Below are 461,373 nucleotides of genomic sequence, written 5' to 3' on the forward strand. Positions count from 1 at the left end.
TACATTTATACCTGTTTGTCCAGAAGTGGAGATTGGATTGGGGACTCCTCGTGAAACGATACGAATTGTAGAAGAAAATGGTGAGAATAGACTTGTGCAACCGTCGACACGAGAAGATGTAACTGAAAAAATGGAGCAGTTTTCAAATGACTTTTTACAAACGATACCGGATGTGGATGGTTTTATTTTAAAGAATCGTTCACCAAGTTGTGGTACGCGTGATGTGAAAATTTATTCTGGTTTTGAAAAAGCGCCAGCAAAGGGAAAAGGAGCTGGCTTATTCGGCGGAGCAGTAGTAAAAAATTTTTCGCATCTTCCTATTGAAGAGGAAGGTAGATTGTCGAATTTTATTATTAGAGAGCATTTCTTTACAAGGTTATTTACAATCGCATATTACAAAATGATTAAACACAATAAAAATATGAAAGAACTTGTATCGTTTCAGTCGGACAATAAATATTTATTTATGGCATATAATCAGGTGAAACAAAAGGAATTAGGTCGTATAATTGCAAATCAAAAAAATGAAAAGATTGAAGTGGTATTTGAAAACTATGAGAAGACTTTATATGAATTATTTATGCGTGCGCCCCGTTATACATCGAATGTAAATGTATGCGAGCACATTTTTGGATATTTTAAAACAAAGTTAAAAAAACAAGAAAAAGATCATTTTATAGAACTGTTACAAAAGTATGCAGAAAAGAAAATACCACTTAGTAGTTTACTTACAATATTAAAATCATGGGCTATTCGATTTGATGAAAAGTATTTATTAAGACAAACGTATTTCGAACCATACCCTGAAGCATTAGTAGAAATTTCTGATTCGGGAAAAGGTAGAGATTATTAAACAATAAATTACATAATTCGACACAAAATCTCCTATGTTGTTGTAGAACAATGTAGGAATTTTTTTGTGCATTAGTACAGAATCTGTTTTAAAATTAAGTTATGACAGAATTGTAGCAATTGTCTAACTAATATTCTTGTCTTTTAAGTTGTTATGTTTGTAGTAGAAACTCGCACGCTGTCGAAACTCAATATTCGATAAGGGGTGTGTAGCGGAATGGAATTTACTCTAACTCGCGAAAAACAAATGATTAAAGAAATGGTACGTGACTTTGCTGAAAAGGAAATCGCACCGAAAGCTGTATATTATGACAAAACTGCAGAGTTTCCATATGAAACATTTCAAAAAATGGGCGAACTAGGATTATTAGGCATCCCATTCCCAGAAGAGTATGGAGGTTCAGGTGGCGATACGGTATCGTATGCGTTAGCAGTTGAAGAAATTGGTCGCGCTTGTGGTGGCACCGGTTTAAGCTATGCTGCAACAATTTCATTAGGTGCTTCTCCAATTTATTATTTCGGTACAGAAGAACAAAAACAAAAGTATTTAGTTCCAATGGCGTCAGGTAAAACATTAGGTGCCTTCGGATTAACGGAGCCGAATGCTGGATCAGATGCAGGTGGTACTCAAACGAAAGCGGTATTAGATGGTGATGAGTATGTAATCAGTGGTGAGAAGTGTTGGATTACAAACGCAGAGTATGCAAATACAATTATTGTAACCGCTGTCAACGGTATTGAAGAGAATGGTAGAAAACGTATTTCTGCATTTATCGTGCCTACTACGAGTGAAGGATTAACGATTTCAAGTCCTTACGATAAGATGGGTGTTCGCGCTTCTAATACTTGTGAAATCGTACTTGATGGCGTTCGTGTACCGAAAGAAAATATTCTTGGTGATGTAAATAAAGGCTTTAAACAATTTTTATATACACTTGATGGAGGGCGTATTTCAATCGCAGCATTGGCAGTTGGTATTGCGCAATCAGCCTTTGAACGTGCATTACAATATGCGAAAGAACGTCAACAATTTGGAAAGTCAATCTCTAATTTCCAAGCGATTCAATTTTAATTAGCTGATATGGCGACTGAAGTAGAGCTAGCACGCAATTTAGTACATAAAGCAGCTTGGTTAAAAGATAACGATAAACCTTTCGGCAAAGAAGCGGCAATGGCAAAATTATTTGCATCGGAAGCAGCAAGCCGTATTGCGAATCAAGCAGTACAGATTCATGGTGGATATGGTTATATGCGTGAATATGAAGTTGAACGACATATTCGTGATGCGAAACTATTAGAAATTGGTGAAGGAACTTCTGAAATTCAACGTCTCGTAATTGCTAGACATTTAGGATGTAGATAAAAGGAGGAATCACTATGTTTCAAAAAATATTAATTGCGAATCGCGGGGAAATTGCTGTTCGTATTATGAAAACTTGTCAAAAACTTGGCATTCGCACTGTTGCTATTTATTCTGAAGCAGATGAAAATGCCCTTCATGTGAAGATGGCAAATGAAGCTTACTTAGTAGGTGGACCGCGTGTTCAAGAAAGTTATTTAAACCTTGAAAAAATTATTGAAATAGCTAAGAAGACAAATGTAGAAGCCATTCATCCGGGTTATGGTTTATTATCAGAGAATCCGTCTTTTCCGGTTCGCTGCAAAGAAGAAGGAATCGTATTTATCGGTCCTTCAGAAGAAATCATTACGAAGATGGGAAGTAAAATTGAATCACGTATCGCAATGCAAGCAGCAGATGTCCCAGTAGTCCCAGGTATTACTACAAATATTGAAACTGCTGAAGAAGCAATTGAAATTGCAAAACAAATTGGTTATCCATTAATGCTTAAGGCATCCGCAGGCGGCGGAGGCATTGGTATGCAGTTGATGGAAACTGAGCAAACGCTCACCAAAGCGTTTGAAAGTAATAAAACAAGAGCGCAAAACTTCTTCGGTAACGGAGAAATGTATTTAGAGCGATATATAGCAGATGCGCATCATATTGAAATTCAGCTTTTAGCAGATACACATGGTAACACAGTGTATTTATGGGAGCGTGAATGTTCGGTACAGCGCCGAAATCAAAAAGTAATCGAAGAAGCACCTTCACCATTTTTAGATGAAGGTACACGAAAGGCGATGGGAGAAGTTGCTGTACAAGCTGCCAAAGCACTTGGCTATACAAATGCAGGTACAGTTGAGTTTCTTGTAGATAATCAGAAAAATTTCTATTTCTTAGAAATGAATACGAGATTACAAGTAGAGCATCCAGTGACAGAAGAAATTACGGGATTAGACCTTGTAGAACAGCAACTCCTTATCGCAAGTGGAGAGAAACTATCATTTACTCAGGATGATGTAAAACGTAGTGGTCATGCCATTGAAGCTCGTATTTATGCAGAGGATCCGAAAACATTCTTCCCATCACCTGGGAAAATTACAGATTTAACATTACCGTCAAATGTACGGATTGATCACTTCTTAGAAAATCATGTAACGATTACACCTTTCTATGATCCAATGATTGCGAAAGTCATTGCACATGGCGAGACTCGTGAAGAAGCAATTTCGAAATTACATGATGCTCTAGAAGAATTAAAAGTAGAAGGTATTAAAACGAACACGCCAATGCTACTGCAAGTTTTGGAAGACGAAGTGTTCAAAGCGGGTATTTATACAACGGGTTTTGTAACGAAACAACTCGTTAAAAAATAAGATCTAACAATATTAAGGGGGAAAAAATGATGACGAAAGTATACGCATCGATGGCAGGAAACGTTTGGAAGATTGTTGTAGGAGTAGGAGATACAGTAGAGGAAGAGCAGGATGTCGTCATTTTAGAATCTATGAAAATGGAAATTCCAATCATTTCAGAAGAAGCCGGCACAGTTATGAAAATTAATGTGCAAGAAGGCGATTTTGTAAATGAAGGAGATGTATTATTAGAAATTGAATAGGGAGATATAGGGGGAAGCGAATTGAAACTACCTAATTTTGCTGTCATTAAAGAAGTAGGACCACGTGATGGTTTACAAAATGAAAAAAAGATTGTTGGCACAAAAGATAAAGTAAAATGGATTCAACTACTTACAGAAGCAGGATTGTCGTATGTTGAAGTTTCCTCATTCGTTCACCCAAAATGGGTCCCAGCATTAGCGGATGCAAATGATGTGTTTTCTGAGCTGAAAAGGGATCCAAATGTTACATATGCTGCGCTTGTTCCGAACCAAAATGGTTTGGAACGAGCTTTTTTGCAAAATGTAGATGAGGTGAATGTTTTTTTATCAGCAAGTGAATCTCATAATAAAAGTAATATTAATAAATCGATTAAAGAAGCGTTAGTTGTAATCGAAGATATAACAAAACAGGCATTATTCGAAGGGAAAAAGGTAAGAGGCTATGTTTCTACTGTATTTGGATGTCCTTATGAAGGGGATATAAGTGTCACAGCAGTTGACGAATTATGTAATCAACTATTTTCATACGGCATTTATGAAGTTTCTCTTGGGGATACAATCGGTGTAGCGAATCCATTACAAGTAGAACAAGTATTAGAACATCTATTAAAGAAGTATGATGCTTCGCAGTTTGCTATGCATTTTCATAATACGTATGGAATGGCTCTAGCAAATGTAGTTAAATCATTAGAATACGGTATTACAACATTTGATAGTTCTTGTGGTGGACTTGGGGGCTGCCCTTATGCACCAGGAGCATCAGGTAATGTTGCTACTGATGACCTAGTACATATGCTCCATAAATTAGGAGTTCAAACGAATATAGACGAAGAAAAGTTATTGCGAGCTAGTCAATTTATTCAAAGTAAGCTAAATATCCAATTACCGAGTCATGTGTATAGAGCGCTTCAACATAAAACGATAAGTAGGTGAGAAGATGCTACAATTACAAAACATTTCAGTTGATTATGTAACACCTCACGTTGTAAAGATTTCGTTATATCGTGAAAGACAAGCAAACTCATTATCTTTAGCGTTATTAGAAGAGTTACAAAACATATTAACTCAAATAAGTGAAGAGTCCAATACGCGTGTAGTTATTCTAACAGGTGCTGGTGAAAAAGCATTTTGTGCTGGTGCTGATTTAAAAGAACGTGCTGGTATGAATGAGGAACAAGTTCGCCATGCTGTTAGTATGATTCGCACGACTATGGAGATGGTTGAACAATTACCACAGCCAGTTATTGCTGCTATAAATGGAATTGCACTTGGTGGTGGTACGGAATTAAGTTTAGCTTGTGATTTTAGAATTGCTGCTGAATCTGCAAGTCTTGGTCTTACTGAAACGACACTTGCAATTATACCAGGAGCGGGTGGTACACAGCGCTTACCGAGATTAATTGGTGTTGGTAGAGCGAAAGAATTAATTTATACAGGTAGACGTATTTCAGCGCAAGAAGCAAAAGAATATGGTTTAGTAGAATTTGTTGTACCAGCTAATTTACTTGAAGAGAAAGCGATTGAAATAGCAGAGAAAATTGCTAGTAATGGACCTATTGCTGTTCGATTAGCAAAAGAGGCAATTTCAAATGGTATTCAAGTTGATTTACATACCGGATTACAAATGGAAAAACAAGCGTATGAAGGTGTAATCCATACGAAAGATAGATTAGAAGGATTACAAGCATTCAAGGAAAAACGCACACCAACGTATAAGGGGGAGTAAATATGTTAGATCAAAAACAACAATCTAATTCATTTGAAGAACGAGTTGAAACGATTAAACAAGGCGGCGCACCAAAGTATCATGAACAAAATAAAGCAAAAGGAAAATTATTTGTTCGAGATCGTTTAGCGCTTCTATTTGATAATGGCGAATATGTAGAAGATGCATTATTTGCTAACTGTGAACAAACAGGCTTACCTGCGGACGGCGTTGTAACGGCAACGGGTAAAATACATGGTCGTACTGCATGTGTAATGGCCAATGATTCTACTGTAAAAGCTGGATCATGGGGATCACGCACAGTTGAAAAGATTTTACGTATTCAAGAAACAGCTGAAAAACTACGTGTTCCGTTATTTTATTTAGTCGACTCTGCTGGAGCGCGCATTACAGATCAAGTAGAAATGTTCCCAGGGCGCCGTGGTGCAGGAAGAATCTTCTATAATCAAGTGAAATTATCAGGTAAAGTTCCTCAAGTATGCTTATTATTTGGACCTTCTGCAGCTGGTGGTGCCTATATTCCAGCCTTTTGCGACGTTGTAATGATGGTAGAAGGAAATGCATCTATGTATTTAGGATCTCCTCGTATGGCTGAGATGGTTATCGGTGAGAAGGTAACTTTAGAAGAGATGGGCGGAGCTCGTATGCATTGCTCTGTATCAGGATGCGGAGATGTTTTATGCAAGACAGAAGAAGATGCGATTACACAAGCAAGACAATACATTTCATATTTTCCAAATAACTACTTAGAAAAGACTCCATTGGTTACACCTCAAGAACCGAAACAATTCGATAAAACGTTAGAACAAATCATTCCAGAAAATCAAAATGCTCCTTTCAATATGAAAGATCTCATTAATAGAGTTATTGATGAAGGTTCATTCTATGAAGTGAAAAAATTATTTGCTCAAGAGCTAATTACAGGCTTAGCACGTATTGATGGTAAGCCTGTTGGTATTATTGCAAATCAGCCGCGTATGAAGGGCGGCGTATTATTCCATGATTCAGCTGATAAAGCTGCTAAGTTTATTAATTTATGTGATGCATATCATATTCCATTATTATTCCTTGCGGATGTACCAGGATTTATGATTGGAACAAAAGTAGAGCGTGCTGGTATTATTCGCCATGGTGCAAAAATGATTTCTGCAATGAGTGAAGCAACTGTACCGAAGATTTCTATCGTTGTTCGTAAAGCATATGGTGCTGGTTTATATGCGATGGCAGGTCCAGCATTTGAACCAGATTGTTGCCTGGCATTACCGACAGCCTCTATTGCGGTAATGGGTCCAGAAGCTGCGGTTAATGCTGTATATGCAAATAAAATTGCAGCTTTACCAGAAGAAGAGCGTGCTAGCTTCATTGCTGAAAAACGTGAAGAGTATAAGAAAGATATTGATATTTATCATTTAGCATCAGAGATGGTGATTGATGGTATTGTTCATCCAAACAATTTACGTGAAGAATTAAAAGGACGTTTCGAAATGTATATGAGTAAATATCAAGTATTCACGGATCGTAAACATCCTGTATATCCAGTTTAAAAGCCCTATTTAGGGCTTTCTTGCTCAAAAAGTTAAGGAGGGGAAAACATTGAAACAAGCAGTTTGGTTTCCAACAGAAGAGTACAAGGAAAAAACACGTTTATATGGTTGGATGAAATCATTGGGATATGAAGATTATGAAACTTTTTATAATAAATCTATCGAGGAAACAGCTTGGTTTTGGGGAGAGGCAGAAAAGGCAGTAGGCTATCAATGGATGAAACCTTATACAGACGTGTTAGATTTAGAAAATGGTACACCGTTTGCACAGTGGTATAATGGCGGAACATGTAACGTTGTAGAATCAGCTTTATCCCGCTGGCTTGCGGATGAAGAGACGAGAATACAGCCAGCACTTCAGTACGAAGGGGAAAATGGAACTTCAAAATCATTTACATATGAAGAGCTTGACAACTGGGTAAGTCGTGTTGCAAATGGTTTGAAACACGCGGGTATTGAGAAAGGTGACCGTGTAACAATTTATATGCCGATGATTCCAGAAACAGTTGTTGCGATGCTAGCTGTAATGAAAATCGGAGCAATTATTTCACCAATATTCTCAGGCTTTGCGTCTGATGCAGTCATGACACGTGTGCAAGCGGCAGGTTCAAAAATGATTATTACCGCAGATGGATTTTCACGCCGCGGTAAAATTGTTTCTTTAAAAGATGAAGTAGATAAAGCTTGTGAACATTGCCCAACTGTTGAAAAAGTTGTTATCGTTCGTCATGCAGGAAATGATTTTACACCACATAACTATGACTTTTCGTGGAGTACGCTAGAAAAAGAAAAACCATTCATACATGCCGAGGAAATGCAAAGTGATGATCCATTAATGCTCATTTATACATCAGGAACGACTGGTAAGCCGAAAGGAACAGTACACACGCATGCAGGATTTCCTTTGAAAGCAGCTTTTGATGCAGGATTTGGAATGAATATTAAACAAGGTGATCGTGTATTATGGGTAACTGATATGGGCTGGATGATGGGGCCGTTTCTATTATTCGGTTCACTCATTAATGGAGCAACGATGGTTATGTACGAAGGTGTTCCAGACTTCCCAGAAGCAGACCGGTTATGGGAGACAGTTGATAAATATGAGATTACTCATCTAGGTATTTCGCCAACGTTAATCCGAGCATTGATGGCAAAAGGTGATGAGTATGTCAATAAACATTCTTTAAAGAGTTTGGAAGTATTCGCATCAACAGGAGAACCTTGGAATCCTGATCCATGGATGTGGCTGTTTGAAACGGTTGGAAAAGGAAATGTCCCAATCTGTAACTACTCAGGTGGAACTGAAATCTCTGGTGGGATTTTCGGTAATGTTCTTATTAAGCCAATAGCACCGATTAGTTTTAACGCATCTTTACCAGGAATGGCAGCTGTCGTACTGGATGATCAAGGTAAACCAATTCGAGATGAAGTCGGAGAATTATGCTTAGAGAAACCTTGGGTAGGTATGACGAAAAGCTTCTGGGAAGATGATGAACGTTACGTAAACACATATTGGTCGCGTTTTGAAAATAAATGGGTCCACGGTGACTGGGTCATTTACGATGGTGAACAATATATCATCACAGGGCGTTCAGACGATACGTTAAATATTGCAGGTAAACGTATTGGACCTGCTGAATATGAATCTATTCTTGTGAAACATAACGATGTAATCGAAGCTGCTGCAATTGGTGTACCTGACGAAGTAAAAGGTGAAGTTTGTCATTGTTTTGTAGTGTTAAGAGATCATGTAACATTCACAGGAGAATTAAAGAAAGAATTAATGAGTTTAGTAAACTCTCATATTGGAAAAGCGTTGTGTCCTAAAGACATCCACGTTGTAGAAGATTTACCGAAAACACGTAATTCTAAAGTAATGCGCCGTGTTATTAAAGCAGCTTACTTAGGAAAAGAATTAGGTGATTTATCATCGCTTGTAAATCCTGAAGTAGTTCCGTTTATTCAGGGGTTACAGTCTAGTAAATTATAAAGTTAGAAAGGATCTCTATATAAATAGAGATCCTTTTTTTATGTTTATAAAAAGAAAAGAAGTGAATTTGATGAAGAAGAAAAATTTTACTATTAGTGTTAAGTATGTTTTTTAGTTTTAATCAAAATACGATATTATGGAATGTCTATTCAATGGAGAAATACTAATTTACAACAACAAGGTGATGACAAAGCGTGAATGCTTATATGTCTGTTTAAACCTTTACGTGTTAATATATAAAAAGCTGACTATAATGAACTGCACCCCAATTGTTAGACACAGTCTAACAATTGGAGGTGCAGTTTTTTGTATGACAAAATTTACGAAGGATTTAAAGTCAACGCTCGTTCAAGGATTTAATCCGAAAATAATTTCTCAAGCAGAATATGCAAAACAGATGCATATTACAAAGGCACAATTTCAATACTGGTTACGCTTATACGAACTCCATGGAGAAGAAGGTTTACACGAGGTCTATACAAATTACACCGCAGAGTTTAAACTAGACGTACTAAATTTTATGGCTCAATCGGGTATATCGTTAATGGATACAGCGGCTATATTCATGGTTCCTTCTTTTACAACGGTTTATCAATGGAAGAAGCAATTTGAAGTAGGTGGCTTAGATGCCCTTGAACCAAAGAAAAAGGGGCGTCCATCCATGAAAAATAAAAACACAAAACATGATACTAAAAAGATTCCGGCAGAAGGTTCAGTTGAAGCGTTACAAGCTGAATTAGAACGCTTACGTATGGAAAATGCGTATTTAAAAAAGTTGAATGCCTTAGTTCAAAACAAGGAAAAATCACCAAACAAGACAAGGCACAAGTAGTCTATGAATTAAGGCATGAGTTTCAAGTGAAAGAATTAGTAAAGTTAGCGGATATCCCTCGAAGCACCTATTATTTTTATGTAAAACAAATGGATAGAATCGATCCAGATGCCGATTTAAAAGTAGAAATTAAAGCGATTTATGATGAACACGAAGGTCGTTATGGATATCGTCGTATTCGTAATGAGTTAGCCAATCGTAATCAAATAGTGAATCATAAAAAAGTGCAACGAATTATGAAAGAGTTAGGTTTAAAATGTCTTGTACGTATGAAAAAATATAAATCTTATAAAGGAACAGTTGGTAAAATTGCACCTCATATTTTAGAGCGTAAATTTACGGCAGATACGCCAAATGAAAAATGGGTAACCGATATTACAGAATTTAAATTATTCGGTGAGAAACTTTATTTATCACCTGTATTAGACTTGTATAATGGTGAAATCATTACCTATACAATTGGCTCTAGACCGACGTATTCACTTGTTTCAGAAATGTTAGAGACAGCATTAGAAGGTTTACCTGAAAATCACCAACTAATGATGCATTCAGATCAAGGGTGGCATTATCAAATGAAACAATACCGTCACGCATTACAAAAAAGAGGTATCGTACAAAGTATGTCTCGTAAAGGCAACTGTTATGACAACGCAGTAATGGAGAATTTCTTTGGAATCATGAAGTCTGAGTTTCTCTACATAAAAGAGTTTGAAAGTGTAGAGCACTTCAAAATAGAATTAGAAAAATATATAGATTATTACAATACAAAACGGATAAAGGCAAAATTAAAAATGAGCCCGGTGCAATACCGGACTCATTTTTATCAAGCTGCCTAATGAAATAACCGTGTCTAACTTTTAGGGGTCACTTCATAAGCAGTCAGCTTTTTATATATTACATTCTAGTATTTGCCGGGCAGTAATGCCCCATCTAAAAATTCAGCAAAAGCAAGGAAGTAGGTGAGGGATCAACTTTCCGGAAAAGCCCGATGGGTTCCAAAAGACATATTCTTTCCTTTACGTTGACATTAAAAATATTACCAATTTTTTCTTTTACAATGGCAACAAATAAAGAAACATTTACAACGACACTTATTTCGTTTAGAACTCCAATTATCATCACGATGACACTTTTCTTTAGATTTCCACCAATCATCATTACAATGTTTTTCCTGAGAACTCCAATCGTCATCACAATGACACTTTTCTTTAGATTTCCACCAATCATCATTACAATGCTTTTTCTGAGAACTCCAATCATCATCACAATGATGCTTTTCTTTAGATTTCCACCAATCATCACAGCAATGCTTTTTCTGAGAACTCCAGCAATCATTTTTCCAGGACATTTATTTCTACCTCCTTTCAATAGTGTTCATATTATTCTATGTTTTAATAAAAAAATGGCTTGTTTATTAACCTACTATTTTATCTTTATATGATAGAGTGTCTTCTACTCGATATAGAATTCATACAAACTATGCTAATTTTTAAGAGAAAGTGGAGAGAACTACTACTAGTTATGGTATTTTTCAATAAACACTTGTTGAAGAAAATGTTCTGATTACAAATAATATCTTATTTTCGAGTACGCTTTTTAAATGTATATTTCACAATGAAAAATGGGAAATCCACAAATAAAGTCTATGTATATGTGAGTTAATGGGAAAATCTAGTGTGTTTTTAAGGGGCGTCTTATTTAAAAGAAAAAAGGTTTGTTTTAGAAAGTGGTGTCTAAACATTAAATGGAGTAGGACTAAATTCACGGCCGCTCATTAAAAAGCTTTTAATTAGGAGAAGTCTGTTTTTATAATGAATAATGAAAAGAAAGTTTGGTACAATTGTTTGTTTTTTTCTTTTTATGTGTTTGCCTCGTACCCTTTTAAGCTAGTGGACATACTTTACTAATAGAAAGGATTAGGGGGTGAGGTATTGGGTTCTCGATTTAATAATTGTAAAAAGAAGTGTACATGTAAACAAGATGATTGTTGGGAAGTATTCGAAGAGTGTAAAAAAGAACAGCATGAGAAATGTGATAATTCTTGTGTACAAGGAATTAGAGATGAACTTAAGAAATTAATTAATCGAACAGTTCAAATTAATACAGAGGGACGTACTTATGTAGGTACTGTTTCGTCTGTCAGTTGTGATGTAGTTAGGCTTGCGGCTATTCCTGGATCGGTTGGAGTAATTATTTCCATTTGTAAAATTGAAGCAATTTTCCCACCTGTTACAACGGTTACTGCTGACTTTGATTTTAATGGTATTGATGTAGCAAACAAAGCATAATTAAGCTGCTTTTTTGTAAAGCCATTCACATGAATGGCTTTATTTTAATTTCATATAAAAGGAGAATATATTCTTTATATAGAAATAAGTTTGAGGTTATAAAGCATGATGTACGAAAGGAGCAAGGAAGTGATTAAACTAGAAAGTTTTAAGAAATCTGATTTTAAACAATTAATAAATTGGATTAATTCCGAAGAATTTCTAATACAATGGTCAGGAAATGCATTCACATTCCCTTTAGACGAACAGCAATTAGAGAAGTATATAGAAAGTGCAAATACACTCGCTTTCAAAGTGGTAGATGAAGAGACTTCAGACGTTATTGGTCATATTTCGCTTGGGCAAATAGATAATATTAATAAGTCCGCTAGAATTGGAAAAGTATTAGTTGGTAATACGAAGATGAGAGGACGTTCTATAGGAAAACATATGATGAAAGCAGTACTTCATATTGCTTTTGACGAATTAAAACTACATAGAGTAACTCTTGGTGTGTATGATTTTAATACATCGGCCATTTCATGTTACGAAAAAATAGGGTTTGTAAAAGAAGGCTTATTAAGAGAGTCAAAAAGAGTAGGAGAAACGTATTGGAATTTATGGGAAATGAGTATGTTAGAATATGAATGGAAGAAGTAGCAACGATAGTAATTTATAATTATATTATGTTAACAAAGGGGCTTGGTGGGTATAGTGGATAATAAAACAAAAATAATTTCAATTGCAGCTGTTTCGGGGGAGAGCTAGTATGTTAAAACTAACAAAGAAACCATTTTTGAAAAAGGCCTACCTGCATTGTTTCTGAGGAATAAGAGGGTGAGCCATAATTAAACGAAACTGAATGAATCTAGAAAAATTGTAACTAAAGTATGCATCAAAAATGTATTGAAAGGGATGAATAGTCCTTTATAGATTATTCCATATATAGCAAAACTGGTTAGCTTCTGATTTAAGCGCTACTAAATGATTATTATTAATAGAGTTATTCGTATACATTCTGTTCTTTTGGATGTTAAGTACCGTATAATTCACATCGTTTCGTTCATTTGAAAATGTTGATTCATTTAATAGTGTGAGTGTCGAGTTAATGTTGTATTTATCAATTCGCTCTTTTTTTCCTTTGAAAAACAGTTTGATAAGATGTGGCTCATTATTAATGAATAAGCCAAGTTCAGGTGATGAACGGACGATTAAATCATCTGATTTCCAATGTGATTTACCTGGATCAAACCAAGAGATGTCTTTATTTTTAATGAATTTTTTGTATTGCTTTATGACATCAATGTAGTTTTGTTTTTTTTTCTGATCAACCGTTTGTACTAATGTTTCGAAATATTCAAAAGGTAGTTTGTTTTGATGAAATTTAATAACAGTTTCTCGTAATTGTTTCCAGTAATCAAAAGCTGGTTGATATTCAGGTTGGGATTTTAGATTTTTTATAAAGGTTGTTTTAGCTGTACTACCTTTCAGTGTGAAGTCTAAAAATTGTGTAAGCCCTACTTTAATTTCTGTCATATTACATCCCCTTCCAAACATTATTCATTTAATAATAGACGAAAAATCCGACATTTTTAAAGAAATGAGCTAGATGCTAGAAAATCCAATGTCCATGCACAATAGATACGGGAAAGCCAATCCGTAAGTATAAATGATGGACCATTCAATTGAAGATACATTAGGTAATAGGATTTTACCAGGTGATAGGTTATTAATATAATCAGATAGTGAGCTGATTTTAAAAGATAACAATATAGATTATTTAGCTTGGATTTGAGAAAAAAAGTACATGGGAATAAAGAGGGATATAGGGAAATTGGCCCTCATCAAAAAATATAAGTTGGTATCAGTATACCGTAGAGAATGAGTGTATAGAACATACAAGTAAAAGTATTGGCTAGCACACTTAAAATAAGCCGTATAAAAAGTTAATCATTGGTGCTTTGATTATATAACGTCTGCGAAATAAATAGTGTGAAGGACAGCTATTCTAACAAGTATTTTATGTAACGTTCGTATATTTAAATTTTTTTGTAATTAATCGAATTCTAATTTTTTAGAAACGGATAATGAGGTATGGGTGGTGCTCTTTTTATTGAATAAAATGAGTTTATTTTTCGGAATTTCCTTACAATATAAAAATTAAAATTTTATTTGTTGTTAAGAAAATATATGAGGAAAATAAAAAAAGAGGGCTAATGCCCTCTTTTTCTTTTAATTTGGTAATTAATCACAGATTGGTATCCCAAGTACTCTTAGAGCTAATGCTACTTGAAGGGAAATCTCTAATCTAGCAATTTCAATACCAGCTACTGAAAGAACTAAAAAAGGTTGTCCGTTTACAAATACAACGCAACTATCCATAGTTAAGCCTCCTTTCTAGTAATCTACTATAGTATATGAGTAGAACTTTAAAGTGTAATAGTTCAATTGTTGGATTTAATAGAATTAATAGATTAACCCATTTAAACTAAACAAACGAACACAACGAAAGGAAACAGAGATGGATGTATGCCTCAAAAAACATAGGTTTTAAGACATGTAATGGGATATGAAATTTATCATATTGGTCAGCTATCTATATGGGCGAGAGAGTTAAACTTGCAACCAGTTTCAGCAAATTTGCTTGGAAGAGGATGATAGAATTAAAAACCGACTTGCATCTCAAGCGCAAGTCGGTTTTATATATATAAGAAGATTTCTTAATTGAAATCCTCGGATTTTTTCTGACGTATATGTAAAAACATTAAGGTGGTAATGATTAAAAAAATCATTATAGTTTGTATAATTAAATTTTTAAACTGAAGCAATATTGTCCAAGATGTAAGGGCGTCTTTAAAAGCTTGGAGTGCAGAGTACGAGGAAGGATCAAAACCATACTGGAGCAACTTTTTTGTTTCAATAAATGAAATGTTTTCTTCATCTGCATCTAATATTACTGAAATTAGTCTAGTATCTCCAAGTTTTGCTGTACTGACAAAACTATAATTACCGTTAGTTGAAAAACTAGTTTGTAAGCCATCAACACCTTGAAGTTTAATGTTTTCATTAAGGGAATATATCATTTTATTCGTATTGAAAACCTGGGAATCTTTGAAGGTAAATTGGTAAGAGGTTAGTTTCGTAATATTCAATACATCTGGAAAATCTTTTACTAATCGTGCTGCTAGTTTAGCTGCGTCTATCGCTGTTGTAGTTGATTGTTTATTTGTATTATTATTAATTCCAGTAGAGTTTAGAAATGGAGATGGTTGTAATAACTTTAGTTCTTTTGCTTTTTTATTCATTAATACTGTAAAGTTATCTTCATTTCCAGCAATGTGTTCTGCTAGAGCGAGTGCAGAACGATTATTCCCTGCCAGTAGCAATGCATGAAGTAAATCACGAACCGTTGTTTTATCATTCGATGTTACTTGTATAGGGCTTGTTTCTACTCGGAAAACTTCGTTACTTATTTGTACGAAGTCATCTAACTGTATCTTTTTATCATTTAGTTGCTCCAATACGATATATTCTGTCATTAATTTAGATAAAGCAGCTGATTGTACTGGGGTTTCTTCATTTTTTTTATAAACAATTTCACCTGAATTAGCATTTATTAAAATAGCTGATTTAGCTTGAATAATCGGACCATTTACATAAAGATAAAAATATAAAACGATAAGAGCAGTAATAAAAAAAGATAATAATAAAATAGCAAATTTCTTTAAGAATTGCATAAGCGATCCTCCTATTATGACATCAATAATAGTATTGTAAAAAGGAATGCTTAATTAGGAAGAAAGAAAAGGTAAAGAATTTCTAAAGAATTATAAAGGATTATTAAATTTAGGGTAATTATGGAAAAAGTTCAATTTCTTATATGGTAAGAAATTGAACTTTTTATTTGTAATATTAACATTTGTATGGGAGTAGTTTTACAGTGAATGTTGTTTTTTCGTCATCACTATATACTTCAATTGTTCCTTTATGCAATTCGACTATACTTTTTGCAATTGCTAATCCAAGTCCAGATCCACCAGTGTTTGTAGAGCGAGATTTCTCAACGCGATAAAAACGTTCAAAAATATGAGGTAAATCCGTACTAGGAATAGGTTGTCCGTAATTTGTTATATCAATTGTAATCATATTATTACTTTCATAAGCAGTAAGGTCAATATAGCGACCTTCGCTTCCATAAGCGATAGCGTTTATAATAAGATTTTCAAACACACGCACTAATTTGTCACCATCAGCTAATACCATGAGCTTTTGAGACGGGAAAGAAGGCCGACATTCTATATTAGCTTCTTGAACCTGTATGCGGAATTGAACAGTTAATTGTCCAAGTAACTCTACAATATCAATAGGAACAGAATACAAGCTTAATTCTTTATTTTGAACACGTGTATATTCGAACAAGTCATTCATTAATGCATTAAGACGAGTTACTTTATCGTAAATGACTTGAATATAGTATCGCAATTCCACTTCATCTCTATAATTATCATGATGGATTAAATTTACGTATCCAACTATAGAAGTAAGGGGAGTGCGTAAGTCATGTGATACATTTGTAATAAGTTCACTTTTTGCTTGTTCCGCTTGTCTTTCTTCATCAATTGAGACTTTTAATTGTTCAACAATTTCATTGACCCCGATTGCTAATTCTTCTAGATAATTATGATTTACAATAGAAACTTTATGATTGAAGTTTCCATTTGCAATATAACGAATTTCTTCTATCATTTTTTTTATACAAGTTTCATAATAAAGTTTTTTCTCGTGACGATAAAAAATGTAAAGATAGGATGAAAAAATAGAAAATAAAAACAAATAAGATACAATCATCATCCATAAAGACTCTTTAATCCCTTTATACTTTTCATAACCAAAAATTCGAATGAATTCTTTACCGAGTTCGGTTAGAGTAAGTGAACTTTCAATTACACTCGTAACGAGGCGATAAATAATTAGTTCAGTAATAGGAGTGAGTGTGATAGCTAATAAAAGCCAAAAAATAAGTTTCCATTTAGGAATATCTTTTAATATATCAAATGCTTCATTTCTCAATTTTATAGCCAACTCCCCAAACAGTATGAATAAATTTTTCTCCATTTATTACTGTTTCAAGTTTATCTCGTAAGTTGCTAATATGGACCATTACCGTCTTATTTGAACCATAACCATCTTCATTCCAAACGCGTTCGAAAATTTCTTCTGAACTAAATACTCTTCCTGTATTACTCGCAAGTAAATATAAAATATCGAATTCAATAGAGGTTAGTTTAATGTACTCTCCATTTACTTTAACTGTATGATTATGTTTGTGTATTTCAACAGAGCGAATACGAATAATACCATCTTCATTCTTTTGCGAAGTAGCATTTTGGAAAGAGGATCTTCGTAATAAAGCTTTCACTCTAGCTACTAATTCTAATGGATTGAATGGTTTGATCATATAATCATCAGCACCTGTCATAAGGCCTAATATTTTATCCATATCTTCTGCTTTTGCACTAAGCATTAGAATTGGTACAGTATTATTTTCACGCACTTCCTGACAAACTTCTAATCCGTTTCGTTTTGGCATCATAATATCCAAAATCATAAGGTCAACTTCATATGTAGAAACCTTTTGCAATGCTTCATCGCCATCATAAGCTTTATAAATGTTATAGCCTTCATTTCGCAAATAAACAGCAAGTAATTCAACAATTTCTTTATCATCATCAATAATTAATATATTTTTATTCATTGTGTAGTTCCTTTCCTTACAAATCATCAACATTACTATAATATCAAACATTTATGTACTTGTAGCGATGATTCTGTATAAAATTTCATGTAACGTATTAAAAAGGAGTAAAAAGATTAATAACGAATATAAAATAACAAGGATATTTAGATTCTACATTATAATGAAAGTTAGTTATAAGGGGGATTTTCTATGTTATGTAATGATATATATTCATTTACTCCAACTGGAAAAATAGACAATGATATTAAAGCTTTTCTACTAAAATATAATAAAGAGTTTACATATAAACATTCAATTCGTGTGGCAAATGAGGCAAAAAAGATTGCAGAAAAGTTTCACGTAGATAAAGAAAAAGCAGCAATTGCAGGATATTTACATGATATTAGTGGCATTTTTCCAAACGAGGAGCGGATTGCAGTTGCTGAAGAATTTGGTGTAGCAATAGTGGAAGCGGAAAGAAAGTTTCCTATGATTATTCATCAAAAATTATCGAGGGTAATCGCAAAAGAAATATTTAAAATCGAAGATGAAGAGATTTTAAATGCAATTTGTTGCCATACAACGTTGCGTAAACATGCAACGAAGATGGATTTAGTATTATTTGTTGCAGATAAAATAGAATGGGATCAAAAAGGGACACCACCATATTTAATAGAAATAAAAAAAGAATTGGGAAAATCTTTGGAAAAAGCAGCTTTTGTATATATTTCATATTTGTGGGAAAGGAAAGATACATTGAAAGTTATACATCCGTGGCTAGAAGAAGCATATTGGGATTTAAAAAGAATTGTACAGTAGAAAGGACAAGGAAATGCAATTAAAAGAATATATGAATCAAACATTTCCAGGAGTTACATTAGGACCCTACTTATATTCTCAGTGGGAAAATCATTTACATTTTGATTTCGGAAAAGATAAATATCAAATTGTAGAAGGAACCGACGATTTAAATATGGAATACTTTTCTCAACTTTGAAGACATATTTTCAAAAGAAGATGTAGTGTTTGTAGTGACAAATGTTTATAGATTTAAAAAGGAAAACATAAAAACTTCACAGAAAATAAATATATACAATAAATATATTAAGAAAAGAGATTTAAGATTTCATATAAGATAAGAAACGTTACCGTTTTTATTTGAAGATGAAGAAGCAGATTTATCCCGCTATTTGCCGGGCAGTAAGACCCCCCCATTGATTAAAGTTTCACTTTATATTGTACATATCAATTTTCTTTTAAATGTCTTGCGGAAGATATTAAATATGAACCGCTGATACAAGCTGCTAATCATGAGGATTTTTCTGATCTGTATCTTCGATTTGGACGAAAAAAAGAAATCTCTTATCCAGATGTATTTCTCATAAATGCAAAGAAAGATATTGTGATGTTTATGTATGATGATAGAGGATGTGAAGTAATTGCGAAGAATAAAGAAATAATACGAGATTCATATAAGAAATACAAAGAATGGATTCCAGATTATGAACGAGAAAGTATAGATAACTTATTTAAATGACAATAGGGGAAGTGAAGCGTGTAATGAAACGTATTGCAATTGTATCTGCATGGGAACCAGAACTGACGTATTTGCATCAACATTATCCGAGTGAACGTGTTGAAAAAAGAGCAGCTTGGGAATTTCATTTTCATACTATTAATGAGCTGGAAATTATATCAGTTGTTACTGGTGTCGGTAAAGTAAGCTGCGCTAGTTGTGTACAATTGTTAATTAGTGAGTTTCAGCCAGATGAGTTGTTTATGACAGGAATATGCGGAAGTTTATCAAACAAGGTGAAAAACGGTCATATTGTAGTGGCACTAAACGCAATACAACACGATGTTACTGCAGCTGGCTCAGGGGAAGATGTTTTTAATTTATATAACGGTAGAACAGCACCTATTGAAACAACAAAATCACTTGTAAGAAGAATAAAAAAAATACGATCATATGATCCAATACATTTCGGTACATTTTTATCCGGAGATCAACGTATTCGTAGTTCAGAAATGAGATATTTACTCCATACCGTATATGGAGCATTGGCAGTTGATCAAGAAGTAGCAGCTTTCGCCTATGTGTGTCAAATAAATAAAAAACCATTTCTCTGTTTAAAAGCTGCTTCAGATCAAGCAAATGATAAAACGAAAGAAGAACAAAAAATCTTTAAAATGCTAGCATGCGAAAGAGCATGTGAGCATTTAATTGCCTTTTTACGTGTTTATGAGATTAATGTAGTAAATAATAGATAGTTAGAGGGTTTTAACATAAGTAATTGGAGGCATAATTATATTATGATTCAATATAAAAGGTGTAGTGATGTAAATATTGATTTAGTATATGAAGCTTTTAAAGTTGGATTTTCAGATTACATTATTAAAATGGAAGTTTCAAAAGGGGATTTTATACAACGTTTTTTGGGACCAGAAGGTAATTTGCTAGAACATTCTTTTCTTGCTTTAGAAGAAGGCAAACCTGCTGGCGTAATACTAGGTGGTATAAAGGATTATGAAAGTATTAAGACTATGCGCTGTGGAACATTAGCGGTTCATCCTAATTACCGCGGTATTGGTGTGAGTCAAAAATTATTTGAACTGCATAAAGAAGAGGCGATTCAACATGGATGTAAGCAACTTTTTCTCGAAGTCATTGTAGGAAATGACCGAGCGATTCATTTTTATAATAAGTTGGGCTATGAAAAAGTGTACGATCTTTCTTATTATAATTTAAATGATTTGACTAAAATAATGAATAAAGATTGTAAGGATATTGAAGTAAAACAATTAGAATTTCCAACTTTTAAAGATGAAATTCAGAAATGGTTAAACTTCCATATAAATTGGCAAAATGATATTGATTATATCAAAAAAACAAATAATGTATTTTATGGTGCATATGTCGATAATGACTTAAAAGGCTCTCTATGTGTAAATAAACAAGGTAAAATTAGTTTTATTTTCGTAGACAAAGATTATAGAAATATTGGTGTTGGGATGAAATTATTACAAGTAGCAAGAGAAGAATTAAATTTATCAAGTTTATCAATTGGGTTTCCTAACAATAATTTACTGGAAGGTTTTCTTAAGAAATGTGGATTTGAAAAGAATTCTTTAGCGCAATATGAAATGTATTTATTACTCTAAGAGCGGAAAGATTTATTCTTTTCGCTTTTTATTTTGCTGTTATGTTGGTAAATGCTCCGCAACTATAATTTATAATGAGAGGGATTTTGTTTATCCTTAAGTTATTTTTTAAATTGTCAATTTCATGCTAATAATTTTCTTTGTATAATATTCTAATTTTATGTAGAATAGATACGATGGGAGGGGATGAAATGAATAATGGATTAAAGTTTAAGATTTTTGAATTGCATTGTCTCGTTCAAAAGACTTATTCTGATATTAAAATAGCGTGTGATATTGCTATTTATCAAGAAAACACTTCTAAATATTTAATTTCATTAGGATTTTTAAATAAATCATATATGACTTATATAGAAGCAAAAAGATTCTATCGCGAAAATGAAGAGCTTGTAAGTGTAGAATTTGATAATTTCTTTGATATGTATGATAAATTAGAAAACGAATTAAAACAAGTTATTTCAACTGAAGATAAAAATCCTTCATTGTTACATAGCAGACTTGATCAGTTTCAGCAGAAAGTTGAAAATATAAATGACTTAATAAAAGTATTGCAAAATGCTCGTTAATGAATGCTTTTTTCTGTTCGTATAGAAATTATGTATTAAAAACATTTTAGGGATATTACATATTGAAGAGGTGGCTTTTGTAGATTACAAAAGTCATCTTTTTATGTTAGGAATAAATTATATACATTTTAGCAGTTTCATATAAATAATAGAAATTTATACGAGGTAAATATCATGGGAAATAAAAAAGAAATAGCTATAGTTGCATTAACAACAGGATTCGTTTTAACAAGTGTAACACCATATGGAGTAGGGCATGCAGAGGAAACTGGTCAAATGCAAGTTGAAATTCAAGAGGATTCGTTCCGTACAGGTGATCTGACACAACCATCAAAAAAGGCACCAGAGAATGTAGTGAAAGATGCACTTAAGGAAAATACGGAGCATGCTTTGTCTCCAAAACAAGTTAGTGCAGAAACAGGAGTAGATTACAAGGTTCTTCAAAAACGTGGTTCTTATGATGGAACTACACTTGTGCGCATGCAACAAATATATGAAGGAAAAGAAGTATATGGCCACCAGTTGACTGCTCACGTAGATAAAAAAGGTATTATTAAAAGCATTTCAGGAGCTAGCGCACAAAATTTAACACAAGAAGATTTAAAGAAACCTATTAATTTATCAAAAGAAGAAGCAAAACAATATATTTATAAAAAGTACGGAAACGATACTAAATTTATTTCTGAGCCAGAAGTTAAGGCAGTTATTTTTGTTGATGAAAATCATGGGCAGGCTAGCAATGCATATCAAGTTACATTTGCTGCTACAACACCAAATTATGTATCTGGAACTTATTTAGTGAATGCTCATAATGGTGAAATGTTAAAAGATATGGTACAAGAATCAAGTTTGAAAATAAGTGAAGAGTATGTTGAATCCGTTAAGGAAAATAAAACTAGCAATTTTACATCATTAACTGGAACAGGAAAAGATGATTTAGGCGTAACTCGTACATTTGGTATTTCTAAACAGACCAGTGGGAATTATGCGCTTGCTGATTACACAAGAGGACAAGGAATTGAGACATATGATGTAAATTATAGAGATATTACAAATGAAGAAAGTTATTATCCTGGTATACTAGCAACTAGTGTTTCAACAACATTTAATGATCCAAAGGCGGTAAGCGCTCATTTCTTAGCAACAAAGGTATACGATTTTTATAAAGAAAAATATAAGCGTAATAGTTTTGATAATAAAGGAAAAAAAGTAGTTTCAGTTGTACATGCATGGGATTCTGGAGGAACAAATGATCCTGAAAATTGGGAGAATGCATTTAGTACTAATATTAATAACATTAGTATGCTTTTATATGGAGATCCCATGGTAAAAGCGTTCGATATAGCCGGTCATGAATTTACACATGCAGTTACATCAAGTGAATCTAACCTTGAATTTTCAGGAGAATCTGGGGCAATTAACGAGGCATTATCGGATATTATGGGAACGGCTATAGAGAAATACATAAATAATGGGGAATTTAACTGGACAATAGGAGAACAAACTGGATCGACTTTTCGTAATATGAAAAATCCAACTGCAATTAATTTTTCAGAAGGACTACCGTATCCGGATGATTATAGTAAATATAATGATTTAAATGGAGAGGATTATGGAGGCGTTCATTTTAACTCAAGTATTATTAATAAAGTTGCGTATTTAATGGCACAAGGTGGTACTCATAACGGTGTAAATGTAAATGGTATTGGTGAAGATAGAATGTTTGATATTTTCTATTATGCAAATACTGATGAATTAAATATGACTTCTAATTTCTCTGAATTGAAATTGGCATGCCTTAAAGTGGCAACTAATAAATATGGAGCGAACTCAATTGAAGTTCAAGCAGTCCAAAATGCTTTTGATGCGGCAAAAATTACAGGAACGGTGAAAGAGAACGAAAAAACAGCAGAAAACCAAGCTCCAGAGTTAACTGTACCGTTTACGATTACACTACGTGTAGGTGATACGTTTGATCCAATGAGAAATGTAAAAGCTGTTGATAAAGAAGATGGTGATTTAACAAATAAAGTAAAGCATAAAGGCGATGTAGATACTTCAAAACCAGGTACATACATTGTGGAATACATGGTTGTTGATTCTCAAGGGCGGAATGCAACGGCAACACAGACTGTAATTGTAGAGGGAAATGGAGAAACATCAGATTTAGAACCTAAATTAACAGTGCCTGTTGGAGCGACAATTCATGTTGGAGATTCATTTGTTCCAATGGCAGAAGTATTAGCTATCGATAAAGAAGACGGTGATCTCACTTCTAAAATCAAAGTTGATGGTGAAGTAGATACAACTAAAGCCGGTACTTACGTATTAACGTACACGGTTACAGATTCTAAAGGTCATGAAGTAACGGCGAAGCAAACTGTAACGGTCAAAGTTAGAGAAGAAGTTAAAAATGATAAACCAATACTAAAAGTACCTGCTACAACTTCAATTACTGAGGGTGATCAATTTGATCCATTGGTAGGGGTATCAGCTACTGATAAAGAGGACGGTGACCTTATTTCTAAAGTAGCGTATGAAGGAACTATAGATACAACTAAAGCTGGTACTTATGAAATAATATATAGTGTTAGAGATTCCGTGGGTAATGAGGTAAATGCAATACAAAAAGTATTAGTGAAAGATAAAGAAACTAGCAAAGCTAATGGCCTTGCTAATAAGGAAAATAAGAGTAATATCTCAAACAACAGTAATAGCGATAAAAAAGAATATACATATAAGGAGCTTCCAAAGACGGGTGTAAGTACAACTAACAGTGCAGCAATCGGCATATTGATAATTATTGTAGGCACAGTACTCACTTTGGTTCGCAAATTTAGAAAGATACAAAAATAATAGTAGGGATTATTCGTTTGAAGAAAAGAGTTCATTATTCAAAAGAAATAAAGTAGAAAGTAAGTAAAACAAAATATGGATTTTTTACTTAATAAGATTTTAGTAGTTAAGCGGTGCATTTGACTTCTATAAAAATTTGTAGTTGGATCATGTTCTGTCTACAAAACTACATTACATAAAAAACACGTTACTATTCTCATTAAAATAAAAGAATAGTAACGTGTTTTTTGGTTTGGAAAAAGCATAAATCCTATAGTTCATGAATCTGGGAGTGCTTCTAATCTGCCATTGATGAGTTACTGAAAACATTTTGTTTTAATGGAAGTTTCACTCTAAATGACAACATGAGATTTTCGATATTTACCAGGTGTTTCATTGGTGAATTTTTTAAAAATTTTAGTGAAATAACTTTGATCGCTAAAATTAAGCGAAGCGCATATGTCTGATAAAGGATAGGTGGTGAAAGTTAATAATTTCTTTGCTTCTTCGATTCGTTCACGCTGAATGTACTCAATTAATGAAATACCGACTTCTTTTTTAAATAATATAGATAAATAATCTGAATTCACATTTGCAAATTTAGCAAGTTGTTTAACAGATATTGGATTGTAAATATTTTTAAAAATGTAGTTTTTGCAAATAGCAATAGTCTGTGAATGTTGCTGTGTTTTTTGTGCCTTTACACGGTCTGCAAAGGTACAAAAAGCATTTTTTAATAAATCCCAAACAGATTCTTTGTCTTTTAAATCTTCTGTTCTTTGAATATGTAAATCATAAATTTTGTAAGCAATCCCAGATGGAAGTCCCCCTTTTATCGCATATCTAGTAGCGAGCGTGATGGATGAAATACAAATGTTTTTATGACGTCTTAATTGATGGAATGAAGATAAAGATGAAAGAGTCTCTTGTTGGAATTCGTAATAATATTTGAGTACGGTTTCTTTATCCCCTTCTTCTATAGAACTAAGTAGTTGCTGCTCTATATATAAATTATGATAAATGGATTCATCTTTTTGCATTGAAATATATACATCTTCGTTTAAGATGCTGCTATGACTTATATGAAGTGAGTCACTGTTATTTGAAAAGGTGCTTACATCTGAATTTTTTTTATAGAGAATGTTATAGAACAATATCGCTATATTTACAAAGAAATTTTGATCTTTGACTGACAATGAAAAATAATGGTCTCTTGTTCTTTTATAATTTGGAATAAAATTAAGGTTACTATCCGCTTTACTTGTAGAAGAATTCACATGTGTCAAGGGCCCAATAATAACAGTACCGTTCACCATATAATCGCTCTTTATGTGAATTAAAATAAAGTGCCCTAGATATTCGTGAGTTCTGAAGATGGGGGAATTATATGTATCATTTCTCTGAAAAAGCATATGTAACTCTTCTATTTTTGATGTATATAACGAATGTGAATCATTTTTTGATTTAAATTCTAAAAGAATATTTTTGTTACAATCTAAAAAACCAAACTGGAATTTCGCAAAGATTGAAAAAACATATTGCAAATGTACTCTATCTCAACTAGACTGAGTTTTTTAGTCATATTCTTCCTCCTTACAGTTATGCGTAATAGTTAAATAAACATATATTCCTTTTTCATAAGTAGATACGGAAAACCTTTATCAATAAAAAATATAAATAAAAGTTATAAACTTCTAAGAATAATACCATAATTTAACATGAATAGCACATATTATTTGAATATACAAGTAATAGTTTTGGACAGTAACGTAAAATATGAATCGTCAAACTTATTTGTTGGTTATTACTTATATGTATTAAAAAATGATTAAGATTGGATTTTAAATAGGGATAGGAAGTGAGAAATGAATAGATTGACAGTAAGTGACTAGTCGAAATTAGCAGTGAAAGCTATTATGTAACAAATGTAATGATTCTTGAAATAAGGATATACGTGTAATTTAGGGGAGAAAATTACATATATCATGTGGAGAGACAACGTAATAATAGAAGATAAGAAAAGTGAATAAGTGATTGTAAACAATGGATTGTTGGACGACTATGTTTTATGTTATTCGTTTAAATCTGATACTTGGCACACTATTGCTTTTAAGAAGGTAATAGTAATAAAGAAATTTTTAAAATGATAGAAGTAGTAAAGGGGATAAGAGAAATGAAAAAAATATTTAGTGTGCTTTTAGTGTTATTCTTAACATTTTCTACATGGTCTAGTGTATTAGTAAAGGCAGATTCACCATCTAAAGGTACTTTAACGATTCATAAGTATGAACAAGAAAAAGATGGAGCGCAGGGACTAGAAGGTGACGGTTCTGCAAATCAAGAGGTGCCAAAAGATGTGAAACCATTAAAAGGTGTAACGTTTGAAGTGAAAAGGGTTGCTTCTTTTGAAAAAATTTCAAACGATGGGAAAATCGTAAAAGAAGACGTAAAACCTGTAATGGGAGCCACTCCAAATCAAGTAGTAACAGATGATAACGGACAAGCTGTATTAAAAGATCTTCCGCTAGGACGTTATGAGGTGAAAGAAGTGGCAGGACCTCCACATGTGAATCTAAATCCCAATACGTATACAGTGGATATCCCATTAACGAATAAAGAGGGTAAGGTGCTAAACTATGATGTTCACATGTATCCCAAAAATGAGATTAAACGTGGTGCAGTGGATTTAATAAAAACTGGTGTAAATGAAAAAGCATTAGCAGGTGCAGTATTCTCTTTATTTAAAAAAGACGGTACAGAAGTGAAAAAAGAGTTAGCAACAGATGCTAATGGCCATATCCGAGTGCAAGGATTGGAGTATGGAGAATACTATTTCCAAGAAACAAAAGCTCCGAAAGGCTATGTAATAGATCCAACTAAACGTGAGTTTTTTGTTAAGAACTCCGGAACAATTAATGAAGATGGAACTATTACTTCTGGTACAGTAGTTAAAATAGAAGTGAAAAACAATGAAGAACCAACAATTGATAAAAAAATTAACGGAAAATTGGAAGCGTTACCAATAAATCCGTTAACTAATTATAATTATGATATTAAAACATTAATTCCAGAAGACATTAAGGAATACAAAAAATATGTGGTAACAGATACTTTGGATAATCGTTTAGTGATTCAAGGAAAGCCAATCGTGAAAATTGATGGAGCAGAAGTAAATGCAAACGTTGTTGAGGTAGCTATAGAAGGTCAAAAAGTAACAGCTACAGTAAAAGATTTCACAAAATTAGATGGTAAAAAAGAATTTCATTTGCAAATTAAATCCCAAGTAAAAGAAGGAGTACCATCTGGTTCGGAAATTTTAAATACAGCAAAAATACATTTTACAAATAAAAATGATGTAATTGGAGAAAAGGAATCTAAACCTGTAGTTGTTATTCCGACAACTGGAATAATTGAGTTAACAAAAATTGATAGTGCTAATAAGAATAAATTAAAAGGTGCAGAGTTTGTACTTAAAGATAATAATGGAAAAATAGTTGTCGTAGCAGGAAAAGAAGTAACAGGTGTATCAGATGAAAATGGTGTTATTAAATGGTCTAACATTCCATATGGAGACTATCAAATTTTTGAAACGAAAGCACCGACATATACAAAAGAAGATGGTACAAAAACTTCTTATCAATTATTAAAAGACCCCATTGATGTAAAGATTAGCGAAAATAATCAAACGGTTAAATTAACGATAGAAAATAATAAAAGTGGATGGATTCTTCCGGTAACGGGTGGTATAGGAACGACTCTTTTTACTGTAATAGGCCTTACTTTAATGCTTACAGCGGCATTTGTTTTCTTTAGAAAAAAGTTTGCTAGAAATTAAGATTTTAGGAACATGTAACCATATGAAAAGAGGAGAAGCAAAATGCTTCCCTCTTTTCGATATTTAAGCATATACAGAGGTGGAAATATGAAACGAAATCTTGTTTTGGGAGGTATTTTTTTATTTGGATTAGGTATTTTTTTATATCCTACTATTAGTAATTGGTTGGCGACCCGTGCACATTATTCTGAGATTAGCTCTTACGATAAGAAGATTAAAGCATTACAAAAGAAAGAAGTCGAACGTAGGGAAAAAGAAGCAGCCGAATATAATAAACAAGTTCAAACTTCCACGAAAACATTTACAGATCCATTTTCTGAAAAAAAAAGTAATCATCAAGCGTATGCTGATGCGTTAAATTTAGGAGATGTAATGGGGTATATTGAAATATCGAAAATTAATATAAAACTGCCAATCTATCAAGGGACCTCTGAGGAAGTATTGAGTCGCGGGATAGGTCATTTAGATTTTTCTTCGCTCCCGGTAGGTGGAGAAAATACGCACACTATTTTAACAGGGCATCGTGGTTTACCATCAGCAAAATTATTTACAGATTTAGATAAGTTGAGCAAAGGAGATCTTTTTTATCTTCATTCTTTAGACAAAGTTCTTGCTTATAAAGTAGATCAAATTAAAGTAGTGTTACCACACGAAACGGACGATCTACAAATTGTACAAAATAAAGATTATACAACTTTAATTACGTGTACGCCTTATGGAATAAACACCAATAGATTGCTAGTTCGAGGTGAGCGTGTGGAGTTAAACGAGAAAGAAAAACAAAAAGTGAGTACAGAGATAGTTATATTTAATAAGTGGACTGTAATAGTTACAATCCTATTGTTATGTGTGTTTCTAGTCGAAATTTATAAGAAAAGGTTTACTTGATAGAATGTATGTATTTATCCTGTATTAATGGGAAGTGGGACCGGAAATTCAAAGATAAGTAAAGAAGGTATATAGGAGATGAAGTAAATCATCATTAATAAAAATTTCATTTTATTCGACTATAGAAAAAATACGGTAAAGGTGGGAACAAAGGAATTGAGGCTACGATTAAAGCTGGTAAGTATTCATTTTATTGTTTTGTTAATGTTAAGTGTAAGTTTTGTCGTATATGTACCAAAAGAAGCATATGGATCCACGACTAACTTAGAAGGTCTAGGAGATATATCGCGTTATAATGCTGTTGTCTTTGGTAACCATAAAGCAATAGGTGGCGACATTGAAGGAGCAATTGCAGTTCAAGGTGATATGGATGCATCGGGGTATACGATTGTAGGTGCTGCAGCGGGAACATCTAATATAGTAGGTGAAAAATGGGGTGATGAGGGATATCCGTCCTTGTTATTTTCTGGAAAATTTAAGAAATCAAGAGAAGAATCTTTTATCATTCAAAACGGAATAGTCGTAATGACAAAAGAGAGTGATCCAGATCGCATCATACAATCCTCTTATGATCGTATCGTTTATAAAGAAAAACTAGAAATTGACGCGAAATTTAATGAATTTCGCAATATAGTGAACCAAGTCAGTAAAAATGCAGGTCAATATAAAACGAATACCCCAATTCCAAATATGAAGTCACCTGGAATCGGAAAAGATATAAACAATCCTAATATTTATGTTTCATCAGAATTGACAGGGAAAATTAATTTAGATATAAGAGATGTATTTTTACCAAATGCTAAGGACAAAGATTTTATTGTTATGTATTCGGATGCAACAGAGGTTACATTTAAAAATGGGTCTATTCTATATGACACGAACAATATTGGAAGGGCTACAGATATAGTTCCTACATCACAACCATATTCTCCTAATTCCCCGTTTACTGAGCTATATGGGAAAGTGATTTGGGTTTTTCCAAATGCGAAAAAAATTATAACAGAGGGATATGGTGTCGTTGGTAGTGTGTTTGCCCCCAATGCTGTATTAGAAACAAAAGGCGGTTCGATTAATGGACAAGCATTTGTCGGTGCGGTACAACAAACTGGTGGATTTGAATTTCACAATTTCAAATTTAACTGGCAACATTGGAACAAGCCTAGTACAGGAAAAGTAAAAATAAAAAAGGTTGATAGTAATAATGATAATAAAAAATTGGAGGGAGCAAAGTTTAAAATTGAAGATTCAAAAGGAAAAATAGTTGGAGAACTAGTAACAAATGAAGAAGGAGAAGCGATATCAAAAGACTTACCAATAGGAAACTATACCGTAGTGGAAGTAGAAGCACCTAAAGGTTACGAATTATTAAAAGATAACATAACTGTAAAAATAGAAAAAGATGCAGTAGTAGAAATTAAAATAGGAAATAAGAAATTGCCAGATCCAATGGGGAAAATGAAGCTTGTGAAAGTAGACATAAGTGATAAAAATAAAAAACTAGCAAGGGCAAAGTTTCATATAGAAGATTCAAAAGGAAAAATAGTTGGAGAACTAGTAACAAATGAAGAAGGAGAAGTAATATCAAAAGACTTACCAATAGGAAACTATACCTTAGTGGAAGTAGAAGCACCTAAAGGTTACGAATTATTAAAAGAAAAAATAACTGTAAAAATAGAAAAAGATGCAGTAGTAGAAATTAAAATAGGAAATAAGAAATTGCCAGATCCAATGGGGAAAATGAAGCTTGTGAAAGTAGACATAAGTGATAAAAATAAAAAACTAGCAAGGGCAAAGTTTCATATAGAAGATTCAAAAGGAAAAATAGTTGGAGAACTAGTAACAAATGAAGAAGGAGAAGTAATATCAAAAGACTTACCAATAGGAAACTATACCTTAGTGGAAGTAGAAGCACCTAAAGGTTACGAATTATTAAAAGAAAAAATAACTGTAAAAATAGAAAAAGATGCAGTAGTAGAAATTAAAATAGGAAATAAGAAATTGCCAGATCCGACTGGGCAATTTGAAATTGAAAAAGTTGATGATATGGATAGTGAATTAAAGCTAAAAGGCGCTGTATTTCAAGTGTTAGATAAAGAAGGGAAAGAAGTTAGTAGATTAATAACGGATGAAAAAGGAAAGGTGATTTCCAACCAATTAGCAATTGGAAAGTATACGATTAAAGAAATAAAAGCACCGAACGGATACATGTTACTTAGAGATCCAATAGAAATAGAAATTACAGAAGCAGTAAAGACACAAAAAATAACAGTGAAAAATGCGAAGAATAATTGGGTAATTCCTAATACTGGTGGGAGTGGAACAACAATTTTTTACGTAATTGGTATTATGCTAATGTTTGCTGTGCTATATTTCTATAAGAAAAATCGTATATTATGAACTAATTTTATAGAGTTAGACAGATCGTTGCGTTAGAGAGTTTTTAGGACATGAGTTCGGTATTGTACTGGACTCATGTTACTAAATTTGTTGAAGGAGGAAGGATAATAGTAAACATAGAATATGTTAATGAATTAAAATATTCAAGAGGTGAACATGGTGGCAATAAAACAAGACGAAATTAAAGTAGTTGTCGGAGCTGGAGTGTTTAATAATAATCCAGGTTGGATTCAAACGCAAGAAGATGAACTTAACTTACTAGATAAAGCTACGTGGGAAGGAAGATTTGAATACAACTCTATTTCAGCTATTTTAGCTGAGCATGTATGGGAACACCTTACTTTTGAAGAAGGTGTAAGAGCAGCTGAAATTTGTTATGAATTTTTAAAACCATCTGGTCATATTCGGTGCGGAGTCCCTGATGCATTCTTTCAGGATGAGGCATATCAAAATATAGTTCAAATAGGGGGCCCCGGTCCGAAAGATCATCCAGCAGCAAGTCATAAAATCGTTCATAATTATATAACATTAACGAAAATGTTTGAAACTGCTGGATTCGAGGTAGTTTTACTTGAATATTGTGATGAAAATGGTCGGTTTTATTACAACGAATGGGATGCAAACGACGGTGTTATTTTCCGTTCGAAAAGGTATGATTCTAGAAATAAAGGCGATAAACTTGGTTTTCCATCGCTAATTGTCGATGCGATTAAGCGCTAATCATTCAACAAAAAAGGAGTTAATCCTATGATTTCATAAGTCGCAAATGCGGCTTTTTTATTTGTACATAAATCTATATTTAATTTTCAATATTATATAACTCGATTTAGAAAATATTTAAGTTTTTCTCAGCACCATTCACTTTAAATTAACACTTCGTTGACATAAATATTTATTTTATATTTATATTCGTGTAAAATGAAATGGGAACATATATTCTATATAAGGAGACAATCAAAATGATAGCTGAAATTAGGAAACTAACTGATGGATATATTGTAAAATTTGAACGCCAATTTCCATATACGGCAGAAGAAGTTTGGTCTGTATTAACAGAAAACAGTAAGCTGAAAAAATGGATGCCCAATTTACAGATTGAAAGCCTTAAAACTGCTGGAATAATAAAGTTCGACATGATGGGCGGTTCATTCATAAATATTGATATTTTAGAGTGTCAACTAAACTCAGTACTTGAATTTACTTGGGATAAAGACCGTGTCAGATTTGAAATACATAATGAGGAAAATGGTACTCTTTTACTTCTTAAAGAGTACATTCATGAATTAACAGATCATACACCGAGAGATGTAGCTGGTTGGCATATTTGTTTAAATCTTTTTTCTTTCGTTTTAGAAGGAGAAGAGAAAGAATTTTCTAAAGATGAATGGCAACAGTGGTTTGAAATATACAAGGATAAGATTCATGAAGTGAGAGGATAATTGCATAATAGGTAATATTCATTATGTAATTATTATATTGTAAAAATGCTTTTGTGAATAAATAAGAATAGAGGTTAATATGAAAGTAAATCAATTAATTGCTAATAACATAAATAAATTAGATGCAACTATACCGTTTAATAAATCGTTTGGAATTGCTGGTTTATCTGGATCGGGTAAAACAACTTTTTGCCAAACAATTGGTGAAGAATCAAAAAAACGATTAGTTTCTTTATTACCAAAGGCTGAATATCAATATTTATTTCCTAACATTATGGAAACAAATTTTAGTGCCATTAAGATGGAAGAAATGCCTTTAGTACTTTTTCTAGGAAAATCATCGATTTCGTCTAATCCGCGTTCAACGATTGGTACTCATACTGGTGTTTTTACAGAGGTTCGGGAAAAACTTGCTGAAGTATTTAATCTTTCTCCAGAGGTCTTTTCATTTAATAATCAATTAGGCTGGTGTACTGGTTGTAAAGGCCGTGGTACTACAAAAAATGTTGAGTGTAAAAAATGTAAGGGAAAACGTTATAGTGAAGAAATTGAACAACATGAAATTGATTTGTTGGCCAAGCCACATTCAATTTCAAATATTAATGATTTAAGTGTTGAATCTATTCTTTCACTAGCAAAAGAATTGAATATTAGTGAAGAAAAACAGCATATACTGCAAAATATTATTAATATGAACATTGGTTATTTAACATTAAATCGAATTATGGGTACGTTGTCAGGTGGAGAGTTAACACGACTTTATTTGGCTGAATTCATGGCAGTAAGTGAAAATGCTGTAATTATTATTGATGAGATTTCAGTTGGACTTGATCATGAAACATTATTACAAATTTTAGAAGAGATTAAACGATTAGGGTGTAAAAATCAAATTTGGCTTATTGATCATTCAGATACAGTACTAGATACATCTGATGAGCAATTGTTCTTTGGACCTGGTAGCGGAAAATATGGCGGGAAAATTGTGGAAGAATCACCAAGACCAAAGTCAATACTGTGGGATCGAAATAAAGAAATACCAACAGAATTTTATACATTCTATGATTTATATTGCCGTAATATCCAAATAGCTGAGTTTCAAATTCCTAAAAACAGGCTTGTAACAGTTACAGGAGAATCAGGATGTGGGAAATCTACACTTGTCAACGAATGTCTAGCTACAGATTTTTTGAAACGATATCCAAAAGATAAATTAGTTATGGTAGGACAAGACCGAAATCAATCAATTACAAGTCGATCAACTGTAGCAACTTTCCTAGATATTAAAAAGAAACTGACAAAGTATAGTGAAGACATTGATGATATTTTTGAGCGCTCGATTGAGGATATTATTGATGAACTTCCAAATGAAGATATCGCTTATAAACGTTTGAGCCTACTAATTAAATTAGGACTTGGCTATTTAACATTAGAGAGAAAAACACAAACATTATCGACAGGTGAGTTTCAATGTGTTCATTTAGTTTCGGAATTATTTGCAAACACTAGAAATCCACATACATTATTCATTTTTGATGAGCCTTCAAAAGGTTTATCACAAAATATTTTAAATCAATTTATCGATAGTATTAGAGGTATTCTGCAAGATGAATCAGTTTCTATCATTATGATTGAGCATAATCGTTACATGTTAGAAAGCTCTGATTATATAGTTGATTTTGGAAAAAGGCAGAATGAATCTGTAGAGCATTTGGATGTTGTTAATCATGAGGGTTACTATCGTCAAAAAAGTAATGTGAATAGCACAAAGAAAATAAATATCTCTTCAATGCTTAAGCAGAAAAAAGGAGTTCACTATTTAGAAGAAAATCATATTAACTATTTTAAAAATGCCGAAAATGTTTATAAGGGCGGTATTTTAAAAAGTTTATCATCAATGGCTAGGTTAATTTATGGTGAATATGAATCTGATACAATCGCACCTGTTATTGCTATTGATCTTGAAAGACATTTATATAGTCAATATAGTTTCTTATATGAGATTGGGGGATTAATTAATCATATTGTAGCTGCTCATCCAATTAATAAAGATACGAGAAGTTTTGATTTCTATTCACAGGACAATCATTGTCCATCTTGTTCTGGACGTCTTCAAATTGAAGTTTTTGATAAAGATATTGCCATTCAAGATAAAAGTGTTCCATTTTGGGATGGGCTATTCGATCCAGAAATCATGAAGGTATTAAAATTTTATCAGCATGAAAAAATAGAATTTCTATTCGAAGAAATAAAAAATGAGCTTGGTCACGATTTGTCAAAGAGCTATAATGATATGTCAGAAGAAGAAAAGCATACGTTTTGGTACGGATATTTTGAAAAATCATTTTATGATAAAAAAGGAAAGACACGTAGAACATGGGTAGGGTTTAATACAATTATTGGTGGGTATATTGTTATTTCAAAAGCACCTATTAAAGAAGAAATTAAGAGTTCAAAAAAAATGATGAAATGTCCAATTTGTGAGGGGACGGTTTTAAATCATCATAAACCACTTAAATTTGGTAACGTAGATATTCGTGAAATAATCAATCAGCCTATTAATAAAGTATTGAAAACAGTTGGTGATTTACCGGCACTTGTTACATTGAAGTCTATTGTTGGTGGCGATATGGTATTGACAGAAGATGTTTCTTTATTGCTAAGAAAAGCACAAGTTGCACTGAAGATGTTTGAATTAGAACAAGCAAGCTTTTCAAACTATGAAATGGTGTTACAAAATGTCTTACCATTCTGGAACGAAATAAAAGGAAATATCGAATCCATTAGTGTTAATAATCAAGTAACTGTTTGTGATTTCCCTAATGTTTATGAAACGAGAGAAACCATTATAGATAAGTATTTCACAAATGGTAAATATAAAAAACTTACGTATGTATACGAAGCGTTTGGATACAAAAAATTAGTTACCCAAATTAATAAAATTAAAAAGAGTAATCCATGTCCATTTTGTAAAGGTAAGAAAGTGATAACCGAAGATAATCTACATGATGGTGTCTTTAAACTAACAATTCCATGTGTAACTTGTAATGCAAGTGGTATTAATGACGAAGGGTTAAAAGAAGTTGTTGAGGGCGTGGATGTACAAACGTGGTTAACTGGAAAAGTAAGTGATGTTGTGAATGAAAGCTTATTAACAGAAGCTGTTGGACAAATACCAATTTTTAATCGCATACGTGAGTTGGATAAACGAGATATGATAGCGGTTTATGAATGTCTTGAGAAAAATAACTAGTGATGGATTTGTCAATTGCAGTAGTCATAAAAACAGGAATATAGGTTTTTAATTATATAAATATAACATGTTAAATTGTTATTTAAATCGTTAAAAATAGTTGACCCTCACACAATGTCATTGTTTAAGATAAAGTTGAGCTTCAAAGTAGATGTAACTTATAGGAGGAAATCATGTTTAAAATAGGGGATTTTTCAAAACTATCTTCCATTAGTATACGAATGTTGAGACACTACGATAAAGTGGAATTACTACAACCAGTAAAAGTCGATGAGCAGAGTGGATATCGATTTTATTCAGCAGACCAATTAAAAAAAGTAAATCAAATTCAAACGTTAAAAGCTATGGGGTTTAATATTGCTACCATCAAAGAAATAATAGAATGCGATAATATAGATACCATAAAAGAGCAATTTTTAAATCGTAGTGCTCAAATTAAAGAAGACATGAATAACCTCCAAAAACAATTACGTCTCCTCGAAGACTCAATGAAAACGATGAGAGAGGATGTTGTTGAGATGAATTATCATGTTTCAATAAAAGAAATTCCAGAAAGAACTGTAGCTAGTGTTAGAAAGATTATTCCATCGTATAATTGCGAAGGTGATTTATGGAGTGTATTAATGCAAGAAATTCAAATGAAAAATATTAGTATTGCCCAACCGAGTTATAGTATTGCGGTTTTCCATGATCATGAATACAAAGAAAATGATGTAGATGTAGAAATACAGCTAAGTATTCTAGGTAAGCACGAAAATACAAAAGACGTTACATTTAAAAATATGGAATCGACTAATGTAGCTTCTATAACAGTTAATGGAAGTTATGAACAGATGACAGCTGTAAATGAGGCTGCGGCAAAATGGATTGAGACAGAGGGTTACAAATTAGCAGGCCCGATGTTTAATATTTATCATGTGAGCCCAGCGATGGAATTGGATCCTAATAAGTGGGTTACAGAAGTTTGTTATCCAATAAACAAATAAGTAATAAAAAAAGGCATGTTTTATGCCTTTTTTTATTTTGTTAATATCTCAAAATGTATAATTTTTCCTCTTTACAGTTTTCGTATCGGACTACATAAGGCAATAAAGACTTCAATTATTTTAGTAAAAGCAGCTAAAGCAAATATAAATACAGGATTGTAGGCTGAAATAATTCCACCTACTAATGCCCCCAATGGCATAGATAATCGTGTAAGTACACGAGAAAAACCTAAAACACGTCCTTGCAAATTGGATGGAACAGTTTCCTGCCGAATTGATGTAACAATCGTATTCCATGTGATATTACATGTCATCGCGATTCCGAAAGCAATTCCAGGAGCAAGCCAATATGTACTCCATAAAGCAAATGTTAATCCAAGCGCTCCAAAAAATAGGAGTAAAGGAATAAGTATACCACGTCGAAATTTCTTTTCTAAAGGAACGGCAATTAAGCTTCCTAAAAGCCCACCTATTCCTATTAAAGTATAATTATAACCACTTTGTGCGGAGGTAAGATTTAATGTCGATAATAAATAATACATAAGTACACCTAAAACAGCACTTGCTCCAAAGTTACCTACCATAGCTTGAAGTGACAAAGCTATATTTAACCGATCATTTATGAGCCATTTAAATCCATCAAACAAATCATTTAGTACATTTTGCAATGTTTTTTTATCAGTATTCTTTTTATTTAAGTTTTTCATAGAAGGTAATATAATCACAGCAATTAATGTAGCAATAAATGAAAGAACATTAATCCAAAGTACTTGAAAGCCGCCAATAAAAGATATGAAAAGCCCAGCTATGATTGGACCAAACAAACTAGCCAATTGATTAACCATTTGATATAAAGAATTAGCCTTCGTTAATGATGCACCTGCGATGTGTGGAATGACTGTAACTGTTGTTACATCAAAAAGCATGGACATAACTGCTAAGATAAAAGTAATTACGTATAAATGCCAGACTTCTAATAGATGTAATGCATGTAGAATTGGTACGAGACTTACTAAAATAATATTGATAATATCCGCCATCCAAAGTAACTTTTTTCGATCATATCGATCAACTAGTACACCAACTAAAGGGCCAAATAAAACGATTGGCAATACGTTAACAGCAAATAAAGAACCCATAATTACAGCTGAACCAGTTAATTGATAGGCAATCCAAGGCAGTGCAAAAGTATATAGTGAATCCCCGATTCGTGAAATGAGTAAACCAAAAATAAAAATCTTGTATTCTTTTGAAAAAGTTGTCTTGACAGTTAATCTTCGTTCTTGTACAAATTTCACAATTATATGACCTCCCTTTTTTATAGAGGAATTTGAAAATAATCCGTCCAATACGTATTAAATATAGAATTCTGTAAGAAGTTGTTGAATCCTACTTTATAATATTGATTTTATATAAAATTGTAGGGAATAGAAATTAGGGCGGTTTTTATGCGAGGAGACGGAATGATTTGAGAACAAAAGGGGTTGCTGGATAAAGAGTTAATCTTATGACCTTTTCCGCAATTATTGTTGTTAGCAGAACTTTTGAAAGAAGATCCTACATTAATATATCCCTTTTTTAGTTAATAATAGCCTCCTTAATACTAGTTAATACAAGGAGGCATTAAATTTTTAATAATTAATGGTATGTGTACCCTCCATCAGGAAATAATACATTACCCGTAGTAAAACTATTTTGCATTAAATATAGGACAGTATGTGCAATTTCATCATTAAATCCAGCTCGTTGTACAAGTGAAAGAGATTTATAAGCTTCGTAAGCAACTAGTCTATTTTCATTTTGTTCATTTTCTCTTTGTATTGTTCCAGGAGAAACCACATTAACTCTAATAGGAGCTAATTCCACAGCTAAAGCCTTCCCTAAACTTTCAATAGCACCATTGCAAGCTCCATAAGCAGGAGCGCCTTTAAGTGGTCTTTGACTAAATGCACCAGACATTAACACAATCGATCCAGAGTTTGAAAGAAAAGGAATTGCATATTTTACGGCATAATATTGAGGCCAAAACTTTCCGATGAAGCTACTTTCAGCAATTTCCTCTGTAGAGGTAATCGGTCCAAGTGTGTAAGAGGCTCCCGGTGTGAATAAATGATCAAAGTTCCCAACTATCTTGAAAAAATTTTGTAATTGCTCTTTATTTTGATTATCCAATATATAAGTTTGAAGATGATTGTTATTTATTACTTCTCGAGCAACTTTTAATTTTTCTTCCGAGCGTCCGGCAATAATAACATGTGCGCCTTGTTTAATTGCTTGTGTTGCTGTTGCTAATCCAATACCAGAACTCCCGCCAATGATAACAATACGGCTATTTTTTAATGTAGTAATAGACATATTTTAGCCACTCCTTTAATAAAAAATTTAGAATATAACTAACTGTGCTATGCTTTTATTATTCGCTAAAAGGGAGCAAGTGAAAAGTACGCACTTTATATGTACATAGTCGCAAATTTCGTACTAATCGCTATACATGCGGATAAGTAATAGGAAAAATTTCTAAATATGGTTTATCCGGCATTCACGGGCAGTAAAACTCTCACCTCAAAGTTAGGAAAATGCAAGGAAGTTAGGTAAGAGATCAATTGCCCGTAAAAGCTCGATTGGTTCAACTAATAATCAGTGTGGGATGAACAAAACCCCCACTGATTAAAGTTTCACTTTATGATATCTGAGGAGAGGTGAGAAAAATGGATTTACAAGAACCGAAGTTAAAAGGGGTAATAGCAACATTACAAATAATCGGTGGGAAATGGAAGTCACTCATTTTGTTTATTTTGCTAACAGATGGAATGAAACGTTTTGGTGAATTAAAGCGATTGATACCAGATATATCTCAAGGGACGTTAGCGAAGCAATTACGTGAATTAGAGCAAGATCAACTAATAAAACGCGAAATTTATCAAGAAATACCACCTAAAGTAGAATATTGCTTAACTGAACATGGAAAAACAGTCAGTACTGTTTTGGATAGTATGTGTAGTTGGGGAAGAGGGCATTTAGAATATATAGATAAAGATAAACCATAAAAATGTTATGTAAACTTATTGTAGTGTGAAGGGAAATGTTGTTTTAATAATTTGTATTTTATAATATATAATTAAAGAGTGTCGTAGGTTATTATACATATTTAATTTATTTTTACAAAGGGGAAGTAATAAGATGAACGAATTAGAGTATAAAAGCTTCTATGATAAAGTAGGAAGATTAAATGGATGGGATTTTAGCAAAATAAAATGTGAAACTGTAGGAGATACATGGGACTTTTATAGTGAGGTAAAAGAAAGGTGTAAACCATCACATATTTTACTTGATGTTGGTACAGGCGGAGGAGAAAATGTACTTAACATAGCATCATCAGCTAAATTGTTGATTGGAATTGATAATTCTAACGGCATGATTGCAACGGCACATTCTAACTTGAAAAAATCAGGTGTACAAAATGTTGAGTTTCTTCAAATGGGTTCTGAAGCTTTAACATTTCCACATGCACATTTTGATATTGCTTCAAGTTGTCATGCCCCGTTTCTGGCATCTGAGTTAGCGAAAGTAATGAAAAAGGGTGCCTTTTTCTTAACACAACAAGTAAGTGAGAATGATAAATTAAACCTGAAAGAAGCATTTGGTAGAGGACAATGCTTAGGTGAACGGGATGGTACTTTAAAAGAAAATTATATGAATGAACTTATTAGTGCAGGATTTGATCTCGTGCAAGTACGTGAATATGATGTTACTGATTATTACAGTAGGTCTGAAGATCTCATTTTCTTATTAAAACATACCCCTATTATTCCTAGATTCGGAGAACAGGAAGAGGATTTTACTATTTTACAAAAGTTCATTGATACGTATAGTTCTGAAAAAGGGATTCGTACGAATTCAAAAAGATTTATGATTATTGCTGTTAAATTATAATGTATTTTAGTGTAAAAGCTGCTTTTCATTTAAAGAAAAGCAGCTTTTTGTGTGGAAAAGAATACAGGAAATACTTGAAAATAATAGAAATAAATAAAGTGTAAATTAAAAAATCAAAATATGGAGGATAAATGTTTTGAAACGTTACTATATTAGCAATGAAAAAATAAATGTACATATTACTGAATGGGGGAATAATGACAAGCCCGTTATCTTTTGTTTACATGGATTAGGTAGTACGAGTTTAAGTTTTATAGAAATTGCTGAGGAATTAAAAGAAGAGTATAGATTTATCTCCGTTGATGCACCTGGACATGGTAAAACACCGCCATTTGAAAGAACAGAAGATTATGAGATGCACAATTTAGCAAATTGGTTAAATGAAATAATAAATGAATTGAGAATCAAATACTTCTATTTTCTATCACATTCATGGGGAAGTTTTGTAGCGTTATTTTATTTGTTAAATCATCCAGAAAAAGTACAAGGAAGTATTCTTATTGATGGTGGATATCAAACAAAAAGGCTTCGAGAAGAAACGTTGGAAGAAGAAATTGCTTATTATGAAAAGGACTTTGATAAATATGTTTTTAATAATTGGGACGAATTTTTCAAAAGTGAAAAAGAAGCTTATACTAGATGGTCTTCATTGTTAGAAGTTGCTGTAAAGGATCTAGGGATCGAAATGGATAATAAAGTATGGTGGCATGCCAGGGGGAATACAGCTAGTAATATAATAAGAGGTATGCATAAAGATGAAACAATAGATATATATGAGAAGCTACCGGCTAATATTGTATTACTTCGAGCTACAGTCCCACAAGTTTGGGCGGATTATAGAGATAAGACAGTAAATGTTTTTAAAGAGAAAACGGACAGTATAGTAAAAGTAATTCCTGATACTACACACATGTTGCACTGGGATAAACCAGAAATTGTTATAGCGGAAATAAAAAATAATTGGAGCTAACATATTCATACTAAAGTTGTAGTTTCTATATGAAAAATCCATCCTTCCGTTTGATTTTATCTATTTATAAGTGTAATACAATACGAATAGATAATAAGAAATGAGGGGGAATGTAAAGTGATTACACATATATCAGATATAAAACTACAAACGGTTTCCATAGAAGGGGTAAAACAAGTTTATAAGGACATATTATCTTTTCCAATAAAAAAAGAAACAGCATCCTTCATTCAATTTGAAGTAACACCTTATACAACAATTAGTTTTCAAGAAGTGTATGAACCAATCGCACCTGCACATTTTGCTTTTGAAATTCCATATTCAAAATTCCATGAAACAGCAAAATGGTTAAAGGACTCTGGATTACTCATTGTAAAATGGCAAAATGGAAATGTAATTGGTGAAGAGAATGGTCTATTCAATTTATACTTTAAAGACGGAGATGGAAATCTACTCGAAATTATCGCACATAGTTATGTTAAAGAGGATGTATTAGTACCACACTCACCTTTAAACATTTTATACGTAAGGGAAATTGGTCTTCCTGTTAAAAGTGTACCTGTTTTTACGGAATGGTTAAAATCAAATCTAAATATGAAAACGATGGAAGATGGGGATATTTTTAACTTTGTTATAGGTGGCACTGCATATATCGTCGCGACTTGGTGGCAGCGACCTTGGATTCCAATCGCGATGAAAGCTCTATCACCGAAAGTATACGTTTCTTTCGGAACACCAGACGTCGCATTTTTACAGCGAATCCAAAATAACTTTAAGAAAAATAGTGTATCATTTGAATGTAAACGTAATGAAGTATCATTTATTGAGCAAGGATATACATTTTCAATTGTGCATACATCAGAGTTTCATTCTGATATTCCTAAACAATTAAACTTACCGCTTTCTATTTAAGGATGAAAAGCGGTAAGTTTTTTGTATATTCGTGAAGAAGGTTTTAGCTAGGGTTACAGTGAATTTAAAGAGAAGTACAAGGTGTTATTTTAATTTATGTTAAGGGGAGAAATGAAGTGGTTTTAGGTAATCCAATTGCAAAAGGGAATACTGCAGAAATTTATTTAACTGATGATAAGGTTGTAAAATTATTTAAAGATTACCTCCCAGATACAGAGTCTATGAATGAAGCAAAAAAACAAAAATATGCGTATTCATGCGGGCTGCCAGTTCCAAACGTATTTGAAGTAATAAAGATACAAAATAGACAGGCAATTATTATGGAACATGTAAAAGGGGACAACATTGGTGATCTTCTGCTTAATAATTTAAATGAGGCAGAGCGTTATATCGGCCTTTGTGTTAATGAGCAAAAAAAAATCCATGCTATACATGTAAATACAGATGAAATGGAGTTAATGAGGGAAAGGTTAGAGAGTCAAATTAAATCTGTACATAAATTGGATGAAAACAAAAAGAAAAACATATTACTAAAATTAGATTCTATTACATTTGATTTTAGGCTATGTCATGGAGATTTCCATCCATTTAATTTAATTTTGAGTAAGGAAGAGAAAGTGAAAGTTATAGACTGGGTAGATGCTAGTTCAGGGGATATTCGCGCAGATGTATTTCGAACATATTTGTTGTACTCACAATCTTCGGTAGAATTAGCTGAGATGTATTTACATATATATTGCAGTCGTACCGGCTTATCAAGAGATGAAGTTTTTCAATGGGCTCCTATAATTATTGCAGCTAGATTTTCTGAAAAAGTATCACCGCAAAATGAAGTGTATTTGAAAAGATTATTGAATCAGTATTTATAAGTCATAAAAAAGGCTGTCAGCTAATTAATAAATGCTGTTGTTTAACCAAATTTTCCTTGCAGTTAAACAACAGCATTCTTAAATATTGATATAGGTATTCTTATTTTCGATCTTCATCCTATAAAGGTTCATAATCCGTACTTGTTCCTCCGTTAATTCTTCTTTATCCCAATACATATGCATTAAGCTATATTCAAAAATCTCCTTTAATTTAATAAATAACGGAAACTTGTCTTTCATCTCTTTTGGTAGCTCATTTTCCTTTTGGTAGCCTTCAAATAGTGCTTTTGTAATAGAATACTCATAGTCAACGATATTCCCATTTCCAGCAAATGAATATTCTATCGCACTATAAATAGGAACGGCTAAATCGAATATGTAAAAATGTTTTTGGAATGAATCCAAGAGAATATCAACTTAACAAAATGCCTATTCAATCATTTGTTAAACTAAATTTAAATAAAGAAGGGGCGTTTAAAATGAATATTTCTAGAAAAATAGAGTTTGAACAGTTACGAGATAGGAAGAGTGAGCTATTTGATAAAGAGGTACTTAACATATTAAATGGTCAAGTTATGTATGAAGAATTTAAAAACGAAAAGCTAATGGGTGATTCTGATTATGCACCATTTAATGAGGCAATGTGTGTGAACCCTGCTACTACACAAGTTTTTGATGAGGATTTTATTAAAACAAGAGCGGAAGGACATAACAGTTCCGTAGAAAGTTATACAAAAAAGGTTATAGATCCGTTAGAAAAACTTTTTACGAAAAATTATAAATGTATTGTTTTATGGTTTGGTGAAGATATGTTTTGTCAAATGAACCTACTTACCATACTTTCTCACCTTGAACAGTCTGTTTATGAAGGGAAGGTATACTTAAATAGCTTTAGAGAGGATGAATTTAAAGTAAATCAAATTGAACTTGAATTGGGGAAGTATTCTTCTATATACAATGAAGTATTAGTAAACCATAAAAAGACCTCCCATAAGGTACCACCTGTAATGTATCAGGCTATAGACTTATTTTTAGAAATGTTAACAGAAGATAATGCAGTAATGAAATTCATTTCTAAAAATAAAGATTTATCAACTCAAGAATTATTAACGAAGTTGTTTCATCTTTTTCCTACAATCGGATATGGAGATACTCAGTACATAGAACTGATTAATAAAATAAAGAAGAAAGCTACACCAAAAATATAGGTGCAGCTTTCTTCTTATAATTGCTCAAGTAATTCTAATTCTTTTTCTACAAATAGCATTAGTTCTTTAATTGTTTCACCAGAAAAATCAAAACGAATACCGGCTGCATCATACACGTCTTTTATAGATTGCGAGCTTCCTAGTGATAATGCCTTTTTATAATTTTCTAGCGCTTGCTTAGGATCCTCTTTATATTGTTTATACATTTGTAATGCACCAAGTTGGGCGATCGCATATTCAATATAATAAAATGGTACTTCAAAAATATGGAGTACAGGTAACCAACTCGTTGCTATCCAGTTTTCGTAGCCATCAATATGTATGACGCTAGACTGATAATGTTTTTGAAGTTGTAAGTATTTTTCATTTCTTTCTTTAGAAGTATGACTTGGATTTTCATACAGCCAGTGTTGAAATTGATCGACAATAAGCATAATAGGTAAATATGAAATAACATCTTTAAAGAAGTTAATTTTTGCTTGTTTTAAATCTTTTTTGTCTGTATAGAAGGTATCCCAATAATTAAGCGAGAATAACTCCATTGTCATACTGGCTAGCTCAGCTGTTTCAGCTGGAATTTCTATATACTGTCGTAATTTTAATGGTTTTATGAGTTCGTTATGAATACTATGACCCATTTCATGTATAAAAGTGACAATATCATCTTGTGTATAATTTAAGTTCATAAAAATATAAGATAATTGTGAAGCTGGTAAGTACTCACAAAAGCCACCAGCTGCTTTTCCTTTGCGGCTTGTTAAATCAAGACAATTGTGTTTATACATTCGGTTTAAAAGTGCTGAAAATTCAACATCTAGTTTATTAAAGATATGAGTGCTCTTTTCAATTAAATCATTTTCATTTGCAATAGGTTTAAGTACTTTTTGATCTGGAGTTACAGCTGATACATCCCACGGGCGAAGTGTATCCAATTGCAGTTTATCTTTTTTCTCTAGCAATATTTTATCTTTAAGAGGCACAACATACTTACGTATGGATTCAGCTAGTTCATAGCAATCTATCGCTGAATAATCAAAACGCTCGTATTTTTTGAACATATAATCGCGATAATTCTCTAGTTGAATATTTTTTGCTTTTTGATGGCGAATTTCAATTAATTGATTTAATATGTTTTGCAGTTCTTTTTCAACAGATAAAAATTGTTCAGAAATAATGGTTTTTGCCTTTTTACGGGTGTCACGATTCGAATCTTGTAAATAGGATTGTAATTCTGTTATCGTTTTTTCTTCTCCGTCCCAAATTCCACTTAATCCTCCAGTGATTTCAAAGTACTCTGTGACTAATTTGTCTTCCTTTATTTCTAATTCGATATTTTCCTCACAAAATAACTTTTGAGCATTTTTTATTTTTGTATCTAATAAACCATATACATTAGAATCTAATTCCATTCGAAAAGGTGACTCTAAATATTTATTATCCAATAAATTTTGGTATCGCTTTAAAAGTGGCTTTACAAATTGTTGATCATGTTCAAAAGTATCCTTTATTTCTTCATCATCCGTATTACATTGAAAGGCGATGTAATGTGATCTTAATTGTTCTTCGATGTCCCAAATTACTTTTGACTGCTCTTTTAACCAATTTTCAAGGTCTAGTTTTGAAGAAATCATTTTATTTAATAAAGTCGAAAGAGTTTTTTCCAATTGTAGTACATTACTAATATCAATCGTATTTACACGTTGCATTATATATCCCTCACTTTGTATTTATTCATAGAGATATTCTATTTATTAATTGTAATTCCCTTGTTAAGTGGGGTAAATGTGAAATAATGTTAAATTTAATAATTAAAGAAGGTATTTATATGTCAAAGTAAAAAGTTTATCGTAAATGAAAATATATGGAGGGGTGCTGCATGAGAAAGGGAAAGAAGTTACTTGTATTTTTATTTCCACTTGCTTTATTATGTGCCTGTGAGAATGACATTGAAGATGCTAAAAGTGAAGATTCTATAGTGATGGATATTGCCACAGCAGCGGTAAAGGAGGAATCTTTTTTTAGTGCTGCTATAAGAGATGAAAAAGAAAGAATATTAGATTTAGAGATTGCTGATAGCGAAGATAGTAACGAAATAAAAAATGATATTAATAAAAGATTGGTGATACAAGGTGTAACGTCTTATAAAATCAATATAACTCAAAGAAATAGAGAAGTTGTAAAGGCAGAGAGTAGATGGAATCAAGTTTTTGGACATATATTTGATGACGTATTCAGAAAAAATGGATATGAAGGGTTTGGTATTCAGCAAATAAATTATAAAAAGAATCAACCTGTTACCATTGATATAAAAACTAAGATTAGCGATGATGAAGTAGGGGCGAGAGAACTTGGACAGAAAATAGAAAAAGAAGTTGAAGTTGTACTTAAAACAGAAGCAGTAAAGAAATGGATTGAAAATGATTCATATGCTATTGGGATTTACGATATAGATGATCGGAAAATTAACTAATTGAGGAATGAATGCTATATGAATGAAAAATCGATATAATTAAATATAGAATTACTGAAGGAGGTGTAAGATGTATAAGTATTTACATATTTTAAACGACATAGAAAATATGATTAAAAATGGAGAAATAAGAGAAGGAAAGAAATTACCGTCTATACGGTCACTCGTTACGCAATATGAATGTAATAAGGCAACAGTTATACGTGCGCTTCATGAATTAGAAAAGCGTCACATTATATATTCTGTCCCTCAAAGTGGATACTACGTTGTTAAAAAATCAGAGAGTACTATAGAAAATAACGAGATAATTGATTTTGCCTCCTCAGCACCAGATCCAGATGTTTTTCCGTATTTAGATTTTCAACATTGTATTAATAAGGCTATTGATACGTATAAAAATGATTTGTTTGTATATGGAACGCCGAAAGGCTTACCATCTTTAATACCAGTTATTCAAAAACAACTAGCAAATTATCAAGTCTTTACAAAAGAAGAAAATATTTTTATAACATCAGGTGTTCAGCAGGCACTTGCTATATTAACTTCTATACCATTTCCGAATGGAAATGAAACTGTATTAATTGAACAACCAACATATCATCTATATATTGATTATCTAGAAATAAATAAAGTTCCTGTAATCGGTATTAAACGTACGAATGAAGGTATCGATTTGAATGAATTGGAGCAAATATTTCAAACCGGAAAAATAAAATTCTTCTATACGATACCGAGATATCATCATCCGCTTGGAACGTCTTATTCTAAAGATGAGAAAGAAAAAATCACACTATTGGCTAAGAGATACAATGTATTTATAGTGGAAGATGATTATTTAGCAGATTTAGAAACTGATTCAAAAGCAGATCCATTATATAGCTTGGATAATTGTAGTCATGTCATATATTTGAAAAGTTATTCGAAGATTATTTTTCCAGGTTTACGGGTTGGAGTTGCGGTCATTCCACCATCCATTGCAAATGCGTTCTATACATACAAAAAGATACTAGATATTGATAGTCCGATGATTTCTCAAGCGGCTTTAGAAATTTATATAAAGAGCGGTATGTTTGAACGTCATAAAAGTAAAATTAATTCTTCCTACTATAATAGATCAATAAAACTAGCAGAAACATTAGAAAAAGTGCAAAATGAAGATCCATCATTATTTACATATAATAGACAAAACACATTTGGAATACACACTTGTTTAGAAATGCAGAAAAACACAGTTACAGAAACACTTATACAAAAATTAGGTGGCAGGCAAATAAGTGTCGATACTATTGATAAGAATTATATGAGGAATTTTCCTAAAGAAAAACTGTTAAAGTTAAATGTTTCGAATGTAAAAGAAGATAAGATTGAAGAAGGTATTCGTAAAGTAATTGAGGAAATCAAGCAATCAGGGCGTTTAGATTTTCAATTTAAAAAAGAATAATACGTATAGGAAGGTTTATTGTGAGGCGAAAAATAATAACCTTGTTTGTAGCTATTGCCATAGTAATTGGAGCGTTGGTAGTTACGAAATATTATAAAGAAGATGATCAATGCATAGCAATTACTGAGTATTCAAAAGGTATTATCGTAGATTAAAATAACCGACCTATAGCAGATGTGAAAATTCAATTAAAAATAAAATGCATAGTATTTCACATGAAAAGGTGAATTTGAAATTGCGGATGGTGTTTGTGATGACATTTTGTTGCAATTAGTTACTCCAAATAACAGAGTCCACACAAGGAAATATGAAAGAGAACATATATCAAAAGTTATACAGTTGAATTATAAAAATGAGGCTGAATAAAATGAAACCATTACAAAGGGAAGTAACAATTGTGACTGGGGCAACAGATACGCTGGAAAAACAGTAGTAGCGTTAGAAAATGAACAAAATATTGGGAGTAATTATTTTGAGGAGAATGTTTTGAATCAAAATTAATATTTTTAAGAGCACTCTAGAGCCGAGTGCTCTATTTTTTATACTGTACACAAATAATGAACTTCTCTTAACTATCAAAATAGTTATTTGAAAAGCATTGGTAAAAATGAAATACAATCAAAAATAAAGTGGCAAATCCAACTCACCCAAACACTTTTTGAATTTTTCCATATATAATTTAGTGCTAATCTAACTGGGATTATAGTTATTAATAATTGCATTGGCACAAAACCGTAAGCTGGAATATGCCATAAAGCGAACAATAAACTACATATTATGGATGCTGTACTAAATTTCAATCCTAATTTTTGTAATGCAATAATTATATTAGTACAAATCAATTCTTCACCCATTAACATAAATGGTATACGGAATAAAATCATATAAATACTTATTACTTCAGCAACAGAATTTTTAGTTGCAGGTTCAAAAATGTAACTGAATATTAAACTGGAACCCATACCCACGATAATAGTTAAAGGCACACCCCAAAGTAAAGTTTTAAAACGAAAATGTTTAAATTGCTCTAATGATATTTTTCCTAAAAAATAGTATCCTATAATTCCACATAATACAAGGTTCCATAAAGCTTCAATAAGTATTCCTAACAATTGGGGTAGATTCCCCCCTAAATAAACCGCAAAAATTTGATATACAATCCCGGTAGTAATTAATAAACTAAAAGCCAAAAGAGATTTCGAAGCAATGTTTTTCTCAGTTTCCAAAATCTTTGTTTCCACAACAACCCCTTCTTTCTTATTTCTTGTTAATTATAAATATATAATAGCACATTAAAAACCTAAATAATGGTAAAAAAGATGGGTATTAAAATAATTTTTTTATCAGTAAATTCAATAGATAATAAAATCGATTGGTTTGAGTATGAACTGCTGAGAATTCAACGTTAAAAGATAAATTATAAAATTATGATTAGGAAATTGTTGTATTTATACATAGTCTTATACATTTTTAAAGTTTTGTTAAACTAATGTTAATATTTTACTGTTAGATGCTATCATTAAATTATAATTTATATTTTGAATAGGAGGGAGATCGAGTCTATGGCGGTACGTATAGTCGATGATTTACAACAATTATCATTGTTACTTATGTTTTTAAGTACATTCATATTTTACAGATACTTAAAGAAGGTTAAACGAGAGAGAAAATTGACTGGCTTTGAATGGACAATGTATTTTGTCACTCAATTTGCGACATTAATTTGGGCAATTACTTATTTTATTAAACACTTAGCTGAATCGTAAATACTAATCATTCAATTTAGTTTACTGTTATCTATTTGGGATATAAATATAGTCCGTATCTAAATCAATGACAACATTGCTTATGACGTCTTCTTGTAGTAACTTTGGAATTTTTTTGTAATGATAGCGTACACAAAATAAGCTTAGCAGATCCTCATTAGATATCTCTTCATTTTTTACATTTAAATACATCGTTATTAATTCGTTAATAGAACAGTTACGGCCAATAACATACTCGTTTATTCTATATCCATCAAATTCAATTATCATGTTATCACTGTTGGGTGCTAGCCAACGCTATAGCTTTAATTTTGGATGAATCTATTATACATTGTTTGAAATTTAGTGAGAATATATTTTTATAAAGTGAGAGGATATGAATGGAACAATATAAGTTAGTTTTAGAAGGTGCGAAACAACTTAAGTGGGAAACAAATGAAATTAAGGACATACAGGACGATGAAATTATCGTTAAAACAATCGCAGGATCGATAAGCATTGGGGCCGAGTTACCACAGTATAATGGATCCGATGTTACAGATCCGCATCCTTTTTATCCAAGAAAAACTGGATATGAAAGTTATGGTGAAGTGATTGAAGTTGGTAATCAAGTAACACATGTAAACGTAGGTGATAAAGTAGTTTCTTTTTATGGACATGAAACGATAGGGATAGTTAAGGCGCATAAAGTAATTCGAGTGCCTAGTTCTATACAACCTAAAATTGCTTTATTATCTATTCTTTCATGTGATGCCGCTAAAGGAGTATTGAAACTAAACCCGCGACAGGATGAAAAAGTACTTATAATTGGAATGGGAGTTATTGGTTTACTCGCTTGTTATTTCTTAAAATACTATGTAGGCATTGAGCACGTGGATGTTGTTGAGCCTAATAAAAATAGAAGAGATTTTGCAAAGAAGTTTGGTACGAAAAACATATATGATTCAGAAGAGAAAATAATAGAAACATATAATTATGGTTTCGAATGTTCTGCTACAAATAGTGGGTTCCATACTTTGCAAAAAGCTCTTAAAACTAATGGTAAAATATGTATACTGTCTGATGGTAATATAGAAGAACTAACATTAACTGCTAACTTTTATCAGAAAGAATTGCAAATTATTGGATCAAGTGACGGATACGATTATCAAAAACATGCAGATTGGTTTTTTGAAGAAATAGGAAAAACACCATTTATAGAGGAGATCTTTCAACATGAAATACATTATACTTCACTCATACAATGCTTTGATGAATTGAGTTTAGGGATAATTAAACCATTAAAAGTATATGTTTCATATGAATAACGAAAAAAATGAGCAAATATTTGTCACATACCTTACAAATGTTTCGTCACATTTATGATTATTAAATGAGGAGGAACATATATGAAAATATTTGTAGCAGGTGCAACTGGTGTAATAGGACGTTCTTTATTGCCAATGTTAATAAAAAATGGGCATACGGTGTTTGCGATGATTCGTAATACTTCGCAAGTAGAAGCAATGAAAAGGTTGGGTGCCATACCAGTAATAGCTGATGTACTTAATAGAGAGGCTGTATTTTCTGTATTAGAAGAAACAAATCCCGATGTAGTTATTCATCAATTAACGTCATTGTCATCATGGAATTTTGAGGATAATGCAAAAATTAGAACAAAAGGCACTCGTAACCTTGTCGATGCCGCTAAAAATGTAGGGGTACAGAAAATAATCGCTCAAAGTATTTCATGGGCGTATGAACCAGGGGATACATTTGCGACTGAAAAAGACTCACTACATATTACTGCTTCTATGCCTCGGCAAGTCACTGTTAATGGCATATTGAAATTAGAAAAAGCTGTTACTGAGTTACCTGAATCGGTTATACTTCGTTACGGCACATTATACGGACCAGGAACATGGTATGCGGAAAACGGATTAATAGCAAATCAAGTTCGTAATAATGAAATTATCGCATCAGACGGGATAAGCTCGTTTATACATGTTGAAGATGCTGCAAGAGCTACTATGCTATCCCTTAATTGGCCTTCAGGAATCGTAAATATTGTAGATAATTATCCAGCAACTAGTAAAGAATGGTTACCAATATATGCAGCAGCGATAGGGGCACATAAGCCTAAAGTTCAAGATGGGAAAAATAGTTGGGAAAGAGGAGCTTCCAATAATAAGGCACGTAAAGAGTATGGATGGACACCTTTATTTCCATCATGGTCTGAAGGATTTAACAATTTAATAGGTAAGTAAAACACACCTTTAATGGCAATGATAGTAAAATACACCATTAAAGGATTGGGTTATTATGAATATAATTTGGGAAGAAATTATTATATTAACTTTTACTGGAATAATTGTTTTGAAAATGACAGGTAGTACATCTGTGAGCCAAATGACAAGAGCTGAAATCATTATAGTTGTATCAATTGGCCGTATTATTGTAGAACCTGTATTAAGTAGAAAAGTAGTCCCATCTATATTCGCGGCTATCATATTTGCAAGCATATTACTTATCATTCATTTCTTTGAATTGAAATCAAGGAAGGTGGAACAATTTTTAAATGGAAGTAGCATTATAATTGTTGAAAACGGAGAGATTGTAAAAGAGAATTTGATGCAGGCAAAAATGTCGGAACAACAACTTTATATGCAATTAAGAGAAAAAGGGATTCATGACGTAAAGAGTTTACAGCAAGTTACAGCGGAACCGAATGGTCGTATTGGTTATCAATTAATAAAAGAAGCACAACCAATAACTTTAGAAATGTTAGAAAAAGTATTAGATCGGTACAATATAAAAAGATAATTTCTCGTGAGAAAAAGCCAATACTATAACGGAAGTATTGGCTTTTTTATTTTTCTACAAACGTAAGGATTAATAAAATAGGGTGGATTTTAAACCAATCATTATAATAGATATAGGCTTATAATTGTGCTATATTCAATGGACTTATAGTGAATGTGGTAAAAAACTAATTTGGCATAGGTAGACGCAGCGTTAAAATTTATAAGTTTTTCATGTGATACTAAAAATGGATTGAAAATAAGGAGATAGATACATAATGGAATTTTGGGAATCAAGTTTTATCGAAAAACAAACGATGTGGGGATTTGAACCTACAGAATCTGCAATTTTGACAAAAGATTTTTTTCTTGAAAAGAACGTTAAGAATATATTAGTTCCGGGTATTGGATATGGAAGAAATGCAAAGGTTTTTATCGATAATGGTATAAATGTAACAGGTATTGAAATTTCGAAAACAGCAATCGATTTAGCAAGAGAAAACGGACTAGAAGATGTTAGTATGTATCACGGTTCAGTAAACGAAATGCCTTTTGATAATAAACTGTATGATGGGATATTTAGTCATGCACTTCTTCATTTGTTGAATGAACAGGAAAGAGAGAAATTTATTGAAGATTGTTATAATCAGTTAAAACCAGGCGGATATATGGTTTTTACAACTGTTTCTAAAAAAGCTCCCATGTACGGAAAAGGAAAACAGTTGGATAAAGATTATTATGAGATAATGGACGGTGTAAAAATGTTCTTTTATGATTCTGAATCTATAAAAAAAGATTTTAATCAATATAGATTAGTACAAGTTTCGGAAATTGATGAACCAAATAAGAACATGGCAAATAAACCTTCAATCAATTTCTTAATGATAAAATGTAAGAAAGAACGATAACTAAAAGTTATTAAGAATGATTAAAGATGTTTATATATTGATTATGCACAAATAAAAAGGACAAGCATATAATATAAATACCTTTTAACTTTAAGTAACCTTAACTTTCGTTAATAGGGTATCTCAAAATCCCCAAAAGAGCACTTGCGGAAACAAGTGCTCTTTTATTTTTTGTTTCATAAATATTTATAGTTGCAAATTTCGTGCAATAAAAATAAATCTGAGAGAAATAATCATATCTTTATTATACGATTATTTCTGAACTACAAACGATATAGCATTTGTTTTTAATTGAATGTGTCTTTCATTTCGAACAATATCATAAGCTAATTCTTTTATTTCAACTTTTAGTTCTTTCCATTCTTTATAAATGCTTTTTAAAGTACTTATCATTTCTTCGGTTGAAAGATTAATTTCAATTAAAGCTTCTAATTCTTCATTCGTTATTGAATCAATTTCTTGTATGTTAGAGTTAATAATTAAACAATTAATACCGCCGTTTTTTGTACCTCTTTTCATAGAGTGGAGTACATTTTTAAAATCTTCTTCTGATCTGAAATGTTCTAAACTTGATACTGCAACGATATAATCATAAGCGTTAGAGTCAATATGATAGTTTTCAATTGCTGCTTCTTCTGTTTTTATAGCCTCGAATACATCATGTTCTTTGCTATAAATTTGTAGCTTTGTTAAAGCGGAATTAAGTAAATCAACACATGTAACGGTGCCGCTAGTATTTTTTATTTTTTTTGCAATTGGAATGCTATTTCTCCCAACGCCAGAGCCAAGGTCAAGTACTTGCAAGTTGTTTTGTCCGTCAAAGTGGTTCATCAAGTCCATAACCGTTTTAACTGGTTTGAAAAGCCAAGAGCCAGCTTCAAACAGTTTATATTGTTCATAGCAAAGGTCGTGATATTTCTTTTCTTCTTGTCTTATGTAATCGATACGGTTCACATTGTTTCAGCTCCAATATTTTTATTGCAAAATGAATAGGTGGGACAGCCTTTAACATTTGTTTGAATTCGAAAAATACCACCAGCATGTGGATACTCTTTTAATTCGTTATCACTCATTCTTGTTCTGGCTGTTGTAACATATAAATCTGTTAAATTAGGCCCACCAAATGTACATGATGTTACATATAACGCGGGAATTGGAATGCTTAATATTTGTTCTCCAGTAAAGGGATTCCATCTAGTTATTTTTGAACCTCCCCAATGTGCAATCCATAAACAACCTTCTTCGTCAATTGTCATACCATCAGGTAGACCATCATTTTCAGAGAAATTGATTACATCACTTGGATTATGAATGTCTCCAGTACGTATATTATATTGATAGCGAACCACTTTTTTAGTAGGTGTATCTATAAAGTAAAAGTATGTATGATCAGGTGACCAAGCAATTCCATTTGATGTATTTACATGTGAAACTTTTTTCTCTACACTTAAATTATGATGTAAACAATACAAGGAACCTGCAGCATTCATACCGTATGTATCTGTAGAACCTGCCCAGAAACGACCAGCTGGATCACATTTTCCATCATTGAAACGATTTTCTATTAAATGTGGTTCAGGGTCAAAAATATGTGTCAGTTTTTCTGTATTTACATTAATAGAATAAAAGCCGTTTTCCATAGCTAAGAGTAGTACATCCTCTAAATATGGAACAACACAGCCAATTTGTTGATTGAGAACAATTACTCGGTTCGTATTAGCGGTAGGATTATATATGCATAATTTTCTCTCCATAATATCAACCCAATATAAAAGTTGCTTTTTTCCATTCCAACATGGTCCTTCGGCTAAACTTGCTTTAGCATCTAAAACTAATTCTATATTACTGAACAAGATGTTCACCTCGCGTTATAAGATATTAATATAATTCGATAAGAATAGAGGTAAACCTTTTAGTCAAAGGATATTAAAATTTATACTGTAGAAAAATGACCTTCTCAAGTGATTAAAAAAGTGTATAAACAAGGAGAGGAAAATGCATATGATGTTTTATGAGATTGTTTGCTTTTCTTGTAAGAATATATTTCGTGTTTACGAAGGCAGTGAAAAATATAAGCGATTTAAAGAGAAACCAAAAGGGGCATATTGTTGTGATGAGTGTAGCCACAAAATTCAATTAGAAGCGATAAAGAATTTTTTTAGATAATTTTACGATTTCGATTCGGAAAAGTTTGACAATAAAAGTGTTATAAATTATCATATTAAAAAACTAATATTTAAGGCATAGAAGAGAAGAGTAGTTAAGAAAGAATACGTACAGAGAGCTCTGGTAGCTGAGAAAGAGCGGTATACATCTTAATGAAAAAAGACTTGGAGCTGCGCAAGGAACTAATTTATTTAGGGATGGTGCGACGGGTTCTCCCGTTATAGAGATAGGGTATAAGCATATTTTGCCGTACCTGAAGAGGTTAATATGGTGACATATTAACAAACTGAGGTGGTACCGCGAAGCTAACAACTCTCGTCCTCAAGATGAATAATCTTGGGGGTGGGAGTTTTTTTGTTGCATAAAACTGGAAATGAGAAACAAAAAATAATTGAGGTGAGTAATATATGCATTGGGCGTATGAAGTAGCACATGAATTAATTAGGAAACATCCAAATAAAGAAATGTTTGTTTGTGCATCTGGAATTAGTCCGTCAGGTTCTGTTCATATTGGGAACTTTCGTGAAATCGTAACGACTTATTTCGTAGTAAGAGCACTTCAAGATTTAGGGAAAAAGACTCGTTTTATATTTTCGTGGGATGATTATGATAGGTTTAGAAAAGTTCCAAAAAATATTGATCCATCTTTTGCAAAGTATATTGGTATGCCATACTGTGATATTCCAGATCCGTATGGATGTCATAACTCGTATGCGGAGCATTTTGAAAAAGAGTTTGAAAAATCGCTTCAAGCATTTGGAATTGAAGTAGAATTTATTTATCAACATGATGAATATAGAAGCGGAAGGTATAACAAAAATATATTAGAGGCCTTGTATAAACGAAAAGAAATATATGATATTTTAATGGGTTTTAAAACTAGAGAGTGTAGTGAAGAAGAGCGAGAGAGCTTTTATCCAGCTACATTATATTGTGAGAGATGCGGAAAAGATACAACAACTATTACACATTTTGATGAAGTATTAAAAACAGTCCGGTATGAATGTGAATGCGGAAATGAAAAAGAGTTATCCGTATTAAATACAAATAAAATGAAACTAAACTGGAAAATCGATTGGCCGATGAGATGGATGATAGAGGATGTTATTTTTGAACCGGGCGGTAGAGATCATTCATCAGAAACGGGTAGTTATAATGTATCAAAAGAAATTGCAAGGAAAATATTCAATCGAGAAGTGCCTCATTACGTTGCTTACGATTTTATTGGTATTAAAGGGAATCATGAAAAAATGTCTAGTTCTTCAGGGAATAGTATTACACCAAGCAATTTATTGAAAGTGTATATACCAGAAGTAATTCTCTTTATGTTTGCAAAATACAAACCAGGCGCTGCTTTTCATATTGGGTTGGATGAAGATGTGATTCGTAATTATACAGAGTATGAGCGATTGAAAGATAGTTATGAAAATAAAACGCTCAAAAATGAAGATTTATTTGATGCAATTAAAATCTCTAGAGTTGATAGTGAGATTAAAGAATATCCGAAATTTAATCAAGTAGCAGGAACGTTACCATTATTAAATTTTGATTCAACTATTTTACAGGGGATATTAAAGAAAATAGATAGGAGCTATGCATTAGATGAAATGAGAGCGATAAGTAATCGCGCAGAGTATTGGATAAGAAACTTTCAATCTGAAAAATTAATCGCGGTAAATGAGGAGAAAAATGCAGAGTTTTACTACACATTAGATGAAAGGCAGAAAGAATGGCTAGTAGAAGTTTGTAAAATACTTCGTTCTAATAAAGATTACTCTAACTTAATGGAGCAATTATATGGGATTTGTCATCATGAAAATAAAAAAATAATGAAAGAAAATCAAAAACAATTATTCACTATTATATATAAGCTCATTATGAATCAATCAAATGGTCCTCGTATACCATTATTAATACATGTAGTAGGCATAGAAAATTTCATCACACTATTAGATTTCTAAAACACAGTTAAAAGCAACGCAAGTACCAAAATTTCTAAGTACTTGCGTTGCAAATTTTACTATCGTGAATACATTTCGGACATTCATCACCACTTGGTTCATAAAAACAATGGCTTTTAAACTGTCCTACAAATGGCTGATTATACCATTCAGGCGGACAAGCTCCAACTGGACGGAAATACCAAAGAGCCCATCGTGCAGGCCAGCGCCATTGACCTTGTAAAACTTTTCGTGCGATTTCTTTTTCTGATTCACGAGCGCGTTGATAAAAATATCCATATTGTACTGCTTCAAATCCGCCGGGGCTTTGATATACAGCGTCTCGTACGGTACGGAGTTGTTTAAAATCTAAGCAATCACAAAATACACGGTTTACTACTACGCAGCCAACTAACTCCTCACCTTGGCGACCTTCGCCTTCAGCTTCAGCACGAATTAATCGAGCTAGTAAATCAACATCACTTTCGTTGTATGGAATAAGGGGCATAGTGATACCACCTTTCTGTTATAGTAAAGAGTGTATGTTATAAAACAATCTGCGTGCTTTTTTACATAAAAATAACATTTAATTTTAAGAGGAGCTTGTATAAAAAAAGCTAATTAGTAATAGTAGATAAATATAAAAGGGAGAGGTATTATGTATCGAATTCATAAAGACCATATCATTTACTCAATGTCACCAGAAAATAAGCCGTGTATGGAAGTAGAAATTGGGAGCAGTCTTGTATTTGAAACATATGATTGCTTTGAAAATCAAATCGATTCTGAAGATGTTGTGTTACAAGAATTAGATTGGAACCGAATTAATCCAGCGACTGGACCTGTATATGTTAAAGGAGCAGAACCTGGCGATATATTAGTCGTAACGATTGAAAAAATTGAAATTGCAGAGCAGGGCGTTTTAACTACAGGTGCAAACCTTGGTGTAATGGGTGATGAGTTAAATGAAAATACAGTGAAAATTGTCCCAATACATAATGAATATGTTTTGTTTTCAAGTGAACTACAAATCCCGATTAATCCAATGATTGGGGTAATTGGTACTGCACCGAAAGAAGAGAGCATTTCATGTGGCAAACCGCATGATCACGGCGGGAATATGGACTGTAAAGAAATTAAAGAAGGAACAACATTACTACTACCAGTTAATGTCCCAGGAGCACTATTAGCATTAGGTGATTTACACGCAGCAATGGGTGATGGTGAAATTGGTGTTAGTGGTGTAGAGGTTGCTGGTGAGGTAACGGTAACAGTTCAAATTATAAAAGGAAAACAATGGCCATTACCAATGGCTATTCAAAAAGAAAAAATGATGACGATTGCTTCAGAGAAATTGTTAGATGATGCAGCAAATCGTGCTGTACGTAATATGGTGACATTTTTACATGAAGAATTAGCAATGTCTAAAGCTGATGCAACGCTTTTATTATCGGCAGTAGGTAATTTAAAAGTTTGCCAAGTTGTGGATCCGCTGAAAACAGCGCGTATGGAACTAGGAATGGATTATGTGGAGAAACTAGGATTTACTTTTAGTAAATTTCACATTAAATAGATAAGGGACGAAAAAGGATACTTTTGTATAAAAGCATCCTTTTTTTAATTTACTGATTTTGTGAAAAGAGGTAGTATTTATTTTATATAAGTATATTTGAGATTGTGGATTAAAAAGGAGTTCAATAATGGTCAAAATTATGATTGTAGAAGTCGATATGAAAATTGCAGAACTATTATCGACACATGTTGCGAAATATGGTTATCAAGGAGTTATTGTATCGGACTTTCAAAATGTATTAAACATTTTTTTAGAAGAACAACCAGAGTTAGTTTTATTAGATATTAATTTACCGAGTTTTGATGGGTACTTTTGGTGTCGTCAAATTCGGGGAGTTTCAACATGTCCGATACTATTCATTTCGGCCCGTGAAGGCACGATGGATCAAGTTATGGCGTTAGAAAACGGTGGCGATGATTTTATTCCGAAGCCTTTTCATTATGAAGTTGTAGTGGCGAAAATTCGTAGTCATTTAAGACGTGCATATGGAGATTATGCACCGAAATTAGAAGAACGAATGATTGAACAACAAGGTCTTTGTTTATATCCTGAAAGACTTGTATTGAAACTTAGAAATGACGAGATTGATATAACGAGAAACGAAGCCATTTTATTAGAGACATTAATGAAAAATTATCCGCGTGTTGTGAGTAGAGAAGTGTTACTTAATAAATTATGGGATAGTGAATCTTATGTTGATGATAATACATTAAGTGTAAATACAACACGTGTGCGTAAAAAGTTACAAACGTTGCATATAGAAGGTGCGATTGAAACGATTCGTAGTGTTGGATATAGATTTCATATTACTTGGGATAATGGTATAGAAAAATGATAAGGTTGTTTATACGTGATCATATACCACTTATTTGCTTTACCATAATTCAACTACTAGCTATATTTCTCGTATATTGGTTTGATGGGCATAATCATATTACAACGGCGTTATATGCAATGTTTCTAGGTGTTTTCTTTATGGGAAGTTATTTAGTGTTTCGTTATTTTACACATCGTTCTTTTTATGAGCGCCTAGCAAACCCGATGCAATCTTTGGATGAATCTGTTCAAAAATCTGATTTTGCAGCTGTATCGGCTGCTCTTCAAGAACTACTTGAGGTGCAATATCGACATTATCAAAATCAGCTGCAAATGCAAGAGAGAAAAAATAATGACCATTTAACCTTTATGAATCAGTGGATTCATCAAATGAAAACACCTTTATCTGTAATAGAATTAATTACACAGGATGAAGTAGATTCACGTTTTGAAAGTATAAATGAGGAAACTGATCGATTAAAAAAGGGATTAGAAATGGCTCTGTATGTCGCACGTTTAGAAGCATTTACACAAGATTTTTATGTAGAAAGAGTACAACTACATAAAATAGTGAATGATTCGGTACATGAGCATAAACGTTTCTTTATCCGAAATTTTGTATATCCAGAGCTTGAAATTGATAAGGACATTACTGTAGAAAGTGATGCGAAATGGTTACAATTTTTAATCGGACAAATACTATCGAATGCGATTAAATATTCATCAGGTAGTAGAGAGAAAATTAAAGTGAAAGCTTGTAAGGAAGGTAATAATGTTATACTTGAAATTGCTGATAATGGTGTAGGTATACCGAAGCAAGATTTACCAAGAGTATTCAAACCTTTCTTTACAGGAGAAAACGGTAGAGATTTTAAAGAATCAACTGGAATGGGGCTATATCTCGTATATGAAATTACGAAGCAATTAGGACATAGTGTAGAAATCTATTCAGAAGTTGGTAAAGGTACCGTTGTACGTATTATATTTTTTAATGTGTAAAATGACTCAGGCTAAAGAACTTTTGAAATAAGTTTTTTAGCCTTACTTTATATGGATTAAATGAAATGATATACAAGACTGGTATGATTCTAATAAAAGGTCGTGTAAGTATGTGTAATGACACAATAATAAATAAGGCTGTTAAATGAGAGGGATTTAATAATTTATTAATATATAAATAGTTTATTGTAAGAAAAAAGCTCGCCCTTTAAAAGAGCTAGCTTTATGAATTTTAATTAAGTAAACAAACTTAATAATTTATATCCAATTAATCCCAAAATAGTGATAGGAATCATCATTAAGAAAGAAGAAATTCGATGAGCATTAGAGCGTTCTAATACAAGAATCAAGATAATCCCGACTATGACTTCGGTATATCCAACAGGTAACATGTGACTATAGTCTTCAAAATTTAAAAGAATGTGAAGTCCATCTGTTACAAAAACTCCACTAATAAGTGAGCTTCCGAATTTATGAAGTGGATTTGTAGTATCTTTCCATAGAAAACCTGCAATTCCAAAGATAGTTCCTCCTATACATGCACATACAATCCATACAGATATAAAATAAATAGAGTGAGCTATATTTTTAATAACTATTGCATAACCATAGTAGCCTAATACCATTCCGAATAGTGCAAGGATACCAGAAAGTATAGCTGTACGCTTAGAATAACTAAAGCTAGCCACAAAAAAGGATGGAACTAACCAAACGCTTCCTAGATTAGCTAATGAATTCCAATGTCCAGGAAGTATACTTTGCCCCAATTTAGTTAGTATACCAACAATTATCCCTACTATAATCGGGATGAGAAAAATCATTAAAAACATATTTAACTTTGTGATTTTTAATGTCCTGTCCATAAAATCAATCCTTACATTATTATTTTCTGTAAAGATATAATAGCTTATCACAAGGGAATAATCTTTAAAAATTTATCGAAAAACAATAAGTGGTTATTGGATAACGAATAACATTTTGTTTTTATATAAAATTTATATAAGAGAGAGTGCTTAGAAGTTTACTACTGGGGAAATCTAAAGGACGTATTACAATCAATGTAATTTGTGCTTGTTCAATATGAAGCTAAGAAATGATAAATAAGCCTAAAAGAAAGCGATCTTTTTAACAGCACAAATAATTGCATTTACTCATACAGTACTAGTATGGTACAATATGGTTATTAATGACGGAAAGGAATGATGGGTGGACGATGATTAACTAATCTTATTTTTAAATGTTGAAATTCAATAAATTTCAATTTCTAAAAAATAGGATTAGTCTGCCCAATTCCAAACAACGGTATTGCTATTTATATTGCGCAATAGCTTATTTGGGTATAAATAATGTAATGACTAATCCTGCCAAATTTATTTGGGAGGATTTTTTTATTCTCCCTTAATGAAAGGGATCGATATTTATGAAAGAACTATTAAAATTAAATGATGTTTATGTTGAAATAAAAGAAAATATGTTGTTAGAGAAAATGAATGTGACAGTAAAACAAGGGGATGTTATCGGATTAATCGGTAAAAATGGTGCTGGTAAATCAACGTTACTTCAATTAATAAACGGGAAGATTGAACCTTCAAAAGGTACTGTTGAATGGATGCAAATGAATATGACAACAGCATATGTTGAGCAAGAAATAGAATCTTTTATTAGTAATGATGTAATTGCAAAAGAAGCAGAACTTCTTGCGAAATGGGGCGTGCCAACGAACGATTTTCATACTTTAAGTGGTGGTGAAAAGCTGAAAATTCGATTAGCAAAAGGATTTGCTGAAAATCCTAATGTCTTAATATTAGACGAACCGACAAATCATTTAGATGAGATCAGTACGGGATTTCTCATTAAACAAATAAAAAACATGAAAGGTACAGTTATCGTTGTATCGCATGATCGATATTTTTTAGATGTTGTCGCAACAAAGATATGGTCAATTGAGGACAAAAAATTAATTGAGCATAGTGGTAATTATACGAGCTACATGAAAGCACGTGAGCAAAAAAGAAAGTCGCAGCAGCGTGAATATGAAAAGCAGCAAAAAAAGATAGAACAAGTAGAAACACATATAAAAGAATTGAGTTCATGGTCACAAAAGGCACACGCGCAGTCTACAAAACAAGAAGGTGTGAAAGAATTCTATCGTGTAAAAGCGAAGCGAATGGATGCACAAGTGAAGTCAAAACGAAAACGACTTGAAAAAGAGCTGGAGAAAGCGAAAGTAGAACGTGTGAAAGAAGAGTATTCAGTTGAGTTTTCTATTCAAGCGAACAAAAAAGTAGGAAAACGTTTTTTAGAAGTGAAGCAATTAAAAAAAGACTTTCATGGGAAAGTATTATTTGAAAACGTTAATTTTACAATTCAGCACGGTGAGAAAGTTGCGATTGTTGGACCAAACGGTAGTGGGAAAACAACATTACTGAAGATGATTATGGGAACGGAAACTGCTGAAGGAGAAATATGGATTTCACCATCTGCAAACATCGGCTATTTAACACAAGAAGTTTTTGATTTACCGCTTGATAAAACACCAGAAAATTTATTTTTTAAAGAGACGTTTGAAGAAAGAGGAAAAGTCCAAAATTTAATGAAACATTTAGGGTTCCAAGCTTCTCAATGGAAAGAGCCGATTGAGCATATGAGTATGGGAGAAAGAGTAAAATGTAAGCTAATGGCTTATATTTTAGATGAAAAAGATGTACTCATTTTAGACGAACCGACGAATCACTTGGATCTACCTTCACGTGAACAACTTGAAAATACATTAGCTGAGTATAACGGAACATTAGTAATTGTATCTCACGATCGATATTTTTTGGAGAAAACAACTAACACAAAACTCGTGTTTTCAAACAATACGATACAAAAGCAGCTAGAAGAACCTACGAAAACAAGAGATGATATTGAAGAGCTACGTTTAACGTTAGAAACAGAGAGACAAGAAGTACTAGGGAAATTAAGCTTTTTAACTTCTAACGACAAAGAATATAAAGCACTGGATGAACGGTTTATGGAACTTACGAAGCAGATTAAGGAGCTTTAATGTAAGTAAGGGGGATTAACATGGATGAAGAGAGATTCACTAAGTTATTTAAAATAGATTGTGGAGATATATACCTACAAGAGTTTACGGTCAAAGATGCAGAGAGTATTTATAACATATCCAATCAACCGGAAATAGAAAAATTTTTACCGGACTGGAAATCGATGAAAGAACAAAGGGTTAATTGGGTTGTAAATTATGAAATACCAGAAAATAAAGCGTTTCTTCATGCAGTGAGAACTACGACTAACATAGATGATCACATATTAAGACTAGGAATATTTAAGAAAACCACAAATGAATTTATTGGATGGTGCTGCACAGGTATGAAAGAAGAACTCTCTTCACCAAACAGAGAGATAATGTATGCTATCTCAAATGAACATCAAAATCATGGCTATGCTACAAAAGCGACTAAAGGTTTAATTGACTTTTTGTTTAAAGAAACAAATTTAAATGTCCTTAACGCAATTGCTTTAATTAACAATGTAGCATCAAATAAAGTTATTGAAAAATGCGGGTTTATTTATAAGAGCCAACAGAGGATAGAAAATCAAATATATAATCATTATATATTGAGAAAATCTGAGTGGATAAAAATATAACGTTGGGTAGTAAAAGACCGATAGCAATCGGTCTTTTACTCATTTATATAATAAAGATTTATTATACATTGTATTTCCTACTACTATACAATTATTATAAGATAGTTATGCGCTAATTTTAGTTTGAAAATAGTTTTATTATCAGTTTTTTTAGAAAACTTACAAGCGTGTAAGATAAATGAAAGACGAATCAATATGAGCTGTAAGACAATTCATTTACACTCTGTTATGAGACGTGCAAATGAAGGGAGAATATACATGGAAATTTTACATGCAAAAAGTATTAGTAAAGTATATAAAGGGAAAATACCTTATAAAGCATTAGTTGATATTGATTTATCAATTCAAGAAGGTGAATTTGTAGGGATTATGGGGCCATCTGGTAGTGGAAAAACAACGTTATTAAATATGGTATCTACTATTGATTCTCCATCATCGGGAGAAATTTTAATAAATGGTACAAATCCTTTCCAATTATCATCAGAAGATTTAGCGTTATTCCGCAGAAAACAATTAGGATTTGTTTTTCAATCATTTAATCTTCTTAGCACACTTACTGTAAAAGAAAACATCGTATTGCCGATGACTTTAGATGGTGTTTCCGTCCGAGAAATGAATAAACGAGTGGAAGAGATTGCAGAGAAGTTAAACATTACTGATATATTGAGTAAAAGAACATTTGAAATATCAGGGGGACAAGCTCAAAGAACAGCAATCGCTCGTGCGATCGTTCATAAGCCGCAATTATTACTTGCAGATGAACCAACAGGGAACTTGGACTCTAAATCTTCAAATGATGTAATGGAGATGCTTGATACTCTTAATAAAGAAGAAAAAGCAACGATGATGTTAGTTACACATGATCCGTATGCTGCGAGTTTTTGCAGTAGAGTAGTATTTATTAAAGATGGTCAACTATATAACGAAATTTATTGTGGTGAAAGCAGACAAGCCTTTTATCAAAAGATTATGGATGTTCTTTCTTTGTTAGGAGGGAAAAGGCATGACTTTTCGTCAGTTCGCATTTAATAATATTTTTCGTAATAAGCGTACATATGCTGCCCATTTTTTAAGTAGTGCATTTTCTATTATGATTTTCTTTACGTATGCTCTTTTATTATTTCATCCTGATTTACAAGGTGAGTTGAAATCGACAAGTGCAACAATAAGTGCATTTGGTACATTGGGATTTTCAGTTTCGCAAGGATTGATTTTTGTATTTTCATTTTTCTTCATTTTATATTCAGTTAGTTCGTTTTTAAAGACGCGTAAGAAAGAATTTGGCGTTTTAATGATGCAAGGTATGTCAATGAGACAGCTTAAGAAATTATTATTAATTGAAAATATGTTGATTGGACTTGGTTCAATTTGTATAGGGATTTTCATTGGACTCATATTTTCTAAACTAGTCTTATTGATAAGTGCAAGTGTATTAATGATTAATAATGGTTTACCTTTTTATATACCAGTGCGGGCTGTATTATTAACAGTTATCACATTTCTTTTCTTGTTTTTAATTGTTTCATTATTTACATTTAAAATGATAAAAGTAACGGAACTTGTGGAACTTATTCGAGCAGAGGAAAAGCCAAAACCTGAACCGAAATCTTCAGTTTTATTATCGCTACTTTCTTTAATTAGTATAGGATATGGATATTTTTCAGTATTTCGCTTCATACCAAGTACTAATTTTATTACGCTTGGAATAGGTGTGCTCCTAGTAATTATAGGAACGTATTTTTTATATACACAGTGTAGTGTTTATATATTGCACCTTGCTAAAAGGAGAGAAACTTTCTTTTTAAAGAGAACAAATATACTAACATTTTCAGAATTAATTTATCGTATGAAAGATAATGCAACAATGTTTTTTATAGTATCTATTATATCAGCAGTTGCTTTTACAGCAATTGGCACGACAGCTGCTCTTGGAAATAAAGATTTAGTAAGGATGACGAATCCGTATACATTACTATACATGGCTCCTGAAAACAACAAAATAGCGGATAAACATCTCTCTATTATAAAAAACCATCTGGCTGATGCTAATATTCCGTATCGAATGGCTTCATCTTCATATATATATACAGAAAGTAATGTATATGTAATGAAATTAAGTGAATATAACGAACTTGCGAGAGCACTAGGGTATCAACAAGAAACGATTGAAAAAGAAGATGAAATGTTATTAATTCCTGGAATGGTATCACAAAAACAAGAATTTAAAAATGGTGATTATAAGAAGAATATTGAAGTCATTCAAGGCGATTGGACAAAGACATTTCATGTGAAAAAAACTGTCGATAATTTAGTTTTGCCACATGATACGAAAGGGATATATATTGCTATTCAAGATCATGTATATGATGGAATTCCACTGAATAGTGGTCCAGATAATGAAGATATTATTCAATATCGTACTTACGGATTTGTTGTAGATGATTGGATAAAAACGAAAGAGGTTTCAAACCAATTAAATAATATATTTGATCAAGAACCTAGAGATATACATTTTGAATTTAGAGCACTAACAATAGAGTTGTTAAGTGCAAAACAAACGAATGGGTTATTACTTATGGCTAGTGTTTTAGTCGGAATCGTTTTCTTCACATTTGCTGCTAGTTTTATTTATTTCCGATTATATACTGATTTGAATCGTGATCAACAGCAGTATAAAATGATTTCGAAAATGGGGTTAAGTAAACGGGAGCTAAAGAAAGTTGTAACGAGACAGTTATTATTAATGTTTTTCTTACCAATTGTCGTTGCAGTAATACATACTGTAGTCGCTTATATGGCATTACAACAATTAGTCGATTTTTCTATTCTAAATAGCTCTATCGTCATTTTAATTTCATTTATATGTATACAAGTTTTATATTTCTTTATAACTCGTTGGCGTTATTTACAAAAGCTTCATAAGACAATGGAACAATAGAGAAAATCAGCAAGTAAGATTGCAGAAAAGCATGTAAAAAAACAATTTGAAGTTATGGAAGGAACTGTGATGAAAAAACAATTATCTATTTTCATATTAAGTATATTATTGTTATTAAGTGTAAGTGCATGTTCTAAAAACGAAAACAGATTTCCAGCTAACGGTGTGTTAATCATTGGAGATGAGAATCATACTGGAGCAATTATGAATCGTTATAAGGAAAACACGAAAGAACAGGAAGCTTTTGCAGTGAAAACAGGTAGATTTGACCAAAAAAGGGTTCTGATAATAAATGAATCTACTGCACAAGCGATGATGAATGCAAAGCTTTTTCGTAAACGTGATCAAGCATCCCTTTCTAAAACGTTAGATACGTTGCCGAATTTTCCAAAAGAAAGTTCCCTATTATTTATAAATGAAGAAGAAAAGAATATAAAAAGTATTGAAATAGAAGGAAACAAGATACCTGTTACATATGGTAGTGATGCTTGGCTTGGCAATAAACGTGACTATGGAGCACTATGGTATATCGTTGTGGCGAAAAATAGTGTGTATAAAGAAATAAAAGCAAATGAAACGAATATGCAACTTCTACACTTTAAAAAGTCATTAGGTGATGAAAACCCTAAAATATCGACAGATAATACGTTGATTAATGAAAAAGTAAAAGTAAGAAAGTTAATTGAAGGTTATAGAGATGAGGTATCAATTCAGTTTGTAACGATTGGAGAAAAATCTTAAAAAAGAGCTCGAGGTTGATGGATACTTTATCAACCTCGAGCTCTTTTTAATACCGTTTAAATAACTTACATTACTTCATTTAATCGAGTCTCACTCGTTTCCTCAATCCCATTTGAATTTTGAACTGAATTATTTTGGGCTTCTTTTTCTTTACGAGCCTTTTGTAGCATTTCAAGTATAATCCATAAAGGAACACCTTTATCTTTTAGCATCTTCCATAAATCTAATTCATTAAATTTATGCTCAGGCTGTTTCATTTCTTTTTCAGATAAACGAATATCAAACTTGATAGGATCATTTATTTTCTTACTTTCAAGTTTAGTAGAAGAGATAGTATTATGCTCAAGATGAGATGGAGTTATTTTAGTAGGTTGAGACAATGTATGAATATTTGATCCGATTTGCATGATTTTTCCTCCTTTTCAAGCAATGAGATTAGTTTTCTTATGGTTTTTAAATCTTTTTAACATGAGGAAACTATATCTAATTATAAATCTAAATAAATAGATTTACAAGTTATATTGTAAAAAGTAAATATTTACTTGAATTAATATTTATCAACATTTGTATATGTTTTCTATATATACAAAGTATATAAAATACTTTACATTATGTTTAAGTTGTTAAATTATTCTGTTAATTAGTTAAAAAGAAAAATGTAAACGTTTTATTAGGGGGGAGAAAGTATGGAGAAGTTATTTTTAAAAATATGTTTTTTTGCATTAGTGACCGTATGTTCATTCGCAGCGAAAATATCATACGCTGAAGAGAGGCAACAAAATAATTATCCTATCATATTGGTGAATGGATTTGCTGGATGGGGGAAAAAAAAAATGCTTGGCGTAAAATATTGGGGTGGTGTTCATGATACACAGGAAGATTTGAAACGAAATGGTTATACGGTACATACCGCAACTGTTGGACCTGTTTTTTAAGTACTGGGATCGTGCATGTGAATTGTATGCACAAATTAGCGGTGGGACAGTAGACTATGGTGCAGTCCATGCTGAGAAACATGGACATAATCGTTTTGGCAGAACTTATAGTGGTTTTGCGCCGAATTGGAGTGAAACAAATAAAGTTCATTTAGTTGGACATAGCATGGGTGGACAAACGATTAGAACATTAGTACAGCTATTAAAAGAAGGTAGTTTTGAAGAAAAGAATTATGTGAAAAATCACCCAGACACCAAAATATCACCACTATTTGAAGGCGGAAAATCATATGTTCATAGTGTTACAACATTAGCAACCCCTCACAACGGTACAACACTTGCGGATGGTAGTCTTCTACTGCCGTTCGTTAAAGATTTACTCATTACAACTGCAAGCTTTGGGGGAAACAATAATTTATCATTATATGATTTTAAATTGGATCAATGGGGTATAAAGAAGAATGCTGGAGAGTCCTTTTTCCAATATAGTAATCGTATTCTAAATAGTTCACTTTGGAAAAATACAAAAGATATAAGTCAATGGGATTTAAGTACAGATGGTGCAAAGGAGTTAAATAATTGGGTAAAGACGCAACCAGATGTGTATTATTTATCATATAGTGGACATGCATCACAAGCAGCACCTATAACAGGTTTACATTTGCCTCATATAACGATGAATAAAGTGTTAATGGGAAATGCATTTTTCTTAGGTTCTTATGCGAGATATGAAGAAAACCGTCCGCTAGTTGATACTTCTTGGTGGCAAAATGATGGTGTAGTAAATACAAATTCTATGATTGCACCATCTTCTAATGTTACTGTAAATAATAATGAGTCATTACAGATTGGAAAATGGAATCATATCGAAACGAAAGCGAATTGGGACCATCTCGACATGGTAGGGTTAAGTGTTTCAGACTCGTTAGGTTTTTCTAGCATTCAAGAGTTTTATAGAACAATTGCTGAAAAGCTATCACGTTTACCGAAATAGGTAATAATAAAGCGCTCTCGATGGAATTCGAGAGCGCTTTATATTATATTGAAAGAGGGATTTGGTAGAAAAATATGGGGGGATATTATGAAAATTCAAGTTGTATTATCGGGATACGGAACAGTAGGTAGAGAGTTTATAAAATTATTAAATGAAAAATATTCATATATATATGAAACATATGGGATTCAATTAGTTGTAAGCGGCGTATTAGGGAGAAATATCGCAATACATAATGAAGAAGGCTTATCTCTTCATCATTTATTGATGTATGGTGGCGGTACCGCTGCAATTGAAAAATATTTAGAGTATCATCCGAAGGAACGTGCAACAACTAGCATAAGTGGTACTGTATTGGTAGAATCAACAGTTACAAATCTTAAAGATGGAAATCCAGGGAAACAATATATGAAACAAGCGATTGAAAAACAGATGGATATAGTAGCAATTTCTAAAGGTGCGCTCGTTACAAATTGGAGAGAAATAAATGAAGCAGCAAAAGGCGCAAATATACGAATTCGATATAGCGGTGCAACAGCCGCTGCACTACCGACACTAGATATCGGACAATTTAGTTTAGCCGGTTGCAGTATTGAAAAAATAGAAGGAATATTAAATGGAACAACTAATTATATTCTTACGAAAATGTATGAGGAAGATATGACGTTTGAAGAAGCATTGAAAGAAGCACAAAATAAAGGAATTGCTGAGACAAACCCTATATTAGATATAAGTGGTTCAGATAGTGCGTGTAAATTGTTACTTTTGACAAACAGCTTAATGGAAACAGAGAAAACACTTACTGATATACATATAAAAGGAATCGAGCACGTTACAAAACAGCAAATTCGAAATGCTAAGGAACAACATAAAATTATTAAATTAATAGCATCAATATATAAGGATGAGGGAGGCAATGTGAATTTAAATGTTGAACCGTGCCAAATAGAAAAAGATCATCCATTAGCAAAAGTAAATGGAACCGAAAAAGGAATTACGTTCTTTACAGATACGATGGGACAAGTTACTACAATTGGTGGGGCTTCTAATCCAAGAGGCGCTGCAGCTGCAGCTTTAAAAGATGTAATAAACTTATATCGAAAAGATTTGTAAGACCGTACCGCCCTTTATAAAAAATACATATGCCGTGGACCTTTTGAGAATGAAATAAATATGCAAAAATGATTGCAGGGGGTAAGAAATTGTTTAAGGATTTTAAAGTTGTTAAAGAACGTCCCGTTTATATTCAATTGAAAGATTATTTGAAGAAAATGATTATGAAAGGGCATTTGCTCGGGGATCAAAAAATCCCATCAACAAGGGAACTAAGTGAATTACTAAGTGTGAGTAGAAACACTGTACTCGCTGCTTATGCAGATTTAGAGCAAGAAGGACTCATTTATGCAGTTAAAGGAAAAGGGAACTTTGTTGCCAAGGTGGATATATCTAACACTTCGTCTGTTAAAATAGATTGGAAAAATAAACTTAATACAGTGACCGCATTAGCGGACGAATTAGATTTAATGAAACATGGTGTTCGTTGGGAAAAGGGAATGATTGTTTTTAATAGTATAGCCCCGGATGAGAAGCTATTTGATGTTGAAAATTTCAAAAGAGCTTTTCTTACTCGTATGTCCATTGAAGGGGACATCGTATTGAACTACGGATATGCAAAGGGATATAGACCGTTAATGAATTATTTACTTCATTACATGGAAATGAAAGGTGTAGACATTTCGAATAAAGATATTCTAATTACAAATGGATTTACAGAAGGATTGGATATTGTACTCTCTTCTTTATCAAAAAAATCCGGTCGTGTCATTTGTGAGAATCCAACTCACCATGCTGCACTTAAGCTTTTCCGTTTACATGGACTTGAAGTTCATGGGATTGATATGCATGAGGATGGTATTGATACGAATGCAGTTGAAAAAAGTTTGCGTGAAAAAGATTTTGAGTTTGCTTATTTAATTCCTTCTTATCATAATCCAACCGGTATTGTTACGAGTTCAGAGAAAAGAACGGAATTGATGAGGTTATTCTCAAAATACAACGTTCCTATTATAGAGGACGGATTTAATGAAGAATTACGTTATTCAGGTTCACATTTAGCTCCATTATTAACTTTTGCGGGAGCTGGCAATAATGTGATTTATATTAGTAGCTTTTCAAAGGTACTTTTCCCTGGTTTACGTGTAGGCTGGATTATTGCAGATAAAGAGCTGATTCATTATTTAGAAAGCGTAAAAAGAGCAAGAACGATTCACACATCTACGCTAGATCAAGCTGTTCTGTTTCAATATTTACATGAGGGATATTTTGAAAAATATTTAAAAAAGGCAAGATCTGTTTATAAGAAAAAATATGAGTTAGCTGTCGGGGCATGTAACCAGTACATTCCTTTTAAAAGAATGACTGGAGATGGTGGGCTGCATTTATTTATAGAGCTAGAAGAGCATATGAATGCCCGCACACTTTTACAAAAGTGTTATGAGAAAGGCGTTACGTTTTCACCTGGAGATGTTTTTTACTCTGATGGAGAAGGAGCAAACACTTTCCGATTAGGGTTTTCGCGCTTGAAAGAAGAAGAAATAGTTCGTGGAATTAAAATAATTGGTGATACATTAAAAAATGAAATTTGGAGTTGAGAAAATGAAAATCGGTGTTATTATGGGCGGGGTATGCGTCTGAAAAACAAGTTTCAATTATGACGGGGAATGAAATGATTGCTCATTTAGATAAAAATAAGTATGAAATAGTTCCAATTACATTAAACGAAAAAATGGATTTAATTGAAAAAGCGAAAGACATTGACTTTGCATTGCTCGCATTACACGGAAAATACGGAGAAGATGGGACAGTTCAAGGAACACTGGAGAGTTTAGGGATTCCTTATAGCGGAAGTAATATGTTATCTAGCAGTATATGTATGGATAAAAATATTTCGAAAAAGATTTTACGTTATGAAGGTGTAGAAACACCAGATTGGATTGAACTTACAAAAATGGAGGATCTAAATCTTGATGAGTTAGATAAGTTAGGATTTCCATTAGTGGTAAAACCAAACTCTGGCGGATCGAGTGTCGGGGTGAAAATCGTTTACAATAAAAATGAACTGATCTCAATGCTAGAAACTGTATTCGAATGGGATTCTGAAGTAGTAATTGAGAAGTATATAAAAGGTGATGAAATTACATGTTCTATTCTGGATGGAAAACAGTTACCTATAGTTTCAATTCGACATGCAGCCGAGTTCTTTGATTACAATGCAAAATATGATGATACTAGTACGGTTGAGGAAGTTATCGAACTTCCAGCACAAATTAAGGAACGTGTAAATAAAGCTTCACTGACTTGTTATAAAGCATTAAAATGTAGTGTTTATGCAAGAGTTGATATGATGGTGAAGGACGGAATCCCATATGTAATGGAAATTAATACATTACCAGGGATGACACAATCAAGTTTATTGCCAAAAAGTGCAGAAGCAGCGGGGATTAGTTATAGCAAACTATTAGATATGATTATTGAAACATCATTAAAAGTTAGAAATGAAGAAGGGTTTTAAGGAGATTATATAACGAATTCTTTTGACAGTTTCACGAAGTATGCTATGATGAATACATTATAAAAACAAAATATTCATCCACTAGGGGGGCCTTTTATAGGCTGAGATCAAATGTGATTTTGAGACTCTTAGTACCTGATCTGGTTAATGCCAGCGTAGGGAAGTGGGAAAGACGTTGCTATTTAATGAGTAAATAAATACTGTCAATTTCACTTTCTTTACGCCTGTAAAGAAAGTTTTTTTATTTTACAGCTTTAATAATTGTGGATAAATACTTATATTTTATACATTATTGGAGGGATTTAAATGACTTTTTCACAATCATTACGTAAAGAAGTAGATTCAATTTGGGAAGCGAGTTTTAACCATCCTTTTGTAAAAAAACTTGGTGAAGGAACGTTAGATTTAGCTAGTTTTCGTTATTATGTGCTTCAAGATTCGTATTATTTGAGTCATTTTGCTAGAGTACAAACTTTAGGAGCTGCAAAAGCTCTTGAATTAGAGACGACAGCTCGTATGGCACATCATGCTCAAAATACATATGAAGCAGAGTTATCTTTACATGAGAATTTTGCTAAAAAACTAGGGATAACGAAAGAAGAAAAAGATAATTTTATTCCTGCGCCAACTGCATATGCGTATACTTCACATATGTATCGTGCTGCGTATGAAGGGCATTTAGGAGATATCATTGCAGCAATTTTACCTTGCTATTGGTTGTATTATGAAATTGGCGAACGCTTAAAAGAGTGCCAGCCGGAAGAGCCAATTTATAACGAATGGATTTCTGCTTATGGATCTGATTGGTTCCGTACGCTAGTTGAAGAACAAATTACACGTTTAGATACTATCGCTGAAAAAGTAACAGAGGCAGACCGCAAACGTATGAAACAGCATTTTATTATTAGCAGTCAATATGAATATTCATTTTGGGAAATGGCTTATACATTAGAAAAGTGGCCAGTGGATACAGACGTAAAAGACGTAATTGGATAAAGAATAGAAGTAATGTTATAGATAGGTCTGGATCATACCTATCTATATATTTTTTCTTGTCAAATTTGCGTAAAGTTATTAGTGCTACGGATATGGCGAAATAGAATATCGATAATTTAGCTCATTTACTTGTCTACGCATTAACTGGATAAACTTCTGTCACATTTATTTTACAATTAAAGAACGTAAATGTTGGGGGTATGAAGTTAAATAAGAAAAGAAACCCGAGCTATTAGCTGTAACGGAGTTGTTTTTTCTTCGCAGGAATTCCTAAATTATCATGGAGTGTTGTTAATACGATATGCAAATATGCATATCGTATTTTTTTGAGTTCTTTATGTGTTAAAATTAGATATAAAGATATGAAAATATAAAGAAGCAAAAGCAGGAATATCCAATGAATTTTGAGAGGTGTTATATGTTTACAAATAAGAAATTAATTCGATTTGGTTTATCGTTGTTTGTATTTTTAGGGATAATTAATTTTACAATCAGCTATTTCCAAACATATCTTGAAACAGCAGCAGATATTAAATGGGTAATTCCAGAAATTTGGAAAACTATTTTGCTAGATGTTCCTCAAGGTATACTTGTTCTTTTAGGCGCAATTGCTTTATATGATTTCACAAAAGAGGCATCACAAAAAGACGCATCAATCTAAGTGTGTCTTTTTTCTATTAGGAATTTCATAGAGAGTTTTGCTGGAGAAATAGAATTCATATTTTTTAATTTTTATTTATCCCGCTATTTGCCAGGCAGTAAGCCCCCCACCTCAAAATTCAGCGGAAGCAAAGAAGTTAGGTAGGGGATGAACAAAACCCCACTGATTAAAGTTTCACTTTATAAAAATGAGCCCATAGCAAAAATAGGTATATGAACAAGGTGCATCATTTAGTGATAAGTCATACTTTGTTGGTGTACGTATTGAACTTAGTTTGTAGCGCTATTCCTACTTAGATGTAACGAACAGAAACATAGGGAAGCATCGATGAGGTTGTATTTTATAAACGGAGGTTATGAAAATGAATCAGTTTCAACAAGAACTACAAGCGCTAAGTCTTAATGATTACCGATCTGGAAATATTGTCTATTGGGACCAGCAAAACCAATATCCATATTACTATATTGAAGATGCTGCTCGTCGCTGTGGCGGTTGTGGTCGTTGTGGCGGTTGTGGTGGAGGTCGTTGTGGCGGATTTCGTTGTGGTGGATTCCGTTGTATTGGTTGCTTCGGTTGTTTTGGTTGCGGAAGTTGCGGAGGTTGTGGCGGCTGTGGTGGTTGCTCTAACTGTTTTGATGGTTTTACTGATACTACCGGTACTATTGTAACGTATGAATATTAATTACATTTATCCCATTATTTGCGGGCAATAAAATCTTCCTTAAAATTCAGAGAGAGCAAAGAGAAGTTAGGTGGCGGACTGTCCATAAAAGCCCGATTGGTGAGAGCTGATTAAAGCTTCACTTTATCAATTAAAAAACATTAGTTTTATATATGTACTTGCCGACAAAGAATATAGCCATTATTAATGGATATATTCAGTCATTCAAGTGAAAGAGTAACAATAAGATATATAGATGTAATTAACAGGTGATGGATAAAGCAATGACTAGATTTAAAATCTAATCATTGCTTTTTTCTTATGGTTTTATCATCAAATATCTGTCTGGTTTAGGGATTGATTTCTTCTAGCTAATGAATTTATTACAACTTTGTAAGGTTAATGTAATGTTAATCGATAGTAAATGAAGATGCTTGAGTGTAATTTAAATAAGATTAAAAAGTACTGTTTATCTATACAATAATCGGATAAATAATATGTAATTAGGAAGTGTATGAATATGATTGAACTAAAATCTATTATCCATTCGTATAAACTAAAGAGAAAAATAGCTAAAGATTTATACGGAAAAAGAGATGAATTGACACTGTTATTAAATGAATTTAATAAAATGAAATGTACAGTAACATCTGAAAAGAAGAAAAACAATATATTATCTCGTTTGCAACTAATTTATCAAAATATGAAATTAGATAAGCAGTATCCTCTATCAGTTGCTTTTGATAGTAAATTATTGGAGCGATTAGAAAAAGAACCTCTACATACTATTGAGGATGGTGTAACATGTTTACATCTAATGTTAGATGTGAATTATGAGAAAATAAAACAATATGGTTCGAGTACAAGTAGGTCATTTGTTCCATTATCGCAGTCTTCTATTTGTCTTGCTGATTGTATTTGTTTAACAGGAGTTGTAGTAGGTTTACTAGGAGCAATTTCATTTGGGGGATTACTGTTATCTATATGTTCAATTACATAAAGGTTGATATTTGTAAAAAGGGCACCGAATTAAGGTGTTCTTTTTTGGTTTTTTTGTAAAGATATTGTAAATGATAAGTACAATGCATTAAGTATAATGTATAATTCGAATGTATTGAAATTCAAATATAATAGAGGTGTTATACATGATAATTACTTTGAATTTTTAAAAGAGTCGGTTTGATAATAATTTATGTAGATAAACAGTTTTTACGTTTTTTTTAAATACTTGGTTTAAATGGATTAGATTAAGTAACTATTGTTCTAGCTTTTTGATAATCAAGACAACTGAAGAAAGGAAGCAATCATTTTATGAAAAAATTAAGGCTGCTAACATTTGAAAATATAGTAGAACCCCTTTTAAATGAAAAGGTATCATTTATATACTTTCCTATTGAATGGCTGGACATCGTAGAGATACATTATAAGACATTTTTATTAACGAGTAAGTTGAAACGTTTGAATGAAAGATTGTATGATATGTTTTCGGATATATTGTTTATTCAGCATAACCCGTACGTATTAAATGAAAATACACCATGGATTGTATCGAAAGAACCTATTAGACCAGAGCAGCTCGATTATATTTTTCAAAGTTGGTATGAGATTATTCATGATTGGAAACCAAATAGATTAGTAGAACCACCAAAATATGAATGGCAATCCGATTTGATTTCTCATTTGCCAGTACTACATGATAATGAAACGTATTCTAAGTGGGTGCCCGCTTTAATCTCACATATTTTTTGTGAGCGTCCTATATATTTAGAAAATACAAATGCAGAAGAAATCTATTTTTCCCCTCTTAGATCACAAAATATTTGTGAGGCGATGTCAGGGCCGATAAAAGATGAAAAAACACAAGATTTTTTCTCCTATGTATATCGATTCGAATGCATAACCCGCGGTGGTGAGAACGCTCCATTATTAAATATTTCAATAGGGATTCGGAGATTTTATCAAGAATATAAGATGTTGGGTCAAACAAACCTTGATATAACAACGTTTGTTTGACTTATTTTTATAAAATGCAAACATTTTGCAAACATAAGTTATCCAAAGATACTTTTACCGAAGTTTTTAACAGCTTCTTCTTGCATATTCGGTAAAACATGAGAATAGACACTTAATGTCATTGAAATATCTGTATGACCTAATCGCTCACTGATGATTTTAGGGTTAACTCCTTGTTTCAATAGTAGAGTTGCGTGTGTATGTCTTAAATCATGGAATTTAATTTCTTTTATACCTACTTTGTGTGTCATCCTAATGAAACTTTTTCTGAAATGTGCTCTTTTTATGATTCTTCCAAACTCATTACAATTTATTAAATCTTGATCTAGATAAGCAGAACCAAACCTTAATTTCTCTTTATTGATTAAAATTTTATGTTTTTTTAAGGCTGCTATTGTTTCGTTAGGTACAGGAATTGTGCGTTTTGATGAATTTGTTTTTGCAGTTTTTTTGATTTTATTGTCATGACCAGATGTTTGATTTATTGTAACAGTATGTTTTTCAAAATCAATGTCCTGCCATCGTAAACCTAGAACTTCTCCCAGACGCATACCTGTAGTTATTGCAAGTAGATATCCAATGTGATATCGTGATTCTTGTGAATGAGCTAAAAATTTTTTTACTTCTTCCTCTGTCCAAGTCTGGATAGGGGTTTTTTCTTTTTTAGGTATCTCAGCAAAATCTGCTGGATTTCGAGAAATAATATTTTGTTTTACGGCTAGGTTTAAAGCGCTCTTTAAAATTCTATGCATAAGTAGAATAGAATTGTTTGCAATCCCTTTATCTATCGCAGTCTTATAACATTTTTGAATGTGTATAACATTTAATTTATGGAGCGTAACCATTCCTATACTAGGTATAACATGTTGGTTGATAAATGCCTTATAGCCAGCAAAGGTACTCTTTTCTATGCTCATACTTTTAATTTCTAGCCAATGATTTAGATAATCTTTTAACGTAACTTTAGATGGTTCTATAAAAGTTCCTTCATTCAACTCTGTAATCTTCTTTGCCACATCGGCCTGTGCTTCTTTTCTTGTCTTATATCCAGAAAACCACTTCTGTCTTCTTTTTCCTGTCTCTGGATCCGGACCGATATCAATAACGATGCAATATTTATTTCCTCTTTTTCGAATATGTCCTTTCACTTAAAACACTCCTTCATTTTGTTTTGAATCATGTTGTATAAGTCTAGTTGTAATTTTGCTGCTATGAAAATTACATGTTTGGACATATCAGCGATGGATATATTCTACCATATATAAACAAATTCAGTTATAGGATATGATTGTCATCCAATGTTCAATAATAGTAAAATATTAATAGAATTAGATAAAGGGGGATGTAAGACTATGAGAAAATTCACAAATGATCCAGGCGGCGGTGGATGGGATATAAGTTTAGACCCTGGAACAGGCATATAGTACATAGGTGGAGCTTAACGGCTCTTTTTTTATTGTAGAAAAAAGAGCCGTTAGGCTCCCTTGAGAAACGTTGATATATAACGATTTTAAAACTTTCTCAATAAGAATCAGATAACTACACGACTGAATTTTGGAAAAAATGTGATATTATGAAAATAATAAAATAAACGGACGTGAAAAAGACCTACGACTGTGCAAGTGGTGCTCGCAACACCCTTACACCGTCCTCCCTAAACGCGCTAGGGAAAACACTTGTCATAAGTCTCAAACATAATTATAACACATAACCTAGATATAATGGCACGTTTTCCTGTAAACATAAGACATCTAGGGTAACGTTGTCTTTTTTGTCCATAAGGAGGACAAGGATTGTGCAAGTTTTATTGGATTTAAATGACATGCAGGAGTGTCTAAAATCAAATGGTTATACAAATCGTAAATTGGCAACACGTTTTAAAGTAACGCATACAACAGTCAATAGTTATTTTAAGAAGCAAGGTAAATTTGATTTTATGCACTTGGTTGATGCGCTGAAGCTATATAAGCCTAAAAATGTTGATTTTAGAAGGGAATGCATCAAAGAGTGTATACCTACACTATCACATAAAAATTTGAAATTAGCATTAGAAGTGTTAGATATGTTTGGAGAATATGATCTTCAAGACCTAGTAATTCAACGAATAATGAGTTTTAAAACTAATAAAAATAAAAGCGAAGAAGAAAAGAAAAAAGGCAATTCAAAAACTGTAAGGATAAATTTAAATTTGGTTCCATTATACAAAACATTAAGAGAAAGAAGTGAAAATACAACTACTCCTAAGAGGTTCTTTGAGAAAGTTGATAAAATGAGAAAAAATCAAAAATACTCAGATAACGAGCTGGTAATAATATCTGTTTTAAATACAATTTACTCTTTTTTTGATTTAGGTAATTATAAGATGGTCAATGAACATATTCAGCAATTATTACCGGACATCTTGGGAATTAAATGTCATACATTAAGAGATTCTCTTTTATTAAGAATAAAAGAAATGGAAGTTTTCGTTGCACTTCACGAAAATAATTTAGACGAATCACGTGAATTATGTTTTGAAATAATAAATGATCAAAGTAATTGCTATGTCAGCACAAAGGCAGTAGCATATTGCAAAATTGGAGAAAGTTATATTTTCTCTGATTATCAAAATGCTAAAGAGTACATGGAGAAATCATTAAATATAATTGGTGTTCCAGTGAATAAAAAATTAGAAGTAAGAAGAGAAAAAGTACTTAATACACTATTATTTTTAAGAATATATCATGAAAAAGATTTACATACCATTAACCCAGAAAATCTAGATGATGCTGAAAAAGCATTCTTATATGTAAAGCTAGGTGAAAATCAAAAAGCGATTAAAATTTTACAAGCTTTACAAAATACAAATGGATATCTTAGTAGTTTTCAATTGTACTATATGGGGCTTGCGGTCGGAGGAGAAGAAGGGAAGAAATACCTAGAAATGTCTATAGAAAGTTTTTCTAAATCAGGTGATTATTTCTATATATTCCTACCAAAGACAGCATTGAAATGTTATAATTGAATTATACAAAAAGGGTGGTGAAACGCTTGAAAAATAAGCTTTTGAAAATAGTTTTCACTATTGCTACTGTAGCTTGTCTTTCTATCACAGCTTTTCAGGTGACAGAAAAAGATAAGGTGCAAAGTGCTAAAGAACAAAAAACAACTTTATATATGATTGATCCAGGCCCAGGAGGCGGGTAATTAATATAATATTAGAAATGACACTATCAAATTGGTAGTGTCATTTCTACTTTATAGGGAATGGAAACATTTTGACTGAAACGACAAAAACTTTCCACTTTAAGACGGTTAATATATAAAACAGGATGTAAGGGGAGAATTAAGGATGACGAAAGAGGAAATTGTAATCCTATTTTTAGATACTGTGAAAGAATATGCACCAGATCAATTAGAAGAATATATAGCAGAAATTAAAAAAATAGCCATTCCTAATTAAAGGGCTATTTTTCTGTTTTATTATGGAGTCTGCTAAGAGCTTGAGCGATAGCTAACATTTGTTCTAACGCCATATCTTCTTTATCCTTTGGCAGCGGTTCTAGCCATTCCATGATTTCTTTGAATTTTTTATATTTATCATCACTAGAGTCGTCATCTTTATTTTCTCCGTACAAATAATTTACAGGTACATTAAATCTCTTCGCTATCTTTTCTATGGTTTCACGACTTGGGAATGCTTTTCCATTTTCAAACTTTGAACCAGTCCCTTTAGTTAAATCCACTTCTTTTCCGAATTGTTCTTGATTCATTTTGTTATCTATTCGAATTTGTTTAATTCTATCCTTCATTTCCATATTTAAATACTCCCCTTTTTACGATATATCGTAAATTACGTTAATTACATTATAAAGTTTCCTAGCAAGAAACGTAAAGAGTAAAAAAAGTTTCCTTCTCTGAAATTTTTTTGTTAAAAACACTTGAAGTTTCATGTTATGAAACTTATAATGAGTTTGTAAGCATCAGAAGGGAGTGATCAGATGCAAAATCAAAAACAACTAACGGCACTTCAAAAAGCTTTTGAAGATTCTGGTCTTAAATATCATGAATTAGCTAATATGGTTGGTATATCAAAGTCTTACTGCTATAAAATTATAAATTATAATCTAAGAGTTTATTATGATGTAGCTGTAAAAATATCAAATGTTTTAGGTAAAGAAACCGACATTCTATTTAATGAACAGGAAAAAAAATTTGAATATGAAGTTTCATTGAGTGAAACTAAAGGGGGTGAAAAAAATGAGCCAATTACAAGTTTTGCAACATCCAGTAAATGAGTTTGTTTTTATGGAAGGGAATTAAGTTGTTCATGATGGTGGAAAGAAACTTTTCGCAGCAACTTGGAGAGACGTAAAATCAGCGTTTGCAGTAAACAGTTATTGCAACATTTTACAGAAAGATTTCAATGAAGAGATATCATACATAAAAGCATGACGGCCAAGGTTAGTATGATTATCCATCGTTAATATAATTTTGGAAGGAGAAAAAAGAAATGGGATTAGATCAAATCATTAAAGAATCAATCCGCGAAGTTGTTCGAGAGGAGATACAAGCTGCTTTAGCGCAGTTCCAACAACAATCACAACCAAACAAAGTAATGAGGGTGAAAGAAGCAGCAGAATATCTCAATATCGCTGTTTGTAGAATGTATGAATTAGCAAGTCATCCACAGTTTCCAGTGATTAGGGAAGGGCGCAAATTACTTTTCCTACAAAAGGATTTAGAAGCTTGGCTTGAAACACAAAAGGAGGTGATTTAGTGGAAGATACAACATCGTTAGTTATATTCGCAATGTTTATCGCGTGCAGCGCATTGTTACTTTACATTACTTATGAACCAATAAAACAGTGGGCTTGGAGTGACGTAAAACAAAATAAAAAGACCCATGGCAGTGGGTCCTTTAAGAAAAAACAGTTGTTATAAGTATATCACGAAAAGTAGGGAAATAGTAGATGCGTCTAACTGAATATCAAGTGCTATTACCTAATAAGTTTTGGAACTTAGCAAAGAGCAGGGATGAATTAAAGCAAATGATTGAACAGTATTTCAAGGCTGGTTATCCGCATTATGAAATTCAACGAATTATCAAAAGTGGACAAGTATATGTGGCGGTTTGTACAAGGAGGTAAATAAATGGCAACATTTCGAGTTAGTAAAAGTAAAAATTACACAACCATTAATAATACAGGTCTTCGAGATGAACGTTTAAGTTGGAAAGCAAAAGGAATATTGGCTTACATTTTATCGTTACCAGATGATTGGGTGTTTTACATGGAGGAAATATCTACTCATGCGAAAGATGGAATTGATAGTTTAAGAGTAGGAATGAAAGAACTAAAAAAATTCGGTTATGTTAGAAGGTTTCCTGTAAAAAACGAAAAGGGAAAGATTACTAACTGGGAGACAATTATTTATGAAGTTCCACAAGTGGAGAATCCAGATATGGAAAATCCACAAGTGGAAAAATCACAAATGGAAGTTCCATTTATGGAAAATCCCAAGCTACTAAATACTAAAGAACTAAGTACTAATAAACAAAATACTAATATACAAAGTAGTAGTAGCATCTTCTCTTTCTACGAAAATAATTTCGGTATTTTAAATTCATTCATAGCCGAAAGTATTTCACAATGGGTAAACGATACAAGCGAAAAACTTGTACAAGCAGCTATGGAGCGTGCTTTGAAACAGCAGAAGAAATGGAATTATGCTGAGGGGATTTTAAAACAGTGGGTTAATAAAAACATTCGTACTTTAGCTGATGTTAATGCAGCAGAAATAGAGTTTAAGAACAAAGGTGAAAAAGGAGCGAATAGAAATGGCAACACCAATGAAAAAACTGGCGGAATCCCTGGAATCGAAGGTGAATTACCATTCTGATCAATGTATGAATCACTCCTATGTAATAGGTGGACAAACAATCATTAAGCCAATTCAAATGATTATTTATCAAGGAAAACCTGTTTGCCCAAGATGTGTAGTTGAGCAAAACGATAAGGTTTTGGAAGAACAAGCTAACGCTCATTATAAGAAGATTAGCCGTTTGCAGAAATTCAACATGCTGGAAAAGGCTAGTGTTATTACAAACAAGGAAATTCCTCTTTCAAGATTATCTGATTACAGAACTGGGTGTGATGAAACGATTAGTCACAAGAAAGCTGTAGAAGAAACCTTGGAGGATTTAAAGAACGGAGAAATTAGAAAAGTTGTATTTACAGGAAATCAAGGGACGGCAAAAAGTTTCCTAGCATACAGTATGCTTCATGAATTAAATCAATATTTTTGGGATATCAGTCAAAAAGAAGAAAATTATAATCTTATGAAAAGTTGCTTGTACGTTGAATTAGAAGCAATAACAAGAATGATTATGGATTCTTTTGATGATAAGAGCAGTAAATATACACTTCAATATTTCGTCCAATTAATTGGACAAGCTGATTTGGTGGTATTAGATGATCTTGGGGCAGAAAGCGGGTCAACTGATTCGAATAGACAGGCATCGGATTTCATTCAACGCCTTTTATATGCGGTATCAAACGCTAGACAAGGAATGAGTACATTTACTACAACAAACTTTACCGGAAAACAACTTTTTAATAAATACGATGCTAAAACAGTTAGTCGTTTATTAGGGGATTCAAGGGTTTTGAAATTTACAACAGCTGATCAAAGGCTTACAAATTTAGGTTTCTAATAAGGAGGAATAAGCATGTGTGCATTATGCCGTAATACAGGGATTATTTGTAAAGAAACTTACCCAGGTGTAATTGAAACGAGTGGTTGTAATTGCGAAGTAGCAATCCAGCAGCAAGAAGAAAACGATAAGCGTTGGCAAGCATGGTTAATAAAATTTGAGTCAATGAAACAAGAGTTACAACCTAAGCAGCAACAAAAAGTTAGCTAACAAGAAAAAGGGGGATTTCAGTCGTATGAAGCCTACGAAAGTTGAAATCGATGTTACTGATAATAAAATTTATGTGGTCAAGAATGGTGAGGTTACGCTACTGAATCCTCCAGTAACAGGATTCGGGGAACAAGTAATTACTTGGCAAGGTGGAAAAGTTGATCGTGTTTCAACTACGATCACGGAAAAAATTAAATAACTGGGGATGCGATTATGAAGCAATTAACTATTGATGATGTTATAGGGAGTTTCCGCTACAACGCTATAAGCACCAGTGAAAAGTTTTTCAATCCAAGCTTTGAAGTACATTTTTACGATAAAGAGGAACGGCAAAAGATGGATTGCTTTGATGCTAGGAGTGAAGCTGAAGCTTGGGATGCAACAATAGAAGAGCATGGGAAAGGTATTCAGAAGATTAGGATAACTCATTCGAAGCGTACCAGATCAGAATTTCTGGAACTAGACTAGGAGGGATAGAGAAAATGAAAAAGGTAATTGAAGAATATATCAATCATTTAAAACAGTCAGCAGTAGAGAACAGAAAGGAATCAGACAAAGCGTATGAAAATGGCGATTTAGGTTTATCAGGATACTTACGTGGGCAATGGATTGCTAATGAAGGAATAGCAACTGCGTTAAAGACTATCTTAACTCAACACAGAGAGGAAAATGTGAGTTCAAATTTAATAAAGTAAGACCAAATTTGAATTTTGTTAAGAAATAAATGCTTTGCTTATGATATAGAGTCATTTTTGGATATTGGATTTACTAAGGAACTAAAAAAGTCTCTCCAATAAGATTTGAAGAGACTTTTCTGTCACATATCATAGCAATTTAGTTCCTATTAAAAGATGATTTAAGCTCTTTCTAAGTTTTTTATGGCGTACCGATAGTTATTGCCATCAATGCAGCAATTCTATCTAAAGCTTCCTGTACTGTAGTAGGAGGAAGAGGAGCCCAGTTTGCTGGATTAATAGGTGTATAAGCTAAATCGAAAGCATCATCAACTCTAATTAAAGATGTACTTGTTCCTATAAGATTTATTCGGGAACGAATAGGTAATGAATCAACTGTCGCTCTGACTCTTGTAATAACGTTATTAGCGCCGTTGACAAATAAATTTCCTGAATTAGGGCTGGGATTGAAGATGTTTTCTGTAATAGCAAAGCTGGTTAAATTTAGGGGGTCAATTGGAATATGACCAGGTAGCACATTTATAATGACATTACCATTTATTCCACCACCAACTAAATTGACTTGGGTATCTGTGGTTGCTTGCGAATTAATAGTAATATTGCCACTAGAAACGAACGAAGCAAACATAGCCATGTTAATTCCATTTTGAGTATAACCACCGGATAACATTGAATCACGGATATTCACTTGATTCACAGAAGTAGAAAGAGCTGTGAATATAGGAGTAGGGGTTATATTAACACTAACAAAGAATAATTTACCTGAAACGCTTTGCGCCGTTTGAAAATTAAAATCAAGAGGCCCACTTAGTAATGTCAGATTAACAAATCCAGATCTAGGATCCTGTGAAAAGTTCAAATCAAACCAAGACGGATCATTTATATCGAAAGGAATTTGTAATCTTGTTAATAAAGTACTAGTTCCTACTAATTGAACGTTAGCTTTTAAATGAATTAATGGTTCGATATAGTTGCCAGGTCCAATAGAGATAGCATAACGTTTCGTTATATTTAAAGGATCTGGAAATGGTGCAATAGCATCTGTTATTGATGCCATTGCTGCAGTCACTGTTAAAAATGGTGCGCATTCAGAACCATCAGCAGTAGCGTCATTACCAGCTTTGTTTACATAGACGATTTGTGTGAAAGTTGGTAGGGGTTCTATACATCCAGGTCCAGTAGGCCCGGTGCTTCCGGTAGGTCCGGTGTCCCCAGTAGGCCCGGTGCTTCCGGTAGGTCCGGTGTCCCCAGTAGGCCCGGTGCTTCCAGTAGGTCCGGTGTCCCCAGTAGGCCCGGTGCTTCCGGTAGGTCCGGTGTCCCCAGTAGGCCCGGTGCTTCCAGTAGGTCCGGTGTCCCCAGTAGGCCCGGTGCTTCCAGTAGGTCCGGTGTCCCCAGTAGGCCCATCGGGTGGTCCAGTAGGCCCGGTAGCCCCAGTGGGTCCAGTAGGCCCATCGGATGGCCCAGTAGGCCCAGTAGGCCCGGTAGGCCCAGTATCGCTATTAGGTCCAGTAGGCCCAGTAAGTCCAGTGGAACCAGTAGGCCCGGTAGGTCCAGTAGGCCCAGTAGGTCCAGTAGGTCCAGTAGGCCCAGTAAGTCCAGTAAGTCCAGTGGAACCAGTAGGCCCGGTAGGTCCAGTGGAACCAGTAGGCCCGGTAGGTCCAGTGGAACCAGTAGGCCCGGTAGGTCCAGTGGAACCAGTAGGTCCGGTAGGCAGAGTGAATGGTGGAATAGCTGGTAAAGTAGGTCCAAGTAAATCAGGATTTATTAAAGTGGAAGATAATAACTCGTCCATAATAATTTCACCTCTAAAAAATTAGTATTTCTAATAATAAATGCGGAAATAGAGAAAAGTGAAATGGACAAGTGAAAAAATTAGACAATGGAATTTTCATAAAAGCATTATTTTAATCAAAAAGAGCACCATTTGCCCTAAGGGTGCTCTTCGACCAAGAACTATATTTTTTATAGTCCGTATAAGTATATGTTGTTGCTAATAAATAGTGCGATAAAAGAAACACATATTGTACAAATCAACTTGTGGGTTAAGGAAAGAAAATCACATACCAAATTGATAATAATGCAATCCATCCAATAGTAAGGAATATGTATTTTAATATTTTCATAAATGCTCCTTTTAGATATAGGATGCACCAAGCTAGAGAATGTTATTAATTTTTAAACAAAATTCTTATTTAACAACAAATAAAAAGAGCGCTAATCAAGAGCGCTCCGTATACCTTGTTATAACGAAAGTGACGAACTCACATTATACAGAAAGGTAGTATTAAAGTATGTAAAAGTATGAAATTGGTGAATGGGTTCAAACGAAATTTTTATTTAGTTAAAAAGAGGTCCTAAGAAACTAGGACCAAAAGCGAAGTATCATCTTTAAAGTGAAAGTAAAAAGATTGATATGTGCTTATTCTATCACAAATCGAAATTTAAAAAAATTAAACGATTAAAAAATGATTTACAAGGATAAAGCATAGTTGCTTTATGATTGATTTCTCTTTAACCTAAGTAATTACCCTACCTGAAAAATACTTATACTTGCAGATACATTTGTTAAAGAGCCGCCATCATTATTAGATAGGGTGATAGTACCTGCTGAAGAAGTATTATTTATTAAAGTTAATGTTGAAGGAACAGTTGTTACTGTGAAAGCAACAGTACCTTGATTTATAGAATGTGGAGACCCAGTTCCATAACGACCACCAGGAATTGGTGTACCATTTAGTGCAAAGGAAAATTGGTTTTCACGAGCAGCTTCTAACTGGAATTCTGCTACATATGTTCCTCTGGTGTTAATTGTAATATTTCCAGTGCCCGCTATATGGGTAAAAGCGCTACCTATTATAGGTCCATTGGTATTAAAAGTGACACTGCCACCTACTACAATTGACTGATTGGTAGTATCAAAAATATATAGGTAGTTTGTTAAACCTACACCAGCAGGACCAGTAACACCAGTCGGTCCAGTAATGCCAGTAGATCCAGTGTCACCAGTCGGTCCAGTAACACCAGTCTTTCCAGTAACGCCAGTCGGTCCAGTAACACCAGTCGGTCCAGTAATACCAGTCCTTCCAGTAACGCCAGTCGGTCCAGTAATACCAGTCCTTCCAGTAACACCAGTCGGTCCAGTTGGATGGTGGGGGATGATAATAGGTTTAACATCTGAAAAAATAAATGTATTGAATATATCTCTATTTTTGTATTCTATCAAAATCACCTCATCTTTGTGTTTAGAAAAATAGTAGCATAATCTTTTTTATTAATGTTTCATTTATATATTATTAGTTTAATTAAATTTGGAATCAGCAAATAACTACCTTTGCACTTTTGTTTTAATAACATTGTTATTTCGTGTTAATGAAAAGAAAGGTAGATTACTATGAGTAGATTACTATGAGTAGATGCCTCTATACAATAACATATGCTTGTCCAGTTAAAAGGTGAATAGATAAAAGAACCCGTTTGTTATAAACGGATTCTTCCCACAAGGTTTGCAAGAAATTCAAGGTAACTAGACCGGAGCACTTATTGAAATTCTTGTGATAATACTGTATGCAAAGGAATTAATAAGGTTAAAGAAATTTAAACAAAATCCTTATTTAAATGAAGAAGCCCTAGAGTTAGGGCTCTAGGGCTTCTTGTGTTGGTATATCTCACACAATTTTATAAAAAGAATAGAACGTACTGAAGATAACACATGAATGTTTCATAAATGTATCAAAAAAGTGAACAAAATCGTTATTTTAATTAGTTCAGCCCCTTGAAGGGCGCTCCAAGGGGCTAAGATTCGAGAACTTGTAAACTCTTGTTTAATTACATGAAAACTCCCTAAGGAGAATCTATGATATTTTAACACTCAACTAACTATTTTGACAAATGTATATTGATAAAAGAAACCCCGATTGTCGACGGGGCTTCTAAGGGTAAGTGCCAAGTAATGACGTACTCGACTAATTAACCATATCATGAATTTTTTGGTAAAAATACTGGTAAATGTGTCCAATTATATGGGGGTTAATTTGAACAAAAACGCTATTTTAGTAGAAAACATTAAAAAGGACCCGATTAGGGGTGCGGGTCCTTTTAATGGAGCGATAGAACTTCATGGGATTACCAATACATTACCATAAAAGGAAATAAACTCCCAGTGTGTGGGTGTTGAGAAAACTTTATATAAATACTTCATTTTGTAGAAATAAAAAAGGCGATTGTCGCCAAATCGCCTTTTGATAAGACAGAGCACTTTCAAACATAAGGTATTCGGTGTTTAATGATATGTGCAAATAAAAGAGCAGCTAGCAAAAGCTAACTACTCGGTCCTCCAAGGGGGAACAAGGAGAAAGTAACTTAATGGGTTGTCTACAGTATTGACGGAATATTGAGTTTTATTCAGGGGAGGAATCATAATTTATAAATTAGATTATGATATTCGCTATTACCCATATCGCCCAGAAAAGAACTAAAAATTCAATCGTAATCCAAAGTGCTTTTTTCTCCGATTTTTTAAACTCTTTTATTAAAGAGAAAACAGCACTAATTGCTATAAGGATGAAAAGAACGAGTCTTATTGTATCTGGCATTTTAACCACTCCTAATTTTGAATTAAGTTTATTATATAACGATTTTAAAATTTTTAGATAATTATTGATGAGAATTAAGCTAAATTTAAACAAAATAATCCTTTTATAAGAAAGTGAGGTTAGGAGAATGACTAATTTAAAGAAAAGAAAAATTAGGAAAGCTATCGCGCGTCGCACAAAGGCAGTAGAGAAATATCAAGTTGATAACGCTTGGAGAAATATTTTTGTGAAAGCTGGAATAATAAAATAACAGTACTGGAGGGATAGAAAATGAATGGTATACAGTTTTTCGGAATGTATTTGGCTCTTTACTTAATCATCATGTTTGTGACCTTTAGTAATGCGAAAAGCTTCATACAAGCTGGAATTATTATGGTACTTGTAATCTTGATTTCGGAAGTTGATCATAGATATGGATTTTATAAGGGAAGCAAGAAAGCTAAAAGCAAACAAATATAGTCCGGCTAGAAAACTAGAGGACACCAATTCATTAAAGCAGCAATTATGGCTGTTTTACGAATGGGTGTCCTTTTTATTTTGAAAAGGGAGATGGGGAAATGAAGGGGTTAAGAGATCAATTACGTGAATGGAAAAAGCAATCAAATAAAACAAAGAAGAAAAAGAAGAAAAAACGAAAAGAGAAATTTAGCACTCGTGAAATTGAAGATTTAATGGGAATGCATAGGCCTTGTTATGAACGAAGACGTGGAGCAATAAGACAAAAGTAATTTAAAAATAAAAAGGAGTGGTCTTACATGACTAAACAATTATCTTTCTTACCAAAAATTGATAGAACAGCGACACAAGAGGAATTAGAAGGTGTGTTGGAAAGCGTACGTATACATAGACAATTTGGGATGATGCGTAAAGAAATGAAAGTCACTCCTTCTTATGAAATACGTGAGCACGGTCCTACACATACAGTTGGTAAGCCGTTAGAAGATGTTGCTATAGCAAATATCCAACAAAGTAAACGAGAAGAGTGGCTTGAAAGAATGTCAGTACGTATAGATCAGTTTCTAAATCGATTAGGGAACGGACGTGCAGGAAGCATTCAAAGAGATATTATTTATAAACGCTATTTAGAAGAAGAGGACGTATGTGATTACATGGTTTATAACGAAATAGGGATGTCAGAACGTACTTATCGACGTTGGAAGTCTAAAGCGTTTTATAAGCTTGCTTTTGCACTTGGATTAGAAGTTTACGAGACAGAAGAAACGGGAGGTAATGAATAATGAATTTTGTTCAACCGATACGTGATCCGGAGCAAATACAGCAGTTAAAAGATTATTTTAAGGAAAAGAGCTTACGTAATTACATTCTCTTCATTATGGGAATCAATACAGGCCTGAGAATCTCGGACATTTTGAAATTGAAGGTAGGAGATGTCAAAGGTAGTCATATATCTATGAGAGAAGAGAAAACAGGGAAACAGAAACGAATACAAATTACTGCAGCATTGAAAAGAGAACTTAAATGGTTTATTGAAGAAAGAGAAGACAATGAGTATTTATTACAAAGCAGACAAGGTAGGAATCGCCCAATCGGTCGCAGTATGGCATATAAGATATTAAGTGGAGCAGCGGCAGATTTTGGGCTAGATGAAATAGGAACACATACACTGAGAAAGACGTACGGGTATCATATGTACATGCAAACGAAAAACATAGCATTACTTATGGAGATATTCAATCACTCGTCAGAGAAGGTCACGTTACGTTATATAGGTGTAAACCAAGATGCAATGGATAAAGCAATGACTAGATTTAAAATTTAATCATTGCTTATCTCTTTTTAAATCTAGAGTTATTGCAGCATTTTGGAAAAAACTACGCTAAGAGTTTGCAAGGTTTTATACAGTTTCAGTAACAAACAAGAACCCTAAAAACGTGTTAGGATAGGAATATATAATGCATAGATCCATATAACAAAAAAAAGAAGGTTCCTTGGTGGGCGTACGGTTTTCTCTTTTCAGTGATACCGATAATATTGCGTTATGTTAACTTTCTATGAATATCATATTCAACCAAAATTACCCTTATTGATGTTATAATTAAATTCTTGGAGGGGTATTATGGAATTTATTGTGGATATTTTATTTTATTTTGGGTTTTATTTTGGATCACTGTTTCTTATAATTGGTACCGCATTAGTTTTATTTATTATGGCTGCATTACCAAAAATCTGGAGTAAAAATCTATCATTCGTAATGCTCGGTTTAGGGATAAATATAATTACTATTCCGTTGTCTTTTTTTATAGGTGGGATGGCAACAGATTCTCCTGATAGTACTAGGTTAGATTTTTGGAAAGGATTTTTCTTTATTCAAAAAATACCGCTCTTTTTACTGATTTTTTTATTATTTTTAACTGTGGTGTTGTGGTTTATTCGTAAGAACAAGAAAAAAGTAAACATATAGAATTTTAAAACGACTTCCAATAACGATAATTATTTAAATAAGCTGTCCACATGGGCAGCTTATTTTATTTTTCCGCATAGCTTAGGTTATTTTGCAAAATGCTGGTGGTATCCCTATACAGTTACTCATAATTTTCGTACTGTGTAACTCAAAAGAGAAAGTGAAACGAAATCAATGATACCAAGCGATTCAGAGAAGGGGTCAGTTACACACAATATAAGATATGGGTAAGTGGTAGTATCAAGGAATTGAATGGTGTATATACATAAATATAAAATGTAAGGGGGAAGTAATGGTGATTCATGTTAAATGAAGAACTATTAGAAGTAATAATTAGATACAAAAGGAATACTGGAAAAAATCCTGATGTGTTAAAGCTAAATCCAACTTATTTTAGAAATATTTTAGAAGAATTGAATTATCCAAAGTGGATTATTAAAAAGAAAATGACAGAAATGAAAAAAAGTATATTTGGTGTACCGGTGGAATTAACAGATGCAGTCGAAAAATTTGAACTATGAAAAGGCTGGCAGAGTTGTGACCGCTTTTTGGCAGGAAATGTTTCGGTTATTTTGGAATTAACGTGTTATATTTGTATTGTGGGAAGTGGCGGGAAACACAACTCACTATGTTGTTTCTAAAATTCTAAACGGTTCGTAATGATGGCACATAAAATCCGAAACCAGCAGATGGTAATGATTGAATGATACCGTTATTAAGGAGAGCTTTTGCTCTTCTTCCAGTTAATTAATATTGTTGGAACAGATGAGTATAGCGGTACTTAGTAGTTGGAAGAAGAATAAAACCTCATTTAGCATATTTATAGTAATAGCATAAGAGATTGACGAAAGAGCAACTGATGCATGGTTGCTCTTTTATTAATAGTTTTAATAGGAATATACTTTCTATGCATGCTATAATAATATTGGCTTATAATTCCAATATTAAAGGTAGAAAGGATTGTGGCACGAATGAGTAAATTAGATCAAACTATCAGCAAATTAAAAGCATATATAGGTGAAGATCATGAGGAAAAGAAATTAATAGAGAAATTTAATGAATTAACTCCAATTTTTAAAAAGATGGACAATGAATTCCCTAAATCTGGTAATGTAGAGCATTTAGTAATTTCTTATAGCGATAATAAGTATGTAAAAATCGGAAGTGATAAACTTGAATTACGTCTTGATAAAGAGAGAAATGTAATCGTAGTTTATAATCATAAGGGCATGCAAGCTACTACATTAGATGAGATAGTACTGCAAGAAAATGAGTTATATTGTGTAGGACGTGGGGAGAAGCTCACAGAAGATATTCTAAGTGATTATCTAAATGAAGTTTTTGGAGAGATTTTAACAGGTGAATAAGTCATTAAGAGCATTCCTTATGGAGTGCTTTTTATTATGTATAATCACTTTATTTAATATATTTCAATTTGATAAAAGGGATAGGTATTATTGTGTCGAAATATAGTTTTAGGAGAGTGATGAAAAGTGAATTTTGACGAACAAATTGCGACATACAAACAACAGAAGCAACAATTATTAGATGAAATGGAAGGGAAAAAGGAGATGTTTTTGGATGAACTAGTAAAATTTACAGCTAGTTGGTTTGAAGAACATACAATGCATTCTATTAAAAATAACCCTGAAAAAGTCATTGGATTAGGGGAAGATAAGGCTAGGCAATTAAAAACGGAATTGAAAGAACTTGCAAACAGAAGTGATGAATTGGTCAAGAACTACATGTGTGAGGATGATTTATGGTGGCATATGAATGAAAATAAACATTCGTATTTTGCAAAAGATTATAAATTACAAGAAAAACATGAAAAGAAAATAAGGTTGATGTTTGGTGAGTTAGGAAAGATTTTAATTGCATACGATATAGAAAAGGCTTCTTCAGAATCTCAAAGAAATTTTTCTAGTAGTTGGTTTTATGATGGTTATAATAGTGAGGATAAAAAGAATATAAGATATGCTTCTAGTGTTACATTTTCAAAGGAACTTCATACTTTAGATAAAGAATATATTGAATTAATAAATAAAGTTCAAGAAATTAATTGGAAAAGCGAAGATTTAGAAGAACAGAAAAAAGTTGAAAATGTAGAAGATTGGTGGACGTCGCTTTAATATAAAGATTAAGTAATAAGTCACACTCGAAAAGAGTTGTGGCTTTTTATTGTGTAAAAATTACATAGGTGGTGTTTAGTAAATGATTACTGAAATTAGAAAAACAATATCAGGTACAGAGTATTGGGATAACAAAGAAAAGCGAAGTCTATTTGTACCAACTGGTGAAGAACCAGGATTCGGAGTAACTGTTAATCCTGAGAGTATGATCTTGGGCATGGACTTATCAAGTAAACCAGATACTACAGTAGTGACAGTACCATTTAATGATATGACAGTGAAACAGTTACGTGAGTATGCTGATGAGCTAGGCATTGAGATTCCTTCTGATATTAAAAAGAAAGAAGACATCATTGAATTACTATCATGAAATACTGTGACTTCAATGGCTGCCATAACAAGATAAGCAAAGGACGTTACTGTGAAGAACATAAGCGTAACAAACCAAGGAAGAAGAAAGATAAGAAGAATATCTATCATCATGAGAACAAGCCATTCTATCGTACTGATGCATGGAAGTTTGTCAGGTCAAAGGTATACGAAAGAGAGAATGGATGCTGTCAACGATGTGGAAGGTTCGTCTTTGGTAGACGTGCTCATGTTCATCATGTAATACCAATCAAGGAAGATCCAATTCTTAAATTAGAAGAGAATAATCTAAGATTACTTTGTCCAGTTTGTCATACAATCGAAGAAAATGAAGATAAACCAAAAAAAGTTTTTCCGAGTTATTTCGGAAGCCCCCCTATCAAAAATTAAAAATTCCTCTCTGGGGAGGATAGGTAGCGTAGGGGGCATATCAATAGTTGCACCATTTTTTTAAAAATGAAGGGGGGTGTGAAAATGGCGCGAATGTCAAAGAAGAAAAAGTTGGAAATGTTAGATGTTGCAAGGGATGAAGAACGAAATAGAATCATAAGATTATTGACTGAAGATGACAATTTCACACCTTCCCTAGAACCATTAATTGATAATTATTTAGATGCTTTTATCATTTATAAAACGATGTTTGAAGAATGGAAAGCCGATGGTTTTGCTCCTACAAAAACGCATAAAAACAAGGCTGGAGCAGTAAATGAAATGAAACATCCGCTCGCTCAACAAGTTGAAACTTGGAATGATAAGAAGAATAAAATGTTAGAAGCTCTAGGAATGACGAATAAGGGAAAAAGTGTACAAAAAACGCCTAAAAATGCAGAGAATATCCAAACTGATGAGCCTAAAGATGAGTTAGCGGCTCATCGGAATAAATGGCGGAAATCTAAATGATTATTACACCAGGCGTTAACTACGCTGATAAATATGCGAATAACGTCATGCGTAACAAAAAGAAATACCCGAAATCGATTATTCTTGCGGTAGAACGTTATAAGAAGTGGAAAAAGCGTAAAGAGATTTGGTTTGATGTAGATCGAGCGAATGAAATGTTAGATTTCGTTCAATCATTCATTCGCCATGTTAAAGGACCACTTGCAGGTCAATTGATGGAATTAGAGCTTTGGGAAATGTTTGTTTTTGCGAATATGTATGGTTGGTATCATAAAAACGAAAAAGGAAAAACAGTCCGTGTTATTCGTGAATCATATGTTCAAGTACCAAAAAAGAACGGAAAAACAATTATTGCAGCAGGTGCATTGCTCTATGCTATGTATGGAGAACTTGAACTTGGAGCGGATTGTTATTGTGCGGCATCAGATTATGAACAAGCGCAAAATGCAGCTGAACCAATTGCACAAGCGATAGAAAACTCCGAACCTCTGGCACGGCATACACAAATTTATAAAGGTGTGAATGGAACAGTTAGTGGTGCTATGTATCGATATAGCATCAATGGAATTGCATATCAAAATAAATTCAAAGTATTAACGAAAAACACGAAGGGTCTTGAAGGAAAGAACCCTTATTTTGTGTTAAATGACGAGCTCCATGCACAAGAAAATATGGACATGTATGATAACTTAAAGTCAGCGCAGATTTCTCGTGAACAACCAATGATGCTTAATATTTCAACGGCTGGTAAGGGTGCTTCATCTGTTGGTATGCGTGTTTATAAATATGCGAAACTTGTTCTTGAAAATGATGATGATGATTCCTTATTTGTTGCAATCTGGGAACCTAATAAAAATTATGATTGGGAAGATCGTAAAGTTTGGAAAATGGTTAACCCGAATATTGGTGTTTCCGTTACGATGGAACAACTTGAGATTGAATTCAAAAAAGCGAAGCAGTCCGCACATTCAAAAGCTGAGTTCCTTTCAAAACATTTAAATGTTTTCGTAAATGGTGCGGATAATTATTTTGAACATGATCAAGTACAACATGTTCTTGTGAAAGATTTGGGTGATCTTACAGGTGAAATTTGTTATTTAGGATTAGACTTATCTAAAACAACAGACTTAACATGCGTGAGTTTAAACTTCCCTTCACATGATGATGAAGGAAGGTCGATTATAAAGGTGAAACAAATGTATTTCCTTCCTAATGAAAATATTGATTTTAAAGAAAAAGAGGATAACGTTCCATATACAGATATGGTTGAACGTGGTTTTGCTACGTTTTGTGATGGGAAGATGATTGACCAGGATCAAATTATGGAATATATCGTTGAATGTATGGATTTATATGATGTGCAACAAATAAACTACGATCCAGCGATGTCTCAAAAGTTAATAGAAAAGCTTGAAAATCTCGGTTTAGAGTGTATTGCAGTAAATCAATATCCAAACGTTATGAACGCAATGCTTGATGATTCAGAAATATTAATTTATGAAAAGCGTTTAATTACGGACAATCCTTTATTTGTTTATTGTGCTCTTAATGTTGTAGTAGTAACAAATATTAACGGAATGAAAGCCCCGAGTAAGCGACAGTCCAAAAAGAAGATTGATGGATTTGTTGCTTTTTTATGTGCTCATAAAGAAACTATGATGGTTATGGATAGCATAACAGAAGAAGGCATGGATGAATTGATTGGTGATATTTATAGATAAAAAAAGTAGTTTCATACTTTATCAGTTATACTAAATATAAATATTAACTGATAAGGAAGTGTTTTTGTGATAGAAGTAAAAGATTTAAAAGAATTTATTCAAGCGATTGGGCCAGTTTTCACAGTTCTAAGTACATTAGCAGCTGTTTGGTTGACCCAGAAAGGGAATAGGACAACTCAAAAAAATTTATTAGAGCAGCAAATAATCCGAGATGAGATAAAAGAAAAAAGAAATGAACTGAAAGAAACTCTAGAAGTCTATAATAAAATCCTTAAAGTTGATGGAGAAAGTACAGTAGTAATTGATGAAGATGGTAAGCTTAGGGAATTTGATTTCAACATATATCAAGAAGAAGTTCGACCAATTCTTTATGAAAAGTATCATTTATTGCATGATGAGGTTGCAAAGATAGTGGCTTGCATAGACCTCGATATTAAAAGATGCAAACTCTTTGGAGAAGCCGAGGACAGCGATCATTATGGTCTCTGTAAAGATTACGATAATTTAATTAGGAATATCCGAAAGAATATTTACGACTTTCGTAAGGAAGGTAGTAGAGAAGAGATGTCTTAAGTAAGGTGGTGAGAAATTGGGTTTAAGGGATAGGTTTTCAAATTATTTATTTAAAAAGGCTGAAAAGCGTGGTTATCTTGATAATGTTTTAGGAAAAAGCATCCGTTACAGCGGCGTGTATGTTACGGATTCAAACATCTTGCAATCTAGCGATGTTTACGAGTTGTTACAAGACATAAGTAATCAAATGGTATTGGCTGATATTGTTGTGGAAGATGAATTTGGGAATGAAATCAAGGATGATATTGCCCTTCAAATCTTAAGGAATCCCAATAACTATCTAACACAATCAGAATTCATTAAATTAATGACGAATACTTATTTACTCGAGGGAGAGACATTCCCGATATTAAACGGTGCTCAAATACATTTAGCTTCCAATGTTTTTACAGAGTTAGATGATAATTTGGTAGAGCATTTCAATATTGGTGGTCATGAGATTCCTCCATGTATGATTCGGCATGTGAAAAATATTGGTGCAGATCATTTAAGAGGAAAAGGTATTCTTGATTTAGGAAGAGATACACTCGAGGGCGTTATGTCAGCTGAGAAAACTTTAACTGATAAATATAAAAAGGGTGGATTGTTAACATTCTTGCTAAACTTGGATGCTCATATCAATCCACAGAATGGCGCGCAGTCAAAGTTAATCAATGCAATTTTAGATCAACTAGAATCAATTGATGAAGCAAGGTCTGTAAAAATGATTCCTCTTGGAAAAGGGTATTCAATTGACACGCTTAAAAGCCCGTTAGACGACGAAAAGACTCTAGCATATCTAAATGTGTATAAAAAAGATTTGGGTAAATTTTTAGGTATAAATGTGGACACATATACAGAGTTAATCAAAGAAGATATTGAGAAAGCAATGATGTATATCCACAATAAAGCAGTTAGACCAATAATGAAAAATTTTGAAGACCATTTGAGTCTTCTTTTTTATGCCCAAAATTCTGGGAAACGAATTAAATTCAAGATTAATATTCTTGATTTTGTTACTTATAGCAACAAGACAAATATCGGTTATAACCTTGTACGTACAGCCATTACTTCACCTGATAATGTCGCCGATATGCTTGGATTCCCTAAACAAAATACAAAGGAATCACAGGCCATTTATATTTCAAATGATGTAACTGAAATCGGCAAGAAAGAGGCAACAGATGGTTCATTGGGAGGAGGTGAAGAGAATGAAAATTGAGGTCCGAGGGAATCAAGTCATACTTGATGGATATGTGAATGTTGTGGACAGAGAAAGTCGAATGTTACCTTCTCCAAGGGGATATTTCAAAGAGAGAATTGTCCCTAAGACGTTTGAAAAAGCGTTAAAGAAAGCAAAGAATGTGGACTTACTTTTTAACCACGATAAGAATAGAAATCTTGGTTCTATTGAAAACGGAAATCTGGAATTGTATGAAGACAATATTGGTTTAAGAGCCATCGCTACGGTTACAGATGAACAAGTGATTAAGAAGGCAAGGAATAAAGAATTACGTGGTTGGTCATTTGGTTTTGTTTCTGAAAAAGATTCATGGGAAGAAGGTGAATCTGGTGTTCAAAAACGCTCTATTGAAGAACTAGAGCTTTTAGAAGTTTCTATTTTGGATATGACACCAGCCTATGTTGCAACTTCCATTGAAACCAGGGGCGAAAATACAGCCATGATTGAAATGAGAAGTGAAGAAGCAGCTGTAAAAACAGTTGTGGAAGATGATACTGAAGAAAGAAGCGATCTTATCAAACAAATAAAAAAAGTTTTGGAGGAAAATTAACATGAATTTAAAAGAAATCTTAAACGCATCTTTAACAAGAACGAAATCTCGATTAGCAGAATTACAAGGGAAAGTAGAAAAAAATGAAGTTCGTTCAGAAGAATTAGCAGCCGTAAAAGCAGAAGTAGAGCAATTAACAAAAGAAATTCAAACTATTTCTGAGGAATTAGCAAAGTTAGAAGAGAAAGAAAAAGAAGAAGATCCCGCCAAAAAGAAAGACGATGATCCAGAGAAAAAAGAAGATCCAACAGCAAAAGAAAATCCGAATGAAAAAACGGAACTGTCAGAAGAACAACGTTCCGCTATTTCAGCATCTATTGCAGCGGCTCTTTCTACTAAAGGTCATCGTACAAACAAAGAAACGGAAATTCGTTCTGTATTCGCTAACTACATTGTAGGTAATATTGATGAAAAGGAAGCTCGTGCATTAGGGTTAGTAACTGGTAACGGTTCTGTTACGATTCCAGATTTCTTGAGTAAAGAGATTATTACGTATGCTCAAGAAGAAAACTTCTTACGTCGCCTAGGAACAGGAGTGAAAACAAAAGAAAATATTAAGTATCCTGTTTTAGTTAAAAAGGCAGAAGCGCAAGGGCATAAAAATGAGCGAACAAATAATGAAATGCCAGAAACAGATATTGAATTTGATGAAATCGAACTATCACCAACAGAATTTGATGCACTTGCTACAGTAACGAAAAAGCTATTGGCACGTACTGGTTTACCAATTGAACAAATCGTAATGGACGAGCTGAAAAAAGCTTATGTTCGTAAAGAAACGCAATATATGGTGAATGGTGATGAAGCAAATAACATAAATGATGGTGCATTAGCAAAGAAAGCAGTTGAGTTTAAAACAGATGAGAAAAATCTTTACGATGCATTAGTAAAAATGAAAAATACACCAGTTAAAGAAGTTCGTAAAAAAGCACGATGGGTGTTAAATACAGCAGCACTAACAAAAATTGAAACAATGAAAACGGATGATGGTTTCCCATTACTTCGTCCATTTAATCAAGCAGAGGGCGGCATTGGTTATACATTATTAGGCTTCCCTGTTGAGGAAGAAGATGCCATTGATATTCCTGATTCACCAGATACACCAGTATTCTATTTCGGTGATTTCTCTAAGTTCTATATTCAAGATGTTATTGGATCACTAGAAGTACAAAAGTTAGTTGAGTTATTCTCACGTACAAACCGTGTAGGCTTCCGTATCTGGAACTTACTAGATGCTCAATTAATTCATTCTCCATTTGAAGTTCCGGTTTATAAGTATGTTTTAAAAGCTCCTACTGGGGCTTAATATGGATAATTTAATTGAGAAATTAAAATCTCATATTCATTGGGAAGAGGGTATGGATGATTCTATGCTCTCTTTGTATATTAAGCAAGGTCAACGATATGTAAAAAAAGCATGTGGAAGAGAAGTGGAATACCTGGTCATTATGTGTGCAGGTATTTTTTATGAATATCGTGTAGCTGAAAAAGAATTAGAACAAGCTTTGGATGCTTTGACACCATTCTTTGTCCAGGAGGTTTATGATGCCGAAGAGGAAGACGAATAAACTCAAATGGATGGGTGATTTACTCAAATTAGGAGAGACGATTGATCCAGTAACAGACCGTGTTGTGATGGGATATCCATTAGAACGGAAAATTCGATATAACAACATTGGAGTTACGGCCACTGATAAAGTCACAACAAAAGATACGAATGAAATTGTAAAGAAAATTGAAGTTCGTATTGATCGTGACATTGAAAACAATCAAAAGAATTATCGTGTAAAAGTTGGTGGCCGTATTTATAACATTGAGCGCATTTATGTAAAAGAAGAAGACCGATTGATGGAGGTGTCACTATCGTATGCAAATTAATTTTGAACAGTTACGAAGCCTTATGAAGAAGTCTGGTATTCCAGTTTCTCGTGATAATGCTCCTACAGGGATAGATTACCCTTATATTGTGTATGAATTTGTGAATGAGCAACATAAGAGGGCTTCTAATAAGGTCCTAAAAGATATGCCACTTTATCAAATTGCAGTTATCACAAATGGAACTGAGAAAGATTATGAGCCATTAAAGGCTGTTTTTAATGAAGTAGGCGTGTCTTATTCACAGTTTGATGGAATGGATTATGACGAGAATGACGACACTATCACGCAGTTTATAACGTATGTGAGGTGTATCCAGTAATGGCTTCAAATAACAATGGCTTTGCTGAAGCTTTAGAAGATATCAATACGCTATTACGGGTGAATAAAAAAGTAAGTTTGGATGCGTTAGATGAAGCAGCCAAGTATTTTGCTAGTAAATTAAAACCAAAAATCAATGTATCCAATAAAAACAAGCGGACACATTTAAGGGATAGCCTAAAGGTTGTTGTGAAAGATGATCGTGTATCTGTGGAATTTAAAGATGAAGCTTGGTATTGGTATTTAGTTGAACATGGCCACAAAAAAGCAAAAGGTAAGGGGCGTGTGAAAGGAAAACACTTTGTTCAGAATACCTTCGATGCAGAAGGGGATAAAATTGCTGATATTATGGCACAAAAAATAATAAATAGAATGTGAGGATGATATACATGACAATTGAAAATAAAGAAATTCAATACTCCGTAGGGATTGAAGATTTATATCTATGCTTGATGAAGGGAAATGAAACTTCTAGTGCACTACCAACTTATGAGGATATTGTTTATAGACAAACGAATATTTCTGATTTAACGATTTCCACTACTTCTACTAATTTTACAAAGTGGGCATCTAACAAAAAAATTATTAACATTGTCAAAAATACAGCGTTTGGATTAGCTTTTAATCTTGCTGGTCTAAATCGTGAAGTAAAAGATAAAATCTTTGCCAAAACACGTAAAAAGGGCGTGTCTTTTGAAACAGCGAAGGCGAAGGCGTATCCAAAGTTCGCAGTAGGTGTTGTATTTCCTTTAAATGATGGAACAAAAATATTACGTTGGTACCCAAAATGTACAGTTGCTCCAGTAGAGGAATCTTGGAAAACACAAGGTGATGAAATGACTGTGGATGACATTGCCTACACAATTACAGCAGATCCATTGTTATTTAATGATGTAACACAAGCTGAATTAGATACTGGTGATCCAGAGGCAAAAGGAATTAAAGTTGAAGATTTCCTAAAACAAGTAATTTGTGATGAATCTCAATTAACACAACTTGGTGGAACATCGACACCAGGGAAATAAGGAGTGATAGTATGGCACGTTTAAGTGATTTAGTTAACGTTAATATAACTAGAAATAGCATTAAGATACAGGGTGTCTCAATCCCTGTTATTTTTACGTTTGAATCATTTCCTTATGTGGAAGAAGCATTTGGAACACCCTATCATGAATTTGAAAAAGAAATGAATGATATGTTAAGAAAAGGTCAATTTAGCCTGGGAGAAAATGAAGCGAAATTGATGCGGGCATTAATTTATGCGATGGTACGTAGTGGTGGTACAGAATGTACATTAGATGAATTGAAAGGTGCTATTCCTATGAATGAATTACCTGATATTTTCATCGTTGTATACGAAATTTTCAGTGGCCAAACTTTCCAACATTCTGATATGGAGAAGTTGAAGCAAGAAAAAAAGTAAAAAATATACTGACTAAAAATGAGGAATCTCAGTCCGAATTGGACTGGGATTTTTATTTTTATGTCGGTAATACGTTGCTTGGTTTAAGTATGGATGACTTTTGGAAAATCACACCTGCACATTTTCTAAAGCAATTCATCATGCACCTAAGATATAACAATCCGGATGCATTGCATGAGCAGAAACCGAAACAAATTTACACGCTAGATCAAACACCATTCCTATAAGAAATGAGGTGAGAAAATGCCTGGGAATAGTAAAGAAAGAAACGTTGTTCTTAATTTTAAAATGGATGGCCAGGTTCAGTATGCAAATACATTGAAACAAATCAATATGGTTATGAATAATGCGGCGAAAGAATATAAAAATCATATTGCAGCAATGGGCCAAGATGCGACGATGACTGATAAACTTCTTGCTGAAAAGAAGAAGCTTGAAATTCAAATGGAAGCAGCCAAGAAACGTACAGCTATGTTGCGTTCTGAATACCAAGCCATGTCCAAAGACACAAGTACAACCGCCGAACAACTCAATAAAATGTATGGTAAATTGCTAGATGCAGAACGTGCTGAAACTTCTCTTGATAATGCAATGAAAAGAGTGAATGAAGGTCTTTCCGAGCAAGCAATTGAAGCCAGGGAAGCACGTGGAACTTTACTGGATTTACAAGAGAATTCTAAGAAACTTGAAGTAGAACAAAAAAAGCTAACAAGCTCTTTTAAACTTCAGAATGCTGAATTAGGAGCAAACGCTAGTGAAGCTGATAAGTTGGAATTAGCACAGAAACAACTACGCCAGCAAACAGAAATGACGGATAAAGTCGTCCACAATTTAGAACAACAATTAAGCACAGCAAAACGTGCGTATGGTGAGAATTCTACAGAGGTGCAGCAACTTGAAGCTAAATTAAACCAAGCAAAAACGACATTAAAGCAATTTGAAAACTCATTACAGAGTGTTGGGCGAAGTGGTTCACAAGCGGCGGTTGGAATGGCGGAAATCAATAAGAAACTTGATATGAACAATTTAATGGAAGCCGCTGAAGTTCTACAAGGAATATCCGAAAAATTGATTGAAATGGGAAAGTCAATTGTAAATACAGCAATAGAGTTTGATGGATCACAGAGGAAAATTCAAGCTTCATTAGGACTGACTGGGAAAGGTGCCGAAAATCTTCAAAAAATTGCTGTTGATACTTGGAAAAAAGGTTTTGGTGAAAATCTTGAAGAGGTAGACAATGCACTTATAAAAGTCTATCAAAACATGAGAGATGTTCCATATGATGAGCTCCAAATGGCATCGGAGGATGTTTTAACATTGGCAAAAATTTACGATGTAGACTTAAATGAAGCGACTCGAGGTGCAGGGCAGTTAATGAGTCAGTTTGGTTTATCTACACAGGAAACCTTTGACTTACTTGCTGCTGGTGCTCAAGAAGGTTTAAATTATTCGGATGAATTATTTGATAATTTATCTGAATATGCGCCTTTATTCAAACAAGGTGGTTTTAGTGCTCAAGAAATGTTTACGATTTTAGCAAATGGAACAAAAAGTGGTTCGTATAACTTAGACTATATCAATGACCTAGTGAAAGAATTTGGTATCCGTGTACAAGATGGTTCGAAAGGTGTATCAGAAGGATTCGGTGATTTATCTGAAGAGACACAAAAAGTATGGAAGTCATTCAATGAAGGTAAGGGAACTGCAGCCGATGTTTTTAATGCTGTGTTAGGTGATCTTCAAAAGATGGATGACAAAGTAAAAGCAAACCAGATTGGTGTTGCTTTATTTGGCGTGAAATGGGAAGACATGGGCGCTGAAGCTGTACTTAGTCTAAATAATGTACATGGTGGTCTTGGTGATGTAACTGGACGTATGGGTGAAATGAAGAAACTTCAGGAAGAATCTTTGGGACAGCAATTTCAAAAAGCATTAAGAGAAACGCAGGCTGCGTTAGAGCCACTTGGAAAGAAATTTGCAGAATTAGCTAAAGATATTTTACCTCCAATTGTTGATGGAGTTAAATCTGTAATGGATTGGTTTAGTAAATTGTCCGAAGCCGATCAAACGCTTTTAATCGTGATGGGTGCATTGAGTACGGCGTTTATTATTTTAACTCCAATTGTAGCAGCTCTAGCTGTTTCATTTGGTGCGTTGAATCTGGCGTTTTTACCTGTGATAGCTACCATTGCGGCAGTTTCCTTAGTGATAACTGGTATTATCATGTTAATAAAAAACTGGGGTGCCATAACGGATTGGCTTTCTGAAAAGTGGTCTGAATTTAAAGATTGGTTTGGTGAATTGTGGGATAGCATAGTTCAAACTTGTGAAGATGCTTGGTCATCCACAGTTGATTACTTTTCTGGAGCCTGGTCAGATTTTTTAAACATGGTAAATGAGTTCTTTGAGCCTGTCGGTCAATTTTTTGCTGATCTATGGACTGGAATTTCTGATACAGCATCGGAAATTTGGACAGGTATTACTGATTATTTTTCAGAATCATGGTCTTCATTCATTGAATTAGCAGATAGTATATTGTCTCCTTTAGGTGAATTTTTCAGTGGATTGTGGACGGGTATTGTTGAAACGGCAACTTCTATTTGGGATCAATTAAAGACAGCTTGGCAAGAAACATGGGATACAATACTCACAGTTTTAGATCCGATTATTTCAGCAGTTTCCACAGTTTTAGAAGCAGGTTGGCTACTCATTCAAGCGGGGGCACAAATTGCATGGGCGGCAATATCTCAATATATTATACAGCCGATCCAGGAAGCGTATGATTGGATAAGTGCGAAAATTGGTGAATTAGTCACATGGCTTAGTACGCAGTGGGAACTTATAAAGGCTGCTGCACAAGTTGCTTGGGGCTTATTTAAACAATATATTACTCAACCTGTTCAAGAAGCATGGGATTGGGTTAAAGAACAGATCGGTGCGCTTGTTTCTTGGTTAAATTCACAATGGGAAACAGTTAAATCGTATACTTCTGCAGCATGGAATTTAGTAAAGCAATATGTCATTCAGCCAGTTCAGGAATTGTGGAATGCAACAAAAGAAAAACTGAATGATTTAGCGAATTGGATATTAGGTAATTGGGCAAAAATCCAATCTTATACACTTACGGCATGGAATTTAGTTTATAAATATATTATTGATCCGGTTATTTCAGCTTATAATTCTGCAAAAGAGAAATTCAATGATATGTACAACACAGCACGGGAGAAATTTGATTCTGTAAAAAATGCAGCCCAAGAAAAGTTTGATGCAGCAAAGAGATTTATCGTTGATCCAATAAAAGATGCGGTAGATAAAGTGGAGGGATTCATTGATAAAATCAAAGGGTTTTTCAGTGATTTGAAATTAAAGATACCGAAACCGGAAATGCCCAAAATGCCACACTTCAGTCTGCAGACTAGTACGAAAAATATTCTGGGTAAAGATATTACTTTCCCATCTGGTATCGATGTGCAATGGCGTGCAAAAGGTGGTATTTTTACTCGGCCAACTATCTTTGGAATGAATGGCGGGAACCTACAAGGCGCAGGAGAGGCAGGGCCAGAGGGTGTGTTACCGTTGAATAAAAAGACATTAGGTGCGATTGGTGAAGGGATTGCAGCAACAATGTCTACTGAACCAACTGTAATTAATATCTATAATCCTTCAGTGAGGGATGATCGTGATATCGACCGCATGGTCGGAAAAATAGATGATGCACTTGCTCAAAAAGGGCGTAATTCAAAAATAGGAATAGGGAGGACGACTTAATTGTTGGATATAGGAATCGATAATGAATTAGCAAGTAGTTACGGATTAGGTTTAGTAGGTCGTCCAGTGATCCCAACTGCAAAACAAAAGGTAGAACACATAGAAATACCAGGACGACATGGTTCACTTACAAAGAAAGGGGCATATGAAAATGTCCCTTTTAAGGTGAAATTTAATATGTTGGAAATGGAAAATATTAAACCTTTCATAAGACGTGCAAAACCTTGGTTGTTACAAGGGAGAACACTCTTTTTCACAGATGACGAGGTGTATCGGAAGATTAAGCATGTTGAAATGGGAGACATCACAACTGAAATTGAGGAGCAGGGTGAATTTGAAGTGGATTTCACTTTAGATCCCTTTGAATATACAGAGGATGTAAATCTAAAGCTGACCAAACCTGGTGTAATTTATAATCCAGGTACAATTGAATCTGATCCTAAGTTTTGGATTGTGGGAAATGGTACTTTCCGTATAACAATCAATGACGTCTCTTTTCAAATAAAAGATGTGAATGGTTCTGTTGTCATAGACTCAGAAATACTTGAAGCATATACCGATACCATATCAATGAATAATAAAATGGTTGGGAAGTTCCCTATATGTAACATCGGAGAAAATAAAATAGAGTGGTCAGGAGAAATTCAATTTATGGAAATTCGACCTAGGTGGAGATATAAATGATTACTTTATATAAACCAAATGAGACTGATTTTACACACAATGGTATAGGGGCTTTAGATAAAAATATTTATAACGCAACTGTTGAGGAAGAACTCAATGGTTTATTTTTATTTTCATTTAGTTATCCATTGTTTGCACCGCATGGTCTGGAAATAGAGGGAATGAGTATCATTAAAGTTCCAACTCCGGATGGTGAACAACTATTTCGAGTGGCAGCTCCTAAAGCCAGTATGGGTGAGGTTACAGCGCAATGTTATCACATTTTTTATGACTTAACAGAAAATCTGATTGAAGATATTTTTGCTGAAACAACAAATGGTAATGGAGCTATGAATCGTATGTCAGCGGGATGCCAATACAAGCATCCTTTTCAGTTTTATTCAGATGTACCAAAGATAGCAAGTGCACGTATTGTCCGAAAAAATCCTGTGGAAGCATTATTGGATTCTAGTCAAGACAATTCATTTGTTAATCGTTGGGGTGGCGAATTAAAACGAGATAATTTTGATGTGAAGATGCTACAAAATCGTGGTATGGATCGTGGGGTAGTGATTCGTCATAAAAAAGATTTATTAGGTTATGAAGGTAATGTGGATTGGAAAAGTCCTATAACTAGAATCATGCCACAAGGGTTTGATGGGTTATTTCTTCCTGAAAAATATGTGGATAGCCCACTTATAAATAAATATCCTCACCCTAAAATTAAAGTGGTTGAGTTTAAACATATCAAAGCGGCTATTGGTGAAAATGCTGATGATGAAGATGCAGTTCCGTTAGAAGAAGCGTATAGGTTATTACGTCAAGCAGCTAAAGGTATGTTTACTATTCAAAAGGCTGACCAGCCTAAAGCAACTTATAACGTTAAGTTTCAGGAGTTATCACAAACGGAAGAGTATAAGGATTATAAACATTTACAAAGTGTTTATATGGCAGATACTGTTACGGTTGAACATCAAGAAGATGGCATTGATATAAAAGCGAAGGTAATTGCTTATAAGTATGACCCGATAAAAAAAGAGTATCTGGATGTAACCATTGGTAATTTCAAAGAATCTTTTACGGATGTTTCTGGTAGGGTTGACCTGGTACAAGAAGAGTTATCAAATATGCCAAGTTCGATTTTGGATGCAGCAAAAGTAAATGCTACAAGCCTTATTAATTCAGGATTCGGAGGGCATGTCCGTGTTTATCCAAATCGTATTTTAATTATGGATACGAAAGATGAAAAGAGTGCGAAAAAGGTTTGGCAATGGAACTTGAATGGATTAGGGTATTCTTCCACAGGTGTGAATGGACCATATGGAACTGCAATTACAAGTGATGGAAGAATTGTTGCTGATTTTATTACTGCAGGTACATTAAGTGGGAACTTTGTTCGAGGGGGAGAAATAACAGGTTCAACATTACGAACTTCAGATAGTGTGAACTATGTAAATATTTCAAAGCAATTTATACGCTTGTATGAGTCATCTAAAACAAGGGGTGTTTGTAGGGTATTCCAAACATAGTAGAAATGAAATACAGCCTACTCTTATTTTAGGTGGAGATTCAAATTCCACAGGGGCAAATGGCGCTATTATGGTGTACCAATTCTCAGATACGAGTGTTAAGTCTGGGGGAATTGGAATTACTAAAGGACTTGATGGCAATGGATACTTGAATGCAGCTTCTTTATACTTTTCACAAACAGGTAACGCAATGCTTGACGCTGATAAAATGATTGTCCTAAATGCCGAAAGTGAAATGAGATTTAAGGTTAAAGATCAGTTCCGCTTTTATCGTAATGACAATTGGATTGCAAGTATCGGAGTTGCATCTGGAGGGGATACGGATATTATGCTCCCAAATGCGATAATACGAAATTCGAGTTGGGATAATGGGTATATCCAAGTGAAAACCGCTCTTGGGACATATTATCAAGGAGTAATTGCTTCAGACTTCAAAGTTTCTTCAAAAGAAACATATAAAACCAATATCCGTCCTGTTGCATTCAGCGCGCTGGAAAAGGTAATGGAATGGGAAATTAAACAATACAATTTGAAAACCGATATTCCAAAACTGTATAAGATGCGTATGAATCGTAAGGAAGGAGAGCCAACGATTACTACAGATGCAATTCCTACACATTATGGTTTAGTTATTCCAAAAGAATCAGAGGAAAATGGTGTAGGCTTATATGGAATGCTTTCACAATTAACAAGTGCATTTCAAGAGTATGTAACTAAAACTAGAGCTAAATTCGAAGAAATAGAGCCGATAAAGCCTAAAGGGAATATAAAACACAGGAACAAAGTAAAACGCCAAAGAAGACCACCTAGACGTGTGAAAAGGAATAGTAGGGAGGTGTAGTCATGCGGAATGAGGAAATTATTATAGATTTAGCAGATCCTGTGTTTACAAAAAAATTCGTTCGAGACAAAATGATAAAAACGGATTGAAGCTTACTGTGTACGTAAGAGAAAAAGGGCAGAATGTGGATTTAACAGGATATGTGGTTAAATATGAAGCGACAAATCATATAGGAGTATTCATTCGAGATGATGCTCAAATAGTTGATGCAAAAAATGGTGTATTTTCCTATATGTTTACATCTCAAGCTGTTTCTACATCGGATGATTGGACAGCTTATTTTGTAATGGAAAAAAGTACAGAACGAATGAGTACACCAGATATTCGTATTACATTAAGACGAGATGTAAAAGAAGGTAATATTAAAATCGAAAACTACATTTCTGAGTTTGATAAGGCTCTCGAAATGGTTAAAGGGTATCAAAAGCAAATTGATGAAGCAAATAAACGGATAAATGAATTAACAGCAGCTGTTACAGGACAAAAATATCAATTGTGGAAAGTAACAGGTGATGATGGACATGCAATTCCCTTAGATGCCAAAACTGATCTGAATAGCGTAATAAAAACAGGAGCGTATAGAGGGAATAACTTAGTGAATGCTCCTGCAGGTGCAAATTGGTGGTATATTCAAGTCTATTCCCATAGTGATAGCGCATATTCGTGTATGCAAGTTGCTTATTCCCTTGATAATTCTAATCTAAAAGCTTTTTATATACGTAAAAAAGCAAATAACGTTTGGACGAATTGGGAACGACAAGCGATATATTCTGAAATTGTCCCTAATACTGGTGGAATATTTACGGGATTGATTGAAAGTAAAAGTGATAATGCGTTTGTTTTGGGAAGTCGTTCTTATAAGACAATTATTCATAAAGGAGCGCAAGGAGAGCTTATTTTTGCTCCGTCAACAGTATCTCAAGGTGATACTTGGGATTGGTCTAAAAAGGTGGAATTTCGGCTTGACGGCACAGTAAAGCAAGCAACTGACACAGGGTGGATTAATCTTGCTACAACTGGGATAGAAAATGTTGCTAACAGAGATATGAAGTATAAAAGAAGTGGTGAAAACATTAGTGTAATTGGTTCAGTTCGAAATCCTCAAAACGAAACAGTATTTGCTACACTACCAGTTGGATTTAGACCCGTACAGCACATTGCTTTTCCAGCACTGGCATATGGATATACACCCGCAGTTTGTGAAGTTACAATAAAACCTGATGGCGGGGTTTTCGTGAATGGTGTTCCAAGCGGAAGTACTGTTCATATTGCAATGAGCTTTTTAATTTAGATTGTACACGTTAAGCATGTATAAATAGGCTGAATAAAGGAGTGGGAAAATGGAACGTATTGATGTATTACTAAAAGCGTTTATAGCTACGTTTGGCGGTTTTTGTGGGTATTTTTGGGGAGGATGGGATGCAACATTGAAAATCTTAGTGACGATGGCAGTTATTGATTATTTAACTGGCATGATTGCAGCAGGATACAACGGAGAATTAAAAAGTAAAGTTGGTTTCAAAGGCATCGCCAAAAAGGTGGTGCTTTTTCTTTTGGTCGGTGCAGCCGCTCAATTAGATGCATTGTTAGGAAGCAATAGCGCTATTCGCGAAGCAACGATTTTCTTCTTTATGGGTAATGAATTGCTTTCACTTTTAGAAAATGCTGGACGAATGGGTATCTCACTCCCGCAACCATTAACAAATGCAGTTGAAATTTTAGGTGGCAAACAAAAACAAGAAGAGAAAAAAGGAGATGTTCAATAATGGGTTACATTGTAGATATTTCAAAATGGAATGGTGACGTTAACTGGCCTGTAGCGAAACAATACATTGATTTTATTATCGCTCGTGTACAAGATGGTTCGAATTATGTAGATCCATTATATAAAGGGTATGTGCAATCAATGAAACAGCATGGCATTCCTTGTGGTAACTATGCATTCTGTCGTTTCGTTTCTGAAAATGATGCACGTATAGAAGCTCGGGACTTTTGGAACCGCGGAGACAAGAGCGCAACAGTCTGGGTTGCTGATGTAGAAGTAAAAACAATGGATGATATGAGGGCAGGAACACAAGCTTTTATTGATGAATTGCGACGATTAGGTGCTCAGAAAGTTGGTTTATATGTAGGCCATCACATGTATGCTCCGTTCGGAATGGCAAATGTAAAGGCTGACTTTGTATGGATTCCTCGTTATGGTGGGAAGAAACCTGATTATCCATGCGATATTTGGCAATACACAGAAACAGGAAATGTACCTGGTATTGGAAAGTGTGATTTGAACCAATTGATTGGCAGCAAGCCATTATCTTGGTTCACAGAAAAAAAACAACAAGAACAAACTGTTTCTAATAGTGGCTATCAATACGTTAAATCTGGTGGGTTTGGCGTTTCATTAGTTCCAGAAGTATTAAATGCCATGAATGAGCGGGGAATTAAAGGAAAGGTTATATCTGATCCTTTAACTGGCGTGGCGTACCTGGAAACGGAAGTATTACCTAATACTGAATTAGATAAAATCACTTGGTGGATGGATAATCGACCAGGTGGAAAATGGTTTTACGAGTATTGCAAGAAATAAAACAAAAGAATAGTTTGATAAACAAAAATAAGAGCCGTCCTATGGGCGGCCTTTTTCTATTTCTATGTAATTAAAATTTGCTTTTAGATAATGCTTTGAGTATAGGTCTTACAATAAAACCTATTAAACGAAGTCCCTTTAAACTCCATTTTGTACATTTTGTATTTCGTTTAATGTTGAAGACATTATATCTACATAATCTATCATAGCACCTATGTTTAACTTAGCTGTTTCAGTATCATTTTCATTTAAAGCTATAAATGCTTGGTCTACCATTTGTTTAATTGCTCTTGCATCGTCTCTTAATTGAACTTTGAAGTAATCATACTCCTTAGGAGGTTCTATACTTGCTAGTCTATTAGCTCTCCCACTTACTCTACTTAAGTCTCCCTTTAATCCTGTTTGAGTTGTTTTCCACGTTCCATCTTTTTCAGCTAAGGATTTAATAGATTGAACTGCCGTCTTTAAGTCATTAGAAGTATCCTTAATATCTTCTTGATACTTCTCTAAAGGAGAAGATGCACTAGAACCTTTAGTTAACTGCTTACCTCTATACTCTCTTTCCTCAGCTAGTGTTCTACCTTCTCCAATTACAGCTTCTTTTACTGTTTTATCGTTTGAGACTTCATTTTTATCTGTATCTTCTTTCTTTTCCGTTACCTCTTTTTCTTCCTTGGCTTTCTTTTCGGCAAGCAATTTTTCCTTTTCATCAAGCAATTCTTCTTTTTCTTTGTATAGCTTATCTGCTTCTTTGTCTATTGACTCGTCTTTCTTCTTTTCCGACTCTGAAACCTTTAAGCTATCAGTCTTCTTCTCTTCTGTATTGTCCTTAGAACATCCTACTAACATAAGTGGTAATGCTAAAAAACATATTAGTTTCTTTGCTTTCATTATGTATACTCCTTTTTGAAGAACATTGTAATTAATTAACATATGAAACTATAACATAAAATATATAAATAGGATATATGAATTTATCGTCATTACCATTAAATTCTTTTATTCTATTAATGAAAAATATGATATACATACTTGGAAATGAAATAATAGAAGAAAGAAGATTTATATTGCCATTACCCTGTTGGCGTCAATCCGTACCGTCTATTTTTTCTGAAATATGGTAGGTAGACGGACCTACACATTAGTACACAATTGGAAATATAATCAGTAAAGTGAAAAGGAATGTATGAGTTATTTAAATAAAAAAGTGCTAACAAGTTTGCAAACGAACTTGCTAACACCTATACAGAATAGATATAAATTATCGCCGATATGTCGTCTTTGAAATAGCTTTAATCAGTTACATCATACTTATACGAAATGCTCATAAAAACAGTCTTAATATCAAGAATATAATCATCCAGATATTCCTTTACTTTTAAGACGAAAACGAGGCATGATATTGATTTCTACCTCAGAGTTTGCGTCAAATAATAAAAAAATACGGTTTGTAAAACTAAAAATACAACAAGCTACAACCGGCATGAAATGGATTAAGATATTTAGAAATTTAAAAGATGATTTTCAAATAGGGGGAGAGGTGGATTTAGACCATATTCTCCAATATCCGAAAGATTATATTGTAGGAGAAAATAAAAGGGTGTTATTTCCATACAATGAGAGAATTTATAAAGTTCAAGGTACTAAAATAGAACCGGGTATAACAGTAAAGGAAAGAGAGTATTTATTTAAAGAATTTCAGCGTAAATTCTCTTATTTCACAATACTTCCAGAATGTAAAAAGGTAGCAACAAATAACAAAAATGAATTATTTCCTTTATTTGCACCAAAAGGATTAGAGACATTAACATTAGAAGTTTGGTCTGAAAATATAGCGCTGGAAATAGAACAAGCATTACTTGATAGCGAAATTGTTTTGACTAAAGTTGGTGAAAATTCGTATGTATTGAATACAGATTTTCCAGTGTTATTAAAGATTGTGAGATACAATATTGAAAAGGTGTTACAAAATCCATATAAAATGCAATATTGCCAAAAATATAAAACAAATCTTGTAGATGATGTTAAGAAAGCTGTCTATACTACCGCGGGTAAGCGCAGTGATGCGACATTAGCATTAATCGCGATGAAGAATTGTGATGGACGCGAAAAAATTGATCCAAAACAAATCATTAGAGAGGGATTTGCACGAACAAACCGTATTTCAACATTTATTAATTTATTTATAGGACAAAATGTATCTCGTAAAACAATTGTAAATAGTATTTTTAGTCTATTAGAACAAAAAGGATTTTTGAGGCGTAGTTGGAATAAGATAAATTTACCTTGTACATATGTTAGTTTATCAATTGAACGAATATCGAAATTCGATTTCTTACCTATTTTTTCAAAAATAAAAGGAAAAGAAATTTTATATAAATTATATGGGAGTACAGAGTGGCAAACGATTGATTACGTATTATTAAATATAAATAAACATAATGCATTTTTACCACAACCATCAAAGAGAAATGATATGGGGGCTCTTTTTAAACAATATGTTTTCGAAACATTAATGGAAATTGTACAATATGCAAAAGACCAAAATGAACAAGTTTACTTCATTGTAGATGCAAATTTGAGAAAATATTGGATAAAAGAGTTACAAAATAAAGAAATTAATATAGATATTTTACCTGATATTGTTCCAGAGGTGTTAAAGGTTCCAAATTTAAATATTATTAGAATAAATACAGGTTTTGATGTACCAAGTTACGGTGTAATAGAATCTGATGATGCTCTAGATAGCATTGGCTTATATGCAGATCAAAAAGGGATGTATTATAGCACTGGTGAATATTCACTTAATTGTAGTGGGATTTTTCAACGATATATACTTGAAATTTTACCATTGGGTGTAAAACCTGTAGAAAGGGATTATATCGCTAAAATGATACATTACATGTGCTGTAATTCTAGTATGCTTTCGAAAAAGAATGTACACATGACATATTCCGTACATATGGAAAAGGTAATGAAGACTTATATTACTGACATAGATGCAAGAGAGTTTAAAGAATTTGATGATGAATTGGATGTAGATGTAGTAAAGGTAGAAAAGAAAGATTCAATTACTCTACTTTAAATACTAGTAAACAAATCCTGCTCGTTATATCGATTAGGATTTGTCATTTTTTTATGTAAATAAGGATATCCTTTGTCAAGTATCTTTTCGTTTACATATTTACTTTATGTGCAGACAGGATTAATATGTTTTTTAGAAATACAAAAACTATATCATATGGAAAAAGATTTTTATTAATTGAAAAAAATTGAAAGGAATGGGGAATTGTGAAGAAATTAGATGTGCTCTTAATGCTATTGAGCGGCCTCTTTCCAATTGCAGGACTTACAAAGCAAATCCCTCTAGAACAATCTATATATATTGGAGGGCTTTTATTTTTTACTAGTTTCGGTAGTTATTTTGCTAAAAAGATGTATTCACGTATATGCAGTTGGATAGCGTATGCGCCATTTATAACACTACTGTTAGTTATTTGGCATCAAGATATTTCAACAAGTTCAATCATAGCAAATGCGAAAATTGCTGCATGTGTCGCGTTAATTCCATGTTTATTCCGTTTTCGTACATATGGACTTACTTTGGGCTTATTCTCATTATGGGCCGCTTTACTATGGGATATAAAAGAAGTACAGTCGTTAGTCATACTTGAACGCATAACGAGTTTAATGACAAGCCATTATGTATATATATTACTATTAATTGGAGGACTTGTATTAGGAGGATTACTTGCGATGTTCATTCACCGCAAAGAGAAAGATAATCAAGAAAATATAAATCTACTTGGACCAAAAAAGAAACGCAAAAGATTATCAATTAAGATTCGACTTCCAAGATTGCCGAAATTAAAGATGAAACTATTTAAGTTTGGTGGGAAAGAATCTAAAAGTAAAATGCCAGAAAAGATCCATGAGTATAAGTACGAAGAACCAGTTGCAACATATGAAATGACAGAGCAAATAGATCCATACAAAGAAAATGCAGTTCAAGGTCAAACAAGGATGGAACGCCGAAGAAATAGGTATAATGCATAATGAGGTTTAATAACCCCGTAATGACTTATCTTAATATTGATAAATCATTACGGTTTTTTTATGTAATGAAATGAAGGTTGCTAATGTGGGGGAACAGCATATTTTATAGGTGGGAACCAAAATGAAATAAGGGGAGGATAAAATGCTTATCATTACATATATATCTGCTTGTATATTATTCTTAGTTAGTTTTTCACATGTATATTGGGCTTTCGGAGGTAATTGGGGGACAAATAGTGTTATTCCAACTAAAGCAGGGGAAAAGGCGTTTACACCTCGTGCCGGAATGACATTGGTCATTGCATTATTATTAAGTATGGCAGCAATAATTTTGTTGCAACAAGCAAATATTGTTCATTTTGCAGTTCCTAATGTTATTATTCAAGTCGGTTCCTGGATTTGTATGATCGTCTTTTCTATTAGAGTAATTGGTGAATTTAACTATTTTGGTATCTTTAAACGACAAAAAGATACGCACTTTGCAAGAATGGATACCGGTTTATATATTCCACTTTGTGCATTTTTATCTTTATCTTTCTTATTAGCAATAATTTTGTGAGTGAATAATAGTAGTTTCCGTTCTCAAAATATATATAAACGTGAGAAATCTAAGAGTAAATAAAAAGGATGTAAGCGCCTTCTTGTCGAAATGTAAATTATTATGAAAGGCGGTGACACTATGAAGTATGTAAAAGTTAGTATGAATGGTGGAAGTGAACATAAATTCTCAATGACTTTAGATCGGTTTGAAGAACTTATTACTACAGAGAATGGGATATTAGAAAATAAATTAGTATGTATTGAAAATGTAATGATTAATCCTACTAATATATCTTCTGTAGTTGAAAAAATTGGTGTACCGGCTAAGTTTATGGAAGCTTAAAATCTTTAGATAAAAAACATCCATTGAGGATGTTTTTTAATTTATAAATATGAAATTGTGCAGTGAAATTTTGAGTAGATTTTTTAGCAATGACTGTGCATATATTAAGTACCTGAACATGGTGCTTAATACATGCACGAAATAATAAGTACAAGCATATATTATGTAGTAGGACAAGATCTTCGTGTCCTACTTAATACTCAGAAAAAACCTCTAATCACATAAGAGCAGCTAATTGCAGGGTGCTCTTATTTTTTATGAAAATCTACTATGAGCCTTATTTTATAGTAGGATGCAATAATAAAGGGCTATTTTGAAATAGTGTTTTTTAGCCTTTAATTTTAAATTTATCTTTAACGTTAATAAATATTAAAAATAATATGATAGCAGAAATTAAGTTAGATAAGTAGAAATTTTGATGAAACAGTAGTTCAAAGATGACATCGAAAGTAACGAATAAGGCAATAGCAGGTAGTATGCAAATAAATATAAATCTCCAATTTTTTAAGTAATGTTTATAATTTGTAAGTACTTTATCCATAAATATAGCTCCTATATTTTTGTTTTTATATAATTATACATTTAGATACAAGGATTTTCAAAGTAAAAATATTTAGCAATTCAAAAATATAAGGAGAGCTTTTGTTGAAAATCCAGATTGCTGTAGTAATCTGGATTTGACTTTAAAGAACTATACTAAAATGATACACTATAATCTACGTTATTTTTGAAATGAATAGAGGGATTTGTGTGATAGATAAAATTAAAAATGCTGTAGAGGATATGTACGAAGATGAGGCTAAAGATTTACTTCAAAGTATTCTCATACAGTTAAACTTATTAGAAGAAAACTATAGTGAAGATACAATTAAAAATTTGATGGATATTCCGAAACAATTAACAAGTAATCCTACTTATAAAAGGAATGTAAAAGAAAGTACGCACGTACATATTGCTTTTGATGATTCAACGGCTGGTTGCTTAAAATATATGTTAAGTCAAGAAGAATTATTTGAAGAGAGTGTTGTTGCTTTTTCGGAATTTTTTTCAATTGGACCGATATATAGGTTGCATACGAATGAGGGGCAACTAGCAAGACAGGAGTGGTTAATAAATAACTTAACTGCTTATGATAGTTATTTTGAAGAAGAATATTTATCAAGATTTATAGCAACTATAGAAGAACTACATACTATTCCTGTTGAAACACCTATTACAATTTGGAAGGCTGATAATGCACATGAACATGTAGGCCTAAGTTTTGTAATAGCACAATTAAAGGATAAGAAAAACATTCGAGTTATTAATACGTCTGAAGCAAGTAGAGAAATATTAAAACAAGAGTATGATATTCGTGGAACGGGAGAATTACCACCTGAAAGTTTAGCTCTATTCCAAAAAAGTTTTATAAAGTTACCTTATTTAACTGAAGAGAAGCGAATGAAGTTTGAACATGAGTGGGATAGATTATCGGAAAGCATAGAATGTTTAAGAGTGTGGAAAGAAAATGAAGTGCATTTTGTACAAGAAGATTATTTTGATCAATTTATAATTGAATGCGCGAAAAGTGTGGGTGCTGATCGAGAGTTCCTCAAAGCTCCTAGAGTAATTGGTGAAGCACTTGGTCTTGTTGAACAATTGGTTGGAGATACATTCTTAGAATATCGCTTGAAACAATTAATTAAACAAGAAGTATTTGAATTTGAAGGTTCGTTAGATGAAATGCGTTTTTATAGTGTGAAGTTAAGGAAATAATAAACACATTCTATTTTTGAAAGGCTCGTATTTTTAATAATACGAGCTTTTTAAGTTGAATTTGGGCTATACATAAGCTTCCTAGAGAGGGCATATCACATATGAATGATAAAGGTAATGAATGAAAAGAAGGTGATTTGTTAATATGTATAACCAACAAAATTATCCATATGATCAAGCGATGTATTATAATCCACAAAACTACGGGTATGAACCTACAAATGAAGTGAGAGATATTGAACAAGAAGATTACAGACCAGATGATGCGGAGGATGCTCCAACGTCACCACCACCGTCACAAGCGCCATCGTTACCGTCTACATTTGCTTCTCCAGCACAACCAGGCAATATGAAATCATGGATGTGTAACTGTTTAGGAAGATGGGGCTATTTACGTTTACATCGTCCTGGACCTTTTGGAAGGGATTTATGGTTCTTTCCGACTGAAGTGAGAAGAAACGGAGTATCAGGTTACACTTGGCAAGGTGGTCGTCGTCGTAAAGTAAGTTATCGCTATCAACAAATTAGTAATTTTATGTGCTTCGCATAAAGAGAGGTGGGAAAGTGAAACGATTTTACTTTCTCACTTTTTTATTTTTCAATATACGAAGTAAGATTTTGATTAAAAATTTACAATTTTCACGTTTTTATTAGAGTATAATGCATATGTTGGTTGGTTTTCAAAAACAAATGAGAGTGAGGGAATACAATGTCAATGAAAAACAAAGTTGGGTTAAGCATAGAGGATGGCATTAATTTAGCTTCAGCTCAGTTTAAAGAAGATGCGTATGAAATTTATAAAGAATCGCGAAAAAAACAACCTATATTATTTGTAAACCAAGTTGAAATCGGTAAAGAATGGCTCATTACTAGATATGAAGATGCTCTGCCACTTTTAAAAGATAATCGTTTAAAAAAAGATTGGACAAATGTGTTTTCTCAAGATATAAAGAACATGTATCTTTCCGTTGATAATAGTGACCACTTAACAACACATATGCTAAATTCAGATCCACCTAACCACAGTCGTTTACGATCTTTAGTTCAAAAAGCTTTTACACCGAAGATGATTGCACAATTAGACGGAAGAATTCAGAGAATAGCAGATGATTTGATAAGTGATATAGAGCGAAAAGGTACATTAAATCTTGTGGATGATTATTCATTTCCATTACCAATTATTGTAATAAGCGAGATGCTCGGTATTCCAAAAGAAGATCAAGCGAAATTTAGGATTTGGTCTCATGCTGTTATTGCATCACCAGAAACACCTGAAGAAATAAAAGAGACTGAAAAACAACTATCTGAATTTATTACATATCTTCAATATTTAGTTGATATTAAAAGAAAAGAGCCAAAAGAAGACTTGGTGAGTGCTTTAATACTTGCAGAGAGTGAAGGGCATAAACTTAGCGCTCGGGAACTATATTCAATGATAATGCTATTAATTGTCGCAGGACATGAGACGACAGTGAATTTAATTACAAATACGGTATTAGCACTTCTTGAAAATCCAAATCAATTACAGTTATTAAAAGATAATCCAAAACTAATTGATTCGGCTATTGAGGAAGGATTGCGTTATTATTCTCCAGTTGAGGTTACAACTGCAAGATGGGCAGCGGAACCTTTTCAAATTCACCATCAAACAATACAGAAAGGAGATATGGTTATTATTGCATTGGCTTCAGCGAACCGTGATGAAACAGTATTTGAAAATCCAGAAATATTTGATATTACACGGGAGAACAACCGTCACATTGCCTTTGGTCATGGTAGTCATTTCTGCTTAGGAGCTCCACTTGCGAGGTTAGAAGCAAAGATTGCTATTACTACTTTGTTTAATCGAATGCCTGAACTACAAATAAAAGGGAATCGTGAAGAAATTAAATGGCAAGGTAACTATTTAATGCGTTCTTTAGAGGAATTACCTTTAACTTTCTAGAATAGTTAAAAGGAGACATGCATACATCGAAAATGATTTACATAGAGTATGTATGTGTTATTTAAATTCGAAACGGAAGGGTGAAGACATCCCAATGATCAACTAATTCTATTTGTAAGAGATCTTCGTTAAAAAACGAAATATTCTTCTGAATAGGGTTAGTCTGTACATTTATAGAAAAGGGATGTATTTCGCTCTGCGAATATATAGTCTTTTTATATGATTTGTGCTGCCTCCTGTTCAGAACATGAAATAGGAGGCTTTTTTATGTCGACAAATGTAGTAACGAAACAAAACAATGGGGTATCACAAGTATTAAAAAATCGGTTTGTACAAGGGATTTTAGCATCAGCATTATTTTTACAAATAGGAATATGGGTTCGAAACTTTGCGGTATTACTATATGTAATGGAAATGACAAAAGGTGATGCTTTTGCTATTTCTATGATTTCAGTTGCTGAATTCGCTCCAATTTTTATTTTTTCATTTATTGGCGGTACCTTTGCTGATAGGTGGAAGCCAAAGAAGACAATGATATGGTGTGAAACGTTAAGTTCCATTTCAGTATTCGCTGTATTAATTACGCTTATGTTTGGAACGTGGAAAATTGTGTTTTTTGTGACACTCATCTCTGCAATCCTTTCACAGTTTTCACAACCATCTGGAATGAAGTTGTTTAAACAACATTTATCAACGGAACAAATTCAATTAGCGATGTCTATATATCAAACGATATTTGCAATATTTATGGTATTAGGACCAATTCTAGGGACATTTATCTTTCATAGTTTTGGAATTTATATTTCAATCATCATAACAGGAATCTCGTTTTTACTTGCGGCAGTTGTATTGTTATTTCTTCCGAAAGATCTTGAAAACGACGTAGAAAAGAAAGATATCACTCTGCTGCAGGAGATGAAGGATGGTATTAAGTATGTCAAAAAGAAAAAAGCATTAACTTTGCTAGGGCTTTGCTTTATGGCTGCAGGACTAGGTATAGGATTAATTCAACCATTAGGTATATTTATTGTGACTGAGCAGCTAGGATTATCAAAAGAGAGTTTACAGTGGCTACTAACAGTAAATGGTGCGGGAATGATTGTTGGCGGAGCATTAGCAATGGTATTTGCGAAAAACGTTGCTCCGCAAAAGATGTTAATTATCGGTATGCTTGGTCAAGCAATTGGTATTGGCATTATAGGATATTCTACAAATTTATGGGTGACACTTACAGCTCAGCTTTTTAGTGGCTTAGCTCTTCCTTGTATCCAAATTGGTATTAATACGCTTATTATTCAAAATAGCGATACCGATTTTATAGGTCGTGTAAATGGTATTTTAAGTCCGCTATTTACCGGTTCAATGGTAGTAACGATGAGTATAGCTGGCTCATTAAAAGAGATGTTTTCATTAAGTATGATGTATGAAGGGACGGCTTTACTTTTTATAATTGGATTATTGTTTATTTTACCTATATACAATTTAAAGCCAGTAATAGCGGTAGAAAGTGAAATAAGTGGTAAAGGAAGTGCTGTACAAAATGAATCCTAATCCAAATATTAAATACCCTATTGAAGGAAATCAAAACGTTCAATTTATAAAAAATACAATAACAAAACCTAATATACTTGTTGGTGACTATTCTTATTATGATGCGAAAGATGGAGAAACATTTGAAAATCGAGTATTACATCATTATGAATTTCTTGGGGATCGCCTTACTATTGGAAAGTTTTGTTGTATTGCATCTGGAGTTAACTTTATTATGAACGGAGCGAATCATCGGATGGATGGATTTTCGGCATATCCATTTAATATCTTTGGAAATGGGTGGGAGAAGTATACACCTAGTTTGTCTGATTTACCTTACAAAGGCGATACAGTTATAGGAAATGACGTTTGGATTGGTATGGACACAACTATTATGCCCGGAATAAAAATAGGAGATGGTGCAATCATTGCAGCTAAATCTGTTGTGACTAGAGACGTCGCACCATATACAATTGTTGGTGGAAATCCAGCAAATAAAATAAAAGAGAGATTTTCAAATGAAATAATAGAAGAATTATTACAAATTCAATGGTGGCATTTTGACATTGAAAAAATAACTGAAAATATAGATGTGATTGTACGAGGAGATATTGAACCATTAAGAAAGCTAAAAAGGGAATAAAAAATGCATGACAAAGAGTATCATACCTCCGAATTTTGTTAATGATAATAGAACAAGGAGGTGTGATACTATGGCACAAGACGTTTTATGTGAAGTAAATAACTGTAAATTTTGGGCGAACGGTAATAAATGTAGTGCAGAGGCAATTTACGTAGTAAGTCATAAAGGTAAACATGCATCTACAACGGAAGAAACAGATTGCAAAACTTTCGATCCAGAAGTGTAAATGTTTGAAGGGTAGCCAAATCGTGGTTGCCCTTTTATTAATTATAGTATTGATAATAAATATCATTTTCATTCATTATTTTTAACTTTTCTTGTTATTTTTTCATATTTTTTCATAAGTGATGTAATCCAACTCAATTCATGTTCAATTCGTGATTTACTAAATTCAATGACTTCAGTAATAACCGATGGGGAAATTGTAACCTTTTCATTAGGTTTACTAGCGGCTGGGAATGAAACCACTACAAATTTAATTATTAATAGCTTTTATTGCTTTTTAGTAGATTCACCTGGAATTTATGAAGAGTTAAGAAAAGAACCTAACTTAATTTTAAAAGCGATTGAGGAAGTATTACGCTATCGCTTTCCTGTTACATTGACCCGGAGGATTACAGCCCTTTCCGAACGGGAAAGCCCATCGCCTTTAGGCATGGGATGAAAGTGAGGTTGGATACGGAGTACCACTAAAAATCGCTAAGTTTGTGGTACTTTAAGTATCCAAAATATTGGTATCTTTTGTGGTGTAGTTTAAAAGTAAAACTGATACAATGTGAATATGATAAATGATTATAGAAGAACCAAAACAACTGTGTCATTAATTAACTACCATTTTGTGTTTTGCCCGCGATACAGAAGAAAAATTTTTCTTAACACAAAAGTAGAAGAACGTTTCAAAGAGTTGGTTCAAGAAATATGCGGAGAAATGGATGTTGCTATTGTCGCAATGGAATGCGACAAAGACCACGTTCACTTGTTCTTAAATACACTACCAACACTTAGTCCTGCTGACACAATGGCGAAAATTAAAGGAGTGACATCGAAGCGTTTGAGAGGAGAGTTTCCTCATCTTCAACACTTGCCAAGTCTATGGACACGTTCCTATTTTGTTTCTACTGCTGGAAATGTATCGACTGAGACAATTAAACAGTATGTTGAAAATCAAAAGACGAGGGGGTGAAAATTGTGTCACAAACAATCACAGTCAAAGTTAAATTGCTTCCAACAAAAGAACAAATTCAGTTATTGGAACAAAGTAGCTATGAGTATATCAAAGTCATTAATACACTTGTATCTGAAATGGCTGAAGCGAAGAAGAGCACTAAGAAAAGTACAAAAGATGTTGAAGCGAATCTTCCAAGCGCAGTGAAGAACCAAGCAATTAAAGACGCTAAAAGTGTGTTTTCTACAAAGGTGAAAAAAAGTAAATACAAAGTTATTCCGATTCTAAAGAGACCTGTTTGTGTATGGAACAATCAAAACTATTCGTTTGACTTCACGCACATTTCAGTTCCACTCATGGTAAATGGAAAATCAACTCGCTTAAAGGTTCGTGCTTTATTAACTGATAAATATAATCGCAATTTTAATTTGTTAACACACAAGTTAGGTACACTTCGTATCACGAAGAAATCTAATAAGTGGATTGCTCAAATATCTGTCACAATTCCTACAAATGAAAAAACAGGAACGAAGATTTTAGGGGTAGATTTAGGTCTTAAAGTCCCTGCGGTAGCCATCACAGACGATGAGAAAGTTCGTTTCTTCGGCAATGGTAGACAAAACAAATATATGAAACGTAAGTTTCGTAGTGTTCGTAAGAAGTTAGGTGAAAATAAGAAATTAAATGCCATTCGACAACTTGATGATAAAGAACAAAGATGGATGCAAGACCAAGACCACAAAGTAAGTCGTGAAATCATTGACTTTGCAACTGATAATAACATTTCTGTTATTCGTTTAGAACAACTAACGAATATTAGACAGACGGCAAGAACAAGCCGTAAAAACGAGAAAAATCTACACACTTGGTCATTCTATCGTTTAGCACAATTCATTGAATACAAAGCGAATTTAGTTGGTATTAAGGTAGAATATGTGAACCCTGCTTATACAAGTCAAACATGTCCGAAATGTTCTGAAAAGAACAAAGCACCAGACAGAAAATACAAGTGCCGATGTGGATTTGAGAAACATCGTGATATTGTTGGGGCGATGAATATTCGCTACGCAACTGTGATTGATGGTAACAGTCAATCAGCCTAAGATGCTATACGCACTGTCTTAGGAGGGGCAATGAGATGCCCTCATCTTGAAGTCTGTTCAAAACAGAAATGGACTGCGAACGTTTAGTCATTCAAGAATCCCACCCGTCAATCCGTAAGGATTAGGGCTTGCGACTTTAGTCGTGGGAGTCTCAAAGAGGATACAAATATATTTGGTCCTTTCATGAAAAAGAATCAGATGATTGTTGCGTGGGTTAGTGCAGCGAATTTAGATGAGAAAAAATTTTCACAAGCCTCTCAATTTAATGTACATCGAACAGGAAATGAAAAGCATTTAACCTTTGGGAAAGGTCCTCACTTTTGCTTAGGAGCACCACTTGCACGTTTAGAAGCTGAGATTGCATTAACTACCTTTATAAATGCTTTTGAAAAAATAGAGCTATTTCCATCTTTCTGTTTAGAAAAATGTATATTGGAAAATGAACAAACATTAAAATACTTACCTATTCGATTGAAAGCCACATAAAAATCTTAACAAGGTGCATACATTTGCATCTTGTTTTTTTGTTTCTCAATTGTGAGTTTTCGGCAATTACCTTAATATGGAATTGTATAAAACGTAGAGGAGGATTCTTATGTTGACTTGTAATGGAAGTAAATCATTTCAAAAGTTTATTAAAGGTGTTACAAATCTTATGGAAAACGGTTTATTTGAAGAAGAAATAGTGTGTGGCATTGAAAAGTTACTAGAAGAACTTTTAGAAAAGAAAACATGGCTTCCGTTAGATAAACAGAAGGCCAATTTGACTCAATATGCACGACATTTATTGTATGAAGATCCGCTCAAACGTTTTGAAGTACTAGCTCTCGTATGGAAAGATGGACAATCTACACCTTTACATGACCATGACGGCACATGGGGAGTAGAAGGCGTTTTTTCAGGAAGGATTATGGTGAAGAACTTTATACAAACGAAACAACTTGGAAATTCACTTGTTTATTTAACACATACAGGAAATCTTTATTTGGGAGAAGGAGAAACAGATAAAGTAATTCCACCAGCGGATTGTCATATTCTTGAAATTAGCAAAAATGAAAGCGTTATTACGATTCATGTCTATGGAAAACGGCTAGAAAAGTTTAAAGTATATATCCCAACTGAAGAAAAAAATGTGTACATGTGTGAGACAAAATACATTAGTTATAATTCATAGTTTAAAATCCAAAGCTTTTTTAAAAAGAAAAGCTTTGGATTTTATTTTTAATTATTTCTTGACCTGAAACGCTTTTCATAAATTATAAATAAGAAGTACCTCACGAGGATTGTATGAAAACGATACCTAATAATTAATTAGAACTCGTGTATTTATAGAAAGTGGTGAAGAAATAATGAAATTAATCGCAATTGATTTAGATGGAACTCTTCTTTCGGGGAATAAAATGATAAGTAAAGAAAATGCAGAAGCAATTCGAACATGTCAAGAAGCTGGCCATGTTGTAGCAATTTGTACAGGACGTTCTATTGTTGACATTGAGCGATTATTGTTAGAAGTTAATTTAGAGTGTCCAATCATTGCGGAAAATGGGGCTCTTATATATAAAGATAAAAAAATGATGAAGAGATATCCAATTCAAAATATGCAGGCACTTGAAATTGTAGAATATCTTGAAGAGAATGGTTTATATTATCAGCTTTATACTGATAAAGGTGTGTATGTACCGGATTATGGAGTAGAGAGTGTACGTAATGAAATTGAGTATGTGAAGAATTCAAAAGAAAATTTCGACTTGAAAGAGTTAAAAACAATCGCAGCATTATATCTTGAGCATACAGCGTTTCATAGTGCGGAAAGTTGTAAACCAATTGTAGAAACAGATATACATGTGCATAAACTATTACCATTTTCTTATGATATTGAGAAATTAAAAAAACTAAAAGAAACATTTCTTCATAATACAGATTTAGCAATTACATCTTCATATTGGCACAATTTAGAGATTAATCATCGAGATGCTCAAAAAGGGAATGGATTATATACTTTAGCAGAACATCTTAATATTCCGGTTGAAAATACTGTAGCGATAGGTGATGGCCTAAACGATGTTTCTATGATGGAAAAAGCGAACATATCAATTGCAATGGGAAATGCAGTTGAAGAAATAAAAGCAATGTGTAAATACGAAACGTTATCAAATGAAGAACATGGTGTGGCACATGCTTTATATAAATATGTAATGTAAATAAAAAAGAAAAAAGAATCCAAATGGATTCTTTTTTCTTTTTTATTAGGGGTAAGGTATTCTATGAGATTCATAGAAGCCTTATTACATTTTATTATATAGAATATATTGGAATAAATGTTTATATTTTTCATAAAAATTGTGAATATTTTATGAACTTTATACTTATTGCATGTTTATACCGCTATTAGTAACGTGTATGACTCTCGAGTAAAAATTCAGTGAATGTAAGAAGGAATTCAAGTTATCTAGATAATAAGTGAGGAATCAACGAAATATATACTAATTAAAGGTATATTCAGTATATATATTCTTTTCTTGTTTTAATTGAAAAATAAAATTTGTTCGAATAATTATTCTACAGCTATATACCTACACTAGCTTTCTTCGTATAATGGAGAAGTATGAATTTTAGATTTGTATTAATTTTACATATTGAGGTGAAAAAGGAATGAATTCGCGGCTAATGGAACTTATTGATGTGAGTACAATAGAAACCATGGCAGAACAATTTTATAAATTAACTAACATATCACATCAACTTCTTGATGCTGAAAAAGAGTGTGTTTTTTCATTCGGAATGAATGAGATAAAAAAGAGTAAACTTCCAAAGATTGAAATCCCCATTTTCTTATACAATCAACATTTAGGATCTTTTGTTGTATGGTCCAAAAAAAGTGAAATTTTCAGTTGTCAAAAATACTTTGAAATGCTCTCAAGTTTAATTTTAGATGGTGCAATAAAAGTATTTCAAAGTAAAAATACAACGTTGCTTTCTCGGAAAGAAGAGGAACTACATACGATTTTACAAAACATGCCTGTTATGGTCGATGCGCTTGATTATAATGGAGATTTTGTTTTGTGGAATCGAGAATGCGAAATTGTAACAGGTTATACCGCTGAAGAAATAATTGGAAATCCCAATGCACTGCAATTATTGTATCCTGATCATAATTATCGCCATCAAATACAAAAGAAATTTTTAACTTGTGGAAAAAATTTCAGAGATTGGGAAATGCACTTAACATGTAAAAATGGTGAAATCAAAACAATAATGTGGTCGAATATATCAGAACAGTTTCCTGTAACAGGATATAGTTATTGGGCTGTTGGTGTAGATATTACACATTTAAAAGCGATAGAAGAGCAGTTAAAACAACAAACATCTGAACTGGAATTAATTTTTAAAGCTTTACCAGATTTATGTTTCTTAACAGAAGATGATGGCACAATTATAGATTACAAGGCAGGATCTCCTACAAAGTTTTACGTACCCGCAGAAGCTTTTATGGGAAAAAAGTTTTACGAAGTATTACCAACGTCAGTAGCACAGCAGTTTCAGGAAGCCATTAATCAAGTGAAGGAAAAAGGAACGAATGTAATTGTAGAATATCCACTCACACTTAATGGAAGTATTGATTTCTTTGAGGCTAGGTGCTTACCATTATTACATGATAAAATTATGATTATTGTACGCGACATTACAGAGCGAAAAAAAACAGAAGAATTGCTAAATAAATCAGATACGCTTGCAGCAATTGGTCAATTAGCAGCTGGCGTGGCTCATGAAGTAAGAAATCCTTTAACTGTAATTAAAGGTTTTATACAGTTATTTCAAATTAATAAAGAAGATCAAGAAAGATATTTTGATCTTATGCTTTCTGAAATTGAAAGGATAGAAGCAATCCTACAAGAATTTCTATCAATCGCTAAAACAGATGAGATAAATACAGAAAAGAAAAATATATATCAAATTTTTAAAAATGTCGTATCGTTAATGAATACAAAAGCAATTATGACAAATATTCAAGTTGAACTTTTTACGGGTGACAAAGATATAATTATTGAATGCTCAGAAAATCAATTGAAACAAGTATTTATTAATATTTTGCAAAATTCAATCGAAGCTATGCCAAATGGTGGGGGAATTTCAATTCACATAAAAGAAATAAATGATGATGGTGTCATTATTCATGTAATAGATGAAGGAATAGGAATACCTGAAGAAAGAATTAAGAGATTAGGTGAACCTTTTTATAGTACGAAAGAAAAAGGGACTGGTATTGGATTAATGTTAAGTTATAAAATTATTGAAAGTCATCAAGGGACAATTAGTATCAGGAGCGAGGTTGGGGTCGGGACAACAGTAACTATTTACTTACCGAAAGTACTAAATAAACAATCTCTTTCTAATTGTGACGACAAATGTATAGCGATACGCACTAGTAGTAATTCTTAAATCAATTAATACCCAATAACAAAGCGATTAGTGAAAACTAAGCTTTTTGTTATTGGGTATTTTTTATATTTAATTTAGTAAACTTTACCTTTTCTTTACCTTTGTTTTAATTTCTATTAAGTTTTAAATATTATATTAATATTTGTACAAAGCAATGTATAGAAATTGTACATTACTTTTAATATAGAAATGTGATTATTATTTGGAATATTGTAAGGAGGAGATTATGACAAGGTGAAAAAGCAAGAGAAGAAAAGTGGTAGAGTAGTACCTCTCCGGTTAAATATTTTATTCCTTTGTGTATTTTTATTATTTTCTGGCATTATTATTCAGTTAGGGAAAGTGCAAATTTTTGATGGAGAAACATATAAAAATGAAGTAGAGAAGAGAGAAAATGCAACCGTGGGCCTTTCTGTACCACGTGGGAAAATATTTGATCGTGAAGGAAATCCAGTAGTTGATAATAAGTCTTTACGTACGATTACATATACAAAGGTGAAAGGTGTAAAACAAGAAGAAATATTAAAATCAGCAAGACAACTTGCAGATATTATTGAAATGCCACAAGAAGATATAGATAAGTTAACTGAGACTGATAAGAAAGACTTTTGGATGCAATTAAATCCAGAACTTGCTCAAGACTTAGTATCAAAAACAGAAATAGATAAGTTCAGAGATAAGGATATTACCGGAAAAGAGCTAGACAAAAAAATAGAAGATTTAAAAAGGAAACGCGTTACAGATAAAAATCTTCAAGAACTAACGGCTAAAGATATAGAAGTGTTAGCTATTAAAAGTAAAATGACCTCAGGTTTTCAAATGGCACCTCAAATTATTAAAAAGGACGTTAGTGAACAGGAATATGCGGTGATTAGTGAAAATTTAGCGAACCTTCCAGGAGTAGACGTATCAGTTGATTGGGAGAGAATCTATGTAAATGATGGATTATTCCGTTCTGTCCTTGGTAACGTTTCAAATGCTGATGAAGGATTGCCACGTGAACGATTAGATTATTATTTAGTGCGTGATTATAGCCGAAATGATAGGGTCGGCAAAAGTTATATCGAACAGCAATACGAAGATGTACTTCATGGTACAAAAAAAGAAGTAAGAAGCATTGCTGATAAACAAGGAAATACTATTAGAACGGAAACTGTTACTGAAGGGAAAAGCGGTAAAAATTTAACTTTAACAATAGATATGGAATTGCAAAAAAAAGTAGAGGAGAGCATAGAAAAAATATTAAAACAATATAAAGGATCAGAATCAATGTTAGACCGTGCTTTCGTAGTGATGATGAATCCAAAAAATGGTCAAGTATTATCAATGGCTGGGAAAAAGCTTGTAGAAAAAGACGGGAAAATGGAAGTAGAAGATTACGCTTTAGGCACGCTGACTAGTTCTTATGAGCTTGGATCAACGGTTAAAGGTGCGACAGTGTTAACAGGGTTTGAAACAAATGCAATAACTCCTGGAACACATTTTTATGATGCACCTATGAAATTTAAAGGAACTAAGGAAAAGAAGTCTTGGAAAAATTTTGGTGATATAGACGATCTAAGAGCGTTACAAGTTTCTTCAAACGTTTATATGTTTAATATAGCATTAAAAATTGCTGGCGTGGGTTATGTGAAAAATAGTTCACTAGATATTAAACAAGAATATTTTGATAAAATGAGGTATTATTTCAGGCAATTTGGACTAGGCGTACAAACTGGTATTGATTTACCAAATGAAACCGCAGGACAAATTGGAAGAAAAGATAATCAGCCTGGTTTCTTATTAGATTATTCTATTGGACAATATGATACGTATACACCACTTCAGCTTGCACAATATATTTCGACTATCGCAAATGGAGGGTATCGAATGAAACCACAAATTGTTCAAGAGATTAGAGAACAAACCGTTCAAAAAGATGAGGTTGGTAAAGTAGTACAATCAATAGAACCCGTTGTTTTAAATAGAATCGATATGAAACAAGAATATATTAATCAAGTAAAAGAAGGATTTAGAAAAGTATTTCAAGAGGGAGATGGAACGGGAGTAAGAGCATTCCAAAAAGCACCATATAAACCAGCTGGTAAAACAGGGACCGCACAAACTGTATATGGTGGAGAAAATGAAATTGGGCGAAATGCGAAAGGTGATCGTAGAGAATGTTATAACTTAACATTGGCTGGATATGCGCCATATGATGATCCAGAAGTAGCATTTTCTGTTGTAGTACCATGGGTTGAAAATGATAAATCGGGCATTAACTCCGATATTGGAAAAGAAGTTTTAGATGCTTATTTTGATTTGAAAAATAAGAGATTAACTGGTGAAGCGCCAAAAACAGATGCCTCTAAAGAGAATTAAAATGTACGAAACGTCTCTAGCATTCCTGTAAACTAGAGGCGTTTTTATCTGGGAATAGATTAGAAATGAGGTATATATGAAGCTGTTTATTCTAAAATATTGGAGGAACATATGTGGCTACATATTCATTATAATAGGGGTTATTTTTATTAATAAGTCCTTTTTATTTTGTATGGTAGAAGGAATTTCGATGCAACCTACTTTGAATGAAAAAGATTATATACTTGTTAATAAGGTAAACGTCTGTTTATCGTCTTTTCATCATGGAGATGTTGTCATTATAAAAAAAGAAGACGCGCCTACTTACTATGTGAAACGAATTATTGGATTATCGGGGGATAACATACAACTAAAAGAGGATGAGGTATTTATTAACGGTAAAAAGCGTGATGAGTCGTATATACATTTAGATATGTCACAAGTATCCAATCGTTTTTCAAATTTTAGAGAAATAAAAGTTCCTACGCATAAATTATTTGTGTTAGGTGATAATCGTAATCATAGTAAAGATAGTAGGAATACACTTGGACTTATTGATGAGTCAAATATAATAGGTAAAGTAGAAATGGTATTTTATCCATTTGATCATATAAAATGGATAAAATAATTCTATTAACGATTCACGTTTTATAAAATCAATCATATATTGATAGCATAGGACAAGCAGAAAAGCTTGTTCTAACCTCACAGAACACTCCTTATCACGGTTAGGCATCTACATAGGTAGATGCTTTTTTTATGTTGATGACTGAAAATTATTTATCAATATAATGTAGCAAGCATATTAGGACTATTAGGGGGAGATTACTTGTACAAATAACAGTATGCTTAATTAAAACAGTGAAATGTAAGGAGTGAGGAATAAGTGCTAAATATTTTAGTAGTTAATTTTCCAGCAGAGGGGCATGTAAACCCTACATTAAATTTAGTAAAAGCCTTTACTGAACGAGGGGATAATGTACATTATATTACAACGGCAAACTTTAAGGATAGAATTGAAGATTTAGGAGCTACTGTACATACTCATCCGGATCTATTAAAAGAGATTTCTATTGATGCTGAAACCTCAATCTGGGTTAAATGCTTTCTTTCATGTGCATGTTCAAACTTCTTTATATATATTAGAAATTACGAAACAATTATATGAAAGTATAAATTTTGATTTCGTAATTTATGATATATTTGGCGCAGGAGAGTTAGTAAAGGAATATTTACAAGTTCCAGGTGTAGTGTCCTCACCTATATTTTTAATTCCGCCAGAATTTTTGAAGACATTACCTTTTCATCCAAATGCAGATATGCCATTTCAACCAGAGGAAATCTCTGAAAAATTACTAAATCAGATGGAACATAAATTTGGAGTAAAACCAAAGAATAATCTTCAATTTATGAATAATAAGGGTGATGTTTGTCTCGTATACACAAGTCGTTATTTCCAACCTAATAGCGAATCGTTCGGGGAAAATAACATTTTTATTGGACCGAGTATTTCAAAGCGTAAAACAAATATAAAGTTTCCACTGGAATCACTTAAAGAAAAGAAAGTTATTTATATTTCAATGGGAACACTGCTTGAAGGACTCGAACCATTCTTTAATACTTGTATTGATACTTTTTCAGATTTTGATGGGATAGTTGTAATGGCAATTGGTGATAGAAATGATATTTCTAAAATTAAGGAAGCACCAGATAATTTTATAATTGCTCCATACGTACCTCAATCAGAAGTATTAAATGAAGCAGATGTTTTTATTACACATGGCGGTATGAATAGTGTACACGATGCCATTCATTATAATGTCCCATTTGTAATAATACCGCATGATAAAGATCAGCCAATGATAGCGCAAAGATTAACTGAGCTTGAAGCGGCACATAGATTATTGAAAGAACATGTTAATGTACACACTTTAAAAGAGGCCGTAACAGATGTACTTTCAAATGAAAAGTATAAATATGGTATAAGAAAACTTAATGATAGCTTTTTAGAATGTGGTGGTTCAAAAGAAGCGATTGCAGTTATTGAATCTCTTTTAAATAAAGTAAAACTTTAATTGGTGGGGCTTTACTGCCTGCAAATAGCGGGATAATTAGTCGTAACTGTATACAAGCATAGAGGTTCTCACCTTTATGCTTGTGTATTCTTATCCAGCAAATTGTACAGCAGTATTTGCATGTAAAAAAGCAGTATCAAAAACGGGAACAGTAAGATCATTTTGGGAGATGAGTAAAGGTATTTCAGTGCAGCCTAATAATATACCTTCAGCGCCGTTTTGAATTAATGATTTTGTAATTTGTAATAACCTTTCTTTAGATGTTTCTGAAATGATCCCTCTACTTAATTCATCTAATATGACATGGTGGATAAAAGTTCTTTCCTCATCATTTGGGATAATTGTCTCAATGTTATATTTCGCTAATCGTGATTTATAGAAATCTTGCTCCATCGTTTGTTTTGTTCCTAATAGTCCGATACGTTTTATATTCTGTTCTACCATTTTTTTAGCACTTACATCACCAATGTGAAGAAGCGGGATAGATATTGCTTGTTCTACCTCCTCAGCAAATAGATGTACAGTATTTGAACACATTAATAAACATTCAGCCCCAGATTTTTCAACTTTCTTTGCAACTGTAACTAGTTCATTTTTCACTTCTTCATATTGATGGTTTTGTAATAAAGTAGTTACTTCACCAAAGTCCATACTATATAAAACTAACTTTGCATTTTGATCGTATTGAGAGAGTGTAAGTGTATTAATATGTTTATAGTATAATGATGTAGATTCCCAACTTAATCCTCCAATCAAACCAATAACTTTCATAATGCATTCCTCCCGAAACGATTTTGAATTTATTATTTCATAATTCCGATAAGAATACAATGATTTAAATGCACTGTTTAATAAAAAATAAAAATAGTGAGAAAAGTGTTGAAATTTACATTCTTTAGTGCCATAATACGAATTACAAATTAATACTTATCCAGAGAGGTGGAGGGAACGGCCCTAAAAAACCTCAGCAACCCCTATGCAATTTTATAGGAAGGTGCTAATTCCGCAGAGGACACGATGTGTTTTTTGAAAGATAAGAGGATTCTTGAACGTGAAAGAAAGTGACCTCTTATGTAAGAGGTCATTTTTTTGTTGTATAGAAAGGGAGTGTCGATGCATAATTCATTTTTAAATTAAATATAGAGTAATAAAAGTTGACTAATACGAGAGGGGAATTGTCATGAACAAATTATCAACAAAGTTAGTAGTAGCAATCGGTATTGGAGCAGCATTATACGGGATATTAGGACTTTGGGGGTTTTCTATTGCACCGAATACATTTATTAAACCAGCATTAGCTATATTAACTGTTTTTGGAGCATTATTTGGTCCAGTGGCAGGACTGTTAATCGGACTTATCGGTCATACCGTAACAGATACGATTGCTGGCTGGGGTATTTGGTGGGGCTGTTATCCTACCTTATTAAATTGTCCACTACACTAAGTTAAAAAGGAATTAAAAAACACAGTGATGTGTATTTTTTTTGCCCCAAAAAATTAACCTATCTTAAAAAATGTCCAGTATGGTAATATGTTAATTAAGATTATTTTTGGAAGTTATAGGGTAGTTTTAGAGAGGAGGAGAATTATGGATAGAATCACTGAATATAAGGGGTATTGGGGAAATAGTTATAAGAGAATTAGAGGAAATCTATTATATGAAGTAATGGTAGCTGGTATCACCAAAAGACATAATGATTTTTTATACATGATGGTTATGGGTACAAATGGAAAAGTTTATTTTGATACTTATAAATACCTAAATGAAGAACTAGGAGATGAGGGATTTAGCAAAAGAGAATTAGCACTTCGCGCTTTAAAGTTACTTTATTCATACATTGAGCTTTTTAATACAGAAATAAGATATTTAGATGTGGATGACAAGAAAAAATTTATAACTTTTCTGCAAGGCGGTCAAGGTATTGGACAATACATATCGTATGATTTTATGACTGTACGGAAGAATGATACTGTTAATTCTTATTTAGGAGTTTATAGAAAATTTTTTCGTTATTTAGGGATAAAAGGCAACGTATTTGAAGAACAAAGTGGGATAAAAAAAATTATAGGTAGTGGTAGTGCTTTTAACTCTAAAGCTAATGCAATAGAAGTACACAAATACTCAATGAACTTAAAGGAAGTTAAAACAACTATAGTCCCTAAATACATAAAATACACCGAATATTCAGAACTTATGAATTTAATTGAGGATAAATATACACTTCGAGAGAAGATTATAGTCAAATTAATGTATGAATATGGGCTTAGAATTGGTGAGGTTTTAGGTTTAACTTTAGAGGACATTCAAGGAGAACATATAACAAAACAAAAAGGTAGGTGCCGATTAATATTAAGGAATCGTTTTACAGATAAGCCTTGGCAATACGCAAAAGGTTGTTTGAAGATTATATCACGCAATAATTACACTAATGAGATTTATAATATAGAGGGTGGTGGTTTTCAAATTATTAATATTTCATCTAAAACATTTAATTTAATTCAAGAATATATTGATGAAACTACTTCTCCTTTTTCCCTGAGTGATAAAGCATATAAAAATTACTTGGAAAAAAATATAGCCGATAAAGTTAGTGAAATGGATATTGATAGAAATGCATACGTCTTTCTTAGTAAAAATTACACACCAATAGCTGGCGGAGCTTGGAATAGGATTATGAAAAACATTTTTCAACAAGTTGGGATCCAAATTGATAGAGGAAAGAAAACTGATAATCTTAACCATCGTTTTCGTCATGGTTTTGCAATGTTTAAGGTGTTACATGAAGGGTTTGATGAGATTAAATTAGCTTATGTTATGCGTCATTCAAATACTAACAGTGTGAGCGCATATTTTAATCCAACAGAAGATGACTTAATTGTTTTCGCTAGTAAGCAAGATAAGCTAACCAAGAGAGGTTTAAGGCTATGACAACAGCAACGAAGTCATTGAAATTTGATAAATTCCCAATTAAATTAAGTAAGACATTTAAAAAATATGTAGAAAATCATCTAAAAAATGAAGAGTTTAAATCTTTGTTTTGGCAATTTTTTGAGGATAGTTATTTAAATCAATGTCTTTCTGTATATGTTCGTAATTCAATTCGTTACAATTTGGAAAGATTCTTATACAGTATATTGAAAAATTACACTATCCAGCATTTTACTTGGAAACAATATTGTGTGAGTATGAAGTGTATTCGAGAATACAAGACTTGGAGTGATGTAACCAAGAGGATAGCAAGAATAATGTTGTCTGATTTATATCTTTACACTATAGAAAATAGACATTTAAATATGGTAGATTTTAAGGAACTAAAGGAAAATAAAGAATTTCTGATTCAGGAAGAACGAAGGACCACCTTAGGAAAAAATGAGTATTTCTTAGATCGAATTAGCACTAACTTTCCTCTGAATAGTTCACTAGACCAGCTGCACTTTATTCCGGAAGGTCAAATGATAACGAGAGATAATAAGAGTAGTAAAGCCAACATACTTAACTTAAATATTTCTAACAGTCAAATAAAATCCTTACTTATAGGGTTTTATCAAAGTGAAGAACAACAACCTCTTTTACTAAGGTATTTTTTATACTTGTTTCGTTATAGTTTAATGTCGATGAATAAGGAGCCGTATTTTATTGCTGATTTTACGTTCGAAGTTTTTAAAAAACAGTATCGATTTTATCAAAATCGAAGGCTTAATGAGTTAACTCTTTTATTTAATGAACAAAGTTATACACTTTCTCGATACCTTGTTCGATTTTATATGTACCTTTGCAAGGTTATAAAAGAGCAAGACATTCAACACAATATTTTCGAGGGAACGCTATACAACGAACACGTTTTAGGGAAAAATAGTTTCTCTGTTTACTATGAAAGAGGATATAAGTTAATTCATTATAATCCTTTTGAAGAGGTACCGTTTGAAAATAGATGGCAGCTAATACCTTCTGATGGTTATGCAAATACTTCTAAAAATAGGCCGTGCGGTATTGATTTTTTACAAATTAAAGATAAGTCTCTTCGTGAAGACTTAAAAGCTTATGCTTGGAAACAAACTAGTATGTCGGTCAGAACGATGGCAAGAAATATTTATACGCTCATTGAATTTTTGAATTTTATCTCTAGCTATAAACAATTCAACAAAGTTGATGAGAATGTCTATGTGAATGCGGATTTGCTGGAACAATGGTGTTTCTATATAGGTGGTAAAGAAACAAATACACATACAGTAAATACTTATGTAAAGGCATGTAGGAGCTTTTTGAAATTTTATAAAAATAAATATCAAATTCCGATCTTGTTAATCGATATGCTTAAGCAAAAACCTCAAGATTATGATGGTGGAAATCCAATGACTAAACATGATATCAATTCATTTTCTAAAAAGTTTCAAGAAAAAAGGTCACAGAGTATTATGGGAGAACTTTGTTATATAATTTTTAATTTGGCCACTACTACTAAAATTCGTTTGGGGGAAATATTCAATTTAGAAAGAGACTGTATTTTAGAGAAATATGAGCAAGCTGGTGTAATTCAATACTATTCAAAGGGAACTGGTAATCAAAAGATTAAATTGACTCTAACAATTGAAAAAATTAATCTTATTGAAAAGGCCATAAGTCTCACAGAAAATGCATATAGTCAAGCTAGTACAGATATTAAAAAATATATATTTGTGAAAGAAGATGACCAAGTAAAAGGGAGGATCATAGATTTTACTTGGCAATTTTGGAATGCTTTTTCTAAGAATCAAAAAGAATTGGAAGGACAGCTTGATGGTAAATATCGTCCTTATGATCTTCGATCTACTTTTATAAATAATATATATACCGAAGGTATAAATGATAAAATACCAACTTCTGTGATCGTTCAAATGTCTGGAAATAGTATTCATACAGCTAAGAAGTATTATCGTAAAGCTACGGAAGTTCAAACATATGCTGAAATTTTTGCAGGAGTTACGGTTTCATCAGTTGATGTATATGGGAACATCTTGGAAGAAAAAGATGTTGAAGATCTTAATCCAGTAGAAGATGGACTTGGTGGATGTAATCAAAGAGGTTGTGTAATTGAAGAGGAACAATACGAATGTCTCATTTGTCCTCATTTTGCTACTACCGCCAATAGAATACCGTTATTTAAGAAACACATAACAACGCTAAAAACACTAAAAGAAAGTACATTAAATAGCCAAGAACGAGGGATGATCGAAGCACAACTTAAATTATATACAGCCTATTATGTAAAACTACTTGAAAAAATTGGGGGTGGACAAGATGGAGCAAAAGCTTAAATCTTTAGAAGAATTACCAACTTATAAAAATGTAAGAGCAGAACTTATCAATTTAAATTTTAAAAAAATTGTGGATTTTTCTGTAACTCCTAATATAAATTTTGCAAATGATATATGGGAATTTAATGAATTTAAAAGGTTTTCAAATGAGAATTGGGCATATCATTATGATTTTACCCAATTAGATACAACATATAAAAATTATGCTAAATATATGATTTTAAGAGAGTTATTTAATAGACACCTTCGTTTTACAACTGTAAAGAAAAGATTCTATTATATTAGAGATTTCATTTATCATTTATCTAATCATTATATGTACTATCCTAATCTTATTGATGCTTCTTTTCTTAAAGGATTTTTAGCTAATGCACCATCTGAACGGAATTTAGCAGATAAAAAACAGGCTATTAAGACGTTTTTGTTGGAGATAGAACTTAGAGTACCTGATGTTAATTTTTCAGATTGTTATAAATATCTTAATAAACATGACAGTAGGAAAATTAAAATTGAGAGAGAACAAGGGAAACATAAATTTGTTCCGCTGGATATACACAACAAAATAATTTCTCTTGCTATTCAAGATTTAAGAAATGAAAATTTACTCATTACTCAACGTGCAGCTGCGTGTATGATTGTTTTATTAGCCGACACTGGAATGCGTATCGGTGAATTCAGAATCTTAGAAATAGGTATGTTAGATGAAATAGGAGTTAAAGGTGAGTATGAAGTCTTTTATTATCTTAACTTTAAAACTTACAAAACAGTAAAAGAAAAAAAGTATAAATGGACTAGAAGTTTTATAACAGAAAATGCCTTGCTAGCATATAGAACGCTAACGGAAATATACAAAGAAAGAAGGAAAACACAATATTTATTTGTAAACGATAAGGGGAAAGAAGTGTCAAAAAGTTTATTACGTATGCGTCTAGTACAATTTTTTTATCGACATCAAAATCAATTACAGCTCGATAAAATTATCGATTACGATGTAAGTCAATTCTCTGTGACGCGAAAGAGAAACTACAAATCGCTAAAGTTTGTTCCAGATGATGAAATGGATAAAGATATATACTATGTTACTTTTCATCAATATCGAGTTATATTAGCTACAATTTTATACAATAAAGGTTTTCATCTAGACTTTATTCGCCAACATATGAACCATTTAACTGAAGAAATGACTCAACATTATATTAGATTTAACGAGATAAAAAAAATAGAGATAAATGCGATTGAAACGTTGAAAAAGAGGTCCACAAAGGATGGTTTGACACTTAATACAAATATAAATGACATCTCTGATAAATATATAATAGAAGAACTTCGAACTGAAGAATATCAAGAAGTGTATAATCAAATAAATAAATTTTTGAAAAAAAACAAACTGAATATTTTCACAGATATAGAAGAAATCGTATCTAAGCTTTCAAGAACTAATACCCCGATTGCGGATACAGAATTAGGTATATGTGCGAAGTCCTTCAATAAATTATGTGAACGTAATCAATATATATCAAGTATTAATGATGCTTATTATCTTGGTGTTCAGATTCATTCGTTAGAAGAATTACCATTCTCGTTAAAGCGATTTCAAGAAAAAGCGAGTATCGTTGCATATAATGAAAAATTGTACGAGAAAAACAAAAAATATCGTAATGAACTTGAAAGAGAATTAAAAGGTATCAAAAAGTATATTGAACGAAAATTGAATCCCGAATTAATGTTACTTAAAGATGAAATAAGGTCTGGAGGGATTTGTGACAAATATCCTGAATTGGAAAGTATTATAGGGAATATTAATGATATTGAAAAGGAAGTGAAAAAATGGAGCGCGAAAGCATTATAGCTGCAACTCAGGAACATTTAAAACAGTTTAATTTAGGTGATTTAAGTCTTTATAAGGAAAGTACTCGAGAACAATTTATCACGATTGAACAATATTTCTTAGAAACCGAAGAACGAATTAACAAAACGCTCAAAGAAATTAAGTCGATAAACTTAAATATTCGTGGGATATGTAAGGCAATAAGTATTTCCAAAAGTACTGTTTATAACAATCCCAATACATTGCGTTTATATATTGAAAAACGTATTGATGATATTGAAAAGCAAGATTTATTATCAAAAAATAAAGAAAGAAAAACTCAGGAACGAATGTCAGAACTTGAAAACTTTATTGATAAAGCCATTATAGACCAAATAGAATTCAATAATTTGAAAGTACATAATGGATACTTGCAAGCTGAGGTTCATCGACTTGCCGAAAAGAATAAATTATTGGACTTGGAACGTGCAGAACTTGTAAAAAAAATAAATGATCTGGAATTAGAACTTAGGCAATTACGAAATAAAAAAGGAACTGTCGTTTCATTTACTCAGGATAATATTTAACTTATTTAGTCAATTTTACGATTTATAACCACATTTGTATTATCCATTAAATTGACACTACCTGTTCATTATGTTCTTGTTCATCTATTTGTGTGCTGGTTGATAAAACATCATTTATAATCATTTGTAAATGAAGCCATCCATCTTTTGTAGAAACAAGAATTTTATTGTTATGTTCACGAAATACACCAATACTTTGAATTGGTTGAGGATATTCTGTTCTTTCAGCACTTAATATTCGGATTTTTTCATTATAATGATTAAATGCCAAAGCTCCTTGTGGATACCCAGCGCGAATAGTGCGGAGTATGGATTCTATATCCTGTTCCCAATTTACAAAATAATCTTCTTCTTTTGGTTGACTATAATAGGTTCGATTAGACAATAACTGCAATTTTGAAGTGAAATCATTGTTTTTAATTTTTTGAAGAACTTGTTTTAGTAAAATAATGGATTGTTTAAAATGTGTCTCTCGAATTTCTAAAGCCGTTTCAGTCCCTGACATCACAACTGGCAATTGAGCTAAAATAGGACCAGCATCAATCTCTGGTACAACTTGGATACATGAAACACCACCTTCTTTTTCTCCATTTTTAGCCATCCAGAAAAAAGGTGCTAATCCAGCATACCTAGGTAATGGGCTTGGATGAAAATTTATAGTATCTTCTTTTGGGATAGATAAAATATCTTCTTTTAAGATTTTTTGGTAATTAGCAATAATAAAATAGTCAGCATTATAATTTTTTAATAATTCTATTGTGTTAGAATAATTCAGTTTATCCGGTCGTAACACGGGAATTCCAATGTCTTTGGCTTCTTTTTCTAAATCAACTTGATCAGGTTCTCCAATATAATAAGAACATAACTTTCCTTCGGGACTAGTTACAAGAGCCTCTACAGAAATAGAAGGCTCTTGTATTAATTCCTGAAGAAACGGTAAACCAAATTTCGAATTTACTTCTGAGAATAAAATGACTTTAGTTACAGGTTGGATCATTCAGACCACCACTTACCATGAACTATTTTAGATTGCCAAGCCATAGTATCAAACATAGCGTATCCTGGTTGAACTGGTAATTGCTGAGCACCTGACAATTGATCAAGTTCTGTAATAGCTAATGCTAATCGCTCTGCTAAAACACCTTCTGCAAGCGGTGGGCATCCAGCAAAAATAGGCATTCTCTCTAAGTCGATAAACCAATGATCTAACATTTCTTTACTTGGATATGAAGGCATTTCAGGGATAAGGCGTTCCATAAGTCTTTTAATAACCTCTGGAGTCATTGTAGCATCTTCGGGAATTCCATATACTTCTTCGATAGGCATAGAATCTTTTGTGTATTTATAAATATATGTACCATGCGCAACTGTAGGGACTTTTAACATGAATTTACAGCGATCTGATTTTCGAAAAGCACGATGTAATGCATATCGATTACGAATTTCGTAAAAATCCATCTGGTCTAAAACGTAATCACAATCCTTCATAAACTCCTCAGCACTTTCAGGAGTAATTCCCTCTGGATATACCTCTATGTTTACATCTTTCGTAAGATTGTAAGTCATTTCAGCAACAACTTCAGCTTTATTTTTTCCTAGATGATCCAGATCAGCACCCATTTGTCTATTCATATTCGAAACATCAAATGAATCTGGATCTGCAAGTTTTAGATTTCTTACTCCCATTCTAACAAGACGTGTAGCAAGTGCTCCTCCAATACCACCAGTTCCTGCAATTCCAACAACAGCATCGCGTAGTTTTTTCTGTCTTTGTACTTGTTCTTCCTCGGTACTGCCTAGCCATCCAAGGCTTCGGTTTACGCGTTCCCAATACATTTCGTTATCAAATGCTTCAGATTTGTACATAAGTCTTTCGTTTTGCTTCAACATAATAAATTTCCTCCTTAAGTGTTTTTACTTTCAATGTAATGATAAAATAAAATTATCTTAATAATCTATCGATTTCGTTTTTATCAAATCGTTTAAGGAGAGAACATTAATATGGGAATTGAAATTATATTTCCTCCGTATATAGCAAATAACAAAGAAACGCTGTTACAACGCATTCAATTTTCTTTTTCACCTTTGAATGAAATGTTTCGAAGCATGCATGTATTAAACAATCCAAAACATCACGGGATTCACTTACCATGGGTTATTGAAGCTAAAAAAAACTTAACAAATGAAATGCAAAAGGATCTACAATATTTTAATCTATGTTTTGAACTAGGAGTTCCACCCACGCTACTTCCTGGAATCTACAAATCTGTATTCACAATTGAAGAGGAGATAGAATTACTTGCTAAAAAATTAACTGTTAAAAATGCTCGTAAGATTCTACATGAGTTAACACTTGTCTTTGAACACAGGGAGAATCGATTTATACCTAGTTTAGCTAAAGGAATTGAATGGACAGATTTTACTTTCAGTAATAAGAGTAATATACTCGAAGATTTAAAGAGGCGACCAACCTTTGTATTCCGTAGGTTGCTTAATTTTCTAACAGATTATTATCAAATAATTTTCTCGGCTATATGGGAAGATTTAAAGAGTGAATTATTAAATGAAATTGTAGAACAAACTACCTTACTCAAAACAAAAGGGTTTTCAGCATTTATTGCTTCCTTATCCTCAGAGCGCATTTCTTGGATTGATAATAAAAATAAATTGTATCTTCACAAACCATTTAAAACAATTTATCAGATGAAAAGTGATGAATCTATTATTTTTATGCCTAGTTATTTTGTTTGGCCTCATTTTTTTGTAGACGAAATAAAAGAGGGGGTTGTTATTGTTTATGATTCTTCAGTAGCAAGAGAACAGGCATTCCCAGAGCAACCTATTGAAAAAATGGTAGATATTTATCGAGCTTTAGGGGAGCCTTCTAGGTTGCAAATTTTGAGGATATTACAGGAACGTTCATTAACAACGCAATCTTTGGCACAAATTTGCCATTTGAGCGAGGGGGGCCGTTTCTAGGCATCTTCAAGTACTAAAAAAAGCAAAGTTAGTTACCAGTAAAAAAGATGGGAAATATGTATTATATAAAAGTCAAAAAAATATTATTCAAATTCTTTCAAAGTTAATTATGGAAGCCACGGTAACCTAATGTAACACAATATTAATTATTGCTGTATTAGAAACACTAGGTAATGGTACGCAAGTAAATATCAAAATTTAATTTCAAAACATAAATGATATGTTCAAAAGATGGTATGAAAAAATTAGATGTAATTATATAAAGTTATAATCAGTGGGTCGATCATAAACTTTATAGGCGAAATAATTTAGATTTTTTATTGAATAATAGTTTCTTCAGATAAAGAAAAAACATTGGAAAAGAATGCACTATATATTAAAGCGTGTACTTTTTGTCCCGACATTTTTAGGCATGAAATATCGGTTATTTTTGTTTGTTATGTATTAAAGTAAATCCTTGAAAGGAAGTAAACTTATGGATTGGTTAGAAAGAATGAATAATGCATTAGAATACATCGAAAATAGCTTGGATGAAGACATAGATTATAAGAAAATTGCAAAGGCAGCTAGTTGCTCTGAGTTTCATTTCTCCAGGATGTTTTCATCAATTTCAGGTGTATCACTTTCAGAATATATTAGACGAAGACGATTAACTCTTGCAGCATTTGAAATTCAAAAAGGTGATATTCGAATTATTGATGCAGCTATTAAATATGGTTATGTTTCTTCTGATGCTTTCTCGCGTGCTTTTAAAAAAATGCATGGAATAACTCCTTCTAACGCTCGTAATAAAGGAGTACAGTTAAAAGCTTTTCCGAGAATTTCCTTTCAAATTTCGATAAAAGGAGATACCGAGATGGAGTACAGGATTGAAAACCTTGATTTTGAACTAAGAATTGTAGGTAAAAGTAAGCGCGTAAAGACAAGCAGTGCTTTTAAAAAAATTCCTACACTTTGGAACAATGCGAAAAAAGATGGCTTTATGCAAGAATTGATAGATATGTCATGGGAAGATCCAAAATGCAAACTGGAAAGTCTTTTGGGGGTTTGCGGAAAAGATGCTGCTATAACAGATGAAGAGTTTTCCTATTTTATGGGGGTAAGATACGATGGAGAAGTACCAGCTGATATGGAAACCCTTGTTATTCCTGTAAGTACATGGGCAGTTTTCCCGAACATAGTGGATGCATGGAAACGCTTGTACTCCGAGTGGGTCCCAACCTCTAAGTATGAACTTGCAAATTTACCATGTATAGAATGCTATTACGGTCCAAAACATAAACCAAGGCATGAACTTTGGGTTCCTGTTATACCAAAATAAAATTAGTGTTATTTTCCACCCGTTGAAATAATAAATTTAAATTAGGGATATTAAATATTATTGATATATAAGAATGGATATGATACGAATTTTTAATATTGAATCCTTGCTAAAAAAATTACCAATCATAACAAAAGCATACTTCAAGTAATGCTTTTGTTATGATTCATTTTTCGTATGAAGACCGACTGTTTCCGAGCCTTCTTCAATTGACCAAGACATTATATATAATGCACCTCCACATCTAGATGTTACAAATAAATATAGCTGGGATAGCACCACATACTCTGGGGTAATTGACTAGAAGGAGTACCAGTAGCATTTTGAAAAAAAAACAAGCTAAGAGCATACAAGATTTTATACAGTTTTTCGGCTCATTTAGTTACAAAGGAGAACCCTAAAACTGAGTCAGGGGAGGGGGGATAAAATATGCATAGAATTATAGAAAAGGTGAATCACTTGTGAGAGTAAGGGGATGCCTTTTTCCTTGCTACTGATAATAGGACGTTATGTTCACTTCACATGTATATAATATAAAGGAAAAATTTTCTTATAAGCGTATTATCTAAGTGATACAATTAGGAAAAGGGAGGTATATGTATGGAAAAAGGTTCTATAAGAAGAATATTCCTGAAGGAATGGACGTTTACTCTGGTACTGATAGCAATTTTCCTTAATGTTTATATCAAAAAAACAGGTATAACACACATTTCCCTTCTCAAATTACTGTTTATTCCGATTATCTTTATCGTTGCTCATTTCATAGATAAGAAATTTGCAAAGTATGCAAGTTAAGCATAGGGGGGGGCACCAACATTTCACGAATTTTGTAGGTTAAGGCATAACGTAGTCATTGATTGAAAATATTTCGTAGGATTTTATAAATACAGAAACCCACGAGGAATATTCTTTAAAGGAGTTTGATTACTTTATGTTAAGAGGATGGATAAATAAGGTGAAAGAACCTGGATGCATTCATAAATATAACTTTATTAAAACTCAAGATAGTGAAAATTTTAAAACAGGACAGATCGGTACAGCTAGTTTTTATAAGTGTGAAAAGTGTGGAAAAGAAAAGATTGAATATAAATATAACAGTGATATAAATAGTGACTATTGGAATTTATAAGGTAAATTGTTTAATGAAACGGAGATTTACTAATATTAATTATTCGCTATCCGAAAATGAGATCGGAAAATACAGCTACGACTAAACTGTTTGACTGGTTGATGAATATGCCAAATATGCTTACGGTGTAGATCCACCTGATCATACTCGTCTACGTCGTCTAGTCTCTAAAGCCTTTACACCACGTATGATAGAGGATCTTCGTCCCCGTATTCAGCAAATTACCGACGAATTGTTGGTTGCTGTACAGGAACAAAGAAAGATGGAAATTATTTCAGATTTTGCTTACCCACTACCCATTATTGTTATTTCAGAGATGCTTGGGATTCCCGCCACTGATCGAAACCGGTTCCGTGAATGGACCAAGGTACTCATGAACGCCTCTGTGAATCCTAGTGAAGGAGCCGCAGTTACAACAACACTTGGAAAAATTTATTCAATACATCGAGGCACTAGTTAACGAAAAGCGCCTAAATCCTGATGCTGATTTGATAAGCGAGCTCGTACAAACAAAAGAGCAAGAAGACAAGTTGAGTAATAACGAGCTTCTCTCGACAATTTGGCTGCTCATTATCGCTGGACATGAAACGACAGTTAATCTAATCAGTAATGGTCTACTGGCATTACTTCAACATCCCGAACAAATGAATTTAATAAGGGAAAACCCTTCCCTTATTCCTTCCGCTGTTGACGAACTATTACGCCATTCCGGCCCAGTTATGTTTATTAGCCGTCTTGCTAGTGAAGATATGACAATACACGGAAAGAGGATTCCCAAAGGTGATTTAGTTCTACTCTCTCTAACTGCTGCAAATATTGATCCACAGAAATTTACTTATCCGGAAACATTGAATATTTCACGAGAAGAAAATAATCATTTAGCCTTTGGGGCTGGTATACATCACTGTTTGGGAGCTCCATTAGCACGTTTAGAAGGACAAATTGCATTAGGTACTTTGCTACAGCGGCTTCCTAACCTTCGCCTAGCAATCAAACCGGATCAATTAAATTATAATCATAGTAAAATTCGTTCTCTTGTTAATCTGCCAGTTGTTTTCTGACCTATAATTACAATGGACTTAAGCTGTTTTTGATTTTTTGTCGAAAAAATTTTTTAGCACCTTCAGAACGAACTTTTTGTTAATTTGTAGCAAAAAGTTCTTTTTTCATTTTGGGGTAAATCTGAATTCTTAAGTTGATGGGCATTGGGCATGGAGGAGTACCACATCGCCATCACCCTCAGAAAACAAGTCCTCAAAACGATAAATAAGCTTTTTCGTTACAAGAAAGCCTAAAAATTTCATTCTGAGAGTGTAATAAAAATTTACCCTGATGGGTATTTGGTTCTATTTTTACTATACATCTCTACATTTTAGAGAATGTTCACAGCTGTAATTTTGCAGGTTGAAATAGCAAATCTAACAATTGTAGTTGGATTTATAGGTAAAGTACCTAGAACTATACCGAGACCCGTTTGTTCCACATTAAAATCTGCTGCAATAGAACCAGTACTTGCTAAAAGATTCACTGTAGAACCAATAAGCGTATCTAGTAATTCCCTAATTGGTCGTTCACGACAATCACATTCGCATCCTATGTCTACTGGTGGAAGTAATGTTATAGATGGTCCTGGCGGTAAAAAACCTACCCCTGTTACATCAGAAATATTGACTACATAGGATGTGGAACCATCTGTAACTGTTACTAAGAAATCATTTACGGAAGTAATAGTAAATAAAAAGAAAAGTGGTGGAGTGTTTGGTGCATCCGCAATAGTGCCAAGAAGCACTGTTTCCCCAATAAGTTGTTGTAAAACATTCTGCATAGGTAAAACGCAGCAATCACAAAGGCAACTTTCAGTTGAGCCTGTTGGACCTGTTACTCCAGTTGGACCTGTTACTCCAGTTGGACCTGTTACTCCAGTTGGACCTGTTACTCCAGTTGGACCTGTTACTCCAGTTGGACCTGTTACTCCAGTTGGACCTGTTACTCCAGTTGGACCTGTTACTCCAGTTGGACCTGTTACTCCAGTTGGACCCGTTATCCCAGTTGGACCTGTTACTCCAGTTGGACCTGTTACTCCAGTTGGACCTGTTACTCCAATTGGACCTGTTACTCCAGTTGGGCCTGTTACTCCAGTTGGGCCTGTCCCTCCAGTTGGACCTGTTGGTAGAGTAAATGGTGGAATTGGTGGAAGTGTAGGGCCAATTAAATTTGAATTAAATGCATTAGCTTGAAGTATTTTGTTTTTATCAAACATGAAATTACCTCCTGCAGGTATAATTTCTTATAGGAATATATAAAATTCCCCTTCATAAAATTTTTTATCACCATATAATATGCTATATCTTTACTATTGTGTGTTTTGTAATGATCCAATGATAGTATTTTTGTATTAATAGTGAATCTGGTTTTGAATCAAAGAGTACGCCCATTTGAAAGAGGCATATAGAGTTTTAATAAATTTTATTCTTATGGGCATTTCACCACATACCTATCAAGCTAAAGTTTTATTACACTCTCAGAATGAAATTTTTAGGGCTTTCTTGTAACGAAAAAGCTTATTTATCATTTTTGGGGTGAGACCTGTTTTCTTAGGTTGATGGTAATGTGGTAGGACCCCATTAAGGTATTTGTTTTGCTTACAATCATAGGAGGAAGTACTGCTTGCATTCCATTTAACAAACCTAACATATTCACATCATACTTTTTTGATGTGACCACAGGAAATCCTTCTTTTGTTGACCAACATCCTATATTAGGTTGCGCATGCATTGCTAAAATAGGATTAAGCCGGGTAAGATATAATTGTTTTTCTAAATAGTATACTTTATCATTAGTTAATCCGTATATTTTGTTTTAGGGATAATGATTTTGTTTAGTGTTATACATATTTCTTTTCTACTGTATAAACCTTGTCTCCTCCATGAATAATAAACAAGGGCTCTAATTTAGCTGCTCTTTGTAATAAAAGTTCGAATTCACCACCCATCTTAAAACAGCTACCTTCAGGTCCGTTGCATCTGCTGTCTTCAAAAAACACAAAATTAAATTTATTCTTACAGTGTAATTTTTTCATTCATTCTTTCAGTAAATATTCTGAATGTCCATGTAGTGTCATAAACATCTTTTCCTTTCATAAAAATCAATAATCTACCTTTTTAATTACATGAAGATTAATTGTTAAGTTAATCAAAAAAATAAAGGTTCTATAATGAATCTTGAGAAGCAAAAATAATTGAAATCATTTGAGTATAGAGATGAAAAACTTAGATGTTGGGAACTTGTTTTTTGTGGCATCTTCAACCAGTGATGATATAGGTGCATCTTCTATGCCTCGAGATATCGCTATCCAAACTTTCTTTTCACACAGTGGGCTTATTTGGATTTTAAGTGATTTGATATGAGATTTATTGTGTTAGCGCCTTTACTAATTTTTATTGTATATAAGATAAAATGAAGGAATGGTGGAAATGAAATGTCTTTTTAAAGTTATAACAATTGCGCTTATAGCTGGGGCTATCAGCGGTTGCTCTGAGTTAGCGGAGATAGAAGAAAGAGGCTTTGTAGTAGGTGCCGCTTACGATATTGTTAAGGAAAAGAAATCTAATCCAATTATGAAAGGGACGTATCAAATGGTACTTCCCAGTAAGTTAACGCAAGAAGGTGGAAAAGGCGAAGGGAATAATTATATTGATGTGAGTGCAAAAGGAGATAGTGTGTTTGAACAAATACGAATAATCGCTAAAAAGATTAGTCGTACTTTATTTTTTCCACATATACAAGTAATCATTTTTTCTGAAGAATTACTATCGAATCCAAATGTTTTACAAAATACGTTAGATGTATACATTCGAGATCATGAAATGAGAAGAAATATTCGTCTATTTGTTTCTGAGAAAAATGCAGAAGCAATCTTGAAACAAAATGCAAAACCAGAAAATTTACCGGCACAGTATATTGATATGCTAGCTGAACACCCTCCTAAAAATGCTCAGATGGTTGAGGCAGCAAGAATTGGTGACGTGCAGGAAAAGATAATTTCAAACCGAAGTTTTGTACTACCTGTCTTAAAACCTACAAAACAGGGGATAGAAATGGATGGGGCTGCGTTGTTTCGTGGGAAGGATAACAAGTGTGTTGGAATGTTAAACGGCGAACAGACAGTGGGAATAAACTTTATAATCGGTGAAAAATTAGGAGGTTATTTTACCATACGTAAAAAGGACCAGCTTATTACATATGAAATTCATAAACTACACCGAAAAATACAGGTATTTACTGAAAATACTACAAAACCGAAGTTTGATATTCATCTATTTCTCGAAGGTACTTTAGCGGAGTTGCATTTTAGTGATCATAAAAAATTCATGAATGAAAAACGCTTAACGAAGGATATTTCAAAAGAGGTGGAACAAAGGATTCAAAAATCAATAAAGCTTGTTCAAAAAAAATATAAGGTAGATGTATTAGCGTTAGGAGAAGTATATAAGCGGCATAATTATAAAAAATGGAAGAAAATAAGTAAGAATTGGGATCAAGGCGAAAATTATTTTAGTGATGCCCAAATTAATGTTCATGTTCATTCAATAATTGAACATTCAGGTTCAGCTTTACCCAAGAAAGTAAAATGAGTTAATTTGATTGGTTACCGAATTAGATATTAGCTGCCAAATATCAATACTAGCTATACCCCGTATTATATATTTTATTTTCATAACTTCGATTGCTTCATATACATTACCTGTATTTCTTACATAAATTATATAAGTGAACAAGCTTTTACACTATTTCTTCCAATTTCACCTTTTACTTTTCTTAATATTTTCTTTTCAACTAAAAAATTGACTGAATAATTTTTTATCAGAGGTTTGAAATAGATTAAGTAACTAGAGGTACCATGTCAAAAAAGCTTGTAATTTGGATAACATCCAAATTACAAGCTTTTTATTTTTTATTTAATTACTGCCACCAAATCCAAGCCCAAAGGTAACTTCTTATATTTCGAGGAGTAATGCGAATGAAGCGTTCACCGTCAAAGAAGCAATTTAAATTTGGAAGTGTTTCATCTGGATTTTCTGGAACAAAGGTGACGATGTTCTCGTTACTTGTAACGGTTACTGTAATTGGTGGATCGGTAGGCGAGACTTGAAGTTGTAACGAAATATTGGCCGTATTTTTAAACTCATTATTAACAGGTGGACTTATTACTTGTACTGTGAATAACACGATAATTGTTTCGTTTGGCTCTAAATTAGTGGCAACTAGGAAACCGATATTCGGATTCGCTAGTGGAGAGCGTTCACCGTTAATAAAGACAGTGCCGTTTATAAATTGTAAACCTGCTGGAATAGTATCTTGTAACGAAATATTTGAGAGTGAAATTTTGGAAGTATTTGTAATGCGTACCTTGTAATCAAAATATTGATTTAAATAAGCTGAGCTGACGGAAGCATTTTTCGTGACTGTTGCAGTTATAAATTGAACTGGTATACGAACAATATTTGAATTAACAATGAAAGTAATAATTGGATCCTGTGGTGTCAATTGAAAAGCAGCGGTAACTGTTGCAGAATTTATAATTGTACTGTTTGAAGGAATAGAAGTTACGAGGACTTGAAATGTTATAGTTGCTACTGTACCTGCAGATAAAGAACCAATATTAATACCAGTGTCTGGACGAACATTCGGAACGGGAGTGCCGTTAATGGTTACGCTGTTTTCTATAAATGTTGTACCAGCTGGAATTGTGTCTATAACAGAAGTACTGATTGTCGGAATTGTAGAATCATTAAATATCTCTAATGTGAATGTAATAACATCTCCTATAACGACGATAGATTTGTCTGCTGTTTTCTCAATGTTAATTATTGGCTCGATTAATGTTGTTGTAACGGTATTTGTTTGCTTTGTAATTGTAATAGGTGGTTCATCTGGATCAATGATAACGGTATAGGAAACAGTAGCATCGTTATTAATTGTAGGTTGAAGAGTAGAAGAAGATATTGTCACTTGGAACGTAATAATGACAGAGTCATTAGGAGCAAGATTTCCTAACGTAATACCATTTTCCGGATTCGCATTAGGTTGATTGATTCCATTAATCGTAACACTACCAATAACAAATGTCGTATCTGCTGGTGCTGTGTCTACTAAAAGAAGGTCTTCGATAATGATATTACCATTATTAGTAATCGTGATGGTATACGTTAAAGTTTGACCGGGTAAGGCACTTGTGAAATCAACAGCTTTTATCGCAATGACATTATCATTTTGGACAGTAGTTGTGACCGTGTTTGTTGTAGTCGTATTTGTAACAGGTACGTTATTTGGGTTGACTATATAATTAAAAGTAGTAATTGCGTTGTTGTTTAGTTCATTTGGTGTTGGAATAGAAGTCACAGTTACTTGGAATGAAACGATAGCGCCTCCACCTACAATTATAGTACCAATTGGTATGCCGCTTACTGGATTCACTCCTGGAAGAGTTTCTCCGTTTACAATGACGCTATTTTCTATAAACGTAGTACCTTGAGGAATAATATCTTGAATGATTACATCATTTACTGCAACATTACCGGTTTGATTTAGTGTAATCGTATACGTTAACGTATCACCAACCGTTGCAAATGCAAGGTCAACAGCTTTATTACTATTCAAATTTGCGTGATTAATTTCTGTTGCGGCAGCTGATGAAATAATAGTTTCGGTAATAGGTGGTCGATCTGGTACCGTGTATTCATATTTAATTGTACTCGTGTTAGAGATTGGATTTGTTTGTGGAATCGAAGTAACCCGTACTTGGAATAGAATAGTTGCTGTCGTATTAGGTGGAATGGTATCAATTTGTATACCGTTAAGAGGGTTGTCATTTGGCCGAGCGTTGCCGTTCACGATAACACTATTCTCTATAAAGCTCGTATTTACTGGGATGATATCTGTAGCAATAATGTTTTCTACTTGTATATTCCCATTGTTTGTAATGGAAATGGTATAAGGGATAATAGTTTGTAGGTCAGCATATTGGATAGGCGTTGTTTTTGTCGCAATTACATTAGCAGAAATAACTTCAGTGGAGGTAATATTGCTAGTCGATATTTGTTCTTCCACGTTTATTGTATAACGAGAAGTTGATTGATTTTGAACATGGCCGCTAGCAGGAAGAGCTACGACGGTAACAGAAAATGTGACTGGGATAGAAATGTTAGGAGCAATCGTTCCTACAAGTATACCTACACTTGGATTGGCGTTAAGCTGCGGAATGTTATTTACTAAAACGCTACCGTCAATAAAGGTTGTTCCATCAGGTATATTGTCTGTAAATACAACAGCAGTGGCATCCGTATTCCCTGTATTCGTTAAAGTTGTTGTATAAGTTAAAATGTCACCAATCGTTACAGAGGTTAAATCAACAGTTTTAAGTGAAACGATGTCAGCATCATTAATTTGAACAAAAGTAGTATTGGAAGTAGTAGATTTTTGAATTGGTGCAAAGTCAGGATTGAAAATAAAGTCGTAGACGATGTTTGCAGTATTAGGTGTTGGATTTACAGTAGGTAAATTCGTAACGGAAACTTGGAATGTTATTGTAGTCATTTGACCTGCTGCGACATTAGGAATGGAAAAGCCGATATTCGGATCTGCTGCAGGAAGTACAGTATTATTAACTATTACACTTCCTGGAATAAATACTGTTCCATCCTCTATCGTATCTGTAAAAAAGATGGAGTTAGTTGTAGTGGATCCGTTATTTTGAATGAGTACTGTATATTCAATGGTTTCATCAATATTAGCTAATACTGTATTAGTGGATTTTGTAGCGATAAGAATGGCATCAATAAATTGTATATTTGTAGTATTGGAAGATGTCGTTTCTGAAATTGGTGGTAAGCTTGGGTCTGGCTGATACTCATAGTGGATGACGGCGATATTATTAATGTTATTTTGAGAAGGTGCAGAGACTACATTTACTTGGAATGTAACGATAATTGTATTGTTTGGAAGGATAATATCAAGGGTGATTCCGGTAATTGGATTTTCGTTAGGTCTCGGTATGCCATCTACAAGGATACTATTTGGAACGAATGTGGTGCCAGCTGCAATTGCGTCAATTAGGAGAGTATTTGTAATAGGTACTGTACCAGCATTTGTAACTGCGACTGTATATGTGATGATTTGCCCGATGCGTGTAATGGATCTATTGGCGGATTTAATTGCACTGACATTTGCAGTCCGCACTTCCGTGTTTACTGCATTTGATAACGATCTACGCTGAATAATGGGAGAACTAGGATCAATTTGGTATTCATACGAAGTGTCTGAAATGTTAATGACTGTATTATTCTCTGGTATACTTGTAAGTTGTACTTGGAATGAAATAGTGACTGTTTCATTTGGTTGTATCGTGCCAAGAGTTATGCCATTTTCAGGGTTCGCACCAGGCTGAATGACATTATTTATTGATAAGCTATCTTCAATGAATATCGTACCTTCTGGAATGTTATCAATGAACACGGTATTGTTAGCCGGAACGGTTCCTATATTTTGTAGTGTATTTGTGTAGGTAATCATTTGCCCGATTGATATGAAATTTACATCCGCGCTTTTAACAGAAATAATATTTGCATTTTGAAGTGATGTTGTAACGATATTAGAAGTTGCAGAGCGATTCACTGGTGGAGCTGTAGGAATACTTACATATTGGTACGTTGCTGAAGATTGATTTATAATTTCGGTTTCAGTAGGTGGGTTATTTGTTTGTACTTGAAATAGTATCGTTTTGGAACTATTTGGTGGAATCGTTCCAATTGGTATTCCGTTTTCTGGATTTACACCTGGCTGTAGAGCACCGTTAATTGTGACACTATCGGGAACGAATGTAGTCCCAGTTGGAATAGAATCTGTGAAAATAATATTGATTGCATCAACATTTCCAGTATTTTTCACTTCAGAAATATAAAGTATAGTTCCGCCGATATCTACAGTTATTGGATTGGACGTTTTTGTAATTGTCAATTGTGCTTGCACGAAATTTGTAATGACAATATTACTTGTAGATGTTTCAGTAATAGGCGGTTGCCCTGGATCTGGTTGGATTGTATAGGTTGTATTGGATTGATTTGTAATCGATTGTTGCGAGAATGGATCGTTAATAAGAATTTGGAACGAAATAAGGTGAATAGCGTTTGCTGCTAGGTTAGGCAAAGTAACACCTACATTTGGATTTGCACCAAGTATAGCTGTTCCGTTAAGTGTAAAACTATTCTCTACGAATGTAGTCCCTTCTGGAATCGTATCAGAAAATATGAGATTAGTAGCTGGAATATTTCCGGTATTTTCAAGCGTTATCGTATAGGTCAAAATATCCCCTGTTGTTGCTTGTTGTGCATTGACTGCTTTTAAAGAAAGGATATTTGCATCCGAAATTTGTGTGAAGGCTGGATTAGACGTAATTTTTCGAGAGATGATAGGAGCGTTTGGATCGGCGATAAAAGTATAGTCAATACGGGCTATATTAGAAATTGGATTCACGCTTGGAATGGATTGAACGATAACTTGGAATGTGACGGTGACGATTTCTGAAGGTGCAATGGAGTTTAATGAGATCCCTACGTTTGGATCGGCACCTGGAGCTGAAACGCCATTAATGTTCACGCTATTCGGAATAAATGCAGTTCCTTCTGGGACCGAATCTGTTAAAGTAACTGTATTTGCAGTAGTATTTCCGCTATTTTGAACGACTACAGTGTAAGTGATTGTACCGTCAGTGGACTGTACGAGAGAATCAGTATTTTTAATTACAGATAGCGATGCATCAACAACAGCTGTAGTAACCGTATTAGATGAAGATGTTGCTGTAACAGGAGGTTGACTTGGATCGACAATATACGTGTAACTTGTAAGTGCTTGATTTATAATTGCTCCTTGTGGTGGAATAGAACTTGCAAGAAATTGGAACGTAATAGTAGCGGAATCACTTGGTGCGATAATACCAACGGGAATACCGAGAGTTGGACTTGCATCTGGAAGTGAAATCCCGTTAAGCGTGACACTATTTGGAACAAATAATGCCCCTTCAGGAACGCCGTTAATGAGTAATACAGAATTTGCTGGGAAGTTTCCAGTGTTTGTTAATGTTGCAGTGTACGTAATTATATCTCCAATAGATACGATTGTTCGATTTGCTTCTAAAACAGTTGTAACAGTAGCGTTATTAATTTGTGTGGAAGCACTATTAGAATTTATTGTGCCTGTAACAGGAGGAGCTGTCGGATCAACGATGAATGCGAATTGAATAGATGCAACGTTTGTAATTGGATTTGCAGGTGGAGTAGAGGTAACTATGACTTGGAAAGTAACAGGTAAGGAACTACCCGCGCTAACGGTTCCGATATTAACCCCGTTATTTGGATTTGCACCTGGAATGGTACTTCCATTTACAGTAAAACTATTTTCAACAAAAGTCGTTCCTGCTGGAATGAGGTCTGAGAAATTTACATTCGTAGCGTTTGTATTGCCGCTATTTTGAATTAAAACTGTATAAGTGATTGTGTCTCCGATGTTTGCAAAGGCAGTATTAGCGGTTTTTACAGCTGAAAGTATTGCTGAATTAATAGAAGTAACGAAGACGTTCGTTTCCACATTGCCAGGCTGAGCCTCTAATGCATTGCCTACGTTATATTGGAAGTTCACAAATCCTAAGTTTTGGAGTTCAGGAGTGAACGTAGTTGGATTGCCTACAATTTGTACTTGGAATACGATTGTTACAGTTTGATTTGGAATGATCGTATTTATGCCAACACCGTCAATGATAGAAGCGGATGGTAACGGAGTACCATCAACAATAACTGATCCTGCAACAAATTGTGTCCATGTTGGTAAAGGGTCTGAGAAAATAGCATTATTAGCTGGAATATTTCCTGTATTCGTAATTGTAGTTGTATACGTAATTGTATCACCAATCGTTGCAAATGCTTTATCCCCTATTTTAATCGTGTTTAAAATAGCACTTTCAATTTTTGTTGTAACGTTGTTAGAAGGAATATTCTTTGAAATTGGTGGATTAGCTGGATTAACGATATGTTGAAAGCTAACGCTAGCTTGATTCGTAATTGGGTTAATAGGCGGAATTTCATTGGCATTAATATGAAATGCTACGATGACAGACTGGTTTGGCGCGATATCACCAATTGGAACGCCTGTAATTAGGTCTGCATTTGGGATGGTAGTTCCGTTAAGTGTAAAACTATTCGGTTCAAAGGAAGTTCCGTCTGGAATTAGGTCGGTAAAAATAACATTTGTCGCACTAACATTTCCGATATTTGTAATCGTAACGGAGTAGATAATATCTTGCCCGATATCTACCGTAGATACATTTGAATTTTTTTGTGCAGTAAGGATAGCGCTATTAATTTGTGTAGTCGTCGTATTAGATTGATTGGAATTTGTAAGAGATGGCTGGCTAGGATCAACAACATAATGATATGTGATAGAAGCAGAATTGGAAATTGGATTAAGTGTAGGAAGTGTAGTGACAGTTGCTTGGAATGTGACGATTGCCGTATTACCACCATTAATGGAACCGATATTTACACCAGTAGATAAATCCGCGTTTGGAATAATTTGACCATTAACTGTGAAACTGTTTGGAACGAAACTTAAGTTACTATCAAGAATATCGATAACGGTAACATCAGTTGCAGCTACATTCCCGGTATTAGGAAGGTTAAGTGTAAATGTTATTGTATTACCAACATCGGCAAAAGTAAGATTTACTGTTTTTGTACTAATAATAGTTGCATTGTTTATTTGAAGAAGCGTCGTGTTAGAATTAGCTGTACTTGAAACGGGAGGATTAACAGGATCAACAGTAAACTCATACGTCGTTGCTGCTGTATTTGGTGCAGGATTAATAGGTGGGATACTGTTAACCGTAACTTGAAATACGATACTATATATTTCATTTGGTGGAAGTGTTGCAAGTAATACACCTGTATTTGGATTCGCGTCAGGTTGTAAAACACCATCAACAGTTAATGTGTTAGGAACAAATGTGAGTCCACTTGGTAATGCATCTGTAAATACTATATTAGTTGCATCCGTATTTCCTATATTCGAAATAGAAGTAGTATAAAAAGCAGTTTGCCCAATATCTGCAAAGGAGACACTTTCATTTTTCGTCATGGATAATATAGCTTCTTTAATTAGCGTTGAAACGGGATTACTAATTGAAGTTTCTGCATCAGGCGGTGAGACTAATTGATAAGATGTTGATGAGAAATTTACAATTGGGTTTTCGGTTGGTAATGAGGTTACGTTTACTTGGAAAGAAACATTTACTGTAGACCCAGCTGTTATAGGCCCAATATTTACACCGTTTGTTGGATCCGCCCCACTTTGAGGAACGCCATTAATAGAAAATGTGTTTGCAATAAATGCTGTTCCACTCGGCACGGTATCTGTGAATATAACATTTTGTGCAGATGAATTTCCGTTGTTTGTTAAGGTAACAGTATAAGTGAGTGTGTCCCCGATATGACTAAATGATTTATCAACTTGTTTAGATGAAAGAATGGTAGCTGTATTAATTGTAGTGAATACTGAGTTTGAAGTAACATTTCTTGAAACAATCGGTGCATTTGGATCAGCGATAAATGTGTAAGAAGCAGTAGCGGAATTGGCAATAGGATTTTGAACAGGAGTCGAAGTAGCGGTCACTTGAAATGCTATAGATATTGAGCTATTTGGAGCAATTGCTCCAATCGTTATACCTGTATTAGGATTAAGACCAATTTGTGTGATGCCATCTATTGTAACGCTATCAGTAATAAACGTTGTACCATCTGGTATAAGGTCAGTGAACGTAATATTAGTTGCGTTTGTATTACCACTATTCGTTAAAATTGTCGTATAGGTAATGGTATCACCTAGTGTTACAAGTGTTTGATCTACCGATTTTATCATTGTTATCATAGCATCTAGTACCGGGTTTGTAACGATATTCGTTGAAGTAGAAGTTGTAATAGGAGTTCCGTTTGGATCGACAGTATAAGAATATAAAATTGTGTCATTACCCATAATTGAACTTGAAGGGGGAACAGAAAGAACATTTGCTTGGAAAGTAACGGTTACTGTTTCACCAGGAGCGATACTTGGTATAGTTACTCCAAGTGCTGGTTGCGCACCAGATTGCTGAACGCCATTTATCGTGAATGAATTTGGTATAAAGGTAGTGCTAGCTGGAATAGCGCTTGTGAAAGTAATATTCGTTGCGGCTGTATTTCCTGTATTTGTAATAGTAGTTGTATACGTAATTGTATCTCCAACTGACACTATAGATTTATCAGCACTTTTTTGGGTTGCTAAAATTGCACTATTAATAGTTGTCGAAACCGCATTAGATACATTCGTTTGTGATACGGAAGGTTGGCTAGGGTCGACCACATGTGAAAATTGCACAGAACTAGAATTAGAAATTGGATTTATACTTGGAATGTTTGTAACAAGTACGTTGAGAGTAATCACAGCCGTTCCATTTGGGTTTATATTTTCAATCTGAATCCCGTTCGCTGGATTTCCGATCTGCTGTGTACCAGAATCGTTTGTAAGAGTGCCAGATATGAATGTCGTTCCGTCAGGTAAAATATCTGTGAAAATTATATTTTGTGAAGTGACATTTCCAGGATTACTTAATGTAATCGTATAAGAAATTGTATCGCCAATTGTTGCGAAAGTTTTATCTACAGATTTAACAAGTGTAATTTCTCCGGAATTTATTTGTGTCGAAACCGGATTGGAGGTCGTACTTCTTGAAACGAGTGGTAAATTAGGTCCTGTCATAAATTGATAATCAATGGAAGCGCCATTTATAACTGGCGAGTTTGGCCCCCCAGGTCCAATTGTGAAAATTGGATTTGGAATGCTAACTACTTGCACACGGAAGGTAACGTTTGTAAAATCTCCTGCAATAATATCCCCAATCGGTATCCCATTCGTTGGATTTACCCCAGGTAATAAAACCCCGCCTACTCGAACGCTATCCTCTATAAACACTGTATTATTTGGAATTGGATCTGTAAAAATGATATTCGTAGCAGTTGTGTTTCCTATATTCTCCAATAAAACAGTATACGTTAAAAATGAATTTCCAGGTGCTACGTCAGAAAATAGTCGATCCACACTTTTCGTTGCTTGAATAATCGCTTCATTAATTTGAACTAACGTTGGATTACTTGTAGCTGTTTCTGTCACCGGCGGCTGGGTAGGGTCAACAATGATAGAGTATGTTGTACTAGATTGGTTCAATGTTGGATTTGTAGCTGGTATTGAGCCAACGATAGCTTGAAAGCTAATTGTTGTTGTTCCTCCAACTGGAATTGAGTCTAAAGAAATCCCGCTATCTGGTCTAAACCCAAGTTGTGGAATGGTATTAATTTGTACGCTATCAGGAACGAATGAAAGTTCAGGTGGTAATATATCGATAAAAACAGGTGTGTTTGCAGTAGTATTTCCGCTATTAGTGAGAGTAGTAGTATACGTAACTGTATCTCCAACAGCAGCAAAGGCATTGCTTGCAGTCTTCGTTGCGATAACGGAAGCAGAATTTACTTGTGTAAAAGTCTTATTAGACTGAACTGTTCGTGAGTCTGGCGGTTCATTTATATCTACAATAAAGCTATATTGAAGCGATGATTGGTTTGGGATTGGATTCGGATTTGGAAGCGTTGTAATATTTACTTGAAAACTGAGTGTAACCGATGCATTTGAATTCAAGTTACCAATATTGATCCCGTTTTGTGGATTTGTATTAGGGATGGTTGTTCCATTTATCTTAAAACTATTTGGAATAAACGTTGTACCATTTGGAATGACATCTGTAAAAATAACATCGCTTGCGGTAGTGTTACCGGAATTAGTAATGGTTGAAGTGAAAGTAAGTGTATCGCCAATAGTAGCAAATGTTGAATTGACGGTTTTATTTATAGATAGAGTAGCATCAACAATTGGCGTAACCGTCGTATTGGTAATTGTACTACCAACAGCAGGGGATTGGTTTGGATTTACGGTATATTCATAATTTACAAGCGCATTATTTGTTAATGTACCACTAGGTGGTATTGCTAGAATTTGTGCTTCAAAGGTAATAAATACACTATTTCCTGGCGGGAGATCTGCCAAATGAATACCAAGTGATGGATCTAATCCTGGCTGTGGAACATCATTGATAGTTACGGAGTTTTGAATAAATGAAGCCCCTGCACCAAGTCCATCTATTAAAACAGTTGCACTAGCAGGAATATTTCCTGTGTTCGTAACTGCAATCGTATAGGTAACGATATCACCAATTGCAGCTGTCGGTGTATTCACAGACTTAGTAGCGACAATAGTAGCGTTATTAATTTGAGTTGTTATTACGTTACTTAACGTATTGGCGGATGCTGGAGGTAAGTTAGGATCTACGACATACTGGTACGTTGTATTACTTTGGTTCGGGATTGGATTTGGATTCGGGATAGAATTTACTTGTACTTGGAATGAGATGATTGTATTTGCATTCGGATTTATTGGGTCGATTGCAATTCCGCTTGCTGGATTGACATTAGGCAGTGTATTCCCATTTACAGTAACACTATTAGGAATAAACGATGTTCCGTTTGGAATTACATCTGTAAATATTACATTTGATGCAAGTGTGTTCCCGTTATTCGTTAAAGTAGTCGTGTACGTAATAATATCATTTACGTTAGCAAACTGTTTATCTGCAGATTTAGTAGCGGCAATTGAGGCGTTATTAATAGTTGTCTGTACAGTGTTAGAAGCAACCATCTGCATCACAGCAGGTTTGGATGGATCATACGTATATTGGAATGTTGTGCTTGATTGATTTGTAATTGGGTTTACAGCAGGGATAGTTGGTACAAAAACTTGAAATGCAACGGTGCGTGATGAATTCGCTCCTATCGTACCAATTGAAATGCCGGTGGCAGGATTTGCGTTAGCTACAGGGACATTATTAATCGTTACAGTATTAGGAATGAAGAGGGTACCCGCTGGAATGATATCTGTAAACGTTACATTAGTAGCAGAGATATTCCCGTTATTTGTTAAAATAGTTGCATATAGTATGACATCACCAACATCAGCGAAGTTTGTGCTTGTGAGTTTTGTAGCAACAATATTAGCAGTATTAATTTGTGTCGTTACTATATTACTAGTAGCATTTCTCACAACAGCAGGTAAATTTGGATCTGCGATAAAGCTATATTGAAGTGCAGCACTGTTTTGCACTGGATTTGGTGAAGGTATCCCATTCGTACTAATTTTGAAGACAATAGTTGTAATTCCGCCTGCTGGAATTGTGCCAACTTGAAGACCGACACTTGGATCCGCACCTAGCTGTAAAGCACCGCCTATAAAAATACTATTTGGTACGAGAGTCGTACCAGGAGGTAGTATATCAGTAACGACTACATTATTTGCTGTAGTATTGCCAAGATTAGCTAAAGAAATTGTATATGTGATTGGTTGCCCGACATCGGCGATAGTTAAATCTACTTCTTTGACAATCACTACATTTGCTAAATTAATTTGTGTACTTACAGTGTTACTTACAGATGTTTCTATAGTTGGTGGATCGCCCGGATTTAGAATAAAGCTATACTGTGTACTAGATGAATTTAATGTTGGATTTTGTGTTGGTAAAGAGGTGACGGTTACTTGATAAGAGACAGTAAGTGAGCCATTAGCAGCAATGGAAGGTAGTGGAACACCTATATTTGGATCTGCGTTATTTTGGAGTACACCATTAATAAGAAAAGTGTTTGGAATAAAAGTAGTACCGTCTGGATTCGTATCTACGAAAGTAGGGCTATCAGCAGAAACACTTCCTGCATTCGTCAAAGTAACAGTATAAGTTAATATATCCCCTACGGTAGCGAACTCTCGATCCACTGTTTTGGCTGAAATGACATTTGCATCGTTTACTTGAGTAAATGTAGAGGTTGAAGTAGAGTTCTTACTTACAGGTAAAGTGTTTGGATCAACGATAAAGTTATAGGAGATGGAAGCGCTATTTGAAATAAGATTTGGATTTGGAATGCTAGTTATTACTACTTGGGATGAAGCTGTAATTGTAGTATTAGCATTGATGCTACCAATATTGATGCTAGCTGGTGTAACGCCTGGCTGAGTAACACTGTTAACTATAACGCTGTTTGGGACAAAGGCGGTTCCATTCGCAATTGAATCAGATAGTAATATATTGTTCGCTGCAACATTTCCATCGTTAGTAAGAGCAAAGGTGTAAGTTAATACATCGCCAACTTCCGCAAACGTTTTATCTACAGATTTATTAACATGGAGATTTGCTAGTCTAATTGTTGATGTAACAGAATTAGAATTTGCTGTTTTTGAAGTCGGTGGCAAACTTGGATTTACAGTGTAAATATAAGAGGCGAAAGCGTTATTAATAATAGGGTTTTGGGCAGTAATGTTAATGACTGTTACTTGAAAGGATAAGGTAAAAGTAGCTCCACCAGGAATTGTGCCGATAGGTAAAGCAACAAGAGAATCTACATTCTGCAAAACTCCGTTTAGTGTTACAGTACCAAGAGTCAATATCGTTCCGTTTGGAAGTGGATCTGTTAGTTGAACGTTATTAGCGGTTGCATTTCCACTGTTTGTAATAAGGATTGTATAACTTATCGTTTCGCCAATTGTGGCAAATTGTTTGTTAGTTGATTTTGTTAATGTTAAATTCGCATTGTTAATTTGAGTGGAAACGAGATTAGAAGAAATGTTTTTTGTAACGGGAGATTGGCTAGGGTTGACGGTATATTGATAAGAAGCGCTTGATCCGTTAGATACGACATTTGACGCGGGTATTGTGTTTACTACTACTTGAAATGCAACAGTTTTTATTGTGCCGCTTGGGATGGATCCAATGTTCACACCGCTAGCGGGATTTGCGCCCACTTGTGTCGTGCCATCTATTGTTAAACTGTTTAGAACGAAAGTTGTTCCAGTAGGAATGACATCCGTAAAAATAACATTGTTCGCATTTGTATTACCTGTACCTGTAAAGGAAACGGTGTACGTTAGTGTATCACCAATATCTGCAAAATTTTTATCTACTGCTTTTGCCATTGTTACAGTAGCGTTATTCACTTGAGTAGATACGATATTGGTCGTATCAGTCCCGCTTACTGCCGGTTGATTTGGTACAGGAGTGTATTGATAAATTGTTGTACCACTATTTAATATTGGATTTGTTTGCGGAATAGAAGGAACGAATACTTGAAATGAAATAGTAGTAGTAGAATTTGCGGCAATGGATCCAATTGATATACCATTAGCGGGATTTGCGCCAGCTTGAGTAACTCCGTTCACAGTTACACTCCCTGGAATGAAAGTAGTCCCGCTAGGAATCGGGTCCGTATATATAACATTTGTTGCAGCGATATTTCCTATATTAGCTAAGGCAATACTGTAAGTTAATGTTTCACCAATATCGGTAAAAAGTTTGTTAACTGATTTTGTTCCATTAATATCTGCCAGGTTAATTTGTGTTCCAGCAGAGTTGCTTGTTGCAAGACCGTTAAAAGTTGTTCCTCCGGCAATTGGTGTATATTGAAATGTAATATTAGCAGTGTTAGAGATAGGATTTTGACTTGGAAGAGAAACGACAGTTGCTTGGAAAGTTACTGTACGAGAAGCACCATTATTAATTGTTCCAAGAGATATACCAGCAGCTGGGTTTGCATTTGTTTGTGGTACGTTATCTACCGTTACAGTGCCAGGTATAAAGGAAGTGCCGTTAGGAAGACTGTCCATAAAAATAACGTTATTGGCGGGAAGCAGCCCGGTATTAGGGATCGTAACGGTGTAAGTGAGAACATCTCCAATTGCCGCGACGCTTTTATTCACGCTTTTCGTTGCTTGTATATTTGGTGAGTTTATATTAATTTGTAACCCGACTGTATTTAACATATATGCATCTCCGTTAGTTGTTAAACGGATTGCAGCTGAGACTTGGGAATTTGTTAAATAAGGAGAAATATCAATAGAAGTAATGTCCCAGCCTTGTCTTCCTGCGGAGATGTTTGTACCTGTAGAAGCACTTTGATTTCGGGTTCCAAATGTCCCAGTTGTATCTAAGTTTCCAGCGGCATTATTAATTTGAGAACCGAAGAAATTATTTACAGCATTATTTGGCCCAGATAAAGCATTTAATGAACTGAAATTTGGTCCGAATAGAGCCTGATCCCCAATTAAATCAGCATCTCCTTCAGTAGAACTTAAAAATAATCTCCCGCTTACAGGCCCTCCTGAAGGTGTTAAAAATCCTGAAACAGCTACATCTGCACTACCAGTATCAGCAGAAACACGATTACCAGCTACATAAATGGTTAAGTTTCTTGCAGGTAATGTCCCGTTTTGATAAGCGACGATAAGCGTCCATCCAGAAGAATTGATAGCTCCGTTAGAAGCATCTAAAGGATCAACGAGTCCAGGGACAGAACCGGTTGTATAAGAGCCTGATCCTCCAGCTTGAACGAGGGAAGTTACATCTGCGGATCGTGTATAGAATCCAAATGTGACAGAACCAGAAACGAATGTTTGATTAGAAGCTGTAACTGCTGAAGGGGTAATTGAGTATGTTGACACAGGTGTTGTAAAAGAAACAGGGTTGCCTAATACACTCGTAATATTTTGATCACGAGATAAGTAGTTTCCGCCCCAAACGAGTTCTGCGTAAAGAATCGTACTACCAGCAGGGATATTTAAAATAGCAGTAGAACTATTTTGTGTATAGTTTAACGTTGTACCAGCAGGAAAAGTAGGTACTTGTAAAGCAGTATTCGTAGTTACGAATGCACCAATTGCCCCGATAGTACCAGCACGGTTTTGGTTACTAATTTTACTTAAACCTAGTGTGTTCCCTGTAATCGCAAGTGCCCCGTTAGTGGTGGTAGAAAATCTATTTGTAATGGGCATTTTTTCACCTCATTTGCATATAGTTTTGGTCAAAATACGATATGCATATAAACAATCAAAAGGAACATGTATAATTGAACTATAAATTCCTTCCTTAATCATTGGAAGGAATTTATAGTAACAAGGGGCTATTTTAAACCGGTTAATATTAACATTAAAGGAAATCCCAGGGACACAAGCGTTGATTTATAAAACTGCATTTGTTTCTCTACTTTGTTTATTTTGACTTTTGGATAGCACCACATGCCCATCAACTTAAGAATTTAGAATTACCCCAAAATGAAAAAATAAGATTTTTGTTGCTTGATAGCGGTGTGTCTGTAGCCCTAAAAGGGGTATTTAATTCTTAGAATATAATTATTACATTATCGCATATAGTAAAACATATATTTAATAATGAGGAACAGGACTAATACCTTAGCTAAATTTAAATGATTCGTACTATATCTATCAAGAAAAACTTATTCAAGATTAATTAAAATTCAATTATCTGAGCTTTTTTCAAATTAGCAAACCATTCACCTATTATATCGTTATGATGCTTAATAATTTGGGATGCCGATAATAATGTAGTGTCATATGTACTATGCCCATCTTCAACAAGAGTAACATTATACCCTAAGCTATATGCACGTCGACACGTCGCGTCTATACATATTTCAGACTGAACGCCTGTAATCACAATGTGTTCGATGTCCCTTTTATTCAATTCTTGTTGAAGACTTGTTTCATGAATTGCCCATTCGGGATTTCCACGCTCTAATAAAGAGCCTGTTTTCCCATTAAACTTCATGTAAAAAATAGGCGCTTGAACAGTACGAGCTTTATGGATTAACAATTGAATGTTTTTTAATAATTCAATTCCTTTATATAGCATTCTTTCTTCTTTAAATGAACCCACTTGTACATCTATAATAAGCAATGCTGCATAGCCTTTTATCATAAACGACCACCTCACATTTTGATTAAAATCATACAAGTAAAATATGTATAAAATAAGTATCCATTTTTAAAGTATCCAAAATGGATAGAGAATATAAATATGTGGAATCATGAATTTTTTTATCTTCAAGCTAGAAATGAATACATTAATAATGTTTGTATTGCTTAATGTAGCCTAGAGGTATTTGAATGTAGTGAAATTCGCACGTACAGTGTTAAGTGGGGCAAAAGATGGAGATAACTTCAAAGTCTTACCTATCGCAACGATGGGGATGAAGAATGACGATAAATAGAACCTGTTGTTTATAACAGGTTCTAATCAGAGTTATAGGCTCAATTACAGGAACTACAGATCTACTGGGGGGTAGTGTAATTCCTGGTTAAAATTAAGATATGTTAAAAAATTTTAAATATGATTAATCAAATGATAACTAAACAAAATCGTTATTTTAAAGTGACTCAAAAAAGAGCACACATATAAATGTGCTCTTAGAGAGGTAGGTTAAGTATCCTATTGGCCATTGTTCAAAGTTAATATATGTACGTTTAACTAAAAAGTGAAAAATAAAAAAAGGATAGTTAGAAAAAAGCTAACTGTTTCATTGCAACTTGAAAAAAAGAATGTGGGAGGTTCAAAAAAGAAACTATATATAATTATACAAGTAAAACAGAATTGTACAGCATGAAAAGGAGCACTACATAAGTGAGTGCTCATCGATAAGGAGGTAACTTTTTTAGCTAAACACCCTTCTTAAAAAATATGCTGGAAAAGCGGGAAATAAAACCAAAATATAGTAACTAATGATGTTATGAGTAAAAATTTATAGGGGGAGGTTTCATGTTGTTATTATTTAAATAATAAAACAGCTAGCTCAATGAACTAACTGCTTTATTGTCCAACAATAAAGATACCCACAATACGTTGTAACTTTAAGTTACAACTATAGTATAAACAGAATTAAAAATATTATGTAAAGTTAAAAATGAGCTAAATAAGGAAACTAAAAAGAGCACTAGGTACAAGTGCTCTTTAAAAGAAGACCCTATGAGTTAATAGCTACATATCCGTAATATATGCTTGCCCCTTTAAATGGTGACAAGCAAGTTAATATAAAAGATTACCCAGCAAAAAACTAACTGCTCAGTCCTAGAAGAAAAGGAAAAGGAAAAACAAAATTACAGAGGTCACTGTGAATTAAGCTGTATCAGGCCATCTATAGCATTAGACATAATGAATAGAAACAATAAGGTCATTAAAACTCACTTATAAAAACGTAAAGGAGGCACTGCTTAAATTGTAGTATCTCCTCTTAAAAAAGATTAAGTTCAGTTTTATTTCTGAAATCAAAACAGATAATAAAGGTGTTTATTTTCTTGTGGAACTAAAGCTACCATATAGTTGAATAAGATGAATTGTGTTATTCAGTATTTGATTTTATCATTGTTTTTCCTTCCTTATACAATAACGGAGTAATTTCCCCTGCATATCCACTCAAACTAATTAAATGATGAATTCCTGTTTCTTTATCTACTATCGTTACTCGTGAACACATAATTTAGAATTTCATTCGGAAAAACTCAAAAAGGCAGTTAGCCCAGTCTAACTGCTCGATACAGAGGTAATAATCTAGATGCATAGATATTGTATGCCGAGTTATTGATTTTATTCAAGGAATAAAGAAATTGTATTTATTTGAAAAATATAGTTGAAGAATTTTATAGAGAAACTGCAGCAAATTCTATATTACAAGAGATACGAGGTGTAGCTCCAATAGAAGACAGAATGACATAAGTACGAAGCCTTACTAAACTTTCTGGACCAAAGTTTAGTAAGGCTTCAACTAATTTAACTGAATTTGAAACAAAACTAAATAGTAAAACCTAATTAAATGTGAAATCCAACTAAAATTTAATTTAATTCTACATAAGTAACAAAAGATATTCATGAAAATGGATACTTTCTCGTCTAAAAAGTATCCATTTTATGTCCTTGTACAAGTGTAGAAAGACAGAAAAGTCTAAACTAAAATTTCATAAATAATTGTTGATAAATAGCCGTTATCATAATTTTACATATAGCAATAGAATTTGTAAATAATGATCAAACCACATACACTGGTGGTTGAACGATGAACAGGCACCAGAATTTGCATACAATGTAGATATTCATAGAAAGCCTGGTTATGATCCGGTAGAGTTGTTTGTAAATCCAAAGACATTCCAAATACCACTAGAACCGGAGCGAATCAAAGGATCTCACGGTTTACCAGCAAAGGATAAAGGAGATTATGTGTCACTTGTAGTAACGGGGAAAGATTTTGAACTTCCAGATACATTAGAAGCGACCGAAGTCCATGACTTGTTGCTAAAGCTTGCGGGAAATGAGAAAGGGTGAAAAAATGAAATATCAGATGGGTGTGTTATTTGTCGGAGTGCTAGGTGCCGTTGCAACAACAACGATTTCTGGGCTTTTTGCAGTCAATCAAAATCTTGCTCCACTAAGGGGCGTTATTTCTACAGAGGGGTATCGCCACATCGCCATCAACCTAAGGTGGACAAAAGGGTATATGTGAATGTGTTTTTTGAAATTTCTACGACTACACTAAAGATGTGCATAACAAATAAACCTATTAACTAGGCATTTTAAAAAATATTATGCAGCCTTGAAACTTTTTGACAACATATAATCATACACAACACCTAAGATATCAAAGACGGTTTTCTTTTCGTACCGGTGAGATTTTCTTCCGTTTTTCTCTAAAAGGTAAAACAAACGCAGTAAAACTTTTAATAATTCATGGCTGCCCTTCTGTAGTCCCTCATAAAACAATAGATAATAATTCTTTATCATATAGATGGATTTGTATTCACTTAACTCTTTCTTTTTCTTATCCAAGAGTAACTGACGCATTTTAAACATCGTCGATGAACAGAGTAACATACTAATGAGTTGTCCATATAAATGGCATTCTAAGCGTTCTTTCTTGATTTCTTTACACTTGTCAATTTGAAAGAAAGATTTCCATGTTTTGAACAAAATTTCAATTTGCCAGCGTAATGAATACAAGTCATGGATATGTTCCGTTGGAACATTTTCTGCAGGAAGATTCGTAATATACACATTGATCCCACTCAACCGCTTACTTCGCTCTTTGTATGTAATACCTTTCTTCTTTTCTTTTTTGGCTTGTTCCTTCAACCTTTTCTCTGTTTGTTCCTTTGTTAATCGATGAATAATAACACGAGCTGGTAATTTTTGGTGCTGTCCAATGTATGCCTCTGAAACCTCTATTGTTTGACCAGGAGACAATTGATTCATGAGTTCTTCCATATCTAACTGAATATAGAGTGATCCTTTCTTTACAAGTCCCATTTCGAAAATGCTCTGGCTTATCATTCTTACAATAGATTCGAGAATTTAATTTCAAACGTGAGATATAGTAAGCTCCTTTATCATGGATTTTCTGTAAGTCATGTAAGTCGAAATAGCCTAAATCTCTTATGTACAAGTCTTTTGGTCGAATAATTTGTAGGCTTGTTGAACCAAATATTTTATCATTTTCTCTTCCTTCCCCTACATAAACGTGCAGAAACTTTCCACTCAATAGGTCATACTCCAATTGAATTTTGACTCCTGCCGTATGGCTACTTCCACCTGAACCTTGATAATGTGAAGAAAATTTATCTGGAAGCTGAAATGTTGTAGAATCCAGAATCCGAATGTGCTTAAAGGTCGTGGTATATTGATGAATTATTTCTTTTGTTGAATGAATTCGTTGAGTTAGAAGATTAGCTAGAACTTGTTCTAGCAACTGTACTGCAGAAGCATTAAATCGTCGGTTAAGTCCTTCAGGGCTGATAAGAACACCTGTAGATACTTCAAGATAGCTGCATAATTGAGTGAGTGATGTACTTGCAACCTGTTGGCTAAGCCATACACATAAAGCAACTAATTCCTTTTCCTGATATTTACTCTTTCGCTGAACAAACCCTTTTTCTTTAGCTAGGTGTTCTAGAACACGAGGAGACATATGTCTTTGTAATTCTTCGGCAATCGGTTGAAGTTCGTCATGAATCGAAAACTCCATAAAATACGCCATCTTTTCCTATAATTCTACAGAAAGAATAACGTCTTTTTGGTTTTATGGATAGTGTAAAACCTTAGCCTGATAGTGATGGTGCCACTCTTTAATAGAATAATAAAATGATTAAAAAATAAATTCTCTCTGTTATTTAATATTTCACCCAAACTATTTTTGAGAAAACAAAGTCTAGAAAAGGGATAAAATACCTTTTTATGTTATATTTAGATAAAAAGGGGGAGAATACATGATTAAAGCAGTTATCTTCGACTTAGATGGAACTTTATTAGATAGGGATAGTTCTCTTAAACTCTTTATTAAAGAACAATATAAGAGGCATATCAATAAACTAAAACATATACCTGAAGAACAATATGTATCTCGATTTATTGAGTTAGATAATAAGGGATACGTTTGGAAGGACAAGGTATACCAACAATTACTCCAAGAGCATTCTATTTCCGATTTAACATGGGAGCAATTATTAGAGGATTACATAAACAACTTTCAACATCACTGTATTCCTTTTTCTAACATGGAGCATGTACTAAAAGAGTTGAAAGACAAAGGCATATTATTAGGCATGATTACAAATGGATTCACTGATTTTCAACTCCTAAATATCCAAGCCTTAGGAATTGAGAAATACATGGATACCATTTTAGTGTCTGAACAAGAGGGAATTAAAAAACCTCAAGCTGAAATCTTTATGAGAGCTTTAGAAAGATTAGGTGTTACCCCCGAAGAAAGCGTATACATAGGGGATCATCCAGAAAATGATGTAATAGGAGCTCGAAATGTGGGAATGAATGCAATATGGAAGAAAGATGCGTTTTGGGAAAATCCATTTACAGATGAATACATAATTGATGATTTAAAAGAATTACTGTTACTAATTGATACAATCAAAAAAAATAAGTACTTATCAATAAAATTGACTACTATAACCAAAAGGAGGAAGTTTTATGAGTTCAGTAGAAGAAAAGTTTCTATCTACAGTAATTTTTCAATTTGAGCACATAAAAAAACGTGCTGAGAAAGCTATAGATCAGTTAACAGAGCGAGATTTACATTGGCGTCCTAACAGTGAATCTAATAGTATTGCAATCATTATAAAACATCTGAGTGGAAATATGCATTCAAGGTGGACTAATTTCTTAACAACAGATGGCGAAAAAGAATATAGGGATCGTGATGGTGAATTTCTCGATACGGTCATTGAAAAAAAGAATTAATTGAAATTTGGGAAAATGGGCGGTTTCTTTTATTTAAAGCAATTAAAGAGTTACAAACAGAAGACTTAATAAAGACTATAACAATTAGAAATAATCCATTAACCGTCCTAGAAGCAATTCAAATTGAAATAGCGCATTGTAGCAATCATTTAGGTCAAATTTTATACATTGGTAAACAAATAAAAGGTTCAGGCTGGGAAATATTAAGTATTCCGAAAGAGAAATCTCAAACTTTTAGATAATATATTCAAAGTTCAAGTGACGTTAGCTAAATGGTGTAAAAATATTAGTTATTTATTTGTAATTTCGAATAGAGAATAAGAAAGCCTGAAAAATGAGTAAACTTTATTTCGAAACTACAGTAATAGTTATTATAGGGAAAAATGGACTGAAAAAGAATTATTGATTACTGTCTAAAGGAGTGAGTTGTATGAATGTAAAAATAGACGAAAAAACAATTACAACAGATCGGCTTTATTTGAGAAAAATAGGCTTAGAAGATATTGATGATATTTATAGTATCGTAAAAAAAGATATGGTCGGTACATGGCTTGCAGCATCTAGAGGAATGACAAAAGAAGAAACAAAAGTGTACGTCGAAAAGTTTATAGATCATTGGAATCAATATGGCTTTGGTGTATGGGCAGTATTAAATAAATGTACAGGGGAAATTATAGGACATTGCGGATTAAGATATGTAGATCAAAAAGAAGAGGAAGTTGAAATTATGTATCTTTTAGATCCTGAATTTTGGGGAAGGGGTTATGCAACAGAAGCTGCAAAAGCATCTATACAATATGCCACTAACTCGATGGAAATTAAAAAACTGATTGCGAGAATTAAAATTACAAATGATAAATCAAAAAAGGTATTGGAGACCTTAGAATTCCAATATACTTATGATAAAGACTATCAAGGTAAACAACTATCACATTATGAAATAAAATTGAAGTCATAAACACTTCTTAAGAACACAGGATTCACGTAAATGTAAGATAATTAATCAGCTCGCTTGTTTAACAACAGCGAGCCTTTTTACGTATGTAAACCTTGGTTAGTTAGTTTATGTTGGCTCCTGTTTTTGAATCTTTTATTATCAACGCTTATTATAGGATAACAAAATGTAGAAAAATAAAAATTTCGTTTAGGGGGTACTATAAAATATTAGCTTGATGGGTATGGGGTACCGCCAGCATTTCGGAAAAAAAACACGATAAGCAAAACGTAAAATAAGCTGCCCATATGGACAGCTTATTTAGTCGGGTAAGCGGGGGGCATCGCTGCCCCCAACTCCCCTCAGAACCGTACGTGACAGTTTCCCATCATACGGCTCAAGCCTTCTTTTTATCCGATTTCAGTCCCTTTAGTATAGGCAAGGTAAGTGAACTAATTTTAAGTTTAAATTAGACAATATGAGGTGTTGCGGAACAGGCATGTCTTTTACGACTACCTTTTCCCCGTTTTGTAGTGGAGTTTTGCAGATAGCGCAGCGGTAACCTTGTTTTCTAGCCAGCTTCATTCTATCCATCGTGTTTTCCGTATCAAATACCTTACGGTCTCTTTTTTCCCAGTATTCTTTCAATGTTGGGTCATCAGGACTATTTTTGAATTTCACCATGTTGTGTCTCTCAATCTTAATCCATGACATATGTAAGAGTTGGATATTTGTTTTCGGGCAGGTTGGTGTCCAAGCATTTCCACCATGATGTGGATGCCTGTAATATCTTGCATATATCCATTTCCACGACTTCTTTGGATGGAGCTGTCGAAGATGTTTGCCGATTCTCCAATAGATATAGCTATCCATTGTACCAAAGATTTTCTTAGAAACGACATGTTTCCAGTATTGCCCGTATCCTCTGATAATAGGATTAAGCACTCGGATGATTTCTCCGATGGGTTGACCCCTCATGACACGTAAAGTATCTCCAATTTTCTTCTTCGCTTTCTGTCTACTGCCCTTACTTGGTTTGATGAACAGTTTATTCCCCTGTTCAGTTTGGTACTGCCGAATCAAGAATCCTAGGAACTCAAATCCTTCCTCAATATGTGTAACCTTCGTCTTTTCAGGGCTTAATTCCAATCCCCTGTCCTTTAAGTAGGGACGAAGTCTCATATATACAGAGAGTGCTTGTTCTTTTGTCTCCGTTAAGACCACAAAATCATCTGCGTAACGGATAAGGGTAAATTTGCAAGCAGGATTCATAATATAACTATCATTAGCTTTATAGTTTTTCTTGTAAGTAATTCCCAAGGTTTCTTCCATTCCATGAAGGGCAATGTTAGCGAGAAGTGGCGAGATAATTCCTCCTTGCGGAGTACCTTCTTGCGTTTCCGCGAAAAAGCTTTGCTCCATGTATCCCATCTTGAGCCATCGCTTCAATAGTTTTCTTCCTGGGAAGTAAGAAGTTTGTTTGAGTATCCACTCATGGTTGAGATGATCAAAACAGCCCTGAAAATCTCCTTCAACTATCCATTTCTTCTTTGTGCCCCCGTTGATTCTATTGAAAATGCTTCGTATGGCATCATGGGTACTTCGCTTAGGACGAAACCCGTAAGAAATAGCTTCAAATCTGGCTTCCCACTGTGGTTCAAGGGCATTTCGCACTATATTTTGATATACCCTATCCTTTATAGTTGGGATGCCCAACGGTCGCAATTTTCCGTTTTTCTTCACAATGTATATACGTTTTGCTGGTTTTGGTCGGTGTTGTAGCGTATTTAACTTTTTGAGTTGCTCATAGAGAAGATTTCTTTCTCTGCGACTCAAGGCTGTATGTTCATCAACACCTGCTGTTCGCTTTCCTTTATTCTGCTGTGTTACTCGTCTAATTGATAACAGTAAGTTTGCTTCGCTTCTCATGAGTAAGCGTTGAAGTTTTCTTACCTTTCTTTGTTGCTGTAACTGTTCGGCACGGTAAATTCTTTGTCGTAACTTCGTCACATACATCTGAACTGCTTTCCAGTTTGTATACGAGACGTGCGCCGACGCTCGTTCTGAGGTGTTCATAACTGCACGCTCCTATTCGTCAGAAGATAACTTACAAATGTATTTCCATGTTGAAGACCTATAAGAAGTGGGCTCCCTTTCAGGCTTGTCATGGGTTTGTCCGTAAGGACGACAATATCCGCTCAGTTATACATATTTCTATGCTTTCCTGTTTCCTTTCGGCTAGCGGCTTTTGCTTTCTCTTATATCCTTTACCCTCTGCCACATCGTTTGACTTTACAGTCATCCTACTGCTTGCGCAGATGACATAGGGCTTACCAAGTTTCACATTCCACAGATACGACAGGGTTAGGTGGACTCTTTACTCCGGATAAGTTGCGGGATGCAACGCGGCAGTATTATGAGAATGCCTTTCCTCTTATCAAGACCTGGGTAGAGCTGTACATTATCCCAAGCTAACGATTACGAAGCTTACGAGCCTTCACTCTCGTTCACCGTACCTGTCTTCTCCTAGCGGTATTCCGAGTCATGTACAGACTCTCTGTTTCCACATTTCCTCATGCAACCCACGAGCCCGTTACCAAGTCCGCAGTTTCGGATGGAGATAGACTTTGCATCTAATCTAGTAGCAGAAGCTACCCTGTGGGAATGCGACTTCTTGTCGCACCATAAATTTCGTTATTGGTAGTAAAACAACAACAAAAAAGATTAGCAAAGAGCTAAAAATTAAAATGACTGATTCGTTTAATGATATCTAAACCAAACAAACCATCCTTTTTCTTTACTTTTTGCTAAAAATATTTGACCTTGGGCTAGGTCAGCTCCAGGTGCTTTTGGGAAGTCTAAACGTACAAGCCATGATTTCTCAGCAATTTCTTTACCACAAAAGGTTTTTGCCATTCCAAAATAGTTTTTTTCTTCTTTATTACCAATAGTTTTAGGAAAAGGTTTTGCAGTTACAACATTCCATTTAGTATACATATCAGGAAAATCATCTATTCCAGTTCCATAAGTTTTGGGTATCAAAGTATTTAATGCTTCAATTACCTCTTTTCTATCTTTAATGGATGTTTTTTTTAATTCACTTAATACTGGGCATTTTTTGGGTTGTGCGTTAGCTTCAATTATCGGAAAAGAAAATAATAAAATCATTATTAAAAAGAATAACCGTTTTATATGAATCACCTCTCAACTATTATTCATCAGGGAGGATATTTTTATGATGATTTGATTGAATACTCCATACATATCAAGTCGACATAACGCATCATTATCGGTAGCAATAAAAAAGAGGAATCCTTACTCTCAGAAGGATTCCCCTTTTTTATTTTCTATAAAGCTATTCATCTTTTTATACATTCCTATTATGGCGCGATTTTAGGTTTCTCGTTTGTTACTGGATTAGCCGAAAAACTGTATAAAATCTTGTATACTCTTAGCGTGGTTTTTTTCCAAAATGCTGGCGGTACCCCTACAGAGAAAGAATTTGAGACATTACAGCTAACTCCACTCGATCAGATTGCTTTTGGTGGATGGGATATACAAAAGGATTCATTGATAGAAGTAGTAAAAAAATATGGTATCATTCAGGAATCTATTTTGAAGAAATTTGAAATGCAACTCAATGATGTTCCTATTTGGCAAGCACCACTGGCTAATGTAAATGATTTTGTTAAAGGGGTCTATAGTCTGACAGGAGAGCCTGAGAACTTAATGAGCGCAGTGAATCAAATTCAGGCAGACATTAAAGAATTTAGAAAAAAATATAATCTTGAAAGAATTGTTGTGGTAAATACGGCTTCAACAGAAGAAAAGACAAAAAGTCATTATTTATATCAGTCATTAAAAGCATTTGAGACTGGGTTAAGGGAAAATTCACCTGATATTCGACCAGGTATGCTGTATGCATATGCGGCAATGAAATCAAAATGTGCCTATGTAAATTTTACGCCGAGTGTGACGACTGAGATACCAGCATTACAGGAATTAGCAGAACTGCAGGCTGTTCCGACGGCAGGAAAAGATGGAAGAACAGGTCAGACTTTATATAAACACGTTTTAGGAAAAATGTTCAAACAACGTGGATTGAATATTGTCGGGTGGTATAGTACGAACATCTTAGGGAATCAAGATGGTGCAGTTTTGGAACACCCAACACATTCTTCAACAAAAATTGATTCGAAATCCATTGGGCTAGAACAAATATTAGGGTACAGTCATTTTGATCATAAAGTAAGAATTGATTACTTTCCTGTCCGAGGAGATAGGAAAGAAGCCTGGGATACCATTGACTTTGAAGGCTGGTTAGGAGAACGAATGACAATGAAAATTAATTGGTTAGGTATTGATTCGATTTTAGCTGCCCCTCTAATAATTGATCTGTCCCGTTTTATGGAGCATGCACTTAGAGAAGGGAAGGTAGGAATAATGGAACATCTTTCCCTTTTTTTTAAAGCTCCAATTGGAACAGATGAGTATGCCCTTGATAAGCAATACCAAACGTTATTAGATTATGTTAAACATTTCGAATAAAACGATTAATTCCTTTGGTTCCTTAAAGTTGAAAAGATATCGGAGGTTGAGATCTTTTTCTTGAAATCGAAAATAAAACAATAAGGTTTTTTAACTATTTAACAAATCCTATTTCTATAAGATTTACTAGAAGGAAATTATTTTATTAGATAAGAATATCTTAAGTTGAAAAATAAAAAACGTTATCTCTTTAAACATGATAGATTAACCAAGATAACGTTTTTTTATAATGGTAGTATTGTAAGTAAATATTTAGAATATGTATCCGAAAATATGTTGCAATCACTACTTATTGCTGTTACTTTCAACGAATTCAGAGAAATTATAAAGAAACTTTAGGATAAATTGCAATTCATTAACATTTTTTTGATGCAGTAGAGAAGTAATAATACTAAGAGATTCCTCTCTTTGAGGATTATCGATTAAATTAACATTACTAAAATTTAACACTTCATCAGGTGAAACCTCTAGGCCAACAGCAATTTTTTGCAGAGTAAGCATGGAAATATTCCTTTCTCCACGTTCAACACCACCAATGTAAGCTTGTTGCAGATTGATTTGTTCAGCCAATTCTTCTTGTGTCAATCCTCTTTTTTTTCGTAAAAAGCGGATGTTTTCTCCAACCAATTTTAAGAAATCAGACAAGTGTATCACCTCTCTATCAGATTAGAGAAGTGTACAAATGAATGTAAGAACACTATAGTGCTTAAAAAACGAAAAATATAACTTATAAGTATTTTTGTATATTTAATAGATTAGTCTATATGAGAAATAAAACTAATAATAAATGGTACTATGGTCTATTATTTTTAGTTAATAAGAGAATCTAATTGTATTCAATAGTGAATTTTACTAAAAATGGCTTATAAAATTATTAAATTACCGTATCAAGCCGTACTATACCAAACGCCACCGAACCGAACGCAGCCGGGATGTACCATACCAAGCCTAACCTAATTAAAACGACCTATCTCTTCAGCAATAGGGAGGTCATCTCCTATTGAACAGCTTTAACTGTTTCGACAAAATCATAATTTTCATTGAATATTCTTGTAATATAAAATTTTTAGTGGTTTTATTTGAATTTTTATTAGAATAAATTAATTTAATTTATATCCGTATCAAATCGTACCATATATCTAGTTTGGCATAATAAAATAAACTATGTTAATTAAACTATATTTAAATTCCTAAATTATTACTATTTCATTAGGGAATATAAAAGTATTCTGTTTATCTTTTCAATAGTGATTCTTCTTCCCAAACATATTGACGCCAATCTGCTGTTATAACTCCATCTTTTAAAGCTTTTGCAATCATACCGCGATGAAGGCGATCTGAACGTAGAACGTGACAACGTCTGCAAAGTGTACGTAAATTTTGAAGTCTATTGTCCCCATGCAGCCCACTAATTATATGGTCTATATGACATTCGCTTAATAAAACTGTCTTTTTGCAACGTATACATTGTTTATTATCTCTCTTCCATATAATTGGTCTTATGTTTTTCCTCCAAGTTTCATAAGGTGTTCTTTTTTTAGGCATGTGCTTTTTCCTGAATGATGTTAAAGTCAGTGACATGGAATCGACCAAATCCAACTTTTCTTGCGTCTCCTAAACCAGCATACGCACCAGCATCTTGGCAAATAGCTTTCATTTGTTCTCGGCTAATTAAGGTTCCCTCCCATATTATACTGAACTCTGTTTTCCAACCGGATGAAATAGCCAGACGATAACGTATATTTTTAACTCCTCTTCTTGAAACAGGGCGTACATCAATATACACATCTCTTTTATCATCCCTTGTTATTTCGCTAATAGGTGGAAGAAACCTGTTAATTAATATTTTATTATTTAATACTTGGAGAGTTGAAGATACGTCTGGTTCTAAAGTTCCTCTTCCTTTGGATATAAATTTTCCTCCTGCGCGTAAACAAGAGAAAATATAAATGGGATCCAAATAAAGTTGTCCTTGTGGTGTTGCTTGAAAAGTTTTTTTCCATTCTTGTGGATTATTTCCTGGAACTCCCCACTTTTCTTGTTTGGTTATGGGAATAGCCTCTTCGGTAAAGCGATTAAACAAGAGTGGTCTAGTTCCTGAAATTTTCACATTAGCACAAATTATTGACATTTAATTTACCTCCTAAAATAAAACCTATAAGTATTTATTGTCAAAATTTAATACTTTTAAACATAGGAGTTAATTTTATGGTTAAAAATATTAATAGTAAGAAAACAAATCTATTACTTAAATGCTCAAAAGAGCATTTTGTAAACTATTTTTATACATACTGAAAATACCCTACTATCTAATAAAGTGAAATTTTTGTTAAAAATAATGAGCTCTCAAAACTACTAAATTGTAAATATAAATACACTACAAAATACCTATAAGGGAGCGTATTTTTTATGGGAATTAAAGTTTTTAGGGGGGCTGAAAGATGTGGCAAAATGAACAAGGATATTTCAATGGTTATCCTAATTATCAACGTAATTGTTCCAATCCAGCTTGTTTAAATCCCTATTGTCGGTGTGGAGAAAGTTGTAGGTGTGATCATAATCATCAATGTCATGGAGGAGGAAATCTTGTTTATACCCAACAGAAAGTTAATTTAAGTAATTCTATGCGCTCAGTTTGGGAACAACATGTCTATTGGACTAGGATGACGATCATCAGCATAGCTTTTGGTTTACCAGATATAGACGTTGTTACCGCTCGTCTACTTCGCAATGCTGTAGATATGGGGGATTTATTAAAACCTTATTATGGAAGTGAAATAGCAACAATGTACAACAACTTAATAAGGGATCACCTAGTAATTGCTGCGGAGCTTGTTAAAGCTGCAAAAGCTGGTAATCAAGAGGCTGCAACGGCTGCTGAGAGAAAATGGTATGTAAATGGAGCAGAAGTTTCCCAATTTCTAAATAGAATAAATCCTTTTATTTCAAGAGAAGAATTTCAAAAAATGTTTTTCGAACATCTAGCACTCACTAAATTGGAGGCAGTACTTATGCTCCAAGGTGATTTTAAATCTAGTATTACTGTATTTGATAAAATTGAAGTAGAAGCTTTACAAATGGCGGACACAATAACGATTGCAATTGTAAAGCAATTCTCACAAATGTTTTACAGATATATTTAATAGGAGAGACAGGACCCCTAAGTAACACAAGATATTGCCCAAAATACCAAGAGAGAGGGGGAAATGTAATTGAGACATGAAATGAACCATATAAACACTATGGGTATATCGTGGCCCTTTGCTGTTGCTATCTTATTTATTTGTGTGCTTCTCATTTGTCATATTATTTATACACTTTGGAAGCAACGAAATCGTCTGTACAAATTCAATGAACAATCTAGTATAATCGTTCATTCACTTCCCATGACCTTAGGGATGATTTCTACAATGACAGTTTGTATAGTTTTTGGATCTATTATGAGCCACAACCTAAGTACGGTCTATGTTTTAGGACTTCTGATGGGTGTTTTTATTAGTGGTATTATCAGTTTTCCATTTCAAGATATGATCCTCATATTAAATGGCATTGTTGCAGGAGCTATGGGAGGATTAATGGGTATAATGATTGGTACCATGATACCTCAAACTGGATTATATATCATTATAATATTATTAATGATATTGTTTACAGTCACTTGGTTTACCATAAATCGGCGAATTCGTAGTCAATCTATAGAGTAGAGTATGTTCTCTTGTTTTGAATTATTTTCTTGTTAATCGCAGCATGGACTGTGAAACGCTCTAACAGAGACGATCAGTTTTATACAATGATATTAGAGATAAGAGTCCAATACATATTATTAAAATTAAGATGGTTCAAGTGAGAGAAAGGCAGGTGAAATATTGCTTGTCTTTTTTTCTGGCATTTAAAAGGATATAGAAGGGGTGCTTAACATACAAAATTTACTTTTTATTTTGGGATACAAGTTTCTCTTATATTAATGGTGATCTGGTTAGAGCTGATCATCATCAAGCTAGTATTTTGAAATATCCACAAAGCGACAATTTTATTATTTAACAGTTAAATGTGAGAATTTAGCTCGATTTTTTCGTTTTGGGTCATTTTCTTTTCTTAGCTTGATTGTGATGTGGAACTATCAATTTTATAAAGAACTGTCCAACTCAAACAGGAAGATTTTGTAACAAAAATAAAGTACATTACTTAATTTTAACCATGTTTCATTCACGGAAGTGTCCAATTCAATACCTTAGAGAAACTCAATGTTTTACTAGGTTTGCTCAGGTGGACATATTGTAAGGTAGTATAAGTTGCGGGTTATTAGTTCAGGTATTATTGGTTTTTCAATGGGGCTTATTCAAAAAAGAGTTGGCTTTAGTGTGAAAAACGGGTCGTTTAACAAGGGGGATATTTCTTATTTAGCAATTACTGGGCTAGTTGGTATTGTCATCGCTATTATATTTGCTGGGGCATTCGATATTATTGTGATGGGAGAACCATTTGACAAAATTGTTATCCAAGTATTAGGAGCAACAATTTCCGATGTCATCGTTTTCTTAGTACTTGGATTGCCACTTACAATTGGTTTGGCGAAATCCAATAAGAAACATACACATTTAAAAATTGAAAAGTAGGGATGTTAACATGCAACCAATTATTTCGTTTGAACAATTCACCTTTCAATATGGGCATGCTGCGCAGCCTACTTTAAGTGATATTACCTTTCATATATACCCTGGGGAAAAAGTGCTAATTGCTGGACGAAGTGGTTCAGGAAAGTCGACATTAGCTCATTGTATAAATGGGCTAATCCCATTTTCTTACGAAGGGAATAGCACAGGCAACGTTTTAATTGCCGGTAAAGACCCAAGGGAAGGAAGTATTTTTGAACAAAGTAAACAGGTAGGAACAATTTTGCAAGATCAAGATGCTCAATTTATTGGTCTGACAGTAGAAGAAGATGTAGCTTTTTATTTAGAAAATGAATGTGTAAAGCAAGATAACATGAAAAAGATTGTTTCGGATTCATTAAGAAAGGTGAAGATGCATACGTTTCATAAACAAAGTCCACATGAATTATCAGGAGGTCAAAAGCAAACAGTTTCTCTTGCTGGTTTATTAACAACAAATGCGGATATATTATTGTTCGATGAACCATTAGCGAACTTAGATCCACTAAGCGCCATACATACGATAGAACTTATGAAAGATATACATGAGCAGTATAATAAAACGATTGTTATTATCGAACATAGGATAGAAGAAATTTTCAAACTGGATTTAGACAAAGTTATATTAATTGATGAAGGTAAAGTCATTGCGATGGGAACACCAAAAGAAATCTTAGCGTCAAATATATTACCACGTATTGGCTTAAGAGAGCCTATTTACATCGAAGCATTAAAGAGATTACATTTTGATAGTAATAATGACGTAATATATCCAATGGAAAACCTTCAAAAAGAAAAGGTAAGCAACGTTATAAAAGAGTGGATGGAGAAACAAGTCATATTAAAAAGGAATGCTAAAAACAAGGAATTACTTAAAGTGGAGAATTTATCATTTTCATACCCTAATAAACAAAAAGTATTAGAAAATGTAAACCTTTTAATATATGAAGGAGAAATTGTGGCACTGTTAGGACATAATGGAGCAGGGAAATCAACATTAGCTCATAGTCTTATAGGTATAAACAAAATGAAAAATGGGAAAATTGCGTTAAAAGGTGAAGATATTAGTTCTTGGTCTATTCGTAAACGTGGGGAAATCATATCTTACGTGATGCAAAATCCAAATCATATGATTACACAGCCTACTGTTTTTGAAGAAGTTTCATTTACATTAACATTACATAATTTTTCTAAGGAAGAAATTAAGAATAAAGTAGAAGGGATTTTAAAAATTTGTGGCTTATATCCATTTCGTAATTGGCCAATTCAAGCACTAAGCTATGGGCAAAAAAAGAGACTAACAATCGCATCTGTATTAACAACAAATCCTAAGCTTATCATATTAGATGAACCGACAGCGGGACAAGATTATTATCATTATAAACAATTTATGTCGTTTATTAAAAACCTAGCTAAAAAGGGAATTTCATTTGTTGTTATCACTCACGATATGAATCTCGCGCTAGAATATACAGACCGTGCAGTAGTTCTACATGAAGGGAAAATTATTGCGGATAATACAGTGTTTGATGTATTAGGCAATCAAGAAACGTTACAAAGAGCCAACTTAAGAGAGAGTTCTTTAACCAAGCTTATTAAATTTAGTGGGATTGCATGTCCAGAAAAATTCATGGAGCTTTATTTAGACAGTACTAGGAGGGAGGAAGGTGCATAGTACATATTTTCATCGTATGGATGGGGTAGTGAAATTGTTTTTATTTATTTTTTGTATGACGCTTACTTTTTTGTTTTTTGATTTTCGGGTGTTGCTAATATTATTTATTATTGGGTGTATCGGACTCAGCATTGCTAAAATTCCATTTCGTAAAATTTTAATTGTTTTTAGTGTCATATTTACATTTAGTTTATTAAACTCTGTCATGATTTTATTTATTACACCAACTCATGGATCTGAATTAACTGAATCATATACCGCGTTTTTACATGTTGGATATGCAACGATTACATATGAAACATTATTTTATGCAGCTACACTTTCATTAAAGTATTTTACGTTATTACCATTTACACTTCTTTTTATTTACACGACAGATCCAAGCGAATTTGTAAGTAGCTTAAGTAAACTTGGTATTCATTATAAGATTACATATGCAATAAATATTGCACTACGTTATATTCCTGACATCCAGTCTGAGTATAAAATTATTAAACACGCGCAAGAAGCGAGAGGAGTGGCTTTTGAAAAAGGAGAAGCAAGTTTATGGGTTCGTATGAAGAACCGTGTTTTAATTTTCTGGCCACTAATCATTCATTCTCTAGAAAGAATAGATACGGTTTCAAATGCAATGGATTTAAGAGGATTTGGAAAGAAGGATAAACGTACATGGTTTTATACAAGTAAGGCGAAACGTGAAGATTTCATCGCTTTATTTGCCGGTATTTTCATATTTATTGTTGCGGTATATTTAAAATTAAACGTATTTCAAAACTTTTGGTATCCATTTTAAAGCACTCTTTAAACGAGTGCTTTTACTTATTTTTATGTAGACATGCTCAAAAAAGGGATATATACATAATGTATAATACGAACCAGTTAAAATGATCAACTACCTATTAGTTTTCAAACCAAAAGGAGGAGAAAATATGAGTTACGGTGGTTCTTGTGGTTTTGGTGGAGGTTTCGCTTTACTAGTTGTGTTATTCATTCTATTAATAATTGTAGGATGCAGCTGCTGGGGCGGAGGATACTAATTTTTAATTAGTCTTCACAAATGTAAACTAAAAAAACATTGAAGATACTTATGTATCGAAACAAATAAAAAAGGAGCAACTATGCTCCTTTTTTATTTGTTTAAATGCGTATTCTCACTATATTTCGGGAACGTAATCGTTAAAGTCGTTCCTTTACTAACGATACTTCGGATTTTTAAACTTCCATGCATCGTCTCAATAATCTTAACAGCAACCATTGTACCTAAACCAGTTCCTTTTGTTTTTGTACTAAAATACGGTTCACCGAATCGATGTATTTGCTCCTGTGACATTCCAACTCCGCTATCTTCAATTCGTATTTCAACTTTACTATTATTGATAGATGAGGAAATATTTAAGGTACCACCACTAGGCATTGCTTCAATACTGTTTTTTATTAAGTTTAAAAAACATTGTTGAAAGTGCTGTTTATTACCAACAATGGTTGCCTCAGAAAAATCCTGTGTAATATGTATCGTATTCATATTACACAATGGCAATATCATATTAATAACTCGATTTAACTCTTGTTTTACTGAAATTTGATCTAATTTTTCTGGAGCAGGTTTGGCAAACGTTAAGTAATCATCGATAATTTCTTGGGCACGATTTAACTCTTCAAGTATATGTTTAATATATTCGTCTCTTGATTCAGGAGTTAAATTTTGTGTTTTTAAAAGCTGTGTAAATCCTTTTACAACCGTTAAGGGATTCCTTACTTCGTGCGATATACTTGCAGCGAGTTGGCTAACAATCTCCATTTTTTCCATTTTAATTAATTTAGAGCGCATTAATACAGCATCCTTTATAACTTCATTTATATAAACAATAAATAACATTAAAGTAGTCGGTAATACCATTGAAATAAATAATATACAAATTATTCACTTCAAAATCTGATAAAGTTAATACAATTAAAGTTGTAAATATTGCTAGGAAAAAGGTTAAAAACATGGGAAAAAGCTACTTTAAGTTTTCTATTATATGTATTAAATTTTGAAGATGCGAGTGCTGTAACGATGAACATTATTCCGTAAACAACGACTGTTAGCATATTAAATCCATAAAATATAAATCTTGTAATTAATAAAATTGTAAACAATATGATACCGACAGGGAATCCACCATAAAGCGTAGCTATTATGACCGGAATTTGTCTTAAATCATGAATACAACTTTCATCCATATAGATAGGGTATCGCATACATAAAATAAGCGGAATACTAGAACAAAGGGTAATCAGTAGTATTTTATATTTCTTTAAATAGTGCCGGCTATCATATATGAAATAAAAAACAAATATACTACATAAAATGTATAGAAGATTATTTAACACGTTTTGATTAATATAAACAAAGTCCATAATATTTGCCTCGTTATTCTGAATTTCCTTTTCATATGTATTATACATGATAATAGTATAAACTCTATATTTCTTTTAATAATTTAGGGTTATATCCTTTCCGCATTAGCCGCTTTTAACCACGCTTCATAGAATTCTATAACTGATGCATACCGTTCTGCTCGATTGGCATTTACAGCACGATACGCTACCTCATATAATTCCTTACTTGCTTCCCATTTTATAAAAGAACGATCTTTTTCACCGCCTAAAAGTGAGAAAGCCATTGCTCCCATATTAAATACATTTGTTCTTTCATCAATTGTTGCGTTTAGTTCAAATTCCTCTGGTGACATAAAACGGGAGGAACCCCATAGCCGGCCCATTCTATTTATGTAAGGTTTCTTACTGTATAAATCTATATCACAAATTTTTGTCTCGTTTGTATTAAAATTATATAAAATACTACCGTCATAAAAATCTATTGCTACATAGTTTTTCTTTTCTACATAACTATGGAAAGAAAAAATGGAATGTAAGGAATGAATTCGTTCTATAGCAGATAAATGTCTAAATTTATAAAATGGTGAGTTTGGATTTTTATATTTTTCAGGAGATGGGAAACGCCAATGCGAATGAAGACACTCACCATCAAACCAATCGAAAATTAATACATATCCAGATTGAACTGGAAAATGATCAATTAATCTTATGAGCGATTTATGCTTTAAATCTTCATAGATAGTAACTGAATTTTTTAGCCTTTCAATAGCATCACCCGTTGTTCCTTCATATGCAATTGTTTGTGCTCCTGCGTATTTGATAAATTTCTTATGCCCATCTTTTTCTACACCAAAACTTATATTACCTGAATCTTGTTGGTCAAAAACTGCAAATACGGTCCCTAATTTAATAAGCCAATCAAAATTATGATATTCTTTTAATTGGAATGTTACGTTATTTAACTGAATTTCCACGGAATTATCTTTCATAGATTACCTCACATTTAATATAATTAAGTTGTACATTCCACTATTCGACATATTTTATGGAAATCCTATGCTAATAATATAAAATTTTATAAATATAATGATAAATATTTATAGAGAGGTGAATACAATGGATCAACAAATTGTTATTAAACCGTATCAAAAAGAATGGGTTGAAGAGTATATAAAAGAAAAAGAGAAATTTTGTTCCTTGTTAGGACAAGAAATAATTGCTGTTGAACATATAGGAAGCACAGCAGTAGAAGGATTAGGAGCTAAACCTCTTATTGATATGATGATTGGCGTAACAGAATTGCAAATAGCTGAAAAGTGGATTGAAGTTCTATCGGAAATTGGATATGAGTATGTTCCAAAAGATGCAACGAATTGGCGTTTTTTTAGAAAGGGAAAATGGAGAGCGGGTACTCATCATTTGCATATTTATATTTATAATAGTGATGAGTGGAGAAACAATATTTTATTTCGTGACTTTCTAATAAGCCATGAATGGGCACGTAAAGAATATAGAGAATTAAAAGAGAGGCTTGCTATTACATATGCTTTTGATCGTGTTTCATATACAAAGGCAAAAGCGCCGTTTATTCGAAAAATATTAGAATTGGCTAGAATTCAATAAATTTATAGATTCTTATCTAACTAGTTTTGAAACCTCTTCCTATACTTTTTATAGGGAGAGGATTTTTTTCATAACAAAATATATAATTTCTAATTATTGGAGGCAAACTATTTTATTTATTTTGATATTTCTAGTACATTGGAAATATTAAGGGGGAATTAAGCAATGAAAGCTATTGTACATCAATATGAAAAAGGATTAGAGGGGTTAGAATATAAATTTTCACCTGAGATAAGTCCTAATGCAGGTGAAGTAAAAATAAAGTTAAAAGCTGCAGGGTTAAATCATAGGGATTTATTTATTATAAACAATAGAAAAGAAATGGATCTACCATTAGTAATAGGTTCAGATGGCTCAGGAATTGTTACAGAAATAGGAGAAGGAGTTTCAAATATTACACTACATACAGAAGTTATTATTAATCCTAGTATTGGATGGGAACATGCTACTGAAGTACCGGAGTTACCGGAAGTACTAGGTGGGCCGAAAGATGGAACGTTTGCTGAATATGTAATTGTACCAGCTGAAAATGTAGTAGAAAAGCCGTCATATCTTACTTGGGAAGAATCAGGTGTTTTATCTTTATCTGCATTAACTGCATATAGAGCACTTTTTACAAAGGGTAGATTGAAGTGCGGTGAACACGTTTTAATTCCGGGAATAGGAGGTGGTGTAGCTACATTTGCCATGTTATTCGCGAAAGCAATCGGCGCAAAAGTGAGTGTTACTTCAAGGGTAGAGAATAAAAGGGAACTTGCTGAAAAATATGGTGCAGATATTTCTTTTAATAGTACCGGAAATTGGGAAGAGAGCTTACAAGGTGAAAAAGTAGATTTAATAATAGATAGTATAGGCCCGGCAACTTTCTTGAAATATTTTGATGTATTAAAACCAAATGGAAGAATCGTGAATTTTGGTGCAAGCTCAGGAGATAAAATTGAATTACCATTACGCGCATTATTTTACAATCAAATTGATATTATGGGAACATCCATGGGTAGCCGTGAGGAATTTAATGAGATGATAAAGTTTATTGAAAAATATCAAATTAAACCAATTATTGATAAGGTGTACTCGTTAGAAGAAGCAATTCGAGCACTAAGCCGTATGGAACATGGAGAACAATTCGGAAATATTGTACTTCAAATGAATTAAAAAATATGATTTTGCAATTAGTATATTTAAATGAATATGTTATGTATTTCAAACATGAAAAAAATACGAACCGCCTTATTATAAAGGCTTACCGGCTTTATACATAAATAGCGTATAAAATTTGTTTAATAATTGTCATATGAGTAATAGTAAAATGAGAATTAGATGAAAAAAGTTTAAGCCTATTTTCATAATGGTATTGTATACTGTGTAAATCAAGAACACTTGTATGTAAGGAGAGAGTTTAATGAATTACACAGTATTTCAGTGGTTTAATAATTTTGCTGATTCATCCAAACTATTAGATACGTTAATGATTGCTATTACAAATAGCGCTGCATACGTAGCCGTTCTATTTATGTTTATCTTATGGTTTAATAATGGAAAGAAAGAAAAGGCAATTAGAAAACAATATACAGTTTTATATACGACGCTTTCGGTTATTATTGCATTATTAGTAAATGTTCTTATACACGCGGTATATTACCATCCGCGTCCGTTCGTATCACATGATGTACATCAATTAGTACCACATGCAGCAGATTCATCATTCGTTAGTGATCATTCTGTACTTGTATTTTCAATCGCCTTCGTATTTATTCTTAGAGGAGAAAAACTAAAATATATCGTGCTATTATGGGCAGTACTAGTCGGTATATCACGTATGTACGTAGGTGTTCATTATCCTTTAGATATACTTGGTGCAGCATTCTTAACACTTATTACGAGTGCTTTAGTAATGCAAAGTACTCGTATGTTTGAACCAATAGCGAAACTTGTATTCAAAATGTATGCATTAGTAGCGAGACGAATTCCTTTCTTAGCGAAATATAACCATATCGCATAATTTTCCTATAAAAAATTCCCCTTTGGACATCCAGAGGGGAATTTTTTTATAGGAAATACGAAAAGAGTTTAGAGTGCTCTGTAATCAAGTTGTACTAATTAATATTCTGAAATTTCACGCACCGTATTTTAAATATATAAAATAATAACACAAAATAACAACAGTTAGTTTTGCATTGTTTTAAAGGAATTAAAAAGAAAACTTCGAAACATATAGTATCGTAAACAAAAACTACAAATTTTAAAACGGATCTTCGTACGAATCCATTCCAAAAGAGAGGAGATAAGTATGCAAAAACTCCAAACGAATAAAGGCGCTCGATATATGATGATTGCTTTTATTGTTTTGTTTCTTATTATGATTTTGCGTATATTCTATATTCAGGCAGTAGGAGTCGTGCATAATGTGAATGTAAAGGATCTCGCGAATGAACAACATAATAAAAAAGGTGTTTTAGAAGCGAATCGTGGCACTATCTATGATCAAACCGGAAAGGTGTTAGTACAAGATTCTACAACGTATCGAGTTGTTGTGAATTTAAAAGGAAAAGATAAAGTGAAAAATAAAGATGAAACCGCACAACAATTAGCCGATGCGCTTGAAATTGATAAAGAAGAAGTATTAAAAAACTTTCATGAAGGGCGTACGCAAGTTGAAATTGGGAAAATTGGTCGGAACTTATCTAGGGAAAAGAAGGAAAAAATTAATGATTTAAAAATACCAGGTGTATCTTTTATGTCGGAAAAAGCAAGAGTGTATCCGAATGAAGACTTTGCATCCTATATACTTGGTTTTGCTAGACCAGATGATAAAGGGAATACGGAAGGAAAGTTTGGGCTTGAAAAGAGTTTGGATAAATATTTGCGCTCTACAAACGGGAATATAGAATATGTGGGTACACGAAGAGGGATTCCGCTTACAAATGATATAGGTAAAGTAGAACCTGCTAAAAATGGAAATAACGTATATTTAACACTTGATAAACAAATTAATAGCTTTTTAGAAGAAGCGATGAACAAAGCACAAGAGCATTATGATCCGTCTATGTTAATTGGAATTATTGCTGATCCAAAAACAGGAAAGGTTTTAGCGATGTCTAGTAAACCTAGTTACAATCCTAATGTAGGTGATATCGAATATTTTTTAAATGATCCGATTGCAAATGCATATGAACCAGGTTCAACAATGAAAGTTTTTACGTTAGCAGCTGCCATTAATGAAGGTGTATATAACGGCAAAGAATATTTTCAATCTGGAAAATATTCCGTTGGTTCATCTGATATAAAAGATCATAATGGTGGATTTGGATGGGGATCAATTACATTTGATGAAGGTTTTGAAAGGTCATCAAACGTAGCTTTTTCTATTTTAGAAGATCAGTTACTGAAACCAAATAAATTTAAGCAATATATGAATAAATTTGGATTCAATCAAAAAACAGGAATAGATTTACCTGGAGAAAGTAAAAATACTTTATTATTAAATACGCAAATTCAACAGGTTACAACTTCTTTTGGTCAAGGTTCTACAGTAACTCCAATTCAATTAATCCAAGCGGCTACTGCTATAGCAAATGACGGGAAAATGATGCAACCATATATCGTTGATAAAGTTGTAAATCCAACAAACAAGGAAGTTATTATGGAAAATCAACCGAAAGAAATTGGGAATCCGATAAAAAAAGAAACAGCGGACAAAGTTAGAAGCTTAATGGAGCGTGTTATAACATCTTCAAAAGGAACTGGTACAATGTATAAAGTGGATGGTTATCCAATTGGAGGTAAGACAGGAACAGCACAAATACCGAATCCTGAAAACGGCCGATATATGGAAGGGAAAGAGAATTACATTTTCTCCTTTTTAGGAATGGCTCCAATTGATGATCCGGAGTTAATCGTATACTTAGCTATTAAGCAGCCAAAGTTAAAAGGAGATGAGTATGGAGCTCAGCCTCTTGCTGAAATATTTAAACCTGTTATAAAAAACAGCCTTGAATATTTAAAGGTGAAACCGTATACAGAAAAACAAATAGCTGATGCAATGAAACAATCTCAATTAAAAGTACAAAATTATGTAAATCAATCGATGGATACAATAGAGAAAAGTGTAGAAAAAGAGAAGCTACAGCCGGTAATTTTAGGAGAAGGAAAAATAATAAAACAATATCCACAGTCTGGCGAGGTAATGAGTGAAGGTGATCGTATATTTTTATTAGGGAATAACGCACAAATGCCAAATGTAAAAGGTTGGTCCATGCGTGATATTATGTATTTCTCCAAACTTTTGAAATTAGATTTGAAAACTTCTGGTACGGGTTATGTAACGAGTCAAAGTATTGAAAAAGGACAAGATTTACAAGAAGGAGATACACTAGAACTAGAATTAGAACCGCCGTTACAACCGTTAACAGAGGCGAATACGAATTAATCCAGGCATTTGGAAAGAGCTATATGCAAATAGCTCTTTCTTTAGAGTTGCGAGTAATTTCACGCACCGTAATTTTTAGAAAAAATAATAAATGATAAGTTGTTAAATATCTGATTATTTTTTATTTACAGTTAAATACATATGTGATAATATGGAAAAAATAAATGCAGTGAAGAGAAGAGTAAATAAAATGAATTTTTCACAGAGAGCTCCATGTAGCTGAAAAGGAGTAAAAATTCTTTATTGAACCAAGCCTCTGAGCAGCACATCAGAACCTATTATTAGGGGATGGTGTGACGGGAGCTCCCGTTATAGAGCTATGGTATAAGCATGAATTAGAATGCAGTACCTAATAAGGTTAGTATGGTGACATATTAACAAACTAGGGTGGCACCGCGATGATAAATCTCGTCCCTAAGATTAAAAGTCTTGGGGGTGGGATTTTTTTATTGTTGTAAAACAATTTTGAAAGCGGGGGCCAAAAATGAAAAATTTACTTAAAGATTGGAAATATCCTTTATTACTATTGTCCGGAGTTGGTATTGCGAATTTAGGGGCATGGATTTACTTAATAGCACTGAATGTACTTGTCTATAATATGGGTGGCTCAGCCTTAGCTGTTGCTACTTTATATGTAATAAAACCATTAGCCACTTTATTTACAAACGCTTGGTCTGGGAGTATGATTGATCGTTTAAATAAACGGAAATTAATGATTCACCTCGATATATATCGTGCGTTATTTATCGCTATTTTACCTTTACTTCCGTCACTTTGGATTGTTTATGTATTCGTATTCTTTATAAGTATGGCCAGTGCAATTTATGAGCCAACTGCTATGACATATATGACGAAATTAATTCCAGTAGAGCAAAGACAACGTTTCAACTCATTACGCAGTTTAATAGGATCTGGTGCATTTTTAATTGGTCCAGCGATAGCGGGGGTTTTATTAATTGCAGGTACACCAGAGTTTGCTATATATATGAATGCTATAGCATTTCTCTTATCAGGATTCATTACATTACTTTTACCGAATCTTGATAAGAAAGAAGATTTGGATACAACTAGTAATACATTATCACTTACAGTATTAAAAAAAGATTGGAACACTGTTATAAATTTTAGTAGAAAACATGTGTATGTCGTATGTGTGTATTTCTTATTTCAAAGTATGTTCGTATTAGCAACTGCTACTGATTCACTTGAACTATCGTTTGCGAAAGATGTATTACTACTAACAGATAGTGAATATGGTTTTCCTAGTTAGTATAGCTGGTGCAGGATTTATTTTAGGTGCCATAACAAATACAATTTTATCAAAAAAATTAGCACCTTCATTTCTAATTGGAATAGGATCATTATTCATCGCAATTGGTTATTTAATTTATGCTTTTTCAAATGTATTTTTAATAGCTGCTATTGGATTCTTTATTTTATCTTTCTCTATGGCATATGCAAATACAGGATTTTATACATTTTACCAAAATAATGTTCCCGTTCATATAATGGGACGGATCGGGAGTATATATGGACTTGTTATTGCGTTAGTAACAATCTTTATTACAATACTATCTGGTGTTGCGACTCAGTTCATTTCTATACAACTTGTAGTTATTGTAGGGTCATTAATAATGTTATTTATTACTATCGTCTTGTGTGTGTTTACTTTATTCCCATCACAATCTAAGTTGTATTCTACTGAGTCAATAAAGTGAAAATTTAATCAGTGGGGGTCTTACTGCTCATAAATAGCGGGATAAATTTGAAATGGACTTTGTGTTTTCATTAATAATTTATCGTATTTAATAAGAGGGTTCCTTCCTCTTTATATGGAAAAATTAATAAGAGGAAAGAACAATACCGAAAGATAAGGGTGGTTGTCGTGATAAAAACAAAAGATGAAATTGATAAAATTGTAAAAGAAATACAAAAGAAAATAGATTTCTCTGGAGTAGTTTTAGTAAAAAAAGAAAAAGATTTAGTCTATGAAACAGCATTGGGTTACGCAAACAAAAGTGAATGTATAAACAATACGATACAAACAAGATTTGGCATTGCCTCAGGATGTAAAATCTTCACTGCAATTGGCATCTGTCAACTTGTTGAAAAAGGTGTTATTTCTTTTCATACAAAATTAAAGGATTGTCTAGAGATAAAACTTCCAAACTTCGATGAAGATATTACAATACATCAACTACTAACGCATAGCTCTGGTATACCAGATTATTTTGATGAAAGTATTATAGATAACTTCGAGGATCTTTGGAAACAAACACCTATGTATCTATTAAAGAGCTTAAAAGACTTTTTACCATTATTTCAAAACAATAATATGATGTTTGCACCTGGGAGTAAGTTTCACTACAACAACGCAGGTTTTATCATACTTGGATTAATAATAGAAGAACAGACGGGACTTAAATTTACGGAGTATATAGAAACAAACATTTTTAATTCGATTGGCATGAATGATTCTGGCTATTTTTCATTAGATAAATTACCAAGACATACAGCTCTAGGATATATAAAGGACGAAACCAACCAAAATTGGAGAACAAACGCTTACTCTATACCAATAAAAGGAGGGGCTGATGGAGGTGCATATGTTACTGCACCAGACATGTTGAAATTTTGGGCGGCACTATTTAATAATGAAATTTTAGGAAAGGAATATACAAAGTTACTTTTAACTCCCCACATTTATGTAAATGATAAACAGTCTTACGGATATGGAATATGGATTGAAACACGAGAAAACAAGGTATTCAAATATCATGTAATGGGATATGATCCAGGCGTCAGTTTTCGCTCGGCCATATATCCAGAATTAGGAATCACTTTAGTTATTCCATCGAATAAAGAGGCAGGACCTGAAAAATTAATGACAGAAATAGAAAGAGCTTTTTAATTATATGGATATAAAAGAAGAGATACGAAAATAATTTAAACGGGTTTATGATTGTTTCTGTTCTGAAAAATATTTTAGTTAACGAGGAACCCTTTATTTATTAAATAAGGGGTTTTTGTAATTCTGCACAATTACATATGTTTATATGGATTTTTAAATTAAAAAATATTACTATATAATTGTAAATTTAAATTATTAATTCATATGAAAGGATGTGTTAACAATTTGTATATGATCAACGGTAGTTTGTTTATTATTTTAGGGGTTATTTGTTATTTAATTGTACGTGGAATATTAATTGGTACCAAAAATAAAAAACATGTGATTTGGTGGAAAGAAATAGTAAGTTTTTTATTCGTGGTTTACATTTGTATGGTTGTTGCAGTAACTTTATTCCCTTTACCAATCGGTTTTCCTTCTAATGTTGAAAATCTGAATCGCTCGGTCAATATAATACCATTTGCATCAATTATTAAAGACATCAATCAAATTGGTAGTGCTTATGATGGAGATGCCCTATTTATGATTGGGCTAATTGTAAGAAATGTAGGCGGGAATATTTTATTATTAATGCCTTTAGGATTTTTAGCACCTATCCTATGGGATAAATATAAGAAATTCAAAAATACAATTTTATTAGGATTTTCTATATCAGCTAGTATTGAATTGCTACAATTAATTGAGTCTTTATTTAGTGGAGTGGGACGTATTACTGATATTGATGATGTGATTTGTAATGTTCTAGGTTCTATTTTTGGATATTGTATTTATAATATCTTTTTAAAAGCCATTAATAAATTTAACATTCGAGTATTGGGTAAAACTAATTCTAAAGGTGTGGAATTAGTTGATAAATAGGAGTTTAAACGAGTTATTAAAGGCGTACGAGTAAAAAGTACGTCTTTTTTATTTTTATAAATAATGCTTAAGGCTGATGAGAAATCACATTTTTCATCTTACACTTGAAAGTAGCTATCGTATTTCAAGTATGGAGTGAAAAGAGGAGAATATAATTTTTAAAGATAAGCAAGTTTATAGGAGGATTCTAAATGGATATTTTACTTGTTGTTCTTATTATTGTTTTGATGCAAAGTAAAGAACGAAAAGTGAAAATAAACCGTATTTGGCTCATTCCGGCTTTGTTGTGCTTTGTAACAATCCAGTCCATTATTCATATGGGACAAATAACATCCCTTGTTTAACATTGCTAAGAACGGTAATACTAATTAACATTGAACTTTTACAACAAGGGATGATAATATGATATACATTTACACAGATTTTGGTGGAACACATACTACCTCACTAGCTGCAGCGTATCATTTAAATAAACTACCAACGGATCGTAAGTTAACGAAAGAAGAAATTTTGAATGTAGATTACTTTAATAAATTGAAAACAGAAGATATGGGAAAAATTATTTTTCATGGAATCGATGAACATGGTCATCCTGTATATACGATTGGATGCGGCGCATCAAAAGTTGTTGTACCTGCGATGAAGCATTTAGGAGAAATCTTGCAAAAACATTATCAAAGCCATGAAAAGATTATATTTTCTAATACATCACCAACAGTGCCTTTACCGATGACTTTCGGTGGGCTGTTTTCTAGAAGGTTCCATATTGATTTTATTGGCGTACCGTTACTCGTATGGGGAGCAAAAATTTGCTGTGATAATATACAAAGGCTTGTTAGTTATACAAAAGAAGCTGGACGATTAACGAATGATTATGTAGTAATTTTAGATAATGAAACTTTTAAATAGTATATGATAAGAAGAAAATCGAGCAAATTCCTTGATTTTCTTTTTTATTTGTGAAATAGACAAGAAATAGTCACAATTAATATGCATCTACTATAGCCAAAACAATAAAGTCCTGTTACTATTACAGGGATATTCTCTTTTCGTAACATAAATATATAGAAAAGTCAGAAAAGAGGAATTGAATTAAGGGAGGAACAACATGAAGCGTGTTGCTTGGATTACTGATAGTACAACTGCGAGTTTTAAAACAGAAGGAGATAACTTTGTTATCCCAATTGAAGTTATTATTGATGGTGTGTCGTACAAAGATTGTGAAGAAGGTGTGCGTGAGCGCGTTTATAATGCTTTGAATGAAGGTAAAACTGTCACTACATCACAGCCTAACATAGGGGAAATGGTAGATTTATTTTCGAAATGCAAAGAAGAATATGAAGAGGGATTTGCAGTTGCTATTAGCGGAAAAGTAAGTGGAACCTATCAAAATATGAAGCTAGCTGCAGAAATGGCAGGTTTTCCATTAACGGTATTAGACAGTGAAACAACAAGTTATCCAATGGATGAACTAATTAGAAAAGCGAAATCGTTATACAATGATGGTATGACTTTACAAGATATACACAAAACATTAGTAGATGAAAAAAGAAGACCTTTCCACGTATTCCCGAAAAGTTTAAAAGGCCTTTATGCAAGTGGTCGTGTAAAGGGCATTCAATTTTTACTTGGAAGTTTATTAAGTGTTAACTTAATATTAGAAGTAAAAGGTGGAGAGCTTTTACTTGAAAAGAAAGTTCGTAAAATCCAAAAATGTCGAGAATATATTAAAAATGAACTTGAAAAAGAATTACCAAAAGTACTTCACATGTTCCATGCTAATGATAAAGATGGAGCTGAAGAATGGATTGCAGATATTAGACAAGCATTCCCTGAAATGGATTTCAAATTATATCCATTACCAATTTCATTTGCGGTTCATGCAGGTGAAGGTACAATAGCAATTAGTTATTAAGAAGAAAACCCGTGAATGATACGCGGGTTTTTTATTTATAAATGGTGCATACCACGCCACCATCAAGTTGAAGTTTTATAGCGCTCTAGAACGAAATTTGTGTTAACTCGAAACAAAAATCTTATTTTATCATTTTTGGGGAGCAACCACAATTTCTTGACTTGATTTGAGATTAAAAATATAAACCTTTTCCTACTGGCTGAACAGTTTCTAGTACAATATCAACCATTTCTTCATTAAGTAGGGTCCTTATAATCCAAGCTGATAGTTCTTGAGCAGCAAAACAACCTGCAGCAGTCGAGATATTTCCTTCGTTTACGAAACTTTTCTCAATAACGTCTACACCAAATTCTTTAAGTTGTTCTACTGCTGAGGGATATGTAGTAGCTTTTTTTACCAGTTAGTAATTTTTTACCCCCTAATAGTAGTGAACCAGAACACATAGATCCTATTAATTGTCTTTGAGGATCTACATGAATGCTATTAATATATTGTTGATTTTTATATAAATCCTTTACACCTTTACCACTTGCAAATATTACAGCGTCGGCAAAAGGGATATCAGATATGCTTCCTGTCATGGGAATACGCAAGCCAGACATAGATATATGAGTTTCTTCCGTTCCTAAAAGCTGTACATCCCAATCAGAAAGACCACCGACTAAACGTACACGATTTAATAAATCCCATGGTAGAAAAACATCTATATCAGTAAAGTTATCGAAGCAGACTATTGCAATTTTCATTTTCTAACCCTCCACTTATGTATATCATTTTATTTATAATATAAACATCTCCTTTTTATGTTCTATATCAAGTTATAAATCCCTGTATATTACACGTATATGAAGGAGGTGTAGTGATTTTTTAATTCCTCTAAACATAAAAAGATATAAAATCATTTTCTTGGTTTCTATCGATTTTTTGTACAAAACCAAGACCCGTAGCAACAACTCGTATGGTATTGGGGATGAGGATTTTTAAAATTCTCAAGGAAATAGGTGTAATTTATCACACATACAAATAGAAATAAAAATGTCATCCTTTCTTATAAATTCACAGATAGAAACACGTTTTTCGCTTTTAGGGGGCATTGTTTCAGTAGTTTACTAATCTATATATAATATGATTTTTATAATTTCCGTAAAATAATTTTGACGTATTTATTTTTTCAATATAAAATAATATTCATACATCCAAATTTAACCAATAGTATATAAAAGATATATCTTTAGTTTCAAGGGGAAAGGTTAATATAAAAGTAAGGAAACTAGTTACGCTTGCAGTACCATTTATGCTATTATACGTGTCAGTTCAATTAACCAGAATTCTTCAAGGCAATTTCAGCAACTGAACGAAATCAGAATGGATATTATTTTTCAAGAAAAAGTTTAAGGAACAATTGATGAGTTATACCGAAAATCGGAAATTTATAATAGAAAATAAGTTTCATATAGAGGTGAAATTATATGCCTAAAATTGACAATATGTTAGCAATTCTTTGGATGCTTCGTTCAGGTGAAAAAATTACTGCGAAACAAATTTCAGAAAAGTTAGAGATGAATATAAGGACTGTGTATCGTTATATTGATACAATTTCAACTAGTGGAGTACCTATAATTTCAGAGCCAGGACATAACGGCGGATACACTTTATTGAACAATTTTATTGAAGCCCCTCTTTTTTTTGATTTTGAGGAGCAAACTTCACTATTTCATGCTGCTGTTTTTGCAGAAGAAGCCGGGTATTATGGAGGTGAAGCGTTAAATAGGGCCATTTCAAAACTAAGTAAATACTCAAATCAAGAGCAGGAAACAAAGATAAATCAACATTTAACTAGTCTTGAAGTAATAAGTCGATTAAGTCCGCTCTCTATAGAAACTTTTTTGAAGGAGTTGGAGCAGGCCGTAGCTGACGGGTACTCAGTAAAAATTCTTTACCATAAAAATGGTGAAAAGAAATTAAATTATAGATTGGTCGATCCATACAGAATTATCTATTGGAATAATAAATGGTATGTGATTGGATTTTGTCATCTTAGGAATGATATCCGTAGTTTTAGAGTAGATCGAATTGAAAGTTTAATGCTAACGGAAAATAAGTTTAACCGGCCAGAAAATTTTTCAGCACGGGACTTTTTTATAAAAAGTCTTCTTCCAACTATAGAAGATAAGAAAGATATTATTTCTTTGGTTATTAATGGGGATAAAAATGTATTAGCTGATATTTGCCAACATTGGTTTTTAGGACATTATTTACAAGAACGGACTTCAAATCAAGCAGTTTTTCTTCTTGAAAAAGATATGATACATACATATGTACCTTATTTACTTTTACCGTACAATAAATCTATTAAAGTTATTGAGCCAATAAGTCTTAAGAAAAGACTTATTGAAGTTCTGTCGGAATTAATAAAATTTCATCAAGTATGATAACTTCCCTGACGTTAACTGTCAGGGAAGTTATATTATAATAGCTATATAAATTGTGATTGGAGTGTTATTGGATGCAAACAAAAAAAGTTTTTCTATATGTATTTAATAACAATGTCGGACTGGGAATATGGATATTTAATTGCTGAACTAAACTCAGGAAGATATTTCAAAAAAGATTTAGCACCTTTAAAAGTAATTACAGTAGGAGCTAATAAAGAAATGATTACTACTATGGGAGGACTGAGCATAAAACCAGATATTTCCCTTGATGAATGTACTCTTGAGAGTAAAGATCTTTTAATTTTATCAGGAGGGACTACTTGGAGCGAAGAAATTCATCAACCTATCTTGGAAAGAATTGGCCAAGCTCTAAAGATTGGCACTATTGTTGCTGCAATTTGTGGTGCAACTGATGCCCTAGCGAATATGGGATACTTGGATACTAGAAAGCATACAAGTAATAACTTAGAATATACTAAAATGGTATGTCCTAACTATAAAGGAGAAAAGTTTTATGAGTTGGGATCTGCGGTATCTGATGCGAATTTAGTTACTGCATCAGGAATAGCTCCTCTGGAATTTGCAAGGGAGGTACTGAAAAAAATAGATGTATTTACACCAGATGCATTACATTCATGGTATAACCTAAATAAGACTCATAAACCTGAATACTTCTTCCAGTTAATGAATTCAATAAAAAAATGAAATAATTAAAAAGCGCAATTTCTCTGCAAATCAAAACAGAGAAATTGCGCTTTTTAATTTGGAATTCCCTTATCATTGTAAATCGGCATTTTCCTGACGCTCCCCCTATGTAACCTTCTATAGTAATCCTACTCCAACAATTCAATAAAGCGATGCTATAATGTCCGTTTATAGGTACATTTCATTAAGTAGAGAGTAATAAATCTATTTAGGTTTAATAATTTTGATACTGACAATTTAACATACATAAAACCAAAAGTTGCATGTTATATTATTAGGCACAACAATATAAATAATACCATTTGTTTATTCCGTAAATACTGTTGATAAAAAAAGAGAAAGGATTTTTAAAGGTAAAAATAGAAATCTATATAAAAAAATATTTAAATGGTAGGGATATTATGAAAATCGGTAAGTTTGGAGAAGTAAATAACTTAAGTATTGATACAATTAGACATTATATAGATCTCAGTCTCATTATTCCTGAAAAAAAGGGGGCACACTATTTTTTTGATGAGTATTGTCAATCAGATTTAGAACTTATAATACATTACAAAGATCTAGGATTTAGCTTGAATGAAATCAAAGAACTATTTTTTTATAAAAATTTAGCAAAATCTATGAATTACGAAAAAGATATCTTTTACCAATCTTTATTTAAACTAAAATATGACAAAATGGAACAGGAAATAGAACTTTTGGAGAAGAAACGGGATAAATTAAAGGGAGTGTTACATGATTTATTATTAACAAATGAAACTTCCAATACAATTATAGGGATAGATTTAAGTGTACTACATTTACTGACATGTTCTAAGTGCAGCAAAAAATTAATTCTTCAAGATGGAATTATTAATAACAATCAAATTATTGAAGGAAAGTTAATTTGTAATTGTGGAGAAGAATACATGATTACTTCAGGAATTATATCTGCTGGTAAATTATTTAAAGCAAATGAGCAAACGTCACTTGAAAATATTATTTCGGATTATATTCATGAAACTGATAATGCATATTTGGAAAATATGCATAGAGAAGGGGAATGGGCGAAAAAGAAACTAATACATTTAGATTTAAATAACAAATTAATACTAGATATAGGATCAGGACTTGGGTTCTTTTTGAGGAGCATTTATGAAGAACTACCCGAAGATTGCCTATACATCGCAGTAGATCGAGATTTAAATAAACTTTTATTTTTAAAAGATGTATTAGCGAGAAGAAATCCAAAAAGAAACATTCTCTTTATCTGTGCTGATTTTTTGAACATCCCTATTCAGAATCGGTCTGTTGATATTGTAATTGATCATTCTGGTACGAGTAATTATAGTTTTGAGCATGAGAATTTTTTACTTCACGAATTAAATCCACTTTTTAAATCTAATTGTTATTTATTAAGCTTATTTATTTTATTTAAAAATTTCAGCTCAAATAGCCAAATTACAATTAACTTTCGAGCAAATTTTACACTTTCAAAAATAAAGAAAGAACTCCAAAATCTACAGTTTCAATCCATTGATGAAAGTACTTCAAATTATTTGAAACGAGGCGGAAAGTACGAGGATTTCTTTGTTCAAGGTGAAGAAATTTATACATATTCATTTTTCGGAAAAAGATGGGGTTAACCCCATCTTTTATTTATTTCCCCTTAAAACTTTTCAAATCGTACATATTGCTATTGGGCTGACCCAAGAACTTACAATGTACGTAATACAAAGTTATGCAGGGGGGAAAATGATGGGAAGTTTACGATTACATATAGAAAATAAAAATAGAAACCAAGAACTAAGAAATATTTGTTTATATTCAATTGCAAAAACAGTATCACTATTTGGTAGCTCTATTTATAGTTTCGCATTAGGATTGTATGTATTACAAATAACCGGATCTGCTTTAAATTTCGCGATTACGCTTATTTTAGGAACGATTCCAATGATTGTTATGAATCCATTTGCCGGTGTCATTGCTGATAAGGTTGATAAAAAGAAACTCGTCGTTTGCATGGATGTATTAAGCGGGTGCTTATTAATAACTGTTTATATATTAAGCAACTATTATGGATTAAACTTATTCATTATTTATACTACTACCTTTCTTATGACCGTATTTACAACGTGTTTTGGAATAGGATTAGAGGCCGTAAAACCGAATATGGTTACTAAAGAACGGTTAATGAGTATTAATTCTATAAGTAAAATTATCGATTCTATATCTTTAATTTTAGGGCCTATGTTAGGGGGCATTGTTTTTGCAGTCTTTGATATGAAAACTTTTATAATTATTAACGGTATTTCATTTATCCTTTCGGCTATATCCATATTGTTTATAAACTTTAAATTGTGCGAGCAAAACATAAATGAGGAATGTTCAATTAGAGAAATTAATTTTATTGAAGATATAAAGGAGGGATACTCTTACTTATTGGAGCGGAAAAGCTTAAAAAATACTTTTAGTATTTTAATTTCCCTTAATTTCTTTTTAGGCTTTGCTGTAACCGTTCCGTTGCCATACATTATTAACACAGTTCTCAATCTTAATTCTAAGCAATTTGGTATGATTCAAGGGACTTTTCCGATAGGTATGATAGTTGGTGCAATATTAGTGAAAAAGATAACTGATTGTTATTCTTATTCTTATCTATTGAAAAAAATAAGTTTTATGTTGGCAATTTTTATGATAGTTTTAGGGATACCTGTTTTATTTAAATCTATTGTAGTAAATAATTTGGTATATGTTACTACGTATTGCATGATTATGTTCTTTTTAGGATTTATGATAGCACAAATTGATATTCCTTTAATGTATTTCATGCAAAATGAGATTCCTGAAGAATATAGAGGAAGAGTTCTTAGTATTGGATTAAGCTTAGGTAAAATAATGCAACCAATAGCACTTGCAATATCAGGACTATTATTAAATTTCATTCCAGCCTACACGCTTCCCATTGCAGGGGGGATTGTATTTTTTACTTTGAATAAAATTTTAGCAAATAAGTTTAATTTAGAAATTCATTCAAAAGATTATAGTGTTTAACGTAACTTAAAAAGCGCAGGATTAGCATCCTGCGCTTTTCTATCGTAATTCAGCGGTTTTTCTAATGACAATCTTATCAATATCATCTTCTTCATCACCAATAAATAATCCGCGTTCTTTTAAATATGCTTCAAAATATAAATCTGCTTCAGCGCGTTCGTCATATGGCTTTACAGAGAGAACGAAACCTAATTTGTTTTGTTCTTCTAAGTGAGAAGTGGAGATGTAAGCCGGTACATTATGGCGTAAAAAGAGTTCTTTAACCGGAATAATCATATCTTTCATTAATTTCGTTAGCATACCCATTTCAAACTCGAAATTAAAGCGATCTATACTAGATAAATCAGCGAATACTACACCGATAAAACCTGTATTAAATACTTCTTGATATTCTACATCTTCGTCATGGCCGCCGTAAAAATTCTTTTCGATTAAATAATTTACAAAATAAGCAACGCCATCACTTTGTTCAAATGGTTTCGTTGAAAGAACAAAACCAATTTTCTTTTGTTTATGTAAATACACACATGACATGTATGCTGAAATGTTATGTTCTTTAAACAAAGCGCTTGTTGCTCCAGAGAGACCATCTAATACGTGATGAACAATTTGAAGTTTTTTACGAGCGAAATAATAGGATTTCTTTTGTAACTCCAATGTATCAATAAAGACAGAGCCGATAAAGCCTGTATTTGAAATAATAGGTGCTTGCTTTTTTCTTCCTCTGCGCTTTAATGGAGCCATTGTTAAAATCATCCCTTCATGTACGTTTAAAATAAAATAGAACGTTTGTTCGTATAATTATATTTTACTATTAAAACGCTATAAAGTAAAGGGTTTTTGATGAAAATATAACAAAAAAGACACCTTATAAAAGGTGCCTTAAACGCTGTAGGGAATAGGGTTTACCCTAACTATTTATATTATGATACAGAAACAATCTCTTCTGTATCTTCTACATCTAAATGACAGTCCATAGTACGAACATCTTGATCTTCATGACTTCCGAAATAAATAGTAATTTTCATATGTATCGCTCCTTTATTCTAGGAATACCTAAAATAATTACTAGTAATGTTAATATTTATTATATACCACTTTTTTCATTCCGACAACGTTATATCATTTTTAATTATTTTAAACTATAGAGCACAATTTAAAGAGGTACTTTTTATAAAAAAAGGTAAATTTCTAATATGTTATATTTAATATAGAGGGATTCGAGTATTACTTTTTATGAAAAGGAGAACTATTGATGAATTATAAACAATTACTAATAGATAACTTTGCATTTAAAACTTCATATGTTGCGCAATTTGTGCCCGGAATGAGTATAAAAGAAACGAAAGATTATATTGCTGTTGATTGCGGATTACCTGCCGATACATTCAATATCATCACTCTACTGAACAATAATTTAACGGAAGGGGTCGAGAAATTATATAAGGAGGTAGAATACTATAATCAAAAGAAATTTCCAATGAGTGTTTGGTTATGGGATGAGGAGCAAGAGCGGGATATAAAAAGCGAGTTAAATAAAATCGGTTTAAAAGAAGCGGAGCAAAATATTGCGATGGTAGCAGACTTAAAAACAATTTCTCCAACAATAAACATGCCAGTAAGTTTTACAATTCAACAAGCATCTTCACCTGGACTAATAAAAAAATTTGGAGAAACGTTAGCTAATCTATTCGGCACATCGGAAGAAGCTATACATGTACAAGCATTCTATAATCAAATTTCTAATCTTGATTTATGGAACAGTGAGAATATGAAACTATTTTTAGGATTTTATGAAGGTGAAATCGTAACTGTTGGTTCATTGATATGTTCAAAAGATAGTATTGGTATTTATGACATCGCAACGAAAGAAGAAATGAGAGGACGAGGATTCGGATCTACTATGTTCAATTTCCTTCTGCAAGAAGCACAAAAATTTAAAAATACGTATTGTGTATTACAAGCTTCAACCGATGGAATCAATATTTATAAAAAATCGGGATTTCAAGCTATCGGCAAAATGACTGTATTGGAAAATCGACATGTAATTGAGTAAATCATTCTAGTTAAATTGTCTTTATATAGGAGCTTATAAATCGTTATGAAAAAGATATATCTCGTTACAATAATTTGTGCCTTTATAATAATAAGTATCTTTGTTTTTCAGAAAATTAATGAACATAAGTATACTAAAGCTATGAATCAATCAAATCATATAAAAAATATCGCACATAGAGGTGCTTCTGCGTTCGCGCCTGAACATACAATAGCAGCATATCGATTAGGCCAACAAATGAATGGAGATTATATAGAAATTGATCTCCAAATGACAAAAGATGGATATTTAGTGGCTATGCATGACGAAACCTTAAACCGTACAACAAATGGTACAGGGCTAGTGAAAGAGCATACATTAGAAGAAGTAAAGCAACTAAATGCAGGTTCTTTTTTTAATGAAAAATATCCGAACTTAGCCAAGAAAGAATTTGAAAATGCAAAAGTCCCAACATTAACAGAAATTATTGAAACGTTTGGGCATAACGCGAACTATTATATCGAAACAAAAACACCTGATGAATATCCAGGAATGGAAGAAAAATTATTAGAAATTATTAATCACTACGAAATACAGGATAAAGTGATTATTCAATCATTTAGTGAAGAAAGTCTACAAAAGATTCATAGCTTAAATAGTAATATATCCTTAGTACAATTATTACCTTATAAAAAAGCAGTTCAATTAACAAAATTAGAGATAGAAAAGTATAAAATGTACTGCATAGGTCTTGGTATGAATTACAAATATATTGATTCAGATTATGTAAAGAAAATAAAGAAAAACGGATTAGAAGTTCATCCATTTACAGTAGATAATGAAAAAGATATGAAAAAGTTACTTTCATGGGGAGTCGATGGGATGTTTACTAATTATCCGGATCGTTTACATTCAATATTATTGGATTTGAAAATTCATGAATAAGAAGTGTTATTCATAAAGGAAAAATTTACACAACCTGTATATTAGGATTATCAATGCAAGAAGGCATGTAGCATATAAAAAGAAAATACCAAAAACCGCAACTTGAAGACTTAGGTTGTGGTTTTTTAATTGCTTCGATTTCAACTTACAAAGTTTGAAGCTAGAAGTGAAAATCTTTTTAGCTGAATTGGCTTCCTATGTATTTGTACTTCGTATCGTTCTAGGTATATGTACAACCCGTGAGACGAGTTTTGCATAGGATAATAGAAAAGGAGATGTTGCATATTGAAATACCACAATAGAAATGTAAGTAATCTGAATAAATTAGCGGATAATACGAAAGCTGCAGCTTTTAAGTGGTATCAGTACTGTATCGACAATGGAATTGAAGTATTAATTTATGAAACAATCCGTACAGTCGAGCAACAACGTGAATATGTTCGTAAAGGAGCATCACAAACGATGCGCTCATATCACTTAGTAGGACAGGCATTAGATTTTGTTCCAATTCAGTCGAATGGTACAGAAGATTGGAATGGCTATAATAAAGAACCGTGGGCTTCAGCAATTCGTTATGCTAAACAAATTGGTTTCGAATGGGGCGGTGACTGGAAAGGATTTGTGGATAGCCCGCATTTGCAATATAACTACAAAGGGTATGGAACGGATACTTTTGGAAAAGGTGCTCAAAACGTAGTGACTCCTCCCACGTCGAATGATAATGTAGGGGTTGCTTATATTAACGGTAGTAATGTAAATTTACGAAAAGGACCTGGTACTGGATATGGCGTTATTCGTCAATTAGGGAAAGGAGAGTCCTACAAAGTATTTGGACAAACAAATAGTTGGTTAAATCTAGGTGGCGATCAGTGGGTTTATAACGATCCATCATACATCCGTTATACGGGAGGAAATGTACCAGCAACTTCACAATCATCAAATGATGGTGTAGGTGTAGTTACTATAATCGCGGATGTATTGCGTGTTCGTACCGGCCCTGGAACAAATTACGGCATTGTGAAAAACGTGTATCAAGGTGAAAAATATCAATCGTTTGGATATAAAGATGGTTGGTATAATGTTGGTGGAAATCAATGGGTTTCTGGTGAATATGTTACGTTTGTAAAGTGAAAATAAGAGCCGTCCAGTTGGGCGGCACTTTATTTTAAATATTCATAGGGCGAGCACTTATAATATCATTCGTGATGCATAGAGTATAATTTTTCATTCTAATAATCAGAAAGTAATCAAAATGTAATTAATTTCAACTACGCTTTTTATATTTTTTTGATACACTGGCTACGAGGGGGATACCAATTAAGGTCGGTAAAAACCAAAACCATATTGGCGGAAGTAAATTTATAATGGGAATATGGATGCCGACATTTACTAAAAGTGCGGTGACTGCACCAATATAAGAACCTAACATGCCTCTAATGTGGTGATGGAGCCAATTTTTCCAACGTTTTTTTCGTGCAAGGTATCCATAAATCGCAAATGAATAAGAGAAGATTGCTACATAAAATAAATATGCGATTTTATCCCAGTTGATAATGGATAATATTATTGCCGTAAGGGTAATGACAACATAAGATGCATGATATATTTCGCCCCATTCGGTATGTTTTCCTTTCTTCTTTTGGGCAACCATCGCTACAATACCAGTGATTAAGCATATTGTTCCAAATAGGATGTGTATGGTTAAAAGAATGTTAAAAATGCTCATAATAATTCCTCCTTTTTTATTTTTATAGTATTGCAGTATAGGAGAAAAGTTGAAAAATATAGTTAGTTCGGCTTAATATATTGAAATAAAGGTACTCCTAGAACAAAACCCAATGATTTAAATATTTAGTGAGATGATTATTATGTTAAATGAAGGAGAGACTTCTATGTTTACATCTATTACATATTTACAATCGGGCAATGAGAAACAACAAAAAATATATGATGTTTTGAATAGCCTAAACATAATGGAGGATTTAGCTTTATATAATCCCGTTCTTTGCGGGACAATCCCTATAAGAATTGATACTCCTCAATCTGACTTAGATATTGTAATGGAAGTATATAATTTTGATGTTTTTGAGCAGGAAATGAGGTCTTTATATGGTTCTTATGGAGGGTTCAACATAAAAAAGAAAAAAATTAAAGGTACTGAATCGATAAAGGTGAATTTTGAATTCGAAGGTTTTGAATTTGAATTATTTGCTCAACCGAAGCCAGTGCGTAATCAAAATGCATATAGACACATGATAGTGGAACACATGCTATTAATGCAGCATCCCCATATAAGGGAAGAAGTTATTCGCTTAAAGGAACAAGGTTTAAAAACAGAACCTGCTTTTGCTCAAGTATTAAATATTGACGGAGATCCTTATGAAGAGCTTATTTTATTAGGGCAGGAAATGAAATTGTGGTAAATAAGATACATAAAAAATCCTCCAAAAACAAAAGAGGATTTTTTTTATGCCGTTAACTTCCGAATTAATTCACTGAGCAATCTAATTCCGTTAGTCATTTGTTCTGGAGTAGCATATCCATATGATAAACGAATGTACTGATCTGATTCTTCTTCATAAATACGTCCCGGATTTAAAAGAATTCCTTTTGATAGTGCCTCTGAAAATAGTTTTTTCATCGGAATGTTATGTATAACCTTTAGCCATATAAAAAATCCACCACTAGGAATATCCCATGATGCAATATCTGCACAATATTTATTTAAAGCTCGTATCATTATTTGTCTTCGTTCTTTCAGGTGCATTCTTACATTTGCTACATGTTCTTCATAAAAACCTTCATTTATCCATTCAGCAGCTACTCTTTGAGATAAAGAGCTGGATCCATAGTCTGTTTGCATTTTTATATCTGACAATCTATCAATAACAGGTTCTGGTCCGATTATCCATCCAATTCTCAGTCCTGGGCTAAGTGTTTTAGAGAGACTACCAATATATAATACATGTCCATGTTTATCCATCGACTTTAAAGGAGCTGGAGGTGATTCATCAAGCCATAACTCTCGGTATATATCATCCTCGATGATAGGCAATTGCTCTTTTTCACATATTTTTAATATTTCTTTTCTTCGCTCTTTGGACATCAATATCCCCGTTGGATTTTGAAAACAAGGAATTGAATATAAAATATTATTCTTTTGACTATATTTAATTCGTTTTAATAAGTCGTTAGGTAAAATACCGTGATGATCCATTGATATACCGGATAAATTTATATTTGCTGATTGAAAAATATGAAGTGAATATAAGTAAGAAGGTTGTTCAAGTAAAACAGTTGATTTTCTATGTAAAAGACCAATCGATATTAATTGTAATGCTTGGAGTGCACCAGAGACTATTAATATAGAATCCGGTGATGCATGTATTCCAAATGATCTTACATATTTGCTTATTGCTTCACGTAACGGATAAATACCTTTTTGTTCTTCGTATCCGAAATAATCTAATTCCTCACTGACGTTTTTTATTATAGATTGCATAGTTTCGAGCGGGAAAAGATGAGGTGCAAGTTCACCTTTACTAAGATGGATAAGCGTTTTATTTGCTTCTGCTTCATTTATTTCTCGCACCATTAACTTACTTGGTTTATGAATACCGGCTTTTACATATTCACTCCAATCGGGCGGAGGATTAGTTGCTAATAATGACCATGTATTATTTGTTACAATTGTTCCTGCTCCGATTTGTCCTTGAATTAAACCATCTGCTATAAGTTCATCTAGCGCAGTAATTACAGTACTTCGATTTACATGAAATAATTTTGCTAACTGCCGCTGACTAGGGATTTTACTTCCAATTGGCCATTCTCCGTTTTCAATTTTTTCTTTCATATAGTCTATTATCTGCTGATATTTGGGCACTTTTTTATCGGTCGTCATATAAAAAACTCCTTCGTTTATTTAAAAGATTCAAAGTGGTTGGTTTTTCCGATAAATAACTGGTTGAAGACATTGTATCAACTATTAAATATGATAAAAAGAAATAATTGGTAATTTAAAAATGGTTGGTTTTTTAGGGAAGGAGAGAAAATATGCATAATAAAAAATGGGATTTACGTATTATATGTGCTCACGCTTTTACAATTCTTATATGGGGAACTGCTTTTCCAGCAATTCGTATGGGGCTTGAATCTTATACGCCTGAACACCTTACTTTACTACGCTTATTAATCGCCTCATTTATACTTTTGTTATTTTCATTTATATACAAACTACGACTACCGGATTTAAAGGATATCCCAGCAATTTTTATATTTGGTGCTCTAGGATTTACTATTTATCACATCGCATTAAACTACGGCGAAAAAACAGTAAATGCTGGATCTGCAAGTTTAATCATTTCAGTCACTCCAATAGTGACGGCAATTCTTGCTTCTGTTTTTTTGAATGAAAAAATGAAATTAAATGGTTGGCTTGGTGGTGTAATTAGTTTTGCAGGAATTGCCTTAATTTCATTTAGCCAGGGCGATGCTATTCAATTGAATAGCGGGGGATTATTTATATTATTAGCGGCGATTTCAGAAAGTCTATTTTTCGTTTTCCAAACATCTTACTTAAAAAAATACGGCTTCTTACCATTTACCATATATACAATTTTGTCTAGTACTGTATGTATGCTTATTTTCTTACCCGGAGTTTATCAAGAAATACTAGCAGCTCCACTTGAAGTTAACTTGAGCGTTATATATTTAGGTGTCTTTCCAACAGTACTCCCGTATATTGCATTGGCCTATATTATATCTCGTGCTGGTGCTTCTGAAGCAACAAGTTCTCTATATTTAACGCCAATAACTGCGTGTTTCATTGCTTGGATATGGTTAGGAGAAGTGCCAACTTTGGTTTCGATAATTGGCGGAGGAATTACTATACTTGGAATTGTGATTGCTCATATACCGGTATTAAGAAAAGAAAAACATAGGAATTTAGCAAATAATCAATCCGTATAATGTAATTCAATAATAATTTTATGATACTTTTTTATATAGTTTCTTTCTTATGTTGATAAATATAATATTTTGTATTTCAGTTAAATATTGTATGTTACATTTTATGTAGTAAGCATTTTAAAAGGAGCTGACAACATAATGAATGGAAAAAGAAAAATTTTCACATGTATTTCTATTGTAGGAATCGGACTAGCTAGTTTTTCTAATTCTAGTTTCGCAGCAAGTGTAACGGACAATTCAATACAAAATTCTATTCCCGTAGTTAATCAACAAGTAGCTGCTGCAAAGGAAATGAAACCATTTCCCCAGCAAGTTAATTATGCAGGTGTTATAAAACCGAATCATGTTACACAGGAAAGTTTAAATGCTTCTGTAAGAAGTTACTACGATAATTGGAAAAAGAAATATTTGAAAAATGATTTATCTTCTTTACCTGGTGGTTATTATGTAAAAGGAGAGATTACAGGTGATGCTGATGGGTTTAAGCCACTTGGAACTTCAGAAGGTCAAGGGTATGGGATGATAATTACAGTATTAATGGCTGGTTATGATTCGAATGCTCAAAAAATCTATGACGGTTTATTTAAAACAGCAAGAACTTTTAAAAGTTCTCAAAATGCTAATTTAATGGGATGGGTTGTCGCAGATAGTAAAAAAGCACAAGGTCATTTTGGTTCTGCTACTGATGGAGATTTAGATATTGCGTATTCTCTTCTTCTTGCTCATAAGCAGTGGGGATCTAATGGAACAGTTAATTATTTGAAAGAAGCACAAGACATGATTACAAAAGGTATTAAAGCTAGTAATGTTACAAATAATAACCGACTAAATTTAGGAGATTGGGATTCTAAAAGTTCACTTGATACGAGACCATCTGATTGGATGATGTCACACCTTAGAGCATTTTATGAATTTACAGGTGATAAAACTTGGCTTACTGTTATTAATAATTTGTCCGATGTTTATACGCAATTTAGTAATAAGTACTCTCCAAATACAGGACTTATTTCAGATTTCGTTGTAAAAAACCCACCACAACCCGCACCTAAAGACTTCTTAGATGAGTCAGAATATACAAATGCATATTATTATAATGCTAGTCGAGTACCTTTAAGAATTGTAATGGACTATGCGATGTACGGCGAGAAGCGAAGTAAAGTCATTTCTGATAAAGTCTCTTCATGGATTCAAAATAAAACGAATGGAAATCCTTCTAAAATTGTGGATGGTTATCAATTAAATGGATCCAATATTGGTAGTTATCCAACTGCTGTATTTGTTTCACCGTTTATTGCTGCAAGTATAACGAGTAGCAATAATCAAAAGTGGGTAAATAGTGGTTGGGATTGGATGAAGAATAAGAGAGAAAGTTATTTTAGTGATAGTTATAATTTATTAACTATGTTATTTATTACAGGAAATTGGTGGAAGCCTGTACCTGATGATAAAAAAACACAAAATCTAATAAATGATGCAATTTATGAAGGATACGATAATTAATTAAATTTGAGAATGGTTACTGAAGAAAGGAATTAGCATTCGCTAGTTCCTTTTTAATGTTTTGTAAAACATTATCCATTCTAAAATTCGCATAGATATACTTGCTTTTTTCATATACATAGTTATTGATGACTCTATGTTTTTATGAAGGGAGAGTATTTCTTGGAAAAAGTATTATTTTTCGGAGATCCAGGTATTGATGACTCATTTGCCATTATGTATGGTTTACTGCATCCCGAAATTGAAATTGTCGGTATTGTAACCGGATACGGAAATGTTGAGCATATACATGCTGCACATAATGCAGCGTATATTTTACAGTTAGCAAATAGACAAAACATTCCTGTCATTAGTGGTGCAACAAAACCACTGACAGAAGAAATCACTACGTACTATCCTGAAATTCACGGAGCAGAAGGATTAGGGCCCATCCATGTTCCAGAAAATATATTATCTATTCCAATATATAATTTCGGCAGTATTGCTGCGATTCTTATAAAGTACGGAAAAGATTTAACGATTGTTGATGTAGGAAGATCTACCTCGTTAGCAATTGCTTTTAATTTATGGAATGATTTAATGCTAAATGTAAAAGGAATCTATTTCATGGGTGGTGTTTTTTTAGAAGTAGGAAACGTTACGCCATTAGCAGAGGCAAACGTGTATGGAGATCCGATAGCAAGTAAAATTGTTTTCCATCAAGCAAAGAATTTATTCATATTCCCTTTAAATGTAACAAACAAAGCTGTGTTAACACCAAATGTATTTAACTATATTCAAGCTAATGCAAAGAATCCATTTCATATGATAATGAAACCAATGTATGACTACTATCTATCCGCATACCAAAAACTTAATCCATCTATGGAAGGACCTTTGCTACATGATGTGGTTGCAATAAGCGGATTAGTAAATCCAAGTTTTTTTGAATTTGTGCATCGTACAGTAAATGTAGATACATACGGAGATACGAAAGGACAAACATTTGCTGATTTTCGCCCTAACTCTAAATCTGAAGGAGCCCGTATAGCTTTAGAAATAGATGCAGAAAAATTCATTCAAGATTTTATAAAAATTATGTTATAAGTTGCTGTCGAAAAAGGGAATTATTTCAATGCGTTGAATATAAAAATACATCCTCTAGATAAAGGAGCTTACAATATTGAATGTCCAGTTAAAGGTTGTTACGAGAGACAATTGGGAAGATGCATTAAAGTTACAAGTTAAAGAAGATCAAAGAAAATTTGTCCCCGCTGTAGCAGTTTCACTTGCTAAAGTATATATAAAACCAGATGGTGACAATGTAGAGTACATACCATTCGCTATATACGATGGTGACCTTATGGTTGGTTTTGTTATGCATGCTGTTGTAATAGAGACATCGGATATGTATTGGATTAACGGATTTATTATTGATCAATCGCAACAAGGTAATGGTTATGGAAAAGCAGCATTACAAGAAAGTATTGATATAATAAAAAATACTTTTAAATCGTGTAAAGAAATAAGATTAACCGTACATAAAGATAATCTCTCTGCAAAGAAATTATATGAACGATATGGTTTCATATCATTAGGACAGGAGTATGATGGTGAGCAAGTATACCGTTTATTTGTTTAACTATTAAGAAGTAAAGGTGTGAAATGAAATATGCAATTTACTGAAGTGAAAATTGAAGTGTTCATTCCTGAAGAATATATTGAAACATTAAGGGATGAATTAAATAAAATTGGAGCATGTAAAACGGGCGAATATGACCATTGTCTTTCCTATAGTTCAGTGAAAGGATATTGGAGACCTTTAGAAGAGGCATCTCCTTTTAATGGAGAAATTGGTCAAATATGCGAAGGACAAGAATGTAAAGTTGAAATAAAGTGTAAACGAGAACTTGTAAAAGATGCTCTTGAAGTTATTAATGATATTCATCCGTATGAAACACCTATGATTTATATTATACCAATACTAAATGACTATTTTGAGAAACTATACATTAAATAACTAGGAGGAATATCAATTGAAAAGTAAATTTCATCATATTGTACGAGCAGTCATGATAAAAGATGAAAAATTATTAGTTGCTGAATATATCGGCCATCATTATTTTTTACCTGGTGGCCATGTTGAAATTGGAGAATCAGCAGAGAATGCATTAAAAAGAGAGTTAAGAGAAGAACTTGGAGTAAACTGTAGTATACAACAATTTTTAGGCGTCATAGAAAATCAATGGCAAGATAAAGAAGTGCTTCATCATGAAATTAACCACATTTTTGAAGTAGAGTCACAAGATTTACATACGGACTTAACACCGAAATCTAGCGAGTCTCATTTAGCATTTCACTGGATAGATTATAATAAAGAAGCCTTAAATCATTATGAAATCATGCCAATGCCTTTAGTGAAGGAATTACTAGAAAGAAAGTTAAGTGATGAACTACTAAATTGTTGGATTAGTAATTTTTAAATCACTTTATTTATAGTAAATACGTCCATCGAATGAATATAAAGAAAATAGGCTGAAAAACAAGGTACATCACCTAGTGTAAGTTCATATTTTGTTGATGTACGCATTTAGTCTATAGTCTTGTTTCTACTTTGTTTAAAAGAATTTATTAACTTTAATATTTGGACGGAATTTACATTTATAAATGGAGGGTTTCATAATGAATCAGTTTCAACAAGAACTACAATCATTAAACCTTAATGATTATCAAACTGGCAATGTTGTGTATTGGGATCAACAACAAAGTCAATATCCATACTATTACATTCAAGACGATGCACGTCGTTGCGGCGGATGTGGCGGTTGTGGTGGACGTTGCGGTGGATGTGGCGGTAGATGTGGTGGTTGTGCAGGTCGTTGCGGCGGATGCATAAGATGCGCAGGATGTTTCAGTTGCTTTAATTGCTGGAACTGGTGGATTATTTAAGTATAGAAAATTCAAGTTATTTTATATGAAAGAAAGGTGTAAAAACTATTTTGCACTTTTCTTTCATGCTGTAATTTTGATGTGTATTAAGGGGGATTTATTTGTATACATATGATAAGTTGATTTCTTGGGTAGAGGATATAAAAGAAAAAAATCATAGTTCTGCTACAGCACTTTGTATTATAAAAGATAATAAAATCGTACTAGAGCATTATAGTGGTTATCACTCAAATACATCTACAACCAAGAGAGTAACAGCATCTTCACAATTTAACGTTGCTTCTGCTAGAAAAAGTTATTTAGGATTAATGATAGCGTATGCGCTTTATGAGGGGAAAATAAACTCTATTGATGATGAAGCGATAAAATATTTTAAAGACTTTGATCCTGCATTGCTTAGTAAAACGACGATAAGACATTTAGTAACACATTCGCACGGATTAGAAGAAACGAATGACAGGACAATTTTTCGTGAATTTGCACCGGGGCAATCATGGGCGTATAGAGATATTAATGTAAGAATGATGACACGTCTTATTTATCAGCTATATAACAAAAGTTTTCCTGAATTGTTAAAGGAGCGTGTGTTTAAGCCTGCTAATTTTCAAGAAACAGGTTGGAGAGTTCAGCGAGATGAAAATTTAGTTGACGTTGTTAATAATCCAAATGAAGACGCAATTAGTGAAATTGGTACGGTAGATGACGGTACTGAAAAAAATTTGTTTGTCTCAGCTAGAGAATTTGCGCAGTGGGGCAATCTTCATTTAAATCAAGGTGGGATAGATGGTAAACAAATTGTTCCAAAAGAAGTTATAAAAATCGCTACGAGTTTGCAGAGTCCAACATATATAAACAAAGAGCTACCACAAAATGGATTGTTTTGGTTCATCCAAAATGAGCCTGCGCAATTAAGCGAACTTGGTGAACGTGTTCCAAAAGGGTCGTATCAAATATTAGGGATTACTGGATCGACCATTTTAGTAATACCTGAATATAATGTAGTTGTTGCAAAAATGTATAACAAAAGATATAACTACGGTGGTGATAATTACTTATATTATTTACGTGAATTTAGTAATTTAGTCGCAGATACATTTAGTAACGGTAATAGGGCATAATTACTCCTATAACGAAAAGGGGTGATTGAAAGTGAAAGATAAAGTGAACAAAAATAAAAAGCAAAATATAAAAGATGTAAATACAGAGCAAAATGCAATTTATAGCGATCCTAAAGATGCAGCTAATATGCAAACTGTACCGCAGCCGAAAGATTTTGATGAAATCGAATATTAATTTTTCATCCGACTATATGATGAATGAAAAATACGTCTTAAGTCTCATAACATTTAAGAAATTATTTGATAACATATATACATAAGCATTTGAAAATGTCTTATCTTAACAAAGCTTTCTTTAGAAATATCTGATATAACCTGCAAAAGGCACTTCTTTATGAAGTGTCTTTTTGTGTATATGAATTTAATTACCATTTTCCGTACAGTATCTTGCAATTTATGATGGATATACTAACTGTGAAAATTCATGTCAAGATAAAAGAAGGGGACAGTTAGTATGAAACAAACTTCTATAAATTCGTTACTAATTGTTCTAGGTACAATCATTGTTCAAATTGGCCTTGGAACAATTTATACATGGAGTTTATTTAATCAACCCCTTGTAAGTAAGTTTGGATGGAATCTTAATGCAGTAGCGATAACTTTCTCCATAACAAGTTTTTCTTTATCATTCTCAACTTTATTTGCAGCAAAGTTACAGAAAAAATTAGGACTTCGGAAACTTATTGCTACTGCAGGAATTGTTTTAGGACTCGGCTTAATACTTAGTTCACAAGTTTCTTCCTTACCACTATTATATTTATTAGCTGGTGTCGTTGTTGGTTATGCGGATGGAACAGCTTATATTACATCACTATCTAATTTAATTAAATGGTTTCCAAATCGGAAAGGGCTTATTTCAGGTATATCTGTATCAGCGTATGGAATGGGCAGCTTAATCTTTAGATATATAAACGGAAATCTTATCGATAACCTTGGTGTATCACAAGCATTCTTATATTGGGGTATTATCGTGTTACTTTTAGTGTTAATCGGATCGTTCTTCTTACGTGAGGCAATTGTAAGTAATGCTGTAACTGAAACATTACACAATGACTATACTCCGCGTGAAATGATGCGAACGAAACAAGTATATCTGCTATTTTTTATGTTATTCACCTCGTGTATGGGTGGTTTGTATTTAATCAGTATGGTAAAAGATATCGGCGTACAACTTGTTGGACTTAGCGCAGCAACCGCTGCAAACGCCGTTGCTATGATTGCAATCTTTAATACAGTAGGTAGAATCATTCTTGGGACGTTATCAGATAAAATCGGGCGAATGAAAATTGTCTCTGCAACGTTTATTATTATAGGTTTGTCAGTCTTTACTTTAAGTTTTATTCCGCTAAATTACGGAATCTATTTTGCTTGTGTAGCAAGTGTCGCCTTTTGCTTCGGCGGTAATATAACTATATTCCCAGCTATTGTCGGAGATTTCTTTGGATTAAAAAACCATAGTACAAATTACGGGATTGTCTACCAAGGTTTCGGATTTGGTGCGCTTGCAGGATCATTTATTGGAGCGATACTCGGGGGATTTCAACCAACTTTCATTATAATCGGTGTTTTAAGTGTTATTTCCTTCATTATTTCAATATTAATCCGTCCACCAAATGTAGAAAAGAAAAAGGAACTAAAACATTTACATCGGAAAGTGGCGTAATACTAAAAAGAGTCCTAATATAGGGCTCTTTTTAGTACAAAACATTTTTTGTGTAGAGAGAATAGAGTTATTTAATTTAAAATGAAATGAGTAGCAGATACTTAGAATATTCATATTGTTTTATAAAGGAACTAACATGTTGCTAAAAACATTTAGAAAATTACAGTTAACAAACTTTGTGATGGAACGTGCACTTCATTCATAGACCATTATTTTCTTATCAGTTTACAATGAAAGTAGTTGGCTTTTATTGATTACAACCATAATTTCTTCTGTTGTGGCATTCGCTACAACAAATATTGATGACATTTTTATACTACTTGTTTTATTTTCACAAGTAAGAACAGAAGTAATTAGGAAAGAAGGAAGAGCTGTCCGCGAAAAAGCTACGAGAAAAAAACTTTATATTGTTATTGGACAATATTTAGGATTTAGTATGATTATTTTTCTAAGTATCATTGGGTCTTTAAGCTCTTTTTTCATTCCTGTTTCGTGGATTGGATTATTAGGATTCGTGCCAATTTATATGGGGGTTAAAGGACTATTGTCACTTCGTTCTTATAAAAGTAATGAAGTTATCGATAACGTTACTGTTTCATTATTTAAAGTAGCTTCAATTACATTAGCTAATGGAGCTGACAATATTTCGATTTATATACCAATGTTTGCTAGTCAAACTCTAGAAACAAATATCGTTACATTAGTTATCTTTTTTTCCATGATAGCGATATGGTGTTTTATTAGCTACAAATTGATAAAAGCTCCTATACTAGCTAAAGTACTTGAGGAAAACTGTCATATTATTGTTCCAATTGTTCTAATTGGTTTAGGAATGTTCATTCTTTTTCGTAGTGGTACAATTGGACTATTCTCCTAAGGTGTTGAAATAACGGAAGTTTTCATAAAAAAGAATTGAACAATTTTAATATTTTTTGAGCAATTATATTCATTGAAATTAATTAGATTCTACACAACGTATATAAGTCTTATTACAGATGAAATGTAGTAGGGCTTTTTTTATTTTAGTGAAATGAAACAATTGTATTAGTGATCTACGACTATTATTTAGACAGGACATTAGCATTATGAAGTTGAATAGCTATCGTAAAAGGAGCGTGATAATTAAAATGAAAATAGTAAAACAATGGGTCCAAGAAGATAGTGATTACATAAGAGAAAAAGTAATTGAATATAACCAAAAACATATTTCAGATGAAGAGAAAAAGCCTTCAGAAAAAATTAGTTTTATAGTGAGAAATGAAAAGGGGAAAATTGTAGGTGGAATAACTGCAATTACATTTTGGCACCACGTACATGTTGATTTCCTGTGGGTTTCTGAAGAATATAGACACGAAGGTTATGGAACCAAGTTAATAAAACTTATTGAAGAATTTGCAATTGAAAAAGAGTGCAGGTTAATCAATTTAGATACTTTTAGTTTCCAAGCTCCTGATTTTTATAAGAAGCATGGATATAAAGTAATCGGAGTAAGTGAAGATTATCCGAAAGGACATAATCATTATTATTTAGAAAAACGGCTAAAAAGTATATAGAATTTGTTAACATTAGTATTTGGAATACAAATGCAATAAGGGCGAGGTTATTATTAATTTCAGTATTAATTGGATCAATTTTTATTCTAAAACTGCAAGAACGTACTTTGGATACTCTTCCTAAGGTACGTTCTTTTTTTATATCAGTAGCCTATTCTTATTAACTCCACCAATAGTGGTAAAGGCAAGACTTAACTAACTTATATATATTAAAAGGAGTTAATGGTAGAATGAATAGAAGACAGAAAATTCCTTTTATTAAAAATAGAGGAGGTACATATGAAAAAAGTTAATGTTACATACGCGATTTTGTACGATAAAACTAATGAAAAGATTTTAATGGTAAAAAACAAAGGGGAAAATGGTTCTTATTATACATTACCAGGTGGCGCAGTTAAATTAGGAGAAACATTGGAAGAAGCAGTAATTCGAGAAGTAAAAGAAGAAACAGGGTTACATATAAACGTAAAAGGGATTTATTCTATCAGCGAAGCCTTTTTCGAGGAAAGAGATCATCATGCAATTTTCTTTAATTTTCTAGGTGAAATAATTGGCGGAGAGACATATATATCAAGGCCAAAAGAAATTGAAGAGATTACTTGGATGGAATTACATATAGCAGCTCCATATTTACGCATACCAGAACATTTACTAGATTTATTACAAAAGAAAGAAACAGTACCTTATTTTTTTAACCGGAACCAATTCGTTTCACTCAATCTTCATAAAAATATTATCTCATGTAAGGCGGGGAAAACATGGAGTTTATCGTTAATCACAAACAATTCACTCAAGCACTTTCAGAAGTCAACAAAGCAATATCAACAAAATTTTTAATTCCTATATTATCTGGTATAAAAATAACTGCAGATCAATCTGGAATTACTTTAATTGCAAGTAACTCGAATATTTTTATTGAAAAATTCATTCCTGTTTTAATTGAAGACGAAAAGATTGCAACTATTTTAAAGGCAGGAACTATTGTTGTACCTGCAAAGTATTTCATTGAAATAATAAAGAAAATGCCAAGTGATATAGCAATAAAAAGTAAGAATGAGCAAATTATTAAGATACAATCAGAAGAAATCACATTAAGTTTAAATGGATTTCCTGCAGATGAGTTTCCGAATGTACCACTTATAGACAATCATGCAGAAATCAAAGTAGAGACAGAGCAATTGATTGAAGTATTTAAACAAACAGTTTTTGCGGTAGCAAAAAATGAATCTAGACCTGTTCTTACTGGGGTGCATATAGAGTTATCTAATAATAAGTTAATTTGTGCTGCAACTGACTCACATAGACTAGCGATACGTGAAACGCTACTTTCCTCAGATGTAAAAGCAAATTGTATTGTACCAAGCGCAACCATTAATGAACTTCTAAAATTAATGAACAGCAATTCGGAATTCGTATATATCTACTTTTCGGAGAGTCATATTATATTTACGTTTGGAACAACTACATTATATTCAAGACTAATTGAAGGGAAATATCCTAATATTTCTAACCTTATTCCAAATGATTTTAAAACGATTATTAACGTAGATAGAAAAAAGATATTACAAGGTGTAGACCGATCAAGTTTATTAGCAAGTGAATGGGCCAATAACAATGTTAACTTAGAAATCATAAACGAATCCACAATTAAAATTTCTTCAAACGCTTCTCAAATTGGGAAAATATCCGAAACGCAACAAATAGATGCGATTCAAGGTGAAAAACAATTAAATATATCTTTCGATGGGCGTTTTATGGTTGATGCTTTACGAGCAATAAAAGAAGAAACGATTACTTTAAGCTTTGGCGGTTCTATGAGACCGATATTGATTGAAGCAGGAGAACAATCTGCAGCAGTACATCTTATATCACCAGTAAGAGCGTATTAGGGATAGAGGAAGGAATTACATTATGTACAAGCAGACTATTGATTTATGAAATCATAAATCAATACATTATAAGAATGATGTATTAGTAAAGCAAACAGTTTACTAAATCCTACATAATATAATTCAATCATAGACAAAGCAGCAATGGTAATCTGAAATACAAAGCAAAATAATAATAACCTCAATATAAAAGCCATAGATTAATCGATATGGGGTGAGTATGATGAAGAAAATAATTGTTTTACTCATTGGTATAGTTTTAATTACTTTTGCTTTTTATCAATACAACAAAAAAAACTATGCAGCTAAAAGTACTAACTTGTATGTAGAAAACTTTAAAGGGGAAAATGATTCAATAAAAATACAATCTGCTATTAATAAAGCAGAATCTAGTAAAATTAAAACGGTATTACTTGATGATAAGAAGTATAAAATTACGTCACCAATCATTGTTAAAAAAGGTGTGAAATTATTATTTGGTTATGGATCCCAATTTGTAGTTGAGGGAAACTTTAGAGTTCTAGAACTGGAGAACAACGCATCCATTGAAGGAGCGTATATAGCTATTGACGATCCTAAATTTAACTCTGAAGTTATTTATTTAGACGGTAAAAATAAATATTATAACACTTGGAACAAAACACAAATAAAAGATATAAATATTATCAATTGGACGGAAACGAATAAAGGTACCGGAATTTCTTTATACTCTGCTGGAAAAGAAAATGAAATTTCGTTTGTTAACTTCGAAAACATTAAAATTGTAGGAATGGAAACCGGACTAAAATTAGTAGCAAAAAAACCGAGCACCGGACAAGCTTGGATAAATGCCAATCGTTTTATGAACTTTTCTTTAGAAGACTGTGTAAATATGATTTATATGGATAGTCAAGTAACTACGCCAAATGAAATTAGTGGGAATCAATTTACAAATCTTCAAATACAGCCTTCAAATAAAACAAAAAGCATTATAAAAGTAAGTGGTCAGCATAATGAATTTCATGGGATGGTTTGGGATTTAAATAAAATAAAACATGAAACCGAACTCATTGAACTGACTGATAAGAGTATGAATTACAGTGGTTGAAATGTCCAGTGTACCAGCAAATAGAGTTTTAGATAGTGGGAAATCCAATATTGTGAAATAAGTTTAAATACAGAAAAAAGAGCGAATTCTTTATAAGAGGATTCGCTCTTTTTATATTTTAAAATTAAATTTCCTTCCACCAAGCGGATGAAGGATAATTTGTAGATTTTAACGTAATAGATTCACCAATTTGAGGCGTTGTAATTTTAACTCCTAAACGGTTAGCTTCTTTCGTAACACGTTCTATCGGGTCACTCCATTCGTGTAATGCTAACGTAAAGGCACCCCAATGAATCGGAAGAAGTAATTCTCCTTTAACATCAATATGAGCTTGTACCGTTTCTTCAGGCAACATATGAATAGCAGACCACCTCGGATCATATTGCCCGCATTCCATTAATGTAAGATCGAATGGACCGTATTTATCACCAATTTCCTTAAAGTGAGGGGTATAACCGCTATCACCACTAAAGAAAATTTTAGTCTCTTGACCAAGAATAAGCCATGAACACCATAATGAACGATCTCTATCTGTCATACCACGTCCCGAGAAATGCCTTGCAGGCGCACATACTAACTTAATATTATCAAACGTAATTTCGTCCCACCAATTATGTTCACTAATTTTACTAGGCGAAACACCCCATTTAATAAGATATTGCGCAACTCCAGTTGGAACATAAAAGTGCTTTGCGCGATCTTTTAACTGCATAATACTTTTGTAATTCAAATGATCATAGTGATTATGAGAAATGATAATCGCATCAATTTCTTGAAGGTCATCACGTTCTAAAGAAAAAGTACCACTATAGCGTTTACTATTAAACAAAGGAAATGGGGAAGAGGCATCTCCAAACATAGGGTCTAATAATAGTTTTTTACCTTCTATTTTCAAAAGAGAAGCAGAATGGCCAAACCATGTAACACTCTCTAACGATTCATTATCTTTATTTGATAAAACGATAGGCAAATCCTTTATAGGACGCAGCTTTGATTTTATTTTAAAGTAATCCGTCATTAAACTTATAATATCTTTCGGTTTAAAACTCATATCAGTATGAATTTGATTTGTATATTTCTTATTCATTCGTTCTCCTTTTTACGATTAACAATTTACGTATGTTGTTATTGTAGCTATTTGTAGTTTAAACTATATTATTTTACCTTTCATCTAAATTGCCTTGTATTTCATAAATTCGTCAAATTCATTATTTGTATCTATAAAGTACAAATTGCACAGTGGCAGCTAAAACAAATATTAAGTACATGTAAATTGTTTTTATTTAGTAAATTCCTTCTTATACGCAACAAAGAACATACGTTTCGTTGTATGTTATAGAAGAAAATATGTCTCTAATAAAAGAAAGGAAGGAGAGGACGTAAGTGCAAATAGAGAGAAAAAAGAACTCAAAATGTAAACTATCAAAATCGGAAATCATTCATTTGTATACTGAAGGGAAGAGCACCTCAGAAATCGCCATGCTTGCTAATGTGTCTGCAAGGTATATTCGTATGGTTTTATCAGACAATAACGTACCAAGGCGCGCTATAGGGAGTTGGAAGAGAAAGTATGACATAACAGAAGATTATTTTAAAACGTGGTCAAACAATATGGCTTATATTTTAGGGTTTATAGCAGCAGATGGTGTTATACAGAAAGAAAATCAATGTGTCAGTATATCTCAAAAAGAAAGTTATATTTTAGAAGATATAAAAAAAGAACTAAAAACAAACCAGCCACTTTATCAAAACAAAAAAACAGGCGTATATATGCTAAATATTAATAGCAAAACAATAAAAGACGACCTTATGAACATACACGGAATTATGCCATGTAAATCATTTAACATCGAATTTCCTTTTGTACCAGAAGAATATTTGCATCATTTTGTTCGTGGGTATTTTGATGGGGATGGTTACGTCAAGTATGAAACTTATACAGTTAATTTCGTAGGTGGATCATATAACTTTATGAATTCTTTACATCAAATTCTTCAAAATCGCAATTTACGAGCCGATTTACTAAATCAAAACAAACATTATCGTGTTATTTTATCTGGAAGAAAATCAATACAACTATTTTCAAATTGGATTTATAAAGACAAAGATATTTATTTGCATAGAAAATATGAAGTGTTTCAGAAAGAAAGTCTGAGTTTAGATCAATTACAAGATCGAAAATTAAAACAAACTCAAACTGCTGTTAAGCAAAGAAAACAAAGTTTCCTTGAAGAATATATGAAAAATAAATGTAATGCTATAACTTGTTCAAATTTAGAAATAAGCGAATCGGCTTTCAAACGTTGGCTAAAAAATGATAATCAATTTAAAAGAGATTATGAAAAGATTAATTTAACAATGTCCACTAGCGATAACTAAATATAAAATCCTAAAAAACCTTAGAATAGGTATGAAGATAGCTATTCTAAGGTTTTTTATTTTTAAATCATAAAGGATTCTTAATTTTATTGATTGAATATAGTAAATACATAGATTTTACAATTGTCTTGATAAAAAAGGAGAGAGACACCTTGCAAAAGAAATTTATCAATCCAGAAACGATGCCACCAACTTCTGGATATTCACATGTAGTGGAAGTTAGTAACGCTAAACGAACAATTTACATATCTGGACAAGTAGCGATTAACACTGATGGTCAAATAGTTGGCATTGGTGATTTAGCTACACAAACGCGACAAGTTTTCGAAAATATTAAAAGTGCATTAGAAACTTCGGAATTAAGATTTAATGATGTAGTAAAATTAACATTTTTCCTAACAGATATTTCTCAAATGGCCACTGTTAGAGATATACGAGATCAATACATTGATACTAAAAATCCACCAGCAAGTTCAGCTGTAGAAGTTAGAAAGTTAATTAACGATAACTTTTTAATTGAAATCGAAGCAATTGCTGTAGCAAACTAATTTTAAAAACTTATTATGAATCATATCAATGCAATTCGTTTAATGTGTTCAGTTAAAACGAATTGCATTTTTTATTGTCTTAAATATAATTTATATCTGGAGACATTTTCATCAACAACTTATAAAACAAATAACTAAACAATCCATCACACAGAATGATTAAAAAGAACGAGGGGAGGCTAATCACAAAAAAACTAACTTACCTATAATAAGTTTATTATTTAAAGTTAGTTAACATAATATATATTATAGGTAGTTATAGAAACAAAGCAATACCAGGTATCAAAACCCAAGTAAACTATACTTAATGAGACGAAACGGAGATTTTTGGTGAGATTTACATTAAATCTTATCTAAACAAATTTCTTCAGTTTTTATCGTTTTTATTTGTTATAAATTCATCACAGCAAATCTTAATCAATAATCGCTTAAGATTTAACGAATTAAAAACATTTTTGATTGGCAAGAAATTTTTATACAGAAAAATTATTTCTATACAAAATATAAATTAGTAATTTTATTTTATGTTTTACTTAATGAATTAATTGCTATTTGCACATGTTTTACAACTTTACATTATTTGTTGTTATTTCTGTCATTTAGACTTGACTTTCATTACACTCATTGTTTTTTATTCTAGTTAACATAACGCTTATTTTTAACATAAAAAAATCCTCCTCACCTTCAGGAAGATTTTTTGTTTGCTATTATTTTATTTATATCTTCTAGTAACAATCCCAATTGTAAATGACATTGGAAAAATCTAGATTTAACAAATCTTCCTTACGTATAAAGAAATTAGCAACCCCAGAATCACCCCACATAATATTTAATGAATCGTCTGTATCGATTTGCATCAATAATATGTCATGTTGCTGGTATTTTTCTTCCCATTCCCTTGGATCTGTCTGTGTGAAAAATGGATAACCACCAATTTTATGTCCTTGATCCTTACATAAATCATCATACAGTTCGCCTAATTCTGTATTATTTTCTTCATCAACAATTTCTTCCCAATCAATGTTATCATTAAAAATCATTTCAAATCGATAATCTCTTGGTGTTACTGGTTGATATGCCAACTCAAACTTTAGTTTTGCTGCTTTGGGTATGATAAAATTCTCTAAATCTAAAGTGTTTAAATAACTAAAATCAGTAATCACCTTAGTTAAATCCGCTGTGATTGTAGAATGATAAACAATTCGAAAGTCTTTTTGGCTTGTGGGATGATCAAAATCTGCTCCAAAAAGATCTTCTTCAGCACTTATGAAAAACTGTAACATTCCATGTTGAGGCATATGTTCAATGTTTGGTATTTCTTCAAGGTTTAACTGCGCAAGTAGCATCATAGGTTGTCCGTTTGAGTCTTTAGGATGCTCTTGATCTATAGGTAAATACGGATAACCACCAAACTTACTTTCAAAAAGCGTTGTCTCTGCTAATGTTCCAGACACTTTAACATACGGTTTCACACTTTCTTCTAAAATACTACGATACTGTTCTAGTTCTTTCGGAATTTGAAGTTGATACGTATTCTTCACTATATTTGCCTCCTTTTAGTAATGAATTGAAAATGCCTAACTTAATTATATAGTAAGCGATAGCTTAATTGAAAATCGTTAAAAATCCATTTTCACCCTCATTTTTTGCGCGCTTGGTGGACAAAGTAGATTATGTTCTAATACCTTTTTATTAATAGTTCGAATTAAATCCGCTGCTTCTGCAGTATTTGTATTTTCTTTTAGCTTTTCTTTTAAATCATCAATTTCTTTTGAAAGCTCAATCCACCTAGGTAAAACATGATTATTTGCTAAAGTTCTATAAAGTTGCTTTTCAGGATTGTACGAAAGATCTTTATCAAGATTAAGAGGTTTCCCTTTACCAGGTAAATGATCAAAAGCTCCTTTCTGTTCTGCTTGTTTAACGATAGAACTAATATGATCCTCATACGTATAAGACCAAACTTTCTCATCTTTTACTAAAATCTCTTGTTTTTTTAGTTTTTTATCTAGTTCTTCTTGATTCATAGATTCTCTCTCCTTTTTATTTTCTAATGTCGTTTTTGTAAATTCTAATGCCCTTAATCCATCGAATAGCTTTTCTCGCCACCATACGCTATCATGTCCACCTTGAAACTCTTCGTAAGTGGTTTGGTATTTCTTTGCTTCTAAAGCTTTATATAGCCGTCTATTAGCCGTTAAAAGAGGTTCGTTTTCGAGTTCACCTACTGCTATGTAAGAATGTAGATGAGTCGCATTAGAATTTATTGATGAAATTTGATTTTCAATCCAAGGAATTGTATTTTCATAATTATCCTTTTTCCAATGTACGGATCCAGACATTGACAACACATTTCCGAAAATATGTGGATTTTGAAGTACTGCATAAAAAGCTGCTAAGTCACCAAGACTGAAACCAGCAATTGTTGTATGATTCTTTTCTTGATAAACGTGATACTTAGCTTGAATCCACGGAAGTAATTCCTTCGTTAAAAATGCATTCATTTTATCGTTATAAGTTAGCTCTTCTAATCGATCGACAGGATCTATAGCAACAGCAATGCAAGATGGGATTTCTTTTTCGTAAATTAAATAATTAAGTGTTTTTTCAATTGAAAGGCTCTGAATGAATGAATTCCCATCAAATACAATGAGAAGTTCTTGAAGATGTGGAGTGTGAGAATAATCATGAGACGTATAAATATGAATTTTACGTGTGTTATTTAAAATCGAACTATGAAAAGAATATGTTTCAATTCTCCCAGATGGATAATGATTTGAAGGGAAACGACTGCTATACTGCATGTCCATACTTATTTTTAACACAGACGCTTTATTGGTACCTTCTCCAAATGTATTTTTATTAAATGGGTCTAATCGATACTGTTCACTACGCTTTATCCAATTATTTTCGAAAAAATCATTTACTGTAAAATAATAAGTTGAAATAAAACTCTTATTTGTTCTAAACGTAACATACCAAATATCTGTCTGTAACAATCGTTGTAATTGATTTACAGACAGATCCCAACCAGGAAAACTACCGAATACATAAACATTTTCAGTATTTTGATCCCCTAACCATATATACGTTATAAGTTTATACTGATTATCTATAGGGCATAGTTCTATTAGTGGTGTATGATTTGATTTCATGCAAAAAAGTATAAAGAGCTTTTTCGTTTCCATTCTTTAATTGATTTTTAAGCTGCTCTAACTTATGACTAATGATCGAAGTCACCTCTCTTCCTCTTTTGTAGTACTCTATATGTAGTTTTTTCATTAGAATCCCTATATAAAAGTAGTCGTAAGTAATGTGTTTAGAGAAGTTATTGATTAGAAAAATTATCAATCGCTTGAATAGAAAGTTCCAATGATTTTATTCTTCTTTCTAAAAGTGTTCTTTGAGGACTCCCAAGCTTTGACTTATCGTAAATCTTTTCAATTGATGGAAGCAAACCAATCAGAACATTACGAGCTTCTGCTAAATCTTCCTGAGTATAATGATGAGTTTCTTGCTTCCAAACACTTTCTAACATAGCTAAGCCGATAATAGCTGCTTTGAGTCTTTTTTTCACTAAAGTAGTATTTGATCCTTTTTGAGTCATCTGTGATAAGGCATTTTCAAGTTTACTAATTGTTGACTGTAAAGATTTTATTGATTCTACTTTATCTATATTTGATACGTTTTTCATGTTAATGTTATCCCTTCTACGTTGCTAACTTGTTTTGTTTAATGTTTAATGAAATCCTTAAAAGCTTGATTTCACTCGAAATATTTTAACATAAATAACTAACTGTATTCGAGTTGGACAATAACTTAAAGTAAAACAGCTATTCCTCTCTCCTCCCCTGTAGCATTCTATTATATGTACTTCTTTCTTCTCATTAGAATTCCTATATAAACTAGTTGTTAATATTGAATGTTTTATGAACAAAAAAACGTACAAGTAATGTAACCTGTACGTTTTCGCTTTTATTCAGTAAGGTAATAAAGTAATAGCTTCCTGGTCTTCTCATAACTTATGAAATCTCTATACAAAATAGGATAATTCACAATTTCTGTTTCTAGAAAACGATATTGCGGAAACCACTCGAAAAACGATTTTCTTAACCACTTTATTTGTTGAAACGTAATGTTCTGTTCGTTTCCATTTAGTACAGAATTTAAAGTAGCTGCTGTATACATCCAATAATGATTAAAATCAGCGTTTATACAGTCATCTTTGGTAAACTCACTTTTTAAGTTTAGCTGCATTTTTGCTGTAGCACGATAAGGAAACGATTTGTGCAGTGGACTATGCATTCTCTGCAATTCATTAAAAATCACCTTTTTACCTAATAGCAACTTTCCACCCCTTTATTTCTCTATCCAATTTAATAAGTTTTCATAATGATATTGAGCATCGATATACCCAAGATTATATAGATTAACGAGCTTTTCCTTATTTCTTTCTATTCCGCTTATAGGAAGCTGTACACTTGGTTGAATTACATAAAAATTATCTTTTTGTTCTTCTCGATTCATATAAGATATCGTCTCATTATAAAAACGATAATGGTCTACTAAATTCTCTGCGATTTTCGGATATTTTCTATATAAAATTTTAGCCAGGCCTGAAAATTTATTTCGCTGCTTCTCATATCCTTCTGGCTTTGTCATAATGACAACGTTCTTTTCATAACCATCCTTTTGGGCTTTTAAAACTGGTATAGGGTCTATAATCCCTCCATCTAATAATTTTCGATTATTATATTCTACAGCAGGTGCTATAAACGGTACAGAGCTTGAGGCGCGAATGATTTTTAAAATATCATTTCCGTGTTCTGCTTTATTATAATAAATGGCTTGCCCTGATTCGCAATCAGTCGTCCCTATGACAAACTGTTCATTACATTTTAAGAAAGTTTGAAAATCAAATGGTACAATTTTATTAGGTACTTCATCAAATAAAAAATCCATTCCGAATAATTCACGTTTTCGAATTAAGTTTCGATAAGATATATACCTGTAATCTGATACTAGCTCTGTATTTACTTTCTTATTTCTACCTTTTTGACGTGACAAATAGGTTGCTCCCATACAGGCTCCAGCTGATACGCCGACTACATACGGAAAGAATAAGTTCTTTTCCATGAAATATTCGAGTACACCTGCAGTATATAAACCTTTCATTCCTCCGCCCTCTAATACTAAACCAATATTCTTCATGCTATATCCCTCTGCTTCTTTTTTCTTAATTTCATATTAGCATAAGATTTTAAGATGAGGTTATATAAACTAATTACAACAATAACCAGAAACTACTAAAGTAATGTCATAATATCTTTGTGAGTAACATGTTACAATATAAGTAATTCATTCCACATATATTAAAGGAGGAATTTAATATGGGTTTATTTAGCGGTATTTTAGGAAATGCATCAAATACGAGTTCTGAAAGTGTAGAACGTGATTTAGAGAAGATTATGCTAGACGATGAAAAAGTAGAGCATGCTTATAAATTAATTCGTGATCTAATCGTATTTACAAATCGTCGTCTTATTTTAGTAGATAAACAAGGAGTAACTGGCAAAAAAACAGAATACCATTCTATTCCTTATAAAAGTATTACACAATATAGCATCGAAACGGCTGGGCATTTTGATTTAGATGCAGAACTTAAAATTTGGGTGTCTAGTATGGAGGATCCAATTACGAAAGAATTTAAAGGTGACGATAGTATTTTAAGCATTCAAAAAGCGTTAGTAACCTTTACGACTAAGTAGTGGTTTTTGTATTTTTATTCATTTTTAAAATTACTAACCCGAGTATTTTGGAAGAAAATACATTATTTTTGTATATTTAATCTAAAATAACATAAAAAGGTAAAGCGTATTTTATATGCTTTACCTTTCTTTTTTGTAATAAATAAGTGTAGTTCATCATTTAATTTCTTTATAACTTCTGTTCTTTTATAACCCATCTTTTCGTATAAAAAGCAATTTTTCTCTTCTTCTAAAATAGTAGCAAGTTCCCAGCTCGTTGCTTCAGGAAACATTTCCTCAATTAATGTAAGTACCTTTTGGGCAATTCCTTTTCCTTGATAACTCGGGTGAATAAACATTGGACTCAAAATTTAGAGGGTGTTTCTTTTGGTGAAATGCATATCGCTCCAACAAGATTCATTGCCACTATTATTTTATAGAAGCCACCGTCTACATGATTTATTCTACAAATAGTTTTTTCGATAGTTTCATTTGCTGGATTTGTTTCATAGTCTTTATATTTATGTAATAAAGGGCTAAATGAGTCTATTTGCATTTGAAATATAACTTCTGCATCAGTTTCTGTCGCCTTCTCTAATATAATATCCATGTTACCAATTCAGCCGCTTTCTTAAAGAAGTAATATGAGCGGTATGATGACGACCATGCCATGCGTATAGTCCTATTGCAACAGCAAGTTTTGTTTCACCAGTTTCAGGATGGTTAAATGTCTTTTCTAAATCTTCAATTTCTAGAGAATATAAAAGGTTAACCCATCTTTTATGTAATGAATCTAGCATTACTAGTGAAACATCTACCGGTAATTTTGAATCGGGTAACTCTGCCCACTTCTCTTCTTTATACGGCTTAATAGTGGGATTCTTTTCTGTCAGTGCTAATTTAAAGCGTATGTAGCTATTCATATGACTATCAACGACGTGATGAACTACTTGACGGACAGTCCACCCTCCAACGCGATATGGTGTATCTAACTGCTTCTGATCTAAATCTTTAATTGCCTTCGTTAGTTCATTAGGTAAATCTTCAATTTCTTGAATCCATGTATCAATCATTTCTTCAGTTATAGGACGTTTGTATGTAAATTGGCCAATTGGATAACGTAAATCATTCATGAATAAGTCCTCCTTATTATAAGCGCGAAGTATTTCTCCAAATATAGTGTACAAACTTCACATGTTCTCCATGTAATTCTACAGATGTTATATCTGATTCGTTTTGGTAAGAAGAAAATCCGCTTTTTTCTAGTACAATTTGTGATGCGAGATTATTAGTCGTTGTTTTAGCATGAACTTCAGTAATTTCATTATTTTTCGCTACATCTAAAATTAATTTTACGGCTGCTGTTGCAACTCCTTTTTTAGTAAATTTTTCTCCGACCCGATAACCTAACGAACTAATTCGAGTTTCCGTATCTATATCTACTAAATTAATTCGCCCTACAATTTCTTTTTCTTCATTACGAATTAAATAAAAATAAGAATCTCCATCTGCTTGTTCTATTAATAAATCGTCTAGTAGTTTTTGGAAATATTCAAATTCAAAATATTTTGAGCCACGATTTGGTACCATTGTTTCAAAAAAAGATTTATTCGTAAGTTCAAACGTAAATAAATCCTTAGCATCTTGTTTCTTTAGTTGCTCTATGTATATTTCCATCCCGTATTCTCCTTCTAGATTTACTAACTGTTATACATTCTTTTTTAATCAATTATATTCCTGCTATTACTTTCGATTAAGTAATACAGATAGTAGCACTTTCGGATGAAAAAGATGAAATGGACTACGAATTAAATTCATAACTCGTACTAACCGAATATAAACATCAGAATTACTTGCGGATAGTCGATATATTTGTTTCGTATACCATAGCTGAAATTTTTGTTTTGTAGTTAATTCTCTCTTTAGTTGCGGATGACGTGATATTTCCGTTGTTGTCATATCCCATGGGGTTTCTATTATAGTAGCTGCCTTTTTATAAAATTGTTGTGTAAATGTTTTATCAAGTTGTTTTCTACCTTGCAGAAGTAATTGCAACTGGTGAGCCTCCATAGCAGCAACTGATACGCCTTGGCCGAAAACGGGATCAAAACGACATTGCGCATCTCCAACAACTAATAAGCCTTCTGGTACATTATTCACTAAATCAAATCGCCGGCGTACTTGATAAGGAATTTTGTATGTCTTTATATCAGTAATTCCCTCAGCCTTGTTTAGGAAGTCTGTAACATTAGAAATTGATAGGTTTTCAGCAAAATCATAAAACTCATCATCTGTTTGTGGTGCTTTCTCGTTTGCGTATCCACTGAAAGTAACAAAATAACGATTATCTTCTATCGTTTGAATAAGAACGCCATAAGGGTTATCAGGGAAACTCGGAGACATTAACATATTACAACAGTCTAATTTCTCATTTTCTTTAAGTTTGAACATTTTCGTTGCGTAAAATAAATCAATACGAACTTTCTCTTCTTGTACTTCAATTTCGTATTCTCGTAACCACTCTATACTTTTTGAGCCAAATCCACTCGCATCAACTACAAGGTCTGCATGAACTTCTTCTTGTATGTCTGTCTCTAAATATTTAACTTTTACTCCACACACTTTGTTAAGCTTTTCATCTACCAATAACCCTTTAACCAATGTTTCATATTTAATAGTAATATTTGAAATTTGATGTATTCGTTTTTGAATATGCCATTCTAGCAAAGGACGACTTTGTTGAATCATATGTACTTCCCCTATGAATGGCTGTTTCCATAAACCAAATTGATGCCATTTTAAATCACGAGTAAAGTTATTTACGATACTACCTGCTTCTATTAATTCATTCGTAATAGTAGGAAACAATTCTTCAATTGCGTTTTCTCCACCTTTTAATAACACGTGAGGATGATTACTTTGTGGAACTCTTTTTCTCGAAGACTTTCCATCCCACCTTTCACCAGCTTCTATAATGATTACTTCTTTAAAAGAAGTTGATAATGCTTTTGCTGCAAACTTTCCTGCCATACTTCCACCAATAACGATAGCCTTATTAAACATATTTTCCCCCTTAATAAAAAGAGATCCTGCCTTGTATGAAACAGGATCTTAAACTAATTAACTTCTTTATCATTATACTTAAAATACATCAGTAAATTGCAACATTAAAATTAAAATACCTAATCCCCATACGTAATACGCGAATACTTTTAAAGAGTGACGTTTTAAATATTGAATCATCCATGAAACGGCTATGTATCCAAAAAATGCTGCTGATAACGTTCCGACAATTAAAGATGTACTAGAAATAGATTCTGCTTTCCCTTGAAAAACGTCTACAAATTGCAAAATGATAGCTCCAACAATGGCTGGTGTCGAAAGTAAAAAAGAAAAGTAAGCAGCTGTTTCACGATCTAATTTTCTCCATAATGCAGCGACAATTGTCATTCCAGAACGAGAAATGGCTGGAAAAATAGCAGCAGCTTGAAATGAACCGATAATTAATGCGTCTTTATATGTTATGTCATCCATTTTTTTACGACCATTCTTTTGTTTATCTGCCATGTAGAGAAAGAATCCGCTCACTAAAAACTCCCAACCGATCGTGATTCCTGTTTTTGAAATATCTTCAAAGAAGTCTTTAAACAATAAACCAATAACAACTGCGGGTATTGTCCCAACGATAAGTAATAACATGAGCTTTGAAAATGGGTTTTTAATTAAATATATAAATTCTTTTTTGTAATAAATAAAAACCGCAAGTAAAGTCCCAATATGCAGCATCGTATCTAAAAATAAGCCAGCCTCATCTAATCGGAACAAATGCCTTCCTAAATAAAGATGTCCGGTACTACTGATTGGTAAAAATTCTGTTAAACCTTGAATTATACCTAGTATGAAAGCTTCTAACCAATTCATGATGGTCTCCTTTCTCTTTTGCTTGTACCAATATATGAGGGTTAAATTTTCGATATGAAAAAAACTATATTTCTCTATGAATTTACTTTTCATTTATGGATATATATGTAAAGAGGGTTAAGGAGGGTTATTATGTGGAAGCACACAAAATTCGGTAATGTATTACTTTGGGTGGGCCCTATCCTTGTATTTTTAGGACTATGTATGACAAATGTTATTTCAGATATTCCTTTCTTTGAGGGAAAACATAAAACGGTTGGTATTATACTTATATTTATAGGTGTAATCTGTTTTGTTGCTGCTAATCATTTGAAAAAAGGAGAAAGATATGAAGAATAAATCTAAATAAAAAACAATCCTGGCATATTAGCTAGGATTGCTTTTTATTAATGTTGATTATTTGTAAAATACTTTATCAACGTTATATTTCGCTTTGTATTCATTAATGATATATGTTTCGTAAATTTCTCTTTCCTGTTGGATCTTCTACGATACATGCATCAATGCGGTATACTTCATCACGGTGATTTTTAATTGGTGAAACATTATCTTCAAAATGCTTCTTAATACGTTGTCTAATTTTACGAGCTTTACCTACGAAAAGAAGTTCGTCATTAATATTGTAAAACATAAAAATGCCGCCTTTATCTCTAGGGAACAAGTGGAAATCGATAAATCCATTAATTGGAGTAATGATTGGCTCGTCTCCTTTAATAACTTGTTTACGTTCAGTAATTGAAACATCAGCTTCAGGAATATTAATTTTAATCAAGTTCATTCACGTCCTCTTTTATTATAAAGATAAATAATAGCATACATAAGTAAGAAAAGCTATGTTCAGAGGCATATTTCATTTTATAATTCAAATATTATAGGTGTATCATGTAAACTTTTCTTCCAAATCATATGATCGCTGGATTCTCCCCAGTAATCTTTCAATACATAGCTAGGTTTTCCAAACTTTTTCGTCCATATACTTTGCGCATTTTTATATCCACTATCTAAACAATATTCTGTTATCCCTCTGCTAAGTAATGTAAGAAACATTGTATGTAGTAATAAACTCCCTATTCCCTTTCTCTGATACTCCGGAAGTATGAATACAGTTCCTATTTCATACAAATTTTTAAGTACACCACCTGTACAACTATTAATCAATGTACTTGCTGGACCGATTTCGATTGTTCCAATGATTTTATCGTTACTTGTATCAATTGCTAATAAAAAGTAACGACCTTCTCCGTTACTATCAAAATCACTTTTCAAATACTGCTTTTTTGAGTTAATTTCATTTTCTATGTCATCCAATGATTGTGACAATCCTTCATTTTTGTATGTATTCGTAATAACGATACGGAAAAATAAATATAGTTCATCTACATCATTCAAATTCGGTCTTCTAACTGCAACGTTAGTCATGAATTCAATCTCCAATCCTCATTATGCCATTGTTAATACAACACTTTATATAATCTATTCATCATTATTCTGCAAAAACCTGCATAAATCCAACAGTATAGAAAGCTCATTATAGATATTGATAAAATAATTTTTATATCCATAGTTGTATGAACAGCAGGACCAAGTACCGGAAAACGGAAAACATCGAGAACAATCATAATACCAATAATTAGACAAGTTGCTGAAAAGGAAACAATCCAAATTCTCCTCTTTAATTTTAAAAAAGATACTCCTAAGGCTAGACCTAATAAGCCTGTAGTAAAAGGAAAGACAATTAGTTCACTTGGCTCAATAATAAATAATAGAAAAATAGTAAGAATATAAGAAAGTATTCCCTCACGAATAGAATAGAAAATAGCAAAAAAAATCGGTAATGTCGAAAATGGACTAATGAGCAAACCTATACCAGGAACTAAGTTCCCAGCTGCTTGAAACATGGTGGCTAATGTACTCATCAAAGCTGTAAGTACTAACTTATTCGCAAGGGACAATTTTCTTTTATGAACAAAGCTCGTATCATGTTCTATCATCAGTTGATACCAATAACGTACAAACCAATTCATCAATATCTCCCCCTAAAGATGCCGCATTCATTACTTTCTATATTATTCATACACTAGTGGTTTATGAGCTGCTTTCTACTTGTTATGAATTACTATATAATAAAAGACTTTTAGGGGGATAAATTGTGCGTTTTGAAACAATATAAATTCCTTGGATTATTAAACTACGAGTGTGTATCGTATCAGGGAATAATTTCAAAAATGGTACCTTTATTAAAATCAGTTACTTTCATAGAACTGTAAACTCCTAAATATAATTTAGTTTGATTCAAATTTGTTCCTAAACTCATATAATAAGCTGCTTGCGTACCAAAATCATAATTGGTTTCAATAGCATGAAAGTCAGCATGTTTACCGTCTGTACCTGCTCTAGTATAGGCTAAAACACCTTTAACTGGCGGTCGAGAATCTTCTTTCTTAGCAAGGTCAGTAAACACTACGCTACCTGTTAAATTTGGAATTGCATTTCCCATATATGGCTGAACTCCTGTAAGTGAAGTTCCTCCAAACTTATCTGTTCTAGAATCTTTATGAAAATAACTAAGTAGAGGCAGAATACGCTTGACTGAAGTTTGTATTGTTTCATCATAATAAACCATTGTTCTCTCATCCAAAGTCTGATTCTCAGAACAATGTCGTATAAAAGAAGTAGGTAAATCCCCTTCCCATCCTCGCCACCCAAAATTGATAACCCCATCTTGATTGGGAGTTAACCTCATAAAATGCATTTGAACAAGTTCTGTAACCGGTATAGGTTTATATTGAACAAATGAAAAAATAGACTCTACAATATCTTGTCCGACATTTCCGGCGTATTTGATATATTGATTATAAAACCTTTGAAATGAAATGCCGGTTATATTACGTACTCCTTTTGCAATTACTGTAAGTGTTTCTTGTATAGATAAAGGAAGTTCATCGAAGCGTGTAACTACAGGAGGGTTATTTATAAATGTATTTTTACTTACATCGATTTCAATTATTTTACCTGCTATTTCTAAATCATCTTGGCTTAAATTAAATGGATCATAACCTGATCCGCCATCTCCATTTGTAAAAACAAGTTTTCCAGTCTCAGGTGAAAAGTTTAAACTATTGACTCCGTTATGATTAAAAAATGGTCTTCTTACATTCAGTAATGTTCGTCGCTTTTGAGCTTGACCATTAGATTGTAAAGTCCATTCTTCTACTGTATCAATGTGATCATATTGCGTATTTCTATTAACCCACTTTAAATTTAGCGTTTTAGGGTCACAAGGATTCGGTTTAAATTGCTCAGAAAATGCACCTGGCCCTTGAGTTCCAGCTACTGAATAATGAAGATAAAATAACCCATTTTGATAAAATTGTGGATGGAACGCAAGTCCAAGCAATCCGCGTTCATCATAACCGCTACTAGAAACACCTTCTTCAAATGTACCTAATTTAATAATTAGGTGACGAATATCTAAAAATATCTTTATAACTCCATTCCCTATGTAAAAAATCTCTCCTAATTGGGTTGCGATAAATAGTCTTTCGGTCGATTCGCCTGGAAGTATTGTTGTTTTCAATACGGTTGGTAAATTTATATTATGAACAATGGGTCGTAAACTAACTTTAACTTTTGTCAATTAACTGTACACCCCTTTTTCTTCTTTTTATAGAAGAATATGATTAGAGTAGTTTTGTTAGTATCAAATAAGTCGCATTCCTTTTTATTACAATTTTGTATATAATATAATTATAAATAATATGGGGGACGAACTATGATAATCGTACTACAAATCATCTTACCACTAATTTTCGCAGTCTATTTATTTACCCTCTATCATAACGGGACGTATGGATCAGCTTCATTCATTTTATCAGTCATGATAGGAATTTTCGGTTTAGAGAATATTTTTCAATATGCTAGTCTAACAGATCATGCTATTTATCCATATTGGGGCAGTTTGAAGGCTGTTGTTATCGTTTTATCAGTCGTATTTCTATTTAAAAAAGGTGGTTTAACAGGAAAATATTGATTTGTAATGCGTTACATATTTTCTTGTTAAATTGCTTTTATTTTATAAAAGCAGAAATATTTATGTAAAAACACGAAGGGATGTGTTACATATGTCTATAAATATTATTTCAATAGTATCTATCATAATATGGATTTTGTTAATTACAGAACTTATAAAACCTTCAAAAGAACAGAATGGACGAAAAATAGTAACTTTAGTAACTGCTGGTTCCGCATCAACACTTATTTTGACGGTTTCATTTATTCAAAATATCCCGTTTTGGAATTGATAGTGATATAACTAACAAAAATATGTATAAATAAAAAGATTAGGATTCACTCCTAATCTTTTTATTTTTTGAGGTAACACCATATGCCCAGTAAGCTAAGATTTTAAGACACCCCCTTAACGAGAACTTTACATTTTCACAATTATTTATGAGAATTCGGCTCGTTTTTCCGTTTTGGGGAAGAATCAATTTCTTAAGTTGATGACGATGTGGATAGTATCCCAGGTATCACAAAATGATGTGAAAAATGACAAAACTGTAAGATAACGAACTATTTTGTAAGGGAAATCACTCGTTTCATTCGCCAATTTTTTCTATAGTAAGGATAAGAAGAAAACAAATAAGATGATATGAAAATGAGTGTTAATGAAGTAAAAGGTTTAACGAAATTTTATCAATCAAAAGGTGCGGTTGCGACAAATCTGATTTTTCTTTACAGGCTGTTCTTAATGAATTCATGAAATGGGATTGTACTTATATTGTAAGGAGTGGGACTATCGAAAACAGTACTATCGGTGCAACACCTAACGAAAGAAATCAAGGGCAAGTTGATTGTACAAGACATATCGTTCGATATGGTAGCGGGAGAAATTATTGGACTACTTGGTGCGAACGGAGCGGGCAAGACAACCACGATGAAGATGATAGTTGGTCTAAGCACAATAAGTGCCGGGGACGTGCAAATTGCAGGTTACAGTATTAAAAGTCAGTTTTCTAAAGCAATCCTCAATGTAGGGGCTGTGATTGAAGCACCTGCATTCTATCCTTATTTGAGTGGGTATGAAAATTTACGACAATATCAGCGTTTGCACAAAAATGCAAGTAAGGACTGGTTGCTGGAGGTAGCCAGTCTAACCGGCATAGAACATGCGCTTGATCAGCGAGTAGGCACGTATTCCATGGGAATGAAACAACGCTTGGGAATTGCACAAGCACTACTGCGAAAGCCAAAGTTGCTTGTGTTAGATGAGCCGATGAATGCACTTGATCCTGCTGGTGTCCGTGAAACCCGGAACTATTTAAATAGAATTGCGACAGATTTGGGCGTAGCAATTGTGATTTCCAGTCATCAACTGTCTGAGATTGAGCAGATGGCACGTCGAGTGGTTATTATGCAGAATGGTTGCTTAGTGACAGAGCAAAGGATTGATGATGGCTTAAATGATGGGAAATTCTGTATCACTCTTCACATTGATAATGTTGAGCTTACAAGCGAAGTTTTGGTTAACTTGTTTGGGGAAGATCATCATGCATTGGATTATATGCAGACAGAGAAATTATCTAACGGTGTGCATACTATAACAGTAGCTATTGATGAAGGGCAAGTTCCAATGTTGATTCGAGCATTGTGTGCTGCCGGGGTGGAAGTTCATCGGGTGTTGTCGACACATACGAGTTTAGAGGATAAGTTTTTAAAATGGACAACTGCGCGTGGTGAGGTGAGTTAAGTTGTTATGGAATGAATGTTTGAAGATAGTGAATAAAAGAATCTTTATTCTTTCACACATTGGTTTTATTGTGATGACGGTACTGTTATCTTGGGCATACACCAGTGATCTCAAGGCTGATGATACGGTGGCTCAAATAGTAAATGCTTTGCTTGGCCTATCGGGAATGCTTGTTATTCTACCTTGGGCGATTGTTTTGTCACCTCTTATTTGGACGGATGAGTATCAATATGGAACTTTGAAACAACTGTTCCTGCATACGTCCTCGCGCTCACGGTTGTATGTTGCAAAAATTGCTGCGATGATTTTGCTCATCATTACGGGTATTGTTAATATATGCATTGTTTCTTTGTTAGCGAATCTTCTGATGGCTCCCCAAAACATACAATGGGGCGACATGACGGATGTTATATATTCTATTGGAGCAATCGCATTGCAATGTTGCCTATATGCAAGTCTAGCATCCTTGATTGGCGTGTGGACGAGATTAGCTGCTATCGCAGTAGGCAGTAGCTTAGTGCTATACTTTTTACAAATGATATTTGGAGGTAGTCTCTTATCTACATCATGGACACACATTCTATTCATTCATCATGATGATTTAAGTGTCTATTGGAGCACGTCACAATATAAATCGGAATTAGTTGGCTTACTTATGTCGTTAGCGATAGATATCACCTATATTTTGTTTTTCTTTGCAATTGGATTATGGATGTTCGTCAAAGAGAGAGGAGCAGACTACACATAACACGGAGCTAAAAATGAGCAAAATAGAATACAGTTATGTCGCTTATACCAATACTCGGGATAAGGATATGGAAGATAAAATAATGAATGTGAAACAATGATAAGTGATAAGTGATTACGCTAGTCTAGTTAACCAGCAGCAATCTAGTACTTTATTTTTTTGTCAAAGACTACCGCTGATTTTACATTAAAGTCAATAATTGAAAAGTTAGAGAAAAAGAATAAAGAGTTTGAAGAAGAAAATAAAGCCTACTGATTACTTCATGAAGTTATAAAATTAGTACCGTACATATTAGACATATCTGAAATATACGGTACTAATTTTACTATTGATTCACTTATCTAACTTAAAGATAAGTATGTGGTCCTTTTACAATTTGAATTTCTTTTTAAGCTTCTTATATTTTCTATACGAACGTCTAACAATGTTTAACATAAAATACGGTATTTTAACCGGGAAAGGTAATTTATATATGAAAGGAAAATAAAAGGTGAAATATGCCTTTTCTAGGTCTCTCCACTTACTATCTTCTTTTGTTTTTAAGAAATCAGATACATCGACTACATATCCCCTTCCTTTTTCCATCATCACATTTTTCCCGTGAACATCACAAGGAGTTAACCCTTGTTCCCTCGCATACTCTAAAGCCTCATTAATATCAAGTATTACTTGCTTAGGAATTTTAATACCCTTATGAATAGCATCGTATAAGGTAATTTCTTTTAAACGTTTCAATACTATGAAATTTTCTCCTTTATATATAAGCTTTGAATAAGAAGGATGATTTCCAATTCTTCGGTATACTTCTGACTCTTTTTCAATTCCTTCTCCTTCTCGCACGTAAACTTTCACTACCCAATCTTTGTATTCTCTGTGCATGAATACTGCGGCATAATTACCTGTTCCTAAACACTTCCAAAGTCTAGGAATATCTTTAACTACTACAGGCTCGAATTCATCCTCACTTCGGATGCTTACCTCTTTTAATAATTCGTCATTTATCAATCCCACAAAACTATTTATACTCATCATTCCCACTCCGGTTTTGCTAAAAGGGGGCCCACCCACATTTTAACGAAAATATACACTAAGCGAATTTTAGCATAAAACGAGTCATCTTTCTTCTTAAAATAAAAAGCTAACTCGTTTTATTTAAACTGTTGAATACTTAATATTTATTCCGTTATTCATAGCCAAAAACCGTACGATATAAAAATATTTCTAATTATTTTCATTTTTTCAGAGTCAACTGTATAGGGCTTTTCTTAGTACAAGTTCTCTTCGTTCATTACCCATGCCAAATCTATAAAACATTGTTTAGAAGTGTAGCAAAGGTTTGTTAATGGTTCAATTCTTGTTCCACTACTATCTTTGTTAGCTAAAACTTTTATTGTTTTAATAGTCTTTTGTTTAATTCCCACAATGCTGTTTTGTTGCTATCCCATTTCAAAAACGTTACTGCTTCCTCAAAGCATAACCATTTATAATTGAAGTGTTCTTTAGATAATGATATGTTTTTTGTAGGGACTTTAACTCCAAAAGAAAATTCTTTTATTACATAAACCTCTTCTCCCCAAAGGAATCCTCCAACTACATCTTCTACTGATAGTGAAGACACAGAATCTAATTGTATATATGGACATTCTCTTGTAATACGAGCCTCTTCAAACGCTTCCCGTTTTGCTGATTCAATAGGAATCTCACCGTCTTCTCCGCCACCAGCTATTCCTTGCCAATAACCATAATCACTTCGGTTAAAAATGGCATATTGAATAGAATCGGCAGTTTTTATATAAGGAAATATCAATACTTGATATGGCGCTCTCATTACTTAACCTCCTCTCGAAAATAAGTTTTAAATCAATATGAATAAAGAGCCGCCATCACAATTCTACATTATTAGTGCAGGTTTATAATGTCGGCCCTCTATTTTTAAATAATTTTATTTTTCATAAACAGGCTTACTCTTAACAGAGGAAAAACTGATTATTTCTTGTCGAATTTGTTTAGCATGGTTTTTCCTAAATGTTAGCAGTACCCTATATTATTCAATTGCGCCAGCAACATCATAATCATTTAAATCTAATTCAATCGTTTGTCCGAGCGCTAGTTTAGCAAGTTCCGCTCCTAGATATGGACCAGCTGTTAAACCCGAAGCTCCTAATCCATTCGCAACGAGAATTCCTTCAAAGTTAGGTAGCGGTCCGATAACAGGTAAGAATCCTGGTGTGAATGGTCTGAATCCAACTCTCGTTTCAAGCATTGTAGCATTTTCTAAGCCAGGTGCAACTGCTAATGCCTTATGGAATACTTCATGTAAACCACCTGCTGTTACACGATGATCGAAACCAGTATCATTCTCATGTGTTGCACCAATTACGACATGACCATTGTCAAACGTTAAAATATATTGATCGTTTGGTGGCATAACAACTGGCATATTTTCTGTTGCTGTATTTTCAATTTGCAGATGAACAATTTGTCCTTTTTGGAATGTAACTAAGAAATTAATTCCTAATGGTTTCAAGATTTCATTCGCCCATGCGCCTACAGTTACAATAACCTTTTCCGCTAAAATTGTTTCATCGTTTACTGTAACTCCCGTAATATGATTTCCTTCACGGACTAATATAGCATCGCCTTTTATGAAAGTTGCACCATGTTTTTTCGCAGCACTTATTAATGCATTGCGTAATAATCTTCCATTTACTCGTGCAGCACCACTAATATGAACAGAACTATATTCGTCTGATAATGCTGGGAATAATTTTTTTGTTTCTTCAGCTGATAAGCGAGTTATTTCACCAATCTCCGGGGCATCTTCACGTCGTTTATAAGCTCGCTCTTCCATTTGATCTAACTTTTTCTCGTCAGTATGTAAACTAATTGCACCTACACGATTATATCCTGTGTCAGTTTCACCGTCTTCTTCTAATTGCTGAATTAACGAAGAATAGTAACGTGCACCGCCTTTAACGATTTTATACCATGCTTTATTACGGCGCTGTGATAGCCATGGACATACAATACCTGCTCCTGCATCGGTTGCTTGCCCTAATTGTTGGCGATCCACGATAGTAACATTCGCACCTGCCTTAGCAAGATGATAAGCAGTAGACGCTCCTAAAATTCCTGATCCAACTACAATATACGATTTCATTTCAAACACCTTTTCTCTTTTGCTAATTATATAAATATAAGAACATTCCTTAGTATAATGGAAGGAATGCTTTTTTCAATGTACTCATCACAATTAATTGTTGCAGCATTGTGACTTCCTTAATCATTATTTTTTCTTCTTACGGAATAATTCAATTGTTTTGTAGCCTTGTGAAAGGATTTCTATCATTTTCTCTAGACGTTTTTCACGTGTTTTTTCTTGTTTCACAGAAAAAAGATTACGTGCCCAATCTTTTTGGTATCCAGGCGTTAAACTTTGATAAAACTTAAGTTCATTCGGATGATTAGCTAATAATGCTTCAACATCTTTAATTCGATCTGCATAATCGGCAACACATTGACTCATAGCAGATGTTTTTGTTGTTTTTTTCTTTTCACGTTTTAAACCAACAACAGTAAAGACTTCATCCATACTTACCATTCGTGCAAATTTAATATCGCTTTCTCCCACATAACCATCTTCTCCAACGTTTAATGCCGGAAACATCTCATCACGGTGAATAAACGTACTATAACGAGCATTACCTTTTTTCGGATATGCGAAGAATACGTAACCTTTTTCAATTAGTAATTCTTCATTACTAATAATAAAATTCGTTTGTTTCACCATTTCATCAAGCGTTTCTACAAATATAAAGATAGCATCGTGTTCTTTTGAGAATGCAGTTTCTTTACCTGTAAAAATGTCATAATCACTTGGTTCGTTAATAACGACCATATTTGTATACTTATTAAGTTTCAATTTATCAATAACTGACATAATAATCTTCCTTTACATTCAAAATTCATTGTACATACTTTTTCGTACTGTTCTAGTGTATTATATGTATTAAGAAAATCAAACTTTAAATCGTATTATTCTGCTGCAAAAGAACATAATTCTTTACTAGATGGGGTGGTTTTATGCCATATGTAATCCGAGATGAAGGGCTAGTTTTACAAGGGGATGATGGAAAAGAACCAATTTTTCATACATATGAAGAAGCTGAGGAAACATTAAAAACATTAACTATACCGCAGTTTCCGAAACATATTAGAAGAAAACCATTTACACCAAAAATAATAAAGATAGCCGCTTCTGAATAAGAACCGGCTATCTTTATTATTCATAACTTAATAGCAAATAAAGTATATAAAAACTCTTTATATTGATCTTCTGTAATTTCACGCTTAGTTTTTTCCCCATGAATAATTTCGGTTAAACTTGTATTCGTTAATGAAATATGGCCAGAGTTCGTCAACTTTACTGCAATTGGTCCTTTATTAAAAATAGACTTCTCATCTTCTATCACTCTTCTTTGAACATCATTTACTACTATCTCATCAATAATATGTTTATAAAAAGCATGACAAACTTTCCATTCTCCAGCAGCATCTATTCTTTCTAAAACATAATTTCCTTTATTCGTATCTTTCCGTCTCACCCGGTACGAACCATTTTTTGAAGAAACCGACTCGCCAGTAAAAGGTACAGGAACAAGAGGTACTAACGAAGCTATACCTATATCAATTAAATACTGTACATTATCATAAGTTAAAATAATTGTTATATGGCCATCCTCAAGTGCCCATGCATTTATATCGTTTTTATACACCGTACCTAATGCCAGTTGTACATCATAGCCACAGTCTCTTAAGAAATAGTAAAAAAGAGTATTTAATTCGTAGCAAAGTCCACCACGGGAACTAGTTAAAATTTTCTCTCGTAAGTTTTCCAGAGAGATTTGATTCGTATTTCGTGCTATAACATCTAAATTCTCAAATGGTATAGTATGCGCAAACGAAAAGAGTATGGTAGGTAATTCTTCAAACGTTACATCATTACGTTTTTTAAGATTTAATCTTGTGAAAAGCTGATCTTGTAAACTTGTCATATTTAGCACCCCTTAAAAATTTATAAGTTTAAATAATATATGCTGATTGTAAATTTTAAGGGGCACTGTAACAATGTACATTTCATTTAACTGTACCGGTACAAAAATTACGATTCACATAGGAGGTGTCATTACACATGTTTTTTGTAATCACTTCTTTTTGGGGCAAATCAAAAGCTACGAATATAAATTTAATAGTTTATCTATAGGCAAATTATTACTATCACTTAAATCAACAAAATATTTGAAGTTGCCACGTTTGGCTCTTTTTAGCTTGATTACTAACAGTGGTATCCCAAACAGGATAAATCCTCATTGCCATTTTCCCTGTTTGACTTTGTGTTCTCAATATTTTTTCTTTAAGAAGAATCTCTTTAGGCAAAAATAAATTGCCCTAGTTTATTATCAGCAATACAAGTGATTACTAATAAATCAGGAGCAGCTTCATAAGAGAAAGCTCTATTTCGCATATTTTCATCTTTCTCCCAAAAAGAAACAAATTGACCAATTTTATTAGGTGTAACTTTTGATTTTCTAAAACGAATGGTTTTGTTATTTAAGTGGAATAAACATCCGGCATATTCTGCGTTTTGCTTTTCTTCTTTTAGATTCGTAATCATTAAGTTGTTAGGTTTGTAAACTATATTATTTAAATTTTGGATTATAATATTAAAATTGTTCAAAAAAACTCCCCCTTTATTCATCTCTTAGTTTACCACAAACATCAGTTCTTCTATATCGTATATAATTATGAACTAAGTGAAATGGGGGAATTTAGCAGGATATAATTATTACTTTAATGTACTTAGTTTTTCAATTGCTTGTTGTTCAGTTGCTAAGTAAAAAATGTCATTTCCTTTATTACATTCATAAATAAAATCTTTTAAGCTTTTACTAGTATACATAGAGAAATCTCCAACAATAGCAATCTTTACCTTATAGTTTATAAACTTTTGAAGGATATCACCCGCAAGCCGTGTTTTTAGGTCAAAGAAATCTTCACTTATTAAAGATTTATGGATAATAATATGTTTCGCATCTACCTCATTTTGAACTGTTGCCATAGTATCTAATGCAGACTGAACATCCGATATTAATACCTTATCGTTTCTAATGACCGCAATATTGATTCCATCGATTACTACTTTCTTTATTTCCATAGTCCCACCTGTACAGAGATAATAAAGTTGTTTAATTTACAATAAAGTCATTTAAAAAATAATATAGTAGTTTAAAAATCCTTCTTCTACTAACGAGGCAGGTTAGTGGAAGAAATAGCAAGTGGGTTTAACTAGGAGAAGTGTCGATGACATTACAGAAGATACCGAGGTGTCTTCTGTTTTTTAAATTAAGGATATCGATAAATTAAGATTTATTTACTTAACATTGTACTTATTTTCGGACCGAGGCATCTAATCGGTGAGTATATACAAACCAAGTAATGCTTGCTGTTAATAATGTTGACGAAATTAAAGCTGTAAGAACACTATATGTTTGCCAAATAAGTATCGTTGACCAATCGAAGGCAAAAAACATTATACACTGGGCAATAGTAGCGATTAGGAAAATAATTGTTACGATTGTTCTCTTTTTTGTCATTGGCTGCTGCTCATTCGTTTTCCCTTTTCTTAATCCTAAGAAAAATAACAGAACGGCTAATAGGCAAAGAATAATTGTGGTAGACGACAAAATGATGTCCAAAAGCTGTGTGCCACTTATCTCATATGACTGAGTTAGATTGCCGTTTAATATATTTTTAACTTGTAGTACCAGGTTTATATTGGTATTTGCGCCGTTGCTCAGTAAGCAGATGGCTGTTCTTTCATTTGGCAGTATGCTACTTTGGTACTAAAATTTGGATTACCCCCAGTGTGTTCTATAAACGTTTGTTCGGCGTTTACCGACCAACCTGCCGCATAATACATATCATTGACAGCCGAAACAGACATATCACCTCTATGTGATTTTTCGATGGCCCTGTGAAATATTTCGGGTATGTCCTGCACGATACCCATCTGTATGCCCATCCAACGCGCCATATCTTTTGTATTAGAAATGATATAGCCGGCAGGTTTATTCCCGGTATAATACGGAGCGTTAAATGGAGTTGTTATAAAAAAGGAAGAACGGTAACCCTGTGCTAACTGTCCAGTGGCTTGAGCATCTTCTTTATAAACATACGTCTGGTGAAGACCTAAGGGTAGAAATACTTGCTCCTTCATAAAGTCTTCATAGCTTTGTCGTGATACAATCTCAATAACCAAACCCAATACGTCATAATTAACGGTTCCATAGTTATATTGTTCACCAGGAGAGAACGCCAATTCTGCATCTACCAGCGTTTCCACAGTCTTTTGCAACATATCAGGCGTATTACCTTGTGGAATATTTTGAAGATGTCTAATATTTGTTAGGCCGCTGGTATGGTGAAGAAAGTTATTTAGTGTAAGGTTTTGCATATCAACAGGTTTACCTTGATACTTTAACGTAAACCAAGGTAAATATTTTTGGATAGGGTCAGTCATTGATAGCAGCCCTTGCTCTTCCAATAGCAAAATCCCCATACCAGTAAAAGCTTTACTCACCGAGGCCAACTCATAGAGTGTATTTTCACTTGCAGACAGTCCCTTTTCAAGATCTGCATACCCAGAAGAAAAGTAGAACACTTCACCATCAGCAAGTATTGAGAGTGACATTCCAGGCACACCTGACGTACGACAGGCATCATCTAGCAATGCTTGTATTGCCACAGATTTCGAATCTGACAACGCATAACTTTGTGTTGCGAATCCTGAGAATAATATAAATATCGTTAATACAAAAACAATAGTCTTTTTCATACACTCTCCTTTCTGAAGAATTATAAGGGTATAAATAACTTATTTTTATAACTATAAACTAAATTCTGATTTATATTTCTATTTATCTATATAATATCAAATAATTATGAAGAGTTACACTTAAACTAACGGGGGCGTTAGTTTAATAAGAAGTAAACAACTTTATTATTCATTTTTTAAGCATTACATAAGCAGATGGATATAATTTGAAACAACTTTAAAGAGCCTTGCTGCATATAGAATGTAGTAAGGCTCTTATCTTTTTTAATCAAAATTCAATAACTTTATTATCACTATACACCACCCCTTTATAATTTACACAGTATGAGTAAAATTGTTTTACAAAACTTCGTATTAATCATAGATTAAATTAGCCACAGCTATTAAAATCGCTTCTATTTTTTGTTGTAAACATCTATTTTTTACTACTAATACGGTCAATGAAATTAATGATAGTTTCTCTTTTTTATATTTTTTAATATATATATGGGATTACTTTTACTTGTTATAAAAATATTGTGGAGTAACATAACTTAACAAACTATCCAAAGTGTTAATCTCGGCATATGGTTGTATTTTGGTAGTATTCTTGATTTTCTGAGGGTTAAACCACACACCTTTTATATTTGCATTTTGAGGACCAGCAATATCCTTTTCTAAGTCATCCCCAACGAATAAAGTATTTTCCGGTTGTAAATTTAACTTATTTAATGCTAGTTCGAATATACGTTTATCAGGTTTACTAAATCCCACTTCTTCAGAAATAATGATTGTTTCAAAATACTTATTTAAATTCGTGTTAAATATTTTAGCTTTTTGCCTCTGAGTTGAGCCATTTGTTATAATTCCAACTTTACAGTGCTTCTTTATTTGATTTAAGAAATGAATAGTATTTTGGTCTATTGAAAAACATCTAGGGAAATTATTATTCCAAAAATCTTGGATGTAATTGCGTGGCAATCTATACCTTGGCGTGAATTCATCAAACAATGATTCTAAAACTGTCGTTTTATTACTTATACCATATTCTCTTTTATCGTATTCTTTGAATTTCTGTAACATGTTGCTTTTAGCCGCACCATCTACATTTTCATAACACTTTTCTAAAACAATTAAAAATAATGCCTCTACTGCTTTATCCCTATCAAGTAATGTATCATCTAAATCAAACAGCATCGCTTTATAACCCATCAAATCATTTCACAACCTTTCTATATTTCCTAGTAATCATCAAAAGTAATCAAAAAAACAATTCATATCAAAGAACTCATAATAGAACGATATTCTAAGAGTTAAATCAAAAATCCTTCTTCTGTTTGTTAATTGATGTGAAAGTACACGATTTCAACTAAGGTAGTAGGTGAATTTTTTAATTGTAATTTCTAATTTTCAGATTAATTCGAAGGTATTTTGTGATAAGCTGTACTTAAAGATTAAATATAAAGGATGATTCATATGCAAATAAGACCAAAGGTAAGTGAATATAACTCCTATTATGCAACGTATACCAACTTGGTATCAGACGGAAATATCATATATATTCTAGAACAACAAATGAAGGAAACAAATCTTTTATTAAAGGGAATTTCTGATAGTGAGGGACTTTTTCGATACGCTCCTACTAAATGGAGTATAAAAGAAGTAATCGGCCATATTGCAGATACAGAACGTATTATGGCATATCGCTTGTTATCTATTGCTCGAGGCGAGACAGCGGAACTTCCAGGCTATAACGATGATATGTATGTTCTTAAAGCTGCTTTTGATAAGCAATCTATGCAAGATCTTCTTGAGAATTTAATAGTTGTTCGCCAATCTACCCTGTATTTACTTAGAAGCTTAGATAAAGAAGCTTGGTCACAAAGAGGAAATGCGAATAATTCTGAAGTTACAGTTCGTGCATTAGCATACATCATTGCTGGTCATGAGCTTCATCATCTTCAAATTATAAAAGAACGTTACCTTGGTTCTGATGTATATCCAGCAACTTAATGTTTGAAGAAAAAGAGTCCTATTTATGTAGGGCTCTTTTTCAGAATTTATAACGGATTAGCGCTTAGAACCATGGCAATTAAATGTCTTTATTTATAAAATTCACCACATAATATATATGTTATCCCCTCTTATTCTGTACATAATTTTATTTAGGCTGATATACTATAAACACAATAGTTCTGGAAAGGTGATGATATTATGTATGAACAACAAAATAATAGAGATAGAAATCAAAAAATGATGTTTTCTATGCAAGGAGTTCCCACAAATAAAATTAATATGCATCAATTACCTAAATGGATTAGAGTTTTTGGCTATTGTGCGTTTGGTTGGATGATAGTATTTAGTTTAATTATGATTGTAGGTTTAATTCTGCAATAACTATACAGAGTAGGTAAACGGGACGATATTTAGGTCATACATCTAGGTAATGTCCCGTTTTTTATGTGTGATTATCCCATGATATAAGTAACCGATTATAATAAAAAGAACCTGTAGAATATCTTACAAGTTCTTTTTCAAATATTATTAAAACGGGAACAACAAACTATTTTAACATTCAGTACAGGGAGACCATTTTGATTATGGCTTGATTTTATGATAAATCAAATTTCACCTGTTCAAGAAAAGCTAGAAAACAAATTCAAAAATGCAGTCGTTGTTGAATATTGGTAAGAAGTTAGTCAATTTAAGGAACTTATAGAAAAAAGAGAGGTTAAGATTGATTTAATGTATGTAACATAAAAAATATATTTATTATATAATTTCCACACAATAAATATAGAGAACCTATTTGTGAATATCTATATGGGAATTTAAGTTGTTCCTCATAGAAATTACATCTTTTAATACGAAAAGAAGCAAGTTAACATTCTTTTATATGGATAAAAATATTAACTTGCTTCTTAAATTTTAGTATAAATTATTTATTGTAAGCTTTATAATATAATATGCAAATTTATCACCTGTTTTTATAATTCAAGCACCTACTATTAGGAAAAGAGAATATTTCCTAATTAATTTAAAACATAAATTTTGTCTATGTTTTAAACAATATGTACTTTGGAGGAGGTTAATTTGATTTTTTCAAAACTCATTGATCGGTACGCCTTATATGATTTACACAAAAAAAGAAGTGTAGCGTTTCAGTTTACTTCCCTTTCTAACACTTCATTAAATATAAAGGACATAGAATCTTTTTATAAAGTAAAACCATCACATATTCATTTTGACATTAAGCATTCAAAGCAGGAAAATGAATACATGCTTGGACAATTCAACTATAAAAGCTCGATTCAATCCGGTGATTCACGCAACGACTCTGTAACTGGGGAATTATTCTTACATGAAAATGAAAATGCACCTCATGTTATCTTTGTTCACGGTTGGAGAATGGATTCTAACGAACGTGTGAAAAAAATATTCCACGATCATATGACCAGCCTGAAGTGGAATATGTATTATTTCACTCTACCCTATCATTTTGAAAGAAAACCCGATCAATCCTTATTCAGTGGAGAGTATATGGTAAGTGCAAATATTGAACGAACAGTACAAGCAACTAGACAAGCGGTAGCTGATTTACGAGCTTTGATTAAATGGATTAAAACAAATAAAAATGGGCCCCTGATTCTAATAGGAATTAGTTTAGGCGGATTTATTACTAACTTAACCTCTCTTGTTGAAGAAGAAATTGATGTGTTAGCATCCATTTTCTATGCAAATCGACTTTCTTATTCTATTTGGAATACAATTCCGGGTAAATTTATTAGAGAAGACTTGGAACATCATGGTGTTACGTATGATGATTTAATAGATTATTGGAAAATCACTGAACCGAGTCAAGCATTGCCAAAAGTAAAAAAAGAAAATATTTTATTAATTTCAGGTAAGTGTGATTTATATGTGTATTCTGAGGATACAGACTACTTGTGGGAATCTTGGGAAAGACCTACACGATATATTTATACATGTGGGCATGCTGGGATAGTTCTTAAACGTAAAAAAATTGCAGCTGATACTATTAATTTTATTCAAAATCGATTGAACTCCCCGCACTTATCTAATGTCGTGCCTTAAATCGCGAGATTACTAAGCACATAATCTTATACTTGTAATGTTTCATTTTAACCAATTACATATATAAATCATTGTCATGCTAATCCATACACAATAAAAAAATGAAAGATCCCCTAATGAAACATTAAAAAGGGAAGAACCTTAATGAGTTCTTCTCTTTTTGTTTGTTCTTTATTGAATTGTAATTTAATTACAGTATGTGAAATTATGCTATATTAATTTTAAAAGCGAAGTAAAGGTTGTTTTTACTTCGCTTTTTCATTTGCAATCCTTATTAACTTTGCTCAATTCAGTATTTATTTCTACACTCTTCGCTTTTATTTAATCGTTTTTTCTGATTTTAAAACAATGGAACTTAATGCAGGAACTTTAATTTTATTGTCATGGACAACATAAAGTGGTTTACTTCTCGCCTGCTTGCCATCTACTAGTACTTTCCAAGGCCCTTTCGATGGAAGTGTTATTTCAACCGCTTCTCTATTTGCATTGTGAGCCACTGTAAAGTATTCATGTTTATTCCCCTCTATTATATAAGCTACAGTATTTTTTGGAGCATCAATAAATGATACGTGTGTTTTTATTTGCTCTGCAGATGTCATTCGAAAAGCTGAGTACTTTTTGCGTAATTCTATTAAACCCTTCATATAATCTACTTCATTATTAAACGTTGCACGGCGCAGCCAATCCATCTGGTTAATTGAGTCTGGAGATTTGTAACTATTATGATCACCGTATTTCGTCCGCATAAACTCTTGCCCTGCATGTAAAAATGGAATTCCTTGTGATGTTAATAAAATCGAAGAAGACAATTTGTGCATTTGTGTTCGCACTTCATCGCTGTCACCTGGATTAGTTAACTCAAGTTTATCCCATAATGTATGATTGTCATGTGCTTCCACATAAGTTAGCACCTGCTCTGGATCTTGATAGGTAGACGAATTTGTATCGTAGTCAATACCTGCCGTAATACCTTTTTTAATACGATCTTCCATGTTTTCCTTTCCATTTATAAAACCATTTTCTTTTTCCTCAAATACACTACCTTTTAACCCATCACGTATATTATCGTTAAAATGAGCAATCCCTTTCATTTTCTCTGCATTTTTTTGATTTGCTTTCAGCTCAGCTGCAAGAGGTGTATTTAAATCCCATCCTTCTCCGTGTAGTATAATAGAAGGGTCAATTTGATTAACAGCTTTACGTATTTCATTCATCGTTTCATAATCATGAATACCCATTAAATCAAAACGGAATCCATCTAAATTGTATTCTTTTGCCCAATATGTGACGGAATCTATCATAAATTTCCTCATCATTTTTCTTTCTGAAGCAGTATCATTTCCTACTCCAGTTCCATTTGCAAATGTTCCATCTTCATTGTAACGATAATAATAACCTGGAACTAACTTATGGAAATTAGATTCAGCAGCGTTATACATATGGTTATATACTACATCCATCACCACTCGAAGATTATTATCATGTAGTGTTTGAACCATTTGCTTTAATTCAGTTATTCGCACAGTCGGCTCATAAGGATTTGTAGAATAGGAGCCTTCTGGAACATTGAAATTTTTAGGATCATATCCCCAGTTATATTGTGGTTCATTTAAAGTCTCTTCATTTACAGAAGCATAATCAAATATCGGTAAAAACTGAACGTGAGTAACACCAAGATCCTTTATATGATCAAGTCCTGTTTTTACACCTTCTGGCCCTTTTGTTCCTTTTTCTGTTACACCTAAATACTTCCCTTTCTGTTTAATACCACTTTCAGGTTGAATGGAAAGATCGCGTACATGTAACTCATAAATAATAGCATCTTCCGGATTTTTAAATTTTGGCTTTTTGTTTGCTTTCCATTTTTTCGGATTTGTTTCTTCTAAATTAACGACTGCACCTTTATCCCCATTTACAGAAGCAGCACGCACATATGGATCAACCGCTTCAGTCCACTTATCACCAATTTTGACCTTATACGTATAAAAGAGCCCTTTTTGGTTCCCTTTTAGTTCTGCTGTCCAAGTTCCCTTTTCACCTTGTTGCATGTTTATTTCAGTACCTATTTTATCGTTCCATTTTTTATATGTAACTAACTTCGCTTCGCTTGCAGTAGGAGCCCATAAACGGAACTTTGTATGTTGCGGAGTATATGTATTTCCTAAATCGTTACCACCATAATAAAATAAATTATCAAATTCTTCGCTACGAATGACTTTACCAATTTCAGTATTCGTATCAGCTAAGTTTTCTATTTTAACTTTGTATGTTTGTTTTAAATCAATTTTCTGTTCCGTAATTATTTTGACCTTATTAGTAATATCGCCACTGTTTATATCATAAGGAGTAATATTCTTAATTTTAATGCCTTCAATTTCAATTTTCTTTTCCTTAATATGAAACGGGACATTAGTCGTTACAGTAATTTCATGGAAACTATCAATAGTTGCTTTTTGAATTGAGAGATCCGATGAAGGCTTAGAGTTATATACTTTTTCATCACCCGAAAGGATCCATACTTCAGCACGACCGTCCTTTATATTTTCAATCCAACGATCCCCACCATCTTTTTCCCATTCATTTGTTCGAACTATAAATCCTACACGATTATAGTCACCGTCTATTTTTATCTTAGCGTATTTTCCAAATTCATCTTCACCAGTAAATTGATAAGATGTACCATTTGCATTTTCTCCCCATAACCAAAGATTCCAGTCTTTTGTATTTCCAAGCTTTTCTTTGTAATGAATGATAATTTCAGTTGTTTTCGAATTTGAAACTGCCTTCACACTCTGAAAGGAGAAAACAGATGATAACATAACGATTAAAGTAAGTAATAAAACTGTTTTGTTAATTAATCTTTTTGTAATTTGCATCACATACACCCTTTCTTCAAATATTACTAACGATTTATTATGCTTACACTGAATAACACTGCTTAAATTAATCTAGAAATCTCTTTTACTTCACCTCCATATCGGCTATTTTCACGTATGTATTTCAATGACCTTTTAATACGAAAACGTTTGCATTAGTACTTAAAAAAATAGATTTGTTTATGCCTTCATATATTTGTAAATACTAAAAGATCAGGGAAAACATTTTAAAGCAATCGTTTGTTATCGCTTTCATTTTATAGACTTTCTATCAAGAGGTCAATATATTATTAATTTTCTGTTTTTATATATTTTAAACCTTATTTATTTGTCACAACTTCTTACAGATAAAGTGCCTCATTATTGCTTAGTCAGTTTATTTTCAACGATACATTGCCACGTAAAAAACAGCTAATATCCTTAAAATGACATTAGCTGTTTTTCATAATGTATTAATATATGAATGATAACTATATTTCTAAATTACTTAATTTTTGCTGCATCAAATGCTTTTTGAACTGCTTGAACTTCAGCTGTATTCGCACCATATTTATTAGTTGCCACTCGAATACATGCTGATCTCAATTCTTTGAAATTAGAAGTCATGTTTAACTCATCTGTATTTGCATAATAGAAAATATCAAACATTTTATCTTCACCAATTCCTTTAACAGTTACTCCGTTATGAGTTCCGCCTTTTGCAATCAGATACGCAACTTTATTAATAATACTTGAATTAAAATGAACACCGCCTTGATCCCATCCATTAAAATCGTTAAATTCACTGTAATCATCTGGATAAGGCACTCCAAGTGAAGATGGAACAGAAGCTGGGTTTTCCATATCACGGAAAACAGATCCCGTTTGTTCTCCCATTGTCCAGTTAAAGTTTCCATTATTTACGTATTTCTCAATAGATGTTCCCATAATATCAGATAGCGCCTCATTAATCGCACCGGATTCCCCGTAATATTCAAGATTAGATTCGCTAGAAGTAACAGCATGTGTAAATTCATGTCCAGCTACGTCATATGCTTTAACAATAGGATCGCCATATACAAGCATACTTCCATTATTAGCACTTAATGCATTCTGCCAATTTTTCGGATCATTCGTCTCTTCAGAATCCCAAGCGTGTACAACTGAAACTACCTTTTGTCCCTTATTATCAAAGCTATTACGCTTGTATTTATCTTTATAAAAATCAAATACTTTTGTTGCTAAGTAATGAGCACTTACTGCTTTTGGATCGTTAAATGTTGCCGAAGTACTTGTCGCTAATGTACCAGGATAATAGCTTTCTTCTTTAGTAATATCTCTGTAATTCACATCATATGTTTCAATGCCTTGCCCTCTTGTATAATCAGCAAGAGCATATTTGCCATTACTTTGTTTAGAGATACCAAATGAACGATTAATACCTAAATCATCTTTTCCTGTTCCGGTTAATGATGTAAGACTGCTTTGTTTACTTTTCTTTAAAGCTCCAACTAGTTTGTCACTGGCCTTTAAGTTAGATTCTTGTACCATATTTTTTAACATATCACCATTTTGTGCATTTACTAAATAAGTACCAGAAACATAGTTTGGTGTTGCAGCTTCAAATTTAACTTGGTATGCATTTTTAGCTTGTCCATTATTTTCATCAACAAAAATAACCTCTTTAACTTCTGGCTCAGAAATAAACTTGATATCGTTCCCGTATTTCGTATAAATATATTGTTTTGCTTCATCTTTTGATAGATTAATAGGTTTTTTCAATTCTTCTTGTTTTAAATTTTGCGCGCTATCACCTGAAACACTTTTAATAACACCCTTATTATCTACGTGTGCAGTTAATTGATGTCCATATACTTCTTTTCCTTCGTATGTTTGCTGCATACGCACAAGTGTAGTTCCATCATACGAACCACGTTTTTGAAGGACTTTATAATCTACTCCTGCTTCTCCATTGACTTGTTTTTGGGACAGAGCTTGTTCTGTTTTCTCCTTAAGTGCATCCTTTACTACATTTTCTGGTGCCTTTTGTGACGGCTGTGTAAGTTCACCCGAACGGAACGATTCCTCCTGAATTTGAACTTGTAGTTGATCTGTTTCCTCTGCATGACCTACCCCATATGGTGCCACAGCTGTTAAAGCTAATCCTGTTGTTAATGCTACCTTAGTTAATGTCTTTTTGTTTTTCATTATTTCACCTCGTATAATTTTTGAAATAGAAAGCTTGTACAAAGTATACTGTCTATTAATGTCTAAAAAAAGAGAAAATACACAATTTATGTAACATTATGCAAAATTACATAAATTGTGGTCAATATTATAAATAATGAACGGAACACATATGTACATTAATTTGAATAAAAGAGAGTCCTTATAGGTGCTCACCCAATTGGTTAGTTATTAATTATCTATATTCATTGTAATAAAAGTATACTTACCTCTAAATAACAACATAAAAACCCACTCTTTACTATTGTAAGAGTGGGTTTAATGTTATTAAAATAACAATTACTATAAGAAATTTTATAATTTATATTTTTTTAGTAATCCTACTAAGTTTTTTGTAAAATTCACCTTTTGTCTTTACATGATTAAACTGATTTGGATTAATATTTGCTTTTTGTGAGAGTAATATAATCTCTTCTTTTGAAATTGAGTCTTTCGTATTTATAGATGCTATATTTGTGTATTTTCCGTCTTCTGTTTTTGGAATTTCTAAAATCCCTTTATTCACAAGATCAACTACCGCCTTATGCTCTGAAGAATGTAAATCTACACCAGTAATTTTCCAATTATGCATAACTTTTGGTGTGTATACACCGTTCTTTACCTCTTTTAAATATGTAATAGCAAGGTTACGAATGGTTCCGCCTGTTTCTCCAAATGCATTCTCTTGTTTAGATGACCAAATTTGTTCAAACTTACGCCCCTCTAAAGCTCCACCTTTTGCCTGAAGAGCCTCCATTCTATATGCATTCATTCCCAACGTCATAACATCGCTCATTTTGATTGGTTTGTTTGTACGAATAGAGCGTAAATTTGTAATTCTGCTTCCATATGGTTTTGTTAAGTCAATTTCGTATTTTACGCCTCCAAAGAAATCGTTCGTACTGTATTTAGATGCACGGCGGGTTTTATCAAAGCTAACGGTTACATCTCCGGCACGAGATGAGTTAAAATATCCTGCTGCCCATTCCATATAGTCTTTTAAATCTTTTCCAGAAATCTTATATACTGTAATTTCTCCCAAGGCATATTGGTAATTGTACGCAATATCTTTTTTCTTAATAGGGCCTGTATCTAAACGGGCATAATCATTATCAATTTGATGGGCTACTACATCTGCTTTACTGTAGTAGAGCATAACTTCATGAAAGAAATCTGATAAAGGTGTTTCTTGAATCTGAACACTTGGAATACCCTTTATTTCATTTTCAGGAACAAGATTTCTACCCTTTAATTGAGCGACTACAACATTTGCATCTCCTCTCGCATATTCGTGAAAAGGTGTTAATGTTTCTTCAAGTGTAGGATCGGATAATATCGTTGTCCCATCAGCATTTTTTACAGGTATAGCGGTAGCAGTTTTATTTTTTAAAGCCAACTTCCCATCTTGCTTTGTAAAAGTAAGGTCAATACGTGAAATATGTGTTCCATATTTATCTGGTTCTGTAATAATTACGCCATTTACAACTTCTTTTTTTACAAGTTTATGCATATGAGCCGCAAAAATAGCGCTTAGTTCCGGACAAGCATTTGCAATATCTTGAACACCAGTACCAGGGATACCATTCTCATTTTCTAATCCCATATGCATAACTCCTACCATTACATCTACTTTACCTTCTAATTCCTTAATTGCCTTTTTCGTCTCTTCTACTGGATTTTTCACCACTAAACCATTTAAGTGATCTGTCCCTTTTTCAAAATCACTAATCATTGGTGTATTCATACCAATAATCCCAACTTTAATTCCACCTTTTTCTACAATTGTATATGCAGGAAGAAAGCGCTCTCCATTTTCCTTATAAATATTTCCTGCTAACGTTTTTCCCTTATATTGCTCACTAACTTTTTTCCAATGTATCTAATCCAAAGTTGAATTCATGATTTCCAAATGCCCAGGCATCATATCCCATTGTATTCATCGCTACCATCATTGGCGATTGTGGCTTATCGTTGAATAATTCTACTGAGTTTCCTTGAATTGTATCCCCGGCATCTACTAATATGGTATTTGGATTTTCTTGACGGACCTTCTTTATAACCGTATAAAGCTGCGTCAAACTTCCACTCATATTTGCTCCATCAAGCGCATAATCCCAAGGCATAAATCTACCATGAATATCTGCAGTACCTAACAATGTGATATTAACTTCAGATTCCTCAGCCTTAGAGATAGATGGTTTGACTATTACTGCCGTTCCAAACAGTAATAGAATTACAAAGTAACATACATAGTTCTTCCATTTCATTTTTTGCATAATAATAATATTTCTCCCCTTTTTGTACTTTCATAAAGTTGCTTGAACTTTAAAAATGTAACTTATTATTCAGGAAACTTCAACTACAAAAGATAATTTTGAAGGTGGTTCTGTTGCAAAAATAAAGAGAATAAATTGCATACATCCTCTAACAGAATTGTATTTTATCATTTCCTGACAGAATACCCCTTCCTTAAGAGTGTGAAGTGTACTTTCAAAATAAGGACATATCATTTATCATCATAAAAATCATCATTTCAATTTATTAAAACGGGCATATACAATATGTTATGATGATTAATTTTTTGAGTTTCGTTGCTGATTTATCTCCTTCTAAATAAAAACATTTTCAAAAAAATAACCCCGCTCTTCATTTAAGACGGGGTTACACTTATACAGAAAATCGGATAGTTTCATATTTTCTTAAGCTTATTGGTCACTTTCAACTAATTTCATTCTATTTTTGTTTTCTTCTGAATCAATATGAATCAACCGTTTCCCCTGTTTATAATACGTATCAATAAATAGGGAATAATTTTTACTTTTCAATTTCACAAAGCAATTTTATCTCTTTTATTTGTGAAATATGACGCTGTTCATGCAAATAGATCAGTTCTATCCACTGATCAAGGGATAATTCTCCAAGAGCTGGATGCATCACTGATTTTTTCGCTAATATAGACTCATCTTCTATTGTACTCAGGAAACGCATCAATTCTTTTCTTGATTCGTTTAGCATATTGAGCATTTGCTCCACTTCAAATGGTTCTATACTTGGTTCAATCATTTCTGGAGCTATAAACTTTTTCGTTCTATCTAATAAAATAGTGTGAATTTCTTTACGCTCATTTTGGGTACTATCTAACTTTTTTAACCCTGAGGAAATAACTGTTATCACTCTCTCATCTAATAAAACTAAATGATGACAAACTTGTGCAATACTCCATTTATCCTTATCTGGTTTCCTATTAAATTGAGCATCACTCAACAAAGTAATTTCCTCAAATAATTGATCTCTCGTTTCATAAAACTTGTCATTTACAAATGTATCCATGTGGATTCTCCTTTCATTGCAACCTACATACTTAAATTTCTACGCTAGAGATATTATCTTCAAAAAAAGTTTTTCTTTCACTACTATTCCAATTTTATTTTAAAGCCACAAATGAACTTATTTGTTTTTTTATATCTTTTTAATTGGCACAAATAAATCAACCTTTAACTTTCCGTCTAGATCTTCAGCAACATTATTTAAGCAAAACTCTAAATTATCTCTATCATAATCTGCATCATACTCACTATTTGGTAGCCACTCTGCATACATGTATTGATACGCTTCACTTAATTTATGAGGTTCATCATAGAACTGGAATAGACCATATGTACCTCCATCTAATCTTTTAAATTGCACAGTATGATACTTTTCTTTATCGAAGTTTTCAGGAATCGTAATACATGCATCATGCCGGCACTTATGACTTGCAACAAGTTCAGGATTATCCAATGATATTCCGATAAATGATTGCTCTGGTGGATACAGTTTATTTTCAATTGACCAATTCAGTAACTTTCCCCAGTGATCTTGCGGTTCAAAGTAGCTACCAGTTCGTCTTATATACGCTACTTCTAATGGTGGTAATTTTTTTATAACAACTTTCATTTATATCTTCTCCCCTATAAATATGTACACTGTTTAATTAGCTTTCTTTAACATTTATTCCTTCTTAAATAAAAAGAATTCTCTAATCATATAAAGTGAAACTTTAATCAGCGGGAGATGAATTTGAATTGAAATATAATTAATTACTATTACTACTAAAGTAGTATGTACTTTCATACTTTTATTTGATTTTACATTCTTTTTAAATCGATATATTAATTGTAAGAAAATAAAAAGGTGGAGGATTTTAATTGATTAAAGGAATATACGAAGCGCATTTACCAGTGAGTAATTTACAACAATCTATCGAATTTTATGAAAAACTAGGGTTGAAGTTAGCCTGGAGCGATGAATCAACAGCATTCTTTTGGATTGAGGAAGGGAAAAGTTGGCTAGGATTATGGGCGGGCTCTGAATACGAAACAAAATATCATCCTTCTTTACGTCATATTGCATTTAGAGTTTCCTATGAGGATTTAAAAGAATCATTACATTGGTTACACTCACTTCAAATTAAAGCTGTTCCGTTTGGGAGTAATGAATCTATTGAACCCTTTGTCCGTCCACATCAAGGTAATGCATCTGTTTATTTTATTGATCCAGATGGTAATAGCTTAGAACTTATTTGTCATATTGTTGTACCTAACGCACTAAAACATATAACTGATAAATTATCCTTTAAAGATTGGGAGACGCTATTAGCTGACACATTTGAATGAATATTAGTTATAAATCATAATGGCTCGCTTTTATTTTTATAACATGTATAACAATCTTGAATAATAATGTCCTATCAATTTATCATTAAATAAATGTAAAAAATGACCCTATTTATTCATTTTTAATGCGTATGTATGTACATTTGTTAATTTATTCGATATATTATGGGTATTGAATGATTACGTAAAGTGTATAGGTCGCTTATATAACACCTTATATTTTTATATCCGTGAAAACTACAAAGTGTATGAAAATCCATTTGTCAAATGAATTTAGTGCGGAAGGAGGTTTGTGGTTACTTCATAGGGTATAATAATCAGTTTTTTACTGATAAAAATATAGGAGGCGACATAATGTTTCGTACGATTTCAAATTTCATGAGAGTAGCTGAGATAAGAAGGAAAATCCTTTTTACACTAGCGATGTTAATCGTTTTTCGAATTGGCACGTTTATTCCAGTTCCTCATACTAACGCAGAGGTATTAAAAGTACAAGATCAAGCTAACGTTCTAGGTATGTTAAACGTATTTGGTGGAGGAGCATTGCAACACTTCTCAATCTTTGCTGTAGGTATTACACCATATATTACAGCTTCCATCATAGTACAGTTACTACAAATGGATGTTATACCTAAATTTTCGGAATGGGCAAAGCAAGGAGAAATGGGCCGTAAGAAATCAGCTCAATTCACTCGATACTTTACAATCATTCTCGCATTCATACAGGCCATCGGAATGTCTTATGGCTTTAATAATATAGCAGGTGGACAATTAATAACAGATCAAAGCTGGACTACATACTTATTTATTGCGATAGTTTTAACTGCAGGTACTGCATTTTTACTTTGGTTAGGCGAACAAATTACCGCTAACGGAGTTGGTAATGGTATTTCGATGATTATCTTCGCAGGTCTCGTTGCCGCGATTCCAAATGTTGCAAATCAAATTTATTTACAACAATTCCAAAATGCTGGCGATCAGCTATTTATGCACATAATAAAAATTGTTTTAATTGGACTCGTAATTTTAGCGATAGTTGTTGGTGTTATTTACATTCAACAAGCTGTACGTAAAATACCGATCCAATATGCAAAAGCTGTTTCAGGAAACAATCAATATCAAGGAGCAAAAAACACTCATTTACCGCTTAAAGTAAATAGTGCTGGTGTTATACCAGTTATCTTTGCTTCTGCATTTTTAATGACGCCGCGTACAATTGCGCAGCTCTTCCCTGATTCAAGCGTATCAAAATGGTTAGTTGCAAATCTTGATTTCGCACATCCAATTGGAATGACACTTTATGTCGGTCTTATCGTTGCTTTCACATACTTCTACGCATTTATTCAAGTAAATCCTGAACAAATGGCTGAGAATTTGAAAAAGCAAAATGGATATGTTCCTGGTATTCGTCCTGGTAAAGCAACTGAACAATATGTAACTAAAATTTTATACCGTTTAACATTTATCGGTGCAATTTTCTTAGGTGCAATTTCTATATTACCGCTCGTATTCACGAAAATTGCTACGTTACCACCTTCTGCTCAAATTGGTGGTACAAGCTTACTTATCATTGTCGGTGTAGCACTAGAAACTATGAAGACGTTAGAAAGCCAGCTTGTAAAACGTCATTATAAAGGCTTTATTAAAAAAGTGAATTAACTATCAAAAACACAGTTGGTTATTTTTCCAACTGTGTTTTTGATTTTATCAGTCCTGTAATATACAGGGCTGTTGCTTTATTAAACTACATCTCCTTCTCTAATAACCGCCCTTTTTTGAAATAAGTCCGTAGTGTTGAACGATTGGCCAAAAATACACCAATCAATATAAGACAAGCCCCCATTCCCATTGTAGGATTTAAGGGCTCTCCTAAAATGATATATCCCACAATTATTGCAATTAATGGTGATACATATAACCACGTCGATGGAAATACTGGATTTGTTTTTGATAAGAGCCAGTAATATAATCCGTGTCCACCAATCGATCCGATAAATATGAGATATAAAATAGGCCATTGCACACTCCATGAAGTTAATACGGTTACATTTGGTTGTTCTACAATAATAGATGCGATGAGTAGTAAAATCCCTCCATAAAACATTTGAATACCGTTAATAAGAAATGGTGATACATTTGATAAATCTGACAGTATTTCTTTCGAACGAATAGAGCCTATTCCATAAAATAGCTCCCCTATAACTAAAACAATACAAGCAATACTCCATATGAAACTTACTTGTTGATGCATTCCTGGTAAAGAAACAAATATAACACCTATTAGTGCAATAACTAAAGCAACGAGTTGTTCCTTTTGTAATTTCTCCCTATTCCTCTTTGCTTGTATTAATAAAATCATCATTGGTCCCGTAGCAGAAAGAACAGCAGCTAATCCCGAAGAAATATATTGTTCTGACCAATATAAACTTGCGAATGTCATAAATGTTAAACAAAATCCAGCATACATAATACGTTTTGAAAATATATGTGGCATAATTTCTTTTCGCTTTAATTTAAAAATAATCATAAGGATTATACCCGCTAAAAAGAAACGAATTCCTGCTGAAAACAACGGTGGTGCTCCTGCTTCAATTCCAATTTTAATCGTTAAAAATGTTGTCCCGAAAATAATACATACTAAAATGTAATTAAAAATGACCATTTTACTTCCTCCTTTTTACTCTTAAAATGAGTATAGAGGCTATGGTGTATAACAGTGTATCGGTACATATAACAGTTACTTCAAGTTGTAGTTGATTCCCTATATATTTTTCGCTTTAATTAAATTAAAAAGAAAAATAGGTGAACCTATGAAGATTGTATTGCGTAAAGAATCAAACATACCGTATTACAAGCAAATATATATGCAAATTGTTGAAAGAGTACAAAGTGGTATGCTTTCACATGGTGAATCCCTTCCTTCTTTACGTTGTATGGCCACAGATTTACAAATCAATGTATTAACTGTTCGTAAAGCTTATAAACAGTTAGAAACGAAAGGGTATATACGCATCGAACAAGGAAAAGGTGCTTACATATATAAACGTGTAAAGAAAGATTTCAAACCGATACCGTATAAATGGCAACAATCAAGATCTATTAATGTTATGCGTTCTCAATATGCAATGAATAAACACCGTAAATATTATGATTTTTCACAAGCAATTCTGTATCCCCGTCTGTTACCAAATCCATTTTTGGCAGACGAAATGCATAAATTGCTGGATAAAAATCCGATGTTGTTAGCAACTTATGGGCCAGTTCAAGGCGATTATGAATTGCGAGTTGAAATAGCAAATTACTTAAATGAACACCAGAAATTAGTGACGGACCCATCTCAATTATTAATTACAAGCGGAGCACAACAAGGAATTGATTTAATTGCTCAAACATTATTAAAACCTGGAGATACTGTATTAGTAGAAAGTCCGTGTTACAGTGCCGCGCTTGATGTTTTCATCAATAAAGGTGTTCAAATCATTCCTGTTTCTCTTGATAATCATGGAGTTCGCTCCGACTTAATTGATGATATTTGTCAAAGTAAAAATCCCGTTTTATTGTATACGAATCCGACCTTCCAAAACCCGACAGGTACAGTAATGAGTAAAGAACGAAGAATGGAACTTATAGAACTAGCGGGGCTATATCAATTTTTTATCATTGAAGATGATTCTTTCGGAGAAATATATTTTGAAGATGCTATAATCCCGCCCCCAATCAAAAGTTTTGATAAGGATGGCCACGTAATATATATAAAAGGATTTAGTAAAACGTTAGCACCAGGACTGCGTATCGCGGCGCTTATTGCCGATGGTCCTATTTTTGAATGGCTATATGCAGTAAAAGGTTCAATGGATATCGGTAGTCCTTTATTAACACAAAAGGCACTTCTACCGTTTTTACGTGCAGAACGTATGAAAAACCATTTAGAAAAATTACGTACAGCTTTACAAATGAGACGTGATTTAACAATTGATATATTATCGCCATTAAAAGAACTACACTTTGAAATACCAAATGGAGGTTTTAATTTATGGGTGACACTACCTGATTCGATAGATCCCTTTACCTTATTACAAAAAGCAAATGAAGTAGATGTCTCTTTTTTACCAGGAACAGCTTGTCTATTAAACTACGAAACAAATGATAACCAATTAAGAATTAGCTATTCAATGTTAAACGAGAAAGATATGGAAATTGGATTAGAGAAATTACATGATACAATACGAAAAAGTATTTGTTAGAAGCAATATCACATTAGCCAACAATAAATAATGCCCGCAAATGAAAATGTATAGTATGGGATATTATCTATTGTTGAGCTTTTTCGTTATTCTTAACAACCGATTTTAAAACTTGTCTTTCTTTTAATTCTTCAACACTGCCATATCGATCAATAACGATTGCTTTCATTTCCTCTCCTCCTTGCTGTTTATTTTAATAACATACAATTATTTCTCAAAATTTTTTGCCTTGAATTACCATATACTTATTTTTGGGGGTAATTATGCAAAAAGCATTATAAAGTGAAACTTTAATCATTCCTCACCAATCGGGCTCTTACTGCCCGGCAAATAGCGGGATGAATTTCAAAAAGAATCTTACACACATCTTAGAATGATTCAAAACTATATTATTAATTAAATTCAAAAGAAATGGGGCTAACGTTATGAGTGAAAAGATATTTAAAATAAACGGTATTGATATATGTACAGAAAGCTTCGGTAACTCTAATGATCCCGCTATTTTATTAATTATGGGAGCTACTTGTTCAATGATATATTGGGATGAAGAATTTTGTGAACAGTTGGCGAACACAGGAAAATTTGTTATTCGCTTTGATAATCGCGATGTTGGACGCTCTGTTACATATGAACCTGGCACTTCAAATTATTCAGTAACAGATATGGCTGAAGATGCAATTGGAGTACTAGATGCTTATCATATTGATAAAGCTCACCTATTTGGTATGTCATTAGGTGGTATGATTGCTCAAATTGCTGCTGTAAAACATCCCGAAAGAATTTTGACGCTGACTTTACTAGCGACTAGTGTAATAGGATCTGATGACAATACTCGCGATTTACCTCCAATGGATGAAAGGATTTTAACACATCATGTAAATGGCACAAGTATAGATTGGGCAAATAAAAATGATGTGGCAGAGTATTTAGTTTCAGGATCTCGTCTATTATGTGGATCAGAACGAATATTTGATGAAAATAGAGTTTATAAACAAGTAAAACAAGAAATAGAACGCGCAAACAATTTATTAAGTATGTTTAATCACGCTTTACTTCAAGGTGATGATGCATATGAAGGTGTACTTCAATCCATACAAGCACCTACATTAGTTATTCACGGAACAGACGATACAGCACTACCATTTGAACATGGCCTCGCACTAATTGATGAAATTCCAAACTCAGTACTATTAACCCTTAAAGGGGCAGGCCATGAAAACCATCCAGATGACTGGGAAAGCATAATTAACGCTGTTTCTAAACATACATCTAAAATTTAGATAAATAACTAATGGAAGGGGGCACAAATTGTGTCCCCTTCTAGTTACAAACAAAAACCCATCACTGTATTCGTATGTATAGTGATGGGGACTTTTTATATTTTTCTATGTTTAAAAAAATGGACAATCTAATTGATCAACAGATTCCCATAATTTTTTTTTTGCATTTTCGGTGGATGTATTTGTGTCTAGTGTCATGTTTTTAAAAGGGTTTACTTCGACTTTTAATAAGGATGAAGGCTCCACATATAATGAGAAAACATGGCTGCTTGGTAAAGCTTTTGAAACGTCAATATCTCCAACTTGTTTAAATAGTTGCTGCGCAGCAAAAAAGAAGAAATTAGTTGGATTTGATTGTTTATTCAGCCACGCAAGCATTTCAGGTGATACCGATTTGTGAATATTGATTTTTACTCGATCACCACGTTTATATCGCCTAGATCGCATACTTCCACCAACTAACTTATCGTTAAGTTTGTAAATCCTAACTCTTTTTGCTTATGCTCTCTATATTTTGGCGAACAAGTATAAACTAATAATCCTCGTGCATTTGTAAATAACGGATTATCTACAAAGATTACATTTTTGAGTCGTCCTTTTTGCTTTAAAATCATTTTTAAACTGTTTTTAATAATTACTGCACCCCCGCCATAAATAAACACGTATGGATCGTCTTTCATATCATCAATTTTATTTATAATATCTGTTGCAACACGTGCTGCTAAACCTAATAGCGCTGGCTGTGATTCCTCAACTAATAAGGTATTTCTCGGATGCTTATCATTTAAATAAATTTGATTGAATTCTGTAATACTATCAATCGTTTTAGTTGGATACTTCCGGTTCCATCTCGTAATGATTTGTAGTAACGTCTCTTTTACACCATAAGATAAACCTTTACTTAGTTGCGGACGGAAATTCACCCCTAATGAAACGACTTCTTCTGTCGTCCCTGCACCAATATCAAAAGAGAGTAGAGTTTTATCTACAAAATCAATTTCAGAAACTTGATTTTGCTCACATTCTATTTTATGTTTCACAACATTTCCTTCTTCATCGTATACAATGCCCCACGTACCAGAAGCGCCCTCAGGCAGGCATTTACAATACTCAATTGAAACATTAATTGTCACATCGCGTCCGTTCGGATAATGGAAAATAACCTTATGATTTCCCATATAACGTTTTGCATTTCCAGCAGCTATTTCTTGTGTAATAAGCTGCATAGGAAGAGCGACAGATAAATCATAACGAATATTAATATGGCTAGAAGTTGGACTTTGACGCATAGCGCTTACCGCCAAACCTGATAGTATTGTAATAACCATTAACTCATCCGTTGACTTATTCGATTTCTTCTCTACCTCAGTACCTTTTAATTGATCTTGAATAACTTTTTCTCCAACGATGTATCGTACATTATTTAGCATTAACGATGGCGAACTTATAGTCACATCAATGTGGTTTTCTAATTCAGATAATGAAACATCTACCTCATCTAAGAGTCCTGTAGGCTCACCTATATATAAAGAATAAATACTCGGAATAAAAATAGGGTCTTGCCCTTTCACCATTAACTTCAAACCGTTGTTTCCTGCATCTGCACCAGCTTTTAAAAGTATAGACATAACTACCCCCTAAATTAATCTGACATCCCTTCCAAATATATGCGAGCCCATTCTTTTACATTCAAATGTATTGTAATTTTTTATTTATCATAAAAACAAAATATTGCATACTTACATATTGTGTGTAAAAAGTATTTGACATGACACTTTTCCAATTTTATACTTATATTTGTAAAGAGTTTTTTACAATCGAGGGGGCAATTATTTATTGAATACTAAAAAAACTATTTTTATAATCATTGTTTTAGCATTAATTGCAATACTAGTACATGGCACATATAAATACATAACTGAAGGTTCTATTTTAGGTGGTACGATTTTTGCTATTTCGTTAATACTTAGTAATTTAATTAATCACATTACTTGGGGAGATCCCCACGGTGTGTCAGAAGAAAGTCAAGATGAGATGGGACAACAAATTACATATAAAAGCTTTAAAATTGCGTATTTTGTGCTTGTAGTTGTAATGTTCCTTTTATTAATCTTCTCCGAAGGATTTTCTATGGGGGCTAATTTAGATGGAGTAAAAAACCTCCCCCTGTTCATCGCAATTTGCTCTTCATTCTTTATTTATCCTATTGTCGAACTCATAGTTGCAAAACAATATAAGTAAAAAGATGAGGTTTTCTACATGTAGAAAACCTCATCTTTTTATATTTACATAATCTCTACAATTGCTTTTAATTTATTCACAGTCCGCCAATTCCTAACTGTAGCTGGTGTATGTAACTTCTGAAACTGGTTCATTAATTTAGAATTTCGAATGCTATTTTTGAAAAATAAATAAACGACCTTCTCATCTATATAGCAATCTTCAAGTTCACTTTTAAATGTAAGCAATTGACTACTCTCTTCTTCAGAAAGTACATTAGCTAAAAAAGCAATATGAACACTTTCTCCTTCTAACAATGAATGAACTTCATATGGACATTGTTTAATAATATTTATAAATTCATCATGTGTTCTTAGCATGACTGGAACATCGAAATCAAATTCTTTTTTTATTTCAGATTGTATTTGGTCCTTTAGAAAGTTTATACCTTCCTCAGATTCGAACACAATATTACCACTTTGTATATATGTTTTCACTTGTTTTAACCCTATTGATTCAAACACTCGTTTTAAATCAGCCATTTTGATTACTTTATGGCCACCGACATTGATTCCTCTTAGTAATGCAATATAAAATGTCATATTATCCCCCCCACAGTAAAATGAACTTATCAATTGAATCGGTTTTCCCACTCATATTTCTCGGATATTTGTTTTAATTCTTCTAACATATCATGAATAGATAATACCTCAAATAAAATAATAGATTCACTTGAAAAATGGTGATGATAATGATTTGGTTTATAATCTTTTAAATCATTTTTATAACTCCAAAATTGCTTGTCTAATTCAGCAATAAGTTTGAAATGTTCCTCATCAATTTCATTACAACGGTTTCTCAATATAGCAATTATAGAATGAATTGTTCGTTGTAATATTTCTCTTTCACTTTGTGACCAGTCACAAGTCTCAATTGATACCCGAGCTAAATTATCTATATGGTAAATGATTTGCTGTAATATATGAAGTTGCTTCTGCATCGTTAAAAAACTTCTCATTTCCTTCTTTGTATGTTGATGATATTTCCAATCTTTCTGCTCATATTGAACAAATTGTATCGCCTTATGCAATAATAAAGTCAATTTAGATAAATCCTGAGCAGTCTCCTTTTTCACACCTTTTCCTGCAACTAATGCAGTAATCCATTCTTCCATAATATTTGCTGTTTTAGCAAATAGATCCTCTGTACATCCAAAAATCATTTTCGTGTAGTGGGGTGGAAAAATGAAAAAATTCACTAAAGTAGATACTATAATACCAGTAGATGTAGTAGCTAAACGAATTAAAAATGCAGTAAAATAATGATTTGCCGTAATTGGAATCATTGCTACGGCAGTTAAAGTTGCAACTAAAGTTCCCGCATGTAACCTTAGTTTTTGACATGCTACGATCGTAAACATTGCAGCTAATGCATAAGAAATTGCTTGGTGGCCTAGGAAAAATGTGAAAGTCATGGCATATGCCGATCCAATTGTTGAGGCCGGAAAGCGAATAAGTCCTTTTTTTATTGAGTCTGTTGCAGTTGGTTCAATTGTAACAATTGCTGTTATTACAGCAAAAATAGTTGGGATGTTAAAAAAATCACAAACTAACACTGTAAGAAAAACTGCAATTCCAGTTTTAATCACTCTTCCTCCAACGATATTCCATTTTCTATCTTGATTCATTTTTTATATCCTTCATTCCTGTTTCATTTTATATACATATATTATATATTGTTAAAATAAAAAAACCTACTACTTGAATATTCAAGAGTAAGTTTTCTATCTCATTATTTCATTATAGGTAAATGCATTATTATTTGTTGGCCAATTGGTCCCATTCTTCTAAAACCTTTATCTTGGAAACCAACTTTTGCATATAAATTTTGTGCAGGAATATTTCTTTCATTCACAGCAAGTACAACTTCATTTTTTATTGGAAAATAACGTTTTACAAACTCTTCTAATAATAACAATGACTTTTTAGCGAATCCTTTTCTTTGTCTATTGTGATTAATAGAAAATGACGTTAAAAGTAAAGCATCCTCATTATCTGTGAACTCCTTTACTCTATCTCCCGTTTCCAATGCGAAAAGACCCACCGGTACCCCATTGTGATCTAAAATAACAATCACATTTTTTGTATAATCACTTTTTGCTTTCTCCAGTAATGCGCTTGGATCTGATGTAAACTGAACTTGTTCACTTGGTAAAGTAAATGTTTGTATAACTTCTTTATATTTCTCCTTATACGGAGCTAATTGAATTTCCCCTGTGTGTATGTTCATGCTAAACTCTCCCATTTTTCAGCTTATTAACTTATACCTTGCTGTGCTTTTGAATGCACTCTTCCATCTAAAAAGGTAATTTCAACAAATGAATTTGGATCGTTCCCTTTCCAAGCAAAAATTTGTTTAATTTGTGTAGAATGCTCTCCCCCTTCTTCTATAAGTAAATCTCCTTCAAAACCAATTAAATCTTTCACTTCTGTATAAGTCATTCCTTCATTTATACTCGAGAAATGATTTATATTGATAGACTCTTTCTGTTGCCTTTCCATCACAGTAGAAGAAGTTGCTGTTTGGTTTTTCACTTCTTTTCTCTGTTCACACGCTGTCATACTGAAACCTAAGCATAAACTAAACAATATACATGCGCTTTTTTTCATCATAACAGTTGTCCCTCCCATGATAATTAAACCATATATTCCCTTAAAAATAAACTGAATATTTAATATTATATTTAAAAACCTCGTACAATTAAGTACGAGGCTAATTTCATTTATTCAAATGATTATTTGTATTGATCATCCTGTTCTTTTCTTAACTCTTGTTCTTCATCTTTTGGTAATTGTTTATCATTATCTTTAATTGGATTCGTTTCTCTATTTTCTATCATATCATTTGGAACTTGTGGCATTACTCGGCCCACAATAGCGGCTAATTCATCTAGTATACCTTCACCTGTTTTTCCTTTTTTAATTTGCTTTCCGATTTGTTTGAGGCGTTCATACGTATCAACATCTGCTACAACGACTGCATTAGCACCGTCAGGGTCATTTTTTAAACTTTCTGCAACAGAGTATTTAATTGATTCAACTCGAGTTCGATCAAGTTTTGCTTTTACATCAATACCTACAATAGCATATTTTCCAACAACGACCGCTGTTGCATCATTCACACCTGGCACACTTGCTGCTAAAGATGCTAAATGATCTGCTGCTTTTTCATTTGGCTTATTTGATTTATTCGTATAATTAACATTTTTCATTGAAACATTTTTTTGTTCCGGCTTTTCGTTTGGATTGTCTTTTTTTCCAATACTGCATCCAGTTATAACGAAGCAAAGCATCAATATATATATTAGAGTTTTCATTATTTTCACCACTTCACTATTAAGGTTTAATCATAAATTTTTTCAACAGCTTGCATTTTCTTTACCTTTTCCTCGGCCCCGCTATTAGCATTAATGAATATTTGGTACGTATCTTTTCCTAAAGTGCCTACAAATTCATAGCAAAGCACTTCATTATGCAAATCATTGACTACTAAAGCTTTACGTTCTTCCATGACTTTTACATCCGGATTGATTTTCTTTCTTGCTTCTGCTGCAGTTAGCTTTGCCGATGGAACTGTTCGCTTTTGATGTGACGCTAAATATTCTTTTGCGGAGAACCCAACGATAGAACCATCATCTAAAGCAATTTTCATTTGGATTGCTTCTGGATAAATTCGTACTCCATTTTCATTTACTACATACGTAAATACACCAACATTATCATATTGAGAGCTATCATAAAGCTCCATATTATTAAACTTATGGTCCTTTAAAAATTTCAAACCTTTACTACCTGCATCGTTTAAACTAACTTTCTGTTCTTTAATTTCGCGGTTATTCATAACCCAAATTGGATATCCGCCTTTTCCGGTAATATCCATATAGAACTCATTGTTCGTTGCTTCATCTTTAATTTTCACACTATAGAAGGATTCTTTCGCACCTTTTCCGCTTTTCTCAACATCTACTTTTTCATTTCCTTTTAAATTCAAAAACGATTTGGCAATTTTCGCCGCTTCATCTTTAGAAATTGCCTTTCCTTCCGCTTCAAATCCACCTTTTTTATTTTTTTGCGCACTTGTAAAGGTCGGTCCGAAGTTTGTAGAAGAATATGATGTTACGTTTTTCTCTACAGTTTTCAATCCATCAATAATTGTGTTATCTGCTGGATCGCGATTTGATGCAAGTGCCATTTCTACATCCATCCAGCGTAAATTATTTTTCAAAACAAGATGTTGTACTTTTCTTAGTTCATCTTGTATATTTCCTGCATTTGAATATAAAGTTTGTAGCGTTTTATATTCTTGCTCATTTAACGGCTCTTTTTCTAAATCACGAATGGCTGCACGGTAACTGAAATCACCGATATTCGCTAAAAATTCTTCCGTTTTATTAAATGGCATTAATGTTAAAGGTAGTTGTCCTACATCTGAGCGAGCTTCAGATGTTAAACGCCATACATCCGCTAATGCAGGTGATAAAGATGATCGTGAATTCATCGCAAGTGTTGTGCCAATTTTATCGTGTAATAAATCGACTTCGTATGCTAAATCATGGAATGCACGTTGATAGCTATTTTCCGCTCGAATTAAAACCGCATTTTTCTCTTGGTGCTCTTTATAGCCCCAATAGCCTGTTCCTACTACACCGACTGTTAATAATACAATGATAATACCTCGTAACATTGTCCCACCTCCGCTCTATTTACAGAAAATATGTTTACCGATTTTTTTAATTTGTGGACGAGTCCAAATCCATTTACTAGTCGCAGTATCTGGATTGAAATAATATAAAGCATTTCCTGTTGGATCCCATCCGTTAATCGCATCTAAAACTGCTTTTTTTGCTGTTTCATTTGGTGTTAAATATATTTGTCCATCGGCTACCGCTGTAAATGCTCTAGGTTCAAAGATTACACCTGAAACAGTATTTGGGAATGACGCACTTGTAACACGGTTCAAAATAACAGCAGCTACTGCAACTTGTCCTAAATATGGTTCACCGCGTGATTCTCCGTATACTGCGTTTGCCATAAGCTGAATATCATTTTGAGAATAACCATTCGGAACATTTGTCCCTTTATTTTGAGGTGGTTTATTCTCTTGTGCAGTGCCACCACTATTTCCTTTATTCGTTGTCGTCCCTTTATTAGCAGTTGACTTGTCATACTTCGTTGCTTTCACGAGCATTTGCTTCGTTTTAGCTCCAGCTAAACCATCAACGGGTAATCCAAATTTCTCTTGAAAATTCCGAAGTGCCCAATATGTACCCCATCCGAAAACACCATCTACTTTTCCCGTATAAAATCCGTTATATTTTAAACGAGATTGCAGTTCAATGACATCTTCGCCCGATGCTCCTCTTTGAATGACTTGATTAGAAAATGCTTCTACATTCTTTAGTTGTATACTACTGACCATTAAAGACAGTCCTATGAACGCAAGTAAAACCGCTATTTTAAAAATAGCTTTTTGGCGCATAATTTTCCCTCCTTAATTATGTAAATGATTTCTTGGTTATGTTTTGTAAAAGCCTCGCTTTTATGTAAAGAAGACAAAAAAATCCAAACTAATATCGTAGAAAGAAAATGTAAACAATATAAAAAAAGGATAAAAGGAGTTCATCATGAAGAATTTGTTAAAGCGTGTCGCACTCGTCCTTCTGTTCCTAACAACATGTTCAAATGTATATACAGGCTCATCAATTGTTCATGCGCAGCCGCCGTATGCAAAATGGGGTAAGCTTGCTGTAGAGAAAACGAAAGAAAAGTACCCAAAAGCAGAGATTATTGATTACCTTCATATAGGTAGAAAACCAAAAACCGTTCAAATAACAGTTGAAAAATTCAAATTGTGGCTACGTGAAGACGGAAAAGAATATGGTGTTTTTGTTGATGTGGAATTTGAAACGAAGACGGAGAAATTTATAAAGCTGTCGTTTCAGAAGACGAGTAGATAAAGTGAAACTTTAATCAGTGGGGGTTTTGTTCATCTCCCACTGATCATCAGCCCTCACCAATCGGACTTTTACGGGCAGCCCGACAAATAGCTGGATAAAGTGAAACCCCCACTGTTAAAAACAGACACAGTGGGGGTTCTTGCATTTCTAAAATTCTTTTCTAAAGTTTCGATTCCCTAAAAATCTTACCAATATACAAATAGCACCAATTACAACTGCTATCCCTATACTGTATAAAAGTACTTTACCATATCCACCTATTCTCGGATCTAAAAACGGATATGGATACCAATTCACGATTGGACCACGTATTAAGCTATATACAACGTAAAAAAATGGGAATAAAAGCCAACTTGCAGCTTGTTTCCAAGTGATTTTCTTAATAGGTGGATTTAAAATCCAATCTAAAAGCATTGTAATCGGCATGATATAATGTAGCACAGTATTTACCCATGGTATTGCCGTTTGAAGTGATTCTTCTAACCCTCTTAATAATAAAAAATAAATGAGTCCAGTCGTAAGTATGTATACCGTTGCTGCACCACGAAGTATACCAAACTGTTCTGAGCGACCAAATGTAGCTGTTCCGATACTACTTAAAAGGAGAATACATGCAACTAAAATGTTACTTTCGATAGTGAAGAAACTAAAAAAGTTAACTGGGTTGAACGGTTTCACTTGTGCCCGTATTATAAATTGCGTAATGATTGTACTAAATGCTAGAAGGCTTAAACATAGTCTAAATAAAGATAAAATTTTTTCATCTTTCATACATTCCCTCCTTTTCTTATATATAATTAGAACTTCCCTGTACATGCTCAATAAATAATTTTAACGGAACGAGCCCACGTTTTGGCATATGACTACTTATAATAGCTACTACTTCTAATTGAGGAATGATAACGATGTATTGTCCGCCGTATCCCATAGCGAAATATATACAATACGGTATGTGAAATCTTTCGTTATGTAATACCCACCAGTGATATCCATATGCGCCCACATGTTCATATGTTTCAAATTGCGCCCTACTTGACTCTTCTAACCATTTCGCTGATACAATTTCTTTTTCATTCCAATATCCATTTTGCAAACATAATTTTCCTAATTTTAATAAATCGGTAGATTTCATTTTCATACCGAAGCCACCTACATATATACCCTGCGGATCTTGTTGCCACTCGTATTCGTTAATTTTTAATGGATCAAATAAATATTTCTTTGCAAACCGCTCTGTCGACATTCCAGTAGCTTCTTGAATAATATAGCTCAGTAAATGAGAAGAACCTGAATTATAATTCATTTTTGTAGCAGGTTCTTCAATTATTGGCTTCTCTAATATGTACTGTACCCAGTTCTCTGATTCTACAAAGTCATTTGGGAATACTACTCCATTCCCAAACTCTTTCCAGCCCTCACCAGTAGTCATTGTTAATAAGTGATATAGCGTTAAATCATGTTTTTCCCCAGGTACATTTTCAATCCACTCTGTAATTGATGTATGTATATCATTTATATAGCCCTTATCAATTGCAATACCAATTAATAAAGATACGATACTTTTTGTAATCGAATTTATTTTATATAAATTATTTGCACATTCGGGTGTTTTATAATACTCAGTTGTTAATTCCCCTTTTTGATAAACAAGAAATGTATTCACTTTTTTCTTTTCGAATTTATTTTCTAGTTGCTTGAAATCCAAAAACTTTACCTCCATTTAAATAGTTACTCCATTTATTATATCTTGTTCCTTCATTTTAAACATAATTGTGCTCAAATAAAAATAAACCTGTCAGCCATAATGAACTGACAGGTTTATTTTTATAATTTTGTACGAACATTCCAAAGCTCCGGGAAGAATTGTTGATCAAGTACTCGCTTTAAATAAGAAACACCGGAGGATCCACCTGTACCCATTTTATGTCCAATAATTCTTTCTACTGTTTTCATATGACGGAAACGCCATTGTTGTAGCCAGTCTTCAATATCAATCAATTTTTCAGCAAGCTGATATAAATTCCAATATTTTTTCACATCCGCATACACTTCCAACCATGCTGCTTCTACTGTTGCATCTTCTTCATAAGGCTGCGTAATATCACGGTTTAACACATCTTTATGAATAGGGAATCCTTCTTTTACTAATGCTTGAATCGCGACATCATATAGACTTGGTGCATGTAGCGCTTTATGAAGTCGTGCATGTAATTCTGGATCCTTTTCATAAATTTTTAATGCGTGTGGCGTTTTATAGCCAAGTGCATACTCAATCATACGATATTGATACGATTGAAAACCTGAAGCTTGACCGAGTGAGTCACGAAACTCAATATATTCTGATGGTGTTAATGTCGCAAGAATATCCCAAGATTGAATAATTTGAGACTGAATTTTTGATACACGTGCTAACATTTTAAAAGCTGGTTGTAATTTATCTTGTTTAATAAATTCAATCGCCGCATTTAGCTCATGTAAAATGAGCTTCATCCAAAGCTCACTTGCTTGGTGAATAACGATAAATAACATTTCATCATGATGGTCCGATAATCTTTTTTGAGAAGATAGTAAACTATCTAATTGTAAATACTCCCCATACGTCATATTCTCTTTAAAATCCGTATGAATCCCTTTTTCCATAATTACTTTTTCATTTTCTTTCATATTAGCCAAACGCCCCTTTTATATGATTCTACTTATATTGGTCTAATAACGGCTCGAACTGGACTTCCATCTGCATCAGTTAATGCAAGTGGTAATGCAATAAGTTCATAATCACCGTCTGCTACATGATCTAGTACGACATTTTCTAAAATATGAATTCCATGTTTAAATAATTGATGATGCGCTGCTAATTCTTTATCATCTAGCGGATCAACTGATGGTACATCTACTCCGATTAAACGAATACCTTTCTCTGAAAGAAACGACGCTATGTCTGCACGTAAATGAGGGATCACCTCTGGAAATTCTTCAGCTTTTCCATGTGAAGATGTACGTAATAATAATCGTTCTACACCTTCTAAATGAAAGCTTTCTAATTCCTTTTTCCCGATGCTTTCAAGATTAGAAACGTCAATAATCCGTGCTGGGCCAACATAAACTTGAACATCTAAATCCAATACTTTCTTTCCATCATTATCAAAATGAAATGGTGCATCAATATGAGTGCCTGTATGAATACTCATCGTTAACTTTCCGACATTTACTGAGCCACTTTCTTCTTTTGACCATGAAACTTCATACGAGAACGGTGTGTCTCCTGGCCACGTTGCAATATTATTATTTAGCGGTTGTGAAATATCAATCCACTCTGATGTTTTCATATTTATGCCACAACCTCTCGCTTATTTTCAAACTGCTTATACTCTTCATTTTTCATAATTTTCTTTAATATTTGTACAGATTTCCACACTTCTTCGTATGTGTTATATAAAGCGACCGGCGCAAGTCTCACCCCATTTGGCGCTCTAAAATCTGGAATTACTCCATTTGCTTTTAGTGCTTTACATATACGTGCTGCTTCTGCATGCTCTAAATAAATGTGCCCGCCTCGTTTTTCATCCTCTAATGGATTTCCAATTGTAAATTCGAAATCTTTTAATTCATGTCCAATTAAATTCAGCATGTATCTCGTAATATGTAAAGATTTCTCACGTAAACGTTCAATACCAGCATCTTTGAAAATTTCAAGTGAACCAATTAATGGTGCTGTACTTAATACGTGCGGTGTACCAATTTGATAAGCACCTGCATGATCAGCAGCTGTTAATGTATGCTCCATATCAAACTGTTTATCTTTTCTAGAACTAAACCATCCAGACAATCCTGGCAGTCTATTAAAATGTTTACTATTTACATAAAGGCCTGCAACACTACCCGGTCCTGCATTTAAATATTTATAATTGCACCAAACAGCAAAATCGACATCCCAATCTTTGAAATGATGCGGAATAGATCCTATTGAATGGCATAAATCAAATCCAATGTGAATGCCGCGTTTATGAGCTTCCGTTGTTAAACGTTTCATATCAAGAATTTGACCACTTCTATATAAAACAGAAGGTAATAAAATTAAAGCGATATCATCTTCCATCGCATGGATAATATCTTCTTCAGAAAGTGTTCTACCATCTCGGCTTTTCACTCTTACTAAATGCTCCTCTGGATCTAATCCTTTTAAACGAATTTGACTTTGAAGTGCATAAATATCTGATGGGAAAGTTAATTCATCCGCAAGTATTTTTGTACGTATTCCTTTTGGTTCGTAAAACGTCGCAATAACTTGGTGTATATTTGTAGTTGTAGAACCGGTTACAATAGTTTCTTCCGGTAAAGCACCAATAAGAGGGGCTGTAAGTTTACCTAATTTCTCTGAAAGGAAAAACCACGGGTGCTCACCTTCTGTCCAGCCGTCAATGCCATACTCTTTCCACGAATCTAGCAACGTAAGTAATGATTTCTCTGCTCTTTTTGAAAGTAGCCCTAATGAGTTTCCATCTAAATATATAGTACCTTCTTTTTTATAGAATTCAGTTTGAAAATCTTTCAGTTCATCATGTTTATCACATTCAAGCGCATACTCATAAGTTGGTTGAAATGGTTCTTTATACATGGTGTCACCTTCTCTTAATTTTCTTTTTATTCTAACTAATTGAAATATATCACCTTAATTGATACAACGTCAATGATATTATGTCAGTTGACTTTATATATGAACTTCTTTTACAATACAGTTATATTTTCAGATATTTCAGTATAAAGAGGTGATTCTTTGAAAAACTCTACTCTTTCATCAAGAAAACACCGCTCCTTAGAAACGAAGAAGAAACTATTACACTCTGGTTACACTATTTTTATAAATAATGGATTTCAAAAAACGACAATTACACAAATTATTAAACATGCAGAAACTGGTTACGGAACAGCATATGTATACTTCAAAAACAAAGATGATCTCCTAATTAGTTTAATGGAAGATGTTATGAATCGTTTTTATAATATCGCTGAGCGCTCTTTTTCTCCACAAACAAAAGAGGAAGCACGTATAATGATCCAAAATCAAGTTAGAGCATTCCTGCAATTAGCAAATGAAGAACGCGCTATTTTGCAAGTTGTAGAGGAAGCGATAGGATTATCAAGAGAAATACGGCAAAAATGGGATGAGATTCGGGAACGTTTTATAACAAGCATTAAACAGGATATTACTTACTCTCAAGAAAGTGGATTAGCACCACCTAATTTAAATAAAGAGATTGTAGCACGCGGTTGGTTCTCGATGAATGAATCGTTTCTTTGGACTATTACGCAAAATGACAAAAAGATTAACTTAGAGGAAATTGTGTATACGTTAACGGAGATATATACGACCGGGTTATATAAATAGCACACCTTCAATAAGGAAGGTGTGTTATTTTACATCTATAAAAATATATTAACTGGGTATGGTAGCGCTAAAGTAGGCTTTTCAGAAAATGAGAAATATTGTAGTTTTAAAGATTCACCATCTATCGATTTCAGTTTTCCACTAGTAATTTCACATTCAAACACAACAACAATATATTCTACTTGATCGCCATTCGGATATATATGACGGAACCTTTCCCCTCCAAATACCCCTTTTTGTTTTTTTACTTGCACTTTCAAACCCGTTTCTTCCCACACTTCACGAACTACCGCTTCTTCTGGAGTTTCTCCAGGCTCAATTGCTCCAGCTGGCAAACTCCAGTATTCTCCGCCAGGATATTGAAATAAGATTTCTCCCTGCTCGTTTTTAATAACTGCAGCTACACTTGGCATGAATATTAGTTCATGTCCTAATTGCTCCCGGATTTTTTTATAATATAGCGACATCGACATATAATTCTCTCCCACTCCATTAATGAATAACTGTATTTTCTGACATATATTCTATAATAATACCAATAACAATTTCTATATAGAAAGGATAAGAAAATGACCCAAGTACAACTAGTAAATAGCTTTCTATCATTTTTAGGTACGACAAAACAGCCTACTAACTTAAAGTTTTTAAATGAGCTTATTAAAGCTCATCAAGAAAAAATAAAATGGGAAACCCTTACTAAAATAATTGACTGGGAAAAGGGGAATGAAACAGGTAATTATTTTCCTTCCATTGAGACATACATAAACCGTATTACAACAAAAGGTCTGGGCGGTACTTGTTGGACTCACTCGATTGGATTCCATTGGTTATTATCAAATCTTGGTTTTGATGTTCAATATATGTATATGGACCCCGGACATTTATGCTTACGGGTTAACTTAGACCAACCTTATTATGTTGATGTTGGTTACTGTGCACCTTTATTCCAAGCTTACCCACTTTATGAATCATTTCAAGTAAGTAATGTAAGAGAAACTTTCACTTATGAAGTCTCAAATAATAAGATTGAAATTACTAGAAATCCAGGTCCCACAAAAACCTTACACATAGAACCAATACACTTATCAAATATGAAAGAACTTATTTCAAGGTCTAACGATTGGCGTACATCTCCTGTATTAAAGAAAATTCAGATTTTCGGTTATATCAATGGCATTCCGACTTCTATAAATGATAATGTTTTAAAACAATATTTCCAAGGTAAGAAAAGAGAACAAATCATTACATCTTCTGAACTTAATTATTGGATAACAGAAAGGTTTTGTGTTGATAAAGAAATATATGAAAGAGCTATTGAGATTTTCAATGAAAAATCTTCAAACAGTAAAAGCGTTACTCATGAGATTGAGTAACGCTTTTACCTTAATATATTTTTAATATTAATCTTCTTTATGATAAGCAGCTTCTACACATTCTGCTAGACGCTCCATTTGTTCCATAGTTAAACCTCGTGATATCCAGCCTGTTAACTTATACATCATTTTATAATAAAAATTACTAGGTTCATATTCTGAAATTAATGTTAGTGCTGTACCTTCCTCATCTTCTTCTAACATATAAGTCATTGCTGAATATCCTTGCTTCATTTCACTACCAAGTGAAATAATATGCGGTGCATCGTATTCAAGGATTTCTACTTCAGCCTCGAATATTTTCTTACCGACTTTTTGAACAGTAATATATTTATCTCCTACACGTGGATTCTCTTTATCCATATTTGAAGGATAGCGATTTTCTATTATAAACGTATTCCATTCTTTTATTTTTTCATCTTCTATTATATAGTCACATACAATATCCATTGGTGCTTTTATTACTATTTCAATTGCAAAACTCATTATACTGCCCCTCTCAAATACCCTATCCATTTCTATTTAACTAAATCATTATGCCATATTTTATATAGTGAAATACAAGTAGAATTTTAACTTTTTATTGTGAGGGGGATTCAATAAATAATCATTTTTTATTAATTTAAAAACTTATTCATACAAAATATTTTATTAAAGATACAACAATTAAAAACAAAGCCACGAGTAGTAAAGCAATCCCTATACTTCTATTTTCTTTTTCGTTATTTTTTAAATTTTGCACTCCTAAACTAACTAACATAATCCCTATAAGCGTTTGTAAAATTAGCATACTCTGTTCCGAAACATCATTCCAACTATAAATGGAATACCCCATTACAATAATTGCAAGTACAATCGTTAAGATCCTATTCATATGAAAATCCTTCCTATAAAAAAAGAAGCCACTAAGTTTCCTTAGTGGTTTTATTAACAATTTATATTTAGTAAAATTACTTTTTATGAGTTTGATATAAGTCAATAGAATTTCCTGGCCAATATAACTATGTATGTTAGCATACTTTTTCTTTATTCAGTCTACTTACAATTCCAACTATAAATTTATATTCAATCCTCTTCTTCTTAATCTTTTTAAATCCTTCTTTCGTATCAAAAATTAAACACGTTTTCCGAAACCACATTCGTACATATAGTGACTCAAAATAAATAGGTTTTATAATTCCTCGTTCTTCAAATTCAGTTCCATCTTTATTTTCGGTTTCTGTTCGAACGAACCACCTATTTCCGAAGCCAATTTCAATATACTTCACATAAGTCCCCCTTCCGGGAATTATTTTCTAACAATTCTATTATTTCCCCGGTAAGCGCACATTCCGACAGAACATGAGCCCACAAAGAAAAAGTAGATTACAAAAATCTACTTTATAGCTTATATTTCTGCATTCGTTTATAAAATGTACTTCGAGGAACATTTAACAGTTTTGCGGCTAACGAAACATTTCCGTTCGTCTTTTCTAACGCTTCAATCATGCTATCACGCTGTATTTTTTCGCGAAAATTCAATGTATGTTCTGTTTTATTTTCAACTTGTAACTCAAGTTGTTGTTGATTTCCCGTCATTGTTTGTATCAAAAAAGCGACTTGCTTTTCGCATATTCCCCGTCCTTGCGACAAAATGTAAATACGTTCTAATACATTTACTAGTTCCCGAATATTTCCGGGCCATGTATGTTGTAAAAATTGATTGTATATACTCTTTGGAAATACAACATTCCAATTCTTCCGTTCACAAAAGTGTTGTATAAAATATGGGATATCCTCTTTTCTTTCTATTAACGATGGAACATATAACGGATAAACGTGCAAACGATAATATAAATCTTGACGGAATTTCCCTTCTTCTACTAACCTTAGTAAATCTTTATGTGTGGCAGTAATAATACGAATATTTACTGGTACCTCTTTTGAACTTCCTATTGGAGTTATTGTGCGTTCTTGTAAAACACGCAATAAGGCTACTTGCATCTCTGGTGGTACTTCGCCAATTTCATCTAAAAACAGTGTTCCTCCATTCGCTTGTTCAAATTTCCCTTTATATCCTTGACGTCGCGCACCTGTAAACGCACCTTCAGCATAACCAAACAATTCACTTTCCATTAATTCTTTAGGCAAAGAACCGCAGTTAACAGCTATAAAGGGTCCGTCTTTTCTTGGACTATTTTCATGAATCGCTCTCGCGACATATTCCTTTCCTACTCCTGTCTCACCACATACATACACACTAGCATCAGTCGGTGAAACAAGCTTAATTTCTTCTAGTGTGTGTTGAAATGCTTTACTTGTCCCGGTAACTCCTGGAAAAGTAATTCCTTTTATAAATGTGAAAGCAGAATATGTATTCATTTGTTTGTTTTCCTTTAAATACATACATTTCCCGATCATTCTTTCATTACTATATACCGGTATCTCTAATTTAGTTTCCAATCCATGGTGCACTAAATCTTCAAGTTTCATTCTTGACCAATTAGTTACTCGTTCCCGAACGCTCTTACTCGCAGAAACGATAACATCACGATGATTACAAATAACTACTTGTTCATCACTATCAATGACATCTAAAAAACGATGGATTAAGTGTAATTCATTTTGATGAACTCTTATGCTACATTCACGTTCAATCGCATGTGCAATTGAAGTTACCATACCGAGCATATATGGATGCGAAAATTCAATTGGACAGGAGAAATCTAGAATACCAATTAATTTCCCGTCATCGTTATGAATAGGAGCAGCCGCACAACTCCAGCTATGAGATACCACGGAGTAATGTTCAGTACCACTTATCATAATAGCTTCTTCAATTTCTAACGCTGTTCCTATTGCGTTTGTCCCCACAGCTGCTTCCGTCCATTTTACACCTTCAATAAAATTAATATGTTTCGCTCGCTTTAACGTTTGTTTATTTCCACTTAAGGATAGGACATAACCATCTGGATCGATTAATAATGCCATCATTTGTAGTTCATCAATGGTTTTTCTCATATTTTGTATTTGGGGTAATGCTATATCAAGGAAAATTTCACTCTTTTTCTTTTGTTCTCGAAAAATATTAGAAGACAAAACTTTCTGACCTTTATTCATATGAGGATTAACATTAGCCTGTTTACATCGATGCCACGATTCTGAAATTCTTTGATTTATGCGATTTGAATCAAGAACACCTTCATTAACAAACTTTTTCCATGTATGTAAGTAAAACGGTGAAGCTAACATTGTATCATCTCCCTTTTAATTGTTTTGGAGATTTATAAAACATACTTTTATTATAAAACTGAATAAAAGCGTTTTCAATACAACTAGCAATACGACACAAATATGTTAATAATTTGAATATCCTAATGCACTTCTTTATTCTTTTTTAGTAGCACTATATTTTGTATAATGGATGCAAAGAAAATACATAACCAAAACCACTTTTGTGGATTACCATTTATAAAGAAAACAATCACGGCTATTGCAAATAAAATAGCGGATGCTAAACTAAAATATAATTTTGTTTTAATTTCTATTATCCCTCACCCCTCTGTTACTTTACAGTACATACTAACTCTTCATTTTTTATCTCTACTATGTACTCCTGTAAAACATATTCTTTCCCGCCATGGTTTTCATACCATTCATGTATTCCTTTAATATGCCTCTCGTCACTTCTAATTTTCGATTCTATTTCATTATACTGTTCATAACTATCATATTCCCATATGGCAAATACTTCAGACGTACCATTCTTATTATCTTTCATCCAGCGTCCTATTAGCCTAGAACCATGCTTTAATTGATTAGGTAAGTTCGTATTATTGAAATGATCATTAAATACTTCTATAAATTCATTTTTCACTACATAGTACTTCCTTCTGTAAAACATACTTCTTCACCTCTTTCATGAAAAGTATTGGTAAATCTTCCCATCACTACCGTATTATAATACTTTCCATCCGATAGTCTTTTGTCATTTTTCAAAATGCCTTCTACTTCAAAACCTAATTTTTTATAAAGATGAATAGCTTTCTCGTTTGTCTCTAATACTTGTAAAGATATTTTATTCACTGCATTTTCGTCAGCCCATTTAATAGATTGTTGTAATAGGCTCTTCCCCATTCTATATCCCCAAAACTCTTTTAAAATGCAAACGCCAAACTCCACTTTATGAGATAATCTCTTAAAATTTGATCCTTCACATCTTGAAAATCCAACGATTCGATTGTGCACTTCTGCAACTAAAAAGAGATTCTTAGTCTCTTCACTATCTGTTTTTATTATTTTTTGAAACCCTAGGTCATCTATAAATCCCTCTCCAGCATCTCTATCCATATTTTCAGTTTCTCCATCAATCTGAACTCTAATTTTCGATAACTGCTCAGCATCTTTCTCAGCTGCAGAACGAATTGTATAAGTTAATCCATTTATATAAAACTCTTGCTCTTTTACAATCATGTCAAACTCCTTTCAAATGAATATAATGGCGCTATTACAACTTGTTTACCTTGTTTCTCAAAGTCCTGAACAGTTTCTTTACTAGCCTCTTCGTCAGTTATAATAATGTCAATTTCTTTTAGAGACTCTCCTCTTATAAAACAATCTATTCCAAGTTTATTATGCGGAACTAAACAAATATTTCTTCTAGCAATTTCACTTACTCTTTTACTAAAATAAGCAACTTCAGGTGTTGCAGTACTAATACCTTGTAATGAAATGCCTCCACCTGTAGAGAAATAAAGATCAATAGAAAATCTACTTATCAATTCAGAGGCAAGTGTATCAGTAATATTCCCTGAAGGTTTTACTTTTCCGCCAATTAAATACGTATCAATATTCTTATATTCTCGTAGATAACCAGCTATTTCTATAGAATTCGTAATAACCGTAAATGATACTTCTGGTAAATATTTCAGCATCGCATTATGAACGGAAGCCCCACCAATAAAAATTGAATCACCTTCTTGTATATAAGATACCGCAACTCTTGCAATTGTGTCCTCATATATTGAGCTATCACTATAACGTTTAGCTGGTTCCGCAGCTAAGTTTCTCACTCGCGTAAGTTCAATTGCACCTCCGTGCGTTCTTTTTAATAAACCATCCTTTTCCATAATAGACAAATCTCTTCTTATAGAATCAATAGACATATCAAATCTTTCCGCAAGATCCTTTGCGACTACTCTTCCATCTGTATTAAGTAGCTCTAAAATTTTCTCTCGACGCTCTTCAGTAAACATGTCATCACCACCGTTATTGAAGATTCAGAAACTTAAACTTTATTTTAATTATATGCATGCCTCTTCCATTTTACAATATTTTCAATTCTTATTTATTCCGTTTTATACAGTCTTCTCCCTCTTTCTATCCTGTTAACTTGACAACCGAATAAATATATATCTGTATATTATGAAAAAATACTTCCATTCATCTTCCTATTGATGTAAAATTATTCCTATGTTTTACTTTTTAATACAGAAAGGGATTACTATGAAACCATTAATCAAAACGACATGTACAGCATTATTATTTACTGGAATATTAACAGGATGTAATAGCAATACTACATCAAAACAAGAAAAGAGCGCTCTCGAAAAGAATGCAATGCACTATGGGGAAATATTTAAAAACGAATACTATAGAGCAACTGTTGAAAATGCTAAATTCGAAAAAATAGACAAAGAGTGGCGTCTCACAGCTCGCGTTACTATAAATAACGCTCGTGTTGACGGACAAACGATAGATCTTTCAGAAATAAAATATTTCATAAAAGATGACAAAACGGGTGAAAAATACGAAGGTAAAGTTATACAAAATGAAAATGCTAAAAAAATTCCATCTGAATTTTCTTTAACTACTGACATTGAATTTAATATGAAAACTTCACCAAAAGATTTAAATAATATGTATTTATACATAGATAGCAAAGCAGCGCCGTTAACAGATACATATTGGAAGCTTGATAATTTAGTATCTAAATAGAAAGACCAGTCTTACATGACTGGTCTTTTACATTCATACATTTAACTTTCATTAACACTTATATTCATTTTCTAATAACAACTTGAATAACATCAGCTAAACCAGTGTGCCCTTTCCCTTCAATTCGCTCTTGTTCGCCATTAAAGAAATGAATTACCTTATGTTCTTCACACCAAGTAAGGATATCAATTGGATCATACAGCATATCAACATCTTTTGGTCCACCAGTACCATAGTTTATTTGTTTTTTTGAGTAAACTTCAAACATAATTAAACCACCAGGCTTTATCGTTTGTATCATTTTACCTAATATCATTTTTTTATAATCATCATGAAAATGTCCAAATACCATAATTGCTGCATCATATTCATTTTCTGGCAAACTATCAGCTAATAAATCTACTTTTTTTGTATGCACGTTTACGTTATGCTTCTCTGCCAATTTTTTTGTCTTCTCTAATCCATCTTCCGAATAATCAATAGCTGTTACTTCGTTCCCTTGTCTTGCTAGAAATACAGCATTTCTACCTTCTCCCTCCGCAAAAGCTATTACTTTATTGTGATTTGCTAAACGAAATGCTTGTTCTTTAATAAATGTATTAGGTTCTTCCCCGTAAAAATATTCATCTGATTTATATCGATCATTCCAAAATTTAGTCATCATCTTCTCTCCTTCTTCATATCATTTTCTAACTACAATTAAAGATATCAAAGAGTCTTTTTATCCTTAATTAATTTAAAAATAAAAGCAGATTAAAAATCCACTTTTATTTTTTTCGCAAGATCTACGATTTTTTGATTTCGTAACTCTTCTTCCATTTTCTCTTCTGCTGCAAGCATTACTTCATTAATTAAACATCCAGGTTTGTCATGTAAACAACATTCAAACAATGATGTTTTACCTTCAATTGCATGTATAATATCTAAAAATGAAATATCTTCCCAATTCTTACTAAGCGAGTAACCGCCCTTTGGACCAGATGATGAATGTATCATCCCTTCCTTCGTCAACTTAGTTAGTATTTTAGACAAGTACGTTGGTGAAACATTTTGCATTTCTGCTAATTGGTGAACACTAACTAACTTATTTGGTGTAGCCTTTGCCAGAAAAAGCATTGTATGAAGAGCATAATTTGTAGCTTTAGAATATTTCATAGTACAGCCCCTATTGTAGACTTCATGTATCTACAATAACTTTATTTTTTTATTATGTCAAACGTTTGTAATGCTCCATAAAAAATTATTTCTTCACAAGTAATACATCTGTCGCACAAATCGTCACTTCTCTAAATGGACAGTCGAATAAAACACCTAGTTCAAAACCATCTTCAGTAAGAGCTATTTCATGATATAACCACCAAGCATTTTCAAAGTTTTCCGGCATAGAACACTTTGCTACTCCTATAAAGGTTACTTCAAATTTATCAAATTCACTAAAAGTACCACTGCAATCTAATACGATAGACAAAGTATCTTCTGACTTTCTCTTTACTACTTTAATTACACTGTCGTGTAATGATGCCTTGTGTAACTGAACGACATTTGACGGAAGTTTTTTCTCAATGGAATTAAAATATTCTACGTATGATTGATCTAATTGTGCCACTCTTTTCTCATAATCTGTTGACCACTTTCGCATACGTTTTTTCAGTTCACCTGATGGGTATTCTGAATTAGTTGTGATGTTTTGTATAATTGAGTATATCGATTCAGGAAGGAACTTTAATAAATCTATTTTCCTTTTCTCAATTTCCTCCTTTAAACTTTCTATATCCATTTCCGACCATTCTTTTATAGAATCTATAAAACTTACAAATTCTAAAACTTGCATTTCTTTATACCAATCTCTTGTAAAATATTTCAATGACACCTCTCCTAAAACATCTTTACATCCAGTAAAAACAATATACCCACTTATTATATCATTCCAATAACCATTCTTTCTAAAGAAAAAATGTAAAACTGTAAATATTCCGCCTATTATTTCTAAAACTTCAGAATATTTACAAAAGTATAAAATTAGAATACATTTTAGCTGTACAAGATTCACCTGTACAAAAATTCAAACAAAAAGGGATGGTTATATGTTGAAGAAATTAGTAGCAGGGACATTAGTAGCGGGTTTTGCACTAACTGGAGGACTAGGTGCGGTAAGTGCTGAAGAAAAAAGTAACACAATTAAGTCATTTGATTATTTAAAAGTGGATGAACAAAATGTTAATTCATTTGCAAAATTAAGTGAGCAGGATAAAAAAGATATCCAAATTACTATGGTATTACCAGAGCAAAATGAAAATGGAGATTGGCTAGCTTATGGTTTTACTAGCCGTGAAACATTAGATGCGTATATTGAAAAGGATAAAAAAGCAATTAAAAATAAAATTAATCCTTTAGGTAGCGGTGCTGGTAGTACTGATTTTTATGAACATAAAGATAAAGGTGGACAATATATTTACTGGAGTAGCGGCTTTAAAAACTTACCATCTAGCTGGAATGACAGAATTTCTTCTGTAAGTACAGCGTCACCTTCTGCAAGTTATTCAACTACACTTTGGGAGCACACTTCAACACAAGGATATGGAAAAGGCGTTTTATTTAAACATGCTGATTGGTACGGTAAAACTGCTAATTTAGCTGCTGATTGGAACGATATTACTTCAGCGATTGAAATTAAATAGTAATAAGATATTTAATTTCTTCTATAAAAATTCAAACCACTATTCTCTCTTTCATTTAGAGAATAGTGGTTTATCATATTTCTATTTAAGCATGTACAGCATGTCCTACTGCTTGCATTAACGCTTCATGAATCGCCTCAGATAAAGTTGGATGTGCTGCAATATAATCTCTCATTATATCAGCGGTAACTTCTGTATGAATCATTACGGTTCCTTGACCAATAAGTTCAGTTGCATAAGGACCGATAATAGAAATCCCTACAATTTCTTGGTATTTAGGTTCTACAATGACTTTTACTTTACCTACTTGTTCTCCTAAAATAAGAGCTTTTCCGTTCGCTGTAAAAGGAAATTCTCCGATGAGGATATCACCATATTGTTCTCTTGCACCTTTTTCACTTAACCCTACACTAGCTATTTCTGGAGCTGTGTATATACAACGGGGCACAGCGTGATAATTTACTTTCACGTCTTCTCCGCTTGCGTGTAATGCTGCTGTCGTTCCTTCATGGAAGGCAACGTGAGCAAGCTGAATTCCACCGATTACATCACCAGCTGCGTAAATATGCGATACGTTCGTTTGCATATGTTCATTCACAGAAATCCCTTTATTTGAAAACTGAACCCCTGCCTTTTCTAATCCTAATTGTTGCACTCGTGGTTTTCTTCCTACAGAAACAAGAACAAATTCTGGAGTTACTTCGTGAGTAATTCCCTCGTACTCAAATGAAGCTTGCTTCTTATAGTTATTTAATCCTTTTAAAACTGCTCCCGTAAAAATTTTCACACCATCTTTTTCTAATTTCTCTCTTAAAATATTCGCGATATCTTCATCTTCACCAGGTAGTAATTGCGGTGCCATTTCAACTATCGATACTTTTGTGCCAAGTCTACTATAAATACTTGCAAACTCACATCCTATTACACCACCGCCAACGATTAACAATGAAGATGGTACACTCTCAAGAGACATGGCATGGCTACTATTTAAAATCCATTTTCCATCGAACGGAGCGAATGGTAATTCTGTAGGTTCGGAACCAGATGCGATAATAAAGCTCTCTCCATCAACTACTTCTTCTTTATTTCCTTGTACAACTCGCACACGATGATCCGTTTCGAATTTCGCTTTTCCTTTTACAACTTTAATTTTATTTTTCTTCATTAAATATTGTATTCCTTGGACGAGTTGCATTACGATTTGTGATTTTCTCGCCTGTATTTGATTCCAATCAATTGATATACTTCCTGTATTAAGCGTAACTCCATAATCATTCGCTTTTCTCACAATGTCATGTATTTCAGCACTTTCTAATAGTGATTTCGTAGGCATACAACCAACATTTAAACACGTTCCGCCAAGTTCAGCTTCATCAATAAGAGTGACACCTTTGCCATTTTGAGCCGCGGTAATTGCCGCTACATATCCAGCTGGTCCGCCTCCAATTACAACTAGTTTACTCATTCTCTCACCTTCTCTTTATAAAAGAATTGTTATAGGTTCTTCTAAATAATGTTTAATTGTGCGTAAAAATGCAGCTGCTGGTGCACCGTCTAGTACACGATGATCGAATGTTAAACTTAAAGGTAACATACTACCTTTTTTTAATTTTTTCCCTTTATATACAGGAACATGTTCAATTGCGCCAATACCTAAAATGCCAGTCTCAGGTGTATTTAATACAGGTGTGAAATATTCAATACCAAAGCTACCTAAATTACTAATTGTAAATGTCGTTCCGTGCATATCATCACTACTTAAGCTACCTGCTCGCGCCTTTTGTGCCACATTCTTAATCTCTTTAGACAATTCTACTAAAGATAAATTATTTGCAAAGCGAATAGCTGGAACGATTAACCCTTTTTCTAATGCGACTGCCATGCCTAAATGCACATGTTCAAATTGATGAATTGCATCATCTATATAAGCGCTGTTCATTTCTTTATGCTCTCCAAGTGCTAATACAGCAGCACGCGAGACGAAATCCGTAATGGTTAATTTATTATCATATCTTTTTTGTACAACTTTCGCTATTTCTTTATGTAAAGCAACTAAATCTGTTACATCTACTTTCATCGTTAACGTTAATTGTGCGCTATTTTGTAAGCTTGCGTGCATACGATTTGCGATCGCTTTACGCATACCAGTAACAGGAATCACGTTACTTTCTTCTTGTTCAGATATTTCCGGAACGATTCCTCTTACCTCAAGTGCTTTTAATACATCTGCCTTTGTAATCCTTCCGCCAGGACCTGTACCAACTAACACCTTGATACCTAAATTTTCAGACTTTGCAATTTTCTTCGCTACAGGTGAAATTTTAATTCTTTGCTTGGCTACTTCTTTCCCATTTGGTTCTTGATTTTGTACATTTTGTACTTCTATATTAAATGTTTTTTCTTCTACCACATGTGTGCTTTCCTGCATTTCTACTTTTTCATTCGGTTTACCGATGTAGCAAATTACAGTACCAGGCGGCACCCCTTCATCTTCACTTACAGCTATATCAAGCACCGTACCATCAGCTGGCGCTTCAATTTCCGTTTCAATTTTTTCTGAATTAATACTAGCAATTAGTTCTCCTTTTGCTACATTATCGCCTGCTTTAATATTCCAGTTCGTAATAATACCTTCTTTCATCGCCATACCTAACTTTGGCATTACAACTTCTACAGCCATACTGCTCTCTCCCTTCTCATCGTTCCATTACACATGTAATAAAGATTGGTCTCCGATCATTTCTGATATAGTTTCAATTACTTTTTCTGGCGTTGGCAAATACAACTTTTCAAGTGGTGGCGAAAACGGAACAGGTGTATGTGGTGCTGTAATTCGTTTAATAGGTGCATCTAGCAAATCAAATCCTTTATCCGCTACAATTGCCGCGATATCTGTTGCGATACTACATCTTGGGTTTGCTTCGTCAATGACGATAAGACGATTTGTTTTTTCAACAGATGCTAAAATCGTATCTTCATCAAGTGGTGATAAAGATCGTGGATCGATTACTTCTACTTCAAGCCCCTTTTTCGATAATTGCTCAGCAGCTGCAAGCGCCGTATGAACTTGTTTTCCAATTGCGACGATTGTTACATCAGAACCTTCCCGTTTAATATCGGCTTTCCCTAATGGAATTGTATAGTATCCTTCTGGCACTTCACCTTTCATGTTGTAAAGTGTTTTATCTTCAAAGAAGATTACTGGGTCATCGTCTTCAATTGCTGCTAATAATAAGCCTTTTGCATCATACGGCGTGGAAGGAACAACAACTTTAATACCTGGTATGCTCGTAAATAATGCGTACAAACTTTGTGAATGCTGAGCTGCTGCACTAAAACCAGCGCCATGCATCGTACGTACTGTAACAGGTACTTTTGCTTTACCTCCAAACATATAACGGAATTTCGCACCTTGGTTTAATACTTGGTCAAGACAACTACCGATAAAATCATTAAACATTAACTCAGCTATCGGACGTAACCCAGTTGCAGCAGCTGCCATCGCGGCTCCCATATAACCCGCTTCAGAAATTGGTGTATCCAATATACGATTTCGACCAAACTCTTGTACAAGTCCTTTCGTAACACCAAGAACACCGCCCCATGCTTCATCATCTTGCAAATGATCAACTTGTGCACCACCTGCAACGTCTTCTCCTATTAAAATTACATTTTCATCACGGCGCATCGATATTTTCATCGCTTCATTAATTGCAGTTGACATACTTACTGTTCTAGTCATAATTTTTCACCCTCCTCTTATTTATAAGAAACATAAACATCTTTTAATAATTCTTCATCATCTGGATACGGACTATTTTCACTAAACTCAATTGATCTTTGTACTGCCTCATCTACTGGCTTTTCCATATCCACAAGTTCAGACTCAGTTAATAAAGCTTCATGAATTAAATGCTTACGAAAATTCACAATTGCATCTTTTTCATTTAAATGTTCTTCTTTTTCTTCTGATGTTTTATATGTTTGCGCTTCACCTTCGAAATGACCGTAATTACGATATGTCATACATTCAATAATTGTTGGACCATCACCATTACGCGCACGTTCCACTGCTTCTGCAGCAGCTTTATATACAGCTAGAAGATCTTTTCCATCTACTTGAACACCTGGAATATTATAAGCTTTTGCACGATCAGCAATAGAATCACAACTTGAAGCATATTCAAATGTAGTTGCTTCACCGTAACCGTTATTTTCTGCGATAAAAATAACTGGTAACTTCCAAATCGCCGCTAAATTAACCCCTTCATGAAATGTCCCTTCATTATTTGCTCCGTCACCGAAGAAGCAAACACTTACATCTTTTGTTCCTTTATATTTAGCTGTTAATGCTGAACCGCAAGCAAGTGGGAAACCGCCGCCTACAATGCCATTCGCACCTAGCATTCCTTTATCTAAATCGGCAATATGCATGGAACCGCCTTTTCCTTTACATAATCCTGTCGCTTTCCCGAAAAGTTCAGCCATCATACCATTTAAATCACAACCTTTTGCGATACAATGTCCATGACCTCTATGTGTACTTGTAATACTGTCACTATCCGTTAAGTGGGCACATACACCAACTGCTACTGCTTCTTCACCTGCGTATAAATGAACGAAACCAGGCAAAACGCCTTGCGCGAACAATTCATGCACCTTATCTTCAAACTTACGAATCTCTAACATTTTTTCGTACATCCAACGAGCTTGTTCTTTCGTAATTTCATTCCCTTTACTTTCAGTTGTTTTTAACATGTCCAGCCCTCCTATTTTCTTGTTCGTCTTTTATATTGCAAGTACCGTGCCAAATTCTAATCCTTGCTTTAATAGGTTTTCGCTTTTCTTTCATAATAAAAAGTGGACAAAATGAGACATTTGTCTCGTTTTGTCCACTTTTGTTCACCTAATTTGAGAACTATTATCTTATTTATTATCAAAGCTCTGCTGTAATTTTCGGATGTAAATAATTTGCCCAATATGATATGCATTATGAGTTGTTACATTCGCTAACACTTCCCACCATTTTGCAGAAACAGGAAATCCCACTACATCACTTTCAACCTTTTCTTCATTTATGAGAGTTTGCCATTGTAGCAGTTTTTCTAGTAGTTTTTCCCGTAATTCATCGAAAGTTTGATTATCTGAAAGCATAAAACTTTTATTATTATCTCCTATAGCGGGTACTGCATTAACATGTGATTCTTTATACCTAGTTTGCCACGTAGAGTTCCAATACAGTAAATGTTGTACAATTTCGGCTATACTATTACACTCTTCATTCGGTTTCCAGAAAGCTTCCCTCTCAGATAAATCCTTAACTGCATCTGAAAATGGCATATACCAACTGGGATCATTCGCATTTGCTAATAACTGATCTGCTAATACATCTTTCACATGGACCATTTTTCTTCCCTCATTTCATTATCATATTAATATACACTACTCTATATACGCTCATTCCCTATAATCCCCTTTTTTGCATACAAATTGATTTCATACTGAATGTAAGAATAATAGATTTTCTTATCATAACTCGTTATGATAAAAGAAAAAGAAAGCTGGCGAAAAATGAATAAAAAAATCGCAATAATTACAGGAGCCTCAAGTGGATTTGGACTATTAACTACACTCGAACTCGCAAAAAAAAATTATTTAGTTATCGCTACAATGCGAAACCTTGAAAAACAAGTGCGCTTAATATCTCAAGTTACTCAACTTAACTTACAGCAAAATATAAAAGTTCAACAATTAGATGTAACCGATCAAAATTCTATACATAACTTCCAATTATTTTTAAAAGAAATACAAAAAGTAGACCTTCTTGTTAATAATGCAGGATATGCAAATGGCGGCTTTGTAGAAGAAATTCCAGTAGAGGAATACCGTAAACAATTTGAAACAAACCTATTTGGAGCTATATCAATTACCCAGCTTGTCTTACCGTATATGAGAAAACAAAGAAGTGGAAAAATCATTAATATAAGCAGCATTAGCGGTCAAGTTGGATTCCCTGGTTTATCTCCTTATGTATCTTCAAAATATGCATTAGAAGGCTGGAGTGAATCGCTTCGCTTAGAAGTAAAACCTTTCGGAATAGATGTTGCTTTAATTGAACCAGGTTCTTATAACACAAACATATGGGAGGTTGGGAAACAACTAGCTGAAAACCAATCTGATACAACATCTCCTTACAAAGAGTATATGGATAAAATACAAAAACATATTAATAGCGGTAGTAATACATTTGGTAATCCGATAGATGTTGCTAATAAAATTGTTGAAATTGCTGAATCTAAGCGTACAAATTTACGATATCCAATCGGTAAAGGTTTGAAATTTATGATTTTTGCGAAGAAGATTCTTCCTTGGAAATTGTGGGAATACCTTGTTTTGAGAAGCTTTAAGAAGATGTAATCAACTTTTTGAAAACTATTTTGAAAGGGATGCTAATTAAATGTTAGGTTTACCGTATGGGAAAGTGTTTTTAGTGCCGTGGACTGAAGAATGGGAAATTGAGTTTATGAAAGAGAAACAACTCATTGAGGAACAAATTGGCGAACATATTTTAGCGATACACCATATTGGTAGTACTTCTATTCCATATTTAAGTGCAAAGCCCATTATTGATATAGCAATTGAATTAGAAAATTATACGGACGGTATACATTGTATTAAAAAGTTAGAACTACTAAACTATAAATATAGAAAAGAAGTATTACCCGAAAGATACTATTTTAATAAAGGTGAACCAAGAACTCATCAAATTCATATGTATGAACAAGGGAATACATATTTAATAGAACAATTACAATTTCGTGATTACTTAATAGACAATAAAACTGCACGCATGCAGTATGAACAGTTAAAAATTCAACTTTCACAAGCTAATCCTACTGATAAACATAAGTATGCAGAGGATAAAACTAATTTCATTACATCTATATTAACTAAAATAAATGTTTAAATAAACAAGAAACCATTTAGTAGTAAATGGTTTCTTGTTTATTAGTTATTTCATTATTTGTACTATCAAATTTTTATTATACAGCAGGTGGAAAGAAGTAAAATAGTATCGAAGTCATAAAAATAAACGTGAATACCCCAATTACCGAAAATATATATTCTTTCGACTCTCTATCATACTTCCATTCCATCAATGCTCTTAAGATTAACGTCCCACCTAAATAAGTAAAAATGACATAAGCAATATTAATACTTTCAAATTTAAAGATAAATATAAAGCTAGTTATTAAATAAATAAAAAGTAGTCCTATTTCCAATTTTTTATGTAAACTATTTACATGTTTCTTATATCCCCAAAAACCACCCTTGGGCATATTCAATTTTTTTCTTAAAAACTTATCGAGAAAATAGATAGCTATACAAAAAACAATAGTTATAATCCAAAAAGTAGAAGCTCCCATTTTCACCCCTCCTATTATTTCATTTAATTACTTGAAATAAATTGGACTATATTACGGTTATCCCCTTCTAAATAACTTATGATGCCTTCAGGATATGTCAGCTTCTCCTGTAATTCCTCTAGACTTTTCCAAATTAATATAATATCCTCATGCTCTTTATGCCTTATTTCATTTGTAATGATTTTTTCAACAGTCCCCCAATGTATCAATGTACAATGATGACCTTTTTCGTTGTCCCACTCAAAAATCTGTTCATTTACAATTGCTAACTCTTGAACATCAACTTTCAAATCGTACTCTTCTATTAACTCTCGAATTATTGCTTCTTTTGACGTTTCACCAAATTCAATAGAGCCACCTGGAAAACGATAAAATGATTCATTTTCATCGCATTGTACAAGTACTTTAGAATGATCTTCATTTAAAATCATTGCTTCAGCACGTAATTTAGGATTTTTCATTTTGTCTCCCCATTCATTCCACATATAATTAAATCCACTAGGTATAAAAGAAAAGATTAAGCATAATTCCTGTTATTACTAATAGCGGAACCGCTCCTAAAGAAATGACATATTCCCTCGATTCTTTATCAAATTTCCACTCCATAAATGATTGAAGGCAGTATAAAGTTATTAAAAATAAAATGGGTAAATTACTAATATAAACGGGATTTAAAGTAGCACATATCATCGTAACAATTATATAAGAAATAATAAGAGCCCTAGTGCCCCATTTATGAAAGTTGTTTACATATTTACTATTCCAGTCTGTTTGTTTCGGTATATTTAGTTTTTTCCTCACTACTTTTTCAAAAACAACTAAGGATATAATCCATACTATTAATAAAATTCCTTTAACCCAAAACAGTGATGTTTCCTCCTTTACCTTTTCTCCGGCTGATCACTCGGATACGTAGCATGCCTTTTATTTTCTACGTCCCAACTAATAATTGTCGCACTATCACGTCCCAACTGATGATGCACGTGTTCTAAAACATTGTGAATATTTTCTTTAAGTGTTTTATCATTTCTATTCATAGCATTATACAAATTTACAGGTGTTTCATATCGGCGTTCCCCGCATTCTAATACACCATCTGTCACCATTACAATTCGGTTCTTTCCAGTACGTAATTCACGAATACCTGATGAATAGCAAGGCACAGGTAAATCAAATGTGTTTACATTTCCAATCCATTCGTAAAAATGACGTTGATTTAATGCATATTGTCCTAACTTATGTAACTCTTCATGAAATACATACACTAAACAATCACCGATAGAAAGCCACCATATATAATTTTCTTTCCTTACACATAGTAAGCAAGCTGTTTCACCTTTAATTTTTTTGCACTTTTCCTTTAATGAAGATGACTGAAAAATTGTCAGTATATGATTTTCAATAGATTGAAACACTGTATTAATTGATTCATTCAAAATTACTTTTATATTTTCATATTCTTTTTCGATTGTATTTACTACTAAATCAACACTTTTTGCACTATTATGTCCATCTAATATAGCTGCAAATTCCCAATCACCATTTGACCAAACTAACGCACCATATTCGTTCTTTTTTGCTCCGGCACTAATATTCCCACCATATGCACCGAGCACGATATCACCATATTGCTTTACCGAAATTTCGTCTAAACACATTTCTCTACTTCCAACCCATGAATGTTGTCTATTATTTGTTGTATGCATATTCACTCACCATATACTCTCGTATTCTTTCGCATAGTTTTTTGATTTTCGCTGCTTCACCATATGGTGCGCCGGTCCATTTCGCTATCTCGGTTGGTGACCAAAACTCTTTTGGTGTATTTGCATAACGCGGTATGATATGCATATGCATATGTGGTACACCATTCCCTGAAACAAAAGTGTAAATATGCTCTGCACCTTCGCTTTCTTTTAGCGCTTTACTTACTCTACTTGTTATAAGTCCGAACGCTTTCGCTTCTTCATCTGTTAGTTCAGCGAGGCCAGGTACATGCCTTTTTATATCTATCATTACATAACCCAAGTATGTTTCTTCACTATCCCAGTGGACATGTCCAACGTAAAGCAGTTCATCTTCGTAAATAGCTCCACCTGGAACTATAATATTTCCTTTATGCTTTTCACAAATAAAACAGTTTAGTTTTACTTGATCGTTCGTTGACATATTCATCACCATCCTTTTCATATATAATATCATAAAAAAAGGAAAAACAGGATTTATATTCCGAAGATTCACTCTTTTGATACAGCAATTTTTGAAATGAATTTAAACCTCATTATTTCTTCAAAAACGCAATCCCAATTACGATCCCAATCACAATTCCGATTACTAAATTATTTGTAAAATAACCTTGGAATACACCGATTACAACTCCTATACCAATACCTATTGCCAAAGCATCATTTCTTTTTTTATTTTTAGCTAAAATTGCATCTCCTCCCATCATTTCTCGCTAAACAACATACACTTACTTGAATGTATTAATATATTCACTATCTCACTTGAACATTTCAAAAAAATGTACTTTAACTTCACATATAATATTTTCCATTTTCTGTACATACTCCTTTTATATTGAAAAATTTTCAAGTAACTATTAATTATACATAGGCATTTACTATAAGAAAGCTTCGTAATTTATTGAAGGAGGAACAATTCAAATGTATCCTCATTGGAATCCAAATATAAATCAACAGTATGTTTATTCCCCCCATCCCGCAAGGAATACATTGCATCATGATTCACAATATATGATGCATCATATCGCAAGTCTTGAAAGTCAATTAACTAAATTAATCTCATTAATCGAGGAAAATAATCAATTCATCAAATCAATGGAACAACAACAAAACCAAGTTTGTGCACCAGCTGGAGGTTCTGTTATCGTTCATATGTAATCTAGATACAATAAAAAACACACTTTGTATTATAAAAGTGTGTTTTTTGGTCATTATTTTCTTTTCGTATGGAACCCTTGTGTAATTCGATCTAATATAATTGCGATTACTACGATAGCTAATCCAGCTTCAAATCCCATTCCGATATTAACTTGTGTTACAGAGCGATATACATCAACTCCAAGCCCTGGAGCTCCTACAAGTGATGCTGTTACAACCATCGATAACGAAAGCATAATGCTTTGGTTCACACCAGCCATAATCGTTCCGGTTGCAAGTGGTAATTGTACTTTAAATAGTTTTTGTGATGCTGTGGATCCAAACGCATTCGCTGCTTCAATTAAATCTTCTGGAACTTGTCTAATTCCTAAGTCAGTAAAGCGAATTGTCGGTGGCATTGCAAAGATTACCGATGCAATAATTCCAGGTACTACACCAACTCCGAAAAATGTAATCGCTGGAATGAGGTATACGAATGCCGGCATTGTTTGCATAAAATCTAATGTTGGCTTTAAAAATTTTGAGAAACGCTCATTTTGAGATGCTAATATACCAATTGGAATTCCGACAATAATTGAAATAATAACAGACGTAAGTACGAGTGCTAATGTTTGCATCGTTTGTGCCCAGTAGTTAATATTCAAAATGAATAATAATCCAATAAGCGTAAAAATGACTAAAGATAATTTCCTCGTTGTGTACCAAATGAAGAAACACAAGATAATAATCATCAATATGGCAGGTATTATTGTTAAAAAATTAGTGAGTAAATCAACGAATCCACCAATAATATAAGAGAATCCTCGGAATAAGCCTTCAAAGTGCTCATATAAACTTGCAACAAATGAGTCGACCCATTCCCCTAATGGAATACGTGGTATACTATTCATCGTCTTTCACCTCTTCCTCAATGTTTCCTGCAAGAGCTTGAATGACACTTTCACGTTTAATAATTCCTCTTAGCCTTTTCTTCTCATCGATTACTGGTAAGGGATATTTCATCTCTGCCATTTTTGCATATGTCTCTTCCAGTAAAGTATCCAAATACACATGCGGAATATCATTAAGTAATAAATCAGCAATCGGCCACTGTTTTTGTACTGCTTTACTCGCATCATCCGCAGTTAATATACCTAAAAACTCATACTTTTTGTTTACAACATATACAGTTGAGACGCCTGCATTCCTCATAATTTGAAGAGCCACACGAGGTCCACGATCAATTAATAAAGTTTCTGGTCGTTTTAAAATAGACTCAGCCGTAATTACTTTTCCTAAATTCACGTCCGCAACAAACTTTTCTACAAATTCATTTGCGGGGCTCATCATAATTTCTTCTGGCGTTCCAATTTGGACGATTTCTCCATCTTTCATTAATGCGATACGATCTCCAATTCGAAGCGCTTCATCTAAATCATGCGTAATAAATATAATCGTTTTTTCCATTTTATCTTGTAACTCTAACAATTCATCTTGCATTTCTTTTCGAATAAGTGGATCTAATGCACTAAATGACTCGTCCATTAGTAATACATCTGGATTATTCGTTAGTGCCCTTGCGATTCCAACGCGCTGCTGCATACCACCACTAAGTTGACTTGGATAATTATCTTTATGATGATCGAGTCCTACTAACTGTAGCGATTCTAACGCTTTTTTCTCTCGCTCTTCAACCGGAACTCCTTGTATTTCTAAACCATATGCAACATTTTGTATAACTGTACGATGCGGAAATAGAGCGAATTTCTGAAATACCATACTCATTTTCGTTCTTCTTACTCTCCGTAACTCTTCTTTTCCCATCGTTGCGATGTCTTCACCATCTATGTATATATGACCTGCAGTTGGTTTAATCAATTGATTTAACATACGAACTAGCGTAGATTTCCCGCTACCAGACAAACCCATAATAACGAAAATCTCTCCAGAGTAAACTTCAAACGTTGCTTTTTTCACCCCAACGTTCATTCCTGTCTCTTTTAAAATTTCCGATTTACTTTTTCCTTCTTTTAATAAGGAAAGGGCTCTTTGCGGATGTTTCCCGAATACTTTTGTTACGTTTTCAACACGCACCTTTGTATTATCCATGTCACTACTCCTTTTCTACCCATCTATTCACATAGTGTTGCGATTTTACAAAGAAATATTACATAAAAATGACATTCATAAGATTTCTTTAAAATTCTCGTTTCCGTTCATAATAAGAATGCTTACTTATACACTTATTTTATAAGGCAAACGTTACTTAGGAGGTTTTCGATGCGAAAGAAAATTTGGTTTATATGCCTTGCATTATTTATTACTATGATTTTCACTTCATGTAATGCAACAAATGCAAATTCGAAAGGAAAAATTAAACTTGGTGTAACAAGTTGGAAAGAAAATATTGCAACTGCAAACATGTGGAAAGTTTTATTAGAAGAAAAAGGCTACAAAGTTGAGCTCATGTATTTAGAAAAAGCCGCAATTTGGACTGGTGTCGCTCGTGGCGATGTTGATGCGAATGTAGAAGTATGGCTACCAGTTACAGATAAACCGCTAAACGATCGTTATAAAGATGATATTGTCTTAAAATCAAAATGGTACGAAGGTACTGGACTAGGTTTAGTCGTCCCTTCTTATATGAAAAACATAAACAGTATCGAAGATTTAAATGCTCATAAAAATGAACTAGATAATAAAATTGTCGGTATCGAACCCGGTAGTAGTCTTATGAATTTAACGAATAAAGCAATGAAAGAATATGATATAAAACTAAAACTTGTCCAATCTTCTGAAGCTGCGATGATGAGTGAACTAAAGAAAGCATATACAAAAAAGAAACCAATCGCTGTTACGCTTTGGAATCCGCATTGGGGTTTTTCAGAATTTGACTTAAAATATTTAAAAGACCCTAAGAAAGTATATGGTGAAAAAGATGACATTTATTACTCCGTTCGTAAAGGTTTCGAAAAAGATCACCCAGATGTTATAAAATACTTTGATAAATGGAAAATGAACGATGAACAGCTCGGTACGTTAATGGTCATGTTAAATAAAACAAAAGATCCTGAAGAGGCTGCGCGAAAATGGATTAAAAAAAATCAAGCATTAGTTGATGAATGGGTAAAGGATTAATAAAAAGGCTAGAGAATTAACATATCCTCTAGCCTTTTTCATCTTATTTTTTCGTAACAACGTCATCTACAATCCCATATGCCTTCGCTTCTTCTGCAGTCATAAAATAATCTCTTTCTGTATCATGTGCTACTCTTTCAATCGGTTGGCCTGTTTTTTCTGCAATCATTTTATTAATATCATGCTTTAACTTTAATATTCTTTTCGCAGTTATTTCAATTTCTGTTGCTTGCCCTTGTGCACCACCAAGCGGCTGATGAATCATAATTTCACTGTTAGGGAGCGCAAACCGTTTTCCTTTTGCTCCTGATAATAATAACAATGCACCGAATGATGCCGCAAAGCCCATGCATAGCGTTTGCACATCTGGTTTAATTAAATTCATCGTATCTAATATTGCAAAACCTGCTGTCGTTGAACCTCCTGGGCTATTGATGTATAAATATATATCTTTTTCTGCATCTTCTGCTTCTAAAAATAATAATTGCGCTACGACACTACTCGCTACTTGATCGTTAATTTCTGAGCCGATAATAATAATGCGGTCTTTTAATAACCTTGAATATATATCATAGGAACGTTCTCCTAATTTTGTTTGTTCTACTACATATGGAATTGTATTCATTTTAAATTCCTCCAATACTTGTTATGCTGCGCAAAGCATACAACTGTAGGAAGAAGGGTTTTTCACATTAAATAATAACACTGGCTGTTTAGATGGTAACTTAGTAAAATCTATTGTCGGAAGAAGTTTCGTTAACAATTCTGGTCTTTCCTCACGAATAGATGTTACAACAACTTCAATATCCTCTGTGAATTCGACTATCTCAATCCCTTCTTCACTTACAGTTTTCAGCCTATTTCTACTTCGAAATAAAGAAGCCTTTACTGCACCTTCTGATACAGAACACACTTTAGCAATATCAGCGATACTATATTGAAAAACATCTTTTAATAATAAAATTGCGGATTGCTGTACATTTAATGAAGACAATACTTTCCCTACCATTTCATGCAAATCTGCAATGTTCTCATGTGGTTCTTCAAAAGTGATTTGTTCTCTTATTTTTTCATGAACAGACTTAGACTTTATCTGATCTAACCAACGATTTCTTGCTATTTTATAGACGAGTGTCATACAAATATCTTTATTTCTATATTTTTGAAGCACTTTACACACTGTTTCTTGGGCGAGATCTTCCCCATCCCATTTGTTTTTCGTTAAAAAAGTACAGTATCTTTTTAACTCTCCATATTGTTCAATTAAAAAGTTTATATTTGAATGATTCATATCGATATGGTTCTTTAAAACATGAGTTACTTTTGTGCACAAAATAACCACTCCTTTTCAGCGCTTACTTAATAAACGATTCAACATTAAAAAAAGTTACGGGGATATAAAAAAATAATGTTTATGTTCAATAATTCGCGGTCATAAATATGTTATGTACAATTTTACGTGAGGAGGAACAAATTTGCCAAAATTAACAATTGAAGGTGCGGGAACTTTTGATGTGAAAGAAGGAACAAAGTTAGTATTAGCAATTGAAGATAGCGGTGTCAACATTCTTCATCGTTGCGGCGGGAATGCACGTTGCACAACTTGTAGAGTAGAAATACTAGCAGGTGATTTCTGTGAAGCGAGTGCGAATGAGAAACATGCAATGACGGAAAAAGGAATTGAAGATCATTTACGATTATCTTGTCAAATGCGTGTACATAAAGATATAGTCGTTCGTCCGGTACTTACAGTTGAAAATTCAGGTCTTGATGCTGGGCCACGTCCGGCGGAGTAAAGCGATGAATTTAAAACAGCTCGCTGGCGAATATGCTGCTAACTTTGTAAACGATGGCATGAAAATTGGGCTTGGTACAGGTTCTACTGTATATTGGACAATACAAAAATTAGGTGAGCGTGTAAAAGAAGGATTATCATTTCAAGCTGTACCAACATCAAAGGAAACTGAAGCATTAGCACAGCAACTAAATATCCCCCTAATTTCGTTAAACGACGTACAAAGTCTTGATCTTACAATTGATGGAGCGGATGAAATTGATTCAAATTTACAACTTATAAAAGGCGGTGGCGGTGCATTACTTCGTGAAAAAATCGTTGCCTCTTCCTCTAAAAAACTAATTATCATTGCTGATGAATCGAAACTTGTAACACATTTAGGTACTTTTCCATTACCTATTGAAATCATCCCTTTTTCATGGAAACAAACCGAAAATAAAATTCAGTCTTTAGGATGTCAAACAACATTACGTTTGAAAAACAATGAAACCTATATAACCGATAACAATAACATGATTATCGATTGTATATTCCCTAATCATATTTCTAATCCTGTCCATTTACACACCCAATTAAAAATGATTACTGGTGTAGTTGAAACAGGGTTGTTTATAAGTATGACGAGTACAGCAATTATTGGTACTAAAAATGGGATAAAGAAATTGTAATAAAAGCTAACTTTTTAAAGTTGGCTTTTTAGTATGTTCTTCTTCTCTTAATAGTGCTTTATTATGATATACTAGGAAAACGCAAACAGATTACACTAGAAAGGACTGAACATTTTGCAATCCAAACTTATAACAGAACTTACTGATTTAGAAACTGCCTTTCATATTCGAAAAGAAGTATTTGTAAAAGAACAAGGTGTTCCTCTTACAGATGAATTCGATACATTCGATGAAATCGGAGAGCAATGTAAACATATTTTAGTTTATTATCATGAGCTTCCTGTAGGTACAGGGCGTATACGATTTGTTGATGGCGTCGGAAAATTAGAACGTATTTGCATTTTAAAAGATTATCGTACATACGGATTAGGTAAAGTCATCATTCAAACGTTAGAAGAAATTGCTCGTAACGAACAAGCTACAAAAGTGAAACTACACGGGCAAACACAAGCTGAAGGATTTTATAAAAAATTAGGTTATGAAACTTCTTCTGATATATTTATGGAAGATGGCATTCCGCATATACTTATGACGAAAATGTTATCATAATAAAAAGGGTAGTATATGAATCTTATGTATTCATACACTACCCTTTTTTATAAATAGAAAAGTGAATTCTCAAGATTCTCTTTTGAAATCAAAGCCCATCATCTCTTAGTTCATATCTAGGTAAAGCTTACACTGTTTTCCATAATGATAATGCATAAATCCAGTTCGGATCACCATTTCCTTGATAACTCTGGACTGCTTCATATACTTTTCCTTCGTGTAGAACTCTATCTCCCTTTTTATATGCTTTTTTTGCATCCCACGCTTCATATGAAGCGCTTTCGGTTTTTGTAGTAATTGTGAATATATCACTCTGTACGGATTCATTTCCAGCTACATCAACAGCTTTTACTACATATTTATAAGTAGTATTAGCGAGCAGATTTTTATCCATATAAGAAGCTGTATTGGATGTTGCAATCTTTTTCATTGATCCTTCTGTTTCTCTATAAATATCGTAATGGTCTACACCAATATTATCGTCAGATGGACTCCACATTAAATCCACACTTGACGCTGTCGTTCCCATACTATGTAATCCTTTTGGTTGTGTTGGTGCTTCTGTATCAGGAATCTCAACTGTTGTTTTTACTGTAAGCGCTGTACTTTCCTTCGATACATTGCCAGCTGCGTCAATTGCTTTTACAGTATAAGAGTATTCTGTGCTTGGTTGTAATTTCTTATCAATAAAATGAGTGCCTATTACTGTATCAATCATCTCTCCGTTACGGAAGATTTGATATCCTTTTACCCCTACATTATCCGTAGAAGCGTTCCATGTTAGTTCTACACTATTTGCTGTTACTTTTTGCGTCTGAAGTCCATTTGGAATACTTGGCGCTTCTATGTCTGGTTTCACATCATTAATAAGATTAACATCAATTACATTATAGAATGCATTTGCTGTATCAGCTACATCCCATACTGCTAAAATCACATGATATCCACTACGATCAGTAGGTACATTGATTTTATGAGTTAAATTATTTGAAGCTGCAGAACCATCATGTTGTACAGTTCCAATTGGTTCAAAATCTGCTCTTGTTAGCGCTTTATTTGGATTCCATCCTTTTTTAGTAATATAGTAATGCCACTTACTCGTTAAGTGAGGCGCAGTATACTTCCAAGTAAATGTATTTTCCCCACCAGTGATTGTATTTTTAAACCAACGATTTGCTGTTTGTTGATCTAAAATACCACCAAATTTTCCGCCTGCTGAAGCAATTTGTCCATCTACTGGACCACCTTGTGGGAAACCTTTTGGAGCTTCTAAACTTTGTGGTTCATACATAACACTTCCACAGTTTACATTTAGCGCACCATAAGTTGAACTACATAAAGCGGATCGGCTACCGGGCTTTTCAACAAAACCGTGCGCATAAGCATTTTGAGGAATAAGTGTCGTACTAATAATTCCAGCTGTTAATGCTACAGCTCCTAAACTTTTTTTGTTCATTTTCATATTTTGTAGTTGTTTTAAAAATCGATTATTCATGTTCATGTCTCCTTCTTGTTATACTTTGTAGTGGAATGTGGGCTTTGATGTAAAAGAATAACAAGAGACAAACTTGTACCGATGTATGTGTTAATTATGCATACACCGCAGTGAAATTATATTTTTCTTGTGAAATATTTCACTTTATGAATATATCATGACATAGAAATTACCTGAGTATGTGCAGAAGTTGTGCAGAAACAGTGAAATTATTACTAACATGTAAAACTAAGTCCTAACATTGTAAAATAAAATTTGAATATATTTATCTATCATCTTTACTTCATAATTGACAATACATTTAACTGGTTAACTTTTATTCTTATACTTATATCTCTCAGTGCCTTAGTTTTAACCATACTAGATATTAAAAATAAGAATTATAAAGTTAAATAAAAAGCATCCTATTTAGATGCTTTTCTAATGTATAATTTCATTTTTTCACTGACCTACAAATATAAAAATTTCATCAACAGCTTCCTTATATCCACCTGATTTTTGGAAAGATTTCTTCAAATTCAAAGCAACTTCTTTAAATGACGGATTATTTAATACCATTTCTACACTTTCACTTAGTTGATCCGCAGTTAATCCTTGCATTTGTAATTTTATTCCTGCTCCAAGACTCTCCACTTGCTTTGCGACTACTGGCTGATCTGCACTTTGCGGTATTACAACGAGCGGAACCCCGTTATACAGTCCTTCATGCGCACTGTTCATCCCGCCGTGTGTAATAAATAGTTTCGTATATGTAAGCAGCTCAGTTTGGGGTACATAGTTTTTCACAATGAAGTTTTTAGGAATTTCGCCTAGATCACTTATTTTTGTTTTACTACCAATAGACATAACAATTGTATGCTCACTATTCTCAAAGGCCTTCATACACAGTTTATAAAAGTCAATCGCTTCATTAAAAACAGTACCTAATGAAATATAAATCGGACTTTTTTCTTCAATTGAAGTAAAATCAACGTCTCTGTTTTTCATTTGTGCAGAGATAGATGGTCCTACAAATTTATATATTTCATCAAACGTATCACCAAAAGGCTGGAACTCCTTAATTGTATATACAATAGTCAGGGGTGCAGGATTACAGAAAACTTCATACGATGATTTTATTTCAACACCATATTTTTCAGCAATTCCCTTCGTTAAGTTTTGAAAATCATTCTGTATTTTATCATAAATTTCTACTGGGATATTTTTTGATAGATGACCTAACATTTGCTCAAAGGATTTTTCATCCTGCGCAAAAGATGTGCATGAATTTATGGCTGGAAGTTTAAGGATTTGAGCAATTAAATGGCCACAGCCAAACATAGAATCATGAATTATGTAATCAAAATGTTCACCTTCAATTTGTTCTAAAACGCTAGGTATTACAATATCTGCTGTATGTAGAAGGCCATTTATTCTTTCCTGTAAATAATTTCTGCCTCCAGATAGAAACGCTTTTATAAATTTTTGATCATCAATCGTTCGTACAGTAGCACCTGTCTTCTCAATCCGCTCCCTGAAAGCTTCTATTGAAAAATAAACGACCTCTTCACCACGAGAAATCAATTCATCTACAACTTGTAAAGTTGGATTTATATGTCCTTCTGATCCAGCATTAATAAATAAAACACGCGCCATAATAAACACTCCTTACGTTAAATCATTTCTATGTTGGCAAGAGTACGGATTCTCTCCATACTCTTTTCCTAGCTGTTCGTATCATGTTCCTACTAAATTGACCTAGCAAGTCTAAAACCGAGATCATCTATATGAAATGTAGGATGGCTTCGACGACGACAAGTAGCGCCGCACCCTCTCGCTGTTTCAGCCCAACTACCACCACGAAAAATGCGGTATGATCCATACACTGTTTCATCATACAAATCATAACACCATTCCCAAACGTTCCCTAGCATATCATAAAGTCCCCATGCATTCGGTTCTTTTTGGCCAACGTCATGAATCTCTCCATTTGAATTTTCATTATACCACGCTATATCATGAAGTTTCCCGTATGTATATCCGGTTGTACTTGCTTTACATGCATATTGCCACTCCGCCTCAGATGGTAATCGGTAGCCATTTGAATCTAAATTACATTTCACAATTTGACCACCATCACTAATAGAATAATATTCTTTTAATCCCGCTTTTTTTGAAAGTACATTACAAAACGCAATGGCATCGTTCCATGAAATATTGACAACTGGTTTATGATTTTTATCAAAATTATTTAATGTACTATTTGTAATAGCATCATATAGTTCCATTGTTACAGCATACTTTGCAAGAAGAAATGGTTGAATTTGTACTAGCCATTCTTTTTTTATTCGATCATCTCTTAATACTACCTCTCCAGCTGGAATATTGACCATTAATGAATCGATTAGTTGAATTAAATCGTTAGTCATTTTCTATTCCTCCAAACGTTCATTTTATATGAAATTAAAGTCATATATTCATTACAAAATACAAATTTCAAAAAGCGTTAAATTTTTCATAATAAAAAACGATTAGTTTTATTAAACTAATCGGTAAGATTTACAAAGAATTTTTGTGTTACATTCTATAATTATATGTGCTCTAAAAATTTCCGAACCTCATTTGGAGATTTTAAAACAATAACCTTTTTCTCTTCCGGCAATTGCTCTAACTCTTTTAAAATTGTAGGTCGTTTAGCATTAGGATATTCCCATATCCATTTAAAAAATTGCAAATCAAATCTTTCTTCACATCCTGCGCCCATATCTGGTCTTGTTTTATTTCGGTATTTTACAATTCTTTTAAAAGCCCTATAAACACAAATTGTTCTATGAATATCAAGGAAGATAATTGTATCAGCTGCATTCAGTCTTATACCCATCGTCCCGCCGTAATTCCCATCAATAATCCATTTCTCATCTTTAATTAAGTTATTTTGAACTGTTATTTGTTCTTCTCTCGGAACACCTTCCCAATTCGGTTTCCAAAATAATGCATCAAGATGATGCACCTTAATATTTAATTTATTTCCTAACTGCCTTGCTAATGTAGATTTTCCTGAACCACCAGAACCAATTAATATTATTTTTTTCATAAAGGGCTCCTTTTTAAAATCGATTATTTCCTCCGTAACATAAACTCACAAAGTATGCCAACAACAACACCAATTGTATAAGCCACCAAATCACTCCACAAAAAACCGTATCCCAACACGAGTCCGCCCAAAGTCGTTGCACGCATGCTATCTATCCATTCCGCATGATACAATTGGCTCGCTTCAATCCCGTAGCAAAACATTAAACTAATAAAAGCCAACTTCTTCGTCTCTGTTTTAGGAAACAAAAATCCAAAGCCAGTGAAAATCATTAATGCCCATAAAGCATCGCCTAAGTAATCATTTAATAGATGTGGTAGTGCAAAAGAAAACTTTCTTGAGCTAAGACCTAAAATAATAACAACTATAGTAAATAGTGCATATACTACTCTATTTCGTTTCGTATTCATTTTAAAGTTCCCTAATATGTAATGTAAAACTGTAAATAGCTAGTAAAACAAAGTTATTTTACTAGCTATTTATTAGTTGCTTTAATGATAAGAAAATGTGGATTCGTATTTAGATAATAATATGATTTTTCGTCTACTTCTTTCATTTTTTCAATTGCCTTCGGTTCTACTATCTCTTCTAATACAAAATAATTTGTAGTTTTATTTAGTATGTCTTGTAATGATCTTCTAAAAAACTTGACTTCAATAGTAATATTCGGTTTAACCCAAGTATCTATTAATAACTGTTTTTCAAAATAATTTTCACATGGAAACTTTGTGAAATCCATAAAAGGATGATGAATAGAATATATAAGTTCTCCACCTGGCTTCAATACACGACGAAATTCTTGAAATACTTGATTCCAATTTTCTATATAATGAAGAGTTAATGAACTTACAATCACATCATATGTATTATCTTTAAATGGCAATGTTTCTTGCAGATCATGACAAAGGAACGTTGCTTCTTCTCCTATATTTTCTTTTGCTGCTTTTACCATTTCAGGACTTACATCAATTGCTGTAACATTTGCTCCTCTTTTTATGAATTGAGAAGTATACCATCCAGCTGCACATCCAGCATCTAGTATCTTTTTTCCTTCTAGTTCCTTTGGAATAAGCTCCATCATCGCCGGTCTTTCATAATAACTGTTATATGGATTTGCGAAATCTAGATTTTCTTTATATGTACTCGCTAATTTATCATACGTATCTTTAATCGAATCTTTCATTACACACACTCCTAATACATATTAATCCATTAACTCCTGTTGCTTTTTCTTTGAAAATGATTGTAGTACTAAATCATACGACCAATCAATCATTTTATTAATTTGCTCCTGCTCTATATCCTTATGAATATAAACAGTATTCCAATGTTTTTTATTCATATGATACCCTGGAATAATGGTTTCTGGATAATCTTCTCTTATTCTTAATGCGACTTCTGGATCACACTTCAATGTAATCGCAGCTTTTTCGCCTTCTTCATGATTTACTATCGCAAATATTTTATTATTAAGCCTCATACATGTTGCACTCCAACCATCTGGAGAATCTTCTGTCGCTTTTCTTTTCGATAAACAGTACGCTCTTGTTGCATTCATTTTAATTGGCACCTCTTATTCTTTCCCTGTTGATTACGATGCATCACAATTTGCTTCGTTGCTTGAAATTGCTGCTCACCGTAAAACTTTATTAGCTTCTCTCCGCAAAATAGACTAACAATATGAATATGAGATATTTCTCGAAGTAATATTGTAAGCATCTTCTCTCCAATACCTTTATTTCTTACACTCTCATGTACGACAACATCTTCAATGTATGCTCGAAAAATACCATCAGAAACGACTCTAGCAAATCCAATTAATTCGTTTTCTTTTCATACTCCAATTGCTATACTATTCTTTAACATTTTTTCAATATCGACTTCTTTTCTTTCTGGCCACCAACCGACAGAATCATAAAGTTTTTTTATTTTTTCTGCACAGATTGGTTGTTCTTGTTGCAATTTATACGTGTACATATTCGTTCTCCTATCAATCAGTATACATAATATTATTATAATCTCTTTTCAAAAAAGTGCTGACTATGACCTTTCGGATGATCTTCAACGACACCATACTCCCTGTAACCGTGCTTTTTATAAAATTCTGGTGCTTGGAAACTAAATGAATCTAGCAATATTAATCTACACCCTTTTTCCTTTGCAATCCCTTCAATTTCATGTAAAAGTTGGCTGCCATAACCGTCATGACGAACTGATTCGTCAACCCATAAAAAGTCGATATGAAGATGATAAAAATACATCGTACCTGTTACGCCACCAAAAATTTTTCCTTCTTCATTTTTTACTACGAGGCTTACTTCTTCCATCGGCTGTTTTACTTCATCTGTTAAGATGGACATATTATATTGAATAACTTTATTTTTAATGTATTCTCCTTCAATACGTGTACCGTTCTCTATATGTTTCATATACATTGCTTCCTTTCAACTTAGTAAGCTACATTTTATTTTTCCCCTTTAAAATACTAATCAAAACGAATCCACCATATGTAACAAAGCATGAAAAGCCAATTATCCCTGGTACAGAGACATAGCCTACCCTTATGTAACTTATAACTGCAAAACAAGCGATAGACAATAAAATAGATGGCCAAAATATAACAGCTTTTTTTCTTCGTCCTCGTTTCGATGTATTTTCTTTCTCTCCAGAAACACGTGTGCCAAAAAGCAATACAATACAAATAAGGATCGCTGCAAAGTAAATTGTATCTAATGACAAATTGTGATCATATAGTGCAATTCCAACTTCAAGAGCAATAATCGTTAAAATTAAAATAATGATTGTTGAAGTCTTTAAGTTTCTTTTCAATCGCTCACTCCTAGCATGCTTTCACTATATTCTTTGTATATATATTTTAAAACTACTGCAAAAGCTTCATCTACCTCTTTATTTTCACGTCGATTCGGTAAATCTTTCCCCCCCATCACATAAAGAAGCGGAAATTCGTTAAACATTCCTATAATACCAATATTTATTGTAGCTGTGAGTAATCCACCTGTCATATGAGCTAAATGATAATATGGGATTTCTTCATACTCTCCTTGCTGTCTTACCATGCCGCTAATAATTGGTTCCCATAATTCTGGTTCTGATTTATAACCTTGAAAGGTTTGTATGAAAAGGGCAAGAACTTCACTTAATTCTCCAACATTTTTCTCATCTCTAGCATTCTCTTGTATATAAATTTTTGAAAAGTACGTTTGTGCGTACATTTTCACAGCATCCCATCCACCACAGTGCATTACAACTGGCTGTGCAACGCAACTATCATGACAAGCAATCATTACCTCTACCGCTTGACTAAGTGTTAAAGAAGTTCTTCCTTGTAAATGCGGATATAACTGCGCACTATCTTCATGCGGATTAAATTTAATGTGATGAAGTATATCATTCCAATTATGTTTATTTTCCTTCACCATTTGCGTTACTACAAATCCAATGACTAATTTTTCTGCTGATGCTAACGGAATATTTAATTCATTATTATATGAAGCAACTATCCGATTATCTTTTGTAGAATAAATTGCCATTCCCACATAATTAGATTGTACCTCTTTTATTTTATTTATAACAGTTTCCATTTCCATCCCTCTTTTTATATCGTTATATTAACTTCTAATATTTCAACATTGAATGTAAAAAAACTTTTCATTAGCTATTAAAATAAGAAAAAGGTAGCATGAATTTTTTCTTGCTACCGAAAAATATTTATTCTTCTATAGGATTTTCAGGACCGTTAAGTTCCAGCTGATAAAAAGCTAAATCTAGCCATTTATTAAACTTATAACCAGCTTTTTTTATTGTTCCTGCATGAATAAATCCATAGTTTTGATGCAAGGCAATACTTTTCTCATTCTCTGCATCAATTCCAGCAATTAAGGTCATATACTCTCTTTCCTTTGCAATTTTGATTAATTCTTTCATTAATGCAGACCCAATGCCATTTTTTCTATATGCCTTATCTACATACACAGAATGTTCAACTGAATATTTATAAGCAGGCCACGCTCTAAATGGGCCGAATGTCGCAAATCCTACTACTTTATTATCTAATTCATATACGAAAATTGGATACCCTTCAGCCTTTTTTTGTTCATACCAATCTATTCTATTTTCAAGGGTTACAGGTTTATACGCATATACAGCTGTTGTATAAAGTATCGCATCGTTATAAATATCTAAAATGAATGCTAAATCTCTTTTCGTTGCTTCCCTTATCATTGTTTTCTTCCTTTCATCATGTTCATCTTATTTCACTATCTTTTCAATAGTTTTATTTTATCGAAATTTCCGATTTTTATCTACATACGAATACTAGCTTTTCGGAAACCATCAAGTATATTTATTGCAGCAGATAACATGTAGAAGAAAATTCCTCCCCCAATGAGCCACGTTTTAAACTCCTCTGGGGAAATAGTAAATGCATTTGCCAAATACGTAATAAATCCTGCGTTTAATAAATGTGGATTTACTACAATTACAATGAATATGATTGTTCCGACTACTTGAAGAATAGCATTTCCAATTGCCAACCTTTTCGTCCATTGTCCCTGTACTAACTTATAAAGTGATATAGCTACTTCGAAAACGATCATAACCAAAATTAGGGGCCAGTATTGAAGCAAAACATCTTGATTAAACGTTGGCGCGACAAACTTCAATCCGTTTTCTATACCATGATATACGCCTACAAGATGATTCGCATAAAAGTAAAGTGTAGCCCATATTGCTGTCCACATTAAACCTCCAAAAATTTCAAACTTTGAAATCGCCTTTTTCTTCGGGATATACGAAACATTTTTCAAGTCATCTGGTGTCCATTTTTTTAAGCTTGTTGTTAATGGGTGTGGATCCTTTTCTTTATCAGTTCTTTCTAAAATAGCAAATACAAGTGTTAACCAGAAAAATACATGGAGACCCACTTCAAAAATTTCCCCTATACCTTTACCTATCAATTGTAAAATAACATTTAATACCGCTTGATCACCATTATAGCCTATAAAATTTTCTGCAACCATTGAAATGAGCCCAATAACAGCTGCAATTGGTATAATCATTTTTAATAGCGTCGTATATACATCAAAATAACGTGGTCCAATTAAATGCATTGGTCTATCCAAGTACCCATTAGCCAATGAAACTGGACTTCCCAATTTTTCGAGTATACTCTTCACATCTTCCTCATTATAATCGTCTGGTAACATATCCTCTATTGTTGACCGTAGTTCAAGTGTAATATCTTCACGATTTTGTTCAGGCAATCTCTTCGCAACTTCATGGACATACATATCAATCAAACTCATTTTCGTCCTCCTCCTTTAATAAGTTATAAAGTTCTTTCGAATCCTTTACCCACTGCTTTTTCAATTGTAAAAATATCTCTAATCCATATTCACTTAAAACATAATACTTACGAGGTCTACTCTCTGTTTTATCCCAACTACTCGTCACTAACTCCTGCTTTTCTAATCGGCGAAGTAGTGGATATAAAGTACTTTGATCAATCGTAACCCCTGATTGCTCCAATAACTGGACAAGTGAATATCCGTACTGCGGCGTTCTTAATTGACTTAAAACAGCTAACGTTAATGTCCCTCTTCTTAACTCAGTAATTAACGAGTTTAATAAAGTATCCATTCACTCACCTCATTCCCATTACTATATGTCATACAGTATGTGTTTTATACTATGTATCGTACAGTATTAATGTGACAAAAACTATAATCATTTACCAAAAAACGGATAATAAAAAGCGCAAATTATATGATTTTTGCTTTTTTAGCTAAGTTATATATCTATAGCACTCTAAAAGGTAGCAACCTTAACTACTAATTTTGAAGTTCCAGTAATGCTATATTAAGTTACAAATATCGTATACATATGATGTGAACATAACATTTCACTATAGGAAGCTATAAAAATGGCGAATTACCATGGTTGAATGATTCCTGTTTTATTCTTTAGGCACTGTTGATTTCACACTGTTTTCAGCACCTAATCAACGTTATTTCCTTCATAAACTTCATCTTGTTCAAAATCTTTATTTTTGTTTGGTTTATTAGAGAAAAATAAAAAAACAATTAAATTAGGTTAATTGTTTTTCAAATGCAAAATCTTTATTTTTTTAAATAATCTATGATATTCGAAAAGACAAACTCTCCAAATGCAAGTGGTATATAAATAAACCATAACTTTAATATTGCCTTTGTTTCTTTGTGATCAGAATCCCCCATTAAAACCAACCCTATCCTTTTTCTTCTAATATTTTCATTTTAATTCCAATAACAAGGAAATCATACCATTTATTAACGTTGTAGTCTATGTTTTCTAAAAATTAAATAAATACCAATATTTCATTACCTTAATATCCAGGTAAACATAATAACTTTTTTTACGTTTCATCTTCAAAGTCTATAATGAGTCCTGTTAGAACTGCTACATTACCAATCAATTGGATCCCGCGACCAATAAAATCCATCTTAAATTCTTCCCACTTTAATTTATGTAATGATATAATAACACTAAATTTTCAACACGTTCTTAATAGATTGGGGACTTATAATCGATAAACCTCTCACTACATTACAAACTATTATTATACATATGAATACAAATGAACATTGCATGATTTTATTTGTTACTGTCAGCATTGCGAAGCGGGACTTCGAAAATTAGCTTATAAACATTTAGAGACATTTATTACAAATGCAAAGAAATGGGAATCAAAAGATCAAGAGGAGTTTGCCATTTCACTGTTTACTATTTTAGATGCATCAAACGAAAAAGATGAGGTGTTAACTTTCTCACTAAATAGTTTTCTAATTGACATTCTATATAGATGGACAGAAAACACCCCATTTGATTCAAGGCCTTTTAGATGGATAGGAATTTATATGGACTCTAGCAATAAAGAAGACGATTTAGAAAAATCCCTTCGAAAAGCGATTGAATTAGGTGGTGATACCGAACAAGAAGCCATGATATACCTAGTTTCTAATCACATCAATACTTTAAAATTTGGTACACATGAATTCCCTTCAGGTTATTGCGGAGATTTAAGCGAATGTATAGAAAAACTTCCCTATATGCTTCAATTAACTAATAGAATTCAGAATAAGAACATAAAGGAGCAAAACATTGGTCAAATACAAGAACAACTACACCTTATTCTAGATTGGTTAAAACATACACAAACTCCAGTAGATGCTGTTCGTACATGGGAAAAAGAACAAACTAAGGAATTAGAAAAAAGCATCGTATATCATTTAAACAATAGCTCAAGTCATTAATTCGTCTACCATTTTAATATAAAAAAGAGGATCTTCATACTGTACTAGAAAATCCTCTTTTTATATTTATCCCACATTAGCTTGCAGTAAAACTCCCCACTGATTATAGTTCCACTTTATTTTAATCCTTTAATTAAAGGTGACGCTTCCCCACTATGGAAAATCCATAAGTCATGAAGTGATCTCGTACATCCGACATATAGTAATTTTGCATCATGTTTTGTGTTTTTGTAATGTTCTTCATCCACATCAATTAAAAGCACCGCATCAAATTCTAAACCTTTCGCTAAATAGACAGGTACTACTGATATACCACCTTCATATTTACTTTGGTTTGCTTCAATTACGTTGACCGTTAATCCTGCATTTGTTAATTTCACATATATATCACGGCATTCATCTTCTGTTCTTCCGATTACCGCAATTGTTTTCACATCTGCATTTTGCAAATGTTTTACCGTCTTCACAATTTCAGTAAATTGATTTTCTGCATGAATTACTTTCACATCTTCTCCACTGCGGAAGACTGGTGTTGCGAGTCCTACTGGGATTTCTGCATTTTTAATTATTTCATTTGCAAATTCAATAATTTCTTTTGTAGAACGATAACTTCTTGTCAATTCATAATAACCGGTTTCTTGGAATACTTCCTTAAAAGCATTCCAATCTTCAATTCCTTGGTAATCATAAATCGCTTGCGATAAATCACCTAATATAGTGAAAGAATTACCTAATGTAATTTCTTTTAATACATAAACTTGGAAAGGCGAAAAATCTTGCGCTTCATCAATAACAACGTGATGAAACTTCTGCCCGATTTCAATCCCTGTTATACGATGATGTATGTATATTAAAGCTGGTAAATCTTCTACATACACTTCTTTTTTACGACAACTCTTTTCTGTTTCTTTAACAAGTTCTTCAGGTAATACCTCAAGTATTTCTTTACTTTTTACTATTGAACTATACAGTGAAAGAGCACTCATTTTCGGCCAAAACTTCATATATGCGTTCAGTCTCTTAGTCGCTTCTTTTTTAAGTAATTTTTTCTCGTTTGTTTCCCCGAATTTTTTAAGCTCAATTTCAATCCAGCGCTTCATTCGTCCTACTAATCGTTCTCTTCTTTTCTGTAAAGGATAATGTTTATATTCAACTTGCATCCATTTTTTAATATCTTCTACTGGAATAATCGCTCTATCCCACGCCTCAAAATCTTTTGTCGGAACTAACTCATTTTCAAATTGGATCATTCTCTCTTCAATAAACGCCTTAAATTCCAACGTACCCTTTAATTTACCTAGCATTACCTTCTTTTCATCACGATTAATTGAAAATGCTTCTTTCAATTTTTCTTCTGTCTGGTTTAGTTTCACTGAATCATCTAACGTACGTAATGCCCAATCCGGAAACGTTGTTTGATTAATATTCCCTACACCTAATTCAGGAAGTACACTCGAAATATAGTCTAAAAACAGACTATTCGGCGCAAATACGATCATTCTTTCTGCTTCTAGTTGTTCACGATATTCATAAATTAAAAAAGCAAGGCGATGTAAAGCAATTGTTGTCTTTCCACTCCCTGCAACCCCTTGAATAAGTAATGGTAAATTTCTTTCCGCTCGAATAATATCATTTTGTTCCGATTGAATCGTTGAAACAATATCCTTTAGCTTATTATCTTTATTCTCACCTAATCGATATAGAAGAATTTCATCGGCATGCGATACATCTTCATTTCCTTTTACATATGTATCAACAACACGTTCAAGTTCTCTTTTTCGAATGGAAATGTTTCGTTTTAAATACACATCACCTTCTACTAACCCATCTGGTGATTGATAAAATGCTAATTCGTCTCCACCGGTAAATGAATAAAACATACTTGCGACAGGTGCCCGCCAATCGATAATGATTGGCTTCATCGTGTCCATATCCTAAACCCCTACTTTTCCGATATAAATCGGCATAACTTCTTCTTTTCCATCTTCCTGAAAATCTAACCTTCCAAAGTACGGCTCTTGCACACCAATACGTAAGTTTTGTCTATTAGACTCCCTCATACTTTCAAGAATTTGCTCTTTAAAATCTTCTCCATAATAAACTGGGATTTTTTCAAGCTTATCCAATTGCTCATCCATCATATGTAAAGTATCCTTCATTTTTTGTAACTCATCTTCAAATATGTTGCTCATTTCGACGATTCCCTCCTGTCCGTTCTAATTTTTCAGTCGAAGTATCATTGTATTAAAAATCCAATCATAAAGTCAATAGTTTCTATTTAAATTTTCCGAAAAAACTTACTTTTCATCTTTCTAATTTAAAAAGAATATGCAACATCTAAATCACACAAATACACATATAGTATAATGATGCATGCAAAAGATACTACTTTCTATTTGTCTCCTATTTAATTTATCTATTAAAAAACATTGTAAAAATTAAAGAATTTAATCAATGGGCGTTTTACTGCCCATAAATAGTAGGATAAATAAAAGTAAAGGAGGCTCTTCAAATGAATGTCGCGAAAAAGAAATCACTAAAGTTATATTTACTTATTTTTGTATTCACTGTTTTGGCCAGTGGATGGATTGGGGTATTTCTAGATTCTCTTCTAACAAATCAACCTGAAGGAAACACTTTAGGTATGGGATTATGGCTAATATTACCTTTCCTCGTAAGCATTTTACTTAGAGTTATTAGCCGAGATTGGAATGATTTTGGCATCAAATCAAATTTGAAAGGAAACTTTATATGGTATTTCACTGCACTACTTATTTATCCATTCGTTACAGTAATAACGATAAGCATATCGCTCATTTTTGGAGTAGCTCATATTTCTAGTTTTGATATATCCACGTTATTGTCACTCATAGTCATGTCTTCTATTGGTAACTTTATTAAAAACATTTTTGAAGAGTTTTCTTGGCGCGGTTATTTAACTCCAAAGTTGATTGAACTAAATCTAAACGATTGGTACATTTATATTATTTCTGGTTTCATTTGGGCACTTTGGCATGCTGTATATTATATAGTCTTTTTGCCAAATGAATATTTTGAATCTATCTCAAGATTAAATATGCTTTTATCTGGCTGTATCCTTATGGTTTGTTGGTCAATTATGTATGTTGAAATATATAGACTTACAAAATCCGTCTGGCCATGCGTTATCATGCATGCGATTGAGGATGCTGTTCCTACTGTTTTAGTTACCCTAACAGGGATTATTACCCTTACAAACAGTAGTGATTTTTGGTTAAATCCTATTAGCGGGGTCGCTGCTACTGTTTTATTTCTCGGAATTGGAATCGTACTAAGAACTATAAGAATAAAAAGAGAACGACAATTATTCACACAATAAAAAGCAGATAATGAATTCGTCATTATCTGCTTTCCAATTTTTAAAACTACCTTATTATATTTTTTGATACATAAGCCAGTCACCAGAGTCTATCACTTTCTTTAACATCTTTTTATCTTGAGCGATATACACATATGCCTCAATTTCCCTATCAGCAACATATACTGTTTGCGTGATTCGATCATATAAATCAGTCTCCGCATTACCTGTATATTCTTCTAGTTCATCTAACTTACACAATATCTCATCATTTACTACATAAACTTCTCCATACACCTGTTCTTCAATCGAATAAGTCATGGCCGGATATCCTTCGTTCGTATCAAATAATTTGCCATATGTCCAAGCTCTGTCTGCGATGCATGTTGCACCTAGCATATAATGAGCATTCGTTTGTCCTCTTCTTAACGTGCCATAAACGAAAACATGATACATAAATTCTTATCCCCTTTATATGCCTCTACTTTCTTATTTGTAAATAAGCACGAATCATAAAGTAACTCACTTCATTCGGAAGCTGTTCTTTAATAGATTTCAGACCACCATCTGCATTTTGAACGGCAGTTTCAATAAGAGATTCATACTCTGCTGGAACAAAGCTTTTCCAATCTACTTCCATTCCATCCTCATAGCAGCGAATTAAATGGTTTTCGATTGTTTGTCTTGATAAGTTACGTTCTTTTGCAATCTCATTCAAATCAATACCTTGTTTATACATTTCATACGTTTCTAAATGAGAATTTGCGGACGCTTTTCCTGACTTTTTACGCTCTGAAACTACTTCTGTCTTAATCGTTTCAGCATAATTTGGATTTTCCTCAATAAAATGCTGAACTGCTTGTAAGAAGTGCGAGCCATATTTCACAAGTTTGTGTTCTCCGATACCTTTTACCGTCAACAATTCGGAATCACTTTGCGGCATTTTCACACACATATCTTTTAATGTTTGGTCAGAGAAAATAACGAACGGAGGTACACCTTCTCCTTGTGCAATTTCTTTACGTACTTCACGAAGCACTTCAAATAAAGGATGGTCTTGAACAATTTGTCTTGTCTCTACTCGTTCTTTTCGTAAAACATTCTCTTTACCAAGTAATACTTCTTTCCCTTTTTCAGTTACTTTTAACGTCGGATAAGTGCCATGCTCAACTGCAATTAACTCGTCTGAAATTAAAAACTCAATAAACTCACTGACCTCTTTTATACTACGGTTCGATAAAAGCCCATACGTTGGTAAAGTATGGAAATTAAATTCGATAACTTTCTTATTCTTCGACCCAGTTAATACTTGCGCTATCATTTGCTTTCCAAAGCGTTGGTTCGTTCTAATCATGCATGATAAAACCATTTGTGATTCCCTTGTCACATCGATGCTCTCGCGATTGTCTGTACAATTACCACAGCGTCCACAATCTTCTTTCGGTTCTTCTCCAAAGTATTGCAAAATGAATGATTGTAAACATTGTTCTGTATGACAGTAATCGGTCATATTTTGCAATTTTTCAAGTTCATTTGAAAAACGTGATTCTCCAGTTGATTGATCAATTAAAAAACGCTGTACTTGTACATCTTGAGAAGAATATAACAATATACATGTACTATCTAATCCGTCACGACCAGCACGTCCTGCTTCTTGATAGTAACTTTCCATGTTTTTTGGAAGCTGATAATGAATTACGTAACGAATATTCGATTTATCAATACCCATCCCGAATGCAGATGTTGCTACCATTACACTTACTTCATCTCGTAAAAAGAGTTCTTGTTGCTCATTTCGATCACTATCACTCATACCAGCGTGATATTTTGATACAGAAACTCCTGCCTTCATTAAATCTTCATATAACTGATCGACTACTTTTCTAGTAGCTGCATATATAATCCCAGATTCCTTTTGATTTTGACGAATATAATCCGCCAAATATGCATTTCGATCTTGCCCTTTAATGACAGAAAACGATAAGTTCTCACGCTCAAACGTTGTCATAATTGTATTTTCTTTATTAATTTCAAGTGTATTACAAATATCATCACGTACTTGCGGTGTTGCTGTTGCTGTTAATGCTAATACGAGCGGCTTTTCTGGAAGATAATCTAATATGCGATGTATATGTAAATAACTTGGACGGAAATCATGTCCCCACTGTGAAATACAGTGTGCTTCATCAATCGCAATCATAGGGATTTTCATATCGATAAGTTGGTCAACAAACTCCATTGAATCCAGTCGCTCAGGCGCTACATAAAGTAACTTATAATGGCCTTGTTTCGCTAATTGAATTCGTTGATTCGCTTCCGCAATCGAAATAGAACTATTAATATAGGTAGCTGAAATACCGTTTTGTACTAATGTATCTACTTGGTCTTTCATAAGTGATATTAAAGGCGATATAACTAACGTTGTTCCTTCAAATACTAATGCGGGAATTTGATAACAAATTGACTTACCACCACCTGTAGGCATAATACAGACAGTATCTTTCCCATCTAATACATTTTTAATTGTTTCATCTTGTCCTCTTCGGAATGACGAATAACCGAAATAAGACGCTAAAAGTTCTTGTGCTTTTGTAAACAAAAAAGAGTCACCTGCTTTTCTTTATCTTTCATCTACTCCTATTATATCATCTCTTATGCATCATGAAAGTGATGAATACATGACTAACAGCCTGCTTTTTCATTATTTTATGCTTCTTTACATTTTTGAGAATGATTAGCAATTATAACGAATTTCAAAATAAATACACATTTTATTAATTCTCCTTGAATACTACTAATCTTATACATATGAATTCAGGGGGTTACTATATGAAGCACCGTAATATTAGTTCCATCAAACAGAAAACGGTATCGAACCAACTCCAATTCTCAAATAATGAAGCGTGGAAATATGAATCATACTATAAGTACCAGCCATTACTCTCTTATAAAAAGCTTTTACATTTTCTTTCTCAACTTTTTAGACGTTAATATATGCGCAAAAAATATATCATTCACAGAATTTTTCTCAATATTAAATGTATAGACTTACTACAATTCAGTTGTTACCATATATAATAATCTGTTGGATAAACCCCTTAAGTTGACCTGCTTATATTAGCAGGTCTTTTTCATGATTACATACTTCTGTGTACCTCGATCTCACTTCCAAGTCTTTTCTCCATTTTATAACCATATTTAACTCCCAACAATTCATGATAATCATGAATTGTTGGGAGTTAAATTGTTCACATATAATTATGCAATTCTTCTTTCTCAATACACAAAAGACATTTTACTTGTTACTATAAAAGTACTCCAGATGAGTTTTTTGCTCATCGACATTATCTAGTTATTGGGGCCTGCCGCGGGAAGCAGGTCCCTTTGACTGTATGAAGGTCCTAATTTCATTTGGACACATTTACCAGGGTTTTTCAAAAGAATTTTATGATAACATTACGTAGTCGAGTCCGACATCTCGGCAATACCCTTTTGAGGGTCTGTAACTTCCCTTGCAGACCCTCTTTTACTTTATATTCAATTTATTCATATATACCACAACATCATTCATTGAATTTCTCCATTTCAAATTCCCTAAAAATAATCTAGGACACGTAACTAAAAATAAATCTTCATCATACTTTGAGTTATACATGTTCAAAGGAGTGTTACTATTTATGTATTCTTATTGGCAATCGTATTACTCCCCCTACCATAACCCTTATGTAAACTATGATTTATCCGTACGGAACTACCGAATTAGTAAAAATGAGAATTTTTTAAAAGGGTATATGCGTTCTTTATGGGAACAACACGTCGCTTGGACGAGATTGGCTATTATAAGTATAGTCTTTAATTTACCAGATGTTAACGTTACTGTTGGACGACTTCTACAAAACGCAACACATATGGGACTATCACTTGAACCATTTTACGGTGAGGATGCAGTGAAAAAATATAGTGCATTAATTAAAGATCACTTAGTAATTGCAGCGGATCTTGTTAAAGCCGCAAAAGCTGGTAATCAAAATGCAGCGGCCGCTATAGAGAAAAAATGGTACGCTAATGGTTATGAAATTATTGAATTTCTTAACAGTATCAACCCATATATAGATAAAGAAGAATTTAGAAAAATGTTTTATGAACATTTAGCACTAACGAAAGCAGAAGCACTTGCCTTCCTAAATAAAGATTATGAAGCAGGAGTAAAACTTTACGATAAAATTGAAAAAGAAGCATTAGAAATGGCCGACATGATAACAAACGCAATCGTAAAACAATTCCCGCAAGTATTTCAATAAAGTGAAACTTTAATCAGAGTAGGTATTACTACTAAGTAATACTTGATAAAAATAAGTCGGTTTCCAAACATAAATCGGCTTATTTAGTTTTCTCTCCATGATATTTCACCTCTCCTCTTTACATTTAGCTTATATCGATATATTTTATTAATATCCGTTTTTTATAGGAGGAAATAGTTTGATTAACGCGATTGGTCTCGTTTTTATACTTACAAATAAACACGAGAAAAAAAAGAAAGTTTACTTAAATGAAAAATTTGCACTAATAGATATTATTGATTCTAAAGAAGTATTTGATGATGAAGGGAATCCTTTAGTAGAACTAACATGTAAATACAGTATATATTTAGATGAAAAATATTACTGTAAATCTCTCGATGATTATACCGGACAAGTATTTCCTTTCTTAAGTGCAAAAATAGGAAAAGGTCTTCTAAGAAACTTAAACTACTACTTTTCTTACGTTGATGCCTATGATAAGAAACCACCAGTTAAAGAAATAAGACCACTTATGAAACAAGTAACGAACAGATAGCCAAAAATACAAAAAAAGAAAGCATCTAACTCTGGATGTTTTCTTTTTTATTGAAAACTCATTAACTTTCATCCTCTTCTAAAAGTATGTATCCAAGCATATTTTAAATTAAAAACATTGGAGGATTAGAGTGAATGAAATACTCAGAAACAATTATAAGCAAACGACTTCGAATACTTAAAATGACGGGTATGTTTTTCCTGCTAGTGTTAATAGCATGGATTGGCTATACAAAATTACTTTATGAAAACGGCTTTCTTCAAGAAAAAAAGAATTCAGTAGAAGTAATGAACACTAGCATTACAGGAGAAATAGAGCAGCTTTTTCATATAAACTTGCAAGGTTATCGAAAAACAAGCCTTGATGCTGTTATAGAAGCAAGCAAAACCGATCCAAGTGAACTATCCCTAATTGAACTGGTCAACAAATCCTGCTCGCGAGATTGCATAGGCGAACCAGTAACATATGTAAACTCAAACAATGGATATATCTTTTATAAGGAATCTAATGGAACTAATGTAGCTATAACGGTTAAAAAGAAAGACACATGGGTAATTGTAAAGAAATCTGTTCAAGATGGAATATAATCACCCAAAAAAAGAGTACGTATGAACTGCACCCCAATTGTTAGACACAGTCTAACAATTGGGGTGCAGTTTTTCTATGGCTAAATTTACAGCTGATGAAAAAATACAAATCGTTCTACGTTATTTGAATGGAAATGAAAGTTATCGAGAAATGGGTAAATCGATTGGTATAAGTGACACAATTATTTTGAATTGGGTAAACCAATATAAACAGAATGGTATGGAAGCTTTTCTAAAACGATGTACAAATTACACACAACAATTTAAACTAGACGTACTAAACTTTATGATTGAAAACGGTATGTCCTTATTTGAGACGGCAGCTATCTTTAACATTCCTGCCCCTTCAACGATTTCTGTTTGGAAAAAACAGCTCGAAACACAAGGAATTGATGCCCTTCAATCTAAGAAAAAGGGGCGTCCATCCATGAAAAAAGATTCAAATAAACAAGTAAAACAAGCTTTAGCTGAAGGGTCAGTCGAAGCACTTGAAGCACGTATTCAACAGCTTGAAATGGAAAATGAGTACTTAAAAAAGTTGAATGCCTTAGTTCAAAACAAGGAAAAATCACGAAACAAGACAAGGCACAAGTAGTCTATGAATTAAGGCATAAATATTCGGTGAAGGCACTCGTGGAGCTAGCTGGTATTCCACGGAGTACGTATTATGATTTAGTAAAGAAAATGAATCGTCCGGATCAAGATGCCGATTTGAAAGCTGAAATTAAAGCAATTTATGAGGAAAATGAAGGTCTTTATGGCTACCGTCGCATTCGTGATGAGTTAACGAATCGTGATCAGAAAGTGAATCACAAGAAGGTTCAGCGCATTATGAAAGAGCTTGGATTAAAGTGTGTTGTGCGTATGAGGAAATATAAATCCTATAAAGGGAAAGTCGGTAAAATTGCACCTAATATTTTAGAGCGTAATTTTTATACAGATGCCCCGAATCAAAAATGGGTAACGGACATCACAGAGTTTAAATTGTTTGGAGAGAAACTGTATGTATCACCTGTATTAGACTTGTATAATGGTGAAATTATTACCTATACAATTGGTTCTAGACCGACGTATTCAATTGTTTCAGAGATGTTAGAGAAAGCATTAGAACGCTTACCTGAAAATCACCAGCTACTAATGCATTCGGATCAAGGATGGCATTATCAAATGAGACAGTACGTCCGGACACTTGAATCAAGAGCTATCGTCCAGAGTATGTCTCGAAAAGGCAACTGTTACGACAACGCAGTAATAGAAAATTTCTTTGGGATTATGAAGTCGGAGTTCCTCTACATAAAAGAATTTGAAAATGTAGAGCACTTTAAAATAGAATTAGAAAAATATATAGATTATTATAATACGAAACGGATTAAGGCGAAATTAAAAATGAGCCCGGTACAATACCGGACTCACTTTTATCAAGTTGCCTAATGAAATAACCGTGTCTAACTTTTAGGGGTCACTTCAGTATCGTACTCTTTTTTATTATTAATACCCTTCCTCTTCATGAATACAATGGCATTTCGGTTTTGTTTTACAATGACATTTTTCACACTCACATTTCGGTTTCTCTTTGCAACAACATTCGTGAAAATCATTGCGTTTACATCTACATCTCCCAAACATTAAATTATCCCAAAATGTATTACAATTTCGGGAATGCCCACAATGACAAGTATTCCCCATGAATCTGCTTCCTCCTTAATAGAATTCATCATATTCTATGTTTAAAAGTATACAAAGGCTTGTTTATTAGTCTATTTTCTCCATATTATAAGTAGAGTTAAAAGATTACATAAAAATAAAAAAACGTCACATGACGGCTTTTTATTTAGCAAACTACTCTTTTGTATAAAAATATTTAATTCCTTTCGTATCTAACCAAGCAGTTGCTTTGTCCAGTTCGTTCCCTTGACGATAATCTGTTTCGAAATACACAAGCCCTTGGTTATCTCCACGAGATATTATTTTAGAAGTATATCCAAGCTTATCCATCATTTGAATCATGTCAGGAACTAAATTTACACCAAATTCATAAGTAACTACTTTGTTATATTTATTCACTATAATTCCAACCCCTTCTTGTTTTTTTATCGGCTCAACAATTGGATTTGTAAACCAAGCTAACGGCTTATTTCCAATCAGCTTATTTAAATCACACTTGCCGATACCAGCCACATTCCCTGTTTCTGTGTATTGCCAAATATCACATGAATACGCCGGTTTGTTACCACCATAACGAGGAATCCATACAAAATCAGAATTGACATTTGCCATTCCAAATGGAGCATACATATGATGAGCAATATATAAACCAGCCTTCTTAGCTCCTAATCTGCGTAATTCATCAATAAAAGCTTGTGCACCCGCTCTCATATCGTTCATTGTTCTTGCTTCTACGTCAGCTACCCAAACTGTTGCATTTTTATCACCACGGTTCCAAAAGTCTCTTGCTTCTATCCGTGCATCCTCTACTGAAACGAAACGACAGAACGCATAATTACCAAACGGAATATTCCTTGCTTTCATTGCTTGTACATAATTTTTATATAAAGGATCTACATAGTTTGAACCATCTTGCACACGTGCAATTACGAAATCCAATTGTGGTGCTGCGATATCCCAGTTAATGTCGCCATTCCATTTCGAAATATCCACAATATAACCCATTATTTAACATCTCCTTTTTCATTATTATATTCAAAGCTTGTTTTTTTGCTATTATCAACTAATAAATAGTATGAGAGGTAGTATATTATTGGGTAATAATTTAAAATTCGGCTTATGTATTGAGAAAACAAAATATTATTACAGGTTTAACAAGTAAAGATTTACAAAGCTCTAAACTATATAAAGTGAAACTATAATTAGTAGGAGGCTACGAGCAGTGAAATTCCCACTTAATTTCTTAGCTTCATCCGAATTTTGAGGTGAGAATTTTACTTCCCGCAAAATAGCTTGATAAATAAAACCACCTTTCTGACAGGTGGTTTTGTGTACTAATTTACATATACATTGTCCATATTTTTATAGTTACTTAATATACTTGTTAACTAAAAATAAGACAATTTTTAGTTTTTAATCAAACCAATTTTCGTTTTATCTCACGTACTCATAGTACCATTTACGTGCATCTAACCAAGCTGTAAATTTATCGATATTTCCAGACGGATAGCCATTCGTTATAGCATAACCAATGCCATCTTTCTGAACGACAATTTGTCCATCAATACCCGCATCTACCATAGCTTGAGCCAAAGCTTGTAAATTACTAAATGCTACACCACCAGTTTTTACTTTGAGCAAATCCGCTGCACCTCCTCCAGTTTGTCCTGTAAGAGCAAATACAACAGAATTAGCGATTTTATCAACATTCCATTTTGCCATATCAGATTCATTGTCAATAAATCCTAATTCTATAAGAATAGCAGGTGCTTTCGTCCCATTTAATACCGCTAAATCTGTACGCTGTTTCGCACCTCGATCACGCCATCCAATATCTTTTGCTAGTTGAGCTGAGATTTTAGCCGCCAAATCTTTCTGATCATAATACAAAACCTCAACACCCTGTCCATTTCCATCACTTGCATTAAGATGAAAAGAAATAACTAAATCCACAGCATGGGAATTGCTATTCCGAATGATATTATTTAAATTTTGTGATTGAGTTGCCCCTACCTCGTCCGTATCGTCATAAACCGTGTGTCCTAGGGATCTTAACTTAGCCGCCACAGCATCTTTAACTTGCCTATCTAAAACGTGTTCTTTCCGATTCCCAAAATTAGCACCTTGAACAATACTATTGTGTCCTCCGTGCAAACTATATCTGGCCATTATTTATCAACATCTCCTTTCTTAATATCCTATTCAAAACTTGTCTTATTGCTATTCCCACTTACAATTTTAACTGTACCCATATGTCCTACATTTTCTAGAAGTGAAGCAATTTGTTTTCGATATAAAAAAGCTATCGCTTCATAAATCGAATGATTTATTCTCTAAATTACTTTTACATGAATGACGACACGAACAAAAAAGCATCACCCTTTCGGCGATGCCTAAAAACTCTATTTTACTTTTCAGCTCCCTAAATAAATAGAGTTTAAAATCACTGAAACTACACCTATATTTCCTCCCCTTCCTTCACAGCTTCTTTCAACCTCTGCAACATATATCCAATCCCTTTACACCCCTCTAGCGGATATGTAATCATTTCTTCTGGATATAACTTTGTCACTACTTTTTTATGCTTCTTCCCTGCTAGTAAGACGATTTCGTCAAACTGTAATAAACTTTTATCTACCATCTGTTTTTGTAATTGCTCTATATTTATTACCTCATCGCTTTTTGAATCAAATGCAAGATCATAGTTTTCTAATACAATATCATTTGGTCTTAAAAATCCATGTTTCGCCGATAATATAACCCAGTTTTCGAAAAACATAGTTGCGTACGCCTGACATGCTTTTCCGAACGGACTAATATACACATTTTTTGCTTCCATCGGTCCGTAGTCTGAATGTTTATCCCAAATTTTCTTTTTTCCACATGGAATTATACATATCCTTTTCATATATATTTCTACTCCCTTTACTTTGGTAAATAAAATTCATTATTTTGTACATTTTTCTCTCAAAATACTATATAATAATTCTGAAAAGTTTAAATTACACATTTTACCATATATGTACTATGGATCACTCTCATTGCAAATATTATAATACCATAAAAATTTTTGCATTTTTTTCTTCAAATTTTTATAATTAAATTGAAATATTATGATTTATAAATTAAATTAGGAAGGAGGTCCATAAAAATGAAAAATATTATCCCTGCACTATTAGTCTATTTTATTGTTTGCGTTATTTCCGTTATCATCCCAGCATCTGAAGGCTATAATTATGTCGGCTGGAAGTTATTTGTTGGGCAAGTGTATGCGATACCTATTTTCTTCATTACTGCTATAATTACATTTTATATAAACAAGAAAAAATCTTACGAATAAACGATTATAAGGATAGCTAACGCTATCCTTATTTTAATTCGTTAATCAAATTTAGAATGACCCTTGCAGTACTTTATATCCTTTCTTCTAAAAAGTCAAACGCCACTTCTGTATTTCAGCGTTTAAACGTAGCTCCTCCGAGAGCCAGCTCTCTAATTCTGAAACCGACGTAATATTTCGTTCTAAAAGTGACTGTAATTTACTCTCCAAATCATTAAACATACACAATCCTCCCGTTTTTAATTTTCTGTTTTTTAGAGATAAAAAAGGACAAGTAGCCAATCTGACTACTTGTCCTTACTGTTCATCTGTACGCAATACGATTAAGCTTGGAATGCTTCTGTTAATACTGGTACGATTTGTTTTTTACGAGATACAACACCTTTTAAAGTAGCTGTGTTGTTTTCTAGTGATACGTTGTATGCTTTCTCAACAACGTTTGCTGCTTTACCGATCGCAAGACCGACAGAATCATTAGTTAAGATATCAGTTACAACGAATAAGAATAGGTCTAAACCTTTTTCTTCTACTACTGCAGAGATTACTTTTTCAAGTTCCGCTTGGTGTACAAGAACGTCGTTTGTATCAACAGCGTTTACTTGTGCGATTTCAACTTTCGCATTACCCATTTGGAATTCTTTAGCGTCAAGAGAGATTAATTGCTCCATTGTTTTTCCGCTTAAGTCAGCACCAGCTTTTAACATTTCTAAGCCGTAGTTATCTGCATCTACACCAGCGATTTGCGCTAATTCACGAGCAGCTGCTACGTCTTGTTCTGTGCAAGTTGGAGATTTGAATAGTAAAGAATCTGAAATGATTGCAGATAACATTAAACCTGCAACTTCTTTACGAATTGTTACGCCATTTTCTTTGTACATTTTGTTTAAGATTGTAGCTGTACAGCCAACTGGCTCACAACGATAGTATATAGGATCGCTTGTTTCAAAGTTAGCAATACGGTGATGGTCAATAACTTCTAACACACGAACTGATTCGATATCGTTAGCACTTTGTTGACGCTCGTTATGGTCAACTAAAATAACGTTGTCCACTTCGCTTGCTACTGTCTCAACAAAACGCGGTCCTTCTACTTTAAAATAGTCTAACGCAAATTGAGTTTCACCGCTGATTTCGCCTAAACGTACAGGCTCAGCATTCATTCCTAATTCTTTTTTCAATTCTGCATAAGCAATTGCAGAACAAATTGCATCTGTATCTGGGTTTTTATGCCCGAAAACTAGTACTTTTTCCATGTTTTCCACCTCTTCATGAAAAGGATATCTTAAAGAAGCAAATATGACAATATTTAAAGCATATTTTTTTATAAATAATTGCACTTTCTTCTATATTTTTCATCATTTTCATAAAAAAAATCATCTAAAATGAATTAGATGATCGAAATGTATGTTTCAATTAAAATAGTGTAGGAGCTTGCACTACATTGTTAAAAGCGAAATTTGAGGATAAGCCATTATTCAAAAGGTTTACATCTATAACTTGATAAAACGCATTTCCAGTGTCTGCAATTTCCCAAACAGCTAAAATAAGATGGTATCCACTACGGTCAGTTGGTACATTTGCTTCGTGCGTTACTGTTGTCCCTGGTCTAGCTCCACCGTCATTTTTCACATAGAATGGCACTAAATCTAAATCTGATCGCGTTAAAGGTTTATTTGGATTCCAACCTTTTTTCGTAATATAATATTTCCACTCTTTTGTACTATGAGGAGCCGTTAGTTTCCACTTGAATGTATTCGTCCCGCCATTTAACGTAACTTTCTTCCACCTATCTACAGTTTGAACATCTAAAGCGGGAAAATGACCAGCCCCTGCAATTTGTCCATCAGAAGGTCCTAGTTGCGGAAATCCACCTATCCCTTCTACGCTTTGTGGTTCATATTGAATCGGTCCACAATTTACATTTACCCCTTGCTTACATAAATAAGATCGGCTCGCTGGTGATTCTACATATCCATGAGCTGAAGCCTTTTCTGAAAATCCAAATGTTAATAATCCCGTAAGTAATACTCCACCACTTAAAATAACTTTCTTCATCTTTTGTAAACTATTCTTTTTCATACTTTCATCCCCTTCCGATAATAAAGCGAAAATAACTATAGTTGGCTAGTCATCTTCTCTACATTTATTATAAGACGAGAATCATTACTAAAAGAACCCTCTAAAAAATTTCTCAAATTCATTTAGTGCGTTAATTAGATTATAATTAACTATTTTAACACCGCCAGAAAAATATAGACGGTGTTAAAAATAGTCGTTTATTATTCACTTACTAATAATTAAGCACTCTCCCCGTTTGATTATACCTTAAATGTTTTTATAATAAATAACCGTAGCATCTAACTTACCATTCGGGGAAATTGCATACCCTGGTATTGTTCCAACTTCTTGGTAGTCTAGTGATTTGTACAGTTTATTGGAAGGATCTCCTTCTCTAGTATCTAATACTAAAAGAGACCTGTTTTCTTGCTTTGCTCGTTCCTCTGCTTTTTGCATAAGCGATCGTCCAATACCGTTACGTCTAAAGTTTGGATGAGTCATTAATTTGCAAATCTCGGCTCTATGAATTCCGTTAGGCTTAGTAACTAATTGTAATTGAATACTCCCTGCTACTTCGTTGTTTATTTTAGCCACATACAATATCACTTCTGGCGCTAATACTGTTTGCCAATACTTTGTTGCGTCTTTTTGTTCCAGTGGAGGCAAAAAACCAATTGATGCCCCATCGTTTACAACCATTTTCAAAAGTTTCGAAAGTTCTTCCATATCATTTTCTAGTTGCTTTATTTCTTCAATTACTAAATTTCGCATTACTTTTCCCCCTTTTGTTTCATTGTAACAATTTTTAAAGAAGGAATAATGAAATAATAAGATGAATTTATAGAAAGATATGACTTTTTGTGAAAGGATAACGATATGAAATATATATTAGATAGAACGTACGCAAAAGAATTACTCGAATGGGCATATGAACAAAACCCGGGCCCTTGGTTTGAACATTCACTACATGTTGCTCATGCAACTGAAAACATAATTATAGAACTTATTAAAAATGGGTATAACCTAGATGCTGACATAGCATATAACGCTGCCCTTTTGCATGATATCGGAAGATACAAAGGTTTTACCAAATCGGTCATTCATTCCTATGATGGTTATATGTATATGAATGATTTAGGGTATACAGGAAACGCTGTTATTTGTGTGACACACTCATTCCCATGCAAAAATGAACATATAGATATCGCAGCGGAATGGAGTCTCGTTCCTGACCATATGAGAAGCCGGTTAGTTGAAATATTAAATGAACATTGTAACTACGACTTATACAATAAAGTAATTACTCTTTGTGACGCTCTTGCTGATGCGGGTGGCTTTACTACGCTGGAAAGAAGATTAATTTCTGTTGGTTTGCGTCATGGTACAACATCTCATACATCTTTACATTGGAAAGGGTTTTATGCGATTAAGAAAGAATTAGAAGCTTTAATCGGTAAGAGTATATACACAGTTCTTCCTGATGTAGAAAAATCTATTTATGAAGATATAGAATATTAAATTGAATACAAATTTAATTTCAAATAAAAAACGTTTTAAACATAAAGTTTAAAACGTTTTTTATTCAATGCTTTTGATTTTTCAGTTCTGTTAAACACTCTTGCACTAAAGTTACCGCTTGACTCATCGCAGCTCCGCCAGCAAATGCTGCTGAAACACCACATGCTTCCAGAATCTCTTTATCTGAACATCCTTGATCAAGACAACCTTTTGTATGATAAATTGTACAATACTCATCTTGCGTTGCTAAACTAATTCCTAATGCAATAAGTTGCTTTTCTCTTTTTGTTAAAGCACCCTCTTGAAAACAAGCTTGCGTGAACGCATTATATGTCTCAGCGATTTCAGGAATTTGATTTGTAAAACTACCTATACCTTCTTTATAATGATGTAGAATATCATTTATCGAACTATGTTGCTCATGTTCCATCTTATTCCCTCCAGTCATATTATCCATACCTATTGTAGTATGTGATGAAATGGAGGCAATATACCTTCTTTTAAATTAAGAATTTTCAGTTAATTTACGTTATAATTTTAAATTATCATCTACAATAACTTTTTCTCTAGAACTTTTTCTTTCAACCTCTTTACTTCTTTCTTCCCAAAATGTTAATCCTTCAATCCCCACATTTTTAGGATTAAATACTGGATCTTTCCCTTCTTTTTTCTGCCTTTCATAGTCTTTTAACACTTTTAATGCGATTTTACTTAATAATAGAATCGCGATTAAGTTTAACCATGCCATACTACCGATTCCTAAATCTCCGAGATTCCATAAAAGCGACGCTGATTCAACACTACCGATGTAAACCATAATTAAAAATCCAAATTTTAAAACTGGTTTTAACCAGCCATACTTCAATTGACGATCTAAATAAGTAAGTGTCGTTTCAGCGATATAGTAATAAGCGAGTAACGTTGTAAATGCAAAAAAGAAAATCGCAATTGAAATAAATATTGGACCAAACCCTGTTATCACAGTTTCAACTGCTTGTTGTGTATAAATTGGACCAGCTTCCACATTTCCTATATTTTGTACAATAGCGGTTTTCCCTTCAGGTATAACATTATACATACCTGTTATTAAAATCATAAGAGCTGTCGCTGTACATACGACAATTGTATCGATATATACGGAAAACGCTTGAACTAATCCTTGTTTTGCAGGATGCGATACTTCAGCAGCCGCCGAACTATACGTCGCTTCTCCGACACCAGCAACGTTTGAAAATACAGCGCGTTTTACGCCCCATGCAATAGCTGCACCAACAATTCCACCAAACATTTCATTTACACCAAATGCACTAGAGAAAATTAAAGCAAACATACTTGGAATCTCCGTTACATTCGCAATTAATATGATACATGTAACAATTACATAACCAATTGCCATAAATGGCACAAGCATTTGAGAAACACCGGCAATTCTCTTTACACCACCAAAAATAATTGCTGCTAGTAACACGACTAAAAATATACCAGTTATATATTTGCTAATACCATTAGAATTTTCGAATCCAACTGCGATACTACTAGATTGAATACCTGGTAATAACACGCCATATGAAAGTGTTACAACTACCGCTACAATGACTGCAAACCATTTCATTTTTAAACCTCTCTCAATGAAATATGGAGTACCGCCGCGATATTCATTCCCTACTTTACTTTTGTATACTTGAGATAATGTTGATTCTACAAACGCGCTCGCTGCCCCTAACAAAGCCATTACCCACATCCAAAATACAGCTCCAGGCCCGCCGAAAGCAATTGCTGTCGCTACCCCTGCAATATTACCAATTCCCACTCTTCCCGATAAGGCTAAACAAAATGCCTGAAAAGATGATATTCCCGTCTCTGAACTCTTTCCTTCAAATAATAGTTTAATCATCTCTTTAAAATAACGAATTTGCAAAAAGCGTGTTGCAATCGTGAAATATACGCCTGCCCCTAATGCAAAAACAACTAAACCGATACTCCACACTTGCCCTACTAACCATTCTACTAAATTCTCCATCCAAATCCCCCTTATCATTCTTTGGAAAAGCAATTTTGTATATAAGAAAACGGACAACTATTATCAAACTTTCTAGTTGTCCGCATCTTTCATTATTTCATCCCTCAATTTTTGTCAGTAAAACACCCTATTACTTTATATTTACCCAAACACTTTTCACTTCTGTATAATTATCAAGCGCATATGAACCTAATTCGCGGCCAATACCAGATTGTTTGTATCCACCAAATGGTGCAGCTGCATTTTCTAAGTTATAATCATTAATCCACACTGTTCCTGCTTTTAATTTATTTGCCACTTGATGACCCGTTTTGATATTTTGCGTCCATACACCCGCAGCAAGGCCATAGGATGAGTTGTTCGCTCGTTCAATTACTTCTTCTGTCGAATCAAATGGCAGAACAACAACAACTGGTCCAAATATTTCTTCCTTAACGATTGTCATATCGTCTGTAACATCTGTGAATACAGTTGGCTTAACGAAATAACCCTTTTCAAGTGCACGTTCACCACCAGCCGCAACTGTAGCGCCTTCTTTCTTCCCTTGCTCAATGTAATGTAACACACGCTCTTGTTGTTTCTTAGATACGAGTGGACCCATTTCCGTTCCTTTCTCCATACCTGCTCCAAGTTTTACGTTGTTCGCCATTTTCACAAGTGCATCTACTACAGTTTCATAATGTTTACGATGAACAAATACACGTGATCCTGCGCTACAATTTTGACCGTGATTATACATAATACCTTGGAATGCACCATTAATTGCTTCTTCCAAGTCCGCATCTTCTAAAATGATATTTGGTGATTTGCCGCCAAGCTCTAACGTTACATGCTTAATCATTTCTGCAGACTGACGCATAATATACTTTCCTGTAACAGTAGATCCTGTAAAAGCAACTTTATCAATGTCATGATGATTTACAATTGCTGCTCCTGCTTCAGGACCAAAGCCTGGTACAAAGTTTACAACACCGTTTGGAAATCCAGCCTCTTTAAAAAGTTTTGCTGTATATAGTAAAGATAAAGGCGTTTGCTCTGCTGGCTTTAATACGATCGTACAACCTGTCGCCAGTGCAGCTCCCATTTTCCAAGAAGACATAACGAGCGGAAAATTCCACGGAATAATCTGACCTACAACACCTACAGGTTCATGTCTCGTGTAATTTAAGTAATCTTTTGAAATTGGGATTGTTTGCCCAATAATTTTTGTAGCCCATCCTGCGTAATAACGATAATTTTCTACAGTTGCTGAAATATCATCATCAAGTGCTACTTGATATGGCTTTCCATTATCTAAAGCTTCTAGTTGCGCTAATTCTTCTCTATGTTCTTCAATTAAATCTGCTAATTTATAAATAAGATGCGCTCTTTCAGCAGTAGTCATTTCTGCCCACGGACCGGATTCAAATGCAGATCTTGCCGCTTTTACTGCAGCATCAATATCCTCTTCTTGCGCTTCACATACGACAGCTAGAACATCTTCTGTAGCCGGATTATACGTTTCAAACGTCTTTCCCCCAATAGCAGCAACAAATTCGCCATTAATAAACATTTTAATTTCTTCATTTAAGAACGCTTCCACTTTTGGTTTCAGCTCAATATTTGTCTTTAACACTATGTTCTCCTCCTTATTTAAACAGCTGCATGAGCTGCAATATTTGATAAAATCATTTGAAGCTTTTGATCTTCGTCAGCAGTTAACCCTAGTCTTGGATAGCGAGAAGGTCCTCCGGCTTGCCCATGTAATTCCATAGAACGTTTAACGATTTGAACATATTTCCCTGATCCTTCAAGAAACTCGCAAAGTGGTAAAATAGCATCGTTTATTTCCCACGCCTTTTCTAATTCACCATTTTGAAAATGCTCATACATTTTTGTAACGAGACCGGGAACGATATTTCCTGCTACTGAAACCCATCCCGAGGCACCAACTAAATATGATTCCATAACTAAATCTTCAGAACCACAGAAGACTTGGAAAGCCCCTTCACTTTGTCTTACTAAATCTCTTACTTTTCGAATATCTCCGCTAGATTCTTTAATATGTGTAACATTTTCACACTCTTTTCCAATACGGAGCATTAGCTCTGTACTCATATCGACACCAGAAGTAAATGGGTTATTGTATAGCATAATTGGTATATTTACAGAGTTTGAGATTTCTTTAAAATGAAAATAAATCTCCTCTTCCTTCGGTTTACAATAGTAAGAGTTTATAATTAATGCACAATCCGCTCCGTGCGCTTCTGCATGTTTCGTATATTCAATTGTTTCTTTTGTGGTCTCTGCTGCAGTTCCAACAATGACAGGAATACGGCCATCAATTTCTTTCAACACAGTTTCTACCATTTTAAATCGTTCTTCTTTTGATAAACTTACAAACTCTCCTGTACTTCCATTAATGATAATACCTGCAACCTTTTGTTCGATAAAGTAATTTACATTTTGTTTTACCCCATCCCAATTAATTTCCTGAAATTCATCCATCGGTGTTATTAATACTGGAAATGCCCCTTTAATTTTTTGCATATTTATCTCTCCCTATCACATTTTATTTTAATAAGAATCCTGCCGGAAACGGATCCGTAGGGTCTAATAGAAACGTCTGCATCCCTGTAATAAATCCTCTACTTTCAAAACGGAAAATGTATCCTAGTTCCTCCTTCTTCACTTTTTCCACAGTTATAAAACTATTAAATATACTTTCATTTTTAAAAGGTTTATCCGCCATATAATCATTTTTAAATAATGCATGAACATAGGAAACGATAGTAGAAACAAAACCTGGCGAACGTACGATAAAGTTATCTTCATGAAATGTAATCGACTTTATATGGTTCTTTTCTTTTTGCGAAGGATCTACTAAAATAAGCCTTTTTATTAGCGACTGTTTTTGTATAGCCTGCAGTGTAGCTTCTCCCCATCTTTTCAATTCTGAAATGTTTTCAACACGAATTTCTGGCGAATACGCACCTTTTTCTACAACTGCATATACTTTATCTGCTTGTATGAGAGAATAACTTACATTACCAACCTGTAAATTTTCCTCAATCAAATAGCAAAGTTTGCTTTCAAACGAAACAGATATAACTTCATCATTCTCTACATACGCATGAACTAAAAATATTCCAGATAACGTTTCAATTTTGTATTGATTGGACTCTCTCTTTTTTAAATACCCACTTTCGAGTAACATCGTTATTACCGCAACAATGCCCCCATAATGAAGCGGAATCGAACCTTCATGATTAAAAAATAATACAGCTGCATCCACTTCATTATGGATAGATGGAACGACAATACACCCATTCAAACCGATAAAACCACGTGGTTCATTTAATAAAAGCTTCATCTCTTCTGCTAATTCACCTGAAAATTGTTCATTTAATTGCTCCAAACTGTAGTAGTATTTGCACGGTACGTCTTTCATTACACGAAATGCCTCGCCATTTACATGTACGTCTACTGCTGTATACATTTTTTGAATGTTCATTTTATATCCTCCGTTTCATGTTCCATCGGCGGAATTAGCAAAAATCCTTCTTTGAGTGGATCCATTTCATTGTAAAAAAATTTATGCATACCCATAAGCCAAGCTGATCCCGTAATTTTCGTTATGACAGCTTCAATATTTTCAACATGTGTCGTATTCACGACATATCCTTTAAATAAAGAACCAACGATACTCTCATGAATGAACTCTTCACCAATTTTGATTTCTTTCTGAGCGTATAATACAGCTAGCTTCGCAGATGTTCCTGTACCGCATGGGGATCGATCTATTCCGCCTGGTGGTACAATAACTGTATTTTTCACATGCGCACATTCATGAGTAGCATCTGTATAAAATTCAACATGTGTTAATCCTCTAATAAACGAATACTCTGGATGAATGATTTCAAACTTCTCATTAATTGTGTTTCTTATATGAATCGCCTTATCGATGATTGTAGATGCATTTTCTGGTATTAATTCTAGGCCTACTGACTTCGCATCAATAATGGCATAAAAATTCCCTCCATACGCAATATCAGCCTCTATAGTCCCAATGTCTTTCACTTGTACAGTAATATTTTTCAATAAAAAAGCTGGTATGTTACAGAAAGATACTTCTTTTGCTTTTCCATCTTGAACAGCAATATCTACTTCCACTAAGCCAGCCGGTGTATCTAGTTTTAAAGAAGTAATCGGTTCAACTACCGGAATTAAACCTGATTCAACTAACGCTGTACATACACCGATTGTATCGTGACCACACATCGGTAAATATCCACCTGTCTCTATGTATATAACACCTATATCAGCCTCAGGATGACACGGGTCTGTTAATAATGCTCCTGACATTACATCATGACCACGCGGTTCATTCATTAACAATTTTCGAATCCAATCATACTCCTTTTTCATATGTAACATCTTCTCTGCCATCGTCTCTCCAATCAACTTTGGAAGTCCACTAATTAATGTCCTCGTTGGATTCCCACCTGTGTGTGTATCAATCGTCGTAAAGACTCTTTGTGACCTCATCTGTTTAACACCCTTTCTGTAAAACGACTCAAACAAAGTGGTTCAATAGGAATAATTGTCTCTTTTTCATTTAATAACTCTTCAATTACTTTTCCAGTAACTGCTGCAAGACTAATCCCATCCCCTTCATGCCCAGCGGCAATGAAATAATTTGGAATATGTTCCACTCGTGAAATAATCGGTAAATGATCTTCTGTCCACGGACGTAAACCAGCGTAAGAACGAATTACCATCATATCTGCCATTTTCGGATAAAAGCGAATCGCTCTATTTGCAATACATTTAATGACTTCATTGTTTATTCTCGTATGAAACCCTACAAATTCACGGCTACTTCCAATTAAGAAATTTTGACTTTCAGTAGGCTCAAATACGAGCGCAACCCCGTATTTTTCAGTTAAAGCATCTACTTTTCGTTTTCCGCCAAATTTAGAAATTAAATAACCGAATTCCATTACTTTACGGCACCCTACGTGTTGTTGTCTTGATGCTACAATAATATGCCCTTTTCTCGGTTCAATTGGTATATTTACATTTAACATCTGACCAATCTTAGGAGCCCACACACCCGCTGCATTTACAACTTGTTGTGCTGTAAAAGTTCCATTCGTAGTTTCTACAACAAATGAACCATTCGTATCTATGTTTATACTCTTTACTTCGGTCTGTTTAAAAGCTTTTGCGCCAAACTTTTGTGCCTCTGACAGAAGCGAGAATGCAAGGAGATATGGATTCACAGTTGAATCCGTCGCACATTCTAAACCGCCTAATAAATCATCAGCAAAAAAAGGCGACTCTTCTCTTATATCTTGCCTATCAAGCATTCGAAACGGTAATCCAGCTTCTTTTTGCCGATTTACCCATTGCTGCGCAGCTTCCATCTCTTCGTCTGACTCACATACGAGAATACTTCCTGGTGCCCTATATTCAAATGCATGCTCTAATTCTTCACTTAAATCAGTTACTAATTTTTGACTTACTAAAGACATTTGACTATCAAACCCTGGGTCTTTATCAATGGCCAAAATATTCCCATCACACCGTGAAGACGTCCCGCTGACAAATTCTCCTTTTTCAATGATTGTTACGTCTCTTCCGTATTTTGAAGTGTAATAAGCGATAGAACACCCTATTATTCCACCACCTATAATTAAAACGTCGCAGTGCCTCACACTATACTCCTCCTTTCCCTAAACTTCTCACTTTCTTTTATGCAATTGACGTGCCAATTCTGTACATATACAATTTTTATAAATAATATTTTTATTTGTAAAAATATTTTAAATTTATAGTAAATAGGTGTATTATTTTTTTATCACTGTCAAAATTTTTATACATAACAGGAGGACATTATGGCATTTTCATTTCCGACTATACAAGAATTTTTGGAAAGCGCTTTAATCAATCATACATGTAGCCTTGATCGCATTAAGAAAATAAACGAAAGGTTTTATTATCTCCCTTCTACTACAGAAGAATATAATTGCGCAATTATTTATGTAGATGACTCATTCACTGCATTAATTGACGCTTTTTCTTATGAATTAGCTGTTATCATCCTTAATGAAAACGATGAGCCGCTATGCTGTATAACTTCTCAGCAAATGATTCCATTTCTTTATAAGTCCTACAATGAACTACAGTCATTTTATGACACTGTAATACAAACAACTGACTCTTCTGTTACAGTCATTGATAGTAAAGAATACGTTCGAACTTGGACAGATGGCGCTGAAAAAATATTTTCAGTCAATCATAATGAGATTATTGGGCAACCGATTACTCGTTTTTTTGATTATAAAGACTTGGAAATTTTACAATCTTTACATGATGGAAAAAGCATAGTCGCTCAGTTCCATCAGCCTCGTCCCGATTTATTCGTATTAATTAATTCAAATCCAGTTTATTGTAATGATGAAATTATAGGAGCAGTCGTTTCAGAAACAGATGTTACAAATCAAGTCGCTTTAAATGAAAAACTATTTAATATGTCACATGAAATGCACCGTTTAGAACAAGAAGTGGCAAAGTATAAAGATGAATCCGATCCATTCCTTGCGATGAATGGGAAAAGTCCTGTTATACAAAGAACGATACAATTAGCTAGAAAAGTTTGTTCGGTAAAATCAACTGTTTTAATACTTGGGGAAAGCGGAGTTGGAAAAGAAGTATTTGCGAAAGCAATTCATGAAGCAAGTGAGGCAGCGAAGGCGCCTTTCATTTCGATTAACTGCGGGGCAATTCCAGAAGCGTTATTTGAAAGTGAATTATTTGGTTACGAGCGTGGGGCGTTTTCTGGAGCAAATAGTAAAGGAAAAAAAGGGAAAATTGAACTCGCGCAAGGCGGTACTTTATTTCTTGATGAAATAGGTGAAATGCCACTTGATATGCAAGTAAAACTGTTACGTGTACTGCAAGAGCGAAAGTATTACCGAGTTGGTGGTGAAAAAGAAATTAATATTGATTTCCGCATTATCGCTGCTACAAATCGTGATTTACAAGAAGAAATGAGAAAAGGAACTTTCCGAGAAGATTTATATTACCGCTTAAATGTAGTTAGCTTGCATATTCCACCGCTGCGCGAAAGACGCGAGGATATTATTGAATTAACTTATTCTTTCTTAAATGATTTTTCAATCAACTATAACCGACCAATTCGTGATCTACCTTCAAGCATTATGCATGAACTGCTTCATTACAATTGGCCAGGTAATATTCGCGAACTTCGAAACGTTGTTGAACGGCTTGTGGTATTCGCAACAGACGGAATTATAAAACAAGAATATCTACCATTTCATACGACTGAAACTTTAGACAACCATACAGCTCATTCCCTATTACTCAGCAACAATAATACAATCCTTTCTTTACAAGAAGAGATGGATGAGCATGAGAAAAAAGTTATTGAAAGGGCTTTACGAATTTTAAATGGGAATAAATTAGAATGCGCAAAACAACTTGGCGTAACAAGGGCTACTTTATATAACCGTTTAAAGAAACTTGGACTTCAATAAAGAATCATTATGCACCAATCAGGCGTTTACAGGTAGCCACCTCCTCTCTATATTGGCATGATTTTTGCTTATATAATTTGTGAAAATCGAACTAGAGGAGGAATACACATGACAAATAAAAACAACTTAATCGTTTGTCGTTGTGAAGAGGTTACATATGGGCAACTTCAATCGACAATTGCTGAATATAACTGCTCGGCAAGAGAATTAAAACTAAGAACACGTGCTGGCATGGGATTTTGCGGTGGGCGCACATGCAGAATAATGATAGATCGAATGATTGAAAATGCGAATCCTGACGTAAATCTTAATGAACTACCGTTAAAATATCAACCACCAATACGTGCAGTTACTTTTGGATCAGTAGGTGAAAGTAAATGAGTAGAATTACACATCACCCTATTTTAGGTACTTTACAAAGTAGTGAGCGTATTACCTTTCAATTTAACGGTCATCAATACGAAGCATATGAACATGAAACGATAGCTGCTGCCCTGTTAGCAAATGGAATAAGGACATTAAGAGTTCATGAAGATAGCGGAACACCGCGAGGTATTTATTGTAATATCGGGCACTGTTCCGAATGCCGCGTGACAGTAAATAATCAAACAAATGTACGCGCATGCTTAACTGTTGTAGAAGAAAACATGGTTGTTGAAAGCGGGAAACAGCATCCGAATATCGTGAGAGAGATGGTGAAAAAGCGATGAGTGATGTAATTATTATAGGTGCAGGGCCAGCGGGATTATCTGCTTCTATCTCTTGTGCTCGTTTCGGACTAAAAGTGCTCGTTATTGATGAATTTATGAAGCCGGGCGGGAGATTGTTAGGACAGTTGCATCAAGAGCCTACTGGAGAATGGTGGAACGGAATAGAAGAATCGAAGCGACTTCATGAAGAAGCAGAATCACTTTCAGTACATATCAGGTGCGGTGTTTCGGTCTATAATTTAGATAAAGATGAAAACAATTGGTTTGTACATACTAATATCGGTACGTTAGAAGCACCTTTCGTACTACTTGCTACTGGAGCTGCGGAATATTCTATTCCCCTTCCTGGCTGGACACTTCCAGGAGTGATGTCAATTGGAGCAGCTCAAGTTATGACAAATGTTCATCGCGTGCAAGTTGGAAAAAAAGGAATTATTATTGGTGCTAACATTTTGTCTTTCGCCATTTTAAGTGAATTGCAATTAGCGGGAATTACAGTGGATCATATTGTACTCCCTGAGAAAAGCGAGTTAAGTCAAAAAGCTGGTGAACCTGAAGAAGTTTTAAACTCTCTTTTAAATGCAGCTCACCTCGCTCCTTCTGCTTTCTTGCGAATAGGTAGCCACTTTATGAAATTCGATTGGATTCGAAAAGCTGGATTAACATTCTATCCAAACAACGGAATGAAAATAAACGGAACGCCACTTCACCTTCGGAAAGCAGCTCTTGAAATTATCGGAACAGATCAAGTTGAAGGTGTACGTATTGCTAATATTGACTCTAAAGGAAATGTTATTAATGGAACAGAGAAAATATACGAAGCAGATTTTGTATGTATTTTCGGGGGATTATACCCACTTGCCGAACTTGCAGCTGTAGCTGGTTGTCCCTTCCATTACATTTCAGAATTAGGTGGACACGTTCCTCTCCATTCTGAAGCAATGGAAACCCCTCTTCCCGGTTTATTTGTAGCCGGCAATATTACAGGCATTGAAAGCGGAAAAATTGCGATGGCGCAAGGAACAGTTGCAGGTCTATCTATTGCTAAATATGCAAGTAAAAAACCTGATATAGTCGACCAACAATTATCTCACGCCATTCAAAACGTTCACTCTGTTCGTCAAAAAGCTACAATTCAGTTTAATCCTATGCTAGATATCGGTAGACGAAAAATGAATGAAATTTGGCGTGATTATTCTTCTACATATGCACATACTAAAAAGAGCTGTTGAGATTATTCTCAACAGCTCTTTTTTCTAGTCATCTGAGTTATTAAATTTCGCTAATGCGTAAATGCCTTCTTCATCATCTAATTCAAGTTGTAATCTCGCTGCGAATGGATTGACATTATATTCTCTGTCAAGCAATAAGCGTAAAGCTTCGATTAAGTTTGCTTGAATTAAAATTTGCTGGCGACCATTTACCTCTACTTCCGCAGAGAAACCGTAGTCGTCATCATACATGAGTTCAACTAATACTTCTTCTGGACCCACTTGTCTTTTTTCAGCGATATATATACAAAGCGCATTTATAAGCTCTTGTTCAGAAATTTTTATTGTTTCCATGCTACTTCATCTGCTTTCTTCTTACGTTGGTCTTTGAAGTATTTAAATGCACGAACTGCTAACATTACGATACCAGCCATTACTAACATATTTACCATAAACGCTAATACAGAACCAAGAGCTCCCATATTTGCAAATAAGCTACCCATTAGTAAACCACCAAGACCACCTAGTAATAAACCTTTCATAAAGCTTCCTTTATTACTTTTTGGTGCCGTGTTTGTTGCTTTCGTTTTTGAATCTGGAGTCGTTTTTTGAGAATTTACATTTGAGTCTTTTTTGTTTAAATCAACTTTTGACTTTTGACCTGAACTTGGTGTAAATGATTTTTTACCAGATTTGTAACTTTTCGCTGCTGCATGATCTACAAACATAAAGCTGCTAGCCCCAAAGATAACCATGAATGCTGTCATTACTGCTACAAGTTTTTTCAACATATTATATCCATTCTCCTTTTATATAGATATATGTGAAATGTATCTTTCTAGTAAATTCAGAATGATAGATTTGTTTTTAAGAACATTTTAAAGGTTCTTATGAACTTATTATATGAACTTTTGTCGAAATATGCAAGTATTATTTACTTTCAACAGTTTGGTCACAAAGGAAAAATTAAGCAAAACAGAATTGACTTTAAATGAAACAAAACATATTATAAGTTCATAAGAACTTTTTATTATTTTGGAGGTGAAAAGATGGAAACATTTCATCTCACACGAAACGAAATGGCTACCCTTCTTCTATCACTAAGAGGATGGAATACGAAAAAGCCTCTCGGTATTTTACAAGAAGCTTGGGCAAAGTCACATAAAAAAGATATTGAAAGCGGACAAAGCGTTACAGCTTTTATTACTACCGCACTTTCACCTATTTTTGAAAAGCTGATTAAAATTGACGATACTGATGTCGGTTTTTCTTTAAATGAAATAGTTGCGCTTGGCAATCAGATTGAAAACACAAGTTTCTCTGTAACTGCTATGCAAAACTGGGTGAAACGAGATATAAAAGAAATGATTGGCTCTCCTCAAAAAGGGAAAAAATATTCAATTGAACAAGCAGCCTTACTATTTATTGTCGAAGATTTAAAAACAGCACTTGATTTTGAATCCATTCGTAAGCTATTACGCCTTATTGTAAATGACCCAGCCGATCGAAGTGATGATTTAATCAATCCTGTTCATTTATATGTAGCATACTCTTCTCTATTTGAAGAACTCAATCAAGGGAATTGCTTACAATTAAATGCAACAGATACCGTTCATACAATTGAAAACATCGTAAAAGAAAAAGCTGATAAAATCGCAAGCAAGTTCGATCAAATCAATAATGAACAACGCGAAGCAATTCGTAACGCTATTATTATTGCGACCCTTTCTGTACATACCGCATATGTACAAATGTTAGCAAAGCGTTACGTAACAGCAACTTTATTTTTACAGAACTTAGATGTGAAGCCTTAAAAAATAGGAGCAGAAATGCTTCTATTTTTTTATGAGAAATTTTTAATAATCTTTTCATTAACCCTTCATGAAAACGCGGCTTATATCTTTTACTATAATAATTATGAGAGACATAAAAGAATTGAAATAGCAATCCCCTATGTAAATAAGGTATAATCTACATATAGTGAACCTTTTACGTCATTAAATAAAAGGTTCTTATACTCAAAAATTCATAAACTAGAAGGTGCAACAATGTTAAGTAGTTTTATTCATTCAGTATTAACGGTTTTTGAAGAATTAGGTTATTGGGGCATTATGCTTGGACTTATGATTGAAATTATCCCAAGTGAAATTGTCCTTGCTTATGCAGGATACTTAGTATTCAATGGAAGTATCTCATTTATAGGCGCTGTTGTATTCGGTACAATTGGCGGTGTTATTGCTCAAATCTTTATTTATTGGCTTGGACGATACGGCGGACGCCCTATATTAGAACGTTACGGAAAATATATTTTCATACATTAAAAAACAAATAGATGCTGCAGAAGATTGGTTTAATCATTACGGAACTGGCGTCATTTTTACAGCACGCTTCATTCCAGTAGTGCGTCATGCGATTTCAATTCCTGCTGGTATTACAAAAATGCCATTACTACGTTTCACTACATTAACAGCACTTGCGATTATCCCTTGGTCTATTATTTTCATTTATTTAGGTGAAAAACTAGGTGAAAATTGGGAGAATATAAATGATATTGCTGGTCCGTATGTGAAATCATTCGCAATTGGTGGCGTCGTACTTATACTTTTATATTTCGTTATAAAAAAATGGACAAAAAAGCGTAAAAATCTCGCTTAAGAATATAATAAAAACCGCTATAAATTCATTCGGAATTATAGCGGTTTTTTATTTATATATGAATTAATCTTCAGGAATTATATAACACCTTTCCATCTACATTTACATGGATAAGCAACCATTTAATCATTTCTTTCGTATATTATCTCAAAAAGGAGTGATTCCCCTATGTATTGGCAGCAAAAAATACCGTACTTAATCGGACGCCCTATCGGCATTTCCTTCATAAATGGGCAAGGAACTTCTGGTGTATTATGTTCAGCGCATGATGGTCAATTATATGTGTATGAATACCTTTACCAAGCTCAGTTTGCAATGAAACATTATGATTATAGACAAATTCAAGATATACATGCATTCCCAAATTGCCCTCACCAAAATCCTCTATACTAAAAAAAATCGGAACGGCTCATAGCCATTCCGATTTCTATACTTTATTTCTCAGAATAAAATTTCTGCACTGCTTCATCAAAATAAATCCAACCTTTCCAGCCCAAATGAATCGTATCTTTTAAGAAATACTTATCATATTCATGACCAGAGAAATCAATTACTGGATATCCTGCTTTCTCAACCTGTTCTCGAACTTTTTTATAATACACTTCACGGCGTTCTTTCGGGAAGCCAGTATAATCATACCAAGGCCCATTTACAGGTACAGAAATAAAGAGTGGTTTGACATTTTTCTCTTTAAATAACTCTAAAATAATTTGTAAATCATCGTATTCTGGTGATTCATCATATGTTTCATTTGCTCTAAAGTTTTTTAAACCTTTTAGTTTTTTCTTCAGATTATTCTTATGATAATACGGATTTTCAATTCCGAATGTATTTGTAGTAGATTCAGCTTTCCCTTCTTGTTCTGCGTGTTTACGTGCGTCTTCCCAAGAAATTGAACGAAGTCCGATATTTGTTTTCTCTTTCATCGGTTCGATTTTAAATAAAGAGTTAAATAAATCTCTATGATCTAAAATATTTCGATGCATATAAGCAAGTGGTTTAACTAACCCTGCTTTTATGTTATGTTTCGAATCATTATATACAATACCTTCTAATGAATTTTTTAATATATCATCTTCTTGAACAACTTTATAATCTAATAGCCGTTTCGCGATTTGCTTCTTCATTTCTGGATTTATCTTATCATTAAAAATAAAATGATATGCTTGTTGTTTGGAGAAATTATTAGTGAAATCCCCTTGTGATACACCAGTCTTTGTAAACCATTGTGGTGAAAGAACAAAGACTACTTTTTTACCTTCTAATTCATCCATAGTAGATGTCATATTTAAAATATGAGCTAAACTTTGTGTACCACCAGTTCCAATTAAAAACGGTGTAAAACCAGCTGGGTTTACTTTGAAATAATTAGACGGATGATATGCATCCATTCGTAAAAATTCTGATGAACCGTACATCGGTAAATACTGTGAATTCTCTAACATTTTTTGCTGTAAGAAAACACTTTGTAATTTCTCTTTTTGTAAAGAAGTTGCCGCATCTTCTACCTTCTTATCACTAATAAGCGATACTAAACTTTTCGATGGGATTAGAATGATAATGAAAAAAAGCACACACGCTAAAATTATAGGACCAAAAGCATGCTTCATTTTCATCTTCTGTCCCTCTTTCTATCGTTATTAAATTGTAACCCTTGTTTTTGACACGTCATCTTTTCTCTCCTTTTTCTCTATACATGTTCCATTCTATTTATCTATTATATACATGTATGTATTTCCTTACTGTTCTATTAAGTCCTATATAAATAGCACAAGAAAATGTTTCCATAGAAACACGTTAATTATACAAGATTCTACATAAATTTCACACTGGAATTTCATTAATAATTTTATTTTTTAACAATAAAAAAACATATGAAATGTCTAGAATTCTTCGGATGATGTATGAAGTTCAAAATATGATAATAAACGCCCGCTATGATTAACTTCATGAGTATATATAAACCCGAGCTTTCGTAAAAGTTTTTTCGAGCTCTCATTTGCTACTTTAACTCTAGCAATTATTCTTATTACATTCAAAGTCTCTATTGCATATTTAATGGAAGCCTCTGCTGCTTCTAATGCATACCCATTCCTCCAATGTTCTGGGTCAAGGAGATACATAATTTCTATTGCACCTGTTTCATCTACCTTTCTTAAACCACAATGTCCTAAAAGCTTTCCTGTTTCACTATTAAATAACAACCATACCCCGAAGTCATACTGTTCCCAATGTAAGATAAGTTGCCCAATATAATCATTTGTTTCTTCCTTCGACATTCCTCTTGATTTAGCCAACCATTTGCCAACAGTATCTTTTTTTAATATGTTATAAAACTGATTAATATCTTCTACAATTGGTTTCCTCATAAATAATCTTTTTGTATAAATTACTTTCTCTTCTTCAAACATAGACATCATTTCCCCTCCAAATACTGTTTACAGACTAATAAATTATACCATGAACTATTTTTCTAACTTTAAATAAGAAAAACAGACTATCACATACATGAAGTCTGTTTCTCCATTCTTTTATTTTTGTACATCTGCCCATTTTAAACTTGTAGCTGGACCAAATTGATGTACATATAAATCTTTCACATATGGTTTTTGTAAGTAAGATAATCCGCGCTGGAATACCGGTGCAATTACTGCATCATCAAGTAGCATTTTTTCAGCTTCTTGCATTGCTTTCCAGCGAGCCTTTTCATCATTACCTAATTCTGTTTTAATCTTCTTAATTAACGCATCATATTCTGGGTTTGCATATTCTGTATTATTGACGCTACTTCCAGAAAGGAATACTTCTAAGTAAGTCATTGGATCTGGATAATCTGGTAACCAGCGTGATAACGACATTTCATATTCTTTCTGCTTCTCAAGTGCTAATTTTTGCGTATGTGGTTGTAATTTTACATTCACTTTTAATCCTGGTAAGTTTTTCTCAAGCTGCTCTTTAATGTACTCTCCAACTTTTTTAAAGTTTTCCAAGTCATAATTTAATAGTTCTAACGTCACTTCATTTGTACCTGTCTCTTGTTTTGCTTTCTCCCAATATTCCTTCGCCTGTTTTACATTTGTCTTATTAAACTCACCAGCCGTACTTCTAAAATCTTTCTTATCTGGGCCCTTTAAAAATCCTTTTGGTACGTAATAGTTTGCTGCAACCGATCCATCATTTAAAAATGAATCTGCGAGTCCCTTCTTATCAAAAACTGTACTTAGCGCAAGACGTGCATTTTTATTTTTAAGAATCGGTACATTTTCATTAAATCGGAAGAAGTACATAACTGGATCTGTATATTGTTTTAGCTCTTTATTATTTTTATATTTATCTACGAATTCTGTAGAAATAACAGCTCTATCAACTTTATCTGTTTCATATAAATTTACCGCAGTTGAAATTTCTTTTACAATTTGATAGTTTACTTCATCTAACTTCACTTCTTTTTTATCCCAATACTTATCGTTTTTCTTCATTGTAAAGCTAGCTTCATGCTTCCACTCTGATAATGTAAACGGTCCATTATATACCGCTTTATTTGCTTCTAATCCATATTTATCACCTTGCTCTTTCGCATATTTTTCGTTAATTGGATAGAAGGATGGTAAAATTAATAATTTCGTAAAATACGGTACAGGATGTTCTAGCTCTACGACGAATGTTTTATCATCCTTCGCTTTTACTCCTAATTCATCTAGACCTAGTTGTTTTTTATTTATCTTCTCAGCATTTTTTACATCGTACGCAATGTATGCATATTGAGAAGCAGTATCTGGATTTATCAATTGCTTCCAAGCGTATACGTAATCATGAGCGGTTACTGGCTCTCCGTTAGACCATTTCGCATCACGCAATTGGAATGTATATGTTTTTCCATCTTTACTCACTTCATATTTTTGTGCGCCGGCTTCAATTACTTCATCATTTTTCGATAGACGGAATAGTCCTTCCATTACGTTATTCAAAACGTTAAACGAGACTGCATCTGTTACTTTCCCTGAATTTAACGACGGAATTTCACCTGTTTCTAGTAACTGTAATACTTTCTTCTCATCTTTCGGCTTTGTTGCAGTTTTTTCTTTTGCGCAACCAACTAAAAATGAAGAAACTAATAGAGTACTAACTAATGAGTAACGAATAACTTTTTTCATTTAAAAACCCCCTTCTATTTTTAAGGTAAGTAACGACGAGCACCAGCGTATTCTTCTATATATCCTGGTGTATTTAGCGGTATAATCTCTACCGACCTTTCAGCTCTTGGTGAGTGAATCATATTGCCATCACCAATATACATTGCAACGTGATGGACACTACCTTTCCCTTGATCATGTGCAAAGAAAATTAAATCTCCTTTTTGTAGATTTTCTTTATCAACTGCAACCCCTGCTCTTGATTGCGGTCCAGAATCTCGCGGAATTGTAATGCCGTGCGATTTATAGATCGTATGTGTGAAGCCAGAGCAATCAAATCCAAAACCACTTGTACCAGCCCATATATACGGTAAGCCTAAAAACATTTTCCCTGTGTTAATTAAATCATCGGCCGCCGGAGTTGGAATATCAGTTTGAGATCGGTAAACTGTTCCATCATTTTTTCGTAGCCATGCTTTCTGACCACTTGGCAACAATACACGGTATGAAATTGTGTCTTCACTTAATAGCGGCAGTCTTGTATTATAACTGACTTCAAGTGATTTATGTTTTTCAGAAGGATTTATATATAAAATCGCTGTTGGTTTGGTTATTAAGACAAAAGGTTCATTTGTTTTATCTGCAAATTCTTGATTATATGTTAATTGTTTTTCAGGCATCCAGCCCGGATAACCTTCTTCATTTCGTGGTGTTGGCTGTCCATGCACTAATACCTTCACCCATTCGCCTTTCTTATCAATAACAGTTACTTCTTGACCGAGTAAAGCTTGTGTTTCTAATTTATTTGCATTTGTTAACCATAGTTTCTCGTCAAGTGTCATTGATTTCGTCCATTTCCATAGATCCACTGGATTTGTTGCACTCGGTGTATCGATTGGTCTTAATGAATCAGGTGCTGTCCATAACGTTGCAGCAGATACATCTATAAATGCTTTATTATCCTTCTTTTCTTCAGCATTTGCCGATGTAAACGATGAAAATATAAATAAAGTTGTTAAAAATGCAGTTCCTACTTTTTTCATATATATCCCCCTTAAAAGATAGTTTACTTGTCTCTTCTCCTAAGATTTACTATTCACTGTCGATTGAAGGTTTACCTTTGATCCAGAATAAGTCATTCCTTCTGGCTCTTCCATTAACCAAAGCGGTGCATCAAGATCAAAATAATGAATATTAGGATGCGCTGCCGCTAAATGCGCAACAGCACTAACGGAAAGTGAAGACTCCATCATGCTGCCCACCATACACTTCACACCAGCTGTTTCTGCGATATCAGCAATACGCCATGCTTCACGTATGCCACCACATTTCATTAATTTAATATTAATGAAGTCTGCATATCTTCCTTGAACGAGCTTTAATGCGTCACTTGCTGAAAATATACTTTCATCGGCCATAATTGGCGTTTGCACACGATCTTTGACGTACTTTAACCCATCCCAATCTTTCGCGTGTACTGGTTGTTCAATAAATTCTATATTTAAATTACGATTTTCCATCTCTTGAATGATAGAGACCGCTTCTTTTGGACTCCAACCTTGATTCGCATCTAAACGTAATGTCGTATTTCTTGGTACCACATTTCGAATTGCCTCAATACGTTCCAAATCTAAATGCGCCTCTTTACCCACTTTAATCTTTAATGTTTGAAATCCTTTTTCTATATGTTTCTTCGCTTCTTTTGCCATTAATACAGGCTCATCCACACTCACTGTAATATCGGTATGAATTTCTTTCTTCCCGCCTAACAATGCATATAACGGCACATTTTGATATTGGCAATATACATCATATAAAGCGATATCTACCGCTGCTTTCGCACTTGAATTTCCAATACAACTCATTTGAATGCGCTGTAGTAACTGCTGAAATTGAATGATATTTTGACCAATTAAACATGAACGCATCGGCCCTAAAATCGCTTCTTCCATTCCGCTGGTGAAATCCCCCGTAATAACTGGCGTTGCGGCTGCAGCCCCCTTACCAATCACTCCTTCGTCTGTATGAATATAAACATCTATACTTTCAATTTCGGTTACAGTACGAAGCGCGGTTTTAAACGGTGTATGCAGTTTTACACGTCTACGATTTACTTTTACATCTGTAATTTTCATTTTGTTCATCCTTTCGTTCTCCAATGAAGTGAAATTTTAATCCACCGGAGATTTATACCCACGGATTATTAGGTAAACCCATTGGGCATTTACTCTCCTATCTCTCTACTTTATTTTCGTTTACTTTTAATGTAGGACGATAATGTGAAATAAAAAAATCCAGCCATAAGAATGATTCTTACGGCTGGATTTTGTCTATGATTGAGTAGACAAAGCAGCAAGCTGATTATATTTTTTCTGTGCATCTTTTAGCGCTACAAGTAACGCTTTTTGAGAAGAACCGAAATATCGGTTCTTTACTTCCATTACTAACGCCGGGTCATTTATATTTTTATGTAGAAATAAATATTTAACAAATTGAGATGTTAATGCAATTGTCGCTGAGCAGTCTGCATCTACAATTTCCCCTGTATCCTTAACAAGGATAAATGCTACGAAATAGCTTTTAAACTTTTCAGTAATGGGATTATTTTGAGGTGCTTTCGCATCCCCTACGATATAAATTGTATTTGAAGCGTACACAGCTATCTTCCTTTCTTATACGAGGATAACGGGTTTCTTAATAGTCGTATGAGCGAGGAACTCAACGTTGATTAAAAAATGTATCCGCTTACCTTGTATTATAATATAATTGACAGAATTTTAACAACATTTATTTTAGTGTATATTCCATATTTATGAAAACAGCTTAAACTCTTCATTTTTACAATATGTGATTGTTCCTTGTACCATGACATTCATACATAAAAAACTGCACCTCCAATTGTTAGACGCTGCCTAACAATTGGAGGTGCAGTTCAATGGCTAACTGTTTTTTTTATTACTTTGGCATCACAAATATAGTTTCATTTGACTTAGAAAATTGATACTCTTTTCTCGCTAACTTCAAAATTTCTTCCTCATCGTCTGTTAAATTTTCTATGTTAGTCTTTAAAGAATCTTTATCTTTCTTTAAAGATACTAATTGTTTCTTTTGATCCGTAATCGTATCTTTCTTTTTATCAATTACTTCTTGTTGTTTCGTTAAAATATATTGAACGTACAGAGTAGTTGCTGCAATAAAAAGGACCATTAAAATAAGACGCCTTAACTTCTTTTTATTTATCTTACGCTTGTCACTAGGTTGTGATGATTGTTCTGGTATATTAGGAACATTTACTCGTTTGAGTTTCCTCATTCAAATCCCCCTAACCCATATTTTTCACTACCATCGGCACGTTTTCTTACTAAACTAAATTCTATTCTTATAAAATAAACTCCTTCACAAAAATATCCCATAAATTAACCAATTAAAGATAGCATTCGACGACATTTCTACATTTACACCGTTTTTTTTTATACATGCTGCTATAAAATAGTAGTTTCTGTAATTCTTTTTCTACTATTGTAGAAGAGTTTTTTCACACACAAAATTCTTACCCCACATATCCATGTTATAACATGCTTACAAGGAGGAGAAATATGCATTACCGCACATTAGGTAAAACTGGAATAACTGTTTCTGAAATAGGTTTTGGGGCATGGGCAATCGGTGGTGATGAATGGGGACCTGCTAACGATAAACAATCTATAACTGCTATAAAAAAAGCAATTGAGTGTGGTGTGAATTTTATTGATACTGCGGATGTGTATGGTTTAGGACATAGTGAAAAGTTGGTGGCTACCGCGATTAAAGGACATCGTAATGATATTATCCTATCAACGAAAGGTGGTTTAATCGGACACCACTACGACCCTAATGGAGTTCCTGTATATGATACTCCCGAAAAAATCATCGCCGTATTTGAAACAAGTTTACAACGTCTTCAAACAGATTATATTGATCTTTATTTTTGTCATATTTGGTGGCATAATCGTAGAGAAACAGAAGCATTTCTACGTGCATTTGACATATTAAAACGTGATGGAAAAGTAAGGGCAGTCGGTGTTTCGACTCATGATTTACAATACATTCATCATTTCAATAACAACAACGAAATTGATATCGTACAGCTTGATTACAATATATTAAATCGAAAACCAGAAAAAGATATATTACCATTTTTACAAGAGAAAAATTTAGGAGCTGTTATTCGTGGTCCATTAAAAATGGGCATTTTAACTGGGAAAATTCACAAATAAAACAATTTTTCCGGATGGAGATTTACGCAAAGATTGGCCAAATGAAACTTGGTTTCAAGAAGACTTACAAACTGTAAAGAAACTTCGGTTGCTCTCAAATAAAAATCAGACCTTAGGGCAACTTGCACTTCGCTATGTACTCTCTCATCCGGCAGTAAGTGTTGTAATTCCTGGTGCCAAAACAGGAATACAAGCACAAGAAAATGCAAATGCATCTGTTCGCCCTATGTTGAGTGATGAAGAGCTTAACTATATTCATTCAATATAAAAAGCCCAATTCGGGCTTTTTAATTTGGGAAACTAATATCATACTCCATTCGCTTCGCTGTGTCCTCCGCAACATGCACACCTAACAAGTTTTTCACAATATGAAATACCATATTAATTCCAGCTGAAATTCCGGCAGATGTTATAATATGTCCTTCATCTACAAACTTTACATTTTCTATAACTTCAACATTTTGAAACTCATTTTTAAACTTTTCAATACTAGCCCAATGTGTTGTTGCTTTTAAACCTTCCAGTAAACCTGCTTTCGCCAGTAATAGCGCTCCTGTACAAACTGAAGTCATCAGCTTTACTTCTTTCATTTGTTGGCGAATCCATTTTATTACTATTTCATTTTTTATTTCATATTCTCTAGCACCTAGCCCGCCCGGAATTATTAAAATATCCACTGGTGGTAAATTTTCAATACTATAATCTGGCTGTACCTTCAATCCGTTCCTTGCTGTAATCATTTCCCCATTCTCGCTACCTGTATAAACAGTAAATGGTTTTTCCTCATTCACCTCAGTTACAGAAAAAACTTCAAATGGCCCTGCAAAGTCTAACACTTCTACTTCATTAAATAAAAATATACCAACACTCCATTTATTCATCATAAGTTCACTTCCTGTTTCAAATGATGTAATAGATGATCATATCCTTTTTCTAATGCAATATCATACGCTGTTTTCCCATCATTTTTCTTTATCATCTTATTAGCTCCATTTTTAAGGAGTAACATAATTATTTCTTCATTTCCTAATAATGCCGCTTCGTGAAGTCCTGTCCAGCCACCACTTTGCATAATATTTACATCTAATCCTTTTTCAATTAAGAAAGCAACAAGTTCACTTTGCTTGTTCGCAATTGCTGCTTGCAAAGGCGTATTTTCATTTTCGTTTTTCGCTCTACTATGTATATCTGCACCACTTTCTAAAAGAAAACTCGCTATTTCTTTCTGTCCAAAATAAGCTGCTAAATGAAGTGGTGTCCATCCATCTTCACTACATTCGTTAACAATACTTGGACTCGCCTTTATAAACTTCACTACTTTTTCCTTATTACCACTTATAACAGCTTGTGCTATTGATTGTAAATGCTCCATAATAATCTCCCATCCTTCAAAATATTTAAGCATCTCCTTCTACATGTTCTATTCATTATTATATTTTCCTTTTAAAACCTTAAGTTTACATAATAATATTATATATCACTTTTTGTGCTTAATGCTGAATAGCAATAATGTTAAAAATACTGCCTTTAAACAATGAAGACCATGATTTCATTAGAATGACTGAAAAAGCAAGCAAAAAACTATACACATAGTTTTCATCATATTTGTTCAGTTGCATGAACTAAAACAGGTAATGTTTATTCTGCTATTTATGCTTTCAACATATCAAATAATATTATTCCAATAAAAAACAATCCATTTTAAAAATGGATTGTTTTTTTATTTCTGTTTTATGCGGTTTATTTTATTTTTGTATTTTCAATGATAGAATAATTATATTTACAAAAATGAAACACTACTATCTTAGCCCCTCTTATAGTAAGTTTTTCGTTCGAAAACAAAAATACAATTTCACCTTACAATTGAAAAAACATATGTAAAAGTTTCTAAAACAGCTGCCTTATCATACTAATCTATAGCAATTCTGTCTTCTTCCCTTACCTGTTTCCTTTAACACATACGATTTTAAAACTAGCGCCGTTAATGAATCTGTTAATGTTTTATATGATAAATTTGATAATGCCAATAGATCGTTCGTATATAACATTCTATGCTTCTCTAATAATAATAGTACTAATCGTTCAGACGGTTTTAATGCCTCGTCACTTTCTAGTATAAAGTCTATATTTTTCATTTCTCTAATTACTACTCCTTATATAAAAAAATACTTTAGGTGCTAATTTAATATGAAAATAATACATAACAAAATTATAGATATATTAAAATAGTACCATCTAAAAACACTATTATACTATAACATAGAAGTAGTGTTTCCCCAAATAGGAAATGCTTTTTTATATCGCTGTAAGATTCTTGCAAATGTACATAATATTTTGTACCATTACCCGCCAAGTTTTCTTCTAATTTCGCTGCTCATCCTGATGTATTTGTAATCAATGAAGTTCTTCTAAATTTATAAACAAATAAAAAACGGTTCGTCTATCATGCCCTAAACATGAATGACAACCGTTTTCTAGTTTCTTCTTAATTAACATGCTCTATCTTAAATATTTCTTGCAATATGCGGCTTACTGTAATGACTTGTTCCACCGCCACCTACAACTACTTTACCGCCTTTTTCGAAAATTAATAATTTACTTGAACCATCTGCAAGAAGCACTATTACTTCAGCATTATTACTTGTTGCTATATAAATTACATAACCACTCTTTGATATACAAGTTTCCCAATTCGCATCAAATTCTGATCTTACTACACGATTTGAATACACTTGATTTTCAATTCTATCTTGTTCTACGTTTTCCAAATTTATTCTCCCCTCTTCCCTGCATAGTTATATATATTAAAATAGCACCATCTAAAATAGTGACCGATTTTAACATAAATAGTATATGTAATTAGTAGGAGAATGCTTGGACAATAGAAACGAAATAGACTTCGGGAATTTTACAATTGAAACTTCTCTTTAATCATTTCCGCTACTTCTTTTGCACTCAAATACGTGTTATTAATTTTTATATACTCTTCTTTTTCAATTTCACCATGAAGAGAGTTTAATCTATGCATTTTCATCGTTTCTTTCAAATTATTTTCAGACCACTCAATATCTCTTTTTTTCGGTTTATGTTCTAATCTATTCGGGCTTTTATTTCGTTCTAATCTTTCATCTAATTCCGCTTCCAGCTCTACAAAATACACTGTCCCACCTTTTGATTCAAAAATATTTTCTACATGATGTATATAATCCCAATCCTCTTGGAGGTCAAATGCCCATATATACGTAAAAATCATTCCAGATAAATCACTTTTAGATACTTCTTCAAATATTTCATTACGAAATAAACTTACTAGTCTTTTTGCTTCTTTCGTACTGTAATCAAAAATTGGACTTACTAAATCAATTGTCATGTGGTTATGAAAAAGTTTTAAACCGGTTAATGTTGCTAATTCTTGCCCCACTGTCATTTTTCCAACTGCTTGTGGGCCAAATATTAATATAAGTTTCATTTATTTCCCTCCAATCTTTCTCTATAAACCATTACATAAAATAAAAAATAAGACAGCCGATTTTAAAACGATTGCCTTATTTTTTATTCATAGTTTTAGTTCTATTCTTTTCGCACAGCTTCAAAAGTAATCGTTTGATTTGCATTTGACGGTTCTTTTTCATAAACATATTCAGTAGAGCGAGTAATGTTTGAGAAACCTATACTTTCTAAAAGAAGTATAAACTCTTCTATTCCATACCAGCGCAGCGCAAAGCGTTGCAATTCTGTTTGTACTAACTGTCCTTTACTCCACTTTTCATATTTCAAATATGATACAGTAACTTGGTTCAGCCAATCTATTTCAATTGATTTATTTTCTAATGTGATTCCGTCTCCGCTTGGCAAAGAGAAAGTCGATGTATGAATTTCCCCAGTCTTCCATTTATGCGGGAGCATAATATCTACGATTAATCGTCCACCTGGATTAAGATGTTCATAAAAACATTTCAATGCATTTATAGAATCCACACGATTTTCAATTAAACAAAAAGATCCAGTAGGAATGATAATTGCGTCATATTTATGCGGAAGTGAAAATTGTTGCAAGCTTCCTTCATACAAATTAGGATGTAAGCCTCTCTCTTTACAGCGCTTACGGCAAGAATCTAGCATTTCAGGTGAATAATCTATCCCATCCACTTTAAAACCAGCCTCTAGAAGCGGAATGATGACACGCCCTGAACCTACTGCAGCTTCGAGGATTCTTCCTCTACAATCTTTTAAACGTTCTTTGTAATACTCAATATCACCATTTAAAGAATAACCGACTGGTTTTGTGTAATCATACAGTTCCGTACAAAGTGTACTATAAAAGCTAAACATTTATTTTCTCCTCCGTTTTTACGTACGGAAGATTTCAATTCAACTAATCTTCCTGTACCTCTAATTTTAATGAGATTTCGAAAGAGCTGACTGTCATAATATATCACTCACTTTCCATAGAATATAATGATATTGTATTACATAACCTTCCAATTTGAAATATAAAAATTTAAAATTCAGACTACAAATTAAAGAGCTTACTTTAGTAAGCTCTTTAGAAAAAATATTTATTTCACAATCGGCAATGTCACTTCACTTAATTTCACAGTAAGTTTTGTACCAGCTTTCGGTCTAATTGTATAATCATAATCACTTGCAATTAAAACAACTCCGATTTGATGCCCCGCTTTAAATACATAATCATCTGGCTGCATGTCCCATGTGAATGTATAATCTTTGCCCGGTTGAATCGCTGTTGAATTTTCTATACTCTTTACGTTTTGTGGGTCCATCCAGCCTCTCGTTACGATTTCCGGCTTCGCTCCTCCATAGTCAACAAGTAACGCTGTTAAATTTGATACAGATCGATCAATATTTCCTGTAATTGAAATCTTTGGTGTACCACTTATACGCGTATCTTTTTGCAGTACAGGCATTGTATATACTAATCGATTTGCTACTTCTAATTCTGGGTTTGCTACTAATTGGTTTGATTTTATTTGTGCATCATCTAAGAATGAGAAAACTTTATTAGCCGATCCCATACTTAGTGGCAAATTGACTGATTTATTGCTTAAATACATACGGATTTTTGAAGGTACAGCTGCTGGATCTGGCCAATTTTTTATCTTTTGCCACGTTTTATTTTCTCTTTGCACATCAACCATTGGTTCATCCATAATTCCATTTTCAATTCCGTACAACCAATAATCTAACCATTTATTTTGTGTTTGCTGCCAGTTATTACTTGATGTCCCACCATGACCACCTTGGTGTAGCCACATTTTACGCGGAACATTATTTTCTCCAAGTGCTTCCCACCATTGCGCGAACTGTTTCGTTTTAACATTCCAATCGTTTAAACCATGAACAACAAATACACTCGCTTTTACATTTTTAGCATCTTTTACATAGTTACGTTTATCCCAAAAATCATTATAATTACCTGTTTTTCGGTCTTGTCCAGCCGTTAACTCTTTTATAACTTGTCCGCAAACTTCAGGGTTTTCCCTTGTCAGTACTGCTTCTGCCATATTATCTGTATCTTCTCCTTGATATCCGCCTGGAGCAATGACTGCACCATTTGCACGATAATAATCATACCAACTACTAATTGCTGCGATTGGAATAATTGTTTTTAAACCTTCAACTCCAGTAGTCGCAACAGCATTTGGTAATGTACCATTATAAGAAACTCCAGTCATACCTACATTGCCTGTAGACCAATTTGCCTGAACTTCCTCACCCTGTTCTGTAAATGCTTTCGCGCGACCGTTTACCCAATCAATAACAGATTTTGTCCCGAGTATCTCTTGTTCATCTCCAGTTGTAGGGCATCCATCTGATTTTCCAGTACCGATACTTTCGCCTAAAATAACTGCATAACCTCTTGGCACGTAATAGTTCCCATACGAACCAAGATTAATCGCTCCATACGGTTTTCCTTCATACGCATACAATTCTTCATCTACATTATATACAGGAACATCTTTTAATCCAGATCGATATGGACTCATTTCATAAATAACAGGAACTTTCACATTCGGATCTGTCTTTGGACGCATAACTTTTATCGATACTCTGTCTTTCTTACCGTCTTGATCACTATCAACTTCTGTCTCTACATATAAATTTTCGTCCATAATAGCTTCATCGAGAGAATAAATCGGTTTTGTCATCCCATTTTCTAATTCAATTTTCGTATTTTTAGTCTCTTCCTTCTTCTCTGCATGCACATCCATAGTAAAGCTAGGTATAATTGTTGCAGATAGCATTGCTGACAGTGTAATTGCCATTTTCTTTTTACTCAAAATATTCCCTCCCCTTATTCGTTCTCTTTTACTATATAACAAAATAACTGAAAATTCAGTTTTGTTTTTATATAAAAGTTGAGAAACTCAAAGATTTCTTATTAAGTAAAATTTAATGGAGGTGTGAAATTATTTTCCCACTCCCACCTTCTTTATAAAGTGAAACTTTAATCAACCCTCACCAATTGGACGTTTACGATCAGCAGGGCCACTTCTTTGCTTTCGCTGAATTTTGAGGTGGGGTCTTACTGCCCGGCAAATAGCGGAATAAATAGAGAAAAAGACAACCAATATTTCTATCGATTGCCTTACATTCCATTTATTATTTTTCTAACTCTTTAAAGGTATCTTTCAAGTCTTTATCAGATACCTTTATATCTGCATTTTTAAGCAGATCTCTAGTAACTTGTTGATGGAATTGAGGATCTTGTATACGTTGCTGTTCTAATTCTTTACGAATATTCTCTTTCTCTTCCTCATACGGTTTAAGCTCTTTTTTATCCGTTAGCTTAATAATATGATATCCGAAAGAAGATTTAACAGGTTCACTCAATTGACCAACTTCTAACTTATACGCAGCATCCTCAAATTCTTTCACCATCATACCAGGTCCAAATTCAGATAGTTCCCCACCTTTTTCTTTAGAACCTGGATCCTCTGAATATTGTTTAGCCAATGCCGCGAAATCTTCGCCACTATTTAATTTTTCTTTAATTTCTTTTGCTGTCTTTTCATCTTTTACTAAAATATGGCTAACTTGAAGCTTTGGCTTATAATGATCTTTAATATCTTTTTCCGTTACGGTTGCTTTAATAGCTTTTTCAAAAGCAAAAGTAAGCTTTAATTTCTCTTTCAACTGATCTTCATTTTTCACACCATTGGATTCCATATATGTATTAAAATTATCGCCCATCTTGTCTTTTAATTCTTCTAGTTGTTTCGTTACCTCTTCATCCGTAACTTTATATTTATCATGTAATACTTTCTCTACTACCATTTCAGATAAATTCTGTTTACCGTAGTTTTCTTTTAATTTTTTGTTAAAATCACTTTCTGAAATGCTTCCTGATTTTGTCGTTACAATATTATCTGATGAACCACATGCAGATAAAGATAACGTCATACCCATTAAAATGCTACCAATTACTAATTTCTTTCTTTTCAAATCTGAATACCTCACTTCATTAAATTCAAATATAACTATGTAAATATAACGTTTTCCTGTGAACTTCACGTGAATTTAATGAAAGTAGAACATTTGCTAATTCTCCATTTAATACATCAATTTTGAAAATTATGGTGATTCGTCCTATATCGCTAATCTCTAAAGCTGCAAAAAGGACTAATATTTTCATTAGTCCTTTTTCACATTTATATAAAATTGAATTTCTCCATCTATAGAGGAAACTCCATATTCAAAACCATGCCTTTCTAAAATACTTTTCACTATCGCTAAACCTAATCCTGTACCTGATTTTTCTTTACTACGAGAAGATTCTAGTACATAAAAAGGCTCCCAAATTTTCTCGATATCCTTAATTTTATCCGTAGGAATGCCATTTTTTATTTGGAAATATATACTTTTATTTCTATCTTCTAATGTAATTATTATGTTTTGATTTGCTGTATATTTTATCGCATTAGAAATTAAATTTTGAAACACCATTCTCATTTTATTTAAATCTGCATAAACGATTGTATTGCCCGCATTACAATTTACTTGCAAGTTAATTTCTTTCGAATCCAGTTCAATCTGATGCTTATCTAATATACTCTGGACCAGTGGTTCAATGGGGAATTCTTCTTTTTGTAAAATATCTCTTTCTAGTTTAGAAAATCGTAATAGTTCTTCAATTAAGTTTGATATTTGATCTGTTTGTTTAATAATTGTATCTACGTAAGTCCCATCATCTAATCCATCTTTAATCCCCATAGAGTATGCTTTTACTAATGCGATCGGTGTCTTTAATTCATGCGTTACATCACCCATAAATCGTTTTAAATGTTCATTACGATCAGTTAAGTCTTGATGTGCTTCATGTAGTTTTTCACTCATGATATTAATACTATTGGCCAACTCTCCTATTTCATCATTCGTTTTCACTTTCGTTCTTTTAAACTGCAAATGTGAAATATCCTGAGCCACATCACTTAACTCTTTCAGTGGTGTCGTTATTATTTTTGAAAGTATCCACACAAGTAAAATAATAAGAAGGAGCGAGAAACATAGGATATATAAGTAAAATGTATTTAACGTATTTATAATTTCATTTGAATTCGCAATGGAAGTCCCAATTAAAATTATCGTATCATCTTTCGCAATATATTTAGCAAAAAAACTCGCTTTTACCTTTCCTTGATCGTACAGTTTATTCGATTGCCCTTCCGTCTTCACTTTCATAACTTCGTCTTTCGTAATCCAAAGCTTATTTAACGTTACTTTCTTTTTCGTAAGTTGCATGCGTAACGCGTCGTTCATAGCATCTTCTGACTGATTAATTGGCGTATACGCAATTGTAACATTATTTTCACTTTCAATTGTATGAATAACATCTTCTAAATCATTGACTGGCGCATTTTGTATTTGAGTTGTAAATTCATTTAAGTTTTCACGTGTTTTATAAATATTATATTTCGGCAGGAGAAAGTTAATTAATAATAAAGAAATTGTAAATATAAGAATAACGGTTAAAGAAATGCTGAGAAATAGCTTTTTCCCAAGTTTATTCACTTTGTTCCTCCAAACTATAACCCAGCCCACGATGCGTCTTAATAATATCTTCTCCAATTTTTTTACGCAGCCTTCTTACATGTGTATCAACCGTTCTCTCTTCTCCAAAATAGTCAAATCCCCATACAATGTCTAACAATTTTTTACGAGTTAAAATCGTTCCTTTATGATTTAAAAAGCATTTTATTAATTCGAGCTCTGTTTTTGTAATTTCTAACTCTATATCATTTTTATATACTTTATTTTTGGCGAAATTTATCTTTACATCTTGTACTTGAATAATATCATCGTGCTGAATAAGTTTTTTCGCTCGCGTAATTAGTACTCCTGGATGAAATGGTTTTTTCACGTACTCATCTGCCCCACTTTGAAGCGCTGCTAATTCATCTTCGCTTTCACTTTTCGCCGTAAGCATTAATACTTTCACGCTTGAATTCTTTTTTATTTCCTGACAGACAGTAATACCACTATGTTTTGGCATCATCCAATCCAAAATAGCTAAATCAATTTTTTCATCATAAAATATTTGAAGTGCTTCCTCTCCGTCTTTCGCTAATAATACTTCAAAGCCTTCTTTTTCAAAATAAGCTTTTAAAATCCTTAACATATCTTGTTCGTCATCTGCAATTAATACTTTCATATTTTTTCCTCCATTGCTTTTAAACAAAAACCAATTGTATCATACAACATCTTTGTTACATGAATGTGACAGAAAAATATTTAAAGCTTTTGAGGGGATAGTAATGTTGAGGTGTTGTATTATGATAAAAAAAATCGGGGTCATTTCTCTTCTTTTATTTCTATTATCAACAAATGTGTTTGCAAATACAAATCAACAAATTGAAGTATTTGATTGTCAAAAAGAAATGGTCATTCAAAAACAATCTTTAGATCCAGTAATCCAAAAAGAAGCAGTTCAATACGCTAAAGCAATTACTGGTCCATTTAAAAACTTAAATGTCGTTCCAAAAGATGGCTATATGATAAAAATCCCATTATCTAAGCCGGTTTCTATTACTAATCAATGGTTACACACTACAATAGACGAAGTACTTATACTGCTCCCACTAAATGAAAAGCCTTATATTATGCTTTATGATGATGAAAATAATCCGCATTTTTATTATGTAAAAGGTAAACCAGGATTATTATTGAAACAAATGCAGGTTAAAACGTAATTGACTGAAAAGGAGTCACCTTATAAGCTAAATTTTAAAAGCTAAGGTGCTCTTTTTTATAATAACAATTTAGTAAATGAAATTATAAAAGTTGGTTTTTAATATAAGGATCGCAACTTCATATATCAGCGATTTTTAAGATATATCGATTTACCAACAAAAAACCTGTTCGTAGCTATTATTTGGATAGCAATCTCTATAATAGTTTGTAGTGACTCGATCCCTTATATAATCCCCCTTTTACAAATCCATTCGCAGTATAAAACACATCCCCTTGCTTCGTGTCAGTATGTAAAACAATCACTTCAAAATACTTTTCCGCATGACATAATAGTTGGTTTAATAATAAGTTCCCTAACCCTAAACGCCGATAATCCCTTGAAATATAAAATCTCCTTAACCGCCCAATCTTATTGTCTTTTGTGTACGGATCCTCATTTAAACCTCCAACTCCAATTAACATATCACCTTGAAAAATACCATATAAACATTCTCCAGTTTTATTGAATACATTTACTTTGTTTTTATATCCATTTATTAGTCTTATAAGGAAATTAAACCCTTCTTCTTCACTGTCTTGAACGAGATGACTGAATTCATATTCCATTAAATTTTCTATTTGTTGAATATGTATATCTTTCAAGTCCATTCCCCCTAAGTACGAAAATACATAAAAATGCTCGAGAATCATTTATTCTGAGCATTTTTATGGTTGTTACTTTATTTAATTCATAGTATGCATATAATTCACTTCATATGTAAATCGATAATACAGTTAATTAATTTTATTATGAAAATATAAGAGCCTTGCTACAATCTAGTATGTGGTAAGGCTCTTTAAAGTTGTGTAATTCTTATTGAACTAAAGCACCTGTTTACTTAAATGAATACATATACATTTATAATGTCTCTCAAATATAATATCAGTTTATAAATTCACCATTCTTCTCTAGCAAGTATAAGTTAAATTATAATTTGTTAATCGATATGTTTGTGTAACCACTGTTCAAATATTTTTAACTGTTCTTCAGTATGAAGGTAATGTTCACCCGTCTCCATAACTTCTAATTCACAACGATGTTTTTTTGTAAAATAGTTAATAGTTTCAAATTCGCACAGTTCATCCTTAGCTCCGTACATAATATATGTATCTGTATTCCATGTACTAATAGGATGCTCTTTTACATAGCATAAATAATCCCAATATAACTTTTGACCAATAGGTGTCTCTATAGTCATTTCTTTTTGTAAAAGCTCCGGTGTTACATTAAACCATTTCATCATATTTTCTATAATTCGTTCCATATTAACTACTGGTGATAAAAATAATGCCTTTTCTATCACATCATTTTGAAAAGCTAAAAGGCTAAAATATGCTCCCATACTACATGCAAACACGTTTATTTCTTTCCAATGTTCTTTTGCGTAGTTCATAATTATAGATAATTCATTAACACAAAACTGTACTTTACAAGGAGTGTTATCATTCTTTCTTTCTCCATGCTCAGGTAAATCAAAGCTTAATACTTGATAACCTTTTCGATCGGCTTCTTCAGCTACTATTTGAATAACTGCATCTTCCTTATTTGACATATTTCCATGTACTGCAATAAAAATTTTTTCACTCTTATCTCCCCACAAAACCGCAGGAATATTACTAATTTTAAAAATATTTTTAAGCATATTCCCCTCCATAAAATAAGACATATAGGACTCGAAAAAAATGCACACACTTTATTTATCTCTGTACAGCAGGCAGTATCCGCTTTAAATCTATTAAATCATCTATTACTATATCAGCCTGAGCAAGTTCATCTTCTTGCGCAAAATCAAAATTGCATCCAATTGCCAGTAAACCGTTGTCTTTCGCTGCATTTATATCAGATAGCCGGTCACCAACTACGGCTGCCTCTTTTATATCATATTTGTTCATAATACTTTTAACTAAGTCACCTTTATTTAGCGATTGTATTTGTTCGATACTAAACGTTTCAGTCACCCACTTGTCTAAAGCATAATAAGTTACGATTGCTCGTAAATATTCTTTCAAACCATTACTAGCAATGTAAATGGAACAATTATTTTCTTTTATATATGTAAATATTTCTTTTACATTTGGATATAAAGCGCCTTTTCCGCTTTTTATGTTTTCAATTAGTCTATCTAAAAAATATGCATCTGTTTGTTCTCTTATTTCAATAGAATGTTCCGGTAATAAAGCTTCCCAAACTTTCGGTAGCGGCACACCCATAATTTCACGGTATTTTTCAATCGGTGTTACCGTATCCCATAATTGAAGTGATCTTAAGTGATCAAAAGTATCATCTAACGATAATTCTAAAATTTTATCTGTTTGAAATAATGTTCCATCCATATCAAAAATTAATGCTTGTAACATTCTTATCTCTCCTTTTGGACTATAGTTTTACCAGATATATTTTTAAGAATCTCAATAATAATTTCTGAGCAATAATTTGCAGCAGTTTTCGCGAAATTATCATAAGAAACTTGAGCTTCATCATCTGCACTGTCAGAAATACATCGTATAACAAGAAACGGTATATCATTTATGTAGGCAACATGTCCAATTGCTGCACCTTCCATTTCTGTACAATGAGGTGCGTATTCGTCTATTAATTTTGCCTTTAACTTTGAATCTTCAACAAAACATTCACCACTTACAATTCTTCCTTGGTGAGCTTGAATATTTGAACTATTACTGTTACATGCTTTACGTGCTAACTCTATCAATTCCTTACTTGCAATAAACTCCTCTTGAAACGGGAATAATTTTTTCATTTGATTTTTACTTACATCATGATGGGTAACATTCGTTGAAATAACTACATCACCAACTTTTACATCTGGATGTAATCCACCAGCAACGCCCGTATTGATGATAGAGTCTACATTAAATTTATGAATTAATGTTTGCGCACATGCAGCTGCATTTACTTTCCCTACACCAGAACGTGCAATAATTACTTCTGTTCCCATGAATTCTCCAATATAAAATGGCATTCCCGCTATTGTCTGTTCTTCTTGTATTACTAGCTTTTCTAAAAGTAAATCTATTTCAATTTGCATTGCTCCGATAATGCCGGTTCTGTTCATGTATGTAGTCCCCTTTATTAATTAATCCCTTTAATCCTCTCTGACATAACCGACAATAAAAATTTCGGAAGTACAAGTTGTCTCTTTAATCTTTTCGGCTGTGAGAGTAACCTATACAGCCATTCAGTTCCAGTATCCCTCATTATTTTCGGTGCTCTTTTTACAGTACCAGATATTATATCAATCATTCCTCCGATACCAATAGATAGCGGAACGTTTAATGTTTGTATGTTTTCATAAATGAACTCTTCTTGTTTTGGTGAACCTAGTCCTACAAGTAATAAATGCGGTTTGAATTGCTTAATTTTCATTTTTATTTCTTCTATTTCTTCACCATTTACAAATCCATGCTGTCCTTTAAATTGTGCTCCTGGGAACTGCTCATTTAATTTTTCTAATGCCTTTTTATTACTTTCTGGCGCAGCTCCAAAAAGAAAGACACGATATTCATTGTCGTTACAATATTTTATTAAATCGTGAGTTAAATCCGCCCCAGTAACACGTTCTTTCAAAGTTCCTTTTAATATTTTCGAGCCAATTATGACACCAATCCCATCCGCTGTTATTAAATCCGCAGATAGTAACATCTTTTTAAACTCCTTTGATTTTTCCGTATTTTCCTTTGCAGACATAACAATTTCAGGATTTGCAGTTACTACAAACCTTGGTTTCTCTTGTTGTTCATATAACCAACCTTTTAATAAACTTATAGCTTTTGCATATTCTAAAGTTGAAAAAGGTATACCTTTTATAAATTGCTGATCCACTGTACTCTCCCCTTATATAAGCTGCAAATATTCATCAATGTCTTTAGAAATTTGAATAAAAGCTTTATTCCAAAATTCATAATTTCTTATATCTATTTCAAAATGTTTTTTCATAAGCTCCTCTACTGAAGCCTTTCCTGTTTCTCGTAAGAACTCTTTATATTTCGAATGAAAAGTACTTTTACCTTCTTGAGCTATTTCTAATAAGCTAAAACTTACTAAATATCCAAACGTGTATGGATAATTGTAAAAAGGAACATCTGCTATATAAAATTGAATATATTTCATCCATACAAACGGCTGGTATTCACTTAAAGCATTTCCATAAGCTTCTTTTTGTGCAATTATAGATAATTTCTCAATTTCATCAGCACTTAAAGGACCCTCTTTACATTTTTCATAAAATGTTTTTTCAAACTGATACGATGCTCGTATTGCCATTACATAATTAAAACTATTTCTTATTTTCCAGCTAAGTAATGACTTTTTCGTATCTTTACTATCCGTTGTTTCAATTAGATAATTTAAGAGTACCGTTTCAAAGAAAATAGATGCTGATTCAGCCGTACTCATTGGCAAATAATCATCTAAAAAAGATGTAGATTGTTCAAAACTCATATTATAAAAATGCCAAGCATGTCCTAATTCATGAGCGAGCACTCTTACACTATTTATACTCCCATCATAACGAATGGAAATTCGCGATTCTTTCTCACTGAAAAATGGAGCACAAAACCCGCCTGGTGGTTTATTCTCTCTCGGTTCAGCATCTACCCAACCACTTTCTATCGCATTACGTGCAAATTCTGCTAATTCTTCATCAATATTCTTCCATGCATCATAAACGTTTTGTATTGCTACTGAAAAAGGAATCATGACCTCATTACTTTCCTTTACTGTCATAAGTTCATGCCATGTAATCGAAGCTTTCCCTTTCTTATACACGTTTAAAGCACTTACTAATTTATCAAGGTTTTCTTCTGTCGCATTCCACATTTGGAATAATACAGTTTCTGAAATGCCATTCGCATGAAAAGATTGTGTTAAAATCTCTCTATCTTCTATTTCATCACTCTTTGCATTACGCAATCTCCCTACTTGATTTAATACAGTAGCAAAGATTTCTTTTTCCTTATGTAAAGCACATGTTAATGAATCGAATACTTCTAATCTTTCCTTTTCATTATCACTATTCATTGCAATAGTATTTGCTTGTCCAAAGGATAATAGTTTATTATTGTGCTCTATTTCTATCCTATCCCGTAATTGTATGTACATATTTTCCCACGCATTAAGTTCATCTTTTATTAACTTAGTATTATCTGAAGTTTCCACTTCATTATGTTTTATTACTTGCTGTAATTCACTTTTTAGTTCCTTCACTTTCACGGTCAATTTAGTAAGGTCAGATGGAACACTTTCTTCAACCGATCGACAGTACAAATAGTATTCTGCTTTTTCAATAACTTGTATAAGCTTTGAAAGAATCTCTACATCTTTTGTTACAAAATATTGCTCTTTCAACTCCAAAATCGGAAATAGAATATCCTCATTCAAATACAAGCGATTTAAATCCCATCTAGCACTTTCTTGCATTTTTATAGCCACCTCCTATTTTTACAAATAGTTACAGATATTTCTCCACACACAATTATATATGAAATGGAAAAATTTTGATATCTTCAAATATTTAAATTCCTATAAATATATTCTTATTTATACTCTTTTCTTCTACCATTAAGTATCATTACACATATAAAAAATAATCCCTCTACAAGATTGCATTTGATATAGGAAAACTTCAAAGATTTTATCTTCATCAATACCATATCGACCGATTATCACAGATTAAAAAATAAAAAAGGATTGATCAAAAGATCAATCCTTTACTCTACTTCATTTAAGAAAAATAACGTTATAACGCCAGGTCCTGTATGTGCACCGATTGCTGCACCAATTGTATTTACGATAAATACTTCACAGCCAAATCTTTCCGTAATTAATGATTTTAATGCTTCCGCTGTTTCTAAATCGTCACCGTGAGTCATACCGATTGTTTGACCTTTAAGGTCTTTACCACGTTCTTCCATAATATCAACAATACGGCTTAATACTTTCTTTTTCCCTCGTACCTTTTCAAGTGGTACAAGTTTTCCTTCTTCCACGTTTAAGATCGGTTTAATGTTTAGTAAACCACCGATAAATCCTGCGACTTTACTTAAACGTCCACCTCTCACTAAGTACTGTAAGTCAGCTACAGTGAAGATATGTTCCATATGGCTCATTAGAAAATCAACACGCTTTAAAATATCTTCTTTTGATGCGCCGTCTTTTGCCATTTTAGCAGCTTCTAAAACGACAAGACCTTGACCAAGCGAAGCACATTTCGTATCAATAATTTCTAAATCTAAGTTAGCATATGTTTCTTTTACTTCCTCTTTAATGACAACTGATGATTGATATGTACCAGACAGTTCAGATGAAAAAGCTAAATATATACAAGGATTACCTTCTTTTGCATAAGAAACAAATTTTTCTTGGAACGTTTCAAGTGAAGGCAATGACGTTCTATAAACAGCGCCTTCTCTCATTTTTTGCAATAATGTAACTGACTCTAATGTTACTCCATCTAAATACTCTGTTTCTGCTTCATCATATACACGGAGTGGAATTAAATCAATATCATATGCTTGCAGCAATTCTACTGGTAAATCCGCCGCACTATCCGTAATGATTTTAACACCCATTTTTAAACCTCTATTCTGTTATAAATATAAAATAATAAAATAAAAATAGTACTTTTAAATTATATACGTAAAACTTAAATGAAGAAAGGAAAACACTTTATATTGTATGCACTATTCTTCAAAACTTGAACTGTTAATGAAAATGATTCTATTTTAAACACCTTTTTCTTATTATTTTTCTAAAACACGAATAATTTTATAAGTATTTTGTATCATTATATTTTAATTCTTTATCTTAATATAATCTTTTCAAATTCATACTGTTTAAAATTGAAAAGCCAAATCCAATAAAGGAAATGGCTTTTACATTTTCATAAAATAACCAAACTTTATTTTCCATCAAATTGTTTGTTTACATTCATACTTTGGTGATGTTGAATATTAGTCCAGTTATGATAAATATTTATAGCCTGTACTATAATTAAAACAGTGAATATTCACCTGTAAGAATCACTAGATAAAAACAAGTTAAACATTTTATAAAATATTTAATTTTACTAGTAAAGCTAATAAAATTTGGAGAAGAATTTGAACATTTACTGCTATGTCTGTATCCGTAGTCGTAACTGTAACATTTCTAGAATTTCTAATAACAGTTTCTTGTTTATTAATTTGTTTAATAGATGATTTTTGAAACAATTCTTGTGCTACACGGTCAGCTTTTTCACTATCTGCTATAGAAATACTTATTATAACCACGATAGCTGCTTGTAATGCTGCTTGAATAGATAAAGCAGCTTTTGTATCTGTAGTAGTAACTTCTACATCTGCTGAATCTACAATTGTAATAGATTCTTCAGAAATTTGATACGTTTTACTTTCTTGCGCAGCTGCTTCTGAAACGCTAGCATTTTTAAAAGATGGATGAGGATTCGAGGAATCTAATGCACTCCACTTTTTATTTTCATCTGAATGACATGTTTTGTCCATGCGTTCACCCCCTTTCAATCTAAATAATTATTAACTTGTGATTGTATTTCAGAAACAATACTTTTAATTTGCTGCTTTTTTTCTGGTGATAAATTTTTTAATTTTTCTTCATTTATCCCATGCCTATTAAAAATATCTGAGAGTAAAAGGTCTATAATTATATTCTTTTGATCCTTATCAAACTTAAAGGAAGAAAATTTGTTTAAATCATCCATTTACAATAGTCACTCCAATCAATTTTCTATAAAAATTTTAAATATCTACGAGCATTATATGTAATGAAATAAAAATTGCTTGGACAAGTAACTTAATCTTCTATTTTCACTTCTTTTTGCTAATAAAATCAAAAGCTGACTTCTAATAAGAAGACAGCTTTCCTTCACTTCACATAAATATAAGTTTCATTACTGTTAAATCATGTATTTTATCTTTATTTGTAGTTTTCCACACTTGCTTTACCATTAATCTTGAATATTAATTCAGTCATAATAAAAAGTCCAAGCTTGTACCACGTATTACAACAAAAAACATTTACTTAGATTGAAAACTTATAGCTAAATATCAATAGGATAGACACTTTATAAAATGTTTAGTTTAACTAATAAAGCTAATAAAATTTGAAGGAGAATTTGAATATTCACTGCAATATCTGTATCAGTAGTTGTTACGGTTACGTTTCTAGAATTTTTAATAAATGTTTTTTGTCTATTAATTTGTTTAATAGCTGATTTTTGAAATAATTCTTGTGTTATTTTATCTGCCTTTTCACTATCTGCTATAGAAATACTTACTACAACTACGATAGCTGCTTGTAATGCCGCTTGGATAGATAGCGCAGCTTTTGTATCTGTAGTAGTAACTTGTACATCTGCTGAATCAACTATTTCAATATATTCCTCAGAAATTTGATCGATTTCATCTGTTTGTATAGCTTCCTCTAAAAAATTTGCATTTTTACTAAACGAATAATCATTTAATGATTCGCAATCTTCTTTTTTCGGATCGCAATCCTCTTTTTTTAGCTCACAATCCTCTTTTTTTGGCTCACAATCCTCTTTTTTTGGCTCAGGAACTCGTTTTTTCGGCTCAAACTCCCGGTTTAATGGATCCCGATTTTTCTTTCGTCTACAAACTTCACATTCACACATAAAATCACCCCTTTTAAGTCTTAAAAATTAGCAATATTAAAATATTGACTAACTAATAGCATTTTATGTATTTTTTAAAAATTTGTTTGGACAAGTAACTTAATCTTCTACTTCTTTTTCTAATAAAAAAAGCTGCCTTCTAATAAGAAGACAACTTTCTTTGTGACTACTCTAGAATAGATTTCATACAATATAATTGTTCCTTCCTTATAACCTGAGTTCGTCACTTTAGTTATAAAAATGTGGGTATATCCTATACCTTTTTTAGGGACCATCCATAATTTATTTCATAAAAAGTGCTTTGTTTTACTGAAAGGTGGTTGCGGAAACAACCGCCTTTTTATTCGGAACAAAATAAAACTTTTATATAAAAGCCCCATACTTAAATACACTAAACTTCATATAATATATTGCATCCTTTCTTTTTAGAATAAGTAGTCGTTTACTGAAGGGCACTTTTCGAAGTGCTCTTATCTTTAATCCCCCTCTTTTTCAGGAAGAGTTTTTTTACTAAACCCTAATATGATTTGTATCACTAAGGCTAGGGATTACGACATTTCCTTAATAACTTCAATGAATATAGTAGCTACTAATTAAAATACCCCTATGATCTTCTCTACACTTAAACCATCGTGCATTACCGAACACATGAATTAATTTTTATTTTGACTATGTAACACTAAATTCACAAGATTATTATCCTATGTTTGATGAAGCCATCATTTCAATGCCAGCAACCCCACACTTTTAACTAATAACTTAAACAAATGGGCTACCTCAAGGTTCCTTTGATATAGTATGTTATGTTCTATATAATGAAGAGAGCGCTAGTATTCCGAAGGAGGATATATATGAGTATTCAATTGGCCACATCTAACGATTTAAAATGGATTAATAGTCAATATGACTCAATAGGATTTGTACGAAGTGATTTAAAGAGAGATAAAGTTGCAATTATTACATATAACAACGAGTATGCAGGTGTTGGCCGATTAGTCCAAATAGATGAAGATACTTTAGAAATGGGCGGGATTTTTATTCTGCCTCAATTTAGAGGGCTTCAATTAGCTGGTGAGCTTGTTTCATTTTTAGTAGAAACTGCGAAAAAATCACAAATACAAAATGTATATTGTCTTCCTTTTGAGGAATTAGAAAACTTTTATAAGAAATATGGATATACTGAAGTCGATACTACGACAGAAGCAGTCCATCCAATTATTCTAAAAAAATATAATTGGTGTTTGGAGAACTACGATAAACACGTTCTACTATTTAAATTGTAAATGTAATAAAGTGAAACTTTAATCAGTGGGAGTTTTAATCAAATCTCTCACCAATCGGGCTTTGATTAAAACTCTATGTTCCGTCAATACTATAGATAATATGATTGTATTTCTCCATTCCCCCTTGGAGAGGAGCAGTTGGCTTTTGCTAGCTGCTCTTTTATTTTTTCAAAAAGTCACATAAATATCTTTAATTCCAAACATTCAAAAGATAAAATATGATATGATTGTTATGAAGATATTTACCAACTAATAAATGCGCCCTAGACTTACGTACTAGGGCGCATTTATTTTTTAGTATGTAACTCCTTCACTCATCTATTATCCACAAAATAAGTATCATATGCCTTATCAAATTCATATCCTAACTTTTCTGCTAGTTTAGCAGATGTAGTATTCGCTGCGTCCCAGTTTGGATACTTTCCATTTTCTAAGCAATCCAATATAAGAGCTGCACTTACTACAGTTGCCAAGCCCTCTCTTCTATGATTGTGATCAGTCGCAACTTCAATTTCAATCCCATCATTATAAATACTATACGAGGATGCACCGCATACAACTTCTCCGTTATATAAAATGCTATAACCTATACCACGGTTTATATAATCTTCTACCGAATGAAATTGACTTGTGAAATCTTCAGATATCTTATGTAATGTAGGGCTATTTGCGATATGCTCGTCTATTCTTCTTAACTCATATTCTTTTGGAAGTGCTGATATAAAAGATTTTAATTTTGAACGATTAAAAACTTCTGGATTTCGTTTGAATTTATAACGTAAAAACTTATCTATTTTTCTTTCATGGAATGTTTCTAAGCGTTGTTTCCACTCTTCACTATTCACGATAACTAAAATTCTTTCTGGAATATTACGTAATAACTCTTCTGTTTCTTTCGTATTTGGGTCTCCAGCGTAAAATGTAAAAATCCCTACCGTAACTTGTGCTACTTTTGGATTTTCAAGATCATTTACCCAAGCAGTACCCATATGCCCTTGTAAATAAGAAAGTAAAACAACGTTATTGAAATCCTCAAACATAGAAACTAGTTTTTTTCTTGTATGTATATTCGCTTCATATATCATTTACATTCCCGCCTTCTTTAGAATCAACTACTCTTAACATTTTCATGAGCGCTCCATAATTCGTATTCATATACATACCCACCTGTTCATCATAAAAGCAATTGACTATTAAATTAAAACTTTGAATATTTATAAAATATCAGTAAACATAAAATGATTATAACATCTACTAACTATGAAATGATCAACATATAAAATAAGTCAACAATAAATATATTTCTTACCCGTTAACAAACGGTTTGAAGGACCAACATAATTAATTATGTAACAACCCTCAACAATAGTTTGAGGGTGCATTTAAATACATGTGTTATAACTCATTTTTATAAATAAAAGATTCCGTCTCACCGTTCTTATATACTTTAGTCAATTTAACAACTGATTTGTACGTGTTAACGTCATCCTCTATCATTTTTTTCATCTCTTCTATTTCGGCATCACCAGTTCCGCCCTCTATTTTTAAACAGTTCGAAATGGAAAGGTATCCGCTTGATGCCAATATAAAAATAAAAATCGTATCAGGAAAATTAATAAATAATAATCCGTAGTTTAAAGGGTCTCCAGCTAGATGTGATAAAAGTAATCGAAAACCTACCAGTTCAGGTACTTGAACAAAATCTCTAGAAACTTTCGCCTCACCTACTATAGTAATTTGCTTTACTACATTCCCGAGATCATCTGTAAATTCAGTACATCTAGGTGGATTAATTGTTGTTGCTTGGAAAGACACATTTAATTCAGGATTGTTAAAATCGAAAAAGATTGTACTCCCCTCCGTTAAACAATGCGGGCAAACATTTCCTAGCAAGCTAAAGTCCTCTTCAATATATTTAACTTTTGTTTTGCAACTACATACTTTCCCTATTCGAATTGCATCAATCTTTGAACAATCGACAAATATAACCTCATTGTCTTCTTGTACGAATGATACGATACCTGTTTTCTTATTAAATGAAAGAAAATAAGATACAGCAATTTCGTTTCCTGCTATTATGATACTTTCAACTTTTGTATACGGTTCTAGACTCTGTAAAAACTCACATATACTATTTTGGCAACACCCACAATCACGTTTCGGTTCACACCCCACTTACACTCCATCCCTTCTCTATATAGAATTGCTACTACATATATATGAGAAGAAAATAAGAAAAGCTTGGACAATATAACGTTAACGTAGCAATATCGTTACCTAATCGTACATTTATATGGAAATCACACCATTTTTGAGTAAGGACACATAAATTTTACTATAAATACATATAACAATTTCATCTTTCATGAAAAAAACGTTATAATAAGGTGTAGCCTCTACGATTACGTTATAAAGGAGATTAAAACAATGGCTAAAATTAAAGTATACCAAGCAAAAGAGGAAAATATGGAAGCAGTAAAAAACATCATTGATGTTGAGGAACAAAACCCAACTGCTGAAAACTTACAAAATCTATACGCATGTGTATTAGATACTGAAGATATGGCATTGCCTGAATCATACATTGAAGAAGATATCTTAATTGATTCTATTGAAGTTATGGTTAACGCTTCTCAAAGCAAAGTAAGAGACTTAGGTGCTTACGATGTAATCGAAGTTCAAAACAAAGGTAAGAAAACACAAATTTTACTATTAGCAGACGAAGAATACGAAATTATCGAAGGCTAATCTAAATCCGTACATACGAAAAAGCTCCTTTCCAATTAGAAAGGAGCTTTTTCATTACGCTTTTGATGTTTCACTCTTTTTATTCGTTTGTTGTTTCTTAATTACCATGCGCTCATTTCCCATAAAGAAAATAAATATGAATGCTAATCCAGCTGGTACCAATGCCCACATGAATGTTTGAACAATTGAACTAGAAAGAGCGTCAATAATCTTATCTAATATTTGCGGAGGGATTTGAGATCTTGCCGATTCTGATAGAATAGCTCTTGAATCCCCTAAAGCGTTTGTATTCATTCCCCCGCTCATCCCTTTAAATGCTTCTTCTAATTGATCTTGGAAACCTGTTCTTTGGATCATTCCGAAGATTGTAATGCCTAGTGTCATTCCTAACGAACGAATGAAGTTACTCGTTGAAGTCGCAGACCCGCGCTGTTCCATACCGAAGTTGTGAATAGCTGCCATACTTAGTACAGAGAATGAGAAACCGACTCCAAATCCGATAATAATCATATAAACTGTTAATAATACACGACTTGTTTCTGGTGTTAACGTGCTTAATAAGAATAGTCCAATTAGCATAATAACCGCAGAAATAATCATAATGTTTCGGTAGCTAAGTTTAGTTGTTAAAAATCCGCCTAACTGCGCTGTTACGACTGATCCTAACATCATCGGTAAAAGTAATAATCCTGAGTTTGTTGCGGTACCACCGTATACACCTTGAATAAATAACGGAATGTACACAGTTGCTGACATAAATGCAGCACCGTAACATAAAGCAATAATTGTACTCATTCCGAATAAGCGCTGCTTAAACATCTCAAATGAAATAATTGGTTCTTCTACTTTTCGTTCAATAAAAATGAATGCGATGATTAAAATAGCGAATCCACCAAATAAGCTTAAAATAAAGCTAGAATCCCAATCATATTTTTGTCCGCCTAGTTCAAGCGCAAACATTAAAGAAACTACTGCACCAACTAAAGTAATTGCACCAAACCAATCAATCTTTTGCTTCCTATGAACGCGTGATTCTTTATAAAAGAATGTAATAAAAATAAGTGCTAAAATGCCAAGTGGTAAGTTAATATAAAATACCCAGTGCCAGCTAATGTAGTCGGTAATATATGCGCCAAGTAATGGCCCGAAAATACTAGATAATCCAAATACCGCTCCGAATAAACCACCCATTTTCCCGCGTTTTTCAGGTGGGAAAATATCAAAAACGATAGTAAACGCGATTGGCACTAATGCCCCGCCGCCAATACCTTGAATGGCACGATAAATACCTAACTGTGTAATATTTTCAGCAGTACCACAAAGTGCCGAACCAATCATAAAGACAATTAAACCGAAAATAAAGAATCTCTTTCTACCATACATATCTGATAGCTTACCGAAAATCGGCATGCCTGCCATTTCTGCGACCATATAGGCAGAAACGACCCATACAAAGTTTTCGAGGCCTCCTAAGTCACCAACGATTGTTCCCATCGCCGTTACGACAATGGTATTATCCATCGATGCCATTAAAATACCTAGCAATAAGCCCACCACAACAAAGCCGAGCTTATTATTCTTCTCAACCATATCTCTTGCTCTCCCTCATACTACTTATATTTGTTTATGTTCTTTTACGACTGCATTACCTTTTTGATTAAAACTAGTATGATATTCTACAACACTAATTTCACATCCAGGACCAATTGTGACGTTGTTGCCTCTTACAACTTCAGCAATCGTATGTTCTAAATAGATATCATCTCCTTCAACAATCGAAGTTTGGAGGTTTCCAGCATGACTAGTAAAAGGAATAAATCTCGCTTTTTTACGAACAGTAATCTTTTTACCACCAATTTCTCTTACCTTACTGCCTTCATAACGAAGTGAGATTTGAATATTTTCAGCATTAAGTAATCCATCACTTTCAAGACCACCAGTTAATGATAAATCTTCTACTTCAATATCTCCTTTTACATTTAAAGCACCTTTTACATCTACGAAATCACCTGAAAACTTTCCTGCAATATCTATCATACCTCTAACTTTTGTTTTTTCAATATGAGCATCACCATGAATTTGTGTATTACCATATACTTTTACATATTCCGCATCTACATTTCCTTGTACTTCGTTATCTCCATATACGACATAATTTTTCACTTTCACATTACCGCGTACATCACTCGTTCCGTACGTTTTAAACTCATTGCAACTCATATCATTCGTAATTGTTCCTTCACCGCGAATCTTCACTTTATTATAATCTCCGCCTGCTGAATTACCAGAACCATTTACTGTGAGACTATGTGGATGTTCCATATTGATTTCTCCCTTCCGTTAAACTTGCTTAATTTCTTTTACATTTGCATTTTTATCAACAGTAAGAACACCGGTATATTCAATCAGTTCAATCTCACAGTTTGCTCCTACTGTAACATTGTTTCCTCTTACCGTTCTTATGTGAGCATAATCAATATCGATATTGTCACCTTCTAATAGTTCAGCTTCTAACTGCAAGCCAAATACTGTTTTAAATAGCCTACTAAATGTACCTGATCTATGTCTTACTTTAATCGTTTGACCACCAATTTCTTTCGCTCGACATGTACCGTGAATATTTATATTAATTTCATCTGCGCTTAATAAACCACCGATTGTAAATTGTCCTTCTGAAGAAAAAGTATCCACTTCACAATTACCGTCAATTGTAGCTTGACCATTGACTTTAAATTCTTCACCAGTGACATTTCCACCTATCGTACCTTTTCCTGCAATTTTCAAACTGTTTGCTTTTACATTTTGCGTAATTGTTGCTTTTCCATCAATTCGCATCGTTTCAGCATGAACTGTGCCATCAACTTTACCAGATCCGCTAATTCGTGCACTGCTACTTTTCAAATCGCCAGTAACTGCACCGTAACCGTTACATTCAAATTGCTCACATTCAACATTTCCATTCACAGTTCCTTTTCCGTTTAATTGCACTTTATGAAACTCGCCACCATTCGATGAACCGTAACCATTTATAATCAAATTATCTGTACGCATACTTTCTCCTCCACTACAACAATTTAGTTTTTAATGCTTCGGTATATTTCATAATCGCTTCGCGTAAAACGATTTTGGTGCCTTTTTCAAAAATTAAATCGCCCACGTTTGAAACTAATAAACATGTAGAAATACCTAACTTTCGGACAATGATTAAGTCACAAGTTTTATGTTTCATTGCTTCATAATTTTCACGTAAAACTTGCAAGACCATTTTTCCTTCTTCTAAACTAATCTCTCCTGATTGTAGTAATTCTTCTAACATGTACACATAAAGAATGTCTACAAATTGAAACTCTGCTGTTTTATTCGTTTGTTCTATGAAAAATTGTAAAACTGGTTCTGATGCAATCCCCTTGCGTAAAATCTCTTCCTTTGTTAAAAGAATTTCTCTCACACTCGGTGAAAACATGTTCGCTAGTTCATCAAGTGATAAATCCTCTTTCATCGTTTGGATTTTATCGATACGCTCTAATATCTTTTCTTTCGGAAAAAATGTCTCTTGACCTGTAAACGTTGATTTTCGTACAAACCAATCTTCCGGAATTAAATTTTTTCTTTTCCACCTATATAACTGTCCGTATGAAATACCAGTTAGTTCTAATAAATCTTTTTTTGAAATTAAATCTGTACTCAACTGTATAACACTCCTTCCTGATAACAATGTAACATAACACTGTTACGCTGTAAATAGACTTTTATCACAAGTAGCGTAACAATGTGTAAAACAAACCTATTCTCACATACAAAAAGGCTCTTACACATCTTATGAAAATGTGCAAAAGCCCTTATATATCAAGATTTAAACCAAATATTATAAAAATCAATCCAACCTTGTGAATTAATCATTATATTTTGAACTTTTTCATGTGTACTTACCTCTTGTTTATTACGATATAAAGGAATAATATGAATTTGACGTAACAAAGTATCCTCGATATCGCGTAACAGTGTAACTCTTTTCTCTAATTCTTCTTGTCTAAAATAAGGAGACAACTTTTCATGAAAGTCCATGCTGCTTTGTCCATGAATAAAACTATTTTTTGTAAGAAACATATATAATAAACTATCTTCTATTCGTTCACTTATTGTGGCACTATCATGCATCATATCGGCCTTTTGTATCGTACTTACTTCCAATAGCTCTTCTATCTCAAGAAAATTATTTTCTACACGAATCCCGTACTTCGCACACTCTTTTTGTATCCATTGTGCATCTTCAACATGATCTCGTCCTGTAAATGTGTAGAGTTGTAGCACTTCACTATGATAAGTACTCCTTTTAATTAAACTTTCGATATCTTCGTCAATATCTACTATGCTTTCATTTGCTAATATTAGTTTCTTTGCCACTTCTCCACGTTCTCCGCCGAGTTCTTGAACGATTGTATAACCATGAATGATTTGATATAACGCTTTCCGAAATAACGCATCTTGCATTGGTCCTTCTTTCGTAAGATTACATGTTATATATGTCACGTTCGACTCAAGCCGGGACAATTCTTTATTATGTTTTTCTTTATCTTTATACTGCGCCTTTACTAAAACATCGTATGTACTTACACCTTGTTCTACATTCCACAACTCAATACGATCTAAAAAAGGTCTTTCACGAAAATATAAAGGATGTCCTTCTAAAATGAACAGATTTTCATTACTTTTATATAATTGAAAAGGCCCTGTTCCAATTAACCCTCCTGCTTCATCTTCATTCACGATAGAACACTGTTCTGCACTTAGCATATGTAAAAACATTCGATTTTCCGTATGTAATTGAATTTCGAAAACGTAGTCATCCACTGAACGGATATTTTCAACGTGTTGTAACATCCATGCGTGTGCATTATTTTCCAGCTTCATAAATCGATTCAACGAGTATATAACATCATGTGCAGTAAGTTGTTTTCCATTATGAAAGTGAACTCCTTTTCGTAAGTAAAACGTCCATATTTTTTCAGCGTCATTATATTCCCAGTGAAATGCAAGTCTTGGCTCTATAATGTTTGTATTACCGTCTACATACACGAGTGTGTCGAATATATGTTTTACCATATGGCATTCCGAACGCATTGTAGCGTATACAGGATCTAATGTGATATCTAAATTCATTTGTACTTGCAACCGGAGTACATCTCTTCTCCCTTCAGATGTCATTTCAACCTTATGACCAAATATTGAATCCACCCAGGAGTGATATTCTCCCTTTACCGATGGAAAATGTGAGCTATAGCGTTCCACAAATATGCTTCCGCTTTTCACATCCCCTTTTTTCGTTATTTCTTTTCCTCTATCTAAAATTAAAGACATCGGGTGCTTTTGAAATATTAACTTAGAACGATTTCCTCTGCCGCGACCTGGAAACCACTTAATCCAATTTAACTCATCTAATTTTTTTATAATTAATTTACTATTACGCTCTGTACAAAATAGTGTTCTAGATATATTTTGCACTGTTACTTCCAATCGTTCTCCCTCTTTTTTCCCTTTTCCATAAGCAATCCATAGTTCAATGTATTGATCTAAAATAAACATCATACTCCCCCTAAAAGGTGAAAAATACTCCCTATTGTTTCTACCCTTTTTCCAACTCTCCTTTCATCTTATCATTTCAATATAGAAAGGAGGAATTAATATTGAATTATCTCTTACTTCGTTACAATAAACCTATTTTCATTAGACTGTGCGGTGAATTATTAACCCGAACGACTGAATCTATGTTAGCTCTCATTATGATTATTTACGTCAATAAAATGTTAAACGGCAATGTAATAATAACTATGCTGATTTTCGGACTGCAGCCACTTTCAGACATTTTATTTACACTTATTGCTGGAGGAATTACTGATAAATATGGCCGAAAAAAGATTATGTTACTCGGATTATTACTACAAGGTGTTGCAATCGGTAGTTTCGTTTTCGCTCAATCCGTTTTTATATTTGCACTGTTATATGTTATTAATGGTATTGGCCGTTCCTTATACATTCCAGCTCAGCGTGCACAAATTGCTGATTTAACAAAACAAGAGCAGCAAGCAGAGATTTTTGCTCTCCTACAAACGATGGGAGCAATCGGATCCGTAGTCGGCCCTTTAATCGGTGCAAGTTTTTATAATACTCACCCAGAATATTTATTTATCGTGCAAAGTGTAACTCTTACGATATATGCTGTTGTTGTTTGGACCCAGCTCCCAGAAACTGTTCCACCTATAAGTAAGTCGAAACAAACAGTTGAGGCAAGTTCACCAAAGCAATTTGTTTTTAAACATTACGCCATATTCGGTCTTATGGTTTCTACACTTCCTATTAGCTTTTTTTATGCACAAACTGAGACGAATTATCGTATTTTTGCAGAACATGTATTTCCTAATCTCGTATTCATACTCGCATTTATTTCAACATGCAAAGCCATTTTGGAAATCATTCTACAAATCTTCCTCGTAAAATGGTCTGAACGATTTTCTATGGCGAAAATCATCCTTATTTCTTACGCCTGCTATACAATAGCTGCAGTTGGCTTTAGTTATTCAACGACGATATTGTCGTTATTCTTCACCTTACTCTTTTTAGTCATTGGAGAAAGTATTGCTCTAAACCATTTATTACGATTCGTTTCAGAAATTGCACCTCATGATAAACGTGGTTTATATTTTTCAATTTACGGTATACACTGGGATATATCTCGAACGTGTGGACCAGTTATTGGCGCAGTTATATTAAGTAAGTTAAATGGAAGTATGCTGTTTTATATTTGTGCTAGCTTCTTATTAGTTGGAGGTATTGTTCAAGCGCTATTTGTTCAAAGTTTGGAACGTAAAAAAATCGTGAACCATCCTACACATAATTTATAGGTTACTACTTTTTCAGTAGATCAACATTTCTTATTGGATAAATGCTAAAAAATAAAAGTGAAGTATTTCGCATATGAAAGTATGTTTTATATGACAGGAGACATTCCTTGTTTACAACTAAAAACACCTCACTTCAAGAAAGTGAGGTGTTTTTGAAATCACTTAATTTCTTATCCTGCCATTTTATTAATACTATCCTCTGGCGAAAATACGGAAATATGATCGACCTTACCAGTCGATTTTGGAATGACAAATTTCAATTCATACTGGTTATTTACTTTGTATACATATATTTTATCTTCACCATTCTCTTTAACTGAAGATGGTTTTCCTAATGCTTTTTCAATTTCTTGTAATGTAATCAATTTTAGTTCCGCATGATATGAGCGTACATCAAAAACTTGTGACCCTTTATTAAATCCGAAAACAACATTTTTATTTGTAAAAGTTGCGTACATTCCATTCCCTGTATATTCGGTTTTATTTGCTTTCCCCCACGCTTTTTCAATTTCTTCAATATCCCCTGTATGGGCTCCAAATGGCACATTAGGTACCTTTCCTTCTTTTGCTAGTTCAAACAAATCTTTAACGTGGTTAATTGATTTTTGATTAAGTATTCTATCTTTCGAATCTTGCTCAGCTGATGGTTTTGTTGTTTTTTCATTACTTGGTTTTGCTTCAAGATTTTTCTTTTCTTCTGAAGAATTACTTTGTTCATTTTTATGATTTTCCGAGGCTGGATTTGCTTCCTTTTTTTCGTCTGTCCCTTTACATGCTGCTAATGCAAATGTGCATGTAAAAGCAAGAAATAACATAACTATTTTGAAATATACTTTCATCATTTTTACCCCCTATTGTATTTTATTCATTTCGATAATCAACCGGATGCGAAGTATAGTATTAATTAAGGACTTCTAATTCTAAATCGTCACTTTCCCATAATTTAAAAAAACTTGGAATTATATTGTTAATCATCGTATTCATCTCCTTCTTTAAACCTTCTCTTCTCGATGATAATATCCTCTATCTATAACTTAAAACATGCTGTCACAACAGCTCCTTGAAACAAAAAAAACAGTAGGAAGGGATTACTCTTTTCCTACTGGTTGAAATGAAATTAAACGGTAAATCTTAGCTTCTTAAAAAATGTAGCGATAGTGTTTTTTACTGTTTCAAAATTATAAGCAAACGTGTTATCTCCACTTAATGATGAAATACATGTTAAACCTGCAGCTTTAATAAAAGCTTTTACATCTACAAGCATAGAATTAGCCTCCAAGAATTTAATTACAATCATTATAACAGGTGTTTTACGACGCTAACATGAAAGTAATAAATAAATTTCTATTATTAATTTATCCCGCTATTTGCTGGGCAGTAAGATCCCCACCTCAAAATTCAGCGGAAACAAAGAAGTTAGGTGGGGGCCCTGCTGCCCGTAAAAGCTAAATTGGTGAGGGCTGATAATCAGTGGGAATGAACAAAACCCCCACTGATTAAAATTTCACCTTATTTAGCTTACAGTACACCATTTCAATGTCATATAAAAAAGCTGCCCAAAAAGAGCAGCTTCAAATATGTATATTACACTTCAATTGATTTACCATCTTCAACAATATGATAAAGTAAATGCGCTAAATGATGAATTGGACCGTATTCTTCCTCTTCCTCATCTGTTTCGCCTTGGAATTCAAGATCGTTTAAGTATAGTGCTAAAAATTGATAGTATAGTTTTAAATCAAATCCGTAGCATGCAGTTGGTTCTTCATGATCCCCTTCATATTGTAACATTAAGTATTGATCATTTCCTTCTGCATCTTCTGCATCAAAGAATACGAAGAAGCCAACGTTTGTATCTAAATCAAATAAATGACGAGTACCTTTTTCAGTTGCTTTATTGAAGTCCTCTTCACTTAATTTATGTACTGTTGTCGCTTTTGCATTATCTTCTTGATGGAAATTTACTGTAAATGATTTCAATGCTGACACCTCCTGATTGTATAATACTAGCATAACATATAAAAAGGACTGCTTACAAATGTAAACAGTCCTTACATTCATTTTCGCATTGCTCGTAATAAGAAGCTTACGATGAAAATTAAAATGATCGCACCGATTAAAGCTGGAATAATTGCATATCCGCCAATGACTGGACCAAAACTACCAAGTAATTTCGAACCAACCCAAGAACCGATAATACCAGCAATAATATTACCAATTACACCACCAGGTACGTCCTTTCCAGTAATTAAGCTCGCAAGCCATCCTAATATACCACCGACGATTAAAGACCAAATCATATAATAACCTCCTTTACATTTCACCAATCAAAATATAATTAGAAACAATTGCTTACCATTAGTTATGTGACATTTTTCATAAGTTATTCATGTTGTTCAACTTTAAGATTTTTGAGAATAATACACACAGATTAAACCTTTTTTTGAACTAACGATTTATCCGACTTGTTATTACACACATTAAGAACAATCTGGCTTCAATATTGTTCGCATAAACTCTTCTTTAAAAGCTGCATAGTTAAAACCAACAGCAATTCTTTGAATCGGCCGATCATCAAACCTTGTTGGCTCAGCTATTTTTCTAAAGTCTGCTACACTTTGGCCCCTAGTCACATCATTTGTCGTACTAATCCACACTGCCGATTTTTTATATTCGAAAATACTGTCATTTATAAACGAGATAAACGGTAGTAAATCGTGTATAGGACTTCCACCAATACCCGGATATTCTTTTTTATAGAAATTCTCATAATAAAAATCAATCATTGGTTTAATGAGTTTCGCCTGTCCAGTTCCTTGTTTATCTATTATATTCGCCATTTCAGGCGTAATAAGCGCGCCCTGTGTTACATTTAACGGGTATATGCTAGCGTTTTTCGCATATTTCATAACAATATTTGCTGCAATTGGATCACCATAAAAATTCGCTTCAGATACTGGTGTAACATTACCTGGAAATAGGAAAGCGCCGCCCATTATATAATACGAACAAATACGATCCATTATATTTGGATACAATAAAAATAACGTAGCAAGCGTCGTTAGTCTCCCTGTCGCCACAATTATAATATCTTCTGGACAAGGTTCGATTAATTTGATTAATTCACAAAAATTTTCTCGTTTACAAATTCTCATCTCAGGTGGAATAATAGGACCTAAACCGTGATCCCCGTGGATTTCAGGGAAAAACAAAGGCTCTTCAGCTGTCATCGGTCTACTCGCACCTTCAATAATTTTCACTTGTGTAGCATAGTACCTTTCTAAAAAATAAACATTTTCCGTAACGATATCTCGTGATACATTCCCGTACTCAGCAACAATACCTAGAATATCTAATTTACATGTTTTATTTGCATAAATTAACGCTACGGCGTCATCAATACCAAAGTCTCCAAAAAAGATAATTTTCTTATTAACTATTCTCACCCCTCTTAAGCATAATCTACTATTATTATTATGTGAAAAAGACAAGGCGGTGAAACAGCGCAAACTAAAAAAGCCGCCTATTTATTGGCGACTTCAATCTTTTTATAAGACAAATATGCAAGTACATTTTTACTTGAATCGTATTTCGGGTTATTTCCTTTTCTCGGCTCTCTCAAATGTATCTTTTCAAATCCAGGAATGTCCGGCATTTTCTCCATAAATTCAAGCATTTCTTCCTCAGTACCTTCAATGCGTACACGAATCATTATATCTATTCCTCAATTCTCAGTTTCTCTGTACTAAGTATATCGTACTTCAGAAAGACTGCAACACATTTATCTTTTTAATGTTGTACTTTTTTTACATATAAACATAGCCATTTCAGTATAGAACGACTCTACTTTATTATTTTTAAATTGAATATTAAAATATCCCTTCATTTCGTTTGGTGCTTTCATCATACATTCTGTTAATTTTTCACGCTTTTGTAAAGGGACATCCATCATATTACACCACCAGTCAAAATCAAATTTCTTATCAAAAGTAAGACATGACTGCATTTGCAAACCGTTTTTTTGTAATAAAGTAAGCCATTCTGTCTTTTTTAGAGCTCGTTCATGACTTGGGTCTCGCTTTTTTTCTATAAAATTATAAAATGTATCATATTCATTATTTTCTGGCGAAACATTATCTATTAAGATGAATAATCCATTATCCTTCAATGTACGATTTACTTCATAAATAAATTGAGCCGGATTCGTAAAATGATGGGCTGCAATCCGGCATGTGATTGTATCAAAAAAATGGTCTGCAAATGGTAAATCCTCTGCGTTTCCTGCTACAAAAGATACATTTTCATGCCCATTCTGCTTTATAAAAACTTTTGCTTTTTCTAACATCTGTTCTGTTAAATCAAGTGCAACTACTTCTTCAAACATAGGTGCTAACATATTTGCCACATGTCCACCACCAGTAGCAACATCAAGAAGACGATTATTATGACGAGACTCAACTTGTTGAACTACATATTGTAAATCCAGTCCTTTAGCATGTACTTTACTATTTACATATTTATCTGCATTACTGCCAAACTGTTTTTTCACAAGCTCTTCTTTACTCATATTATCATCTTCTTTCTATTGTTATTTACATATACGACTCATATAATTATTACAATTCTCTTCATGTATTTTCAAATCCTCTTTTCATCTCACTTCTCATCACATTCCCTTATAATCAAAATAATATGATTATACGTTATTGCATTAAACAAAAAAGGCTACGGGAACTTTCCCCCTAACCTGACTAAATATTTACTACATTTTTATTTCTTCGTATATATCTATATAATATAAATCCTCTTTCAACTTCATAATAACATCTACTTCGTTATAAGTAGCCTCACGAGCATGTAAACCAAATTGATCCATACCAATCCATATCCACCCAGGTGTAAGATATAAAACATCTATATTAAAATAATCTAACTTAGTAAGCTCCGATGTAATAAATTTATCTTTATTAGCGATTTGTTTATCTATTAAACCATATTCTTTTCCATTTTCAAATAGCGATATAAATTTCCCTACAATCGGATGTTCACGAACAATAAAATGATATTCTTTTTCCTCTATATTTACCACAATCAAACGAGAAACAGATAAATCAAGCCCTGAATTCGACATATTTGTTTATTCACCTCCTTATATAGGCTTCTTAAATATGATAACAAACGAATATTCAAATTAAGTTAATATAATGTAAAAAATAAAAAAGCTGAATTCCCTTTAGAAATCAGCCTTTATAATTCGATCAACTTTATACTTTTACAAATTATTATAATGTTTCTTTTTCCTCATCATTTCCGGAAACTAAACTTCCTATAGCATCCGCTGTTACTTCCACTACAAACTCATAAATACCAGCTACAACTTCTCCAATTATTTCATCCATCTTTTTACCCCCTTATTTTATATAACTATTTGTAGTATAGAAGAAATTGGTAAATACAAACTATCGAAAAAGGTGACATAAACCTTACAGAATTGTAAGCTCTTTCCCCCCTTTGAAACTCGAAGTATTTTTAGCAGACAAATAGGCCATCATAATATGGGACAACTAATAATCCTGTCAAAGGAGGTGTTTAAAATGTACTATGTGAAATTAATTAAAGGTCAATCATTCTATGCTTTTGATCATCGTTTCTTAGTGTCTGAAGAAGAAGAAGTTTCCGAGAAAATTTATAATTACTTACGACGTAATGAATTTTTTGAAGTACGTAAAGAAGAATATTCTGCTTAATTACAAAAAGCATTAAGAAAAATATCATCTTATTTTGATATATTCTTGATGCTTTTATGTGAATTTCTTCTTTTCAATAATTGTTGTTGACTCTATTAAATAATCTAGTATTTGTCCAAGCTAATTCTTAACTATTTTTATATTCTAGTATATGAAAATAGTTAAGAATATGACTCATATCATTGATTACCAAGCTACTCAACCTATTAGTAAAACTGGTGAAACAACTTTTGCAATCCCCTCTTCTCCAAATAAAGCAATTTTAGCAAATTTGAAATTGAGAATTTCAAGTAGAGATTCACGTAATAATCGAGTAGAATTAATCGCTACAATTGGTGTAGAAGGAATAACTGGGACTTCACAAGTTTTATTCCGAATTTTCCGTGATAATATTGAAGTTTTTAATGCACAAGTAGGTATTGAATCTACAGATTCTGAACAATTTTACGTACAAACATTTCAAGCTATAGATCAAAACGTTAGCAGTGGAACACACGAATATTCATTAACTGTAGAAAACCTTACTAGTGGTGCTAGTGCAGAAGTTGTTGGTCCTCTATCTTTTAGCGCTTTAGCTATTGGAAAAGAGCAAAAATGTTGCTAAGTGAATCTAATATTTAATTTTGTACTTGAGAAAAGCGAGGCGTAGTTATACGTTCTTGCTTTTATATATATTCTTACTTTCTATTAGCTTTAATCATAAAATTTTTACGTTTTGATTCACTTATTTCAGCACTTAACACATCAAATTTTTGACAAATCAAAAAGATTGAAATCCACTTATGAAACACGTAATATAGACTCTGACTCTAAAAAAGTTCGTATAAAAACACTACATAAATAAGGAGGTTTTATATACGAGTTTTTCATTTTAAAAGACGGAGAGGTTTTAATGTTATGTGGCGTAATAAAAACGTTTGGATTGTTTTAATTGGGGAGTTTATTGCAGGTCTAGGATTATGGCTTGGTATTCTTGGGAACCTTGAATTTATGCAAAAATATGTCCCTTCTGATTTCATGAAATCAGTTATATTATTTATCGGACTATTAGCCGGTGTTCTAGTTGGACCTATGGCTGGCCGTGTCATCGATCAGTATGAAAAGAAAAAAGTTCTTCTTTACGCTGGGTTTGGTCGAGTTTTAAGTGTTATTTTCATGTTTTTTGCTATTCAATTTGAAAGTATCGCATTTATGATTGCATTTATGGTTGCTCTTCAAATTTCAGCAGCATTTTATTTCCCTGCATTACAATCTGTAATTCCACTCATCGTACGTGAGCATGAGTTATTACAAATGAACGGTGTACATATGAATGTTGGTACAATTGCTCGTATTGCAGGTACTTCACTAGGTGGAATTCTTTTAGTTGTGATGAGTTTACAGTACATGTATGCCTTCTCAATGGCAGCATACGCCTTATTATTCCTCTCGACTTTCTTCCTACAATTCGAAGACAAGAAATCAACAACACCAAGTAAACAAGCTGCAAAAGATAATAGCTTTATGGAAGTATTTCGTATTTTAAAAGGAATTCCTATTGCTTTTACAGCACTTATATTAAGTATCATCCCTCTATTATTTATAGCTGGGTTTAATTTAATGGTTATTAACATTAGCGAAATGCAACATGATCCTACGATTAAAGGGTTCATATATACAATTGAAGGTGTCGCATTTATGATAGGTGCCTTCGTAATTAAACGTCTATCTGATCATTTCAAACCTGAAAAATTACTATATTTCTTTGCAGTTTGTACTGCTTTTGCACATCTGTCATTGTTCTTTAGCGATATAAAATGGATGGCTCTTACATCATTTGGGTTGTTTGGGTTTAGTGTTGGCTGCTTCTTCCCTATTATGTCGACGATTTTCCAAACGAAAGTGGAAAAAAGTTATCACGGTCGCCTCTTCTCATTCCGTAATATGTTTGAGAGGGTTATGTTCCAAATCGTCTTACTTGGCACAGGCTTCTTCTTAGATACAATTGGGTTACAATATATGGTTCTCATCTTCGGAGTCGTTTCATTATTGATTATTTCTATTTCCCTCTCTAAGCAGAAACATTATGAAAAACAGCATTCGCAATCTGCGAATTTATAAAATAAACAAAGAAGTATGGATCTAATATTGGATCCATACTTCTTTGTTTTATAATACGCCTATTTATTACGTTTATTGAAATTACCTAAAGGAGTATCCTCCTTTAATTTCGAATAGATTATAAAAAGTACTCTTTATAAAAGGAGTGGTAAAATGTCTGATGGCATCGAAGTATTTATTGTCCTTCTCTTTGCAATTGCTCTGTTTAGCATCCTAAACTTTTTAGCCATTTCCTTATCTGGACATAGTTTTAAAAAAAGAATCGTGGCAGGTTTCATATTTTTACTACTGACTCCCATTATCTTTTTGACTATCGCAACATTTGCTTCTATATTCGATAAAGCAGGATTTGGCGCAGGTACGTTAGCCTTTATGATCGCAAGCGTATATATATTAAATGGAATAGTGATTCTGCTTTCCTCTTTATTTATGCTCAAAAAAGACATAACATAGGCTATGGTACTAGCATGAATCTGACTTTACACTAGATTCATGCTTATTTAATTTCTCCTAAATTTTTATATGAAATTAAATAATTCTTTAAAAAAATTTAAACTTTATTTATTATAATATCCCTATCGTATTCGCACGTTTATTCAAATTTAAAAGAAAGGAGCACAAAATGAAAAAGGTTCTACTTACAATTCCTATACTAATCATCCTACTTAGTGGATGCAGCAATAACGATATATACGGTTCTTGGGAAGTCGTTGACAATAAAAATGGTGAATGCCCTGTATATTATAAATTTGAAACAGTTGTCAAAAAAGAAAATAAAGAGGAAATTGTGCAAAATTTAGTAGAAATGCAAACAACAAAGAATAAAGACGATTTATATAAAGGCTCATTTGTCAAAAATTCTAATGTATATCACATTGATTATGGTAATTCATTTACATCGGACCAAACTTTAAAAGTTGCCGACGGTACACTAAATGTATACTTTTTGACAGCCGAAAAATTATGCACATATAAAAAGAAATGATTACATTTCAGAGGAGACGCAGAAAATATTTTCTGCGTTATTTCACTTTAGAAATCGGCCACAAAAATAGCCCTTGTTTTCGTATTCTTTTTCATTCAAAACATGAGAAATATACTTAATAAAAACTAGAGAATACCTTAAGTTATATAAAATGAATCCTATAATAGACATTTCAATTAACGCATCTACGCTATTTACATCGATACTTTTCAAAATAGGCTAATCCTTCCTCTAAATTTGTCAATCATTTTAATTTTCATAAAAAAATGATAAAATATAAACATGTGTTTTCAGAATAATTAAAAATGCAGAATGAAAGCACTGTTTTAGGAGGGGTTTTGATGACTTACACGTTAGCAACTAGAATGAAAGCATTCCAATCTTCTATATTTAGTGAATTAGGAGCCTATAAAAAAGAAAAAATTGCAGCAGGTCATAACATGATTGATTTGAGCATCGGAAATCCTGATATGCCGCCCGCTGATTTTGTAAGAGAAACAATGGTACATACAGCGAGTGAGAAAGAGAGCTACGGGTATACATTATCAGGTATTCAAGAATTTCACGAAGCTGTAACTGAATATTACAACAATACTCATAACGTTTTATTAAATGCGGATAAAGAAGTTTTATTATTAATGGGTTCACAAGACGGGCTCGTTCATTTACCTATGGTTTATGCAAATCCAGGTGATATTATATTAGTTCCTGATCCAGGATATACAGCTTATGAAACAGGTATTCAAATGGCTGGTGCAATATCTTACTACATGCCTTTAAAGAAAGAGAATGATTTCTTACCAGACTTAGAAGTCATCCCTGAAGAAATTGCCGATCTAGCGAAGATGATGATTTTAAACTTCCCAGGGAATCCCGTTCCAGCAATGGCTCATGAAGATTTCTTTAAAGAAGTAATCGCATTCGCGAAAAAGCATAATATTATCGTTGTCCATGATTTTGCTTATGCCGAATTTTATTTTGATGGTAATAAGCCAATTAGCTTCCTCTCTGTACCTGGTGCTAAAGAAGTTGGCGTAGAAATCAATTCTTTGTCAAAAAGTTATAGTTTAGCAGGTAGCCGTATTGGATATATGATTGGAAACGAAGAAATTGTTCGTGCACTTACTCAATTTAAATCTAATACCGATTACGGTGTATTTTTACCAATTCAAAAAGCGGCATGTGCTGCACTAAGAAACGGTGCTACGTTTTGTGAGAAAAACCGTGAAATTTATCAAGAACGTAGAGATACACTAATCGATGGATTCCGAACATTTGGCTGGAATGTCGATAAGCCAGCTGGTAGTATGTTTGTCTGGGCAGAAATTCCACAAGGATGGACTTCTCTAGACTTCGCTTATGCATTAATGGATCGTGCGAATGTCGTTGTTACACCTGGTCATGCATTTGGACCTCACGGAGAAGGCTTCGTACGTATTGCACTCGTTCAAGATAAAGAAGTGTTGCAACAAGTTGTTGAAAACATTAGAAATAGCGGCATTTTCGTCCTTGAAAAAGTAAATGAATTAGTTAAAAATTAATTCCGGCTCCCCTGCTTAACTTTAGCAGGGGTATTATTAATTGGAGGTACTTTCATATGCATATTAAAGACACACTTCCCCATCGTTATCCATTTTTAATGATTGATAAAGTAACAAATGTAAAACAAGATGAATTCGTTACAGGATATAAACTCATTACAAATAACGAATGGTTTATAAATGATAGTCACAAACATATGCCTCATATGTTAATTGTAGAAGCACTTGCTCAGCTTAGTGCATTTGTACATACAAGTGATTCTGAAGGACTAGGATTCCTCTCCTCTTTAGATGGAGTTGAATTCCACGGAAAAGCATATCCCGGTGATAAACTTGATTTACATTATGAGCTAACGCGCAATCGCCGAGGTTTTGTTCTTGGTAAAGGTATTGCAACTGTAAACGACCAGCCTATTGTAACTATAGAAAAACTATTAATATATCAAGCAGATTAAAGTGTTCCTTATATCAGTTGGAAATATCTATTCTCAACCGATTAAGTAAATAGGAAAACATATTACGTAGTTAGGAGCAGGAAAATGGAACGTACTATCGGTATCGATGCTGGAGGCACATTAACGAAAATAGCTTATTTTAACAAAAAAAAGCTATTAACTTTTGAAAAATTTTATTCGCATGAACAACATAAAATAATAGATTGGATTAAAAACAACAATGGCATAAAACAAATATGTATTACGGGGGGTAAATCGAAACTATTACAGCAACTGCTTACAGGTTCATATAAAATAATAGAGCTAAGCGAATTTGAAGCTACTCTTGCAGGTGTCCAATTCATATTAAAAGAAGAACAACATACTATAAACAATTTTATTTTAACCAATATCGGTACAGGTACTTCTATCCATTATGTTTATAATGAACAATATATTCGCGCTGGTGGAACCGGAGTTGGCGGTGGGACTATTATGGGACTTTCAAAATTGTTAACAAATATAGATCATTTTGAAGATGTAATCCCTCTAACAAAGGTAGGATCTAGAAAAGAACTAGATATTACGGTTGGAGATATTTATGGTGGTATTCTTTCCCCTATCGATAATAACTTAACTGCTAGTAACTTCGGAAAAGCAGCCATTACAGAATCAAATAATAGTAGCTCCGATATACTAGCTACTGTACAAGGACTTGTTGGTGAAGTCGTTACTGCATTAAGCCTTCAATTCGCTGAAACAAAAAACATTGAACATATTATTTATATTGGTTCGACTTTATGTAATAACGTACAACTTCAACATATTATTAGTAGCTACACCGAATATCAAAATAAAACACCAATCTTTTTACAAGATGGTGGTAATAGCGGTGCAATTGGTGCATTACTTCATGCTACGAAATAAAAAGCTGACTTTTGTCAGCTTTTTAGAAATGGCACTTCAAATTCAATAATTGATTCCCCGTTCTCTCCAATTCGCTCCACGCTTATTCTATCAATCACACAATTTAACTTCCCATGAAAACTAGGAATCTCCTTCACTACTTCAGCAGCTAATTCGGCACTTTCTTTTCTTCCGACTGTGACATGCGGGATGTACGGAATGTCTTCTTTCAAAAATTGTAATAAAGGTCCTGTATATAGAATATTATGTAGTTCCTCTATTTGTTCTTTCCCCTTTTCAACTCGTAAAAACAAATATTCTCTTTCACTTGTAATTTGATTCGTAAATTCAATTTCTATATTCTGTATCGGTTTTGATACATTTATAATATGTAATTTCAGCTCATCATTTGAAATCGAACTTTCAAATGGGAATACAATTGTAATATGCGGTGAAATTAATCCAAATAAAGGATCATGTTTTTGCCTAATGTCCTCGATTTCGCTAATGAACATGTTGTTTAGAAAAAGTAAAATTGTACGCATTTTTATCCCCTCAACTTTTCCTCATTATAATATGTATCATATTCTATGACAGCCTGCCCTTCAACAACTTGTTTTGCTTACCTGTAAAAATAAAAAAACTTCTCAAATGAGAAGTTTTCATATAGCATGATTATTATTTTCCCGCCAAACTTTCCTAAACTTTATATAACAGGCAATTCTCCAAGGAAAAATATACGATACTGCAACAACATAAAATAATAAACCTATTGTTTGCTGATCTAAGTCAACAATATATTTTCTTGAACTGTATCTCAAAACGACAAGTGCAATAAAAGTAATTAAAAAAGCTGCACTTTTTTTCGTATAAATATTCCCATCATCTCTTCGTTCATAATTTGTTAATACTATAAGCGGCACAGCAAAAAGTACACCAATGAATACCGCTATAATTACTTGCAATATAGCTGGATGTACGGGACTTAAAAACCATACAATACCTGGTGTTAAAAATAGTAATGGCCATAAAATACGTTTTCCCGATCCCTTTATTGACTTATGCATGGAGCGATAACGACGCCAAAATATTAGTAGTGCAATGCATAAAAAGACGGTTATTAGTGAGGACGTGTCTCCCATATATTTTCCTTCTCCCTAAAAAAATAATCTATCACTATTTTAAACTGTTCGTTCAAATGATACTTTACGAATAAATATACTACTAGTTATGATATAAAGAATTGTTAATCCAATTGAAATAACAATAAAATAAGGGATATCTATTAAAGATACATCATTTGTAAATAACAATCCCTCTATCCCTACTTCTCCATACAGCACACTATTTGTTGAAAGGAAAAGCGACCCACCAATCATGAGACCAATCCATTGAAATCTTTGCTTAAAAATTACTACTACTTGAAAGAAACATGCTATCGTAACATAAAATAAAAATTGTAAAATAAACTGTTGTATTAATTGCTCTCCAAAGTTAATATTTACTAAGTTATATTTTATATCTTGTAAAAACAGTATTTGAAGGAATGAAAACAATGCGGATTGCAACACAATATAACAAATCGCTCCGATAAAATATTGTATTCTCGTTATACCAAATGAAACTGCTAAACGAAATAAATCATCTTGAACAATGAAAACACTCCCTACTATAAAAATCATAATTGCAATTGAAGGATTATTGATAATTTCGGGTAAATAACCAACTTTCGCTTCATTTAAATGAGCAGCATATAAAGCTCCTTTTATTAATAAAGCTACAATCCAAAATATTAAAATTGCTTTATAATGAAAATTTATATGTAACCTCAATTGTTTCATTAACATCGTCATTCCACTTCACCACCAGTCATGTGAATAAATAGTTTTTGTAATGTAATTCTATCAATTACTAAACCTTCTTTTTCAAGAGAGTAACAATCTTCATTAGAAAGCTCTTCCCATATAACAGCAATACCTTTATTCCCATAAATTTCTTTATTTATAACTTTTTTATTAATCAAGAACTCCTCCACTTTACCTTTTTGCCCTGAAATAATATGACCTTGTTGCAATAAATCTTCCACTGTTGATTGAACAACAAGTGCACCTTCTTTTATGATAATTACTTCTTCAATAACATGGGTTACTTCTTCTACCAGATGTGTTGATAATATAATTGTTCTGGGATACTCCCCGTAATCTTCTAGTAGTAAACTATAAAATAACTCACGATGTGCTGCGTCTAATCCTGTAGTTGGTTCATCAAAAATAGTAATTGTCGCTCTGCTTGCTAACCCTTTAATAATTCCTACAACTGTTTGCATGCCATGAGATAGTTTATGGTATTTCTCTGTTATATTAAGCTGAAATTTACCCGCCAGTTCTTCAGCAAACTTCTGATCCCAATTTTTATAAAACATGTTACATATCTTAAAAATTTCTTTTACGCTATAACTTAAATGAGACTCTTCTTTTACTCTAACGAAACAAATATTTTGCATCGCTTTACTATTTTCAAAAACATCTTCACCAAATATTGATACACTTCCACTACTTGAAGTAATTTGTCCTGCTAGTAAATTTAATAAAGTCGTTTTCCCTGCTCCGTTCCTTCCAAGCAAACCATATATTTTATTCTCTTCCAATGAAATCGTTACTTCATTTACAGCTATTTTCTTTTTATACTTTTTCGTTACATCTTTCGTTTCAAGTGCAATCATCCCTCTTTCCCCTCCTTCGTAATCTTTTGAATCATATCCATCAATTCATCTTTTGATATTTCTAGTACTTTCGCTTCTTCCCACACTTTAGGTAAATATTCAGTCATAAAAGTATTTTGTCTTTTTTTTAGTACAACTTCTTTTGCTCCTTTTGCAACAAACATCCCGATCCCTCTTTTTTTATATAAAATCCCCCTCATCCACTAATACATTCACCCCTTTAGCTGCGGTAGCCGGATTTATTTGTAACATCTTCGCAAATTGATTTGTCGATGGAACTTGTTCTTCTTCAAGCAATATGTCTTTTAAAATATCAGATTCAATCGTTTCTGCAATTTGTATGTATATTAATTTATTTTGTTCTAGAGTCGGCTTCACATTTTCACCACCTTAGGTTCATAGGTTCATTACTTATGTAATTAACCATATCACATAGAATTATTTTTTTCCATAAATTTCTTTTACAAAAAAGAGAGTCATTCAATTAAGAATGTCTCTCTTTCTAAAAATTCGAAGTTTCAACTCTTGTTCTCAAATTCTTTTCATTTATACCATTTTGACAAAAATTAAACTGTTGTCCCTCAATACATTTTGTACGATCTACTACTTGCCCTAAATGATAGCTTGTATGCTCAACCAAATGTAATAGACTTTGAAGATCAATATGCCTTTTTTCTTCCCAGACCTGTATATATGCTTTGCCCCACTCATCAAATATTTCTTCAACAGTTTTTAACAAAGCTTCAGAGCTTATTTGTTTCACTGGAAAATATTCTTCAATTCCATTTTCAAAAACTGTATTTGGATCCTTATAACGCCTTGTATTTCTCTGTAAATGTTCACAAATATGTAGTACGATTCCACCAATTGAATTAACAGAGGTCTCTTTTTTCCACAAATCTTCTTCACTAACGAGCCTAATTGCCTGTACTAATTTAGGTAAATAATGATCCTGCATTCTATGATAAGAAATTTTGTATACTAACTCCATCTTCTCCCCTCCATTATTTCAACTGGCTCACTGGATATTTAGCAAATAAAGATTTCCGAAAATCTTTATCTTCCACAAGCATTTTAATTTTTTCTTCATTGCCGTTAAAGAACTTTATAACTTTATTTTTATCCCATATATCTTTTTCTTTTGGAAAATCATCGAATTCCCTATGCAAAATTGATAACATTTCTTCCCTCGTTATCTTAAAGTTTTTATTTTCCATTTGAAACTCATAAGCTTTTGCGTTTGGTACTAAAATTACTAGATAGGTAGCATTAAAGAGAAAATTCTTCTTCATCGTATCTTTCTCATCAAACCAATACGTCTCAATCATTTCTTCTGTAAGAGCTCCACTCTCTTTTGCACCATAGTTCACTTTTATATTTTCATTTTCTAAACTTATACTTTGAACTGTTCCACCACCGGGTAAATGATTAACAATTGCAACCACATCTGAATTATTACCAACGTATGTCCCAGTATATTTCTTAAAATCATCTGACCTAACATCATATATATCTTTTATTCTTTCTCCGTTAGAACAAGCCGCAATGAATAAAAAAATTGTTAGCATAACGATTATGTTATGATGCATATATTTCATTTAGCATCCCCCATTTTTATCGATATTTCGTTAATTACAATATTTACTTTCAAATCCCTTTTTAAATATACGCATTTTAATCAAAATTAAAAATTTTCATTTTTTATGTTTACAATTATCCATTAATTGTATATACTTACTAACGTAAGAAAAAAATTCTAAAAGGAGGTCGAAGGAAATGATGAAATTACAATTACATGCATTAACTTTAGCGTTAACTGCACCTGTGTTTTCTGGACAATTAAATATGAATTCGACCACCCTAATGGAGAATTGAAAATCGTACTTTATTTCATTTAATTCATAAATTCGCCACAGGAGGTCGTATACTTTCCTGTGGCTTTTTCACGCCCAGCCATAGGAGAACTGTATCTTCCTGTGGTTTTTTTGCGCGATTTTTTAGTCTCTTACATTATTTTTCTAAGAAAGGAGCAACATTCAATGACTATTAGCGTATTGTTTTTAAGTATTACGATTCAAAGAAATACAATTTCCAAAGATGAAATTCTTCATAATGAGCAAATTGAAAAAGCTATGAATGATGTTAAGGAGCGCCAAGCACTTTACTGTGATCACCTGTAATTCCTTTTTGAAAGGAGGAATTCATTTATGACTTTTCATATTTTCTTTTTTACGACTGTGCTTCAAAAACATACTTTATCTGAAACTGAAATCAATCGTAAACAACAGTTAAAACAACTGACTGATAAAATAACTGACATTAAAAGTTCATACTACACTCAAATGTATTAAAAATATATTTTAAAGGGGTAATATATTCATGAAATTTAAAGCATTCTTTTTAACAATCACCATTCAAAAACGTAAGCTTTCACAGAAAGAGATTTTACGTGAACAACACATCCAAAGCATTATGGACGAAGTAAAAGAGCGCCAATCTTCTTATTACACTCGTCTTTTCTAAATCACTTATAAAGGGGTAATTATTTTATGAAATTTAAAGTATTCTTTTTAACCATTACCATTCAAAAAAATAAATTTTCCGAGTCTGAAATGCTTCATGAGCGACAAATTAATCAGGCTATGGATTCTGTAAAAGAAAGACAAAGTCATTACTGTAGTCACCTATAATTTCTTATTACACTCGTTTTTTCTAAATCATTTATAAAGGGGCAATTATTTTATGAAATTTAAAGTATTCTTTTTAACCATTACCATTCAAAAAAATAAATTTTCTGAGTCTGAAATGCTTCATGAACGACAAATTAATCAGGCTATGAATTCTGTAAAAGAAAGACAAAGTCATTACTGTAGTCATCTGTAATTCCAATTCGAAAGGAGGAATTCACATATGAAGTTTCACCTTTTCTTTTTAACCATTATCATTCAAAAAGAAACAATATCTCAAAATGAATTAAAACAAGAAAGACAATATAAACAAGTTATTAATGAAATTCGAGATCGTAGAAGCAAATACTACACTCACCTTTAATCGTTTAACTATATGGAATTGAAAGGAGTCGATTATGATGTTGATAGCACGCTGTAAGGAAATGATTTGGATAGTTCAGAGGGATTCCACATAGTTTTATAGAGCTTATACCACACAAGTTTATCACTGAATTTGATGTATAAAAAATATATAATAAAATCAAATCAACCCAATGTTAATTATTTATTTATAAACAAAAGATACACCACTTAAAAAGCGGTGTATCTTCCTCAGTTTTTACTATTTTCGGTTACTTCTCTTCGTCTTAAACAATCTCACTAAGTTCGAAACAACTGTTTTTGTTACTGCATAAACTGGTACTGCTAAAATCATTCCGATGATTCCAGCAAAGTTTCCTACCCCTAAAATTAGGATAATAATTGTTAATGGGTGGATGTTTAATTTCGAGCTCATAATACGTGGTGAAATAATATTACTTTCAAACTGTTGTACAATTGTTACGATAATAATTACGTATAAGGCTTGCATCGGAGATACGAACAGTCCTACAATAACAGCTGGTGCTGCCCCGATAAATGGACCTAAGTTAGGAATGATGTTTGTAAATGCTGCGATAATTCCTAAAACGAAAGCGTACGGTAAATCGATAATTAAATAACCGATAAAAGTAAACGCACCTACAAATATACAAACGAGCGCTTGCCCTTGAATATATGCAGATAATGTTTCGTTCGTTTCCTTAATGATACGAAGCCCCTCTTCACGGTAAGACTCTGGTAATAAACTTACCGCTTTTCCTGGAAAGGCATGTCCATCTTTAAACATGTAAAATAAAATGAACGGTACAGTAAATACAACTAATGCAACGTTCGTGATAATACCAAATAAAGCCGTTGCACTCGACGTAATTGTATTTGGTATATCTTTTAAGTATTCAATCGCATTTTTTTCAATTGTTTCAATGGAAACGTAGTTTTGTGTAGATAACCATTCAAACAACCTATGATGTGATAATTCTTGTATGTATACTTTTCCCTCTTTTATGTAGCCTGGCATATTTTTTACTAAGTCCATTAGCTGTTGTGAAATCGTAGGAACAACTACTCCAACGCCAACCGCAGTTAATGTTATGATAAAAAGATATAACAGCAATATCGCTAAATTTCTAGGTACTTTTTTATTCTCCAAAAAGATTAATACAGGATTAAATATGAAGTATAAAAAAAGCGCGATTAAGATTGGGAAAAATAATGTTGATATGAAGATACCAATCGGTTGAAATAAAAATGATATTTTTGTGCAAATAAATATGATTCCTACAACCATTAGCACTTCTAATGTCCAAAAGTGCACTTTTGATTTCAAAAAAACGGCCTCCTTTAAACTAGCACTTCTCTTCATTGTACCAAAATAAGTATGAATTTCACATAATATTTTCCTTTACAATATTCCAAAATACCGATAAATACACTACAATGAGATTACATACAAATTTGCAGGTAAAGGTGATAAAAATGACACAATGCATCATATGCAGAAAAGATACGAAAGAACTTAGTGAACAATATGTCATTCCAGAAATATTATGTGGATATTATTTCACAAACTCAATTTGTGATACTTGTCATGAACAAATGACAACAAATATTGATCGTCCTTTAATTAGGCATAAATTGAGTCAATTTAAGATTGAACAAATGAAAAGACAAATTGATTCCCCACTCTATACGAATGAGCACGGTGAGGAACTTGCGGCTGCTGAGACTGATGTTGTCGAAGTAAGCGACGAAATTCTTTATTCTAATGCATTAATTATGAAACTATGTAAAAAGCACGATATTTCCTTACATAATGAAATTTGGAAAGAGGAACGTGTAACGAAAGTAGCGAGTTCTATTCAACGGGAATTACTATTAGATAACCGTAAATATAAAATGAGTATATTAAAAATGGCTTATACATTCGCTGTACAAGCAGTTGATGGCTACTTTGAAGATCAAGATGCGATTGATATTTCTACCATTCTCTCAAATGCAGATTTCGTGGAACTAAAAGAAAAAAGTATTGTACGTGATTTAAGCAAAAGTTCTTTATGGAATACGTTAAATACAAGTAGTGAAAATCATTACTTTATTTTACTTAGCGATAAAGACGGTCTGTTTTGCTTCATTCGTTTGTTTGACATCTTTGATGTTGTCGTTCATTTATCAGAAAAAAGATTTGACCTTCCATCACCCATTGTCGGTGTAAATAATGTGAATACACAGAAATTTTATGTCCAAAGTTTAAAACAGTATATGGATGGGCTGTTCAAAGAAAAAGCACCTACTATATAATAGATACCAGAACATATGGTCTCCTTTCTTGATGAAAAGACACTGTGTTATAATGAGTATGAAAAGAACAATACAATCACATAAACCAATTATAAATTGTATATAAATAAAAAAGACTAGTGTGCGGCTACACACTAGTCCACGTAACTTAGCAGATTGGATTGTTCATTTATCCTATTTGTTTCTTACAAACAAAACAACCCACATTCTATAGGCATAGGTGGGTTGTTATTTTTTGAGCTTGTCTATTAAAACGACGACGAACGTTAACAATGCAACGAGAAACAGTCCACCCTGCAGTAGCAACGCTATTTCACTCACGTATTATCACCCCCCTCCTACTCGGAGAAGTGATAATTAAACAACCAACCGCACCTTAAGTTACCCTTTGATTTTACCATATTTTCTAATAATTTACGATGAAAACCCGCAAGCGAATAACTTGCGGATTTTTTATACCCTATTAACAGGCAGTAAACAAAATGAAGCAATAAATAAGTGAAACTTTATTTCTCACTATTTTTTTAATGCATATGCATCAGCAATCATTTCACCAACAATTTTATTTTCTTCTTTCTTCTTGTCTTTCAATAATGGGAATAACAATTCTGCCACTTCATACGCTTCTTCTAAATGCGGATATCCTGATAAAACAAACGTATCAATTCCTAACGATTCATATTCTTTTATCCTTTCTGCTACTGTATGCGGATCGCCTACAAGTGCAGTACCTGCCCCACCTCTTACAAGTCCGATACCAGCCCATAAATTAGGGCTTATCTCTAACGACTCTCTCGTACCTTTATTTAAATGTGTCATCCGTTTTTGACCAACCGAATCATATCTTGCAAATGTCTTTTGAGCAAGCTCAATTGTTTCATTATCCACATATTGAATTAAACGTTCGGCCTCTTCCCATGCTTCTTCTTCTGTCTCTCTTACAATTACGTGTAATCTAATGCCAAATCGGACTGTACGCCCCTTCTCTTCTGCAAGTTTTCTTACTTCTTCTACTTTTTCTTTTACTTGCTCTGGCGGCTCTCCCCACGTTAAATATACATCACTATGTTCAGCTGCTACTTCTTTTCCAGCAGCTGATGATCCTCCGAAATATATAGGAGGATATGGCGTTTGAACTGGTGGGAATACAACTTTACTATCTGTAACTTGAATATGTTTTCCTTCTAAAGAGATCGTTTCACCTTGCAATGTCGATTTCCAAACTTTTAAAAATTCATCCGCTGCTTCATACCTTTCATCATGATTAAGATATAATCCATCTCCTTGTAGTTCAACTGGATCTCCTCCAGCTACTACATTAATAAGCAGTCTCCCATCTGAAATTCTATCAAATGTAGATGCCATCCTCGCTGCAACTGTAGGGGACATTAGTCCTGGTCTTACTGCTACTAAAAATTTTAGTTTTTCTGTTTCAGCAGCAAGAGCTGAAGCTAACACCCAAGGGTCTTCACATCCTTGACCAGTTGGAAGTAAAACACCCGTATATCCTAAATAATCAGCTGCCGCAGCAACTTGCTTATAATAACCATATTCAGCTGCTCTTCCTCGTTTTGTCGTTCCTAAATATCGACCATCTCCATAAGCCGGAATAAACCATAATAATTCCATGCCTTTACACACCCCTTATTTATTTTGAATCGTATACTAACACATTCTATATAAATTACCCCTAATAATTTATATGTTAATTCCCAGTCTCACCTTTAAAATTATCTCGCCATCTTAAAAACTTCGCTTCTAGTAAACGTACTAGAGAGTCAGAAAACTTCCCAACAAATGCAAAGATAATTATGCCGACAAATACGATATCTGTATTTGAAAATTGCCTTGCATCCATAATCATATAACCAATACCTTCTGTAGATCCCATAAGTTCTGCTACTACTAAACTCACCCATGCAACACCTAACGATAACCTTGCTCCTAGTAAAAGGTTAGGCAATGCAGATGGTAAAATGAGTTTCGTAATTAGTTTTCTTTTGCTAAACTCTAACACTCTCGCAACATCAAATAACTTTGAATCCACACCTCTAATACCTAAAAATGCGTTTACGTATAAAGGAAAAAATGCACCATCTGCAATTAATAACACTTTCGATGTTTCACCAAAACCGAACCATAATACGAAAAGTGGCGCAACAGCTAGATGAGGTACAGTTCTTAACATTTGCACAGATGGATCTAAATATTGCTCACTTCTCGTTGAAAATCCAACAATCGTTCCTAAAATGATTCCTAAGCCCCCACCAATAAAGAAACCAGCCGCAGCCCTGAATACACTAATACTTAAATGGCCGAATAACTCTCCTGTTTTAATAAGCTCTTGGAAAGCTAAAAAAATATCTAATGGTGTTGGTAAAACTGTTTTAGAAACAAGGCCGAATACGCCAGCTAACTGCCAAATTATTAATATAATAACCGGTATAGTAATCGCCCTTACTAAAACTTTTACATTTAACTTTCGCACATTCTTAACTCTGTTTTTCTCAATCGTTATACTCGCTGGTTTCATAACAGCTTTCGTATTTTCCACTTTACAAAACCTCTTTTCACTTCGCTTTCAATGCTTTTTCTACGAAAAAATTATCTACAACTTTTTCCGCCTTAATTTCTTTCTTTATAGAACCGAGCTTATATTGAAAATCCGCTGTCTTTTGTTGTTCTGCTATTATTTCCTTCGTTACCGGAACTAAAATTGGTTTGTCGTGATTAAACACTTCTTTTACGATCTCCGCATCTATCTTTTTTACAGAAGTATATACTTTTATTGCTTCATCTAAGTTAGCATCTTGCCATACACGTGCTTTCTCATAAACTTTGAGGAATTTCTCAACTAATTCTGGATGTTCTTTCGCAAATTTTGTTCTCGTAATTAAAAATTCTGGTGAAGAGACATTTAATGTTTCACCGTCTGCAATCACCTTCGCACCTTTATTTAACGTATGTAATGATATGAAAGGGTCCCAAATCGCCCATGCATCTACTGATCCTGATTCGAATGCAGGCTGCGCTTCATCTGGTTGTAATTGAATGACATTTACCTCTTTTGCATCAATCCCTTCTTTATCAAGTGCTCGATACAATAAATTAAAGGCACTACTTCCTTTTGCTACTGCAATTTTTTTACCTTTTAACTCTTTTACACTCGCAATCTTGCTATCTTTTTGAACGAGAATTCCAGTTCCTTTTCTCGCATAACTTGTATTGGCGATTTCGGTAAATCCAATACCTGCTGCTTGCGCTGAAATGACTGGAGAATTCCCTACTTCACCAAAGTCTAATCGGTTTGATGCGATTGCTTCAAAATAAGGAGGTCCACTTTGGAACTCTGTCCATTTCACTTTAACTCCTTCTTTTTTAAACTCCTCTTCAAACCACCCCTTTTTCTTTGCTAGTAATAGCGGGCTTAACCCTTGCTGTATACCAATTTGTATTGTTACATCTTCTTTCTTACTACTTGCTGTACTTTTTTCACATCCTAATAAACATACTGATATAGCTAAAGCAAAAGAAAGAATTTTAAATTTTTTATACATATAAAATCACCCTTTTCCTATATACTTGTTTGAATCAACCCTCCATATTCAAACTGCTGTAATACTTTCGTTCGAAGTTGTTGGAACGATTGAGAAGTTTTATTTCGCGGATAAGGCAAATTATTTTCAATCACTTTATGTATTTTCCCTGGTTTTGCACTCATAATGATGATTCGGTTTGAAAGATATATCGCTTCGTCTATATCATGTGTAACGAATATCATTGTTGTTTTCTTCTGCTCCCAAATATTTAGCAATACTTCTTGTAAATGACTTCGAGTAAAAGCATCCAGCGCTCCAAAAGGTTCATCAAGTAATAATACATTTGGATCTCTTAATAACGCTCTCGCTATCGCAACACGTTGTGACATCCCGCCTGAAATTTCTTTCGGATACGATTTTTCAAAGCCATCTAACCGAACGATTTCAACCCATTCTCTCACCTTATCTTTCACATACTTATCTTTTAACGACAAATCTGCCGCTATATTTTCTTCAACTGTTAACCATGGAAAAAGCCTATGTTCTTGAAAAATAAAACCTTGTTTCTTGCTCGTTTTTAAGATAGGCTCCCCGTCAATAACAACTTCACCTTCAAAATCATTATCTAGACCTGCAACAATTTTTAGTAATGTACTTTTTCCGCACCCACTCGGACCAATTACTGTAACAAAATCCCCTTCCTCTAATTGAAAATTAATATTCTCTAGCACTTGAACCGTACCAGTTTGTTTCAAAAAATATTTTGATACCCCATCAATTGAAACAGTCATTTCTTCCCCTCCTTAAAATGATTCATATAAATGAACAGATTCAGTATTTGTGCAATAAAAAAACCAAAGGCATTTTATCTGTTGATAAAATGCCTTTGGTTTCTCCAATCAGCAATACGTTATGGAATTAAGTACATATTATACAAATATTTCCGATAAGTCAACTAGGTTTTATTAAAACATACATATGATTTGTTTGAACATTTTACTTTTGTTTATTTAAACGATATCGTTTACTTACTATTTTTTCTGATCTTTAATCCACTGTAACCAATAAGAAAACTCACACGCTAAATGCATTTGATGGGATTTAATTAGACTATTAGGACAAAGGGCTGGGAACTCAACAACTAGACTTACTTCTATCCCTGTATCAGTATCTTTAAATTGATGTCGAACTCCACCAATAGTAGTACCATCTTTCATACGTGCAACACCTGTTGATTGGTATTGATAAGATTTATCTCTCGGTGTTTTCAATCCGGTTTCGTCACCAAAAACAATGAAAAATTGAACTGGAAACGGAGAATTACCAGTAGTTTCGATAACCTCTAATTCATTTTCCCCAAAGGGTCTTAGTACATAGTGATCAGGACAAGCAGATAAATTCACTTTGTTATTTTCACGTGATTGTTCAAGCATCAAACTATCAATTCCATGTATAGCTACTTCTGCTGTAATCCCGTCTAAATAAATACTAGTTTTTGAAAATTTTCGTCTATCGCCAGATAAAAGAGTACAGATACGCATACCTAATGCACTTAATCTAAGTTTTGATTTCAACTTTTCGTACATTTCATTGTATGTATATCGCAACTTTATTTCCGTTAGCTGTTTTATCATGACGTCTGTATCATTTATTTCAAGCTCTTTATGTCCTAATGTATATAATACTTTTTTTATCCGTTCTCTTTTCCATTTTATAAGTTGCTCTTGTGAGATATTATTTCCATCGATAATAATTTTCATAAACTTTCTCCTTCCTTTTGATTGTATCGTAGTGTAGTTAATACTAAATTAACCATTTCATGTTTTGTATCTAGATTCAACTTTACTTCTGAATGAGCAATACTGTTAAGACCGTATAAAATAAATCCAGAAGCTAATAATGAGTTATCAGTATAAAAAATCCCTGTTTTCACTCCCTCTTCAATTACTTGTCTAATTAACGGTTGCATACGTGCGAATAATTTCTGTTCCAGTTGAAAATGTTGTTCCGTCTGAAACGAACTCACATTTTTATAGGGTGCTAACTTTTCAATAAATGTCCAAAATATATCTAGTGAATCTTTCATCTTTTGCATGACAGACCGTTCATTTGAAACAAGTATTTCTTCAATTAACTCCATATTTTTCACAATACAGTCATTTAAAACTTCATCAACAAAATTCTCTTTAGACTTGAAGTAATAATAAAATAAGCCCGTTGCTACACCTGCATGATTCACAACATCTTTTATGCCAAATCCTTTCATACCATTTTTCATATATAGTTCAAAACCAATATCCATTAACTCTTGGCGTCTTACATCTGGTTCTTTTGATATTCTTTTCATACGTCATCTCCTACACTGTTTTCACCACGACTGAATCTGATTCAATCATAAACGACTGAACTTGATTCAGTCAATATTGTTTCATAAATTTAAAATCGATTTAATAACTAAGCGACGAAATTTCTACAAAAAAAGAGTAATCTCAAGAGATATGCTACTAACCTTAGATTGATCAAAAAAGTTAGATCATATAACTTGAGACTACTCATTTCCATTCAAAATATTTATGTAATTAAATTTTATTTCCTCCGCACCCTGGCTGTCTCCAAAACTATTGGTGGAAGCTCTTTTTGAATGATTTCTTTTAATTCATAAAGAGCTTTCTTCACATAACCACCTTCGAAATTTCCTAATGGTTCTGGTAATTCATCCTCATCCAATATGAAGTATTCTCCATTTGGAAGTACCATAATATCGATGATTAAATCTTCAAAGGAAACCACTTCATCTTTTATTTGTGTGTTTTTTACGATATTAAAATAGGAACCTAAATACTTTCCTTTTATATCTCTCCATACGTATAAATTGTACGGACGATCTCTCCAGTAATATGCGATTGTATAACTCCCTTTTGGGATTGTTAACTTAGTATCATTTGCAGTCATTGTAAATGAATACTGCACCTCGTGAAATAAAACGATACTTTGTGATTGCTTTTCAAGTAATAAGCAATTGTGATCTACTATTGTTGAGTTATACCGGATTTTTCTTTCTATAATTTCAATTTTCGATGTAAGTAACTTATTCATTATTTTGTTTCCCCTTATGCTAGTTCTATCCTCAATTATATCTATTTATGTAGTGATAAAGAAGTGTATAGTTTTTTATATAATGATTTATACAAGTACATAATAAAAACTCCTTCTTATTTAGAAAGAGTTTTTCACTATCCATGTTTCATATTTTTTCACTTCTAACGGAAACTCATTTGTTTTCATGCAACTAACAGTACTATTACTCATGTTTTAACTTTTCCTTAACCGCATCATAAAATTTTCGTTCTTCATCAACATTTAAGTAAACACGACTTACTGTTTTAGAAAAGCCGTATAACAACTGCGCTTTCACTGGCTCTTTTAATGTTATTTCAAAAGTAGCAGGTTCTTTTATGAACTCCATAACAGTTGCATCCAATACCTGCTTCCCTTCTTTTGCCGTTAGCAATTCACCCTTGTAGAACGCAATATTATCAATTTGTGTAAATGGCATAACAATTTTCTTTCCTAATCCGATTTGAATGATTACTTGTTCTTCTGTTACGACAAGTGGATTTTTGCGCATCGCTTGTATTTCAGCTATAAAATAAATCATCGCGTATACATTTAAAATAAGTAAAATCCATGCTATTACTGGATTCCACTGATGTAGTAAATAATGAAAACCAATGCTTTCAATTGCTGTTGCGTGAATAATCATGATATACACACCTATAGCACCAGTCTTTTTATGATATGAGTATACAGATTTACCTGTTGGTACTTTTTCACGCCACGATAAAAACGCATAATAGATTAACTTACACTCTGTTAGAATGACATCTATTAACTTACCTCTTTTCATAGTAGTGTCAAACGCTGCATCAATTGCATAAGAAAAGGAATAATTTTCTCTTCTATATTCTTTATATTTTTTTATTATTTTAGGAAGCACTCTAACAATTTTATAGAGAAGGAATAATTCTAGACCTACAAATGCAATTTCAGCCGCAACAATAATATAAGAGATGAATGAAAAAGCTTGTAAATAATCACTTGGAATAATAAATCTTGCAAAAATATAACCAGCTATTACAACAGGAACTATATATGTTAACGAGTATCTTTTTCGAATAATGAAGAAATATGTGATGATTGGAATGACAAACAAGCAATCTAATAATGACCCAAGCACAACTTCTTTCGGCGCAACTGGTACAATTGGAAGGGCATACAATAAATAGTTTGATAGCATAATTAAAGAGACGAGTCCAATCCAAATGCCTTTTCGCCTTCGTGATAGTGTAACCTTCATACGTTCACTCCTTTATTTAAAAACCTCATTTAAATGGTCTTTATAAAATGAAATGGCACGTTCAAATTCTTTTACTTCCTCTACTTTCACGACAGTTTCAAGTAATAATTTCATCGCTGATTCGTGATCGTTTACGTTATATTTTGCTAATGATAAAAATACTTTCATCGGAGCGTTCTCTGGAAATTTTTTCACCCCAGCTTCTAATACTGTAATTGCCTTTTCATATTCCCCTATACAACGATATGTACTTCCTAAACCAATATAAGCACCGCAAAGCGATTCGCCATCAAGTCCATTTGCGATTGCCTGCTCATAATACGGAACTGCTTCTGTTTCTAGCCCCATTACATCATGTATCCACGCACACTGATACAGTACTTCTGCATCCTTTGTAAAGTTTGTTAATCCTATAAGCATCTCTTTAGACTGCGCATATTTCTTTTCATTTCTAAGTTTAATAGCTTGCTTTAATAAATGTTCCATAGAATCCACTCCTCACCAATTACTTCTGTGTATAGCTCTTGATTGGTATACGCTTCACATTCGTGTAAAAGTAAAATTCCCACCAATTAAAGTTTCGCTTACTTATTACTATGCGGATTCATTCTCATCTAAAAACTTAATTTTAAAAAGCAGTGACACGATTACATAATACCTCTAAGCTTTTGACAATTTCTTTCGCTGTTTCATCTTTCCCATTACACAACTTCCCTTTACCATCCTGTCCAATTACATAATGCACAGCCCCGCGCGAATATAAAGAATGTGGTGAATTCGCAATCATTACATTCGCCCTTGCTTCTTTCATTCTATTTTTTGCTCTTTCAAACAGTTCTTCTTCATTTAAATCACTTTCAAGTTTAAAACCAACAAGTACTGTTTCTGGGTCCCATTCTTTTATTTGTTTTAATACCTTTGGAGCCTTTTGAAAGTGAATAATCGGTGCTATATCACTTGAAATTTTTCCGTTCATATTAAGAACATTACCATCTTGATCACAAATTTTCTCTACAATCCAATCTGATCCAGCCGCTGCCATAATGACTGCATCAACCTTTTCATGTGATATGATACTTTTCATTTTATCTTGTAAATCAACGATTCCTTCAAATGGATGTAATTCTAACCCTCTATGTACATCACTCGGTTTCTCCGCAAAATAACCGTGTAAATATATAACATGTGCCCCTTTAGCTAGAAGTTCTTCTGCGATTATCCTTCCGATTGTACCTTTGGCCATATTCGTATGCCCGCGTACTTGATCCCATTTTTCTAGACAACCACCGCTCGTAATTAATACCTTTTTCCCCTTCATTGTAACCATCCCTTACTAATTTTTCTTACGAAACCATTCTGTTCCAAAGTCAACTATATCACGCTGTTTCATTAGACGACACGTTGCATTCCCTATCTTCCCATTTTTTACAGTTCCTTTTCGCTCAAACTCCACACCAATTTCTACAAACTTCTCAGATTCGTAATCCATTTCAACAAACTCTTTCCACACTCTTTCACCGTTTTCTATAATAGGTGCTCCTACTTGTATTAACTCACATGCACCAGAACGCACCTCGGATAAATGAACAGACGTATTGGAATCATATCCAACACCAATTAATAATACGTACCCGTCTAAATCATATATTTTTCTTAATGGAGATTCTTCTCCAAAGCTCATTGATAACGAATGGTTCATTGTTATTTCTACTGCATGTTTTCCCCATGCAGCAAAACTTCCTAACGGATGATTACTACGTACTACATTCGGATATGTACGAAAACATTCAACTATTTCACCCATTCCCCTTGTTGGAGTTATACGTGAATCAAATGCTGGGACGTTATCTCGGATAATTTGCCACCAGTCTTCCGGTACAGGTGGTCTTGACCAATGTTTCGGATCGGACAAATCCGAAGATTGCGTTGGCATTATTATCGTTCCTTCTTCCGTAACAACTTTCATTAATGCTTCTACTACAGCAACCGCACCACCAGATATCCATCCGATAGAACTTAGTGATGAATGAACGATAATTGTCATTCCTTTTTCGACTCCTAATGCTTTTAAATCTTTTGTTATTGTTTCGATTGTATTTGGAAATTGTGTACTTGCTACTATTTCATTCATTTTCATATTGGTTCCCCCACTAGCCACGTAAATTTAAACTTTTATATAAATATATTATCATATTTTTCTCAATTTTTAACTTAATCATATTCATTACTACAAAAATATGTATATTATTATACTGAAGCCTCAAAACTCTATTAAAATCGTAGATAATGATGAGCGAGGGTTTTTTTGAAATGAAGAAAAATGTACATCCTATTTTTTCAAACTATACTCCATATGCATATTTTTATACTATTTTTCCATGTAACAATGAAGTCTTTCTATCCCTGGATATTTTTCTCCTAAACTTTTAACTTGAAAACCAATTCTTTTATAAAATTCTACCGCCCCATCGTCTGTCTCCGCTTCTATATAAGTCAATTGATATATCCTTACCACTTCTTTAATCATTTGCAGTGCAATTCCTTTTTGACGATAATCTGGAGCCACTGCTATATGACATATGCGTGCTTTAGTTTCTCCGATTATTTCAATACCTAGACAAGCTTTTTCTTCATATTTGTACAAAGTCCCTTTATTACTTTGATAAAATATTACTGCTTTCTTTAAGCTTATTTCATTTGGACCGACGGCATATTGTAGCACATTTAATATTGAATCTTTCTCAATTTGTTTAACACACTGTAAATTCATACTTTCATCCCTTTCTATGAAAAAAGACTAGCTCTTAATAAAAAGAGCTAATCTCATTACGCCGTTATTTTTTCTTCTTTTTTTACAACGACAGCCACATAACTATGAAGTATCATTCCAATAATAACGAGACTCATACCAATCCAAGATAATGATGATGGAATTGGTGCAGATAACCAGATCAACTCTCCTACTAGCGCAAATAAAACTTCACCAGACTGCGTCGCTTCCACTGTTGCTAATTTTTGCGGATCATCTTTCACAAGATCTGTTGCAAAGAAAAATAATACTGTCGCGATTAACCCAGAGCTAACTGCTACAATAAAACATTGAAAAACTTGGCTACTTGACGGTAATCCGCCTGTTGATACTTCGTAACCAGATAATAAAAACCAAAATGGTAAACTTGCTAATGTCATACCGAGTACTCGCTGAAATACATCTAATTCCCCTTTACAAACTTGCATCATTTTTCTATTTCCAAGAGGATACGCAAATGCTGCAATAAGTACAGGAACTACACATAAAACGGTTTCACGAATACCTAATGAAGAAGCATGTTCTACTTGCATGAGAACGACACCGAATAAAATAATGCCCGACATTACTAATTCCTTCATCGGAAGTTTTTTATGTAGTGGATCCACCGCAAAAAATGGTGTTAACAAAATCCCTGCAACGATTGTAATTTGCCATGTTGATGCAACGAGCCAACCCGGTCCGAACGCTCCAGCAAAACTAAGCGGTGCATAAAAGAGACCAAATCCAACGATACTCCACACTAACCATTCTTTCGGATTGTTTTTCATATATTGAAAGAGTTGCTTTAAGTTCCCTCTATACATAACAATAAGTAATAGCATTGGAACCATAAAATAATACCGTAATGATGCACTCCAAATCCAGCTTCCACCTTCTAAGTCCATTGCCCTGTTTAAAACAAAAGTAAAGGCAAAGAAAAATGATGCCAGTATCCCTATAACAATTGCTTTCATTGTAAAACCCCTTGTATTTAATTTTTTATCTCTATGACATATATTTTAGTATACGCGATGAAAAATCTACATTCAAACTTACATTTCACTTTAGGATGATGAAGGAATTGTAGTAGATTTACATGGGAATAAAGTGCATTGGTATGAAATCGAGGCCGTTACATGTCAAAATTTTCAAGGGTCAAAATCTACTTTAATCTCGCCCCACTATACTCACCATGAAAATATACGCATCCGCTATAAAAGATGGCTACCAACTATTGCACATTCAATTTACTGGTTTTCTATTGAGAAACCAAAAGATTATCATAAAAATTTAATGATAGCTTGGGAAGAAAAGCGAACGAATAAAAACAAACGCCTCCTTTAATTATTATTTAGGGGCGTTCGTTCATTCAAAAATTAAAGAATATGTAGTTTATATTCTCTGTATAATTTCTTCAATCGACTTATATGGGCTTGATGATACCGATTATGATCTGCTATATGCCATATTCCCCATCTTATTGTCGCAGTTTCGCCTTTTTCATACAAAACTTCCTCTCTTAAAAGAACAACACCATATGTTCATCATCACTATACACACCATTCATTTTTATAGCCCTTTTTTCAATTCCGTATGTTTTAAATCCCATTGACTCATATAATCGTTTGGCTGGTTCGTTCGTTGACACAACCCCTAAATTCAATTGCTCTAGCTTCATCTCTTTTGCCCTTTCAATTGCTTTACGTATTAAATCACGTGCAAGACCACTTCTTCGATTTTCAGTATCTACATACATTGCAACGATATGTCCTTTATGCTTATATGCGTCTTTTTCTTCTGTTAATAAAGTAACAACCCCAACTAAACGATTTTCATTATTAAAAGCACCAAATGTAAAACTACTGTTGGATGAAAGATTACTAGCAACTCGTTCAAGAGGGTTTTCTTGACGTACTGCTTCTTCATAAGTCGTTATAAATGCTTCTGGATTTACTTGTAGTGCTTGTAAACGCAACTCCCAATATTTTTTTGCATCCGCTTTTGTAAGTAATCGAATCATTTTATTTTCCCCTTTTTAATTTACATAATATTTTTATAGGTTATTAATTTTTGATTCATACTCTTCTTTTAATATACTGTAACGATAGCGATGAATGAACTTTCCCTGTCTCAATCGATCATTTCTCATTAACCCTTCGCATACAAATCCGGCACTTTCATAACTCTTTTTAGCTTTTGTATTATCTTCATCTACACGTAACCAAATTTTCTCCAATTCAAACTGAGAAAAACCTATTTGTAACATGCTGTTTAGAGCTGCCATTCCAAATCCTTTACCCCAATAGTCTTTATTTCCAATCGCAATTCCTAGTTCAGCATTTTTATTTGTTTTATCAAAATTTTTAAGGTCTACCCATCCAATATGTATACCTGTCTCAGTAACGATTGCCCTTTGTTCATAACCATTTTTTCGGCTTATACAAGCTTCAATCCAGTTTCTCGTATCTCCACGAGTGAACGGAGGATATTGATCTGGTAAAACTAAATGCTTTGTTACATCTCTATCTAATGACCATTGATAGCGATCTTCTACATCATCTAGTGTCAATTCTCTTAATTGAACATATGGTACATTCATTTTTTTCTCCTCTCTTTATTTACCAATAGAAAATCCTTCGAACACTCTCCCACCATACTGTTCTAACGTCTTTTCTATAAAATGAATTAATTCATTTTTCCCTCCCGTTTTATAAAAATGATCAAAAGCGGCTACAAATTTGTTTGCATATTGCTCATCATATCTTTTTAGCACTCTAATAAACCATTTTGAACTCCCAAGCCACTTACCATTTACTCTTAATACATATTCATGTACTAAATCGGCTAATAAATTAGCGATAAACAATTCTTCTTCTCTTTTTGTTGCACCAATAAAGTCATCTAAAGTATCCGTAATAAAATATCGCTTCTGCTTAATCGTTTCTTCGGTCCATTTAGCCGGTCCTTTATGTAGTAAATCATTCGCTTCTTTTTTTAATTTCTCAACAATTTCCTGTTCCCCTTTCAAGGCAATCCCTTCTGAAACTAATTGTGGTAACGACGGTCTCCCTCGATCACAATCCATTTTGAAAAAGGTTTTATATGTTTCGAAATTATGAACAAACACCTCAACAGGCCATCCATTACTATAGAAAGATTCTCTATAGCAAGAAGTTAAACTTTGATCGACTATTACAATGTCAAGGTCAGATGTTTTCGTCGCTTCTCCTCGTGCAACGCTTCCGCCGAGTAAAGCTACATCACAATTCGGAAATTGTAATGTAATTATGTTTTGTGCTGCTTCAATTGGTTTCATAACCGATCCTCTTTTCTTATTTCACTTTCTTTTTTTCAGCTCTTTCTCTCGCTTTTTTTATATAGCTTTCTGCATCTGGTGTTTTACATGATGTTGCACCATGATCAACCTCTATTTTTCCAATTTTACTTGCAATTTCAATCGCTTGTCGCTCTAAGTCTTCATTACGAATTCCTATTGCGATTAAAGCACTATTCATCGCTTCTTTTTTTCTATTTTTTTCATTATGTATATTTTCTTTAATCTCTTCTAAGTACGGAGAGAAGAAATCATCATGTAACGTTTTATTTTTAATCGCTATATTTGCTAATAAAGACCAGCCAGCTCTTCCAATCCATTCATCATTAGACTTTGTCCACTCTTCCATTCTTTCTATTGCAATTGGCGAAGTACATATAGATGTCATAAGAACATCCATTAAACAGTAATAATCAACATCCTGAATCCAACTATTAAGCTGTTCTGTCGTTATTTTTTTCGGGTCTAAAATATAAGTTGCTAATGTCATTGCGTCCATATTTTTCGTTTCCCACAATTCAACTGCTAAATCGTGATCTTTTTTTATCTTCTTTTTTAACAATTTTAAATTCGCAAAACTAACTCCAAATAACGGCTCTTTCGCTCCGTGGTTTTTATACGTTTTTCGATTTTGTTCTGTTCCATATTCCTCTAGTTGCCGCATTACTTCCTCAAGTAACATATACCCACCTCTTTATCTTTTATGTTGACTGTATATATGTATGTACGATATATTCTACATTTATTTATTTTTAAAGTACGGTATGTGAAATTTTTAAACATTGCACAGCTATACCATCAAAAAACTGTACATGTTAAACATACAGTTTTTTGATGGTATCGATTTTGCGTAGAATAAGATATAAACTACGAAAGAACTTTTAATAAGATGTGTATTTCCAACATGTTTAGAAAACGCTTCAAAATGGTTTACTATCATACTTTTATACCTCCTTCATAAATTATGTTTACTACATTTGTTCTTAGCCAAAATACTTTCTACATTTTAATAACTCTCTCAATAAAAATTTCTTATATAAAAATCCCTACAAACACTGTAGGGATTTATGTCTAAATCATTTTGTTACACTCTATTTCATATGAAAATAGTTTTCTTATTCAGATGCATTCATAAGCACAATTCTCCAACCGTCTGGATCCTCTATTGTGGTTCCTTTCTCTATCCAATACGGGTTTTCAGGTTCTACCTCATGATAGCCCATATTACTTAATCGATTCACTATCTTTTCAATTTCATCTTTAATAGGCATATAAAAAACTAGTAAATTATCTTTTGTCGGTGCCGGACATGGACTTCCATTAACATGTGTAGTAAACTCCAAATGATACTCTTCATCTGGTAAGCCAAACATAACCCCATCATATCCTTCATGATTGTGAAATTCCCCTATACGTTTTAAACCTAATCCTGTTTCATAAAAACTTATCACTTCTTCAAATTTATCTGTTGGTCTTGCAATTCTAAATTGAACCCAATTCTTCATGCAAATCTCCTCCTTTTCATTTTCCAAAGCTTTATAGTAATTAGTATAGGTTACATATATTCCCTTTAACATCCCTCATTAGTGTGAACTTCCTAAGTTGAAAGACCTATTAGTTAATAAACAATAGGACTTTAGTATAAAATTCATATAAAATTAGTTATATAAATATAGAGATGAATTACAAGCTATTACGTATGAAATAGTTCTCCTTGCAGGGCCTTTATATACCGATCAGCAGATCTTTGTACAGCTTTATTCGCATCTTCCACCACACCATGAAATGCATTATATAGTCGACTAAATTGGATATCTTTTACCTTCTCTGCCATATCTCTAACTTTATTCGCTGGTAATGGAATGAGATTGGGATAACTATACATAAAACTTACCCATTTCCGATCCGAAACTACTTGTATAATATCACCTGATAACAAAATACCTTTCCCTTCATTACCGTCTTTCCAATGTATAACAGTTCCACCCTTAAAATGGCCTCCTAAGCGATGCAATGTAAGTTCTTCCGATAATATCAGATGCTCCCCAGACCAAAATTTAATTTGCTTACTCGGACGAACCACCCACTCTTTATCATCTTCATGAATATAAATAGGTACATTGAATGTTTCCGCCCATTTAACTTGTGTAGAGTAATAATGTGGATGAGAAAGTGCTATTGCTTGAATACCACCTAAATCATATATACGTTGTATCGTTTTATCATCTAAATAACTAATGCAATCCCACATAACATTTAGAGTTTTACTTTGTATTAAAAATGCTGTTTGTCCAATCGCAAATTTAGGTTTAGTAGTAATGCTATACAAACCGCTTTCTTCTTTTATTATTTCGTTTTTGTATAAATTGCTATTTTGCATCGTTTCTAATGTTGTCCATGACTGCCCAATTGGATTAACATATTGTCTTTCCTCATTACAAATTTTACAGCGAGAAGGTGCTTCTTCATTTTCGGGATACTGTACTCCACATGTAGTGCAAATATAATTATCCATATTCCCACTCCTTTTTTCATGTAATTGTTTCTTTACCAATATTTTAATAAAAAACAAAAATATTCGAATCAATAATTGGAACGAAAATGAAATGATACGAAAGTATGATTTGGTGATTGAAAGTTTAAATAATAAAGTTTAAATTCATCCTATTTTTCAAAACTGCAATTGATATAAAATCTTGCATACTTTTGAGTAAACTTTTTTACACTTGTAAAAAAGTTTTTTTGCATTTCCCTACCTATAATTGCTAATATAGTAGAGTAGAACTTTTATAGAGAGAAGGAAAATTATGCACAATGGAATTCGAATGACAACTTTAGTAAAAAGGGCTATGTTAGTTTGTGCGGGGGTATTATTCACATACGAAGTGGCTTTTGGATCAGTACATACTGCTCTAGCTAGTACAGAGGATGAAGCAAAATCTGTTCAACTTGTAAGTGAGATTCAAACATCTCTTGCTCCGAAAGAAGCTCCAAAACATTATAACGGGCAAGTTAGAAAAGTCGCTTATTTAACATTTGATGACGGTCCTGGAAAATACACAGCTGAGCTTTTAGATATGTTAAAGAAAGAAAATGCAAAAGCAACATTCTTCCTAATTGGTTCAAACGTAAAAGCTTTCCCTGATCTTGTAAAACGCGAAGATGCTGAAGGTCACTACGTTGGGATGCACAGTATGACTCATAACTACAAGAAACTTTACACTGAAGGTCATTACGTAGATGAAATGAAGGAAGACCAAGGCTTAATCGCTGGTGTTTTAGGTAAATCACCAGTATTAACTCGTCCATCTTACGGCTCTATGCCAGGATTAAACGAAGCTCTTCGCAACAAAGTTGTAGAAAATGGCTTAAAAGTTTGGGATTGGACAATTGATTCTTTAGACTGGAAATATAACAAAATGCAAGTTGATGCTGCATCTGCTAAAATTGTAGAAAACGTGTTACATGGTGCTACAAATCCAACAGAAGTTATCCTTATGCATGATATTCATCCACAATCAGTAAAAGCAGTTCCTGGAATTATTAAAGGACTGAAAGAAAAAGGATATGAATTAGAAGCATATAATGAGAACGAACACTTCCCATTAAACTTCTGGCATGATAATCGTATGTAATGAAAAGACTTGATTTCCTTTAGCTGGGAATCAAGTCTTTTTATCATTTTGGGAATTACTCCTCGTATATTCGACTCAAACTCCCCCTTCTCTAATATCAATAAAAATTCAAAATCACATGTTATACTATAATTTAGTTTAAATAAGTAGGTGCCATATGATCGTATATACAGTACAAACTGAAGAAGCATGGAAACAATTTAAGAAACTTGGTTATTTAGAAGGTAATAAAGAATTCATCGATCCAGACGATGTATATTCATATGACTGGATGGTGCGCGTCGCTAAAACAAGATTGCCTCATTACGAAGGTAACTATCCTATTTGGGTCTGGGAAGCAAATAATTACCCAAATCGAAATCATAAAGCTTGGGGTAGAACAAATTCAAAAATGATAATTTTAACACTAGATGTACCGAAAGAATGGTTACTATGGAGCTATTTTGACTATTGGTGCTGTGCTATGACTGATGGATCAACATATTTACATACAAAAAATAAGTGTACTTTAGATGAATGGTATACATATATGGATAAAGAATACGGGATAATATTTGATTTCGACTATTTATTATCTCATCCTGATTGGTGTCTAGGTAAAGAGGATTCGTTAGAAAAACAAGGTGTTATCGGCAAAATACCCCTTTCCTTCGTGAAAAAAGTAAGACGTTTTCGTGCTAAGACAGATAAGTCTATTAGTAAAATCCGAAGTGATAACTGGGATAATAGAAAAGAAAACCGCATTAAAAAGATGAATCGAAAATTAAGAAAGCGAAACGATAAACAAAAAAGAATACAAAAGCGACTTATACGAAATTAAAACATATATCGAAATACAGTAAGAAATTATGGATTGAATATACAAATTCAATCCTATTTTTTATATTATCAACACTTTAGCACATATTACTCTTAAGGAGTGATATGTATATGGATTTTCTTTCAGCCGAATATTTGTCCGCCCTACTTGCCATCATTGTAATTGATTTAGTGTTAGCCGGTGATAATGCCATTGTAATTGGATTAGCAGCAAGAAGATTACCGAAAGATCAGCAAAAGAAAGTTATTATATGGGGAACTATCGGGGCAATCGCGATTAGAGCCCTCGCTACCTTAGTTGTTGTTTGGTTGTTAAAAATACCAGGGCTACTTCTAATTGGTGGTGTACTCCTTATATGGATTGCTTATAAATTAATTGCTGAAGGCAAAGATCATGATATTAAGGCCGAAGAAGGATTTTGGTCTGCTATTAAAACCATTATTATTGCTGATGCGTTAATGGGCATCGATAATGTACTCGCTGTTGCAGGAGCTTGCCCATGGTAACTTTTCTTTAGTAATCATCGGATTATTAGTGTCTATTCCAGTAGTCGTATGGGGCAGTACATTGATTTTAAAATGGGTAGATCGTTTTCCTGTCATCATTACGATTGGAGCAGCCGTTTTAGCTTATACTGCCGCGAAAATGATTGTAGATGAGAAATGGTTCGCTGGATTTTTCGAAAGTAACCCTTTCGTTAAATGGGCATTTATCATTATTATCATCATCGGTGTAGTTTTCTTCGGAAAGGCTAAACAAAAAGCAACAGCTGGTTCTGTCTCATAATGATGGTATATTTACAAATAAAAGGCGCTATTCATATGAATAGCGCCTTTTATTATTTATTTAGCTTCCCCTTCCGGAGTCGTTTTTACCTTCGTTTTGTTTTTATCGCGGTTGTTATAGTTATACTTCGAACGATCTACTGGAGTGAATCCTTCCGGTGTGTAGAATCGTAATAAGTCACCATTCACGACTTGGTCAGAGTATTTTAGTGAGTTTTGAACCATTTGTTCATTTTTCTTTATTTCATCTGTAAATTCTACAGGTTTTCCAGTAGTTGTATCATAGTATTTGCCGTTTAGTGCAGTAACTGTTGGGCTTACGTAGTTACCGTTACGGAACGCAACGACTTGTTTATGATCTGGTGATAATAAATCAGAACCGAATTGAACATAATTCTTTGTATCTGTACCTAGTAAGTGTAATAGCGTTGGAAGAACGTCAATTTCACCACCGTATTGATGTTGTACGCCACCTTTCACTCCTGGTACACGAACGATTAATGGTACACGTTGTAACTGTGCATTTTCAAATGAGTTCATTTCTTTATCCATTACTTTTGACATTGCTGCGTTATGATTATCTGAAATACCGTAATGGTCTCCGTACATAACAATAATTGAGTTATCATATAAACCAGATTGTTTCAAGTAATCGATGAAGCCTTTTACAGATTCATCTAAATAGCGTGCTGTTTGGAAGTACGTATCTACTGATGAATCACCTGTTGTTGCTGGTTCAATCGTTGCTTCTGCCTTATCGATTGGATAAGGGAAATGGTTCGATAACGTAATAAACTTCGTATAGAACGGTTGTTTCAACGTTTGTAATAACGGAATAGATTCATTAAAGAACGGTTTATCTTTTAACCCGTAGTTTACTACGTCTTTTTCATTCATATCGTAGTATGACGCATCAAAGAATTTATTAAAACCAAATGATTTATAAATATCGTCACGGTTCCAGAATGTTTTGTAGTTACCGTGGAATACTGCTGATGTGTATCCTTGTTGTCCTAAAATAGCTGGTGCTGATTGATACGTATTATGAGATTTCGTTGTAAAGACAGAACCTTGCGGTAAACCAAACATTGAATTCTCTAACATAAACTCCGCATCAGATGTTTTCCCTTGTCCTGTTTGATGGAAGAAGTTATCAAAATAAAGTGTATTCGCATCTTTTGTAAATGAGTTTAAGAACGGTGTAACTTCTTGACCATTTAATTTGTAATCAATTAAGAAGTTTTGGAATGACTCTAAATGAATGTAAATTACGTTCATTCCCTTTCCTTTACCGAAATACTCAGGATTTGGACTTGCATAAGTTGATGTTAAATAATTTCGTACTTCTGTCATATTATCGCCATCAGCTAATGCTCGTTCTGTCGATGCTTTCGCACTTTGAATTCCATCATAAATTGTGTAGTTGTATGCACCTAAATATTTCACAATATAATTACGGTCAAACGTTCTTGTTAATAATTCAGGACGGTCAGACTCTGCAAGACCTAAGTTAACACTGAATAATAAAATACCTGCTACAAATACTAGAGATAATTTATGCTTCGCAACACGAATTGGTTTTGGATTTGCAAATTTTGTTGCGACTAACACAATTAATATAATCGTGTCTAAGAAGTATAATGGATCATAAAGATGTAGCAACGCAAGAATACTACCACCTAAATCTCCAAAGTTATTCGTTTGTGTTAATGTCGGGAACGTAATAAAGTCACTGAAAAAGCGATAGTATACTACGTTTGCGTATAAAAGAATCGACAATAACAAATTAATGATAATTAACCAAATATAAGATCGTTTCCCTTTTGCAAATAATGCAAGTCCTAAAAATAGAACTGCTGAACTAAGCGGGTTAAAAAACAGCAAGAATTTTTGAATTGTGTTTGAAATTCCTAAATTGAATTCCGTTACATAAGCTGCATATGTTTTGAGCCACAATAAAATAACGGCAAACAGAAAGAATCCAAAATGATTGCTTAACACGCTTTTGCTCTTTAATAAGAACTGTTTCATTTCTCCACCTCTTTTGATCATCCAAGGCTTATTTTTTTATAAGTCTGTCTCTCTATTCAAATTTTCTTCTTCAAATAGATTATCTTTATTTAACTATATGAAGAATATTAGTAATTATAATTTGAAGCTAGTATTTATTCAACTATTTCTTTCTAGACATTTTGACCTTGGTTTCTATTTAACAAAATAAATTTGTAACATTTCCTGTTTTCTCCCAAGATTCATCCACTAATTATGACACCCCATACTATATACCTTTATAAACTCATTCGCAAACTATTCTATCTCCAAATTTGGTACATATTTCACATGACAAAATAATACGATTTGATTATATTACTCCACTTACATTTCCCTTCTTCAACTAACTCTTTAAATCTTAAAGTCATTACATCCCTTCATACATGAAAAAATTCTCCTGTTCATTAATATTATATTTGAATAATTATTCATTTGACCGACCAGCGATGTTACGTTTTCTCGACAAAAAAACTCGCTCTAAAAAGAGCGAGTTTTTTCATTATATATTATTGACCTTTGTACATTGCATCTACTTGTTTTTGAAGTTCCTCATTTTCTAAGAACTCATCATAAGTAGCCTCTTTATCGATTACACCGTTTGGTGTTACTTCGATAATGCGGTTTGCAATTGTTTGCACGAACTGATGGTCATGAGATGTGAATAAGATTGTACCTTTGAATGCAATTAAACCGTTATTTAATGCTGTGATTGACTCAAGGTCTAAGTGGTTCGTTGGATCGTCAAGTGTGATTACGTTCGCACCACTTAACATCATTTTAGATAACATACAACGAACTTTTTCGCCTCCAGATAATACAGAAACGTTCTTCTTAACTTCTTCACCTGAGAATAACATACGGCCTAAGAAACCACGTAAGAAGCTTTCAGACTCATCTTGTGGAGAGAATTGACGTAACCATTCAACTAAGTTGTAATCACTGTTCTCAAAGTACTTAGAGTTATCTCTTGGGAAGTAAGATTGAGAGGTTGTAACACCCCATTTGAATGAACCGCTATCCGGCTCCATTTCACCCATAAGAATTTTAAATAATGTTGTCATCGCAATATCGTTACGGCCGATAAATGCAACTTTATCACCTTTATTTAAAGTGAAGTACACATTATCTAACACTTTTTCACCATCAATTGTTTTAGAAAGACCTTCAACAGTTAATAAGTCATTTCCTACTTCACGCTCAGGTGTGAAGCCAACGAATGGGTAACGACGTGATGACGGTCTAATATCATCTAATGTAATTTTGTCTAATAATTTTTTACGAGAAGTTGCTTGTTTCGCTTTAGAAGCGTTTGAACTAAAGCGTGCAATGAAGTTTTGTAACTCTTTTACTTTCTCTTCTTTTTTCTTATTAGCATCTTGTGTTAATTTTAAAGCTAATTGGCTTGACTCATACCAGAAGTCATAGTTACCAACATAAAGTTGAATTTTACCGAAATCAAGGTCAGCCATGTGCGTACATACTTTATTTAAGAAGTGACGGTCATGGGATACTACGATAACTGTGTTTTCAAAGTTCATTAAGAAGTTTTCTAACCATTGGATCGCTTTTAAGTCCAAGTGGTTGGTAGGCTCATCTAATAATAGAATGTCAGGTTGACCGAATAAAGCTTGAGCAAGTAATACTTTTACTTTCTCTGCCCCAGTTAATTCTGACAATTTCTTATCATGAAGATCTTCACCAATACCTAAACCTTTAAGAAGGATTGCAGCTTCTGACTCAGCTTCCCAACCGTTAAGCTCAGCGAACTCACCTTCAAGTTCAGCAGCACGCATACCATCTTCATCACTAAAGTCTTCTTTCATGTAAATAGCATTTTTCTCTTGCATTACTTTGTAAAGTTGCGTGTGACCCATAATTACTGTTTCTAATACTGGGAACTCTTCATATTCGAAATGGTTCTGTTTTAATACTGCTAGACGCTCACCTGGCGTAATATGTATGTCACCTGTTGATGGTTCAATTTCCCCAGATAAAATCTTTAGAAATGTAGATTTACCAGCACCGTTTGCTCCGATTAAACCGTAGCAGTTACCTGGCGTGAATTTTATGTTAACATCTTCAAATAATTTGCGATCCGCGAAACGCAAACTAACGTTACTTACTGTAATCATTTGTGTCCTCCTACTAATACCGCTTATTTCAGCGTTTTCTCACCGATTGTCTTAAAAAATCGCATATTACGACTCAATTATTGTAGACTATAGCTATTATATAGTAGAAGCTGGATGAATAGCAACGGTTGATTGCTATTCCTTTCTTTCCAAACTCGAATAAAACCTTTGTTTTTAATTAGATTAAAGTTACATACACGTTTTAAAGAGGATTCATTTTGAAAAAACATTTATAATTGGAGCATTATGTTTATCAATTGAAATAACACAATAATTTGTATGCATTTCGCATTATAAATAGCAAACTAAAACGCTCAGAAAATATTCTGAGCGTTTTCATTTCCTTCTCCAACTAAAGCACCAGGTAGTGTAAAAAGCTATTTCACCATTTGTATTGTTAACTTATCTTTTAACATTGACCTATATGAGTCAATTCCATATTTTGTATTATTGATTTTTTCTTTTTTCATTTTTAACATATCGAATATTTCTAACTCTAAATTCCTTCTAGCTTCAAGAACTTTTATCGCTCCTTCTACCCCTGAATGGTTATGTTCTTTCCCATAGCCTTGGTTCGTGTAATAGTCGACAATTCCTGTGGACCATTCTGGATTTCTTTCTTTTAATGCCTTCCTAAATGAAAATTCAAGATCATCTTGTTCTACATAAAATAACATTGGATTTAAATTCTCTATGATTTTTGCAACTTTCATTACATAATTTATTATTTTTTCTTTTTGTTCACCGTATTTAATCATCCCAATTGTTAATGGATTTTGTATGAAACAACATTCAAAAATATAAACCTTATTATCTTCTAGAGCAATTTCAGCAAAGTCATTCCATTTGTCAGCAATTAATTCAACATTTTTATCGAATGGCAATTCATATATATCGTTTTTAAAAATATCATTACATAATTCGTCCGAAAACTGGTCACCAAACTCATTTTTTATCTTTCTGTATGGTAATAAATAATTGCTTCCTTTTTTTAAAACTCTTTTAAGAAGCACTTCTTTAAAATCTCCACTGTTAGATACTAATCTATCGAATTCAAATTTATTAAAACAAGATACACCATCATAGTCGGCGGGGTGATTCAAATTCCCCTCTAAAAATAGTTCAACTTCAATTTTATTTTGGCTTAGAATTTCATTTATTAGCTTTGCAGTGGTCGATTTTCCAAATCCAGGTAAACCTTCTACTATTATTAGTTTTGTATTCATATTTATAAATCCCTTCCTTCAAAGTATTTAACCAAGATTTAAAAAATTACTTACTCCACTGCAATCACTCCTTCAAAATACGATATTCAACATTTCCTTTGAAAAATCCTTCTTAAAGTAACCTGACCGTTAGTTTAAGAACATTTTTTTCACAATCTCTATCATTATTTTAACATAAATTCCCATTTACCTTTAAAAAAAGATAGTCCACCATTATTTGAGTGAACTATCTAAAGTAAATTATATCTTTTAAATCAAATACTTTGTCAGTAATCCCCAATCGTTGCGCTGGTGTTTTTACTGTTTTCTTTTTCTCTTCCTTTGCAATTTAACTAGATAAAAGTACTTAAACAATGCAATAACAATTAAAAAAGGGATGCTAAATCATATGTGATTTACATCCCTAATTTGTGTGTTATTTTATATGTTCTCTCCCATAACTGAAACAGTTACTTTTAAAAGGGGATTCTTTTATTTTCTTTCACTTAATTTCTTTGCATAATTCTTCATTTTACTCGTTAAACCTATTAAAGCAGGTAACAATATTGGTATCACAATGATAGCTAATAGTAACAACGCAACGCCAACTACGGATGCTACTTGTATAAGCGTTAATACACCTGAAGGGATTAATGCAGCAAATGTACCACCTAAAATAAGTGCCGCTGATAATACGACTCCTCCGATATGACGAGAAGCAGTTACAATTTTCGTCGCTGGGTCCCCTTCTAACTCATTGTATCTCATCATTACAAAAATACTATAATCCACTCCTAAAGCGACAATCATTATGAAACTAAAGAATGGAACATTCCAGCTTAATGAATCTACATGTAAAATATGCGTACTAATTTGTTCACTTATCCCTAATGATGCAAAGTAAGCTAATAGTAACGATCCAATAATAAAGATGGTGTTTAATAATGAACGTGTAATCACAATTAATACAATCGCAATTCCAATTAACATAATTGTAGCTGTACGTAAGAAATCTTGCCCAGTTACTTCTTTTAAATCAACGTTTCTAGCTGTCGTTCCTCCGATTGCTGTTTTCGCATGATTTAATTCCGACCCCTTCAAAGTACCATCTATTGTGTTATTGATTTCTTGAATAATTGGCATCGCTTCTTTTGAATACGGATTTACGTCTAAAATGATTGTCATTTTAACAGTCTTTCTATCATGTGACATGTACGTATTCAAAGATTTTTGGAAATCTTCTCCCTCCAAAACTTTCTTTTGGAATATAGAATTTCTCAGAGCTTTTTGATTCGTTCAAGTTCTCCTAAATATTTCTGAGCATCCCCTAGGCCATTACTTACCTTTTCAAGGCCTTCTGTACTTTTAGTTAGTCCGGATTGTAATTGACCCATCTGTTCTTGCAAGTCTTTCAGTCCGGTTAATAGCTGACCTTGCCCATCGTTTATTTTCGTTAATCCGGTTTGTAACTCAGATGACTTGTTCGCAATTTGTTTTGAACCTGATGCACCTTCATTTAATCCATTTTTAAGATCAGCTGCTCCTTTTTGTAACTTAGTAACTCCATTGTTCATTTCTTTTAAGCCATTATCCACTTTCAATAACGATTGATTCGCTTCTTTAAATGATCCCATCGCCGCATTATGCTGCACTTTCAATTTATTTAATTCATTTGAAAGCCCACCTAATTGCTTTTGAGCCTCTTTAGCAATTCCTATCGTCTGCAGAATGTTAGGATCATTTGCTAATTCTGGTTTCGTTTGAATGAAATTGGTCATTAACATTTCAATTTGTTCATAACCTTTCTTCGCACCGTCAATCGCTTGAGAAATACTTCCGAAGTATTGATCGTAAGAACTTAAACCTTTTTCTAACTGTGTATAGCCAGCATGAAGTTGTGAAGTTGCTTGAGATAATACACTTATATTTTCATTTACTGAAGTTAACCCACTCTCAATTTGCCGCGCACCTTGTGCTCCGTCATTTATGCCATTGGATAGTTGATTTAAAGCTGTTCCTAATGCTGATACACCACTTTTCGCTTCATTTGTTCCATCAATTAACTTTTGAACGTTCGCAAGACTATTTGAGTCCTTATTACCCATCTTATCTTTCGCAGTAGTTAATCCATCATTAATTTCCTTTATACCACCATTGGCATCTCCTAAACCTGTATTTAGTTCACCCGCTTGTTTATTTATATATAGTTCTTTAATCCTATCACCAGTTGGACGTGTCGGTGAATATACTTCTGAAACACCTTTTACTTTCAAAATCTTATCAGTTAGTTCATCTAAAGTTTGAAGCGAACTCGCCTCATCTAACTTGTTATTCGATTGAATGACTAACGTACTTGGTGAAGAAAAACCAGGTGGAAAATGTTCTTCTATTACGTTAATCCCCATTTTCGACTCATATTTATTGTCTACTTCAAATAAATCGTTGTAATTAAGTGTATTAGAATACTTTAATATGAAAGGAATTGATATCACGAATACAATAATTAAAGCTACAAATGGTCTCACTACTGAGTTTTTCGCAAAGAATCCCCATAGACGACTGTCTTCATGACCTTTAAATGTTTTAACGGGATAAAACATCCCTTTTCCTAAAAGAACCATAAAAAACGGATTTAACGTAGTTAATACTAGTAATAAAACTGCGACACCAATTGCTACCGCTGAAGTAGATTGATATAGTTTAAAACTCGCTAAAGCAAGAGATGCAAAACCAATTAGTACTGCTATCCCGCTATATAAAACGGTTTTCCCTGCCGATTTAAATGTTTCTTTCGTAGCCAAAAATGCGTTTTCTTGTTTACTTAATTCTTCTTTAAATCTCGTAAATAATAAAATGTTATAGTCTGTTCCAACCCCAAACAGGACAACAACGACAAACACTTGTGTAAAGTTAGAAAATGGAAAATTAAATTGATCTACTAAATGAGCAATAATCCCCATTGAAACTAAATATGATACCCCAACAGTAAGAAGAGAAACAATTGGAACAATAGGTGAACGGAATACAATGATTAATATTACAAGAATGAAAATGATTGAAATAACTTCAGTCTTTTTCACTCCCTCTTGAGAAGATGTAAGGAAATCTCCTGCTATTAAATCACTTCCTGTTAAGTACGTTGTTACCCCTTTCGTTTTCACTTTATTATGAAGCTTATTTGTAACTTTCGATATTTCACCATGCTTTTTATCTATCGATATTTGCGTTAAAATAGTCGTATTATCTTTAGAAACTAATTGTTTCTCTAATTCTTTATTATCTAAATGTGAAACAACTTCTTTAATTCCTAATTGTTCTTTTTCATTTTGCAAAGCGTTGATTGTTTTTATTATTTCCTCTTTTTGCTCAGTCGTTAAAGCTGTTTTACTGTCACTATTAAAAACAACTATAATGTCATACTTTTCTGTCCCGTCTTTATCCATTTCTTTTATCATTTTGTCAGCAATACTACTTTGTTCTGTATTAGGAATCGTAATGTGCCCTTTTTCTTTCACTAATTTATCCATATTAGGCATCGTTACGATCATTGTAATGGTAATAACTATCCATAATAGAAAAGATAAACTTCTCCAATTTTTCAGCTTACTCATTTGTATCATCTCCCGCGATTAAAATTTACGTTAGTTACGGAATGAATATTCATTCCTATTATTCTATTACATTATTTTGTAAACTCTATTAAACTAGTCTTTCCGGAATGAATATTCATTCCTTTAGTTGCACAAATACCCTCTCCTACTCTCATTTTTTAATTCTATTTAGGAATGAATATTCATTCCTGTCCTTATAAAGCTATAGAATCAAATGATTCTAATAGCGTTCCAAGAGCTTTCTTCTAATTCTTTTACTAACTCTTTCGAGTATTCTAATTGCCCTGTTGCAATTACTTTCGTTAATTTTTCTAGCGGTTGATATACAATAATAATTAAAGCAACTGGAGGCAATGGACGAAGAAAACCTTTTGCGATTCCATCTTCAATAATATTCATAAAGAAGCCTATAAAATCATCAAATATTTTCTTACTCTGTTCATCAAGAAAATAACTATCACAGTGAGAATTTGTAAATAAAAAAGCATCTACATTGTTTCTCGCAAATTCAAATAAACGGTTGTACGTATGACTAAACTGTTCACGAATATTTGCTTCAACAGGAAAATCCGTTTTTATTATTTCAGAAAGCTCTAACATACTTTTTGAAAATAATGAGTTAACAAGTGCCTCTTTATTTTCAAAATAACGATAAATAGTACCCGCACCGACTTTTGCCTTTTCAGCGATCATTGGAATTGTCGTACCATCGTAACCACGCTCTGCAAAAAGTTGCATCGCAGCATCAAAAATATCCTCTTGTTTGTTTTTAGCCATTTTTTCCACCTCTATTTTCAGGAATGAAAATTCATTCCGTTTTTAATTATAAATTACAGGGAATAAAAGTCAAGTGCGTGACAACGTATAGTTGCGATTCTATTCTCTTGTATGTGAATAAAATTATATCAGCGATTTTCAGGATATATCAACTTACCGACAAAAATTAATACGATGAGATGGAGCTATCCCAAAATTTTGTTCGAAACAACTCCATCTTATATGCAAATTAAAAGAAATCATAAATAAACGGCTTGCGCACTGGTACTACATTCTCAAATGCCCGTATTTCCTCTTCGCTTCCGCTAATTAATTCTAATTCATTTAGTTCTAATGGGCGTTTGTATCCAAGCAGTATTGTAGATAGTGCATTTATATCTAGCTTGATCCCTTTATCCATTGGTTCTTCTATAATTGCTATTTCATAATTTGCAAGTCTCACCGATACATTATTCCACGGTGCAAATGAATCTGTAATATGTAAAATGACTTCTTGTTGTACATTGTTCCAGTTTAACTCATACTGTTTTAAGAACTGCTCTACATCTACAATTCTTCCCATAAAATATGGTTTTATTTCTGTTTTCACACGTGGTTCTTGCAATGTATATAACAACTGTTCGTTTTCACTTACTTTCATTTCAAGCTCTTTAATCATAGAATCATGCTGGCAAATAAAATTCCATAGACCATTTCGTGCTTCATTATGCAGTGGTACAAATTCTTCTACTGTCATTTTATAGTTTTCTATTTTGTATAACATGTAACCTGCTGCCTTTTTATTTTCATCATAGTAAATCGCTAATGTTAAATCATCATAAACCGCTTGTAACCACCAGTTCTTCTCTCGAACTAACATACATGAAAAACGTTCTGCAAATGCTTCATAGAGCTTCTCGACTTCTTTTGGATGATTTTCTTTATTAAAACGTTTCACAGTACCATTTACTTGTTTTTTCATCACTAAATCGCTCTTACTTATATGACATTTGAGTAGATTCGCACAAAGTTCCCAGCCGTATTTACGGTAAAATGAAACAGCAAATGGGTGTAACATAGAGACTGTATAGCCATCTTTTTTCATTCTTTGAAGTGAATGTTGAAGTAGCTCTTTTACATACCCACTTCTTCTGTACTCTGGATACGTCGCTACTCCTGCAACGCCACCCATTTTAAATTTTTCTTTACCTATGTAAATATGAAACGGGATGAGGTGTAGTTTTGCAGCTAAGTCTTTCCCTTCCATAATGCCGTATATTTCATGACTTTCCTTCATTTTTGTAAGTTGCTGCTGTAATCGTTCCTCATCTACTTTATATTGAAAAGCGTATTCTGATAAACGTAATGCTTCTCTGAATTAATCTTCTTTTAATTGTATGACATTCACATAATTCTCCTCCATTCCCTTTTTGAATTGTATCATAATTCTCACTATTATAGTTCGGTAAGTGAAATTACAAGGACGTTTTAACAAAAAAGCAGATACATCACGTATCTGCTTTCCACCCTTTTTATTTAGCTAACTTTTGAAGTTCGTCAAAGAATGTAGGATATGATACACCTACTGCTTCTGCATCTTCAATAATTGTTTTTCCTTCTGCTAGGCAGCCAGCAATTGCAAGCATCATTCCGATACGGTGATCACCATAACTATTTACTGTATTGCCTTTTAGAGCTGATTTTCCGTAAATGATCATACCGTCATCAGTTGCTTCTATTCGAGCTCCTAGTTTCGTTAACTCAGCAACTACTGTATCAATACGGTTTGTTTCTTTTACTTTTAATTCGTGTGCATCTTTAATTACTGTAATTCCTTCTGCTTGCGTTGCCGCTAATGCGATTACAGGAATCTCATCGATTAATCTAGGGATAATATCTCCGCCAATTTCAATTCCTTTTAATGAAGATGTTTCGATTGTAATATTTGCAGCTGGTTCTGATGCCCCTTCGTTAATTAGGTCTACAGTGAACGTAGCACCCATTTTTTCTAAAACATCAATAATACCTGTACGGGTTGGATTCATTCCTACATTTTGTAATACTAGTTTACTATTTGGGATGATTGCACCTGCTACTAAGAAAAATGCTGCTGATGATACGTCACCGGGCACTTGAATGTCTGTTGCTGTTAATTTTTGTCCACCTGACAGCTTCACTGTTTTCCCTTCGCGAGTTACTTTAACACCAAATGCTTCGAGCATTCTTTCCGTATGGTCGCGTGAAATATGTGGTTCTGTAACAGCTGTTACACCTTCTGCACGAAGACCTGCAAGTAAAATAGCTGACTTTACTTGTGCACTTGCAACAGGAGAAATATATTCAATTGCTTTTAAATCTCCGCCACGTATTGTTAACGGTGTAAATGTTCCTTCTTCTCGGCCGTCTATGTTTGCGCCCATTTGTTTTAATGGGTTTGTCACACGCTTCATCGGTCTTTTTGCGATAGATTCATCACCTTGTACGCAAGAGAAAAATGGTGTGTTAGCTAATATACCTGACATTAATCGGATTGTTGTACCAGAATTACCAACATCTAATACAGCTTTTGGTTCTTGTAAACCTTCTAATCCTTTACCAACTACAGTAACCTCATCACCGTTTTGCGTAATTTCTACTCCCATTTCTTTAAAACATGAAATCGTACTTAAACAGTCTGCACCGGGCAAGAAACCTTTAATTGTTGTTTTCCCTTCTGCAATAGAACCGAACATAACAGCACGGTGTGAAATGGATTTATCACCTGGGATTGTAATATTGCCATTCAATCCGTTATTAACAGGTTGTATTGTTCTTTCTTTCACGTTTTTCACCTTCTCATTTAAATTGTTTCATAAGTTTGGTATTCTTCTTCTCCAAGCGCTAGTTTTGCTTTCATACGATCTTCTTCCCTTTGGAAGCTAATACGTAATACCCCAAGCAGTCCTTCACGCGCTTCTAATATTTGCAAGTTCGTAATACTAATTTCCTCGCGCGCCAAAATACTCGTAATATGAGCCAATGCCCCCACCTTATCTAATACATCGACGTATAAGTCGTGATAGGCAGGAATTGCCCCTCTCTTTCTTACTGGTAAAGAATCACGGTATTCTTTCGCATCTGCAAAATAGTTTTGAATCTCGCATGCATCTCCGGTAGAAACTGTTTGATATAAATCTTCCATTTCAGAGATCCACTCTTTTAATAATACCATTAAATGCTCACGATTTTGCTTTACAATATCACTCCACATTTTCGGACTACTAGATGCGATACGTGTAATGTCTTTAAACCCTCCAGCAGCTAGCTGATGAATGAGCGGATTATCTCCTGCATGTTTCTCTACTTGCTTCACTAAACCTGCTGCGATAAGGTGCGGGAAATGACTAACGATTCCTGTTACATAATCATGTTCTTCTGTATTTAAAACAAGGAAATGTGATCCCGTTCCTTTTAACCAATCTTTTAACTCTTCCACATGTTCATTTGGCACATGATGCATCGGTGTTAAAATGTAAAATGCATTTTCAAATAAATGCGCTTTTGCACTTTCAACTCCCGTTTTATGAGAACCTGCCATTGGATGTCCACCAATGAAAGATACTTCCTTTGAAAATAAAGTTTCTGCTTCATTCATAATCGTGCCTTTTGTACTACCAACATCAGTCACTATAACATCTTCTCGTAAACGGAATGACGCAAGTTTGTGTAATAGCTTCTTCGTTTCTTCAACTGGAGAAGCAAAAACAATTAAATGTGCCTCTTCACATGCATGCTGTAAATCAACTGCTATTTCATCTACTACGTGTAATTCTTTTGCACGCTCTACTTGTTCTTGAAATATATCATAACCTGTTATCGTTACATCGTGCTCTTTCTTAATTGCTAATGCGAGAGAGCCTCCGATTAAACCAGTTCCAATTAATACTACCTTTTTACGCATTTTCCTCATCTCGAGACTTTCTTTTTTTATTTTCAAAGTGTTGTTGTAACACTGAAATCACCCCTTCATTTTGCTCCCTTGTTCCGACTGTAATACGGATACCATTCGGGAACGGACGAATAATAAATCCTGCATGTGCACAAGCTTCATAAATCTCTCTAGCATTCTCAACTGGCAAGAAGATGAAATTTGTTTGCGATGGATAAAATGGAATATCATTTTCCCTACAAAAGCTCTCGTATTGTTGTAATCCTTCTGTATTCACACGAACTATTTCTTCAATAAACTCGTCATCACCAAAAGCAATCGTCGCTGCTTTTTGCGCTAATGAAGATACGTTAAATGGCAAACGAACGACATTTAATTTTTCGATTAACTCTTCCTGTCCAACCGCATATCCAACGCGGAAAGAAGCTAATCCGTACGCTTTAGAAAATGTTCTAAGTACAAGAATATTTTTATGTTTTTCTAAAAGCGGTAATGTCTCTGGGAAATCTTTTGCTGTTACGTATTCATAGTACGCTTCATCAATGACAATTAACGTATTTTCACTAATACCTTCAATGAATTGAGTCAATTTTCGGTCATTCACATATGTGCCTGTTGGATTGTTCGGGTTACAAATCCATACAATTTTTGTATCGTTATCTACTACTGAAGAAATTTCTTCTAAGTCGTATACACCGTTATTTAACGCAACTTCCTTCACTTCGCAACCTTCTATAATGGCATGATGACGATACTGTGGGAATGTTGCACCTGCTGTTACAATGTTATCTCCCGCTCGTAATACGGCGCGGCTTATTATTTGAATGATTTCATCTAAACCACTACCACAAAGTACTTGTTCCATTTTCACATGTAACTTATCTGCGATTATTTGACGGAGCGTTGTAGCACCTCCGTCAGGATATAAAGCATGTTCCAACCACGATTTTTGCAACTCATCTAAAACACGTGGCGAACAGCCGAATGGATTTTCATTCGATGCTAATTTCACAAACGAATGATCTCCGTACACTTCTTTCATTTGTTCTGGTGATTTACCTGGTTTATATGGTTGTAATGATGATAGTTGATCTTTTACTTGCACGTTAAACCCACCTTTTTATTAAAATTCTTTTGCGTAGTTATTGTGTTGCATAATGTTTTGTTTTAATAATTCCATACGATCTTTTCCGAATTGTTCGACTAGTGCATCTGCAAGTTCCCATGCCACAACAGATTCAGCTACTACACCCGCCGCTGGTACTGCGCAACTATCAGATCTTTCAATACTCGCTTGGAATGCTTCTTTCGTATCAATATCAACGCTTGCTAACGGTTTGTATAAAGTAGGAATTGGCTTCATCACGCCTCTTACGATAATTGGCATACCTGTTGTCATACCGCCTTCTAAACCGCCGGCATTATTCGTTCTTCTCGTGTATCCTTTTTCTTCATCCCACAGAATTTCATCATGCACTTTGCTTCCTGGTTGTCGTGCCGCTTCAAAACCTACGCCGATTTCAGCACCTTTAAATGCATTTATACTCATAATTGCACCAGCAAGTTTTGCATCTAATTTACGATCGTAATGGACGTAACTACCGACGCCAATCGGCATACCTTCTGCAATGACTTCCACAATACCACCGATTGAATCTCCACTACTTTTTGCGTTGTCAATCGCATTCATCATTTCTTGCTCTACTTCTTTATCTAAACATCGAACTGGTGAGTTTTCAGTAATTGTTTGAATTTCTTCAATTGATAAGTTTGAAATATGTTTTGCTTTTACTCCACCAATTTCAAGAACATGTCCTGCAATTTCCACGCCTAATTCGCTTAAAATTTGTTTTGCAACTGCACCAGCAGCTACACGAACTGTCGTTTCTCTTGCAGATGACCGCTCTAATACGTTTCTTATATCACGATGACCATATTTAATTGCTCCATTTAAATCTGCATGTCCGGGACGTGGTTTTGTAATTGTACGTTTCATGTCTTTACTTTCTTTTTCCGAAATTGGCTCTGCACCCATTACTTTCGTCCAATGTTTGAAATCATCATTTTTTACAATTAACGTAATCGGTGATCCAAGTGTCATCCCGTGACGAACACCACTTACAATTTCAACTGTATCTGTTTCAATTTGCATACGTCTTCCGCGTCCATGACCTTTTTGTCTTCTTAATAATTCTTTATTAATATGTTCCGCCGTAAGTGTCAAACCTGCTGGTACACCTTCTAAAATAACTGTTAACTGCGGTCCATGTGATTCTCCAGCTGTAATGTATCTCATTTCTCTTGCCCCTTTACTATTTTTTTGTACAAAAAAGTCCCTACTGAGCGCTCAGTAGGGACGATGTTTATCGCGGTACCACCCTAGTTGTAGATTTCTTTCGTCTACCTCTCTTCTTCTTTAACGATCGTTTGACCGTCTTCCCCTCCAAAAGTTGTCGGGAAAGATGCTCCAAGGCTGTAATTCATGCTTACCTTTGTACTGATTCACACCGACCATCAGCTCTCTTTAACAGTGAGATAAGCACTACTGTTTCCTCTTCAACGCATATATGATATGGAATTAAGATAATTTATTTTTGAAACCTTTTAACTCATCCATGAATCTATGGAATTCTGGAATGTCCATTTGTTGTGCAGAATCTGATAATGCAACTGCTGGATCTGGATGAACTTCAGCCATTACTGCATCTGCGCCAATTGCAAGTGCCGCTTTCGCTGTTGGTAATAATAAATCTCTGCGTCCAGTTGAATGTGTTACATCAACGATAACTGGTAAATGTGTTTCTTTCTTTAAAATTGGTACTGCAGAAATGTCTAATGTGTTACGTGTTGCTCTTTCGTATGTGCGGATACCGCGCTCACAAAGAATAATTTGATCGTTACCTTGCGCAATAATGTATTCCGCTGCGTTAATGAACTCATCAATTGTTGCTGCTAATCCACGTTTTAATAATACTGGTTTGTTAACTTTACCTACAGCTCGTAATAAATCGAAGTTTTGCATGTTACGTGCGCCAACTTGAATTACATCAACGTAGTCTAATGCCATTTCAACATCGTTCGGATTTAAAATTTCACTAATAATTGCTAAGTCAAACTCGTCTGCTACTTGACGTAAAATTTGAAGTCCTTCTACTCCTAAACCTTGGAAATCATATGGAGAAGTTCTCGGTTTGAATGCACCACCGCGCATTAATTTTAAGCCTTGGTCTTTCATCGCTTGCCCTACTTGACGAACTTGTTCTAAACTTTCTACTGCACAAGGTCCCATGATGAACGTTTGTGTTCCGTTTCCAATCAATTCACCTTTTACATCAACGATTGTATTTTCTTGTTTCTTTTTACGTGATACTAGTAACGCTTTACGGTTATCATCTTCTTGTAACTCTAAGCTTGCTTTGAAAATCGTTTTGAAAATATGTTGAACTGTTGATGTTTCGAATGGTCCTTCGTTATGCTCTGCGATCATATCAAGTACTTCACGCTCACGTACTGGATCAAAGCGTTTCGTGCCTTGTACTTGCTTTTGCTCTCCAATTTTTTGAACAATTTCACCACGTTTGTTTAAAAGGTGTAATAGTTGTAAATTAATTTCATCTACCTGTTTACGTAATTGATCTAATTCATGATTTGCCATTTGGAAATCCTCCTCTAATGTTTTAAAAGTATAGTAAGAGAATAAAAATTCTCTATTTTCTGAACTGACTAATTATACAAATTTATAGTGGAATCGATACCTCTTCTTATTTTAAACTAATAATTCGTACACAGACATAAACTACTAGTTAAAAATCCACTTTTTTGTACAAAAAAGCCCTACTGATCCAATCAGTAGGGACGATATTTATCGCGGTACCACCCTAGTTGTAGACTTCTTTCGTCTACCTCTCTTCATTGTTAACGATCATCTGACCGTCTTTCCCTTCATAAAGACAATACTATCTTTACTACGAAAAAGATGCTCTAGGACTGTAATTCGCTCTTGTTTATGTACTGGTTCGCACCAACCACCAGCTCTCTGTTACAGGGAAACAACAACTAGTGCTTTTCCTTTCAATGCATGACTATTTAATTTTCAAGTTGGACCACTAAAATACAAAAAGTCCCTACTGAATAAATCAGTAGGGACGATATTTATCGCGGTACCACCCTAGTTGTAGACTAACTTTCCGTCTACCTCTCTTCACTGTTAACGATCAATTGACCGCTTTTTCCTCATAAAGACAAACTATCTTTATTACGAAAAAGATGCTCCAAGACTGTAATTCATGATTATCCCTGTACTGGTTCACACCAACCACCAGCTCTCTGTTACAGTAAGACTAACCACTACTGTGATCTCTTCATTGCACTTTGTTTATTCAAATGTTTTTGAAATTGAATAAGTATGATTCGTATTATAGAACGCTTTTCAAAACACTGTCAACAACTTTTTATATATTTTTTAAAATTCCACTTTCGTCCTATAATTCTTTTTGTAAATCACCCATTACAATTCCTATGCGAATTATTTCATTTTCTAGTAAATGTAAAACATATTCCTCTACTTCATACTGAACTAATAATTCTTTTATTTTTATGACTTCTTTTTCAAATAAAACGGCTTCGTGACATGTTTGTAGTAAAATAAAAAACACATTTGCAAATATTTCTTTATGCGCTTTCATACTTTCTTTTTTATGAAGCATTTCAATCAATAACTGCTTCATTTCCTCACCTGCACATTTACCATGTACACTTGAAAATGCACGAGACATAATACATAATCCTTTTTCTAATATTTCATCCATGTATAAAATAATACGTAAAAGCATTACATATTCTCTTGCAGTTATCTCACCCATTTTTGGTCGTTCTCGCAAAAATACACTGAGCCAAGCTGTCCAAAATTTTTGTTGTTCTTTTACACTTAATGTTTTGACGTAATAGCATAAAAACTGCATAAACTTAATTTTATTTTCTTCATTTTCTAGTATGAGTAACGGGTATAACCAATCTGTTTTTTGCTCCCAATATAGTACACATTTAATAAATACAAAGCTAAGCCATTTCAAGAAAGCTTCTCTCGTATGCGGATGTAATACTTCCAAATGTTCTATCGCATACTTAATAAATCGCTTCATTTCTGTAAATAAAGGTAGATTTATTTGCGTGTAACATAAGCCGGCCCATGCATATTCCGTAATCTCATTTTGTTTTTTTAAATCTAAGTATGGTAACAAATATTTTCGGCACCATTGTTTTTCAATATGATATAGGAATGTAATATCTGCTATTAAACAAACAAACATAAAGTTTGTTCGTTCCGAATTAACTCTTACCTGTTCTTCAAATTAAAATAAATATTCATATACATTACCATCGTTTAAATGATCATATGATAACAACTTTAATAATACAGCCGTCATTTTTCCAACTGGATGCTGAATTGATTCATTATAAAAATCTTGTTTCCCAAGCTTAAAGTCTGTATCACTCTTCATAACTTGAGGAAAACACTGAAAAAGCAAATCGTTTTACAACACGTATACTATTCTCTTCTAACTCTTCTAGTCGATTACTAATTTCATATAGAAAACTACTAATTAACCAATGAAAAGCAGTATTTCTAACAAATTTCTGCAATAGCGGAATAATTTTTTGGATTTGCTCATTCGTCAATCCCCGATTATTTCGCCATTCTCTAATACAAACAAACCATACTTCATTACTTATTTCTTGCACTCCTACTAATTGGTATGCAAATGAAATACTCCACTCTGTGTTTAATTTACATGCTTTTGATAACATCTCTAAAAAATGGCGTTGTTCAAAAACACTATCTTGCGAAAATTGCTGAACTTGCTTCATAATTTCAACATCTTTCAGCTGCAATAATCCGTCAGCCGTTACATTACAAGTAATGCTTTCTGCTGTATCCTCTTTCTTTTGTACACTGTATCGTTCAGAATGAAAATGAGGATGCTTTTGCTTCATTAACTCATACCCATTTGCCGTAGATGGGCTATTCGAATCACACTTGAATAATAAGTCTAATACGAGACATGCATCAAATACCCGCTCTTCTGTAAGATGCTTTATTACAGTTCGAGTGACTTCTTCTTTTGTTTTTTCTAAACAATGTGCATAATGCCTTTTTAAAAGTTGAAAAACTTCGTGTTTATAAGTGAAATCTAAAAGAAGTCCTTCATGTAACAACCATTTCATTTTGTCATCTACACGAACAAAAATATTTTTATTCATCGCATCAATTGCAATTCGCTTTTGAAGTACACTATTTGCTTCTATCATTTCTGTAATATAATAATCCGCTTTTTTCTCATTGTTTTCGCATAAATAAGTTAGACACTCTTTTACAATTCGTATTAAAAATGCAAGGTCATTTTGATGAAACTCTTTCTCTACATTTTCCTTATTTCTTTTTTTCAGTGCCGTCTGTCTTAACGACAACATTCTCAATTTTTCTAATCCAATCATCATAATTGGAACAGCATAATAAGCGATATATGGCCTCATCTTTTCGTTCCAAATTTGCTCCACATGAGAAAATGTAGATACTGGTAAGCGACTTGATTCCTCGAGTTCTATTGATTCTTGCGTATCATTTCCCCATTTCCTTACACGTTTCAACTTCAGTTTTCCGTCTAAAATAAAAGTTAGTAACAATAAGGCAATTTCTTTATGCTCAGGAAAAGAACATTTTTGCAGTAACTTAGAAATCTTTTCTATAGAGCTACTATCTTTTTCAGCTGTTTCTAATAAAAGGAGTGTCCACCTTGCAAACAACAACGGGTCCATCTTACTCTTCGTTTCGTTTAAGTAGTTACAAATTGTTCTCCATAATAACGGTGATATTTTAGAATAGTTTTTATAAATTAATTGAAATAATTCTTTCTGATGACTAAAAAGAAATTGTTCCACTAACCATTCTGCAAGTAATTCATCTACTTCATTATAGTTTGGCGTAAGCATAAACAAATTTTGTAATTTACCTTCTGCTTCTAACCATTCGACCCATTCATAATCATGAGCAAATTCCACAAAGTAACGTACTGTTTCAATTTTTTTAATCGATTGCTTTATGTATGATAATTGTTCCTGTTCTACTGACGGGGGAACCGTTACAATATCCCGAATACGCATTCTTTTCGTAATATAATTATCACCCATTAATTCAGCCCAGCGTTTTACCGCTTTTACAAGGGATTGATGATTATTCACCTTATTCGGATACACAATTGGTCTTATCCCTAAATGTTCCCAGTGGTATGTATTTTCTCCTTGTGCGACAAAAGCAAATCGTCTTGTACTTGGTGGTAAACCAGTTGCTAAATATTTCATTACTGGGTCATTATGACTATATCCAACGAATAAAACGGTGTAATTTGAGAATAGATCAACTAAAAACCTTCTCGCCCACCCTTCCGTTAAGTAAGCCCTTCCAAAATCACCATCTGTTAAAATTAAAGCCTCTTTCTCCTGTTCTACATTACCATGTATGTAAGCAAGACCTTTAAAAGCTCTCCCAGTCGGTAAAGCTGGAGCGTAATAAACATTGATATCTCTATTTATTTCTTTAATTGCAGTTGTAAAATGTTGATCAAAATTTGTTGTTACAATGCGGATATCTGTATCTAAAGGAAATAACCTTGGAATTGCATAATGCAATGGATTCGGTTTTGATTTCTCTATATGAACGAGATCTCTTGCGACTTGATGTACATCTTTTGTTTTCGCAATTTTGCCAAGATAATAATCATGTGGCTCTGTTATTTCACGTTTTTCGACATATAACGTTTTTGCAATTTCATCAACTAAATCATCAAAATTCGGTAAGTTTGATTTCCCTTTCATAGAAACTCCCGCTCCAACAAATAATACTAACTTTCCTTGCTCAAGGTGATCAATTAACTCATCTGGAATTTCTACTTCTGAAGTAATCCACATCTTGGATTCCCCCTTACCTAAAAATGTCATACACTCTCATTTTACTATAACATTTTTTCATTGTTTTTATAATATTTAGACTAAATTCCGAACATGAAAAAGTTTTATGTAAATAAATCCGTTACAATGTATGAACTCCAGAATTTATTGAAAAACTATGTATAAATCGGAGGTGTAAATTTTGAATGATTTCACAGTAGTGCTTATCAAGTTTATATCGTGCATTATCGCATTTAGCATTGGGCTTGCTTTATTTTTCCCTGCAACGTTTGTTCAAATTATTTCATTCAGTCTTTTTGTTACAATCGTATCCTACATGTTCGTTGATAAAATTATTTTAAATCGAATTGGCAATACTGGTGCCATTATGTCGGATTTCTTATTAACATATTTAAGCGTATGGATTTTCGGTAATATTTTATTAGACAACTATATGCAAATTGCATGGGGCAGTATCCTTTCTGCCATCGTCTTCACTTTATCTGAAGTAATCGTTCATCGCTTCTCTAACTCTCATACAAGGCACAACAATGATAACATTCGTATTAATCGCCGCTTTGCATATGGTACAGAGTTTGCTGAAGAACAAAATATATTGGATAAAGATAAGAAAAAGTAACGTTTTAATGCAGGAGCGCCCTTTTTAATTATGTGGTGCTCCTTTTTTGTATTTTTTCATTATGGTACGTGAAATTATATAAGTGATTATTTCAAAATACCGAATTACTAACAATATTTGACGCTATTTTTTCTAATAAAAAACTGCCTCTTATTTAGAGGCAGCCACTTTTAAGTCTTTTACTGCAACAACATCCGCAAACGCTCCCAATACTGCGTTATGATGTTTCACAATATCTTCAGCACGTAACACTTCTGTATTAAATGTACTATGCGCATCACTCACTAACGTTACTTTATACCCTTCACTACATGCTCTGCGCGTTGTCGTATCTACACAATACTCTGTTTGCATTCCCGAAAGAATAACGTGTTCAATTCCTTTCTCTTGTAACACTTCGCTTAAGTTTGTATTATGGAATGAATCTGGAGTCGTCTTTTCAACTATATTATCTCCTTCTTGCGGAGCGATGGCCGCATGGATTCGCCATCCATCCGTACCTTTTTCTAACGGATGGTCTTTAGGACCGTTATGTTGGATATAAATAACTGGAATATCATTTGAACGACATTCCCTAATAAGCTCTTGCAATGTTTGTAAAAACTTTCCCCCATTATGTACTGGCATTCCAGCTGTATACATACCCGCTTGCACATCAATTACGATTAATGCTTTTTTCATTTCACACATCCCCCTTTATTTGTATAAGCCATTATTATTGTTTATATTCCATCATCCAACAATCTTCTAATTTCCCCTCATGCAACTCATGTTCCTTTAAAATCTTTACTTTTTTAAATCCACTTTTTTCATAACACTTTATTGCTCGTTCATTATTTACTTTCGGATCCATTGCAATTGCTTCTGCTCCCATTTCACCCATAATATATGTAATTGCTGCCTGAACGAGTTTTGTTCCAATTCCCTTTCCCCAATAGGCTGGTTCACCGATAAATTGGTCCATACCCCATACATTTTGTGATTCTTTATAGCCATATAACGCTTTCCACTCTGAATCCACTGGGTACATTTGTATGTAACCAATCGGAATGGTATCAAATTCTATTAAACATCTTTTTTCATTACTGTTTGGACTATGTATAAAATGATCAAGCACCTTTTCTACAGATTGCGGATTATCTCGTCCTTCGTAATACCGCAGGACTGCTGGGTCCGTTAACCATTTAGAAATGATAGATGCATCATCTTCCATTACGTATCTAATCAATAAACCTTCTTTTTGAAAAAGCATATTATACCTCTATTATTTCTTTATATTTTTTCTTGCTGTTACATCTTTCATTGCACCTACTAATGCATATGGTAGTAATGTAATCGCAAAAAATGCTGTAAATACGTTAAATTGCGGGATTGTATAGAGTGTGAACCATTCAGTGAAAAATTGAGAATTTAATATTCTATTAAAAAACTCTCCGCCTGGCCTAAAGTTTGGCGCCCACGCAGTGATTTCACACAAAATAAAGTGAAACTTTAATCAGTGGGGGTTTTGTTCATCCCCCACTGATTATCAGCCCTCACCAATCGGGCTTTTACGGGCAGTAAGACCCCCACCTAACTTCTTCGCTTTCGCTAAATTTTGAGGTGGGGGTCTTACTGCCCTTTAATGCGGGGTAAACAGTAACTGAACAATAAAAAATGCCCCTAGATAACGAAACCAAGTCCGTTTCCATATAGGTTGTGCATTTTTTAATATATCTCCCATCTTACCCCCTCCTTAAATATCCATCATATTAATTATACACTTTCCTCACTTTATTTGTTAAAATTTTCTATATAATTAATGCTGTTGGGGGGAAATACATTATGTCTAATCCTATACTTACATCCACTTTAATCATTCTTAGAGGAAACTCCTCAAGTGGTAAAACAACGATTGCAAAACAACTACAAGAACATTTCGGACAAGGAACACTTTTAGTATCACAGGATGTTGTACGTAGAGATATGCTTAGAGTACACGACACAATGGGTAATTTATCACATGATTTACTATTTGAAATTACGAAGTACGGAAAAGGAAAATGTGAATTTGTTATTTTAGAAGGTATATTGAACAGTCATAGGTATGGTGAGATGTTAAAAGAATTAATTCGTTATTTTGATGAAAATGCATTTGCATATTACTTTGATTTATCATTAGAGGAAACTATTAGACGACATAACACAAGAGACAAACGACATGAATTTGGTGAGGATTCCCTACAAAAATGGTATAATCCGCACGATACTATTAAGGTTGCCACAGAAACTATTTTTACAGATAACTTTACGCAAAAAGATATATTTGATGCAATTCTTAATGATGTTGCGATCGAAAAACAAGCCTAACATAATATGTTAGGCTTGTTATGTATTTTGTATTTCAGTTTTTATAATTAAACAATCTATACATAAATAATAGTATATATTCATTTCCCCAAACTGGAAATCAACTACTGAAATAAGTCCACGTTCCTCAATATCTTGAGTAATTGTAGCAACATATTTCATCTCTTTCGCACAAGTTGGACACGCCAAATCCTTTGGAAGATCATCATATAATGGTACGCCTAATAATCTACATACATATTTAGAACCGAACAAGTCAAAAGCTTCCCAGTAACTATCTTCATCTGTAGGTATATCTTCATTTTTCATATTTATAAGCTTTACCGTTGTTTTTGGTAATGAAGCTGGTAACTTAATTACAGATTTAGTAATAAGCCCTTTAAAAATCCTATTATCCTTCTACTAACAAAATAAAAGCCAGCCTCAATAAAGAGAACTGACTTCTATTTGGATAATTATTGTTATTATAAAATTTTCACTTTAACAGTTTGTCTTCCCCAATTCATAGCTTTACTTTTTGAACCCATTAAAACATCAATACGATTACCTTTAATTGCACTTCCAGTATCACCAGCGATCGCTTCTCCATAGCCTTCTACCCATACTTTAGATCCTAATGGGATTACTTTCGGGTCAACTGCGATAATTCTCATATTCGGATTTGCCGTTAAATCATGCCCCATCGCAGTTAAAACGCGTCCACCATATGTACCATTTTCACTTGGATCAGCAGTATACGCTGTCGCTACTACCGTTAATTCACGTTTAGCAGACTGTATGTTGTTTTTAGATGCTTCTTTCGCTCTCTCTTCTTCTTTAGCCTTTGCTATTTCTCTTGCTTTCTCTTCTTCTTTAGCTTTTGCTATTTCTCTTGCTTTCTCTTCTTCTTTAGCTTTTGCTATTTCTCTTGCTTTCTCTTCTTCTTTAGCTTTTGCTATTTCTCTTGCTTTTTCTTCTTCTTTAGCTTTTGCTATTTCTTTGGCTTTCTCTTCTTCTTTAGCTTTTGCTATTTCTCTTGCTTTTTCTTCTTCTTTAGCTTTTGCTATTTCTTTTGCTTTTACTTCTTCTTTAACTTTTACTTCTTCTTTAGCCTTTACTATTTCTTGCGCTTTCTCTTCTTCTTTAGCTTTTACTTCTTCTTTAGCCTTTACTATTTCTTGCGCTTTCTCTTCTTCTTTAACTTTTACTTCTTCTTTAATTTTTGCCTCTTCTTTAGCCTTTGCTATTTCTTGCGCTTTTTCTTCTTCTTTAACTTTTACTTCTTCTTTAACTTTTACTTCTTCTTTAATTTTTGCCTCTTCTTTAGGTTTTACTATTTCTTGCGCTTTCTCTTCTTCTTTAACTTTTACTACTTTTGCCTCTTCTTTAGGCTTTACTATTTCTTGTGCTTTCGTTGTTTCTTTCGCTTTTGCTACTTTCTGCGTCTTTACTTCTTTCTTTTCTTTAACTGATTTTTGTACTTTCGCTACTTGCTTCGTTTTCTCTTCAGTTTTCTTTTCAGTTGGTGCTGTACTTGATAGGAAAGAAACGTTTGCATAAGCAGTTTTTCCTTTATACTCAAATTGCAACCATCCGTCTTTTACTTGATGCGTTGATTCAATTACATCATCTTTTTTTAGTCTGCCAAGAATTTCTGAATCTGTGTTTGCTTCAGTACGTACATTTAACAAATTCGCCGTTACATGATATACATCTTTTGTAAACTCCGAACTTACAAACACTTCTTTACCATTCAACTCAATTTTTGACCAGCCATCTTCGGTATTTATGACTTTTAATTCTTGCCCATTCTTTACTTTTTCGACCACTTTTGATTCTGTAGTCGGTTTTTCACGTACGTTAAGTACATCTGCTGTTACGATTGTTTCTGCGGTAGCAGTTGTGGTAAACGCTCCCAATCCAAAAACAGTTGCTGTTGCTGCGCCAATTACTTTTTTCATATTAGCCTCCATTAAATTTTTTTGAATTTTATCAAATGCCTCCGTAAAATTGTATAATTTTACATAATATCAAAACATTTGCAACAGTATATTAATATTGTTTAATATACTGTTATTAAAACTCCTTACTCCAATACTATCAAATTCTCATTTCTAATTCTATATATTATAAATCTCCTTATCTTTTATAAAAGCTCCATGCCCTTCTTCACACTAAATAGTTGTGGCAATTCCCGCCAAAAATAAACTTACGATTGCTAAAATTTGAGTAGCGACAATAGCCCCTCTTAAATGAAACTTATAATCTTTATATCCTTTCATACCTTCCGTACTAGGAATCACAACAAACCTTGGAGTAATCCAGCAAAAAATTAGCCAATCAATTATAAGTAAATCT

Annotated in this window: 440 protein-coding genes, 44 pseudogenes, 2 riboswitches and 5 other annotated features (2 of these 491 running past the window's edge); of the genes and pseudogenes, 246 read left to right on the top strand and 238 right to left on the bottom strand. The window is 33.2% G+C overall.

Translation table 11 applies throughout. The annotated features are described in order from the left end of the window. The 9 genes and pseudogenes from BC_RS12420 to BC_RS12460 form a co-directional block, all read left to right on the top strand. On the top strand, window positions 1-853 hold the 3' portion of the coding sequence (locus BC_RS12420) for a YbgA family protein (protein WP_001248640.1). 116 nt of this gene lie to the left of the window's left edge; the window shows 853 of its 969 coding nt (coding positions 117-969); its start codon lies beyond the left edge, outside the window; its stop codon occupies window positions 851-853. 216 nt (window positions 854-1,069) lie between these two features. Continuing rightward, a pseudogene (locus BC_RS12425) lies at window positions 1,070-2,215 on the top strand (acyl-CoA dehydrogenase). 14 nt (window positions 2,216-2,229) lie between these two features. After that, complete coding sequence (locus tag BC_RS12430; protein ID WP_000486761.1) at window positions 2,230-3,567, top strand: acetyl-CoA carboxylase biotin carboxylase subunit; 1,338 nt, start codon at window positions 2,230-2,232, stop codon at window positions 3,565-3,567. A 26-nt stretch (window positions 3,568-3,593) separates the two neighbouring features. Beyond that, window positions 3,594-3,809: an acetyl-CoA carboxylase biotin carboxyl carrier protein subunit gene (locus BC_RS12435; protein ID WP_001987345.1), complete on the top strand. Its 216-nt coding sequence runs from the start codon at window positions 3,594-3,596 to the stop codon at window positions 3,807-3,809. 21 nt (window positions 3,810-3,830) lie between these two features. Then, complete coding sequence (gene mvaB, locus BC_RS12440; protein WP_000775436.1) at window positions 3,831-4,742, top strand: hydroxymethylglutaryl-CoA lyase; 912 nt, start codon at window positions 3,831-3,833, stop codon at window positions 4,740-4,742. A 4-nt stretch (window positions 4,743-4,746) separates the two neighbouring features. After that, complete coding sequence (locus BC_RS12445) at window positions 4,747-5,535, top strand: enoyl-CoA hydratase (protein ID WP_000939818.1); 789 nt, start codon at window positions 4,747-4,749, stop codon at window positions 5,533-5,535. A 2-nt stretch (window positions 5,536-5,537) separates the two neighbouring features. Next, complete coding sequence (locus BC_RS12450) at window positions 5,538-7,079, top strand: acyl-CoA carboxylase subunit beta (protein ID WP_000886744.1); 1,542 nt, start codon at window positions 5,538-5,540, stop codon at window positions 7,077-7,079. 49 nt (window positions 7,080-7,128) lie between these two features. Then, window positions 7,129-9,069 carry an AMP-binding protein gene (locus BC_RS12455; RefSeq protein ID WP_000806472.1) on the top strand — a complete coding sequence of 647 codons (1,941 nt, stop codon included), beginning with the start codon at window positions 7,129-7,131 and terminating at the stop codon, window positions 9,067-9,069. 310 nt (window positions 9,070-9,379) lie between these two features. Continuing rightward, window positions 9,380-10,737 (top strand): IS3-like element ISBce18 family transposase gene (locus BC_RS12460; protein ID WP_113732219.1). Its coding sequence is split into 2 segments (ribosomal slippage): window positions 9,380-9,836 and window positions 9,836-10,737, totalling 1,359 coding nucleotides; the frame shifts between segments, so codons are not numbered across the junction. A gap of 94 nt (window positions 10,738-10,831) precedes the next feature. On the opposite strand, the gene BC_RS12465 is transcribed toward BC_RS12460, so the two are convergent. After that, a complete protein-coding gene (locus tag BC_RS12465) occupies window positions 10,832-11,236 on the bottom strand; it encodes a hypothetical protein (protein ID WP_000560129.1) in 405 nt (134 codons plus the stop codon). Between the two features lie 596 nt (window positions 11,237-11,832). Here BC_RS12465 and BC_RS12470 point away from each other — a divergent pair. Further along, entirely contained in the window at window positions 11,833-12,189 is a 357-nt protein-coding gene (locus BC_RS12470) for a hypothetical protein (RefSeq protein WP_000535577.1), read from the top strand. Window positions 12,190-12,294: 105 nt separating this feature from the next. Continuing rightward, window positions 12,295-12,828 carry a GNAT family N-acetyltransferase gene (locus tag BC_RS12475; RefSeq protein WP_000990082.1) on the top strand — a complete coding sequence of 178 codons (534 nt, stop codon included), beginning with the start codon at window positions 12,295-12,297 and terminating at the stop codon, window positions 12,826-12,828. A gap of 267 nt (window positions 12,829-13,095) precedes the next feature. On the opposite strand, the gene BC_RS12480 is transcribed toward BC_RS12475, so the two are convergent. Then, the gene (locus BC_RS12480) at window positions 13,096-13,704 is read right to left on the bottom strand and encodes a hypothetical protein (RefSeq protein WP_000136052.1); all 609 of its coding nucleotides are present in this window, start codon (window positions 13,702-13,704) and stop codon (window positions 13,096-13,098) included. Between the two features lie 708 nt (window positions 13,705-14,412). Further along, window positions 14,413-14,550, bottom strand: a complete 138-nt coding sequence (locus BC_RS12485) for a DUF3956 domain-containing protein (RefSeq protein WP_000376554.1) — start codon at window positions 14,548-14,550, stop codon at window positions 14,413-14,415. 165 nt (window positions 14,551-14,715) lie between these two features. On the opposite strand from BC_RS12485, the pseudogene BC_RS12490 reads away from it, so the two are divergent. Next, a pseudogene (locus BC_RS12490) lies at window positions 14,716-14,826 on the top strand (DinB family protein); the annotation flags it as partial. Window positions 14,827-14,888: 62 nt separating this feature from the next. Here the strand turns inward: BC_RS12490 and BC_RS12495 are convergent. The 3 genes from BC_RS12495 to BC_RS12505 form a co-directional block, all read right to left on the bottom strand. After that, entirely contained in the window at window positions 14,889-15,905 is a 1,017-nt protein-coding gene (locus tag BC_RS12495) for a D-alanyl-D-alanine carboxypeptidase family protein (protein WP_001160045.1), read from the bottom strand. 175 nt (window positions 15,906-16,080) lie between these two features. Then, a complete protein-coding gene (locus tag BC_RS12500) occupies window positions 16,081-17,238 on the bottom strand; it encodes a sensor histidine kinase (protein WP_001243312.1) in 1,158 nt (385 codons plus the stop codon). Further along, window positions 17,228-17,923 carry a response regulator transcription factor gene (locus BC_RS12505; RefSeq protein ID WP_001038807.1) on the bottom strand — a complete coding sequence of 232 codons (696 nt, stop codon included), beginning with the start codon at window positions 17,921-17,923 and terminating at the stop codon, window positions 17,228-17,230. The genes BC_RS12500 and BC_RS12505 overlap by 11 nt, the downstream gene beginning before the upstream one ends. A 192-nt stretch (window positions 17,924-18,115) precedes the next feature. Between BC_RS12505 and yqeK the strand changes: the two genes are divergently transcribed. The 6 genes and pseudogenes from yqeK to BC_RS12535 all read left to right on the top strand — a co-directional run bounded on the left by yqeK (window position 18,116) and on the right by BC_RS12535 (window position 24,489). Continuing rightward, the gene (yqeK, locus tag BC_RS12510) at window positions 18,116-18,724 is read left to right on the top strand and encodes a bis(5'-nucleosyl)-tetraphosphatase (symmetrical) YqeK (RefSeq protein WP_000882440.1); all 609 of its coding nucleotides are present in this window, start codon (window positions 18,116-18,118) and stop codon (window positions 18,722-18,724) included. Window positions 18,725-18,737: 13 nt separating this feature from the next. Then, window positions 18,738-19,442: pseudogene (locus BC_RS12515) on the top strand (DUF3885 domain-containing protein). Further along, complete coding sequence (gene mtnN / locus BC_RS12520; protein WP_000151939.1) at window positions 19,439-20,176, top strand: 5'-methylthioadenosine/S-adenosylhomocysteine nucleosidase; 738 nt, start codon at window positions 19,439-19,441, stop codon at window positions 20,174-20,176. Before BC_RS12515 ends, mtnN begins: the two are co-directional and overlap by 4 nt. Before the next feature lie 42 nt (window positions 20,177-20,218). Next, the gene (locus tag BC_RS12525; protein ID WP_000617037.1) at window positions 20,219-21,067 is read left to right on the top strand and encodes a GNAT family N-acetyltransferase; all 849 of its coding nucleotides are present in this window, start codon (window positions 20,219-20,221) and stop codon (window positions 21,065-21,067) included. 191 nt (window positions 21,068-21,258) lie between these two features. Beyond that, on the top strand, window positions 21,259-21,633 hold the full coding sequence (locus BC_RS12530) for a hypothetical protein (RefSeq protein WP_001059022.1): 375 nt from the start codon (window positions 21,259-21,261) through the stop codon (window positions 21,631-21,633). Between the two features lie 174 nt (window positions 21,634-21,807). Continuing rightward, window positions 21,808-24,489: a M4 family metallopeptidase gene (locus BC_RS12535; RefSeq protein WP_000527072.1), complete on the top strand. Its 2,682-nt coding sequence runs from the start codon at window positions 21,808-21,810 to the stop codon at window positions 24,487-24,489. Between the two features lie 332 nt (window positions 24,490-24,821). Here the strand turns inward: BC_RS12535 and BC_RS12540 are convergent. After that, window positions 24,822-26,050 (bottom strand): annotated as a pseudogene (locus tag BC_RS12540) (helix-turn-helix domain-containing protein). 591 nt (window positions 26,051-26,641) lie between these two features. Here BC_RS12540 and BC_RS12545 point away from each other — a divergent pair. The 7 genes from BC_RS12545 (at window position 26,642) to BC_RS12575 (ending at window position 37,263) form a co-directional block, all read left to right on the top strand. Beyond that, window positions 26,642-28,303: an LPXTG cell wall anchor domain-containing protein gene (locus BC_RS12545; RefSeq protein ID WP_000719303.1), complete on the top strand. Its 1,662-nt coding sequence runs from the start codon at window positions 26,642-26,644 to the stop codon at window positions 28,301-28,303. Window positions 28,304-28,390: 87 nt separating this feature from the next. Next, window positions 28,391-29,191, top strand: a complete 801-nt coding sequence (locus BC_RS12550; protein ID WP_000828081.1) for a class C sortase — start codon at window positions 28,391-28,393, stop codon at window positions 29,189-29,191. Between the two features lie 156 nt (window positions 29,192-29,347). Next, complete coding sequence (locus BC_RS12555) at window positions 29,348-31,588, top strand: SpaA isopeptide-forming pilin-related protein (RefSeq protein ID WP_001239465.1); 2,241 nt, start codon at window positions 29,348-29,350, stop codon at window positions 31,586-31,588. Between the two features lie 156 nt (window positions 31,589-31,744). Continuing rightward, window positions 31,745-32,308: a class I SAM-dependent methyltransferase gene (locus BC_RS12560; protein ID WP_000225731.1), complete on the top strand. Its 564-nt coding sequence runs from the start codon at window positions 31,745-31,747 to the stop codon at window positions 32,306-32,308. 239 nt (window positions 32,309-32,547) lie between these two features. Beyond that, on the top strand, window positions 32,548-33,027 hold the full coding sequence (locus tag BC_RS12565) for an SRPBCC family protein (protein ID WP_000559865.1): 480 nt from the start codon (window positions 32,548-32,550) through the stop codon (window positions 33,025-33,027). Between the two features lie 79 nt (window positions 33,028-33,106). After that, complete coding sequence (locus BC_RS12570) at window positions 33,107-36,277, top strand: excinuclease ABC subunit UvrA (protein WP_000867748.1); 3,171 nt, start codon at window positions 33,107-33,109, stop codon at window positions 36,275-36,277. A gap of 173 nt (window positions 36,278-36,450) precedes the next feature. After that, window positions 36,451-37,263 (top strand): MerR family transcriptional regulator, encoded by an 813-nt coding sequence (locus BC_RS12575; protein ID WP_000472638.1) that lies wholly within the window; start codon window positions 36,451-36,453, stop codon window positions 37,261-37,263. Between the two features lie 71 nt (window positions 37,264-37,334). Here BC_RS12575 and BC_RS12580 read toward each other — a convergent pair whose 3' ends face one another. Next, entirely contained in the window at window positions 37,335-38,561 is a 1,227-nt protein-coding gene (locus BC_RS12580) for an MFS transporter (RefSeq protein WP_000673890.1), read from the bottom strand. Window positions 38,562-38,901: 340 nt separating this feature from the next. Then, a complete protein-coding gene (locus BC_RS12585; protein WP_000029108.1) occupies window positions 38,902-39,618 on the bottom strand; it encodes an SDR family oxidoreductase in 717 nt (238 codons plus the stop codon). Window positions 39,619-39,971: 353 nt separating this feature from the next. On the opposite strand from BC_RS12585, the gene BC_RS12590 reads away from it, so the two are divergent. The 5 genes from BC_RS12590 to BC_RS12610 all read left to right on the top strand — a co-directional run bounded on the left by BC_RS12590 (window position 39,972) and on the right by BC_RS12610 (window position 43,947). Then, window positions 39,972-40,310 (top strand): winged helix-turn-helix transcriptional regulator, encoded by a 339-nt coding sequence (locus BC_RS12590; RefSeq protein WP_000365536.1) that lies wholly within the window; start codon window positions 39,972-39,974, stop codon window positions 40,308-40,310. A 133-nt stretch (window positions 40,311-40,443) separates the two neighbouring features. After that, window positions 40,444-41,196 (top strand): class I SAM-dependent methyltransferase, encoded by a 753-nt coding sequence (locus tag BC_RS12595; RefSeq protein WP_001003873.1) that lies wholly within the window; start codon window positions 40,444-40,446, stop codon window positions 41,194-41,196. A 136-nt stretch (window positions 41,197-41,332) separates the two neighbouring features. Beyond that, on the top strand, window positions 41,333-42,166 hold the full coding sequence (locus BC_RS12600) for an alpha/beta fold hydrolase (RefSeq protein ID WP_000833447.1): 834 nt from the start codon (window positions 41,333-41,335) through the stop codon (window positions 42,164-42,166). A 117-nt stretch (window positions 42,167-42,283) separates the two neighbouring features. Further along, on the top strand, window positions 42,284-43,078 hold the full coding sequence (locus BC_RS12605; RefSeq protein ID WP_000627924.1) for a VOC family protein: 795 nt from the start codon (window positions 42,284-42,286) through the stop codon (window positions 43,076-43,078). Between the two features lie 116 nt (window positions 43,079-43,194). Next, on the top strand, window positions 43,195-43,947 hold the full coding sequence (locus tag BC_RS12610; protein WP_000242836.1) for an aminoglycoside phosphotransferase family protein: 753 nt from the start codon (window positions 43,195-43,197) through the stop codon (window positions 43,945-43,947). Window positions 43,948-44,025: 78 nt separating this feature from the next. Here BC_RS12610 and BC_RS12615 read toward each other — a convergent pair whose 3' ends face one another. Continuing rightward, a complete protein-coding gene (locus BC_RS12615) occupies window positions 44,026-44,352 on the bottom strand; it encodes a hypothetical protein (RefSeq protein WP_002195523.1) in 327 nt (108 codons plus the stop codon). Between BC_RS12615 and BC_RS12620 the strand changes: the two genes are divergently transcribed. Beyond that, a complete protein-coding gene (locus BC_RS12620) occupies window positions 44,343-45,155 on the top strand; it encodes a hypothetical protein (RefSeq protein WP_001069556.1) in 813 nt (270 codons plus the stop codon). The two genes, BC_RS12615 and BC_RS12620, sit on opposite strands and share 10 nt — an antisense overlap. A gap of 14 nt (window positions 45,156-45,169) precedes the next feature. Here BC_RS12620 and BC_RS12625 read toward each other — a convergent pair whose 3' ends face one another. Further along, window positions 45,170-46,861 (bottom strand): M3 family oligoendopeptidase, encoded by a 1,692-nt coding sequence (locus BC_RS12625; RefSeq protein ID WP_001190028.1) that lies wholly within the window; start codon window positions 46,859-46,861, stop codon window positions 45,170-45,172. 170 nt (window positions 46,862-47,031) lie between these two features. On the opposite strand from BC_RS12625, the gene BC_RS12630 reads away from it, so the two are divergent. The 3 genes and pseudogenes from BC_RS12630 (at window position 47,032) to BC_RS28035 (ending at window position 49,432) form a co-directional block, all read left to right on the top strand. Beyond that, window positions 47,032-47,625 carry a DUF4030 domain-containing protein gene (locus BC_RS12630; RefSeq protein ID WP_001225383.1) on the top strand — a complete coding sequence of 198 codons (594 nt, stop codon included), beginning with the start codon at window positions 47,032-47,034 and terminating at the stop codon, window positions 47,623-47,625. A 70-nt stretch (window positions 47,626-47,695) separates the two neighbouring features. After that, window positions 47,696-49,066, top strand: a complete 1,371-nt coding sequence (locus tag BC_RS12635) for a PLP-dependent aminotransferase family protein (protein ID WP_000280110.1) — start codon at window positions 47,696-47,698, stop codon at window positions 49,064-49,066. 20 nt (window positions 49,067-49,086) lie between these two features. Then, a pseudogene (locus BC_RS28035) lies at window positions 49,087-49,432 on the top strand (carboxypeptidase regulatory-like domain-containing protein). Between the two features lie 218 nt (window positions 49,433-49,650). Here the strand turns inward: BC_RS28035 and BC_RS12640 are convergent. After that, window positions 49,651-50,307, bottom strand: coding sequence for a CPBP family intramembrane glutamic endopeptidase (locus BC_RS12640; RefSeq protein ID WP_000448287.1), 657 nt, complete (start codon window positions 50,305-50,307; stop codon window positions 49,651-49,653). A gap of 321 nt (window positions 50,308-50,628) precedes the next feature. On the opposite strand from BC_RS12640, the gene BC_RS12645 reads away from it, so the two are divergent. Continuing rightward, window positions 50,629-50,832 (top strand): hypothetical protein, encoded by a 204-nt coding sequence (locus tag BC_RS12645; protein ID WP_000290886.1) that lies wholly within the window; start codon window positions 50,629-50,631, stop codon window positions 50,830-50,832. Between the two features lie 27 nt (window positions 50,833-50,859). Here the strand turns inward: BC_RS12645 and BC_RS12650 are convergent, their stop codons facing one another. Beyond that, complete coding sequence (locus tag BC_RS12650; RefSeq protein ID WP_002195526.1) at window positions 50,860-51,102, bottom strand: hypothetical protein; 243 nt, start codon at window positions 51,100-51,102, stop codon at window positions 50,860-50,862. A 110-nt stretch (window positions 51,103-51,212) separates the two neighbouring features. Between BC_RS12650 and BC_RS12655 the strand changes: the two genes are divergently transcribed. From BC_RS12655 to BC_RS12670, 4 genes are all read left to right on the top strand, one after another. Continuing rightward, complete coding sequence (locus BC_RS12655) at window positions 51,213-52,139, top strand: zinc-binding dehydrogenase (RefSeq protein ID WP_000438854.1); 927 nt, start codon at window positions 51,213-51,215, stop codon at window positions 52,137-52,139. A gap of 81 nt (window positions 52,140-52,220) precedes the next feature. Then, a complete protein-coding gene (locus BC_RS12660) occupies window positions 52,221-53,078 on the top strand; it encodes an NAD-dependent epimerase/dehydratase family protein (protein WP_000689435.1) in 858 nt (285 codons plus the stop codon). 55 nt (window positions 53,079-53,133) lie between these two features. Continuing rightward, window positions 53,134-53,634 (top strand): DUF421 domain-containing protein, encoded by a 501-nt coding sequence (locus BC_RS12665; RefSeq protein WP_001021692.1) that lies wholly within the window; start codon window positions 53,134-53,136, stop codon window positions 53,632-53,634. 256 nt (window positions 53,635-53,890) lie between these two features. Continuing rightward, window positions 53,891-54,520 carry a class I SAM-dependent methyltransferase gene (locus BC_RS12670; protein ID WP_000397610.1) on the top strand — a complete coding sequence of 210 codons (630 nt, stop codon included), beginning with the start codon at window positions 53,891-53,893 and terminating at the stop codon, window positions 54,518-54,520. 252 nt (window positions 54,521-54,772) lie between these two features. On the opposite strand, the gene BC_RS12675 is transcribed toward BC_RS12670, so the two are convergent. After that, complete coding sequence (locus tag BC_RS12675; protein WP_001079448.1) at window positions 54,773-55,474, bottom strand: class I SAM-dependent methyltransferase; 702 nt, start codon at window positions 55,472-55,474, stop codon at window positions 54,773-54,775. Beyond that, entirely contained in the window at window positions 55,471-56,373 is a 903-nt protein-coding gene (locus BC_RS12680; RefSeq protein ID WP_000492432.1) for an SMP-30/gluconolactonase/LRE family protein, read from the bottom strand. Before BC_RS12680 ends, BC_RS12675 begins: the two co-directional genes overlap by 4 nt. 142 nt (window positions 56,374-56,515) lie before the next feature. Here BC_RS12680 and BC_RS12685 point away from each other — a divergent pair, with 142 nt between their 5' ends. Both BC_RS12685 and lysS read left to right on the top strand, forming a co-directional pair. After that, complete coding sequence (locus tag BC_RS12685) at window positions 56,516-56,686, top strand: DUF2197 domain-containing protein (protein ID WP_000551042.1); 171 nt, start codon at window positions 56,516-56,518, stop codon at window positions 56,684-56,686. A gap of 69 nt (window positions 56,687-56,755) precedes the next feature. Next, window positions 56,756-57,012 (top strand) — a binding site (T-box leader). Window positions 57,013-57,093: 81 nt separating this feature from the next. Beyond that, window positions 57,094-58,647: a lysine--tRNA ligase gene (gene lysS, locus BC_RS12690; protein ID WP_000558598.1), complete on the top strand. Its 1,554-nt coding sequence runs from the start codon at window positions 57,094-57,096 to the stop codon at window positions 58,645-58,647. A gap of 34 nt (window positions 58,648-58,681) precedes the next feature. Here lysS and BC_RS12695 read toward each other — a convergent pair whose 3' ends face one another. Next, window positions 58,682-59,134 (bottom strand): cell wall hydrolase, encoded by a 453-nt coding sequence (locus BC_RS12695; protein ID WP_001128401.1) that lies wholly within the window; start codon window positions 59,132-59,134, stop codon window positions 58,682-58,684. Window positions 59,135-59,284: 150 nt separating this feature from the next. Here BC_RS12695 and BC_RS12700 point away from each other — a divergent pair, with 150 nt between their 5' ends. The 3 genes from BC_RS12700 to BC_RS12710 all read left to right on the top strand — a co-directional run bounded on the left by BC_RS12700 (window position 59,285) and on the right by BC_RS12710 (window position 62,014). Then, window positions 59,285-60,199: an acetamidase/formamidase family protein gene (locus BC_RS12700; RefSeq protein WP_000285667.1), complete on the top strand. Its 915-nt coding sequence runs from the start codon at window positions 59,285-59,287 to the stop codon at window positions 60,197-60,199. Between the two features lie 127 nt (window positions 60,200-60,326). After that, on the top strand, window positions 60,327-61,034 hold the full coding sequence (locus tag BC_RS12705; RefSeq protein WP_000239010.1) for a response regulator transcription factor: 708 nt from the start codon (window positions 60,327-60,329) through the stop codon (window positions 61,032-61,034). After that, entirely contained in the window at window positions 61,031-62,014 is a 984-nt protein-coding gene (locus BC_RS12710; RefSeq protein ID WP_002183605.1) for a sensor histidine kinase, read from the top strand. Before BC_RS12705 ends, BC_RS12710 begins: the two co-directional genes overlap by 4 nt. Window positions 62,015-62,250: 236 nt before the next feature. Here BC_RS12710 and BC_RS12715 read toward each other — a convergent pair whose 3' ends face one another. Further along, complete coding sequence (locus tag BC_RS12715) at window positions 62,251-62,877, bottom strand: DUF6518 family protein (RefSeq protein ID WP_000376264.1); 627 nt, start codon at window positions 62,875-62,877, stop codon at window positions 62,251-62,253. A 557-nt stretch (window positions 62,878-63,434) separates the two neighbouring features. Here BC_RS12715 and abc-f point away from each other — a divergent pair. The 5 genes from abc-f to BC_RS12740 all read left to right on the top strand — a co-directional run bounded on the left by abc-f (window position 63,435) and on the right by BC_RS12740 (window position 69,347). After that, on the top strand, window positions 63,435-65,063 hold the full coding sequence (gene abc-f, locus BC_RS12720; RefSeq protein WP_000661373.1) for a ribosomal protection-like ABC-F family protein: 1,629 nt from the start codon (window positions 63,435-63,437) through the stop codon (window positions 65,061-65,063). A gap of 20 nt (window positions 65,064-65,083) precedes the next feature. Next, the gene (locus BC_RS12725) at window positions 65,084-65,668 is read left to right on the top strand and encodes a GNAT family N-acetyltransferase (protein ID WP_000343078.1); all 585 of its coding nucleotides are present in this window, start codon (window positions 65,084-65,086) and stop codon (window positions 65,666-65,668) included. 258 nt (window positions 65,669-65,926) lie between these two features. Beyond that, entirely contained in the window at window positions 65,927-66,697 is a 771-nt protein-coding gene (locus BC_RS12730) for an ABC transporter ATP-binding protein (RefSeq protein WP_000404266.1), read from the top strand. Next, window positions 66,672-68,606 (top strand): ABC transporter permease, encoded by a 1,935-nt coding sequence (locus BC_RS12735; RefSeq protein WP_000144161.1) that lies wholly within the window; start codon window positions 66,672-66,674, stop codon window positions 68,604-68,606. Before BC_RS12730 ends, BC_RS12735 begins: the two co-directional genes overlap by 26 nt. A 69-nt stretch (window positions 68,607-68,675) precedes the next feature. Continuing rightward, a complete protein-coding gene (locus BC_RS12740) occupies window positions 68,676-69,347 on the top strand; it encodes a lipoprotein BA_5634 family protein (RefSeq protein ID WP_000744466.1) in 672 nt (223 codons plus the stop codon). Between the two features lie 65 nt (window positions 69,348-69,412). Here the strand turns inward: BC_RS12740 and BC_RS12745 are convergent, their stop codons facing one another. Then, on the bottom strand, window positions 69,413-69,754 hold the full coding sequence (locus BC_RS12745; protein WP_001165491.1) for a DUF3914 domain-containing protein: 342 nt from the start codon (window positions 69,752-69,754) through the stop codon (window positions 69,413-69,415). Between the two features lie 279 nt (window positions 69,755-70,033). On the opposite strand from BC_RS12745, the pseudogene BC_RS12750 reads away from it, so the two are divergent. From BC_RS12750 to BC_RS12790, 9 genes and pseudogenes are all read left to right on the top strand, one after another. Next, window positions 70,034-71,276: pseudogene (locus BC_RS12750) on the top strand (esterase/lipase family protein). 87 nt (window positions 71,277-71,363) lie between these two features. Beyond that, window positions 71,364-72,389 carry a homoserine dehydrogenase gene (locus tag BC_RS12755; RefSeq protein WP_000701770.1) on the top strand — a complete coding sequence of 342 codons (1,026 nt, stop codon included), beginning with the start codon at window positions 71,364-71,366 and terminating at the stop codon, window positions 72,387-72,389. Window positions 72,390-72,478: 89 nt separating this feature from the next. Beyond that, window positions 72,479-73,927, top strand: a complete 1,449-nt coding sequence (locus tag BC_RS12760; RefSeq protein WP_000471646.1) for a PLP-dependent aminotransferase family protein — start codon at window positions 72,479-72,481, stop codon at window positions 73,925-73,927. A gap of 4 nt (window positions 73,928-73,931) precedes the next feature. After that, window positions 73,932-74,847, top strand: a pseudogene (locus tag BC_RS12765) (D-alanine--D-alanine ligase). 73 nt (window positions 74,848-74,920) lie between these two features. Then, window positions 74,921-75,026: riboswitch (TPP riboswitch) on the top strand. 127 nt (window positions 75,027-75,153) lie between these two features. Continuing rightward, entirely contained in the window at window positions 75,154-75,843 is a 690-nt protein-coding gene (tenA, locus tag BC_RS12770; protein WP_000144509.1) for a thiaminase II, read from the top strand. Window positions 75,844-76,240: 397 nt separating this feature from the next. After that, complete coding sequence (locus tag BC_RS12775) at window positions 76,241-76,504, top strand: DUF3937 domain-containing protein (protein ID WP_002082716.1); 264 nt, start codon at window positions 76,241-76,243, stop codon at window positions 76,502-76,504. 361 nt (window positions 76,505-76,865) lie between these two features. Then, window positions 76,866-77,186 carry a heterocycloanthracin/sonorensin family bacteriocin gene (locus tag BC_RS12780; RefSeq protein ID WP_001071366.1) on the top strand — a complete coding sequence of 107 codons (321 nt, stop codon included), beginning with the start codon at window positions 76,866-76,868 and terminating at the stop codon, window positions 77,184-77,186. 493 nt (window positions 77,187-77,679) lie between these two features. Beyond that, a complete protein-coding gene (locus tag BC_RS12785; RefSeq protein ID WP_002041181.1) occupies window positions 77,680-78,165 on the top strand; it encodes a hypothetical protein in 486 nt (161 codons plus the stop codon). Window positions 78,166-78,476: 311 nt separating this feature from the next. Further along, on the top strand, window positions 78,477-79,178 hold the full coding sequence (locus BC_RS12790) for a pPIWI_RE module domain-containing protein (RefSeq protein ID WP_000736202.1): 702 nt from the start codon (window positions 78,477-78,479) through the stop codon (window positions 79,176-79,178). Window positions 79,179-79,216: 38 nt separating this feature from the next. On the opposite strand, the gene BC_RS12795 is transcribed toward BC_RS12790, so the two are convergent. After that, the gene (locus tag BC_RS12795) at window positions 79,217-80,326 is read right to left on the bottom strand and encodes a tyrosine-type recombinase/integrase (RefSeq protein WP_000675870.1); all 1,110 of its coding nucleotides are present in this window, start codon (window positions 80,324-80,326) and stop codon (window positions 79,217-79,219) included. A 647-nt stretch (window positions 80,327-80,973) separates the two neighbouring features. Between BC_RS12795 and BC_RS12800 the strand changes: the two genes are divergently transcribed. Together BC_RS12800 and BC_RS12805 are read left to right on the top strand one after the other, a co-directional pair. Next, complete coding sequence (locus BC_RS12800; RefSeq protein ID WP_001197707.1) at window positions 80,974-82,182, top strand: AimR family lysis-lysogeny pheromone receptor; 1,209 nt, start codon at window positions 80,974-80,976, stop codon at window positions 82,180-82,182. Window positions 82,183-82,208: 26 nt separating this feature from the next. Next, complete coding sequence (locus BC_RS12805) at window positions 82,209-82,364, top strand: hypothetical protein (RefSeq protein ID WP_000791664.1); 156 nt, start codon at window positions 82,209-82,211, stop codon at window positions 82,362-82,364. A 260-nt stretch (window positions 82,365-82,624) separates the two neighbouring features. Here the strand turns inward: BC_RS12805 and BC_RS12810 are convergent, their stop codons facing one another. Continuing rightward, entirely contained in the window at window positions 82,625-82,975 is a 351-nt protein-coding gene (locus BC_RS12810) for a helix-turn-helix transcriptional regulator (protein ID WP_000425254.1), read from the bottom strand. A gap of 183 nt (window positions 82,976-83,158) precedes the next feature. On the opposite strand from BC_RS12810, the gene BC_RS12815 reads away from it, so the two are divergent. From BC_RS12815 to BC_RS12855, 11 genes and pseudogenes are all read left to right on the top strand, one after another. Continuing rightward, entirely contained in the window at window positions 83,159-83,455 is a 297-nt protein-coding gene (locus tag BC_RS12815) for a helix-turn-helix domain-containing protein (RefSeq protein ID WP_001180928.1), read from the top strand. Between the two features lie 55 nt (window positions 83,456-83,510). Next, window positions 83,511-83,612 (top strand): annotated as a pseudogene (locus BC_RS28200) (ORF6C domain-containing protein); the annotation flags it as partial. Window positions 83,613-83,670: 58 nt separating this feature from the next. After that, window positions 83,671-83,937: a helix-turn-helix domain-containing protein gene (locus BC_RS12825; protein ID WP_000522024.1), complete on the top strand. Its 267-nt coding sequence runs from the start codon at window positions 83,671-83,673 to the stop codon at window positions 83,935-83,937. After that, window positions 83,937-84,101 carry a hypothetical protein gene (locus BC_RS27670; RefSeq protein ID WP_000390298.1) on the top strand — a complete coding sequence of 55 codons (165 nt, stop codon included), beginning with the start codon at window positions 83,937-83,939 and terminating at the stop codon, window positions 84,099-84,101. The genes BC_RS12825 and BC_RS27670 overlap by 1 nt, the downstream gene beginning before the upstream one ends. A 29-nt stretch (window positions 84,102-84,130) precedes the next feature. Next, window positions 84,131-84,307, top strand: a complete 177-nt coding sequence (locus BC_RS27675; protein ID WP_001241130.1) for a hypothetical protein — start codon at window positions 84,131-84,133, stop codon at window positions 84,305-84,307. Between the two features lie 4 nt (window positions 84,308-84,311). Then, window positions 84,312-85,058, top strand: a complete 747-nt coding sequence (locus BC_RS12830) for a DnaD domain protein (RefSeq protein WP_000190248.1) — start codon at window positions 84,312-84,314, stop codon at window positions 85,056-85,058. Next, window positions 84,997-85,872 carry an ATP-binding protein gene (locus BC_RS12835; RefSeq protein WP_011110116.1) on the top strand — a complete coding sequence of 292 codons (876 nt, stop codon included), beginning with the start codon at window positions 84,997-84,999 and terminating at the stop codon, window positions 85,870-85,872. The genes BC_RS12830 and BC_RS12835 overlap by 62 nt, the downstream gene beginning before the upstream one ends. Window positions 85,873-85,887: 15 nt before the next feature. After that, window positions 85,888-86,082: a hypothetical protein gene (locus tag BC_RS12840; protein ID WP_000332463.1), complete on the top strand. Its 195-nt coding sequence runs from the start codon at window positions 85,888-85,890 to the stop codon at window positions 86,080-86,082. A gap of 25 nt (window positions 86,083-86,107) precedes the next feature. Then, on the top strand, window positions 86,108-86,281 hold the full coding sequence (locus BC_RS12845) for a DUF3954 domain-containing protein (protein WP_000805171.1): 174 nt from the start codon (window positions 86,108-86,110) through the stop codon (window positions 86,279-86,281). Between the two features lie 14 nt (window positions 86,282-86,295). Next, window positions 86,296-86,550 carry a hypothetical protein gene (locus BC_RS12850; protein ID WP_000811858.1) on the top strand — a complete coding sequence of 85 codons (255 nt, stop codon included), beginning with the start codon at window positions 86,296-86,298 and terminating at the stop codon, window positions 86,548-86,550. Window positions 86,551-86,564: 14 nt separating this feature from the next. Next, the gene (locus BC_RS12855; RefSeq protein WP_000755581.1) at window positions 86,565-86,777 is read left to right on the top strand and encodes a hypothetical protein; all 213 of its coding nucleotides are present in this window, start codon (window positions 86,565-86,567) and stop codon (window positions 86,775-86,777) included. Between the two features lie 181 nt (window positions 86,778-86,958). On the opposite strand, the gene bclF is transcribed toward BC_RS12855, so the two are convergent. The 3 genes from bclF to BC_RS27680 all read right to left on the bottom strand — a co-directional run bounded on the left by bclF (window position 86,959) and on the right by BC_RS27680 (window position 91,369). Beyond that, the gene (gene bclF / locus BC_RS28330; RefSeq protein WP_000343919.1) at window positions 86,959-88,569 is read right to left on the bottom strand and encodes an exosporium-associated protein BclF; all 1,611 of its coding nucleotides are present in this window, start codon (window positions 88,567-88,569) and stop codon (window positions 86,959-86,961) included. Between the two features lie 732 nt (window positions 88,570-89,301). Then, window positions 89,302-90,006: a collagen-like protein gene (locus BC_RS12865; protein ID WP_002196025.1), complete on the bottom strand. Its 705-nt coding sequence runs from the start codon at window positions 90,004-90,006 to the stop codon at window positions 89,302-89,304. Between the two features lie 1,198 nt (window positions 90,007-91,204). Then, entirely contained in the window at window positions 91,205-91,369 is a 165-nt protein-coding gene (locus tag BC_RS27680) for a hypothetical protein (RefSeq protein WP_001113469.1), read from the bottom strand. A 127-nt stretch (window positions 91,370-91,496) separates the two neighbouring features. On the opposite strand from BC_RS27680, the gene BC_RS12870 reads away from it, so the two are divergent. The 30 genes and pseudogenes from BC_RS12870 to BC_RS13010 all read left to right on the top strand — a co-directional run bounded on the left by BC_RS12870 (window position 91,497) and on the right by BC_RS13010 (window position 114,262). Continuing rightward, complete coding sequence (locus BC_RS12870) at window positions 91,497-91,619, top strand: DUF3983 domain-containing protein (protein ID WP_000183173.1); 123 nt, start codon at window positions 91,497-91,499, stop codon at window positions 91,617-91,619. Between the two features lie 20 nt (window positions 91,620-91,639). Beyond that, complete coding sequence (locus BC_RS12875) at window positions 91,640-91,828, top strand: hypothetical protein (protein WP_001013362.1); 189 nt, start codon at window positions 91,640-91,642, stop codon at window positions 91,826-91,828. A 98-nt stretch (window positions 91,829-91,926) separates the two neighbouring features. After that, window positions 91,927-92,097: a hypothetical protein gene (locus BC_RS27685; RefSeq protein ID WP_000677453.1), complete on the top strand. Its 171-nt coding sequence runs from the start codon at window positions 91,927-91,929 to the stop codon at window positions 92,095-92,097. 27 nt (window positions 92,098-92,124) lie between these two features. Next, a complete protein-coding gene (locus BC_RS12880) occupies window positions 92,125-92,607 on the top strand; it encodes an ArpU family phage packaging/lysis transcriptional regulator (RefSeq protein ID WP_000166181.1) in 483 nt (160 codons plus the stop codon). Further along, a complete protein-coding gene (locus BC_RS12885) occupies window positions 92,607-93,149 on the top strand; it encodes a site-specific integrase (RefSeq protein ID WP_001012145.1) in 543 nt (180 codons plus the stop codon). The genes BC_RS12880 and BC_RS12885 overlap by 1 nt, the downstream gene beginning before the upstream one ends. 297 nt (window positions 93,150-93,446) lie before the next feature. Next, window positions 93,447-93,791, top strand: a complete 345-nt coding sequence (locus tag BC_RS12890) for a hypothetical protein (RefSeq protein ID WP_000394432.1) — start codon at window positions 93,447-93,449, stop codon at window positions 93,789-93,791. A gap of 302 nt (window positions 93,792-94,093) precedes the next feature. Beyond that, the gene (locus BC_RS12895; protein WP_000930971.1) at window positions 94,094-94,312 is read left to right on the top strand and encodes a hypothetical protein; all 219 of its coding nucleotides are present in this window, start codon (window positions 94,094-94,096) and stop codon (window positions 94,310-94,312) included. A gap of 450 nt (window positions 94,313-94,762) precedes the next feature. Further along, window positions 94,763-95,158 carry a DUF3942 family protein gene (locus tag BC_RS12900; RefSeq protein WP_011110117.1) on the top strand — a complete coding sequence of 132 codons (396 nt, stop codon included), beginning with the start codon at window positions 94,763-94,765 and terminating at the stop codon, window positions 95,156-95,158. A gap of 126 nt (window positions 95,159-95,284) precedes the next feature. Further along, complete coding sequence (locus BC_RS12905; protein ID WP_001008298.1) at window positions 95,285-95,923, top strand: hypothetical protein; 639 nt, start codon at window positions 95,285-95,287, stop codon at window positions 95,921-95,923. 82 nt (window positions 95,924-96,005) lie between these two features. Further along, window positions 96,006-96,293 (top strand): Rho termination factor N-terminal domain-containing protein, encoded by a 288-nt coding sequence (locus BC_RS12910; RefSeq protein WP_000627242.1) that lies wholly within the window; start codon window positions 96,006-96,008, stop codon window positions 96,291-96,293. Further along, window positions 96,290-96,682: an HNH endonuclease gene (locus tag BC_RS12915; RefSeq protein ID WP_000872553.1), complete on the top strand. Its 393-nt coding sequence runs from the start codon at window positions 96,290-96,292 to the stop codon at window positions 96,680-96,682. The genes BC_RS12910 and BC_RS12915 overlap by 4 nt, the downstream gene beginning before the upstream one ends. A gap of 84 nt (window positions 96,683-96,766) precedes the next feature. Beyond that, on the top strand, window positions 96,767-97,192 hold the full coding sequence (locus BC_RS12920; protein ID WP_000113451.1) for a P27 family phage terminase small subunit: 426 nt from the start codon (window positions 96,767-96,769) through the stop codon (window positions 97,190-97,192). Beyond that, complete coding sequence (locus tag BC_RS12925; RefSeq protein WP_000587519.1) at window positions 97,189-98,913, top strand: terminase large subunit; 1,725 nt, start codon at window positions 97,189-97,191, stop codon at window positions 98,911-98,913. The genes BC_RS12920 and BC_RS12925 overlap by 4 nt, the downstream gene beginning before the upstream one ends. A 66-nt stretch (window positions 98,914-98,979) precedes the next feature. Next, on the top strand, window positions 98,980-99,486 hold the full coding sequence (locus tag BC_RS12930) for a hypothetical protein (RefSeq protein ID WP_000573604.1): 507 nt from the start codon (window positions 98,980-98,982) through the stop codon (window positions 99,484-99,486). 16 nt (window positions 99,487-99,502) lie between these two features. Beyond that, entirely contained in the window at window positions 99,503-100,687 is a 1,185-nt protein-coding gene (locus BC_RS12935) for a phage portal protein (protein WP_000524248.1), read from the top strand. Further along, complete coding sequence (locus BC_RS12940; RefSeq protein ID WP_000687908.1) at window positions 100,677-101,258, top strand: HK97 family phage prohead protease; 582 nt, start codon at window positions 100,677-100,679, stop codon at window positions 101,256-101,258. The genes BC_RS12935 and BC_RS12940 overlap by 11 nt, the downstream gene beginning before the upstream one ends. A 1-nt stretch (window position 101,259) precedes the next feature. Next, window positions 101,260-102,564: a phage major capsid protein gene (locus BC_RS12945; RefSeq protein WP_001049345.1), complete on the top strand. Its 1,305-nt coding sequence runs from the start codon at window positions 101,260-101,262 to the stop codon at window positions 102,562-102,564. A 1-nt stretch (window position 102,565) separates the two neighbouring features. After that, a complete protein-coding gene (locus tag BC_RS12950; protein ID WP_000369282.1) occupies window positions 102,566-102,826 on the top strand; it encodes a head-tail connector protein in 261 nt (86 codons plus the stop codon). Beyond that, window positions 102,804-103,136, top strand: a complete 333-nt coding sequence (locus BC_RS12955) for a hypothetical protein (protein ID WP_001126093.1) — start codon at window positions 102,804-102,806, stop codon at window positions 103,134-103,136. The genes BC_RS12950 and BC_RS12955 overlap by 23 nt, the downstream gene beginning before the upstream one ends. Next, the gene (locus BC_RS12960; RefSeq protein ID WP_001166632.1) at window positions 103,126-103,455 is read left to right on the top strand and encodes a hypothetical protein; all 330 of its coding nucleotides are present in this window, start codon (window positions 103,126-103,128) and stop codon (window positions 103,453-103,455) included. Before BC_RS12955 ends, BC_RS12960 begins: the two co-directional genes overlap by 11 nt. Continuing rightward, a complete protein-coding gene (locus BC_RS12965) occupies window positions 103,455-103,832 on the top strand; it encodes an HK97-gp10 family putative phage morphogenesis protein (RefSeq protein ID WP_000157919.1) in 378 nt (125 codons plus the stop codon). Before BC_RS12960 ends, BC_RS12965 begins: the two co-directional genes overlap by 1 nt. Window positions 103,833-103,843: 11 nt before the next feature. After that, window positions 103,844-104,479 carry a major tail protein gene (locus BC_RS12970; RefSeq protein WP_000151368.1) on the top strand — a complete coding sequence of 212 codons (636 nt, stop codon included), beginning with the start codon at window positions 103,844-103,846 and terminating at the stop codon, window positions 104,477-104,479. Between the two features lie 11 nt (window positions 104,480-104,490). Next, on the top strand, window positions 104,491-104,877 hold the full coding sequence (locus BC_RS12975) for a hypothetical protein (RefSeq protein WP_000113343.1): 387 nt from the start codon (window positions 104,491-104,493) through the stop codon (window positions 104,875-104,877). 38 nt (window positions 104,878-104,915) lie between these two features. Beyond that, window positions 104,916-105,104 carry a hypothetical protein gene (locus BC_RS12980; protein ID WP_006927278.1) on the top strand — a complete coding sequence of 63 codons (189 nt, stop codon included), beginning with the start codon at window positions 104,916-104,918 and terminating at the stop codon, window positions 105,102-105,104. A gap of 16 nt (window positions 105,105-105,120) precedes the next feature. Then, window positions 105,121-108,645 (top strand): phage tail tape measure protein, encoded by a 3,525-nt coding sequence (locus BC_RS12985; protein ID WP_001119328.1) that lies wholly within the window; start codon window positions 105,121-105,123, stop codon window positions 108,643-108,645. Then, on the top strand, window positions 108,646-109,329 hold the full coding sequence (locus BC_RS12990) for a phage tail family protein (RefSeq protein WP_000884118.1): 684 nt from the start codon (window positions 108,646-108,648) through the stop codon (window positions 109,327-109,329). After that, window positions 109,326-111,678: pseudogene (locus BC_RS12995) on the top strand (phage tail spike protein). The gene BC_RS12990 and the pseudogene BC_RS12995 overlap by 4 nt, the downstream one beginning before the upstream one ends. Window positions 111,679-111,775: 97 nt before the next feature. Beyond that, entirely contained in the window at window positions 111,776-112,969 is a 1,194-nt protein-coding gene (locus tag BC_RS13000) for a BppU family phage baseplate upper protein (protein ID WP_002196015.1), read from the top strand. A 49-nt stretch (window positions 112,970-113,018) separates the two neighbouring features. After that, window positions 113,019-113,444 carry a phage holin family protein gene (locus BC_RS13005; RefSeq protein ID WP_000439566.1) on the top strand — a complete coding sequence of 142 codons (426 nt, stop codon included), beginning with the start codon at window positions 113,019-113,021 and terminating at the stop codon, window positions 113,442-113,444. Then, window positions 113,444-114,262, top strand: a complete 819-nt coding sequence (locus tag BC_RS13010) for a GH25 family lysozyme (protein WP_000540622.1) — start codon at window positions 113,444-113,446, stop codon at window positions 114,260-114,262. The genes BC_RS13005 and BC_RS13010 overlap by 1 nt, the downstream gene beginning before the upstream one ends. Before the next feature lie 138 nt (window positions 114,263-114,400). On the opposite strand, the gene BC_RS13015 is transcribed toward BC_RS13010, so the two are convergent. Beyond that, complete coding sequence (locus BC_RS13015; protein WP_000644810.1) at window positions 114,401-115,153, bottom strand: DUF6376 family protein; 753 nt, start codon at window positions 115,151-115,153, stop codon at window positions 114,401-114,403. 511 nt (window positions 115,154-115,664) lie between these two features. Between BC_RS13015 and BC_RS13020 the strand changes: the two genes are divergently transcribed. The 4 genes from BC_RS13020 (at window position 115,665) to BC_RS13035 (ending at window position 119,201) form a co-directional block, all read left to right on the top strand. Beyond that, entirely contained in the window at window positions 115,665-117,347 is a 1,683-nt protein-coding gene (locus BC_RS13020; protein WP_000626130.1) for an RNaseH domain-containing protein, read from the top strand. Between the two features lie 206 nt (window positions 117,348-117,553). Further along, on the top strand, window positions 117,554-118,318 hold the full coding sequence (locus tag BC_RS13025) for a DUF3959 family protein (RefSeq protein WP_000732187.1): 765 nt from the start codon (window positions 117,554-117,556) through the stop codon (window positions 118,316-118,318). 142 nt (window positions 118,319-118,460) lie between these two features. Beyond that, window positions 118,461-118,877 carry a DUF3995 domain-containing protein gene (locus BC_RS13030; protein WP_000905581.1) on the top strand — a complete coding sequence of 139 codons (417 nt, stop codon included), beginning with the start codon at window positions 118,461-118,463 and terminating at the stop codon, window positions 118,875-118,877. A 120-nt stretch (window positions 118,878-118,997) separates the two neighbouring features. Continuing rightward, the gene (locus BC_RS13035; protein ID WP_000878369.1) at window positions 118,998-119,201 is read left to right on the top strand and encodes a hypothetical protein; all 204 of its coding nucleotides are present in this window, start codon (window positions 118,998-119,000) and stop codon (window positions 119,199-119,201) included. Window positions 119,202-119,529: 328 nt separating this feature from the next. On the opposite strand, the gene BC_RS13040 is transcribed toward BC_RS13035, so the two are convergent. Then, a complete protein-coding gene (locus tag BC_RS13040) occupies window positions 119,530-119,742 on the bottom strand; it encodes a hypothetical protein (RefSeq protein ID WP_000362067.1) in 213 nt (70 codons plus the stop codon). A gap of 209 nt (window positions 119,743-119,951) precedes the next feature. Between BC_RS13040 and BC_RS13045 the strand changes: the two genes are divergently transcribed. The 16 genes and pseudogenes from BC_RS13045 to BC_RS13120 all read left to right on the top strand — a co-directional run bounded on the left by BC_RS13045 (window position 119,952) and on the right by BC_RS13120 (window position 136,197). Further along, complete coding sequence (locus tag BC_RS13045; RefSeq protein WP_000565687.1) at window positions 119,952-120,956, top strand: DUF1835 domain-containing protein; 1,005 nt, start codon at window positions 119,952-119,954, stop codon at window positions 120,954-120,956. 145 nt (window positions 120,957-121,101) lie between these two features. After that, entirely contained in the window at window positions 121,102-121,506 is a 405-nt protein-coding gene (locus BC_RS13050) for a hypothetical protein (protein ID WP_000282687.1), read from the top strand. A 159-nt stretch (window positions 121,507-121,665) separates the two neighbouring features. Continuing rightward, complete coding sequence (locus BC_RS13055; protein WP_000062123.1) at window positions 121,666-122,901, top strand: cytochrome P450 family protein; 1,236 nt, start codon at window positions 121,666-121,668, stop codon at window positions 122,899-122,901. Between the two features lie 267 nt (window positions 122,902-123,168). Continuing rightward, window positions 123,169-124,452: an MFS transporter gene (locus BC_RS13060; RefSeq protein WP_000106396.1), complete on the top strand. Its 1,284-nt coding sequence runs from the start codon at window positions 123,169-123,171 to the stop codon at window positions 124,450-124,452. Then, window positions 124,442-125,074 carry a Vat family streptogramin A O-acetyltransferase gene (locus BC_RS13065; protein ID WP_001069204.1) on the top strand — a complete coding sequence of 211 codons (633 nt, stop codon included), beginning with the start codon at window positions 124,442-124,444 and terminating at the stop codon, window positions 125,072-125,074. Before BC_RS13060 ends, BC_RS13065 begins: the two co-directional genes overlap by 11 nt. Window positions 125,075-125,144: 70 nt before the next feature. Continuing rightward, window positions 125,145-125,300, top strand: a complete 156-nt coding sequence (locus BC_RS13070) for a DUF1540 domain-containing protein (protein WP_000046095.1) — start codon at window positions 125,145-125,147, stop codon at window positions 125,298-125,300. 180 nt (window positions 125,301-125,480) lie between these two features. Then, window positions 125,481-125,693 (top strand): annotated as a pseudogene (locus tag BC_RS13075) (cytochrome P450); the annotation flags it as partial. A 162-nt stretch (window positions 125,694-125,855) separates the two neighbouring features. Continuing rightward, the gene (gene tnpA / locus BC_RS13080) at window positions 125,856-126,257 is read left to right on the top strand and encodes an IS200/IS605 family transposase (RefSeq protein ID WP_000606465.1); all 402 of its coding nucleotides are present in this window, start codon (window positions 125,856-125,858) and stop codon (window positions 126,255-126,257) included. 5 nt (window positions 126,258-126,262) lie between these two features. Then, a complete protein-coding gene (locus BC_RS13085) occupies window positions 126,263-127,342 on the top strand; it encodes an RNA-guided endonuclease TnpB family protein (RefSeq protein ID WP_000084148.1) in 1,080 nt (359 codons plus the stop codon). A gap of 150 nt (window positions 127,343-127,492) precedes the next feature. Beyond that, window positions 127,493-127,828 (top strand): annotated as a pseudogene (locus tag BC_RS13090) (cytochrome P450); the annotation flags it as partial. A gap of 109 nt (window positions 127,829-127,937) precedes the next feature. Next, complete coding sequence (locus tag BC_RS13095) at window positions 127,938-128,516, top strand: cysteine dioxygenase family protein (protein WP_000954442.1); 579 nt, start codon at window positions 127,938-127,940, stop codon at window positions 128,514-128,516. A gap of 175 nt (window positions 128,517-128,691) precedes the next feature. Next, a complete protein-coding gene (locus BC_RS13100) occupies window positions 128,692-129,543 on the top strand; it encodes a Cof-type HAD-IIB family hydrolase (protein WP_000766394.1) in 852 nt (283 codons plus the stop codon). Between the two features lie 451 nt (window positions 129,544-129,994). Further along, window positions 129,995-131,782: an ATP-binding protein gene (locus BC_RS13105; RefSeq protein ID WP_001088551.1), complete on the top strand. Its 1,788-nt coding sequence runs from the start codon at window positions 129,995-129,997 to the stop codon at window positions 131,780-131,782. A gap of 234 nt (window positions 131,783-132,016) precedes the next feature. Beyond that, window positions 132,017-134,143, top strand: coding sequence for a peptidoglycan D,D-transpeptidase FtsI family protein (locus BC_RS13110; RefSeq protein ID WP_000743777.1), 2,127 nt, complete (start codon window positions 132,017-132,019; stop codon window positions 134,141-134,143). A gap of 76 nt (window positions 134,144-134,219) precedes the next feature. Continuing rightward, entirely contained in the window at window positions 134,220-134,750 is a 531-nt protein-coding gene (gene lepB, locus BC_RS13115) for a signal peptidase I (protein ID WP_000765190.1), read from the top strand. Between the two features lie 258 nt (window positions 134,751-135,008). Next, window positions 135,009-136,197 (top strand): annotated as a pseudogene (locus BC_RS13120) (macrolide family glycosyltransferase). A gap of 90 nt (window positions 136,198-136,287) precedes the next feature. Here the strand turns inward: BC_RS13120 and BC_RS13125 are convergent. Then, window positions 136,288-136,968: an aspartate/glutamate racemase family protein gene (locus tag BC_RS13125; protein WP_000864400.1), complete on the bottom strand. Its 681-nt coding sequence runs from the start codon at window positions 136,966-136,968 to the stop codon at window positions 136,288-136,290. A 153-nt stretch (window positions 136,969-137,121) separates the two neighbouring features. After that, window positions 137,122-137,237: riboswitch (SAM riboswitch) on the top strand. 140 nt (window positions 137,238-137,377) lie between these two features. Between BC_RS13125 and BC_RS13130 the strand changes: the two are divergent. The 5 genes and pseudogenes from BC_RS13130 to BC_RS13150 all read left to right on the top strand — a co-directional run. Next, window positions 137,378-137,605, top strand: a pseudogene (locus BC_RS13130) (ECF-type riboflavin transporter substrate-binding protein); the annotation flags it as partial. 180 nt (window positions 137,606-137,785) lie between these two features. After that, window positions 137,786-139,126: a tyrosine-type recombinase/integrase gene (locus BC_RS13135; RefSeq protein ID WP_000375121.1), complete on the top strand. Its 1,341-nt coding sequence runs from the start codon at window positions 137,786-137,788 to the stop codon at window positions 139,124-139,126. Next, the gene (locus tag BC_RS13140) at window positions 139,123-141,492 is read left to right on the top strand and encodes a tyrosine-type recombinase/integrase (protein WP_000205476.1); all 2,370 of its coding nucleotides are present in this window, start codon (window positions 139,123-139,125) and stop codon (window positions 141,490-141,492) included. Before BC_RS13135 ends, BC_RS13140 begins: the two co-directional genes overlap by 4 nt. After that, the gene (locus tag BC_RS13145) at window positions 141,476-143,341 is read left to right on the top strand and encodes a tyrosine-type recombinase/integrase (protein WP_000435847.1); all 1,866 of its coding nucleotides are present in this window, start codon (window positions 141,476-141,478) and stop codon (window positions 143,339-143,341) included. Before BC_RS13140 ends, BC_RS13145 begins: the two co-directional genes overlap by 17 nt. After that, the gene (locus BC_RS13150; RefSeq protein WP_000439131.1) at window positions 143,320-143,886 is read left to right on the top strand and encodes a hypothetical protein; all 567 of its coding nucleotides are present in this window, start codon (window positions 143,320-143,322) and stop codon (window positions 143,884-143,886) included. The genes BC_RS13145 and BC_RS13150 overlap by 22 nt, the downstream gene beginning before the upstream one ends. A 46-nt stretch (window positions 143,887-143,932) precedes the next feature. On the opposite strand, the gene BC_RS13155 is transcribed toward BC_RS13150, so the two are convergent. Then, entirely contained in the window at window positions 143,933-144,883 is a 951-nt protein-coding gene (locus tag BC_RS13155; protein WP_000615896.1) for a methionyl-tRNA formyltransferase, read from the bottom strand. Then, on the bottom strand, window positions 144,880-145,776 hold the full coding sequence (locus BC_RS13160) for a ThiF family adenylyltransferase (RefSeq protein ID WP_000917709.1): 897 nt from the start codon (window positions 145,774-145,776) through the stop codon (window positions 144,880-144,882). The genes BC_RS13155 and BC_RS13160 overlap by 4 nt, the downstream gene beginning before the upstream one ends. A 111-nt stretch (window positions 145,777-145,887) precedes the next feature. Between BC_RS13160 and BC_RS13165 the strand changes: the two genes are divergently transcribed. From BC_RS13165 to BC_RS13185, 5 genes and pseudogenes are all read left to right on the top strand, one after another. Further along, entirely contained in the window at window positions 145,888-146,865 is a 978-nt protein-coding gene (locus BC_RS13165) for an ArsR/SmtB family transcription factor (protein WP_002026792.1), read from the top strand. A 475-nt stretch (window positions 146,866-147,340) separates the two neighbouring features. After that, window positions 147,341-148,186, top strand: coding sequence for an AraC family transcriptional regulator (locus BC_RS13170; protein WP_000383874.1), 846 nt, complete (start codon window positions 147,341-147,343; stop codon window positions 148,184-148,186). 600 nt (window positions 148,187-148,786) lie between these two features. Then, window positions 148,787-148,981, top strand: coding sequence for a hypothetical protein (locus BC_RS13175; RefSeq protein ID WP_000410780.1), 195 nt, complete (start codon window positions 148,787-148,789; stop codon window positions 148,979-148,981). Between the two features lie 136 nt (window positions 148,982-149,117). Next, entirely contained in the window at window positions 149,118-149,315 is a 198-nt protein-coding gene (locus BC_RS13180) for a hypothetical protein (RefSeq protein ID WP_000943882.1), read from the top strand. 65 nt (window positions 149,316-149,380) lie between these two features. Then, window positions 149,381-150,376: pseudogene (locus BC_RS13185) on the top strand (cytochrome P450 family protein); the annotation flags it as partial. A 311-nt stretch (window positions 150,377-150,687) separates the two neighbouring features. On the opposite strand, the gene BC_RS13190 reads toward BC_RS13185, so the two are convergent. After that, entirely contained in the window at window positions 150,688-151,575 is an 888-nt protein-coding gene (locus tag BC_RS13190; RefSeq protein ID WP_000459802.1) for an exosporium leader peptide-containing protein, read from the bottom strand. A gap of 1,213 nt (window positions 151,576-152,788) precedes the next feature. Here BC_RS13190 and BC_RS13195 point away from each other — a divergent pair. Then, window positions 152,789-153,949, top strand: a complete 1,161-nt coding sequence (locus BC_RS13195) for a Ger(x)C family spore germination protein (protein ID WP_000649886.1) — start codon at window positions 152,789-152,791, stop codon at window positions 153,947-153,949. Window positions 153,950-154,277: 328 nt separating this feature from the next. Here the strand turns inward: BC_RS13195 and BC_RS13200 are convergent, their stop codons facing one another. The 3 genes from BC_RS13200 to BC_RS28045 all read right to left on the bottom strand — a co-directional run bounded on the left by BC_RS13200 (window position 154,278) and on the right by BC_RS28045 (window position 171,805). Then, window positions 154,278-169,310, bottom strand: coding sequence for a DUF7507 domain-containing protein (locus BC_RS13200; protein WP_001123142.1), 15,033 nt, complete (start codon window positions 169,308-169,310; stop codon window positions 154,278-154,280). A gap of 475 nt (window positions 169,311-169,785) precedes the next feature. Continuing rightward, window positions 169,786-170,253 (bottom strand): isochorismatase family protein, encoded by a 468-nt coding sequence (locus BC_RS13205; protein ID WP_000589749.1) that lies wholly within the window; start codon window positions 170,251-170,253, stop codon window positions 169,786-169,788. Window positions 170,254-171,670: 1,417 nt separating this feature from the next. Further along, window positions 171,671-171,805 (bottom strand): DUF6440 family protein, encoded by a 135-nt coding sequence (locus BC_RS28045; protein ID WP_002025869.1) that lies wholly within the window; start codon window positions 171,803-171,805, stop codon window positions 171,671-171,673. A 569-nt stretch (window positions 171,806-172,374) separates the two neighbouring features. On the opposite strand from BC_RS28045, the gene BC_RS13210 reads away from it, so the two are divergent. Together BC_RS13210 and BC_RS13215 are read left to right on the top strand one after the other, a co-directional pair. Further along, a complete protein-coding gene (locus BC_RS13210; RefSeq protein WP_000997500.1) occupies window positions 172,375-172,647 on the top strand; it encodes a hypothetical protein in 273 nt (90 codons plus the stop codon). A 4-nt stretch (window positions 172,648-172,651) separates the two neighbouring features. After that, complete coding sequence (locus BC_RS13215) at window positions 172,652-172,825, top strand: hypothetical protein (RefSeq protein ID WP_000877140.1); 174 nt, start codon at window positions 172,652-172,654, stop codon at window positions 172,823-172,825. A gap of 80 nt (window positions 172,826-172,905) precedes the next feature. Here the strand turns inward: BC_RS13215 and BC_RS13220 are convergent. Then, window positions 172,906-174,340, bottom strand: a pseudogene (locus BC_RS13220) (IS4 family transposase). Window positions 174,341-174,581: 241 nt separating this feature from the next. On the opposite strand from BC_RS13220, the gene BC_RS13225 reads away from it, so the two are divergent. The 3 genes and pseudogenes from BC_RS13225 to BC_RS13235 all read left to right on the top strand — a co-directional run bounded on the left by BC_RS13225 (window position 174,582) and on the right by BC_RS13235 (window position 176,527). Next, window positions 174,582-175,349 (top strand): HAD family hydrolase, encoded by a 768-nt coding sequence (locus BC_RS13225; RefSeq protein ID WP_000588494.1) that lies wholly within the window; start codon window positions 174,582-174,584, stop codon window positions 175,347-175,349. Then, window positions 175,300-175,811, top strand: a pseudogene (locus BC_RS13230) (DUF1572 family protein). The gene BC_RS13225 and the pseudogene BC_RS13230 overlap by 50 nt, the downstream one beginning before the upstream one ends. Window positions 175,812-175,999: 188 nt before the next feature. After that, a complete protein-coding gene (locus BC_RS13235; RefSeq protein WP_001101141.1) occupies window positions 176,000-176,527 on the top strand; it encodes a GNAT family N-acetyltransferase in 528 nt (175 codons plus the stop codon). Window positions 176,528-176,932: 405 nt separating this feature from the next. Here BC_RS13235 and ltrA read toward each other — a convergent pair whose 3' ends face one another. After that, window positions 176,933-178,579, bottom strand: a complete 1,647-nt coding sequence (ltrA, locus tag BC_RS13240) for a group II intron reverse transcriptase/maturase (protein ID WP_001097733.1) — start codon at window positions 178,577-178,579, stop codon at window positions 176,933-176,935. A gap of 684 nt (window positions 178,580-179,263) precedes the next feature. Further along, window positions 179,264-179,671: a hypothetical protein gene (locus BC_RS13245; protein ID WP_000601800.1), complete on the bottom strand. Its 408-nt coding sequence runs from the start codon at window positions 179,669-179,671 to the stop codon at window positions 179,264-179,266. A gap of 273 nt (window positions 179,672-179,944) precedes the next feature. On the opposite strand from BC_RS13245, the gene BC_RS13250 reads away from it, so the two are divergent. Then, window positions 179,945-181,051, top strand: coding sequence for an inositol-3-phosphate synthase (locus BC_RS13250; RefSeq protein ID WP_227493637.1), 1,107 nt, complete (start codon window positions 179,945-179,947; stop codon window positions 181,049-181,051). A 285-nt stretch (window positions 181,052-181,336) separates the two neighbouring features. On the opposite strand, the gene BC_RS13255 is transcribed toward BC_RS13250, so the two are convergent. From BC_RS13255 to BC_RS13265, 3 genes are all read right to left on the bottom strand, one after another. Continuing rightward, a complete protein-coding gene (locus BC_RS13255) occupies window positions 181,337-181,696 on the bottom strand; it encodes a helix-turn-helix domain-containing protein (RefSeq protein ID WP_001279278.1) in 360 nt (119 codons plus the stop codon). Between the two features lie 588 nt (window positions 181,697-182,284). After that, window positions 182,285-182,596 (bottom strand): HNH endonuclease, encoded by a 312-nt coding sequence (locus BC_RS13260; RefSeq protein ID WP_001124982.1) that lies wholly within the window; start codon window positions 182,594-182,596, stop codon window positions 182,285-182,287. After that, window positions 182,589-183,182 carry a hypothetical protein gene (locus BC_RS13265; RefSeq protein WP_000022212.1) on the bottom strand — a complete coding sequence of 198 codons (594 nt, stop codon included), beginning with the start codon at window positions 183,180-183,182 and terminating at the stop codon, window positions 182,589-182,591. The genes BC_RS13260 and BC_RS13265 overlap by 8 nt, the downstream gene beginning before the upstream one ends. A 310-nt stretch (window positions 183,183-183,492) precedes the next feature. On the opposite strand from BC_RS13265, the gene BC_RS13270 reads away from it, so the two are divergent. The 6 genes and pseudogenes from BC_RS13270 (at window position 183,493) to BC_RS13295 (ending at window position 188,415) form a co-directional block, all read left to right on the top strand. Next, window positions 183,493-184,194: a hypothetical protein gene (locus BC_RS13270; RefSeq protein WP_000267784.1), complete on the top strand. Its 702-nt coding sequence runs from the start codon at window positions 183,493-183,495 to the stop codon at window positions 184,192-184,194. A gap of 69 nt (window positions 184,195-184,263) precedes the next feature. Next, window positions 184,264-184,755 carry a hypothetical protein gene (locus BC_RS13275; protein ID WP_029438503.1) on the top strand — a complete coding sequence of 164 codons (492 nt, stop codon included), beginning with the start codon at window positions 184,264-184,266 and terminating at the stop codon, window positions 184,753-184,755. Window positions 184,756-185,349: 594 nt separating this feature from the next. After that, window positions 185,350-185,667, top strand: a pseudogene (locus tag BC_RS13280) (ECF transporter S component); the annotation flags it as partial. A gap of 10 nt (window positions 185,668-185,677) precedes the next feature. Further along, complete coding sequence (locus BC_RS13285) at window positions 185,678-187,378, top strand: ABC transporter ATP-binding protein (RefSeq protein ID WP_001182509.1); 1,701 nt, start codon at window positions 185,678-185,680, stop codon at window positions 187,376-187,378. Beyond that, on the top strand, window positions 187,371-188,171 hold the full coding sequence (locus BC_RS13290; RefSeq protein ID WP_000556372.1) for an energy-coupling factor transporter transmembrane component T family protein: 801 nt from the start codon (window positions 187,371-187,373) through the stop codon (window positions 188,169-188,171). The genes BC_RS13285 and BC_RS13290 overlap by 8 nt, the downstream gene beginning before the upstream one ends. A 136-nt stretch (window positions 188,172-188,307) precedes the next feature. Further along, window positions 188,308-188,415 carry a YjcZ family sporulation protein gene (locus tag BC_RS13295; protein ID WP_000120182.1) on the top strand — a complete coding sequence of 36 codons (108 nt, stop codon included), beginning with the start codon at window positions 188,308-188,310 and terminating at the stop codon, window positions 188,413-188,415. A 92-nt stretch (window positions 188,416-188,507) separates the two neighbouring features. Here BC_RS13295 and BC_RS13300 read toward each other — a convergent pair. Together BC_RS13300 and BC_RS13305 are read right to left on the bottom strand one after the other, a co-directional pair. After that, window positions 188,508-189,778, bottom strand: a pseudogene (locus BC_RS13300) (LytS/YhcK type 5TM receptor domain-containing protein). 89 nt (window positions 189,779-189,867) lie between these two features. Continuing rightward, window positions 189,868-190,749 carry a protein kinase domain-containing protein gene (locus BC_RS13305; RefSeq protein ID WP_000654538.1) on the bottom strand — a complete coding sequence of 294 codons (882 nt, stop codon included), beginning with the start codon at window positions 190,747-190,749 and terminating at the stop codon, window positions 189,868-189,870. A 127-nt stretch (window positions 190,750-190,876) separates the two neighbouring features. On the opposite strand from BC_RS13305, the gene BC_RS13310 reads away from it, so the two are divergent. The 10 genes and pseudogenes from BC_RS13310 to BC_RS13355 all read left to right on the top strand — a co-directional run bounded on the left by BC_RS13310 (window position 190,877) and on the right by BC_RS13355 (window position 201,496). After that, window positions 190,877-191,383, top strand: a complete 507-nt coding sequence (locus BC_RS13310) for a GrpB family protein (RefSeq protein ID WP_000372695.1) — start codon at window positions 190,877-190,879, stop codon at window positions 191,381-191,383. 165 nt (window positions 191,384-191,548) lie between these two features. After that, window positions 191,549-192,538: a zinc-binding dehydrogenase gene (locus BC_RS13315; protein ID WP_000644512.1), complete on the top strand. Its 990-nt coding sequence runs from the start codon at window positions 191,549-191,551 to the stop codon at window positions 192,536-192,538. Window positions 192,539-192,785: 247 nt separating this feature from the next. Beyond that, entirely contained in the window at window positions 192,786-193,385 is a 600-nt protein-coding gene (locus tag BC_RS13320) for an undecaprenyl-diphosphatase (protein ID WP_001110125.1), read from the top strand. A gap of 288 nt (window positions 193,386-193,673) precedes the next feature. Continuing rightward, a complete protein-coding gene (locus tag BC_RS13325) occupies window positions 193,674-195,812 on the top strand; it encodes a penicillin-binding protein (RefSeq protein WP_001170947.1) in 2,139 nt (712 codons plus the stop codon). Between the two features lie 160 nt (window positions 195,813-195,972). Beyond that, window positions 195,973-196,231: a binding site (T-box leader), on the top strand. 65 nt (window positions 196,232-196,296) lie between these two features. After that, a pseudogene (locus BC_RS13330) lies at window positions 196,297-197,530 on the top strand (MFS transporter). Between the two features lie 167 nt (window positions 197,531-197,697). Then, window positions 197,698-198,723, top strand: a complete 1,026-nt coding sequence (locus BC_RS13335) for a serine hydrolase domain-containing protein (protein ID WP_000598049.1) — start codon at window positions 197,698-197,700, stop codon at window positions 198,721-198,723. A 225-nt stretch (window positions 198,724-198,948) separates the two neighbouring features. Next, window positions 198,949-199,581, top strand: a complete 633-nt coding sequence (locus BC_RS13340; protein ID WP_000281843.1) for a VanZ family protein — start codon at window positions 198,949-198,951, stop codon at window positions 199,579-199,581. A 191-nt stretch (window positions 199,582-199,772) separates the two neighbouring features. Next, window positions 199,773-199,925 carry a hypothetical protein gene (locus BC_RS13345; RefSeq protein WP_000353713.1) on the top strand — a complete coding sequence of 51 codons (153 nt, stop codon included), beginning with the start codon at window positions 199,773-199,775 and terminating at the stop codon, window positions 199,923-199,925. Between the two features lie 58 nt (window positions 199,926-199,983). Beyond that, window positions 199,984-200,490, top strand: coding sequence for a DUF3189 family protein (locus tag BC_RS13350; RefSeq protein WP_000639421.1), 507 nt, complete (start codon window positions 199,984-199,986; stop codon window positions 200,488-200,490). Window positions 200,491-200,689: 199 nt separating this feature from the next. After that, the gene (locus BC_RS13355; protein ID WP_000831929.1) at window positions 200,690-201,496 is read left to right on the top strand and encodes a DegV family protein; all 807 of its coding nucleotides are present in this window, start codon (window positions 200,690-200,692) and stop codon (window positions 201,494-201,496) included. Window positions 201,497-201,668: 172 nt separating this feature from the next. Here BC_RS13355 and BC_RS13360 read toward each other — a convergent pair. Continuing rightward, window positions 201,669-202,242, bottom strand: a pseudogene (locus BC_RS13360) (DJ-1/PfpI family protein). A 723-nt stretch (window positions 202,243-202,965) separates the two neighbouring features. Between BC_RS13360 and BC_RS13365 the strand changes: the two are divergent. The 4 genes and pseudogenes from BC_RS13365 to BC_RS13380 all read left to right on the top strand — a co-directional run bounded on the left by BC_RS13365 (window position 202,966) and on the right by BC_RS13380 (window position 207,669). Continuing rightward, window positions 202,966-203,928 carry a helix-turn-helix transcriptional regulator gene (locus tag BC_RS13365; RefSeq protein WP_001124128.1) on the top strand — a complete coding sequence of 321 codons (963 nt, stop codon included), beginning with the start codon at window positions 202,966-202,968 and terminating at the stop codon, window positions 203,926-203,928. Window positions 203,929-204,002: 74 nt separating this feature from the next. Further along, a pseudogene (locus BC_RS13370) lies at window positions 204,003-204,636 on the top strand (type 1 glutamine amidotransferase family protein). Window positions 204,637-205,037: 401 nt separating this feature from the next. Beyond that, window positions 205,038-206,261, top strand: coding sequence for a methyltransferase domain-containing protein (locus BC_RS13375; RefSeq protein ID WP_000690082.1), 1,224 nt, complete (start codon window positions 205,038-205,040; stop codon window positions 206,259-206,261). Window positions 206,262-206,373: 112 nt separating this feature from the next. Continuing rightward, on the top strand, window positions 206,374-207,669 hold the full coding sequence (locus BC_RS13380) for an MFS transporter (RefSeq protein WP_000535184.1): 1,296 nt from the start codon (window positions 206,374-206,376) through the stop codon (window positions 207,667-207,669). Window positions 207,670-207,708: 39 nt separating this feature from the next. Here BC_RS13380 and BC_RS13385 read toward each other — a convergent pair whose 3' ends face one another. After that, the gene (locus BC_RS13385) at window positions 207,709-208,413 is read right to left on the bottom strand and encodes a hypothetical protein (protein ID WP_000035355.1); all 705 of its coding nucleotides are present in this window, start codon (window positions 208,411-208,413) and stop codon (window positions 207,709-207,711) included. A 511-nt stretch (window positions 208,414-208,924) separates the two neighbouring features. Between BC_RS13385 and BC_RS13390 the strand changes: the two genes are divergently transcribed. From BC_RS13390 to BC_RS13400, 3 genes are all read left to right on the top strand, one after another. After that, window positions 208,925-209,725, top strand: coding sequence for a GNAT family N-acetyltransferase (locus BC_RS13390; protein WP_001107063.1), 801 nt, complete (start codon window positions 208,925-208,927; stop codon window positions 209,723-209,725). Window positions 209,726-209,770: 45 nt separating this feature from the next. Further along, window positions 209,771-210,649: a glycerophosphodiester phosphodiesterase gene (locus BC_RS13395; RefSeq protein WP_000725652.1), complete on the top strand. Its 879-nt coding sequence runs from the start codon at window positions 209,771-209,773 to the stop codon at window positions 210,647-210,649. A gap of 285 nt (window positions 210,650-210,934) precedes the next feature. Then, a complete protein-coding gene (locus BC_RS13400; RefSeq protein WP_000873739.1) occupies window positions 210,935-211,780 on the top strand; it encodes an SH3 domain-containing protein in 846 nt (281 codons plus the stop codon). 133 nt (window positions 211,781-211,913) lie between these two features. Here the strand turns inward: BC_RS13400 and BC_RS13405 are convergent, their stop codons facing one another. Then, the gene (locus BC_RS13405; protein ID WP_000021744.1) at window positions 211,914-212,375 is read right to left on the bottom strand and encodes a DUF2306 domain-containing protein; all 462 of its coding nucleotides are present in this window, start codon (window positions 212,373-212,375) and stop codon (window positions 211,914-211,916) included. A 166-nt stretch (window positions 212,376-212,541) separates the two neighbouring features. Here BC_RS13405 and BC_RS13410 point away from each other — a divergent pair, with 166 nt between their 5' ends. Further along, window positions 212,542-213,072, top strand: coding sequence for a DUF4269 domain-containing protein (locus tag BC_RS13410; protein WP_000495197.1), 531 nt, complete (start codon window positions 212,542-212,544; stop codon window positions 213,070-213,072). A gap of 44 nt (window positions 213,073-213,116) precedes the next feature. Here the strand turns inward: BC_RS13410 and BC_RS13415 are convergent, their stop codons facing one another. Beyond that, window positions 213,117-214,550 (bottom strand): PLP-dependent aminotransferase family protein, encoded by a 1,434-nt coding sequence (locus BC_RS13415; RefSeq protein WP_000205592.1) that lies wholly within the window; start codon window positions 214,548-214,550, stop codon window positions 213,117-213,119. Between the two features lie 152 nt (window positions 214,551-214,702). On the opposite strand from BC_RS13415, the gene BC_RS13420 reads away from it, so the two are divergent. The 15 genes and pseudogenes from BC_RS13420 to BC_RS13485 all read left to right on the top strand — a co-directional run bounded on the left by BC_RS13420 (window position 214,703) and on the right by BC_RS13485 (window position 227,416). After that, the gene (locus BC_RS13420; RefSeq protein WP_000551623.1) at window positions 214,703-215,617 is read left to right on the top strand and encodes a DMT family transporter; all 915 of its coding nucleotides are present in this window, start codon (window positions 214,703-214,705) and stop codon (window positions 215,615-215,617) included. A gap of 138 nt (window positions 215,618-215,755) precedes the next feature. Then, on the top strand, window positions 215,756-217,117 hold the full coding sequence (locus BC_RS13425) for a glycosyl hydrolase family 8 (RefSeq protein WP_001013587.1): 1,362 nt from the start codon (window positions 215,756-215,758) through the stop codon (window positions 217,115-217,117). A gap of 162 nt (window positions 217,118-217,279) precedes the next feature. Continuing rightward, entirely contained in the window at window positions 217,280-218,203 is a 924-nt protein-coding gene (locus BC_RS13430; protein WP_000416797.1) for a nucleoside hydrolase, read from the top strand. A gap of 76 nt (window positions 218,204-218,279) precedes the next feature. Beyond that, window positions 218,280-218,738 carry a GNAT family N-acetyltransferase gene (locus tag BC_RS13435; RefSeq protein ID WP_001102671.1) on the top strand — a complete coding sequence of 153 codons (459 nt, stop codon included), beginning with the start codon at window positions 218,280-218,282 and terminating at the stop codon, window positions 218,736-218,738. A 30-nt stretch (window positions 218,739-218,768) separates the two neighbouring features. Then, window positions 218,769-219,116, top strand: coding sequence for a divalent cation tolerance protein CutA (gene cutA / locus BC_RS13440; RefSeq protein WP_001160791.1), 348 nt, complete (start codon window positions 218,769-218,771; stop codon window positions 219,114-219,116). A 16-nt stretch (window positions 219,117-219,132) separates the two neighbouring features. Further along, window positions 219,133-219,579, top strand: coding sequence for an NUDIX domain-containing protein (locus BC_RS13445; RefSeq protein WP_000836832.1), 447 nt, complete (start codon window positions 219,133-219,135; stop codon window positions 219,577-219,579). A 199-nt stretch (window positions 219,580-219,778) separates the two neighbouring features. After that, window positions 219,779-220,045 carry a heterocycloanthracin/sonorensin family bacteriocin gene (locus BC_RS13450; protein ID WP_001071390.1) on the top strand — a complete coding sequence of 89 codons (267 nt, stop codon included), beginning with the start codon at window positions 219,779-219,781 and terminating at the stop codon, window positions 220,043-220,045. Window positions 220,046-220,146: 101 nt separating this feature from the next. Continuing rightward, window positions 220,147-221,163: a serine hydrolase domain-containing protein gene (locus tag BC_RS13455; RefSeq protein WP_000288895.1), complete on the top strand. Its 1,017-nt coding sequence runs from the start codon at window positions 220,147-220,149 to the stop codon at window positions 221,161-221,163. A gap of 31 nt (window positions 221,164-221,194) precedes the next feature. Next, on the top strand, window positions 221,195-221,338 hold the full coding sequence (locus BC_RS27690) for a hypothetical protein (protein ID WP_000653680.1): 144 nt from the start codon (window positions 221,195-221,197) through the stop codon (window positions 221,336-221,338). Between the two features lie 279 nt (window positions 221,339-221,617). After that, a complete protein-coding gene (locus BC_RS13460; protein WP_000815164.1) occupies window positions 221,618-222,826 on the top strand; it encodes an L-lactate MFS transporter in 1,209 nt (402 codons plus the stop codon). Window positions 222,827-223,076: 250 nt separating this feature from the next. Then, window positions 223,077-223,703 carry a cadmium resistance transporter gene (locus BC_RS13465; protein ID WP_000633409.1) on the top strand — a complete coding sequence of 209 codons (627 nt, stop codon included), beginning with the start codon at window positions 223,077-223,079 and terminating at the stop codon, window positions 223,701-223,703. 250 nt (window positions 223,704-223,953) lie between these two features. Further along, entirely contained in the window at window positions 223,954-224,379 is a 426-nt protein-coding gene (locus tag BC_RS13470; protein ID WP_000706722.1) for a GNAT family N-acetyltransferase, read from the top strand. A gap of 279 nt (window positions 224,380-224,658) precedes the next feature. Further along, window positions 224,659-225,075: pseudogene (locus BC_RS13475) on the top strand (NUDIX hydrolase); the annotation flags it as partial. Window positions 225,076-225,137: 62 nt separating this feature from the next. Further along, a complete protein-coding gene (dnaN, locus tag BC_RS13480; protein ID WP_000394467.1) occupies window positions 225,138-226,268 on the top strand; it encodes a DNA polymerase III subunit beta in 1,131 nt (376 codons plus the stop codon). A gap of 223 nt (window positions 226,269-226,491) precedes the next feature. Then, window positions 226,492-227,416 (top strand): annotated as a pseudogene (locus BC_RS13485) (hypothetical protein). A 63-nt stretch (window positions 227,417-227,479) separates the two neighbouring features. Here the strand turns inward: BC_RS13485 and BC_RS13490 are convergent. After that, window positions 227,480-228,442 carry an MBL fold metallo-hydrolase gene (locus BC_RS13490; RefSeq protein WP_001037063.1) on the bottom strand — a complete coding sequence of 321 codons (963 nt, stop codon included), beginning with the start codon at window positions 228,440-228,442 and terminating at the stop codon, window positions 227,480-227,482. A 296-nt stretch (window positions 228,443-228,738) separates the two neighbouring features. On the opposite strand from BC_RS13490, the gene BC_RS13495 reads away from it, so the two are divergent. Further along, a complete protein-coding gene (locus BC_RS13495; protein ID WP_001165409.1) occupies window positions 228,739-229,734 on the top strand; it encodes an LAGLIDADG family homing endonuclease in 996 nt (331 codons plus the stop codon). 152 nt (window positions 229,735-229,886) lie between these two features. Further along, window positions 229,887-230,282, top strand: a complete 396-nt coding sequence (locus BC_RS13500; RefSeq protein ID WP_001169716.1) for a RidA family protein — start codon at window positions 229,887-229,889, stop codon at window positions 230,280-230,282. A 725-nt stretch (window positions 230,283-231,007) separates the two neighbouring features. Here BC_RS13500 and BC_RS13505 read toward each other — a convergent pair. The 5 genes and pseudogenes from BC_RS13505 to BC_RS13525 all read right to left on the bottom strand — a co-directional run bounded on the left by BC_RS13505 (window position 231,008) and on the right by BC_RS13525 (window position 235,493). Beyond that, the gene (locus tag BC_RS13505; protein ID WP_000799803.1) at window positions 231,008-231,823 is read right to left on the bottom strand and encodes a YwqG family protein; all 816 of its coding nucleotides are present in this window, start codon (window positions 231,821-231,823) and stop codon (window positions 231,008-231,010) included. Window positions 231,824-231,901: 78 nt separating this feature from the next. Beyond that, a pseudogene (locus BC_RS13510) lies at window positions 231,902-233,522 on the bottom strand (DnaJ family domain-containing protein). Window positions 233,523-233,610: 88 nt separating this feature from the next. Next, on the bottom strand, window positions 233,611-233,976 hold the full coding sequence (locus BC_RS13515) for a hypothetical protein (RefSeq protein WP_000800301.1): 366 nt from the start codon (window positions 233,974-233,976) through the stop codon (window positions 233,611-233,613). 281 nt (window positions 233,977-234,257) lie between these two features. Then, entirely contained in the window at window positions 234,258-234,629 is a 372-nt protein-coding gene (locus BC_RS13520; protein ID WP_000924178.1) for a YxiJ-like family protein, read from the bottom strand. A 12-nt stretch (window positions 234,630-234,641) separates the two neighbouring features. Further along, complete coding sequence (locus BC_RS13525; protein WP_000789277.1) at window positions 234,642-235,493, bottom strand: patatin-like phospholipase family protein; 852 nt, start codon at window positions 235,491-235,493, stop codon at window positions 234,642-234,644. A 179-nt stretch (window positions 235,494-235,672) separates the two neighbouring features. Here BC_RS13525 and BC_RS13530 point away from each other — a divergent pair, with 179 nt between their 5' ends. Further along, on the top strand, window positions 235,673-236,050 hold the full coding sequence (locus BC_RS13530; RefSeq protein WP_000522472.1) for a PH domain-containing protein: 378 nt from the start codon (window positions 235,673-235,675) through the stop codon (window positions 236,048-236,050). Window positions 236,051-236,170: 120 nt separating this feature from the next. On the opposite strand, the pseudogene BC_RS13535 reads toward BC_RS13530, so the two are convergent. From BC_RS13535 to BC_RS13555, 5 genes and pseudogenes are all read right to left on the bottom strand, one after another. Further along, window positions 236,171-236,639, bottom strand: a pseudogene (locus BC_RS13535) (GNAT family N-acetyltransferase). Between the two features lies 1 nt (window position 236,640). Then, on the bottom strand, window positions 236,641-237,162 hold the full coding sequence (locus BC_RS13540) for a YfiT family bacillithiol transferase (RefSeq protein ID WP_000999070.1): 522 nt from the start codon (window positions 237,160-237,162) through the stop codon (window positions 236,641-236,643). 16 nt (window positions 237,163-237,178) lie between these two features. After that, entirely contained in the window at window positions 237,179-237,706 is a 528-nt protein-coding gene (locus BC_RS13545; protein ID WP_000409241.1) for a GNAT family N-acetyltransferase, read from the bottom strand. Window positions 237,707-237,772: 66 nt separating this feature from the next. Then, the gene (locus BC_RS13550) at window positions 237,773-239,092 is read right to left on the bottom strand and encodes an FAD-dependent monooxygenase (RefSeq protein WP_000482062.1); all 1,320 of its coding nucleotides are present in this window, start codon (window positions 239,090-239,092) and stop codon (window positions 237,773-237,775) included. A gap of 78 nt (window positions 239,093-239,170) precedes the next feature. Next, window positions 239,171-239,950 carry an undecaprenyl-diphosphate phosphatase gene (locus BC_RS13555; protein ID WP_001104295.1) on the bottom strand — a complete coding sequence of 260 codons (780 nt, stop codon included), beginning with the start codon at window positions 239,948-239,950 and terminating at the stop codon, window positions 239,171-239,173. Window positions 239,951-240,082: 132 nt separating this feature from the next. Between BC_RS13555 and BC_RS13560 the strand changes: the two genes are divergently transcribed. Then, complete coding sequence (locus BC_RS13560) at window positions 240,083-240,289, top strand: hypothetical protein (protein ID WP_000265476.1); 207 nt, start codon at window positions 240,083-240,085, stop codon at window positions 240,287-240,289. A gap of 57 nt (window positions 240,290-240,346) precedes the next feature. Here the strand turns inward: BC_RS13560 and BC_RS13565 are convergent. The 4 genes and pseudogenes from BC_RS13565 to BC_RS13580 form a co-directional block, all read right to left on the bottom strand. Then, window positions 240,347-240,728 (bottom strand): annotated as a pseudogene (locus tag BC_RS13565) (nucleotide excision repair endonuclease). A gap of 77 nt (window positions 240,729-240,805) precedes the next feature. Further along, on the bottom strand, window positions 240,806-241,369 hold the full coding sequence (locus BC_RS13570) for a GNAT family N-acetyltransferase (protein WP_000185966.1): 564 nt from the start codon (window positions 241,367-241,369) through the stop codon (window positions 240,806-240,808). A gap of 32 nt (window positions 241,370-241,401) precedes the next feature. Then, window positions 241,402-241,974 carry a hypothetical protein gene (locus BC_RS13575; protein WP_001103998.1) on the bottom strand — a complete coding sequence of 191 codons (573 nt, stop codon included), beginning with the start codon at window positions 241,972-241,974 and terminating at the stop codon, window positions 241,402-241,404. A gap of 182 nt (window positions 241,975-242,156) precedes the next feature. Further along, complete coding sequence (locus tag BC_RS13580) at window positions 242,157-243,587, bottom strand: PQQ-dependent sugar dehydrogenase (RefSeq protein ID WP_000169990.1); 1,431 nt, start codon at window positions 243,585-243,587, stop codon at window positions 242,157-242,159. A 135-nt stretch (window positions 243,588-243,722) separates the two neighbouring features. Here BC_RS13580 and BC_RS13585 point away from each other — a divergent pair, with 135 nt between their 5' ends. The 4 genes from BC_RS13585 (at window position 243,723) to BC_RS13600 (ending at window position 246,447) form a co-directional block, all read left to right on the top strand. Then, entirely contained in the window at window positions 243,723-243,980 is a 258-nt protein-coding gene (locus BC_RS13585) for a hypothetical protein (protein ID WP_000587699.1), read from the top strand. 91 nt (window positions 243,981-244,071) lie between these two features. Next, on the top strand, window positions 244,072-244,251 hold the full coding sequence (locus tag BC_RS13590) for a hypothetical protein (protein WP_000026314.1): 180 nt from the start codon (window positions 244,072-244,074) through the stop codon (window positions 244,249-244,251). Window positions 244,252-244,739: 488 nt separating this feature from the next. Beyond that, window positions 244,740-245,699, top strand: coding sequence for an ABC transporter ATP-binding protein (locus tag BC_RS13595; protein ID WP_011110150.1), 960 nt, complete (start codon window positions 244,740-244,742; stop codon window positions 245,697-245,699). A 1-nt stretch (window position 245,700) separates the two neighbouring features. Continuing rightward, window positions 245,701-246,447, top strand: coding sequence for an ABC transporter permease (locus tag BC_RS13600; protein WP_000964515.1), 747 nt, complete (start codon window positions 245,701-245,703; stop codon window positions 246,445-246,447). Between the two features lie 369 nt (window positions 246,448-246,816). Here the strand turns inward: BC_RS13600 and BC_RS13605 are convergent, their stop codons facing one another. The 4 genes from BC_RS13605 to BC_RS13620 all read right to left on the bottom strand — a co-directional run bounded on the left by BC_RS13605 (window position 246,817) and on the right by BC_RS13620 (window position 250,387). Further along, window positions 246,817-247,476 carry a serine/threonine protein kinase gene (locus BC_RS13605; protein WP_000026539.1) on the bottom strand — a complete coding sequence of 220 codons (660 nt, stop codon included), beginning with the start codon at window positions 247,474-247,476 and terminating at the stop codon, window positions 246,817-246,819. Window positions 247,477-247,834: 358 nt separating this feature from the next. Beyond that, complete coding sequence (locus tag BC_RS13610) at window positions 247,835-248,275, bottom strand: NUDIX hydrolase (protein WP_001202590.1); 441 nt, start codon at window positions 248,273-248,275, stop codon at window positions 247,835-247,837. Between the two features lie 216 nt (window positions 248,276-248,491). Continuing rightward, complete coding sequence (locus BC_RS13615) at window positions 248,492-249,607, bottom strand: NAD(P)/FAD-dependent oxidoreductase (protein ID WP_000844385.1); 1,116 nt, start codon at window positions 249,605-249,607, stop codon at window positions 248,492-248,494. Between the two features lie 126 nt (window positions 249,608-249,733). Next, window positions 249,734-250,387, bottom strand: coding sequence for a YdeI/OmpD-associated family protein (locus BC_RS13620; RefSeq protein ID WP_000110844.1), 654 nt, complete (start codon window positions 250,385-250,387; stop codon window positions 249,734-249,736). A gap of 143 nt (window positions 250,388-250,530) precedes the next feature. On the opposite strand from BC_RS13620, the gene BC_RS13625 reads away from it, so the two are divergent. After that, the gene (locus tag BC_RS13625) at window positions 250,531-250,713 is read left to right on the top strand and encodes a hypothetical protein (protein ID WP_001147158.1); all 183 of its coding nucleotides are present in this window, start codon (window positions 250,531-250,533) and stop codon (window positions 250,711-250,713) included. 20 nt (window positions 250,714-250,733) lie between these two features. Here BC_RS13625 and BC_RS13630 read toward each other — a convergent pair whose 3' ends face one another. From BC_RS13630 to BC_RS13650, 5 genes and pseudogenes are all read right to left on the bottom strand, one after another. Then, a complete protein-coding gene (locus tag BC_RS13630) occupies window positions 250,734-251,501 on the bottom strand; it encodes an arylamine N-acetyltransferase family protein (RefSeq protein ID WP_000202746.1) in 768 nt (255 codons plus the stop codon). 177 nt (window positions 251,502-251,678) lie between these two features. Next, window positions 251,679-252,184 (bottom strand): annotated as a pseudogene (locus BC_RS13635) (MepB family protein). Window positions 252,185-252,292: 108 nt separating this feature from the next. After that, window positions 252,293-252,661, bottom strand: coding sequence for a DUF4180 domain-containing protein (locus tag BC_RS13640; protein ID WP_000403456.1), 369 nt, complete (start codon window positions 252,659-252,661; stop codon window positions 252,293-252,295). Window positions 252,662-252,893: 232 nt separating this feature from the next. Further along, window positions 252,894-254,341 (bottom strand): annotated as a pseudogene (locus tag BC_RS13645) (serine hydrolase domain-containing protein). A gap of 498 nt (window positions 254,342-254,839) precedes the next feature. Beyond that, complete coding sequence (locus BC_RS13650) at window positions 254,840-255,532, bottom strand: HAD-IA family hydrolase (RefSeq protein ID WP_000540712.1); 693 nt, start codon at window positions 255,530-255,532, stop codon at window positions 254,840-254,842. 264 nt (window positions 255,533-255,796) lie between these two features. Between BC_RS13650 and BC_RS13655 the strand changes: the two genes are divergently transcribed. The 3 genes from BC_RS13655 (at window position 255,797) to BC_RS13665 (ending at window position 258,415) form a co-directional block, all read left to right on the top strand. Beyond that, window positions 255,797-256,333, top strand: a complete 537-nt coding sequence (locus BC_RS13655) for a DinB family protein (RefSeq protein ID WP_001167131.1) — start codon at window positions 255,797-255,799, stop codon at window positions 256,331-256,333. Window positions 256,334-256,534: 201 nt separating this feature from the next. Continuing rightward, window positions 256,535-256,717: a hypothetical protein gene (locus BC_RS13660; RefSeq protein ID WP_000273240.1), complete on the top strand. Its 183-nt coding sequence runs from the start codon at window positions 256,535-256,537 to the stop codon at window positions 256,715-256,717. A 696-nt stretch (window positions 256,718-257,413) separates the two neighbouring features. Beyond that, window positions 257,414-258,415: an alpha/beta hydrolase gene (locus tag BC_RS13665; RefSeq protein WP_000577694.1), complete on the top strand. Its 1,002-nt coding sequence runs from the start codon at window positions 257,414-257,416 to the stop codon at window positions 258,413-258,415. A gap of 317 nt (window positions 258,416-258,732) precedes the next feature. Here the strand turns inward: BC_RS13665 and pulA are convergent, their stop codons facing one another. From pulA to BC_RS13690, 5 genes and pseudogenes are all read right to left on the bottom strand, one after another. Continuing rightward, window positions 258,733-261,291 carry a type I pullulanase gene (gene pulA, locus BC_RS13670; RefSeq protein WP_001167516.1) on the bottom strand — a complete coding sequence of 853 codons (2,559 nt, stop codon included), beginning with the start codon at window positions 261,289-261,291 and terminating at the stop codon, window positions 258,733-258,735. Window positions 261,292-261,774: 483 nt separating this feature from the next. Next, a complete protein-coding gene (locus tag BC_RS13675) occupies window positions 261,775-263,478 on the bottom strand; it encodes a M4 family metallopeptidase (protein WP_000791446.1) in 1,704 nt (567 codons plus the stop codon). A gap of 340 nt (window positions 263,479-263,818) precedes the next feature. Continuing rightward, window positions 263,819-265,772: pseudogene (locus BC_RS13680) on the bottom strand (bifunctional metallophosphatase/5'-nucleotidase). A 538-nt stretch (window positions 265,773-266,310) separates the two neighbouring features. Continuing rightward, complete coding sequence (locus BC_RS13685; protein ID WP_000379366.1) at window positions 266,311-266,826, bottom strand: DinB family protein; 516 nt, start codon at window positions 266,824-266,826, stop codon at window positions 266,311-266,313. A gap of 129 nt (window positions 266,827-266,955) precedes the next feature. After that, window positions 266,956-267,432, bottom strand: coding sequence for an AraC family transcriptional regulator (locus tag BC_RS13690; protein WP_000869608.1), 477 nt, complete (start codon window positions 267,430-267,432; stop codon window positions 266,956-266,958). A 251-nt stretch (window positions 267,433-267,683) separates the two neighbouring features. Between BC_RS13690 and BC_RS13695 the strand changes: the two genes are divergently transcribed. Both BC_RS13695 and secY read left to right on the top strand, forming a co-directional pair. After that, window positions 267,684-268,151 carry a VOC family protein gene (locus tag BC_RS13695; RefSeq protein ID WP_000589640.1) on the top strand — a complete coding sequence of 156 codons (468 nt, stop codon included), beginning with the start codon at window positions 267,684-267,686 and terminating at the stop codon, window positions 268,149-268,151. Between the two features lie 354 nt (window positions 268,152-268,505). Continuing rightward, a complete protein-coding gene (secY, locus tag BC_RS13700; protein ID WP_000490130.1) occupies window positions 268,506-269,810 on the top strand; it encodes a preprotein translocase subunit SecY in 1,305 nt (434 codons plus the stop codon). 85 nt (window positions 269,811-269,895) lie between these two features. Here secY and BC_RS13705 read toward each other — a convergent pair whose 3' ends face one another. Then, window positions 269,896-270,813, bottom strand: a complete 918-nt coding sequence (locus BC_RS13705) for a DMT family transporter (protein WP_000234337.1) — start codon at window positions 270,811-270,813, stop codon at window positions 269,896-269,898. A gap of 148 nt (window positions 270,814-270,961) precedes the next feature. Between BC_RS13705 and BC_RS13710 the strand changes: the two genes are divergently transcribed. Both BC_RS13710 and BC_RS13715 read left to right on the top strand, forming a co-directional pair. Further along, complete coding sequence (locus tag BC_RS13710) at window positions 270,962-272,395, top strand: PLP-dependent aminotransferase family protein (protein WP_000706780.1); 1,434 nt, start codon at window positions 270,962-270,964, stop codon at window positions 272,393-272,395. A 425-nt stretch (window positions 272,396-272,820) separates the two neighbouring features. After that, window positions 272,821-273,675, top strand: coding sequence for an alpha/beta fold hydrolase (locus BC_RS13715; RefSeq protein ID WP_001290782.1), 855 nt, complete (start codon window positions 272,821-272,823; stop codon window positions 273,673-273,675). A gap of 111 nt (window positions 273,676-273,786) precedes the next feature. On the opposite strand, the gene BC_RS13720 is transcribed toward BC_RS13715, so the two are convergent. Both BC_RS13720 and BC_RS13725 read right to left on the bottom strand, forming a co-directional pair. Beyond that, complete coding sequence (locus tag BC_RS13720; RefSeq protein WP_001257760.1) at window positions 273,787-274,122, bottom strand: hypothetical protein; 336 nt, start codon at window positions 274,120-274,122, stop codon at window positions 273,787-273,789. An 11-nt stretch (window positions 274,123-274,133) separates the two neighbouring features. Continuing rightward, complete coding sequence (locus BC_RS13725; RefSeq protein WP_000025624.1) at window positions 274,134-275,303, bottom strand: ParM/StbA family protein; 1,170 nt, start codon at window positions 275,301-275,303, stop codon at window positions 274,134-274,136. Between the two features lie 208 nt (window positions 275,304-275,511). On the opposite strand from BC_RS13725, the gene BC_RS13730 reads away from it, so the two are divergent. Next, window positions 275,512-275,916, top strand: coding sequence for a hypothetical protein (locus BC_RS13730; RefSeq protein ID WP_001093141.1), 405 nt, complete (start codon window positions 275,512-275,514; stop codon window positions 275,914-275,916). Between the two features lie 44 nt (window positions 275,917-275,960). Here the strand turns inward: BC_RS13730 and BC_RS13735 are convergent, their stop codons facing one another. The 7 genes and pseudogenes from BC_RS13735 to sleB form a co-directional block, all read right to left on the bottom strand. Continuing rightward, a complete protein-coding gene (locus BC_RS13735; protein ID WP_000145144.1) occupies window positions 275,961-276,497 on the bottom strand; it encodes a DUF1697 domain-containing protein in 537 nt (178 codons plus the stop codon). A gap of 29 nt (window positions 276,498-276,526) precedes the next feature. Continuing rightward, window positions 276,527-277,582 carry an aromatic acid exporter family protein gene (locus tag BC_RS13740; protein WP_001070827.1) on the bottom strand — a complete coding sequence of 352 codons (1,056 nt, stop codon included), beginning with the start codon at window positions 277,580-277,582 and terminating at the stop codon, window positions 276,527-276,529. A gap of 104 nt (window positions 277,583-277,686) precedes the next feature. Beyond that, window positions 277,687-278,199: a GNAT family N-acetyltransferase gene (locus BC_RS13745; protein WP_002025890.1), complete on the bottom strand. Its 513-nt coding sequence runs from the start codon at window positions 278,197-278,199 to the stop codon at window positions 277,687-277,689. A gap of 11 nt (window positions 278,200-278,210) precedes the next feature. Next, window positions 278,211-278,567, bottom strand: coding sequence for a hypothetical protein (locus tag BC_RS13750; protein WP_000976444.1), 357 nt, complete (start codon window positions 278,565-278,567; stop codon window positions 278,211-278,213). 106 nt (window positions 278,568-278,673) lie between these two features. Beyond that, window positions 278,674-279,271 (bottom strand): annotated as a pseudogene (locus tag BC_RS13755) (YhcN/YlaJ family sporulation lipoprotein). 26 nt (window positions 279,272-279,297) lie between these two features. After that, window positions 279,298-280,638 carry a germination protein YpeB gene (ypeB, locus tag BC_RS13760; RefSeq protein WP_000943727.1) on the bottom strand — a complete coding sequence of 447 codons (1,341 nt, stop codon included), beginning with the start codon at window positions 280,636-280,638 and terminating at the stop codon, window positions 279,298-279,300. Window positions 280,639-280,653: 15 nt separating this feature from the next. Further along, window positions 280,654-281,433, bottom strand: a complete 780-nt coding sequence (gene sleB / locus BC_RS13765; RefSeq protein WP_001249053.1) for a spore cortex-lytic enzyme — start codon at window positions 281,431-281,433, stop codon at window positions 280,654-280,656. A 145-nt stretch (window positions 281,434-281,578) separates the two neighbouring features. On the opposite strand from sleB, the gene BC_RS13770 reads away from it, so the two are divergent. Next, window positions 281,579-281,911: a YqzG/YhdC family protein gene (locus BC_RS13770; RefSeq protein ID WP_000793369.1), complete on the top strand. Its 333-nt coding sequence runs from the start codon at window positions 281,579-281,581 to the stop codon at window positions 281,909-281,911. 147 nt (window positions 281,912-282,058) lie between these two features. On the opposite strand, the gene BC_RS13775 is transcribed toward BC_RS13770, so the two are convergent. From BC_RS13775 to kynU, 5 genes are all read right to left on the bottom strand, one after another. Next, complete coding sequence (locus BC_RS13775) at window positions 282,059-282,682, bottom strand: Pr6Pr family membrane protein (protein WP_000650958.1); 624 nt, start codon at window positions 282,680-282,682, stop codon at window positions 282,059-282,061. Between the two features lie 16 nt (window positions 282,683-282,698). Then, a complete protein-coding gene (locus tag BC_RS13780; protein ID WP_000346255.1) occupies window positions 282,699-283,616 on the bottom strand; it encodes a serine hydrolase domain-containing protein in 918 nt (305 codons plus the stop codon). 119 nt (window positions 283,617-283,735) lie between these two features. Then, window positions 283,736-284,575 (bottom strand): tryptophan 2,3-dioxygenase, encoded by an 840-nt coding sequence (gene kynA, locus BC_RS13785; protein ID WP_000661944.1) that lies wholly within the window; start codon window positions 284,573-284,575, stop codon window positions 283,736-283,738. Window positions 284,576-284,607: 32 nt separating this feature from the next. After that, window positions 284,608-285,237 (bottom strand): arylformamidase, encoded by a 630-nt coding sequence (kynB, locus tag BC_RS13790; RefSeq protein ID WP_000858074.1) that lies wholly within the window; start codon window positions 285,235-285,237, stop codon window positions 284,608-284,610. 2 nt (window positions 285,238-285,239) lie between these two features. After that, on the bottom strand, window positions 285,240-286,526 hold the full coding sequence (gene kynU / locus BC_RS13795) for a kynureninase (RefSeq protein ID WP_000276298.1): 1,287 nt from the start codon (window positions 286,524-286,526) through the stop codon (window positions 285,240-285,242). Between the two features lie 159 nt (window positions 286,527-286,685). Here kynU and BC_RS13800 point away from each other — a divergent pair, with 159 nt between their 5' ends. Further along, window positions 286,686-287,297, top strand: coding sequence for a TetR/AcrR family transcriptional regulator (locus BC_RS13800; protein WP_000798541.1), 612 nt, complete (start codon window positions 286,686-286,688; stop codon window positions 287,295-287,297). Between the two features lie 35 nt (window positions 287,298-287,332). Here the strand turns inward: BC_RS13800 and BC_RS13805 are convergent, their stop codons facing one another. Then, window positions 287,333-287,770, bottom strand: a complete 438-nt coding sequence (locus tag BC_RS13805; protein WP_000062926.1) for an NUDIX hydrolase — start codon at window positions 287,768-287,770, stop codon at window positions 287,333-287,335. A gap of 96 nt (window positions 287,771-287,866) precedes the next feature. Between BC_RS13805 and BC_RS13810 the strand changes: the two genes are divergently transcribed. Next, on the top strand, window positions 287,867-288,670 hold the full coding sequence (locus BC_RS13810) for an arylamine N-acetyltransferase (RefSeq protein WP_000195528.1): 804 nt from the start codon (window positions 287,867-287,869) through the stop codon (window positions 288,668-288,670). 27 nt (window positions 288,671-288,697) lie between these two features. Here BC_RS13810 and BC_RS13815 read toward each other — a convergent pair whose 3' ends face one another. The 7 genes from BC_RS13815 to BC_RS13845 all read right to left on the bottom strand — a co-directional run bounded on the left by BC_RS13815 (window position 288,698) and on the right by BC_RS13845 (window position 293,904). Then, complete coding sequence (locus BC_RS13815) at window positions 288,698-289,156, bottom strand: SRPBCC family protein (protein ID WP_000006415.1); 459 nt, start codon at window positions 289,154-289,156, stop codon at window positions 288,698-288,700. A 148-nt stretch (window positions 289,157-289,304) separates the two neighbouring features. After that, window positions 289,305-289,544 carry a DUF3953 domain-containing protein gene (locus BC_RS13820; protein ID WP_001079916.1) on the bottom strand — a complete coding sequence of 80 codons (240 nt, stop codon included), beginning with the start codon at window positions 289,542-289,544 and terminating at the stop codon, window positions 289,305-289,307. 136 nt (window positions 289,545-289,680) lie between these two features. Next, window positions 289,681-289,938, bottom strand: coding sequence for a DUF3977 family protein (locus tag BC_RS13825; protein ID WP_000873828.1), 258 nt, complete (start codon window positions 289,936-289,938; stop codon window positions 289,681-289,683). 112 nt (window positions 289,939-290,050) lie between these two features. After that, window positions 290,051-291,901 carry a sigma-54-dependent Fis family transcriptional regulator gene (locus BC_RS13830; RefSeq protein ID WP_000881436.1) on the bottom strand — a complete coding sequence of 617 codons (1,851 nt, stop codon included), beginning with the start codon at window positions 291,899-291,901 and terminating at the stop codon, window positions 290,051-290,053. Between the two features lie 313 nt (window positions 291,902-292,214). After that, window positions 292,215-292,553, bottom strand: coding sequence for an NIPSNAP family protein (locus BC_RS13835; RefSeq protein WP_000499991.1), 339 nt, complete (start codon window positions 292,551-292,553; stop codon window positions 292,215-292,217). Then, complete coding sequence (locus BC_RS13840; RefSeq protein WP_000635682.1) at window positions 292,526-293,122, bottom strand: GNAT family N-acetyltransferase; 597 nt, start codon at window positions 293,120-293,122, stop codon at window positions 292,526-292,528. The genes BC_RS13835 and BC_RS13840 overlap by 28 nt, the downstream gene beginning before the upstream one ends. Further along, entirely contained in the window at window positions 293,119-293,904 is a 786-nt protein-coding gene (locus BC_RS13845) for a DeoR/GlpR family DNA-binding transcription regulator (protein WP_000493645.1), read from the bottom strand. Before BC_RS13845 ends, BC_RS13840 begins: the two co-directional genes overlap by 4 nt. 250 nt (window positions 293,905-294,154) lie before the next feature. On the opposite strand from BC_RS13845, the gene BC_RS13850 reads away from it, so the two are divergent. Then, on the top strand, window positions 294,155-294,646 hold the full coding sequence (locus BC_RS13850) for a hypothetical protein (RefSeq protein WP_000803253.1): 492 nt from the start codon (window positions 294,155-294,157) through the stop codon (window positions 294,644-294,646). Window positions 294,647-294,710: 64 nt separating this feature from the next. On the opposite strand, the gene BC_RS13855 is transcribed toward BC_RS13850, so the two are convergent. The 3 genes from BC_RS13855 to BC_RS13865 all read right to left on the bottom strand — a co-directional run bounded on the left by BC_RS13855 (window position 294,711) and on the right by BC_RS13865 (window position 296,510). Further along, the gene (locus BC_RS13855) at window positions 294,711-295,310 is read right to left on the bottom strand and encodes a class I SAM-dependent methyltransferase (RefSeq protein ID WP_002041261.1); all 600 of its coding nucleotides are present in this window, start codon (window positions 295,308-295,310) and stop codon (window positions 294,711-294,713) included. A gap of 89 nt (window positions 295,311-295,399) precedes the next feature. Then, window positions 295,400-295,801 (bottom strand): Rrf2 family transcriptional regulator, encoded by a 402-nt coding sequence (locus BC_RS13860; protein ID WP_000877650.1) that lies wholly within the window; start codon window positions 295,799-295,801, stop codon window positions 295,400-295,402. Between the two features lie 85 nt (window positions 295,802-295,886). Continuing rightward, window positions 295,887-296,510, bottom strand: a complete 624-nt coding sequence (locus BC_RS13865) for a DUF4085 domain-containing protein (protein ID WP_000873443.1) — start codon at window positions 296,508-296,510, stop codon at window positions 295,887-295,889. 220 nt (window positions 296,511-296,730) lie between these two features. Here BC_RS13865 and BC_RS13870 point away from each other — a divergent pair, with 220 nt between their 5' ends. Then, entirely contained in the window at window positions 296,731-297,324 is a 594-nt protein-coding gene (locus tag BC_RS13870; protein WP_000914443.1) for a hypothetical protein, read from the top strand. An 85-nt stretch (window positions 297,325-297,409) separates the two neighbouring features. Here the strand turns inward: BC_RS13870 and lpdA are convergent, their stop codons facing one another. The 5 genes from lpdA to BC_RS13895 all read right to left on the bottom strand — a co-directional run bounded on the left by lpdA (window position 297,410) and on the right by BC_RS13895 (window position 302,730). Then, on the bottom strand, window positions 297,410-298,789 hold the full coding sequence (gene lpdA, locus BC_RS13875; protein WP_000041217.1) for a dihydrolipoyl dehydrogenase: 1,380 nt from the start codon (window positions 298,787-298,789) through the stop codon (window positions 297,410-297,412). 15 nt (window positions 298,790-298,804) lie between these two features. After that, window positions 298,805-300,004, bottom strand: coding sequence for a dihydrolipoamide acetyltransferase family protein (locus BC_RS13880; protein WP_000257743.1), 1,200 nt, complete (start codon window positions 300,002-300,004; stop codon window positions 298,805-298,807). A gap of 27 nt (window positions 300,005-300,031) precedes the next feature. Further along, on the bottom strand, window positions 300,032-301,066 hold the full coding sequence (gene acoB / locus BC_RS13885) for an acetoin:2,6-dichlorophenolindophenol oxidoreductase subunit beta (RefSeq protein ID WP_000198892.1): 1,035 nt from the start codon (window positions 301,064-301,066) through the stop codon (window positions 300,032-300,034). A 17-nt stretch (window positions 301,067-301,083) separates the two neighbouring features. Continuing rightward, entirely contained in the window at window positions 301,084-302,082 is a 999-nt protein-coding gene (acoA, locus tag BC_RS13890) for an acetoin:2,6-dichlorophenolindophenol oxidoreductase subunit alpha (RefSeq protein ID WP_000921273.1), read from the bottom strand. Between the two features lie 168 nt (window positions 302,083-302,250). After that, window positions 302,251-302,730: a DinB family protein gene (locus BC_RS13895; RefSeq protein ID WP_000233792.1), complete on the bottom strand. Its 480-nt coding sequence runs from the start codon at window positions 302,728-302,730 to the stop codon at window positions 302,251-302,253. A gap of 165 nt (window positions 302,731-302,895) precedes the next feature. On the opposite strand from BC_RS13895, the gene BC_RS13900 reads away from it, so the two are divergent. Next, window positions 302,896-303,741 (top strand): oxidoreductase, encoded by an 846-nt coding sequence (locus tag BC_RS13900; protein WP_001034812.1) that lies wholly within the window; start codon window positions 302,896-302,898, stop codon window positions 303,739-303,741. 40 nt (window positions 303,742-303,781) lie between these two features. Next, window positions 303,782-304,291: a GrpB family protein gene (locus BC_RS13905; RefSeq protein ID WP_000901214.1), complete on the top strand. Its 510-nt coding sequence runs from the start codon at window positions 303,782-303,784 to the stop codon at window positions 304,289-304,291. 76 nt (window positions 304,292-304,367) lie between these two features. On the opposite strand, the gene BC_RS13910 is transcribed toward BC_RS13905, so the two are convergent. The 6 genes from BC_RS13910 to BC_RS13935 all read right to left on the bottom strand — a co-directional run bounded on the left by BC_RS13910 (window position 304,368) and on the right by BC_RS13935 (window position 307,200). Continuing rightward, window positions 304,368-304,751 carry a DUF4181 domain-containing protein gene (locus BC_RS13910; protein ID WP_000501285.1) on the bottom strand — a complete coding sequence of 128 codons (384 nt, stop codon included), beginning with the start codon at window positions 304,749-304,751 and terminating at the stop codon, window positions 304,368-304,370. Window positions 304,752-304,774: 23 nt separating this feature from the next. Next, a complete protein-coding gene (locus BC_RS13915) occupies window positions 304,775-305,212 on the bottom strand; it encodes an NUDIX domain-containing protein (protein ID WP_000795351.1) in 438 nt (145 codons plus the stop codon). A gap of 37 nt (window positions 305,213-305,249) precedes the next feature. Continuing rightward, the gene (locus BC_RS13920; protein ID WP_078214853.1) at window positions 305,250-305,579 is read right to left on the bottom strand and encodes a DUF4181 domain-containing protein; all 330 of its coding nucleotides are present in this window, start codon (window positions 305,577-305,579) and stop codon (window positions 305,250-305,252) included. A 53-nt stretch (window positions 305,580-305,632) separates the two neighbouring features. After that, window positions 305,633-306,457, bottom strand: a complete 825-nt coding sequence (locus BC_RS13925) for a PP2C family serine/threonine-protein phosphatase (RefSeq protein WP_000557577.1) — start codon at window positions 306,455-306,457, stop codon at window positions 305,633-305,635. Further along, the gene (locus tag BC_RS13930; RefSeq protein ID WP_002195555.1) at window positions 306,441-306,932 is read right to left on the bottom strand and encodes an HIT family protein; all 492 of its coding nucleotides are present in this window, start codon (window positions 306,930-306,932) and stop codon (window positions 306,441-306,443) included. Before BC_RS13930 ends, BC_RS13925 begins: the two co-directional genes overlap by 17 nt. A gap of 100 nt (window positions 306,933-307,032) precedes the next feature. Next, complete coding sequence (locus BC_RS13935; protein ID WP_000508397.1) at window positions 307,033-307,200, bottom strand: hypothetical protein; 168 nt, start codon at window positions 307,198-307,200, stop codon at window positions 307,033-307,035. A gap of 217 nt (window positions 307,201-307,417) precedes the next feature. Between BC_RS13935 and BC_RS13940 the strand changes: the two genes are divergently transcribed. Then, window positions 307,418-307,654: a hypothetical protein gene (locus BC_RS13940; protein WP_000283219.1), complete on the top strand. Its 237-nt coding sequence runs from the start codon at window positions 307,418-307,420 to the stop codon at window positions 307,652-307,654. Window positions 307,655-307,707: 53 nt separating this feature from the next. On the opposite strand, the gene BC_RS13945 is transcribed toward BC_RS13940, so the two are convergent. Beyond that, complete coding sequence (locus BC_RS13945) at window positions 307,708-308,544, bottom strand: ABC transporter permease (protein WP_001084759.1); 837 nt, start codon at window positions 308,542-308,544, stop codon at window positions 307,708-307,710. Further along, complete coding sequence (locus tag BC_RS13950; protein WP_000370606.1) at window positions 308,537-309,742, bottom strand: quaternary amine ABC transporter ATP-binding protein; 1,206 nt, start codon at window positions 309,740-309,742, stop codon at window positions 308,537-308,539. Before BC_RS13950 ends, BC_RS13945 begins: the two co-directional genes overlap by 8 nt. 171 nt (window positions 309,743-309,913) lie before the next feature. Here BC_RS13950 and BC_RS13955 point away from each other — a divergent pair, with 171 nt between their 5' ends. Continuing rightward, window positions 309,914-310,771 (top strand): glycine betaine ABC transporter substrate-binding protein, encoded by an 858-nt coding sequence (locus BC_RS13955; protein ID WP_001227629.1) that lies wholly within the window; start codon window positions 309,914-309,916, stop codon window positions 310,769-310,771. A gap of 43 nt (window positions 310,772-310,814) precedes the next feature. On the opposite strand, the gene clpP is transcribed toward BC_RS13955, so the two are convergent. Both clpP and BC_RS13965 read right to left on the bottom strand, forming a co-directional pair. Beyond that, on the bottom strand, window positions 310,815-311,396 hold the full coding sequence (clpP, locus tag BC_RS13960; protein WP_001092372.1) for an ATP-dependent Clp endopeptidase proteolytic subunit ClpP: 582 nt from the start codon (window positions 311,394-311,396) through the stop codon (window positions 310,815-310,817). 21 nt (window positions 311,397-311,417) lie between these two features. Further along, the gene (locus BC_RS13965; protein ID WP_000337509.1) at window positions 311,418-312,104 is read right to left on the bottom strand and encodes an RNA polymerase subunit sigma-70; all 687 of its coding nucleotides are present in this window, start codon (window positions 312,102-312,104) and stop codon (window positions 311,418-311,420) included. Window positions 312,105-312,246: 142 nt separating this feature from the next. Between BC_RS13965 and BC_RS13970 the strand changes: the two genes are divergently transcribed. From BC_RS13970 to BC_RS13980, 3 genes are all read left to right on the top strand, one after another. Further along, entirely contained in the window at window positions 312,247-312,567 is a 321-nt protein-coding gene (locus BC_RS13970) for a 2Fe-2S iron-sulfur cluster-binding protein (RefSeq protein ID WP_001125388.1), read from the top strand. A 4-nt stretch (window positions 312,568-312,571) separates the two neighbouring features. After that, window positions 312,572-313,234: a ribose 5-phosphate isomerase A gene (gene rpiA, locus BC_RS13975; protein WP_001049992.1), complete on the top strand. Its 663-nt coding sequence runs from the start codon at window positions 312,572-312,574 to the stop codon at window positions 313,232-313,234. 114 nt (window positions 313,235-313,348) lie between these two features. Next, complete coding sequence (locus BC_RS13980) at window positions 313,349-313,783, top strand: GNAT family N-acetyltransferase (RefSeq protein WP_001190882.1); 435 nt, start codon at window positions 313,349-313,351, stop codon at window positions 313,781-313,783. 127 nt (window positions 313,784-313,910) lie between these two features. Here the strand turns inward: BC_RS13980 and BC_RS13985 are convergent, their stop codons facing one another. The 14 genes and pseudogenes from BC_RS13985 to BC_RS14050 all read right to left on the bottom strand — a co-directional run bounded on the left by BC_RS13985 (window position 313,911) and on the right by BC_RS14050 (window position 324,009). Continuing rightward, window positions 313,911-315,278 (bottom strand): lytic polysaccharide monooxygenase, encoded by a 1,368-nt coding sequence (locus BC_RS13985; protein WP_001065157.1) that lies wholly within the window; start codon window positions 315,276-315,278, stop codon window positions 313,911-313,913. A gap of 441 nt (window positions 315,279-315,719) precedes the next feature. Further along, on the bottom strand, window positions 315,720-316,913 hold the full coding sequence (locus BC_RS13990) for a macrolide family glycosyltransferase (RefSeq protein ID WP_000124880.1): 1,194 nt from the start codon (window positions 316,911-316,913) through the stop codon (window positions 315,720-315,722). 92 nt (window positions 316,914-317,005) lie between these two features. Then, the gene (locus tag BC_RS13995) at window positions 317,006-317,686 is read right to left on the bottom strand and encodes a formylglycine-generating enzyme family protein (protein ID WP_000180345.1); all 681 of its coding nucleotides are present in this window, start codon (window positions 317,684-317,686) and stop codon (window positions 317,006-317,008) included. A 161-nt stretch (window positions 317,687-317,847) separates the two neighbouring features. After that, the gene (locus BC_RS14000; RefSeq protein WP_000720561.1) at window positions 317,848-318,351 is read right to left on the bottom strand and encodes a DNA topology modulation protein; all 504 of its coding nucleotides are present in this window, start codon (window positions 318,349-318,351) and stop codon (window positions 317,848-317,850) included. A gap of 23 nt (window positions 318,352-318,374) precedes the next feature. Then, window positions 318,375-318,761, bottom strand: a complete 387-nt coding sequence (locus tag BC_RS14005; protein WP_001093464.1) for a DUF2809 domain-containing protein — start codon at window positions 318,759-318,761, stop codon at window positions 318,375-318,377. Between the two features lie 65 nt (window positions 318,762-318,826). After that, window positions 318,827-319,534, bottom strand: a complete 708-nt coding sequence (locus tag BC_RS14010) for a class I SAM-dependent methyltransferase (RefSeq protein WP_000655263.1) — start codon at window positions 319,532-319,534, stop codon at window positions 318,827-318,829. A 21-nt stretch (window positions 319,535-319,555) separates the two neighbouring features. Then, window positions 319,556-319,909 carry an MmcQ/YjbR family DNA-binding protein gene (locus BC_RS14015; RefSeq protein WP_000994620.1) on the bottom strand — a complete coding sequence of 118 codons (354 nt, stop codon included), beginning with the start codon at window positions 319,907-319,909 and terminating at the stop codon, window positions 319,556-319,558. Beyond that, window positions 319,906-320,328 (bottom strand): annotated as a pseudogene (locus tag BC_RS14020) (GNAT family N-acetyltransferase). The gene BC_RS14015 and the pseudogene BC_RS14020 overlap by 4 nt, the downstream one beginning before the upstream one ends. Window positions 320,329-320,363: 35 nt before the next feature. Continuing rightward, window positions 320,364-320,780: a GNAT family N-acetyltransferase gene (locus BC_RS14025; protein ID WP_000680410.1), complete on the bottom strand. Its 417-nt coding sequence runs from the start codon at window positions 320,778-320,780 to the stop codon at window positions 320,364-320,366. A 28-nt stretch (window positions 320,781-320,808) separates the two neighbouring features. Beyond that, a complete protein-coding gene (locus tag BC_RS14030; RefSeq protein WP_000827995.1) occupies window positions 320,809-321,180 on the bottom strand; it encodes a hypothetical protein in 372 nt (123 codons plus the stop codon). Continuing rightward, a complete protein-coding gene (locus tag BC_RS14035) occupies window positions 321,177-321,953 on the bottom strand; it encodes a serine hydrolase (protein WP_000450748.1) in 777 nt (258 codons plus the stop codon). Before BC_RS14035 ends, BC_RS14030 begins: the two co-directional genes overlap by 4 nt. Window positions 321,954-322,080: 127 nt before the next feature. After that, window positions 322,081-322,593, bottom strand: a complete 513-nt coding sequence (locus BC_RS14040; protein WP_000617516.1) for a GNAT family N-acetyltransferase — start codon at window positions 322,591-322,593, stop codon at window positions 322,081-322,083. Window positions 322,594-322,673: 80 nt separating this feature from the next. Continuing rightward, a complete protein-coding gene (locus BC_RS14045) occupies window positions 322,674-323,675 on the bottom strand; it encodes an HAAS signaling domain-containing protein (protein WP_000052351.1) in 1,002 nt (333 codons plus the stop codon). After that, window positions 323,662-324,009 carry a PadR family transcriptional regulator gene (locus BC_RS14050; RefSeq protein WP_000380304.1) on the bottom strand — a complete coding sequence of 116 codons (348 nt, stop codon included), beginning with the start codon at window positions 324,007-324,009 and terminating at the stop codon, window positions 323,662-323,664. The genes BC_RS14045 and BC_RS14050 overlap by 14 nt, the downstream gene beginning before the upstream one ends. Before the next feature lie 966 nt (window positions 324,010-324,975). On the opposite strand from BC_RS14050, the pseudogene BC_RS14055 reads away from it, so the two are divergent. Further along, window positions 324,976-325,661 (top strand): annotated as a pseudogene (locus BC_RS14055) (hypothetical protein). A 116-nt stretch (window positions 325,662-325,777) separates the two neighbouring features. Here the strand turns inward: BC_RS14055 and BC_RS14060 are convergent. Next, a pseudogene (locus tag BC_RS14060) lies at window positions 325,778-327,853 on the bottom strand (HelD family protein). A gap of 320 nt (window positions 327,854-328,173) precedes the next feature. On the opposite strand from BC_RS14060, the gene BC_RS14065 reads away from it, so the two are divergent. Next, a complete protein-coding gene (locus tag BC_RS14065; RefSeq protein WP_001099768.1) occupies window positions 328,174-329,019 on the top strand; it encodes a CPBP family glutamic-type intramembrane protease in 846 nt (281 codons plus the stop codon). 54 nt (window positions 329,020-329,073) lie between these two features. On the opposite strand, the gene BC_RS14070 is transcribed toward BC_RS14065, so the two are convergent. Together BC_RS14070 and recQ are read right to left on the bottom strand one after the other, a co-directional pair. Then, the gene (locus BC_RS14070; protein WP_000274908.1) at window positions 329,074-329,454 is read right to left on the bottom strand and encodes a gamma-glutamylcyclotransferase family protein; all 381 of its coding nucleotides are present in this window, start codon (window positions 329,452-329,454) and stop codon (window positions 329,074-329,076) included. Between the two features lie 25 nt (window positions 329,455-329,479). After that, complete coding sequence (gene recQ / locus BC_RS14075; RefSeq protein WP_000494262.1) at window positions 329,480-331,597, bottom strand: DNA helicase RecQ; 2,118 nt, start codon at window positions 331,595-331,597, stop codon at window positions 329,480-329,482. A gap of 1,078 nt (window positions 331,598-332,675) precedes the next feature. Here recQ and BC_RS14080 point away from each other — a divergent pair. From BC_RS14080 to BC_RS14095, 4 genes are all read left to right on the top strand, one after another. Next, window positions 332,676-333,299, top strand: coding sequence for a hypothetical protein (locus BC_RS14080; protein WP_000287730.1), 624 nt, complete (start codon window positions 332,676-332,678; stop codon window positions 333,297-333,299). Between the two features lie 178 nt (window positions 333,300-333,477). Then, window positions 333,478-333,834, top strand: a complete 357-nt coding sequence (locus BC_RS14085) for a hypothetical protein (protein WP_000606231.1) — start codon at window positions 333,478-333,480, stop codon at window positions 333,832-333,834. 134 nt (window positions 333,835-333,968) lie between these two features. Further along, window positions 333,969-334,421, top strand: a complete 453-nt coding sequence (locus BC_RS14090; RefSeq protein ID WP_000877569.1) for a hypothetical protein — start codon at window positions 333,969-333,971, stop codon at window positions 334,419-334,421. A gap of 76 nt (window positions 334,422-334,497) precedes the next feature. Further along, window positions 334,498-335,852, top strand: a protein-coding gene (locus tag BC_RS14095; RefSeq protein WP_085964692.1) for an IS3-like element ISBce19 family transposase whose coding sequence is annotated in 2 segments (ribosomal slippage) — window positions 334,498-334,951 and window positions 334,951-335,852 — 1,356 coding nt in all. Because the reading frame shifts where the segments join, the coding sequence is not laid out codon by codon here. A gap of 14 nt (window positions 335,853-335,866) precedes the next feature. Here the strand turns inward: BC_RS14095 and BC_RS27695 are convergent. The 4 genes from BC_RS27695 to BC_RS14110 all read right to left on the bottom strand — a co-directional run bounded on the left by BC_RS27695 (window position 335,867) and on the right by BC_RS14110 (window position 338,994). Next, window positions 335,867-336,043 (bottom strand): hypothetical protein, encoded by a 177-nt coding sequence (locus BC_RS27695; protein WP_000503003.1) that lies wholly within the window; start codon window positions 336,041-336,043, stop codon window positions 335,867-335,869. A 217-nt stretch (window positions 336,044-336,260) separates the two neighbouring features. Further along, a complete protein-coding gene (locus BC_RS14100) occupies window positions 336,261-337,091 on the bottom strand; it encodes a GH25 family lysozyme (RefSeq protein ID WP_000540607.1) in 831 nt (276 codons plus the stop codon). Window positions 337,092-337,520: 429 nt separating this feature from the next. Further along, window positions 337,521-338,255 carry an N-acetylmuramoyl-L-alanine amidase gene (locus BC_RS14105; protein ID WP_000135290.1) on the bottom strand — a complete coding sequence of 245 codons (735 nt, stop codon included), beginning with the start codon at window positions 338,253-338,255 and terminating at the stop codon, window positions 337,521-337,523. A 289-nt stretch (window positions 338,256-338,544) separates the two neighbouring features. After that, entirely contained in the window at window positions 338,545-338,994 is a 450-nt protein-coding gene (locus BC_RS14110) for a DUF6884 domain-containing protein (RefSeq protein WP_000820906.1), read from the bottom strand. Window positions 338,995-339,237: 243 nt separating this feature from the next. Here BC_RS14110 and BC_RS14115 point away from each other — a divergent pair, with 243 nt between their 5' ends. Continuing rightward, complete coding sequence (locus BC_RS14115; RefSeq protein WP_000789485.1) at window positions 339,238-339,426, top strand: DUF4017 family protein; 189 nt, start codon at window positions 339,238-339,240, stop codon at window positions 339,424-339,426. 87 nt (window positions 339,427-339,513) lie between these two features. Here the strand turns inward: BC_RS14115 and BC_RS28215 are convergent, their stop codons facing one another. The 4 genes from BC_RS28215 to BC_RS14130 all read right to left on the bottom strand — a co-directional run bounded on the left by BC_RS28215 (window position 339,514) and on the right by BC_RS14130 (window position 342,255). Beyond that, window positions 339,514-339,648 (bottom strand): hypothetical protein, encoded by a 135-nt coding sequence (locus tag BC_RS28215; protein ID WP_000481363.1) that lies wholly within the window; start codon window positions 339,646-339,648, stop codon window positions 339,514-339,516. Window positions 339,649-339,749: 101 nt separating this feature from the next. Further along, on the bottom strand, window positions 339,750-340,679 hold the full coding sequence (ppaC, locus tag BC_RS14120; RefSeq protein ID WP_000416873.1) for a manganese-dependent inorganic pyrophosphatase: 930 nt from the start codon (window positions 340,677-340,679) through the stop codon (window positions 339,750-339,752). Window positions 340,680-340,839: 160 nt separating this feature from the next. Next, a complete protein-coding gene (locus BC_RS14125) occupies window positions 340,840-341,505 on the bottom strand; it encodes a lytic polysaccharide monooxygenase (protein WP_000742279.1) in 666 nt (221 codons plus the stop codon). Window positions 341,506-341,751: 246 nt separating this feature from the next. Then, window positions 341,752-342,255: a GNAT family N-acetyltransferase gene (locus tag BC_RS14130; protein WP_001245258.1), complete on the bottom strand. Its 504-nt coding sequence runs from the start codon at window positions 342,253-342,255 to the stop codon at window positions 341,752-341,754. 105 nt (window positions 342,256-342,360) lie between these two features. Between BC_RS14130 and BC_RS14135 the strand changes: the two genes are divergently transcribed. Next, entirely contained in the window at window positions 342,361-343,002 is a 642-nt protein-coding gene (locus BC_RS14135; RefSeq protein ID WP_000875112.1) for an HD domain-containing protein, read from the top strand. Window positions 343,003-343,066: 64 nt separating this feature from the next. On the opposite strand, the gene BC_RS14140 is transcribed toward BC_RS14135, so the two are convergent. The 7 genes from BC_RS14140 to BC_RS14170 all read right to left on the bottom strand — a co-directional run bounded on the left by BC_RS14140 (window position 343,067) and on the right by BC_RS14170 (window position 350,721). Further along, entirely contained in the window at window positions 343,067-343,459 is a 393-nt protein-coding gene (locus BC_RS14140) for a carboxymuconolactone decarboxylase family protein (RefSeq protein WP_001999958.1), read from the bottom strand. Window positions 343,460-343,531: 72 nt separating this feature from the next. Beyond that, a complete protein-coding gene (locus BC_RS14145; protein ID WP_000429527.1) occupies window positions 343,532-345,022 on the bottom strand; it encodes an alanine/glycine:cation symporter family protein in 1,491 nt (496 codons plus the stop codon). A 130-nt stretch (window positions 345,023-345,152) separates the two neighbouring features. Further along, a complete protein-coding gene (locus BC_RS14150; protein ID WP_000920973.1) occupies window positions 345,153-346,637 on the bottom strand; it encodes an aldehyde dehydrogenase family protein in 1,485 nt (494 codons plus the stop codon). Between the two features lie 17 nt (window positions 346,638-346,654). Next, complete coding sequence (gene dapA, locus BC_RS14155) at window positions 346,655-347,551, bottom strand: 4-hydroxy-tetrahydrodipicolinate synthase (protein ID WP_001169452.1); 897 nt, start codon at window positions 347,549-347,551, stop codon at window positions 346,655-346,657. A 22-nt stretch (window positions 347,552-347,573) separates the two neighbouring features. Beyond that, on the bottom strand, window positions 347,574-348,515 hold the full coding sequence (locus tag BC_RS14160; protein WP_001025560.1) for a proline racemase family protein: 942 nt from the start codon (window positions 348,513-348,515) through the stop codon (window positions 347,574-347,576). Beyond that, window positions 348,512-349,549 carry a proline racemase family protein gene (locus tag BC_RS14165; protein ID WP_001257541.1) on the bottom strand — a complete coding sequence of 346 codons (1,038 nt, stop codon included), beginning with the start codon at window positions 349,547-349,549 and terminating at the stop codon, window positions 348,512-348,514. Before BC_RS14165 ends, BC_RS14160 begins: the two co-directional genes overlap by 4 nt. Next, window positions 349,546-350,721, bottom strand: coding sequence for an NAD(P)/FAD-dependent oxidoreductase (locus BC_RS14170; RefSeq protein WP_001215235.1), 1,176 nt, complete (start codon window positions 350,719-350,721; stop codon window positions 349,546-349,548). The genes BC_RS14165 and BC_RS14170 overlap by 4 nt, the downstream gene beginning before the upstream one ends. A 180-nt stretch (window positions 350,722-350,901) precedes the next feature. On the opposite strand from BC_RS14170, the gene BC_RS14175 reads away from it, so the two are divergent. From BC_RS14175 to BC_RS14190, 4 genes are all read left to right on the top strand, one after another. Then, entirely contained in the window at window positions 350,902-352,563 is a 1,662-nt protein-coding gene (locus tag BC_RS14175; RefSeq protein ID WP_000885732.1) for a sigma-54 interaction domain-containing protein, read from the top strand. 108 nt (window positions 352,564-352,671) lie between these two features. Next, window positions 352,672-352,944, top strand: a complete 273-nt coding sequence (locus tag BC_RS14180) for a (2Fe-2S)-binding protein (RefSeq protein ID WP_000182617.1) — start codon at window positions 352,672-352,674, stop codon at window positions 352,942-352,944. Beyond that, window positions 352,941-353,273 (top strand): (2Fe-2S)-binding protein, encoded by a 333-nt coding sequence (locus tag BC_RS14185; protein WP_000087065.1) that lies wholly within the window; start codon window positions 352,941-352,943, stop codon window positions 353,271-353,273. Before BC_RS14180 ends, BC_RS14185 begins: the two co-directional genes overlap by 4 nt. Continuing rightward, window positions 353,270-354,505: an NAD(P)/FAD-dependent oxidoreductase gene (locus tag BC_RS14190; RefSeq protein WP_001286089.1), complete on the top strand. Its 1,236-nt coding sequence runs from the start codon at window positions 353,270-353,272 to the stop codon at window positions 354,503-354,505. Before BC_RS14185 ends, BC_RS14190 begins: the two co-directional genes overlap by 4 nt. 24 nt (window positions 354,506-354,529) lie before the next feature. Here BC_RS14190 and BC_RS14195 read toward each other — a convergent pair whose 3' ends face one another. Then, window positions 354,530-354,838, bottom strand: coding sequence for a YxcD family protein (locus BC_RS14195; RefSeq protein WP_000447746.1), 309 nt, complete (start codon window positions 354,836-354,838; stop codon window positions 354,530-354,532). After that, on the bottom strand, window positions 354,826-355,275 hold the full coding sequence (locus tag BC_RS14200; protein WP_000914478.1) for a hypothetical protein: 450 nt from the start codon (window positions 355,273-355,275) through the stop codon (window positions 354,826-354,828). Before BC_RS14200 ends, BC_RS14195 begins: the two co-directional genes overlap by 13 nt. A 258-nt stretch (window positions 355,276-355,533) precedes the next feature. Here BC_RS14200 and BC_RS14205 point away from each other — a divergent pair, with 258 nt between their 5' ends. The 3 genes and pseudogenes from BC_RS14205 (at window position 355,534) to BC_RS14215 (ending at window position 357,532) form a co-directional block, all read left to right on the top strand. After that, window positions 355,534-356,298, top strand: a complete 765-nt coding sequence (locus tag BC_RS14205) for a DUF1836 domain-containing protein (RefSeq protein WP_000447231.1) — start codon at window positions 355,534-355,536, stop codon at window positions 356,296-356,298. A gap of 234 nt (window positions 356,299-356,532) precedes the next feature. Continuing rightward, window positions 356,533-357,139, top strand: a pseudogene (locus BC_RS14210) (DedA family protein). Between the two features lie 168 nt (window positions 357,140-357,307). Beyond that, entirely contained in the window at window positions 357,308-357,532 is a 225-nt protein-coding gene (locus BC_RS14215) for a hypothetical protein (RefSeq protein ID WP_000289920.1), read from the top strand. Between the two features lie 41 nt (window positions 357,533-357,573). On the opposite strand, the gene dltD is transcribed toward BC_RS14215, so the two are convergent. The 7 genes from dltD to BC_RS14250 form a co-directional block, all read right to left on the bottom strand. Further along, window positions 357,574-358,755: a D-alanyl-lipoteichoic acid biosynthesis protein DltD gene (dltD, locus tag BC_RS14220; RefSeq protein WP_000782307.1), complete on the bottom strand. Its 1,182-nt coding sequence runs from the start codon at window positions 358,753-358,755 to the stop codon at window positions 357,574-357,576. Window positions 358,756-359,022: 267 nt separating this feature from the next. After that, complete coding sequence (locus BC_RS14225) at window positions 359,023-359,556, bottom strand: GNAT family N-acetyltransferase (RefSeq protein WP_000061616.1); 534 nt, start codon at window positions 359,554-359,556, stop codon at window positions 359,023-359,025. A 114-nt stretch (window positions 359,557-359,670) separates the two neighbouring features. Further along, window positions 359,671-361,293, bottom strand: coding sequence for a peptide ABC transporter substrate-binding protein (locus tag BC_RS14230; RefSeq protein WP_000755972.1), 1,623 nt, complete (start codon window positions 361,291-361,293; stop codon window positions 359,671-359,673). Window positions 361,294-361,313: 20 nt separating this feature from the next. Next, window positions 361,314-362,315 carry a C40 family peptidase gene (locus BC_RS14235; RefSeq protein WP_000755419.1) on the bottom strand — a complete coding sequence of 334 codons (1,002 nt, stop codon included), beginning with the start codon at window positions 362,313-362,315 and terminating at the stop codon, window positions 361,314-361,316. 39 nt (window positions 362,316-362,354) lie between these two features. Further along, window positions 362,355-363,416, bottom strand: a complete 1,062-nt coding sequence (locus BC_RS14240; RefSeq protein WP_001038463.1) for a dipeptide epimerase — start codon at window positions 363,414-363,416, stop codon at window positions 362,355-362,357. Between the two features lie 186 nt (window positions 363,417-363,602). Further along, complete coding sequence (locus BC_RS14245) at window positions 363,603-363,929, bottom strand: DUF3870 domain-containing protein (RefSeq protein ID WP_000271313.1); 327 nt, start codon at window positions 363,927-363,929, stop codon at window positions 363,603-363,605. A 298-nt stretch (window positions 363,930-364,227) separates the two neighbouring features. Next, entirely contained in the window at window positions 364,228-364,584 is a 357-nt protein-coding gene (locus BC_RS14250; protein ID WP_001228738.1) for an FtsB family cell division protein, read from the bottom strand. A 284-nt stretch (window positions 364,585-364,868) separates the two neighbouring features. On the opposite strand from BC_RS14250, the pseudogene BC_RS14255 reads away from it, so the two are divergent. Further along, window positions 364,869-365,796, top strand: a pseudogene (locus tag BC_RS14255) (aldo/keto reductase). A gap of 19 nt (window positions 365,797-365,815) precedes the next feature. On the opposite strand, the gene BC_RS14260 reads toward BC_RS14255, so the two are convergent. The 10 genes from BC_RS14260 to BC_RS14305 form a co-directional block, all read right to left on the bottom strand. Continuing rightward, a complete protein-coding gene (locus BC_RS14260; protein ID WP_000981419.1) occupies window positions 365,816-366,412 on the bottom strand; it encodes a DJ-1/PfpI family protein in 597 nt (198 codons plus the stop codon). Further along, window positions 366,409-366,900 carry an ankyrin repeat domain-containing protein gene (locus BC_RS14265; protein WP_000400680.1) on the bottom strand — a complete coding sequence of 164 codons (492 nt, stop codon included), beginning with the start codon at window positions 366,898-366,900 and terminating at the stop codon, window positions 366,409-366,411. Before BC_RS14265 ends, BC_RS14260 begins: the two co-directional genes overlap by 4 nt. 532 nt (window positions 366,901-367,432) lie before the next feature. Beyond that, the gene (locus BC_RS14270) at window positions 367,433-367,663 is read right to left on the bottom strand and encodes a hypothetical protein (RefSeq protein WP_000789031.1); all 231 of its coding nucleotides are present in this window, start codon (window positions 367,661-367,663) and stop codon (window positions 367,433-367,435) included. Between the two features lie 369 nt (window positions 367,664-368,032). Then, the gene (locus BC_RS14275; RefSeq protein WP_000432421.1) at window positions 368,033-368,296 is read right to left on the bottom strand and encodes a hypothetical protein; all 264 of its coding nucleotides are present in this window, start codon (window positions 368,294-368,296) and stop codon (window positions 368,033-368,035) included. Between the two features lie 140 nt (window positions 368,297-368,436). Further along, window positions 368,437-368,997, bottom strand: a complete 561-nt coding sequence (locus BC_RS14280; protein ID WP_000767065.1) for an AAA family ATPase — start codon at window positions 368,995-368,997, stop codon at window positions 368,437-368,439. A 101-nt stretch (window positions 368,998-369,098) separates the two neighbouring features. After that, entirely contained in the window at window positions 369,099-369,860 is a 762-nt protein-coding gene (locus tag BC_RS14285) for a class I SAM-dependent methyltransferase (RefSeq protein ID WP_000490911.1), read from the bottom strand. A gap of 227 nt (window positions 369,861-370,087) precedes the next feature. Then, the gene (locus tag BC_RS14290; protein WP_000038298.1) at window positions 370,088-371,830 is read right to left on the bottom strand and encodes a Xaa-Pro dipeptidyl-peptidase; all 1,743 of its coding nucleotides are present in this window, start codon (window positions 371,828-371,830) and stop codon (window positions 370,088-370,090) included. A 322-nt stretch (window positions 371,831-372,152) separates the two neighbouring features. Beyond that, window positions 372,153-372,995, bottom strand: a complete 843-nt coding sequence (locus tag BC_RS14295) for a peptidylprolyl isomerase PrsA (protein ID WP_000823432.1) — start codon at window positions 372,993-372,995, stop codon at window positions 372,153-372,155. Window positions 372,996-373,184: 189 nt separating this feature from the next. Beyond that, window positions 373,185-374,561 (bottom strand): sensor histidine kinase, encoded by a 1,377-nt coding sequence (locus tag BC_RS14300; protein ID WP_001037254.1) that lies wholly within the window; start codon window positions 374,559-374,561, stop codon window positions 373,185-373,187. After that, entirely contained in the window at window positions 374,554-375,201 is a 648-nt protein-coding gene (locus BC_RS14305) for a response regulator transcription factor (protein WP_000865977.1), read from the bottom strand. Before BC_RS14305 ends, BC_RS14300 begins: the two co-directional genes overlap by 8 nt. 121 nt (window positions 375,202-375,322) lie before the next feature. Between BC_RS14305 and BC_RS14310 the strand changes: the two genes are divergently transcribed. Next, on the top strand, window positions 375,323-375,739 hold the full coding sequence (locus BC_RS14310) for a hypothetical protein (protein WP_000591778.1): 417 nt from the start codon (window positions 375,323-375,325) through the stop codon (window positions 375,737-375,739). Window positions 375,740-375,935: 196 nt separating this feature from the next. On the opposite strand, the gene BC_RS14315 is transcribed toward BC_RS14310, so the two are convergent. The 10 genes from BC_RS14315 to BC_RS14360 all read right to left on the bottom strand — a co-directional run bounded on the left by BC_RS14315 (window position 375,936) and on the right by BC_RS14360 (window position 384,445). Then, window positions 375,936-376,430: a GNAT family N-acetyltransferase gene (locus BC_RS14315; protein WP_002195629.1), complete on the bottom strand. Its 495-nt coding sequence runs from the start codon at window positions 376,428-376,430 to the stop codon at window positions 375,936-375,938. Window positions 376,431-376,717: 287 nt separating this feature from the next. Further along, on the bottom strand, window positions 376,718-377,422 hold the full coding sequence (locus BC_RS14320) for an alpha/beta hydrolase (protein WP_000916629.1): 705 nt from the start codon (window positions 377,420-377,422) through the stop codon (window positions 376,718-376,720). A 55-nt stretch (window positions 377,423-377,477) separates the two neighbouring features. Beyond that, complete coding sequence (locus BC_RS14325) at window positions 377,478-378,137, bottom strand: HAD hydrolase-like protein (protein WP_000938422.1); 660 nt, start codon at window positions 378,135-378,137, stop codon at window positions 377,478-377,480. 2 nt (window positions 378,138-378,139) lie between these two features. Beyond that, complete coding sequence (locus BC_RS14330) at window positions 378,140-378,853, bottom strand: 5'-methylthioadenosine/adenosylhomocysteine nucleosidase (protein WP_001082284.1); 714 nt, start codon at window positions 378,851-378,853, stop codon at window positions 378,140-378,142. Window positions 378,854-378,870: 17 nt separating this feature from the next. Next, window positions 378,871-379,620 carry a WecB/TagA/CpsF family glycosyltransferase gene (locus BC_RS14335; RefSeq protein WP_000372664.1) on the bottom strand — a complete coding sequence of 250 codons (750 nt, stop codon included), beginning with the start codon at window positions 379,618-379,620 and terminating at the stop codon, window positions 378,871-378,873. A 12-nt stretch (window positions 379,621-379,632) separates the two neighbouring features. Continuing rightward, the gene (locus BC_RS14340; RefSeq protein WP_001158171.1) at window positions 379,633-381,216 is read right to left on the bottom strand and encodes a M3 family metallopeptidase; all 1,584 of its coding nucleotides are present in this window, start codon (window positions 381,214-381,216) and stop codon (window positions 379,633-379,635) included. A 290-nt stretch (window positions 381,217-381,506) separates the two neighbouring features. Further along, a complete protein-coding gene (locus BC_RS14345) occupies window positions 381,507-382,367 on the bottom strand; it encodes a DegV family protein (RefSeq protein WP_000538278.1) in 861 nt (286 codons plus the stop codon). Between the two features lie 477 nt (window positions 382,368-382,844). Beyond that, the gene (locus tag BC_RS14350; RefSeq protein ID WP_000361676.1) at window positions 382,845-383,297 is read right to left on the bottom strand and encodes a spore coat protein; all 453 of its coding nucleotides are present in this window, start codon (window positions 383,295-383,297) and stop codon (window positions 382,845-382,847) included. Between the two features lie 14 nt (window positions 383,298-383,311). Further along, complete coding sequence (locus tag BC_RS14355) at window positions 383,312-383,512, bottom strand: spore coat protein W (RefSeq protein WP_000342253.1); 201 nt, start codon at window positions 383,510-383,512, stop codon at window positions 383,312-383,314. A gap of 363 nt (window positions 383,513-383,875) precedes the next feature. Then, window positions 383,876-384,445: a spore coat protein gene (locus tag BC_RS14360; RefSeq protein ID WP_000333030.1), complete on the bottom strand. Its 570-nt coding sequence runs from the start codon at window positions 384,443-384,445 to the stop codon at window positions 383,876-383,878. Window positions 384,446-385,296: 851 nt separating this feature from the next. Here BC_RS14360 and BC_RS14365 point away from each other — a divergent pair. Next, window positions 385,297-385,728 carry a GNAT family N-acetyltransferase gene (locus tag BC_RS14365; protein ID WP_000027166.1) on the top strand — a complete coding sequence of 144 codons (432 nt, stop codon included), beginning with the start codon at window positions 385,297-385,299 and terminating at the stop codon, window positions 385,726-385,728. A 314-nt stretch (window positions 385,729-386,042) separates the two neighbouring features. On the opposite strand, the gene BC_RS14370 is transcribed toward BC_RS14365, so the two are convergent. Then, complete coding sequence (locus tag BC_RS14370) at window positions 386,043-386,813, bottom strand: GNAT family N-acetyltransferase (protein WP_000638727.1); 771 nt, start codon at window positions 386,811-386,813, stop codon at window positions 386,043-386,045. Between the two features lie 310 nt (window positions 386,814-387,123). Further along, window positions 387,124-387,903 (bottom strand): BC_2878 family exosporium-associated protein, encoded by a 780-nt coding sequence (locus BC_RS14375; protein ID WP_000501707.1) that lies wholly within the window; start codon window positions 387,901-387,903, stop codon window positions 387,124-387,126. 252 nt (window positions 387,904-388,155) lie between these two features. On the opposite strand from BC_RS14375, the gene BC_RS14380 reads away from it, so the two are divergent. Further along, complete coding sequence (locus tag BC_RS14380; protein WP_001062733.1) at window positions 388,156-388,476, top strand: hypothetical protein; 321 nt, start codon at window positions 388,156-388,158, stop codon at window positions 388,474-388,476. Window positions 388,477-388,530: 54 nt separating this feature from the next. Here the strand turns inward: BC_RS14380 and BC_RS14385 are convergent, their stop codons facing one another. The 5 genes from BC_RS14385 to BC_RS14405 form a co-directional block, all read right to left on the bottom strand. Then, window positions 388,531-390,066 carry an MDR family MFS transporter gene (locus BC_RS14385; protein ID WP_000229651.1) on the bottom strand — a complete coding sequence of 512 codons (1,536 nt, stop codon included), beginning with the start codon at window positions 390,064-390,066 and terminating at the stop codon, window positions 388,531-388,533. Between the two features lie 24 nt (window positions 390,067-390,090). Further along, window positions 390,091-390,798 (bottom strand): hypothetical protein, encoded by a 708-nt coding sequence (locus BC_RS14390; protein ID WP_000400906.1) that lies wholly within the window; start codon window positions 390,796-390,798, stop codon window positions 390,091-390,093. 18 nt (window positions 390,799-390,816) lie between these two features. Next, a complete protein-coding gene (locus tag BC_RS14395; protein ID WP_001258384.1) occupies window positions 390,817-391,527 on the bottom strand; it encodes a bactofilin family protein in 711 nt (236 codons plus the stop codon). A 13-nt stretch (window positions 391,528-391,540) separates the two neighbouring features. Continuing rightward, window positions 391,541-392,164 carry a YhbD family protein gene (locus tag BC_RS14400; RefSeq protein ID WP_000102258.1) on the bottom strand — a complete coding sequence of 208 codons (624 nt, stop codon included), beginning with the start codon at window positions 392,162-392,164 and terminating at the stop codon, window positions 391,541-391,543. Between the two features lie 158 nt (window positions 392,165-392,322). After that, on the bottom strand, window positions 392,323-394,059 hold the full coding sequence (locus BC_RS14405; RefSeq protein ID WP_000470210.1) for an SgrR family transcriptional regulator: 1,737 nt from the start codon (window positions 394,057-394,059) through the stop codon (window positions 392,323-392,325). A gap of 101 nt (window positions 394,060-394,160) precedes the next feature. On the opposite strand from BC_RS14405, the gene BC_RS14410 reads away from it, so the two are divergent. Next, window positions 394,161-395,375 (top strand): MDR family MFS transporter, encoded by a 1,215-nt coding sequence (locus BC_RS14410; protein ID WP_001108464.1) that lies wholly within the window; start codon window positions 394,161-394,163, stop codon window positions 395,373-395,375. Between the two features lie 170 nt (window positions 395,376-395,545). Here the strand turns inward: BC_RS14410 and BC_RS14415 are convergent, their stop codons facing one another. The 8 genes from BC_RS14415 to BC_RS14450 form a co-directional block, all read right to left on the bottom strand. Next, the gene (locus tag BC_RS14415) at window positions 395,546-396,217 is read right to left on the bottom strand and encodes a YjgB family protein (protein ID WP_011110177.1); all 672 of its coding nucleotides are present in this window, start codon (window positions 396,215-396,217) and stop codon (window positions 395,546-395,548) included. A 275-nt stretch (window positions 396,218-396,492) separates the two neighbouring features. Then, entirely contained in the window at window positions 396,493-396,639 is a 147-nt protein-coding gene (locus BC_RS14420) for a hypothetical protein (RefSeq protein WP_000959548.1), read from the bottom strand. Between the two features lie 320 nt (window positions 396,640-396,959). After that, window positions 396,960-397,355, bottom strand: coding sequence for a hypothetical protein (locus tag BC_RS14425; protein WP_000834883.1), 396 nt, complete (start codon window positions 397,353-397,355; stop codon window positions 396,960-396,962). A gap of 77 nt (window positions 397,356-397,432) precedes the next feature. After that, a complete protein-coding gene (locus BC_RS14430) occupies window positions 397,433-397,675 on the bottom strand; it encodes a GlsB/YeaQ/YmgE family stress response membrane protein (protein ID WP_000638306.1) in 243 nt (80 codons plus the stop codon). A gap of 180 nt (window positions 397,676-397,855) precedes the next feature. Next, window positions 397,856-398,821 carry a nucleoside hydrolase gene (locus BC_RS14435; RefSeq protein WP_001223682.1) on the bottom strand — a complete coding sequence of 322 codons (966 nt, stop codon included), beginning with the start codon at window positions 398,819-398,821 and terminating at the stop codon, window positions 397,856-397,858. A gap of 77 nt (window positions 398,822-398,898) precedes the next feature. Then, complete coding sequence (locus BC_RS14440; RefSeq protein ID WP_000621877.1) at window positions 398,899-399,087, bottom strand: DUF3970 family protein; 189 nt, start codon at window positions 399,085-399,087, stop codon at window positions 398,899-398,901. 69 nt (window positions 399,088-399,156) lie between these two features. Further along, a complete protein-coding gene (locus tag BC_RS14445; RefSeq protein ID WP_000031318.1) occupies window positions 399,157-399,942 on the bottom strand; it encodes a class I SAM-dependent methyltransferase in 786 nt (261 codons plus the stop codon). A gap of 195 nt (window positions 399,943-400,137) precedes the next feature. Further along, window positions 400,138-400,506, bottom strand: a complete 369-nt coding sequence (locus tag BC_RS14450) for a hypothetical protein (protein WP_000071475.1) — start codon at window positions 400,504-400,506, stop codon at window positions 400,138-400,140. Window positions 400,507-400,969: 463 nt separating this feature from the next. On the opposite strand from BC_RS14450, the gene BC_RS14455 reads away from it, so the two are divergent. From BC_RS14455 to coaW, 8 genes are all read left to right on the top strand, one after another. Continuing rightward, a complete protein-coding gene (locus tag BC_RS14455; RefSeq protein WP_000291905.1) occupies window positions 400,970-401,122 on the top strand; it encodes a YqbF domain-containing protein in 153 nt (50 codons plus the stop codon). Window positions 401,123-401,291: 169 nt separating this feature from the next. Next, complete coding sequence (gene exsC / locus BC_RS14460) at window positions 401,292-401,726, top strand: exosporium protein ExsC (protein WP_000148808.1); 435 nt, start codon at window positions 401,292-401,294, stop codon at window positions 401,724-401,726. A 293-nt stretch (window positions 401,727-402,019) separates the two neighbouring features. Further along, entirely contained in the window at window positions 402,020-403,222 is a 1,203-nt protein-coding gene (locus BC_RS14465; protein ID WP_000269258.1) for an MFS transporter, read from the top strand. Window positions 403,223-403,375: 153 nt separating this feature from the next. Further along, complete coding sequence (locus BC_RS14470; RefSeq protein WP_001279463.1) at window positions 403,376-403,675, top strand: hypothetical protein; 300 nt, start codon at window positions 403,376-403,378, stop codon at window positions 403,673-403,675. Window positions 403,676-403,844: 169 nt separating this feature from the next. Then, window positions 403,845-404,207 (top strand): hypothetical protein, encoded by a 363-nt coding sequence (locus BC_RS14475; RefSeq protein WP_000757022.1) that lies wholly within the window; start codon window positions 403,845-403,847, stop codon window positions 404,205-404,207. Between the two features lie 341 nt (window positions 404,208-404,548). Next, window positions 404,549-405,748, top strand: coding sequence for an LL-diaminopimelate aminotransferase (locus BC_RS14480; RefSeq protein ID WP_000222692.1), 1,200 nt, complete (start codon window positions 404,549-404,551; stop codon window positions 405,746-405,748). Window positions 405,749-405,804: 56 nt separating this feature from the next. Beyond that, window positions 405,805-406,203 carry a 3-hydroxyacyl-ACP dehydratase FabZ family protein gene (locus tag BC_RS14485; protein WP_000547649.1) on the top strand — a complete coding sequence of 133 codons (399 nt, stop codon included), beginning with the start codon at window positions 405,805-405,807 and terminating at the stop codon, window positions 406,201-406,203. Window positions 406,204-406,287: 84 nt separating this feature from the next. Beyond that, window positions 406,288-407,109, top strand: a complete 822-nt coding sequence (coaW, locus tag BC_RS14490) for a type II pantothenate kinase (RefSeq protein WP_000442504.1) — start codon at window positions 406,288-406,290, stop codon at window positions 407,107-407,109. Window positions 407,110-407,123: 14 nt separating this feature from the next. Here coaW and BC_RS14495 read toward each other — a convergent pair whose 3' ends face one another. From BC_RS14495 to BC_RS14525, 7 genes and pseudogenes are all read right to left on the bottom strand, one after another. Next, window positions 407,124-407,633: a 2'-5' RNA ligase family protein gene (locus BC_RS14495; protein WP_001259199.1), complete on the bottom strand. Its 510-nt coding sequence runs from the start codon at window positions 407,631-407,633 to the stop codon at window positions 407,124-407,126. Between the two features lie 117 nt (window positions 407,634-407,750). Then, window positions 407,751-408,230 carry a CcdC family protein gene (locus BC_RS14500; protein ID WP_000502970.1) on the bottom strand — a complete coding sequence of 160 codons (480 nt, stop codon included), beginning with the start codon at window positions 408,228-408,230 and terminating at the stop codon, window positions 407,751-407,753. A 39-nt stretch (window positions 408,231-408,269) separates the two neighbouring features. Beyond that, a complete protein-coding gene (locus tag BC_RS14505) occupies window positions 408,270-408,941 on the bottom strand; it encodes a DUF4052 domain-containing protein (protein WP_000178198.1) in 672 nt (223 codons plus the stop codon). Further along, entirely contained in the window at window positions 408,938-409,810 is an 873-nt protein-coding gene (locus BC_RS14510; protein ID WP_000560921.1) for an ABC transporter ATP-binding protein, read from the bottom strand. The genes BC_RS14505 and BC_RS14510 overlap by 4 nt, the downstream gene beginning before the upstream one ends. Beyond that, a pseudogene (locus BC_RS14515) lies at window positions 409,807-410,188 on the bottom strand (GntR family transcriptional regulator). The gene BC_RS14510 and the pseudogene BC_RS14515 overlap by 4 nt, the downstream one beginning before the upstream one ends. A 124-nt stretch (window positions 410,189-410,312) precedes the next feature. Beyond that, entirely contained in the window at window positions 410,313-410,801 is a 489-nt protein-coding gene (locus BC_RS14520; protein ID WP_000424637.1) for a DinB family protein, read from the bottom strand. A gap of 13 nt (window positions 410,802-410,814) precedes the next feature. Continuing rightward, window positions 410,815-411,408, bottom strand: a complete 594-nt coding sequence (locus BC_RS14525) for a DUF4825 domain-containing protein (protein ID WP_000876526.1) — start codon at window positions 411,406-411,408, stop codon at window positions 410,815-410,817. Window positions 411,409-411,849: 441 nt separating this feature from the next. Between BC_RS14525 and BC_RS14530 the strand changes: the two genes are divergently transcribed. Genes BC_RS14530 through BC_RS14555 form a run of 6 tightly spaced genes read left to right on the top strand, consistent with a single transcriptional unit; the run spans window position 411,850 to window position 412,861 of the window. Beyond that, window positions 411,850-411,990, top strand: coding sequence for a YrzI family small protein (locus tag BC_RS14530; RefSeq protein WP_000156193.1), 141 nt, complete (start codon window positions 411,850-411,852; stop codon window positions 411,988-411,990). A gap of 27 nt (window positions 411,991-412,017) precedes the next feature. Next, the gene (locus BC_RS14535; protein WP_000142712.1) at window positions 412,018-412,161 is read left to right on the top strand and encodes a YrzI family small protein; all 144 of its coding nucleotides are present in this window, start codon (window positions 412,018-412,020) and stop codon (window positions 412,159-412,161) included. 28 nt (window positions 412,162-412,189) lie between these two features. Further along, window positions 412,190-412,333: a YrzI family small protein gene (locus BC_RS14540; RefSeq protein ID WP_000668965.1), complete on the top strand. Its 144-nt coding sequence runs from the start codon at window positions 412,190-412,192 to the stop codon at window positions 412,331-412,333. A gap of 26 nt (window positions 412,334-412,359) precedes the next feature. Beyond that, window positions 412,360-412,500, top strand: coding sequence for a YrzI family small protein (locus BC_RS14545; protein ID WP_000669805.1), 141 nt, complete (start codon window positions 412,360-412,362; stop codon window positions 412,498-412,500). Between the two features lie 52 nt (window positions 412,501-412,552). Further along, the gene (locus tag BC_RS14550) at window positions 412,553-412,693 is read left to right on the top strand and encodes a YrzI family small protein (RefSeq protein WP_000669806.1); all 141 of its coding nucleotides are present in this window, start codon (window positions 412,553-412,555) and stop codon (window positions 412,691-412,693) included. 27 nt (window positions 412,694-412,720) lie between these two features. Then, on the top strand, window positions 412,721-412,861 hold the full coding sequence (locus tag BC_RS14555; RefSeq protein WP_000668485.1) for a YrzI family small protein: 141 nt from the start codon (window positions 412,721-412,723) through the stop codon (window positions 412,859-412,861). A gap of 240 nt (window positions 412,862-413,101) precedes the next feature. On the opposite strand, the gene BC_RS14560 is transcribed toward BC_RS14555, so the two are convergent. Beyond that, on the bottom strand, window positions 413,102-414,187 hold the full coding sequence (locus BC_RS14560; protein WP_000837892.1) for an AI-2E family transporter: 1,086 nt from the start codon (window positions 414,185-414,187) through the stop codon (window positions 413,102-413,104). Between the two features lie 149 nt (window positions 414,188-414,336). Between BC_RS14560 and BC_RS14565 the strand changes: the two genes are divergently transcribed. After that, window positions 414,337-415,158, top strand: a complete 822-nt coding sequence (locus tag BC_RS14565) for an HNH endonuclease (RefSeq protein WP_000189709.1) — start codon at window positions 414,337-414,339, stop codon at window positions 415,156-415,158. Window positions 415,159-415,386: 228 nt separating this feature from the next. Here the strand turns inward: BC_RS14565 and BC_RS28055 are convergent, their stop codons facing one another. From BC_RS28055 to BC_RS14670, 21 genes and pseudogenes are all read right to left on the bottom strand, one after another. After that, on the bottom strand, window positions 415,387-415,479 hold the full coding sequence (locus BC_RS28055; protein ID WP_001289320.1) for a putative holin-like toxin: 93 nt from the start codon (window positions 415,477-415,479) through the stop codon (window positions 415,387-415,389). Window positions 415,480-415,674: 195 nt separating this feature from the next. Then, window positions 415,675-416,787 (bottom strand): FMNH2-dependent alkanesulfonate monooxygenase, encoded by a 1,113-nt coding sequence (ssuD, locus tag BC_RS14570; protein ID WP_000422255.1) that lies wholly within the window; start codon window positions 416,785-416,787, stop codon window positions 415,675-415,677. A 76-nt stretch (window positions 416,788-416,863) separates the two neighbouring features. Beyond that, window positions 416,864-417,712, bottom strand: coding sequence for an ABC transporter permease (locus BC_RS14575; protein ID WP_000432128.1), 849 nt, complete (start codon window positions 417,710-417,712; stop codon window positions 416,864-416,866). Window positions 417,713-417,728: 16 nt separating this feature from the next. Next, window positions 417,729-418,715, bottom strand: a complete 987-nt coding sequence (locus BC_RS14580; RefSeq protein ID WP_000276908.1) for an aliphatic sulfonate ABC transporter substrate-binding protein — start codon at window positions 418,713-418,715, stop codon at window positions 417,729-417,731. 17 nt (window positions 418,716-418,732) lie between these two features. After that, window positions 418,733-419,488: an ABC transporter ATP-binding protein gene (locus BC_RS14585; protein WP_000218576.1), complete on the bottom strand. Its 756-nt coding sequence runs from the start codon at window positions 419,486-419,488 to the stop codon at window positions 418,733-418,735. 240 nt (window positions 419,489-419,728) lie between these two features. Continuing rightward, on the bottom strand, window positions 419,729-420,457 hold the full coding sequence (locus BC_RS14590; RefSeq protein ID WP_000691336.1) for a hypothetical protein: 729 nt from the start codon (window positions 420,455-420,457) through the stop codon (window positions 419,729-419,731). Continuing rightward, on the bottom strand, window positions 420,454-421,044 hold the full coding sequence (locus tag BC_RS14595; RefSeq protein ID WP_000822620.1) for a TetR/AcrR family transcriptional regulator: 591 nt from the start codon (window positions 421,042-421,044) through the stop codon (window positions 420,454-420,456). The genes BC_RS14590 and BC_RS14595 overlap by 4 nt, the downstream gene beginning before the upstream one ends. A 239-nt stretch (window positions 421,045-421,283) precedes the next feature. Further along, a complete protein-coding gene (locus BC_RS14600) occupies window positions 421,284-421,793 on the bottom strand; it encodes a DUF402 domain-containing protein (RefSeq protein WP_001037883.1) in 510 nt (169 codons plus the stop codon). Window positions 421,794-421,998: 205 nt separating this feature from the next. Beyond that, the gene (locus tag BC_RS14605; protein ID WP_000869230.1) at window positions 421,999-423,054 is read right to left on the bottom strand and encodes a hypothetical protein; all 1,056 of its coding nucleotides are present in this window, start codon (window positions 423,052-423,054) and stop codon (window positions 421,999-422,001) included. Window positions 423,055-423,066: 12 nt separating this feature from the next. Further along, a complete protein-coding gene (locus tag BC_RS14610; protein ID WP_000400636.1) occupies window positions 423,067-423,540 on the bottom strand; it encodes a tetratricopeptide repeat protein in 474 nt (157 codons plus the stop codon). 142 nt (window positions 423,541-423,682) lie between these two features. Continuing rightward, entirely contained in the window at window positions 423,683-424,372 is a 690-nt protein-coding gene (locus BC_RS14615; protein ID WP_000676726.1) for a phosphopantothenoylcysteine decarboxylase, read from the bottom strand. A gap of 15 nt (window positions 424,373-424,387) precedes the next feature. Beyond that, window positions 424,388-425,191, bottom strand: coding sequence for an aminoglycoside N(3)-acetyltransferase (locus BC_RS14620; protein WP_000783346.1), 804 nt, complete (start codon window positions 425,189-425,191; stop codon window positions 424,388-424,390). A 231-nt stretch (window positions 425,192-425,422) separates the two neighbouring features. Then, a complete protein-coding gene (locus BC_RS14625; RefSeq protein WP_001053116.1) occupies window positions 425,423-425,824 on the bottom strand; it encodes a GNAT family N-acetyltransferase in 402 nt (133 codons plus the stop codon). A gap of 56 nt (window positions 425,825-425,880) precedes the next feature. Next, window positions 425,881-426,819 carry a DMT family transporter gene (locus BC_RS14630; protein ID WP_000644594.1) on the bottom strand — a complete coding sequence of 313 codons (939 nt, stop codon included), beginning with the start codon at window positions 426,817-426,819 and terminating at the stop codon, window positions 425,881-425,883. 402 nt (window positions 426,820-427,221) lie between these two features. Continuing rightward, window positions 427,222-427,368, bottom strand: a pseudogene (locus BC_RS14640) (DinB family protein); the annotation flags it as partial. Continuing rightward, window positions 427,365-427,865: a GNAT family N-acetyltransferase gene (locus BC_RS14645; protein ID WP_000620314.1), complete on the bottom strand. Its 501-nt coding sequence runs from the start codon at window positions 427,863-427,865 to the stop codon at window positions 427,365-427,367. The pseudogene BC_RS14640 and the gene BC_RS14645, both read right to left, overlap by 4 nt. Window positions 427,866-427,898: 33 nt before the next feature. Continuing rightward, complete coding sequence (locus BC_RS14650) at window positions 427,899-428,444, bottom strand: GNAT family N-acetyltransferase (protein WP_001102490.1); 546 nt, start codon at window positions 428,442-428,444, stop codon at window positions 427,899-427,901. After that, window positions 428,401-429,161 (bottom strand): annotated as a pseudogene (locus BC_RS14655) (nucleotidyltransferase domain-containing protein). The gene BC_RS14650 and the pseudogene BC_RS14655 overlap by 44 nt, the downstream one beginning before the upstream one ends. A 16-nt stretch (window positions 429,162-429,177) precedes the next feature. Further along, window positions 429,178-429,861: a DNA alkylation repair protein gene (locus BC_RS14660; RefSeq protein ID WP_000923472.1), complete on the bottom strand. Its 684-nt coding sequence runs from the start codon at window positions 429,859-429,861 to the stop codon at window positions 429,178-429,180. A 433-nt stretch (window positions 429,862-430,294) separates the two neighbouring features. After that, window positions 430,295-430,684 (bottom strand): VOC family protein, encoded by a 390-nt coding sequence (locus BC_RS14665; RefSeq protein WP_000800667.1) that lies wholly within the window; start codon window positions 430,682-430,684, stop codon window positions 430,295-430,297. A 188-nt stretch (window positions 430,685-430,872) separates the two neighbouring features. Further along, window positions 430,873-431,694 (bottom strand): MBL fold metallo-hydrolase, encoded by an 822-nt coding sequence (locus BC_RS14670; RefSeq protein ID WP_000371021.1) that lies wholly within the window; start codon window positions 431,692-431,694, stop codon window positions 430,873-430,875. A gap of 292 nt (window positions 431,695-431,986) precedes the next feature. Here BC_RS14670 and BC_RS14675 point away from each other — a divergent pair, with 292 nt between their 5' ends. The 3 genes and pseudogenes from BC_RS14675 (at window position 431,987) to BC_RS14685 (ending at window position 434,420) form a co-directional block, all read left to right on the top strand. Beyond that, window positions 431,987-432,814 (top strand): peptidoglycan-N-acetylglucosamine deacetylase, encoded by an 828-nt coding sequence (locus BC_RS14675; RefSeq protein WP_000551452.1) that lies wholly within the window; start codon window positions 431,987-431,989, stop codon window positions 432,812-432,814. Window positions 432,815-432,971: 157 nt separating this feature from the next. Beyond that, window positions 432,972-433,634: a DUF3841 domain-containing protein gene (locus BC_RS14680; RefSeq protein WP_000637702.1), complete on the top strand. Its 663-nt coding sequence runs from the start codon at window positions 432,972-432,974 to the stop codon at window positions 433,632-433,634. Window positions 433,635-433,744: 110 nt separating this feature from the next. Beyond that, a pseudogene (locus BC_RS14685) lies at window positions 433,745-434,420 on the top strand (TerC family protein). A 56-nt stretch (window positions 434,421-434,476) separates the two neighbouring features. Here BC_RS14685 and BC_RS14690 read toward each other — a convergent pair. From BC_RS14690 to BC_RS14745, 12 genes and pseudogenes are all read right to left on the bottom strand, one after another. Then, window positions 434,477-436,450: an LTA synthase family protein gene (locus tag BC_RS14690; protein WP_000808769.1), complete on the bottom strand. Its 1,974-nt coding sequence runs from the start codon at window positions 436,448-436,450 to the stop codon at window positions 434,477-434,479. Between the two features lie 527 nt (window positions 436,451-436,977). Continuing rightward, window positions 436,978-438,603 carry an ABC-F family ATP-binding cassette domain-containing protein gene (locus tag BC_RS14695; RefSeq protein WP_000633864.1) on the bottom strand — a complete coding sequence of 542 codons (1,626 nt, stop codon included), beginning with the start codon at window positions 438,601-438,603 and terminating at the stop codon, window positions 436,978-436,980. A 377-nt stretch (window positions 438,604-438,980) separates the two neighbouring features. After that, a complete protein-coding gene (locus BC_RS14700) occupies window positions 438,981-439,829 on the bottom strand; it encodes a hypothetical protein (protein ID WP_001093196.1) in 849 nt (282 codons plus the stop codon). A gap of 471 nt (window positions 439,830-440,300) precedes the next feature. Beyond that, a pseudogene (locus BC_RS14705) lies at window positions 440,301-443,419 on the bottom strand (MMPL family transporter). Window positions 443,420-443,629: 210 nt separating this feature from the next. Next, window positions 443,630-444,196: a TetR/AcrR family transcriptional regulator gene (locus BC_RS14710; protein WP_001107299.1), complete on the bottom strand. Its 567-nt coding sequence runs from the start codon at window positions 444,194-444,196 to the stop codon at window positions 443,630-443,632. Window positions 444,197-444,425: 229 nt separating this feature from the next. After that, window positions 444,426-445,583 (bottom strand): annotated as a pseudogene (locus BC_RS14715) (GNAT family N-acetyltransferase). Window positions 445,584-445,707: 124 nt separating this feature from the next. Beyond that, entirely contained in the window at window positions 445,708-446,997 is a 1,290-nt protein-coding gene (gene aroA, locus BC_RS14720; RefSeq protein WP_000664630.1) for a 3-phosphoshikimate 1-carboxyvinyltransferase, read from the bottom strand. 17 nt (window positions 446,998-447,014) lie between these two features. After that, the gene (tyrA, locus tag BC_RS14725; RefSeq protein ID WP_001228138.1) at window positions 447,015-448,115 is read right to left on the bottom strand and encodes a prephenate dehydrogenase; all 1,101 of its coding nucleotides are present in this window, start codon (window positions 448,113-448,115) and stop codon (window positions 447,015-447,017) included. Next, window positions 448,108-449,208, bottom strand: coding sequence for a histidinol-phosphate transaminase (gene hisC, locus BC_RS14730; RefSeq protein WP_001197251.1), 1,101 nt, complete (start codon window positions 449,206-449,208; stop codon window positions 448,108-448,110). The genes tyrA and hisC overlap by 8 nt, the downstream gene beginning before the upstream one ends. Before the next feature lie 18 nt (window positions 449,209-449,226). Continuing rightward, window positions 449,227-450,399, bottom strand: a complete 1,173-nt coding sequence (gene aroC, locus BC_RS14735) for a chorismate synthase (protein WP_001269425.1) — start codon at window positions 450,397-450,399, stop codon at window positions 449,227-449,229. 53 nt (window positions 450,400-450,452) lie between these two features. Beyond that, window positions 450,453-450,672, bottom strand: a binding site (T-box leader). A 9-nt stretch (window positions 450,673-450,681) separates the two neighbouring features. Then, entirely contained in the window at window positions 450,682-451,758 is a 1,077-nt protein-coding gene (locus tag BC_RS14740; protein ID WP_001273575.1) for a bifunctional 3-deoxy-7-phosphoheptulonate synthase/chorismate mutase, read from the bottom strand. Window positions 451,759-451,951: 193 nt separating this feature from the next. Further along, window positions 451,952-452,187 (bottom strand) — a binding site (T-box leader). Window positions 452,188-452,241: 54 nt separating this feature from the next. Then, window positions 452,242-452,477, bottom strand: a binding site (T-box leader). A 107-nt stretch (window positions 452,478-452,584) separates the two neighbouring features. Continuing rightward, a pseudogene (locus BC_RS14745) lies at window positions 452,585-456,068 on the bottom strand (DUF4020 domain-containing protein). 181 nt (window positions 456,069-456,249) lie between these two features. Here BC_RS14745 and BC_RS14750 point away from each other — a divergent pair. Further along, window positions 456,250-456,687, top strand: coding sequence for a YndM family protein (locus BC_RS14750; RefSeq protein WP_000997702.1), 438 nt, complete (start codon window positions 456,250-456,252; stop codon window positions 456,685-456,687). Window positions 456,688-456,837: 150 nt separating this feature from the next. Here BC_RS14750 and BC_RS14755 read toward each other — a convergent pair whose 3' ends face one another. The 4 genes and pseudogenes from BC_RS14755 to BC_RS27890 form a co-directional block, all read right to left on the bottom strand. Next, window positions 456,838-457,368, bottom strand: a complete 531-nt coding sequence (locus BC_RS14755; RefSeq protein WP_000709539.1) for a cysteine hydrolase family protein — start codon at window positions 457,366-457,368, stop codon at window positions 456,838-456,840. A gap of 34 nt (window positions 457,369-457,402) precedes the next feature. Next, window positions 457,403-457,939: a GNAT family N-acetyltransferase gene (locus BC_RS14760; RefSeq protein ID WP_000898772.1), complete on the bottom strand. Its 537-nt coding sequence runs from the start codon at window positions 457,937-457,939 to the stop codon at window positions 457,403-457,405. A gap of 12 nt (window positions 457,940-457,951) precedes the next feature. Next, window positions 457,952-458,170: pseudogene (locus BC_RS14765) on the bottom strand (YfzA family protein); the annotation flags it as partial. Window positions 458,171-458,308: 138 nt separating this feature from the next. Then, the gene (locus BC_RS27890) at window positions 458,309-458,410 is read right to left on the bottom strand and encodes a YfzA family protein (RefSeq protein WP_000502345.1); all 102 of its coding nucleotides are present in this window, start codon (window positions 458,408-458,410) and stop codon (window positions 458,309-458,311) included. 101 nt (window positions 458,411-458,511) lie between these two features. Here BC_RS27890 and BC_RS14770 point away from each other — a divergent pair, with 101 nt between their 5' ends. Next, the gene (locus tag BC_RS14770) at window positions 458,512-459,036 is read left to right on the top strand and encodes a kinase (protein ID WP_000070150.1); all 525 of its coding nucleotides are present in this window, start codon (window positions 458,512-458,514) and stop codon (window positions 459,034-459,036) included. 18 nt (window positions 459,037-459,054) lie between these two features. Here BC_RS14770 and BC_RS14775 read toward each other — a convergent pair. The 3 genes and pseudogenes from BC_RS14775 to BC_RS14785 form a co-directional block, all read right to left on the bottom strand. Then, window positions 459,055-459,390: pseudogene (locus BC_RS14775) on the bottom strand (hypothetical protein); the annotation flags it as partial. Between the two features lie 110 nt (window positions 459,391-459,500). Beyond that, entirely contained in the window at window positions 459,501-460,976 is a 1,476-nt protein-coding gene (gene entB / locus BC_RS14780; RefSeq protein ID WP_000755689.1) for a cell wall-binding protein EntB, read from the bottom strand. 213 nt (window positions 460,977-461,189) lie between these two features. Further along, window positions 461,190-461,373 carry the end of a hypothetical protein gene (locus BC_RS14785; RefSeq protein ID WP_001071242.1) on the bottom strand. The gene runs 308 nt beyond the window's last position, so the window shows 184 of its 492 coding nt (coding positions 309-492); its start codon lies off the right edge, out of view — the gene reads right to left on this strand; its stop codon occupies window positions 461,190-461,192.

This window comes from Bacillus cereus ATCC 14579 (assembly GCF_000007825.1).
GTDB lineage: Bacteria > Bacillota > Bacilli > Bacillales > Bacillaceae_G > Bacillus_A > Bacillus_A cereus.

What these genes read in the sequence shown, in the direction of transcription:
- BC_RS12430 (WP_000486761.1), top strand. Translation starts at nt 2,230, where the DNA reads ATGTTTCAAAAAATATTAATTGCGAATCGCGGGGAAATTGCTGTTCGT.
- BC_RS12435 (WP_001987345.1), top strand. Translation starts at nt 3,594, where the DNA reads ATGATGACGAAAGTATACGCATCGATGGCAGGAAACGTTTGGAAGATT.
- BC_RS12445 (WP_000939818.1), top strand. Translation starts at nt 4,747, where the DNA reads ATGCTACAATTACAAAACATTTCAGTTGATTATGTAACACCTCACGTT.
- BC_RS12450 (WP_000886744.1), top strand. Translation starts at nt 5,538, where the DNA reads ATGTTAGATCAAAAACAACAATCTAATTCATTTGAAGAACGAGTTGAA.
- BC_RS12465 (WP_000560129.1), bottom strand. Translation starts at nt 11,236, where the DNA reads ATGATTGCTGGAGTTCTCAGAAAAAGCATTGCTGTGATGATTGGTGGA.
- BC_RS12475 (WP_000990082.1), top strand. Translation starts at nt 12,295, where the DNA reads ATGATGTACGAAAGGAGCAAGGAAGTGATTAAACTAGAAAGTTTTAAG.
- BC_RS12480 (WP_000136052.1), bottom strand. Translation starts at nt 13,704, where the DNA reads ATGACAGAAATTAAAGTAGGGCTTACACAATTTTTAGACTTCACACTG.
- BC_RS12485 (WP_000376554.1), bottom strand. Translation starts at nt 14,550, where the DNA reads ATGGATAGTTGCGTTGTATTTGTAAACGGACAACCTTTTTTAGTTCTT.
- BC_RS12495 (WP_001160045.1), bottom strand. Translation starts at nt 15,905, where the DNA reads ATGCAATTCTTAAAGAAATTTGCTATTTTATTATTATCTTTTTTTATT.
- BC_RS12505 (WP_001038807.1), bottom strand. Translation starts at nt 17,923, where the DNA reads ATGAATAAAAATATATTAATTATTGATGATGATAAAGAAATTGTTGAA.
- yqeK (WP_000882440.1), top strand. Translation starts at nt 18,116, where the DNA reads ATGTTATGTAATGATATATATTCATTTACTCCAACTGGAAAAATAGAC.
- mtnN (WP_000151939.1), top strand. Translation starts at nt 19,439, where the DNA reads ATGACAATAGGGGAAGTGAAGCGTGTAATGAAACGTATTGCAATTGTA.
- BC_RS12525 (WP_000617037.1), top strand. Translation starts at nt 20,219, where the DNA reads ATGATTCAATATAAAAGGTGTAGTGATGTAAATATTGATTTAGTATAT.
- BC_RS12530 (WP_001059022.1), top strand. Translation starts at nt 21,259, where the DNA reads ATGAATAATGGATTAAAGTTTAAGATTTTTGAATTGCATTGTCTCGTT.
- BC_RS12535 (WP_000527072.1), top strand. Translation starts at nt 21,808, where the DNA reads ATGGGAAATAAAAAAGAAATAGCTATAGTTGCATTAACAACAGGATTC.
- BC_RS12545 (WP_000719303.1), top strand. Translation starts at nt 26,642, where the DNA reads ATGAAAAAAATATTTAGTGTGCTTTTAGTGTTATTCTTAACATTTTCT.
- BC_RS12550 (WP_000828081.1), top strand. Translation starts at nt 28,391, where the DNA reads ATGAAACGAAATCTTGTTTTGGGAGGTATTTTTTTATTTGGATTAGGT.
- BC_RS12560 (WP_000225731.1), top strand. Translation starts at nt 31,745, where the DNA reads ATGGTGGCAATAAAACAAGACGAAATTAAAGTAGTTGTCGGAGCTGGA.
- BC_RS12565 (WP_000559865.1), top strand. Translation starts at nt 32,548, where the DNA reads ATGATAGCTGAAATTAGGAAACTAACTGATGGATATATTGTAAAATTT.
- BC_RS12570 (WP_000867748.1), top strand. Translation starts at nt 33,107, where the DNA reads ATGAAAGTAAATCAATTAATTGCTAATAACATAAATAAATTAGATGCA.
- BC_RS12575 (WP_000472638.1), top strand. Translation starts at nt 36,451, where the DNA reads ATGTTTAAAATAGGGGATTTTTCAAAACTATCTTCCATTAGTATACGA.
- BC_RS12585 (WP_000029108.1), bottom strand. Translation starts at nt 39,618, where the DNA reads ATGTCTATTACTACATTAAAAAATAGCCGTATTGTTATCATTGGCGGG.
- BC_RS12590 (WP_000365536.1), top strand. Translation starts at nt 39,972, where the DNA reads ATGGATTTACAAGAACCGAAGTTAAAAGGGGTAATAGCAACATTACAA.
- BC_RS12595 (WP_001003873.1), top strand. Translation starts at nt 40,444, where the DNA reads ATGAACGAATTAGAGTATAAAAGCTTCTATGATAAAGTAGGAAGATTA.
- BC_RS12620 (WP_001069556.1), top strand. Translation starts at nt 44,343, where the DNA reads ATGAATCCAAGAGAATATCAACTTAACAAAATGCCTATTCAATCATTT.
- BC_RS12625 (WP_001190028.1), bottom strand. Translation starts at nt 46,861, where the DNA reads ATGCAACGTGTAAATACGATTGATATTAGTAATGTACTACAATTGGAA.
- BC_RS12630 (WP_001225383.1), top strand. Translation starts at nt 47,032, where the DNA reads ATGAGAAAGGGAAAGAAGTTACTTGTATTTTTATTTCCACTTGCTTTA.
- BC_RS12635 (WP_000280110.1), top strand. Translation starts at nt 47,696, where the DNA reads ATGTATAAGTATTTACATATTTTAAACGACATAGAAAATATGATTAAA.
- BC_RS12645 (WP_000290886.1), top strand. Translation starts at nt 50,629, where the DNA reads ATGGCGGTACGTATAGTCGATGATTTACAACAATTATCATTGTTACTT.
- BC_RS12650 (WP_002195526.1), bottom strand. Translation starts at nt 51,102, where the DNA reads ATGATAATTGAATTTGATGGATATAGAATAAACGAGTATGTTATTGGC.
- BC_RS12655 (WP_000438854.1), top strand. Translation starts at nt 51,213, where the DNA reads ATGGAACAATATAAGTTAGTTTTAGAAGGTGCGAAACAACTTAAGTGG.
- BC_RS12660 (WP_000689435.1), top strand. Translation starts at nt 52,221, where the DNA reads ATGAAAATATTTGTAGCAGGTGCAACTGGTGTAATAGGACGTTCTTTA.
- BC_RS12665 (WP_001021692.1), top strand. Translation starts at nt 53,134, where the DNA reads ATGAATATAATTTGGGAAGAAATTATTATATTAACTTTTACTGGAATA.
- BC_RS12670 (WP_000397610.1), top strand. Translation starts at nt 53,891, where the DNA reads ATGGAATTTTGGGAATCAAGTTTTATCGAAAAACAAACGATGTGGGGA.
- BC_RS12685 (WP_000551042.1), top strand. Translation starts at nt 56,516, where the DNA reads ATGCATATGATGTTTTATGAGATTGTTTGCTTTTCTTGTAAGAATATA.
- lysS (WP_000558598.1), top strand. Translation starts at nt 57,094, where the DNA reads ATGCATTGGGCGTATGAAGTAGCACATGAATTAATTAGGAAACATCCA.
- BC_RS12695 (WP_001128401.1), bottom strand. Translation starts at nt 59,134, where the DNA reads ATGCCCCTTATTCCATACAACGAAAGTGATGTTGATTTACTAGCTCGA.
- BC_RS12700 (WP_000285667.1), top strand. Translation starts at nt 59,285, where the DNA reads ATGTATCGAATTCATAAAGACCATATCATTTACTCAATGTCACCAGAA.
- BC_RS12705 (WP_000239010.1), top strand. Translation starts at nt 60,327, where the DNA reads ATGGTCAAAATTATGATTGTAGAAGTCGATATGAAAATTGCAGAACTA.
- BC_RS12710 (WP_002183605.1), top strand. Translation starts at nt 61,031, where the DNA reads ATGATAAGGTTGTTTATACGTGATCATATACCACTTATTTGCTTTACC.
- BC_RS12715 (WP_000376264.1), bottom strand. Translation starts at nt 62,877, where the DNA reads ATGGACAGGACATTAAAAATCACAAAGTTAAATATGTTTTTAATGATT.
- abc-f (WP_000661373.1), top strand. Translation starts at nt 63,435, where the DNA reads ATGAAAGAACTATTAAAATTAAATGATGTTTATGTTGAAATAAAAGAA.
- BC_RS12725 (WP_000343078.1), top strand. Translation starts at nt 65,084, where the DNA reads ATGGATGAAGAGAGATTCACTAAGTTATTTAAAATAGATTGTGGAGAT.
- BC_RS12730 (WP_000404266.1), top strand. Translation starts at nt 65,927, where the DNA reads ATGGAAATTTTACATGCAAAAAGTATTAGTAAAGTATATAAAGGGAAA.
- BC_RS12735 (WP_000144161.1), top strand. Translation starts at nt 66,672, where the DNA reads ATGACTTTTCGTCAGTTCGCATTTAATAATATTTTTCGTAATAAGCGT.
- BC_RS12740 (WP_000744466.1), top strand. Translation starts at nt 68,676, where the DNA reads ATGAAAAAACAATTATCTATTTTCATATTAAGTATATTATTGTTATTA.
- BC_RS12745 (WP_001165491.1), bottom strand. Translation starts at nt 69,754, where the DNA reads ATGCAAATCGGATCAAATATTCATACATTGTCTCAACCTACTAAAATA.
- BC_RS12755 (WP_000701770.1), top strand. Translation starts at nt 71,364, where the DNA reads ATGAAAATTCAAGTTGTATTATCGGGATACGGAACAGTAGGTAGAGAG.
- tenA (WP_000144509.1), top strand. Translation starts at nt 75,154, where the DNA reads ATGACTTTTTCACAATCATTACGTAAAGAAGTAGATTCAATTTGGGAA.
- BC_RS12775 (WP_002082716.1), top strand. Translation starts at nt 76,241, where the DNA reads ATGAATTTTGAGAGGTGTTATATGTTTACAAATAAGAAATTAATTCGA.
- BC_RS12780 (WP_001071366.1), top strand. Translation starts at nt 76,866, where the DNA reads ATGAATCAGTTTCAACAAGAACTACAAGCGCTAAGTCTTAATGATTAC.
- BC_RS12785 (WP_002041181.1), top strand. Translation starts at nt 77,680, where the DNA reads ATGAATATGATTGAACTAAAATCTATTATCCATTCGTATAAACTAAAG.
- BC_RS12790 (WP_000736202.1), top strand. Translation starts at nt 78,477, where the DNA reads ATGAAAAAATTAAGGCTGCTAACATTTGAAAATATAGTAGAACCCCTT.
- BC_RS12810 (WP_000425254.1), bottom strand. Translation starts at nt 82,975, where the DNA reads ATGGAAATGAAGGATAGAATTAAACAAATTCGAATAGATAACAAAATG.
- BC_RS12815 (WP_001180928.1), top strand. Translation starts at nt 83,159, where the DNA reads ATGCAAAATCAAAAACAACTAACGGCACTTCAAAAAGCTTTTGAAGAT.
- BC_RS12825 (WP_000522024.1), top strand. Translation starts at nt 83,671, where the DNA reads ATGGGATTAGATCAAATCATTAAAGAATCAATCCGCGAAGTTGTTCGA.
- BC_RS27675 (WP_001241130.1), top strand. Translation starts at nt 84,131, where the DNA reads ATGCGTCTAACTGAATATCAAGTGCTATTACCTAATAAGTTTTGGAAC.
- BC_RS12830 (WP_000190248.1), top strand. Translation starts at nt 84,312, where the DNA reads ATGGCAACATTTCGAGTTAGTAAAAGTAAAAATTACACAACCATTAAT.
- BC_RS12835 (WP_011110116.1), top strand. Translation starts at nt 84,997, where the DNA reads ATGGCAACACCAATGAAAAAACTGGCGGAATCCCTGGAATCGAAGGTG.
- BC_RS12840 (WP_000332463.1), top strand. Translation starts at nt 85,888, where the DNA reads ATGTGTGCATTATGCCGTAATACAGGGATTATTTGTAAAGAAACTTAC.
- BC_RS12845 (WP_000805171.1), top strand. Translation starts at nt 86,108, where the DNA reads ATGAAGCCTACGAAAGTTGAAATCGATGTTACTGATAATAAAATTTAT.
- BC_RS12850 (WP_000811858.1), top strand. Translation starts at nt 86,296, where the DNA reads ATGAAGCAATTAACTATTGATGATGTTATAGGGAGTTTCCGCTACAAC.
- BC_RS12855 (WP_000755581.1), top strand. Translation starts at nt 86,565, where the DNA reads ATGAAAAAGGTAATTGAAGAATATATCAATCATTTAAAACAGTCAGCA.
- bclF (WP_000343919.1), bottom strand. Translation starts at nt 88,569, where the DNA reads ATGGACGAGTTATTATCTTCCACTTTAATAAATCCTGATTTACTTGGA.
- BC_RS27680 (WP_001113469.1), bottom strand. Translation starts at nt 91,369, where the DNA reads ATGCCAGATACAATAAGACTCGTTCTTTTCATCCTTATAGCAATTAGT.
- BC_RS12870 (WP_000183173.1), top strand. Translation starts at nt 91,497, where the DNA reads ATGACTAATTTAAAGAAAAGAAAAATTAGGAAAGCTATCGCGCGTCGC.
- BC_RS12875 (WP_001013362.1), top strand. Translation starts at nt 91,640, where the DNA reads ATGAATGGTATACAGTTTTTCGGAATGTATTTGGCTCTTTACTTAATC.
- BC_RS27685 (WP_000677453.1), top strand. Translation starts at nt 91,927, where the DNA reads ATGAAGGGGTTAAGAGATCAATTACGTGAATGGAAAAAGCAATCAAAT.
- BC_RS12880 (WP_000166181.1), top strand. Translation starts at nt 92,125, where the DNA reads ATGACTAAACAATTATCTTTCTTACCAAAAATTGATAGAACAGCGACA.
- BC_RS12885 (WP_001012145.1), top strand. Translation starts at nt 92,607, where the DNA reads ATGAATTTTGTTCAACCGATACGTGATCCGGAGCAAATACAGCAGTTA.
- BC_RS12890 (WP_000394432.1), top strand. Translation starts at nt 93,447, where the DNA reads ATGGAATTTATTGTGGATATTTTATTTTATTTTGGGTTTTATTTTGGA.
- BC_RS12895 (WP_000930971.1), top strand. Translation starts at nt 94,094, where the DNA reads ATGTTAAATGAAGAACTATTAGAAGTAATAATTAGATACAAAAGGAAT.
- BC_RS12900 (WP_011110117.1), top strand. Translation starts at nt 94,763, where the DNA reads ATGAGTAAATTAGATCAAACTATCAGCAAATTAAAAGCATATATAGGT.
- BC_RS12910 (WP_000627242.1), top strand. Translation starts at nt 96,006, where the DNA reads ATGATTACTGAAATTAGAAAAACAATATCAGGTACAGAGTATTGGGAT.
- BC_RS12915 (WP_000872553.1), top strand. Translation starts at nt 96,290, where the DNA reads ATGAAATACTGTGACTTCAATGGCTGCCATAACAAGATAAGCAAAGGA.
- BC_RS12920 (WP_000113451.1), top strand. Translation starts at nt 96,767, where the DNA reads ATGGCGCGAATGTCAAAGAAGAAAAAGTTGGAAATGTTAGATGTTGCA.
- BC_RS12925 (WP_000587519.1), top strand. Translation starts at nt 97,189, where the DNA reads ATGATTATTACACCAGGCGTTAACTACGCTGATAAATATGCGAATAAC.
- BC_RS12940 (WP_000687908.1), top strand. Translation starts at nt 100,677, where the DNA reads ATGAAAATTGAGGTCCGAGGGAATCAAGTCATACTTGATGGATATGTG.
- BC_RS12945 (WP_001049345.1), top strand. Translation starts at nt 101,260, where the DNA reads ATGAATTTAAAAGAAATCTTAAACGCATCTTTAACAAGAACGAAATCT.
- BC_RS12950 (WP_000369282.1), top strand. Translation starts at nt 102,566, where the DNA reads ATGGATAATTTAATTGAGAAATTAAAATCTCATATTCATTGGGAAGAG.
- BC_RS12955 (WP_001126093.1), top strand. Translation starts at nt 102,804, where the DNA reads ATGCCGAAGAGGAAGACGAATAAACTCAAATGGATGGGTGATTTACTC.
- BC_RS12960 (WP_001166632.1), top strand. Translation starts at nt 103,126, where the DNA reads ATGCAAATTAATTTTGAACAGTTACGAAGCCTTATGAAGAAGTCTGGT.
- BC_RS12965 (WP_000157919.1), top strand. Translation starts at nt 103,455, where the DNA reads ATGGCTTCAAATAACAATGGCTTTGCTGAAGCTTTAGAAGATATCAAT.
- BC_RS12970 (WP_000151368.1), top strand. Translation starts at nt 103,844, where the DNA reads ATGACAATTGAAAATAAAGAAATTCAATACTCCGTAGGGATTGAAGAT.
- BC_RS12975 (WP_000113343.1), top strand. Translation starts at nt 104,491, where the DNA reads ATGGCACGTTTAAGTGATTTAGTTAACGTTAATATAACTAGAAATAGC.
- BC_RS12985 (WP_001119328.1), top strand. Translation starts at nt 105,121, where the DNA reads ATGCCTGGGAATAGTAAAGAAAGAAACGTTGTTCTTAATTTTAAAATG.
- BC_RS13005 (WP_000439566.1), top strand. Translation starts at nt 113,019, where the DNA reads ATGGAACGTATTGATGTATTACTAAAAGCGTTTATAGCTACGTTTGGC.
- BC_RS13010 (WP_000540622.1), top strand. Translation starts at nt 113,444, where the DNA reads ATGGGTTACATTGTAGATATTTCAAAATGGAATGGTGACGTTAACTGG.
- BC_RS13015 (WP_000644810.1), bottom strand. Translation starts at nt 115,153, where the DNA reads ATGAAAGCAAAGAAACTAATATGTTTTTTAGCATTACCACTTATGTTA.
- BC_RS13030 (WP_000905581.1), top strand. Translation starts at nt 118,461, where the DNA reads ATGCTTATCATTACATATATATCTGCTTGTATATTATTCTTAGTTAGT.
- BC_RS13035 (WP_000878369.1), top strand. Translation starts at nt 118,998, where the DNA reads ATGAAGTATGTAAAAGTTAGTATGAATGGTGGAAGTGAACATAAATTC.
- BC_RS13040 (WP_000362067.1), bottom strand. Translation starts at nt 119,742, where the DNA reads ATGGATAAAGTACTTACAAATTATAAACATTACTTAAAAAATTGGAGA.
- BC_RS13050 (WP_000282687.1), top strand. Translation starts at nt 121,102, where the DNA reads ATGTATAACCAACAAAATTATCCATATGATCAAGCGATGTATTATAAT.
- BC_RS13055 (WP_000062123.1), top strand. Translation starts at nt 121,666, where the DNA reads ATGTCAATGAAAAACAAAGTTGGGTTAAGCATAGAGGATGGCATTAAT.
- BC_RS13060 (WP_000106396.1), top strand. Translation starts at nt 123,169, where the DNA reads ATGTCGACAAATGTAGTAACGAAACAAAACAATGGGGTATCACAAGTA.
- BC_RS13065 (WP_001069204.1), top strand. Translation starts at nt 124,442, where the DNA reads ATGAATCCTAATCCAAATATTAAATACCCTATTGAAGGAAATCAAAAC.
- BC_RS13070 (WP_000046095.1), top strand. Translation starts at nt 125,145, where the DNA reads ATGGCACAAGACGTTTTATGTGAAGTAAATAACTGTAAATTTTGGGCG.
- tnpA (WP_000606465.1), top strand. Translation starts at nt 125,856, where the DNA reads ATGATAAATGATTATAGAAGAACCAAAACAACTGTGTCATTAATTAAC.
- BC_RS13095 (WP_000954442.1), top strand. Translation starts at nt 127,938, where the DNA reads ATGTTGACTTGTAATGGAAGTAAATCATTTCAAAAGTTTATTAAAGGT.
- BC_RS13100 (WP_000766394.1), top strand. Translation starts at nt 128,692, where the DNA reads ATGAAATTAATCGCAATTGATTTAGATGGAACTCTTCTTTCGGGGAAT.
- BC_RS13105 (WP_001088551.1), top strand. Translation starts at nt 129,995, where the DNA reads ATGAATTCGCGGCTAATGGAACTTATTGATGTGAGTACAATAGAAACC.
- lepB (WP_000765190.1), top strand. Translation starts at nt 134,220, where the DNA reads ATGAAGCTGTTTATTCTAAAATATTGGAGGAACATATGTGGCTACATA.
- BC_RS13125 (WP_000864400.1), bottom strand. Translation starts at nt 136,968, where the DNA reads ATGAAAGTTATTGGTTTGATTGGAGGATTAAGTTGGGAATCTACATCA.
- BC_RS13135 (WP_000375121.1), top strand. Translation starts at nt 137,786, where the DNA reads ATGGATAGAATCACTGAATATAAGGGGTATTGGGGAAATAGTTATAAG.
- BC_RS13140 (WP_000205476.1), top strand. Translation starts at nt 139,123, where the DNA reads ATGACAACAGCAACGAAGTCATTGAAATTTGATAAATTCCCAATTAAA.
- BC_RS13145 (WP_000435847.1), top strand. Translation starts at nt 141,476, where the DNA reads ATGGAGCAAAAGCTTAAATCTTTAGAAGAATTACCAACTTATAAAAAT.
- BC_RS13150 (WP_000439131.1), top strand. Translation starts at nt 143,320, where the DNA reads ATGGAGCGCGAAAGCATTATAGCTGCAACTCAGGAACATTTAAAACAG.
- BC_RS13155 (WP_000615896.1), bottom strand. Translation starts at nt 144,883, where the DNA reads ATGATCCAACCTGTAACTAAAGTCATTTTATTCTCAGAAGTAAATTCG.
- BC_RS13160 (WP_000917709.1), bottom strand. Translation starts at nt 145,776, where the DNA reads ATGTTGAAGCAAAACGAAAGACTTATGTACAAATCTGAAGCATTTGAT.
- BC_RS13165 (WP_002026792.1), top strand. Translation starts at nt 145,888, where the DNA reads ATGGGAATTGAAATTATATTTCCTCCGTATATAGCAAATAACAAAGAA.
- BC_RS13170 (WP_000383874.1), top strand. Translation starts at nt 147,341, where the DNA reads ATGGATTGGTTAGAAAGAATGAATAATGCATTAGAATACATCGAAAAT.
- BC_RS13175 (WP_000410780.1), top strand. Translation starts at nt 148,787, where the DNA reads ATGGAAAAAGGTTCTATAAGAAGAATATTCCTGAAGGAATGGACGTTT.
- BC_RS13180 (WP_000943882.1), top strand. Translation starts at nt 149,118, where the DNA reads ATGTTAAGAGGATGGATAAATAAGGTGAAAGAACCTGGATGCATTCAT.
- BC_RS13190 (WP_000459802.1), bottom strand. Translation starts at nt 151,575, where the DNA reads ATGTTTGATAAAAACAAAATACTTCAAGCTAATGCATTTAATTCAAAT.
- BC_RS13195 (WP_000649886.1), top strand. Translation starts at nt 152,789, where the DNA reads ATGAAATGTCTTTTTAAAGTTATAACAATTGCGCTTATAGCTGGGGCT.
- BC_RS13200 (WP_001123142.1), bottom strand. Translation starts at nt 169,310, where the DNA reads ATGCCCATTACAAATAGATTTTCTACCACCACTAACGGGGCACTTGCG.
- BC_RS13205 (WP_000589749.1), bottom strand. Translation starts at nt 170,253, where the DNA reads ATGATAAAAGGCTATGCAGCATTGCTTATTATAGATGTACAAGTGGGT.
- BC_RS28045 (WP_002025869.1), bottom strand. Translation starts at nt 171,805, where the DNA reads ATGTGTTCACGAGTAACGATAGTAGATAAAGAAACAGGAATTCATCAT.
- BC_RS13215 (WP_000877140.1), top strand. Translation starts at nt 172,652, where the DNA reads ATGAAATATCAGATGGGTGTGTTATTTGTCGGAGTGCTAGGTGCCGTT.
- BC_RS13225 (WP_000588494.1), top strand. Translation starts at nt 174,582, where the DNA reads ATGATTAAAGCAGTTATCTTCGACTTAGATGGAACTTTATTAGATAGG.
- BC_RS13235 (WP_001101141.1), top strand. Translation starts at nt 176,000, where the DNA reads ATGAATGTAAAAATAGACGAAAAAACAATTACAACAGATCGGCTTTAT.
- ltrA (WP_001097733.1), bottom strand. Translation starts at nt 178,579, where the DNA reads ATGAACACCTCAGAACGAGCGTCGGCGCACGTCTCGTATACAAACTGG.
- BC_RS13245 (WP_000601800.1), bottom strand. Translation starts at nt 179,671, where the DNA reads ATGATTTTATTATTTTCTTTTCCGATAATTGAAGCTAACGCACAACCC.
- BC_RS13260 (WP_001124982.1), bottom strand. Translation starts at nt 182,596, where the DNA reads ATGCCTAAAAAAAGAACACCTTATGAAACTTGGAGGAAAAACATAAGA.
- BC_RS13265 (WP_000022212.1), bottom strand. Translation starts at nt 183,182, where the DNA reads ATGTCAATAATTTGTGCTAATGTGAAAATTTCAGGAACTAGACCACTC.
- BC_RS13270 (WP_000267784.1), top strand. Translation starts at nt 183,493, where the DNA reads ATGTGGCAAAATGAACAAGGATATTTCAATGGTTATCCTAATTATCAA.
- BC_RS13285 (WP_001182509.1), top strand. Translation starts at nt 185,678, where the DNA reads ATGCAACCAATTATTTCGTTTGAACAATTCACCTTTCAATATGGGCAT.
- BC_RS13295 (WP_000120182.1), top strand. Translation starts at nt 188,308, where the DNA reads ATGAGTTACGGTGGTTCTTGTGGTTTTGGTGGAGGTTTCGCTTTACTA.
- BC_RS13305 (WP_000654538.1), bottom strand. Translation starts at nt 190,749, where the DNA reads ATGAAAGATAATTCCGTGGAAATTCAGTTAAATAACGTAACATTCCAA.
- BC_RS13310 (WP_000372695.1), top strand. Translation starts at nt 190,877, where the DNA reads ATGGATCAACAAATTGTTATTAAACCGTATCAAAAAGAATGGGTTGAA.
- BC_RS13315 (WP_000644512.1), top strand. Translation starts at nt 191,549, where the DNA reads ATGAAAGCTATTGTACATCAATATGAAAAAGGATTAGAGGGGTTAGAA.
- BC_RS13320 (WP_001110125.1), top strand. Translation starts at nt 192,786, where the DNA reads ATGAATTACACAGTATTTCAGTGGTTTAATAATTTTGCTGATTCATCC.
- BC_RS13325 (WP_001170947.1), top strand. Translation starts at nt 193,674, where the DNA reads ATGCAAAAACTCCAAACGAATAAAGGCGCTCGATATATGATGATTGCT.
- BC_RS13345 (WP_000353713.1), top strand. Translation starts at nt 199,773, where the DNA reads ATGGATATTTTACTTGTTGTTCTTATTATTGTTTTGATGCAAAGTAAA.
- BC_RS13350 (WP_000639421.1), top strand. Translation starts at nt 199,984, where the DNA reads ATGATATACATTTACACAGATTTTGGTGGAACACATACTACCTCACTA.
- BC_RS13355 (WP_000831929.1), top strand. Translation starts at nt 200,690, where the DNA reads ATGAAGCGTGTTGCTTGGATTACTGATAGTACAACTGCGAGTTTTAAA.
- BC_RS13365 (WP_001124128.1), top strand. Translation starts at nt 202,966, where the DNA reads ATGCCTAAAATTGACAATATGTTAGCAATTCTTTGGATGCTTCGTTCA.
- BC_RS13375 (WP_000690082.1), top strand. Translation starts at nt 205,038, where the DNA reads ATGAAAATCGGTAAGTTTGGAGAAGTAAATAACTTAAGTATTGATACA.
- BC_RS13380 (WP_000535184.1), top strand. Translation starts at nt 206,374, where the DNA reads ATGGGAAGTTTACGATTACATATAGAAAATAAAAATAGAAACCAAGAA.
- BC_RS13385 (WP_000035355.1), bottom strand. Translation starts at nt 208,413, where the DNA reads ATGGCTCCATTAAAGCGCAGAGGAAGAAAAAAGCAAGCACCTATTATT.
- BC_RS13390 (WP_001107063.1), top strand. Translation starts at nt 208,925, where the DNA reads ATGAATTATAAACAATTACTAATAGATAACTTTGCATTTAAAACTTCA.
- BC_RS13395 (WP_000725652.1), top strand. Translation starts at nt 209,771, where the DNA reads ATGAAAAAGATATATCTCGTTACAATAATTTGTGCCTTTATAATAATA.
- BC_RS13405 (WP_000021744.1), bottom strand. Translation starts at nt 212,375, where the DNA reads ATGAGCATTTTTAACATTCTTTTAACCATACACATCCTATTTGGAACA.
- BC_RS13410 (WP_000495197.1), top strand. Translation starts at nt 212,542, where the DNA reads ATGTTTACATCTATTACATATTTACAATCGGGCAATGAGAAACAACAA.
- BC_RS13415 (WP_000205592.1), bottom strand. Translation starts at nt 214,550, where the DNA reads ATGACGACCGATAAAAAAGTGCCCAAATATCAGCAGATAATAGACTAT.
- BC_RS13420 (WP_000551623.1), top strand. Translation starts at nt 214,703, where the DNA reads ATGCATAATAAAAAATGGGATTTACGTATTATATGTGCTCACGCTTTT.
- BC_RS13425 (WP_001013587.1), top strand. Translation starts at nt 215,756, where the DNA reads ATGAATGGAAAAAGAAAAATTTTCACATGTATTTCTATTGTAGGAATC.
- cutA (WP_001160791.1), top strand. Translation starts at nt 218,769, where the DNA reads ATGCAATTTACTGAAGTGAAAATTGAAGTGTTCATTCCTGAAGAATAT.
- BC_RS13450 (WP_001071390.1), top strand. Translation starts at nt 219,779, where the DNA reads ATGAATCAGTTTCAACAAGAACTACAATCATTAAACCTTAATGATTAT.
- BC_RS13460 (WP_000815164.1), top strand. Translation starts at nt 221,618, where the DNA reads ATGAAACAAACTTCTATAAATTCGTTACTAATTGTTCTAGGTACAATC.
- BC_RS13470 (WP_000706722.1), top strand. Translation starts at nt 223,954, where the DNA reads ATGAAAATAGTAAAACAATGGGTCCAAGAAGATAGTGATTACATAAGA.
- dnaN (WP_000394467.1), top strand. Translation starts at nt 225,138, where the DNA reads ATGGAGTTTATCGTTAATCACAAACAATTCACTCAAGCACTTTCAGAA.
- BC_RS13490 (WP_001037063.1), bottom strand. Translation starts at nt 228,442, where the DNA reads ATGAATAAGAAATATACAAATCAAATTCATACTGATATGAGTTTTAAA.
- BC_RS13515 (WP_000800301.1), bottom strand. Translation starts at nt 233,976, where the DNA reads ATGAAAAACGTATCAAATATAGATAAAGTAGAATCAATAAAATCTTTA.
- BC_RS13525 (WP_000789277.1), bottom strand. Translation starts at nt 235,493, where the DNA reads ATGAAGAATATTGGTTTAGTATTAGAGGGCGGAGGAATGAAAGGTTTA.
- BC_RS13530 (WP_000522472.1), top strand. Translation starts at nt 235,673, where the DNA reads ATGGGTTTATTTAGCGGTATTTTAGGAAATGCATCAAATACGAGTTCT.
- BC_RS13540 (WP_000999070.1), bottom strand. Translation starts at nt 237,162, where the DNA reads ATGAATGATTTACGTTATCCAATTGGCCAATTTACATACAAACGTCCT.
- BC_RS13545 (WP_000409241.1), bottom strand. Translation starts at nt 237,706, where the DNA reads ATGGAAATATACATAGAGCAACTAAAGAAACAAGATGCTAAGGATTTA.
- BC_RS13550 (WP_000482062.1), bottom strand. Translation starts at nt 239,092, where the DNA reads ATGTTTAATAAGGCTATCGTTATTGGTGGAAGTATGGCAGGAAAGTTT.
- BC_RS13555 (WP_001104295.1), bottom strand. Translation starts at nt 239,950, where the DNA reads ATGAATTGGTTAGAAGCTTTCATACTAGGTATAATTCAAGGTTTAACA.
- BC_RS13560 (WP_000265476.1), top strand. Translation starts at nt 240,083, where the DNA reads ATGTGGAAGCACACAAAATTCGGTAATGTATTACTTTGGGTGGGCCCT.
- BC_RS13570 (WP_000185966.1), bottom strand. Translation starts at nt 241,369, where the DNA reads ATGACTAACGTTGCAGTTAGAAGACCGAATTTGAATGATGTAGATGAA.
- BC_RS13575 (WP_001103998.1), bottom strand. Translation starts at nt 241,974, where the DNA reads ATGAATTGGTTTGTACGTTATTGGTATCAACTGATGATAGAACATGAT.
- BC_RS13585 (WP_000587699.1), top strand. Translation starts at nt 243,723, where the DNA reads ATGATAATCGTACTACAAATCATCTTACCACTAATTTTCGCAGTCTAT.
- BC_RS13590 (WP_000026314.1), top strand. Translation starts at nt 244,072, where the DNA reads ATGTCTATAAATATTATTTCAATAGTATCTATCATAATATGGATTTTG.
- BC_RS13605 (WP_000026539.1), bottom strand. Translation starts at nt 247,476, where the DNA reads ATGAGTATAAATAGTTTTGTGGGATTGATAAATGACGAATTATTAAAA.
- BC_RS13610 (WP_001202590.1), bottom strand. Translation starts at nt 248,275, where the DNA reads ATGAGAGCGCCATATCAAGTATTGATATTTCCTTATATAAAAACTGCC.
- BC_RS13615 (WP_000844385.1), bottom strand. Translation starts at nt 249,607, where the DNA reads ATGAAATCGTATATTGTAGTTGGATCAGGAATTTTAGGAGCGTCTACT.
- BC_RS13620 (WP_000110844.1), bottom strand. Translation starts at nt 250,387, where the DNA reads ATGTCAGTTATTGATAAATTGAAACTTAATAAGTATACAAATATGGTC.
- BC_RS13625 (WP_001147158.1), top strand. Translation starts at nt 250,531, where the DNA reads ATGCCATATGTAATCCGAGATGAAGGGCTAGTTTTACAAGGGGATGAT.
- BC_RS13630 (WP_000202746.1), bottom strand. Translation starts at nt 251,501, where the DNA reads ATGACAAGTTTACAAGATCAGCTTTTCACAAGATTAAATCTTAAAAAA.
- BC_RS13640 (WP_000403456.1), bottom strand. Translation starts at nt 252,661, where the DNA reads ATGGAAATAAAGAAAGTAGTAATCGATGGAATCAATATTGCGGTCATT.
- BC_RS13650 (WP_000540712.1), bottom strand. Translation starts at nt 255,532, where the DNA reads ATGGGTTATAAAGCGATGCTGTTTGATTTAGATGATACATTACTTGAT.
- BC_RS13655 (WP_001167131.1), top strand. Translation starts at nt 255,797, where the DNA reads ATGCAAATAAGACCAAAGGTAAGTGAATATAACTCCTATTATGCAACG.
- BC_RS13660 (WP_000273240.1), top strand. Translation starts at nt 256,535, where the DNA reads ATGTATGAACAACAAAATAATAGAGATAGAAATCAAAAAATGATGTTT.
- pulA (WP_001167516.1), bottom strand. Translation starts at nt 261,291, where the DNA reads ATGCAAATTACAAAAAGATTAATTAACAAAACAGTTTTATTACTTACT.
- BC_RS13675 (WP_000791446.1), bottom strand. Translation starts at nt 263,478, where the DNA reads ATGAAAAACAAAAAGACATTAACTAAGGTAGCATTAACAACAGGATTA.
- BC_RS13685 (WP_000379366.1), bottom strand. Translation starts at nt 266,826, where the DNA reads ATGGATACATTTGTAAATGACAAGTTTTATGAAACGAGAGATCAATTA.
- BC_RS13690 (WP_000869608.1), bottom strand. Translation starts at nt 267,432, where the DNA reads ATGAAAGTTGTTATAAAAAAATTACCACCATTAGAAGTAGCGTATATA.
- secY (WP_000490130.1), top strand. Translation starts at nt 268,506, where the DNA reads ATGTTTCGTACGATTTCAAATTTCATGAGAGTAGCTGAGATAAGAAGG.
- BC_RS13705 (WP_000234337.1), bottom strand. Translation starts at nt 270,813, where the DNA reads ATGGTCATTTTTAATTACATTTTAGTATGTATTATTTTCGGGACAACA.
- BC_RS13710 (WP_000706780.1), top strand. Translation starts at nt 270,962, where the DNA reads ATGAAGATTGTATTGCGTAAAGAATCAAACATACCGTATTACAAGCAA.
- BC_RS13715 (WP_001290782.1), top strand. Translation starts at nt 272,821, where the DNA reads ATGAGTGAAAAGATATTTAAAATAAACGGTATTGATATATGTACAGAA.
- BC_RS13720 (WP_001257760.1), bottom strand. Translation starts at nt 274,122, where the DNA reads ATGCGATCTAGGCGATATAAACGTGGTGATCGAGTAAAAATCAATATT.
- BC_RS13725 (WP_000025624.1), bottom strand. Translation starts at nt 275,303, where the DNA reads ATGTCTATACTTTTAAAAGCTGGTGCAGATGCAGGAAACAACGGTTTG.
- BC_RS13735 (WP_000145144.1), bottom strand. Translation starts at nt 276,497, where the DNA reads ATGACATTTTATATTGCATTACTAAGAGGAATCAATGTCGGTGGCCAT.
- BC_RS13740 (WP_001070827.1), bottom strand. Translation starts at nt 277,582, where the DNA reads ATGAATCAAGATAGAAAATGGAATATCGTTGGAGGAAGAGTGATTAAA.
- BC_RS13745 (WP_002025890.1), bottom strand. Translation starts at nt 278,199, where the DNA reads ATGGGAGAGTTTAGCATGAACATACACACAGGGGAAATTCAATTAGCT.
- BC_RS13750 (WP_000976444.1), bottom strand. Translation starts at nt 278,567, where the DNA reads ATGATGAAAAAAAGCGCATGTATATTGTTTAGTTTATGCTTAGGTTTC.
- ypeB (WP_000943727.1), bottom strand. Translation starts at nt 280,638, where the DNA reads ATGTTACGAGGTATTATCATTGTATTATTAACAGTCGGTGTAGTAGGA.
- sleB (WP_001249053.1), bottom strand. Translation starts at nt 281,433, where the DNA reads ATGCGCCAAAAAGCTATTTTTAAAATAGCGGTTTTACTTGCGTTCATA.
- BC_RS13770 (WP_000793369.1), top strand. Translation starts at nt 281,579, where the DNA reads ATGAAGAATTTGTTAAAGCGTGTCGCACTCGTCCTTCTGTTCCTAACA.
- BC_RS13775 (WP_000650958.1), bottom strand. Translation starts at nt 282,682, where the DNA reads ATGAAAGATGAAAAAATTTTATCTTTATTTAGACTATGTTTAAGCCTT.
- kynA (WP_000661944.1), bottom strand. Translation starts at nt 284,575, where the DNA reads ATGAAAGAAAATGAAAAAGTAATTATGGAAAAAGGGATTCATACGGAT.
- kynB (WP_000858074.1), bottom strand. Translation starts at nt 285,237, where the DNA reads ATGAAAACATCAGAGTGGATTGATATTTCACAACCGCTAAATAATAAT.
- kynU (WP_000276298.1), bottom strand. Translation starts at nt 286,526, where the DNA reads ATGTATAAAGAACCATTTCAACCAACTTATGAGTATGCGCTTGAATGT.
- BC_RS13805 (WP_000062926.1), bottom strand. Translation starts at nt 287,770, where the DNA reads ATGTCGATGTCGCTATATTATAAAAAAATCCGGGAGCAATTAGGACAT.
- BC_RS13810 (WP_000195528.1), top strand. Translation starts at nt 287,867, where the DNA reads ATGACCCAAGTACAACTAGTAAATAGCTTTCTATCATTTTTAGGTACG.
- BC_RS13815 (WP_000006415.1), bottom strand. Translation starts at nt 289,156, where the DNA reads ATGAGTTTTGCAATTGAAATAGTAATAAAAGCACCAATGGATATTGTA.
- BC_RS13820 (WP_001079916.1), bottom strand. Translation starts at nt 289,544, where the DNA reads ATGAATAGGATCTTAACGATTGTACTTGCAATTATTGTAATGGGGTAT.
- BC_RS13830 (WP_000881436.1), bottom strand. Translation starts at nt 291,901, where the DNA reads ATGTTAGCTTCACCGTTTTACTTACATACATGGAAAAAGTTTGTTAAT.
- BC_RS13835 (WP_000499991.1), bottom strand. Translation starts at nt 292,553, where the DNA reads ATGTTTTACAGAAGGAAGTACTATGTAGTGAAAAATGAATTTATAGAA.
- BC_RS13840 (WP_000635682.1), bottom strand. Translation starts at nt 293,122, where the DNA reads ATGATTGTAAAAGAGCAAGAGTTTTATATAAATGGATTAACTTATACA.
- BC_RS13845 (WP_000493645.1), bottom strand. Translation starts at nt 293,904, where the DNA reads ATGTTTACTGAAGAGCGTCGAGAGAAAATTTTAGAGCTACTTAATACA.
- BC_RS13850 (WP_000803253.1), top strand. Translation starts at nt 294,155, where the DNA reads ATGAAACCATTAATCAAAACGACATGTACAGCATTATTATTTACTGGA.
- BC_RS13855 (WP_002041261.1), bottom strand. Translation starts at nt 295,310, where the DNA reads ATGATGACTAAATTTTGGAATGATCGATATAAATCAGATGAATATTTT.
- BC_RS13860 (WP_000877650.1), bottom strand. Translation starts at nt 295,801, where the DNA reads ATGAAATATTCTAAAGCTACAAATTATGCTCTTCATACAATGCTTTTT.
- BC_RS13870 (WP_000914443.1), top strand. Translation starts at nt 296,731, where the DNA reads ATGTTGAAGAAATTAGTAGCAGGGACATTAGTAGCGGGTTTTGCACTA.
- lpdA (WP_000041217.1), bottom strand. Translation starts at nt 298,789, where the DNA reads ATGAGTAAACTAGTTGTAATTGGAGGCGGACCAGCTGGATATGTAGCG.
- BC_RS13880 (WP_000257743.1), bottom strand. Translation starts at nt 300,004, where the DNA reads ATGGCTGTAGAAGTTGTAATGCCAAAGTTAGGTATGGCGATGAAAGAA.
- acoB (WP_000198892.1), bottom strand. Translation starts at nt 301,066, where the DNA reads ATGACTAGAACAGTAAGTATGTCAACTGCAATTAATGAAGCGATGAAA.
- acoA (WP_000921273.1), bottom strand. Translation starts at nt 302,082, where the DNA reads ATGTTAAAAACAACTGAAAGTAAAGGGAATGAAATTACGAAAGAACAA.
- BC_RS13895 (WP_000233792.1), bottom strand. Translation starts at nt 302,730, where the DNA reads ATGGTCCATGTGAAAGATGTATTAGCAGATCAGTTATTAGCAAATGCG.
- BC_RS13900 (WP_001034812.1), top strand. Translation starts at nt 302,896, where the DNA reads ATGAATAAAAAAATCGCAATAATTACAGGAGCCTCAAGTGGATTTGGA.
- BC_RS13905 (WP_000901214.1), top strand. Translation starts at nt 303,782, where the DNA reads ATGTTAGGTTTACCGTATGGGAAAGTGTTTTTAGTGCCGTGGACTGAA.
- BC_RS13910 (WP_000501285.1), bottom strand. Translation starts at nt 304,751, where the DNA reads ATGGGAGCTTCTACTTTTTGGATTATAACTATTGTTTTTTGTATAGCT.
- BC_RS13915 (WP_000795351.1), bottom strand. Translation starts at nt 305,212, where the DNA reads ATGAAAAATCCTAAATTACGTGCTGAAGCAATGATTTTAAATGAAGAT.
- BC_RS13925 (WP_000557577.1), bottom strand. Translation starts at nt 306,457, where the DNA reads ATGCATACAACAAATAATAGACAACATTCATGGGTTGGAAGTAGAGAA.
- BC_RS13930 (WP_002195555.1), bottom strand. Translation starts at nt 306,932, where the DNA reads ATGGTGATGAATATGTCAACGAACGATCAAGTAAAACTAAACTGTTTT.
- BC_RS13935 (WP_000508397.1), bottom strand. Translation starts at nt 307,200, where the DNA reads ATGGGAGGAGATGCAATTTTAGCTAAAAATAAAAAAAGAAATGATGCT.
- BC_RS13940 (WP_000283219.1), top strand. Translation starts at nt 307,418, where the DNA reads ATGTATCCTCATTGGAATCCAAATATAAATCAACAGTATGTTTATTCC.
- BC_RS13945 (WP_001084759.1), bottom strand. Translation starts at nt 308,544, where the DNA reads ATGAATAGTATACCACGTATTCCATTAGGGGAATGGGTCGACTCATTT.
- BC_RS13950 (WP_000370606.1), bottom strand. Translation starts at nt 309,742, where the DNA reads ATGGATAATACAAAGGTGCGTGTTGAAAACGTAACAAAAGTATTCGGG.
- BC_RS13955 (WP_001227629.1), top strand. Translation starts at nt 309,914, where the DNA reads ATGCGAAAGAAAATTTGGTTTATATGCCTTGCATTATTTATTACTATG.
- clpP (WP_001092372.1), bottom strand. Translation starts at nt 311,396, where the DNA reads ATGAATACAATTCCATATGTAGTAGAACAAACAAAATTAGGAGAACGT.
- rpiA (WP_001049992.1), top strand. Translation starts at nt 312,572, where the DNA reads ATGAATTTAAAACAGCTCGCTGGCGAATATGCTGCTAACTTTGTAAAC.
- BC_RS13985 (WP_001065157.1), bottom strand. Translation starts at nt 315,278, where the DNA reads ATGAATAATCGATTTTTAAAACAACTACAAAATATGAAAATGAACAAA.
- BC_RS13990 (WP_000124880.1), bottom strand. Translation starts at nt 316,913, where the DNA reads ATGGCGCGTGTTTTATTTATTAATGCTGGATCAGAAGGACATATAAAT.
- BC_RS13995 (WP_000180345.1), bottom strand. Translation starts at nt 317,686, where the DNA reads ATGACTAACGATTTAATTCAACTAATCGATTCATTAATGGTCAATATT.
- BC_RS14000 (WP_000720561.1), bottom strand. Translation starts at nt 318,351, where the DNA reads ATGAAAAAAATAATATTAATTGGTTCTGGTGGTTCAGGAAAATCTACA.
- BC_RS14005 (WP_001093464.1), bottom strand. Translation starts at nt 318,761, where the DNA reads ATGAATACGAAACGAAATAGAGTAGTATATGCACTATTTACTATAGTT.
- BC_RS14010 (WP_000655263.1), bottom strand. Translation starts at nt 319,534, where the DNA reads ATGAAAGATTCGATTAAAGATACGTATGATAAATTAGCGAGTACATAT.
- BC_RS14015 (WP_000994620.1), bottom strand. Translation starts at nt 319,909, where the DNA reads ATGAATGCAACAAGAGCGTACTGTTTATCGAAAAGAAAAGCGACAGAA.
- BC_RS14025 (WP_000680410.1), bottom strand. Translation starts at nt 320,780, where the DNA reads ATGAAACATATAGAGAACGGTACACGTATTGAAGGAGAATACATTAAA.
- BC_RS14035 (WP_000450748.1), bottom strand. Translation starts at nt 321,953, where the DNA reads ATGGAAACTGTTATAAATAAAATAAAAGAGGTACAATCTAATTATGTG.
- BC_RS14040 (WP_000617516.1), bottom strand. Translation starts at nt 322,593, where the DNA reads ATGATAAGGGAAGCAACGAAAAGAGATTTAGCATTCATTTTAGATATT.
- BC_RS14045 (WP_000052351.1), bottom strand. Translation starts at nt 323,675, where the DNA reads ATGAGTTTGATTGATATGTATGTCCATGAAGTTGCGAAGAGATTGCCT.
- BC_RS14050 (WP_000380304.1), bottom strand. Translation starts at nt 324,009, where the DNA reads ATGGATACTTTATTAAACTCGTTAATTACTGAGTTAAGAAGAGGGACA.
- BC_RS14065 (WP_001099768.1), top strand. Translation starts at nt 328,174, where the DNA reads ATGAATGTCGCGAAAAAGAAATCACTAAAGTTATATTTACTTATTTTT.
- BC_RS14070 (WP_000274908.1), bottom strand. Translation starts at nt 329,454, where the DNA reads ATGTATCATGTTTTCGTTTATGGCACGTTAAGAAGAGGACAAACGAAT.
- BC_RS14080 (WP_000287730.1), top strand. Translation starts at nt 332,676, where the DNA reads ATGTATTCTTATTGGCAATCGTATTACTCCCCCTACCATAACCCTTAT.
- BC_RS14090 (WP_000877569.1), top strand. Translation starts at nt 333,969, where the DNA reads ATGAAATACTCAGAAACAATTATAAGCAAACGACTTCGAATACTTAAA.
- BC_RS14100 (WP_000540607.1), bottom strand. Translation starts at nt 337,091, where the DNA reads ATGGGTTATATTGTGGATATTTCGAAATGGAATGGCGACATTAACTGG.
- BC_RS14105 (WP_000135290.1), bottom strand. Translation starts at nt 338,255, where the DNA reads ATGGCCAGATATAGTTTGCACGGAGGACACAATAGTATTGTTCAAGGT.
- BC_RS14110 (WP_000820906.1), bottom strand. Translation starts at nt 338,994, where the DNA reads ATGAAAAGGATATGTATAATTCCATGTGGAAAAAAGAAAATTTGGGAT.
- BC_RS14115 (WP_000789485.1), top strand. Translation starts at nt 339,238, where the DNA reads ATGAAAAATATTATCCCTGCACTATTAGTCTATTTTATTGTTTGCGTT.
- BC_RS28215 (WP_000481363.1), bottom strand. Translation starts at nt 339,648, where the DNA reads ATGTTTAATGATTTGGAGAGTAAATTACAGTCACTTTTAGAACGAAAT.
- ppaC (WP_000416873.1), bottom strand. Translation starts at nt 340,679, where the DNA reads ATGGAAAAAGTACTAGTTTTCGGGCATAAAAACCCAGATACAGATGCA.
- BC_RS14125 (WP_000742279.1), bottom strand. Translation starts at nt 341,505, where the DNA reads ATGAAAAAGAATAGTTTACAAAAGATGAAGAAAGTTATTTTAAGTGGT.
- BC_RS14130 (WP_001245258.1), bottom strand. Translation starts at nt 342,255, where the DNA reads ATGCGAAATTTAGTAATTGAAGAAATAAAGCAACTAGAAAATGATATG.
- BC_RS14135 (WP_000875112.1), top strand. Translation starts at nt 342,361, where the DNA reads ATGAAATATATATTAGATAGAACGTACGCAAAAGAATTACTCGAATGG.
- BC_RS14140 (WP_001999958.1), bottom strand. Translation starts at nt 343,459, where the DNA reads ATGGATAATATGACTGGAGGGAATAAGATGGAACATGAGCAACATAGT.
- BC_RS14145 (WP_000429527.1), bottom strand. Translation starts at nt 345,022, where the DNA reads ATGGAGAATTTAGTAGAATGGTTAGTAGGGCAAGTGTGGAGTATCGGT.
- dapA (WP_001169452.1), bottom strand. Translation starts at nt 347,551, where the DNA reads ATGCAAAAAATTAAAGGGGCATTTCCAGTATTAATAACACCGATGGAT.
- BC_RS14160 (WP_001025560.1), bottom strand. Translation starts at nt 348,515, where the DNA reads ATGAACATTCAAAAAATGTATACAGCAGTAGACGTACATGTAAATGGC.
- BC_RS14165 (WP_001257541.1), bottom strand. Translation starts at nt 349,549, where the DNA reads ATGAGGTCACAAAGAGTCTTTACGACGATTGATACACACACAGGTGGG.
- BC_RS14175 (WP_000885732.1), top strand. Translation starts at nt 350,902, where the DNA reads ATGGCATTTTCATTTCCGACTATACAAGAATTTTTGGAAAGCGCTTTA.
- BC_RS14180 (WP_000182617.1), top strand. Translation starts at nt 352,672, where the DNA reads ATGACAAATAAAAACAACTTAATCGTTTGTCGTTGTGAAGAGGTTACA.
- BC_RS14185 (WP_000087065.1), top strand. Translation starts at nt 352,941, where the DNA reads ATGAGTAGAATTACACATCACCCTATTTTAGGTACTTTACAAAGTAGT.
- BC_RS14190 (WP_001286089.1), top strand. Translation starts at nt 353,270, where the DNA reads ATGAGTGATGTAATTATTATAGGTGCAGGGCCAGCGGGATTATCTGCT.
- BC_RS14195 (WP_000447746.1), bottom strand. Translation starts at nt 354,838, where the DNA reads ATGGAAACAATAAAAATTTCTGAACAAGAGCTTATAAATGCGCTTTGT.
- BC_RS14200 (WP_000914478.1), bottom strand. Translation starts at nt 355,275, where the DNA reads ATGTTGAAAAAACTTGTAGCAGTAATGACAGCATTCATGGTTATCTTT.
- BC_RS14205 (WP_000447231.1), top strand. Translation starts at nt 355,534, where the DNA reads ATGGAAACATTTCATCTCACACGAAACGAAATGGCTACCCTTCTTCTA.
- BC_RS14215 (WP_000289920.1), top strand. Translation starts at nt 357,308, where the DNA reads ATGTATTGGCAGCAAAAAATACCGTACTTAATCGGACGCCCTATCGGC.
- dltD (WP_000782307.1), bottom strand. Translation starts at nt 358,755, where the DNA reads ATGAAAATGAAGCATGCTTTTGGTCCTATAATTTTAGCGTGTGTGCTT.
- BC_RS14225 (WP_000061616.1), bottom strand. Translation starts at nt 359,556, where the DNA reads ATGTCTATGTTTGAAGAAGAGAAAGTAATTTATACAAAAAGATTATTT.
- BC_RS14230 (WP_000755972.1), bottom strand. Translation starts at nt 361,293, where the DNA reads ATGAAAAAAGTTATTCGTTACTCATTAGTTAGTACTCTATTAGTTTCT.
- BC_RS14235 (WP_000755419.1), bottom strand. Translation starts at nt 362,315, where the DNA reads ATGAAAAAAGTAGGAACTGCATTTTTAACAACTTTATTTATATTTTCA.
- BC_RS14240 (WP_001038463.1), bottom strand. Translation starts at nt 363,416, where the DNA reads ATGAACAAAATGAAAATTACAGATGTAAAAGTAAATCGTAGACGTGTA.
- BC_RS14250 (WP_001228738.1), bottom strand. Translation starts at nt 364,584, where the DNA reads ATGAGGAAACTCAAACGAGTAAATGTTCCTAATATACCAGAACAATCA.
- BC_RS14260 (WP_000981419.1), bottom strand. Translation starts at nt 366,412, where the DNA reads ATGATGAATAAATGGAGTGTTGGTATATTTTTATTTAATGAAGTAGAA.
- BC_RS14265 (WP_000400680.1), bottom strand. Translation starts at nt 366,900, where the DNA reads ATGGAGCATTTACAATCAATAGCACAAGCTGTTATAAGTGGTAATAAG.
- BC_RS14270 (WP_000789031.1), bottom strand. Translation starts at nt 367,663, where the DNA reads ATGAAAAATATAGACTTTATACTAGAAAGTGACGAGGCATTAAAACCG.
- BC_RS14280 (WP_000767065.1), bottom strand. Translation starts at nt 368,997, where the DNA reads ATGAAACTTATATTAATATTTGGCCCACAAGCAGTTGGAAAAATGACA.
- BC_RS14285 (WP_000490911.1), bottom strand. Translation starts at nt 369,860, where the DNA reads ATGTTTAGCTTTTATAGTACACTTTGTACGGAACTGTATGATTACACA.
- BC_RS14305 (WP_000865977.1), bottom strand. Translation starts at nt 375,201, where the DNA reads ATGAAAGTATTAATTGCAGATGACGAACAAGATATGTTAAGGATTTTA.
- BC_RS14310 (WP_000591778.1), top strand. Translation starts at nt 375,323, where the DNA reads ATGATAAAAAAAATCGGGGTCATTTCTCTTCTTTTATTTCTATTATCA.
- BC_RS14315 (WP_002195629.1), bottom strand. Translation starts at nt 376,430, where the DNA reads ATGATTCTCGAGCATTTTTATGTATTTTCGTACTTAGGGGGAATGGAC.
- BC_RS14320 (WP_000916629.1), bottom strand. Translation starts at nt 377,422, where the DNA reads ATGCTTAAAAATATTTTTAAAATTAGTAATATTCCTGCGGTTTTGTGG.
- BC_RS14325 (WP_000938422.1), bottom strand. Translation starts at nt 378,137, where the DNA reads ATGTTACAAGCATTAATTTTTGATATGGATGGAACATTATTTCAAACA.
- BC_RS14330 (WP_001082284.1), bottom strand. Translation starts at nt 378,853, where the DNA reads ATGAACAGAACCGGCATTATCGGAGCAATGCAAATTGAAATAGATTTA.
- BC_RS14340 (WP_001158171.1), bottom strand. Translation starts at nt 381,216, where the DNA reads ATGCAAGAAAGTGCTAGATGGGATTTAAATCGCTTGTATTTGAATGAG.
- BC_RS14345 (WP_000538278.1), bottom strand. Translation starts at nt 382,367, where the DNA reads ATGGGTGTTAAAATCATTACGGATAGTGCGGCGGATTTACCAGTAGAA.
- BC_RS14350 (WP_000361676.1), bottom strand. Translation starts at nt 383,297, where the DNA reads ATGGACAAAACATGTCATTCAGATGAAAATAAAAAGTGGAGTGCATTA.
- BC_RS14355 (WP_000342253.1), bottom strand. Translation starts at nt 383,512, where the DNA reads ATGGATGATTTAAACAAATTTTCTTCCTTTAAGTTTGATAAGGATCAA.
- BC_RS14360 (WP_000333030.1), bottom strand. Translation starts at nt 384,445, where the DNA reads ATGTGTGAATGTGAAGTTTGTAGACGAAAGAAAAATCGGGATCCATTA.
- BC_RS14365 (WP_000027166.1), top strand. Translation starts at nt 385,297, where the DNA reads ATGAGTATTCAATTGGCCACATCTAACGATTTAAAATGGATTAATAGT.
- BC_RS14370 (WP_000638727.1), bottom strand. Translation starts at nt 386,813, where the DNA reads ATGATATATGAAGCGAATATACATACAAGAAAAAAACTAGTTTCTATG.
- BC_RS14380 (WP_001062733.1), top strand. Translation starts at nt 388,156, where the DNA reads ATGGCTAAAATTAAAGTATACCAAGCAAAAGAGGAAAATATGGAAGCA.
- BC_RS14385 (WP_000229651.1), bottom strand. Translation starts at nt 390,066, where the DNA reads ATGGTTGAGAAGAATAATAAGCTCGGCTTTGTTGTGGTGGGCTTATTG.
- BC_RS14390 (WP_000400906.1), bottom strand. Translation starts at nt 390,798, where the DNA reads ATGGAACATCCACATAGTCTCACAGTAAATGGTTCTGGTAATTCAGCA.
- BC_RS14395 (WP_001258384.1), bottom strand. Translation starts at nt 391,527, where the DNA reads ATGCGTACAGATAATTTGATTATAAATGGTTACGGTTCATCGAATGGT.
- BC_RS14405 (WP_000470210.1), bottom strand. Translation starts at nt 394,059, where the DNA reads ATGTTTATTTTAGATCAATACATTGAACTATGGATTGCTTATGGAAAA.
- BC_RS14415 (WP_011110177.1), bottom strand. Translation starts at nt 396,217, where the DNA reads ATGATGAAAGTATATTTCAAAATAGTTATGTTATTTCTTGCTTTTACA.
- BC_RS14420 (WP_000959548.1), bottom strand. Translation starts at nt 396,639, where the DNA reads ATGCTTGTAGATGTAAAAGCTTTTATTAAAGCTGCAGGTTTAACATGT.
- BC_RS14430 (WP_000638306.1), bottom strand. Translation starts at nt 397,675, where the DNA reads ATGATTTGGTCTTTAATCGTCGGTGGTATATTAGGATGGCTTGCGAGC.
- BC_RS14440 (WP_000621877.1), bottom strand. Translation starts at nt 399,087, where the DNA reads ATGATTCGTGTACGCATTGAAGGTACTGAGGAAGAAATGCTTGAATTT.
- BC_RS14445 (WP_000031318.1), bottom strand. Translation starts at nt 399,942, where the DNA reads ATGAGTAAAGAAGAGCTTGTGAAAAAACAGTTTGGCAGTAATGCAGAT.
- BC_RS14450 (WP_000071475.1), bottom strand. Translation starts at nt 400,506, where the DNA reads ATGTCGAATTCAGGGCTTGATTTATCTGTTTCTCGTTTGATTGTGGTA.
- BC_RS14455 (WP_000291905.1), top strand. Translation starts at nt 400,970, where the DNA reads ATGTACTATGTGAAATTAATTAAAGGTCAATCATTCTATGCTTTTGAT.
- exsC (WP_000148808.1), top strand. Translation starts at nt 401,292, where the DNA reads ATGACTCATATCATTGATTACCAAGCTACTCAACCTATTAGTAAAACT.
- BC_RS14465 (WP_000269258.1), top strand. Translation starts at nt 402,020, where the DNA reads ATGTGGCGTAATAAAAACGTTTGGATTGTTTTAATTGGGGAGTTTATT.
- BC_RS14470 (WP_001279463.1), top strand. Translation starts at nt 403,376, where the DNA reads ATGTCTGATGGCATCGAAGTATTTATTGTCCTTCTCTTTGCAATTGCT.
- BC_RS14475 (WP_000757022.1), top strand. Translation starts at nt 403,845, where the DNA reads ATGAAAAAGGTTCTACTTACAATTCCTATACTAATCATCCTACTTAGT.
- BC_RS14480 (WP_000222692.1), top strand. Translation starts at nt 404,549, where the DNA reads ATGACTTACACGTTAGCAACTAGAATGAAAGCATTCCAATCTTCTATA.
- BC_RS14485 (WP_000547649.1), top strand. Translation starts at nt 405,805, where the DNA reads ATGCATATTAAAGACACACTTCCCCATCGTTATCCATTTTTAATGATT.
- coaW (WP_000442504.1), top strand. Translation starts at nt 406,288, where the DNA reads ATGGAACGTACTATCGGTATCGATGCTGGAGGCACATTAACGAAAATA.
- BC_RS14495 (WP_001259199.1), bottom strand. Translation starts at nt 407,633, where the DNA reads ATGCGTACAATTTTACTTTTTCTAAACAACATGTTCATTAGCGAAATC.
- BC_RS14500 (WP_000502970.1), bottom strand. Translation starts at nt 408,230, where the DNA reads ATGGGAGACACGTCCTCACTAATAACCGTCTTTTTATGCATTGCACTA.
- BC_RS14505 (WP_000178198.1), bottom strand. Translation starts at nt 408,941, where the DNA reads ATGACGATGTTAATGAAACAATTGAGGTTACATATAAATTTTCATTAT.
- BC_RS14510 (WP_000560921.1), bottom strand. Translation starts at nt 409,810, where the DNA reads ATGATTGCACTTGAAACGAAAGATGTAACGAAAAAGTATAAAAAGAAA.
- BC_RS14520 (WP_000424637.1), bottom strand. Translation starts at nt 410,801, where the DNA reads ATGGAGTTAGTATACAAAATTTCTTATCATAGAATGCAGGATCATTAT.
- BC_RS14525 (WP_000876526.1), bottom strand. Translation starts at nt 411,408, where the DNA reads ATGAAATATATGCATCATAACATAATCGTTATGCTAACAATTTTTTTA.
- BC_RS14530 (WP_000156193.1), top strand. Translation starts at nt 411,850, where the DNA reads ATGACTATTAGCGTATTGTTTTTAAGTATTACGATTCAAAGAAATACA.
- BC_RS14535 (WP_000142712.1), top strand. Translation starts at nt 412,018, where the DNA reads ATGACTTTTCATATTTTCTTTTTTACGACTGTGCTTCAAAAACATACT.
- BC_RS14540 (WP_000668965.1), top strand. Translation starts at nt 412,190, where the DNA reads ATGAAATTTAAAGCATTCTTTTTAACAATCACCATTCAAAAACGTAAG.
- BC_RS14545 (WP_000669805.1), top strand. Translation starts at nt 412,360, where the DNA reads ATGAAATTTAAAGTATTCTTTTTAACCATTACCATTCAAAAAAATAAA.
- BC_RS14550 (WP_000669806.1), top strand. Translation starts at nt 412,553, where the DNA reads ATGAAATTTAAAGTATTCTTTTTAACCATTACCATTCAAAAAAATAAA.
- BC_RS14555 (WP_000668485.1), top strand. Translation starts at nt 412,721, where the DNA reads ATGAAGTTTCACCTTTTCTTTTTAACCATTATCATTCAAAAAGAAACA.
- BC_RS14565 (WP_000189709.1), top strand. Translation starts at nt 414,337, where the DNA reads ATGACACAATGCATCATATGCAGAAAAGATACGAAAGAACTTAGTGAA.
- ssuD (WP_000422255.1), bottom strand. Translation starts at nt 416,787, where the DNA reads ATGGAATTATTATGGTTTATTCCGGCTTATGGAGATGGTCGATATTTA.
- BC_RS14580 (WP_000276908.1), bottom strand. Translation starts at nt 418,715, where the DNA reads ATGTATAAAAAATTTAAAATTCTTTCTTTTGCTTTAGCTATATCAGTA.
- BC_RS14585 (WP_000218576.1), bottom strand. Translation starts at nt 419,488, where the DNA reads ATGACTGTTTCAATTGATGGGGTATCAAAATATTTTTTGAAACAAACT.
- BC_RS14590 (WP_000691336.1), bottom strand. Translation starts at nt 420,457, where the DNA reads ATGAAAATTATTATCGATGGAAATAATATCTCACAAGAGCAACTTATA.
- BC_RS14595 (WP_000822620.1), bottom strand. Translation starts at nt 421,044, where the DNA reads ATGAAAAGAATATCAAAAGAACCAGATGTAAGACGCCAAGAGTTAATG.
- BC_RS14600 (WP_001037883.1), bottom strand. Translation starts at nt 421,793, where the DNA reads ATGAATAAGTTACTTACATCGAAAATTGAAATTATAGAAAGAAAAATC.
- BC_RS14605 (WP_000869230.1), bottom strand. Translation starts at nt 423,054, where the DNA reads ATGAAGGTTACACTATCACGAAGGCGAAAAGGCATTTGGATTGGACTC.
- BC_RS14610 (WP_000400636.1), bottom strand. Translation starts at nt 423,540, where the DNA reads ATGGAACATTTATTAAAGCAAGCTATTAAACTTAGAAATGAAAAGAAA.
- BC_RS14615 (WP_000676726.1), bottom strand. Translation starts at nt 424,372, where the DNA reads ATGAAGGGGAAAAAGGTATTAATTACGAGCGGTGGTTGTCTAGAAAAA.
- BC_RS14620 (WP_000783346.1), bottom strand. Translation starts at nt 425,191, where the DNA reads ATGAAAATGAATGAAATAGTAGCAAGTACACAATTTCCAAATACAATC.
- BC_RS14625 (WP_001053116.1), bottom strand. Translation starts at nt 425,824, where the DNA reads ATGAATTTACAGTGTGTTAAACAAATTGAGAAAGATTCAATATTAAAT.
- BC_RS14630 (WP_000644594.1), bottom strand. Translation starts at nt 426,819, where the DNA reads ATGAAAGCAATTGTTATAGGGATACTGGCATCATTTTTCTTTGCCTTT.
- BC_RS14645 (WP_000620314.1), bottom strand. Translation starts at nt 427,865, where the DNA reads ATGATTCGATTACTTACAAAAGCGGATGCAAAAAAATATTGGGAGTTG.
- BC_RS14650 (WP_001102490.1), bottom strand. Translation starts at nt 428,444, where the DNA reads ATGAATGTACCATATGTTCAATTAAGAGAATTGACACTAGATGATGTA.
- BC_RS14660 (WP_000923472.1), bottom strand. Translation starts at nt 429,861, where the DNA reads ATGTTACTTGAGGAAGTAATGCGGCAACTAGAGGAATATGGAACAGAA.
- BC_RS14665 (WP_000800667.1), bottom strand. Translation starts at nt 430,684, where the DNA reads ATGAAGAATTGGGTTCAATTTAGAATTGCAAGACCAACAGATAAATTT.
- BC_RS14670 (WP_000371021.1), bottom strand. Translation starts at nt 431,694, where the DNA reads ATGGATAATTATATTTGCACTACATGTGGAGTACAGTATCCCGAAAAT.
- BC_RS14675 (WP_000551452.1), top strand. Translation starts at nt 431,987, where the DNA reads ATGCACAATGGAATTCGAATGACAACTTTAGTAAAAAGGGCTATGTTA.
- BC_RS14680 (WP_000637702.1), top strand. Translation starts at nt 432,972, where the DNA reads ATGATCGTATATACAGTACAAACTGAAGAAGCATGGAAACAATTTAAG.
- BC_RS14690 (WP_000808769.1), bottom strand. Translation starts at nt 436,450, where the DNA reads ATGAAACAGTTCTTATTAAAGAGCAAAAGCGTGTTAAGCAATCATTTT.
- BC_RS14695 (WP_000633864.1), bottom strand. Translation starts at nt 438,603, where the DNA reads ATGATTACAGTAAGTAACGTTAGTTTGCGTTTCGCGGATCGCAAATTA.
- BC_RS14700 (WP_001093196.1), bottom strand. Translation starts at nt 439,829, where the DNA reads ATGAATACAAAACTAATAATAGTAGAAGGTTTACCTGGATTTGGAAAA.
- BC_RS14710 (WP_001107299.1), bottom strand. Translation starts at nt 444,196, where the DNA reads ATGGCTAAAAACAAACAAGAGGATATTTTTGATGCTGCGATGCAACTT.
- tyrA (WP_001228138.1), bottom strand. Translation starts at nt 448,115, where the DNA reads ATGCGTAAAAAGGTAGTATTAATTGGAACTGGTTTAATCGGAGGCTCT.
- aroC (WP_001269425.1), bottom strand. Translation starts at nt 450,399, where the DNA reads ATGAGATACATTACAGCTGGAGAATCACATGGACCGCAGTTAACAGTT.
- BC_RS14740 (WP_001273575.1), bottom strand. Translation starts at nt 451,758, where the DNA reads ATGGCAAATCATGAATTAGATCAATTACGTAAACAGGTAGATGAAATT.
- BC_RS14755 (WP_000709539.1), bottom strand. Translation starts at nt 457,368, where the DNA reads ATGAAAAAAGCATTAATCGTAATTGATGTGCAAGCGGGTATGTATACA.
- BC_RS14760 (WP_000898772.1), bottom strand. Translation starts at nt 457,939, where the DNA reads ATGCTTTTTCAAAAAGAAGGTTTATTGATTAGATACGTAATGGAAGAT.
- BC_RS27890 (WP_000502345.1), bottom strand. Translation starts at nt 458,410, where the DNA reads ATGGGAGATATATTAAAAAATGCACAACCTATATGGAAACGGACTTGG.
- BC_RS14770 (WP_000070150.1), top strand. Translation starts at nt 458,512, where the DNA reads ATGTCTAATCCTATACTTACATCCACTTTAATCATTCTTAGAGGAAAC.
- entB (WP_000755689.1), bottom strand. Translation starts at nt 460,976, where the DNA reads ATGAAAAAAGTAATTGGCGCAGCAACAGCAACTGTTTTTGGATTGGGA.